This window comes from Amycolatopsis thermalba (assembly GCF_023376025.1).
Taxonomy (GTDB): Bacteria; Actinomycetota; Actinomycetes; order Mycobacteriales; family Pseudonocardiaceae; genus Amycolatopsis_E; species Amycolatopsis_E thermalba.
The window spans coordinates 731,342-1,187,238 of record NZ_CP091196.1; the positions used below are offsets into that span (position 1 = coordinate 731,342).

Annotated in this window: 430 protein-coding genes, 9 tRNA genes, 6 pseudogenes and 1 riboswitch (2 of these 446 running past the window's edge); of the genes and pseudogenes, 288 read left to right on the forward strand and 157 right to left on the reverse strand. The window is 71.1% G+C overall.

The genetic code is table 11. The features are described from left to right. Positions 1-538: the 5' portion of a galactan export ABC transporter permease subunit Wzm/RfbD gene (gene wzm / locus L1857_RS03660; RefSeq protein WP_116109849.1), read on the reverse strand. 416 nt of this gene lie to the left of the window's left edge; 538 of the gene's 954 nt are visible here — the first part of the coding sequence; the start codon lies at positions 536-538; the stop codon falls past the left edge of the window. Between the two features lie 139 nt (positions 539-677). Here wzm and L1857_RS03665 point away from each other — a divergent pair, with 139 nt between their 5' ends. Genes L1857_RS03665 through L1857_RS03685 form a run of 5 tightly spaced genes read left to right on the forward strand, consistent with a single transcriptional unit; the run spans position 678 to position 5,508 of the window. Then, complete coding sequence (locus L1857_RS03665) at positions 678-1,871, forward strand: acylneuraminate cytidylyltransferase (RefSeq protein WP_249464461.1); 1,194 nt, start codon at positions 678-680, stop codon at positions 1,869-1,871. After that, positions 1,868-2,734, forward strand: a complete 867-nt coding sequence (locus tag L1857_RS03670) for an N-acetylneuraminate synthase family protein (protein ID WP_094003574.1) — start codon at positions 1,868-1,870, stop codon at positions 2,732-2,734. Before L1857_RS03665 ends, L1857_RS03670 begins: the two co-directional genes overlap by 4 nt. 36 nt (positions 2,735-2,770) lie before the next feature. Continuing rightward, positions 2,771-3,454, forward strand: coding sequence for a hypothetical protein (locus L1857_RS03675; RefSeq protein WP_233157061.1), 684 nt, complete (start codon positions 2,771-2,773; stop codon positions 3,452-3,454). Further along, the gene (locus tag L1857_RS03680; RefSeq protein WP_116109822.1) at positions 3,451-3,888 is read left to right on the forward strand and encodes a hypothetical protein; all 438 of its coding nucleotides are present in this window, start codon (positions 3,451-3,453) and stop codon (positions 3,886-3,888) included. Before L1857_RS03675 ends, L1857_RS03680 begins: the two co-directional genes overlap by 4 nt. Continuing rightward, positions 3,889-5,508 (forward strand): hypothetical protein, encoded by a 1,620-nt coding sequence (locus L1857_RS03685; RefSeq protein ID WP_162830973.1) that lies wholly within the window; start codon positions 3,889-3,891, stop codon positions 5,506-5,508. A gap of 91 nt (positions 5,509-5,599) precedes the next feature. On the opposite strand, the gene L1857_RS03690 is transcribed toward L1857_RS03685, so the two are convergent. Continuing rightward, a complete protein-coding gene (locus L1857_RS03690; protein WP_094003577.1) occupies positions 5,600-6,154 on the reverse strand; it encodes a bacterial proteasome activator family protein in 555 nt (184 codons plus the stop codon). Between the two features lie 123 nt (positions 6,155-6,277). On the opposite strand from L1857_RS03690, the gene L1857_RS03695 reads away from it, so the two are divergent. Continuing rightward, positions 6,278-7,477, forward strand: coding sequence for a cysteine desulfurase-like protein (locus L1857_RS03695; RefSeq protein ID WP_094003578.1), 1,200 nt, complete (start codon positions 6,278-6,280; stop codon positions 7,475-7,477). Here L1857_RS03695 and L1857_RS03700 read toward each other — a convergent pair. After that, on the reverse strand, positions 7,474-8,451 hold the full coding sequence (locus L1857_RS03700) for an NAD(P)H-quinone oxidoreductase (protein ID WP_116109825.1): 978 nt from the start codon (positions 8,449-8,451) through the stop codon (positions 7,474-7,476). The genes L1857_RS03695 and L1857_RS03700 overlap by 4 nt on opposite strands. A gap of 75 nt (positions 8,452-8,526) precedes the next feature. Between L1857_RS03700 and L1857_RS03705 the strand changes: the two genes are divergently transcribed. Beyond that, complete coding sequence (locus L1857_RS03705) at positions 8,527-10,011, forward strand: M28 family metallopeptidase (RefSeq protein ID WP_116109826.1); 1,485 nt, start codon at positions 8,527-8,529, stop codon at positions 10,009-10,011. Positions 10,012-10,475: 464 nt separating this feature from the next. Here L1857_RS03705 and ypfJ read toward each other — a convergent pair whose 3' ends face one another. Continuing rightward, positions 10,476-11,387, reverse strand: a complete 912-nt coding sequence (gene ypfJ / locus L1857_RS03710) for a KPN_02809 family neutral zinc metallopeptidase (protein WP_094003581.1) — start codon at positions 11,385-11,387, stop codon at positions 10,476-10,478. Between the two features lie 475 nt (positions 11,388-11,862). Here ypfJ and L1857_RS03715 point away from each other — a divergent pair, with 475 nt between their 5' ends. From L1857_RS03715 to L1857_RS03725, 3 genes are all read left to right on the forward strand, one after another. Further along, positions 11,863-12,327 carry a MarR family winged helix-turn-helix transcriptional regulator gene (locus L1857_RS03715; RefSeq protein ID WP_094003583.1) on the forward strand — a complete coding sequence of 155 codons (465 nt, stop codon included), beginning with the start codon at positions 11,863-11,865 and terminating at the stop codon, positions 12,325-12,327. A 20-nt stretch (positions 12,328-12,347) separates the two neighbouring features. Next, a tRNA-Ser gene (locus L1857_RS03720) sits at positions 12,348-12,432 on the forward strand. A 183-nt stretch (positions 12,433-12,615) separates the two neighbouring features. Beyond that, complete coding sequence (locus L1857_RS03725) at positions 12,616-13,377, forward strand: methyltransferase domain-containing protein (protein WP_094003584.1); 762 nt, start codon at positions 12,616-12,618, stop codon at positions 13,375-13,377. Positions 13,378-13,399: 22 nt separating this feature from the next. Here the strand turns inward: L1857_RS03725 and L1857_RS03730 are convergent, their stop codons facing one another. The 3 genes from L1857_RS03730 to L1857_RS03740 form a co-directional block, all read right to left on the reverse strand. Then, positions 13,400-14,470: a hypothetical protein gene (locus L1857_RS03730; RefSeq protein WP_162830974.1), complete on the reverse strand. Its 1,071-nt coding sequence runs from the start codon at positions 14,468-14,470 to the stop codon at positions 13,400-13,402. Further along, positions 14,467-15,660, reverse strand: coding sequence for a hypothetical protein (locus tag L1857_RS03735; RefSeq protein ID WP_240323093.1), 1,194 nt, complete (start codon positions 15,658-15,660; stop codon positions 14,467-14,469). The genes L1857_RS03730 and L1857_RS03735 overlap by 4 nt, the downstream gene beginning before the upstream one ends. 84 nt (positions 15,661-15,744) lie before the next feature. Next, positions 15,745-16,521, reverse strand: a complete 777-nt coding sequence (locus L1857_RS03740) for a FadR/GntR family transcriptional regulator (protein WP_116109828.1) — start codon at positions 16,519-16,521, stop codon at positions 15,745-15,747. 118 nt (positions 16,522-16,639) lie between these two features. Here L1857_RS03740 and L1857_RS03745 point away from each other — a divergent pair, with 118 nt between their 5' ends. The 3 genes from L1857_RS03745 to L1857_RS03755 are packed head-to-tail and all read left to right on the forward strand — an operon-like array spanning position 16,640 to position 18,463. Then, positions 16,640-16,876 (forward strand): hypothetical protein, encoded by a 237-nt coding sequence (locus L1857_RS03745; RefSeq protein WP_162830969.1) that lies wholly within the window; start codon positions 16,640-16,642, stop codon positions 16,874-16,876. A 55-nt stretch (positions 16,877-16,931) separates the two neighbouring features. After that, entirely contained in the window at positions 16,932-18,257 is a 1,326-nt protein-coding gene (locus tag L1857_RS03750; RefSeq protein ID WP_249467388.1) for an aKG-HExxH-type peptide beta-hydroxylase, read from the forward strand. A gap of 5 nt (positions 18,258-18,262) precedes the next feature. Beyond that, complete coding sequence (locus L1857_RS03755) at positions 18,263-18,463, forward strand: hypothetical protein (protein WP_162830975.1); 201 nt, start codon at positions 18,263-18,265, stop codon at positions 18,461-18,463. 52 nt (positions 18,464-18,515) lie between these two features. On the opposite strand, the gene L1857_RS03760 is transcribed toward L1857_RS03755, so the two are convergent. The 3 genes from L1857_RS03760 to L1857_RS03770 all read right to left on the reverse strand — a co-directional run bounded on the left by L1857_RS03760 (position 18,516) and on the right by L1857_RS03770 (position 23,567). Next, positions 18,516-19,763, reverse strand: coding sequence for a GTPase domain-containing protein (locus L1857_RS03760; RefSeq protein ID WP_116109830.1), 1,248 nt, complete (start codon positions 19,761-19,763; stop codon positions 18,516-18,518). After that, complete coding sequence (locus L1857_RS03765; RefSeq protein ID WP_116109831.1) at positions 19,760-21,559, reverse strand: dynamin family protein; 1,800 nt, start codon at positions 21,557-21,559, stop codon at positions 19,760-19,762. Before L1857_RS03765 ends, L1857_RS03760 begins: the two co-directional genes overlap by 4 nt. Positions 21,560-21,668: 109 nt before the next feature. Next, positions 21,669-23,567, reverse strand: a complete 1,899-nt coding sequence (locus tag L1857_RS03770; RefSeq protein WP_116109832.1) for an IniB N-terminal domain-containing protein — start codon at positions 23,565-23,567, stop codon at positions 21,669-21,671. A 228-nt stretch (positions 23,568-23,795) separates the two neighbouring features. On the opposite strand from L1857_RS03770, the gene L1857_RS03775 reads away from it, so the two are divergent. Then, the gene (locus L1857_RS03775) at positions 23,796-24,956 is read left to right on the forward strand and encodes an Hsp70 family protein (protein WP_094003590.1); all 1,161 of its coding nucleotides are present in this window, start codon (positions 23,796-23,798) and stop codon (positions 24,954-24,956) included. After that, positions 24,953-27,247, forward strand: a complete 2,295-nt coding sequence (locus L1857_RS35320; protein WP_116109833.1) for a helix-turn-helix transcriptional regulator — start codon at positions 24,953-24,955, stop codon at positions 27,245-27,247. Before L1857_RS03775 ends, L1857_RS35320 begins: the two co-directional genes overlap by 4 nt. Here the strand turns inward: L1857_RS35320 and L1857_RS03785 are convergent. Next, positions 27,244-27,876, reverse strand: a complete 633-nt coding sequence (locus L1857_RS03785; protein WP_162830483.1) for a L,D-transpeptidase — start codon at positions 27,874-27,876, stop codon at positions 27,244-27,246. The genes L1857_RS35320 and L1857_RS03785 overlap by 4 nt on opposite strands. 706 nt (positions 27,877-28,582) lie before the next feature. On the opposite strand from L1857_RS03785, the gene L1857_RS35545 reads away from it, so the two are divergent. From L1857_RS35545 to L1857_RS03815, 5 genes are all read left to right on the forward strand, one after another. Beyond that, on the forward strand, positions 28,583-30,388 hold the full coding sequence (locus tag L1857_RS35545) for a rhodanese-like domain-containing protein (protein ID WP_116109834.1): 1,806 nt from the start codon (positions 28,583-28,585) through the stop codon (positions 30,386-30,388). Between the two features lie 243 nt (positions 30,389-30,631). Then, positions 30,632-32,929, forward strand: coding sequence for a molybdopterin-dependent oxidoreductase (locus tag L1857_RS03800; protein WP_116109835.1), 2,298 nt, complete (start codon positions 30,632-30,634; stop codon positions 32,927-32,929). 251 nt (positions 32,930-33,180) lie between these two features. After that, positions 33,181-34,365, forward strand: coding sequence for a sensor histidine kinase (locus L1857_RS03805; protein WP_094003594.1), 1,185 nt, complete (start codon positions 33,181-33,183; stop codon positions 34,363-34,365). Further along, on the forward strand, positions 34,362-35,012 hold the full coding sequence (locus L1857_RS03810; RefSeq protein ID WP_116109836.1) for a response regulator: 651 nt from the start codon (positions 34,362-34,364) through the stop codon (positions 35,010-35,012). Before L1857_RS03805 ends, L1857_RS03810 begins: the two co-directional genes overlap by 4 nt. 257 nt (positions 35,013-35,269) lie before the next feature. Continuing rightward, a complete protein-coding gene (locus L1857_RS03815; protein WP_094003596.1) occupies positions 35,270-35,968 on the forward strand; it encodes a hypothetical protein in 699 nt (232 codons plus the stop codon). 787 nt (positions 35,969-36,755) lie between these two features. Here the strand turns inward: L1857_RS03815 and L1857_RS03820 are convergent. The 3 genes from L1857_RS03820 to L1857_RS03830 all read right to left on the reverse strand — a co-directional run bounded on the left by L1857_RS03820 (position 36,756) and on the right by L1857_RS03830 (position 38,937). Further along, on the reverse strand, positions 36,756-37,160 hold the full coding sequence (locus tag L1857_RS03820; protein WP_116109837.1) for an SsgA family sporulation/cell division regulator: 405 nt from the start codon (positions 37,158-37,160) through the stop codon (positions 36,756-36,758). Positions 37,161-37,313: 153 nt separating this feature from the next. Beyond that, entirely contained in the window at positions 37,314-37,790 is a 477-nt protein-coding gene (locus tag L1857_RS03825; RefSeq protein ID WP_094003633.1) for an Lrp/AsnC family transcriptional regulator, read from the reverse strand. A 37-nt stretch (positions 37,791-37,827) separates the two neighbouring features. Continuing rightward, entirely contained in the window at positions 37,828-38,937 is a 1,110-nt protein-coding gene (locus L1857_RS03830) for a winged helix DNA-binding domain-containing protein (protein ID WP_116109838.1), read from the reverse strand. Positions 38,938-39,056: 119 nt separating this feature from the next. Between L1857_RS03830 and L1857_RS03835 the strand changes: the two genes are divergently transcribed. Then, entirely contained in the window at positions 39,057-40,064 is a 1,008-nt protein-coding gene (locus L1857_RS03835; RefSeq protein ID WP_094003599.1) for a beta-ketoacyl-ACP synthase III, read from the forward strand. On the opposite strand, the gene L1857_RS03840 is transcribed toward L1857_RS03835, so the two are convergent. The 6 genes from L1857_RS03840 to L1857_RS03865 form a co-directional block, all read right to left on the reverse strand. Then, the gene (locus L1857_RS03840; RefSeq protein ID WP_094003600.1) at positions 40,061-41,542 is read right to left on the reverse strand and encodes an adenylate/guanylate cyclase domain-containing protein; all 1,482 of its coding nucleotides are present in this window, start codon (positions 41,540-41,542) and stop codon (positions 40,061-40,063) included. The two genes, L1857_RS03835 and L1857_RS03840, sit on opposite strands and share 4 nt — an antisense overlap. A 665-nt stretch (positions 41,543-42,207) precedes the next feature. After that, positions 42,208-43,203: a non-homologous end joining protein Ku gene (gene ku / locus L1857_RS03845; RefSeq protein ID WP_116114647.1), complete on the reverse strand. Its 996-nt coding sequence runs from the start codon at positions 43,201-43,203 to the stop codon at positions 42,208-42,210. Then, positions 43,203-44,144, reverse strand: coding sequence for a non-homologous end-joining DNA ligase (gene ligD, locus L1857_RS03850; protein WP_162831246.1), 942 nt, complete (start codon positions 44,142-44,144; stop codon positions 43,203-43,205). The genes ku and ligD (L1857_RS03850) overlap by 1 nt, the downstream gene beginning before the upstream one ends. A 41-nt stretch (positions 44,145-44,185) precedes the next feature. Next, complete coding sequence (locus tag L1857_RS03855; RefSeq protein WP_094003603.1) at positions 44,186-44,992, reverse strand: SigB/SigF/SigG family RNA polymerase sigma factor; 807 nt, start codon at positions 44,990-44,992, stop codon at positions 44,186-44,188. After that, the gene (locus L1857_RS03860; RefSeq protein ID WP_094003634.1) at positions 44,989-45,423 is read right to left on the reverse strand and encodes an ATP-binding protein; all 435 of its coding nucleotides are present in this window, start codon (positions 45,421-45,423) and stop codon (positions 44,989-44,991) included. The genes L1857_RS03855 and L1857_RS03860 overlap by 4 nt, the downstream gene beginning before the upstream one ends. A 117-nt stretch (positions 45,424-45,540) precedes the next feature. Then, positions 45,541-46,596, reverse strand: coding sequence for an Rv2629 family ribosome hibernation factor (locus L1857_RS03865; RefSeq protein WP_094003604.1), 1,056 nt, complete (start codon positions 46,594-46,596; stop codon positions 45,541-45,543). A gap of 54 nt (positions 46,597-46,650) precedes the next feature. Between L1857_RS03865 and L1857_RS03870 the strand changes: the two genes are divergently transcribed. Continuing rightward, entirely contained in the window at positions 46,651-47,415 is a 765-nt protein-coding gene (locus L1857_RS03870; RefSeq protein WP_094003605.1) for a sulfite exporter TauE/SafE family protein, read from the forward strand. Here the strand turns inward: L1857_RS03870 and hisC are convergent. Continuing rightward, entirely contained in the window at positions 47,405-48,457 is a 1,053-nt protein-coding gene (hisC, locus tag L1857_RS03875) for a histidinol-phosphate transaminase (RefSeq protein WP_094003606.1), read from the reverse strand. The genes L1857_RS03870 and hisC overlap by 11 nt on opposite strands. 104 nt (positions 48,458-48,561) lie before the next feature. On the opposite strand from hisC, the gene L1857_RS03880 reads away from it, so the two are divergent. The 5 genes from L1857_RS03880 to L1857_RS03900 all read left to right on the forward strand — a co-directional run bounded on the left by L1857_RS03880 (position 48,562) and on the right by L1857_RS03900 (position 53,255). Continuing rightward, positions 48,562-49,188 (forward strand): dienelactone hydrolase family protein, encoded by a 627-nt coding sequence (locus L1857_RS03880; protein ID WP_094003607.1) that lies wholly within the window; start codon positions 48,562-48,564, stop codon positions 49,186-49,188. A 104-nt stretch (positions 49,189-49,292) separates the two neighbouring features. Further along, positions 49,293-51,257, forward strand: coding sequence for an acetoacetate--CoA ligase (locus tag L1857_RS03885; protein WP_116114641.1), 1,965 nt, complete (start codon positions 49,293-49,295; stop codon positions 51,255-51,257). Positions 51,258-51,282: 25 nt separating this feature from the next. Continuing rightward, on the forward strand, positions 51,283-52,989 hold the full coding sequence (locus tag L1857_RS03890) for a phosphatidylglycerol lysyltransferase domain-containing protein (protein WP_094003609.1): 1,707 nt from the start codon (positions 51,283-51,285) through the stop codon (positions 52,987-52,989). Between the two features lie 62 nt (positions 52,990-53,051). Beyond that, positions 53,052-53,140: transfer RNA gene (locus tag L1857_RS03895), tRNA-Ser, on the forward strand. 42 nt (positions 53,141-53,182) lie between these two features. Beyond that, a tRNA-Arg gene (locus L1857_RS03900) sits at positions 53,183-53,255 on the forward strand. 325 nt (positions 53,256-53,580) lie between these two features. Here L1857_RS03900 and L1857_RS03905 read toward each other — a convergent pair. Beyond that, complete coding sequence (locus L1857_RS03905) at positions 53,581-55,626, reverse strand: AIPR family protein (RefSeq protein ID WP_205413405.1); 2,046 nt, start codon at positions 55,624-55,626, stop codon at positions 53,581-53,583. 474 nt (positions 55,627-56,100) lie between these two features. On the opposite strand from L1857_RS03905, the gene L1857_RS03910 reads away from it, so the two are divergent. Beyond that, the gene (locus L1857_RS03910; RefSeq protein ID WP_116114637.1) at positions 56,101-56,850 is read left to right on the forward strand and encodes a lysyl oxidase family protein; all 750 of its coding nucleotides are present in this window, start codon (positions 56,101-56,103) and stop codon (positions 56,848-56,850) included. A 4-nt stretch (positions 56,851-56,854) separates the two neighbouring features. Here L1857_RS03910 and L1857_RS03915 read toward each other — a convergent pair whose 3' ends face one another. Continuing rightward, the gene (locus L1857_RS03915) at positions 56,855-57,445 is read right to left on the reverse strand and encodes an LURP-one-related family protein (protein WP_240323428.1); all 591 of its coding nucleotides are present in this window, start codon (positions 57,443-57,445) and stop codon (positions 56,855-56,857) included. Between the two features lie 144 nt (positions 57,446-57,589). On the opposite strand from L1857_RS03915, the gene L1857_RS03920 reads away from it, so the two are divergent. Next, on the forward strand, positions 57,590-58,204 hold the full coding sequence (locus L1857_RS03920) for an acetyltransferase (protein WP_116114635.1): 615 nt from the start codon (positions 57,590-57,592) through the stop codon (positions 58,202-58,204). Here L1857_RS03920 and L1857_RS03925 read toward each other — a convergent pair. Continuing rightward, complete coding sequence (locus L1857_RS03925; RefSeq protein ID WP_116114633.1) at positions 58,201-59,235, reverse strand: LLM class flavin-dependent oxidoreductase; 1,035 nt, start codon at positions 59,233-59,235, stop codon at positions 58,201-58,203. The two genes, L1857_RS03920 and L1857_RS03925, sit on opposite strands and share 4 nt — an antisense overlap. Before the next feature lie 32 nt (positions 59,236-59,267). Further along, positions 59,268-60,407: a cytochrome P450 gene (locus tag L1857_RS03930; protein ID WP_116114631.1), complete on the reverse strand. Its 1,140-nt coding sequence runs from the start codon at positions 60,405-60,407 to the stop codon at positions 59,268-59,270. A 90-nt stretch (positions 60,408-60,497) separates the two neighbouring features. Between L1857_RS03930 and L1857_RS03935 the strand changes: the two genes are divergently transcribed. From L1857_RS03935 to L1857_RS03955, 5 genes are all read left to right on the forward strand, one after another. After that, the gene (locus L1857_RS03935) at positions 60,498-61,577 is read left to right on the forward strand and encodes a TetR/AcrR family transcriptional regulator (protein ID WP_249464466.1); all 1,080 of its coding nucleotides are present in this window, start codon (positions 60,498-60,500) and stop codon (positions 61,575-61,577) included. A gap of 2 nt (positions 61,578-61,579) precedes the next feature. Further along, on the forward strand, positions 61,580-63,064 hold the full coding sequence (locus L1857_RS03940) for an MFS transporter (RefSeq protein ID WP_233157070.1): 1,485 nt from the start codon (positions 61,580-61,582) through the stop codon (positions 63,062-63,064). A 40-nt stretch (positions 63,065-63,104) separates the two neighbouring features. Next, positions 63,105-63,434, forward strand: coding sequence for a putative quinol monooxygenase (locus L1857_RS03945; RefSeq protein ID WP_116114625.1), 330 nt, complete (start codon positions 63,105-63,107; stop codon positions 63,432-63,434). Beyond that, positions 63,431-64,612, forward strand: a complete 1,182-nt coding sequence (locus L1857_RS03950; protein ID WP_116114623.1) for a CaiB/BaiF CoA transferase family protein — start codon at positions 63,431-63,433, stop codon at positions 64,610-64,612. Before L1857_RS03945 ends, L1857_RS03950 begins: the two co-directional genes overlap by 4 nt. 316 nt (positions 64,613-64,928) lie before the next feature. After that, positions 64,929-65,429, forward strand: a complete 501-nt coding sequence (locus L1857_RS03955) for a hypothetical protein (protein WP_116114621.1) — start codon at positions 64,929-64,931, stop codon at positions 65,427-65,429. A 154-nt stretch (positions 65,430-65,583) separates the two neighbouring features. On the opposite strand, the gene L1857_RS03960 is transcribed toward L1857_RS03955, so the two are convergent. Together L1857_RS03960 and L1857_RS03965 are read right to left on the reverse strand one after the other, a co-directional pair. Beyond that, positions 65,584-66,174 carry an ImmA/IrrE family metallo-endopeptidase gene (locus L1857_RS03960; RefSeq protein ID WP_094003619.1) on the reverse strand — a complete coding sequence of 197 codons (591 nt, stop codon included), beginning with the start codon at positions 66,172-66,174 and terminating at the stop codon, positions 65,584-65,586. Beyond that, entirely contained in the window at positions 66,171-66,545 is a 375-nt protein-coding gene (locus L1857_RS03965) for a helix-turn-helix domain-containing protein (RefSeq protein ID WP_094003620.1), read from the reverse strand. Before L1857_RS03965 ends, L1857_RS03960 begins: the two co-directional genes overlap by 4 nt. A gap of 119 nt (positions 66,546-66,664) precedes the next feature. Between L1857_RS03965 and L1857_RS03970 the strand changes: the two genes are divergently transcribed. After that, positions 66,665-66,886 carry a DUF2188 domain-containing protein gene (locus tag L1857_RS03970; protein ID WP_116114619.1) on the forward strand — a complete coding sequence of 74 codons (222 nt, stop codon included), beginning with the start codon at positions 66,665-66,667 and terminating at the stop codon, positions 66,884-66,886. Between the two features lie 96 nt (positions 66,887-66,982). Here L1857_RS03970 and L1857_RS03975 read toward each other — a convergent pair whose 3' ends face one another. Together L1857_RS03975 and L1857_RS03980 are read right to left on the reverse strand one after the other, a co-directional pair. Continuing rightward, positions 66,983-67,594 (reverse strand): D-sedoheptulose-7-phosphate isomerase, encoded by a 612-nt coding sequence (locus tag L1857_RS03975; protein ID WP_116113690.1) that lies wholly within the window; start codon positions 67,592-67,594, stop codon positions 66,983-66,985. A 22-nt stretch (positions 67,595-67,616) separates the two neighbouring features. Next, the gene (locus L1857_RS03980; RefSeq protein ID WP_116113688.1) at positions 67,617-68,783 is read right to left on the reverse strand and encodes an MFS transporter; all 1,167 of its coding nucleotides are present in this window, start codon (positions 68,781-68,783) and stop codon (positions 67,617-67,619) included. Positions 68,784-68,867: 84 nt separating this feature from the next. Between L1857_RS03980 and L1857_RS03985 the strand changes: the two genes are divergently transcribed. Continuing rightward, positions 68,868-69,407: a TetR/AcrR family transcriptional regulator gene (locus L1857_RS03985; protein WP_240323379.1), complete on the forward strand. Its 540-nt coding sequence runs from the start codon at positions 68,868-68,870 to the stop codon at positions 69,405-69,407. A gap of 248 nt (positions 69,408-69,655) precedes the next feature. Here L1857_RS03985 and L1857_RS03990 read toward each other — a convergent pair whose 3' ends face one another. After that, entirely contained in the window at positions 69,656-69,937 is a 282-nt protein-coding gene (locus L1857_RS03990; protein ID WP_017986268.1) for a metal-sensitive transcriptional regulator, read from the reverse strand. A gap of 153 nt (positions 69,938-70,090) precedes the next feature. On the opposite strand from L1857_RS03990, the gene nicT reads away from it, so the two are divergent. From nicT to L1857_RS04015, 5 genes are read left to right on the forward strand one after another with little or no spacing between them, the layout of a single operon-like run. Continuing rightward, a complete protein-coding gene (gene nicT / locus L1857_RS03995; RefSeq protein WP_094003624.1) occupies positions 70,091-71,155 on the forward strand; it encodes a Nickel transporter NicT in 1,065 nt (354 codons plus the stop codon). After that, on the forward strand, positions 71,148-71,357 hold the full coding sequence (locus L1857_RS04000; protein WP_094003625.1) for a heavy-metal-associated domain-containing protein: 210 nt from the start codon (positions 71,148-71,150) through the stop codon (positions 71,355-71,357). The genes nicT and L1857_RS04000 overlap by 8 nt, the downstream gene beginning before the upstream one ends. A 4-nt stretch (positions 71,358-71,361) precedes the next feature. Beyond that, positions 71,362-73,557, forward strand: a complete 2,196-nt coding sequence (locus L1857_RS04005) for a heavy metal translocating P-type ATPase (RefSeq protein WP_249464470.1) — start codon at positions 71,362-71,364, stop codon at positions 73,555-73,557. 57 nt (positions 73,558-73,614) lie between these two features. Then, positions 73,615-74,637, forward strand: coding sequence for a flavin-containing monooxygenase (locus tag L1857_RS04010; RefSeq protein ID WP_116113682.1), 1,023 nt, complete (start codon positions 73,615-73,617; stop codon positions 74,635-74,637). Positions 74,638-74,652: 15 nt separating this feature from the next. Continuing rightward, entirely contained in the window at positions 74,653-75,795 is a 1,143-nt protein-coding gene (locus L1857_RS04015; RefSeq protein ID WP_116113679.1) for a CaiB/BaiF CoA transferase family protein, read from the forward strand. Here L1857_RS04015 and L1857_RS04020 read toward each other — a convergent pair. Together L1857_RS04020 and L1857_RS04025 are read right to left on the reverse strand one after the other, a co-directional pair. Further along, entirely contained in the window at positions 75,792-77,579 is a 1,788-nt protein-coding gene (locus L1857_RS04020; RefSeq protein WP_249464473.1) for a thiamine pyrophosphate-requiring protein, read from the reverse strand. The genes L1857_RS04015 and L1857_RS04020 overlap by 4 nt on opposite strands. Before the next feature lie 10 nt (positions 77,580-77,589). Beyond that, complete coding sequence (locus L1857_RS04025) at positions 77,590-78,525, reverse strand: Ppx/GppA family phosphatase (RefSeq protein WP_233157520.1); 936 nt, start codon at positions 78,523-78,525, stop codon at positions 77,590-77,592. A gap of 145 nt (positions 78,526-78,670) precedes the next feature. On the opposite strand from L1857_RS04025, the gene L1857_RS04030 reads away from it, so the two are divergent. Genes L1857_RS04030 through L1857_RS04045 form a run of 4 tightly spaced genes read left to right on the forward strand, consistent with a single transcriptional unit; the run spans position 78,671 to position 81,821 of the window. Next, entirely contained in the window at positions 78,671-79,033 is a 363-nt protein-coding gene (locus L1857_RS04030) for a hypothetical protein (protein WP_094008707.1), read from the forward strand. A 27-nt stretch (positions 79,034-79,060) separates the two neighbouring features. Further along, on the forward strand, positions 79,061-79,390 hold the full coding sequence (gene cutA / locus L1857_RS04035) for a divalent-cation tolerance protein CutA (RefSeq protein ID WP_094008708.1): 330 nt from the start codon (positions 79,061-79,063) through the stop codon (positions 79,388-79,390). Between the two features lie 33 nt (positions 79,391-79,423). Beyond that, the gene (locus L1857_RS04040; protein WP_116113672.1) at positions 79,424-80,731 is read left to right on the forward strand and encodes a glycoside hydrolase family 1 protein; all 1,308 of its coding nucleotides are present in this window, start codon (positions 79,424-79,426) and stop codon (positions 80,729-80,731) included. 10 nt (positions 80,732-80,741) lie between these two features. Next, positions 80,742-81,821, forward strand: coding sequence for an MBL fold metallo-hydrolase (locus L1857_RS04045; RefSeq protein WP_094008710.1), 1,080 nt, complete (start codon positions 80,742-80,744; stop codon positions 81,819-81,821). A 302-nt stretch (positions 81,822-82,123) separates the two neighbouring features. On the opposite strand, the gene L1857_RS04050 is transcribed toward L1857_RS04045, so the two are convergent. Then, positions 82,124-82,663, reverse strand: coding sequence for a hypothetical protein (locus L1857_RS04050; protein WP_240323377.1), 540 nt, complete (start codon positions 82,661-82,663; stop codon positions 82,124-82,126). Between the two features lie 62 nt (positions 82,664-82,725). Next, positions 82,726-83,154: a pyridoxamine 5'-phosphate oxidase family protein gene (locus tag L1857_RS04055; protein WP_116113667.1), complete on the reverse strand. Its 429-nt coding sequence runs from the start codon at positions 83,152-83,154 to the stop codon at positions 82,726-82,728. An 18-nt stretch (positions 83,155-83,172) separates the two neighbouring features. Here L1857_RS04055 and L1857_RS04060 point away from each other — a divergent pair, with 18 nt between their 5' ends. Both L1857_RS04060 and L1857_RS04065 read left to right on the forward strand, forming a co-directional pair. After that, positions 83,173-83,940, forward strand: coding sequence for a metal-dependent hydrolase (locus L1857_RS04060; RefSeq protein ID WP_205413373.1), 768 nt, complete (start codon positions 83,173-83,175; stop codon positions 83,938-83,940). An 11-nt stretch (positions 83,941-83,951) separates the two neighbouring features. Beyond that, positions 83,952-84,512, forward strand: coding sequence for a TetR/AcrR family transcriptional regulator (locus tag L1857_RS04065; protein WP_249464476.1), 561 nt, complete (start codon positions 83,952-83,954; stop codon positions 84,510-84,512). Here L1857_RS04065 and L1857_RS04070 read toward each other — a convergent pair. Then, positions 84,509-84,835 carry a putative quinol monooxygenase gene (locus L1857_RS04070; RefSeq protein WP_094008714.1) on the reverse strand — a complete coding sequence of 109 codons (327 nt, stop codon included), beginning with the start codon at positions 84,833-84,835 and terminating at the stop codon, positions 84,509-84,511. The two genes, L1857_RS04065 and L1857_RS04070, sit on opposite strands and share 4 nt — an antisense overlap. 56 nt (positions 84,836-84,891) lie before the next feature. Beyond that, a complete protein-coding gene (locus tag L1857_RS04075; RefSeq protein WP_233157523.1) occupies positions 84,892-85,869 on the reverse strand; it encodes an ABC transporter substrate-binding protein in 978 nt (325 codons plus the stop codon). Positions 85,870-85,958: 89 nt separating this feature from the next. Here L1857_RS04075 and L1857_RS04080 point away from each other — a divergent pair, with 89 nt between their 5' ends. From L1857_RS04080 to L1857_RS04095, 4 genes are all read left to right on the forward strand, one after another. Continuing rightward, the gene (locus L1857_RS04080; RefSeq protein ID WP_094008716.1) at positions 85,959-86,984 is read left to right on the forward strand and encodes a FecCD family ABC transporter permease; all 1,026 of its coding nucleotides are present in this window, start codon (positions 85,959-85,961) and stop codon (positions 86,982-86,984) included. Beyond that, positions 86,981-88,030 carry a FecCD family ABC transporter permease gene (locus L1857_RS04085; protein ID WP_094008717.1) on the forward strand — a complete coding sequence of 350 codons (1,050 nt, stop codon included), beginning with the start codon at positions 86,981-86,983 and terminating at the stop codon, positions 88,028-88,030. The genes L1857_RS04080 and L1857_RS04085 overlap by 4 nt, the downstream gene beginning before the upstream one ends. After that, a complete protein-coding gene (locus L1857_RS04090; RefSeq protein ID WP_094008718.1) occupies positions 88,027-88,833 on the forward strand; it encodes an ABC transporter ATP-binding protein in 807 nt (268 codons plus the stop codon). Before L1857_RS04085 ends, L1857_RS04090 begins: the two co-directional genes overlap by 4 nt. A 322-nt stretch (positions 88,834-89,155) precedes the next feature. Beyond that, complete coding sequence (locus tag L1857_RS04095) at positions 89,156-89,776, forward strand: LysE family translocator (protein WP_094008719.1); 621 nt, start codon at positions 89,156-89,158, stop codon at positions 89,774-89,776. Here the strand turns inward: L1857_RS04095 and L1857_RS04100 are convergent. After that, positions 89,760-91,214 (reverse strand): NAD-dependent succinate-semialdehyde dehydrogenase, encoded by a 1,455-nt coding sequence (locus L1857_RS04100; protein WP_116113660.1) that lies wholly within the window; start codon positions 91,212-91,214, stop codon positions 89,760-89,762. The two genes, L1857_RS04095 and L1857_RS04100, sit on opposite strands and share 17 nt — an antisense overlap. Next, the gene (locus L1857_RS04105; RefSeq protein WP_162831209.1) at positions 91,211-91,774 is read right to left on the reverse strand and encodes an MFS transporter; all 564 of its coding nucleotides are present in this window, start codon (positions 91,772-91,774) and stop codon (positions 91,211-91,213) included. Before L1857_RS04105 ends, L1857_RS04100 begins: the two co-directional genes overlap by 4 nt. A gap of 33 nt (positions 91,775-91,807) precedes the next feature. On the opposite strand from L1857_RS04105, the gene L1857_RS35325 reads away from it, so the two are divergent. Further along, on the forward strand, positions 91,808-91,939 hold the full coding sequence (locus L1857_RS35325; RefSeq protein ID WP_275895923.1) for a hypothetical protein: 132 nt from the start codon (positions 91,808-91,810) through the stop codon (positions 91,937-91,939). A gap of 464 nt (positions 91,940-92,403) precedes the next feature. Here L1857_RS35325 and L1857_RS04110 read toward each other — a convergent pair whose 3' ends face one another. Together L1857_RS04110 and L1857_RS04115 are read right to left on the reverse strand one after the other, a co-directional pair. Further along, positions 92,404-93,999, reverse strand: a complete 1,596-nt coding sequence (locus L1857_RS04110; RefSeq protein ID WP_249464479.1) for an ABC transporter permease — start codon at positions 93,997-93,999, stop codon at positions 92,404-92,406. Further along, positions 93,996-94,892 carry an ABC transporter ATP-binding protein gene (locus L1857_RS04115; RefSeq protein ID WP_116113653.1) on the reverse strand — a complete coding sequence of 299 codons (897 nt, stop codon included), beginning with the start codon at positions 94,890-94,892 and terminating at the stop codon, positions 93,996-93,998. Before L1857_RS04115 ends, L1857_RS04110 begins: the two co-directional genes overlap by 4 nt. A gap of 94 nt (positions 94,893-94,986) precedes the next feature. On the opposite strand from L1857_RS04115, the gene L1857_RS04120 reads away from it, so the two are divergent. The 3 genes from L1857_RS04120 to L1857_RS35650 are packed head-to-tail and all read left to right on the forward strand — an operon-like array spanning position 94,987 to position 95,997. Next, entirely contained in the window at positions 94,987-95,475 is a 489-nt protein-coding gene (locus L1857_RS04120) for a GbsR/MarR family transcriptional regulator (protein ID WP_094008724.1), read from the forward strand. Then, positions 95,472-95,819 (forward strand): class I SAM-dependent methyltransferase, encoded by a 348-nt coding sequence (locus L1857_RS04125; protein WP_429727731.1) that lies wholly within the window; start codon positions 95,472-95,474, stop codon positions 95,817-95,819. Before L1857_RS04120 ends, L1857_RS04125 begins: the two co-directional genes overlap by 4 nt. Before the next feature lie 40 nt (positions 95,820-95,859). Further along, complete coding sequence (locus L1857_RS35650; RefSeq protein WP_429727732.1) at positions 95,860-95,997, forward strand: hypothetical protein; 138 nt, start codon at positions 95,860-95,862, stop codon at positions 95,995-95,997. On the opposite strand, the gene L1857_RS04130 is transcribed toward L1857_RS35650, so the two are convergent. Beyond that, positions 95,972-96,541 carry a TetR/AcrR family transcriptional regulator gene (locus L1857_RS04130; protein WP_116113650.1) on the reverse strand — a complete coding sequence of 190 codons (570 nt, stop codon included), beginning with the start codon at positions 96,539-96,541 and terminating at the stop codon, positions 95,972-95,974. The two genes, L1857_RS35650 and L1857_RS04130, sit on opposite strands and share 26 nt — an antisense overlap. Positions 96,542-96,642: 101 nt before the next feature. Between L1857_RS04130 and L1857_RS04135 the strand changes: the two genes are divergently transcribed. From L1857_RS04135 to L1857_RS04170, 8 genes are all read left to right on the forward strand, one after another. Next, positions 96,643-97,278 (forward strand): NAD(P)-dependent oxidoreductase, encoded by a 636-nt coding sequence (locus tag L1857_RS04135; RefSeq protein ID WP_116113648.1) that lies wholly within the window; start codon positions 96,643-96,645, stop codon positions 97,276-97,278. Between the two features lie 9 nt (positions 97,279-97,287). Next, positions 97,288-98,013, forward strand: a complete 726-nt coding sequence (locus L1857_RS04140) for an SGNH/GDSL hydrolase family protein (protein WP_249464481.1) — start codon at positions 97,288-97,290, stop codon at positions 98,011-98,013. Positions 98,014-98,135: 122 nt separating this feature from the next. Then, complete coding sequence (locus tag L1857_RS04145) at positions 98,136-99,281, forward strand: C1 family peptidase (RefSeq protein WP_167481579.1); 1,146 nt, start codon at positions 98,136-98,138, stop codon at positions 99,279-99,281. A gap of 13 nt (positions 99,282-99,294) precedes the next feature. Continuing rightward, complete coding sequence (locus L1857_RS04150; protein WP_116113645.1) at positions 99,295-99,870, forward strand: hypothetical protein; 576 nt, start codon at positions 99,295-99,297, stop codon at positions 99,868-99,870. A gap of 72 nt (positions 99,871-99,942) precedes the next feature. Beyond that, positions 99,943-100,269, forward strand: a complete 327-nt coding sequence (locus L1857_RS04155; RefSeq protein ID WP_249464484.1) for a protease inhibitor I42 family protein — start codon at positions 99,943-99,945, stop codon at positions 100,267-100,269. Between the two features lie 104 nt (positions 100,270-100,373). Continuing rightward, positions 100,374-100,979 carry an RNA polymerase sigma factor gene (locus L1857_RS04160; protein ID WP_162830724.1) on the forward strand — a complete coding sequence of 202 codons (606 nt, stop codon included), beginning with the start codon at positions 100,374-100,376 and terminating at the stop codon, positions 100,977-100,979. Then, a complete protein-coding gene (locus L1857_RS04165; protein WP_094008733.1) occupies positions 100,976-101,461 on the forward strand; it encodes a hypothetical protein in 486 nt (161 codons plus the stop codon). The genes L1857_RS04160 and L1857_RS04165 overlap by 4 nt, the downstream gene beginning before the upstream one ends. 244 nt (positions 101,462-101,705) lie before the next feature. Further along, positions 101,706-104,093: a CHAT domain-containing protein gene (locus L1857_RS04170; protein WP_429728347.1), complete on the forward strand. Its 2,388-nt coding sequence runs from the start codon at positions 101,706-101,708 to the stop codon at positions 104,091-104,093. Here the strand turns inward: L1857_RS04170 and L1857_RS04175 are convergent. Continuing rightward, complete coding sequence (locus L1857_RS04175) at positions 104,090-104,530, reverse strand: SRPBCC family protein (RefSeq protein ID WP_094008734.1); 441 nt, start codon at positions 104,528-104,530, stop codon at positions 104,090-104,092. The genes L1857_RS04170 and L1857_RS04175 overlap by 4 nt on opposite strands. Before the next feature lie 91 nt (positions 104,531-104,621). On the opposite strand from L1857_RS04175, the gene L1857_RS04180 reads away from it, so the two are divergent. Continuing rightward, positions 104,622-104,918, forward strand: coding sequence for an antitoxin (locus L1857_RS04180; RefSeq protein WP_116114112.1), 297 nt, complete (start codon positions 104,622-104,624; stop codon positions 104,916-104,918). 3 nt (positions 104,919-104,921) lie between these two features. Here L1857_RS04180 and L1857_RS04185 read toward each other — a convergent pair whose 3' ends face one another. Both L1857_RS04185 and L1857_RS04190 read right to left on the reverse strand, forming a co-directional pair. Next, positions 104,922-105,875 carry a prephenate dehydrogenase gene (locus tag L1857_RS04185; RefSeq protein WP_116114110.1) on the reverse strand — a complete coding sequence of 318 codons (954 nt, stop codon included), beginning with the start codon at positions 105,873-105,875 and terminating at the stop codon, positions 104,922-104,924. Between the two features lie 21 nt (positions 105,876-105,896). Then, positions 105,897-107,123, reverse strand: coding sequence for a M20 metallopeptidase family protein (locus tag L1857_RS04190; RefSeq protein WP_162831226.1), 1,227 nt, complete (start codon positions 107,121-107,123; stop codon positions 105,897-105,899). Positions 107,124-107,181: 58 nt separating this feature from the next. On the opposite strand from L1857_RS04190, the gene L1857_RS04195 reads away from it, so the two are divergent. The 4 genes from L1857_RS04195 to L1857_RS04210 all read left to right on the forward strand — a co-directional run bounded on the left by L1857_RS04195 (position 107,182) and on the right by L1857_RS04210 (position 108,513). Then, complete coding sequence (locus L1857_RS04195; RefSeq protein WP_094008738.1) at positions 107,182-107,664, forward strand: tRNA adenosine deaminase-associated protein; 483 nt, start codon at positions 107,182-107,184, stop codon at positions 107,662-107,664. A gap of 1 nt (position 107,665) precedes the next feature. After that, on the forward strand, positions 107,666-108,118 hold the full coding sequence (locus L1857_RS04200) for a nucleoside deaminase (RefSeq protein ID WP_094008739.1): 453 nt from the start codon (positions 107,666-107,668) through the stop codon (positions 108,116-108,118). A gap of 50 nt (positions 108,119-108,168) precedes the next feature. Beyond that, on the forward strand, positions 108,169-108,381 hold the full coding sequence (locus L1857_RS04205) for a CsbD family protein (RefSeq protein WP_094008740.1): 213 nt from the start codon (positions 108,169-108,171) through the stop codon (positions 108,379-108,381). Between the two features lie 45 nt (positions 108,382-108,426). Further along, positions 108,427-108,513 (forward strand) — tRNA-Ser (locus tag L1857_RS04210). Between the two features lie 53 nt (positions 108,514-108,566). Here L1857_RS04210 and L1857_RS04215 read toward each other — a convergent pair. Beyond that, entirely contained in the window at positions 108,567-109,046 is a 480-nt protein-coding gene (locus tag L1857_RS04215; protein ID WP_249464490.1) for a hypothetical protein, read from the reverse strand. 219 nt (positions 109,047-109,265) lie between these two features. On the opposite strand from L1857_RS04215, the gene L1857_RS04220 reads away from it, so the two are divergent. Then, positions 109,266-109,667: a hypothetical protein gene (locus tag L1857_RS04220; protein ID WP_094008742.1), complete on the forward strand. Its 402-nt coding sequence runs from the start codon at positions 109,266-109,268 to the stop codon at positions 109,665-109,667. Between the two features lie 181 nt (positions 109,668-109,848). Further along, the gene (locus L1857_RS04225) at positions 109,849-112,173 is read left to right on the forward strand and encodes an endonuclease/exonuclease/phosphatase family protein (RefSeq protein WP_346731864.1); all 2,325 of its coding nucleotides are present in this window, start codon (positions 109,849-109,851) and stop codon (positions 112,171-112,173) included. 332 nt (positions 112,174-112,505) lie between these two features. Here the strand turns inward: L1857_RS04225 and L1857_RS04230 are convergent, their stop codons facing one another. The 8 genes from L1857_RS04230 to L1857_RS04265 all read right to left on the reverse strand — a co-directional run bounded on the left by L1857_RS04230 (position 112,506) and on the right by L1857_RS04265 (position 119,768). Then, complete coding sequence (locus L1857_RS04230; RefSeq protein WP_094008744.1) at positions 112,506-112,763, reverse strand: YbaB/EbfC family nucleoid-associated protein; 258 nt, start codon at positions 112,761-112,763, stop codon at positions 112,506-112,508. A 779-nt stretch (positions 112,764-113,542) separates the two neighbouring features. Further along, positions 113,543-113,899 (reverse strand): hypothetical protein, encoded by a 357-nt coding sequence (locus L1857_RS04235; protein WP_094008745.1) that lies wholly within the window; start codon positions 113,897-113,899, stop codon positions 113,543-113,545. Then, positions 113,896-116,619, reverse strand: a complete 2,724-nt coding sequence (locus L1857_RS04240) for an FtsK/SpoIIIE domain-containing protein (protein ID WP_249464493.1) — start codon at positions 116,617-116,619, stop codon at positions 113,896-113,898. The genes L1857_RS04235 and L1857_RS04240 overlap by 4 nt, the downstream gene beginning before the upstream one ends. Before the next feature lie 7 nt (positions 116,620-116,626). Beyond that, positions 116,627-116,875 carry a hypothetical protein gene (locus L1857_RS04245; RefSeq protein WP_094008747.1) on the reverse strand — a complete coding sequence of 83 codons (249 nt, stop codon included), beginning with the start codon at positions 116,873-116,875 and terminating at the stop codon, positions 116,627-116,629. Next, complete coding sequence (locus tag L1857_RS04250; protein ID WP_017986316.1) at positions 116,876-117,136, reverse strand: hypothetical protein; 261 nt, start codon at positions 117,134-117,136, stop codon at positions 116,876-116,878. Between the two features lie 201 nt (positions 117,137-117,337). Further along, a tRNA-Ser gene (locus L1857_RS04255) sits at positions 117,338-117,424 on the reverse strand. 110 nt (positions 117,425-117,534) lie between these two features. Next, a complete protein-coding gene (locus L1857_RS04260) occupies positions 117,535-118,284 on the reverse strand; it encodes a lipase family alpha/beta hydrolase (RefSeq protein WP_249464496.1) in 750 nt (249 codons plus the stop codon). 104 nt (positions 118,285-118,388) lie between these two features. Further along, on the reverse strand, positions 118,389-119,768 hold the full coding sequence (locus L1857_RS04265) for a transcriptional regulator (RefSeq protein WP_094008759.1): 1,380 nt from the start codon (positions 119,766-119,768) through the stop codon (positions 118,389-118,391). Positions 119,769-119,990: 222 nt separating this feature from the next. Here L1857_RS04265 and L1857_RS04270 point away from each other — a divergent pair, with 222 nt between their 5' ends. From L1857_RS04270 to L1857_RS04290, 5 genes are all read left to right on the forward strand, one after another. Continuing rightward, entirely contained in the window at positions 119,991-121,028 is a 1,038-nt protein-coding gene (locus tag L1857_RS04270; RefSeq protein WP_158224478.1) for a nucleotidyltransferase family protein, read from the forward strand. Continuing rightward, positions 121,028-121,231 carry a DUF5988 family protein gene (locus tag L1857_RS04275; RefSeq protein WP_116114094.1) on the forward strand — a complete coding sequence of 68 codons (204 nt, stop codon included), beginning with the start codon at positions 121,028-121,030 and terminating at the stop codon, positions 121,229-121,231. Before L1857_RS04270 ends, L1857_RS04275 begins: the two co-directional genes overlap by 1 nt. A gap of 2 nt (positions 121,232-121,233) precedes the next feature. Beyond that, a complete protein-coding gene (locus tag L1857_RS04280) occupies positions 121,234-121,557 on the forward strand; it encodes an aldolase/citrate lyase family protein (RefSeq protein WP_198958385.1) in 324 nt (107 codons plus the stop codon). Between the two features lie 94 nt (positions 121,558-121,651). Further along, complete coding sequence (locus tag L1857_RS04285; RefSeq protein WP_198958386.1) at positions 121,652-122,053, forward strand: aldolase/citrate lyase family protein; 402 nt, start codon at positions 121,652-121,654, stop codon at positions 122,051-122,053. A gap of 65 nt (positions 122,054-122,118) precedes the next feature. Continuing rightward, on the forward strand, positions 122,119-123,498 hold the full coding sequence (locus L1857_RS04290) for an MFS transporter (RefSeq protein ID WP_162831225.1): 1,380 nt from the start codon (positions 122,119-122,121) through the stop codon (positions 123,496-123,498). Here L1857_RS04290 and L1857_RS04295 read toward each other — a convergent pair. From L1857_RS04295 to L1857_RS04305, 3 genes are read right to left on the reverse strand one after another with little or no spacing between them, the layout of a single operon-like run. Further along, on the reverse strand, positions 123,451-124,674 hold the full coding sequence (locus L1857_RS04295; protein WP_094008763.1) for a CaiB/BaiF CoA transferase family protein: 1,224 nt from the start codon (positions 124,672-124,674) through the stop codon (positions 123,451-123,453). The two genes, L1857_RS04290 and L1857_RS04295, sit on opposite strands and share 48 nt — an antisense overlap. Positions 124,675-124,699: 25 nt before the next feature. Continuing rightward, entirely contained in the window at positions 124,700-125,977 is a 1,278-nt protein-coding gene (locus tag L1857_RS04300; RefSeq protein ID WP_116114090.1) for an acetyl-CoA hydrolase/transferase C-terminal domain-containing protein, read from the reverse strand. Then, positions 125,967-127,208 carry a phthiocerol/phthiodiolone dimycocerosyl transferase family protein gene (locus L1857_RS04305; protein WP_116114088.1) on the reverse strand — a complete coding sequence of 414 codons (1,242 nt, stop codon included), beginning with the start codon at positions 127,206-127,208 and terminating at the stop codon, positions 125,967-125,969. Before L1857_RS04305 ends, L1857_RS04300 begins: the two co-directional genes overlap by 11 nt. A 297-nt stretch (positions 127,209-127,505) precedes the next feature. Here L1857_RS04305 and L1857_RS04310 point away from each other — a divergent pair, with 297 nt between their 5' ends. Genes L1857_RS04310 through L1857_RS04325 form a run of 4 tightly spaced genes read left to right on the forward strand, consistent with a single transcriptional unit; the run spans position 127,506 to position 131,907 of the window. Further along, on the forward strand, positions 127,506-128,501 hold the full coding sequence (locus tag L1857_RS04310) for an SDR family NAD(P)-dependent oxidoreductase (protein ID WP_240323398.1): 996 nt from the start codon (positions 127,506-127,508) through the stop codon (positions 128,499-128,501). Further along, complete coding sequence (locus tag L1857_RS04315; RefSeq protein WP_094008767.1) at positions 128,498-129,682, forward strand: DegT/DnrJ/EryC1/StrS family aminotransferase; 1,185 nt, start codon at positions 128,498-128,500, stop codon at positions 129,680-129,682. Before L1857_RS04310 ends, L1857_RS04315 begins: the two co-directional genes overlap by 4 nt. Further along, positions 129,676-130,836, forward strand: coding sequence for a UDP-N-acetylglucosamine 2-epimerase (gene neuC / locus L1857_RS04320; protein WP_094008768.1), 1,161 nt, complete (start codon positions 129,676-129,678; stop codon positions 130,834-130,836). The genes L1857_RS04315 and neuC overlap by 7 nt, the downstream gene beginning before the upstream one ends. Before the next feature lie 6 nt (positions 130,837-130,842). After that, positions 130,843-131,907, forward strand: a complete 1,065-nt coding sequence (locus L1857_RS04325) for an NAD-dependent epimerase/dehydratase family protein (RefSeq protein ID WP_249464499.1) — start codon at positions 130,843-130,845, stop codon at positions 131,905-131,907. 47 nt (positions 131,908-131,954) lie between these two features. Here L1857_RS04325 and L1857_RS04330 read toward each other — a convergent pair whose 3' ends face one another. From L1857_RS04330 to L1857_RS04355, 6 genes are all read right to left on the reverse strand, one after another. Further along, a complete protein-coding gene (locus L1857_RS04330) occupies positions 131,955-132,659 on the reverse strand; it encodes an ABC transporter ATP-binding protein (RefSeq protein ID WP_158224488.1) in 705 nt (234 codons plus the stop codon). A gap of 95 nt (positions 132,660-132,754) precedes the next feature. Then, positions 132,755-133,735: an ABC transporter ATP-binding protein gene (locus tag L1857_RS04335; protein WP_116111575.1), complete on the reverse strand. Its 981-nt coding sequence runs from the start codon at positions 133,733-133,735 to the stop codon at positions 132,755-132,757. Further along, on the reverse strand, positions 133,732-134,589 hold the full coding sequence (locus L1857_RS04340; RefSeq protein WP_094009223.1) for an ABC transporter permease: 858 nt from the start codon (positions 134,587-134,589) through the stop codon (positions 133,732-133,734). The genes L1857_RS04335 and L1857_RS04340 overlap by 4 nt, the downstream gene beginning before the upstream one ends. Next, positions 134,586-135,512: an ABC transporter permease gene (locus L1857_RS04345; protein ID WP_162831125.1), complete on the reverse strand. Its 927-nt coding sequence runs from the start codon at positions 135,510-135,512 to the stop codon at positions 134,586-134,588. The genes L1857_RS04340 and L1857_RS04345 overlap by 4 nt, the downstream gene beginning before the upstream one ends. A 28-nt stretch (positions 135,513-135,540) precedes the next feature. Continuing rightward, the gene (locus L1857_RS04350; protein ID WP_094009225.1) at positions 135,541-137,133 is read right to left on the reverse strand and encodes an ABC transporter substrate-binding protein; all 1,593 of its coding nucleotides are present in this window, start codon (positions 137,131-137,133) and stop codon (positions 135,541-135,543) included. Between the two features lie 24 nt (positions 137,134-137,157). After that, positions 137,158-138,222, reverse strand: coding sequence for an NAD-dependent epimerase/dehydratase family protein (locus tag L1857_RS04355; RefSeq protein WP_249464503.1), 1,065 nt, complete (start codon positions 138,220-138,222; stop codon positions 137,158-137,160). Positions 138,223-138,529: 307 nt separating this feature from the next. On the opposite strand from L1857_RS04355, the gene L1857_RS04360 reads away from it, so the two are divergent. The 4 genes from L1857_RS04360 (at position 138,530) to L1857_RS04375 (ending at position 143,137) form a co-directional block, all read left to right on the forward strand. Further along, positions 138,530-139,315 carry an SDR family NAD(P)-dependent oxidoreductase gene (locus tag L1857_RS04360; RefSeq protein WP_244214960.1) on the forward strand — a complete coding sequence of 262 codons (786 nt, stop codon included), beginning with the start codon at positions 138,530-138,532 and terminating at the stop codon, positions 139,313-139,315. Between the two features lie 189 nt (positions 139,316-139,504). Further along, a complete protein-coding gene (locus L1857_RS04365; protein ID WP_233157077.1) occupies positions 139,505-141,538 on the forward strand; it encodes a glycoside hydrolase family 20 zincin-like fold domain-containing protein in 2,034 nt (677 codons plus the stop codon). 10 nt (positions 141,539-141,548) lie between these two features. After that, positions 141,549-142,184: an amidohydrolase family protein gene (locus L1857_RS04370; RefSeq protein ID WP_249464505.1), complete on the forward strand. Its 636-nt coding sequence runs from the start codon at positions 141,549-141,551 to the stop codon at positions 142,182-142,184. Continuing rightward, complete coding sequence (locus L1857_RS04375; protein ID WP_249464508.1) at positions 142,181-143,137, forward strand: amidohydrolase family protein; 957 nt, start codon at positions 142,181-142,183, stop codon at positions 143,135-143,137. The genes L1857_RS04370 and L1857_RS04375 overlap by 4 nt, the downstream gene beginning before the upstream one ends. Before the next feature lie 18 nt (positions 143,138-143,155). Here the strand turns inward: L1857_RS04375 and L1857_RS04380 are convergent, their stop codons facing one another. Beyond that, positions 143,156-143,983 carry an IclR family transcriptional regulator gene (locus tag L1857_RS04380; RefSeq protein ID WP_233157071.1) on the reverse strand — a complete coding sequence of 276 codons (828 nt, stop codon included), beginning with the start codon at positions 143,981-143,983 and terminating at the stop codon, positions 143,156-143,158. A 233-nt stretch (positions 143,984-144,216) separates the two neighbouring features. On the opposite strand from L1857_RS04380, the gene L1857_RS04385 reads away from it, so the two are divergent. The 9 genes from L1857_RS04385 to L1857_RS04425 all read left to right on the forward strand — a co-directional run bounded on the left by L1857_RS04385 (position 144,217) and on the right by L1857_RS04425 (position 154,004). After that, on the forward strand, positions 144,217-145,497 hold the full coding sequence (locus L1857_RS04385; protein WP_094003640.1) for an aspartate aminotransferase family protein: 1,281 nt from the start codon (positions 144,217-144,219) through the stop codon (positions 145,495-145,497). Continuing rightward, entirely contained in the window at positions 145,494-145,865 is a 372-nt protein-coding gene (locus L1857_RS04390) for a RidA family protein (RefSeq protein ID WP_094003641.1), read from the forward strand. The genes L1857_RS04385 and L1857_RS04390 overlap by 4 nt, the downstream gene beginning before the upstream one ends. Next, positions 145,862-147,346, forward strand: coding sequence for a M81 family metallopeptidase (locus tag L1857_RS04395; protein WP_116111578.1), 1,485 nt, complete (start codon positions 145,862-145,864; stop codon positions 147,344-147,346). Before L1857_RS04390 ends, L1857_RS04395 begins: the two co-directional genes overlap by 4 nt. Positions 147,347-147,350: 4 nt before the next feature. After that, positions 147,351-148,199 carry a fumarylacetoacetate hydrolase family protein gene (locus tag L1857_RS04400; RefSeq protein WP_249464511.1) on the forward strand — a complete coding sequence of 283 codons (849 nt, stop codon included), beginning with the start codon at positions 147,351-147,353 and terminating at the stop codon, positions 148,197-148,199. Then, a complete protein-coding gene (locus L1857_RS04405; protein WP_116111580.1) occupies positions 148,199-149,581 on the forward strand; it encodes an FAD-binding oxidoreductase in 1,383 nt (460 codons plus the stop codon). Before L1857_RS04400 ends, L1857_RS04405 begins: the two co-directional genes overlap by 1 nt. Continuing rightward, positions 149,578-150,627, forward strand: coding sequence for a (Fe-S)-binding protein (locus tag L1857_RS04410; protein ID WP_094003645.1), 1,050 nt, complete (start codon positions 149,578-149,580; stop codon positions 150,625-150,627). The genes L1857_RS04405 and L1857_RS04410 overlap by 4 nt, the downstream gene beginning before the upstream one ends. Positions 150,628-150,775: 148 nt before the next feature. Continuing rightward, positions 150,776-151,750, forward strand: coding sequence for an AraC family transcriptional regulator (locus tag L1857_RS04415; protein WP_094003646.1), 975 nt, complete (start codon positions 150,776-150,778; stop codon positions 151,748-151,750). A 37-nt stretch (positions 151,751-151,787) separates the two neighbouring features. Beyond that, a complete protein-coding gene (locus L1857_RS04420) occupies positions 151,788-152,738 on the forward strand; it encodes an AraC family transcriptional regulator (RefSeq protein ID WP_158224393.1) in 951 nt (316 codons plus the stop codon). 81 nt (positions 152,739-152,819) lie between these two features. Further along, positions 152,820-154,004 carry a type III PLP-dependent enzyme domain-containing protein gene (locus L1857_RS04425; RefSeq protein ID WP_116111581.1) on the forward strand — a complete coding sequence of 395 codons (1,185 nt, stop codon included), beginning with the start codon at positions 152,820-152,822 and terminating at the stop codon, positions 154,002-154,004. A gap of 5 nt (positions 154,005-154,009) precedes the next feature. Here L1857_RS04425 and L1857_RS04430 read toward each other — a convergent pair whose 3' ends face one another. The 3 genes from L1857_RS04430 to L1857_RS04440 form a co-directional block, all read right to left on the reverse strand. Then, positions 154,010-154,660: a hypothetical protein gene (locus tag L1857_RS04430; RefSeq protein ID WP_094003649.1), complete on the reverse strand. Its 651-nt coding sequence runs from the start codon at positions 154,658-154,660 to the stop codon at positions 154,010-154,012. Positions 154,661-154,810: 150 nt separating this feature from the next. Next, positions 154,811-155,083 carry a winged helix-turn-helix domain-containing protein gene (locus L1857_RS04435; RefSeq protein WP_233157072.1) on the reverse strand — a complete coding sequence of 91 codons (273 nt, stop codon included), beginning with the start codon at positions 155,081-155,083 and terminating at the stop codon, positions 154,811-154,813. 199 nt (positions 155,084-155,282) lie between these two features. Then, positions 155,283-156,977 (reverse strand): GGDEF domain-containing protein, encoded by a 1,695-nt coding sequence (locus tag L1857_RS04440; RefSeq protein WP_116111582.1) that lies wholly within the window; start codon positions 156,975-156,977, stop codon positions 155,283-155,285. A gap of 167 nt (positions 156,978-157,144) precedes the next feature. On the opposite strand from L1857_RS04440, the pseudogene L1857_RS35330 reads away from it, so the two are divergent. The 5 genes and pseudogenes from L1857_RS35330 to tsrT all read left to right on the forward strand — a co-directional run. Beyond that, positions 157,145-157,861, forward strand: a pseudogene (locus L1857_RS35330) (tryptophanase); the annotation flags it as partial. 65 nt (positions 157,862-157,926) lie between these two features. Continuing rightward, positions 157,927-158,502, forward strand: coding sequence for a PLP-dependent aminotransferase family protein (locus tag L1857_RS35335; protein ID WP_283258005.1), 576 nt, complete (start codon positions 157,927-157,929; stop codon positions 158,500-158,502). Positions 158,503-158,666: 164 nt separating this feature from the next. Continuing rightward, complete coding sequence (locus tag L1857_RS04450; RefSeq protein WP_233157074.1) at positions 158,667-159,665, forward strand: AraC family transcriptional regulator; 999 nt, start codon at positions 158,667-158,669, stop codon at positions 159,663-159,665. 79 nt (positions 159,666-159,744) lie between these two features. Continuing rightward, positions 159,745-160,029 carry a helix-turn-helix domain-containing protein gene (locus L1857_RS04455; RefSeq protein WP_094003652.1) on the forward strand — a complete coding sequence of 95 codons (285 nt, stop codon included), beginning with the start codon at positions 159,745-159,747 and terminating at the stop codon, positions 160,027-160,029. Positions 160,030-160,113: 84 nt separating this feature from the next. Next, positions 160,114-161,772 (forward strand): tryptophan 2-C-methyltransferase, encoded by a 1,659-nt coding sequence (tsrT, locus tag L1857_RS04460; RefSeq protein ID WP_158224394.1) that lies wholly within the window; start codon positions 160,114-160,116, stop codon positions 161,770-161,772. A gap of 142 nt (positions 161,773-161,914) precedes the next feature. On the opposite strand, the gene L1857_RS04465 is transcribed toward tsrT, so the two are convergent. Next, positions 161,915-163,078: a glycoside hydrolase family 3 N-terminal domain-containing protein gene (locus tag L1857_RS04465; RefSeq protein WP_116111583.1), complete on the reverse strand. Its 1,164-nt coding sequence runs from the start codon at positions 163,076-163,078 to the stop codon at positions 161,915-161,917. A gap of 138 nt (positions 163,079-163,216) precedes the next feature. Here L1857_RS04465 and L1857_RS04470 point away from each other — a divergent pair, with 138 nt between their 5' ends. From L1857_RS04470 to L1857_RS04480, 3 genes are read left to right on the forward strand one after another with little or no spacing between them, the layout of a single operon-like run. Continuing rightward, positions 163,217-163,504 carry a DUF6343 family protein gene (locus L1857_RS04470; RefSeq protein ID WP_094003654.1) on the forward strand — a complete coding sequence of 96 codons (288 nt, stop codon included), beginning with the start codon at positions 163,217-163,219 and terminating at the stop codon, positions 163,502-163,504. Between the two features lie 28 nt (positions 163,505-163,532). Next, the gene (locus tag L1857_RS04475; protein ID WP_094003655.1) at positions 163,533-164,174 is read left to right on the forward strand and encodes a phosphoribosyltransferase; all 642 of its coding nucleotides are present in this window, start codon (positions 163,533-163,535) and stop codon (positions 164,172-164,174) included. Then, complete coding sequence (locus tag L1857_RS04480; protein ID WP_249464514.1) at positions 164,171-164,791, forward strand: dienelactone hydrolase family protein; 621 nt, start codon at positions 164,171-164,173, stop codon at positions 164,789-164,791. The genes L1857_RS04475 and L1857_RS04480 overlap by 4 nt, the downstream gene beginning before the upstream one ends. Before the next feature lie 94 nt (positions 164,792-164,885). On the opposite strand, the gene L1857_RS04485 is transcribed toward L1857_RS04480, so the two are convergent. Together L1857_RS04485 and L1857_RS04490 are read right to left on the reverse strand one after the other, a co-directional pair. After that, positions 164,886-165,728 (reverse strand): SAM-dependent methyltransferase, encoded by an 843-nt coding sequence (locus L1857_RS04485; RefSeq protein ID WP_094003657.1) that lies wholly within the window; start codon positions 165,726-165,728, stop codon positions 164,886-164,888. Between the two features lie 30 nt (positions 165,729-165,758). Next, a complete protein-coding gene (locus L1857_RS04490; protein ID WP_116111586.1) occupies positions 165,759-166,439 on the reverse strand; it encodes a TetR/AcrR family transcriptional regulator in 681 nt (226 codons plus the stop codon). A 126-nt stretch (positions 166,440-166,565) separates the two neighbouring features. On the opposite strand from L1857_RS04490, the gene L1857_RS04495 reads away from it, so the two are divergent. Next, positions 166,566-167,009 (forward strand): nitroreductase family deazaflavin-dependent oxidoreductase, encoded by a 444-nt coding sequence (locus tag L1857_RS04495; protein ID WP_116111587.1) that lies wholly within the window; start codon positions 166,566-166,568, stop codon positions 167,007-167,009. Here the strand turns inward: L1857_RS04495 and L1857_RS04500 are convergent. Next, positions 166,993-167,829, reverse strand: coding sequence for an alpha/beta fold hydrolase (locus tag L1857_RS04500; protein WP_094003660.1), 837 nt, complete (start codon positions 167,827-167,829; stop codon positions 166,993-166,995). The two genes, L1857_RS04495 and L1857_RS04500, sit on opposite strands and share 17 nt — an antisense overlap. Positions 167,830-167,873: 44 nt before the next feature. Here L1857_RS04500 and L1857_RS04505 point away from each other — a divergent pair, with 44 nt between their 5' ends. Beyond that, on the forward strand, positions 167,874-168,419 hold the full coding sequence (locus tag L1857_RS04505) for a CGNR zinc finger domain-containing protein (RefSeq protein WP_116111588.1): 546 nt from the start codon (positions 167,874-167,876) through the stop codon (positions 168,417-168,419). 58 nt (positions 168,420-168,477) lie between these two features. Further along, complete coding sequence (locus L1857_RS04510; RefSeq protein WP_094003662.1) at positions 168,478-169,230, forward strand: SDR family NAD(P)-dependent oxidoreductase; 753 nt, start codon at positions 168,478-168,480, stop codon at positions 169,228-169,230. A 51-nt stretch (positions 169,231-169,281) separates the two neighbouring features. Here the strand turns inward: L1857_RS04510 and L1857_RS04515 are convergent, their stop codons facing one another. The 3 genes from L1857_RS04515 to L1857_RS04525 form a co-directional block, all read right to left on the reverse strand. After that, positions 169,282-171,141, reverse strand: a complete 1,860-nt coding sequence (locus L1857_RS04515) for a multicopper oxidase family protein (protein ID WP_116111589.1) — start codon at positions 171,139-171,141, stop codon at positions 169,282-169,284. A 76-nt stretch (positions 171,142-171,217) separates the two neighbouring features. Continuing rightward, entirely contained in the window at positions 171,218-171,799 is a 582-nt protein-coding gene (locus L1857_RS04520) for a DUF998 domain-containing protein (protein ID WP_240323274.1), read from the reverse strand. Positions 171,800-171,918: 119 nt separating this feature from the next. Continuing rightward, a complete protein-coding gene (locus L1857_RS04525) occupies positions 171,919-172,671 on the reverse strand; it encodes a PP2C family serine/threonine-protein phosphatase (RefSeq protein ID WP_116111591.1) in 753 nt (250 codons plus the stop codon). Between the two features lie 62 nt (positions 172,672-172,733). On the opposite strand from L1857_RS04525, the gene L1857_RS04530 reads away from it, so the two are divergent. Together L1857_RS04530 and L1857_RS04535 are read left to right on the forward strand one after the other, a co-directional pair. After that, positions 172,734-172,943 (forward strand): helix-turn-helix domain-containing protein, encoded by a 210-nt coding sequence (locus tag L1857_RS04530; protein ID WP_094003666.1) that lies wholly within the window; start codon positions 172,734-172,736, stop codon positions 172,941-172,943. After that, entirely contained in the window at positions 172,943-173,470 is a 528-nt protein-coding gene (locus tag L1857_RS04535) for a Clp protease N-terminal domain-containing protein (RefSeq protein WP_116111592.1), read from the forward strand. Before L1857_RS04530 ends, L1857_RS04535 begins: the two co-directional genes overlap by 1 nt. On the opposite strand, the gene yczE is transcribed toward L1857_RS04535, so the two are convergent. Beyond that, positions 173,462-174,085 (reverse strand): membrane protein YczE, encoded by a 624-nt coding sequence (gene yczE, locus L1857_RS04540; protein ID WP_162830578.1) that lies wholly within the window; start codon positions 174,083-174,085, stop codon positions 173,462-173,464. The genes L1857_RS04535 and yczE overlap by 9 nt on opposite strands. Before the next feature lie 62 nt (positions 174,086-174,147). On the opposite strand from yczE, the gene yczR reads away from it, so the two are divergent. After that, entirely contained in the window at positions 174,148-175,575 is a 1,428-nt protein-coding gene (gene yczR / locus L1857_RS04545; protein WP_094003669.1) for a MocR-like transcription factor YczR, read from the forward strand. A gap of 388 nt (positions 175,576-175,963) precedes the next feature. Here yczR and L1857_RS04550 read toward each other — a convergent pair whose 3' ends face one another. Beyond that, the gene (locus tag L1857_RS04550) at positions 175,964-176,761 is read right to left on the reverse strand and encodes a hypothetical protein (protein WP_240323275.1); all 798 of its coding nucleotides are present in this window, start codon (positions 176,759-176,761) and stop codon (positions 175,964-175,966) included. 288 nt (positions 176,762-177,049) lie between these two features. Between L1857_RS04550 and L1857_RS04555 the strand changes: the two genes are divergently transcribed. Then, on the forward strand, positions 177,050-177,595 hold the full coding sequence (locus L1857_RS04555; protein ID WP_094003671.1) for an RNA polymerase sigma factor: 546 nt from the start codon (positions 177,050-177,052) through the stop codon (positions 177,593-177,595). 484 nt (positions 177,596-178,079) lie between these two features. Here L1857_RS04555 and L1857_RS04560 read toward each other — a convergent pair whose 3' ends face one another. Next, positions 178,080-179,246, reverse strand: a complete 1,167-nt coding sequence (locus tag L1857_RS04560; protein WP_116111594.1) for a pyridoxal phosphate-dependent aminotransferase — start codon at positions 179,244-179,246, stop codon at positions 178,080-178,082. A 29-nt stretch (positions 179,247-179,275) separates the two neighbouring features. On the opposite strand from L1857_RS04560, the gene L1857_RS04565 reads away from it, so the two are divergent. Continuing rightward, a complete protein-coding gene (locus L1857_RS04565; protein WP_116111595.1) occupies positions 179,276-180,562 on the forward strand; it encodes a DUF445 domain-containing protein in 1,287 nt (428 codons plus the stop codon). A 987-nt stretch (positions 180,563-181,549) separates the two neighbouring features. Here the strand turns inward: L1857_RS04565 and L1857_RS04570 are convergent. Continuing rightward, positions 181,550-182,005 (reverse strand): CGNR zinc finger domain-containing protein, encoded by a 456-nt coding sequence (locus L1857_RS04570; RefSeq protein WP_116111596.1) that lies wholly within the window; start codon positions 182,003-182,005, stop codon positions 181,550-181,552. Between the two features lie 93 nt (positions 182,006-182,098). Between L1857_RS04570 and L1857_RS04575 the strand changes: the two genes are divergently transcribed. The 6 genes from L1857_RS04575 (at position 182,099) to L1857_RS04600 (ending at position 187,128) form a co-directional block, all read left to right on the forward strand. Next, complete coding sequence (locus L1857_RS04575; protein WP_116111597.1) at positions 182,099-182,461, forward strand: VOC family protein; 363 nt, start codon at positions 182,099-182,101, stop codon at positions 182,459-182,461. 149 nt (positions 182,462-182,610) lie between these two features. Next, the gene (locus L1857_RS04580; RefSeq protein WP_094003676.1) at positions 182,611-183,135 is read left to right on the forward strand and encodes a PadR family transcriptional regulator; all 525 of its coding nucleotides are present in this window, start codon (positions 182,611-182,613) and stop codon (positions 183,133-183,135) included. Next, complete coding sequence (locus L1857_RS04585; protein WP_094003677.1) at positions 183,132-183,806, forward strand: ABC transporter ATP-binding protein; 675 nt, start codon at positions 183,132-183,134, stop codon at positions 183,804-183,806. The genes L1857_RS04580 and L1857_RS04585 overlap by 4 nt, the downstream gene beginning before the upstream one ends. Beyond that, on the forward strand, positions 183,803-186,037 hold the full coding sequence (locus L1857_RS04590; RefSeq protein WP_249464516.1) for an FtsX-like permease family protein: 2,235 nt from the start codon (positions 183,803-183,805) through the stop codon (positions 186,035-186,037). Before L1857_RS04585 ends, L1857_RS04590 begins: the two co-directional genes overlap by 4 nt. A gap of 49 nt (positions 186,038-186,086) precedes the next feature. Then, the gene (locus L1857_RS04595) at positions 186,087-186,488 is read left to right on the forward strand and encodes a TFIIB-type zinc ribbon-containing protein (RefSeq protein ID WP_094003679.1); all 402 of its coding nucleotides are present in this window, start codon (positions 186,087-186,089) and stop codon (positions 186,486-186,488) included. Between the two features lie 16 nt (positions 186,489-186,504). Next, complete coding sequence (locus L1857_RS04600; protein WP_205413310.1) at positions 186,505-187,128, forward strand: AAA family ATPase; 624 nt, start codon at positions 186,505-186,507, stop codon at positions 187,126-187,128. A gap of 290 nt (positions 187,129-187,418) precedes the next feature. Here L1857_RS04600 and tgmC read toward each other — a convergent pair whose 3' ends face one another. Next, positions 187,419-188,552: an ATP-grasp peptide maturase system methyltransferase gene (tgmC, locus tag L1857_RS04605; RefSeq protein WP_116111600.1), complete on the reverse strand. Its 1,134-nt coding sequence runs from the start codon at positions 188,550-188,552 to the stop codon at positions 187,419-187,421. Between the two features lie 111 nt (positions 188,553-188,663). Between tgmC and L1857_RS04610 the strand changes: the two genes are divergently transcribed. The 4 genes from L1857_RS04610 (at position 188,664) to L1857_RS04625 (ending at position 191,308) form a co-directional block, all read left to right on the forward strand. After that, positions 188,664-189,095 (forward strand): helix-turn-helix domain-containing protein, encoded by a 432-nt coding sequence (locus L1857_RS04610; RefSeq protein ID WP_162830577.1) that lies wholly within the window; start codon positions 188,664-188,666, stop codon positions 189,093-189,095. A 5-nt stretch (positions 189,096-189,100) separates the two neighbouring features. Further along, positions 189,101-189,721 carry a hypothetical protein gene (locus L1857_RS04615; protein ID WP_094003682.1) on the forward strand — a complete coding sequence of 207 codons (621 nt, stop codon included), beginning with the start codon at positions 189,101-189,103 and terminating at the stop codon, positions 189,719-189,721. A gap of 711 nt (positions 189,722-190,432) precedes the next feature. Further along, positions 190,433-190,729, forward strand: a complete 297-nt coding sequence (locus L1857_RS04620) for a DUF2516 family protein (protein WP_116111601.1) — start codon at positions 190,433-190,435, stop codon at positions 190,727-190,729. A gap of 27 nt (positions 190,730-190,756) precedes the next feature. After that, positions 190,757-191,308, forward strand: coding sequence for a YbaK/EbsC family protein (locus L1857_RS04625; RefSeq protein ID WP_094003684.1), 552 nt, complete (start codon positions 190,757-190,759; stop codon positions 191,306-191,308). Here L1857_RS04625 and L1857_RS04630 read toward each other — a convergent pair. Beyond that, positions 191,292-192,041, reverse strand: coding sequence for an ABC transporter permease (locus L1857_RS04630; protein ID WP_116111602.1), 750 nt, complete (start codon positions 192,039-192,041; stop codon positions 191,292-191,294). The genes L1857_RS04625 and L1857_RS04630 overlap by 17 nt on opposite strands. After that, positions 192,014-192,700 (reverse strand): ABC transporter permease, encoded by a 687-nt coding sequence (locus tag L1857_RS04635; RefSeq protein ID WP_094003686.1) that lies wholly within the window; start codon positions 192,698-192,700, stop codon positions 192,014-192,016. Before L1857_RS04635 ends, L1857_RS04630 begins: the two co-directional genes overlap by 28 nt. 116 nt (positions 192,701-192,816) lie before the next feature. On the opposite strand from L1857_RS04635, the gene L1857_RS04640 reads away from it, so the two are divergent. The 3 genes from L1857_RS04640 to L1857_RS04650 all read left to right on the forward strand — a co-directional run bounded on the left by L1857_RS04640 (position 192,817) and on the right by L1857_RS04650 (position 195,757). Further along, positions 192,817-193,734, forward strand: coding sequence for an ABC transporter substrate-binding protein (locus L1857_RS04640; RefSeq protein WP_094003687.1), 918 nt, complete (start codon positions 192,817-192,819; stop codon positions 193,732-193,734). A gap of 45 nt (positions 193,735-193,779) precedes the next feature. Continuing rightward, positions 193,780-194,214, forward strand: coding sequence for an SRPBCC family protein (locus tag L1857_RS04645; protein ID WP_094003688.1), 435 nt, complete (start codon positions 193,780-193,782; stop codon positions 194,212-194,214). 538 nt (positions 194,215-194,752) lie between these two features. Then, positions 194,753-195,757 carry an NADP-dependent oxidoreductase gene (locus tag L1857_RS04650; protein ID WP_162830527.1) on the forward strand — a complete coding sequence of 335 codons (1,005 nt, stop codon included), beginning with the start codon at positions 194,753-194,755 and terminating at the stop codon, positions 195,755-195,757. Positions 195,758-195,788: 31 nt separating this feature from the next. Here L1857_RS04650 and purU read toward each other — a convergent pair whose 3' ends face one another. The 7 genes and pseudogenes from purU to L1857_RS04685 all read right to left on the reverse strand — a co-directional run bounded on the left by purU (position 195,789) and on the right by L1857_RS04685 (position 200,879). Beyond that, positions 195,789-196,649: a formyltetrahydrofolate deformylase gene (purU, locus tag L1857_RS04655; RefSeq protein ID WP_094003689.1), complete on the reverse strand. Its 861-nt coding sequence runs from the start codon at positions 196,647-196,649 to the stop codon at positions 195,789-195,791. 26 nt (positions 196,650-196,675) lie between these two features. Further along, positions 196,676-197,416, reverse strand: a complete 741-nt coding sequence (locus L1857_RS04660) for a maleylpyruvate isomerase N-terminal domain-containing protein (RefSeq protein ID WP_346731866.1) — start codon at positions 197,414-197,416, stop codon at positions 196,676-196,678. A gap of 124 nt (positions 197,417-197,540) precedes the next feature. Continuing rightward, a pseudogene (locus tag L1857_RS04665) lies at positions 197,541-198,011 on the reverse strand (DedA family protein); the annotation flags it as partial. Next, complete coding sequence (locus L1857_RS04670) at positions 198,004-198,705, reverse strand: lysophospholipid acyltransferase family protein (RefSeq protein WP_249464523.1); 702 nt, start codon at positions 198,703-198,705, stop codon at positions 198,004-198,006. The pseudogene L1857_RS04665 and the gene L1857_RS04670, both read right to left, overlap by 8 nt. A gap of 59 nt (positions 198,706-198,764) precedes the next feature. Continuing rightward, complete coding sequence (locus L1857_RS04675; RefSeq protein WP_116111605.1) at positions 198,765-199,487, reverse strand: GNAT family N-acetyltransferase; 723 nt, start codon at positions 199,485-199,487, stop codon at positions 198,765-198,767. Between the two features lie 112 nt (positions 199,488-199,599). Further along, complete coding sequence (locus L1857_RS04680; RefSeq protein ID WP_094003693.1) at positions 199,600-200,400, reverse strand: class I SAM-dependent methyltransferase; 801 nt, start codon at positions 200,398-200,400, stop codon at positions 199,600-199,602. Then, a complete protein-coding gene (locus L1857_RS04685; RefSeq protein WP_116111607.1) occupies positions 200,376-200,879 on the reverse strand; it encodes a DUF2505 domain-containing protein in 504 nt (167 codons plus the stop codon). The genes L1857_RS04680 and L1857_RS04685 overlap by 25 nt, the downstream gene beginning before the upstream one ends. Before the next feature lie 26 nt (positions 200,880-200,905). Here L1857_RS04685 and L1857_RS04690 point away from each other — a divergent pair, with 26 nt between their 5' ends. Then, the gene (locus L1857_RS04690; RefSeq protein ID WP_249464526.1) at positions 200,906-201,928 is read left to right on the forward strand and encodes a UDP-N-acetylmuramate dehydrogenase; all 1,023 of its coding nucleotides are present in this window, start codon (positions 200,906-200,908) and stop codon (positions 201,926-201,928) included. Here the strand turns inward: L1857_RS04690 and L1857_RS04695 are convergent, their stop codons facing one another. After that, on the reverse strand, positions 201,929-202,663 hold the full coding sequence (locus L1857_RS04695) for an SDR family oxidoreductase (RefSeq protein WP_094003696.1): 735 nt from the start codon (positions 202,661-202,663) through the stop codon (positions 201,929-201,931). A 95-nt stretch (positions 202,664-202,758) separates the two neighbouring features. Here L1857_RS04695 and L1857_RS04700 point away from each other — a divergent pair, with 95 nt between their 5' ends. The 4 genes from L1857_RS04700 (at position 202,759) to L1857_RS04715 (ending at position 207,151) form a co-directional block, all read left to right on the forward strand. Beyond that, positions 202,759-203,928, forward strand: coding sequence for a L,D-transpeptidase (locus tag L1857_RS04700; RefSeq protein WP_116111609.1), 1,170 nt, complete (start codon positions 202,759-202,761; stop codon positions 203,926-203,928). Positions 203,929-204,027: 99 nt separating this feature from the next. Further along, complete coding sequence (gene mshA / locus L1857_RS04705) at positions 204,028-205,335, forward strand: D-inositol-3-phosphate glycosyltransferase (protein WP_369806753.1); 1,308 nt, start codon at positions 204,028-204,030, stop codon at positions 205,333-205,335. Beyond that, positions 205,332-205,847, forward strand: coding sequence for a type III secretion system chaperone family protein (locus L1857_RS04710; protein ID WP_116111611.1), 516 nt, complete (start codon positions 205,332-205,334; stop codon positions 205,845-205,847). The genes mshA and L1857_RS04710 overlap by 4 nt, the downstream gene beginning before the upstream one ends. A 563-nt stretch (positions 205,848-206,410) precedes the next feature. After that, complete coding sequence (locus L1857_RS04715; protein ID WP_094003700.1) at positions 206,411-207,151, forward strand: phosphoglyceromutase; 741 nt, start codon at positions 206,411-206,413, stop codon at positions 207,149-207,151. 105 nt (positions 207,152-207,256) lie between these two features. On the opposite strand, the gene L1857_RS04720 is transcribed toward L1857_RS04715, so the two are convergent. Then, on the reverse strand, positions 207,257-207,883 hold the full coding sequence (locus L1857_RS04720) for a helix-turn-helix transcriptional regulator (protein ID WP_094003701.1): 627 nt from the start codon (positions 207,881-207,883) through the stop codon (positions 207,257-207,259). Between the two features lie 67 nt (positions 207,884-207,950). On the opposite strand from L1857_RS04720, the gene L1857_RS04725 reads away from it, so the two are divergent. From L1857_RS04725 to L1857_RS04795, 15 genes are all read left to right on the forward strand, one after another. Next, a complete protein-coding gene (locus tag L1857_RS04725) occupies positions 207,951-208,841 on the forward strand; it encodes an oxidoreductase (protein ID WP_094003702.1) in 891 nt (296 codons plus the stop codon). 107 nt (positions 208,842-208,948) lie between these two features. Next, positions 208,949-210,169 (forward strand): sensor histidine kinase, encoded by a 1,221-nt coding sequence (locus tag L1857_RS04730; protein ID WP_162830528.1) that lies wholly within the window; start codon positions 208,949-208,951, stop codon positions 210,167-210,169. Beyond that, entirely contained in the window at positions 210,169-210,858 is a 690-nt protein-coding gene (locus tag L1857_RS04735) for a response regulator transcription factor (RefSeq protein ID WP_094003703.1), read from the forward strand. Before L1857_RS04730 ends, L1857_RS04735 begins: the two co-directional genes overlap by 1 nt. A gap of 66 nt (positions 210,859-210,924) precedes the next feature. Then, on the forward strand, positions 210,925-211,932 hold the full coding sequence (locus L1857_RS04740; protein WP_116111613.1) for a Ppx/GppA family phosphatase: 1,008 nt from the start codon (positions 210,925-210,927) through the stop codon (positions 211,930-211,932). Positions 211,933-212,020: 88 nt separating this feature from the next. Beyond that, entirely contained in the window at positions 212,021-213,697 is a 1,677-nt protein-coding gene (locus tag L1857_RS04745) for a hypothetical protein (protein WP_205413311.1), read from the forward strand. 25 nt (positions 213,698-213,722) lie between these two features. After that, complete coding sequence (locus L1857_RS04750; RefSeq protein ID WP_094003706.1) at positions 213,723-214,496, forward strand: sugar phosphate isomerase/epimerase family protein; 774 nt, start codon at positions 213,723-213,725, stop codon at positions 214,494-214,496. 83 nt (positions 214,497-214,579) lie between these two features. After that, positions 214,580-215,506 carry a proline dehydrogenase family protein gene (locus L1857_RS04755; RefSeq protein ID WP_094003707.1) on the forward strand — a complete coding sequence of 309 codons (927 nt, stop codon included), beginning with the start codon at positions 214,580-214,582 and terminating at the stop codon, positions 215,504-215,506. Next, positions 215,503-216,330: a thioesterase family protein gene (locus tag L1857_RS04760; RefSeq protein WP_094003708.1), complete on the forward strand. Its 828-nt coding sequence runs from the start codon at positions 215,503-215,505 to the stop codon at positions 216,328-216,330. The genes L1857_RS04755 and L1857_RS04760 overlap by 4 nt, the downstream gene beginning before the upstream one ends. A gap of 25 nt (positions 216,331-216,355) precedes the next feature. Next, positions 216,356-216,550 carry a hypothetical protein gene (locus tag L1857_RS04765; RefSeq protein ID WP_162831129.1) on the forward strand — a complete coding sequence of 65 codons (195 nt, stop codon included), beginning with the start codon at positions 216,356-216,358 and terminating at the stop codon, positions 216,548-216,550. A gap of 412 nt (positions 216,551-216,962) precedes the next feature. Continuing rightward, the gene (gene proC, locus L1857_RS04770; protein ID WP_116111614.1) at positions 216,963-217,769 is read left to right on the forward strand and encodes a pyrroline-5-carboxylate reductase; all 807 of its coding nucleotides are present in this window, start codon (positions 216,963-216,965) and stop codon (positions 217,767-217,769) included. A 188-nt stretch (positions 217,770-217,957) separates the two neighbouring features. After that, positions 217,958-218,170: a helix-turn-helix domain-containing protein gene (locus L1857_RS04775; protein WP_094003711.1), complete on the forward strand. Its 213-nt coding sequence runs from the start codon at positions 217,958-217,960 to the stop codon at positions 218,168-218,170. 128 nt (positions 218,171-218,298) lie between these two features. Beyond that, complete coding sequence (locus L1857_RS04780; protein ID WP_017986394.1) at positions 218,299-218,400, forward strand: 30S ribosomal protein bS22; 102 nt, start codon at positions 218,299-218,301, stop codon at positions 218,398-218,400. A gap of 192 nt (positions 218,401-218,592) precedes the next feature. Beyond that, positions 218,593-219,618 carry an NAD-dependent epimerase/dehydratase family protein gene (locus L1857_RS04785; protein ID WP_094003712.1) on the forward strand — a complete coding sequence of 342 codons (1,026 nt, stop codon included), beginning with the start codon at positions 218,593-218,595 and terminating at the stop codon, positions 219,616-219,618. A 28-nt stretch (positions 219,619-219,646) separates the two neighbouring features. Continuing rightward, positions 219,647-220,639, forward strand: a complete 993-nt coding sequence (locus L1857_RS04790) for a lysophospholipid acyltransferase family protein (protein WP_249464529.1) — start codon at positions 219,647-219,649, stop codon at positions 220,637-220,639. A gap of 25 nt (positions 220,640-220,664) precedes the next feature. Further along, positions 220,665-220,802, forward strand: coding sequence for a hypothetical protein (locus L1857_RS04795; protein WP_167481474.1), 138 nt, complete (start codon positions 220,665-220,667; stop codon positions 220,800-220,802). Between the two features lie 1,003 nt (positions 220,803-221,805). Here L1857_RS04795 and L1857_RS04800 read toward each other — a convergent pair. Next, positions 221,806-222,642 carry an HAD family hydrolase gene (locus L1857_RS04800; RefSeq protein WP_229874567.1) on the reverse strand — a complete coding sequence of 279 codons (837 nt, stop codon included), beginning with the start codon at positions 222,640-222,642 and terminating at the stop codon, positions 221,806-221,808. 180 nt (positions 222,643-222,822) lie between these two features. Here L1857_RS04800 and L1857_RS04805 point away from each other — a divergent pair, with 180 nt between their 5' ends. Together L1857_RS04805 and L1857_RS04810 are read left to right on the forward strand one after the other, a co-directional pair. Continuing rightward, positions 222,823-224,778, forward strand: a complete 1,956-nt coding sequence (locus tag L1857_RS04805) for an ABC1 kinase family protein (RefSeq protein WP_094003722.1) — start codon at positions 222,823-222,825, stop codon at positions 224,776-224,778. Positions 224,779-224,783: 5 nt separating this feature from the next. Further along, a riboswitch (guanidine-III (ykkC-III) riboswitch) is annotated at positions 224,784-224,844 on the forward strand. Positions 224,845-224,877: 33 nt separating this feature from the next. Further along, positions 224,878-225,192, forward strand: a complete 315-nt coding sequence (locus L1857_RS04810) for a DMT family transporter (RefSeq protein ID WP_094003723.1) — start codon at positions 224,878-224,880, stop codon at positions 225,190-225,192. A gap of 212 nt (positions 225,193-225,404) precedes the next feature. On the opposite strand, the gene L1857_RS04815 is transcribed toward L1857_RS04810, so the two are convergent. Continuing rightward, the gene (locus L1857_RS04815) at positions 225,405-226,403 is read right to left on the reverse strand and encodes a DUF5667 domain-containing protein (protein ID WP_249464532.1); all 999 of its coding nucleotides are present in this window, start codon (positions 226,401-226,403) and stop codon (positions 225,405-225,407) included. Positions 226,404-226,442: 39 nt separating this feature from the next. After that, a complete protein-coding gene (locus L1857_RS04820; protein ID WP_240323277.1) occupies positions 226,443-227,033 on the reverse strand; it encodes a sigma-70 family RNA polymerase sigma factor in 591 nt (196 codons plus the stop codon). Between the two features lie 224 nt (positions 227,034-227,257). On the opposite strand from L1857_RS04820, the gene L1857_RS04825 reads away from it, so the two are divergent. From L1857_RS04825 to L1857_RS04890, 14 genes are all read left to right on the forward strand, one after another. After that, entirely contained in the window at positions 227,258-228,751 is a 1,494-nt protein-coding gene (locus L1857_RS04825) for an AMP-binding protein (protein WP_094003726.1), read from the forward strand. A gap of 7 nt (positions 228,752-228,758) precedes the next feature. Then, positions 228,759-228,995, forward strand: a complete 237-nt coding sequence (locus L1857_RS04830; protein WP_116111619.1) for a glutaredoxin family protein — start codon at positions 228,759-228,761, stop codon at positions 228,993-228,995. Between the two features lie 23 nt (positions 228,996-229,018). Continuing rightward, positions 229,019-230,533, forward strand: a complete 1,515-nt coding sequence (locus L1857_RS04835) for a molybdopterin-dependent oxidoreductase (protein WP_249464535.1) — start codon at positions 229,019-229,021, stop codon at positions 230,531-230,533. 165 nt (positions 230,534-230,698) lie between these two features. After that, entirely contained in the window at positions 230,699-231,478 is a 780-nt protein-coding gene (locus L1857_RS04840) for a redox-sensing transcriptional repressor Rex (protein ID WP_094003729.1), read from the forward strand. Beyond that, entirely contained in the window at positions 231,479-232,804 is a 1,326-nt protein-coding gene (locus L1857_RS04845; RefSeq protein WP_249464538.1) for a glutamyl-tRNA reductase, read from the forward strand. Next, positions 232,801-233,766 (forward strand): hydroxymethylbilane synthase, encoded by a 966-nt coding sequence (gene hemC / locus L1857_RS04850; RefSeq protein WP_249464541.1) that lies wholly within the window; start codon positions 232,801-232,803, stop codon positions 233,764-233,766. Before L1857_RS04845 ends, hemC begins: the two co-directional genes overlap by 4 nt. Before the next feature lie 55 nt (positions 233,767-233,821). After that, a complete protein-coding gene (locus tag L1857_RS04855; RefSeq protein WP_017986409.1) occupies positions 233,822-235,357 on the forward strand; it encodes a bifunctional uroporphyrinogen-III C-methyltransferase/uroporphyrinogen-III synthase in 1,536 nt (511 codons plus the stop codon). Positions 235,358-235,435: 78 nt separating this feature from the next. After that, on the forward strand, positions 235,436-236,407 hold the full coding sequence (hemB, locus tag L1857_RS04860) for a porphobilinogen synthase (protein ID WP_116111623.1): 972 nt from the start codon (positions 235,436-235,438) through the stop codon (positions 236,405-236,407). Positions 236,408-236,514: 107 nt separating this feature from the next. Then, complete coding sequence (locus L1857_RS04865; RefSeq protein WP_116111624.1) at positions 236,515-237,033, forward strand: hypothetical protein; 519 nt, start codon at positions 236,515-236,517, stop codon at positions 237,031-237,033. Between the two features lies 1 nt (position 237,034). Beyond that, positions 237,035-237,457 carry a DUF3093 family protein gene (locus tag L1857_RS04870; RefSeq protein ID WP_116111625.1) on the forward strand — a complete coding sequence of 141 codons (423 nt, stop codon included), beginning with the start codon at positions 237,035-237,037 and terminating at the stop codon, positions 237,455-237,457. A gap of 12 nt (positions 237,458-237,469) precedes the next feature. After that, the gene (locus tag L1857_RS04875; RefSeq protein ID WP_094003734.1) at positions 237,470-237,814 is read left to right on the forward strand and encodes a hypothetical protein; all 345 of its coding nucleotides are present in this window, start codon (positions 237,470-237,472) and stop codon (positions 237,812-237,814) included. A 25-nt stretch (positions 237,815-237,839) separates the two neighbouring features. Beyond that, complete coding sequence (hemL, locus tag L1857_RS04880; RefSeq protein ID WP_116111626.1) at positions 237,840-239,141, forward strand: glutamate-1-semialdehyde 2,1-aminomutase; 1,302 nt, start codon at positions 237,840-237,842, stop codon at positions 239,139-239,141. After that, a complete protein-coding gene (locus tag L1857_RS04885) occupies positions 239,138-239,764 on the forward strand; it encodes a histidine phosphatase family protein (RefSeq protein WP_116111627.1) in 627 nt (208 codons plus the stop codon). Before hemL ends, L1857_RS04885 begins: the two co-directional genes overlap by 4 nt. Continuing rightward, the gene (locus L1857_RS04890; RefSeq protein ID WP_116111628.1) at positions 239,761-240,336 is read left to right on the forward strand and encodes a TlpA family protein disulfide reductase; all 576 of its coding nucleotides are present in this window, start codon (positions 239,761-239,763) and stop codon (positions 240,334-240,336) included. The genes L1857_RS04885 and L1857_RS04890 overlap by 4 nt, the downstream gene beginning before the upstream one ends. Here the strand turns inward: L1857_RS04890 and L1857_RS04895 are convergent. Continuing rightward, positions 240,315-240,842 carry a hypothetical protein gene (locus L1857_RS04895; protein WP_116111629.1) on the reverse strand — a complete coding sequence of 176 codons (528 nt, stop codon included), beginning with the start codon at positions 240,840-240,842 and terminating at the stop codon, positions 240,315-240,317. The genes L1857_RS04890 and L1857_RS04895 overlap by 22 nt on opposite strands. Before the next feature lie 121 nt (positions 240,843-240,963). Here L1857_RS04895 and L1857_RS04900 point away from each other — a divergent pair, with 121 nt between their 5' ends. Genes L1857_RS04900 through L1857_RS04915 form a run of 4 tightly spaced genes read left to right on the forward strand, consistent with a single transcriptional unit; the run spans position 240,964 to position 245,434 of the window. Beyond that, positions 240,964-241,737 carry a cytochrome c biogenesis CcdA family protein gene (locus L1857_RS04900; protein WP_094003739.1) on the forward strand — a complete coding sequence of 258 codons (774 nt, stop codon included), beginning with the start codon at positions 240,964-240,966 and terminating at the stop codon, positions 241,735-241,737. Then, positions 241,734-243,332: a cytochrome c biogenesis protein ResB gene (gene resB, locus L1857_RS04905; protein ID WP_116111631.1), complete on the forward strand. Its 1,599-nt coding sequence runs from the start codon at positions 241,734-241,736 to the stop codon at positions 243,330-243,332. The genes L1857_RS04900 and resB overlap by 4 nt, the downstream gene beginning before the upstream one ends. A gap of 6 nt (positions 243,333-243,338) precedes the next feature. After that, on the forward strand, positions 243,339-244,337 hold the full coding sequence (ccsB, locus tag L1857_RS04910) for a c-type cytochrome biogenesis protein CcsB (RefSeq protein ID WP_116111632.1): 999 nt from the start codon (positions 243,339-243,341) through the stop codon (positions 244,335-244,337). Next, positions 244,337-245,434 carry a MinD/ParA family ATP-binding protein gene (locus L1857_RS04915; protein ID WP_094003742.1) on the forward strand — a complete coding sequence of 366 codons (1,098 nt, stop codon included), beginning with the start codon at positions 244,337-244,339 and terminating at the stop codon, positions 245,432-245,434. Before ccsB ends, L1857_RS04915 begins: the two co-directional genes overlap by 1 nt. 1 nt (position 245,435) lies before the next feature. Here the strand turns inward: L1857_RS04915 and L1857_RS04920 are convergent, their stop codons facing one another. Both L1857_RS04920 and L1857_RS04925 read right to left on the reverse strand, forming a co-directional pair. Then, entirely contained in the window at positions 245,436-245,609 is a 174-nt protein-coding gene (locus L1857_RS04920) for a hypothetical protein (protein ID WP_094003743.1), read from the reverse strand. 129 nt (positions 245,610-245,738) lie between these two features. Further along, a complete protein-coding gene (locus tag L1857_RS04925; protein ID WP_020417396.1) occupies positions 245,739-245,948 on the reverse strand; it encodes a BldC family transcriptional regulator in 210 nt (69 codons plus the stop codon). 212 nt (positions 245,949-246,160) lie between these two features. On the opposite strand from L1857_RS04925, the gene L1857_RS04930 reads away from it, so the two are divergent. From L1857_RS04930 to cds1, 3 genes are read left to right on the forward strand one after another with little or no spacing between them, the layout of a single operon-like run. Beyond that, positions 246,161-246,634, forward strand: a complete 474-nt coding sequence (locus L1857_RS04930; protein ID WP_094003744.1) for an Lrp/AsnC family transcriptional regulator — start codon at positions 246,161-246,163, stop codon at positions 246,632-246,634. A gap of 11 nt (positions 246,635-246,645) precedes the next feature. Then, a complete protein-coding gene (locus L1857_RS04935) occupies positions 246,646-246,927 on the forward strand; it encodes a DUF4229 domain-containing protein (protein WP_027932766.1) in 282 nt (93 codons plus the stop codon). After that, positions 246,911-247,984: an L-cysteine desulfhydrase Cds1 gene (gene cds1 / locus L1857_RS04940; protein ID WP_116111633.1), complete on the forward strand. Its 1,074-nt coding sequence runs from the start codon at positions 246,911-246,913 to the stop codon at positions 247,982-247,984. The genes L1857_RS04935 and cds1 overlap by 17 nt, the downstream gene beginning before the upstream one ends. Positions 247,985-248,143: 159 nt before the next feature. Here the strand turns inward: cds1 and L1857_RS04945 are convergent, their stop codons facing one another. Genes L1857_RS04945 through L1857_RS04960 form a run of 4 tightly spaced genes read right to left on the reverse strand, consistent with a single transcriptional unit; the run spans position 248,144 to position 251,291 of the window. After that, complete coding sequence (locus L1857_RS04945; protein ID WP_094003746.1) at positions 248,144-249,016, reverse strand: 1,4-dihydroxy-2-naphthoate polyprenyltransferase; 873 nt, start codon at positions 249,014-249,016, stop codon at positions 248,144-248,146. Positions 249,017-249,039: 23 nt separating this feature from the next. Next, on the reverse strand, positions 249,040-249,180 hold the full coding sequence (locus tag L1857_RS04950; RefSeq protein WP_167481475.1) for a hypothetical protein: 141 nt from the start codon (positions 249,178-249,180) through the stop codon (positions 249,040-249,042). A 31-nt stretch (positions 249,181-249,211) separates the two neighbouring features. Beyond that, a complete protein-coding gene (menE, locus tag L1857_RS04955) occupies positions 249,212-250,360 on the reverse strand; it encodes an o-succinylbenzoate--CoA ligase (protein WP_249464544.1) in 1,149 nt (382 codons plus the stop codon). A gap of 7 nt (positions 250,361-250,367) precedes the next feature. After that, a complete protein-coding gene (locus tag L1857_RS04960) occupies positions 250,368-251,291 on the reverse strand; it encodes a 1,4-dihydroxy-2-naphthoyl-CoA synthase (RefSeq protein WP_116111635.1) in 924 nt (307 codons plus the stop codon). 57 nt (positions 251,292-251,348) lie between these two features. On the opposite strand from L1857_RS04960, the gene menD reads away from it, so the two are divergent. The 3 genes from menD (at position 251,349) to L1857_RS04975 (ending at position 255,211) form a co-directional block, all read left to right on the forward strand. Continuing rightward, complete coding sequence (gene menD, locus L1857_RS04965) at positions 251,349-253,013, forward strand: 2-succinyl-5-enolpyruvyl-6-hydroxy-3-cyclohexene-1-carboxylic-acid synthase (protein WP_249464548.1); 1,665 nt, start codon at positions 251,349-251,351, stop codon at positions 253,011-253,013. Positions 253,014-253,204: 191 nt separating this feature from the next. Then, on the forward strand, positions 253,205-254,704 hold the full coding sequence (locus L1857_RS04970; protein ID WP_205413312.1) for a M1 family metallopeptidase: 1,500 nt from the start codon (positions 253,205-253,207) through the stop codon (positions 254,702-254,704). A 12-nt stretch (positions 254,705-254,716) separates the two neighbouring features. After that, positions 254,717-255,211: a DUF3592 domain-containing protein gene (locus L1857_RS04975; RefSeq protein WP_198958125.1), complete on the forward strand. Its 495-nt coding sequence runs from the start codon at positions 254,717-254,719 to the stop codon at positions 255,209-255,211. 1 nt (position 255,212) lies between these two features. Here L1857_RS04975 and L1857_RS04980 read toward each other — a convergent pair whose 3' ends face one another. Next, positions 255,213-255,542, reverse strand: coding sequence for a zinc-ribbon domain-containing protein (locus L1857_RS04980; RefSeq protein WP_116111639.1), 330 nt, complete (start codon positions 255,540-255,542; stop codon positions 255,213-255,215). 34 nt (positions 255,543-255,576) lie between these two features. Beyond that, positions 255,577-256,422, reverse strand: a complete 846-nt coding sequence (locus L1857_RS04985; RefSeq protein ID WP_094003756.1) for an inositol monophosphatase family protein — start codon at positions 256,420-256,422, stop codon at positions 255,577-255,579. Positions 256,423-256,564: 142 nt separating this feature from the next. Here L1857_RS04985 and L1857_RS04990 point away from each other — a divergent pair, with 142 nt between their 5' ends. The 18 genes and pseudogenes from L1857_RS04990 to nuoN all read left to right on the forward strand — a co-directional run bounded on the left by L1857_RS04990 (position 256,565) and on the right by nuoN (position 277,058). After that, positions 256,565-257,686, forward strand: coding sequence for a glycosyltransferase family 4 protein (locus L1857_RS04990; RefSeq protein ID WP_198958126.1), 1,122 nt, complete (start codon positions 256,565-256,567; stop codon positions 257,684-257,686). Positions 257,687-257,690: 4 nt separating this feature from the next. Continuing rightward, positions 257,691-258,797: a glycosyltransferase gene (locus L1857_RS04995; protein WP_116114562.1), complete on the forward strand. Its 1,107-nt coding sequence runs from the start codon at positions 257,691-257,693 to the stop codon at positions 258,795-258,797. Position 258,798: 1 nt separating this feature from the next. Continuing rightward, positions 258,799-259,503, forward strand: coding sequence for a demethylmenaquinone methyltransferase (locus L1857_RS05000; protein WP_249464551.1), 705 nt, complete (start codon positions 258,799-258,801; stop codon positions 259,501-259,503). Next, positions 259,500-260,771, forward strand: coding sequence for a geranylgeranyl reductase family protein (locus tag L1857_RS05005; RefSeq protein ID WP_116114566.1), 1,272 nt, complete (start codon positions 259,500-259,502; stop codon positions 260,769-260,771). The genes L1857_RS05000 and L1857_RS05005 overlap by 4 nt, the downstream gene beginning before the upstream one ends. A 562-nt stretch (positions 260,772-261,333) precedes the next feature. Further along, a complete protein-coding gene (locus L1857_RS05010) occupies positions 261,334-261,738 on the forward strand; it encodes an NADH-quinone oxidoreductase subunit A (protein WP_094003816.1) in 405 nt (134 codons plus the stop codon). A gap of 12 nt (positions 261,739-261,750) precedes the next feature. Beyond that, positions 261,751-262,293: a NuoB/complex I 20 kDa subunit family protein gene (locus L1857_RS05015; protein WP_020417415.1), complete on the forward strand. Its 543-nt coding sequence runs from the start codon at positions 261,751-261,753 to the stop codon at positions 262,291-262,293. A 6-nt stretch (positions 262,294-262,299) separates the two neighbouring features. Next, positions 262,300-263,052 (forward strand): NADH-quinone oxidoreductase subunit C, encoded by a 753-nt coding sequence (locus L1857_RS05020; protein ID WP_116114568.1) that lies wholly within the window; start codon positions 262,300-262,302, stop codon positions 263,050-263,052. Further along, a complete protein-coding gene (locus tag L1857_RS05025) occupies positions 263,049-264,431 on the forward strand; it encodes an NADH-quinone oxidoreductase subunit D (protein ID WP_094003761.1) in 1,383 nt (460 codons plus the stop codon). The genes L1857_RS05020 and L1857_RS05025 overlap by 4 nt, the downstream gene beginning before the upstream one ends. Continuing rightward, positions 264,428-265,165, forward strand: a complete 738-nt coding sequence (nuoE, locus tag L1857_RS05030) for an NADH-quinone oxidoreductase subunit NuoE (protein WP_094003762.1) — start codon at positions 264,428-264,430, stop codon at positions 265,163-265,165. Before L1857_RS05025 ends, nuoE begins: the two co-directional genes overlap by 4 nt. Next, on the forward strand, positions 265,162-266,442 hold the full coding sequence (nuoF, locus tag L1857_RS05035; RefSeq protein WP_094003763.1) for an NADH-quinone oxidoreductase subunit NuoF: 1,281 nt from the start codon (positions 265,162-265,164) through the stop codon (positions 266,440-266,442). Before nuoE ends, nuoF begins: the two co-directional genes overlap by 4 nt. Further along, positions 266,439-268,907, forward strand: coding sequence for an NADH-quinone oxidoreductase subunit G (locus L1857_RS05040; protein WP_116114570.1), 2,469 nt, complete (start codon positions 266,439-266,441; stop codon positions 268,905-268,907). Before nuoF ends, L1857_RS05040 begins: the two co-directional genes overlap by 4 nt. Then, positions 268,904-270,241 (forward strand): NADH-quinone oxidoreductase subunit NuoH, encoded by a 1,338-nt coding sequence (nuoH, locus tag L1857_RS05045; protein ID WP_116114572.1) that lies wholly within the window; start codon positions 268,904-268,906, stop codon positions 270,239-270,241. The genes L1857_RS05040 and nuoH overlap by 4 nt, the downstream gene beginning before the upstream one ends. Next, on the forward strand, positions 270,228-270,794 hold the full coding sequence (nuoI, locus tag L1857_RS05050; protein ID WP_094003766.1) for an NADH-quinone oxidoreductase subunit NuoI: 567 nt from the start codon (positions 270,228-270,230) through the stop codon (positions 270,792-270,794). The genes nuoH and nuoI overlap by 14 nt, the downstream gene beginning before the upstream one ends. A gap of 154 nt (positions 270,795-270,948) precedes the next feature. After that, positions 270,949-271,746, forward strand: coding sequence for an NADH-quinone oxidoreductase subunit J (locus L1857_RS05055; RefSeq protein WP_094003767.1), 798 nt, complete (start codon positions 270,949-270,951; stop codon positions 271,744-271,746). Further along, positions 271,743-272,042 (forward strand): NADH-quinone oxidoreductase subunit NuoK, encoded by a 300-nt coding sequence (gene nuoK, locus L1857_RS05060; protein WP_116114574.1) that lies wholly within the window; start codon positions 271,743-271,745, stop codon positions 272,040-272,042. Before L1857_RS05055 ends, nuoK begins: the two co-directional genes overlap by 4 nt. Positions 272,043-272,052: 10 nt before the next feature. Beyond that, entirely contained in the window at positions 272,053-273,948 is a 1,896-nt protein-coding gene (gene nuoL, locus L1857_RS05065; RefSeq protein WP_249464555.1) for an NADH-quinone oxidoreductase subunit L, read from the forward strand. Beyond that, complete coding sequence (locus L1857_RS05070; RefSeq protein ID WP_249464558.1) at positions 273,945-275,495, forward strand: NADH-quinone oxidoreductase subunit M; 1,551 nt, start codon at positions 273,945-273,947, stop codon at positions 275,493-275,495. Before nuoL ends, L1857_RS05070 begins: the two co-directional genes overlap by 4 nt. A 1-nt stretch (position 275,496) precedes the next feature. Beyond that, positions 275,497-277,058: pseudogene (gene nuoN, locus L1857_RS05075) on the forward strand (NADH-quinone oxidoreductase subunit NuoN). A 247-nt stretch (positions 277,059-277,305) separates the two neighbouring features. Here the strand turns inward: nuoN and L1857_RS05080 are convergent. Together L1857_RS05080 and L1857_RS05085 are read right to left on the reverse strand one after the other, a co-directional pair. Beyond that, positions 277,306-277,530, reverse strand: coding sequence for a hypothetical protein (locus tag L1857_RS05080; RefSeq protein ID WP_116114580.1), 225 nt, complete (start codon positions 277,528-277,530; stop codon positions 277,306-277,308). Positions 277,531-277,682: 152 nt separating this feature from the next. After that, a complete protein-coding gene (locus L1857_RS05085; RefSeq protein WP_233157087.1) occupies positions 277,683-279,551 on the reverse strand; it encodes an MDR family MFS transporter in 1,869 nt (622 codons plus the stop codon). 219 nt (positions 279,552-279,770) lie between these two features. On the opposite strand from L1857_RS05085, the gene L1857_RS05090 reads away from it, so the two are divergent. Both L1857_RS05090 and L1857_RS05095 read left to right on the forward strand, forming a co-directional pair. Continuing rightward, the gene (locus tag L1857_RS05090) at positions 279,771-280,790 is read left to right on the forward strand and encodes a polyprenyl synthetase family protein (RefSeq protein ID WP_094003774.1); all 1,020 of its coding nucleotides are present in this window, start codon (positions 279,771-279,773) and stop codon (positions 280,788-280,790) included. Between the two features lie 84 nt (positions 280,791-280,874). After that, positions 280,875-282,263 (forward strand): sunset domain-containing protein, encoded by a 1,389-nt coding sequence (locus L1857_RS05095; RefSeq protein WP_240323427.1) that lies wholly within the window; start codon positions 280,875-280,877, stop codon positions 282,261-282,263. Between the two features lie 267 nt (positions 282,264-282,530). Here the strand turns inward: L1857_RS05095 and L1857_RS05100 are convergent, their stop codons facing one another. The 4 genes from L1857_RS05100 to L1857_RS05115 all read right to left on the reverse strand — a co-directional run bounded on the left by L1857_RS05100 (position 282,531) and on the right by L1857_RS05115 (position 286,854). Beyond that, complete coding sequence (locus L1857_RS05100) at positions 282,531-283,595, reverse strand: 2-oxoacid:ferredoxin oxidoreductase subunit beta (protein ID WP_116111682.1); 1,065 nt, start codon at positions 283,593-283,595, stop codon at positions 282,531-282,533. Continuing rightward, the gene (locus tag L1857_RS05105; RefSeq protein WP_094003777.1) at positions 283,592-285,493 is read right to left on the reverse strand and encodes a 2-oxoacid:acceptor oxidoreductase subunit alpha; all 1,902 of its coding nucleotides are present in this window, start codon (positions 285,491-285,493) and stop codon (positions 283,592-283,594) included. Before L1857_RS05105 ends, L1857_RS05100 begins: the two co-directional genes overlap by 4 nt. Positions 285,494-285,634: 141 nt before the next feature. Beyond that, on the reverse strand, positions 285,635-286,399 hold the full coding sequence (locus L1857_RS05110; protein ID WP_116111686.1) for an enoyl-CoA hydratase: 765 nt from the start codon (positions 286,397-286,399) through the stop codon (positions 285,635-285,637). 8 nt (positions 286,400-286,407) lie between these two features. Then, positions 286,408-286,854: an Lrp/AsnC family transcriptional regulator gene (locus L1857_RS05115; protein WP_094003778.1), complete on the reverse strand. Its 447-nt coding sequence runs from the start codon at positions 286,852-286,854 to the stop codon at positions 286,408-286,410. Positions 286,855-286,927: 73 nt separating this feature from the next. On the opposite strand from L1857_RS05115, the gene ddaH reads away from it, so the two are divergent. From ddaH to L1857_RS05185, 14 genes are all read left to right on the forward strand, one after another. After that, complete coding sequence (gene ddaH, locus L1857_RS05120; protein ID WP_233157083.1) at positions 286,928-287,758, forward strand: dimethylargininase; 831 nt, start codon at positions 286,928-286,930, stop codon at positions 287,756-287,758. An 82-nt stretch (positions 287,759-287,840) separates the two neighbouring features. Next, the gene (locus tag L1857_RS05125) at positions 287,841-289,079 is read left to right on the forward strand and encodes a class I SAM-dependent methyltransferase (protein ID WP_116111679.1); all 1,239 of its coding nucleotides are present in this window, start codon (positions 287,841-287,843) and stop codon (positions 289,077-289,079) included. Further along, on the forward strand, positions 289,076-289,864 hold the full coding sequence (locus L1857_RS05130) for a sugar phosphate nucleotidyltransferase (protein WP_094003781.1): 789 nt from the start codon (positions 289,076-289,078) through the stop codon (positions 289,862-289,864). Before L1857_RS05125 ends, L1857_RS05130 begins: the two co-directional genes overlap by 4 nt. Further along, positions 289,861-290,310 (forward strand): PIG-L deacetylase family protein, encoded by a 450-nt coding sequence (locus L1857_RS05135; RefSeq protein ID WP_249464561.1) that lies wholly within the window; start codon positions 289,861-289,863, stop codon positions 290,308-290,310. The genes L1857_RS05130 and L1857_RS05135 overlap by 4 nt, the downstream gene beginning before the upstream one ends. 3 nt (positions 290,311-290,313) lie before the next feature. Next, on the forward strand, positions 290,314-291,336 hold the full coding sequence (locus tag L1857_RS05140) for an NAD-dependent epimerase/dehydratase family protein (RefSeq protein WP_116111677.1): 1,023 nt from the start codon (positions 290,314-290,316) through the stop codon (positions 291,334-291,336). Between the two features lie 19 nt (positions 291,337-291,355). Beyond that, positions 291,356-292,657: an MATE family efflux transporter gene (locus L1857_RS05145; protein ID WP_116111676.1), complete on the forward strand. Its 1,302-nt coding sequence runs from the start codon at positions 291,356-291,358 to the stop codon at positions 292,655-292,657. Then, the gene (locus L1857_RS05150; RefSeq protein ID WP_116111675.1) at positions 292,654-293,589 is read left to right on the forward strand and encodes a glycosyltransferase family 2 protein; all 936 of its coding nucleotides are present in this window, start codon (positions 292,654-292,656) and stop codon (positions 293,587-293,589) included. Before L1857_RS05145 ends, L1857_RS05150 begins: the two co-directional genes overlap by 4 nt. Continuing rightward, a complete protein-coding gene (locus L1857_RS05155) occupies positions 293,586-294,740 on the forward strand; it encodes a polysaccharide pyruvyl transferase family protein (RefSeq protein WP_094003786.1) in 1,155 nt (384 codons plus the stop codon). The genes L1857_RS05150 and L1857_RS05155 overlap by 4 nt, the downstream gene beginning before the upstream one ends. Beyond that, a complete protein-coding gene (locus tag L1857_RS05160; RefSeq protein ID WP_094003787.1) occupies positions 294,737-295,285 on the forward strand; it encodes a dTDP-4-dehydrorhamnose 3,5-epimerase family protein in 549 nt (182 codons plus the stop codon). The genes L1857_RS05155 and L1857_RS05160 overlap by 4 nt, the downstream gene beginning before the upstream one ends. A 5-nt stretch (positions 295,286-295,290) precedes the next feature. Continuing rightward, positions 295,291-296,604, forward strand: a complete 1,314-nt coding sequence (locus L1857_RS05165) for a glutamate-1-semialdehyde 2,1-aminomutase (protein ID WP_249464564.1) — start codon at positions 295,291-295,293, stop codon at positions 296,602-296,604. Between the two features lie 75 nt (positions 296,605-296,679). Beyond that, entirely contained in the window at positions 296,680-296,931 is a 252-nt protein-coding gene (locus L1857_RS05170; protein WP_094003789.1) for a PqqD family protein, read from the forward strand. Next, the gene (locus L1857_RS05175; protein ID WP_249464567.1) at positions 296,879-298,030 is read left to right on the forward strand and encodes an asparagine synthase-related protein; all 1,152 of its coding nucleotides are present in this window, start codon (positions 296,879-296,881) and stop codon (positions 298,028-298,030) included. Before L1857_RS05170 ends, L1857_RS05175 begins: the two co-directional genes overlap by 53 nt. Next, the gene (locus L1857_RS05180) at positions 298,027-298,443 is read left to right on the forward strand and encodes a lasso peptide biosynthesis B2 protein (RefSeq protein ID WP_240323279.1); all 417 of its coding nucleotides are present in this window, start codon (positions 298,027-298,029) and stop codon (positions 298,441-298,443) included. Before L1857_RS05175 ends, L1857_RS05180 begins: the two co-directional genes overlap by 4 nt. 5 nt (positions 298,444-298,448) lie before the next feature. Next, positions 298,449-299,360, forward strand: a complete 912-nt coding sequence (locus L1857_RS05185; RefSeq protein ID WP_116111671.1) for a hypothetical protein — start codon at positions 298,449-298,451, stop codon at positions 299,358-299,360. A gap of 248 nt (positions 299,361-299,608) precedes the next feature. On the opposite strand, the gene L1857_RS05190 is transcribed toward L1857_RS05185, so the two are convergent. Further along, positions 299,609-301,375, reverse strand: a complete 1,767-nt coding sequence (locus L1857_RS05190; protein WP_249464570.1) for an ABC transporter ATP-binding protein — start codon at positions 301,373-301,375, stop codon at positions 299,609-299,611. A gap of 168 nt (positions 301,376-301,543) precedes the next feature. Here L1857_RS05190 and L1857_RS05195 point away from each other — a divergent pair, with 168 nt between their 5' ends. The 3 genes from L1857_RS05195 to L1857_RS05205 all read left to right on the forward strand — a co-directional run bounded on the left by L1857_RS05195 (position 301,544) and on the right by L1857_RS05205 (position 303,075). Next, on the forward strand, positions 301,544-301,681 hold the full coding sequence (locus L1857_RS05195) for a putative RiPP precursor (RefSeq protein ID WP_115944531.1): 138 nt from the start codon (positions 301,544-301,546) through the stop codon (positions 301,679-301,681). A gap of 44 nt (positions 301,682-301,725) precedes the next feature. After that, positions 301,726-301,866, forward strand: coding sequence for a hypothetical protein (locus L1857_RS05200; RefSeq protein WP_167481515.1), 141 nt, complete (start codon positions 301,726-301,728; stop codon positions 301,864-301,866). A gap of 78 nt (positions 301,867-301,944) precedes the next feature. Further along, complete coding sequence (locus tag L1857_RS05205; RefSeq protein WP_240323278.1) at positions 301,945-303,075, forward strand: asparagine synthase-related protein; 1,131 nt, start codon at positions 301,945-301,947, stop codon at positions 303,073-303,075. Positions 303,076-303,118: 43 nt separating this feature from the next. Here L1857_RS05205 and L1857_RS05210 read toward each other — a convergent pair whose 3' ends face one another. The 17 genes from L1857_RS05210 to L1857_RS05290 all read right to left on the reverse strand — a co-directional run bounded on the left by L1857_RS05210 (position 303,119) and on the right by L1857_RS05290 (position 326,104). After that, the gene (locus L1857_RS05210; protein WP_116111669.1) at positions 303,119-304,252 is read right to left on the reverse strand and encodes a nucleotidyltransferase family protein; all 1,134 of its coding nucleotides are present in this window, start codon (positions 304,250-304,252) and stop codon (positions 303,119-303,121) included. Then, complete coding sequence (locus L1857_RS05215) at positions 304,233-304,889, reverse strand: phosphatase PAP2 family protein (protein ID WP_116111668.1); 657 nt, start codon at positions 304,887-304,889, stop codon at positions 304,233-304,235. Before L1857_RS05215 ends, L1857_RS05210 begins: the two co-directional genes overlap by 20 nt. A 20-nt stretch (positions 304,890-304,909) precedes the next feature. Then, positions 304,910-306,556, reverse strand: coding sequence for a hypothetical protein (locus tag L1857_RS05220; protein ID WP_116111667.1), 1,647 nt, complete (start codon positions 306,554-306,556; stop codon positions 304,910-304,912). A 4-nt stretch (positions 306,557-306,560) separates the two neighbouring features. Next, positions 306,561-307,550 (reverse strand): GHMP family kinase ATP-binding protein, encoded by a 990-nt coding sequence (locus L1857_RS05225; RefSeq protein WP_116111666.1) that lies wholly within the window; start codon positions 307,548-307,550, stop codon positions 306,561-306,563. After that, the gene (locus L1857_RS05230; RefSeq protein ID WP_116111665.1) at positions 307,547-308,245 is read right to left on the reverse strand and encodes a nucleotidyltransferase family protein; all 699 of its coding nucleotides are present in this window, start codon (positions 308,243-308,245) and stop codon (positions 307,547-307,549) included. Before L1857_RS05230 ends, L1857_RS05225 begins: the two co-directional genes overlap by 4 nt. After that, on the reverse strand, positions 308,242-309,354 hold the full coding sequence (locus L1857_RS05235; protein WP_116111664.1) for an SDR family NAD(P)-dependent oxidoreductase: 1,113 nt from the start codon (positions 309,352-309,354) through the stop codon (positions 308,242-308,244). Before L1857_RS05235 ends, L1857_RS05230 begins: the two co-directional genes overlap by 4 nt. Next, positions 309,351-310,481, reverse strand: coding sequence for a glycosyltransferase family 4 protein (locus tag L1857_RS05240; RefSeq protein WP_094003799.1), 1,131 nt, complete (start codon positions 310,479-310,481; stop codon positions 309,351-309,353). The genes L1857_RS05235 and L1857_RS05240 overlap by 4 nt, the downstream gene beginning before the upstream one ends. A 4-nt stretch (positions 310,482-310,485) precedes the next feature. Further along, a complete protein-coding gene (locus tag L1857_RS05245; RefSeq protein WP_094003800.1) occupies positions 310,486-311,673 on the reverse strand; it encodes an HAD-IIIA family hydrolase in 1,188 nt (395 codons plus the stop codon). Between the two features lie 76 nt (positions 311,674-311,749). Next, positions 311,750-312,976, reverse strand: a complete 1,227-nt coding sequence (locus L1857_RS05250) for a hypothetical protein (RefSeq protein ID WP_094003801.1) — start codon at positions 312,974-312,976, stop codon at positions 311,750-311,752. Next, the gene (locus L1857_RS05255) at positions 312,976-314,493 is read right to left on the reverse strand and encodes a right-handed parallel beta-helix repeat-containing protein (RefSeq protein ID WP_205413315.1); all 1,518 of its coding nucleotides are present in this window, start codon (positions 314,491-314,493) and stop codon (positions 312,976-312,978) included. The genes L1857_RS05250 and L1857_RS05255 overlap by 1 nt, the downstream gene beginning before the upstream one ends. 17 nt (positions 314,494-314,510) lie before the next feature. Beyond that, complete coding sequence (locus L1857_RS05260) at positions 314,511-316,448, reverse strand: alginate lyase family protein (protein WP_249467396.1); 1,938 nt, start codon at positions 316,446-316,448, stop codon at positions 314,511-314,513. Further along, positions 316,448-318,613, reverse strand: a complete 2,166-nt coding sequence (locus L1857_RS05265; protein ID WP_249464573.1) for a bi-domain-containing oxidoreductase — start codon at positions 318,611-318,613, stop codon at positions 316,448-316,450. The genes L1857_RS05260 and L1857_RS05265 overlap by 1 nt, the downstream gene beginning before the upstream one ends. A 9-nt stretch (positions 318,614-318,622) precedes the next feature. Next, complete coding sequence (gene asnB / locus L1857_RS05270) at positions 318,623-320,524, reverse strand: asparagine synthase (glutamine-hydrolyzing) (RefSeq protein ID WP_116111661.1); 1,902 nt, start codon at positions 320,522-320,524, stop codon at positions 318,623-318,625. 2 nt (positions 320,525-320,526) lie between these two features. After that, complete coding sequence (locus L1857_RS05275; RefSeq protein WP_116111660.1) at positions 320,527-322,146, reverse strand: Wzz/FepE/Etk N-terminal domain-containing protein; 1,620 nt, start codon at positions 322,144-322,146, stop codon at positions 320,527-320,529. Further along, complete coding sequence (locus L1857_RS05280; protein WP_094003806.1) at positions 322,143-323,465, reverse strand: YveK family protein; 1,323 nt, start codon at positions 323,463-323,465, stop codon at positions 322,143-322,145. Before L1857_RS05280 ends, L1857_RS05275 begins: the two co-directional genes overlap by 4 nt. Before the next feature lie 154 nt (positions 323,466-323,619). Continuing rightward, complete coding sequence (locus L1857_RS05285) at positions 323,620-324,798, reverse strand: glycosyltransferase family 4 protein (protein ID WP_116111659.1); 1,179 nt, start codon at positions 324,796-324,798, stop codon at positions 323,620-323,622. Next, the gene (locus tag L1857_RS05290; RefSeq protein WP_116111658.1) at positions 324,788-326,104 is read right to left on the reverse strand and encodes a nucleotide sugar dehydrogenase; all 1,317 of its coding nucleotides are present in this window, start codon (positions 326,102-326,104) and stop codon (positions 324,788-324,790) included. Before L1857_RS05290 ends, L1857_RS05285 begins: the two co-directional genes overlap by 11 nt. Before the next feature lie 699 nt (positions 326,105-326,803). Here L1857_RS05290 and htpX point away from each other — a divergent pair. Continuing rightward, on the forward strand, positions 326,804-327,670 hold the full coding sequence (gene htpX, locus L1857_RS05295) for a zinc metalloprotease HtpX (RefSeq protein WP_116111657.1): 867 nt from the start codon (positions 326,804-326,806) through the stop codon (positions 327,668-327,670). Between the two features lie 349 nt (positions 327,671-328,019). On the opposite strand, the gene L1857_RS05300 is transcribed toward htpX, so the two are convergent. After that, on the reverse strand, positions 328,020-328,517 hold the full coding sequence (locus L1857_RS05300) for a hypothetical protein (protein ID WP_116111656.1): 498 nt from the start codon (positions 328,515-328,517) through the stop codon (positions 328,020-328,022). Continuing rightward, positions 328,518-329,399: a glucose-1-phosphate thymidylyltransferase RfbA gene (gene rfbA, locus L1857_RS05305; protein WP_116111655.1), complete on the reverse strand. Its 882-nt coding sequence runs from the start codon at positions 329,397-329,399 to the stop codon at positions 328,518-328,520. A gap of 87 nt (positions 329,400-329,486) precedes the next feature. Between rfbA and L1857_RS05310 the strand changes: the two genes are divergently transcribed. The 3 genes from L1857_RS05310 to L1857_RS05320 all read left to right on the forward strand — a co-directional run bounded on the left by L1857_RS05310 (position 329,487) and on the right by L1857_RS05320 (position 332,555). Then, the gene (locus L1857_RS05310; protein ID WP_116111654.1) at positions 329,487-330,353 is read left to right on the forward strand and encodes an alpha/beta fold hydrolase; all 867 of its coding nucleotides are present in this window, start codon (positions 329,487-329,489) and stop codon (positions 330,351-330,353) included. Between the two features lie 4 nt (positions 330,354-330,357). After that, a complete protein-coding gene (locus tag L1857_RS05315) occupies positions 330,358-330,948 on the forward strand; it encodes a TetR/AcrR family transcriptional regulator (RefSeq protein ID WP_162831134.1) in 591 nt (196 codons plus the stop codon). A 965-nt stretch (positions 330,949-331,913) separates the two neighbouring features. Continuing rightward, positions 331,914-332,555, forward strand: a complete 642-nt coding sequence (locus tag L1857_RS05320; RefSeq protein ID WP_346009492.1) for a DsbA family oxidoreductase — start codon at positions 331,914-331,916, stop codon at positions 332,553-332,555. On the opposite strand, the gene L1857_RS05325 is transcribed toward L1857_RS05320, so the two are convergent. Continuing rightward, positions 332,528-333,664: a sialidase family protein gene (locus tag L1857_RS05325; RefSeq protein WP_116111651.1), complete on the reverse strand. Its 1,137-nt coding sequence runs from the start codon at positions 333,662-333,664 to the stop codon at positions 332,528-332,530. The genes L1857_RS05320 and L1857_RS05325 overlap by 28 nt on opposite strands. Positions 333,665-333,844: 180 nt before the next feature. On the opposite strand from L1857_RS05325, the gene L1857_RS35340 reads away from it, so the two are divergent. From L1857_RS35340 to L1857_RS05335, 3 genes are all read left to right on the forward strand, one after another. Continuing rightward, complete coding sequence (locus tag L1857_RS35340) at positions 333,845-333,973, forward strand: hypothetical protein (RefSeq protein ID WP_255407832.1); 129 nt, start codon at positions 333,845-333,847, stop codon at positions 333,971-333,973. Positions 333,974-334,034: 61 nt separating this feature from the next. Continuing rightward, a complete protein-coding gene (locus L1857_RS05330) occupies positions 334,035-336,884 on the forward strand; it encodes a lantibiotic dehydratase (RefSeq protein ID WP_116111650.1) in 2,850 nt (949 codons plus the stop codon). Between the two features lie 202 nt (positions 336,885-337,086). Continuing rightward, complete coding sequence (locus L1857_RS05335) at positions 337,087-338,238, forward strand: lanthionine synthetase C family protein (RefSeq protein WP_162831133.1); 1,152 nt, start codon at positions 337,087-337,089, stop codon at positions 338,236-338,238. Between the two features lie 3 nt (positions 338,239-338,241). Here L1857_RS05335 and L1857_RS05340 read toward each other — a convergent pair whose 3' ends face one another. Next, a complete protein-coding gene (locus L1857_RS05340) occupies positions 338,242-338,733 on the reverse strand; it encodes a YajQ family cyclic di-GMP-binding protein (protein ID WP_094003825.1) in 492 nt (163 codons plus the stop codon). 116 nt (positions 338,734-338,849) lie between these two features. On the opposite strand from L1857_RS05340, the gene L1857_RS05345 reads away from it, so the two are divergent. The 3 genes from L1857_RS05345 (at position 338,850) to L1857_RS05355 (ending at position 340,122) form a co-directional block, all read left to right on the forward strand. Further along, positions 338,850-338,931 (forward strand) — tRNA-Tyr (locus L1857_RS05345). Between the two features lie 110 nt (positions 338,932-339,041). After that, complete coding sequence (locus tag L1857_RS05350; protein WP_116111648.1) at positions 339,042-339,557, forward strand: hypothetical protein; 516 nt, start codon at positions 339,042-339,044, stop codon at positions 339,555-339,557. 52 nt (positions 339,558-339,609) lie between these two features. After that, complete coding sequence (locus L1857_RS05355; protein WP_116111647.1) at positions 339,610-340,122, forward strand: F0F1 ATP synthase subunit B; 513 nt, start codon at positions 339,610-339,612, stop codon at positions 340,120-340,122. Between the two features lie 354 nt (positions 340,123-340,476). Here the strand turns inward: L1857_RS05355 and L1857_RS05360 are convergent, their stop codons facing one another. From L1857_RS05360 to L1857_RS05370, 3 genes are read right to left on the reverse strand one after another with little or no spacing between them, the layout of a single operon-like run. After that, positions 340,477-341,130, reverse strand: coding sequence for a DUF3618 domain-containing protein (locus L1857_RS05360; protein ID WP_116111646.1), 654 nt, complete (start codon positions 341,128-341,130; stop codon positions 340,477-340,479). Further along, positions 341,127-341,540 carry a phage holin family protein gene (locus L1857_RS05365; protein WP_094003828.1) on the reverse strand — a complete coding sequence of 138 codons (414 nt, stop codon included), beginning with the start codon at positions 341,538-341,540 and terminating at the stop codon, positions 341,127-341,129. Before L1857_RS05365 ends, L1857_RS05360 begins: the two co-directional genes overlap by 4 nt. After that, positions 341,537-342,187, reverse strand: a complete 651-nt coding sequence (locus L1857_RS05370) for a hypothetical protein (RefSeq protein WP_094003829.1) — start codon at positions 342,185-342,187, stop codon at positions 341,537-341,539. The genes L1857_RS05365 and L1857_RS05370 overlap by 4 nt, the downstream gene beginning before the upstream one ends. Before the next feature lie 354 nt (positions 342,188-342,541). Between L1857_RS05370 and L1857_RS05375 the strand changes: the two genes are divergently transcribed. Beyond that, the gene (locus L1857_RS05375) at positions 342,542-343,105 is read left to right on the forward strand and encodes a hypothetical protein (RefSeq protein ID WP_162831132.1); all 564 of its coding nucleotides are present in this window, start codon (positions 342,542-342,544) and stop codon (positions 343,103-343,105) included. A gap of 54 nt (positions 343,106-343,159) precedes the next feature. Next, complete coding sequence (locus tag L1857_RS05380; protein ID WP_094003831.1) at positions 343,160-344,317, forward strand: MFS transporter; 1,158 nt, start codon at positions 343,160-343,162, stop codon at positions 344,315-344,317. A 13-nt stretch (positions 344,318-344,330) separates the two neighbouring features. On the opposite strand, the gene L1857_RS05385 is transcribed toward L1857_RS05380, so the two are convergent. The 3 genes from L1857_RS05385 to L1857_RS05395 form a co-directional block, all read right to left on the reverse strand. After that, positions 344,331-345,287, reverse strand: a complete 957-nt coding sequence (locus tag L1857_RS05385) for an IS481 family transposase (protein ID WP_094009241.1) — start codon at positions 345,285-345,287, stop codon at positions 344,331-344,333. Between the two features lie 349 nt (positions 345,288-345,636). Next, a complete protein-coding gene (locus L1857_RS05390; protein WP_094003832.1) occupies positions 345,637-346,818 on the reverse strand; it encodes a sensor histidine kinase in 1,182 nt (393 codons plus the stop codon). Further along, entirely contained in the window at positions 346,815-347,471 is a 657-nt protein-coding gene (locus tag L1857_RS05395; RefSeq protein WP_094003833.1) for a response regulator transcription factor, read from the reverse strand. The genes L1857_RS05390 and L1857_RS05395 overlap by 4 nt, the downstream gene beginning before the upstream one ends. A 119-nt stretch (positions 347,472-347,590) precedes the next feature. Here L1857_RS05395 and L1857_RS05400 point away from each other — a divergent pair, with 119 nt between their 5' ends. Genes L1857_RS05400 through L1857_RS05415 form a run of 4 tightly spaced genes read left to right on the forward strand, consistent with a single transcriptional unit; the run spans position 347,591 to position 351,028 of the window. Next, a complete protein-coding gene (locus L1857_RS05400; protein ID WP_116115178.1) occupies positions 347,591-348,094 on the forward strand; it encodes a hypothetical protein in 504 nt (167 codons plus the stop codon). Continuing rightward, entirely contained in the window at positions 348,091-349,170 is a 1,080-nt protein-coding gene (locus L1857_RS05405) for an efflux RND transporter periplasmic adaptor subunit (RefSeq protein WP_249464575.1), read from the forward strand. The genes L1857_RS05400 and L1857_RS05405 overlap by 4 nt, the downstream gene beginning before the upstream one ends. After that, positions 349,167-349,829, forward strand: coding sequence for an ABC transporter ATP-binding protein (locus L1857_RS05410; RefSeq protein ID WP_094003835.1), 663 nt, complete (start codon positions 349,167-349,169; stop codon positions 349,827-349,829). The genes L1857_RS05405 and L1857_RS05410 overlap by 4 nt, the downstream gene beginning before the upstream one ends. Continuing rightward, complete coding sequence (locus L1857_RS05415; RefSeq protein WP_249464577.1) at positions 349,826-351,028, forward strand: ABC transporter permease; 1,203 nt, start codon at positions 349,826-349,828, stop codon at positions 351,026-351,028. Before L1857_RS05410 ends, L1857_RS05415 begins: the two co-directional genes overlap by 4 nt. Positions 351,029-351,073: 45 nt before the next feature. On the opposite strand, the gene L1857_RS05420 is transcribed toward L1857_RS05415, so the two are convergent. Together L1857_RS05420 and L1857_RS05425 are read right to left on the reverse strand one after the other, a co-directional pair. After that, a complete protein-coding gene (locus L1857_RS05420; RefSeq protein WP_116115184.1) occupies positions 351,074-352,015 on the reverse strand; it encodes a pyridoxal-phosphate dependent enzyme in 942 nt (313 codons plus the stop codon). A gap of 297 nt (positions 352,016-352,312) precedes the next feature. Continuing rightward, entirely contained in the window at positions 352,313-353,566 is a 1,254-nt protein-coding gene (locus L1857_RS05425; RefSeq protein ID WP_116115173.1) for an RNA polymerase sigma factor, read from the reverse strand. Positions 353,567-353,751: 185 nt separating this feature from the next. Between L1857_RS05425 and L1857_RS05430 the strand changes: the two genes are divergently transcribed. Together L1857_RS05430 and ligD (L1857_RS05435) are read left to right on the forward strand one after the other, a co-directional pair. Further along, on the forward strand, positions 353,752-354,825 hold the full coding sequence (locus tag L1857_RS05430; RefSeq protein WP_205413431.1) for an ATP-dependent DNA ligase: 1,074 nt from the start codon (positions 353,752-353,754) through the stop codon (positions 354,823-354,825). Further along, the gene (gene ligD / locus L1857_RS05435; protein ID WP_116115171.1) at positions 354,822-355,817 is read left to right on the forward strand and encodes a non-homologous end-joining DNA ligase; all 996 of its coding nucleotides are present in this window, start codon (positions 354,822-354,824) and stop codon (positions 355,815-355,817) included. Before L1857_RS05430 ends, ligD (L1857_RS05435) begins: the two co-directional genes overlap by 4 nt. Before the next feature lie 748 nt (positions 355,818-356,565). On the opposite strand, the gene L1857_RS05440 is transcribed toward ligD (L1857_RS05435), so the two are convergent. Beyond that, positions 356,566-357,504, reverse strand: a complete 939-nt coding sequence (locus tag L1857_RS05440; protein WP_116115169.1) for a methionyl-tRNA formyltransferase — start codon at positions 357,502-357,504, stop codon at positions 356,566-356,568. A 106-nt stretch (positions 357,505-357,610) separates the two neighbouring features. Here L1857_RS05440 and L1857_RS05445 point away from each other — a divergent pair, with 106 nt between their 5' ends. Together L1857_RS05445 and L1857_RS05450 are read left to right on the forward strand one after the other, a co-directional pair. After that, entirely contained in the window at positions 357,611-358,930 is a 1,320-nt protein-coding gene (locus L1857_RS05445) for a lysine N(6)-hydroxylase/L-ornithine N(5)-oxygenase family protein (protein WP_116115167.1), read from the forward strand. Further along, positions 358,927-360,237: a salicylate synthase gene (locus tag L1857_RS05450; RefSeq protein WP_205413430.1), complete on the forward strand. Its 1,311-nt coding sequence runs from the start codon at positions 358,927-358,929 to the stop codon at positions 360,235-360,237. Before L1857_RS05445 ends, L1857_RS05450 begins: the two co-directional genes overlap by 4 nt. A 37-nt stretch (positions 360,238-360,274) precedes the next feature. Here the strand turns inward: L1857_RS05450 and L1857_RS05455 are convergent, their stop codons facing one another. The 3 genes from L1857_RS05455 to L1857_RS05465 all read right to left on the reverse strand — a co-directional run bounded on the left by L1857_RS05455 (position 360,275) and on the right by L1857_RS05465 (position 364,682). Continuing rightward, entirely contained in the window at positions 360,275-361,291 is a 1,017-nt protein-coding gene (locus tag L1857_RS05455; protein ID WP_249464580.1) for a FecCD family ABC transporter permease, read from the reverse strand. Between the two features lie 544 nt (positions 361,292-361,835). Then, positions 361,836-362,873 carry a FecCD family ABC transporter permease gene (locus L1857_RS05460; protein WP_240323157.1) on the reverse strand — a complete coding sequence of 346 codons (1,038 nt, stop codon included), beginning with the start codon at positions 362,871-362,873 and terminating at the stop codon, positions 361,836-361,838. Between the two features lie 213 nt (positions 362,874-363,086). Further along, entirely contained in the window at positions 363,087-364,682 is a 1,596-nt protein-coding gene (locus tag L1857_RS05465; RefSeq protein ID WP_116110478.1) for a (2,3-dihydroxybenzoyl)adenylate synthase, read from the reverse strand. A gap of 64 nt (positions 364,683-364,746) precedes the next feature. On the opposite strand from L1857_RS05465, the gene entS reads away from it, so the two are divergent. From entS to L1857_RS05495, 6 genes are read left to right on the forward strand one after another with little or no spacing between them, the layout of a single operon-like run. After that, complete coding sequence (entS, locus tag L1857_RS05470; protein ID WP_249464583.1) at positions 364,747-366,012, forward strand: enterobactin transporter EntS; 1,266 nt, start codon at positions 364,747-364,749, stop codon at positions 366,010-366,012. Beyond that, a complete protein-coding gene (locus L1857_RS05475) occupies positions 365,985-366,788 on the forward strand; it encodes an alpha/beta fold hydrolase (protein WP_094003849.1) in 804 nt (267 codons plus the stop codon). Before entS ends, L1857_RS05475 begins: the two co-directional genes overlap by 28 nt. Before the next feature lie 53 nt (positions 366,789-366,841). Beyond that, positions 366,842-367,048 (forward strand): MbtH family protein, encoded by a 207-nt coding sequence (locus L1857_RS05480; RefSeq protein WP_094003850.1) that lies wholly within the window; start codon positions 366,842-366,844, stop codon positions 367,046-367,048. 2 nt (positions 367,049-367,050) lie between these two features. Continuing rightward, positions 367,051-378,504, forward strand: a complete 11,454-nt coding sequence (locus L1857_RS05485; RefSeq protein WP_249464587.1) for a non-ribosomal peptide synthetase — start codon at positions 367,051-367,053, stop codon at positions 378,502-378,504. Continuing rightward, positions 378,501-385,682 carry a non-ribosomal peptide synthetase gene (locus L1857_RS05490; protein WP_249464592.1) on the forward strand — a complete coding sequence of 2,394 codons (7,182 nt, stop codon included), beginning with the start codon at positions 378,501-378,503 and terminating at the stop codon, positions 385,680-385,682. Before L1857_RS05485 ends, L1857_RS05490 begins: the two co-directional genes overlap by 4 nt. Then, positions 385,676-389,059 (forward strand): non-ribosomal peptide synthetase, encoded by a 3,384-nt coding sequence (locus tag L1857_RS05495; protein ID WP_116110474.1) that lies wholly within the window; start codon positions 385,676-385,678, stop codon positions 389,057-389,059. Before L1857_RS05490 ends, L1857_RS05495 begins: the two co-directional genes overlap by 7 nt. Positions 389,060-389,281: 222 nt before the next feature. On the opposite strand, the gene L1857_RS05500 is transcribed toward L1857_RS05495, so the two are convergent. The 4 genes and pseudogenes from L1857_RS05500 to L1857_RS05520 all read right to left on the reverse strand — a co-directional run bounded on the left by L1857_RS05500 (position 389,282) and on the right by L1857_RS05520 (position 395,166). Next, entirely contained in the window at positions 389,282-390,298 is a 1,017-nt protein-coding gene (locus L1857_RS05500) for an ABC transporter substrate-binding protein (RefSeq protein WP_240323154.1), read from the reverse strand. A 106-nt stretch (positions 390,299-390,404) separates the two neighbouring features. Then, entirely contained in the window at positions 390,405-392,522 is a 2,118-nt protein-coding gene (locus tag L1857_RS05505) for an amylo-alpha-1,6-glucosidase (RefSeq protein WP_249464595.1), read from the reverse strand. Next, positions 392,519-393,681: pseudogene (locus L1857_RS05510) on the reverse strand (glycosyltransferase family 4 protein). The gene L1857_RS05505 and the pseudogene L1857_RS05510 overlap by 4 nt, the downstream one beginning before the upstream one ends. Positions 393,682-393,834: 153 nt before the next feature. Beyond that, on the reverse strand, positions 393,835-395,166 hold the full coding sequence (locus L1857_RS05520) for an MFS transporter (protein ID WP_249464598.1): 1,332 nt from the start codon (positions 395,164-395,166) through the stop codon (positions 393,835-393,837). Between the two features lie 53 nt (positions 395,167-395,219). On the opposite strand from L1857_RS05520, the gene L1857_RS05525 reads away from it, so the two are divergent. Next, positions 395,220-395,822, forward strand: coding sequence for a TetR/AcrR family transcriptional regulator (locus L1857_RS05525; protein WP_094003858.1), 603 nt, complete (start codon positions 395,220-395,222; stop codon positions 395,820-395,822). Here L1857_RS05525 and L1857_RS05530 read toward each other — a convergent pair. Next, the gene (locus L1857_RS05530) at positions 395,816-396,478 is read right to left on the reverse strand and encodes a response regulator (RefSeq protein WP_249464601.1); all 663 of its coding nucleotides are present in this window, start codon (positions 396,476-396,478) and stop codon (positions 395,816-395,818) included. The genes L1857_RS05525 and L1857_RS05530 overlap by 7 nt on opposite strands. Continuing rightward, positions 396,475-397,587 (reverse strand): sensor histidine kinase, encoded by a 1,113-nt coding sequence (locus L1857_RS05535; RefSeq protein WP_249464603.1) that lies wholly within the window; start codon positions 397,585-397,587, stop codon positions 396,475-396,477. Before L1857_RS05535 ends, L1857_RS05530 begins: the two co-directional genes overlap by 4 nt. 107 nt (positions 397,588-397,694) lie before the next feature. On the opposite strand from L1857_RS05535, the gene L1857_RS05540 reads away from it, so the two are divergent. Then, complete coding sequence (locus tag L1857_RS05540; protein ID WP_094003861.1) at positions 397,695-397,904, forward strand: DUF5957 family protein; 210 nt, start codon at positions 397,695-397,697, stop codon at positions 397,902-397,904. Beyond that, a complete protein-coding gene (locus L1857_RS05545) occupies positions 397,901-399,361 on the forward strand; it encodes a multicopper oxidase family protein (RefSeq protein ID WP_094003862.1) in 1,461 nt (486 codons plus the stop codon). Before L1857_RS05540 ends, L1857_RS05545 begins: the two co-directional genes overlap by 4 nt. Here L1857_RS05545 and L1857_RS05550 read toward each other — a convergent pair whose 3' ends face one another. The 3 genes from L1857_RS05550 to L1857_RS05560 form a co-directional block, all read right to left on the reverse strand. Then, a complete protein-coding gene (locus tag L1857_RS05550) occupies positions 399,362-400,300 on the reverse strand; it encodes a sporulation protein (RefSeq protein ID WP_094003863.1) in 939 nt (312 codons plus the stop codon). It lies immediately after the preceding gene. Positions 400,301-400,642: 342 nt separating this feature from the next. Then, positions 400,643-401,287, reverse strand: a complete 645-nt coding sequence (locus L1857_RS05555) for a response regulator transcription factor (RefSeq protein WP_094003864.1) — start codon at positions 401,285-401,287, stop codon at positions 400,643-400,645. After that, positions 401,278-402,426, reverse strand: a complete 1,149-nt coding sequence (locus L1857_RS05560) for a sensor histidine kinase (protein WP_094003865.1) — start codon at positions 402,424-402,426, stop codon at positions 401,278-401,280. The genes L1857_RS05555 and L1857_RS05560 overlap by 10 nt, the downstream gene beginning before the upstream one ends. A gap of 108 nt (positions 402,427-402,534) precedes the next feature. Here L1857_RS05560 and L1857_RS05565 point away from each other — a divergent pair, with 108 nt between their 5' ends. Beyond that, the gene (locus tag L1857_RS05565) at positions 402,535-403,173 is read left to right on the forward strand and encodes a DedA family protein (RefSeq protein ID WP_094003866.1); all 639 of its coding nucleotides are present in this window, start codon (positions 402,535-402,537) and stop codon (positions 403,171-403,173) included. Positions 403,174-403,225: 52 nt separating this feature from the next. On the opposite strand, the gene lon is transcribed toward L1857_RS05565, so the two are convergent. Then, complete coding sequence (gene lon, locus L1857_RS05570; protein ID WP_249464606.1) at positions 403,226-405,619, reverse strand: endopeptidase La; 2,394 nt, start codon at positions 405,617-405,619, stop codon at positions 403,226-403,228. Positions 405,620-406,129: 510 nt separating this feature from the next. Here lon and L1857_RS05575 point away from each other — a divergent pair. From L1857_RS05575 to L1857_RS05610, 8 genes are all read left to right on the forward strand, one after another. Next, a complete protein-coding gene (locus L1857_RS05575; protein ID WP_116110465.1) occupies positions 406,130-408,745 on the forward strand; it encodes a putative bifunctional diguanylate cyclase/phosphodiesterase in 2,616 nt (871 codons plus the stop codon). Positions 408,746-408,821: 76 nt separating this feature from the next. Then, positions 408,822-408,894, forward strand: a tRNA-Thr gene (locus tag L1857_RS05580). Positions 408,895-408,947: 53 nt separating this feature from the next. Next, positions 408,948-409,020 (forward strand) — tRNA-Met (locus tag L1857_RS05585). Positions 409,021-409,196: 176 nt separating this feature from the next. Further along, entirely contained in the window at positions 409,197-409,361 is a 165-nt protein-coding gene (rpmG, locus tag L1857_RS05590) for a 50S ribosomal protein L33 (RefSeq protein WP_005453176.1), read from the forward strand. Positions 409,362-409,703: 342 nt separating this feature from the next. Next, complete coding sequence (locus L1857_RS05595; protein WP_094003869.1) at positions 409,704-410,153, forward strand: MaoC family dehydratase N-terminal domain-containing protein; 450 nt, start codon at positions 409,704-409,706, stop codon at positions 410,151-410,153. After that, on the forward strand, positions 410,153-410,548 hold the full coding sequence (locus L1857_RS05600) for a MaoC family dehydratase (protein ID WP_094003870.1): 396 nt from the start codon (positions 410,153-410,155) through the stop codon (positions 410,546-410,548). Before L1857_RS05595 ends, L1857_RS05600 begins: the two co-directional genes overlap by 1 nt. A gap of 35 nt (positions 410,549-410,583) precedes the next feature. Then, positions 410,584-410,811, forward strand: coding sequence for a ribbon-helix-helix domain-containing protein (locus L1857_RS05605; RefSeq protein ID WP_094003871.1), 228 nt, complete (start codon positions 410,584-410,586; stop codon positions 410,809-410,811). Beyond that, positions 410,811-411,110 (forward strand): type II toxin-antitoxin system PemK/MazF family toxin, encoded by a 300-nt coding sequence (locus L1857_RS05610; RefSeq protein ID WP_094003872.1) that lies wholly within the window; start codon positions 410,811-410,813, stop codon positions 411,108-411,110. Before L1857_RS05605 ends, L1857_RS05610 begins: the two co-directional genes overlap by 1 nt. A 297-nt stretch (positions 411,111-411,407) precedes the next feature. On the opposite strand, the gene L1857_RS05615 is transcribed toward L1857_RS05610, so the two are convergent. Together L1857_RS05615 and L1857_RS05620 are read right to left on the reverse strand one after the other, a co-directional pair. After that, positions 411,408-412,313 carry an SGNH/GDSL hydrolase family protein gene (locus L1857_RS05615; protein ID WP_249464609.1) on the reverse strand — a complete coding sequence of 302 codons (906 nt, stop codon included), beginning with the start codon at positions 412,311-412,313 and terminating at the stop codon, positions 411,408-411,410. Between the two features lie 76 nt (positions 412,314-412,389). Further along, a complete protein-coding gene (locus L1857_RS05620; protein WP_094003874.1) occupies positions 412,390-413,616 on the reverse strand; it encodes a pyridoxal phosphate-dependent aminotransferase in 1,227 nt (408 codons plus the stop codon). 179 nt (positions 413,617-413,795) lie between these two features. Here L1857_RS05620 and L1857_RS05625 point away from each other — a divergent pair. The 5 genes and pseudogenes from L1857_RS05625 (at position 413,796) to rplA (ending at position 416,637) form a co-directional block, all read left to right on the forward strand. After that, positions 413,796-413,868 (forward strand) — tRNA-Trp (locus L1857_RS05625). Positions 413,869-413,895: 27 nt separating this feature from the next. Next, the gene (gene secE / locus L1857_RS05630) at positions 413,896-414,342 is read left to right on the forward strand and encodes a preprotein translocase subunit SecE (protein WP_094003875.1); all 447 of its coding nucleotides are present in this window, start codon (positions 413,896-413,898) and stop codon (positions 414,340-414,342) included. Positions 414,343-414,397: 55 nt separating this feature from the next. Beyond that, a complete protein-coding gene (gene nusG, locus L1857_RS05635) occupies positions 414,398-415,228 on the forward strand; it encodes a transcription termination/antitermination protein NusG (protein WP_116110463.1) in 831 nt (276 codons plus the stop codon). Between the two features lie 77 nt (positions 415,229-415,305). Further along, positions 415,306-415,839 (forward strand): annotated as a pseudogene (rplK, locus tag L1857_RS05640) (50S ribosomal protein L11). Positions 415,840-415,917: 78 nt separating this feature from the next. After that, on the forward strand, positions 415,918-416,637 hold the full coding sequence (gene rplA, locus L1857_RS05645) for a 50S ribosomal protein L1 (RefSeq protein WP_094003878.1): 720 nt from the start codon (positions 415,918-415,920) through the stop codon (positions 416,635-416,637). Positions 416,638-416,690: 53 nt separating this feature from the next. On the opposite strand, the gene L1857_RS05650 is transcribed toward rplA, so the two are convergent. Further along, on the reverse strand, positions 416,691-417,590 hold the full coding sequence (locus L1857_RS05650; RefSeq protein ID WP_429727733.1) for a hypothetical protein: 900 nt from the start codon (positions 417,588-417,590) through the stop codon (positions 416,691-416,693). A gap of 293 nt (positions 417,591-417,883) precedes the next feature. Here L1857_RS05650 and rplJ point away from each other — a divergent pair, with 293 nt between their 5' ends. From rplJ to L1857_RS05730, 16 genes and pseudogenes are all read left to right on the forward strand, one after another. After that, positions 417,884-418,420 carry a 50S ribosomal protein L10 gene (gene rplJ, locus L1857_RS05655; protein WP_094003879.1) on the forward strand — a complete coding sequence of 179 codons (537 nt, stop codon included), beginning with the start codon at positions 417,884-417,886 and terminating at the stop codon, positions 418,418-418,420. Positions 418,421-418,464: 44 nt separating this feature from the next. Then, positions 418,465-418,857 (forward strand): 50S ribosomal protein L7/L12, encoded by a 393-nt coding sequence (rplL, locus tag L1857_RS05660; RefSeq protein ID WP_094003880.1) that lies wholly within the window; start codon positions 418,465-418,467, stop codon positions 418,855-418,857. A 187-nt stretch (positions 418,858-419,044) separates the two neighbouring features. Continuing rightward, positions 419,045-420,216: pseudogene (locus L1857_RS05665) on the forward strand (ABC transporter ATP-binding protein). After that, the gene (locus tag L1857_RS05670; protein ID WP_249464616.1) at positions 420,213-421,007 is read left to right on the forward strand and encodes an MlaE family ABC transporter permease; all 795 of its coding nucleotides are present in this window, start codon (positions 420,213-420,215) and stop codon (positions 421,005-421,007) included. Before L1857_RS05665 ends, L1857_RS05670 begins: the two are co-directional and overlap by 4 nt. A 2-nt stretch (positions 421,008-421,009) precedes the next feature. Beyond that, the gene (locus L1857_RS05675) at positions 421,010-421,849 is read left to right on the forward strand and encodes an MlaE family ABC transporter permease (RefSeq protein WP_094003882.1); all 840 of its coding nucleotides are present in this window, start codon (positions 421,010-421,012) and stop codon (positions 421,847-421,849) included. A gap of 7 nt (positions 421,850-421,856) precedes the next feature. Beyond that, entirely contained in the window at positions 421,857-423,194 is a 1,338-nt protein-coding gene (locus L1857_RS05680) for an MCE family protein (protein WP_249464618.1), read from the forward strand. After that, complete coding sequence (locus L1857_RS05685; RefSeq protein ID WP_116110459.1) at positions 423,191-424,216, forward strand: MCE family protein; 1,026 nt, start codon at positions 423,191-423,193, stop codon at positions 424,214-424,216. The genes L1857_RS05680 and L1857_RS05685 overlap by 4 nt, the downstream gene beginning before the upstream one ends. Next, positions 424,213-425,199 (forward strand): MCE family protein, encoded by a 987-nt coding sequence (locus L1857_RS05690; protein WP_116110458.1) that lies wholly within the window; start codon positions 424,213-424,215, stop codon positions 425,197-425,199. The genes L1857_RS05685 and L1857_RS05690 overlap by 4 nt, the downstream gene beginning before the upstream one ends. Beyond that, positions 425,196-426,380, forward strand: a complete 1,185-nt coding sequence (locus L1857_RS05695; protein WP_094003886.1) for an MCE family protein — start codon at positions 425,196-425,198, stop codon at positions 426,378-426,380. Before L1857_RS05690 ends, L1857_RS05695 begins: the two co-directional genes overlap by 4 nt. Then, entirely contained in the window at positions 426,377-427,597 is a 1,221-nt protein-coding gene (locus L1857_RS05700; protein ID WP_094003887.1) for an MCE family protein, read from the forward strand. The genes L1857_RS05695 and L1857_RS05700 overlap by 4 nt, the downstream gene beginning before the upstream one ends. Next, the gene (locus tag L1857_RS05705; RefSeq protein ID WP_094003888.1) at positions 427,597-428,856 is read left to right on the forward strand and encodes an MCE family protein; all 1,260 of its coding nucleotides are present in this window, start codon (positions 427,597-427,599) and stop codon (positions 428,854-428,856) included. Before L1857_RS05700 ends, L1857_RS05705 begins: the two co-directional genes overlap by 1 nt. A gap of 36 nt (positions 428,857-428,892) precedes the next feature. Next, the gene (locus L1857_RS05710; protein WP_094003889.1) at positions 428,893-429,480 is read left to right on the forward strand and encodes a hypothetical protein; all 588 of its coding nucleotides are present in this window, start codon (positions 428,893-428,895) and stop codon (positions 429,478-429,480) included. Positions 429,481-429,514: 34 nt separating this feature from the next. Then, positions 429,515-430,408 (forward strand): hypothetical protein, encoded by an 894-nt coding sequence (locus L1857_RS05715; RefSeq protein ID WP_094003890.1) that lies wholly within the window; start codon positions 429,515-429,517, stop codon positions 430,406-430,408. Positions 430,409-431,308: 900 nt separating this feature from the next. Further along, positions 431,309-434,824, forward strand: coding sequence for a DNA-directed RNA polymerase subunit beta (rpoB, locus tag L1857_RS05720; RefSeq protein WP_094003891.1), 3,516 nt, complete (start codon positions 431,309-431,311; stop codon positions 434,822-434,824). A gap of 91 nt (positions 434,825-434,915) precedes the next feature. Beyond that, positions 434,916-438,827, forward strand: a complete 3,912-nt coding sequence (locus L1857_RS05725) for a DNA-directed RNA polymerase subunit beta' (RefSeq protein WP_094003892.1) — start codon at positions 434,916-434,918, stop codon at positions 438,825-438,827. A 119-nt stretch (positions 438,828-438,946) separates the two neighbouring features. Continuing rightward, on the forward strand, positions 438,947-439,093 hold the full coding sequence (locus L1857_RS05730; RefSeq protein WP_094003893.1) for a hypothetical protein: 147 nt from the start codon (positions 438,947-438,949) through the stop codon (positions 439,091-439,093). Between the two features lie 57 nt (positions 439,094-439,150). Here the strand turns inward: L1857_RS05730 and L1857_RS05735 are convergent, their stop codons facing one another. The 3 genes from L1857_RS05735 to L1857_RS05745 are packed head-to-tail and all read right to left on the reverse strand — an operon-like array spanning position 439,151 to position 441,394. Continuing rightward, a complete protein-coding gene (locus L1857_RS05735) occupies positions 439,151-440,464 on the reverse strand; it encodes a WXG100 family type VII secretion target (protein ID WP_116110456.1) in 1,314 nt (437 codons plus the stop codon). Position 440,465: 1 nt separating this feature from the next. After that, positions 440,466-440,813: a WXG100 family type VII secretion target gene (locus L1857_RS05740; protein WP_094003895.1), complete on the reverse strand. Its 348-nt coding sequence runs from the start codon at positions 440,811-440,813 to the stop codon at positions 440,466-440,468. Continuing rightward, entirely contained in the window at positions 440,813-441,394 is a 582-nt protein-coding gene (locus L1857_RS05745; RefSeq protein WP_094003896.1) for a YbaB/EbfC family nucleoid-associated protein, read from the reverse strand. Before L1857_RS05745 ends, L1857_RS05740 begins: the two co-directional genes overlap by 1 nt. Positions 441,395-441,944: 550 nt before the next feature. Here L1857_RS05745 and rpsL point away from each other — a divergent pair. The 25 genes from rpsL to rplO all read left to right on the forward strand — a co-directional run. Next, positions 441,945-442,319 (forward strand): 30S ribosomal protein S12, encoded by a 375-nt coding sequence (rpsL, locus tag L1857_RS05750; protein ID WP_003102113.1) that lies wholly within the window; start codon positions 441,945-441,947, stop codon positions 442,317-442,319. Then, positions 442,319-442,789, forward strand: a complete 471-nt coding sequence (gene rpsG, locus L1857_RS05755) for a 30S ribosomal protein S7 (protein ID WP_017986602.1) — start codon at positions 442,319-442,321, stop codon at positions 442,787-442,789. Before rpsL ends, rpsG begins: the two co-directional genes overlap by 1 nt. Before the next feature lie 64 nt (positions 442,790-442,853). Beyond that, the gene (gene fusA, locus L1857_RS05760; RefSeq protein ID WP_094003897.1) at positions 442,854-444,953 is read left to right on the forward strand and encodes an elongation factor G; all 2,100 of its coding nucleotides are present in this window, start codon (positions 442,854-442,856) and stop codon (positions 444,951-444,953) included. A 127-nt stretch (positions 444,954-445,080) separates the two neighbouring features. Further along, positions 445,081-446,274 (forward strand): elongation factor Tu, encoded by a 1,194-nt coding sequence (gene tuf / locus L1857_RS05765; protein WP_094003898.1) that lies wholly within the window; start codon positions 445,081-445,083, stop codon positions 446,272-446,274. 363 nt (positions 446,275-446,637) lie between these two features. Beyond that, the gene (gene rpsJ / locus L1857_RS05770) at positions 446,638-446,943 is read left to right on the forward strand and encodes a 30S ribosomal protein S10 (RefSeq protein ID WP_003883485.1); all 306 of its coding nucleotides are present in this window, start codon (positions 446,638-446,640) and stop codon (positions 446,941-446,943) included. Between the two features lie 31 nt (positions 446,944-446,974). After that, positions 446,975-447,631 carry a 50S ribosomal protein L3 gene (gene rplC / locus L1857_RS05775; protein WP_094003899.1) on the forward strand — a complete coding sequence of 219 codons (657 nt, stop codon included), beginning with the start codon at positions 446,975-446,977 and terminating at the stop codon, positions 447,629-447,631. Next, positions 447,628-448,314 (forward strand): 50S ribosomal protein L4, encoded by a 687-nt coding sequence (gene rplD, locus L1857_RS05780; protein WP_094003900.1) that lies wholly within the window; start codon positions 447,628-447,630, stop codon positions 448,312-448,314. Before rplC ends, rplD begins: the two co-directional genes overlap by 4 nt. Further along, complete coding sequence (rplW, locus tag L1857_RS05785; protein ID WP_017986607.1) at positions 448,311-448,622, forward strand: 50S ribosomal protein L23; 312 nt, start codon at positions 448,311-448,313, stop codon at positions 448,620-448,622. The genes rplD and rplW overlap by 4 nt, the downstream gene beginning before the upstream one ends. 15 nt (positions 448,623-448,637) lie before the next feature. Further along, entirely contained in the window at positions 448,638-449,471 is an 834-nt protein-coding gene (rplB, locus tag L1857_RS05790) for a 50S ribosomal protein L2 (RefSeq protein WP_094003901.1), read from the forward strand. Positions 449,472-449,489: 18 nt separating this feature from the next. Continuing rightward, positions 449,490-449,771: a 30S ribosomal protein S19 gene (rpsS, locus tag L1857_RS05795; protein WP_017986609.1), complete on the forward strand. Its 282-nt coding sequence runs from the start codon at positions 449,490-449,492 to the stop codon at positions 449,769-449,771. A 31-nt stretch (positions 449,772-449,802) separates the two neighbouring features. Further along, positions 449,803-450,204: a 50S ribosomal protein L22 gene (gene rplV / locus L1857_RS05800; protein WP_026153758.1), complete on the forward strand. Its 402-nt coding sequence runs from the start codon at positions 449,803-449,805 to the stop codon at positions 450,202-450,204. Then, positions 450,204-451,049, forward strand: coding sequence for a 30S ribosomal protein S3 (gene rpsC / locus L1857_RS05805; protein ID WP_017986611.1), 846 nt, complete (start codon positions 450,204-450,206; stop codon positions 451,047-451,049). Before rplV ends, rpsC begins: the two co-directional genes overlap by 1 nt. Positions 451,050-451,052: 3 nt before the next feature. After that, complete coding sequence (gene rplP, locus L1857_RS05810) at positions 451,053-451,472, forward strand: 50S ribosomal protein L16 (protein ID WP_094003902.1); 420 nt, start codon at positions 451,053-451,055, stop codon at positions 451,470-451,472. After that, entirely contained in the window at positions 451,472-451,720 is a 249-nt protein-coding gene (gene rpmC, locus L1857_RS05815; RefSeq protein ID WP_017986613.1) for a 50S ribosomal protein L29, read from the forward strand. The genes rplP and rpmC overlap by 1 nt, the downstream gene beginning before the upstream one ends. After that, positions 451,720-452,025, forward strand: a complete 306-nt coding sequence (gene rpsQ / locus L1857_RS05820; RefSeq protein WP_020417563.1) for a 30S ribosomal protein S17 — start codon at positions 451,720-451,722, stop codon at positions 452,023-452,025. Before rpmC ends, rpsQ begins: the two co-directional genes overlap by 1 nt. A 78-nt stretch (positions 452,026-452,103) precedes the next feature. Further along, positions 452,104-452,472, forward strand: coding sequence for a 50S ribosomal protein L14 (gene rplN / locus L1857_RS05825; protein ID WP_017986615.1), 369 nt, complete (start codon positions 452,104-452,106; stop codon positions 452,470-452,472). Further along, on the forward strand, positions 452,472-452,786 hold the full coding sequence (gene rplX / locus L1857_RS05830; protein WP_017986616.1) for a 50S ribosomal protein L24: 315 nt from the start codon (positions 452,472-452,474) through the stop codon (positions 452,784-452,786). The genes rplN and rplX overlap by 1 nt, the downstream gene beginning before the upstream one ends. Further along, entirely contained in the window at positions 452,786-453,349 is a 564-nt protein-coding gene (rplE, locus tag L1857_RS05835; RefSeq protein ID WP_017986617.1) for a 50S ribosomal protein L5, read from the forward strand. The genes rplX and rplE overlap by 1 nt, the downstream gene beginning before the upstream one ends. Further along, a complete protein-coding gene (locus tag L1857_RS05840) occupies positions 453,349-453,534 on the forward strand; it encodes a type Z 30S ribosomal protein S14 (protein WP_017986618.1) in 186 nt (61 codons plus the stop codon). The genes rplE and L1857_RS05840 overlap by 1 nt, the downstream gene beginning before the upstream one ends. A 74-nt stretch (positions 453,535-453,608) precedes the next feature. Next, a complete protein-coding gene (rpsH, locus tag L1857_RS05845; protein ID WP_020417564.1) occupies positions 453,609-454,007 on the forward strand; it encodes a 30S ribosomal protein S8 in 399 nt (132 codons plus the stop codon). A gap of 17 nt (positions 454,008-454,024) precedes the next feature. Further along, a complete protein-coding gene (rplF, locus tag L1857_RS05850) occupies positions 454,025-454,564 on the forward strand; it encodes a 50S ribosomal protein L6 (RefSeq protein WP_017986620.1) in 540 nt (179 codons plus the stop codon). Between the two features lie 2 nt (positions 454,565-454,566). Beyond that, positions 454,567-454,968, forward strand: a complete 402-nt coding sequence (rplR, locus tag L1857_RS05855) for a 50S ribosomal protein L18 (protein WP_094003916.1) — start codon at positions 454,567-454,569, stop codon at positions 454,966-454,968. Positions 454,969-455,005: 37 nt separating this feature from the next. Beyond that, the gene (rpsE, locus tag L1857_RS05860) at positions 455,006-455,635 is read left to right on the forward strand and encodes a 30S ribosomal protein S5 (RefSeq protein WP_094003903.1); all 630 of its coding nucleotides are present in this window, start codon (positions 455,006-455,008) and stop codon (positions 455,633-455,635) included. 1 nt (position 455,636) lies between these two features. Next, positions 455,637-455,822: a 50S ribosomal protein L30 gene (rpmD, locus tag L1857_RS05865; RefSeq protein WP_094003904.1), complete on the forward strand. Its 186-nt coding sequence runs from the start codon at positions 455,637-455,639 to the stop codon at positions 455,820-455,822. Beyond that, positions 455,819-455,897 carry the start of a 50S ribosomal protein L15 gene (gene rplO / locus L1857_RS05870; RefSeq protein WP_094003905.1) on the forward strand. It continues 368 nt past the right edge of the window, so only the first 79 of its 447 coding nucleotides appear in the window; the start codon lies at positions 455,819-455,821; its stop codon lies beyond the right edge, outside the window. The genes rpmD and rplO overlap by 4 nt, the downstream gene beginning before the upstream one ends.

Here is a 455,897-nt window from a genome sequence, read left to right on the forward strand (position 1 = left end):
CACCGTCGCAGACTCCCTTGGAGAGTCCGTACTCGTGGTTCAGGCTGCCGAAGAAGATCCCCACCACGAGCACGACGACGATCAGGTTGTGCGCGAACATCAGCGTCTGCCGCCACACCGTGCGCAGCGCGTACACCGTCAACGGGGCGCGGATCTGCTTGATCAGACCCTCGTTGGAGATGAACGTCTCCATGCCCTCGAGCAGGCAGCCGTTGATGAAGTTCCAGACGACGAAACCCACCGTGATGTAGGGCAGGAACGTCTGGATGTGCATGCCGAAGAGCTGCGAGTAGAGCAGCCCGAGGCCGAGCGCGATGACGCCCTGGCTGATGGTGATCCAGAACGGGCCGATCACCGACCGGCGGTAGCGCTGCTTGATGTCCTGCCAGCCGAGGTGGCTCCACAGTTCGCGCTGGCGGAGGGCTTCCTTGATGTCGCCGAACGCGCGCCCGAACGTCCGGCTGTCCGACAAGGGCGGAAGCTCAGCCGGGCGGTCGAGATCGTCGCTGGTCTGCTGGACCGTGCTGGTGGCTTGCACGGGACCTAGCGTAGCGAGCGGGACACACGCACTCCGGGCAGGGCGGAGACGTCCGGTTTGGCTGATCATCGCCGGAAATCACGCTGTGCAACGGCGCGTGACGGCAGCGTGCACAGGATCGTCACGTACCCTCGCCCCCGTGCCTGAGACCCCGAAGACCCGCGTGCTGGCGGTCGTCCCGGCCAGGGGCGGCTCCAAGGGCGTACCGGGCAAGAACCTCGCGCAGGTCGGCGACGCCCCGCTGATCGCCAGGGCGATCCGCTCGCTGGCCGCCGCGGCCCGCGTCGACCAGGTCGTGGTGAGCACGGACAGTGGCGACATCGGCGCCGTCGCCAGGGCCGGTGGCGCCACGGTCCTGCCCCGCCCGCCGGAGCTGTCCGGTGACTCGGTCAGCTCCGAGGCCGTCCTCCGCCACGTGCTGGACGAGATGCGCGACACGGCCGACGGCGAACCGGACGTGGTGCTGCTGGTGCAGTGCACCTCGCCGTTCATCGCGCCGGAGACCGTGGACAACGTGATCTCGCTGATCGTCGACGGCGGCTGGGACTGCGCGTTCACCGCGGTGCGGGTGCACGAGTTCCTGTGGCGCCGGGACACCACGGGCGGCGCGCTGGCGGTCAACCACGACGCCTCGTTCCGGCCGCGACGGCAGGACCGCGAGCCGGAGTACCGCGAGACCGGCGCCGTCTACGGCATGCGCGCGCCCGGCTTCCGCGCCGCCGGCCACCGTTTCTTCGGCCGGATCGGCCTGGTGGAGACCCCCGCCGAGCACGCCGTGGAGATCGACACCCCCGAGGACCTGGCGATCGCCCGCGCGCTGGCCGCCGTCATCGACCCGCCGCCGCACACCGGCATCGACGTGGACGCCGTGGTCACCGACTTCGACGGGGTGCACACCGACGACACCGCGATCGTCCTGCAGGACGGCACCGAGGGGGTCGTGGTCAGCCGTTCCGACGGGGCGGGCGCGGCCCGGCTCAAGGCCGCCGGGATCCCGCTGATGATCCTGTCGGTCGAGCAGAACCCGGTGGTCGCCGCCCGGGCCCGCAAGCTCGGCGCGGCGGTGCTGCACGGGGTGGGGGACAAGGCCGCCGTGCTCAAGACCTGGCTCGCCGAGCAGCGGCTCGACCCGGTGCGCGTCGCCTACGTCGGCAACGACCTGCGCGACCTGGAGTGCATGGCCCTGGTGGGCTGGCCGGTCGCGGTCGCCGACGCGCTGCCGGAGGTCCGCCGCGCCGCCCGGCTCGTGCTGACCCGGCCGGGAGGCGCGGGTGCGGTGCGCGAGCTGACCGATCTGGTCCTGGACGCCGTCGAACGGAGGAACAACCGGTGAGTGCCGTGCGGATCGGGGACCGCGAGGTCGGTCCCGGCCGGCCCGTCTACACGGTCGCGGAGATCGGGATCAACCACAACGGCGACGTGGACATCGCCAAGCGGCTGATCGAGATCGCGGCGCGGGTGGGCGCGGACGCGGTGAAGTTCCAGAAGCGGACCCCGGAGATCGCGACCCCGCCGGACATGCGCGACACGCGCCGCGAGACGCCGTGGGGCGAGATGACCTACCTCGACTACCGGCACCGGGTCGAGTTCGGGCTCGACGAGTACCAGGAGATCGACCGGTACTGCGCCGAGCAGGGCATCGCCTGGTTCGCCTCGCCGTGGGACGTGCCGAGCGTGGACTTCCTGGAGAAGTTCGACGTGGTGTGCCACAAGGTCGCGTCCGCCTCGGTGACCGACCGCGAGCTGCTCACCGCGCTGCGCGACACCGGCCGCCCGGTGATCCTGTCCACCGGCATGTCCACGATGGCCGAGATCGACGCGGCGGTCGAGCTGCTGGGCACCGACCGGCTGGTGCTGCTGCACGCCACCTCGACCTACCCGTGCCCGCCGGAGGAGGCGAACCTGCGCACGATCCACACGCTCGCCGAGCGCTTCGGCGTGCCGGTGGGCTACTCCGGGCACGAGCGCGGCCTGCAGGTCTCGATCGCCGCCGTCGCGCTGGGGGCGTGCGTCGTGGAGCGGCACGTGACGCTGGACCGCACGATGTGGGGATCGGACCAGGCCGCCTCGCTGGAACCGGACGGGCTGCGCCGGCTGGTGCGGGACATCCGGGCCGTGGAAACCGCCCTCGGCGACGGGGTCAAGCGGGTCTTCCCAGGTGAAGAGGCTCCGCGTCGCCGACTCCGGCGAACGTAGCTAGAGTCGTCGCCTCGACGACGAAGGGTGATTGCCGTGTACCTCGCCGAGACCGTCTCCGAGACGGCCGCGGTCGGGACGGAGCGGGACACGCTCCGCGACCTGCTGACCGCCTACGGCCGCGGCGGGCGGGTGGAAACCCTGACCGTGGTCGGGAACGCGCCGATGCCGCCGTCGCGGGAACGGGCCGCGTCGATCGACGACAGCGACCTGGTCGTGCGGATGACCACGTTCGCGCTCGACGAGCCCGGGGGCGAGCCGGGCTACGGGCGCCGGACCGACGTCGTGGTGCTGCACCGGGGCGTGGTGGCCAGCCCGCACACCTTCGCCGACTACACCTCGCGCCTGTACCTGCTGGCCGAGCCGGGGCGGATGCACTGGGAGCCGGCGAACATCCCGGACTGGTGGCCGGCCGACCTGGGCTTCGTGCCGATCCCGAACCGCCCCTACGTGGTGCCGCTGAGCCGGGCTCTCGGGCTGGACACCGCGTCGGCGACCTGGGCGACCACCGGCACGCTGACCGCGTACCTGGCCGTGACCCTGTTCCCCGCGGCGAAGATCCGGCTGGCCGGGTTCTCGATCGTCGACGAGCCGGAGCAGACTTCGTTCGCCCACGCCTGGGGCGAGGACGTGAAGGTGACCGGGGACCACCGGTTGCACGCCGAATCCGCGTTGCTGCGCTCGTGGCGCGACGCGGGCCGAATCGAGGTGGTGCCGTGAACGCCGCGAAGAAACTGGTCAAGGCCGCCGGCTTCCCGGTGTGGAAGCGGCTGCGGTGGCGGATCGAGCAGGTCACCGACGAGCGGTTCGGGCCGCGGCTCGACCACCTGCACGCGGAGCTGGACGGGCTGCGCGGCGAGCTGCGTGAGCTGCGGGACGGGGTGACCGGCCGCTGCGACGAGCTGGCCGGGCACCACCGCTGGCACGACGACGAGCTGCGCCGCCTGGCCGCGCACGTGGCCGGGCTGGACAGCAGGCTGGCCGGGCTGGAGCGCCCGGCCACCGACGGCAGCGCGCCGGTGTCGGCGGTCGAGGAGGTCCGCGCCGAGCACGCGCGCGTCCGGGCGCGGCTGTCCGCGGTGGCCAGGTACGAGGAGCGGCTGGCGCGGCTCGAGGAGGCGCTGTCGGTGCGCGTCGAGAGAGCGGGCGAGTAGATGACGGCCACCCATCCCGTCCGCGAACGGGCACGTCGTAAACCGATCCGGGGATGGGTGTGGGCGGCGGTCGCGGCGCTGCCGGTGGCGCTGACCGCCTCCTGGATCGGGCTCGGCCACGACGTCCGCTACGTGCTGGGCGGGTTGGACGTCAGCCCGTTCGGCGCGACCGGGACGTTCGTGCACCGGCCGCTGGCCTACCGCTGGCTGGCCGAGGGACTGAGCGTGTTCGACGTCGGTTCGGTCGGCGTCGGTGAGGGGCTGATCCGGCTGGTCGCGCTGGCCTTCGTCGCCGGTGCGGCCTGGTGGCTGCGGGCCGGGCTGCGGCAGCGGCTGCCGTCGGGGGAGGCGTCCGCGGTGGCCGCGGCGGTCGGGCTGGCCCTGGCGCTGGCGCCGAACTGGGACTTCCTGCAGCCGGAGTGGGTGGCGGCCCTGTTCGGCGTGGCCGCGATCGGGGCCGCGCTGCGGACGTCCAGCGTGCTCGGCGGGCTGCTGCTGGCGCTGGCGGTGCTGGTCAAGTACACGACCCTGCCGACCGCGTTGATCGCGCTCGGCGTGATCGCCGTGCTGGACCGGCGGCGCGCCCTGGTCGCCGGGGTCACCGCCGTGGTGTCCGGGTTCGCGTTGTTCGGGCTGAGCCTGCTCGCGCCGCGGGAATGGCGGTGGCTGCGCGAGGCGTGGCTGCTCGACGAGGGCGTGGCCCGGGACTTCGGCGCGGTGGTGAAGTTCGCGGCCAACGAAGCCATGCTCGTGCCGCTGGTCGCGCTGCTGCCGGCGAGCCTGGTGGTGCTGGTGCGCGTGTCGCGGCGGCGGTGGGCCTGGCCGGTCCTCACGGTGCTCGCGCTGGCGCTCGTGCTGGGCGCGGCGGTGATCCAGGGGCAGTGGTTCCAGTACCACCTGGCCGCGTGGGTCCCGTTGGCCGCCGGGTTGTGGGCGCTGGCCGTGGCGCGCTGGACGCTGGTGCACGGGCGGCCGCCGTGGACGCTGGTCGGGGCGACGGTCGTGGTCCTGTTCGCCGCGCGGGTGTGCCTGGGCGCGTCGTTCGACTGGCGCTCCGGCCACGGCGCGCTCGCGTACGGGCTGCTCGCCGGCCTGGTGGTCGTGGCGATGCTGGCCTGCGCGGTCGAGCCCGGCCGCGGCGGGCGGCAGCTGCTGTCGGTGCCGGTGCTGGTCGGGGTGCTCGCGCTGACGGTGCCCATCCTGCCGACGACGCCGTACTCGTTCGACGGCGTCCACGCCGACTACACCAACGCCGGCCGGGTGGCGATCGAGCACAAGTTCACCGAGGAGATGCTGGCCGTCCGGGACCGCATCGGCGCCGACACCCCGGTGGTCTACCTGGCCTTCGGCGACATCGCCTACTTCATGGGCAACCCGACGCCGTGCCGCTACCCGTCGCCGGCCTACCTGCGGCGCGGCACCTACCTGCCGTCGCTGCGGGACACGGCGAGCTACTCGGAGAACGCCGCCTGCCTGTCCGATCCGTCCGTGGCGTACGTCGTGATCCAGCCGCTGTGGATCGACGCCGCTGAGCTGCCACCGGGCCTGATCGACACCCGGTTCGACTGCTCACGGCCCCTCACGAACGACGACGTGGTGGTCTGCCCCCGCACCCGCTGACGCGAGTCCCACGCTCCCGCGCGCGAGTCCCACGCTCAGCGCGCCGAGTTCTGCGTTCCGGCGCGCGAGTCCCACACTCGCGCGCCGGCACTCACAGGTACTGACCCGTCCCGCTGATCCCCGGCGCCTGGCCCTCCTGGCCGCCGCGCCCGGCGGGCAGCCCGCGGCGCATCTGCTCCAGCTGCACCCGCGCGGCCATCTGCTGCGCGAACAGCGCCGTCTGGATGCCGTGGAACAGGCCCTCCAGCCAGCCGACGAGCTGAGCCTGGGCGATGCGCAGCTCGGCGTCCGACGGGGTGGTGCCGTCGGTGAACGGCTTGACCAGCCGCTCCAGCTCGCTCTGCAGCTCCGGCGCCAGCGCCTGTTCCAGCTCCTTCACGGACGTCTGGTGGATCTCGCGCAGCCGGTCGCGGCTCGCGTCGTCCAGCGGCGCGGCCCGCACCTCCTCCAGCAGTTGCTTGATCATCGTGCCGATCCGCATGACCTTCGCCGGCTCTTCGACGAGGTCACCGACCGACTCCTGCTGCTCGTCGTCCTTGTTCGGGATTCGCGCCGTCCCCACCGGCGAGCCGTCCGGCCCCACCACGACCACGCGGTGCGGCTGCTCGTCGGGCGAGGGTGACTCGGAAAACCTCGGTTCCGTCATTGCTCCATCCTGGCTGGTCCGGCAACGCCGCTGTGTTCGAGCCTAGCGGTCGCGCACGCCCGCGGTCGGCGACAGCCCAACCCCGGACGCATTGCGAAACTACCCCTCCGTACGGTGTTGTCCATGGCGTTCGACGTCGCTCGAATTCGTGGGTTGTTCCCCGCGCTGGGTGACGGCTGGATCCACTTCGACGGCCCTGCCGGAATGCTGGTACCCGAACAGGTGGCCTCGGCCGTGTCGACGGCGATGCGTGCCCCGGTCTCCGGCCCGGGTGGCGCGTTCCCGGCGTCCCAGCGCGCGGAGAGCATCGTGACCGCGGCCAGGCGGGCGGTGGCCGATCTCGTCGGTGCCGATCCGGCCGGTGTCGTGCTGGGTTCGAGCGCGGCGGTGCTGCTGCGTCGACTTGTCGACGTGCTTTCGGAGCGCTGGACCCTGGGCGACGAGGTGGTGGTCTCGCGCCTGGACGAGCAGACCAACATCGCGCCCTGGACGCACGGCGCGAAACGCGTGGGCGCGGTCGTGCGCTGGGCCGAGATCGACATCGAGAACTGCGAGCTGCCGGCCTGGCAGTACGAGAACCTGGTCAACGCCCGCACGAAAGCCGTCGCCGTCACCGCCGCCTCCGGCTCGGTCGGCACCCGGCCCGACGTGCCGACGATCGCCGAGTTCGCCAAGCGCGTCGGCGCGCTGGTGGTCGTCGACGCCACCGCCGCGGCGCCGTTCCTGCCGCTCGACATGAACGCCCTCGGCGCGGACGTGCTCGTGGTGTCCGCGCAGGCCTGGGGCGGCCCGGCCGTCGGCGCGCTCGTCTTCCGCGACCCCGACCTGCTGGAACGACTGCCGTCCACGTCGCTCGACCCGGGCGCCCGCGGCCCGGCCCGGCTGGAGCTGGGCCCGCACGCGTACCCGCTGCTGGCCGGGCTGATCGCGTCCATCGACTACCTCGCCGGCCTGGACGACGCGGCCACCGGCTCCCGCCGCGAACGGCTGGTGACCTCGCTCGGCTCGGCGAAGTCGTACCACGCCGGGCTGCTCGCCCAGCTCAGCACGGAACTGCGCGCGCTGCGGCACGTCATGGTCATCGGCGACGCGATGCGCCGCATCCCCGCGCTGGCGTTCACGGTCATGGGCAAGAAGGCGCCGGAGGTCGCGGAGTACCTTGCCGCGCAGGGCCTGTGCGCGTTCGCCGACCTCGGCACCAGCGGCGTGTTCGCCGCGCTCGGCGTCGGAGAGGTGGGCGGCGCGGTCCGGATAGCGCTCGCCCACTACTCCAACGTCTTCGAGGTCAACCAGCTGGTGCGGGTACTGGACGAGCTGCGCTAGCCGCGGACCGAGAGCAGTACCTTGCCGAACACGCCGCCCTCCTCGAGGGCCTGGTGCGCCTTGGCGGCCTCGGACATCGGCACGACCTGACCGATCACCGGCCGGACCGTGCCCTCGGCGACCAGCGGCCACAGCCTTTCCCGCACGTCGGCGACGATCCGGGCCTTGTCGTCCACCGGCCGCGCCCGCAGCGTGGTCCCGGCGACGCTGGCGCGCTTGGCCATCAGCTTGCCGATGTTCAGCTCGCCCTTGACACCGCCCTGCATCCCGATGATCACCAGGCGGCCGCCGGTCTTCAGGGCGCTGACGTTGCGGTCCAGGTACTTCGCGCCCATGTTGTCGAGGATGACGTCGGCGCCGCCGGTCTCGTCGCGCAACACCTCGACGAAGTCCTGCTCCTTGTAGTTGATCGCGAGGTCCGCGCCGAGCTGGCGGCAGCGGTCCAGCCGGTCGGCCGAGCCCGCGGTGACCGCGACCGTCGCGCCCAGGGCCTTGCCGACCTGGATCGCGTGGGTGCCGATGCCACCGGCGCCGCCGTGCACGAGCAGCACCTCGCCCTCGGCCAGGTGCGCGTGCATGACCACGTTCGACCACACGGTGCAGGCGACCTCGGGCAGGCCGGCGCTGGTGATGAGGTCGACCTCGCCGGGGACGGGCAGCAGCTGCCCGGCGGGCACGACGACGCGTTCGGCGTAACCGCCGCCGGCGAGCAGCGCGCACACCTCGTCGCCGACCTGCCAGCCGTCGACGCCCTCGCCCAGCTGGGCGACCGTGCCCGAGCACTCGAGCCCGAGGATGTCGCTCGCCCCGGGCGGCGGCGGGTAGTTGCCCTGGCGCTGCAGCAGATCGGCCCGGTTCACCGCGCTCGCGGCGACGTCGAGGAGCACCTCACCGGGGCCGGGCCGCGGATCGGGGACCTCGACCCACTCGAGGTTGTCCGGGCCGCCGGGTTCACGGAGCTTGATCGCATGCATGTGCCCGACCCTATTGCCGGGGTACACCGAATGCACGATTGACCTCGGCGCGAATCGGGACAACAGTGACTCCTCATGTCACTTCGGCCAAAGAGACCCTTTGCCGCCCTGGTGCTGACCGCCGCATTCGCGACGGCCGCCACCCCGGCCGCGATCGCAGCCCCGTCCCCGCTACCCGACCAGCTCGTCGCGAAGACCGACGTGGGTGCCATCAACCGGCACCTGATCGCGTTGCAACGCATCGCCGACCGCAACGACGGCAACCGCGCCGCCGGAACCGGCGGGCACGCCGAGTCCGCCGAGTACATCGCCGGCAAGCTGGAAGCCGCCGGGTATTCGGTGACGCGGCAGGAGTTCCCGTTCACCTACACGGAAACGATCGCGGAAAAGCTGACGGTGAACGGCGCCGACGTGCCGATCACCGTGATGACGTATTCGGCGTCGACGCCGGCGGGCGGGATCACCGCGCCGCTGGCCGTGGTCCCGGTGGACGCCACGCCCGGTTGTGAGGCGTCGGATTATGCCGGTGTCGCGGGCAAGATCGTCCTGGTGCCGCGCGGTTCCTGCCCGTTCGCGCAGAAGCAGGCGGCCGCGGCGGACGCGGGCGCGATCGGCGCGGTCATCTACAACAACGTGGCCGGTCCGCTGAACGGCACCCTCGGTGACCCGGCGGCCGCGCGCATCCCGACGGGTGGCATCTCCCAGGCGGACGGGCAGGCGCTGTCCGGGCTGAACGGTGCCACGGTGACGCTGGACCTGCGCGAGTTCCGGGAGGAGCGCACGTCCTACAACGTGATCGCCGAGACGAAGACCGGTCGCAAGGACAACGTCGTGATGGCCGGCGCGCACCTGGACAGCGTGCCGGAGGGGCCGGGCATCAACGACAACGGCACGGGTTCGGCGGCGTTGCTGGAGATCGCGTTGCAGCTCGGCGGAAAGCCGAAGGTGGAGAACGCGGTGCGGTTCGGGTGGTGGAGCGCGGAGGAGTTCGGGCTGGTCGGCTCGACGTACTACGTGGATTCGCTGAGTTTCGAGCAGCAGCTGGACATCGCGTTGTACCTGAATTTCGACATGATCGGTTCGCCGAACGCGGGGTACTTCGCTTATGACGGCGACAATTCCGACGGTGTGGGCGCCGGCCCGGGCCCGTACGGTTCGGCGCAGATCGAGGCCGAGTTGGCTGGGTATCTGAATGGTCGCGGCGTGCCGACGGAGGGCAAGGACTTCGACGGCCGGTCGGATTACGGCGAGTTCATCGCGGTCGGGATCCCGGCGGGTGGCCTGTTCACGGGCGCGGAGGGCGTGAAGACGCCGGAGCAGGCCGCGAAGTGGGGCGGCCAGGCGGGCGTCGCGTACGACCCGTGCTACCACCAGGCGTGCGACAACCTGGGGAACGTCGACCGGGTGGCGCTGGACCGCAACGCGGACGCGGTCGCGTGGACGCTGGGCAGGTTCGCGCTGAGCACGGAGTCCGTGAACGGAGTCAAGCCCGGCACGGCGGCGGTGAAGCCACACCGCACCCCGGCGGCGACCAAGGCGGCGGAGCTGGCGGTGGCTTGAGGTTCTCGGGTGGGCGCCACTCCACGGGCGGCGCCCACCCGGAGTGCCTCTCACCTGCCGGGCTGCTTGCACCCTGCCCCGCCTGCGCTGCTTGCTCGCGTTGCCCGCCTGCACTGGCCTGCCTCGATGGCGATTCCCTCATGCACCCGCCGAGCGCTAGCGTTCTCCTCTGCGGCGGCTTGTCTCCCACGAAAGTCCCACTCGCTGACGCGCGAGTGGCCCACTCGGTCGCGCGCGAGTGGCCCACCGGCACGGCGATGGTTCACTCCGCGAGATTCGTGTTCGCGGAACTACGAGATGCCCATTCGCCGGTCCACGAAAATCCCACCCGCTGACGCGCGAGTGGCCCACCCGCCGCAAAAGGTCTGCCCACCGCGTGAAAGTCCCACTCACTCCCGCGCGAAAGTCCCGCTCGCTCCCGCACGAACGGTCCACTCCCCCCCCGCACGAACGGTCCACCCGCGTCACCCGAGGTTGTTCGTTCCGAAGGTGTCGCACCGCGCCGGGTCGCCGGTCTGGAGCCCCGTCGTGAACCACCGCTCCCGCTGGGCTGACGTGCCGTGCGAGAACTGCGATTCGTCCACCTGCCCGCCGCCGAGGTGGGACTGGATGTAGTCGTCGCCGATGCGGGACGCGGTGTCCAGCGCGCGGTCGATGTCGTCCTGCGTGATCTCACTGATCAGCGGCCGCCCGGTCGACGACGGCGTGGTCGTCGCGTGGTTGGCCCACACCCCGGCGTAGCAGTCGGCCTGCAGTTCGAGCCGCACCGAACCCGAGGTCGGCCCCGTCTCGTTGCCGACCCGGCGGGACGTGCCGAGCTGGTTCTGCACGTGGTGGCCGTACTCGTGCGCCAGCACGTACGCCTCGGCGAACGTGCCGCCCTCCGCGCCGAACCGGGTGCGCAGTTCGTCGTAGAAGGACAGGTCGATGTAGACCTCGGAGTCGGCCGGGCAGTAGAACGGGCCGACGTCGGAGGTCGCGCTGCCGCACCCGGTGCGCACGCCGCCGCTGAAGAAGTTCGTCTGCGCGGCGCGGTACGTGCGGCCGGAGCGGGCGAACTGGTCGCTCCAGTAGTCCTGGATGGAGTTCACGATGGCGACGATCGCGCAGTCGTGATTGGAATTGGCGTCCGCGCCGGTGCGGCATTCCTGCGCCAGCGAGCCGTTGCTGACCTGCTCGCCGGAGCCGAGTTCGCCCAGGCCGCCCACGCCGCTCGGGCTGACCCCGCCGATCTGGGAGAGCACGAAGTAGATGATCACGCCGACGACGCCGAGCCCACCGCCGCCGAGCGCGACCCGGCTCCCGATGCCCCCACCGCCGCCGCGGAGGTCGTCGACCTCGGACGTGTCCAGCCCGGCGCCTTCGTCAAACCTCACCGCGTCTCCCTCACACAAGCCTGGGTGCGGACTCCGCGAGTCCGCACCCAGGATTACCGAGGTTGTCAATTGTAATCAGCGGCTGACCACGTCGCGGGCCGGCGAGGAGCTCTGCTGTGCGGACACGGAGACCGCACTGAGGCAGGCTCGAAATCGCCGTGGTGCGCAAGCGATGGTCGAGGCGCATCGAGATGGAAACCCGTTGCTGCTCACAGTCACAGCCGGACTGGGTTCACCGCATCCCGGCTGTGGGTCCACAGCTGTATCCGGTAGTCAACCGCGAGGAACTTCTCGTCATTGAACCACCTGACCCTCTCCCGGCGGACGGCTCGATGGACCGCACCCGGGTAGTGCGTCCCTGGACCGGTGACCGATCCGCCGTTGCCCTCAAGCATGCGCCTGCGCGGGCGAATCCTCAACCGGAGCGTCGTCCCTCGTTGGTTGGTAATCGCGGTTCCGGGCTACTGTTCGGTACATGGCTGAGGTGCGCTGGCTGAGCGAGCCGGAGATGTCGGCGTGGCGCGCGTACGTCGTCGCCACGCTGCGGCTCCGCCAGCGGCTGCACCGCGAACTGGCGGCCGCGCACGACGTGTCGCTGACCGACTACGAGGTCCTCGTGTGCCTGGAGATGGCGCCGGAGCGGCGGATGCGGATGTCGGAGCTGGCGGCCATGATCGGTTCCACGAAGAGCCGCCTGTCGCACCAGATAGCGCGCATGGAAGCCGCCGGCCTGGCCCGGCGGGCACCCGACCCGGACGACAAGCGCGGCGTGGTGGCCGAACTGACCCCCGGCGGAGAGGCCCTGCTGAAAGAAGCCGCGCCGACGCACGTCGAGGGCGTCCGGGCCCACCTGATCGATCTGATGACCCCCGAGGAGCAGGCGGTGCTCGCCAGGGTCTTCTCCCGGGTCGACGAACACCTCGAGGGCCTGGGCGGCTGAGCCGCTACCCTGAGGCCCAGGGAAGCGTGGCAGAGCGGCCGAATGCACTCGCCTTGAAAGCGAGCGTCGGGAAACCGACCGGGGGTTCAAATCCCTCCGCTTCCGCGCCGTTGACCAGGGCGGATGCCGGGCGGGGCAGACGCACTCGCCCGGCAACCGCCCCGTGAGGCGACCTTCCGGAGTCGTTCCTCGGCTGAGCGAAACTCGCGCGCGCCGTCTGCCGGCCGTCTGCCAGGAAAGGGACGATCGGCAGCTGGGCCGACCACAGTCGACCGGAAAGGCGGTGCCGTGCGCTCCTTCGCCGAACTGGTGCGCGAGGCGGAATCGGCGCCCGTCGAGGGCTGGGACTTCTCCTGGCTCGACGGGCGGGCGACCGAGCAACGACCGTCCTGGGGCTACCAGCGGCTGCTGGGGCAGCGGCTGGCCGGTGTCGACGCGGCACTGGACCTGGAGACCGGCGGTGGCGAGGTGCTGGCCGGGGCGCGGGCCACCTTCCCGCCGCTGATGGTGGCGACCGAGTCGTGGCCGCCGAACCTCGCCAAGGCCGCCGGGCTCCTCCGCCCCCGTGGCGTGCACGTCGTCGCCCAGGGCGAGTCGCCGCCGCTGCCGTTCGCCGAAGCCGTCTTCGACCTCGTCACCAGCAGGCATCCGGTGGCGCCGTGGTGGGACGAGATCAGCCGGGTCCTGCGGCCCGGTGGCACGTACTTCGCCCAGCACGTCGGACCGGCCAGCGCCTTCGAACTCGTCGAGTACTTCCTCGGCCCCCTGGACCGGCGAACGCACCGGCTGCGGCACCCGGACGACGAACGCGCCGCGGCGGAGGCCGCCGGCCTGCGGGTCGTGGACCAGCGGCACGAGCGGCTCCGGATGGAGTTCTTCGACGTCGGCGCGGTGATCTACTTCCTCCGCAAGGTGGTGTGGATGGTGCCCGGCTTCACGGTCGAGACCTACCGCGACCGGCTACGCGAGCTGCACGACCAGATCACCGAGCGGGGCCCGTTCGTCGCACACGCCTCGCGGGTGCTGGTGGAGGCACGCAAACCGGCCTGAGCACAGGACGTTCCCCCGCGGCTCATTTCGCCGGCCGCCACAGCACGGCGACCCCGTGCCCGGGCAGCAGCCACGATTCGATGTCGAGCGTCGTCGGGGTGGTGGCCGGTAACCACTCCGCCACCGATGATCCCGACCGGAACGTGAACGGCACCGTCCGGAACTGCCACTCCGCCCGCCCGGCGACGTTCAGCGCTCCGGCGTTCACCCGCACCTGCTCCACGTAGCACGGAAACGGTGGCTGCCAGTAGCAGTAACCGTCGTTGACGTGCTGCGGCCCAGCGACCCGCACCTCGAGCCGTTCGATCGAGCGCACCGCCCGCCCCGCCAGCCGGCCGAGATCGCACTCGAACACGTGCAGCTTCGCGGACGGCAGGTCCAGCCGCCGCCGCAGTTCCGGCTTCAGGTACTGGCCGATGAGACGACCAGGCACTTCCCGCAGGTCGGGTTGCACCGGCGCTGAACTACGCGCGTTTCCTTCAGCGTCCAGGTAGTCGCACGCGATTCGCACCGAGGCCAGGGTGCGCGCGGCGGCTTCGTCGAACCCGGATCGGTCGGGGAAGAACCACAGATCGAACAGCGGCAGTTCGATCCCGGCGACGAGGGAGTCCCGGACCTCCGCGTCGGACGTCATGACCAGCACGAACTTGTTCGTCACCAGCGGCCGACGGAAGCGGTAGGTGCAGGTGTACCGCAGCTCGTACAGCTCGCCGCTCAGCGCGGTCAGTTCCAGGTCGACCTCGGTGTGCGTGCTCACCGCGAGGTGCCTGCCGAGCAGACCCGTCACGACGTCGTGGGTGGCGTCGTCGCGGCCGTAGATGGAGGAGAGCAGCACGTCGAGCAACTGCTTCGGCGCCATCGAGTCCACGATGCCCGGTCCGGACAGGCGGCGGAGGTCGTCCGACAACCGCCTGCGCAGTCCGCGCCGATAGCCGACGAGGACGACCGCGCACAGGCCCAGCAGCGTCCACGCCAGCGTCAGGACGGTGTGCGCGACGACCTGCCAGGTGGAGCTCGGTTCCCACAGCAGGACCGCGACCAGGGCGGCGACCGCGGCGACGGCCATCCCGAACGCCAGTTGTCCCCGCGTCACGGCAGCTCCCACTGGCCGCCGGGTCGCCACAGCAATGCCACGCCGTGCCCGAGAAGCAGCCAGGAGTGGACTTCGATCGTCGTCAGCTCGTCGGCCTTGAGCCACTTCTCCGAGATGTTTTCCGACCGGAACATGAACGGCGCCACCCGGAAGGCCCAGGTGCCCGTCCGGTCGACGTCCAGATCGGCCGCGTCGATCCGGATGCGGTCCACGTAGCACGGGTACGGGGCGTGCCAGTAGCAGTAGCCGTCGCCGATCTGCTGCAGGGTGGTGGACCGCAGTGTCAGGCGTTCGATCGACTGGACCTCGTGTTCGTCCTCGGCCAGATCGCTCAGATCGCACTCGAAGATCCGCAGGGCGCCCAGGTAGTCCCGGGTGCTCTGACGCCGCAGCGAGCCCATGTCCTCCCGGAAGAACGACAGGTAGTCGGCCCACCGGTCGTACTTGACCTCCCGGAGGCGCAGCTTGTCCGACGACGCCAGGTGGTGGTCGCCCCGGTCGTCCAGGTACTCGATCCCGAGCCGGACCGAGGGCAGCATGTCCTCCACCGAGTTCTGGAAGATGTCCTCGTCCGGGATGAACCACAGCTCGAACAGCGGCAGCTGGCAACCCGAGCTGATCGAGTCCCGCAGCAGCGTGCTGCAGGTGGCGAAGATGACGAACCGGTCCACCGCCACGTTCTTCTTGAAGCTGTAGGTCGTGGTGACCGTGAGGTGGTACTGCTCGTGGTCCACCGCGCGCAGTTCGAGATCCACCTCGGTGTGCGTGCTGACCGCGAGATCGGCGCCCATCGGACGCCGCCCTTCGCCACCGAGCACACCGACCAGCACGTCGCGGTTGGCTTCCTTCTCGCCGTAGACCGAGGTGAGGAAAGCGCCCATCACCTGCTGCGGAAGCAGTGCTTCGACGATGCGCGGCCCCGCGAGCCGCACGATCTCGGACAGCAGGCGGTGGTGGACGAACGCCTCGTAGCCGATGATCGTGAGGCCGGTGACGAGGAACCCGGGCGAGGCCGCGAGAAGGAACCGGTGCGCCGCGGCCACCCAGCCGCCGGACGACGGCCAGGTGAGGCCGACGATCAGGAGGACCAGGCCGACCGCGGTCAGCAGGAAGCCGAACCGGCTGGGGCGGCGGCCGGTTCCGGGAGGTGGAGAGCCGTCCCCGCCCCGGCCCGCGTCCCCAGTCGTCACTGCCTCTCCGCACGATCGAAGAACCATGATCGGCGGATGGCGGACCGGGACGATAGGCCCGATCGGATTAAATTCGGACCTGGCTCACCGGTTCTGCTGCCAGCTCGGTTCGTCCTCCAGCGCGTAGTTCGTCAAGCCGGCGCGCTCCTCGACGGGCATGCCGGTCTGGGCGGCCAGGTCGTTGTACAGACCGAGAAGGTGCGTGGTCATCGCCGCTCGTGCGCCGGCCTCGTCGCGCCGCCTGAGGAACCACGACACCTGGTTGTGGTCGTTCGCGGAGCGGACGTGCACCTCGGCGCTGCTGTAGCTGTTGCGGCGGTAGGACCGCAGCTGCGGCACGAGCGAGCGGTACAGCTGGTCGAGCAGCTCGTTGTGGCTGGCCCGCACCACGGCTGCGTGGAAGTCCTCGTCGGTCCGCAGCAGCTCGTCCTTGTCGTTGACCGAGGCGGCCTGGTGCAGCTTGGCGAGCTTGGCGATGTCGTCGAGTTCGCCCTGGCTCGCCCGCAGCGCGGCGAGACTGGCGGCCGTCGTCTCCAGCGCGATCCGGACCTCGAGCAGGTCGGAATCGCTCACGCGCCGGTCGAACCGCAACGGCTCGTCCCGTTCGGCCACGTCGGTGGAGCGCACGTACCAACCGCGTCCGCGCATGACCTCGACGACGCCCTGGAGTTGCAGGCGCTGCAGGGCGGTGCGCAGGGAACTGCGAGCCACAGCCATCTTCTGCGCCAGCTCGGGTTCGGTCGGGAGCCGGTCGCCGGCCCGGAACGTGCCGTTGGTGATGAGTGCCCTGATCTTGTCCTCGATCAGTTCGGGCAGGGGCTTGCGGGCGTTCGGTGAGAGAGCCCAGCTCTCGTCATCCATCGTCAACCTCTCGCCTTGCTCCACTGGGTGTCCCCGAGCATTCGTCGACCGTAACAAGAACTGATGCCAGACGCAAGTTGTCTGTCAACAAGTTGTCACTTGACAGACAACCTACAACATGGAGATCCTGGAGTTGCCGAAGCGGGGGCCGGATCCGTCGGGGCGACTCGGGCGGACACGAGTGGAGGTGTTGGCAGTGGGCTCGCAAAACCTTCTGATTGTCATCTTCTTGGTGGCCATGGCAGTCGTGTTGATCGGCTGGCGAACAGTGCTCGTGATGACCGTGACGGCCTGCTTCGTCCTGGCGGTCGTCGGTTTCGTGCAGGTCGTTTCCTTCCTGGGCAGCGGGGTCTGAGGGGAGGCCAGACCCGTACCTGGCGTCTGTTGTCTGACAAGATGGCCCGTTGCGGGTGCGCTCGGGCGTGGCTGTAATCTCGCGCGGTCCACAGGCTGGTCCTTCTAGCGGAAGCCGCGCACGGATGAATTCCAGATCTGCTTGGCCGGACGCCACGGCCGTTCACGCGGCACTGGCGCCCGCCCATGCGGTGCTCGAGGAGCGCCGGGCGCTCTACCGGCTGGCGGTCGAACTGCTGCTCCCGGGACGGGCTCCGGTACCGCCGGAGCAGCTCGACAGCCCCCTTTTCCGGTTCCAGGTCGGCGAAGCGCTGGCGGGACGACGTCCGATCACTTCCGATCTCGGCGACGACCTCGATTGCGTCGTGACCGAGCTGGTGGCGGGCCCGTCCACGTTGAAGGTGGCGACCGGAGACCGGGCCGGTGCCGTGCTCGCGGAGGCTCTTCGGGTCATCCACGCGCAGAGCCTGTCCGGTGGTCGTCCGCCGCGCGTGCTGACCGGGGACGACGAGGCCTTGGCCGTCGTCTCGGCCGGCCTGGACAAGGTCCGGGCGGTGAGCCCGGCGCTGGCCGACGACCTCGTGGCGCACGTCGACCTGCTCGTGGTCCTCGATCCGGCCACGTCCGGCGGATTGGTGTCGGCGTCGTCCCGGCTCTTCCCGGGGATGATCCTCATCGATCGGCCGGATGCTGCTTACGAAGTCGCCGAGGCGATCATCCACGAGGGCGCCCATCAGAAGTTCTTCGATCTCGCCATCACCCGCGACTTCCTCGGCCCGGATCCGGCGGACGGGCGCACCTTCCGGCCGTCGTGGTCGGCGGCGGTGTGGCCGGTGGAACAGGTCATCGCCGCGTTCCACGCCTACGCGTGCCTGGCGCAATTCGCCGAAGACGTGTGGGCGCGGAACGAGAACAGCGAACTCGGCACGAATTCGTTGCTTCCCCGCGCTCGCGAGCGCGCGACGGAGATCGGGCGCTGGCTCCGCGGCGCGGAGGACACGCTGGAAATCGACGCCAAGTGGTTGCTGCGCACCCTGTTGTGTGATGAGGACGCGCCCACTCTTTCCCAACCTGTCACCCGTCCGGTGCCGCCCGGCTACTACACGCTGGACCCGCTGCTGCGCATCGCCCGGATGGAGACCACCCGCAGAGTGCTCGTCGGCCGTCCCGGCGACCCACCGGAACTGCACTGGCTCGACGGGGACGCGGCCGAACTGGTGGTGCGGCTTAGCCGGGCGCCCTCCGGGCTATCCCTGGCGGAAATCGAGTCCGGTATGCGGCCGGTGCTCGCCGCTCTGTTCGAGGCGACCTTGGTTCGTGCGACCGGCGCGGCAGGAGTACCGTCCTCTTCGGACGGATCAACACGTCGGAAAGGAAACTGATGTCAGTGCAATGGGATCCCCGCCGGGAACGCGATAACCGGCCCGGGGAATTGGTGGTGCCCAGCGCGGATGCGATTGATTCTCCGGTGAATCCGATGATCGGCCGTCAGCCTTACGGTCAGCCGATCGCTCGCGTGAACTTCTTCCGCCGGATGCCCCAGGGCGGCACCGCCTACCTCAAGCCCGCCGACTCCACCGAGGACTGAACCGGCCGGGCTCGTCGACCCGGGCGAGCCCACGGCCATGTGACGAACGGCGTCAGATCGTCCCGTTCGCCATCGCTTCGCAGCTGCGCAACACGACTGCCGCGGCGCGACGCTCCCCGGCGCTCAGCTCCGGGTTCTCCGCCTGGTCCCGCCACCGCCGCACGGCGAGCAGCACCGGCTCCGCCCCCAGCCGCTCGGTCCGCGACGTTCCCGCGGCACCGATCAACCGCAGGGCTTCCGCCTTCAGGTCCGCCGAAAAAGACGTCCGTCCGGTTTGCAGCGCGGCCACCAGCCGCAGCTCCCGGAAATCGTGGGCACCGGCCAGCAACCGTTCCAGTTCGGTCGCCAACCCGGCCGCGGCCGGGCGCGGTTCCATGCGCAGCACCACTTCCAGCCCGATCAACGCCGACCGCGCCTTGAGCGCGTCCCGCCGCGCCACGAAGTACCCGTCGATCGCCTCGCGCAGGTCGGCCAGGCCGCTGCGCGGCACGAGCTGACCGGCCAGCGCCGGCAACGTGTCCGCGCCGCGGCGGATCAACGTCAACGCCAGCCGCACGCCGAAGATCCCGAAGCGGGCGAGCAACGCGGCGCGGTCGGACGCGGCCACCGGCGCCGGGAACTCCGCCGCCGCGAACCGGTCCGCCGACAGCAACCGCGGCTCCAGCTCCTCCCGCGGCACGGCCGCGAGCGCTCGCAGCACCGCGAACTCCGGCTCGGTCAGCGTGCGCGCCGCCGCGGCCAGCAGCCCGGCCACCGGCACGACGTCCTGGCACAGCCCGGCCACCTCGGGCGCCACCCGGTAGCGGCGCGCGACCTGCCGGGCCGAGATCACGGCGTCCACCCGGCCGCCACCCAGCTCGTCCGCCCGCGACAGCACGACCAGCGCGTTCACGGCCGCCGCTCGCGCGACCGGGTGGTCCTGCAGCGTGTGCAGGAACGACAAATCGGCCTCGGACGGGCGCCGCACGAGGTAGAGGACCGCGTCGGCGTCCATGCAGATCCCCTCGATCGTGCTCGGCGCCGCACCGCCGTCGATCGCCGGCGTGTCCATCAGCATCAGCTCGTCCGGTGAGCGGCCCGGCGAGGTCCGGAACCACGTCATCTCACCCTGCGGCGGCTCCCCGGCCAGCGCGGCGACCAGCGTCGACCGGCCCGAGCCGCGCGGCCCCACCACCGCCAGCCGGAGCGGGTCGTCGAACCGGGTCAGCTGGCGCTGCAACCAGCTCGTCGCCCGCGGGCTGTCCTGGTAGACCTCCAGCGCCTCCTGCAGGACCGCGCGCGTCCTCGCGGCCAGGCTCACGCGGTGATCCCCCGCTGGGTCGGCAGCTGCGCGGGCGTGGCCAGCGCCTGGGCCCGGCGGCGCAGCACGTTCAGCTCGTCCATCATCCGCCGGATCTCGTTCGCCCGGACCGTGCGACGGGTGGTGTCGTCGTCGATGGCCTGCTTGAACGTCTTCGCGGTTTCGGTGATCTCGCCACGCAGCTCGTCGGCGACCCCGTTGAGCCGGTCGCGCAGCGCGCGGTGGATCTGCCGCGCGGTGTCCTTGCTGTGCTTGCCGTAGCGCAGGAAGAAGTCGTCCACGTACCGGTGCGCGGCGGTCTTCGCGGCGTGCTGGCGCCGCTTGAGCCGGTTGCCGCGCTCCTCGAACACGCTCTTCGCGCCGAAGGCCGCGCCCGCGCCGAGCGAGATCGGGTTGATCAGCGGCAGGCCGGCGATGGTGGTCGCGAGACCGAACATCAGCAGGCCGCTGTAGGACCCGCGCATGCCGACGAAGAGCTTCTGCCCGACGCTGAACCGCTCGACCCGCGGCATCCGCAGGTCCCCGACCGCGTCACCGGGCACCTCGCGCGGCAGCGAGTCGGGCAGCGCGTCTTCGCGGTGCGGAGCGACCTGCCGCGCGATCTTGCGCGCGATCCACTCGAACCGGTCGAGCAGCCATTCGGAGTTCGTCTCGGCGACCGTGGTGAGGTTATCCCGCAGCCACTCCTCGAACTCGGGCCACGTCTTCGCCGGGTCCGCGGTCTCGAAGTACTCGTCGACCTCGACCAGGATCTTGCGGGTCCGGTCGCGCAGGTCGAACTCGACGTCCGAGATCAGGTCGGACACCTCGTCGGACAGCAGCGTCTGCCACCGGTTCGCGTCCCGCTGCAGCCTCTCCAGACGTCGTCCCGCGGCGTGCCAGCGGGCGACCGCGTCGCCGTTGTCCGGCTGCTGCGTCGCGGCGTACTCCTCGGTCAGGGAGTTCTGCAGGGCCTCGACGGTGGTGGTGCTCAGCGCGGCGACCGAGCGGCGCGCCAGCAGGTCCGCCTGGCCGGGGAGGTCCTGGTGCAGGCACTTGACCAGCTCGCCGAACCCGGACTCGGCGTTGAGCGCCTGGTCGCCGGTTTTCGCCGCGGCCAGCCGCAGCGCCGCCGAAACCGGGACCAGCGACGCCATCAGCCCGCGCTGGTCGAGGCGGTTGCGGTTGCGCTGCGCCACCGCCCGCCAGCCCGGGACCAGATCGATCTTGGTGAGCACCACGAGCACGGTCGGGCACAGCCGGACGACCTGTTCGAGCAGCTGGATCTCCGACGCCGACAGCTCGCTCGTGGCGTCGGTGGCCATCAGCACGGCGTCCGCCGAGTCGACGGTCTCCATGGCCGCCCGCGCCGGTGTGTCGACCAGCGCCAGGCCGCCGGACAGCAGCGCGCGGGGCAGGCCGACCTCGGCCCGCACGACCGGTGGACCGCTCACGGCGACCGCTTCCCGATTGGCCTGCCCGGTGACCGACTCGACCGGGACCGGCTGCCGGGCGGGACCTTCGATGGCCCGCGGACCGGCCGTGACGACGGCCGCGGTGGGGGTCTCGGCGTGCGTGACGACGGCCGGGACGGTGGTCGTCGCGTCCTCGCCGACCGCGCACACCGGCGCGTTGACCAGGGCGTTCACCAGCTGGCTCTTGCCCTGGCCGGACTCGCCGATCACGACCACCCGCAGCTGCTCGTCGAGCAGCTGAGCTCTGCGTCTGCGGATGCGATCGACCAGATCAGGACGCCGTTGGGTGGCGCAGACGTGGGCGGTGTCGTCCAGTACGTCGAGCCAGGGCGGTGCAAGCACGCGGAGGAGTGTGCCGTGTCGTGACCAAAACGTGAAGCGGCGGGGTCCGTTCTGAGACGAACCCCGCCGCTCCGTCGGTGAGTGGTAGCCGCGCCGTTGCGGCTACCGGTCAGTGACCCAGGGGCAGATCGCCGTGCAGGTTGTCGAGGTCAGCGGCCTCGGGCAGCGGCGCGTGGTTCAGCGGGCCGATCGCGTCGGCCAGCGGGCTGTCGGTCACGGACACGATCTCCTTGACCGGGTCGGTGGTCAGCGCGTGCTCGACGTGGTTGGTCACCTCGGGCAGCGGGTTCGCGACCGGCAGGTGCGGCAGGCCCTGCGGCAGCTCGGCGCCGAAGTGGACCGGCAGATCACCGGGCGCCTCGGCCGGGATCATGGTCGGGACGGCGGCGGGCAGCACGGACGGCACGCCGGGGGCGGCAGGCAGGTCGCTGGCGAGGTCCGCGGCCTGGTGGCCGGCGTCGGAGATCGCCGTGCCGGCCTGGGCGCCACCGTTGGTGACCAGCTCACCGGCCTGCGCGCCGCCGAGGGTCAGGTACTCGCCGAGGGTGGCCGAGTGCTGGGCGACGCCGCCGCCGACCAGGTCACCACCGATCGAGATGTAGTCGGCGATCGTGCCGGCGGCCGGCTCGGCGCGGCCGAGGACGTCCGAGTCGAGCGAACCGGCCAGGTCACCGGCCTCGTCGAAGCTCGGCAGGCCGTCAAGGCTCGGGGCGTCGGCGGGGGTGCCGTCCACGCCGAGGGTGTAGGTGCCGAGGGCCGAGTCGGTGCGGGCGCCCGCGAGGACGGCGTCCTCGGTGGCGGTCAGACCGCCCTGCAGCTCACCCTCGTTGTTCTCGACGGCGAAGCCGCCGGTGAAGCCCTCGGTGCTGCCCGCGGCGCTGCCGATGAAGGCACCGGCCGGGGTACCGGCGGTGCCGGCGACGCCCGCGCCCTCCGCGGCGGCGGCGGCCGCGGCGGCGCCTTCGGCCAGGTCACCCTCGTAGGAGACGGTGGTGGCGTAGCCGTCGGCGGAGCCGGCGCTCGTGGTGTCGAAGCGGCCCACGCCCGGGACGTCCAGGTCGGGCGCGGTGAACGGCTCGTCGCCCAGCGACGGCGCGTCCACCGGCAGCGAGCCCAGCGTGTCGAAGTCGACGGGCAGGCCGCCGGTCTCCGGCAGCTCGGTCAGGCCGACGGCCGCGGCGAGGCCGGTGACGTCCTCGGTGCCGACCGGCAGGGCGCCCGCGTCCAGCGGCAGAGCGCTCGCGTCGACCGGCAGGCCGGTCAGCTCGCTCGGCACGTCGGCGCGCTCGGTGCTCACCGTCGGCAGGGACGGCAGCTCGCCCAGGGCGGGCAGCTCGACCGGGAGGCCGGGCACCGCGTTCTGCAGGCCCTCGACCTCGGGCAGCGACACCGCGGAGCTGCTCAGATCGGGCGCCTCGACGGGCAGCGTGTTGACCGGCAGGTCGCTGACGGGGAGGTCGCCGACGGGCAGGTCGTTGCGCGCGTCCAGCGGGAGGCCGTCGAGGGCGGGGACGTTCAGCGGCAGGTCGCCCAGCGGCAGGTCGCCCAGCGGCAGGTCGCCCAGCTCGGGCAGCTCGACCGGCAGGTCGCCCAGGTCGGCGGTCGGGCCGCCGAGCAGCTCCTCGCCGAGCGGCAGGGCCGAGGTGTCGACCGGCAGGGCCGGGGTCTCGACGGGCAGGTCGGCGCGGGCCGGGACGTCCAGGGGCAGCTCGGGGGTCGCGACGGGCAGCGCGTCAGCGGCGTCCGCGACGGCCTGCAGCTGGGCGATGGCGCCCTGCAGGTCGGTCACGTCGGCGTCCAGCGGCAGCGCGGACAGCGCGTCGGCCAGCGGCGCGGGAGCGTAGTCGGCGACCAGCGGGGCGACTTCCTGGATGTCCTGCGGCGTGACGTCGCTCAAGCCGGCGGCGGCGAGCGCGCTGGTCGGGTCGGCGGCGAACGCCGACCGGGCAGCCTCGTCGTTCAGGAGGTTGAGCACGAACTCGTGCAGGTTCTGGGCGGGGAGAGACAAGGAATATCTCCGCGGATCTCGGGGGGTTTGAAACCGGACAAGGCGTCCAGGGTGCACCGCAGGACGCCTCGGCCGAACCTAGTGACCGTTCCGTTACCGAGGCATCGGGGATAGGTCCGCAACCTTGGGTGAGGTCATCGGGGCCAGCGGTTAGGGGATTAGGGGATGTGACCCCAACGGGCGACTTTGGTACGAAGGGGCGACCCCGTGAGTGAGGATTCAACCCCTATGCGTCACGTTCTCGGCATCGACATCGGCAGCACCGGCATCGCCGCTGCCGTGTGCCGTGACGTGGGCGAACGCTGGTCGGAGCCGGTGTCCGGGCCCCCGGTGGAGTCCGTCGTGCACGTCGCTCCGGACGCGACCGTGTCGGTCGGCGCGGAGGCGTTGCGGCGCTCGGTCGTGGAACCGGACCGGGTGGCGCGGGGATTCCTGCGCCGCATCGGCGATGACGTTCCGTTCCTGCTTGGTGACGAATTGTACACGTCAGAGGCGCTGACCGCGGCCGTCGCGGGCTGGGTCGTCGACCAGGTCGCCGCCGACGAAGGCGAGCCGGCCGAGCGCATCGCGGTCACGCACCCGCCGTCCTGGGGCACCTACCGGCGCAAGCTGCTGCTCGACGCGCTGGGCGCGGCCGGGCTACCGCCCGCGATCCTGCTGCCGACGCCGGTCGCCGCCGCGGAGGGGCACCTCGCGCGGGAGCGGATCGACCCGCAGACCCTCGTCGCGGTGTGCCGGATCGGCGGCGAGCACGCCGACCTCGCCGTGCTGCGGCGCGGACCCGCGACGTTCGACCTGGTCACGCACGCCGAGCCGGCCGAGCCGGCGGCTGGGAAGGCGCTCGACGACCTGCTGTTCGCCCACGTCCACGAGCGGTGCGGCGACGTGGCGCCCTCGGCGTTGCGGCTGGTGTGCGCCGAGGCCAAGGAGCGGCTCTCGACGCTGCCCGAGACCGAGATCGGGCCGGTGCGGGTGACGCGCGCCGAGTTCGACCGGCTGGCGCGGCCCGGCCTGCTCGCGACGCTGGACCCGCTGCGCCGGTACGAGCGGCTGAGCGCGGTGCTGCTGGTCGGTGGCACGGCGGCGGTGCCGCTCCTGGCCGAGCTGGCCGGCGAGCTGACCGGCTGCCGGGTGGTCGCCGAGCCGGAACCGGCCTTCGCGGTCGCGCGCGGAGCGGCGCTGGTCGCGCGGCTGCGGGAAGGCGCAGCGGTCGAGTCGACCGCGCTCGTGCCGAAGGTGACCGGCTTTCCCGACCTGGAACCCGAAGACGTGTACGACGACGAACCCGTTCCGCCGCGGCCGCCCGTCGTACTGACCCCGCTCGAACCGCCCCGCCGCCGGTTCGCGCCCTCCCGCCGCGGCGGCTCCCGAAGCGAGGACGACGAGTGATCCTGCTGGACGAACCCACCGAGCGGGTCTGCGCGGCGATCAAAACCGGTCAGCTCGCGCCGGTCCGCCTCGCGATCGTGGCCCCCGGCGGCTACGGCAAGACCGCCGTGCTCGACCACCTCGCCGGCGCGCCCGGCGTGCGGCTGGTCGACGACGCCCACCTGCTGACCGACGCCGAACTGTCCGAAGTGGCCCGTCAGCTCGACGACGAGTCGGCCGGGCTGGTCATCGCGGCCCGCCCGCACCCGCGGCCGGCCGCGCTGAACCAGGTGCTCGGCCGGCTGACCGGGCAGCTGGTGCTGCGGCCGTTCGACCGGCCGCGCACGGAGACGTTCCTGTCCAGGGCCGGGCGGCCGCTGGCCGTCGACTCCGTGCTGGCGCAGACCGGCGGCGTGCCTGGGTTCGTGCGCCTGCTGGCCGGCGGCGACGGTGAGCTGGTCGCGGCGTTCCGGCACGAGCTGGACCAGGCCGGCGAGGATTCGCTGTGCTACCTGCTCGCGGTCGAGGCCGGGGCCGATCCGGACCTGCTCGCCGCGCTGAAGCTGCCCGCGTCGACGGTCGAAGCGGTGCGGGCGACCGGCTACCTGGGGCCGGACGGGCGGCTGCTGCCGGTCGCCGCGCGGGCCCTGCGGGAGCTGGTGCCCGCCGACCGGCGGATCGCCCTGCGGCTGCGGCTCATCCGGCGGCAGCTCGACCGCAGCGGGCCGGTGCTGAGCCTGGTCCGGCCGCTGATCGGGGCCGGTGTGACCGGGGCGGACGTGGCGACGGCGTTCGAGGTGGCCGCCGGTGAGGCGACCGGGGAGCCGGCGCTGGCCGCGCGGTTGTACGAGGCGGCGGTGCGGGCCGGGCGGCCGGCCGCGGCGGTGGGAACCCGGTGGGCCGAGGCGGTCGCGCGAGCCGGGGACTTCGACACGGCGCTGCAGCTGGCCGACCAGGTGATCGGCTCGGACGACGCGGCGGACCGGGCGGAGGGGGCGCAGGTCGCGGGCGCGGCGCTGGCGCACCGGGGCCAGCTGGCCCGCAGCGCGGAGCTGTTCCAGTGGTCGGACACCGCGGCCGCGCGCTGTTTCGCGGTGATCGGCCTGACCGGGTCCGGGCGGCTCGCGGAGGCGGAGAAGCTGCTGGACAAGTCCTCAGTGGACGGTCCGCCGACGTTGCTCGCCGGTGCCGTGTCGTCGGCGGCTCGTGGTGTGCTGGAGTCGGTGACGGATCAGCCGACGGTGGCACTGTCCACTTTGATCCGTTCGGCGGAGATGCTGGAGCCGGTGTCGGACCGGGTGCTGCTGCCGGACAGCCCGGCGGCGCTGGGCGCGCTGGTGGCGCTGCACTCGGGTGAGGCGGCGATCGCCGAGCCGTTGCTGGAGCGGGCGGTGTCGTCGGGCGTGCTGGTGCCGCGGCACCGGTTGCTGCTGGCGTGGATCGCGATGCTGCGCGGCGACGAGGAGGGCGCGAACGCGCAGCTGCGGTCGGCGGGGGAGCAGTTGTCGCCGCGGGACTGGTTGTTCGCGGTCGGGTTGCGGGTCGGGCTGGCGCGCCGGGCGAGCGACCTGGCCGGGTTGCGGCGGATCTGGATCCAGGCGCGCGAGGCGGTGGTCCGGCACCCGGTCGACCTGTTCACGTTCCTGCCGTTCGGCGAGTTCGAGGTGGCGGCGGCGCGACTCGGGGAGCGGGACCGGCTGGCGCCGCACCTGCGGCAGGCGCGGGAGCTGCTGGCCGGGCTGGGCGACCCGCCGTTGTGGGCGAGCGCGTTGCACTGGAGCGGTCTGCACGCGGCGGTGATCGCGGAGCAGCCGGAGGAGGCGGCCGCGCACGCCGAGGCTTTGGCGGAGGCGGCGTCGGAGGGCCCGTACTTCGCGACGATCGCGCGGGCGGCGGGGTGCTGGCTGAAGGTGCTGGGCGGCGAGGTCGACGCGCCGGAGGTCGAGTCGGCGGCGCGTGACCTGCACGGGGTCGGCCTGTGCTGGGACGGCGCGCGGCTGGCCGGCCAGGCGGCGATCCGGACGTCCGACCGCAAGGCGATGGTGACCCTGCTGGACTGCGCCCGTGTGCTCCAGGGCCGGCCGGGCCGGGAAGCGGTGGAGCACACGGGCGGGGTGCGGCTGAGCGAGCGGGAGCGGCAGGTCGCGGAGCTCGTGGTCGCCGGGTTGACGTACAAGCAGATCGGTGATCGCTTGTTCATCTCGGCGAAGACGGTCGAGCACCACATGGCGCGGATGCGGCAGCGCCTGGGGGCGGGCAGCCGCGGTGAGCTGCTGGCTGAGCTGCGGGAGATCGTGCAGGTGGCGTCCTAGCGGACGACCTGCACGGTGTCCCCGGCCGCCAGGGTGCTGAAGAACTTCTGCGAGGCGCTGGTCGACAGGTGGATGCAGCCGTGCGAGTACTTGGACAGGCTGCCCTGGTGGAAGGCGATGCCGGGCTGGAAGAAGACCGAGTTCGGCATGGGGGCGTCGAACTCGCGGCTGTGGTAGTCCTTGACCTTGTGTGAGACGCGGAAGGTCCCGACCGGCGTCGGGTCGCTGGCCGAGCCGGGCATGATCTGGACGGGGCCGTAGACGACCTCGCCGTCCTTGAGGAGCCAGGCCTTCTTCGCGGAGAGGTCGACACAGGCGTCGACGGTGGCCGCGCACGGCACACCCGCCGGGGCCTGAGCCTTGGTGGTGGTGGTCTTCTTGGTGGTGGTCTTCGAACTGGTCGAGGGCTTCGTGGTGGTGCTGGTCGTCGAGGGCGCGGCCGAGCTGGTCGACGGCGTGGTGGTGCTGGGAGCGGCGGTGCTGGTGGTGGTGGGCGCTGTGGTGGGCGCGCCGGTGGTCACGGCGACCTGCTGCACGTCCGCGGCCTGCTGGGCACCACCCCCACAGGCGGTGAGCACGAGAGCAGCGCCCACGGCGGCGACGGCCAGCACCAGCTTCTTGACGGTCACTTGTACGTTCCCCCAGCGTTCGGATGATCCCTACAAGCGCAAAGACGCCCCACGGGGAGCCGTGGTTGAGCGCAAGAGGTCACGATCTTGTTGCACCGCGTTTGAGGGCGAGGATTTCGCCCGGCGGGTGAGCGTGGTGCTGCTGGTACCGCATTGTCACGGTCAGCTACGCCGCATCCGCACTCGATCGGCACCCGGACCTGCGGCCCGCGCCCCCGGCATGCGGGCCCGCAGCCTGCGGCCGCGCCTGTGGTTGGATCCCGCCCGCGGCCTGCGGCCGCGCCTGTGGTTGGACCCTGCCCGCGGCCTGCGGCCGCGCATGCGGTTGGACCCCGCCCGCGCCGGACACCTGCGCCTGCGACTGGCACTCGCACTGGGCATCCCAACCCCGGGCCGCACCCACCCGAGGCCGGCACCCTACCCGCAGCCGGGCGCCGCACCTGTGGCTGGCACCCGCGCCCGCACGGGGCATCCCACCTGCGACACCGTCCCCTGCGGACAGCACTGCCTTCCGGCCAGCACCGGCCCCTCTAACCAGGACCGTTCCCTCCCACGAGCGCCATCCCTCCCACGAGCGCCATCCCTCCGGCGAGTGCCGTCCCGATCCTCCCCCGGACCGTCATCCCCGCACCGTCCCTGCCACAGCACCGTCACCCCACCCAGCACCGTCGCCCCCCACCCACCATCGGTCCGGCACCATGGGCCCATGCGCTACGTCATCATCGGAGCGGGCGCGGTCGGCTCGACCGTCGCCGCTCAGCTCCACCTCGCCGGCATTCCGGCCGTGCTCATCGCGCGCGGCGAGCACGGCGCCAAGATCCGCGAGCGCGGGTTGCGGTACTTCCGGCCCACGGGCGAGCAGCTCGTCCCGGTGCCGGTCGCCGGCAACGCTGAGGAGGTCGAACTCGCTCCGGATGACGTCCTGGTCGTGGCCACCAAGACCCAGAACACCGAGGAGGTCCTCCAGGAGTGGTCGTGGCTCCCGGCCGGCGCCGGTCTGGCCGCCGACCTGCCGGTGCTGATGCTGCAGAACGGCCTGGAGAACGAACGCGCGGCATTGCGCCGCTTCGCCACGGTGTTCGGGGCGTCCCTGTGGATGCCGACGACCTACCTGGAACCCGGCGAGGTCAGCGCCCAGGGCGCCCAACTGCCGGGCATCCTGTGGCTCGGCCAGTTCCCGTCCGGTGACGACCCGCGCCTCGACACCATCGCCGCCGACCTGCGCACCGCCGGCTTCGGCGTCCAGCTCGTGCCGGACCTGCTGCGTTGGAAGGCGGGGAAACTCCTCGCCAACCTCGGCAACGCCGTCGACGCTCTCTTCGGTCCCGACGACCGCACGGCATCGCTCGGCCGCGAGCTGCGCGCCGAGGGCCGTCGGGTGCTGGCCGCGGCAGGCATCGATCCGGTCAATTTGCGCGAAGCATCCGAAATAGACACTTCGGCCTCGGACCCCGCCGAGATCCCGGGGCGTCCGCGCGCCGGCAGCTCGACCCGGCAAAGCCTCGCCCGCGGTGCCGGATCGGTGGAGGGCGATTTCCTCAACGGCGAAATCGTCCTGCTCGGACGGTTGCACGGAGTTCCGGCCCCGCTCAACGCCGCGATGCAGCGCCGCCTCGCGCTCGCCGCCGCGCGTGGTGAGTCGCCGGGTTCGGCCGACCCATCCGAGATCGACCTGCCCCGGCCGCCGGTCCTCATCAGCGCCGATGAACTGCAACGGCAGCTCGACTCGTCTGCCCCACCTGTTCTGCTGGACGTGCGGTGGGCGCTGGGCGATCCGAACGGACATCGTCACTACCTCGACGGGCACCTGCCGGGCGCGGTGTACGTGGACCTCGACACCGAGCTGGCCACACCGCCGTCCCCCGCCGAGGGACGCCACCCGCTACCGGACATCGAAGCTTTCCAGGCGGCCGCACGTCGCTGGGGCGTCCGCGAAGGCTCGTCCGTCGTGGCCTACGACAACAGCGGCAACCTCGCCGCCGCCCGCGCCTGGTGGCTGCTCCGCTGGGCGGGTGTCGCGGACGTCCGGCTCCTCGACGGCGGACTCGCCGCGTGGGGCGACAGGCCCCTGGAGACCGGTTTCGGCCGCACGCCCGAGCCGGGCGACGTCGTGCTCAAGCCCGGTCACCTGCCCGTTCTCTCGATCGACGAGACTGCGGCCCTGCCGGCCGAGGGCACGCTGCTCGACGCCAGGGCCGGCGAGCGCTACCGCGGCGAGCAGGAGCCCGTCGACCCGCGCGCCGGGCACATTCCCGGTGCTGTCAGCGCGCCGACCGGTGACAACCTCGCCACCGACGGCCGGTTCCGACCGGCCGCCGAACTCGCGGCCCGCTTCCGCGACCTGGGCGTCACCGCAGGCCCAGTGGGGGTGTACTGCGGTTCCGGTGTGACCGCGGCGCACGAGATCGCAGCGCTGGCCATCGCCGGGATCGACGCGGCCCTCTACCCCGGCTCGTGGTCGCAGTGGTCGAACCAGCCCGACCGTCCCGCGGCAACGGGCCCGAACCCGTAGCCGGAGCACCGACGCGCTGCTCGGGTCGGCTGTCTCACGCAACTGAGCCGGCCCGGGCAGCACGTATCGCCACCCTTTGATCGCCGTTCACGAACGTCACGGCGAGGCGGCCATGCACGACGTGAGCAACCCCGCAGCTTGCCTGCCATCGCCACCGATCCCCGGTGGTCAGCCCGTCTTGCCCACGGACTTCACCGTCTCACAGCACGATCGGTCACCATCCTTCCTGGTAGTTGTAGACGTATGCGCTTGCGGCCGAGCACCTCGCACTGGGGCGCCTTCTCAGCCGGACTCGATGAGAACGGTCACCTCCAGGTCTCCGCACACCCCGAGGATCCGGCGCCGTCGCCTCTGCTCGGCAATCTGCCCAGCGCCTTGACCGACCCCACCCGGATCGCGGCGCCGGCGATCCGACGAGGGTGGCTGGAGCGCGGGCCTGGCCCGGATCCGAAGCGCGGCCACGAGGACTTCGTCGAAGTCGGCTGGGACGAGGCTCTCGATTTGCTCTCGGCGGAACTCCTCCGGGTGCGGTCCGAACACGGCAACGAGGCGATCTACGGCGGCTCCTACGGCTGGGCGAGCGCCGGCCGGTTCCATCACGCCCAGAGCCAGTTGCACCGGTTCCTCAACGCTTTCGGTGGTTTCACCTCCTCTCGCAACACCTACAGCTACGGCACCAGCGCGGTGGTGCTCCCGCACGTCGTCGGCACCGCCACCGACGTCCTGCGCAACGGTTCGAGCTGGCCGACGATCGTGGCGAACACCGAACTCCTCGTGGCTTTCGGCGGAGTGCCCGAGAAGAACGTCTTCGTCACGCCCGGCGGAGTCACCCGGCACCACACCCCCGGTTTCCTGGCTCAGCTCGCCGACCGGGACGTCGAGGTCGCCCTGATCAGTCCGCTGCGCGCCGACCTGCCGGCGCGGCTCGACGTGCGGTGGTATCCCATCCGCCCCGCGACCGACACCGCGCTCATGCTCGCCCTCGCGCACACCCTTGCGGTCGAGGGCCTGCATGATCGACGGTTCCTGGACCGCTACTGCACCGGCTACGACGAGTTCGAGCGCTACCTCCTCGGTCTTGACGACGGAATCGTCAAGGATGCCGCCTGGGCCAGTGCCCTGACCGACATCCCGGCCGCGGAGATCGTCGACCTCGCCCGACGCATGGCCGCACGTCGCACCTTCATCACCGTCACCTGGAGCCTCCAGCGCATCGAGCACGGCGAGCAGCCCGTCTGGGCGGCCATCGCGCTGGCCGCCATGCTCGGTCAAATCGGACTGCCCGGTGGCGGTTTCGGCCACGGGTACGGCTCCATGGGCGACACCGGTGACACCGGCCCGGACTTCCGGGTGCCCTACTTGTCGCAGGGGATCAACCCTGTCAAGCAGTACATTCCGGTGGCCCGGATCGCGGACATGCTCCTCAGACCCGGCACCCGCTACCAGTACGACGGTGCGGAACGCACCTACCCGGACATCCGCCTCGTGTACTGGGCCGGTGGCAACCCCTTTCACCATCACCAGGACCTCAACCGGCTACGGAGCGCCTTCGCGCAGCCCGACACCGTCGTCGTGCACGAGCCCTTCTGGACCGCCACCGCACGGCACGCGGACATCGTCCTGCCCACCACGACGGCGTTGGAGCGCGAGGACTTCGGCTGCGGCCGCCGCGACAGCCATCTCATCGCGATGCACCGGGTCGCCGAGCCTCGTGCGCAGGCCCGGGACGACCACACGATCTTCGCCGGACTGGCTGCCCGGCTGGGTATCGAGGAAACGTTCACCGAGGGGCGCACCGCACGCGAGTGGCTCGAGCATCTTTATGGCTCGTGGCGACAGCACCTGGCCGGGAAGGGCTTCTCCGTACCGTCCTTTCCGGAATTCTGGGAGATGGGCGAGTACCGCTTGCCGAACACGGAAACCGACCGGACGCTCTGGGCCGACTTCCGCGCCGACCCCGTCGCCCATCGCCTCCCGACCCCGAGCGGCAGGATCGAGATCGTCTCCGAGCGCGTGGCCTCGTTCGGCTACGACGACTGTCCCGGCCACCCCGCCTGGCTGGAGCCCGTCGAGTGGCTCGGCGGCGAGCGAGCGAGCCGATTCCCGTTGGTGCTCATCGCCAATCAGCCCCACACCCGTCTGCACGGCCAGCTCGACGGTGGCGCTGTCAGCCAGGCGGCGAAGGTCGCGGGCCGGGAGGCCGTCCACCTGCACCCCGAGGACGCCGGCCCTCGCGGCATCAAGGAGGGCGATGTGGTCCGGATCTTCAACGACCGCGGCGCTTGCCTGGCCGGAGCGGTTCTCACCACCGATCTTCGTCCTGGCGTGGTACAGCTGCCGACGGGTGCCTGGTTCGATCCCGCCGGAACCATCTGCGTCCACGGCAATCCCAACGTGCTGACCGCGGACCTGCCGTCGTCGCAACTGTCCCAGGGGTGCACGGGACAGCACGTGCTCGTCGAGATGGAGCGTTTCGCGGGTGAACCACCTGGCATTGTCGTGAATCGACCACCGGCCATCTCGCGCAAGCGCGACATGTAGATCCGCAGGGTGGTCGGGATGTGCTCCATGAGTGCTCCTCGTCGTCGATTTCGCTTGTACCGCAGCAGATCCGGCTGGTCGCGCCGTCTGCGGTGTCCTCGACGATACAGGAATATCGAATTTGTGTTCTAACCCGATCGATGGATTCTTCCTCCGGTGGCTGCAAATATCTGTCTTTCGGTAGATGGTGCGCACGGATCGATTCGTGCATTCTCGAATCACGACCACACCACCGAGCGAGGAGATCGGACATGGACACCACGACCGGGAGCAGCCGGCGGATGAAGCTCGAACTGGGTTGGCCTGTCCCGGTTCTCGGCGCCGTATGCGCGATGCTCGCGGCAATGCCCGCGGGAACGGTGCTCGCCACCACCTCGACCCTCGTGGTTCTCCTTGTTGCGCTGGGGATCGCGATGCATCGTGCTCGACGACCCAAGGTCACCGTCGCGGCCTCGGTTGCCGCTGCCAGCAGCTCGCTCGTGGCGACGTTCGGGAGCGGCGATGTGGTCGATCAGAGCCTCAGCTCGTGGTTGCTCATGGAGAGCGCGCTCCTGCTGTGTGTCCTCGTCCAGGCGGTCCGGCAGACGAGGGGGCCAGGGACACTGCTGTCAGCCGGGGCAGTGACGAGCGCGGTCGTTCTGGCGCCGTTGAGGCTCGCGAGCAGTCCTCGAGCGTCGCCTGGGATGGCGTCGGCAAGCGAATGGTGCTTCGGCTGGGGATTGCTGGCGGCTTGCGCCTTGGCGGTCGGTATGTACTTGCGGTTCCTCGACGAAGTGCGGGAGGAGTCGATTCGCGCGGCACGACGCGAGCAACGCGTGCGGCTCGCGAGTGACCTGCACGACTGGCTCGGTCACGAGGTGACCGGGCTGGTTCTGGAGGCTCAGGCGGCGCGGATCAACGACCGTGAACCGGTCGAGGTACGCCGTGCGTTGGAGCGCATCGAAGGAGCGGGCGTCCGTGTCCTCGACTCGATCGACAGGGCTTTGTGCTGGTTGCGTGCCGACGATGGCGCTGCCGGGATGGTCGACTGGGAGCGGCAGGCGACGATGGCCGACATCCCAGCCCTGGTGAACCGGTTCGGGGCGCTCGGGTCGGTGCGGGTGGAGCTGGACCTGGATGACCAGGTGAGGGATGTGCGCCCGGAGATCGCGCGGACCGTGCACCGGATCGTCCTGGAAGCGCTTACGAATGTCCGAAGGCATGCCCCGGCGGCCCGTCAGGTGTCCGTGGCGGTGCGCCGCAACGGTGCGCACGTGATCGTCCGGGTGGTCAACGACGGCGTGCGACGCCAGGGGTTGCTCAAGCGGGCTCGTGGCGGAGGCTCCGGACTGCGGGGACTGGCCGAACGGGCCATCGCACTGGGTGGAACCTCCTGGGCGGGACCAATGGGGCAGGCCGGCTGGGCGGTACACGCCGTGCTGCCGGTGGTCTCGTGACTGCGATCAGAGTGTTCGTTGCGGATGATCAGGAGGTGGTTCGCCGCAACCTGCGACACATCTTGGAGGCCGAAGACGATCTTGAGGTGATCGGCGAGGCAGCTGATGGTGAGTCGGCGGTGAAGCGGGCACGAGAGTTGAGGCCGGACGTCCTGTTGGTCGACGTTCGGATGCCGGGACGCGACGGGTTGTCCGTGACGCGGGTACTTGCCGGCCCGGACGTGGTGGATCCGTTGCGCGTCATAGTGATCACGACGTTCGAACTCGACGACTACGCGCGCGCCGCGATCCAGAACGGAGCCTGCGGGTTCCTTCTCAAGAGATCAGGGCCCGGACTGCTGGTCGAAGGTGTCCGCGCGGCGGTTTCGGGCGACATGCTGATCAGCCCGCAGATGACCCTCCGGCTCTTCCGGCATATGGGCAGGCCGGCTGTCGGTAGTCGGCGGCCAGGGGTGCTGTCCGGCCGGGAATGGGAGATCGTGCGTCTCGTCTCGCAGGCGAGGACGAACGCGGAGATCGCGCAGTCCTTGGGAATCACGGTGGGAACAGTGAAAACACACCTGAGGAGCATCCAGCGGAAGCTGGACCTGCGTAACCGGGTCGCGATCGCGGCATGGGGGTGGGAAACCAGCGTGAAGGGGGCATGAGAAGTCAGGAGGTAACAACACGTAGAGCGACGGGAGAGGAGCGGTGACTACGGTCCGCATGATTTGTGCAGCTGATCATCACCCGATGGAGTTATCTTTTTCCATGATCGGGGAAAGTGAGAGTCTCTCGGCATGGACGCACTCATCGCGCTGGTAGCTTTTGCCGAGCCGTAGCTGGCTCTGTGGGGTGGTCGAGTGACGCCCGCCGAGCGGCAAGGCATTGGGGAAGGTCCACGCCGTGCCGATGGAGGGTGTTGATGGCGCGCACGATCCTGCGTGACAGGTCGGATGACCTCGTGCGGAGCGTGCAACTGGCGGACCGTACGGGAATTGTGGCGGCCAGTGCGCCCAAGCCCATCGAGGCGCACGCGGACGACGAGTCGATCCTCGCGGGCTTTGCGTCGGTGTCCGGACAGCTCGGCCTCGCGCTCGAGCCGGTGACTGATCGGCCCGGGCCGGGTGAGGAGCGGCGCCTGCTCCGTCGGGTCCGGCGCAACTTGCTGGTCGCTGTTGCGGCCCTCGTGCTCGTCGGTGTCGGGTGGATCGCGGGTGGCACGTTCGGTTTCGGTCACGGCTCGGACACCACGCCGGCAGTGGCGGCTGGGGTCGTGCCGAGCGCCGTTCCTGCGGCGCCGGTGCAACCGCCTCCGAGCACGAGTCCCGTTCCTCAGGTGCCGGTGACGACGCAGCCAAGTGCGCCTCCTCAGCCGTCGAAGACTTCTCCGTCGACGAAGAAGAAGGTGACTCCGACCCAGACGGCGCCTTCGGGACATGGCGAGGCGCGCAACGGCCCGGTCGAGGAGACCAGCAAGCAGAACAAGCCACTCGCTCGGGCGATCGATGAGCAGATCCAGCAGCTGTTCCAGGTCTGGACGTGGAGCCAGCCCGACCTGCGCGGTGACTTCGACGAGGACCAGGACCGGTCACCGAGGTACTTCGGGCCGCTGGGGCGTTGACCACTCGGCGGGCGGTGCTGCACGGCCCGGAGGAATCGGCCAGTGGGGCCGCGCGCGTGATGTTTGCCGGGTCTCGACGACACGCTGGGGACGGCACCGGGGACGGCCTGCGTCGACGCCAGTCGGCGTGCGGGACTGAAGCGGGTATGAGGTCAACCGGGCTGGGGCCGCGCCGCGGGTTGGGCTTGGAGTGGGCTGTCTTTGGGGCACGGTGGAGCCGACCAGGCACGACGCGGGGTCGACCGAGCTGTTTGGCGCGCCGTGGGGCGGGCTTCGAGTGGGGTCGCTCCCCGCGGCGAGTCGGCCCGGCGTGAGCGCAAGGTCAGTCCATTTGGTGAGGTGGGTGGGCTCCGAGTGGGCTGGTTCCTCGGGTGAGCTGGCCCGGCGTGAGCGTGAGGTCAGTCGAGGTGCCTTTGGTGAGGTGGGTGGGCTTTGAGTGGGCTGGCTCGCTGGGGTGTGCCAGCCGGGTGTGAGCGCGAGGTCAGTCGAGGTGGGGTGGCGCCGTTGCTGGGCTTGCAACGGGTGGTATCCGGGGTTGGCGCCGTGAGGTGGGGCTTCTGACGCGTGGCGTCGGGGAGCGGCCGCACGTTGGGGCGCGTTGGTGCGGGCGACCGCCGGGGTGTGTGGCGGAGCCGGCATGGCAACGTCGGTGCAGGTGAACGGCTGGGATCAGCTGAATCGGCGTGACATTGTGTGGGAGCGCCGTGGGGGGCTGGGCGAGGCTGCCCGAGTCCGGATCGGCGGGGCTGAAACTGGCACCGCAGCGTGGGGTGCGCGGTGCCAGGCGTCAGACGTTCGTGATCTCGTCGATGAAGGCGTCCACGTCGAAGCGGTCGCTCTCCGTGCCCAGCGGAACGAGGTCCGTAGCGGCGTCGAGGAAGCGCTCCACGTCCTCGCGCTCGATTTCCACCAGCGCGTAGCCGTCGGGGGACTCGATCTCCAGGATCAGGATTCCCTCGTCGGTCGACAGATCCGGGCGCACGCGCACGTCGCCGATGCCGGCGGGCTCCCGCAGGCCCGTGACGAGCAGTTCGCGGGCGAAGGTCCACTCCACCCAACGGCCACGCTCCGTGCGGAACGCGATGTTCACGGCGAACGGCTCGCTCGCGACGTACGACAGTCGAGACAGGACTGGAGCACTGGAGCCGTTGAGCGACACGAACTGGCTCTGGGTGACGGTATCGGTGTTCACGTGCCACCTCTCGCGGTCTTGGTTCGCGCTCCCGGCGCGAACTGGTCGGACAGCGATGAGATGTAAGCGGACGCCGAAAATGATGCGTCGCGGACGACTTTCACGCGATCGGCTGCAAAATCTTCCAACCTGTAACACGCGCGCCCACCCCGATCAGCCCCCGTTCAGGGGAACGGTCAGCCCCACCTTGACGCGGTCCATCGCGACGCTCGTCGTGAAGTGCCGCACCTCGCCGTTGTCGAAGAACATGCGGCGGGTGAACGCCTCGAACTCCCCCATGTCCCGGCACTGCACGACCAGGATGAAGTCCGCCGACCCCGTAACGTAGTAGCACTGTTGCACAGCGGAGTCAGCCAGCACCTGCTTCCGGAACGCCTCCAGCACCTCCAGCCGCTCGCGCTCCATCTCCACCATCACGATGAACGTCATGTGGACCCCGACCGACGCCGGATCGATCACCGCGACCTCACGCGAGATCACGCCGGCATGCCGCAACCGCTTGATGCGGCGCTGCACCGCGGCGGCGGACAGACCCACCTCGGCGCCGATCGCCTCGGCGATCGTGCGTGAGTCGTCCTGCAGGCGTTTCAGAATCTCGTAGTCGAGTTTGTCCAGGTCAGCGGCGGGCACCACCGCATCGTAACCACAACCCCGCCTGCGACGCGGCTCACGCAAGGGGTGCGAAGCGGATGTCGCCGGCATCTTCGCCGACAGCGAACCGCAGCAACCGCGCCCCCTCGTCCTCCAGCGCTGCCCTGTCCTTTGTGGAGAAACGCTCGTACGGCTCGATCTCCAGTGTCGCGGCGTTCCGCGACCGCGCGATCCGCCAGCTGCCCCGCACCAGCCCGTCGACCAGGAGCGTCCCCGGGAACACCCCGTTCGGCACCCCGAACACCCGCTTGCGCGCGTCGTCGGGCAGCACCCGGGTCCGGTCGGTGTGGGACAGCAGCAGGTTGTAGAACTCGGCGATGAACCGCGGCGGGGCGGGCGTCGCCGGATCCGGGCGCGGCGCTTCGGGCAGGTCGAACACCTCCCGGCCCTGCTCGGTCCGGAACACGCGCAGCCGCGGACGCAACCGGTCGACCACTTCACCGAGCCGGGTCAGTCCGCTCCACGCCTGCACGTCCGCCACGCTCGCCGGCCCGAACGCCGCCAGGTACCGCGACACGAGATCGTCCAGCGAGCCGTCCCGATCCAGCGGTCGGCCGAGCCAGTCCGCCGCCGTCGCCAGAGTTGTCCGCCCGCTGCGGCCCCACACCGCCCGCGGCGGGACCTGCACCAGCGGGAGCAGGCCGCGCGCCGCGTGGGCGAGCGCCGCAGGCGGCGTGTCCGGCCACTGCTCCGCAAGCCGTTTGCCCAGGGCGGCCGGGGTGTGCGGCTCCTCCGCCAGCACCGCACGCGCCCGGTCCGCGACCTCGCCCAGATCAAGCGGGGCAAGCGGTTTCTTGTACGCCGTGTTCGTGCGCAGATCCCGGTCGAACAGCGGCTGCACGAGCGGACGCAACCACAGGCAGTCCTCCGCCGTCACCAGGTGCACCGTGCCGCGCATCAACGCGATCCGGACCACCTGCCGGTCGAGCAGGAGCTGCCCGAGCTGCTCGGGCCGGAAGCCGTGCAGGCGTGACCACAGCCCGTAGTAGGGCGGGAACGGCGCCTGCGCCTGGAGTCCACAGAGGTGCCGGACGGCTTCGAGCGGTGTGACTTCCGCCGCCCGCAGCAGCAGTTGGCGGGCGAGCAGCGCGCGGTTGAGCGCCCGGGGCCCCAGCGTGTCCGGCATGACCGAACCCTAGAACCTACCGGTGACAGTTCTGGTCCGCGTAGTCCTTTAGTGGGCCGCTTTTGTGACCTGGAACACAACTCACCGGTCTACCCAGGGGTAGCCCCTACAAGTGTTGCATGCATGAAGGACACCACGCGGTCCTTGCCGGCCTGGGAGCCTGGCTGCCGCCGCGGGTGGTGGACAACGACGACCTCGCCCGGCATCTGGACACCTCTGACGAATGGATCCGCGCCCGCACCGGCATCGGTGAGCGCCGCATCGCCGACCCCGACACGTCCACAGTGGACATGGCCGTCGCCGCGGGACGGAACGCCTTGCGCAGCGCCGGCACCGACACGGTCGACGCGGTGGTGCTCGCGACCGCGACGCCCGACCAGCTCTGCCCGGCCAGCGCCCCGCAGGTCGCCTCGGCGCTGGGGCTCAGCGGTGTCGCCGCCTTCGACGTCAACGCCGTCTGCAGTGGCTTCATCTACGCCCTGGCCACGGCGGCGGGCATGATCGCCGGCGGGATGGCCGGCCGGGTGCTCGTCGTGGGCGCGGACGCCTTCAGCCGTTACTGCGACCCCGGCGACCGCACCACCGTGCCGATCTTCGGCGACGGTGCCGGCGCGGTCGTGCTGCGGGCCGGGACCGCCGACGAGCCCGGCGCGCTGGGCCCGTTCGACCTGCACAGCGAGGGTGAGAACGCCGACCTGCTGATCGTCCCGGCCGGCGGCGCGAAACAGCGCCAGTCGGACAACCCGCACGACTACTTCCTCACGATGCAGGGCACCGCGGTGTTCCGGCACGCCTGCGCGCGCATGGCCGAGTCGGCGCGCGCCGTGCTGGGCCGGTCCGGGCTGGGCGTCGGCGACGTGGACCGGTTCGTCGGTCACCAGGCCAACATCCGCATCCTGCAGGCCACCGCCAAGCAGCTGGGCATGGCGAACGACCGGGTGGTGGCGAACATCGAGCGCGTCGGCAACACGAGCGCCGCCTCGATCCCGCTCGCGCTGGCCGACGCCTGCGACGACGGCGATCTCCAGCCTGGTCACCGGGTGCTGCTGACCGCGTTCGGCGCCGGCCTGACGTGGGGTTCGACGCTGCTGACCTGGCCCGACGTCAAGCCGGGCGGCGAGGCCTAGTTCGTCCAGGTCTTCGTGGGCGTGTCCCGCCCGCGGAGCTGGATCGTCTCGTGGCGGGACCACCGCGCCTGCTCACTGGCCGTGGCCTGCGACCACAGGCTGTCGCTGGCGAGGGTGCGGCCGGGCACGTGTTTCGCGTGCTCGGTCAGCCGCGCCGCTTCGTTCACCGCGTCGCCGATGACCGTGTACTCGAGCCGGCTGCTGCTGCCCAGCTGCCCCGCGAACACCCGGCCCCACGCGACGCCGATGCCCAGGTCCAGCTCGCCCTCCTCGCGGACCGCGTCCCGGATGGCGCGTGCCGCGGACAGGGCGGCGGTCGCCGGATCGGACAACCGGGTCGGCGCGCCGAAGACGCACAACGCCGCGTCGCCCTGGAACTTGTTGACCAGCCCACCGCGTGCGTCGACGGCCGACACCACGTGGTCGAACAACCGGTTCAGCTTGCGCACGATCTCCTCGGGCGGCAGCCGGTAGGCCAGGGCGGTCGAGTCCACGACGTCGACGAACAGCGCCGCCACCTCCCGCACGTCGCCGCTGAGGGACGCCCCGTGCTCCAGGGCGTGCCGGGCGACGTCGATGCCGACGTGCCTGCCGAACAGGTCGCGTAGCCGGTCCTGTTCGCGCAGCCCGGCGACCATGCTGTTGACCGACACCTGGAGCGAGCCGATCTCGCTGGCGTCGTCGACCCGGACCGAAACGTCCTTGCGGCCGCGGGTGATCAGGCCGACCGCCATCCGCAGCCGGTGCAGTGGCGCGGCGACCGCCCGCGCGAGCAGCGCGGTGCCGAGCGCACCGGAGATGAGCCCGACGATCGACAGCATGATCAGGCTGGCGGTCTCGTCGGCGTTGCCGATGTTCGGCGGCGCGGCGACGATCAGCACCCCGAGCAGCGGAACGCCACTCGCCACGGCCCAGGTGATCGCGAGGCGCGACAGGACGCTGACCGAGACCGCGTTGCGCGGTGGGCTCACCTCGAGGGCGAGGATCAGGATCGGGCGCGCGACCCACTCCGCCGCCAGGTACATGAGGCCCACGGTGAGCAGCCCGCCGAGGCCGACGGCGAGGGTGACGCCCAGGGCGTCGAGCGCGGAGCCGAGGATGCTGGTGAGGGTGCCGAGGATGATCGTGCCGCCGAGCCAGAGGGTGCCGCTGACCAGTGCGAGGTCGCGCGGCAGGCGGAGCGCGCGGCGGGCTTCCGGCGGCGTCGGGCGGCGGCCCTGGGCGAACCAGACGGCGGTGCGGCGGTGCAGGATGGCCGACCACGCGGAGCCCACGAGCACCGACAGCAGGACGTAGGCGCCGGCGCAGGTGAGCAGGACCCAGGTGCGGGTGCCCATTTCGGCGGGGATGCCCTGGAGGAACAGCAGCAACCCGACGGCCGCGGCGCCACACACACTCGACCCGACGCCGAGCACCACGAACCCCAGCCCCGTGCGCAGCACCACGCGGAACTTCGCGAGCTGGGCGAGCTTCGGCACGCAGGTGATCGTATTGCCCCGGCGGGGGCGGGGCGCGTTGTTTCGGCGAGCGGTTCGGTGGGGGTGCCTCGGTGGCGCACGGATGGGGCGCGGCGGAAGGCAGCCGGTGGCGGCGCTGGGGGGTTGGGGGTGGGAGTGGAGCGGCGGCTGCTGGATGGGCAGTGGCGGTTGGTGGATGGGCGTGGGGGCCGGTTGCGGCGGGGCCCGAGGGCCGCGGGATCGGTGGATGTGACGGGAGCTGGTGGTGGCGCGGCGCTGGCACCTGGGATGGAGGTGAAGTGGCGGTGGCGCCGGGAATCGGAGCGGTTGGGTGGGGCAGCAGGGGCGGACGGATGGGCGTAGGGCGCCGGTGGCTGGGCCGGGCGGTGAGTGCTGGGGGTCGGGTGCCGGTGGCCGGGGGAGGAGGGGGAGAGAGCGCGGCGGGCTGCTGGTGACGCGGCGGGAGCCCCGGGCGGCGGTCCCGCCGGATGATGGGGGTGGGCAATGGACGGGAGGGGGCTGCTGGGTGGCGCGGAGTGCGGTGCGAGTTCCGGTGATCCTTGGCGCGGAATGCCGGTGATCCTTGGCGTGAGCGCCGGTGGTCCTCGGACGGGAAGCCCGTGCTCGGGCGCGGGCCCGGGTCCACTGATCGTGGGTGGGCCGCAGGAGACCAGCCCGGCCACCGGTCAGGAGGCGCGCTTGCGAGACTTCCCCGGCCGGGCCTCGCGCACTGCTGTTTCCAGTTCGGCTCGCTTGAGTTTCGACCGGCCCTTGATGTCCAGCTCTCGGGCCATCTGGTCCAGCTCCGCCTTGCTCAGCTCCGACAGGTCCGGCTCCGCCTTGCGGGAGGGCTTCTTCGCCGACGCCCCGGACCCCGAACCGCCCTTCGTGGACGGTGCGCCGCTCTTGCGGCGCTCGACGCTGCGGGACAGGGCTTCGAACAGGTCGACCACCTTGGTCGGCTCCGAAGGCTCCTCCTCGACGCTCACCGTGCGCCCGGCCTTCTTGTCGTCGATCAGCTTCAGCACCCGCTCGGTGTACTGGTCGTGGTACGCCTCCGGCCGCCACTCGTCCGCCATCGAGTCCACCAGCGCGATCGCCATCTCCAGTTCGCGCCCCCGCGGCGCCGCCTTCTCCGGCAGCTTCTTCAGCTCCTTCGCCGGGTCCCGCACGTCCTCGGCGAACAGCAACGTGTCCAGCACCAGCACACCGTCCCCGGCGCGCACCGCCGCCATGTACTCCTTGCCCCGCATCACGAACCGCGCGATGCCGGCCTTGTTCGTCTCCGCCATGGCCTGCAGCAGCAGCCCGTAGGCGCGCCCGAACTCCTCCTTCGTCGGCGCCAGCCAGTAGCTCTTCTGGAAGTACAACGGGTCGATGTCACCGAGGTCCACGAACGACTCGATGTCGATCGACCGCGACCGGCCGGGCGCGATCTGGTCCAGCTCGTCCTGCTCGACCAGCACGTAGTCGCCGTCGCCGAGGTCGTAGCCCTTCACGATGTTCTCGTAGGCCACCTCCTCGCCGGTCCGCTCGTTCACGCGCTTGTACCGGATCCGGTCCGACGTGCCCCGCTCGAACTGCCGGAAGTGCACGGTGTGGTCCTCGGTCGCGGAGTACAGCTCGACCGGCACCGTGACCAGGCCGAAGTTGATCGCACCGCTCCAGATCGCTCGCGCCATCACGCCTCCCGGACGACTTCGGCGGCCGGCTTGTCGTCACGCACCCCGGTGAACCGAGGATGCCGCAGCTTCCCGTCCCCGGTCCACTCCGAAAACCGCACCTGCACCACCACCGACGGCTCGACCCAGCGCGGCCCGCGCTCCGGCACCGGCTCGTCGAACGGCGACCGGCGGCGCTCCAGCCCGGTGAGCGTCCCGGTCAGCTCACGCAGCGTGGCCTCCGGGTAACCGGCGCCGACCTTGCCCGCGTACCGCAACCGGCCGTGGTCGTAGTAGCCGACGAGCAGCGCGCCGAACCCGGTCCGCGCCCCGCCCGGCGCGCTGAACCCGCCGACGACGAACTCCTGCTCCTGCACGCACTTGAACTTCAACCAGTCGGTCGTCCGCCCGGACCGGTACGGCGCGTCCGCCCGCTTGGCGATCACGCCCTCCCAGCCGTGCGCGCACGCGTAGGCGAAGTACTCCTCGCCCGTGCCGTTGCGATGAGTGGCGTACCGCAGCGGCCCACCCCAGTCGAACGCCTTGCGCAGCAACTGCTTGCGCTGCCGCAGCGGCAACCCGGTCACGTCGTGACCGTCGAAGGCCAGCAGGTCGAACAGGTACAGGTACACCGCGACGCCGGTGGCCTCGATGCGCCGCCGCTCGGTCAGGTGGATGCGCTGCTGCAGCCGCGCGAAGCTGGTCCGGTTGCCGTCGAACGCGACGATCTCACCGTCGGCGACGAACGAGGAGGCGCCCGCGTCCGCGAGCGCCTCCCCGAGCTCCGGGTATCCGGCGCTGATGTCGTTGTGGTTGCGCGACCACAGCACCGGCGCGCCGCCGTCGCGCGAGCAAATCGCCCGGACCCCGTCCAGCTTGCGCTCGAACAGCCAGTTCTCCCGGGAGAACGGCTGCTGGGTCAGCGTCGCCAGCATCGGCGCGCGCCACCCGGGATCTGCCATGATCGCCGGTTACCCTGCGAAGCGCTCCGCAAAACCGCTGGTCAAGCCTCTCCCTCCGGCTCGGTGAGGCCGTCGCGCAGCCGCTGCAGGGTGCGGGCGAGCAGCCGGGACACGTGCATCTGCGACACGCCGATCCGCTCCGCGATCTGGGTCTGCGTCATGTTGTGCACGAACCGCAGGCCGAGGATCTTGCGTTCCCGTTCGGGCAGCTCCTGGATCAGCGGCAGCAGCGCCTCGTGGTTCTCCACACCCTCCAGCCCGGCGTCCTCCTCACCCAGCGTGTCGCCGAGCGCGAGGTTCTCGGTGTCCCCGGACAGCACCTCGTCCAGCGACATCGAGTGGTAGGCGTTGCCCGCTTCCAGGCCCTCGTAGACCTCGTCCTGGCTGACGCCGAGGTGGCTCGCGATCTCGCTCGGCGTGGGCGCGCGACCCAGCCGCTGCGCGAGCTCGGTGCTCGCCGCCGAGATCGACAGATGCAGCTCCTTGAGCCGGCGCGGCACCCGCACCAGCCAGCCCGTGTCCCGGAAGTGGCGGCGCACCTCACCCATCACCGTGGGCACGGCGAAGGACAGGAAGTCCGAGCCGCGGCTGGCGTCGAACCGGTCCACCGCGTTGATCAACCCGACCGTGGCGACTTGGACCAGGTCCTCCTTCGCCACCCCGCGCCCGGAGAACCGCTGCGCGATGTGCTCGGCCAGCGGCAGGTGCCCGGTGACGAGCTCGTCGCGCAGCTCGGCGCGGCGGGGGTCATCGGCCGACAGTTCCGCCAGCTCGTCGAACAGCGGGGCCAGGTGGCCGTATTCGTTCGACGCGGTGGGTTTTGTCGGCTCCGTCCGGGAACCGGTCACGCGCCTGCCCCTGGGACGTCGACGGCGATGCGTCGCTTGGCGAGTTCGATGTCCACCTGGTGGCCCTGGCCGTTCGACTTGACGTGCGTGTCGACGGAGTCCGTGAGCGTGCTCAGGACCCGCCAGCCGAACGACTTGGTGCTCGGCGCGCTGTCGCTGTCCGACAACACCGTGCCCTGGAACCGCAGTTCGTCGTTCTCCACGACGAAGCGGCAGCGCATGGTGGAGCCCGGCAGTGCCCGGGTGATCAGCGTCGAGCACGCTTCGTCCACGGCCAGCCGCAGGTCCGCGATCGAGTCCAGGTCGAAGTCGGCGCGGGTGGCGAGCGTCGCCACCACCGACCGGACGATCGGCAGGTGCGCCAGGTCGGCACCGAGCCAGAGTTCGATCTCGTTCTGCGCGCGCAAGGACGGTGGCTCCCAGTCCGTCACGTTCACCTCACCGTCGTTCGAGTGTTGCTTCGGAACCATCATGCCTCGAACGAGGGAAGTTCGCTCGGTACGGTTACCGTCCGGAAGCATTCTGTAGCTGCAGTTATGACCTTCTCCTCACCGATGGCGCAAGATCGCGCCGAACCCGTCGACGAGCTCCTCGTCGACGTGCACCAGGTCCGCGTCCACGGCGATCGCCGCGGCGGGAACCGCCTCGTCGGCCCGGCACCGGTGGATCTCCGTCGCGCCGTAGGCCTTGAGTTCTTCCTCACCCAGCGCGATCTGCGCCGGGGTCGGACCCGTGCACACCACGTCCTCGCCCGGATCACCGACGAGCAGAGTCTCCACATTGGCCTCGCGCAGCGCGGCGGTCACGGCTTCGAGCCCTTGCGCGGCAAGGCCGTCCGGCTGGTTCAACGCGCCGCGGAACCGCTCGACGACATCGGTCAACCGGCTCTGCCGGACCGCCTCGGCCAGCTCGTCGGCGACGTCGGAGTGCGTGGCCTCCCGCGCGATGGACTTGGCGGCCTCGGGCAGTTCTTCGATCACGGCCGTGCGGCCCTGCACCTCGCCGGCCACCACGATCAGCTCGGCGTGGGTGCGTTCGGCGAGACGGGCGATCGCGGCGGCGATGTCGGTGACGTTGTGGTGCCGGACCTCCTCGGCGCGGTGCTGCATGCGGTGATGAGCCTCACCGCCGCCCCGCGTCTTGTGCACCGGGTGGTCCCGGCCGCTGACCTCCTCCACGGCCATCTCGTCGCCGTGCTCGTCGTAGGCCTTGATGGTGGCGCTCACCTGGTCCACCTCGGCGACCACGTGCGGCAGCGCCAGCTCGCCGTACCGCGCCAGCGGCAGCAGGTAGGGCAGGTCGGACACGCGGGCGATGGTGCTCGCGGGCGGGCTCGGCAGGTGTTCGTCGACCAGGACCCGCTCGCCGGCGGCCAGCAGGGCGCGGCCGCTGCGGCCGGTCGGGCGCGGACCGTCCAGGATCGCGCTCTCCAGCGCGCTCACCGCGCCGTCCGGGGCGTGCTGGGCGGTCAGCACGTCCTTCAGCTCACGCCACTTCAGCTCGAGCTGCTTCTCGGCGTCCGCGGTGTCGTGCGAGTCCTCGAAGTACACGGACGTGAACGGACCCGTCGCGGTCACCAGCGGGCGCAAGGTCGTCGTGTCCATGCCCGCTTCTTACCCGTCGGTCCGCGGCGCGAAACGCCACGGTTTGATGGGGACATGGAGTGGTGGGAGGCGCTGGTCGTGTTCCTCGCGGGGGTGTGGGCCGGCACGATCAACACGGTCGTCGGGTCCGGCACGCTCGTCACGTTCCCGGTGCTGGTGGCGCTGGGCTACTCGCCGGTGACCGCGACGACGTCGAACGCGATCGGGCTCGCGCCGGGCACGATCAGCGGCGCGATCGGGTACCGGCACGAGCTGACCGGACAGGGCAGGCGGCTCGTGCGGTACGCGGTGCCGTCGGCGCTCGGCGCGGTGTGCGGCACGGTGCTGCTGCTTTCCTTGCCACCCAACGCGTTCGAGACGGTCGTGCCGGTGCTGGTCGGGCTCGCCGTGGTGCTGGTGATCATCCAGCCGCGGGTCTCGGCGTGGGTGGCGCGCCGCCGCGAGGCCGGCAACGGCGGCGGCGGGCACGGCGGGCTCGTGCTGTTCCTGATCTTCCTCGTCGGCATCTACGGCGGCTACTTCACCGCTGCGCAGGGCGTCATGCTGATGGCGTTCATGGGCATGCTGCTCACCGATCCGCTGCAGCGGCTCAACGGCATCAAGAACGTCCTCGCCGCCGTGGTCAACGTGGTCGCCGGGATCGTCTACGCGTTCATCGCCCCGGTCAGCTGGCCGGTCGTCGCGCTGCTCGCCGTCGGGTCCACCCTCGGCGGGCAGCTCGGCGCCAAGATCGGGCGCCGGCTGCCCGCGCCGGTGCTGCGCGGCGTGATCGTCGTGGTCGGGATCGCCGCGATCGTCCAGCTGGTGGTCAACGGCTGAAGCCGCGCGCCGCCTGCAGGAACGCGTCGTTCTCCTCGCGGGTGCTCACGGTGATCCGCACGCCGTCGCCGGCGAAGGCCCGCACGACCACCTTGTTCGCCAGCGCGTGCTCGGCGAACTCCAGCGCCTTGTCGCCCAGCGGCAGCCACACGAAGTTGGCGTGCGTCTCGGGCACCTCGTAGCCCAGGGCGAGCAGCTCGTCGGCGACCCGCTGCCGCTCGGTGACGATCGCCGCGCAGCGCTCCCGCATCTCGTCCTCGGCGTCCAGCGAGGCCATGGCGGCGATCTGCGCCAGCGAGTTCACGCTGAACGGGATGTAGACCTTGCGCACCACCTCGGCCAGCTCGGCCGGGCCGACCAGGTAGCCGACGCGCAGCCCGGCCAGTCCGTAGGCCTTGGAGAAGGTCCGCAGCACCACCACGTTGTCGCGGGTGCGCGCGAACTCCATGCCGTCCGGTACGTCCGGGTCGGAGACGAACTCACGGTAGGCCTCGTCCAGCGCCACGACCACGTGCGGCGGCACCTGGTCGAGGAAGCGCACCAGCTCCTCGCGGCGGTTCGCGGTGCCGGTCGGGTTGTTCGGGTTGCAGACGAAGACCAGCTTCGTCTTCGGTGTGATCGCGGCGAGCATCGCGTCCAGGTCGTGCGTGTGCGTGGCGTCCAGCGGCACCTTCACCGATGTCGCGCCTGCGATCTGCGTGACGATCGGGTACGCCTCGAACGAGCGCCACGCGAACAGGACCTCGTCCCCGGGCTCGCACAGCGCCTGCGTGAGCTGCTGGCACAGCGCGACCGAACCGCAACCGACCGCGATCCGCTCCACCGGGAAGTCGTACTTGCGCGCCAGCCGGGTCGCCAGCGCGGTCACGCCCATGTCCGGGTAGCGGTTGACGTCCGCGGCGGCCTCGGCGATCGCGTCCCGCACGCTCGGCAGCGGACCGCCGGGAACCTCGTTGCTCGCGAGCTTGATCGCACCCGGCACGGTCCGCCCGGCGACGTAGGCGGGCAGCGAGCCGAGATCGGGACGGGTACGCACGGACATGGCGGGCACTCCTTCGGGTCGAACGCGCTGCTGTCACGTTATCCCGAACACTTGATCGCGATTGGTGTTGACTCCCGTTCACCCCGGGATGGTTGAGTAGTGCGATGACGCAGACGCACACCTCCCACTACGAGCGGAACGACGGCCGGGCCATCGACCTGACCCACGCCGAACCCGAGAACGTCGTCCGTGGCGGGCTCGTGGTGCTGCACGAGGTCGGCGGCATCACCGACGGGGTGCGGCTGCTGATCTCGAGCCTGGCTGCGGAGGGCTGGCTGGCCGCCGCCCCGCACATCGAGGACACGCCGACGCCGGACAGCGTCCTGGCCGCCACCGACATCGCGCTGGCGTGGCTGGTCGAGCGCGGTGTGCAGGCCGATCTGCTCGGCGTCGTCGGCTTCGACCTGGGCGGCACGGCCGCGCTGCTGGTCGCGGCGAACCGCAAGCTGGGGGCCGCGGTCAGCGTGGGCGGGCACAGCGTGGCCGAGAAGCCGGGGCTGGTCGAAATCGCCCGTGAGCTGGTCAGCCCGTGGCTCGGCCTGTACGGCGACGCCGGTGACGAGCTGAGCGCCGCCGAGGTCGAGAAGCTGCGCGAGGCGGCGGCCGAGTCGCGGGTGGCCACCAACGTGGTCCGCTACCCCGGCGCCAACCACCGGTTCGACGCGGACCCGCAGGCCGCGATCGAGGCCTGGCAGCGCACGCTGAGCTGGTTCGACGCCCACCTGCGCTAGATGCGTTCCGAAACGGCGGAGCCGCCTCACCACCCGAGCAGCTTGCACCGCTACCGGCACCGCTACGCAGGCCGATTTGCGGCAATTTCCAATACGCTTCCGGGGTGACCGACGTTGCTGACACCCCGGAAGTGTTGTGGCGCCCGGACCCGGACCGGGTCGCCGCCAGCAGGATCCAGGCGTTCCGCGACTGGCTGCGCGCGGAGCGCGACGTGTCCCTCGACGACTACGACCAGTTGTGGCGGTTCTCCGTCGACCGGCCCGAGGAGTTCTGGGGCGCGGCGGCGGAGTTCCTCGGCATCCGCTGGCACTCCGAGCCCAGCGCGGTCCTCGGCGACGCGCGCATGCCCGGCGCGCAGTGGTTCCCCGGCGGCACCCTCAACTACACCGAGCACGCGCTGACCGGCGCGGACGACGACCTCGCGGTGATCTTCCGCCGCGAGGACGGCCGGTCCGCCCGGCTCACCTACCGCGAGCTGCGCGAGCAGGTGGCGGCGGCGCGGTCGGCGCTGGTCGCGCTCGGCGTCGGCCGGGGGGACCGCGTGGTCGCGCTCGCCCCGAACTGCCCGCAGACCCTCGTCGCGTTCCTGGCCACCGCGAGCCTCGGCGCGATCTGGTCGTCCTGCTCGCCGGACTTCGGGGTGCGCGCGATCAGCGACCGGTTCACCCAGATCGAGCCGAAGGTCCTGATCGCGATCAACGGCTACGTCTACAACGGACGGTCCTTCGACGTCCGGCCGACGATCGGGGACCTGCGCGCGCGGATCCCGTCGCTGACCGCGACCGTGCTGGTCGACTACGCCGGCGGCGGCGCGGTCGACGACGCCCTGGACTGGGACGCGCTGCTCGCCGAGCACGCCGGCGCGGAGATGGCCTACGAGCCGGTGCCGTTCGACCACCCGCTGTGGGTGCTGTACTCGTCCGGCACCACCGGCCTGCCGAAGGGCATCGTGCAGGGGCACGGCGGGATCGTGCTGGAGCACCTCAAGGCGACGGTGCTGCAGATGGACCTCGGCCCCGGCGACCGGTTCTTCTGGTTCACCACCACCGGCTGGATGATGTGGAACTTCCTGCTCGCCGGGCTGCTCGCGCGCTCGACGATCGTGCTGTTCGACGGCAGCCCCGGGCACCCGGACCTGAACACGCTGTGGCGGCTGGCGGCCGAGGAACGGATCACCTACTTCGGCACGTCCGCGCCGTTCATCCAGAGCTGCCTCAAGGCCCGGATCCGGCCGGCCGCTTCGGTCGACCTGTCCGCGCTGCGCGCGCTGGGGTCGACCGGCGCGCCGCTGAGCGACGACGGGTTCCGCTGGATCGCCGACGAGGTCGGCCGGTCGGTGCAGATCTGCTCGGTGTCCGGCGGCACCGATCTGTGCACCGCGTTCGTCGTGGCCGCGCCGGACGTGCCGGTGTGGCTGGGCGAGCTGTCCTGCCGGGCGCTCGGGGCGGCGGTCGCGGCGTTCGACGAGGCGGGCCGCGAGGTCGTCGACGAGGTCGGCGAGCTGGTGGTCACCAAGCCGATGCCGTCGATGCCGGTGTTCTTCTGGAACGACGAGGACGGGTCGCGGCTGCGCGAGGCCTACTTCGAAATGTACCCGGGCGTCTGGCGGCACGGCGACTGGATCCGGATCACGCCCCGCGGCTCGGCGGTGATCTACGGCCGCAGCGACTCGACCCTCAACCGCGGCGGCGTGCGGATGGGCACCGCCGAGTTCTACCGGATCGTCGAGGGCTTCGACGAGATCGCCGACTCGCTCGTCATCGACACCACGCGAGCCGGGAATACCGACGGTGAGCTGCTGTGTTTCGTCGTGATGGCACCCGGCGCGAAGCTGATCGACATCGAGCCCGAGCTGCGGGCGCACCTGCGGCGCGGCCTCTCGCCGCGGCACGTACCCGATCGGTTCGTCGAGGTGGCGGAGGTGCCGCGGACGCTGAACGGTAAGAAGTGCGAGGTGCCGGTCAAGAAGATCCTGACCGGGACGGCGCCGGAGCGGGCGGTCAGCCGGGACGCGCTCGCCAACCCGGCGGCACTGGAGCCGTTCGTCGACATGGCGAGGGGGAGTTAGGGGGCAAGGGGTGTCCGGGAGGACGATGGCCGGGCAGCGGCCCGCGGTGTGGCGGGTGACGGGCGCCGCGTCGGTGTTCGCGATCACCTGGGTGACCAGGCTGGTCGGGCTGCTGGCGGTGATCTCGGTCGTCCTGCCCGCCGGGCGGCGCGGCATGCGTGGTCACGTCGCCGTGTGGCTCGGGCTGCCCCAGGAGGCGACGACGGCCGCGGCGGCCGTCGTGCTGGCCGTCGGCGTCCTGCTGATCATGCTCGCGTCCGGGCTGAAGCGGCGCAAGCGCCGGGCCTGGCAGCTCGCGCTCGCCGCCAGCGTCGTGCTGGCCGTGTCGCACCTCGGGATGCAGCACGTCTTCGGCGCCGGGGTGGTGGCGGTCGCGCTGGCCGTGACCCTGGTGCTGAACCGGCGGCACTTCGTCGCGCTGCCGGACCCGGTGACCGGGAAGTGGGTCGCGCTGCGGGTGTTCCTGCAGCTGCTGGTGGCCGGGTTCGTGATCAACGTCGCGTTGCTGTCGGTGGCCCCCGCGCGGTTCATGGCGCCGCTGTCGTTCCCGGACCGGATGGCCGAGGCCGCGCTGGCGCTGTTCGGGGTCAGCGGGCCGGCCGAGTTCCACGTGGAGTGGATGGACGACCTGACCGCGACGGTCGGGCTGCTGTTCGGGCTGGGCGCGGTGCTGCTCGCGGCGTACTTCCTGCTGCGTTCGGCCGAGCCGGCGCCGAGCTTGAGCGAGGACGAGAAGGCCCGGCTGAAGGCGCTGCTGGACAAGCACGGCGCGCGCGACTCGCTGGGGTACTTCGCGCTGCGGGACGACAAGTTCGTGGTCTTCTCCAAGACCGGCAAGGCGGCGGTGACGTACCGGGTGATCGCCGGGGCGGCGATCGCGTCGGCCGACCCGCTCGGCGACAACGAGGCCTGGCCGGGCGCGATCGAGGAGTTCCTGGCGGTGTGCCGGCGGCACGGCTGGGTCCCGGCGGCCATGGGGTGCTCCGAGCTCGGCGCGACCGCGTGGGCGCGGTTCGATCTGGACGTGCTGGAGATCGGCGACGAGGCGGTCGTCGACGCCGACACGTTCACCCTCGACGGCCGCGTGATGCGCGGGGTGCGCCAGGCGGTGGCCAAGACCAAGCGGGCGGGGTACCGCGTCCGGGTGCGGCGGTCGGAGGACCTGGCCGAGGGCGAGCTGGCCGAGCTGGAGGCGCTGGCCGCGAAGTGGCGGGGGAGCGACACGGAGCGTGGTTTCTCGATGGCGCTGGGCCGGATGGGCGACCCCGGTTCGGTGCTGGTCACGGCCGAGCAGGACGGCGTCGTGCGGGGGTTGCTGCAGTTCGTGCCGTGGGGGGAGGACGGGCTGTCACTGGACGTGATGCGCCGCGACCGGGCCGCCGACAACGGCATCAACGAGCTGATGATCTCCGAACTGCTGCTGGCCGCCGGCGAGTACGGGGTGAGGTACGTCTCGCTGAACTTCGCCGCGTTCCGGAAGCTGCTGGAGCAGGGCAGGCGCATCGGGGCCGGCCCGGTCGCGCGCGCCTCGGCGAAGTTCCTGGGATGGATGTCACACTGGGTGCAGATCGAGACGCTGTACCGGTTCAACGCGAAGTTCCAGCCGCGGTGGGTGCCCAGGTACCTGGTGTACCCGGGCGTGCGCGAGCTGCCGCGCGTCGGGGTGGCCGTCTTCGAGGCCGAGGGACTCGCCGGACGTTCCCCCAGGTTGCGCCGCCTGTTGCGGCGATGAGGGGGTCCTTTGCGGGCGCGTTTCGGGGCTGTGTACGCTATCTCAGCAGTGGTCGTGATCCGGGAGGCTTCGCCTAGTCTGGTCTATGGCGCCGCACTGCTAATGCGGTTGGGGGTAACCCCCCTCCCGGGTTCAAATCCCGGAGCCTCCGCAAGGCACTCGGACCCCGAGTGCTAGAGTGAAAACTGAACAAGCGCCCGTAGCTCAACGGATAGAGCATCTGACTACGGATCAGAAGGTTAGGGGTTCGAATCCCTTCGGGCGCGCGTCTGGTTGAGACAGCAAGACCACGAGCCCCCTGGCAACAGGGGGTTTCGTGCTTTCTGGGGCGGGTCAAGACCGAAGGCGGGTCGGGCCGGGCTGCCAAGTTATCGCCAATCTTGCCCCGTGACGCGTCCCCAGGACGTGGACCTCCGAACTGTGGGTATACGACCTCAGCGCCGGCCGGCGCTGCGCGCTGTGGCAGAACGAGCTCCAGGACGAGCTCCGCACGAGTTCGCCATCGTCGCCGAAGCGCTGCAGCTCGCCAACGCGAAACGGGAGGGCATCGTCATCGAGGAAGGAACTCGGCCGGAAGCACCGCAGTCTCGATCAGTCGTCGTCTGTGGTGCTCTCGTCTGTCTCCTCCAGGTCACGAAGCGCCCGCCATGCCAGGTCGGCCAGAGTCTCGCCAGAGCTGGTCGCCCAACGAGCGGTGCCCTGGACGGCCACTGGGTGTTCGTCCCAACCGGCGAGTTCCCACATCCGGGAAACCAGCCCGGAAGGCGAATAGTGTCTACCGTCAGCGGTCCACAGGATCGGCTTCGACCGCTGCGGGACCCAGGTAGCCCGGGTGCGCCGCGGGTCCTCATCGAGCCAGTCACGCAGTGCAACGGTCTCGGTGGCCGAGGTGCCGGTCAAGGTGAGCGGGTCACCCTCGGTGAGTAGACCCTTGTCGATGATGACGGATACGGCGTTCGGTCGACGGCGCTTGCGTTGGGCACGTTGCCGCCGGTACTTGTCCGGCACGCCACCAGTTTTTCCGCTGGCAAGCACGTACTGGGCCAGCTCACGACACCGGGCAGTGTCCGAGCAGACTGCCCGGATTTGCGAACGGTCGGTATACAGCTCGTCGATGGCGGCGACCAAGGCGGGAACCAGCTCTTCGACCAACCTGGGTATCTGTTGAGTGGCCTGGACTGCCCAGCCATTCTGCGTATCCGGCTCATCGATGGCCTCGGTGTCGAGTCGCCGGAAGACGAGATGCGTCAGCAGGTAGGGACCATGTTCGATCAATGCCGTACCACGTCCCGTGTAGCGCGGCCGGAGGCGGTGCAGGCTTTCTCGAACCGAGCGAAACACCTGCACTGCGTTCCACAGGAGGTATGCCCCAGGTTGCGGGCGGAACAGTACGTCGTAGATGCCTCGTGAGCCGCGCTCCCACAGTACATCCAACGTGGCGGCGATTCGCGCGGCGTACTGAGCGTCGGAATGCGCGCACGCCAAAGCGCACGCGGCTTCGACGACCGAGCATCCCGTATCGGGATGGGGATCCAGCTCACTGCGGCGGACGCTGTACTCAAGCCCCAGTTCAGCCCGCATCTCTTCGATGATCGCGGCTTGGACCGGATCCAGGGTGACGAAATCGCGTGCTTCGACCCGGTTCTGCCGGTTCGTCGCCTTGGTTGTTCTCTTGGCGAAATCTTCCCGGGTACCGGTGACGATGACCCGTACTCCCACCTGCGCCGAGGCGGCAATATCATTGGCCGCGACCGCCTCGGCGACGGAACGGACAGTCTGCGCGCCATTGACGACACTCGCGTTGCGCAAGGTCAGCATGATCGGCCGCCGATGTGGTGAGGCCAGCGCCTGGTGTACCTTTTCCGCCGACTCGCACAGAACCGTGATGCCGTTGTTGAAGTACCAGAAGTGACCGGGTTCCTGGAGCAGAGTGTCGATCAGCTCGTTGTTGATCGCCGTCCGGCCAAGCGGGTTACGAATATTGAGGTTGAACAGGTTGGACCCGTGGTCTACCCACTGAGCGAGTTGACCCGCCTCGACTATGCCCTGGTATGACTCGTACGGCTCGCTGACTGAGAACCAGGGGAACAGTTCGGCGGTGAGATTTACCGGTTGTGGTGCCAAGTCTTGCCGAACCGAGTTCCAAATCTCGGACGACAGGATGATGCGATGGTCGAGAACGTCACCATGGCGGTTGAACTCCCGCTCACCCTGGGTCAGCGCCATTCGGAAACCCTCGCCGACCTCGTCCGCGCGCATGAGCGCTATCACCTGGGTGACTGGTACGGGGCCACTTGACATCACCTCCTTGGCGAGTGCTGCGAGGTGCTGGCCCCGAGGATTGAACGCCGCGAAATCTTCTTCGTCGATGAGACGAAGCCCAGCGAGTAGTTCCATGACCGCGGACCGGTCGCTGCTTGCCCGGCCGTTCTGGCTCCATTTCGCCTGGACGAGGTAGACGTGCGGATCGTGGCCGCCGACGATCGCGATCGCGTCAATGCCTTGGTCGTTCACGCCATCGATGACGGTGTCGGCCGCCTCCTGGGGGCTGAAACCAGTGACTATGCGGACGGCTTGGGCGGCCAGCGCTCGGGATAGCAGACGAGGTTCTTGTTCGTCGGGCGACTTGCTCTCCAAGTCGTCGACAGTGAGCAACTTCGCATCGACGTAGATCCGTCGTAACGCTCGTTCGACCTGACGGACCTGGAGGCGCGCGTCGTTGCCGGCCCCGGCCTTACTCGTACTCAGCCTGCATCCCCCCAGTTAACACACTCGTCGCTGCGGTCAATCCATAGATCATGCCACGGGAAGCCGCGGATTCGTACGGAATCCGGACGCGTCGACGCAGTCCGATTCCTTCGGGCTGCGGCACTTGTCTCCGTCCCTGGCGGCTGCCGGGCCGGATCAACGTCGGATGTTGGGGTATCGACGGAGCCGTCACCGTATCGGTTGACCCCAAGCCGCGACCTGCTTCATGCGCAATGGGAGCCCGTCTGCGCCGGCGGCTTTCCGGGGTGTGTCCGTCGATCGAGGGATTCGCCGTTGGGGGGTCTCTCGCTATCGTCGGCAGGCCGTCCGTGGGGGCGGGTCGTCGTCGAGGTCGGAGGCAGGGTGTTTCGTCGGGTCGCGTTGGTTGTCGTCGCGGCGGTGCTGGCTCCGCTCGTACCCGGGAACGCCGCCGCCGCCGAGGAGTTGCGTCCCGACCTCGGCATGGCCCGGCTCAGCGATCTCAAGGTCGCCACCACCGCCTCCGGGCAGCGGCAGCTCCGCTTCTCGACCACGATCGTCAACGTCGGGCGCGGGCCGTTCGAAATCGTGGCGCGTCGGGCGGCGCTGGGCGCTCCCTTCCGCGTCGAGCAGCAGATTCCGCGCGCGGACGGCACCCGCGCCCCGGTCGCGGTGCCCGCCGGGCTGGTGTACGGCGGGGACGGTCACGACCACTGGCACGTCCGCGATCTCGAGACCTACCACCTCGTCCGGCTCGACGACGGCGGCACGGTCGGCGTCGCGGCGAAGGCCGGGTTCTGCTTCTACGACACGAATGCCTACCGGCGCTCGATTCCGGGCTCGCCGAGGTCCAAAGTGTACCCGGAGGCCGGCTGCGGCAAGCGCGATTCGCTCGTCGTGACGATGGGCCTGTCCGTCGGCTGGGGCGACCGCTACGCGTGGACCCTGCCCGACCAGTACATCGACATCACCGGCCTCGACGACGGCCGCTACCGGCTCTTCGCCACGGCCGACGCGCAGGGCGTGTTCGTGGAGAGCAACCGCGGCAACAACACGACCTGGGTCGACCTCGCGGTCACCAACCACCGGACCGGGACCTCGATGAAGGTCCTCGGATACGGCCCGGCGGCGTGACGGCTCAGCGGGACTGAAGCGCGTCCAGAGCCACGGCCTGCGCGAGCACCAGGCGCCGGTCCAGCGACGGGTCGGCGATGCGCACCAGGTAGTGGTCCCGGAAGCGGGTCTTCTTCTCGAAGCTGCCCACCGCCTGGCCGTCCCGGACGAAGTCGAAGTGGTACTTCCACGGGAACGGGATGTCGCCGACCCACGGGAGGAAGTCCCAGATCCGCCGGAACAGCGCCAGGCCCATGCTGCGTTCGCTGATCTCGACCGGCGGCAGGCCGGGCTGCTCCAGCCGCCAGGTGGACCGCAGCAGCGACTTGCCGAACTGCTTGCCGAACACGCCGATCGACTGCCCCTCGCCGGTGGTCACGTTGTAGGCGCTGGCCAGGTCGATCACCTTGCGCGCGCGGAACGCCGCGAGCACGTACTGCTTGCTCTCGTCCGCGTAGAGGGTGACCTGCTCGCGAAAGGTCATCCGCTTCTGCTCGACGAACGCGACCAGCGGGCCGGGCCCGCCGTTCCCGTCGTCGGCGAAGACCTCGTAGCGGTTCACCATCATGGTGACCCGCTGGTGGACGTGGAACTGGTCGTGCTGTTGCAGGTTCACGAAACCCCCAGATCGGCTGCTTTGGCGACACTTTAGGCGCCGGAACGGCACGGTGAAAATCAGCGGGCTTACCAGCCGGCGCGCGGACCGGTTGGCTCGGTAAACACCAGCCGAAACCACGGAATCGCCGGAGAGTCGCGCCGTATGTCGAAGAACCTGGTCGTCCTGGGAGCGGGGGGTCTGGCACGTCAGATCGTGGGAGTCGTCGACGACATCGACGACATCACGCTGCTAGGCCTCACGGGTGAACCGGACGAACACAGCCTGCGGAACGACACCCCACTTCTCGGCGGGGACGAGGTGCTCAAAACCCTCGACACCGCCTACGTGATCGGCGTCGCGAACCTCCTCGTGCGGCGCAAGCTCGAGGAGTACGCGACCGCTGCGGGAAGGGAACCGGCGACGGTCGTCCATCCCACGGCGCGGGTGGAGAAGCGCGTGTCGATCGGTCCGGGCGGTGTCGTGATGCCCGCCGCGCAGGTCCAGGAAGCCGTGGAACTCGACCGGCACGTGCTGGTCGATGCGAACGTGCTGGTCTGCCACGAAGCCGTCGTCGGCTCCCACGTCACCATCAGCCCGCGCGCGGTCGTCGGCGCGCGGAGCACCATCGGCGACGGAACCACCATCGGCATGGGGGCCGTCGTCCTGCCGGACGTGACCGTCGGCGAGGAAGCGGTGATCGGTGCCGGCGCTGTGGTCACCAAGCACGTTCCGGCGCAGACCACCGTGGTGGGCGTCCCCGCGCGCGTCCTGCGTTAGTCCCCGAACTCCGCCTGGAGCTGGGGTAGTACCTCGGTGCCCAGCAGTTCGATCGCCGTCATCACGTGGTTCTGCGGCACTCCCGACCAGTCCATCTGCATCGCGTAGCGGTCGGCTCCCACGAGTTTTCCGACGGTGATCAGGCGGTCCGCGACCTCGTTCGGGCTGCCGGTGAACAACGACGTCGCCCCGGCGGTGTAGGCGTCGTACTCCGCGCGGGTCGGGATCGGCCAGCCGCGGGCCCGCGCGCCGTACTTCATGGTTTCCAGCCAGTACGGGTAGAACGTCTCCTTGGCGTCCTGCGACCGGCGCGCCACCAGTCCGATCGCGCTCATCGTGACGTGCTGCGTCGCCGGGGCGTGGCCGGACACCTCGCTCGCCCGGCGGTACAGCTCCACCAGCGGCGCGAACCGCTCCGGGCGGCCGCCGATGACCGCGTACACGACCGGCAGCCCGAGCGCGCCGGCGCGGATCGAGGAGTCCTGGTTGCCTCCCGTGCCGACCGAGATGCGCAGGTGCTCGCCGTACGGCCGCGGCAGCACTCGCGCACCCCGCAACGGCGCGCGGAACTTGCCCGACCACGTCACCGGATCCTCCCGGTCCAGCGTCAGCAACAGGTCGAGCTTCTCCTCGAACAGCGCGTCGTAGTCCTCCAGGTCCGCGCCGTACAACGGGAACGACTCGATGAACGACCCGCGCCCCACCAGCAGCTCCGCCCGGCCGCCGCTGAGCTGGTCGAGCGTCGTGAACTGCTGGTACAGCCGCACCGGGTCCTCGGTGCTCAGCACGGACACCGCGGTCGACAGCGTGATCTTCGAGGTCACGCTCGCCGCGGCCGCGAGGACCGTGGCCGGGTTGGAGATCGCGTACGAGTCCAGGTGGTGCTCGCCGAGCCCGTAGAACCCCAGCCCCAGCTCGTCGGCCAGCTTCATCCGCTCCAGCGTGTTGGCCAGCGCCCGCGAGACGGACAGCTGCTCGCCGGTGACCGGATCGGCCGGGCGGTCACCGAAGCTGTAGATGCCGAGTTCCATACCTCCCAAGGTAACCAGCGGAAGATGACGCGTCAACCAAATCGCACGACCAGGCTGGACAGCCGCCAGGTGCCCGGGTCCGGCATCCGCTCGACCTCGACCGGTTCGAACTCCCGGCGCAGCAGCGCGGTGAGCGCGACCTCGGTCTGCACCCGCGCCAGCGCCGCGCCGAGGCAGAAGTGCGGTCCGTGTCCGAAGCCGAGGTGGCCACCGCCGGGGCGGGTCACGTCGAAGCGGTCGGGATCGGTGAAGGCGCGTGGATCCCGGTTGGCCGCCGCGACCGCCGCGACGATCGCGTCGCCCTCCCGGATGAGGACGCCCTCCAGCTCGACGCCCTCGCGGGCGTAGCGCGGGATCGTCATCAGGGTCGGCCCGCACCAGCGGATCAGCTCGTCGACCGCGCGCGGCATGAGCCCGGGGTCGGCGCGCAGCACCGCGAGCTGGTCCGGGTGCTCCAGCAGGGCGGCCACGGCGTTCGCGATCAGGTTCGCCGGCGTCTGGCCGGCCAGGACCAGGTGCCACACCAGCGTGACCATCTCGGTGTCGCTGAGCCGGTCCTCGGCCCGGATCAGGTCGGCGAGCACGTCGTCACCCGGCTCCGCCCGGCGGCGGGCGATGGCGGCCTGCGCGCCGGCCATGATGCCCGGGATCGCTGCGGCGAACGCCGGGCCGTAGCCGTTCGCGACCGCGATGCCGTGCTCGCGCCAGCGCGGGCGGTCCTCGTCCGGGATGCCGACCAGCTCGCAGATCACGTCCATCGGCAGCGGCCGGGCGAAGTCCCGCAGCAGGTCGGCCTCGGCGGGCAGGTCGTCGAACAGGCGTCCGACGAGCGGTTCGATGCGCGGCCGGAAGTCCAGCGCCCGGCGGGCGGAGAACGCGGGGGAGACCAGGCGTCGCAGCCGGGCGTGCTCGGGACCCTCCACTTCGGACATCGTGCGCAGGTACGCGCGGCAGTGCTCGGGCACGTCCGGCTGCTGGTAGCTGTTCGAGCTCAGCTCGAAGCGCGGGTCGGACAGGACGGCTCGCGCGGTTTCGTGACGGGTCGCGGCCCACACCGGGCCGAAGCCGGGCGCGCCCACGCGGGCGACCGGCGACTGTTCCCGGGCTCGTCCGTAGGCGGCGAACGGGTCGGCCAGCACCTCGGGGTCGGTCAGGGAGATCTCGGGGATCACGCAGCGCTCCAAATGTTAATATCAGATGTTCATGTCATCTGAATGGGCACGACATCTTGGTCTCCGTCCGGATGGCAACGAGGAGGCGTCGTGGCGCGGCTGACCAGGGCGGAAACTCAGGAACGCAACCGCGCGAAAGTGCTGGTCGCGGCCCGTCAGGAGTTCGCCGAGCGGGGGTTCCGCGACGCCAAGGTGGACGTGATCGCGGAGCGGGCGGATCTGACCCGCGGCGCGGTCTACTCGAACTTCCCGGGCAAGCGGGCGCTCTACTTCGCGGTCCTGGCCGACCTCGCCGCCCGCGCCGAGCCCGCCCCGCACAGCAGGCCCGGCACCGACGCCCGGTCCGCGATCGGTGCGTTCGCCCGGGACTGGATGGTGCGCGACGCCGGTCTGGGCCGTGACCTGCCGTCCGAGGTGATGGCCGAGGAGCGGGTGCGGCTGCCGTACGCGCAGCTCCTGGAGCTGGGCGCGCTGCTGCTCGCGCTGGCGATGGAACGGCTCGACCCGCCGGAGTCCCTCCCGGACGCGCCGCCCGCGCGGTACGTGCGCCGGGCGCGGTCGGTGCTGACGACCCTGCACGGCGCGCGGCAGCTCACCGTCGCCGCGCCGGGGTTCGTCGAGCCGTTCGACGTGGTCAGCACCTGCGAACAGCTCGCCGCCCTGCCGCTCAACGACTGGTGGGCGCCGCCGCAGGTGTCCCCGCAGCCGCGCCCCGCCGGCGAACCGTGGTCGCCCGGGGAGGCCGTCGACCTGGTGCGCGGGGAGACGGTCCGGCTCCCGGCCGACGGCGTCGTCGCGGTCCTCGGCCTGCACCGGCTCGCCGCGGCCGAGGAGGCCGTCCGGGCGGGGGCGGACGTGACGGTCGTGGCGGTCACCGGCGAGCCGGCCGAGCTGGGACCGCTCGCGCGCCTGGTGATCACCGAGGTGGCGGCGGGCCTGCGGCAGGCGTTTCCCGCGTCGGCGTGGCCGGCTCTGCGCGTTGTGTTCGACGAGCGGGCCGAGCTGGCGGCGGCGGGCGGCGTGCCGGCGGTCAGCGACGCGACCGAGGTGGCGGTGCGCGTGGCGGGCGGCCGGATCGTGGCGCGCGCGGACGGGTTCGGCGCCTGTCACGCGGTGGCGGCCGATTGGCTTGCGCCGGCCGCGCCCGCCCGCCACGATCGGTCCTCGTGACGATGGCGGAACCCGCGCTCCGGTACGGACAGGCCTCCGGGCGCTGGGTCCTGTTCGCGACCGTGCTCGGGTCCGGCGTGACCTTCCTCGACGCGACGGTCGTGAACATCGCGCTGCCGACGATCGGCAGCGACCTGGAGGCGAGCACGGCCGGTCTCCAGTGGACGGTCAACGGCTACACGCTCAGCCTCGCCGCCCTGATCCTGCTCGGCGGCTCCCTCGGCGACCGCTTCGGGCGGCGCCGGATCTTCGTGCTCGGCGTGGCGTGGTTCGCGATCGCGTCCCTGCTGTGCGGGCTCGCGCCGGACGTCTGGACCCTGGTCGCCGCGCGGGTGCTGCAGGGCGTCGGCGGCGCGCTGCTCACGCCCGGGTCGCTGGCGATCCTGGAGGCGTCGTTCCACCCCGACGACCGGGCGAAGGCGATCGGCGCGTGGTCCGGGCTGGGCGGGATCGCCGGGGCGCTCGGTCCGTTCCTCGGCGGCTGGCTGGTCGAGGTGGCGAGCTGGCGGCTGGTGTTCCTGATCAACGTGCCGCTCGCCGCGGTCGTCGCCCTGGTCGCGATCAGGCACGTGCCGGAGACCCGCAACCCGGCGGCCGCGCGGCAGCTGGATGTCACCGGCGCGGCGATGGGCGCGCTCGGGCTGGCCGGGCTGAGCTACGGCTTCACGGCCTGGCCGGCGCTCGGCGCGGGCTCGCCGACGGTGCTGGTGGCGCTGGCGGTCGGGGTCGCCGGGATCGTCGCGTTCGTGGTGACCGAGCGGCGGTCGCCGCACCCGATGCTGCCGCTGGGCGTGTTCGCGTCGCGACCGTTCACCGCGGCGAACCTGGTGACCTTCGCGGTGTACGCGGCGCTGGGCGGCGTGTTCTTCCTGGTGGTGCTGAACCTGCAGGTCGTCGGCGGGTTCTCACCCGTCGCGGCGGGGTCGGCGATGCTGCCGGTGACCGCGTTGATGCTCGTGCTGTCCGCGCGGGCGGGAGCACTGGGCCAGCGGATCGGACCGCGGCTGCCGATGACCGCCGGGCCGATCGTGTGCGCGGTCGCGCTCGTGTTGCTGTCCCGGATCTCGGTGAGCCCGTCGTACCTGACCGAGGTGCTGCCCGCGGTCGTGGTGCTCGGGCTCGGGTTGTCCCTGACGGTCGCGCCGCTGACGGCGACCGCGCTGGGCGCGCTGGACGACCGGTACGCGGGGGTGGCCAGCGGCACGAACAACGCGATCGCGCGCACCGCCGGGCTGCTCGCGGTGGCGGTGTTGCCGCTGGTCGCGGGCATCGGCACGGGCAGCCTGACCGACCCCGTGGCGCTGGCGCCCGCCTACCGCACGGCGATGCTGGTGTGCGCCGGTCTGCTGGTCGCGGGGGCGTTGATCGCGTTCGCGTTCGTGCCCGGCCGCCCGAAGCCTGCGCCGGTCAGCCCGGTGAAGGTCCACTGCGCGGTGGCCGGGACGCCGCTGCACCCGTCCGAATGCCGGGAGCCTTCGGGGCGTTGACGACCTTGCGGTCGCGGCGGGTATCCGGTGGTATGGCGGCATGAACCAGACGGACGCAGTTGTCGTGATCGCGACCATGGAGGCCGCGGAGGGCAAGGAAACCCAGGTCGAGGAGGCGCTGCGGACCGCGGTCCGGGCGGTGCACGCCGAGCCGGGGTGCGAACGCTACGCGCTGCACCGCGACGCCAAGTCGCCGACGACGTTCGTCATGGTGGAGAAGTGGGCGTCCGGACCCGCGCTCGGCGCGCACGGCAAGGGCGCGGCGCTCGCCGAGCTGGGCGAAGCGCTGGACGGGCTGCTCGCCAAGCCGATGGACGTGCAGTTGCTGACCCCGCTGCCGGACGGTGACGGCCACCTGGGCGCGTTGTGAACCTGCCGCTGGCCGGGATCACCGTCGTCAGCCTGGAGCAGGCCGTCGCGGCGCCGTTCGCGACGCGTCAGCTCGCCGATCTCGGTGCCCGGGTGATCAAGGTGGAGCGGCCCGGCGGCGGCGACTTCGCGCGGCGTTACGACACGACCGTGCACGGCCAGTCGAGCTACTTCGTCTGGCTCAACCGGTCGAAGGAGTCGCTGACGCTCAACCTGAAGGATCCACGCGGCCGGGACGTGCTGGCGAGGTTGCTCGACGGGGCGGACGTGTTCGTGCAGAACCTCGCGCCGGGTGCCGCGGCGCGGATGGGCCTGGATCCGGCGACGCTCGCCGCGCGGTACCCGTCGCTGATCCCGTGCACGATCAGCGGGTACGGCACCGACGGGCCGTGGGCCGAGCGCAAGGCCTACGACCTGCTCGTCCAGTGCCAGACCGGGCTGGTGTCGCTGACCGGCACGCCGGAGGGCGCGGCGCGGGCGGGGGTGTCGGTGGCGGACATCGCGGGCGGCATGTACGCCTACTCGGGCATTCTGACGGCGCTGTTCACGCGGGCGACGACGGGCCGGGCGCAGCCGGTGGAGGTGTCGCTGTTCGACGCGCTGTCCGAGTGGATGGGACAGCCGGCCTACTACACGCGCTACGGCGGCACCCAGCCGCCGCGGGTGGGCACGCAGCACGCGACGATCGCGCCCTACGGGGCCTACACCGCGGCCGACGGCAAGGACGTGCTGTTCTCGATCCAGAACGAGCCGGAGTGGGTCGCGCTGTGCACGCACTTCCTGCAGCGGCCGGAACTGGTGGACGACCCGCGGTTCGCGACGGGTTCCGCGCGGGTGGCCCACCGGGACGAGCTGAACGAGATCGTGGCGGCGCGGTTCCGCGAGCTGGACAGCGACAAGATCATGGCCCTGCTGGACGGCATCGGCGTGGCGAACGCGGGGGTGAACTCGGTGCACGAGTTCCTGGCGCACCCGGTACTCGCGGAGCGCGACCGGTGGCGTGAGGTGCCGATCCCCGGCGGGACGGTGGAGGCGCTGCTGCCGCCGGTGATCATGGGTGGCGTCGAGCCGCGGATGGGGCCGGTGCCCGAGGTGGGCGCCCAGACGGAGTCGATCCTGCGGGAGCTGGGCCACGACGCCGCGGCGGTGGAGCGGCTGCGGGAGGAGGGCGTCGTCTGAGGCGGCGCGGGTGGGGCGGTTGCGCGTGGTGGGCGTGGGCTGACGTGGCTGGGGGCGCGGTTGCGCGCGGCGTGGTCTGACTGGGACGGTTGCGCGCGGAGGGCGTGGGCTGCCTCGCAGGCGCCTGCCTGCTGTTTGCTCTGCGTAGGTCGCTGCCGGGCCGGGGGCCGCCGGCCGCATCGGTGATCCGCCTGGGCCTGGGGTTCGGCATCGGCCCGAAAGTGGTGGTTCAGCTCTCTGGGGATGCAGGCCCGCAGCGCGCCGGGGCGGGGGGTTGACCTGGATTGAGGCACCCGTTCGTGGGGTACTCGCCGGTATGGGTCGTACGTTGCTGGGTATTTACCTCAACGACCACGTGGCCGTGGTGACGGCCGGGGTCGAGCTGGCCAGGCGCTTCGCGCGCGCGGAGGCCGAGTGGGCGGGCAACGGGAAGCTCGACCGGCTCGCCGAGGAGATGGCCGAAGACCGCGACGCCCTCGTCGAGATGATGCGCGCCCTCGGCGAACCCAGCCGCCCCACCGGACACTGGGCCGGCTGGCTCCTGGAGAAGGCGGGCAGGCTCAAGTTCAACGGCCGGCTGCTCAACCGGTCGCCGCTCAGCCGCGTCGTGGAACTCGAAGGGCTCCGGCTCGGCGTCGAGGGCAAGGTCGCGGCCTGGCGCACCCTGCGTGCCCGCGCCGCCGTGGACTCGCGCCTGGACGCCGATCGCCTCGACGAGCTGATCGCGAACGGCCGCAGCCAAGCCACCCGCCTGGAACGACTCCGGGCACGCGCGGTGGCGGAGCTGTTCGGCGAGGAAGCCGCCCAGGACGCCTGACGAAGCTCCGGCGGCGCACCGGCGTCCACGAGTTCTTTCCCACGGTTGACACATTTCTGCCGTGTGGCGCGCCAGCCGCTGCCGTTGTGTCCCTAGTGGACGGTTGAGTTGTCCACAGGTTTGCCCACCTGTGGATTGCTTTGTGGACAACCGCTCAGGCGGGTGTGGCGTAGCGTGTCTCGGCCTTGGTGCGGGTTCGCGCGGCGATCCGGCGTGCTCCGCTCATGTTCATGCGCCACGTGGCCATCGCGACGCTGACCCGGAAGTGGTTGGCCACCGACTGGTCCGACCACCCCTTGAACGCCGCTATCCGCGCGGCGTCCGTGGGGATGAGGAGTTCGCCGGAGAGTTCGGTGGCTTCCTCCTCGATGCCGGCGACCGCCGAGCGGCAGCCGTTCTCGTCGGTCAGCGTTGGGCCGAACGGGTGCTCCAGGAGCACGTGCGCCATCTCGTGGGCCATCGTCGATCGCCTGCGGCGCAGGGGATGCACGTGGTTCTCGATGATCACGGCGCCGCTGGGGTCGAGCGGGACCAGCGCCGCGGAGAACACGTGCGGCCGCTCCTCTGTCAGGTACCGCACCGACGCCTCCGGCAGGAACGAGCTGCGGAGGTCGAACACCTCGATGCCGTAGAGCTCCGCGAGCGCCCACGGGTCCAGCGGCGCGAAGACCTCGGTGCCCAGCTCGGCCCGCACCTCGAGCGCGAGTTCCCTGGCCTCCTTCTTGAAACCCCGGCGGAGGGTCATTTCAGCTCCTTGTTCTTGGCGCGGATGTGTCGCATCGTCAGGCCGACCACGTCCAGCACGTGCTGCTGGTCGGCCTCGCTCAGTTCTTCCTCGGCCCGGAGCAGCGGCGCGAGCCGCGCTTCGAGCGAGGGCCGTCGGCGCCCGTCGGGCCGGCCCTCCGGCCACACCATGAACGTCTCGGCGGGCATCCCCAGCCACTGGACGAGCGCGATGAACCCGTCCAGGTCCGGCCGGTGACCGTTGCCCATCCGGCTGACCAGGGACGCGCTCACCCCGGCCTCGGCCGCGAGCTGCCGCCAGGACAGGCCGCGTGATTCGCGCTCCGCGTCCAGCGCCGCATAGAGCCTCCCCGTGTCCAACCGTCCACCCATGTGGCACACCTCCGCCTCTCGTCCCGCCGCAGTTTTGCCGAACCGTTGCGGAGGTGCAACGGTGGTGTACTATAGGAACAGTGTTGCTGTTCTGCAACACCGGGGGAAGGAGACGGATCATGTCGCGGACGGTGTACTGGGTCTCGCCCATGCTGGGCAGCTGGGACGTCAAGCGAGGCGCGGCCGTGCTGTCGCACCACGAGCGCAAGCGGGAGGCGGTGCGCGCGGCCGCGAAGCTGGCGCGCGCCGATCGCCCGAGCGTGCTCAGGATCCAGCGACGGGACGGGTCGATCGAGAGCCGACGGCTCTACGGCAACGATCCGCTTCCCGCTCCGGGTTGACTTCTCCCTCGGCCTTCCGCCGGGGTTGGGGTGGGTGGGCATGGGGTGGACTTTAGGGGTGGGGTCTGACAATTCGGGGCGCTTCGTCCTCCGGGCTCAGGAGGCCCTTCGCCCGCCGTCCTCTGTGGACAGTGCGCGTTCCACTGCCGCGCACAGGATGTGGACCGCCACGAGGTGGGCCTCCTGCACGGTGGCCGCGGTGCCGGGCAGGCACAGCGCGTCCTCGACGACGTTGGCCAGCGGGTTCGGGCTCGGCCCGGTCAGCGCCCACACGTTCGCCCCCGCCCGGATGCCCTCTTCGGCCGCTCGCGCCAGGTTGCGGCTGCGCCCGCTCGCCGACAGCAGTACGAGGATGTCGCGCGGGCGGGCGTGCGCCCGCACCTGCCGCGCGAAGACCTCGGCGTGGTCGTACTCGTACTCGTCACCCACCGCCGTGAGGCTGGAGGTGTCGGTGTGCAGGGCGATCGCCGAGAACGGTGGGCGGTCGTCGTGGTAGCGGCCAAGCAGGTCCGCGGTCAGTTGCCGCGCTTCCGCCGCGGACCCGCCGTTGCCCGCCGCGAGCAGGCGGTTGCCCTCGCGCAACCGCTCGGCGAGCACGCGGCCCCAACGCGTGAGGCGCGCCGTCTGCTGACGGAGCGCGCTCAGCGTCTCATCCAGGATGTCCAGGTGTCCGCGCGCCACGTCCGGAAGTGTGGTGGTCGCGCTCATGTGCAGGGGGTTTGCCTGCCGTTCAACGTTTAAACTTCTCCGCCGCCCACGCGGCGGCCAGGCCGACGAGGAGGAACAAGGCCGCGAGCCACGGCAGGAACGGGCCGGGTACCAGCTGGAGCGCGGCCGCGCCCAGCACCCCGGCCAGGGACACCGCGAGGTAGATCGCCGACGCGTTCAGCGACACGACCAGGGACGGCGTCGCCGGTGCGGCGGCGATCAGCTGGTGCTGTTGCGGCACCATCACCGACCACGACGCCAGGCCGTAGGCGATGACGGCGATCAACGCGCCCGCGAACGTGGCCGTCGTCCACGGCATGAGCGCGAAGTCGAGCGCGCCGAGGGCCATCGCGATGGTGATGACCCGCATCGGGCCGAAGCGGTCGGTCCAGCCGCCGGTGACGACGTTGCTGATCGTGCCGGCGACTCCGGCGGCGAACAGGAGGACGGTGAGGCGGACGCCGTCGCCCGCGGTCGCGTGCTCGACGATCACGCTCAGGTAGATCGTGACCAGGTAGATCCCGATGAACATGGCCACGGTCGCGGTGAGGATCAGCGCGATGGTCCGGTCCCGCAGCGGGGCCAGGCGCGCCCGCAGGGTGGTGGCCGGCGGGTTCGGCACCGGCGGCAGCCAGAGCGCGACGCCGGCCCCGGCTACCACGCCGAGCGCGGCGACCAGCCACATCGTCTCGCGCCAGCTCGCGACGGAACCGAGCAGCGTCCCGATCGGCACGCCCAGCGCGGTCGACGACACCAGTCCCAGTGTGACCAGCGACATCGCGCGGCCGCGCCGCTCGGGTGAGGCCAGGGCAGCCGCGGCGGTGGAGGCGGTCGGGGTGATGGCGGCGGCGCCGGCCGCGGCGATCACGCGCGAGGCCAGCGCGAGGCCGTAGTCCGGGGCGAGCGCGGTGATGGCGTTGCCCACTACGAAGACGCCGAGCGCGGCCAGCAGGACGGTGCGCCGCGGCCAGTTCCCGGTCGCGGCGGCGAGCACCGGGGACAGGACGGCGTAGGCGATCGCGAAGACGGACACGAGCTGGCCGGCCTCGCCGACGCTGACGTCCAGCGAGCGGGAGAGTTCGGGCAGGACGCCGTTGACGACGAAGGCGTCCGTGCCGACGGCGAACGTCGCGATAGTCAGGACGCCTATCCGGGGGGACAGGCGTTCGGTGGTGGTGGTGGTGACCATGGGCTCCCCAAACGGTACTGATCGGTTCCGTTTGAACGGTACTGATCGGTTCCGTTTCTCGTCAAGTTCGGATATCGTGGGGGTATGCCGACCCGTGCCCGTGAGCGTCTGGTGGAGACCGCGGAGGACCTGTTCTACGCGGAGGGCATCCGTGCGGTGGGGGTCGAGCGGTTGCTGGAGGAGTCCGGGGTCGGGCGCGCGTCGTTCTACCGGCACTTCGCGAGCAAGGACGACCTGGTCGAGACGGTCCTGAGCGAGCGCGACCGGCAGTGGCGGCAGGCGCTGGCGGAGGGGGTCGCGGCGCGCGGCGACCACCCGCTGGCGGTGTTCGACTTCCTCGCCGAGCGGTTCGCGCGGGCGGACTACCGGGGCTGCGCGTTCATCAACGCGATGGCCGAGCTCGGTGACACGGACACGGCGGTGTACCGGCTGGCGCGGGCGCACAAGGCCGCGGTGACGGACTACCTGGCGGGGCTGCTCGAGAAGGCCGGGTACGCCTCGAGTGCGGCGCTCGCGGCGCAGCTGATGCTGCTGATCGACGGGGCGCTGGTGACGGCGCTACGCGAGCGCAGCGCGGAGCCGGCCCACCGCGCGAAGGCGGTCGCGACGGCGCTGCTGGGGTGATTTTCTGGTGCCGGGTGGCGGCGTCGGAGGCTGTGCGGTGCCGGCTCGCGGGTGAAGGCGGTCGCGACGGCGCTGCTGGGGTAATCTCTGGGGCCGCGTGTGGCGGCGGAGGGCGCTGGGCGGCGCGCCGGTTCGCCGGGTGAGGGCGGTCGCGACTGGGCCGCGCGCTGGCTCCTGGGGTTGGCGAAACGGCCGGCAAGAGCGTCGGGGCGCGGAAGCACCGGCGGGCTCCGAGCCGGTCGGGCGGGTCAGGACTTCACGAGGCGTGCGATGGCGTCGCTGGCCTCGCGGACCTTCACCTCCGCCTCGCGGCCTCCGGCGCGCGCCGCGTCGACCACGCAGCTCGACAGGTGCTCGTCCAGCAGCTCGAGCGAGAACGACTGCAGCGCCTTCGTCGCGGCCGACACCTGCGTCAGGATGTCGATGCAGTACTTGTCCTCTTCGACCATGCGCTGCAGGCCGCGGATCTGGCCCTCGATCCGGCGCAGTCGCTTGAGGTAGGCGTCCTTGTCGCCGCTGTAGCTCGCCATGTCCGCCTCCGCTGTAGGAAAACTCCCGCCATCATACCCGCTCCCCGTATGCGCGCCCTTGCGTCGAACGGAGCCGTCTGCTCATCTGATTACCTGAACAGGTGATGGAGGTTATCCGTGGGTGATCGGACCCCGCTCGGCAGGCGGGAACGGATGTCGGTGGCGGGGATGGCCGGCTTCATCCTCGCGCTCAACGTCGCCGGCTGGGGGGTCCTGCTCCTGCTCGTCGTGCCGCAGCACTTCGCGATCGGCGCATCCGGCGTCTTCGGCGTCGGCCTCGGGGTCACGGCGTTCACCCTCGGCATGCGGCACGCGTTCGACGCCGACCACATCGCGGCGATCGACAACACCACCCGCAAGCTCATCGCCGACGGGCAGCGTCCGCTCACGGTCGGTTTCTGGTTCTCCCTCGGGCATTCCACGATCGTGTTCGGGCTGTGCCTGCTGTTGTCACTCGGCGTGCGCGCGCTGGCCGGCGAGGTCGAGAACGACTCTTCCACCCTGCACGACGTCACCGGGGTGATCGGCCTGTCCGTGTCCGGCGCCTTCCTGTGCCTGCTCGGCGTGATCAACCTGGTCGTCCTGATCGGCATCGTCAAGGTCGCCCGCGACATGCGCCGCGGCCGGTTCGACGAGGCCGAACTCGAGGCCAGGCTCGCCAGCCGCGGCCTGCTCAACCGCATCCTCGGCAAGGCCACCGCCGCCGTGCGCAAGCCGTGGCACATCTACCCGGTAGGGGTACTGTTCGGCCTCGGCTTCGACACCGCGACCGAGGTCGGCCTGCTGGTCCTGGCCGGTGGCGCCGCCGCGTTCGCGCTGCCCTGGTACGCCATCCTCGTGCTGCCGGTCCTGTTCGCGGCCGGCATGACCCTCTTCGACGCCGCCGACGGCTTCTTCATGAACTACGCCTACGGCTGGGCCTTCGCGCGCCCGGTGCGCAAGATCTTCTACAACATCACCGTGACCGCCCTGTCTGTCGTGGTCGCCCTGGTCATCGGCGTGATCGAGCTGATCTCCGTGCTCGTCGACCAGGCCGGGATCACGAGCGGCCTGCTGGCCTGGATCGCCGGGATGAACCTCGACCACGCCGGGTTCGTGATCGTGGGTTTGTTCGTCCTGACCTGGGTAATCGCCTGGGTGGTGTGGCGCTTCGGCCGCATCGAGGAACGCTGGGCGACCCCAGGTACGGGTAGGGGGTATAGTTCCGGGCATGACTGAGACCGTCTACACCGTCACCGGGATGACCTGCCAGCACTGCGTCGCCTCCGTCACCGAGGAGGTCACCAAGATCGAGGGCGTCTCCGACGTCAAGGTCGATCTGCCGACCGGCGCGGTCACCGTGGTGAGCGCCGCGGAGCTGAGCGACGACGCGATCCGCGCCGCCATCGACGAGGCCGGGTACGAGCTCGCCTCCCGGTGACCCGATGACCGCCGCCCCCGAGCGCACCGAGGTCGAACTGGCCATCGGCGGCATGACCTGCGCCGCGTGCGCGAACCGCATCGAGCGCAAGCTGAACAAGCTCGACGGGGTCACCGCCACGGTCAACTACGCCACCGAAAAGGCCACGGTCAGCTTCCCGGCCGGCGTCGAGCCGCAGCAGCTCGTCGACACGGTCGTCGCCGCCGGGTACTCGGCCACGCTGCCGCGGGCCGGCGAGGAGGGCGACGACCACGTCACCGGCCTGCGGGACCGGGTGCTCGCGGCGGCGGTCCTGTCGCTGCCGGTGGTCGTCCTGGCGATGGTCCCGGCCTGGCAGGTCGACTACTGGCAGTGGATCTCCCTGGCGCTGGCGACACCGGTCGTGTTCGGCGCCGGCCTGCCGTTCCACGTGGCGGCGTGGACGAACCTCAAGCACCGCGCCGCGACGATGGACACCCTCATCTCCGTCGGCACCCTCGCGGCCTACCTGTGGTCGGTGTACGCGCTGGTGTTCACCGAGGCCGGGGAGATCGGGCTGCGGCACCCGTTCGAGCTGACCATCGAGCGCGGCAGCGAAAGCCGCATCTACCTCGAGGTCGCCACGGCGGTGACCACGTTCATCCTGGCCGGGCGCTACTTCGAGGCGCGCGCCAAACGCCGGGCCGGCGCCGCCCTGCGTGCGCTGCTGGAGCTGGGGGCCAAGGACGTCGCCGTGCTGCGGGACGGCGCCGAGGTCCGGATCCCGGCGTCGCAGCTGGCGGTGGGGGACCGGTTCGTGGTGCGGCCGGGCGAGAAGATCGCGACCGACGGCGAGGTCGAGGACGGCTCGTCGGCGGTGGACGTGAGCATGCTGACCGGCGAGTCCGTGCCGGTCGAGGTCGGGCGGGGCGACGCGGTCGTCGGCGCCACCGTCAACGCGGGCGGGCGTCTCGTCGTGCGTGCCACCCGCGTCGGGTCGGACACCCAGCTCGCGCAGATGGCGAAGCTCGTGGAGGCGGCGCAGACCGGGAAGGCGCAGGTCCAGCGCCTGGCCGACCGGGTGTCCGGGGTGTTCGTGCCCATCGTGCTGGTGCTCGCGCTGGGCACGCTGATCACCTGGCTCGCCCTCGGCGAATCCACCACCTCGGCCTTCACCGCGGCGGTCGCGGTGCTGATCATCGCCTGCCCGTGCGCGCTGGGGCTCGCCACGCCGACCGCGTTGCTCGTCGGCACCGGCCGGGGCGCGCAGCTCGGGATCCTCATCAAGGGCCCGGAGGCGCTGGAATCCACCCGCCGGATCGACACCGTCGTGCTGGACAAGACCGGCACGGTCACCACCGGCCGCATGTCGCTGGTCGACGTCCGGCTCGCCGACGGCGCGGACCGCGACGAGGTGTTGCGGCTGGCCGGGTCGCTGGAGCACGCCTCCGAGCACCCGATCGCCAAGACCATCGCCGCCGCCGTGGACGAGCACGCGCCCGTGTCGGAGTTCCGCAACGTCGAGGGCCTGGGCGTGCAGGGCGTGGTCGAGGGCCGCACGGTCGTGGCGGGGCGCGCCGCGCTGCTCGCCGAGTGGGGCCTGCGCCTCCCGGAGGCGCTCGCGCGGGCCAAGACCGAGGCGGAGGAGCTGGGCCGCACGGTCGTCGCGGTCGGCTGGGACGGCCAGGTGCGCGCGGTCCTGATGGTGGCCGACACGGTCAAGCCCACCTCCGCCGAGGCGGTCCGCCGGCTCGCGGCGCTCGGGCTGCGGCCGGTGCTGCTGACCGGCGACAACGAGACGGTCGCGAAGGCGGTGGCCCGCGAGGTCGGCATCACCGAGGTGATCGCCGAGGTGCTGCCCGCCGACAAGGTCGACGCCGTGAAACGCCTGCAGGACAAGGGAAACCGGGTCGCGATGGTCGGCGACGGCGTCAACGACGCGGCCGCGCTCGCGCAGGCCGACCTGGGACTGGCGATGGGCACCGGCACCGACGTCGCGATCGAGGCGAGCGACCTGACGCTGGTGCGCGGCGACCTGCGGGCCGCGGCCGACGCGATCCGGCTGGCGCGCCGCACGCTCGGCACCATCAAGGGCAACCTGTTCTGGGCCTTCGCCTACAACGTGGCGGCCCTCCCGCTGGCCGCGCTCGGCCTGCTCAACCCGATGATCGCCGGTGCGGCGATGGCGCTGAGCTCGGTGTTCGTGGTGACCAACTCGCTGCGGCTGCGCGCCTTCTCGTAGCGGAACACAACGTCGCCCGGGCCGACTAGGGTGGTGACCGACCTGGGGGAGGCGTGAATGCCGGACGCGATCGTGATCGGAGGCGGCCAGTCCGGGCTCGCCGCGGCGTACGCGCTGCGGGAGGCCGGGCTGAAGCCGGTGGTGCTGGAGGCGCAGGCGGAGCCAGTCGGATCCTGGCCCCGCTACTACGACAGCCTCACGTTGTTCTCGCCCGCCGGCTACAGTTCCCTGCCTGGCAAACGCTTTCCCGGCGACCCCCGGCACTACCCGGTGCGCGACGAGGTGGTCGCCTACCTGCGCGACTACGCCGCCGGGCTGGACGTGGACATCCGGACCGGGCACCGGGTGGAATCCGTGCGGCGCAACGGGAGTTTCGTCGTGCGCGCGGGGGAGGAGTTCGAGGTGCCGATCGTCATCGCGGCCAGCGGGTGGTTCGGCAAGCCGTACACGCCCGCGTTGCCCGGGCTGGATTCCTTCGCGGGCAAGGTGATCCACGCGGCGGACTACCGGGAGCCGAGCGCGTTCGCCGGGCAGCGGATCGTCGTGGTCGGCGCGGGCAACTCCGGGGTGCAGATCGCCGCCGAGCTGGCCGGGGTCTCGTCGGTGACGCTCGCGACGCGCAAGCCCATCCGGTACGCGCCGCAGCGGCCGCTGGGCAAGGACCTGCAGTTCTGGTTCACCGTCACCGGTGTGGCCGTGCTGCCGCGCCGGATCAAGGGTGAGCCGCCGACCGTTCCGGTGATCGACACCGGTCGCTACCGCCGGCTGATCCGCGCCGGCCGCCCGGACCGCCGTCCGATGTTCACCCGCCTCGACGGCAACCACGTCGTCTGGCCGGACGGCCGCCGCGAACCCGTCGACACGCTCCTGCTCGCCACCGGGTACCGGCCGGACATGCCCTACCTCGCCGGTCTCGGCGCACTGGACGAACGCGGCCTGCCGGAGCACCGGCGCGGCGTGTCCACGTCCGTGCCCGGCCTCGGGTACGTCGGGCTGGAGTGGCAGAGCACGCTGGTGTCCGCCAGCCTGCGCGGCGTCGGCCGTGACGCGCGCTACGTGGTCCGCCGCCTCCGCCGATGAGGTAGAAGGGACGGTGTGACCGATCGAACCGGGGCGCTGTCGGGCGTCGTCATCGCTGATTTCAGCCGCGTGCTCGCCGCGCCGTACGCGACCATGCTGCTCGCCGACCTCGGAGCCGAGGTGATCAAGGTCGAGCGGCCCGGCGCCGGGGACGACACCCGCGCCTGGGGCCCGCCGCACGCCGGCGGGGAGGCCGTGTACTTCCGGTCGGTCAACCGCAACAAGCGCTCGATCACCCTCGACCTCGCCGATCCCGACGACCTGGCCGCCGCGAAGGCGCTGGCGAACCGCGCCGACGTGGTGGTCGAGAACTTCCGCCCGGGCACGATGGCCCGCTACGGCCTGGGCTACGACGACCTCGCCCCGGGCAACCCGGGCCTGGTCTACTGCTCGATCTCCGGGTTCGGCAGCGGCGCCGGCGCGGCCCTGCCCGGCTACGACCTGCTGCTGCAGGCCGTCGGTGGGCTGATGAGCGTCACCGGGCCCGCGCCGGGCGAGCCGACGAAGGTCGGCGTCGCGCTGGTCGACGTCCTGACCGGCCTGCACGCGGCTGTCGGCATCCTGTCCGCGCTGCGCCACCGCGACGCGACCGGCGAGGGGCAGCTGATCGAGGTCAACCTGCTCGGCGCGCTGCTGTCCAGCATGGTCAACCAGAGCGCGAACCACGTGATGGCCGACGTCGTGCCGGGCATCCTCGGCAACCGGCACCCGTCCGTCGCGCCGTACGAGGTGTTCCAGGCCGCCGACCGGCCGATCGTCATCGCGGTCGGCAACGACCGGCAGTTCACGGCGCTCACCGAGGCGCTGGGCGTGCCGGAGCTGGCGACCGACGAGCGGTTCACCACCAACGCCCAGCGGGTCGCGCACGTCGCCGAGCTGGCCGAACTCCTCGGCGCCCGGCTGCGCACCCGGCCCGCGGACGAGTGGTTCGAGCTGCTCACGCCCCTGGGCGTACCGTGCGGCCCGGTCAACGACCTCGCCGAGGCGTTCCAGCTCGCCGACCGGCTCGGGCTCGCGCCGCGCGTCCCGCTGGGCGGGCTGGACGTGGTGCGCAACCCGATCGGGCTGACGAAGACGCCGCCCGCCTACCGCCAGCCGCCACCGAAGCTCGGCGAACACAGCGACGAGATCCGCACCTGGCTGAAGGACGGCGACTAGCGGTTCGGCAGCAGCTCCTGCGCCTTGGTCTTCAGGCCCTGCACCAGGACGTGCCACGCGTCGCGGTCGCCCTTGAGCATCGCCTCGGTCGTGGACTTGATCTGCTCGAACGTCGCGTGCGGCGGGATCGGCGGCACCTCCGGGTCGCAGCGCACGTCGAGCAGCGCCGGGCGGTCCGCGGACAGCACCCGGTCCCACGCCGCGCCCAGCTGGTCCGGCGAGTCCACCGCGACCGCCTCGAAGCCCAGCGAGCGGGCGAACTCGGCGTAGGAGAACTCCGGCAGCGACTGCGACTCCTCGAACTTCGGCGCGCCGCCCATCGCCCGCAGCTCCCACGTGACCTGGTTCAGGTCGTTGTTGTGGAACACGCACACCACCAGCCGCGGGTCCGACCACAGGTGCTGGTAGCGCTGGATGGTGAGCAGCTCGGCCATGCCGTTCATCTGCATCGCGCCGTCGCCCTCGAGCGCGATCACCGGCCGGTCCGGGCAGGCGAACTTCGCGCCGATCGCGTACGGCACGCCTGGCCCCATCGTGGCGAGGGTGCCGGACAGCGTGCCGCGCATCCGCCCGCGCATGCGCAGGTTCCGCGCGTACCAGTTGGTCGACGAACCCGAGTCCGCGGTGACGATCGCGTCCTCCGGGATCCGCTGCGACAGCTCGTGCACCACCCGCATCGGGTTGACCGGGTCCGCGTCGACCATCGCCTGCTGCTCGACCGTCTCCCACCAGGACGTGACGTTCTGCTCGATCTTCTCCCGCCAGGCGCGCTCTTCCTTGCGTCGCACCATCGGCAGCAGCGCGCGCAGCGTGCCCTTCGCCTCGCCGACCAGGTTCACCTCGGTCGGGTACCGCATGCCGATCATGCTGCCGTCGATGTCGATCTGGATCGCGCGCGCCTTGCCGAACTCGGGCAGGAACTGGCTGTACGGGAAGTTCGAGCCGACGATCAGGAGCGTGTCGCAGTCCCGCATCATCTCGTAGCTCGGCCGCGTGCCCAGCAGCCCGATCGAGCCGGTCACGTACGGCAGGTCGTCGGGCAGGACGTCCTTGCCCAGCAACGCCTTCGCGACCCCGGCGCCGGTCAGCTCGGCGATCTCGCGGACCTCGGCCGCAGCGTTGCGCGCGCCCTGCCCGATCAGGATCGCGACCTTCTCGCCCGCGTTGAGGACGTCCGCGGCACGCGCCAGCTCGTCCTCCGGCGGGATGACCACCGGGTGCGGGAAGCCGGGCGGGCTGGACGGCACGTGCTTGAACGCGTGCTTCGGCGCCGAATAGGGCTCTTCCTGCAGGTCGTTCGGGATGATCACGGCCGTCGGCGCGCGCTTGGCCAGCGCGGTGCGGATGGCCCGGTCGAGCGCGTTGGGCAGCTGCTCGGCCACGTTGACCTCGACCAGGTACTCACTGGCCACGTCCTTGAACAGCGGCTGCAGGTCCACCTCCTGCTGGTAGGACCCGCCCATCGCGCTGCGCGCGGTCTGGCCGACGATCGCCACCACCGGGACGTGGTCGAGCTTGGCGTCGTACAGCCCGTTGAGGAGGTGGATGGCTCCCGGCCCCGAGGTCGCCATGCAGACCCCGACGTGCCCGCTGAACTTGGCGTACCCCACCGCCTCGAACGCGGCCATCTCCTCGTGACGGGCCTGGACGAAGCGCGGCTTGTTGTCCGCCTTGCCGAACGCGGCGACGATGCCGTTGATCCCGTCGCCCGGGTAGGCGAACACCTGCTCGACGTCCCACTCCCGCAGGCGCTGCAGCAGGTAGTCGCCGACCGTCTCCGACATGGAAAACTCCTCACGCTCCTCGGCTCAGTCCCACGAGGGACTTACCCGGGGCGCCCCGGCCCGACACCTCCGGCACCGCGGTGCTGATCGCCTGCAGCGGCAGGCCGTCGTAGACCTGCAGGGTTTGCAGGTGGTGCAGCATGATTCCCTCGCGCAGCGCCCACGGGCACACGTCGACCTTGCGGATGTCGAGCGTGTCCATGGTCGCCTTGGCGACGATCGCGCCGGCCAGGATCTGCCGGGCGCGCGGCGCGGACACCCCGCGCAGGCGGGCCCGTTCGGCTGCCGTCATCTCGGCCAGGCGGGGGATCCACGCGTTGAGCGCGTCGACGGTGAGGGTGCGCCGCACGAACGGGCCGCGCCGCTGCGGCGGCGCCCCGGCCAGGCGGGCGAGCTGCTTGAACGTCTTCGACGTGGCGACGGCGCGGGCGGGGACGCCCTCCCATCTCAGCCGGTCGGCGACCTCGCGCAGCATGTCCCGCACGTGCCGCCGCATCGCCTTGACCTGCCGGACCGACGGCGGGTCGTCGGGCAGGAACGTCCGGGTCAGCCGGCCCGCGCCCAGCGGGAGGGACAGGGTGAGCTGCGGTTCGGCGTCGCGGCCGAGAGCGATCTCCAGCGAGCCGCCGCCGATGTCGAGCAGCAGCAGGCGGCCGGCGGACCAGCCGTACCAGCGGTGCGCCGCCGCGTAGGTCAGCCGGGCCTCGTCCTCGCCGGTGAGGAACTGGGGGCGCACGCCGGTGCGCTCCTCGATGCGGTTGATGACCTCGTCCCGGTTGGCCGCGTCCCGGATCGCCGAGGTCGCGAACAGGAACAGCTGCTCGACGCGGTGCAGCCGCGCGGCGGCGAGCGCGGCCTCCACGGCGTCCACCGCCCGGCACACGCCCTCCTCCGCGATCGCCCCGCACTCGTCGATCTGCTCGGCCAGGCGTGTGGGCTCTTTCACAGCCAGCGCCGGTAATGGCGGGGCGCCCGGGTGGGCATCCACGATCTGGAGCTGCGCCGAGTTCGAACCGATGTCGAGCACGCCGAGTCGCATAAGGCCCTGCGTACCCCGTTTAGCCCCGCGTCACACGGCTATCTCCGATCTCATGGAGACGTTCCACTACACCGCGACCGCCGATCTGCCCGCCGATGAGGCGTTCGCGTTCATCTCCGACACACCCAACCTGCCCCGGTTCCTGCCGCAGAACCTGGACGAGGGTTGGTTGCGCACGGACCCGGCGAGCAGGCACCTGGCGTGGGGCACCGAAAGCGAGGGTGACGATTGCGGTGAGTTGCGTGTCCACGAACGCGGTCCCGGGCAGTGCGAGATCGCCATCACGCTGCACACCGACCGCACCGACGGGGACCAGGTGCGCACGGAACTGGCGCAGGCGGTGGCCGCGCTGACCCACCAGGCCAGCGCGGACGCCGACGAGCAGCGCGAGGGCCAGCAGGCGGGCTGGGTCTGAGCCGCGCGTGGTGCTCTAATCGGGCACATGCGCGAACACGTGATCGTGTCGTCCACCACCGACAGCGAGACCACGGCCCGGGAGCTGGCGGCGCAGGCCGTCGAGGCGCGGCTGGGCGCGTGCGCCCAGATCGTGGGCCCGATCCTGAGCGTCTACCGGTGGGACGGCCGGGTGCAGGCCGATCCGGAGTGGCGCGTGGAGATCAAGACCGCGGCCGACCGGGTCGCGGCCCTGGTCGAGCTGATCAAGCAGCAGCACAACTACGAGGTGCCGGAGATCATCGCGACCCCCATCGAGGGCGGCAGCGCGGAGTACCTCGCGTGGCTGGTCGAGGAGACCAGGCCGGTTGATCGTTGACGGGCCGACCGGGGAAACGTAAATTTCTTTCACATGTCGCGTCTGGTCCGGATAGCGCTCGTCGTCCTGTTCTGCCTCGCGTCGGTCCCGGTGACCCCGGCCTCCGCCGAGAGCCGCTTCTACTGGGGAGTGGCCACCGCGGGCTTCCAATCCGAGGGCAGCGCCCCGGACAGCAACTGGTCGCGGTACGTCGCGAAGGGCGGCGTGGACCCGTACGCCAACGCCACCGACTTCCGGCACCGCTACGCCGAGGACATCGGGTTGGCGAAGGACCTCGGCGTCAACACCTTCCGGTTCAGCGTGGAGTGGGCGCGGGTGCAGCCCGCGCCCGGCGTGTGGGACGAAACCGAGCTGGCCTACTACGACGACGTCGTCCGGCACATCCGCGCCGCGGGCATGACCCCGATGATCACGTTGAGCCACTGGGTCTACCCCGGCTGGGTGGCCGACCAGGGTGGGTTCACCGCCGCGAAGACCGTGGACGACTTCCTCGCCTTCACCACGCGTATCGCCGAGCGCTACGACGACGTGCTGTGGGTGACGTTCAACGAGCCGGTCGCGTTCCTCACGCAGGAGCTGAAGATCGGCGCGGTCACCCCGTTCCAGGTCCCCGCCTGGCAGGCCAACGTGGTCCAGGCGCACCGCCGCGCCTACGACGAGATCCACCGGCTCGACCCGTCCGCGCAGGTCACCAGCAACCAGGCCTTCTACGCCGGCTTCAACCCGGTCACCGACCTGGTCGTGATGGACCGGATCACGGACAAGGTCGACTTCGTCGGGCTGGACTACTACTACGGCGTCAGCCTGACCAACCTCACCGCGATCCACGCGGCGTTCGAGCAGTTCTGGAAGGTCAAGCCGCAGCCGGAGGGCATCTACTACGCGCTGCGCTACTACCGCGACCGCTACCCGGACCTGCCGCTGTACATCGTGGAGAACGGACTGCCCACCGACAACGGCCAGCCGCGCGCGGACGGCTACACCCGCGCGGCGTCGATCCAGGACACGCTGTTCTGGGTGCAGCGCGCGAAGGCCGACGGCATGAACGTCATCGGCTACAACCACTGGAGCATCACCGACAACTACGAGTGGGGCAGCTACCGGCCGCGCTTCGGACTGTACGAAGTGGACGCTCTGACCGATCCCGCGCTGACCCGGCGGGCGACCGACGGGGTCGCGGCGTACCGCGACGTGATCGCGCGCGGTGGCGTCGGGCCGTCGTACCGGCTGGTCCAGGGGCCGGCGCTGTGCTCGCTGGTCGATCCGCTGGGCAGCTGCCTGTCGCCGGCCGATCCGTCCGGGCCGCTGGCGCCGCTGGGAACATCCGGCGCCGGTTCGTAGTTGTCCGGACATGGCGAAGACGTTGCGGTGGGCCCTGCCCGCGCTGCTCGGCGGGGCGGTGGCGGCCCTGTGGGAGATCCCGGTGGCGTTCGGCGGGCGGCCCGATCCCGAGCGCATGCGGCGCTCCCCGCAGTTCCACGACGGCCGGTTCCGCAACCTCGCCCCGCCGCTCGTGCAGCCGGCCCGGGCCCGCGACCTGGTCGGCGAGATGGTGTTCGGCAAGCAGCGGCGCAAGCCGACCGGGCCGGTACCGCTGGTGCGGCCGGGGGCGCCGGCCGATGAGGGGCTGCACATCACCTGGTACGGCCACGCGTCGTCGCTGATCGAGATCGACGGCCGGAAGGTGCTGGTGGACCCGGTGTGGGGCGAGCGGGTGTCGCCGTCCCGGTTCGTCGGCCCGAAGCGCATGCACCGGCCGCCGCACCAGCTGGACGAGCTGCCCGAGCTGGACGTGATCATCGTGTCGCACGACCACTACGACCACCTCGACCGGCCGACGGTGGTGCGGCTGGCGAAGACGCAGCGCGCGCCGTTCGTGGTCCCGCTCGGGGTGGGCGCGCACCTGCGCCGGTGGCGGATCCCGGCGGAGCGGATCATCGAACTGGACTGGGACGAGTCGGTGTCGGTGGGCGGGGTCGACGTGACCGCGTCGGCCGCCCAGCACTTCTCCGGCCGGGCGTTCACGCGGAACAACACGCTGTGGGCGTCGTGGATCGTGGCGCGGTCCGGGCGGAAGGTGTTCTACACGGCGGACTCGGGCTACTTCGAGGGCTACCGCGCGATCGGGGAGAAGTACGGCCCGTTCGACGCGGCGCTGGTGCAGATCGGCGCGTACCACCCGGCGTGGCCGGACATCCACATGACGCCGGAGGAGGGAGTCGCCGCCCACCTCGACGTGCGGGGCGGGCTGCTGATCCCGGTGCACTGGGGCACGTTCCGCCTGGCGATGCACGGCTGGAGCGAGCCGGCCGAGCGAGCCTGGCGCGAATCGAAGGCACACGACGTGGCGCTGGCGATCCCCCGCCCCGGTGAGCGGATCGACGTGGACAACCCAAAGCCCATCGACCCGTGGTGGCAGCCGATCGGATAGCGCGCCGGCGCCGATCTGCACACCCGAGCTGGGTGGTCATCCCGTCGCCTGACACGTGACGATCACCTTGAGCCAGGGCCGCAACCCAGGCCGCCCACCGGCGGCCGACCATGCCAACCTTGCGGCCCTGGCTCAAGGTGATACACACAAAACCGGAAGGCGACGGGATGACCACCCAGCGACCACCTGCCCGAGGTGAGCCGACAACGGTCCCCCGTCATCCCGGAGCCTGCCCGTCCGGCGAGGACATCTTTTGATCTTTAAACCGCCGCCCAACACGGCGACGCGCCCAGCGGCCCCGATCAGCTCGGCCGCACGCGGGTCAGCCCCACCCGGTCCGCCGCGCGGCGGATCTTGAAGAACGTGTTCCGGAACCACGCCATCAGCGTGGCCCGCGCGTCCGGATCGAGCTGCTGCTCCCCGGCGGCCTTCACGGCCTTGTAGTGGTCGATCAGCGTGTGCAGCCACGCGTCCACGTCCCGGACGCTCTCCAGCTGCACCACGCCCCCGGTGTCCGGCAGCCGCCGCAGGAACTCCTCGTGCGTGTTGCGGACCCAGTGCGACAGCTTGAGGTCGATCTCCGGGATCACCACCGGCGGGTCCAGCTCGAACGCCAGCCGCGACCGCCACCCGAGCAGCTCCCGCTCCACCGGGTGGTCCCAGCGGCCCGGGCGGCCCAGCTGGTGACCGGCGATGCGCCGCTCGGCGAACCACAGGAAGTCCTCGGAACCCCGCCGCAGGGTGCTGATCATCGACGGCGCGAGCGCGCCGATCACGGTCCGATCGACGACGTCCCACGTCGTGCCGCCCGCGAACGGGCTGTCGATCTTGAGGGTCTTCACGGTCCGCACCCTGAATTACTGCCCTATCTTCCCGTTCGTCCGCAACCCGCCATCGGTGTGCTTTACCTCATGCCGAGCCTGCGGTCCAGGCTGATTTCGATCACGACCCGCTCCGGGTTCGGCTTCGGCTGGCGGTGATACCGCACGGCGTAACGGTTTTCCGCGTCCGCCACCGACTCCGGATCCTCCCGGACCACCGCCGATCCCTCCAAACTCGACCAACGGCGACCGTCCACCTGGCTCACCACGACACGCGCGGGTTGCCCGGCACGCACGTTGCGTGCCTTGACGCTGCCGCGGCCGCAGATCACCCGCGCCGTGGTGAAGTCCTCGTCCACGGTGACCCCGACCGGCACGACGTGCGGTTTCCCGTCCGGACGCAGGGTCGTGAGCATGCACAGGTGCCGCTCGGCCCAGAACGCCCGCAGCTCGTCGCTGGGCGCCTCGGTGGTCGTGATCATGCGCGTCCCTTCGCGTCGGTCGGCGTCCATCTTGCCAAGATCTTCCGCATGATGGGCTCCACCCACGCGCTCACCGGCTGGTGCGCCGGCCTCGCGCTCGCCCCGGCCATCGGCGCCGGCTCCGTGCACCAGGCGCTGGCGTTCGCCGCGACGACCGCCGGTTTCGCGTTGCTGCCGGACCTCGACCACCCGCACGCCCGCGCCTCCAAGCTGCTCGGGCCGATCACCGGCCTGGTGTGCTGGCTGCTCCGGCACACCTCGGCCGCGCTGTACAAGGTCACCAAGGGCCCGCGCGACGAGCGGGGCCGGGGCAGCCACCGGCACCTGTCGCACACGCTGCTGTTCGCGATCGGCCTGGGCGCGGCGACGACGTACGGCACCCGGGCCGGCGGCTGGTACGTCGTGGCCGGGGTGGTGCTGTTCGCGTTGCTGCTCGCCGCGGACGCGCTGGGGGACTGGTTGCTGCTGGTCGCCGGTGGCGGGGTGCTGTGGTGGGCGCTGACGGCCAGCGCCGCGGCCGAGTTGTCGCAGCTCACCGGCTGGCTGGGGATCGCGGTCGCGGTGGGCTGTTTCGTGCACTGCCTCGGCGACGCGCTCACCGAATCCGGCTGCCCGTTCCTGTTCCCGGTGCCGATCGCCGGCGAGACCTGGTACGAGCTGCGGCCGCCGGCGTTCCTGCGCTTCCGCACCGGCAAGGGCGTGGAGAAGTTCCTGATCGTGCCGGTCTTCACCGTGCTGGCGGTGCTGCTGGTGCCCGGCGCGTGGGCCGGTCTGGTCGGGTTGTTCGCCGAACCCACGGTGGCCGCGGGCGGCTAGAATCGGACACGATGACGACCCCCGCGAGCCGCACCGGACTGCGCGCCGACGCGCGCCGCAACCGCGCCCGTGTCCTGGCCGCGGCGCAGGAGGCGTTCGCGGACGAGGGCCCGTCGGTGCCGCTGGACGAGATCGCGCGCCGGGCCGGGGTCGGCGCGGGCACGGTCTACCGGCATTTCCCCAGCAAGGAGCTGCTGTTCGAGGCGGTCGTGCTGGACCGCATCGAGTGGCTGGCCGCTCAGGCGAAGGAGCGGCTCGAGGCGGCCGACCCGGGCGCGGTGTTCTTCGAGTTCTTCGACGTGGTGGCCGAGCAGGCGCTGCTGAACAAGGCCCTGTGCGACGCGCTGGAGGCGAGCACCGGACTGCCGTTCAAAGCCGCCGCCGAGGAACGCGCCGAGTTCGGCGCCGCGTTCGCCGACCTGCTGCGCCGGGCGCAGGCCGCGGGCGCCGTCCGGGCCGACGTCGAACCCGGCGACCTGACCGCCCTGCTCGCGGGCTACCTCGCGATCCAGCGGCAGGCCCCGCCGGGACGGCAGCTGGCGAAGATCATCGCCGACGGCCTGCGCGCCTAACGCCGCACCGCGAGTTCACCCAGTTCCGACCAGTCGTCCTGGGGCACCTCGAAGTTGACGACCCGCGGGGTCTCCGCCAGGTGCGGCGGCAGGGTCTGCTGCGCGGTCTTGAAGTGGTCGGACTGGACGTGCGCCGCGCCCGCCTCACCGTCGCGGAAGGCTTCCACCAGCACGTACTCGGTTGGGTCCTCGACGCTGCGGGACCAGTCGAACCACAGGCAGCCCGGCTCGGCGCGGGTGGCGAGCGTGAAGTCCCGCGCGATCGCGGGCCAGTCGTCGGCGTACTGGGGCAGGATGCGGAACTTCGCGGTGATGAAAATCATGGCTCCACCGTAGGGCCGCGGGGCCGCGCCCACACCGGATGCGGCCCCGCGCCGGGTCACGGCGTGACGCCGAACTGGTTCGCCAGGTCCGTCAGCATCGCCGACGCGCCCTGCAGGCTCACCGCGGTGAACCAGGTCGTGTCGCTGACCTCGACGATCTTGCCCTTGAGCGTCGCCCACAGCGGGTTGGCCTGGAACTTCGCCTTCGGGTCCTCCGCCGTCTTCGTCTCGTCGGAGTACGACGACACGAAGATGATGTCCGCGTCCAGCTTCGCGATGTCCTCCTGGCTGAGGTTCACCGAGATCTTGTCGGTGGCGTCCGGCTGGCCGGCGGGCCGGGACAGCTTCGCGTCGGCCATCACGATCCCGGGGTAGGACGCGCTGCTGTAGAGCCGCACGGTCGGCTCGCCCTCGACGAACCGCACGATCGACACCGTCGGCGCCCGGCCGAGCTTCGCCGCGATCTCCTGGCCGATCCGCTGCGCCCGCTGCTCGTAGGCGCCGATCTTCTGCTCGGCCAGCGACTCCTTGCCGAGGACCTGCCCGAGCAGGCGGATGTTGTCCTTCCAGACCGCGCCGGTCGTCGTGGAGAAGACCGTCGGGGCGACCCCGGTGAACTGCTCGTAGTACTTCTCGTGCCGCACCTTCGCCGACACGATCACGTCCGGCTTGATGTCGTAGAGCTGCTCGACGTCCGGGCTCTCCAGCGGGCCGACCACCTTGGCGCCCGCGCCGAACCGGCGGTCGTCGCCGAGGTAGTCGGGCAGCTGGTCGAAGTTGCGGTACTTCGTGTACGCCACGACCTGGGCTTCGAGCGCGAGCGCGGCGTCCACGTAGCTGGTGTCGAGCGCGGCCACGGTCTTCGGCTGCGTCTCCAGCACGGTCGAACCCATCGCGTGCTGGATGGTGCGCGGATAGCCGGCCTGGTCCGTCCCGCCCTGCTGCGCGGCTTCGTCGGTGCCGCCACCGCACGCCGTGAGGGTCAGGCACGCGGTCACGGCCAGCGTCAGTGCTGCTCGCCACGGTCTCGTCATCGGGATCTCTCTTTCGGTTAGCCTTGCCTAAGCGGAGCATAGGATGCGGTTTGTCCCGTTTGGAAGCGCGAGTTGGATAGGCGACATCAGTGACGGTGGTGGCGACAGCCCGGCCACGGACGCGCAGGCAGCGTCGTCTCGCCGGTATCGGCGGGCTCGCCGTTCTGCTGGCCCTGATCTGCGCGGCGAGTGTCGCGCTGGGTACGAAGTCGATCCCGCTCGGTGAGGTGTGGACGGCGCTCACCCAGCCGTCCGGGTCCGAATCGGACATCATCGTCCGGTCGCTGCGGGTGCCGCGCACGGTGCTGGGCCTGCTCGTCGGGCTCGCGATCGGTGTCGCCGGCGCGCTCATGCAGGGCCACACGCGCAACCCGCTCGCCGATCCCGGCTTGCTCGGCGTCACGCACGGCGCGGCGCTGGCGGTGGTGTTCGCGGTCGTCGTGCTCGGGGTCGACGGGCTCTACGGGTTCATCTGGTTCGGCTTCGCCGGCGCGCTGCTGGCCAGCGTCGCGGTGTTCCTGCTCGGCGCGGTCGGCGGCAAGGGCGCGACGCCGGTGACGCTCGCGCTGGCCGGGGCGGCGGTGAGCGCCCTGCTGCACGGGCTGGTGTCGGCGATCATCCTCGGCGACGAGCGCGGCATGGACACCTACCGGTTCTGGCGCGTCGGGTCGATCGCCGGGCGCGACTTCGCGATCACCGGTCAGATCGCGCCGTTCCTGGTGCTCGGCCTGCTGCTCGCGCTGGTCAACACGCCCGGCCTGAACACGCTGGCGCTGGGCGAGGACGTCGCGACCGCTCTCGGGCAGCGGGTGCTGCGCACGCGGGTCCTCGGCGTCGCCGCGATCACGCTGCTCACCGGGTCGGCGGTGGCCGCGTGCGGGCCGATCGCGTTCCTCGGGCTCGTCGTGCCGCACCTCGCCCGCGCCATCACCGGCCCGGACTACCGCTGGCTGGTGCCGGTGGCCGGGCTGCTCGGCGCGGTGCTGCTGCTGACGGCGGACGTGCTCGGGCGCGTGCTGACGGGCGACAACTTCGAGGTCGGCATCCTGCTCGCGATTCTCGGGGCGCCGGTGTTCATCGTGCTGGTGCGGCGGCGGGGGCTGAGCAAGATATGACTCGCAAGGTGCTGGCCGCCGGGCCGGTGGCGTGGACGGTCAAGCCGCGGGTGATCGCGGTCGTGGTCGTCGCGGCGGTGCTGCTGGTGCTGGTCGCCGCGATCAACATCGGGATGGGCAGCTCCCGCATCGGGATCTGGAACGTGCTGGAGACCCTGCTCGGCGGCGGCACCCGGCGGGAACGCGGGATCATCTTCGACCTGCGCCTGCCGCGCACGCTCGCCGGTGTGCTGGTTGGCGCCGCGCTCGGGCTGTCCGGCGCGCTGTTCCAGTCGGTCGCGCGGAATCCCCTGGCCAGCCCGGACATCCTGGGCATCACGTGGGGCGCGGGGGTCGGCGCGGTCACCGCGATCGTCGCCGGCGGGTACCGCGGCCAGGTCAGCGGCATGGTGAGCGCGCTCGGCGTGCCGGTCGCCGGGTTGATCGGCGGGCTGCTGGCGGGCGTGCTGCTGTACGCGTTGTCGTGGCGGCGCGGTATCGACGGCTACCGGATGGTGCTGATCGGCATCGGGTTGTGGGCGATCAGCTACAACATCGTGAACTGGCTGCTGGCCGCCGGGGACGTGAACGACGCGGCGCGCGCGACGACGTGGCTGGTCGGCAACCTGGCCGACGTCGGGTGGGACTCGGTGGGGCCGGTCGCGATCGCGCTGGCCGTGCTGGTGCCGATCACGCTGGTCTGCGGGCGGACGGTCGGCGGGCTGCAGTTCGGCGACGACACCGCGCGGGGACTCGGCATCCGGGTCGACGGTGCTCGCGGGGCGTTGTTGTTGCTGGCGGCCGCGCTGGCCGCGATCGCCACCGCCGCGGCGGGGCCGATCACGTTCGTCGCGCTGGCGACGCCGCAGATCGCGGTGCGGCTGGCGAAGACCGCGCAGCCGCCGCTGGTCGGGTCGATGGTGCTGGGGGCGTTGCTGACCGTGGGTGCGGACCTGCTGACCCGGCTGTTGCTGCCGGATCTGCCGGTCGGGGTGCTGACCGCGATCCTCGGGGCGCCCTACCTGATCTTCCTGTTCGTCCGGAGCCGCCGGGAGGCACGAGCATGACGTCACGACTGCGAGCCGAGGGCCTGAAGCTGGGGTACGGCGAGCGGGTGGTGGTCGACGGTCTGGACCTGGATGTGCTGGACGGCACGATCACCGCGATCATCGGCCCGAACGGTTGCGGCAAGTCGACGTTGCTGCGGGCGCTGGCGCGGCTGCTGGCGCCGCGGGAGGGCGCGGTGCTGCTGGACGGCGAGCGGATCGACAAGCTGCCCACCCGCGAGGTGGCGAAGGTGGTCGGGCTGCTGCCGCAGTCACCGGTCGCGCCCGAGGGGCTGACGGTCGGTGATCTGGTGGCGCGCGGGCGGCACCCGCACCAGCGCTGGTACCGGCAGTGGTCGTCGTCGGACGAGGACGCGATCGCCAATGCTCTGCGGCTCACGGGGATGGACGTGCTGGCGGACCGGGTGGTCGACGAACTGTCCGGCGGGCAGCGGCAGCGCGCGTGGATCTCGATGACGCTCGCGCAGGAGACCGGGCTGTTGCTGCTGGACGAGCCGATCACCTACCTCGATCTGGCCCACCAGATCGACGTGCTGGACCTGGTGCACCGCCTGCACCGCGACCGCGGCACGACGGTCGTGATGGTCCTGCATGATTTGAACTTGGCCGCCCGCTACGCCGACACACTGGTGGCAATGCGCGACGGGCGGATCATCGCGCAGGGCCCGCCGTCGACGGTGCTGACGGAGCCGCTGCTGGACGAGATCTTCGGCCTGACGGCAAAGGTCCTGCCCGACCCGGTCTCCGGAACACCGCTGGTGGTGCCGATCAGCGCCCACCTCCAAGACGGCGGCGGGGACTGAGGCACCCCCGGGGCGGGACAGGCACAGGACTGAAGCACCGCCCCCCGGGCGGTGCTGGTTGCGTGGCCACCGCATTGGCCGCGCCGACTGCCACGATGGCGCCGTGGGCGCCGTGTCGGCGGGTGCGGACGGCGGGTTTGGCCCGCACCGGGGGCGGTGTTGGCTGGCGCCCGCGCCGGGTTGCCGCTGCGGGCACTGTGTTTGCCGCCGCAGGCGTCGGGTTCCGCGTTGGCCGATTTTCGGGCGTTCGTCGGTGTGGGTGCTCGGGCGGTCTTCCGAAAAGTCGGCCCCTTCGCGGGCCCGGCTGTGTTGTAGTGGCGGTATGTCGACTTCCGCTCTGTTCGCCTACGTCCTCGTCGCGCTCGTGGGCGTTATGACGCCCGGTCTCGACACGATGTTGATGCTCCGCCACACCCTGCTCGGCGGTCGGCGGGCCGGCTTCCGGGCGCTGACCGGCATCAACCTCGGCTGCCTGGTGTGGGGGACGGCGAGCATCGCGGGCCTGACCGCGCTGCTGACCGCCTCCCGCATCGCCTACGACGTCGTGCGGATCGTCGGTGCGGCCTACCTGATCTGGCTCGGCGCGTCCGCGCTGTGGAAGAGCTTCCGCCGCCACCAGGCGCCCCCGGAGATCGGCGTCGAGCCGGGACGTGGTGCCCTCCGCGCCGGGCTCGTGACGAACCTGCTCAACCCGAAGGTCGGCGTGTTCTACCTGAGCCTGCTGCCGCAGTTCCTGCCCGCCGGGTCCGGGCAGGCGGCCTGGGGCGCCCTGCTCGTCCTCATCCACGTGTCGATCGGCTGGCTGTGGATGGGCACGGTCCTCCTGCTGGCGGCCCAGGCCCGCCGGTTCCTGTTGCGCGACGCGGTGCGGCGGTGGCTCGACCGTCTCACCGCGACAGTCCTCATCGGACTCGGACTGCGGATCGCTACGGAGTCCCGCTGAGCGACAGCGCCATGTACTTCACGTCGAGGTACTCCTCGATACCCTCGGCGCCGCCCTCGCGGCCGAACCCGGACGCCTTCACGCCACCGAAGGGCGCCGACGCGTTCGACACCAGCCCGGTGTTGAGCCCGACCATCCCGGTCGCCATCCGCTCGCCGACGCGGATGGCGCGGTCCAGGTCGCGCGTGAACACGTAGGCCACCAGGCCGAACTCGGTGTCGTTGGCGAGCCGGACCGCCTCGTCCTCGTCCTCGAACGTGGTCACCGGCGCCACCGGGCCGAACACCTCCTCACGCAGGATGCGGGCGTCCGGCGGGACGTCGGTGAGCACGGTCGGCGCGTAGAAGAAGCCGTCACCGTCCAGCGGCTTGCCGCCGGTGGTCGCGTGCGCGCCGCGGGACAGCGCGTCGTCGACCAGCTCGATCACCTTGTCCCGCTGCTCGGCGCTGATCAGCGGCCCGACCTTCACCCCGTCCTCGGTGCCGTGCCCGACCTTCAGCGACGACATCGCCTCGGTCAGCTGCCGCACGAACTCCCCGGCGACCGACGAGTGCACGTGGAACCGGTTCGCCGCCACGCACGACTCACCGTTGTTGCGCATCTTCGCGGTGACCGCGCCCTTGACCGCCGCGTCCAGGTCAGCGTCCTCGAACATCAGGAACGGCGCGTTGCCGCCCAGCTCCATGGACATCCGCTGCAGGTTGGGCGCGCACTGCTCGACCAGCTTGCGCCCGACCTCGGTGGACCCGGTGAAGGACAGCTTCCGGATCCGCGGGTCGGCCAGGGCCGGGTTCACGACCCGGCTCGCCGACGTGCTCGGCAGCACGCTCAGCACCCCGTCCGGCAGCCCGGCTTCCTTGAGCAGGCCGGCGAGGTTCAGCATCGACAACGGCGTCAGCTGCGCCGGCTTGACGATCATGGTGCAGCCCGCGGCGATGGCCGGCCCGATCTTGCGGGTGCCCATCGCGAGCGGGAAGTTCCACGGCGTCACCAGGATGCACGGCCCCACCGGGTGCTTCGACACGAGCACGCGCCCACCACCGGCCGGGCTGCGCGCGTACCGCCCGTCGATGCGCACGGCCTCCTCGGCGAACCACCGGAAGAACTCGGCGGCGTAAGTGACTTCGGCCTTCGACTCCTCCAGACTCTTGCCCATCTCCAGCGTCATCAACCGGGCCAGCTCGTCGGCGCGGTCGGTCATCAGCTGCCACGCGCGGCGCAGGATCTCGCCCCGCTCGCGCGGCGGTGTCGCGGCCCACTCCTCCTGCTTCGCGACGGCTGCCTCGATGGCCTCGCCGACATCGGCGTCCTGCGCGTCGGAGACCTCGCAGAGCTGCTGCTCGGTCCCCGGATCGTGCACACCGAAGCGGCTGCCGTCCGCGGCGTCACGCCACCGACCGGCGAGGAAGAGCTGACGCGGTACTCCATCGAGGGTCATGCGCCGTGACTACCCGTGCGCACCTCCTCGTATGCCTCGGGCAACTGCCGCATCCGGCGCAACGGCGAGCAGACCAGCCACAACGCCGACACCGCCACGCCCGCTCCGGCCAGCCACAACGTCCCCCGCAGTCCGGCCACGCTCGCCAGCACCCCGGCGAGCGCGCTCCCGACCGGCCCCGGCGCGAAGTACAGGAACGCGGAGGTGGCCGCCACCCTGCTCTGCAGCCGCTCGGGCGTCACCGCCTGCCGGTAGCTGACCTGGTGCACGTTGAGCACCACGATGCTCACCCCGGTCAGGAAGTTGCCGACGGGATACCACGCCATGCCCCAGCCCGGCGTGGTCAACGGGATCATCAGGTATCCCGCGCCCCACACCAGCGCGCTGATCCACATCAGCCGCGCCTCGCCGAGCCACCTGCCGAGCCGGCGCGTCACGGCCGAACCGAGCAGCGCCCCGGTCAGCCCGCCCGCCTGCAGCAACCCGATCATGCCGGGCGACAGGTGCACCTCGCGCAGCAGGAACAGCGCCGCCACCGTGATCTGGAACTGCTGGCACACGCTGACGCCCGTCGTGTACCCCGATCGCGCACAGTGCCGGGAAGACGGACCGGAGCCCGTCGCCGATCTCCGGCGGGCAACGCGCGGCTGCAGGCGAACGTCTCGGTCGCGGCGGTGGCCGTGACCGGCCGGTCGGAGCAGCTGGTGCGGCTGTTCGGCGAGTGAGCGGCGGTGAGCTTCCTGGAATCGGCGGTTTGGCCGAAGCGGGTGTCGGCGAATCGAACGCCGCGGCGAGTGGTACCGAACCGAACGCCATCGCGCGGCCCAGGTCGGCCGCCACCAGCACGCGCCGCTTGCGCATTCGGTTCGTCCACGCGCCCACCTGCAACGCCAGCAGCAGGTACGCCAGCGTCTCCAGCGTCCGCAGCACGGACACCTGCACCGCCGTCGCCTGCAGCGTGATCGCCGCCAGCAACGGCACCGCGAGCAGGTTGATCCGGTCGCCGAACTGGCTCAGCGCATCGGCCAGCCACAGACGCCGGAAATCCCCGTGCCCCAACAACCCCCATCGCATGGTCCCCCTCGGTCCCGCCAGATGAACAACGTTAGCGAGGGGTACCGACAAAAAATGAGCGGCAGAGCCCGGACCCCCCGACGAGTCCGGGCGCTGCCACTCGGATGACCCGGGATTACCCGATGTCCCGCCGCTGAAACCGCGCCAGACCCGTGGCAAGCGCGACCGCCGCGATGCCGAGCAGCCACGCGAACGGCGTGACCACGAACTCCGCGCTCGGCAGCTTCGGGACGTGCGTGAACGGCGAGATGTCCAGCACCACCTGCGGCGCCTGCACGACCGGCCCGAACAGCGACAGCAGGAGGAACACCGCGGCCACGCCCCACGCCGCCGTCGCGAGCTTCGGCGCGAACCCGAACACCACCACGGCGATCCCGACGACCACCCACACCGCGGGCGCCTGCGCGACCGTCGCGCCGAGCACCGCGGGCACCTGGCCGCTCACGTCACCGACCCGCAACCCGTGCAGCAGCCCGGCGAACAGGCCCGACACGACCAGCAGCAGAGCCGTCCCCAGCAGTGAGAACACCAGGTGGCTCCCGGCCCACTGCAGCCGTCGCACCCGAGTCGCCAGCAGCGGTTCCAGCCGCAGCGCGGTCTCCTCCGACCGCATCCGCAGCGTCGCCTGCACCGCGTACATCGAGGCGACCATCCCGAAGATCCCGGCGATCATCGCGAGGAACGTGTCGACCAGGTTCTGCGCGCCGCCCAACCGCTCGAACGCCTGCTGGGCCTGCGCGCTCTCCCCGACGAGGTCGCCGATGCCGGCGGCCAGCGAGCCGAACATCGCCCCCAGCACCGCGAACCCGGCGGTCCACCCGATCAGCACGCCCCGGTGCAGCCGCCACGCCAGCGCGAACGGCGACCGCAGCCCGGGCGCCGCCACCGGAGGTCCCGGGCGCGCCGGGAAGATGCCCATCCCGACGTCCCGCCGCGGCAGCAGCCGGTAGGCCACCGTCCCCAGCACGACTGCCACGGCGACGAGCAGCAGCGCGACGGCCCACCGGTCCCCGGCGAACGGCCGCGTCTGCGTCGCCCACCCGAGCGGTGACAGCCACGACAGCCACGACACGTCCGTCGCCGAGTCGCCGACCGCGCGGAGCAGGAAGGCGAACCCGAGCACCGCGGAGGCGATGCCGTTGGCGGTGCGCGAGTACTCGGCCAGCTGGGCGGCGATCGCGGCGACCGCGGCGAACACGAGCCCGGTCAGCGTGGTCGTGAGCCCGAACGCCACGGAACCGCCCGCCGGCAGGCCGGCCCCGATCAGGCCCAGCGCCGCCAGCAGCCCGGTCCCCGCCGCGCCGATGCCCGCGGTGATCAACCCGGCGGTCAGTGCGGCGTAGCGCCCGGTGACGGTCGAGGACAGCAGCTCCTGCCGCCCGGTGTCCTCCTCCTGACGGGTGTGCCGCGTGACGGTGAAGATGCAGGCCAGCGCCGTGAACAGGGGCAGGAACACGCCGAAGCGCCAGGCCGTGAACCCGCCCGCGGTGGACAGGTCGAACGGCGGCCCGTAGAGCAGGGTGATCGACGGGTTCGCGCTCATCCCCGTCGTCAGCGACGCCCGGCTGGCCGCGTCCGGATACAGCTGTTCGTAGGCGCCGGCGCTGCTCGCCGGCAGGATCCCGATCACCAGCGCCCACAGCGGCAGCACGATCCGGTCCCGCCGCACCGCGAGGCGGACCAGGTGCCGGGTGCCCACCAGCGCGGTCACCGGGCGCTCGCTTCGGTCGTGTAGTGGCGCAGGAACAGCTCCTCCAGCGTCGGCGGCTGGCTGGTCAGGCTGCGCACGCCGACCTCGGTGAGCTTGCGCAGCACCTGGTCCAGCGACTGGGTCTCGACGTCGAAGCGGACGCGGTTGCCGTCGACCTTGAGGTCGTGCACCTCGGACAGCGAGCTGAGCCCGTTCGGGTGACCGGCCAGCTCCGCCACGATCGAGGTCCGGGTGAGGTGCCGCAGTTCGTTCAGGGTGCCGGTCTCGACCGCGTGCCCGTTGCGGATGATGCTGACCCGGTCGCACAGGGCCTCGACCTCGGCGAGGATGTGGCTGGACAGCAGCACCGTGCGCCCCTTGTCGCGCTCCTCCTGGATCGCGTACTGGAAGGTGGCCTCCATCAGCGGGTCGAGGCCGGAGGTCGGTTCGTCGAGGATCAGCAGCTCGACGTCGGAGGACAGGGCCGCGACGATCGCGACCTTCTGCCGGTTGCCCTTGGAGTAGGTGCGGCCCTTCTTCTTCGGATCGAGGTCGAACCGTTCGATCAGCTCGTCGCGGCGGCGCTTGTCGAGACCGCCGCGCAGCCGGCCGAGCAGGTCGATGACTTCGCCGCCGGAGAGGTTGGGCCAGAGGTTGACGTCTCCGGGGACGTAGGCGAGCCGTCGGTGCAGGCTCGCCGCGTCGCGCCACGGGTCGCCGCCGAGCAGGCGGGCGGTGCCCCGGTCCGCGCGCAGCAGACCGAGCAGGACGCGGATGGTGGTGGACTTCCCGGCCCCGTTCGGGCCCAGGAAGCCGTGCACTTCTCCGGTCTTGACCTGCAGGTTCAGGTCGTCGAGGGCCTTGGTCGCACCGAACGACTTGTGCAGGCCCTCGATGGAGATGGCGTTGTCCATGGACGTGAAGCTACAGAGCTTTCACAAAGTTGTGAAGTTAGGAAAACGTATAGATTGTCTGAAGCGCTGGACGGATGCGGAAGGATGATCGGTGATGCGTGACGAAGAGGCGGTGCGCCGGTACGTGGAGCGGCTGGCCCTCGTGCTCACCCAGCTCGGCATCCAGCGCATGGCCGCGCGCGTGGTGGCCGCGCTCATGGTGACCGACGACGGCCGCCTCACCGCGGGCGAGCTGGCGGAGAAGCTTCAGGTCAGCCCGGCGGCGGTGTCCGGGGCCGTGCGGTACCTGGAGCAGGTGGGGCTGGTCGAGCGGCAGCGGGAGCCCGGTGAGCGCCGCGACCACTTCCGGGTGCTCGACGACCTGTGGTACGCGAGCATGCGCAAGCGGGACCGGTTCATGGAGATGTGGCGGGACGCGGCCGAGGAGGGTGTCGACGCGGTGGGGGCGGACACCCCGGCGGGCCGGCGGCTGGCCGACACGCGGGACTTCCTGTCGTTCATCATCAAGGAGCTACCGCTGCTGTTCGAACGCTGGGAGAAGGAGCGCGCGTCGAGCCAGGGCGTGCGCGGGGGGACGGGATGAACGACTACGACAGCTTCGCCGAGGTGTACGCGGCGGAGAACGAGCACAGCCTGATGAACGCGTACTACGAGCGGCCCGCGATGCTGGCGCTGGCCGGGGACGTGGCCGGCCGCCGGATCCTGGACGCCGGCTGCGGCGCGGGTCCACTGACCGCCGAACTGCGCGACCGCGGCGCGGTGGTCACCGGCGTCGACGCCAGTGCCGCGATGCTGGCGCTGGCGAGGCGGCGGCTCGGTGACGAGGTGCCGCTGCACGAGGCCGACCTGCGCGATCCCCTGCCGTTCGCCGACGAGGCGTTCGACGACGTGGTCGCCTCGCTGGTGCTGCACTACCTGGAGGACTGAAGCCCGACGCTGGCCGAGTTGCGGCGGGCAGCGCTTCCCGATGAAGTTCTGGCGCAGGCCGCTGCACGCGATGACCAGTGCCTTCACCGCCGCCCTGACCGCCCTCGGCGGGCCGCAGCGCGAGCTGTTCCCCGACGGCTTCCGCAGCACGGTCACGAGGTGGGCAGCACCGCCTTGACGAGTTTGCGTGCCAGCACCGCCGGGTCGCCGGCCTCGGCGTCCCAGTGCCGGAAGAAGCCCTGCTGGAACGCCGCGCCCAGCAACAGCGTCGCGATCGCATCCGGGTCCGATGTGGACGGCAGGCGGCCGAGCCGCTGCTCCGCGCGCAGGTAGTTCGCCAGGCGGGTGACGGGGGTGCGCGGCCCGGCGCCGTGCTCGCGGATCGCGGCTCGGTGGGCCGTCAGCAGCTCCTGCGAGGAGAACAGGGACGCGCCGATCGGGAAGCTCTCGGTGTAGAAGTCGATCGCCGTGGCGGTGACGCGCACCAGGTTGGCGCGCACGCCGTGCCGCCCCGGTGTGAGGTCGCCCAGCGCCGCCTCCAGGCCGGGCAGCTGGGAGGAGATCACGCCGAGGAAGATCTCCGTCTTGTCCGCGAAGTGCTTGTACAGCGCCGCTTCCGAGAAGCCGGCGGCGCGGGCGATCTCCTTGGTCGTGGCGCGCGCGTAGCCCTGCTCGCGCATGATCTGCGTGGCCGCGGCCAGGATCTTCTCCCGAGTTCCCATGCGTTCTCAGCGTTCTCAGCGTTCTCTCAGTGCTCGCTTGACGGTTAGTGAGTACTCACTCACTATAGCAGGTGAGTGAACACTAACCAGGGAGGAAAGCCATGAAGCTGACGGTGTTCGGGGCGACCGGTGGGACGGGCGTCGAGGTGGTGCGGCAGGCGCTGGCGGCGGGTCACCAGGTCACCGCCGTGGTGCGTGATCCGGCGCGGCTGGACGTGCCCGCGCAGCCGCGGCTGGAGGTGGTGACGGCGGACGTGTTCGACCCGGACTCGCTGGTGCCGGCCATCTCCGGCCGCGAGGCCGTGCTGTCCGCGCTGGGCCCGCGCGACCGCGGGCCCAGCGTGATCTGCCGCGACGGGACGAGCGGCATCATGACCGCGATGACGGCGGCCGGCGTGCGGCGGCTGGTCGTGGTCAGCAACAGCGGCATGCACCGCGAGGGGGACGGCTGGTTCACGCGCCTGGTGGTCAAGCCGATGCTGATCCGCATGCTGCGCGAGGAGTACGCGGACATGGGCGAGATGGAACGCCGGGTGATCGCGTCCGGGCTCGACTGGACCATCGTGCGCCCGCCGAAGCTCAACGACGGCCGCCACACCGGCCGGATAGCCAGCGAGACCAGGGGAAACGTGCGTGGCAGCTTCACCATCTCGCGGGCCGACCTGGCCGACTACGTCCTGCGTGCGGCCGCGGATCCGGGGCTGTCGAAGGTGGCTGTGTCGATCGCCAAGGGCTAATGTGAACGGGTGTCAACTTCGCGCGCTTTCCTGGCCGTCGCGGCCACTGTCGGCCTCGCGCCGGTGCTGGTCGCGCAGGGCCTTCGCGTCCGCCGGACGACGCCGCGGTTGCCGGGCGCGTCCGGGCCGCTGACGGGTTCGGTTGCCGGCCCGGATCCGGTGCGGCTGCTGGTGATCGGCGAGTCCACAGTGGATGGCGTCGGCGCGGAGACGCACGAGGAGGCGCTGACCGGGCAGCTCGCGTCGGTGCTGGCCGGGCGGCTCGGGCGCGGGATCTCCTGGCGCGTCGCGGGCCGGACGGGTGCCAACGCGCGAACCGTGCGGGCGGAACTGCTCGACGAGGCGTGCCGGGAGCCGGCGGACCTGGTCGTGGTCGCGCTCGGCGTGAACGACACCATCGAGATGCGCTCGCCGGGCCGGTACCGACGCGACCTGCTGGCCCTGGTGGTGGCGGCGCGCCGGGCGCTCGGCCCGGTGCCGGTCCTGCTGGCCGGTGTCCCGCCGCTCGGCGCGTTCCCGTCGCTGCCGCAGCCGTTGCGCCTGGTCCTGGGTCTGCGGGGCGAGGCGCTGGACGCGGCCGCCGCGACGCTCGCGGCCCTGCCGGGCGTCACCCACTGCCCGGTGCCGCGCGAGGTGGTCGACCCGGAGCTGTTCGCGACGGACGGCTTCCACCCCGGGCCCGCCGGCTACCGGTTGTGGGCCGGGAAGCTGGCGGAAGCGGTCGCATTGGTCTGAACGGGTGAAACCGGCCGCTGCCGACCAGGTGCTTTGGAAAAACTTCTGTCGCTGTGTATCTGGCGAGGGCTCCTCCGCGTCATAGGGGGCGTTGGCTGGTTGCACACCGACTGGAGGAACGCATGAGTTCTCCCCGGCCCTTCGCCGAGGAAATCCGCGCCGTGCGGGATTCCCTTGCCACGATGGGGGATCCGTGGCAGGCGGGGGAGACGGTGCTCAGCCGGCTGGCGGGCGAGTCGCGCAGGGTGCGGCTGGGGGTGCCGGCCCCGAGCGCGGCCGAGGTGGAAGCCCGGGCCGATCTGCCCGGGCGGATGCTCGAGGTCGCGCTCGGGGCCGCCGGCCAGCCCTGCACCGCCCTCCACGCGCCGGGCAGCACGCTGCCCGTGAAGTTCGACCTGCGCGACGTGTGCGGTCGCAGCTACGTGACACCGGTGAAGGACCAGGGGGAATCGGGGTCGTGCAGCGCGTTCGGCACCGTGGCGGCGCTGGAGGGGACCGCCGCCTACACGCGCCGCAACACCGGCATGCGCCTGGACCTGTCCGAGGCGCACCTGTTCTTCGGGTTCGCGCCCGGGCACCGCAAACCGGGAGACACCGGATCCTGGCCGGACGACCTGATGGGTGATTGCGCGTCCCACGGCGTCACCTTCGAGGACTACTGGCCCTACTCGGACGAGGGAACCGGCGCGTTGCACCCGAACTGGGTGAACCGCGTCGCCCGCGCGGAAGGCGTCGTCGATCTCACCCAGGACCCGGCCGCGATCAAGCACCACATCTACGGCTATGGCCCGGTCACCGCGTGCATGGTGATCTACGACGACTTCTTCCACTACACCGGCGGCATCTACCGCGCCACCACGACGGAGAGCAACGGCGGGCACTGCGTCGCGCTCATCGGGTGGGACGACGAGCAGAACTGCTGGATCGCCAAGAACTCCTGGGGCACCGACTGGGGCGAGGGCGGGTTCTTCCGCATCGCCTACGGCGAAGCCTTCATCGAGGACTACCCGGAACCGCGGCCGACGACCCTCGGCTGCACCGGGGTCACCCTGCGCGCCTGGCTACCGCCGCAGCGCGCGCTGCGTCTGTTCTCCGCCGGTGACGGCGAATGGGCGTATCTGGAGCAGCTGGGCTGGGTCCGGCTCTCGGGGGACGCCGCGAGCGTGAGCCGTCAGCTCGCGCTGCTCGCCGAGGCGCGGGCGGGTGGTCATCCCGTCAGCCCGTTCCTCGACCGCGGCGTGCTGACCAAGGTTGCCACCACCTACTGATGGGGAGCGAAGCATGACCACGAGCAAGAGCGAGACGCCGGACACCGGCCCGCAGGACGACCCGAACGCCGAACTGGCCGCCCTGACCGCGGAGACCGGGCCGGGCGCGCCGACTGGCGTGTACGACCCGAACACGCCACCGCCGACCGGTGTGTACGACCCGAACACACCGCCTACTGGTGTATACGACCCGAATACTCCGCCGCCCACGGGTGTGTACGACCCGAATACTCCGCCGCCCACGGGTGTGTACGACCCGAATACTCCGCCGCCGACCGGTGTGTACGACCCGAACACCCCGCCCAACGGCAACGGTTCGGTGCACCCGGCCCAGCCGGTCCACCCGGCGCAACCCGCCCAGTCGGCACAGGGCGTCTGGATCCGCAACCGCTCCATCACGAGCCTGTGGTCGACGAGCGCCAACCCGGGGGTCTGGGTGTTCGTCGCCGGCCTGGGCTGGAAGCGGCTCGCCTCCGCCGGGGACGGGCGCAGCTCCCTGACGACCCTGGCGCTGCTGGCCCGCAACCACGGGCTGCCGGTGTCCTTCCACGAGAACGCCGCCGGGCAGATCGACCAGATCCTGGTCTGACGCCGGCACACAGACCGGCGGTGGCCGGCAGCCGAGGGGGCCGCCGGCCACCGCCACCCCGGGGGGCTTCCAGTGACACAGATCCGGCTCGCGCAGGCGGATGCGGGGGAGACGGCTCGGCTGCGGGTGGGGGACACGGTCGAGCTGCGTCTGCCGGAGGTCCGCGCGTCGGGGTACCGGTGGCGCTGGCGGCTGCCGGACTCGGTCCGCGTGGTGGCGGACGAGCACATCCGGTCCCTGGGGGAGGGGCCACCGGGGGAGGGGGGCGTGCGCCGGCTGGCACTCGACGTCGTCGGGGCCGGCCGGCACCTGCTCCGGGCGGAGCTGGCGCGGCCGTGGGAGGTGGAGCCGCGCCGCTCCGTCACGTTCGTGCTCGTCGTGACTACTCCGAACGAGTGATGTTGTGTATCTGGCTTCGGCCTTCGTCCTCTGCACGGTGACAGGGCCGGAGATACTGCCAAGCGCTGACCCGAGGAGTACCACGCGAAGTGGGGGCGAACGCGGTGACCGAAGCGAGGACCGCCGAGGCGGACCCGTCCTGGGAGGGACTCCGCGGACCGGAGCTGTTCGAGGCGTGCCTGGAGGCTGCCCGCGCGGGCAACAGAAAAGCCCTGAACCGCCTGGTCGCCGAGCTGACCCCGCTGGTGTGGAACGTGGCGCGCGGACAGGGGCTGGACACCCATTCGGCCGAGGACGTGGTCCAGACCGTGTGGCTGGCGCTGGTCAGCCACCTCGACCGGCTGCGCGAACCGAAAGCGCTGGCCGGCTGGCTGGTCGTCACCGCACGGCACGAGTCGCAGCGCGTGCGTGGCCGGAAACCGCCGCCGGTGCCGTTGACCGACGAGCTGGCCGAGACCGTGGCGAGCACCGAACCCGCGCCCGAGGCGGAGGTGCTGCGCAGCGAGCGCGACCAGCGGCTGTGGCACGCCTTCCGCAAACTCCCGCAGCGGTGCCAGGAGCTGCTGCGGCTCACCGTGCTGGCCGGCCGAGCCGAGTACCGGCTCGTCGCGGAAGCGCTGCAGATGCCGCGCGGCAGCATCGGGCCCAACCGCGGCCGCTGCCTGAAAACGATGCGCGAACTGCTGGACATCGAAGGGGGCAGCGCATGAACGACATCGGCGTGCCGGGGGGTGGGGCCCACCCCGACGACGAAGCGCTCCTGGCCGATCTGGGGCGGGTGCTGGCCGCCGTCGACCCGCCGCCCGAGGGACTGGTCGAGCGCGTGCAGTTCGCCCTCGAGCTGGAGAACCTCGACTTCGAGATCGCCCAGTGGGAGCGGGCCGATCCGGCGCTGGCCGGCGTCCGCAGCATCACCGACGAGGGCACGATCACGTTCACGGTCAGCGACCTCACGGTGATGATCAACCTGACCAGGGTGGGGCACTGCCACCGCATCGACGGCTGGCTGGTGCCCGCCGCCGCGCACGGGGTCGAGGTGCGGGTGGCCGAGCACGGTTCGTCGTCGACGGTGGCCGACGAGGGCGGGCGGTTCGTGCTCGACGAGGTGCCGCGCGGGACGACCCAGATCGTGATCTCGGTGGGTGGGGCCAGCAGCCGCCGCACCGTCGTCACGCCCGCGGTCGTGCTCTGAGTTCGACCGGCCGCCCCAACTGGTCCCGGGATGTGCTCAGATAGACCGCGTGGCGGCTCTGCGTGATCTCCGGCGTGCGCTGGACCGGGCATCGGAGCTGCGCGGCCGGGCCGCCGACGCCGCGGGCAACTTCCGCAACGTCGAAGCGGTCCGCCTGTTCAACCGGGCGCTGCGGGTGCTGGCGACGGGCCCCGACGACGTCGAGTGGATCACGCTGCGGGCCCGGGTCCTGCTGGGCCTCGCGATGCCCGAGGCGGAAACCGGATCGGCCGCCGACGGCCTGCGCCACCTGGACGAGGCGCTGCTGCTGACCGAGCGCCTGCCGTGCGGACCACCCCAGCGGGTCCTGCGGGCGCTGGTCGGCGCCCAGCGCGCGCTGGTGCTGGGCCGCGTCGGCCGCCTGTCCGAGGCGCTGGCCCTGTTCGACGAGATCCTGCCGATGCTGGAGGCCGAGGCCGACGACAACGGGCTGTCCCTCACCCGCAACCTGATGAACCGGGCCAACATCCACGTCGAGATGCAGCGGCCGGACGCGGCACTGGCGGACCTGCGGCGCTGCCTCGAGCTGGCCACCGAGCACGGGCTGACCCGCCTGGAGGGCAAGGTCCGGCACCTGCTGGGGGAACAGGGGCAGCTCCTCGGCGACATCCCCGGCGCGCTCCGGCACTACGAGCAGGCGGCGCGGATCTACCAGGACGCCGCTCCCGGATGGCTGGCCCGGTTGCGGGTCGACCAGGCCAGGGCCCTGCTCGTCGCCGGGCTGGCCGAGGACGCGGCCCGGCACCTCGACGAGGTCCTGCCCGAGCTGCGCGCCAGCCGCAACGTGCAGGACATCGCCGAAGCCGAGGTCGCTCGCGCGGCGGCCGCGATCCTCGACAACGACCACCGCCGGGCACGCAAGCTGGCCGAGCTCGCCCGGCGCCGGTTCCTCCGGCGCGGCAACGAACGCTGGGCCGCGGTCGCCGCGCTGACCCGGCTGCGCGCCGACGCGACGGAGGTCCTCGGCGGCTCTGGCCGTCCCCCGGCGCGGCTCGCCGCGGGCCTCGCCGCGCACGCCGACCGCCTGGGCGAACTGGGGCTGCGGGACGAGGCGGCGCTCGCGCGGCTGCTCGCGGTGCGGCTGCTGCTGCGCCGGGGCGAGGTCACGGCGGCGGGCGAGCTGCTGGCGCGGGTTCCGCGGCCGCGCCGCACCACCCCCATCGACCACGTCATGCTGCTGCGGTTGTGCCGGGCCGAGCTCGCGGTGGCGACCGGCCGTCCCCGGGCCGCGCTGGCGCAGGCGCGGGCCGGGCTGGACGAGCTGAGCCGGGTTCGCGACCGGATGGGCGGGCTGGACCTGGTGTGCGGGACCGCGGTGCACGGCCAGGAACTGGGCCGGCTCGCGGTCGGTCTCGTGCTCGGCACGACCCGCGGCCACGCCGGGGCGCGCCGGCTGTTCGCCTGGCAGGAGCGGACCCGCGCGCAGGTCTACCGCTACGAACCACTGCCCGCGATCGACGATCCGGTGCTCGCCCGGCTGATCACCGAGATGCGGCAGGTGCAGCGCCTGGCGCAGCAGAACCGCCTGGAGGGCAGGCCGGTGACGGCGCTGGAGCAGCGCTACGCCCGGCTGCAGCGGGAGGCGGGCCGTCTCGGCTGGTACACCAGCCCGTGGGGCCGTCCCCGCCCGGTCTGCTCACCCGAAGAAGTCGCCGCCGAGCTGGGCGAACGCGTGCTGGTGAGCCTGATCGGCCAGGACGGCGAGCTGTCCGCGGTGATCGTGCGGGACGGCCGGTTCCGGCTGGTCCGGCTCGGCGGCCTGGACGAGGTCGTCGAGATCACCAAGCAGTTGCACGCCGACCTGAACGCGCTGGCCCCGGACCACCTCCCGCTGCCACTGGTCGCGGCCGTCACCGCGTCCGCGGAGAAGCGGGCCCGCCTGCTCGACGAGCGGGTCGTCCGGCCGCTCGCGGACGCGATCGGCGACCGCGAACTGGTGATCGTGCCGACCGGCCAGTTGTACGCGCTGCCGTGGTCGGCCCTGCCGTCGTTGCGCGGGCGTCCGCTGTCGATCGCGCCGTCGGCCACGGCGTGGGTGAGCGCGATGCGCCGGGAGCCGATCGACCCGGTCGTGCTGGTCGGCGGGCCGGACGTGCCCGGCGCGATCGGCGAGGTGAAGCAGCTGCGGGCGGTCTACCCGTCGGCGACGCTGGTCGACGGTCCGGCGGCGACCAGTTCCGCGGTGCTGGCGGCGCTCGACGGGTCCGGCCTCGCGCACCTGGTCGCGCACGGCGCGCACGAGCCGGCGAACGCGTTGTTCTCGCGGCTGGAACTGGTCGACGGGCCGCTGTTCGCGCACGAGACCGCGCAGCTGCGGCGCCCGCCGGACCGGGTGGTGCTGGCCGCGTGCGAGCTGGCCATGAGCCACATCCGGCCGGGCGAGGAGGCGCTGGGATTCGCCGGCGCGCTGCTGGCGAGCGGGTCCCGCACGATCGTCGGCGCGATCGCGCGGGTCGGCGACCGGGCGGCGGCGGAGGCGATGACCGACCTGCACCAGCGGCTCGCGTCCGGCATCTCCCCGGCGCTGGCCCTGGCGCACGCGACCGCCGCGGATCCGCTCCGCCGCCCCTTCCTCTGCCTGGGCGCGGGCTAGCGCTCGGCGGCCTTCACCAGCTTCGCGGACAGGAACCTGATCGCCCCCGCCAGCGCGGCGCGCACGACCGGCCCGCTGCCCGGCACCTTCTCCCGGAACGAGCCGCGCCAGGTCAGCCGCGTGCCGGTGCCGTGCGGCTCGAACAGCACCTCGGCGCGGTAGTCCCGCACCGGCGCGGGCTCGACGAGCGTGTAGACGTGGCGCCGGTCCGGCTCGTACTCGACCGTCTCCTCGCGCGTCAGCAGCGGCCACGCGCCCACCTTCCGGATCGCGCCCACCCCGCCGACCGGATCGGCCCACCGGTCCCAGCGGGACACGACGATGAGCGGTTTCGCCCACTCGGACCAGCGCGCGCCGTCGGTTTCCAGCCGGAACAGGGTTGCGGGCGGGGCGCTGCTGGTGCGGGTGACCTCGAAGGTGAACGTCCTGGCGGGCATCGGTGACCTTTCCGCTCGGGTAGGGGTTACCGAGCAGTAAACCAGGGGCTTACCGGATGCGGGGGCGCTGACCTTGGGGTTTCATTGGTTCATGGGCATCAACTTCAACGAGATCAAGAAGAAGGCGCAGCAGGCGCTCGGCCAGAACGCCGACAAGATCGAGCACGGACTCGACAAGGCGAGCGGGTTCGCCAAGTCGAAGTTCGGCCAGCACTCCGGCAAGATCGACAACGTCACGTCGAAGGCGAAGGACTTGCTGCACAAGCAGTCCGGCGGCGGTGACGGCGAAGCCGGCCCCGGCCCGGCCGGTCCGCAGGGCGGACCCGGTCCGGCCGGTCCCCAGAGCGGACCCACCGGACCGACGCAGCCCGGACCGACCCAGCCGTAACCCTTACGGCACCTCGCCGATGGCGGTGTCGTCGGTGAGAGCGGTGATGCGGCCGCCGCGTTCGCCGAGCGCTCGCAGGCCGTCCCGGGCGTCCGGTGCACCCAGCGCGACGCGGACGCCCGACAGTGTGGCCTGCCTGGCGGCCGCAAGCGCTTGCGCGCCTTCGTGACCCGAGTTGATGCTGACCGCGAGGCCGCCGGTCGAGGCCAGTGACCCGCGCATGGCGCCGAGCCGGCCGAGTGCCTCGTCGAGCACCGGCAGCAGCGCCTCGCGGTTGCCCTCGGTCATCGCCCGGACCAGCTCCGGGCGGGTGGCGGCCACGCGGGTGCCGTCGGTGTAGGAGCCGGCGGCCAGTGCCATCGCGACCGGCCCGCCGTCCGCTCCGACGGCCGCGAGCACGGCGGCGAGCAGGTGCGGCAGGTGGGAGATCCGGGCCACGGCCTCGTCGTGCGTCGCCGCGGTCAGCGGCACCACGTGCGAACCGAGGTCGATCGCCAGCCGGGCGACCTCGGCCCACGCGGACAGATCGGTGTCGTCCTCGACGCACACCACCCAGGCCGCGCCACCGAACAGCGCCGCGTTGCCCGCGCGCCAGCCGGACTCCGCGGTGCCCGCCATCGGGTGGCCGCCGACGAACCGGGCTTCCGGCGCGAACGCGCGGGCGGCCGTCAGCACGCCCGTCTTCACGCTGGTCACGTCGGTGAGCAGGCACGTCGGCGCGTACACGTTGACGGTCCGCAGCACCTCCTCGACGGCGGTGAGCGGAACCGCCAGCACCACCAGCGCGTCCCGGTCGGCGGCTCGCCGCAGTGCGGCCTCCACGTCGGTCGAGGCGTCGAAGCCGTCAGCGGCCGCGGCCTCGGCGTCGGCGGCCGAAGTCGTCGCGCCCCACACCTCGCGCCCCACCGCCGCGGCCGCGCGCAGCACCGAGCCGCCGATCAACCCGAGCCCGATCACGCATACGTCTCGCACGGGGCGTCATCCTGCCAGGGCGTCGAGCGCGAAGGCCGCGTACATCGCGACACCCTTCGGGAAAGCGCCTTCATCGTGACGCACGCGGTTGGAGTGGTTGGTCGGCGCCTCTGCCGGGTCGAGGTCGGGCGGGCACGCGCCGAGGAACGCGAACGCGCCCGGAACCCGTTGCAGCACATAGGAGAAGTCCTCGGCACCCATGATCGGATCGGGCATCAGCTCCGACCGGCCGAGCACGCGCTGGGCGAGGTCCAGCACGCGCAGCGCCTGGTCCGGGTCGTTCACGGTCACCGGGTAGCCGGGCTCGATGTCGACCAGCACGCGGCAGCCGTGCGCCTCGCCGACCGCCTCGCACACCTTCGGCAGCTCCGCCTTGACCAGCGCGCGGGTGGACTCGGACAGCGTCCGGATCGTGCCGGCGACCTCCGCGGTCTCCGGGATGATGTTGGTCGTGGTGCCCGCCTGGATGCGGGTCACCGACACCACGGCCGGGTCGAACACGCTGATCCGCCGCGTCACCATCGTCTGCAGCGCGCCGACCATCGCCGCGGCCGCGGGCACCGGGTCGATCGCGTTGTGCGGGCTCGAACCGTGCCCGCCCTTGCCGGTGACCAGGATCGTGAACGTGTCGTTCGACGCCATCAGCGGCCCGGGACGCGTGCTGATCAGGCCGGATTCGACGTGGGAGAGCAGGTGGATGCCGAAGGCCCGCTCGACCCGCGATCCGGCCGCGTCGAGCACGCCTTCGTGGATCATGTGCCGCGCGCCGTGGTAGCCCTCCTCACCCGGCTGGAACATGAACACGACCGATCCGGCCAGCTCGTGGCGGTGGGCGGCGAGCAGCCGTGCCGCGGAGGCGAGCATCGCGGTGTGGCCGTCGTGGCCGCAGGCGTGCATCGTCCCGTCCACTTCGGAGGCGAATTCCAGCCCGGTGTCCTCCTGCAGCGGCAGCGCGTCCATGTCGCCGCGCAGCAGCACCGCAGGTCCGTCCTCCTCACCACGCAGCACGGCGGTCAGGGCGGAGGTCGACTTCCCGTCGACGATCTCCAGCGGCAGGCCGTCCAGCGCGCGCCGGACGGCGGCCCGGGTGTGCGGCAGGTGGAGGCCCTGCTCGGGGTGGGCGTGGATCTCGCGGCGCAGCGCGACGGTGGCCGGTTGCAGAGCCTCGGCTTCGGAGAGCAACGCGGCGAGCCGGGTGTCCGGCAATGGGGGCAACTCGGTGGGTCCCGTCATCATCCGATCCTCGCAGAGCGACTGCACCGATGATCCGTCCAGGTATACGGTGTGCGCTATGTCGGTGAAGGAGCCGGTTGCGGGATTCGCGGTCGCCGTGGTCCGTGAGGACGGCAAGTGGCGCTGCAGCGCGCTCGACGCCGGTGCGCTCACGGGGTTGGACGCCGCCATCACCGAGCTGGCCAAGTTGCGGTCCACCGGGGCCGTGTTCGGCCTGCTCGCGGTGGACGACGAGTTCTTCGTGATCGTGCGGCCGAGCCCGCGCGGACCGTCCCTGCTGCTCTCGGACGCGGCGGCGGCGCTGGACTACGACATCGCCGCCGACGTGCTCGACGTGCTGCGGGTCGAGCCGCCGGACGAGGAGGACGACTCGATCTGGCCCGAGGGCGACCTCGACATCCTCGCCGACGTCGGCCTGCCCGGGCCCGAGCTCGAGGTGATCGCCGGCGAGGTCGACCTCTACCCGGACGAGCAGCTGCAGATGATCGCGCAGCGCTGCGGGTTCGGCGGCGAGTTCACCGCGCTGCTCGACGAGATCTGACGTGTCCGACGCCGACCTGGTGTCCGCGGCGCTGGCCGCGGCGCGGGAGGCCGGCCCGGACGTGCCGATCGGCGCCGCGGTGTTCGCGCCCGACGGCCGCCTGCTCGCCCGCGCCCACAACGCCCGCGAGGAGCTGGGCGACCCGACCGCGCACGCCGAGGTCCTGGCGCTGCGGGCGGCCGCCCGGGAGTTCGGCGACGGCTGGCGGCTGGACGGCTGCACGCTCGCGGTGACGGTCGAGCCCTGCACGATGTGCGCGGGCGCGCTGGTGCTCGCGCGCGTGGCCCGGGTGGTGTTCGGGGCCTGGGAGCCGCGTACCGGCGCGGTCGGATCGCTGTGGGACGTGGTGCGCGACCGGCGGCTCAACCACCGGCCGGAGGTGCGCGGCGGGGTCCTGGAGGCCGAGTGCGCCGCGTTGCTGGCCGATTTCTTCGCCGGTCACCGGGACGTGTGACGCCGCGCGAGGTGGGGTAGCCCGTTGTCGACCGCGTCGAAGGAGGGTCGATGAACGTCGTGAAGAACCGGATGACGAGCCGGTCCCGCCAGGCCAAGGGCGGGGCGCGTGAGCTGTTCGGCCGCCTCACCGGCAACCGCCGTCACCAGACGGCCGGTCGTGCCGAGCGGATCCGCGGTGTCGTGCGCGAGACGACCACCGAGGTCGCGGACTGGGCGGCCACCGCCGCGCGGGACGCGCAGCGCCGCTTCCGCACCAGGTGAGGAGTGCCTGCAAGCCGCTCGTGGGCGTCTAGTAACCTAGTCGGCGGTAGCGTGTCCGAGCGGCCGAAGGAGCACGACTCGAAATCGTGTGACGGTTGACCCCGTCCGTGGGTTCAAATCCCACCGCTACCGCCGGATCGAACGCCGGGTTTCCCGCCAGGGAGGCCCGGCGTTCGTCGTTTCCGCTACCCGACGTCGACCGTGATCTCCTCCGCGGTGGCGCCCTCCACGGCGAGGGTCAGCGTCGCGGTGGTGAAGGTCACATTGAGCAGCTTGGCCGTCCAGAGCGGGTTCGGGCACGCCGGCACGGCCGGGACCCCGGTCGGTTTGCTCGTGAGCGCGAAGGTGTACTGCCCGTTGTGCGGGGTCTGCTGCCGCCCGCTCGTCGCGGTGATCTCGACCTCGGTGTCCTGACCGGTCACGAGAACGCCGGCCGGGTTCACGCACTCGACCTTCGCGGTGCCGGTGGCGGTGGCGGTGATCTCGAAGGTCGTGCCGCCCAGGCCGGCCACCTTGCCGGCGCATTCGAACCGGGTCCCGGTGTCGGTGCACACCGCCGCGTTGCCACCGCCGGTGACGAAGTGGCCGTTGTCCGCGTACGCCGGAGCCGCGGCGAGGGCCGCGACGGCGAGCGCGCCCGCGAGGGTGCCGATCATCCGCCTCATGTGCCTGCCTTTCGTTGGGAAACCCAGTTTCGGCTCGGCGGGTGGCCGGTGGTGGCCCGCTCACGCGGACGGGCGGTCCGGTTCCCTCGTCCGGGGCCCGCAGGCTGCCCGTACCGGCCGCCCGTCGCCTGCGGGAACGCCCGCGGGAGGTGCCTGGGATCGGCCAGCACCCGGTCGTAACTTCAGCTTCTTGCCGATCAAGTCTTCTGGGGGTACTCGATGAGACTGCTCAACATCCGCACTCTGTCCGCCGCGGCGGCTGTGGCGGCCGTCGCGGCGCTGGTTCCCGCCGGCACCGCCGCCGCCATGCCCGACCCACCCGGCGACGGCTGGGACCACACCTTCACGGCTCCCGGTGTCACCGTGTACGTCGAGGAGTACGGCGACCGCATCTCCGTCTGCGACAGCGCGGCCAACGGTTCCAGCGCGCAGGTCAACGTCTGGGCCAACGGTGGGTGGCGCTACGAGGCCGTCGCCAACGGCGGCTTCGCTACCTGCGTGATGCACTCGGCGAAGGACGGTGGTGCCTACAACCTGCCGGAGGGCGCGTACATCGAGCTGTACTACAAGGGCGAAAGCACCGGTTGGGCCACCAAGAGCTCGTACACCAACGACCACTGAGGCACCCGCCGTCGGTCGTAGGCCGGGTGGACGAACCGTTACCGGTTGTTGCCGCTGAGTCTTCCTTCGTCTCACCTCATCGAGGGAAGATGCCTCGACTGATGATCAGACGAGGGGACTCAGGGTGACGACCAGTCGAAGAATCGGTGTGCTCGCCGCTGCCGCTCTCGCCGGTGTGACCGTGGCCGTCGCACCGGCGTCGGCGGCCAGCGCGGATCTCGTGATCGCCGAGGTCTACGGCGGCGGTGGCAACAGCGGGGCCACGCTGACCAGCGACTTCATCGAGATCGCCACCGCGGGCGGCAGCGCGGCGCTGGACGGCTGGAGCGTGCAGTACCTGCCCGGCTCGCCGAGCGCGTCGAGCCGGTGGCAGGTCACCGCGCTGACCGGTTCGGTCGCGCCGGGCGGCCGGTACCTGGTCGCCGAGGCCACCGGATCGGGTGGCGCGGTCTCGCTGCCCGCCGCCGACGCGGCCGGGTCGATCGCGATGTCCGCGACCTCCGGCACCGTCGCCCTCGTCCAGGGCACCACCGCGCTGACCTGCCTCACCACCGCCGACTGCGCCGCCGATCCGCGCGTCCGCGACCTCGTCGGCTACGGCTCGGCGACCGTCCGCGAAGGCAGCCCGACGGCGGCGCCGAGCAACACCACCTCGGCCGCCCGCGCCACGCTGACCGACACCGACGACAACGCCACCGACTTCACCACCGGCACGCCGACCCCGGTCAACACGAAGGGCGAGACCTCCGGCGGCGACGCGGGCGGCACCCCGGCCAAGATCCACGACATCCAGGGCACCACCCGGCTCTCGCCGCTGGCCGGCAAGAAGGTCACCGGCGTGACCGGCATCGTCACCGCGCTGCGCACCTTCGGCTCCGCGCGCGGTTTCTGGATGACCGACCCGCGGCCCGACGCCGACCCGCGCACCAGCGAGGGCGTGCTGGTGTTCACCGGCTCGACCACGCCCGCGGTGGCAGTCGGCGACGCCGTCACGGTCTCCGGCACCGTCACCGAGTACTACCCGGACGGCCGCGCGAACTCGACCTACCAGTCCACCACCGAGATCACCGGTCCGAAGTGGACCGTTCAGTCGAGCGGCAACCCGCTGCCCGCGGCCACCCCGATCACGCCGGCCACCGTGCCCGGCGCGCTCGCGCCCCAGCCCGGTGGCAACATCGAGGGCCTGCCGCTGGAGCCGGCGAAGTACTCGCTGGACTTCTGGGAGTCGCACGAGGGCGAGGTCGTCAGCGTGCTGGACGCCGGCGTCGTCGGTCCGTCCACCGAGTACAACGAGATCTACGTGACCACCAAGCCGCGGGAGAACCGGACCGACCGCGGCGGCACCGTCTACACCGGATACGACACGCCGAACACCGGGATCCTCAAGATCGAGTCGCTGATCCCGTTCGCGCAGCGGCCGTTCCCACAGGCCGACACGGGTGACACGCTCGCCGGTCCGACCTCGGGCCCGGTGGAGTACGACAGCTTCGGCGGGTACACGCTGCAGGCCACCGTGCTGGGCGAGGTCAAGGACGGTGGCATCCAGCGCGAGGTGACGCGCAGGCAGTCGCCGAGCGAGCTGGCCGTGGCGACCTACAACGTCGAGAACCTGTCCGCTGTGGACGATCAGGAGAAGTTCGACCAGCTGGCGCACGGGATCGTGGACAGCCTCGCGTCACCGGACATCGTGACGCTGGAGGAGATCCAGGACAACAACGGTGCCGAGGGCGAGGGCGACGGCGTGGTGGCCGCGGACCAGACGTTGCGGCGGTTCACCGACGCGATCGTCGCCGCGGGCGGCCCGCGCTACGAGTGGCGGCAGATCGACCCGCGGGAGGGGATGGACGGCGGCGAGCCGGGCGGCAACATCCGGGTCGGGCTCCTGTTCAACCCGCGCCGGGTGTCGTTCGTGGACCGCCCTGGTGGCGACGCGACCACCGCGGTGTCCGTGGTGCGGGAGCGCGGCAAGCCGCACCTGTCCGTGTCACCGGGCCGGGTGGATCCGGGCAACGCGGCGTGGGCGAACAGCCGCAAGCCGCTGGCCGGGGAGTTCGTGTTCCACGGCCACACGGTCTTCGTGATCGCCAACCACTTCAACTCCAAGGGCGGCGACCAGCCGACGCACGGCCGCTACCAGCCGCCGGCGCGGAGTTCGGAGGTGCAGCGCGGGCAGCAGGCGCAGGTGCTGCGCGGGTTCGTCGACCAGCTGCTGGCGGCGGACCCGTGGGCGGACGTCATCGTGGCCGGCGACCTGAACGACTACCAGTTCTCGCCCGCGCTGCGGACGCTCACCGCGGGCGGCGCGCTGACCGACCAGATCGACCGGCTGCCCGCCGACGAGCGGTACAGCTACGTCTACGAGGGCAACTCGCAGGTGCTGGACCACATCCTGACGTCGCGGGCGCTGCGGTGGGTCGACTACGACGTGGTGCACATCAACGCGGAGTTCGCCGAGCAGGCGAGCGACCACGACCCGCAGATCATCCGCTACCGCCCGACCCGCTGACACGGCGCCGACCGCCGCCTCTTCGGCGGCGGTCGGTGGTGTGGTCGCTTTGGCTCGCCGCGGGGGTGGGTGGCGGCGGTGGGCGGTGGGTTGTTCGGCCGGCCGTTGGCTGCTGGGTGGCGGTGGTCAGCGGTGCGGTTGCTTGGTCCACCGCCGGATGGTGTGGGGGCGCCGGTGCAGCTGCTGGCCCGCCGCTGAGTGGCGGCCGTCGGCGGTGCGGTTGCCTGGCCGGCCGCCGGGTGGCTGGCGGCGGTCGGTGCTGCCGTTGCCTGGCCCGCAGGGTGGGTGGTGTGTTTGCCTGGCCCGCCGCCGGGTGGTCTGGGTGGTGGTGGTCAGCGGTGCAGCTGCCTGGCCCGCCGCTGGGCGGCCCTGGCGGCCTGCAGCATCGCCTCGGCCAGGTCCATCGGCTTGACGTGCTCGAAGAGGGCGGAGTTGATGGCGACCTCGAGGATCTCCCCGTCCGCGGCGACTCCCACCTCGACCAGGCCCCAGTCGTCCTGGGCGGTGGTGACCTGCTGAGCGGCTTGGCGCCGCCGCGCGACCGGCCGCTCGTCGACGGTCTCGGACTTCGTGGTCAGCTCGCGGTTCACCGGGTTCCTCTTCCTCTCGGCTGCTACGACGTCACCGACTCCCCAGCGGTTCCGTGGGGAACCAACCACAGGCGCGCAACGTCTGGAAGGTCATGAACTGGGTTCGCGCGACCGTCGACCACCTGTCCCGCCGCGAGGTCTCACCCGCGGTGCCGGCAACCCTGCGGAGCGACCTGAGCTGGGCCAGGGCATACGTCCCCCGCCCGACGCCCACGCCGGACACACTGGAGCCCCAGAGCTGGCTCCGCCCAGCGAACTAGCGCCGCGCGCCCGAGCTCCCACACGCCCCGTGGCCGGCGTCGCGCGCGGTACCGAGCCGCACGACTGGCACCGACCCGCGCCCGCGGGTGGCGCACCGGCCACCGCTGTGGCACCGGGCATCCGCTGAGCGCCAGGCATCTGCTGGGTGCGTCGGCATCCGCTCGACTTGTGCCGCGCCAGCCCATCCAGCACTGCGCTGGTCGGCTAGTGCCCGCCGCCCGGCTGGTGCGGGGCTGCCCACCCAGCACCGCTCGCAGGGCTGATGCCCTCGCCGCTTGGCTGGCGCCGCACCCACTCGGTGCCCCCTCGCGCGGCTGCATCGTGCCCGCCTGGCTGGTGCCCCATGCGCGGCCGAAGCCGTGCCCCCCGGCTAGCGCCGCGCCCGCTCGGGTGGTGCTCCCTCGCGCGGCTGGCGCCGCGCCCGCCCGCTGAGGCTGGTGCCCCTCGCTGGGCCCAGTGCCACACGTGCCGCCCCGTCCAGCCGGCGCGCCCGGCCACCACCGCGCGCACCCAGCGAACTAGCGCCGCGCGCGCCAGCCCAGTGACAGCACCGCGTCCACCAGCTCCTGGTAGCTCTCCTTGACCTCGCGCAGGTACAGGTCCAGCCGCGCGGCGTAGGCGTGCGGTGCGGGCGCCGGGTCGGCGCCGACCTCCAGCCAGGGCAGCCGGCTGACGTTGTCCTGCGCCATCCGCCACCAGTGCTGCGCCCCCTGCGCCGTGCGGGCCTCGCGTTCCCTCGCCTCCGCCAGGGCGGCTTCCGCGGCCGCGATCTCGGCGTCCAGCTCCTCGGCCCGCCGCCGCTCCCACGCCCGCAGCTCCTCGGCCGCCTTCCCGGCGAGGCCGACGATCTGCTTGTACTCCATCGCCGCGTTCATGCCTGGTGCTCCGGCCGGTCGAAGGGGATCATCACCTCGGGTGAAACGTGCGTGCTGCGGTCGAAGAACAGCGCCCGCCCCGGCCGCGGCGACCAGTGCACGACCTGCCCGGCCGCGAACTGGCTCAGCTCCGCCCCCTGCACGTCCAGCGCGGCCCACGCCCCGATGTCGTCGGTGCCGGCGAACCCGAGCGTGTCCTTCAGCCGCGCCGTGCTGCGCCACCACCCGATCGTGTGCGTGCCCTTCCCGGGCCCCTGCTTGAGCACCACCCGGAAGTGGTCCAGCCCGCTCTTCAGCTGACCGGGCTGCTTCTGCTCCAGGATCGGCAGCGCCGCGTCGACGCCGTACAACAGCAGGATCCGCGCGTGCTCCGGCGGCTCCTCGGCGAGCTTGGCCATGTGCTCGCCCAGCTCGACGTCGCTCAGCCGCACCACGCGGTGCCCGTCCGCCTCCAGACCGTCGGCCAGCTCGCCGACCGCCGGCGCGCACCGGTCGACCAGGCACGCCACCAGGAACTCGACCTCGTGCGGCGGGTACTGCTTCGCGAGCGACCGGGCCGCGGCGTCCATGATGGACAGTGCCTCGGCGATCGCGGTACCCATGACCGCCAGGTTCCGGCCCGGCGCCCCGGTCAGCTCGACCGCGCACGCCGTGTCCGCCACATCGATCGACTGCCCCAGCAGCGCCCGCGGCGGCCCGCCCGGGCTGAGCGCGGCGAACGCGGCCGAGTGCTCCAGCACCGGCGAGTGCGCGCCGTCGAACAGCCGCGGCCGCTGGTGCTCCTGGGCGTAGCGCTCCCACAGCTCCCGCTGCAGCGACGAGAAGATGTCCTTGCTGCTCGCGTCCGGCACGTGCGCGAGCTGGTTGCCGTGCGCGACACCGGAGTCGTGGTTGATCACCGCGTGCCACTTCGGCGCGGCGACGGCCGCGTTGTTGGTCTCGGCCAGCACGCGCCGCGCCTTGGGCATCGCGATCCGCAGCGTGCACTGCTCGAACACCGCCGGTTTGCCCCAGAACGCGTCGATGCCGGCGATGTCCTGGCTGGCCAGGATCAGGTGGATGCCCTGGGCGCGGCCGCGCCGCGCGATGTCCTCCAGCAGCGCCGTGGCCTGGTTCGTCACCCCGTCGCGGCCGGCGAACAGGTACTGGAACTCGTCGATCACCGCGACGATCCGCGGCCAGTGCCCGTCCGGGTCCTGGGCGCGCAGCCCGGCCAGGTCGGTGACCTCGTGCTCCTTGGCCGCGGCCGACCGGCGGCGCAGCTCGTCGGCGAGGAACCGCAGCAGCGCCAGCCCGAACTCGCGGTCGGTGTTGACGTTGACCCCGATCAGGCGCGCGTGCGGCAGCCAGCTCGCGTCGCGGCGGCCCGGCGCGAGCCCGGCGAAGGACACGCCCTCCTTGAAGTCCAGCAGGTACAGCGCGAGCTCGTCCGGCGGGTAACGCGCGGCGAGGCTGCCGAGCAGGGCGTAGAGGAAGTTGGTCTTGCCCGAGCCGCTCGGCCCGCCGATCAGCGCGTGCGGGCTCGCGTCGCCGATGACGACCTCGACCGGATCGCCCTCGAAGAACCCGACCGGCGCCCGCAGCTCGCGCGCGGAGTTCTCCTGGCCCAGCTCGGCCGGCAGCAGGTCGCGGAACGACCGCGGCCCGCCCTGCTTCTCCACGATCGCGTCGGCCAGCCTGCTCGCCGCGGCGCTGACCTCGGTCGACGGGATCGGCGGGTCCAGGTCGACGACCAGGTTGGGCCCGGTCATGCTGGTGGCCGCGTGGTGCTCGTCGAGCATGCGGATGTTCTCGAACGCGCCGCCCAGGATCGTCGGGATGTCGACGGTGATCAGCGAGATCCCGGCGGCCAGCGCGGCGCCGGCGATGCGCTTGAGTTCCCGCAGCGGCTCCGGCGCCCAGGTCTCGCCGTTGCCGAACAGCACGACGACCCGCCACGGCTCGACCCGCTGCCCGAGCTGGTCGCGCAGCCCGCGCAGCGACGTGTGGCCGGCCTGCATGGTGTGCGCGTGGATGCGGCGGATGTGCCCGGTCAGCTCGTCGAGCAGGACGCCGAGCTGGTCCGGGTCGTAGAGCGTGACCGCGGAGGTGCGGGACAGCGGGTAGAGGTTGGGCAGTACGGCGGTCAGCTGCGCGACGTCCCACAGGTGGATCCGCACCGAACCCAGCTCCATCGTGCTGAGCACGCGCAGCAGCAGGCTCTCGATGAGGGATTCGACGGCCGAGCGGCCGCGGACGGCCGTGGTGATCGCCAGGTGCGAGTCGTCCAGCAGCGGCACCATCACCGGGAACGGACCGGAATCGTCCATTGTGGACGCTCCGATGCGCCACAGCGGCGGCGGCTTCAGCGGCTCTCGCCCGGGGCGGCCGAGCCACGCGCTGGACGGCAGGCTCGCCGGCCCCGGCGCGACGCGGGCGACCAGGTCGCGCAGGCGCGCGGGCACGGTCGCCGCGTCCGTGTAGAACGCGGCGTGCTGGGCGTTGAGCTTGTCCCGGACCCCGGCCATCACCGGGCTGCGGAGCGCGGCGGTGAGGTTCTCGTCCCCGGCCGCGGCGTCGATGCCGACGCGCACGATCTGCTGTTCCAGCTGGAGCCGGGCCAGCTCGGTCTCGGCGATCTGGCGGCCGGCCTGCGCCGCGCCGAGCACCATGCCGAGCTTCTCGCGCATGGTGCCCAGGGCCGCCACGACCCGGCGTTTCTGCTCGTTGGCCTTCGGCATGGCGCGCCTACAGCCGGGCCAGGTAGGTGTTCACCAGATCGTCGGCGGCGCGCAGCCGGTCGGCGTCCTTGCCGAGCCGGTCGACCGCCGCCGCCAGCTCGGGCGGCACCCACGCGTCGGCCTGCTCATGGGCGTTCACGATCACTTCGCGTGCTTCGTCCAACAGTTCCACCGCACGGTTGGTGTGTTCGCTTGCCTCGGCCAGTTTCGCACGGAACGCGGCCAGCTGCGCCTGCAGCTCGGGGAGCGAGAACATCTAGAGGCGAGCGGCGTACGACTCGGCCGAGGACACCGCGGCCTGAATCGTGTTCTGCTGACCGCTGATGCCCTGCAGCGCCTCGGCGAGCATGCTGTTCGCCTGGGTCACCTCCGGCTGCGTGCTTCCCGAGGTGACCTGGCCCAGGATCTGCTGGGCCTCCTCGAGTGCCTGAGCGGCCTGCTGGAGGGCTGCGACGCTGGCGTTGCACTTCTCGTTCGCCATCGCGATCCCAGCGCGGATCTCTTCCACTCCGGCCATAGTGACGCGGGTTCTCCTCGAGCTAGCGGTTTGTACGGCCGCGTGTGCGGCCTGTCAACAAACTATCGGTAGAGCGGACCGGAGCATGAGCCTGGTCACTGGTGCATCCGGGTGAAGTGCGGGGCCGGTTCACACGGCCGGGTCAGCCCCGGGAACGCGAAACGCCGGGCCCCAGTGGGTGCCCGGCGTCCGGCTGAAGAGCGGAGGATACGGGATTCGAACCCGTGAGGGCTGTTACACCCAACACGATTTCCAATCGTGCGCCTTAGGCCGCTCGGCCAATCCTCCGCTGAGAAGGGTACAGCAGGCCCGCACGCGCTCCGCCGAGGCCCGGTTCTGGCAGGTGCGGGCCCGTGGACCCGCGCCCGGCCGGCGCCTCGTCTCCCCAGGTCGGACCGTCAGGCCGACCGGGTGAGCGTCTCCCCGTCGCCGGGAGCGGCGACGGGCCCGAACAGCGCGCAGATCTCCTCCACGACCTGGCGGTGCGCGGCGAGCGCCAGGTGACCGACCCCGGGCAGCACCACGTTGCGCACGTCGAGGTCCGGATGCTCGATCCGGCCGTGCCTGCTGGGCAGCACCAGCTCGTCGCCGTCGCTGGAGAACGTGACGAACTTCGTCGGGCAGCCCGGCGCGGGCCGGTTCAGCTCGGTCAGCAGGTCGCTGCCCGGGCGCAGCTGGCGGGCCAGCGGGATCGGCGAGAACAGCCAGGCCGCGACCGTGCCGCCGTGCGGCGTGCCGACGGTGACCACCGTGTCGACCCGCTCGTGCCCGCCGAGCCGCTGCACGTAGTACCGGGCGATGAGGCCGCCCAGGCTGTGGCCCACCAGGTCGAGCTTCGCCGCGCCGGTGACCTCGCACAGCTGCTCGATCTGCTCGGCCAGCCGCGCCGCCGCGGACCGCACGTCCCGCAGCAGCAGGCTGTAGCTGAACGAGACCACCGGCCCGGCGCCGCAGCGGTCCAGCGCGACCTTCAGGTCGGTGAAGATCGCGGTGTTGTCGGCCAGGCCGGGCAGCACCACCAGCGGGCGGCCCGGCACGCTCTCGCGGACGGGCTGGATCGCCCAGCGCCGCCCGATGCCCGCCGGGTACCGCAGCGCGTGCGTCACCACGCTCGCGATCTCACCCGCGACCGTCCGCAGAACCGCCATCACGCACCTCCACCGCGAGGTGGTCGTCCACTGGATGCGAGGTTAGCCGTGGGGACCGACATTTTCGTTTCGCCGCCCCGGTCTCGGTTTCGTTTCCGACCCGATCAGTGGAACAGCGCGAGCTTGCCGACGACGTCCCGCGCGGCCGCGAGGAGCGTGCGCACGGTGCCGAGGTAGGTCTTGGCCTCCGAGGGCAGGATGTGGCTGTCCCGGCTGGTCGGCGTGTCCAGTTCCTTCGCGCGCTGGCGGAGCAGCTCGATCTGCGAGAACTGGTGCCCGAACTGGGCCGCCACGACCGTCCCGACCACCTGCTCCGGCGCGGACAACGCGGGCCGCAGACCCTGCCGGGCGAGCAGGCCGGCGCCGATCAGCTGCGCGGACTTGGCCAGCAGCAGGAACGCCGAGTCCGGCGAGACCTCCGCGAGCCGCTCGGCCGAGGAGATGTGCTTGGCCGCGAGGTCCAGGAACGGCTGCCCGTTGCCGGCCGGCCCGCCGACCAGGTCGAGGTGACCCGCGCGCACCAGCTGCATCACGACGTCGTGCCCGGTGAGCCCGACACCCGAGGTCAGCGGGGCCTGCCGGGGCGGGATCGGGGCGATCTCGACGACCGGGTGCCCGGGCCGCTGCCGCGGGATCTGCAGGCCGTCCAGACCACGTTCCGGCGCGGCGAGCGAGAAGCTCACCGGACGCTTGAGCCGCTGCTCGGCGCGCCGCGCGGCGATGTGCAGGGCCTGCTCGTCGGCCGGGACGCCGGGCTGGAGGGAGACCAGCAGTTCGATGCTCTCCGGCGCGGGTCCGGGAATGCCGGCGAACCGGTCGGCCCACACGCCGCCGACCAGGATGCGCACCACGCCCCGCACGCAGCCGAACTCCTCGCCGATGATCTGCGGGACGCCGTAGGTGAGGCGCAGCAGTTCGGCCAGCGGGCGCGCGAGCGGCCCGTCCCCGGACGCGCGCATCAGCCGGATCGTGCCCTCGCGGCGGCTGGTCAGGATGCCGGCCTTCTCCAGGAGCTTGTTCTCCTTGTCCACGGAGGCCAGCGAGCTGCCGGAGTGCTCGGCCAGCTCGGTGAGGCTGAACGAGCGGTCGGGGTTGAGCAGCGTCGCGGCGAGGATGCCGGCCTGGACACGCGACCGGAAGACCGGGAGGAGGGCCGGGGTGCCCTGCGCGCGGCGGGCCGGACCGGGCGTGGCGGGCGCGTTGTCGGTGACGACGGCGTGCCCGAGCCGATTGCGTCTGCGAGCCGCCGCGGCCGCCTGGTCGAGCCGCTCCTGGGGCACCTCCAGGACGACGGACAGCCATCTTCTCGTGCCCAGCCTCGGGATCTGGTGCCCACGTTCCCACCGGGCGACCAGATCACGCGTGACGGTCGGCCGCCCCGACACGGTCGCCAGTTCGCGCGCCAGGGTGTACTGACTCAGCTTCCGCTCCCGCCGAGCGGCCCGGATGAGGTGCGAGATGGGCTGGTTCAGGTCCACTTCCATGATCCTCAGAACTCCCTGCTTCCGCCGAATGGAGCCACGACCGTAGTCCCGCTCCTGGCCCCCGCACCGTACGTTTCGCGCACGCTTTCATCTGTTTTGCGCCCCCGGCCCCCGCGGAGGCCCCCTGGGTGAACTCGTCCCCTGGCTGTGACCTTTTGACCTGGGAAACCCTGGATCGCGTCCCCCTCGGTCGAGTCAACGATGAACGGACGAACGATGTGCTTGTCGAACCTGTTGCTTTGTTCGAACGCCTCAATTCGCGACGCGTTCACCGTAGTCGACATGAACGATCTGAGCGATGTTTTCGTGGTGGATGACGACAACCGGTTGGTCGGTGCGGTTTCCGAGCAGGACCTGCGCCGCGGGCTCCTGAACGGGGTGTCGCTGGACGACCCGATCGCACCCCTGGTCCGCCCCTGGCGTGCGACGGCGAGCCAGGCCGCCGACCGGGCGGCGGTCCTGGATCTCATGCGTGCGCTGGGAGTTCGCAACATCCCGGTGGTCGACTCCGGCAACCGGGTGGTCGGCCTGCACGTCGAGCGGCGGATCATCGGGGTGCCGAAACTGCCGAACTGGGCCGTGATCATGGCGGGCGGCAGGGGAACGCGATTGGCGCCCCTGACCGATACGATTCCCAAACCGATGCTGACCGTCGCCGGCCGTCCCATTCTGGAACGGCTGGTCCTGCATCTCGTCGGTTCCGGGGTGGAAAAGATATTCCTCTCGGTGAACTACCTGGCGAACGTCATAGAGAAGCATTTCGGCGACGGCGGGCACCTCGGGTGCAGCATCGAGTACCTGCGCGAGGACCCCGACCTGCCGCTGGGGACCGGTGGCGCGCTGCGGCTGCTCGGCGACCTCGGTTACCGGGCCGAGCACCCGCTGCTGGTCATGAACGGCGACCTGGTCACCAACTTCTCGGTCGGCAAGCTCCTCGAGACGCACCGGCGGGAGCAGGCCCTCGCGACGATCGCCACGAGCAGGTACCGCCACGAGGTGCCGTTCGGTGTGCTGAAGTCCGATCGGAACCGGCTCACGCAGATCGTCGAGAAGCCGACGCAGGAATGGCCGGTGAACGCCGGCATCTACACGCTGGACCCGGTCCTGCTCGACCGCATCCCGGCGGATCAGGAGTTCCCCATCACGAACCTGTTCGAAGACTGCCTGCGCCGCGGCGAAAAGGTGGCGCTGTGGCCCCTCAGCGACGACTGGCAGGACATCGGCAGGCCCAACGAACTGGCACAGGCAAGGGGGCAGTGATGTCCGACGCGCTCAAGATCCAGGTCCGGCTCACCGGCGGACCCGCCGGGATACCGCCCGTGCTGGAGATCGACCCGTCGCTGCTGCCGGACGGGTGCCTCAAGATCCGGTTCGCCGCCGGGTACGAGCACTTCCGACTGGTCGAGCAGGCCGACGGCGCGCCCGTGTTCGCCTGGTCGGACCGGACCCGTATCGCGGAGTGACCATGCCGTTCCACGAGAGTGTGATCGACGCCCGAACGATGCTGTTCGTGCCGGGTGATCGGCCGGACCGGTTCTCGAGAGCTGTGGACTGCGACCCTGACCTCGTTGTCCTCGATCTCGAGGATGCGGTTGTTCCGGCCGACAAGCGCAGAGCGCGGGAGAACGTCCGCGCCTGGCGGAACAGTGGCGGCAGCGGCATCGTCCGCATCAACGACGACACGACGGACTGGTGGCAGCGCGACCTGTCCATGCTCGCCGGGCGGGTCTGCGGAGCATCGTGCCGAAGGTCACCCGCCCCGAACAGGTGCGGCAGGTGGTCGACGTGATGCCTGCCGGGGCGTGCGTGCTGCCCCTGATCGAGATGGCGTCCGGAGTCATCGACGCGCCCGCGATCTGCGGGGTCGCGGGCGTGACACGGCGGTGTTCGGCAACGCCGACCTCGGCCGGGAGCTCGGAGTGAACCACGCCGACCGCGACGCCATGTTCTTCGCCCGTGCCCAGGTGGTCATGGCGTCGCGAGCGGCCGGCATCGCCCCGCCGGTCGACGGGGCGACCACCGCGATCGAAGACATGGACCTGGTCCGCGCAGACGCCGAACACGCTGCACGGCTCGGGTTCACCGGCAAGCTCTGCCTGCACCCGCGCCAAGTCAAGCTGGTCGCCGATGCGTTCGGGCCTTCCGAAGAGGAGGTTCTGTGGGTGCGGAGCGTCGTCGCCGCGTCGGTCAGCGGCTCGATGACCGCGGTCAGTGGCGAGGCGATCGTCGCGGGAGCACGGCGGATTCTCGGCTGGATCGAGCGGGGGCGGGTCTCGGAGGCATGAGCGCGGCGCCTGCGACCGACGGGTCTGTCCTCGCCCGGACGGCGAGGACGAAGGTGGTCACTGCGGTGTGCCTCGCGCAGTTCGCCGTTGTCCTGGACTCGTTCGTCGGGTTCGTCGCACTGCCCTCGATACAGCAGGACCTGGGGTTCTCCGCGGCCGGGGTGACCTGGGTGATCAACTCCTACATCCTGGTCTTCGGCGGATTCCTGGTCTTCGGAGGTCGCTGCGCGGATGTCGTCGGGCAACGGATCACGTTCCTTTCCGGCGCGTGGATCTTCGCCGTCACCTCGGTGGTGTGCGGGCTGTCGGCCACACAGCTGATGCTGGTCTTGGCCCGGTTCGCGCAAGGGCTGGGCGCGGCGATCATGGCGCCCGCCGCGCTGGCGATCCTGGTCCGGGTCTTCCCGGACGGGCCGGAACGCCGTCGTGCTCTCACACTGTGGGGAATCGTGAGCGGTTGCGGCGCGACGACGGGCCTTGTCGCGGGAGGGGTGTTGGTCGACCTGTTCTCCTGGGCGGCCATCTTCTTCGTCAACGTCCCGGTGTGCGTTGCCATCGTCGTACTCGCCCAGCGGGCCGTACCACCGTTCCGGCTGGACCGCACGGGACGGTTCGACATCTGGGGATCCGTCACCGTGACCGGCGCTCTGATGTCGATCGTGTACGCGGTGATCAACGTCGAAAGCGACGGCTGGTCCGCCGTACCGACACTCGGCGCCTTCGCGCTCGCCATTCTGCTCGCGGGTTCGTTCGTCGTCATCGAGCACCGCCACCCGAACCCGATGATCGAGTTGAGGTTGTTCCGGATCCGGTCCCTGACCGTCGCCAACCTGACGCTCTTCTTGTTGTGCGGTGCTCCTGCTTGCGGCATCTACGTCGCGACGCTCTACCTGCAGAACGTCCTGCTCTACTCGGCAGCGGGCACCGGGCTGGTCTTCATGCCCGCATCGTTCGCCGTGTTCTTCGGATCCCTCGCCGCGCAGCGATTCATACCGTTGGTCGGGATGCGGTGGATCGTCGCCGGTTCTGCGGTGATCGCGGCTGCGGGGTCGGCGATGCTGGGAGCCGCGGGTGGTAGTTCGACCGGCTCGGGTGCGCTGGTTGTCTCCTGTGCGGTGTTCGTGCTGTACCTCGGCGCCTCGTGCGTCAGCATCGCGCTGAGGGTTCTCGCGACCACCGGGCTGGCGGCAGGCGATGTCGGTGCCGCCTCCGGTATGATCAACACCGCGCAGCAAGTGGGGGCGGCGTTCTGGCTTGCTGTCTTCTCCTCGGTCGCGACGCATCGCATCGGAGAGGCTGCGGGAGAACCGATCGTGCTGTCCGCCGGTACTTATCAGCTGGTCGCCTGGGCGGGCGCGGGCTTGGCCGTGCTGTCGGCCGCGGTCGCCGCGGCCGCGCTACCCGCACGTCTCGGCACCGTGGGTGCCCCGCGCGATCACGCCTGAGGCCGCAAGCCGGTCGACGTCCGGTCTCGAGTAGCCCAGCTCCCGGAGCACGGCCTCGGTGTCGGCGCCGATGGCACCGCGGGCGGCATTGCGCACCGAGCCAGGGTTCTGTGGAACCTTCGGGAACGGACCCTGCATGCGGATCCGACCGAGGTCATCGTCGTCGATCTCGACAATGCTTCCGCGGGCCAGGAAATGTTCGTCCTGCAGTATGTCCGACGCATCGTAAACCGGCGCGACGGCGACGTCCGCCTCTCGCATCCGCTCGAGCACCTCAGCGCGGCTGTGACTGCCAACCCATCCGCTGATCAGGCCATCGAGCGCAACCCGGTTCTCGATCCGGTCGGCGTTGGTCGCGAAACGCGGGTCGCGCATCGCTTTCTCACCACCGACCAGACGCAACAGCCGTCCGGCCACGGACTGGGCGGCCCCGGACAGGGCGATCCACTGCCCATCCGCGGTCCGGTACGTGTTGCGTGGCGCGATCTGCGGGACGGCGTTGCCCATCCGCGGCTGGAGCGTTCCGAGCTGGTCGAACTCCAGGATGTGGCTACCCACCACCGACATCAGCGGTTCGTAGAGCGCGGTGTCGATCTGCACGCCGACGCCCGTGCGTTCGCGGTCCCACAGCGCCGCAGTCACGGCAAATGCCGCCGCGATACCAGCGACGCCGTCGGCGAGCCCGAACGGGGGAAGTACGGGATCGGTGTCAGGTGGCCCGGTCATCGCTGCGAACCCGCTGACGGACTCGGCGAGTGTGCCGAAGCCGGGCAGCCGGCTGTAGGGGCCCGTCTGCCCGAATCCGGTCACTTCCGCCAGCACGAGCCGGGGGTTGAGACGGTGCAGTGTGGGCCAGCCGAGGCCCCATGCGGCGAGTCGTCCTGGCCGGAAGTTCGAGATCAGCACGTCCGCGTCGGCGACGAGGCGCCGGACCACCTCCTGGCCGTCGGCCTGGTGCAAGTCCACCGCGACGAGCCGCTTGTTGCGATTGACCATCTTGAAGAACAACGGCTGGTCGTCCTTCATGCGGCCCCAGTGGTGCAGATCGTCCCCACGCGGGTGTTCGACCTTGACGACGTCCGCACCGTGATCCCCGAGCATCATGGCAGCGAACGGACCGGCGAAAAGTGTCGACAGGTCGGCCACGTGGCAGCCGCCCAGCAATCCCTCTGGCATCGCTCCTCCAGACCACGACCGGCCTCTAGTTCCGGTCGTGCCAGGCCTTCGACAGCGCCTCCCGGTCATCGGGGTGCGCTATCGATATCAGGCGCCTCGCACGCTCGGACAGCGACGCGTGTGCCAGATCCACCGCGCCCCATTCGGTGACGACCCAGTTCGCGTCGCTGCGCGGGACCGTGACCACACCACCGGCCAACGCGGAGACGATCCGGGAACGCCCACGAGAGGTTCGGGAGTGGATCGCGAAGATCGAGCGTCCGCCGTCCGATGCCCGCGCCCCCCTGACGAAGTCGAGCAGGCCACCGACCGCGCCGACGTACCCCTCGGGCACGTACTCCGCGTTCACCTGACCGCTCAGGTCGATCTCGACCGCCGTGTTGATGGCGACCATGCTCGGTTGTCCGGCCAATGCGGTGAAGTGCAGCGTCTCACGTGACGGCCGAAGTCGTAGAGGGTACGGATCGAGGCGCTGCGGTTGGTCGAACGCCAGGATGCTGCCGGCGCTGTAGCCGGTGTCGACCGGCTTGAAGGCGTTCGTCACCGCGCCGGATCCGATGAGGCCGAGCATGGGTCTCGTGATCATTCCGGTGTGGATGCCGAGATCGCGGTGGCCGGCCAGGGCTTCCAGAACACACGACGGCAGGGCACCGATCCCGACTTCGAGAGTCGCCCGGTCGGGAACGAGTTCCGCGACGTGCGCCGCGATCTTCCGATCGACCTCGTCCGAGACCGCGACCGGGGCCGGGCAGACGGGGCGGTCGGTGTGCACCACCGCGTCCAGTTCGTCCGGGCGAATCGTGCTGGCGCCCGGCAGCACGGGGGCGTTCGTGTTGACTTCGGCGATGACCACCCGGGCTCTCGACACGAGGTCGCGCGTGTAGGTGTGGTCGAAACCGGCGCTGTAGTTGCCATCGCGGTCGGGGCCAGCCAGCTGGACGAAGGCGACGTCGACCGGGAAGCGACCGTCGTGGAGGTCGTTGCAGAACTGGCCCAGCTGCATGGGGTGGACTTCCAGCACGCCCTGGCGCGACAGTCGCGAGTTCGCGCCGAGACCGCCGAGACCCTCGTAGTGGAAGACGTCGCAGTATTCTTGCCGCATTGTGTTGCTGAAGGACAGTGCCAAGAAGACGTCGATCTGCCCGAAGGCGCGGCGCTGGTCGATCAGTTGTTCCAGGAGGGTGAGTGGTTCGGCGTTGCCCTGGGACCACATCACGCGATCACCTTCGCGGATCCACCTCCTCAGGTCGAGACGTTCGACTGTCCGATCCGGGTAAGAGGCACTCATCGGCTCAGCGCTCATCAGGACGCTCGCGCGTGATGGCGTCGAGCTCAGCGCTGATCGCACCGATGTAGCGATCCGCGGCGGCGCGCGAGTGCAGATCCGGTCGGTAGACGCACTGGATCGTGAGCCGCCCCGCGTAGGTGTACGTGACGTAGCACGGATAGGGAGCCATGACGCGGTGGGTGAAGACCTGGAAATCGGTGACGCGCAGCCCGGGCGGGCAGGAGAACTCCGGCAGGCGTCCGAGGTTGCTCAGGCTGACGCTGTCCAGGTAGTTGCTCGATCCGAGGTTCTCGACCTCGTCCTGCCGGAAGGAGTCGGTGAGGAAACTGCGGTGTATGTCCTGGTCGGCGATCGAACCGTCCAGCTGCTGCTTGACCTTGTGAGCGATCCCGGCGATGGCGTCGTCGACGCCGACCTTCACGGGTGCCGTGTGAATTCCCACGAAGTTGGTCGTCTCCGGTGGCGTCACGACGGGTGAAACCCGCGGCCGCAGGTGTACCGGCGCCCAGCAGACCATCTCCGAGGTGGGCAACGCCTCGCCCCGATCTCGGCGATGGCAGCGCAGGATCACGCCGCAGAGGAACGCGTGCACGGACGTGCCGGCCTTCTTTGCTGCGGTCCGGAGTGCGGCGCTCTGCTGCTCGGTCAGGGTGATGTAGTGGCGCAGTGCTTCGTGCTTGGTGAAGGAGGGAGCTTCCGCCGGGGTCGGGACGTTGCCCGGCGCATCGACGCCCAGGCGCCCAGCGAGAACCACCGAAGGTGGCGATGGCAGATCACGGGAAACAGCCGACTCGACGTGCCCGCCGGCGGACAGGTTCTGGTAGATGTCGAGGAACTCGCGCAGGAGCGCGAGTTTGACCTGCCCGTCCGCGATCGCGTGATCGGTGTGCATCAGGACGATTCCGCTGGAACTGCCCGCGAACACCGTGAGCTTCGCGACTGCCTCCGCGACGTTCCAGGGCATCGCCGTTTTGCAGAGGTCCTCCAGTGTGAACCGCTCGAGCTCGTCGTCCGAGAGGCCGGAGTGCCAGATGGATTCCGGCGCGCGGTCGTCGTCGGGCAGGTACAGCTCGAAACCCTGCTCGGTCTCTCTGATCCGCGCGCGAAGGGCCGCGCGGCGGTGGCACAGGATCCGGAACGACTCGGTGAGCGTCTTCTTCCCGAGCTCTCCCGAGTAGCGCAGGACGAGTGCGGAGGGCATGTCCATTGCCTGGTACTCGATGGTGTCGAGATAGCGCGAGTGCATGTGCGGCCGGCTCCTTGTCGCGTACTCGGTTCGCGTGGCAGGGCGTTGGCAGTCCAGACGCGGATCTCCGAAGCCTCCTTCTCCCCGGGCAAGCGGGGCAAGGGCTGACTTACACCTGTACCACGTTGGTTTCGCTGAATGAAACAGTAAGTTGATTATCGCGCGAGCGTGTGTGGCTGTCAACGCGTAGCCGCCCGCAACCAGCTGAACTCGCCGTCTGGGCCGCTATGGGCGCGTGGCATAGACAAGTGCCGTGGAACATTTCCGAACTGACGCTGGTCAGGTCAGGTGTTGCCGGTGAGTGCGCTGACGGGGGCGCGTGTGCTCGTGACAGGCGCTGACGGTTTCATCGGTAGCCATCTCGTCGAGAAGCTCGTCGAAGAGGGGGCAGAGGTTTGCGGGCTGTGCGTCTACAACTCCAACGGCTCCTACGGCTGGCTGGACGAACTGGATGCCCGACGTCCGCCGAACCTGGACCTCAGACTGGGCGACATCCGCGACACCCGGTGCGTTCGTGAGCTGGTCGAGGCCGCCGACGTGGTCTTCCACCTCGCGGCGCTGATCGCCATTCCGTACAGCTACCAAGCGCCGGCCTCGTTCGTGAGCACGAACGTGGGTGGCACGCTCAACGTACTCGAGGCGGCTCGCGACTCGCCCGGAACGCGCGTCGTCAACACGTCGACGAGCGAGGTTTATGGCACCCCGGAGGACGTGCCGATCCGGGAGAGCCACCGGCTGCAGGCCTTTTCACCCTACGCCGCTACCAAGATCGCCGCCGACCAGCTGTGCGAGTCCTACGCGCGCTCCTTCGGAGTGGATGTCGTCACTTTGCGGCCATTCAACACGTTCGGACCCAGACAGTCGCTGAGAGCGGTCATCCCGACGATTCTCGGCCAGCTGCTCGCCGGCCGCGAGACCGTGAAGCTCGGGAGTGTGTGGCCGAAGCGGGACTTCACCTTCGTGTCCGACACGGTCGACGGGTTCCTGCGGATGGCGACTTCGGGTGTGCCGCCGGGCTCGGTGGTGCAGCTTGGCACCGGGTCGTGCGTGTCCGTGGGCGAGCTCTTCGATCTCTGCTGCGATGTCGTGGGCGCGTCGGCGAAGATCGAGTCGGAATCCCTCCGGGTTCGACCTGATGCCGGTGAGGTCGAGGTGCTGTTGTCGGACCCGGCTCGGGCCTGGGACGTGATCGGGTGGAAACCCGAGAGGGAGCTGGCCGAGGGGCTTGCGATCACGGCGGACTGGCTCAGGCCACGGGTGGACGGCCAACGGGCTGCGAGGTACCACCGGTGAGCGCGAGCCGGATCGTGTTGTCGGAGCCTATGCTCGCGGGGAACGAGCTGGCCTACCTGCGGGAATGCGTCGAAAGCAACTTCGTGTCATCGGCCGGTCCCTTCGTCGGCCGGTTCGAGGACGAGTTCGCGAAGAAGACCGGGGTGAGATCCGCGGTGGCGTGCTCCAGTGGAACAGCGGCGTTGCACGTGGCGATGCGACTGGTAGGTGCGGCAAGCGGTGAACTGGTCGCGGTCTCCGACTTCACGTTCATCGCATCGGCCAACGCCGCAAGTTACACGGGCGCCGACCTCCTGCTCGTCGACAGCGAACCGCAGACCTGGAACATGGACACGGAGCGGCTGTACGACGACGTCCTGCGTCGAGCACGGCTCGGCCGACGGATTCCGAGTGTCGTCGAAGTGGTGCACGTCCTCGGCCATCCCGCGGACATTGAACCGGTTCTCGAGCTGCGGCAGCGTTTCGGTGTTCGTATCGTCGAGGACGCCGCGGAGGCTCACGGTTCCCGTTGGCGCTCCGGAGCGGTCAACGGCAGGCAGGTGGGCACCGTGGGGGATTTCGGTTGTTTCTCCTTCAACGGGAACAAGCTCATCACCTCCGGCAGCGGCGGAATGATCGTGAGCAACGATCCGGCTGCCGTGGCCAGGGCCCGGCACCTGGTGAACCAGGCCAAGTCGGGCGACGACGGCTACGAGCACGACGAGGTCGGCTACAACTACCGGATGAGCAACCTCGCCGCGGCGGTCGGTCTCGCTCAATTGGAGCAGCTCGAAACCTTCCTGCTGCACAAGCGAAAGATGGCCGACCGTTACGACCGCCTCCTGGCTTCAGCCCCGGTCGTGCGTCCACCGCGCGCGGAGTGGGCGGTTCCGTCGCACTGGCTCTACTCGATCCTGCTTCGTGGTGAGGACGTTTCCGTTTCCGGCATCGTGCGAGGTATGCAGGCGCGGGGTATCCAGGCCCGCAGGTTGTGGCCACCCCTGCACCGGCAGCGGCCGTACCTGTCGTGCCAACGGCTGGGCGGATCCGTGGCGGACGGAATCTATCGCGCCGGTCTCTCCCTGCCCAGTTCGGTGGGCATCACCGGCGGGCAACAAGGTGCGGTGGTGTCGGGGCTCTGCAGTCTCCTCGCCCGCCACGCCGGCGGGCGAGGCTCACGTGAGGCGGAGGTCCAGTGCTGACGGCCGGCGAGGTCAAGATGTGTGTCTTCACCGGTTCGCGTGCCGACTACGGTCCACTGGTCCCGGTCATCCGCCGGCTGGCCCGCGATCCCGAGGTCGATCTCCGGATCCTCGTCAGCGGCGGTCACTTGCTTCGCGAGCAGGGAAACACCGTTGACGCCATCGAAGGGGACGGGTTAACCGTCGCCGAACGCATCGAGGTGGTGCTCGCGGGTGACAGCCCGGTCGCCGTCGCGAAATCGATCGGCCTCGGAGTCCTCGGATACGCCGATGCCTTTGCTCGGATTGCCCCCGACGTCCTGTGCGTCCTGGGTGATCGCTACGAGGCGTTGGCCGCGGCTCTCGCTGCTCTACCGAGGAACGTCCTGATCGTGCACTTCGGCGGGGGGCAGCTGACCCTGGGGTCCGCCGACGACCGCATCCGGCATGCGCTGTCGCAACTGGCTCATCTCCATTTCGTGTTCGCCGAGGAGGACCGTGTGCGACTCCTCGGAATGGGTATCGACGAGGGGACGGTGCACAACGCGGGTCGCATCAACATCGACGCCGAGCTGACCGCACATCTGCCGGATCGGCGAGCGGTGGAGCGCAGGTTGGGTGTGCGGTTGCGGGCGCCGAGCTTCGCAGTGACTTTCCACCCTGTGACGGAGAAGCCTGAAGAGACCTCCCGCGCGTTGGCTGCGCTTCTGTCCGTACTGAGGACATACGACCACGGCACGGTCGTGTTCACCGCTCCGAACGTGGACCACGGAAGTCACGCCATCACCGAGGCGGTGGCGCGGTTCGTCGCGAACCACCCGGACTTAGCGACCTTCGTTCCGTCACTCGGTCAGCACGGCTACCTCGGCTTGATCCGGCATTGCGATGTGGTGATCGGGAACTCATCGAGCGGCCTCCTCGAGGCGCCTGTCGTGGGAACGCCGACGGTCAACATCGGTTCGCGGCAGGACGGTCGCCCCAGAGCGGCTTCGGTGTTCGACTGCGCCGGCACACCGGGTGGTATCCGGGCGGCGATCGAATCGGCGCTGGCGCATGGAACCCGCCACGACCACCAGGGCGTCGCTGTCCCGACCGGGGAGGACATCGACAGATCGGTTATCGAAGTCATCAAGCGGGCATGGCGGGAGCGCTGTTCCGCGACCAAGGAGGAATGACAACAGATGGCGCTGATTTGTGTGACGGGAGCCACCGGCCGGGTCGGTTCGACACTTGTCCCGGCGCTTCAGCGAGCCGGGCACGACGTGCGCTGCGTCGTGAGGTCTCGCGAGTGTTTTTCGGTGTCGGGTGTGGAGGTGGTGGAGGCGTCGTTGACCGATGCGGCGGCGTTGGCGCGGGCGGTGTCGGGTGTGGATGTGGTGGTGCATCTGGCGGCGCAGATGGTGCTGGGTGAGACGTCGGTGGAGCGGTACTACGACATCAACGTGTTGGGCACGTTGCGGTTGCTGGAGGCCGCGGTGGCGCAGCCGGTTCCGGTGCGCCAGTTCGTCTACGCCAGCACCGACAACACCTACGACCCGGCGCACGCACCACGGGAACCGATCACCGAGGACCACCCGCAGTACCCGGGTGACTACTACGGAACCTCCAAGGTGCTGTGCGAGCAGCTCGTGCGCAACTACCACAAGCTGCACGGGCTCGACTACACCATCCTGCGCTACGGATCCGTGCTGGCACCCAACGAAGCCGTCGCGCTGTTCCGCCTGGACTGGGTCCGCGGGTTCCTGGCCACCCACACCGCGGCCGGCCGCCGCAGCAACCTGTGGCAACTACTGGCCGGCGGGCACGACTTCCTCGGCGCCCTGGACGACCAGATCGGCCACCGCGACGACAACCCCGCACTCGCCCTCACCGGCCCCGACGGCCGCCCCTGGGCCATCCACACCTCCGACGTGCGCGACACCGTCGCCGGAACCCTGACCGCCATCAACCACCCCAACGCCCTCAACCAGGACTTCAACATCGTCGGACCCCACACCACCACCTTCACCGAAGGCGCCACCGTCATCGCCAAGCACTACAACCTCGACCTGCTCACCGCCCACATGCCCGCCACCCTCGCCTTCGAACTCTCCACCCACAAAGCCACCCAACTCCTCGACTACCACCCCCAACACGACTTCGACTCCACCATCACCACCGCACTCAACCCCACCCCCAACCCCGACTACACCCCCGTCACCCAAGGCTGGATCCCCACAAGCGAGCGAAAGCCGGAACGCCAGTGAACTGCCCACGGGCGTTCCGGCTGCGAGCCGCTTCCACCGGGTGCAGATCATGTGACCTGTTCGTGTTCCACCTTCTTGATCTCCATCTCGTGCGACGAACGAACCAGCTGTCGAACGTAGGGATCGAGATCCGCAGCGTCACCGATCATCTCGCTGAGGGACCCGGAGAACAGCATGGACCCGTGCCTCAGCACGACCACATCGTCCGCGAGTGCCCTCGCCACGGCGAGGTCGTGGGTGACGACGATGCACGCGAACTGGTACTTCTCCTGCAGGTCGAGTAGGAGGTTGATGATCTGCGCCTGTACCGAGACGTCCAGCGCGGAAGTGGGTTCGTCGCACAGCAGCACGTCGGGCGACGACGCCAAGGCGCGAGCGATGACGATCCGCTGGAGCTGACCGCCCGAGAACGCCTTGGGCCTTTCCTTGTACCGCGCCGGATCGATTCCCACCGAGGTCATCAGTTCGGCCACGCGGGCACGGCGGTCGCGCTTGCCGAGGTTCCGGAGCGGTTCCGCGACGCTCCACCCGACGCTGCGCACCGGATTCAACGCGTCGGTCGGGTTCTGGAAGACCATCTGCACCGGACTGGTGGTGCCGTGCTTGGGTGCCGTGACCTCGACGCCGCCGACCAGGACCGCTCCCTTGGTCGGTTTCTCCAGACCGGCGACGCACCGGATGAGGGTCGATTTGCCGGCACCGCTTTCCCCGATCACCGCGGTGGTCCTGCCAGGGTCGACGGTGAACTCCACCGAGTCGAGGGCGTGGCGGACCACGCCCTTGCGGTTCCGGAAGTCCTTGGACAACGTGCTCACGTGTATCGCGGCGGCCTTGGTGTTCCTGGCGGTCAGATGTTGCACGTCCGGCCCTCCCGTCGCGGATAGTGGCACGCGTAGCCACCGTCGGGTTCGTTGGTGAACAGGGGACGTTCGATCGCGCAGCGCTCCTGGGCGTCCGGGCACCGGGGGTGGAAGGAACACCCGCGGGGCCAGTTTCCCGGCGACGGCGGCTCGCCCAGGATCACGGGCAGGCGGCTCCTGGAAGGCCGGTCGAGCGTGAGTTCGCAGCTCAGCAATGTCGCCGTGTACGGGTGCGCGGGACGGTCGATGACCGTGGTCATCGGGCCGTACTCGACGAACCTGCCAGCGTAGATGATCGCCACGCTGTCGCAGAAGCTGCTCACCAGACCGAGGTCGTGGGAGACGAGGAGCGCCGCCATCCCGGCCTCCTCGGAGATCGACCGAAGCAGTTTCAGTGCCTCGATCCGCAGGTTCGCGTCCAGCGCCGAGGTAGGCTCGTCCACCACCAGGAGGCGCGGTCTCGGCATGAGCGTCAGCGCCAGCGCGAGCCGCTGCGCCATACCTCCCGACAGTTCGTGCGGGTAGAGCTGGAACAGCTCGTCGGTGTCCGACAGGCCCAGGTACTCGCAGAGTTCACGCGCACGGTGCGTGCCCTCCTGGCGAGTCATCAGCCGCTTGTGCACCACCGATTCGACGAGTTGCCGTCCGATGCGTTGCATCGGGTCGAAGGCCGCGGCGGGGTTCTGCAACATGAGGCCGGTCGAGGTGCCGAGATGTTGCGCGATCTGGTCGGGCTCTCCCAGCGAGTACCAGGTGTGCCCGTCGAAACTGACCTTGCCGCTGGCCCGGAGCGTCTTCGGCAGCAGCCCCAGAACCGCTCGTGCTGTGAGGGTCTTGCCTGCTCCGGTCTCCCCGAGAAGACCGAGCAGGTGCCCGGGGAACACCTGGAAACTCACGCCCGAGACCAGTTTCGTTCCGCTCGGAGCGAGTATCTCGAGGTCTTGGACCTGAAGTGCGGGTGCGGTCATTCGAGGCCTCCGGAGTCGAGGTGGAACCGGTCCCGTAGTCCGTCACCGATCAGGTTGGCCGAGACGACGAGCAGAATGATCACGAGACCGGGCACGGTGGCGATCCACCAGGAACCGACCAGTTGGTCCCTGCCCTGCGAGATCATGTAACCGAGGCTGGCGGTGGGGGGTTGGAAGCCGAGTCCGAGGAAGGACAGTGCGCTTTCCGACAGTACGACGAACCCGATGTGCAGGGACGCGTAGACGATGATGGGGGTCGCTGCGGCGGGGATCAGGTGTCCGAAGAGAATGCCGATCCGCCGGGTCCCGGCCAAGCGAGCGGCGGCGACGTACCCCCGCTCCCGGTCGACGAGCACATTCGCCCTGACCAGTCGTGCGTAGGGCACCCACCCGACCGACGAAAGCAGGACGACCATCGTGGCGTAGCTCGGCTGGATGAACATCGATGCGGCCAGGAATATCAGTAGCGGAGGGACGGCGAGTTGCAGGTCGACCAGTCGCATCAGGACGGCGTCCACCCACCCGCCCATGTACGCGGCGTAGGCACCGATCAAGACGCCGACGAACGCACTGATCAGGACCACCATGAGCGCGACGGTCAGCGAGGTCGCCACGCCGTACGCGCACCAAGCCAGCAAATCGCGTCCGAGGACGTCCGTGCCCAGAACGTGACCTCCCGACATCGGCGGAAGGTAGGACTCCGCGAGGTTCTGCGCATTGGGGTCGATCGGCAGGACACGTGCGACGACAGCGCCGAAGGCGAGCGCGCCGAGGAGCGTCGCACCGGCCCGCAACGAAGCACCACCGGGACGTGCACGGCGCCGGGTGGCCGGTTTGCCCGTGAGCAGGTTCATGCTTTCACCATCCGGACGCGAGGATCACTGATGAGGATGAAGATGTCCGAGATCAGGTTGAGCAGCACGTAGAAGGCCGCGACCATGATGATGGTCGCCTGGACCACCGCGAAGTCGCGAGTGAGGACGGCCGAAATCATCAGGTTGCCGATTCCCGGCCAGGAGAAGATCGTCTCGACGATGACGCACGCCGAGATCAGGTAACCCAGCTGGAGCGCGGTGAAGTTCACGCTGGGGCCGAGCATGTTCCGGAGCGCGTGGCGGTAGACGATCACGCGTTCACCCAAACCGCGCGCCCGCATGGCCTCCACGAAGTCGTTTCCGAGGACGTCGAGCATCTGCCCGCGGAACACGCGGTACAGCGTCGGAACTGTGGGCAATGCGAGGGTCACCACCGGCAGGACGATCGATGAGACATTGTAGAAACCAAAACTCGGCAGCAGCTGAAGATTCGCCGAGAACACGAGGATGAGCATCAGCCCGAGCCAGAATTCGGGCATGCCCTGCAGAGCCCCGATCGTGCGCCGGATGAAGCGGTCTGCCCACGACTCGCGATGACGCGCGCTGAAAATGGTCAACATGAGCGCCAGGATGGCGGCGAGCAGGATGGCCAGGACCACCAGTATCAAGGTGTTCGGGAAGGCCGTGACCACCTCGCCCATCGCGTCGGAACTGGTTCGGTACGATGTTCCGAAGTCGCCTTGAAAAATTCCGCCCAGGTAATGCAGGAATCGCGTGAGTAGAGGTTTGTCGTAGCCGAGCTCGGCGTTGAGCGCGGCACGTGCCTCAGCGGTCATCTGCGGCCCACCGATGACATCCGCCGGCCGGCCGATGGTGTTGGTCAGTAGGAAGCTGATGACAACCGCACCAAATACGACGACGATGCTCTGCAGCAACCGGTTGATGATGAATCGGGTGATCACAGGGCCCGCTTCCCTTCGCTGTCGACGGTTACTGGCTGAGGAAGACCTGGCCGAACCTGGGCTGGAAGCCGTCCTTCGGCGCGCTGTAGCCCTGAACCGCGCTGGAGTACGCATCGACCTGGATCGAGTTGTAGAGCGGGATGGCGGGCAGCTGTTGCGCGAACAGTTCCTGCATGTCGGCGAGGAGCTGAAGACGTTCGGGCCCGTCCGGCGTGGTCAGCATCCTCGTGTTGAGGTCGTTCATCGCGTCGAACTCGGAGGTTCGCTGGAAGTACTTCGTCGCGAAGAAGAGGGGGCCGCCCGTCAACCACCCGAGTTCGCCGGCCACAGCGTGGTAGGGCTTCTGCTTCGGGTCAACGATGACCTTGGTGACCTCGGCGAAAGGAATCTGCGTTGCCTTCATGTTCACGCCGATCTGGGACAGCATGCCACTGATCGCCTGCTCGACCCGGCCGATGTTCTCGCCCAGTTCGGGGGACCACACCGCCTCGAGCTCGACCGGAGCCGGCAGACCGCTCTGAGCGAGGAGCTGCCGGGCCTTGTCCAGGTCGTAGGGGTACTGGGTGGTCGGCTGCCGGTAACCGTAAACGCCTTCCGGCAGGATGTTGTCCTGCCGTTTTCCGACTCCGCGGAGGATCGACTTCACGATCGCTTCCTTGTCGATGGCGTGCGCTATCGCGCGGCGCAGCGCCACGTTGTCCACGGGTTGGTGCTTGGTGAAGATGATCAGCTGCCCCACCCGCCACAACGGCTTTTCGGTGACGGTGAGGTTGGAGGCCGTACGCAGGGCGCCGGCGTCGCTCGGTGGAACGTTGTACACCAGATCCACGCTCCCGGATCGGAGTGCCGCGACACGGGCGGATGCGTCGGGGATGATCTGGAATTGCAGACCTTCCAGATACGGTCCGGGACCGCGGTACTGGCGGTTGGCGGTCAGCACGATGCTCTTCGCCGTCGTGTAACTCTCGAACCGGAACGGTCCGGTCCCGGTCGGGGTCTTGTTCACCGCTTCGGGCCCGCGGTCGACGAGGTTCGGCGAGATCATGCGGATCAGCGTCGCGTTTCGGCCCATGTCCGGGAAGCTCGCCGGGCTGCTGATGCGGATCACGCGTGGATCAGTGTCGTCGTACGTGGCGTTGGGCGGGAGCAGGACCGCCCATTGTGCGCCGGACCTCGAGTAGTACTGGAACGTCTTCTTCACCGCCGACGACGTGAGGGGCGCCCCGTCGTGGAACGTGATGCCGTCCTTGAGGTAGAACGTCCACTGCCGACCGTCGGGAGAGGACTCCCAGCGGTCGGCCAGCACGCCGACCAGTTCCGATGTGTCGCCGTTGAAGCCGAGCAAGCTCTCGTAGATGTTGTGCGAGATGATCGGGAGTGAGACCGCGTTTCCCGCGAGGGACGGGTCGAGACTCGTCGGATCCCCGAGGTGGGCGACACGGAGGGTTCCGGTCGGCTGCGTCGGAGGCTGGCCACCGTTCGCGGCGGGCCCTTGCGATCCGACGGAACACCCGCCCAGTAGTGGGACGCCGGCGGACAGTCCGAGAGCGGTCGCGGCGGCGTACCGGAGTGTTTCGCGCCGGGTCAAGTAACGGGTCGTGGTCGTGCGTTCCTTGGACATGGTGAGACCTGTTCGTCGAGGGGATCAGGCGTCCGCGGGGGTTGCGTCGCTTGTGGGGATCCAGCCTTGGGTGACGGGGGTGTAGTCGGGGTTGGGGGTGGGGTTGAGTGCGGTGGTGATGGTGGAGTCGAAGTCGTGTTGGGGGTGGTAGTCGAGGAGTTGGGTGGCTTTGTGGGTGGAGAGTTCGAAGGCGAGGGTGGCGGGCATGTGGGCGGTGAGCAGGTCGAGGTTGTAGTGCTTGGCGATGACGGTGGCGCCTTCGGTGAAGGTGGTGGTGTGGGGTCCGACGATGTTGAAGTCCTGGTTGAGGGCGTTGGGGTGGTTGATGGCGGTCAGGGTTCCGGCGACGGTGTCGCGCACGTCGGAGGTGTGGATGGCCCAGGGGCGGCCGTCGGGGCCGGTGAGGGCGAGTGCGGGGTTGTCGTCGCGGTGGCCGATCTGGTCGTCCAGGGCGCCGAGGAAGTCGTGCCCGCCGGCCAGTAGTTGCCACAGGTTGCTGCGGCGGCCGGCCGCGGTGTGGGTGGCCAGGAACCCGCGGACCCAGTCCAGGCGGAACAGCGCGACGGCTTCGTTGGGTGCCAGCACGGATCCGTAGCGCAGGATGGTGTAGTCGAGCCCGTGCAGCTTGTGGTAGTTGCGCACGAGCTGCTCGCACAGCACCTTGGAGGTTCCGTAGTAGTCACCCGGGTACTGCGGGTGGTCCTCGGTGATCGGTTCCCGTGGTGCGTGCGCCGGGTCGTAGGTGTTGTCGGTGCTGGCGTAGACGAACTGGCGCACCGGAACCGGCTGCGCCACCGCGGCCTCCAGCAACCGCAACGTGCCCAACACGTTGATGTCGTAGTACCGCTCCACCGACGTCTCACCCAGCACCATCTGCGCCGCCAGATGCACCACCACATCCACACCCGACACCGCCCGCGCCAACGCCGCCGCATCGGTCAACGACGCCTCCACCACCTCCACACCCGACACCGAAAAACACTCGTCGGGCATGACCATCCCCCGGACGCTGAACCCCCGCGTGAGGGCCGCCTTCGCGAGCGTCGAACCGACCCGGCCGGATGCGCCGGTGATGAGAATCTTTGTCACGAGCCACCTCGTCAAAAAGTTGTCTGATGGTTACCTGGCCGAGACAGTGGCCACGAACCCGCGGAATCCGCGGCTCCCGGACCCGGTAGGAGCGGATATGAAATGCCAGTGCCGTCTGATGGAACACAGGGTGAATCGTGTGGAAGGTGCTGTCAAGTGCCGCGGGCGGCGCGGGGAACCCCGCCGCTGGGCAACCCTGCGAGGGTGGTCTGTGCATCGATGGTTCCACGGTTCGCCTTGTGAAGAAGCTAGTTTGTCTGTTGAAATGACCGTGAGTGGCGAGACCGGAGTGGCGGAGGTGTTCCGGATGGACGGTCCGAGGCCGGGGTGGGCGACACCCGCGCGGGAGCCGGTCGCTCTCGTGACGGGAGCCTCGCGGGGGATCGGGGCAGCCACCGCGCGCAGGCTGGCCGCCGATGGGATGGCGGTGGTCGTGAACAGTTTCCCCAGTGAGCCGATGATCAGGCTGGCGAAACAGGTCGCCGAAGAAATCCATGAAGCCGGTGGACGGGCCCTGGTCCTGCCGGCCGACGTCGCCGACCCCGCACAGGTCGAAGCCATGTTCGACGAATGCGAGGGCGAGTTCGGCGCTGTCACGACGCTGGTCCTGAACGCTGCGACCACCGTCCGGCACGCGTGGACGGAGATCAGTGTCGGGGAGTGGAACGAGATCCTCGCGGTCAACCTGACCGCGGGCTTCCTGTGCTGCCGGCGGGCCTTCCGCGAGCGCGGTGCGCCCGGTAGCAGTGTGGTCGTCGTGAGTAGTGTCCTCGCGCAGACTGGCGCGCCCAACGCGCTGCACTACGGCACCACGAAGGCAGGCCTGCTCGGATTCACCCGATCGCTCGCGCGGGAACTGGGCCCCTCGGGTGTTCGGGTCAACTGCGTACTGCCCGGCGCCATCAAGACCGAGGAGGAGCAGGAGTCGTTCGACGAGCAGGATCTCGATCGCACAGTGCTCGCGCACCAGATTTTGCAGCGGCGCGGATCGCCGGAAGATGTCGCGAACGTCGTGGGTTTCCTGGCCGGTGCGGACAGTGCTTTCCTCACGGGGCAAGCGATCCGCGTTGACGGCGGCTGGACGATGGTGTGAATTCCGCTTTGCGTGCCCGGGGTGAAAACCGCTGCCTTCGACACGTCGTCGCGATCACTTGTAATGTCACGCTCCGACACCCATAATTCAGCACGCCTGGCGGGAACGAGTGGCAGTGGGAAGTGCTCGGGTGTCCTGGTTGCTGTGCACCGACCCGTCGACGTGTTTTCGCGACGAGGATTCCAATTTATGCCAGGTCAAATTGATGTCGCTGCCGGACCCGTTCCCGAACTCATTCCGCGACCGCGGAAACTGACCGCCGCGAATGGGCGGCCCACCTTCCCCTGTTCTGCCTTCGGCGGATTGGAGATCCCGGTCGCGCTTGCTCCGTGGGCGGAGCACGTGCAGGGCGTCCTCGGAACAACGGAAGTGGCGGATGGCTTCCCGCCGCGCATTTCCTTCGAGCCGGCGGCGTTGCCCGCCGAGAATTACCGTCTTGCGATCCGAGCAGATTCGGTTCGGGTGGAGTTCGCGGATCCGCGAGGTGCGCTGCACGCCGTGCGAACCCTGCTCGACCTGTGGGACGGATATCAGCGTACCGCCTTGCCGGTCCTCGACATCGAGGACGGGCCGGACCTTCCTACGCGGGGCGTCTTCATCGAGTCGTTCACGGGTACCGACCGCATGGATCTGCCCGACTGGCGGGACCTCATCGACCGTTTGGCCCAGCTCAAGCTGAACACGATCGGGCTGTCGATCTACGGCTGCTGGGACATCCGGCACGGGCAACGGCCCGCCGAGTACATGTTCACCCCCTTGACCGGCTTTCCGGAGTTGGCGTCGAGTACTCGGATCACCACCTGGGACGCCGAGAAGGGCGCTGAGGTTGAACTGGAATACGTCCCGGTGATCTTCGAGAAGGACCTGTTCTCGGAAATCTGCGCCTATGCTGCGGAACGCGGCGTCGAGTTGATCCCGCACCTCGGCGGCCCCGGCCATTCCACGTTGATCCCTCGGGTCGTGCGCGTGCTGTCGGCCGTGGACTCGGATGGTACGCCGACCGGCTACGGGTACTGCGTCTCCCGGCCGGAGGCACGCAACGCGCTGGCGCGCCTGGTCCGCAATTTGGTCGACCAACACCTGCGCCCCAACGGACTTCGCCGACTCCATGTCGCCGGGGACGAGTACTATCCGATCCGCAACGTCGACCCGCGCGATCGGCAGCGGTTGGTCAGTCCGTACTGCGCATGCGAGGGTTGCCGCGACCTTTCTCCCGGACACCTCTTGATCGAGTACCTGATGCTCGTCGGAACTGTCCTCGCGGACGACGGTATCGAAATGGTCCACTGGCAGGACACGCTCGTCAGGGAAGGGGTGCTGGACGAGTACCTCGATCGAGTCGCCGAACGCGGTCTGCCCGAACCGGTGATCGTTTGGTGGAAGTACAACGATCCGGTGCCGGAGCCGCGCGCGGAGCGCACCGAGACGTGGGTGGCACCGACCACCGGGCTCTTTCCGCACCTGTTCGGACAGGATTTCACGGAGAACATCTCCACCGCGATTCGGAAAGGCGCACTCGCCGGTGCGACAGGCGTTCTCGCGTACTGGATCCCAGACCCGGCTGACCACCAGAACGTGGCTTGCCTGGCCGATCTGGCGTGGAACTCGTCGGGCTCGGCCGGCGCAGCCGGGTTCCGCCCTAGGTGGGCCAGGTATGTGTCGCCGTGCTCGTCCGCCGAAGCGGAGCAGGCTTTCTCCTTGGCGGGCACCATTACGGCTTCGTATCCATCCATGATGTACGTGGTCGACCAAGTACTTCCCTATTTCGCGGATTCCGGAGTACCGGGATCCCGGTACCCGGATGACCAGCTTCGCGCGTTTTCAGTGACGCAGCCGCCGCTCGCCGAGGCGTTGCGCCAGATCGCGGCCACGCTGCGCGAGGCGATCACCCTCATGCCGTCGGGAAGAGAGGTCAGGTTCTGGCCGAACCCGGTCCAACAGTGGCGTGACGAGACACACCGGACTGCGGCATCCCTCGAACTCTTCCTCGATGTGCTGGCTCTCACGTATCACCACGGGGACGACCGGGAAGAAACGGCGGAGGTGACCCGGAAAGCGCATGCGCTGTTGAGACACGTGAGCCGTTCGAAGCCCGCCTACCTGGCTCCGGCGGCGTTGCGCGAGCACTGGCTCTTCGTGAAGGAGATAGGGCCGTCCGTGCGGCGGCTCCGAGAGGCCCCTGGTGTCGGACCGCGTGGATCCTGGCACCCCTGGATCGTGTGAGGGTGAGGCTGTGCCGAGTGAAGGCGTCGTCTGGCTACGGGGTGGCCTGGTAGTCGACGGTACTGGTGGACCGCCGGTCGAAGGGGATGTTGGCATTCGAGCCGACCGCATCCTCGAGGTGGTTCCCGGTGGTGTTCCTCCCGGCACCGCAGGGGACGAAGTCGACTGCCGGGGCATGGTGATCACTCCTGGCTTCATCGACATCCACACCCACTCGGACGCCAGCTTCCTCCTGCACCACCAGGCGCCCAGCAAGGTCATGCAGGGTGTGACCACGGAGGTGGTCGGCAACTGCGGGTTCTCGGCATTCCCGGTTCATCCCGGCCGACGGAGCTTGCTGGAGGAGTTCCTCAAGGGCCTGGGCATACCTCGGCTGGAGACGGCGTGGGTCGATTTCGCGGGGTACGCCCGCGCTCTGGAGGACGCAGGTCCCGTCATGAACATCGCCGCGTTGGTCGGGCACGGGGCTCTGCGAATAGCCGCGATGGGGATGGGAAACACCCCTTCGACCGCGGAGGCGCGCGACACCATGTCCGTCTTGTTACGCACCGCGCTGGACCAGGGGCATTCGGTCTGTCGACCGGGCTCACCTACGTTCCCTCCGCGTTCGCCGCGCCCGACGAACTCCACACACTCGGACGGGTGATCGCCGAGGCAGGTGCCCTCTACGCCACACATGCCCGGGTGACTGACGGGTTCGGTGCATTCGAGGAGGCGTTCGAGTTCGGCCGGCGGACAGGGGCGCGCGTGCAGTTCTCCCACATTTCCCTCAACGACCCCCGGAGCTGGGGCCGCGCTGACGACGTTCTCACGCGGTTCGAGGAGGTTGCGGGCGAAGGTGTCGACATCATGTTCGACATCTACCCCTACGACGCTTCGGCATCATCGTTGACCCAGTACTTGCCCGCCTGGCTACAAGCGGACGGGGAAGAGGCGATAGCTGTCCACTTGCGCGATGCGGCACGCCGCGAGCGTGCGCGCGCAGAACTTTCGACAGGATTGTTCGGAAGCATTCCCTGGGAATGGAGCCGGGTCCTGCTGTCGCTCACGGGGCCGGGGGATGAGGACCTGGAGGGGCTGACGGTCGAGGAGGCGGCGGACAGGGAGTCCGTGACCCCGGAGGATCTGTGCCTGCGGTTGTGCGGGCGGCACGGCAACCGCGTACAGGTGGTCCTGTTCTACCGGAGCGAAGACGACGTTCGGGCGTTCCTGCGCCACCGGATGGCTCTCATCGGGAGTGACGGTAGTGCCCTTCCGGAGTCCGCGCCTGGGCGGCCGCATCCCCGCAACTTCGGCGCTCATGCGAGATTGCTGCAGAAGTACGTGGTCGACAACCGGATGTTGAGCCTGCCGGAGGCGGTTCACAAGAGCACGCTGGCCGTTGCCGAGCGGCTCGGCCTGTCCGGCAGGGGGCGCCTGGCGTCTGGGGCGATGGCCGACATCACGGTGCTCGATCTGCCGAAGACGCGGGAAATCGCAACCTGGACGGATCCGTGTCGGGTGGCGCGCGGTGTGCGGGACGTTTGGATCAACGGAAGCAAGGTCGTCTCGGACGGTGTGCTCACCGGCGCCTGCCCGGGCCGAGTGCTGAGGCGATGAGGCGGCGGCCCCGCGGAATCAGTCCGCCGCCTCCTGGGGTTGCGGGTTGGTCGCGATGCCGGCGGCCACCTCGATCAGCGTCTTGGCCACCCGCTTCACGTCCTGCATCGTGAAGCGGGATGCCGGGCCGCTTACGCTGATCGCCGCGGGGAGGTGCGTCGCCAGCAGCGGGGCGGCCACGCAGCGGCCGTCCTCCTCGTTCTCGCCGTTGTCCACCGCGTAGCCGAGCCTGCGGACCTTCGCGAGCTCGTCCAGGTAGTCGTCGAGCGAGGTGATCGTGTTCGCCGTGCGCGGGGGCAGCCCGGTGGACTCGAGGAGGTTCCGGACGCGGTCCGCGGGGAGGTGAGCCGCGATCGCCTTGCCCAGCGCCGTCGAGTGCAGCGGGTCGCGGTCGCCGCGGGACGCCGCGAGCCGGACGCCGCGCCGGCTCTCCACGATCTCGATGTAGATGATGTGGTCGCCGTCCAGCAGACCGAGGTTCGCGGTCTCGCCGAACTCGTCGCGCAGCGACTCGAGCGACGGCCTGGCGCGTTCGCGCAGGATCTCCAGGTGCCGGGACTGCATGCCGACGAACCCGAGCCCCAGCCGGAACAGGCCGCGCTCGTCGTCGCGCTCGACGTACCGGTGGTTCTCCAGTGTCCAGAGGTAGCGGAACGCCGACGACTTGGGCAGTCCGGTGGTCTGGGCGACCTCGTTCAGGGTGATGCCATCGACCGATTCCTGCAGCAGGTTGAGGATCAGGCAGACCCGTTCGACCGCGCGCACCGAATAGTCGCGCTCCTCCTCCGCCGAGCCGTTGTCCGACGGGTTGATGTCTTCCGGGTCCTGCTTACGGCGCCGTGCCACGGCTCCTCCTCGTTTCGGTCGGCAAGTTCGGTGTTTCAGATCCTAGTCCCGCGCGGAGAAGGGTGTCAGGGGGCCAAGACGCAGGTCGTGGGCCGAACGCGACCCCTTGACGGTGCGGTCACCACGGTCGTACCGTGAGTCGCATCTTAGACTCGTAGTTTCACTAGATGAAACTAATCGAAAGGCTCGGCAACGTCGGCCCTGGCCGCTGCCGGGCTGTGGGAGGGATCTGCATGCCCAACGATTCGACCCGGCTCGGCCCGCGGTCGGCGGAGCTCAGGCGGCGGGCTGCCGCCCGGACCCCGGGCGGGGTCCACTCGAACGTCCGCCTCACCGGCGCACAGGAGTTCATCGAGCGCGCCAAGGGAGCCTGGCTGTACAGCGTCGACGGGCGGGACTACGTCGACTACCTGCTGGGGCAGGGGCCGAACTTCCTCGGGCACGCACCCGACCACGTCGTCGACGCGGTCTCCGATGCCTGCCGGCGTGGCGTCATCTTCGGCGGCCAGCACGAGCTCGAGGTCCAGGCGTCGGAACTGGTGTGCCGCGCGGTCGGCTGGGCGGACATGATCCGGTTCGGCGTGTCCGGCACCGAGGTCGTGCAGGGCGCGCTACGGCTGGCGCGGGCCGCGACCGGCCGCACCAAGGTGATCCGGTTCGAAGGGCATTACCACGGCTGGCTCGACAACGTGCTGACCGCGGCGCGGGACGGCCACTGGGGCGTGGCCACGAAGGGGCAGGTCGCCCGCCATCTCGACGATTTCATCGTGCTGCCCTGGAACGACGCCGAGCAGGTCGCCGACGCGCTCGACCGGCACGGTGAGCAGGTCGCCGCGGTGATCATGGAACCGGTGATGATCAACGCCGGGGTCATCGAACCACTGCCCGGGTACCTCGAGGCCGTCCGGCGGTTGTGCGATCGGCACGGGGTCGTGCTGATCTTCGACGAAGTGATCTCGGGCTTCCGGCTCGGCCTCGGCGGTGGCGCGGAACGCTACGGGGTCCCCCCGGACCTCGCGACGTACGGGAAGGCCATCGCCGGCGGGTTCCCGGTGGCCGCGCTCGTCGGCCGCGCCGAGCTGATGTCCCGGTTCGGCACCGGGGAGGTCAACCACTCCGGGACCTTCAACGGCTCGGTGATGGCGACCGCCGCGGTGGCCGCGACGGTGACGAGCCTGCTGGAGGATCCGCCCTACGAGCGGGTCGCCAAGCACGGCAGGACGCTGATGGTGGGACTGCGGGATCTCGGTATCGAGCACGGCCTGCCCCTGCGGGTCGAAGGTCTCCCGGCGGCGTTCCACGTCTCGTTCGGCGACGCCGAGGTCCGGGACTACCGGACGTTGCAACGACTCGACCTGGCGCGGTACGAACGTCTGTCACGGGTGCTCGTCGAGCACGGCCTGTGGGTGACCGGCCGTGGTGTCTGGTACGTCTCCGCCTGCCACGGCGAGGAGGAGCTCGACGCCGCGCTCACGCGGTTCGAGAAGGCGCTGCGCGACGGGGCGGGACGATGACCGGCACGGTGAGCCGGGACGGCAACACGTCGAAGTTCTCGTCGTTCGTGCGGGCGGGCGATCTGGTCTTCGTCTCCGGCCAGGCGTCGGTGGACGAGAACGGGTCCATCGTCCCGGGAACCTTCGCCGAGGAGATGCGCCGGTCGTTCGCCAACATCATCCGGGTGCTGGCGGACGCCGGACTCGAACTGTCCGATGTGGTCAAGGTCGGCGCCTACCTCCGGGACGCGGGGGATCTCCCCGAGTTCAACCGGCTGTACACCGAGTACTTCACGGATCCGTTGCCCGCGCGGACCACGATCACCGGCTGCCTGCCGGAGAGCATCCGGTTCGAGGTCGACGTCGTCGCCCACGCGGGAGACAGATGATGCGCTTCGCGACGCTCGGGCTCTACCACGAGGCGAACACGTTCTCACCGCTGAAGGCCGACCGGCGACTGTTCGGCAACGGCGGCGTGGTGCGTGACGGGGAGATCGTCCGCGACTACGCGGAATCGGCGACGACCCTCGGCGGATACTTCTCCGCGGCGCGGCGGATGGGCATCGAGATCGAACCGATCCTCTTCGCGTTCGTGACACCGATCGGTGCGATCACCGAGGACGCGTTCGAGTGGCTGGTGGGCGAGATGCTCGCCGAACTACAGGCTCGCGGGCCCTGGGACGGCGTGCTCCTGAACCTGCACGGGGCGGCCGTGGCCGAGCACCTGCACGACGCCGATGGTGAGATCGCCACGCGCGTGCGGCGGGTGGTCGGTCCGGACGTACCCGTCGGAGCGGTGCTGGACCTGCACGCGAACGTGTCCAAGCGGCTGGTCGACGCGCTCACGGTGACGCTCGTATACCAGACCAACCCGCACGTGGACGCGAAGGAACGCGGCATCGACTGCACGAGGCTGGTCGCGGCCGCGGCACGCGGTGAGATCCGGCCCGTGCAGGCGCTCGTCCCGCTGCCGCTCGTGGTGAACATCGCGCGGCAGGACACCGCCGAGGAACCGATGGCGGGCCTGGTGGCCAAGGCGCGGGAGGTGGCAGGCTGGCCGGGTATGCTCTCCGCGAGCGTCGTCGAAGGATTCCCGTACGCCGACGTCCCGCAGATGGGGATGTCGTGCATCGCCATCCACGACGGCGACGAGTTCGAGGCGACCGTGGCGGCGCAGGAACTGGCCAACCAGGTCTGGAAACGGCGCTCCGGTCTGCAGGCGCAGGGGCTCGCGGTGAGCGAAGCGCTCGACATCGCGGTGCGTGAACCGGACGGACCCGTGGTCCTGCTGGATGCCGGGGACAACATCGGCGGTGGGGCGCCCGGTGATTCGACCGTGATCCTGCAGGCGGCTCTCGACCGCGGGGTGCCGCCGCTGGTGCAGACGCTCTGGGATCCGCACTCGGCGCGGCAGTGCATCGAGGCTGGGGAGGGTAGCGAGGTGCACCTTCGCGTGGGGGCGAAGCACGTGCACTCCGCCGGGCGGCCGGTTCCGGTGCACGGGACGGTTCGCGCGGTGTCCGACGGCCGGTTCGAGGAGCCGGCCGCCACGCACGGCGGGTTCCGCTTCTTCGACCAGGGTCCGACGGCCGTCCTGGACACCGCCGAGGGACACACGCTGGTCATCGGCTCCAAGGCCGTCATGAACTCGAGCCTGCAACAGCTGCTCAGCGTCGGCGTCGACCCGGCGCGCTACCACATCGTGGTGGCCAAGGGCGTCAACTCGCCCCGCGCGGCGTACGGCGCCATCGCGCGGCGGATGGTCGTCGTCGACACCGAGGGCATCACCGCGATGAACCTCGGCCGCTTCACCTACCGGCACCGGCGCAAGCCGTTGTACCCCTTCGAAGCAGCGGAATTCCCGGAGTAGACGGATGAAACTGATGCAGGTGGGCGCGCCCGGCCGGGAGCGCCCCGTGGTGCTGGAGGACGGCCGCCACTACGACCTGTCCCCGTTGACGCCCGCCGTCGACGGCGCCTTCCTGGAGCGGGGCGGCCTGCGCCGGGCGCGGGAGGCGCTCGACGACGGCGTGCTGGCCGAGATCGACATCGTCGGGCTGCGGATCGGGGCTCCCATCGCGCGGCCGGGTGCGGTGCTGTGCATCGGGCAGAACTACGCGGCCCATGCGGCCGAGACCGGCGATCCGCCACCCGCCGAGCCGATCCTGTTCCACAAGTCGCCGAACACCGTGGTCGGGCCGTACGACGAGGTGCTGATCCCGCGCGGTTCGGAGCGCACCGACTGGGAGGTGGAACTCGGCGTGGTCATCGGGAAGCGCGCGCGGTACCTCGAATCGCTCGGCGACGCGCGGGACTGCATCGCCGGGTACGTCACCTCCAACGACGTGTCGGAACGCGCCTTCCAGCTCGGCAGGCCGGGCGGGCAGTGGTCCAAGGGCAAGTCGTGCGAGACGTTCAACCCGCTCGGGCCGTGGCTCGTCCCCGCCGACGAGGTGCCGGATCCCCAGGTGCTCGAACTCCGCTCCTGGGTCAACGGCGAACCGCGCCAGGACTCGAAGACCTCGGACATGATCTTCACCGTCGACGAGATCATCTGGCACCTCTCGCAGTTCCTGGTGCTCGAACCCGGCGACCTGGTGAACACCGGCACGCCCGAGGGGGTCGCCCTGTCCGGGCGGTTCGGCTACCTGCGGGCGGGCGACGTCGTCGAAACCGAGGTGGCCGGACTCGGCCGTCAACGCAACGTGTGCGGGCAGGCCTGATGACCCTCGACCGCGATTTCGCCGCCGCCCTGGCCGACGTGGTCGGGGCCGATCACGTCCGTCAGGCGCCCGGCGATCTCGCGGTCTACGCGCACGACGCCACGCCGCTGTTCCACCACCCGCCGGACGCGGTGGTCTTCCCGGCCACCACCGAGCAGGTCGCCCGCGTCCTGAGGCTGGCCACCGAACACCGCGTGCCGGTGGTGCCGCGCGGCTCCGGCTCGAACCTCTGCGCGGCGACCGTCCCGCTGCGCGGCGGGATCATCCTCGCGCTGACGCGGATGACGCAGATCCTGGAGATCAGCTCCGAGGAGCTGCTGGCGCGGGTGCAGCCGGGGGTGACCACGGCCCGGCTCGCGGACGCCGCCGCGGCGCGGAACCTGTTGTACGCGCCCGATCCGGGCAGCCGGACGACCGCCACGATCGGCGGCAACATCGCCACCTGCGCCGGCGGCCTGCGTGGCCTGAAGTACGGCGTGACGCGCAACTACGTGCTCGGGCTGGAGGCGGTGCTGCCGACGGGCGAAATCGTCCGGACCGGTGGCCGGTTGTGGAAGGACGTCGCGGGCTACGACCTGACGCGGCTGCTCACCGGGTCCGAGGGCACGCTCGCGGTGATCACCGAGGCCACGGTGGCGCTGTTGCCCGCACCGGCCGAGAGCAACACGGGCGTGGCCTACTTCGAATCGCTCGCGGACGCCTCGCGGGCGGTCGGCGCGATCCTCACGTCCGGAATCGTACCGGCCACTTTGGAGTTCCTGGACCGCAAATGCGTCGCCGTCGTGGAGGAGTACGCCGGGCTCGGATTGCGGCTGGACGCCGGTGCGCTGCTGCTGTTCGGTGAGGACGGTCCGATCGAGGTCGTCGCCGGGAACATGGTGCGGATGCGCAAGATCTGCGCCGAGGCCGGGGCGCTCGAGGTCACGGTGGCGGAGGACGTCGCGCGTGCCGAGGCGCTGCTGACCGCGCGCCGGTGCTCGCTGCCGGCGCTGTCGCGGCTCGGCTCGCTGACGATCCTGGAGGACGTCACGGTCCCGCGGCCGCGGATGCCGGAGATGGTCGAGCGGATCGACGAGATCGCCGAGCGGTTCGACCTGCAGATCGCGACGTTCGGGCACGCCGGGGACGGCAACCTGCACCCGACGTGCGTGCTGGACCCGGACGACGAGGATGCGGTGGGACGGGCGCACAAGGCGTTCGCCGAGATCTTCCGCACGGCGATCCGGCTGGACGGCACGATCACCGGCGAACACGGTGTGGGCGCGGCGAAACTGCCGTTCCTCGCCGACCGGCTCGGGACCGTCCAGCTCGGGTTGCTGCGCCGGATCAAGACCGCGTTCGACCCGGCCGGCGTGCTCAACCCCGGGAAGCTGGGTTCATGATCTTCGCGAAACCGCTGCTGGACCGGTGCATCTCCTGCGGCTACTGCCTGCCGGCCTGCCCGACGTACGCGATGACGGGGGAGGAGGCGTCGTCGCCACGGGGGCGGATCTCGCTGATGCGCGCGCTGGAAACGGGGCAGCTGCCGGAGGACGACGGCACGCTGGCCGAGCAGGCGTCGTTCTGCCTCGGGTGCCGGGCGTGCGAACCGGTGTGCCCGGCGGGGGTGGAATACGGGAACCTGCTGGAGCAGTGGCGGGACCACCAGTGGCGTGGCAGGCGGGGGCCGCTGCGCGCCCGGCTGCTGATGGCCGCCGTCGCGCGCCCGTGGCTGCTCCGGGTGCCGGGCCTGGTGCGCCGGCACGCGCGGACGGCCGCGCGCGCGAGTGGGCCGTCGCTGATGCTCGGGTGCGCCGAACGTGCCTTGTTCCCACGGGTTTCGCGCGCGGCGCGGAAGCTGGCGCCCGAGTTGGCGGCGCCGCCGCGGCAGGGGTGCTGCGGGGCGTTGCACGCGCACAACGGGGATTCCGCGGCGGGTGCGCGAATGGCGAAGGAACTCGGCGAGGTCCTCCCCGGCACGATCGTGACGACCTCCGGGGGCTGCGCGACGCACCTGGCCGCCCACCTCGGCCGGCCACGAGTCCGCGAACTGAGCGAATTCGTCGTGGAGACCGACGTTCTGCCCGCCGTGCCGTTGCTCGTCGACGGCCGTCCGGCGCGGGTCGCGCTGCAGGACTCCTGCCACCTGCGCAACGGGCTCGGGGTGTGGCGCCAGCCGCGGGAGCTGATCCGGGCGGTGGCGGAGTACGTCGAGCTGCCGTCGGCGGCCACCTGCTGCGGCGCGGCGGGCACCTATTCGATCTTGCGGCCGCGGGACAGCGCGAAAATACTGGCGGTGAAAATCGCCGAGATCGAGGCAGCCGGGGTCGACTTCGTGGTCGCGGTGAACCCGGGGTGCCTCCGGCAACTGCGTTCTGGCCTGCGGAAACGGGGTTCGTCGGTGCGGGCGGTCCACCTGGCGGAACTGCTCGAGATCGCCTCGAAATAGGCGGGACCAGATCTCCAGACAGACTTGTCTGGAAGCTGCTTCTGAGTACTATAGGCGTCCTGAAACGTGAGTTTCAGTTTACGACACTCGGATGACCCGACTGGTCCGGGGTGTCGAACATCTTGCCAACGGCGACGAAACGTAGACCATGTTGACGCGACCCCTGGAGCAGTACGAACTATTTCATTCCTACGACATCGACCAAACCCGCGACCTGATGTCCCGGGTGCTGTGCGAGCACTACCTCGATGTGCTCGACCCGGCCGCACAACTCGACGCGCGAATGAATTCTACATGTCTGAGCGAGGTTCTCCTCAATTATGTGGAATACGGCGCGCCGGTGTTCGTGGATCCGGGCCGCACGCGTCAGTTCTTCGTGGTACAGGCGCACCTGCGGGGAAGCGGCGTCGTGCGCTCCGGCCGCGAGCAGGTCGCCGCGAGCCGGAAGCGCATCGTGGTGACTTCCCCGGAGGAGGCGCTGCGGATGTCGCTGACCGGCGACACCGAACTCGTCCTCGTCAAGATCGGGACGAACCTGGTCGAACGGGTCCTGTGCGACCTGCTGGGTGCCGAACCCGGCCTCCCGATCAAGTTCGAGCTGGGGATGGACGTGGCAGGGGGACGACCGCAACGGTGGTACCAGACGCTGGTCCGGGAGATCGTTTCCCTGGGCCGCCCGGGCCAGTGGACCGCGAGCCGGTGGTCCGCGAGGTTCGAGGAGTGGCTGGTCACCCACCTGCTGGTGCTGCAGCACAACAACTACTCGGAGCGGCTCGCCCGGATCGCCGCGTACCCCGCACCCGCTCGCCTGGTGACCCGGGCGACCGAGCTGGTGCGCGCCGATCCGCAGGCGGAGTGGACGCTGTGCTCCCTGGGGGGTGCACTGGGCGTGGAGCCGGGCCGGCTGGATTCCGGCTTCCGCCGGCACCGGGGCCTGGCGGTGCCGGAGTTCCTCGGCCGCGAGCGCCTGCGTGCCGTCTACCACCTGCTGCGGAACGGCAATCCCGACGAGATCCGGCTGAGCGAAGTGGCCCGGTGCTGGGGCTTCCATGACCACTACCGCTTCGCCAGCAGGTACACCGCGACGTTCGGAGAGACCCCCGACCGGACTCTCCGCCGATGAACACCCGCCGCTTGACCCCGAACGGAGATCCCGAGCAATGAGCGGCTTCCACTTCGCCTACATCCGCACCGCCGACCCCGTTCTCGCCGTGCAGGCCGCCGAGCCGGTCCTCGGACCGCACGAACTCCTGCCGGAGGGCTTTCCGAAGGAGATGGATCTACGAATGCATCGTCACGAGGGCGACCATCTGAGCTCGGCCATCGTCACCTACGGCCGGGACGTCGTGGTCCGACTCGGTGTTCCGCGCACCGCGTACACGACCGGCATCGTGGTGAATGGCCGGTGCGTATTCCGGGTCGGATCGACCTACCTCGAGGCCGTTACCGGAGACGTCGTCACCGCCTCGCCCGGGGACGCCTTCGGCTTCCAGGCCGGGGCGAACTGCTACCTCAAACTCGTGCGCGTCGAGCAGCGGGCGATGCACGTCCGGCTCGCTCGGATCACCGGCAGCTGGCCGGCCCGGCCGATCCGCTTCCACCCCACCATCACCCGGCTCACTGGCCGCGGTCAGCCGCTTATCACCAGTGCCGAACGGTTCTTCGGCCGGTCGAAATCCCGGTTCGCGCGCCACTCCGACGAGATCTTCGTCAACTGGCTGCTGCGTCACCAGCCGCACGAGTACAGCGAGCTGATCGGTCCACGGGCGGCCGAGGTCGGCCCGCTCGTCAGCGACTTCGGCAAGGTGCTCCTGCAGGCCGCGGACCCGGACAAGGAGGTGAGCGTGACCGAACTCGCCCGCGACGCGGGAGTCTCCGAAGCGGAGTTCGTGCGGATCTTCCGCCACTACGAGGGGTGCCTGCCGGAGGACTTCCGCCAGGGGATGCGCTTGGAACAAGCCCGGCGGATCCTGGTGGTGGGCCGTGAGCCGCTGGTCACGGTCGAGTACGCGGCTCGGCGGTCCGGATTCGGGGACCGGGAGGAGTTCTGGATCCGCTACACGCAGCGCTTCGGCGAGACCCCACTGGAAACCCTCGACCGATTGGAGTGACTGTTGCGGCCGCTTCGGGTGCCCGATGTCGTCATCGCCCACCACCACAAGGGATTTCCGCCGGCCTCGCCAGGGGTGGGGGTGAGGGGCCTGCGTGGGCTCGACGTGCTCGCCGGCGACTTCCTCACCCCGCTGCTCGTGCTCCGGAAACCTGAGCTCGACCACAACCTCGCGGCGATGCAGCGGTTCTGTGAGCAGCACGGGCTTTCCCTCGCCCCGCACGTGAAGACCACGATGTCCCCGGAGATCGCGCAGGCGCAGATCGAGCACGGCGCCTGGGCGCTCACCCTCGCCACGCCCACCCAGCTGGCCGCGTTCCGCCGGCTGGGCGCGGACCGGCTGCTGCTGGCCAACGAGTTGTGCGATCCGGTGGCGATCGAGTGGCTCGGCGGCGAGCTGGACGACGACCCCACGTTCACCTGCTACTGCTACGTCGATTCGATCGACAGCGTGGAGGTGCTCGAGAAGGAGCTCGCCCGTGGGGTACGCGCACGCAGGTTGCCGGTGATCGTCGAACTGGGGGTGCCGGGTGGGCGGACCGGCGCACGCGGTGTGCCCGCGGCCTGGCGAGTCGCCGAGCGGGTCCTGGCCTCGTCTTGGCTCGAGCTTGCGGGTGTCGGGGGGTTCGAAGGTGTGGTCCCCGGTGCCTTGGGCGCGCACCTGCTCGATGACGTGCGTGCCTGGCTCCGCGGGCTGACAGAACTGGCGGATCGCGTTCTCGCGGAGCATCCCGCGTCCGGCGAGTTCGTCGTGACGGCCGGCGGGACCCAGTACATCGAACTCGTCGCGGCTGAGCTGGGGCCGGGCTGGCGGAACGGCCGTCCGATCCGGGTCGTTCTGCGCAGCGGGTGCTACGTCACGCACGACTCGCTGGGCTACGAGCAGTACCGGAAGCTGCTGGCGACCGAGTACCCGCTGATGCCGTTGCGTTCGAGCCTCGAACTGTGGTCGCGCGTGTTGTCCCGGCCGGAAGCGGACCTGGCCATTGTGGACTTCGGCAAACGGGACACCGGCATGGACTCCGGCTTCCCGGTGCCGTTGCACCGGATCCGCCGCGGCACAACCGGTCTGGCGAAGGCGCCACCTGGTGAGGTGGTGGCGATGAACGACCAGCACGCTTACTTCCGCGGTGCGAACGACCTGGAAGTCGGCGACCGCATCGGGTTCGGCATCTCGCATCCGTGCACGACCTGGGACAAATGGCGGGTGGTGCCGATCGTCGATGACCAGTACGTGCTGACCGGCCTCGCACAGACCTTGTTCTAGGCCGGTCAATCCACTTCCTGGCCGGGCCACCACTGGTCCAGCAGCTCCATGCGCGCGTCGACCAGGGCGGGGTTTCTCAGGTCGACCAGGTGGACTCCCCGCCAGCGTTGGAAGCCGATGCGCTCCAGCATCGCGCCGGCGCGCAGGCTGCACAGTTCCGCGGTGATGCGGTCCGCGCCGGGGAGGGTGAAGTCGAGCGGCGAGACCCGGCACGCCGCCAGGCGCGCGTTCGGCGACAGGATCCGGAGCGCGCTCGCGATCAGTGCGGCACCCAGACCGTGCCCGCGCCACGGCTCGGTCAGTTCGACGCGCCGCAGGACCACCATGCGCGGCGGTCCCTGGCTGATGCGCGCGTCCAGTTCGGGGTGCAGCTTGCCCTGGTCCGGATCGATCACCGTCTCGGCGATGAACTCCAGCGCCCACTCCCCGAGCACGACCGAATCCAGCAGGTTCCGTTCCTTGGTCAGATCGGCGATGACGAGGGCGATGTCGCCGACGTGCCGGAGCTCCTCGGGGCAGACGTCCAGCTCCGAGACGTCCGCCGAGACGTCCCATTGTTCCGGTTGCTCGTCCTCGTCGTCGATCTGCCACCAGAATCGGCGGTGGGTCAGCTCGAGTTCGATCGACAGAGGGTTCGCAGGCAGATCAGGAACCACGAGCCCTCCTCAGCGTCGCGCGAATGCAGATGCACGTGCATCCGCACTCTAGATGACGGCGGCGGGAAATGCCGCTTGGGCGGGAGGAGCTGTCGCGGTCCTTTTCCGGCGCGGTTCGCAATTCCGCCCGGAAGAACGAGTGAAAAGAGTTCACGAATCCCCCGAAGCCGCTCTTCTGCGGCCCTCGTCGGCGATGAAGGTGCCCTTTGAGCGGATGGTGAACACCAGGCCGCGCTCGCGGAGGATGTGGGTTGCGTGGCGGGCCGTGCCGAGTGACACGCCGTACTCCGCCGCCAGCCGTCGTTCCGCGGGGAGTGGCGTGTTGGGGCGCAGCTCACCGGCCTCGATGCGGGCCGCGAGGTGGTCAGCCATCATCTCGTAGATGTAGCCCGGAGCGTCTGGATCGAAGTCTGGGACGGTCACGGGAGGAAGGTAGAACGGCGTTAAAAGGCGGGGATTTCACGGTTGCTCCAAGATGCGCCTGTGCGCGCTATGACGGGGTTGATCACGGGAGGACGCGCACTGTCACCCTACCGGGCGGGGAAATGCGAAACGGGTGCCGAATTCGTCAGTTGTTCACTGACGTCACCCAGCTGGGTTAGCCAAAATGGGCGCACATTTCTCACCGGACTTGATTCGGCGCCCGCAACGGGTCATGGCCCTGTCCGCGCAGGATCTCGAAACGGTCGGTGCCCGGCCAGCTGTTCACCCAGCTCGACCCGGGCACGTCCTTCGCGCGCTTCTTCAGCGGCGCCAGCAGCCGCGAGACCTCGCGGTAGGACTTCGCCGCCGTGCCCGCGCACACGACCGTCGCCAGTGACACCGTGACCGACAGGTGCTCGGCGGTCCACGGGGTGCCCAGCAGGGTGTCCGCGACGGCCGGGATCTCGTCGATGTCGCACGCGATCAGGAAGTCGTCGCCGCCGACGTGGCTCACCGTGACGCTGCGCAGCTTCGCCGCGAGGTCCGTCAACGCCCGCCCCAGCGCGCGGATCAGGTCGTCGCCCGCCGCGAAGCCCACCGTGTCGTTGATGCGCTTGAACGAGTCGACGTCCAGCCACGCCACGACCAGCGGGCGGCCCGCGGCGATCCGCCGGTCGACCTCGCGGGCGACCGTGTCGCTGCCGGGCAGCCGGGTCAGCGGGTTCAGCGCGGCCGCCTCCTCGATCTTCGCCTCGGCCATCGCGCGCACGATCTCGGTCACGAACACCACGCCGAGGCACTCGCCGTCCGGGCCGACCACGATGATGTCGTCCCCGCTGCGGGTCAGGCCGGCGTCGGCGACCAGGTCGAGCAGCTCCAGCGCGCCCGCGCCGGTGCGGATCGTGCGCGGCGGGTCGGCCAGCCGCGCGGCCGCCTTGTTCGCGTGCAGCGCGTGCCCGAACGGGCCGGTCAGGTCCAGCAGGAACCGGGCCCGGTCGATCGACCAGCGCGGCCGCCCGGCACGGTCCAGCCCGACGATCCCGCTCGGCGCGTCCTGGTCGAGCAGCACCCGCCGGACGTCGTCGCACGTCGCGTCCTCGGGCAGGGTGGTCGCGGGGTGCCGGAAGTCGTCCACGCGCGGCGCCGTCGTCGGGGTCAGCGGCACCGGCAGCGCCGGCTCCGGGGGAGCCGTGACCAGTCCGGCGGGCATCGCGCCGGCACGGGCCGGGGCGAACAGGTTGCCCTGCACGATCCGCACGCCCAGCCGGCGCACGGTGGCGAGCTGCTCCTCGGCCTCGATGCCGGTCGCCGCCAGCCGGATGCCGGTCCGCGAGGTGAAGTGCACGAGCGATTCGACCAGCGCGACCGTCGCGTCCTCGCCGGGCAGCCGGCGCAACGCCGTGCGGTCGAGCTTGACCAGGTCGACGCGTGCCTCGGCGAGCAGGTTCAGCGGCAGGTCGCCCGCGCCGAGCCCGTCGAAGGCCAGCCGGAACCCCAGCTCGCCGAACCGCTGCATCCCGGCCAGCAGCGCCTTCGGCGACACCCCGTGGAACGGCGCGCCGATCTCCAGGACGATCTCGCGCGGGCGGCGCCCGGTGTGCCCGAGCGACTCCAGCAGCGGGTCCAGCACCAGCTGCGGCGCCGCGGCCGACAACGCGGTCAGGTTCAGGTGCAGGGGCAGCAGCGTCTCGTGAGCCGCCTCGGCGCGCACCGCCTGCGCGGCCAGACCGGCGTCGACGGGGACCAGCCGCCCGCGGCGCTGGGCGGCCCGCAGCAGGTCGTGGACGCGCCCGGCGGCCGGCCGGGCGAGGGCTTCCACACCGACGACGCCGCCGGTGTTCAGGCTGTAGAGCGGTTGGAAGGCGAAGCCCACGTCGTCGGCCGCTGCTGGCACACCGTGAATCCTCCGCCGCCGCGGGGCCGGGACGGCCGGATCGCGCGCCGATTGTGGCCCAGCTCACCACGGGAGGCGAACTGGCCCCTACCGTCGCGGCCCGCGATCGCACCAGGCTGGTCTGGTTGTCCGAATTGACCAGCGAGGAGCTGCCCGTGCCGCCCTTCATGGAGCCGTTCCGCATCAAGGCCGTCGAACCGATCCCGTTCCCCACCGCGGCGGAACGCCGGGACGCGCTCGTGTCGGCCGGCTGGAACCTCTTCCGCGTCCCGGCCCGTGCGATCACGATCGACCTGCTGACCGATTCCGGCACGGCGGCGATGTCAGCCGCGCAGTGGTCCGCGCTCATGCTGGGCGACGAGTCCTACGCGGGCGCCCGCTCGTTCGAGCGGTTCGAGGCCGTCGTGCGCGACCTGACCGGCTACGCCGAGATCCTGCCGGTCCACCAGGGGCGGGCGGCCGAGCGGATCCTGCTCGGCCTGCTGCTGCGTCCCGGTGACATCTCGGTGAGCAACACGCACTTCGACAGCACGCGCGCGGCCGTGGAAGCCGCCGGCGCGCAGGCCGTCGACCTGCCGGTGCCGGTCGGGCCGGGCGAGCTGAACCCGTTCGGCGGGGACCTGGACACCGGCCGGTTGCGGGACCTGCTGCGCCGCTCGGCCGACCGGGTGAAGTGCGTCGTCCTCACCATCACGAACAACGCCGGCGGCGGGCAGCCGGTCTCGGTGCGCAACGTGAAGGCCGTCCGCCAGCTCTGCGACGCCCACGGCATCCCGCTGTACCTGGACGCGTCGCGGTTCGCGGAGAACGCGTACCTGATCACCGAGCGCGAGGACGGCTACGCGCACCTGACGCCGCGCGAGGTCGCCCGCGTGGTCTTCGAACTCGCGGACGGCTGCTGGGCCAGCCTCAAGAAGGACGGGATGGCCAACATCGGGGGCTCGTCGCGTTGCGCGACGCCGGTCTGGCCGCCCGGGCCCGCGAGCAGCTCATCGCGTTCGAGGGTTTCCCGACCTACGGCGGGCTCGCCGGGCGTGATCTGGAAGCGCTTGCGCAGGGGCTGCTGGAGGTCACCGAGCCGGACTACCTGCGCTACCGCGCCGAGTGCGCGCGCTGGTTCGGCGAGCAGCTGGGCCTGGCCGGCCTGCCGGTGCTGCAGCCGACCGGCTGCCACGCGGTCTACGTGGACGCGGGCGCGATGCTGCCGCACATCGCGCCGCAGCAGCTGCCGGCCACCGCCGTCGCCAACGAGCTCTACCTGGCCGGCGGGGTGCGGGTCACCGAGCTGGGCACGCTGGTCTTCGGCCACCGGGACCCCGACGGCGGGCCGGACGTGCCCGCGCCGCGCGAGCTGGTGCGGTTCACGTTGCCGCGCCGGGTCTACACGCTCAGCCACCTGGAATACGTCGTCGACGTCGCCGAGACCGTCTGGTCGAAGGCGGACCAGTTGACCGGTTACCACATCGTGGAGCAGGGAGGTGCGCTACGACAGTTCACGGCGGTCCTGCGACCGGCCGCCGAGTAGTAAAACCCCTGATCAACGGGGTGCGACGCGACGGATGCAAATTGCAGTCAGCAAATTCGCCCGTTCGTCGGTAGCAATTGAACGGCCAACAACGGAGAGTGGTGCAGTGGAGGTGTATGGGAGTCGGCGCCACCGTACGTTGATCTTTTTCGACTGCCCGGGACATGACAGTACTGCCGTTGGACAAGTACCGGCTCTTCCACTCGCGCGATGTCGACGACACCCGCGAGCGGGTGGGCCGCATATTCTGCCCGCACTCGATGAACACCGTCGGCCGCAACCCGCGGCTGAACACCAGGGTCAACTGCCGCCGTCTGGAGAACGTGGCGATCGCGGTGGTCGCCTACGGCACCGACGTGCGCGTCGAGCCGGGCGAGCTCGGCTCCTTCTTCGTCGTCCTGGCTCCGGTGATCGGCCGGGGCATGGTCCAGTGCGGGCGGGAGCAGACCAGCACCGCACCGGACACGGCCGGCGTGGTGGGCGCGGACGATCCGCTGCGGATGCGGTTGTCCGGTGACTGCGCCCAGTTCGTCATCCGGATCGAGCGGCCGGCGCTGGAGGCGCGCCTGGCCGAGCTGATCGGCGGCTCGGTGCCGGAACCGGTGCGGTTCCGGCTGGGCATGGACATCACCCGCGGCTACGGCCGCAGCTGGTACCGGGAGCTGGCCTACGGCGTGTCGGAGCTGGACCAGCCGGACACGATGCTCACCCACCCGGCCGCCGTGGCGCAGTTCGAGCGCAACCTGATCACCGGGCTGCTGCTCGCGCAGCCGCACAACTACACCGCGATGATCGAGGGCCGGGACCGTCCGCTGCCCTCGCGCTCGTTGCGGGAGGCGCTCGATCTGATCCACAGCCGCCCGGAGGCCCCGCACACCCCGGCGAGCCTGGCGCACGAGGCCGGGGTGAGCGTGCGGGCGCTGCAGAAGGCCTTCCGGGAGCAGCTGGGCAGTTCGCCCAGCGAGTACCTGCGCGGGGTGCGGCTGCAGCGGGTGCACGACGAGTTGTCGGCCGCTCAGGTGGAGGTCACGACAGTCGGGGAAGTCGCGAGCAAGTACGGGCTGATGCACCACGGCCGCTTCGCGGCGGCCTACCGGGACCGGTTCGGTGAGTCACCCAACGCGACGCTGCACAGACGGCCTGGCCGTCCGACTCGAGTGTGAAGGGGCGAATCGTGTGTGATTTCGAGACTGCGCGCCGGACGGGCCGGGCCGGCCGGATGGCGCGCCGAGTTTCCGTGTCATGAGCGGCGAGATTGCCGTGGCTGCCCGCGACTCGATGCCGATCGGCCGGCTGATCCGGTCCGCCCGGCACGAGCGCGGGCTCACCCAGTACCAGCTCGCGGACGAGCTCGTCACGGTCTCGGGCAACGAAAGCCTGGGCCGTGGCGAGGTCTCGCGCTGGGAACGGGGCAAGCGGGTACCCGGCCCGTACTGGCAGCGCCACCTGAGCCGGGTGCTCGACGTGCCTCCGGACGAGTTGCGGGCGGCGGCGCGAACGGCGAAACAGTGGCGACGGCTCCAGTGAAACACAACCCCTGATTTCCCGATCCCGCTTTTGCCATTTTTGCAGCGACCGTTTCGCTGTTCTGGTGCAGGAGTGGGAGTCGCCATGGGAAAGTCGTTGGTCACGCTGGTCAACCCGAATCTCGTCCATCCCCCGATCACGCCGTACGCATTGGACATCCTGACCACCTCCCTGGAGGCCGACGGGTTCGATGTGGACGTCGTGGACCTGACGTTCCGGCGGGACGACTGGGGGACCGTCCTGCGCGAGTACTTCGGGCGCCACCAGCCGATGCTGGTCGGCGTGACGGTGCGCAACACCGACACGATCTACGCGCAGCAGCAACGCGGTTTCCTGGCCGACCACCGGGCGATCATCGACGAGATCAAAACGCTCAGCGCGGCCCCGATCATCGCGGGCGGTGTCGGATTTTCCTCGATGCCGTTCGCGTTGGTCGACTATTTCGACATTCCGTTCGGGGTGAAGGGGCCGGGGGAAGGAATCATCGTCGGTCTGGCGAACGCGTTGCTGTCCGGGAATTCGCCGGACACCGTGCCCGGGCTGCTGGTCAACCGCGGCGGCGGGCGCGTGGAGAAGATCGTGCCGAAGCTCGGCCGCCGCGGCCGTCCGCTGGCCTCACCGCTCAACGCGACCACGAGCTACACCCGCCGCTCCGGCGTGCCGTGGAAGGTCGACAACCTGCGGTACTACCGCGGCGGCGGGCTGGGCAACATCCTCACCAAGAACGGCTGCGCCTACTCGTGCGCGCACTGCGTCGAGCCGGACGCGAAGGGCACGTACTTCACGCGCCGCGCGGTGGAATCCGTGGTCGACGAGATGGAAGCGCTGACCGCACAAGGTGTATACGACCTGCACACCACGGACAGCGAGTTCAACCTCGTGATCGCGCACAGCAAGAACGTGCTGCGGGAGATCATCCGGCGCAAGGACACCGATCACTCCACGCCGCTGCACAACCTGAAGCTGTGGATCTACGCGCAGCCCACGCCGTTCGACGACGAGCTGCTCGACCTGTTGGTGCGGGCCGGGTGCGCGGGTATCAACCTCGCCCCCGACCACGTGCGTGACGACGTCCTCGACGGCTGGAAGGTCTCCGGCGGCGGCCGCCGGTTCTACACCTTCGACGACGTGCGCGCGCTGTGCGCCCGGATCGCGAAGGCCGAGCTGCCGGTGATGGTCGAGGTCCTGCTCGGCATGCCGGGGGAGACGGCCGCGACGATGACCGACGCCGTCCGCCGCACCCTCGACCTGGACGTCGCGGTCGCCGGCTACAGCCTGGGCATCCGCGCGTTCCCGTACTCGCCGCTGGGGATCCGGATGGCCGAGCGGTGTGCCGGCCGGCGCACTCTGCCCGGTCTGCAGTCGGACTCGGCGGTCGAGCCGATCGTGCTCAAACCGCGGGCGATGTGCGCGTCGATCGTCGAGTACGAGCGGCAGTTCGCGTTCGACGACGCCGGGCGCTTCCGGCCGGTCTACTTCCTGTCCCCGGACCTGCCCGAGGACCCGGCGACGATCGCCGCGCCGAACGGCCGGTGGGTCAACAGCGTGCGGTTGCTGTGGGACCTCGTGCCGTCGTCGGAGTACCACCGCGTCATGCTGCCGACGCTGCCCGGCCTCACCGAGGACGACAACAACTACGCGGACAACCCGTTCCTGCTCAAGCTCATCGAGCTCGGCTACACCGGCGCGTTCTGGTCGCACTGGCCGCACCGGCACGCGATCATGTCGGGCGCGGTGGCCTGACCAGGGACTATTTCGATCCGAACACGAGACCTTGAGCTGCCGCGAAGGTTACGTAGACTTTGCCGCGGCGATACGCCCCAGATCCCGCTGCGTCGGCCGGTTCCTCAGCGTCGAGGAGCCGGCCGGCGCAGCCGCCCCGCTCTCAGCACACGTGCTTGGCGCGCAGGACCGTGGTGAGCGCGTCGGTCACCCGGTCCGCGGACAGCGTCCGGTCGGCCGCCGCCTTCTCCATCGCGTCCAGCACCGTCGACACCCGGCCGCCCGAGGACCACAGCGCCTGGTCCGCGCCGGACTGCACGGCCTTCACCACCGCCTGCGGCAGCGGGTAGCGCTGGGTCACGGCCTTCATCGCGCCCAGGTCGTCGGTCAGGACCGGGCCGTCGAAGCCGAACTCGCCACGCAGCAGCCGGTAGGCCGCCGGGGACAGCGACGCGGGTTCGCCACCGGTCAGGCCCGGCACGTCGAGGTGGCCGACCATCACGGCGGCGTCGCCGAACTCCGCCAGGTGCCGGTACGGCCGCAGGTCGTTGTCCCGCAGTTCGTCCAGCGGCGGAGTGGTCACCGCGCCCTGGTGCGAGTCGCCGGTGGCGCGTCCGTGGCCGGGGAAGTGCTTGAGCACCGGCTGGATCCCGGCGTCGGCCAGGCCGGCCGCGAAGGCCTGGGCGTAGCGCCGGGCGGTGTCCGGGTCGGCGCTGAACGAGCGGTCGCCGATGACCTCGCCGGCCGCGGCGTCGGTGAGGTCGAGGACCGGCGCGTAGTCGACGGTCACCCCGCGCGCGGCCATCGCCCGGCCGCGCTCACGGGCGAGTTGGCGGACCTCGTCGGTCGTCATGGTCGCGGCCATCTTGCGGGCGCTGGGGATCGAGCCGTCCAGGTCGTCGAGCCGCTGGACCCGGCCGCCCTCGTCGTCGATCGCGACGGAGACGGGCAGCCGCGCGGCCTGCTGGACCTGGTCGAGGGCCTTGTTCTGGAGCAGCGCGGTGGCGTTGCCGCCGAGGAAGATGCCGCCGATCTGCTCGGCGCGCACCAGGTCGGCCGCACCGCGCGGATCCGACGCGTCGACCCCGACGACCACCAGCTGCGCGAGCCGCTGGCGGGGCGTGAGCTGGCCGATCACGGTCGCGCACGCGTCCGGCCCCTCGGCCGCGGCGATGCGCGGCTGCGGTGTGGGCGGGGCGGTCGGCGCGGCGGCCGGGGGCTGCTGCTCGGCTTCGTCGCCGCTGGCGTAGACGACCACGGCGGCGAGCAGGGCCCCGGCGGCCAGGACGAGCAGCAGTCGCCGGGTCAGGGGCTGGGCCGGCCTCATCGGCTGTCGGTGTTCCTTCCTGGCGGAATGGGGTTCGCCGCCACGGTAACCCAGCGGGTGGCGGGTCAAACGGGCCGTCGCCGGACCGGGTGAGGCCGGGCACGTGTGTGCTCACCCACGCACGGGTAGCCGGGAAGCATGCGAATCCCGCGTGACCGGCCTCGCACCCGCGAGGAATACCAGCGGGGCCTGCCCGGCTACCACGATCCGACCGCCGGGTTCGGTGGCGCCGCGCCCGCCTACAGCGCGCTGACGCTGCGGATCTGGCTCGCCGCGATCGGCATCCTCCTCGCCGCCGGGGCCGCCGTCCTGTTCGCCACGATCGAGATGTGGTGGGTGACGGTGCTGATGTCCCTGGTGGCGGTGGGGCTGGTGATCGACCTGGTCTGGGTCGTGCACCGCAAGCGCCGCGGCGAGCCCGGTTGACGCGCCCGCGCCCGGGTAGACCTGTGACATGAGGCGGCGATACGAGTTCCGCGACCGCCGGGAGGCGGGCGTGCAGCTGGGCGAGCTGCTGGGCGAGCGCGAATGGCGCGATCCGCTGGTGCTGGGGCTGGCGCGGGGCGGGGTGGTCGTCGGGCACGCGGTGGCCGAGGTGCTGGGTGCGCCGCTGGACGTCGCGGTCGCCCGCAAGATCGGCGCTCCCGGCCAGCCGGAGTTCGGCGTCGGTGCGGTCACCCCGGACGGTCCGGCGTACTACGAGGAGCGGTCCCTGTCGATGCTCGGCCTGCGGCCGGCGCAACTGGTGGACATCTGCGCGGCGGAACGCGCCGAAGCTCGCCGGCGCGCGGTCGTCTACCAGCGCGGACGCCCGCCGCAGCCGCGGGCCGGACGGGACGTGCTGGTGGTCGACGACGGGCTGGCGACCGGCGTGACCGCGCGGGCGGCGCTGCGGGCGTTGCGGGCGGACCGGCCGCACAGCCTGGTCTTCGCCGCGCCGGTGTGCGCGCCGGACGCGGCGGCGGCGCTGAAGAGCGACGCCGACGAGGTGCTGTGCCTGCTGGCGCCGCACGGTTTCCGGTCCGTCGGCCAGTGGTACGCCGACTTCCGCCAGACCGAGGACGACGAGGTCATCGAGTTGCTGGAGACGCCATGACCGTTCCGCTCACCGTCGATCCCGGGCTCGAAGGCGACCTGACGGTGCCGTCCGACGCGATCGGCGTCGTCGTGTTCGCCCACGGATCGGGCAGTTCGCGGCGCAGCGCCCGCAACATCGCGGTGGCGCGCGAACTGCAGGACAACCGGTTCGCCACGCTGCTGTTCGACCTGCTCAGCCCGGACGAGGACCACGGCGACCGGCGGTTCGACATCGAGTTGCTGACCGAACGCCTGCGCGCGGCGATGGCCGAGCTGTCCCGGCGGCCGGACACGGCGCGGTTGCCGCTGGGCCTGTTCGGCGCGAGCACCGGTGCGGCGGCCGCGCTGCGGGCCGCGGCGGCGGAACCGGAGCGCGTGCGGGCGGTCGTCTCGCGCGGCGGCCGCCCCGACCTGGCCGGCGACGCCCTGGCGCGGGTGCGGAGCCCGACGCTGCTGATCGTCGGCGCCCGCGACGGGGAGGTGCTGCGGCTGAACCAGCAGGCGGCCACCGAGCTGGGCGGCCGGTACGACATCGAGATCGTCCCGAAGGCGACGCACCTGTTCGAGGAGGAGGGCGCGCTGGAGCGGGTGGCCCAGCTGGCGGCCGCCTGGTTCAGCGACCACCTGGTCGCCTAGGGTGGCAGTGCTTCAGCCGGGGCCTTCACGCACCTGCCATCGCGTGCGCGATGTGTGCGCGGCCCATCCGGCCGGGGACTCCGCGGAAGCGCGCCTAGGGCTTGCGCGCCACCGCGGCGAGGATGCGTGACTTCGACGGCGCCTCGGCGAACAGGGCGTGCTCGTCGGGGTGCCATTCGGGTGCGTAGACCAGCCCCGGCTCCACCAGTTCGAAGTCGCCGTAGAACTTCAGGAACTCCTCCCGCGAGCGGTACTGCCCGGGGTTCGTGGTGGTCTCGTAGTAGGCCTTGAGGTCGTCCAGCGCCCGGCGCTCCTCGTCGTCGGCCGGGTTCTCGTCGGTCAGCTGGCACATGATCAGGTACGAGCCGGGCGCGAGCTGGTCGCGGTAGAAGTCCAGCGCCGGGTGCGGCCGCTGCTCGTCCTTGATGAAGTGCAGCACCGCGTTGATCACCAGCGCCACCGGCTCGTCGAAGTCGATCACGCCCGTCTCGCCGACGCGCTCCCACAGGTCGATCGGCTCCAGCAGGTCCCCGGCGATCGCCCGGTGGCGGTCCGGGTCCGCGGTGTCGGCGAGCAGCAGCTGCGAGTGCGCCAGCGCGATCGGCTCGTTGTCGATGTAGACCACGGTGGTGTCCCGCTCGGGCCGGGCCTCGTCGGCGACCTCGTGCACGTTGCCCGCCGTCGGCAGGCCCGAGCCGATGTCGACGTACTGCCTGATCCCCGCCTTCGACGCGTACCGCACGGCACGGCCCAGGAACTGGCGGCACGCCACCGCGGAGTCCGGGATCAACGGGAGCCGGGCGCGCACCTTGTCGCCGAACGCGCGGTCGATCGCGTAGTTGTGGTTCCCGCCGATGAAGTAGTCGTACACCCGCGCCGCGGACGGCCGGTCGAGGCTTCCCTCGACGGCCCGCAGCACCTCGTCATCTGCCGCCATGTGACGAGTCTGCCACAACGCGTAAAGCGTTCACGGAAGGCCGACCAGATCACCCAGTTGCCGTGCGGTGTAGGCGAAATAGGCGTCCGCGGGATCGGCCGTGCCGGCGTACTGGCCGAACAGCTCGAAGCTGATCGCGCCGAAGAGGTGGGTCCACGCGGTCGTCAACCGGACGAGATCCGCCTCCGCGAGCGACGTGCCGAGCGCGGCCCGGACCCGGCGGGCCTGCTCGGCCAGTTCGCCGGACAGCGGCGGACCGGGAATCGCCGGCGCGAGGTCGGCGGCCTCCATGACGCGGACGAGCGCCTGCGCGACCCGGCTCGCGGGCGTGATCGTGTCCTGCGGCGCCTGGTAGCCGGGCACGGGGGAGCCGTAGATGAGCGAGTACTCGTGCGGGTTCCGCTTCGCCCAGTCCCGGGTGCCGTGCCAGATGCGCAGCCAGCGGTCGCGCGGCTCGGCGGACGGGTCGTCGGCGCGCTCGGCCGCTTCGCCGATCTCGTTGTAGGCGTCGATGATCAGCTCGGTCAGCAGGTGGTCGCGGCTGGGGAAGTAGCGGTACAGCGCGGACGACACCATCCCCAGCTCGCGGGCGACGGCGCGCAGGGACAGCCCGTGCGGGCCGACCTCGGCGAGCTGGCGTCGCGCCTCGTCCTTGATCTCGCGGGTCAGTTCGGCGCGAGCCCGTTCCCGTGCGGTCTTGCTGGCTGGCATGCCGCCGAGTCTGCCACGTGGGGAGATCGCCGCACAAATTAGAGAGCGCTGCTCTTGACAGTGAGATGCGAAGGCGTGTTCACTGATCTCAACAGAGAGCGCTGCTCTCGCCGAAGGGAGATCCGAATGAACCGCTACCTGAAGCCGGGCAAGGGTGATGGCATCGCCAACGTGGTCGTCCAGTTCCTGACCAAGCTGGGCGTGAGCCTGGCCGGCAGCCGGGTGCTGCTGGTGCGCGGCCGCAAGTCCGGGGAGATCCGGTCGACGCCGGTGAACCTGCTGAAGGTCGACGGGCAGCGGTACCTCGTCGCGCCGCGCGGGCACACGCAGTGGGTGCGCAACCTGCGCGCGGCGGGCGAGGGGCAGCTGCGGGTCGGGCGCCGGGCCGAGACGTTCCGGTTCGCCGAACTGGCCGACGAGGACAAGCCGGTGATCCTGCGCGCCTACCTGAAGCGGTGGGCGTGGGAGGTCGGCCGGTTCTTCGAGGGGGTCGACCACACCTCGTCCGACGAGGTGCTGCGGAACGTCGCGCCCGGCTTCCCGGTCTTCCGGATCACAGAAAGCGCTTGAGGTGCGCGAGGACGGCCTCCGGTTGCTCCTCGGCGAGGAAGTGTCCGCACTCGGGCAGTCCCTCGCCGGTGACGTTCTCGGCGTAGTCCCGCCAGATGTCCAATGTGGGCAGTGTGCCGAGGAGCCCGGTCTGTCCCCACAGCGCGAGGACCGGCATGGTGAGCTTGCGTCCGGCGTCGGCGTCGTCGTGCTCGGCGTCGTCCGGGAAGGACGCGCGGTAGTCGTCGAACCCGGCGCGCAGGGCGCCCGGCGCGGAGAACGCCCGGACGTACTCGGCGACCGCGTCCGGGGCCAGGCCCTGCCGCTGGTAGGTCCAGCGCTCGAAGAAGTACCCCAGGTAGGCCGGGATGTCCTTGCCCGCCAGCAGTTCCGGCAGGTCCGGCTGCAGGTGGAACAGCCAGTGCCAGTAGCCGCGGGCGACGCCCGCGTCGAGCCGCCGCCACATCTCGCGGGTCGGGATGATGTCGAGCACGGCCAGCCGCTCGACCTCGTCCGGGCGGTCCAGTGCCCACCGGTGCGCGACCCGGCCGCCCCGGTCGTGCCCGACGACGCTGGCCGACGTGAAGCCGAGTTCGTGCAGCAACGCCGAGACGTCGGCGGCCATCGTGCGCTTGTCGAAGCCCGTGCGCGGCTTGTCGGTGAGCCCGTAGCCGCGCAGGTCGGGCGCGATGACGGTGTGGTCCTGCGCGAGCGCGCCGAAGATCCGGTGCCAGCAGTAGGAGGTCTGGGGCCAGCCGTGCAGCAGGACGACCGGCGGTCCCTCGCCCGCTCGCCGGTAGTGCATGCGGATGCCGTTGACCGTCGCCATGTGCGAATCCATCTCTCACCTTTCTAACCGGTTATAGGGGTTAGAGTACCCTGGTCGTGGTGAGGACGCAGTGGGTTTTCGACGGTGGCCGTCCATGCGTGGACCTGGTGAACACGCTCCGGGACCGGCACCGCGGCGGCCGTGAGCTGCTGACCTCGCCGTCCGCGCTGGTGGAGTGGCTGGTGCTGGCGGGTCTGCTGCCGCGGCCGGAGCCCGCCTCGCCCGAGGCGCTGGAGGCGGCGATCGCGCTGCGGGAAGCCGTCGACCGGGTGACCCGGCGTGCGGGGCGGCCGGCCGATGTCCTGCTGTTGAACCGGCACGCGCGCCAGGCTCCGGTGCCCCAGTTGCGCATCGACGGGGACGGTGTCCCGCGCCGGCGGCTGGACGCCCGCGATCCCGTGGAAGGCGCTCTCGGTTCCCTCGCCGTCGACGCGATCGACCTGGCGACCAGTGACGCCGACGTCCGGATCTGCGCGTACGACGACTGTGGGCTGCGGTTCGCGGACACCTCGCCGAAGCGCAACCGCCAGTGGTGCTCCATGTCGAGGTGCGGCAATCGGGCGAAGGCCCGCGCGCACTACGCCCGCACCCGCGGCCGTTGACGCTCGTCCACCCCGCCTTGTAGTTTGAAACGCACGTTTCAGAGAGGCGGTGGCGGGGATGGGTGCGCAACGGACCGCCCTGGTGACCGGCGGCGCCACGGGCATCGGCGCCGAGATCACCTCCCGGCTGGCCACCGAGAAGATGACCGTCTACGTGGTCCAGCGGACCGAAGAGGACGCCAGCGTCGGCCGGAAACTGTTCGCCGAGCACCCGTTCCACGAGCTGATCCAGGTCGGCGCGCACGACCTCGCCACCGGAACCGGTTGCCGCGACGCGGTGGCCGAGTGCGTGCGGCACTTCGGGCGGCTCGACGTCCTCGTGAACAACGCCGGCATCAGCGGCTCCGCGGCCTTCGGCCCGGTGGAAAGCGCCGCCGACGAGCTGATCGACCGGGTCATCGACACCAACCTCAAGGCGCCGCTGCGCCTGGCCCGCGAAGCGTTCACCCAGCTCGTCCTGAACCAGGGCGTGATCGTCAACATCAGCTCGATCGCCGAATTCCAGGCCCAGCGCGACGTGCCGGCGTACGTGGCGAGCAAGGCCGGGCTCGGCGGACTGACCCGCGCGCTCGCCTGCGACCTCGCCCCGCACGGGGTCCGGGTCGTCGGCATCGCGCCCGGGGACATCGCCACCGGGACCAGCCGCAGCCCGGACTACACCGCCGCTGTCGGGCCGGTGAAGGAGACGCCCCTGGGCTTCGCCGGGGAACCGGCGGACGTCGCCGATCTCGTCGCCTGGGTGATCTCGGCGCAGGCCCGCTACGTCACCGGCACGACGATCGTCGTCGACGGCGGCCGCACCGCGTACTGACGCGGCAACCGGCGGCGCCCCGCACCCAGGGACGCCGCCGGCCCGGTCACCTCAGTGACCGCCCCCATGAGAAGCCCCGGGGTGGACGTGGAACCGCGCCACCTCGGGCGGGTGCACGACGAACGGCCGCATCATGCCTTCGTCCTCGTGGTCGAGGATGTGGCAGTGGTACATGAACTCACCGGTCGCCCCGGTGTGGTGCCCGGCCACGCTGACCCACTCGCCGGCCTGCACCTGGAAGGTGTCCTTCCAGCCCTCTTCGTACTTCTCCAGCGGCCTGCCCTCGCCCGGCACCGGCAGCGGCGCGGGCGTCCCGCCGGCGACGGTGTCGAACCCGATCACGTTCCCCGCCGCGTCCAGCGGGTAGGCGCGGCGCGTCAGGACCTGGAACTCGGCCAGGTGGATGTGCATCGGGTGGGTTGGCCCGCCCAGGTTGACGAAGTTCCAGATCGCCCACCGGTCGTGGTCGATGAAGAACGTGGTGGTGTCGTCGAACAGGCTCGCGACCATCCGGAACGTCCGCACCGCGCCGTCGGCCGGGTCGGTCAGCTGGATGAACCCCTCGGCCGGGAACCGCGCGGGCATCTCCGCCGGATCGGTGACCTCCTGCAGCTCCCACATCTGCGGGTGCGCCTCGCCCGCCGTGCCGGGCGGGACGAGCGCGACGAAGACGTGGTCGTGGTCCTCCGGCACCGTCGTCCCGTGGTGCAGCCGCACGTACGACGGTGAGATCACCTCCGGCAGCGTGAACGAGTCGTGCCGCTCCCGGTTCTCGACCCGGAACTGCATGACGTCCGGCTCGGTGCGGTCCGCCAGCGTGTCCCGCAACGTCAGGTTCTGCCCCTGGTACCGGCTGAAGTCGATCAGCACGTCCGCGCGCTCGGCGGGCGCCAGCACCAGGCCGTCCGCCGGGAACGCGGCCGGCGCGGGCAGCAGACCGCCGTCGGTGCCGATGATCCGCACCCCGTCGTTGTTGACGGTGCCGGTCTCGTCGATGAGGTTGAGCCGGTAGAACCGCGAGTTCGACGCGTTCAGCACGCGGAAGCGGTACCAGCGCGCGTCGACTTCGAGGTGCGGCCAGATGACGCCGTTGACCAGCGTGAACGGCCCGGTGAACGGGATCGGCACCTTAGGCCCGTCCGGTCCGGCCGGCGTGATGAACGGGATCTTGAACAGCAGCTGCCCGGTCAGCGCGCCGGTGGCGGGGTCGGTGTCGAGGTTGCGGTCGGTGATGATCAGCGGGATCTCCCGGTCCCCGGCGGGCAGGCCGAGCGCGTCCTCCTCGGCGTCGCGGATCAGGTACATCCCGGTGAGCCCGGCGAAGACGTTGAACCGGGTCACCGCCATCGCGTGGTCGTGGTACCAGAGCGTCGCCGAGGGCTGCCCGTTCGGGTACTCGGCGAGCTGGGCGGCCTGGCGCAGCACGCCGTTGTGCGCCCAGCCGTCGTTGCCACCGCCGGTGCGCGCGCCGTGCAGGTGCACCGCGGTCCACGCGGGCAGCGCGGACACCCCGTCGATGATCTCGGCGCCGGGCAGCGGTGAGCCGTCCGGGTTGCGCCAGCCGGGCGTGCGCACCGGCGCGGTAATGTCGGTGAGTTCGGCGTGCTGCTGGACGGCGACCACCGGGATGGTGCCGTCGATGCCGTTGCTCCAGTTGACGCGCAGTTGCTTGCCGCTGCGCACTTCGATGGTCGGGCCGGGGAACTGGCCCTCGTAGGCCCACACCTCGGTTTCCGGCAGCTGGCTGTGCAGCCGGACGCGCGCGCGGACCATGTCGATGGTGATTTCGTCCTGGTGCCACCACGAGTGCGGCCGGATCAGCGGCGGCACCCGCAGCGGGTCGGCGAACTTGGTGAGGCCGAAGTCCGGCCCGGTGACGGTCGTTGCTGGTTGCGTGATGACGTCGGTCATGAAGTCTTTCCCCCCAGAAAGCCCCCGGTGTCGGCCGGGTCATCCCGGCCCTTGCTGACACAGAGGGCGCCGGGGGTCAGCTGGATACACGCTCCCGCGGTTTCGCGGGAAACGGCGCCGGAATCGCGACCGCGCGGGCGATCGTGATCAGCAGGCCGATGTCCGCGGCGAGCGCGAGCCGCTGGGCCAGGCCGACGGGCAGCACGCCGGGCACCAGGTAGCTCACGCCGAACAGGAGCACGCCGCCGAGCGTCAGCAGCGTGAGCCGGGTGATCGCCGGGTGGGTCCGCAGCCGGGCGGGCAGGGTCCAGCCGAGTGCGGCCAGGCTCAGGAACGCGATGGCGCAGGCGTATTCGTGGATCTGCCCGCTGACCGGGTCGAACCGCTCCGGGTAGCTGGCGGGGAACAACGCGGCCGCGACGAGCCCGGTCGACCAGGCCCAGAACAGCACCTGGGTGGTCCGGCTGAGCCGGTGGCCGGCGGCCTTGACGGCGGTCAGCAACGCGACCGACCCGACGGCGATCGCGATCATGCTCGCGCCGAGCAGGCCGACCCCACCCTCCGCGAGCGCGTAGCTGGACAGCGTGTCCCACACCGGGTTGCGACCGCTGACCACGTGCAGGATGACGGCGGTGAACAGTCCCCAGCCGATCGCCACGTTCGCAACGAGCAGCCAGGGCCGGGCTCTTTCGCCCGGTGAAGCTCCGGAAATCCCCATGTGAACAGCTTTCCGCCGCGCGGGCCGCGGAAGATCCGGAGAAGTCCCCGATCTTTCCCCTAGGGCCGCCCGAACTCGACGAGCACCAGCGCCTGGTCGTCGTGGCGCTTGGCCCGCGGCCACCGCGCCCCGTCCGGATCGTCGTCCTCGGCCGCGCGGACGCCGTCGAGCACCGCGTCCACGCCGTGGGTGCGCGCCAGGTGCAAGGCTTCGGGCCAGGTGAACAGGCCGTAGTCGTCGACGCCGCAGGACACGCCGTCGCTGGCGAGCAGGACGGCGTCCAGTTCGGCGCGCGGCCAGCTGCGGGTCAGTGCGTGGGCGGCGGCCGTGGGATCGGCTTCGGCGACCCAGAACCCGCCGGGCTGGTTGCGCAGCGCTCGCACGGCTTCCTGCGTCCGCAACCGTCCGGTCCTCCGGAGCGTGTCCAGCCGCTCGTCGGCGAGCACGTCGACGGACCGTCCAAAGGCGACGATCGGACTGTCGGCCAGCACCAGGGCGTCCACGCGCTCGGTGTCCCAGCGCAGCATCGCGACCGTGCTCGACGGAGCCGATCCGGGGCGCAGGTCGTGTTTCCGCGTGACACCGGTGATCGCTCTGCGCAGAGCCGCGCGCAGGTCGCCGTCGCCGGTCAGTTCGTGGGCGAGTTCGGCCGCCAGGTGCTCGGAGTACCAGCCACCGGAGGGCTGGTCCGGATCGGCCGAGGTGGCGCCGTCGAGCACCGCGACGGCGTGGCCGAGCACGACCACGCGGTCCTCCGTGGGGCGGGGCCGGCCGTCGAGGCCGACGCCGGGCCGCTCGGCGACGTGGATCACCCGCCCGACCCTAGCTGTCAACTTGGGTTGACGACATCCGGATGTCAACGTAGGTTGACATCATGACGAAGGCAACCGACCTGGCCGCCCGCGCCGGCGACCGCGATCCGCGGGTCGGCCTGCGTGCCGTGGCCGCGCTGCGGCGGCTGCTCGAACAGCTCGAGGCCGTCCAGGTGCGCAGCGCGCGGGCGCAGGGCTGGTCGTGGCAGGACATCGCGGCGGAGCTGGGCGTGAGCAGGCAGGCCGTGCACAAGAAGTACGGGAGGCAGTGATGTTCGAGAAGTTCACCGCGGACGCCCGCGAGGTGGTCGTCGAGGCGCAGCAGGACGCGATCCGCCTGGATTCGCCGCGGATCGATCCGCTGCACCTGCTGGTCGCGCTGCTGCGCTTCCCGGACAGCGGGGCCGGCCGGCTGCTGACCCGGTTCGGCGTGGCGCTCGACGACGTCGCCGCCGAAACCGCGCGGGTGCGGCGCCGGGGCGGTATCACCGAGGCCGACGCCGAGGCGCTCGGCGAGTTCGGCATCGACGTGGACGCGATCCTCGACCGCGTCGAGCAGGCGCACGGCCCGCACGCGCTCGCCGGCCGCACCGGCGGGCGGAAACGGCGGCACATCCCGTTCGCCGACGAGTCGAAGAAGGTGCTGCAGGTGTGCCTGAAGGAGGTGATTTCCTTGGGCGGCAAGGAACTCGGGTCCGAGCACATCCTGCTCGCCCTCACCGCGCTGCGCGGACCCGCCGCCGACGTGCTCGCCCGGTTCGACGTGGACGCGCGGCGGGTCCGGCAGGCGTTAGCGTGACTCGCGCCAGGTGACGTGGCGGAGCAGGGCCTGGGTGAGCGGCCCGATGGCGAGCGCGTAGAGCACGGTTCCGGCGCCGACCGTGCCGCCGAAGAACCAGCCGGCCGCCAGCACGGTGAGTTCGATGCAGGTGCGCACCGCCCGGACGGACCACAGGTTGCGGGCGGCCACCCCGGTCATCAAGCCGTCGCGCGGGCCGGGGCCGAGCCGGGCACCCACGTACACCGCGGTCGCCACGGCGTTGAGCACGACGCCGCTGACCAGCAGCGCGATGCGCCAGCCGAGCGCGTGCTGGTCGGGCAGGACGGCGCGCACCAGGTCCACGGCCACCGCGACGACCAGCACGTTCGCCACCGTGCCCAGCCCGGGGCGCTGGCGGAGCGGGATCCACAGGGCGAGCACGCCGACCGACGTGAGCGCGACGACGGTGCCGAAGGTGAGGCCGGTGCGCTGCGCGAGGCCCTCGTGCAGGACGTCCCACGGGGACAGGCCGAGCCCGGCGCGCGTCATCATCGCCATGCTCGTGCCGTAGAGGGCGAGGCCGGCCATCAGCTGGGTGAGCCGGCGCGCGGGGCTGACCGAGACGCGCACCGGCCGTAGATCGATTGCAGTCACGGCGTCCACTTTGCGGGCCAGTGGACTGGATAACCAGAGCCAATCTGCAATAATTGGATTTCATGGACCCTATCGGCCGCATCTCGGCTCGTAGATTGGCTCTCGTCCTCGGGGCTTGGCGGCGCAACGGCTCACGCCAGGGCGCGGCGGACCTGGCGGCGGCGATCGAGCTGGGAGTCCTCGACGGCCAGCTGCCCGTCGGCACCCGGTTGCCGGCGGAACGGGAACTCGCCGAGGCACTGGACGTCAGCCGCACGCTCGTCGCGGCCGCTCTGGACCGCCTGCGCGAGGCGGGGCTGGTCGCCAGCAGGCGGGGCGCGGGGTCGTGGATCACCGCGCCCCGCGGGCGGGTGCTCGACCCCGCGCCGCCCGACAGCCCGCAGGCGATCGACCTGGTCCGCGCGGCGACGCCGGCCGTCCCGGGCGTGATGGCGGCGGTCGACCGGGCGCGGCTGCTGCTGGTCGACGAACTCGGCGGGCACGGCTACACCGGCCGCGGCCTCCCGCTGCTGCGCGAGCGCATCGCCGACCGGTACACCGCGCGCGGCCTGCCCACGTCACCGGCGCAGATCATGATCACCAACGGGGCGCACCACGCGTTCGTCCTCGTGCTGCGGATGCTGACCCACCCCGGCGACCGGGTCCTGGTGGAACAGCCGACGTACCCGAACGCCCTGGAGGCGATCCGCGCCGCGCACACCACGCCGGTGCCGGTCGCGCTGGGCGAGCACGGGTGGGACCTGGCCGGGCTGGAGGCCGCGGTGCGCCAGACCGCGCCCCGGATGGCGCACCTCATCGTCGACTTCCACAACCCGACGGGCGCCCGGCTCGACGCGGCCGGCCGGGAGGGGCTGGGGGCGCTGCTGGCGCGCACGCAAACGCATGCGGTGGTCGACGAGACGTTCGCCGAGCTGGACCTGGACGGCGATCCGCTCGACGGTCCGCCGCCGCTGGCCACGTTCGCCGGCGACTGGGCGATCACCGTGGGGACGGCGTCCAAATCGCACTGGGGCGGGCTGCGGATCGGCTGGATCCGGGCGTCGGAGGACCTGGTGACGCGGCTGTCCTCGTCCCGGTTCGCGTCGGACCTCGGGTCGCCGGTGTTCGAGCAGCTGGTGGTGGCGGAACTGCTGGACGCGGGCGACTCCGTGCTGACGTTGCGCCGTGCCGACCTGCGTGCCCAGCGGGAGGCGCTGGCCGAGGCCGTGCGGCGGGACCTGCCGGACTGGCGGTTCCGCGTGCCGGCCGGCGGGTTGTCGCTGTGGTGCCGCCTCCCGGAGCCGATGAGCACGCGCCTGGCGGTCGCCGCGGCCAACCACGGGGTCCAGGTGGCGCCCGCGTCCCGGTTCAGCGCCCAGGGCGGGCTCGAACACTGGCTGCGGCTGCCGTACGCCCAGCCGGCGGAGCGCCTGACCGAGGCCGTCACGCGGCTGGCGCTGGCCGCCGCTTCGGTGCGCGGCGCCCCGGCCGACGATCTGCCGGTGGCCTGAAACAGCCGGTGCGCTGGTCGTCTGCCTGCCGTCCCAGGGAAAGTACGGCTGACGACGTCCAGCGCACCGGCTGCGGGGCACCCGGCCCGGATCGCTCCGGGCCGGGCTCCACGGTGACCCGCCGGCACCGCCCCTCGACGTGCCGGCGGGTCATCGCGGCTAGGCACGCATCCGGCTTCCGCTCGGCGCGGTGAGCGGAAGCTCCGGACACGTGCCCGGTTGGGGCCCCGGCGTCGCGGGGGCATCGCGACGCCGGGACCAGCACCCGACCGGCCAGGCGCGGTTGGCCGGTCGGGAAGTCTGAAGTGGCCGTCGAACGGCGCTTCGGAACGGGCGCGCTAGTTGATCTTGTTGTGGACGCGGGTCGCCTGTGTGAACGTGTCTCGCGTCAGTCGGGCGAGGTGGGCGGCAGGCCCGCTTCCGTGCCCATACCCACAAAACCGCTGGTCAGCGCTCCCACGATCGGCTGAACCGGCTCGGCGGCGGTGCGCGGGCCGAGAACGGCCATCAGGTCGCGGCCGCCGTTGCCCGAGTCGTGGGAGACGGTGATGACGACGCCGGGGTCGCCCGGGTCGGTGGGTGCCGGGGACGGCGGGCCGTTGTCCGCCCGCACCGGGACCGGGAGGTCCAGGTGCCGAGGTGGCGCCGGCGCGTCGGCGTGCTTGACGGCCGGGGCGTGGTGGGCGACGGCGTGCATCGGTTCCGCGGGAGTTGGTTCCGCGGGAGCCGGCGGCGCGGATTTCGGGGCGGCCGCCGCCGGCTGGGTGATCACCGGTTCGGCCTCGGTTTTCGCCACCGGTTCCGGCTCGACCGGTTCGGACGGTGCGTCCGGAGCGACGGTCTGAACGGTCTGGCCGACGATTTCGACGATCGGGTGCGTGGCCTGATCCGCCGTTTCGGTGACGGTCGTCAGTGTTGTTTCAGCCGTTTCGGTGACGGCCGAAAGTGTCGTGCCGACCGTGCCGGTGACCTCGCCGACGAGTCCGGTCACCGCGCCGAGCAGGTTCGGCTGCTGCTGGGCCGCGACGGTGTCCGGTTCGGACGGCGCCTCGTCGGCCGCGGCCGGCGGTGCACCGAGGACCGTGGTGAGCAGCCAGCCGGCGAGCACGAATCCGCCCGCGAGCAGCAGTTTGAGTTCGACCGGAAGTGGCCGCGCGGAGTGGCGCACGCGGATCGCGTCGCGCATCGCCACCACCACCGTCCACGAACGACTACGGGAAGTTTGTTCCGGCCTGGTCATCGGGTGTGCTGATCCCGGCCTGATTTCTCCTGCCGGTGGCGAGTGTTTCACCTCGAAAGCGATCGATCCAGCCCCGTACGGCGGAACCCTGGTTCCGCCTTCCGTGTGGCTGTTCGTTAGTTGATCACGGTGCGTGTGCGTAGTTTTACTCAACTTCTCGCCTACCAGCGGTTTTCGGGAGCTGTCCGCGTGGCGGTGCCATCTGAGTCGGGACCGGTGATCACGAGGGGTTCCATGACCGAAATCGAACTGATCGACTTGCTGGCGCGCGCGTGGCGTGGTGACCAGGGCGCGTGGTCCGCGTTGGTGCGGGGCCTGTCGGTGGTGGTCCTGCGGGTGGCGCGGGCGCACCGCCTGGGGGAGGCCGATGTGTCCGACGTCTGCCAGAACACGTGGGTGTCCCTGGCGCAGCTGCGGGAGCTGCGCGACCCGGCCCGCCTCCCCGGCTGGCTGGCGACGACCGCCCGGCGGCAGGCGTTGCGGGTGCTGGAGTCGCGGCGTCAGGAGGTGCCCGCGGAGTGCGACCGGGCGGACGAGGGCCTCGCCCCGGAGCGCCAGGTACTGACCGCCGAACGGGACGCGGTGTTGCGCCAGGGGGTGGCCGCGCTGCCCGGCCCGCAGAGGCGCCTGGTGGAGCTCCTGCTGCAAGACCCACCCGCGACGCACGCCGAAATCGCGGCCGAGCTGGGCGTCGCGGTGGGCAGCGTGGGTCCGCTGAGGCGCCGAGCGCTGGACCGCCTACGCCGATACCTGGAGGCACGCGGCTACGACCACCCGTGATGGGGTTTGGGTCACGTGGACGTGGTCGGGTGGTGCTCGTCGCGGCCACCGCGCGGGCACCACCCACCGCGGCTCTTGCGTCGCTGTGTGCGCGCTTGGCGCGGTGGCCGGGGTTGGTGGTGGGGCTGTGTGGGCGTTGCCGGTGGAGTTCGCCGGAGCGGTTTCGCGCACCACCCACCCCGGCTCTTGCGTCGCTGTCGAAGCGCGCGCTTTGGCGCAGTGGCCGGGCGCGCGGCGGGGGCGTCCTGAGCGTGTTCCGGTGGGCTTCACCGAGCCGTCGCCCACCACCCGCCGAGGCCGCCGTGGCGCTGTCGAAGCCGCGCTCTTCGCCCCGCGGGCCGTCGCGCCTCATGGCCCACCTGGGCGCGGCTCGATGGTGCTCGTCGAGCCGGGAGAGAAGCGCACCCTCGGCCGTGTCCACACGACCACCCCCGAGGGTGCGCCTCCCCCGCCGCCCGTCGCCGCTCGCTGGTCAGGTCCGGGGTCAAGCCAGCTTGTGCAGCCGCTCGATCGCCTCGTCCAGCACCTTGTCCCGCTTGCAGAACGCGAACCGCAGCACGTGGCGCCACTCCGCCGGGTGGTCGGTGAACACGCTGACAGGCACGGCCGCCACCCCGACCCGCTCCGGCAGCTGCCAGGCCAGCTCGGCGGCGTCCGTGAAGCCCAGCGGCCGCACGTCGGCGCACACGAAGTACGTCCCGAGGCTCGGCCGCACCGCGAAGCCCGCCGCCGCCAGTCCCGCCGACAGCCGGTCGCGCTTGGCCGCCAGTGACGTCCGCAACGACTCCACCCACGGCAGCTCGTGGTCGAGCGCGTGCGCGACCGCCGGTTGCAACGGCCCGCCCGACACGAACGTCATGAACTGCTTCGCCGCCCGCACCGCCGCCACGAGCTCGGGGCTGCTGCACACCCAGCCGATCTTCCAGCCCGTGCAGTTGAACGTCTTGCCCGCGCTGGAGATCGACACCGTCCGATCGCGCATCCCGGGGAACGCGGCCAGCGGCACGTGCTCGGCGTCGTCGAAGACCAGGTGCTCGTACACCTCGTCGGTCACCGCGATGAGGTCCCGCTCGCAGCACAACTCCGCGATCGCCGAGAGTTCCTCGCGCGTGAAAACGGTTCCGGTGGGGTTGTGCGGCGAGTTCACCAGGATCGCCCGGGTCGCCGGGGTGACCGCGGCCCGCAGCGCGGCGAGGTCGAGCGCGAACCGCCCGTCGGCGCCCTCGACCAGCGACACCACCCGCCGGGTCGCGCCCGCCATCGCGACCGCGGCCGCGTACGAGTCGTAGTACGGCTCGATCACCACGACCTCGTCGCCGGGCTCGGTCAGCGCGAGCAGCGCGGCGGAAATGGCCTCCGTGGCTCCCGCGGTGACGAGGATCTCGCTGTCCGGGTCGTAGGCCAACCCGTAGCGCGTCCGGTGCCGCGCGATCGCCGCGCGCAGCTCCGGCCGGCCGGGGCCCGGCGGGTACTGGTTCGCGCCGCCGAACAGCGCGTTCTTCGCGGCGTCGAGCATTCCGGACGGTCCGTCGGTGTCCGGGAAGCCCTGGCCGAGGTTGACCGCTCCGGTTCGCACCGCGAGTGCGGTCATCTCCGCGAAGATGGTCGACGTGAACGGCCGCAGCCGGGGGACGAGAGCTGGTTCGCGCATAATGGCCGATCCTCACGGACAATGGGGTCGTGGAGCAACTGACCCCCGCTGACGTCAGCCTTCCCCCGGTCCCGGACCAGGAGGGCAAGCGGCGGGCGCTGCGCCGGATGAAGCTGGTGGCGCTCGCCTTCCTGCTCGGCGCGACCGTGATCTTCCTGCTGGCCACGTGGGCCCAGTCGGCCGGCTGGCCGGGCTGGGTCGGGTACGTGCGCGCCGCCGCCGAGGCCGGGATGGTCGGCGCGCTGGCGGACTGGTTCGCCGTGACCGCGCTGTTCCGGCGGCCGCTGGGTCTGCCGATCCCGCACACGGCGATCATCCCCAGCAAGAAGAACATGATCGGCAGCAGCCTCGGCGAGTTCGTCGGCACGAACTTCCTGTCCGAGCACGTGGTCCGCGACAAGCTGCAGCGCGTCCAGGTCTCCCGGCGGTTCGGGGAGTGGCTGGCCAAGCCGGAGAACGCCGAGCGGGTCACCTCCGAGCTCGCCACCGTCGTGCGCGGCGTGGTGACCGTGCTCAAGGACGAGGACGTGCAGGCCGTCATGGAGCAGGCGGTCGTGCGGCGGGTCGTCGAGCAGCCGTGGGGCCCGCCGCTGGGCAAGCTGCTGCAGCAGGTCTTCGCCGACGGCGCGCACTACAAGCTCGTGGACCTGATGTGCGACCGCGCGTACGAGTGGGTGCGCGACAACCACGCGACCGTGCTCCGCGTGGTCTCCGACCGCGCGCCGAGCTGGTCGCCCAAGTTCGTCGACGCCATGCTGGCCGACAAGGTCTACGGCGAGGTCCTCTCGTTCGCGTGGGCGGTGAAGACCGACGTGAACCACCCGATGCGCCTGGCCCTGGACAAGTTCCTCGGCGAGTTCGCGCAGGACCTGCAGAACGACCCGGAGACCATGGCCCGCGCCGAGCAGGTCAAGCAGCAGATCCTCGACCACCCCGACGTGCAGAAGCTGATCGGTTCGGCGTGGAGCACCGCGAAGGGCATGCTGCTCACCGCGGCGGAGGACCCGTCCAGCGAGCTGCGCCGGCGCGTCCGCGAGGGCCTGCGGACCCTGGGCGAGCGCCTGGTGTCCGACGAGGGCCTCGGCGGCAAGGTGGACGGATGGGTCCAGGGCGCCGCTGCCTACGTCGTGCGCAACTACTCGACCGAGATCACCACGATCATCACCGACACCGTCGAGCGCTGGGACGCCGAGGAAACCTCGCGCAAGGTCGAGCTACAGGTCGGCCGGGACCTCCAGTTCATCCGGATCAACGGCACCGTCGTCGGCGCGCTCGCCGGCCTGGTGATCTACACCGTGGCGCAGCTGCTGTTCTGACCAGCAGCCTGGTGGTCCCCCGCCTGCTGTCCCGCCCGGCCTGGTGTTCCGCCCGGCCTGGTGTTCCGCCCGGCCTGGTGTTCCGCCCGGCCTGGTGTTCCGCCCGGCCTGCTGTCCCGCTCGGCCTGGTGTCCCGCTCGGCCTGGTGTTCCGCCCGGCCTGCTGTTCCCACCCAGCCTGGTGTTCCGCCCATCCACGGTCGCGCCCAGCCGGGTTGCTGCGCCGGCCAGGGTTGTGCCCAGGCGGGTAGCGGCGTGCGGGGCGGCGTGCCGGGCTTGTGGCCGGCCGGCGTTGTAGTCGCCGGGGTAGGGGCCAGCCGGGGCTAGGTAGCGACGCGATGGGCTCGCGGCCGGCCGGGGCTGCGCCGAGCCGGGGTTGCGGCTCGCCGCGGTTACGCCGAGTCGGAGTTGCGCAGAGCGGCGTTACCTCCGGTCGGCGTTGCGCCCAGCTGGGTTGCGTCGAGCCGGGGTTGCCTTCGGGCGGTGTGGCACCCAGCCGCGGTTGCGCGGGTTGACGTGGCGCTGGTCCGCATGGCGCTGGTCGGCGTTGCGCTGAGCCGACGTTGAGCCCGGTCGGTGTGGCGCCCGGCCAGGATTGCGCTGCCCCACCGGCGTTGCGCCCCGCTGGCGTTGTGCCCGCCGGGGTTGCGTCGAGCCGACGTTTGCGTCACAGTCGGTGTGGCGCCCGGCCAGTGCGGCGCCCAGCCGGCCGTTTCGCCGGCCTGCTGCCACGCGGCCCCGCCGGTGTTGCAACCAGCCCGCCGTTGTGTCAAGCAGCCTGTTCTGTCAGCCCGCTGTTGTGCCCATGGGTGCGCCCCGTCAGTTGTCGCGAGCAGCCCGCCCCCGTTGCGATCAGTCGGTCCCTGTTCTGAACCGCCCGGTGCCAGACCATCCGCGACTGGCGCGGAGTTCTGCCCAGCCCTGCCCCGGTTGTCCACAGGTGGATGAGTTGTCCACAGGTGCGCTGTGGGCAACTCGACCGAGCAATTCAGGCCTGACGTTGCCGCCAGCTGCGCGCCTTCTCCCGGTTGCCGCACACCCGCATCGAGCACCAGGTGCGCGACCGGTTGCGGGACTCGTCGTAGAACGCCCAGCGACAGTCGTCCGCCGGGCAGATCTTCACGCGTGACCACTGACCGAGCACGGCCAGGCGGGCGGCAGCGGCCATCACCGCCCCGACGGCGTCGCGCGCGACCAGAGCCGGGCCGTCGGGAGCCAGTTGGACCGTGACCGGAACCGTCAGCGGCGACGGCCTCAGGGGGTCACCTACCGCGGCGCGCAGGGCCGCGCGGGCGGACCGCGCCGCGGACACCGGACCTGCTTCCAGTCCGCGTTCGTGGCTCCATCCGCGCCAGCCGGCCGCGTTCGTGAGCACATCAGTGTCGTCCTCCACGTCGAGGGTATTGAGGAAATCCACCACGAGGGACACGTCCGCCGAGCTCACGTGACCAGTGTAAGCCGAACGGTGGTTGCGGACGTATCGCGTAACTCTCATACTCCTTTCACTGGTTATCCGACATCTCTGGGAGGATCCGTCATGAGTGCGGTGACGAAGCTGGGTGCGATCGTTCTCGACTGTCCGGATCCCGTGGCGCTGGCCGGGTTCTACGCGCGCCTGCTCGACCTGCCCGAGCCGAAGGTGGACGACGACGGCAGCTGGGTGGTTCTGGAGGACCCGAGCGGGGTTCGGATCTCCTTCCAGCGGGTGGAGTCGTACCGGGCGCCGAAGTGGCCGGGGCAGGACGTCCCGCAGCAACTGCATCTCGATCTGGACGTCACAGATCTCGAAGCGGCGCACGAGCACGCGGTGTCGCTCGGCGCGGAACTGCTCGACGACGCGAAACGCTTCCGCGTCTACGCCGATCCGGCCGGTCATCCGTTCTGTCTTTGTGCCTGTTGACCTCCTGGAGCGAGTAACTGGGGCGTGATGGCGGCCGGGTGGCCGATCTGCCGGCTCGGCCACCCGAACCACCTCTGTTCACCCCGGCGGCTGTTGCTATACACGGGGTGTATAGACAACGACTATACATCGTGTGTATAGTCGTGTCCATGGCGATCGGACAAACACTTCTCGGTCTGCTCGAGGCGGGTCCTCGACACGGCTACGAGCTCAAACGCGCCTACGACGAGCGCTTCGGGCACGACCGGCCGCTCCACTACGGGCAGGTGTACGCCACCCTGGCGCGCCTGCTCCGCAACGGGCTGGTCACCGAGAGCGGAGTCGAACCGGGTGGCGGGCCGGAACGCAAGAGCTACGCGATCACCGATGCCGGGATCACCGACGTCGAGCGGTGGCTCGCGACCCCGGAAAAGCCGGAGGTGTACCTGCAGAACACGCTGTACACCAAGGTCGTTCTCGCACTGCTGTCCGGCCGGGACGCCGCGACGGTGCTCGACACCCAGCGCGCGGCGCACCTGAAGGTGATGCGCGAGCTGACCCGGCGCAAGGCCGAGGGCGATCTGGCGGACACGCTCATCTGCGACCACGCCCTGTTCCACCTGGAAGCGGACCTGCGCTGGCTCGAACTGACCGCCGCCCGCCTCGACGAACTCGCCAAGCAGGTGGGGGCATGACTCTGCTCAGGGCCACCGGCCTGCGCAAATCCTTCGGGCCCACGGAAGCGTTGCGGGGCGCCGACTTCGAGATCGAAGCGGGCGAAGTCGTCGCCGTCATGGGGCCGTCCGGGTCCGGCAAGTCCACGTTGCTCCACTGCCTCGCCGGGATCGTCCCGCCGGACGAAGGCTCGGTCGTCTACCGGGAGCGTGACCTCGCGAGCATGTCCGACGCGGACCGGTCTTCGTTGCGCCGCAGCGAGTTCGGATTCGTCTTCCAGTTCGGTCAGCTGGTTCCGGAACTGTCGTGCCTGGAGAACGTCGCGCTACCGCTGCGCCTGGGCGGGATGAGGCGCAAACCCGCCGAGGCGTCGGCCCGGCAGGCGCTCGACCGGTTCGAACTCGGCGACCTCGCCGCCAAGCGGCCCGGCGAGGTGTCGGGCGGTCAGGGGCAGCGGGTGGCGATCGCGCGAGCCCTCATCACCACGCCGAAGGTCGTCTTCGCCGACGAGCCGACCGGTGCGCTCGACTCGCTCAACGGCGAGCACGTCATGCGTCTGCTCGTGGCCACGGCGAAGGAGTCGGGCGCCGCGGTCGTGCTGGTCACGCACGACCTCCGGGTGGCGGCTCACTCGGACCGAGAGGTCATCGTCCGCGACGGCCGGACGCCGCAGCGGGTGGCGGTCCCGTGAGCCTGCTCAACGACTTCGCGCTGGGCTTCCGGCTGGCCGTCGGGGGTGGCCGGACCTTCCGGGCCAATCTGCCCCGGATGGTGCTGACGACGGTCGGCATCGGATTGTCGGTGGCGATGCTCCTGCTGCTCGCGAGCGCGACCCACGCGCTCAGCGAGCGGAGCGACCGCATCGACGGACGGGAACCGGTGACCGTGGGCGGGCCCGCGTCGTTGTACGTGTCCTCGCAGACCACACCGGACGGTGATCGGACGTTGACGGCCACCTGGCTGGAGGCCGCCGGTCCGGATGCGCCGGTCCCACCCGGGCTGGCCGTGATCCCACAGCCAGGGGAAATGGTGGTGTCACCGGCGCTGGCCGAGCGGATCGCGGACCCGCTGCTGCGGGAGAGGTTTCCCGAGCGGGTGGTCGGCACCATCGCACCGGACGGGCTCGACGGTCCGGACGAACTGTTCGCCTATGTGGGAGCCACCGGTATCCGTGCCGCGAGCTGGGGGTTCGCGGTCAGCGGTTTCGGCGCGGGCGCGGCGACGGACAGCGCTTCACCACAGTTGATCTTCCTGCTGGTCGTCGGCGTCGTCGTGCTGCTCATCCCGATGCTCGTGTTGCTGAGCGCAGCGAGCCGGATCGGTGGTGCGGAGCGGGAGCGGCGGCTGTCCACCCTCCGCCTCGCGGGGGCGCGTCGTGGGCAGGTGCACCGCATCGCGGCCGGCGAGTCACTGGCCGGTGCCCTGGCTGGGGGAGGGCTGGGCCTCGCTCTCTACCTCGCCGTGCGCCCAGTGGCGATGGAGCTGGAGTTCGACGGGATCACCGTCTTCCACTCCGACTTCGTCCCGGGCTGGCCACTGGGGGTGGCGGCGGCCCTGCTCGTTCCGGTGCTCGCGATCGGGCCGGCGTGGTTGGGGCTACGGCGGCTCGTCGTCGAACCGCTCGCGGTGCTGCGCAACGCGAAGTCGGAGCGGAGGCGGCTGTGGTGGCGGCTGGTCCTGCTCGCGCTCGGTGTCGTGCTGTTGCTGCCGGACAAGCTCCTGGGGGTGTCGGCCAGCCCGGGCAGCACCCTGCCGTTCCTGCTCGCCGGGTCGACCTTCCTGCTGATCGGCGTCCCCGCGGTCATGCCGTGGTTCACGGAGTTCGTGGTCCGGCGGATCCGGGGCGGAAGCCCGGCGTGGCAGCTGGCCGTTCGTCGACTGCAGCTGGACAGCGGCACGCCGAACCGGGTCGTGGCGGGCGTGGTGGTCGTGCTCGCCGGGGTGATCACACTGCAGACGATGATCGGCTCTACCGCCGCGCACGCGAACCGTGCACAGATCGCCACGGGCATCGCGTACCTCAACGTCACCGAGTCCGCCGAGGCGGAGGCGGTGCGCCTGGTCGACGGGACGCCAGGGGTGACCGGTGCGTATCGCGTCCAGAGGCTGTCGGCGAGCCTCGAGAGCGGGAGGCCGGTCGAGTTGCTGGTCGCCCCGTGCCCCGTGCTGACGCACCTCTTCGGCGTGTCCGGGTGCGCGGACGGCGACGCCTACGTGGTGGCCGGCTCGGATGTTCAGGCGGGCGCGCCAGCGACGGTGGACGGGGTGCGGTTCGTGGTCCCGGCGAACGCGGCTTCGGTGGCCCCTGGGAACGCCGTTCTCGCCAACGGCGCTGGGGTGGCGGTCACGCCGGAAGTCGCCAGGGCACAGCAACTGCCGGACGGCGGACGGATGATCGAACTCCTGGTGACCCCCGGCGATCACGGCGCGTTGGATCGAGCCCGGGCCGCGCTGGGGCCGTTCGGGTGGCAGGTGGCCGTCCACAGCGAGGACGAGTACCTCGGCGGTGGGAGCGACGACTTCCTGTCGGCGGTCAACAGCCTGCTCTACACCGGCGGCCTGCTGGGACTCGTCATCGCGGCGATCAGCCTGCTGGTGCTGCTGGCGGGGCAGCTCAGCGAACGCCGGAGGGCCTTCGCGGCGATGCACGCCTCCGGTGTGCCGCTGCCGGTCCTGGGACGTTCGCTGCTCTGGCAGAACGCGATCCCGCTGGTGTTCGGCGTCGCGGTCGCCGTGGGGGTGGCGATCGGCACGGGCGCCCTCATCGTGCGGCTGCTGAGCCCACACATGGTGCTGCACGTGGACGCGGGCTTCATCGGCATCGCCGCGGTGGTGGCCGTGGCCCTGGTGTTCGCGGTGACCGGCGCGGCGTTGCCCGCGCTCCGGGGGGTCACCAGAGTGGAGGCGCTACGGGCCGAGTGACACGTTCTGGGCAGGAAACCGGCGGACACCACTCCCGGCAGGCCGGATCATGCGTAGGGTGGCATACGTGATTTGTCCGAAGTGTCAAAACGTGATGCGCACCGTCAACAAGAACGGCATCCACATCGAGCAGTGTGAAGGCTGCCGGGGCATCTTCCTGGACCGCGGCGAGCTGGAGCAGATCGTGGGCGCGGAGAGCGCTTACTACGGCGGGCCCGCCGCAGCTCCGCCGTACCCAGGAGCCGGGCACACCGCGGCTTACCGGGATTCGCCGCGGCCGTACGGCGGTCACGGCCACGGCGACTCGCCGCGTCCCTACCGAGGTGGGCACGGGTACTCCGACTCGCCCCGGCCGTACCAGGGGGGCGGCCACTACTCCGATTCGCCGCGGCCGTACGGCGGCCACCGAGGGCACCGCAAGCGGGGCTTCCTCGAGCAGCTCTTCGACTGACGCGGTGCCGGAAGCGATGCTGGATCCCCGCATCTGCCCTCGATGCGGGGACCTGGCTGAGGTCCCGGCCGTGGAGGGCAACACGCGGTTGTGCCACCAGTGCGGTCACCGCTGGCCCTTCCGCCGGTTGCCGCTGTTCGCGTTGACCGGGCCGAGCGGGGCGGGTAAGTCGACCGTCGGTCCGGCCCTGGTCGAGCGGCTCGGCGGGCGGGTCACCGTGCTGGAGCAGGACGTGCTGTGGGTGGCGGGCCTGCGCGACGACGTGAACGGGCACCCGACGTTCCGCGGCACCTGGCTGCGGATGGCCGCGATGGTTCACCAAAACGGCCGCCCGGTCGTGCTGTGCGGCACCGTCGTGCCCCCGGAGTTCGAGGCCCTGCCCGAGCGTGCCCTGTTCAGCGAGAGCCACTACCTCGCGCTCGTCGCCGACGGTGAAGTGCTCGCCAGGCGCCTCCGGGCCCGCCCGGCCTGGCGCGGCTGGGACGAGCCGCGCATCGCCGAGATGCTCGAGTTCAACGAGTGGCTGCAGAAGAACGCCGACACCCTCGACCCACCGGTCACCCTCTTCGACACGACGAGCGCAACTTTCGAAGAGAGCGTCGAGCACGCGGCGGAGTGGGTCGAAAGCCACCTGCCTTGACCCAGCTGCGCGGGCTGCTCCACCGTCGACGCGTGGGCCTGCCGTGGGATGGTCGGGGGCCGCGCGCCAGGCTTTCCGGGAGGATCGCGAATCGCGTGCGGTGGTCTGGCTGCCAATCGCAGGAGCGGAAGGGGCTGCGTGGCCGTCCGGCCTCCCCTCCCGCGGCGCGGGGATCGTGCGGCGGTTGGCCGTCCTGCTGCTGGTATCCGAGGCAGGTAGGGGGCGCCGCCACCACGTTGCGTCGTTGCCGTCGGTTCACCGGCGGCGTCGCGGCGAGCCGCACCCCCGCGTCAGGTCAGCGGCCACCGGTGGTCGCCATCCGGATCGTCGAGCCAGATTTCCTGCTGCTGGGGCGTCACCGTCAGCCCGAACCGCTCACGGCCGGGCTTGCCGAGCGACTTCCACAGCCGGTGGGCCCCCTCCGCCAGGTCCCACAGCCGTCGCGGGCCGCCCTGTGCCACCATCGTCCGGCCGGCGTGCGTCGCCACGCGGGCCCATGATCCGTCGTCGTGCAGGAGGAACGTGTCATCGCCGCGGACGACCGGCACCACCTTCGGCAGCGCCAGCCCCGCGAAGAACTCGAACCGGCTCGACGGGTGCAGGACCAGGTCGGTGCTGAGCTCCGTGGGACGCACCGGGCCGGAGATCTCCGGCAGCGACACCGGATCGGCGAGGCGGTGCGCCCGCAACGGCATGAACCGCCCGTCGCGGCCCAGGATCCGGCCGCGCGCGACCGGGCCCGGCATCACGATCAGCCGCACCAGGCCGGCGCCGATCGGGCGGTTCAGAGTCGTCACCACGATCCCGCCGGGTGCCGTCTGATCCAGCCATGCGACCGGCACCTCCGACACCGCACACGTGCACAGCACGCGGTCGAAGGGCGCCTGCGCCGGAAACCCCTCCACCCCGTCCTGGACCGCGACCGCCGGGTGGTACCCGCACAGCGACAACCGCTCCGCGGCGAGCCGCACCAACTCCTCGTCGACATCCACTGTGGACACCAGCGACGAGCCGAGTCGTTCGGACAGCAGGGCGGCGTTGTAACCGGTGCCGGTGCCGATCTCCAGGACCCGGTGCCCGGCGCGCACCGACAGCTCCTCGAGCATCACGGCCATGATCCCCGGCATGCTCGACGAACAGGTCGGGCTGCCGCGCACCACGCCCTCCCGCCGGGCGCGTTCCCACGCCTGCGGATCGCCGTCGAGCTGGGTGACCAGCACCTGGTCGGCGTAGACGTGGTCGAGCCAGTCCTCGTCGGTGCGGTCGACGGCCCGCCAGCCACCCGGCCGGGACAGGAAGTACCGGGGCACGAACGCATGCCGCGGCACCCGCCGGAACGCGTCGAGCCAGGCCGGATCGGTGATCATCCCGTCCCGGCGCAACGACTCGGCCAACTGGTGCCGGCGGCGTGCCGTGCTGTGCACACCCCCACCGTAATGGGTGACTCAAGTAACACCCGATGGTTGCAAGCAGGGTGCTTGCAATAGCTAGCACCCCGGCGTACTGTTGGAATCGTCGCGAGGAGATGGACTGACATGTCGGAGGACAACGGCCACGAGAACTCGGCGGGCGGACCGGTGGAGAAGGTCGCCGACATCGCCTCCGGGATCGGCGAGTACATCCGCCAGCAACGCAACAACGCGAAGATCTCCTTGCGGCAGCTGGCAAAGCTCGCCGGAGTGTCCAATCCGTACCTGAGCCAGATCGAGCGCGGGGTGCGCAAGCCCAGCGCGGAGATCCTGCAGCAGATCGCCAAGGGACTGCGGATCTCCGCGGAAGCGCTCTACGTGCAGGCCGGAATCCTCGACCTGCCCACCGGTGGCCCGGTGACCGACGCGATCCGCGCGGACACCGAGCTGACCGAGCGGCAGAAGCAGGTCCTGCTCGACGTGTACGAGTCGTTCCGCCGGGAGAACGCGGCGGCGGGCGGCGATCGAGGACAAACCACCGTCATCGCCAAGGAGTGAGCACAATGCCCAGCACCAAGACCGCCATCGAACAGCTCCGCACGCCGCTGCTGGCCGCCCTGGGCGCCGGCAACCTGGCCGGCCAGGCCGTCGTCGAGGCCGTGGGGAAGGCCCGCGAGCGGGTCGTCGAGGGCAGCGAGGTCGCGCGCAAGAACATCGAAGAGCTGCCGACCGAGGTGACCACCCTGCGCGAGAAGCTCGACCCGAACGAGCTGCGCAAGGTCATCGACGAGTACACCGAGGCCGCGCTGAAGCTGTACAACAAGCTGGCCGAGACCGGTGAGCAGGCGTGGGACAAGTTCCTCGCCGAGCCGCGCGTGAAGGGCGTGCTCGAGCAGGTCGAGGAGGCGCTGTCGACCGCGCAGGAGCGTGTCGGCGAGGTGAGCACCGAGGCGCGCGAGAAGGTCGAGGACGTGCTCGGCCTGGTCGCGAAGCGGACCCGCGCCGGTGGCGAGAAGGTCGCCGAGGCCGCGGACGAGGTCGCGGACAAGATCGAGGACGAGGTCCAGGAGGAGCAGGCCAAGCCGGCCCCCAAGACCGCCACGACGAAGGCCCCGGCCACCCGCCGGAGCACGACGCCGGCCAAGCGCCCGGCGAACGCGACCACGCCGAAGACGACCAAGTAGGACAGGCACCCGGCGGCTGCGCTGGGAACTGCTGAGGGGCGCGGCTGGGGCGCGGGGTTGAGTGAGCAAGGTGCCCTGCGAGCCCGGCCGTGCCGGTTATTGCTGAGTGGGCTTCGAGGGGCTGAGTGAGCAAGGCCCCGCGAGCCCGGCTGTGACGACTGCTCCGTGGTGTGGCTGGGTCGCGGGGCGAGTGAGCAAGATGCTCTGCGAGCCTGGCCGTGCCGGTGATTGTTGAGTGGCGTGGCTGGGCGCGGGGTAGAGCGAGCAGGGCGCCTCGCGGACGCGGCCGTGCCGGTGGCTGCTGAGTGGCGTGGTTGGGTCGCGGGGTTGAGCGAGCAACGCGCCCGGGAGTCTGGGCGTGCCGGTGGCCGTTCAGTGGGCGTGGCTGGGGCAAACAGCTGAGTGAACAAGGTGCTCCGCGGACGCGGCCAGCCCTGCCGGTGATTGCCGGGTCGGGAGTGCGGAGTGAGCCGCGTGTCCGGTGAACCCGGCTGTGGATTGTCGAATGGACAGTCAGCCGGCCGGTGCGTGCCCGTCCGGCAGGAGCGGCCTGGTCCCCAGGGACCGGGCCGCTCCATGCGTTCGGGGGTGAGTGGGGTGCGGCGCGGTGTCTCGCGAGGTGAGCGGGCGCCGGTGACGGGTCGGGGTGGTCGTGGCATTCTGGACACGAGGGATTCCGACGGCGGGGGCGAAGGGACGTAGGCTAGGGACGTGCCGTTCATCGCGTACTGGATCATGCAGGTCATCAGCTGGGTGGGTGCGCTGGTGGGCCTCGGCGCGTTCGTGCACGCCCTTCTCCAGCGCTCGGACGCCTACCAGGCCGCGGACCGCAAGACGAAGCCCATCTGGCTCGCCATCACCGGCGCCGGCACGGTCGCCATGGGGCTCTTCAGCTTCGGCGGGGCCGGCACTCTATTCTGGCTGGCCGGCATCGTGGCCGTTCTGGTCTACCTGGTCGACGTCCGGCCGCGACTGATCGAGGTCCAGCGCGGCGGCAAGAACTGGTGACCCCGGCCCACTGCTTATCCTGACGGCGTGAGGACCTGGACCATCGCCGGGACGTTGACCGTCCACCCGGCCACCGAACGCACCGACCTGCTGGCCGAGCCCGTCGCGAAGGCGCTGGCCGCCCTCGACCCCGACAGCGTCGGCGCCGTCGAGATCGACCCCGAACTCGCCGACACCGCCGCGTTCTGCGAGGCCTACGGCTCGCCCCTCGACGCGTCCGCCAACTGCGTCGTCGTCGCCGGGAAGCGGGCCGGCGAGGTTCGCTTCGCCGCCGCGCTGGTGCTCGCCACCACCCGCGCCGACGTCAACGGCGTCATCAAGCGCCGCCTGGACGTGCGCAAAGCCTCCTTCGCCCCGATGGACGAGGCCGTCGCGCTCACCGGCATGGCCTACGGCGGCATCACGCCGGTCGGGCTGCCCGCGGACTGGCCCATCCTCATCGACAAGGCCGTCGCCGACTCGCCGGAACTCGTCATCGGCAGCGGCATCCGCGGCGGGAAACTCCTGGTCACCGGCGACCTCCTCGCGTCACTGCCCGGCGCCGAGGTGATCGACGGCCTGGCTAAGCCGGTCGCGTAGACAGCGTCTCCCGGCGCGACGACGTCAGCCCCCGCGGCACGGCGAACCGCTCCAGCAGGGCGAACACGCCCTCGCACACCAGGGCCAGCACGATGACCGCCAGCCCGCCGGCCAGGATCTCGCCGTAGCCGCCCGCGCCCTGCGCGAACCCGTCCACGATGAACCGGCCCAGCCCGCCGCCGTCGTTGACGATCGCGCCGATCGCGACCGTCGCCACCAGCTGCAGGAACGCCACCCGCGCCCCGGCCAGCACCACCGGCAACGCCAGCGGCAGCTCGATCCGCAGCATGATCTGGCCCTCGGTGTGCCCGATGCCGCGGGCGGCGTCCACCGCCTCCGGTTCGAGCGACACCACGCCGGCGTAGGTGTTGGTGAACAGCGGCGGCAGGGCCAGCGCCACCAGGGCGAGCAGCAGCGGCCAGAACGACGTGTCCACCTCCCACCGGCTCGCCAGGTACCAGAACAGGATGATCAACCCGAAGCTCGGGATGGCCCGGCCGATGTTCACCGCGCTGCTCGCCAGGAACGCGCCCCGGCGGTAGTGCGCCAGCACCAGCGCCGGCGGCACCGCCAGCGCGGCCGCGATGACCAGCGACAACGCCGAAAAACCGAGGTGCTCCAGCGTCCGGTACGGGAGGCCGGCCGGGTCGGTCCAGCTCCACCGGTTCGGCTGACCGAGCCAGTCCAGCGCCTGCTCGAACGCGTTCACGCCCGCCCCGCCTTCCGCGCCCACGGGGCCAGCGCCCGCTCGCTCAGCCACAGCAGCGCGTCCACGAGCACCGCCAGCACGATCGACAACCCGACGCCGACGATGATCGCCGTCGGGTTCGGCGTGGTCGTCTGGATGCCCTGCCGGATGAAGTAGCCCAGCCCGCCCATGCCGAGCATCGCGGTGACCGTGACCAGCCCGATCGTCGTCACCGCCGCGACCCGCAGCCCGGCGATGACCACCGGCAGCGCCAGCGGGAACTCCACGCGCAGCAGCAGCCGCAGCCGCGTGAAGCCCATGCCGATCGCGGCCTCCCGCACCTCCGCGGGCACCTGCTGGATGCCGGTGACGATGTTGCGCAGCAGGATCAGCAGCGTGTACGTGGCCAGCGGGATCACGGCCGTGGTGAACGACAGGCCGAAGAACGGCACCAGCAGCGCGAACGCGCCCAGGCTCGGGATCACGTACAGCGCACCGGCGGCGCCCAGCGCGATCGCGTAGAACCAGCGCCACCGCAGCGACAGCACGGCCAGCGCGACCGACACGACCAGCCCGATCGCGAGCGCGGCCGCGGTCAGCGCCAGGTGTTCGCCCAGGCGCTGTGCGATCTCGTCCGCGTTGCGCTCGACCCAGCGCCACTCGAACAGCGGCCGGTCGGAGGCGGCCAGCAGGTACTCGCTCACCGGGCGAGCATAGAGGCGGTGACCGACACTTTCCGGCCGGCGATCTCACGATGTGAATTTTGTCGGTGGGTGCGGATAGGGTCGCGGGCGACGAACATTCGGGAGGGTGAACAGGTATGCGGTGGACACGGAGCCTGCGGGTGGCAGGGGTGCTCGCGGTGGCGGTCCTCGGGCTGACGGCCTGCGGTGGCGGGGACGACGGCGGTTCGGCGGCGCCGGCCAAGGGTGGCGCGCCGATCGTGGTGGCGTCGTTCAACTTCACGGACAGCCAGATCCTGGCGGAGGTGTACTCGCAGGCGCTGGAGGCGAAGGGCTACCCGGTCCAGCGGAAGTTCAACATCGGCTCGCGGGAGCTGGTGTACCCGTCGCTGAAGTCCGGTGAGCTGCAGTTCATCCCGGAGTACCAGGGCGCGGCCATCAGCTCCGGGTTCAACGAGCAGGCGCCGAACGACGCCGCGTCGGAGCACGCGAAGCTCGCCGAGCTGTTCGCGCCGTCCGGGGTCGGCCTGCTGGACTACGCGCCGGCGGAGAACAAGAACACCTACGTGGTGAAGTCCGACCTCGCGCAGCAGCACGGCCTGAAGACGATCAGCGACCTGAAGAAGCTCGACAAGGTGATCCTGGCCGGGCCGCCGGAGTGCGGCACCCGGGCCAACTGCTTCGTCGGGTTCCGTGACGTCTACAAGCTGAACGTCACGTTCTCGAGCATCCAGGAGTCCGGTCCGCGGGTCGAGCAGCTGCGTTCCGGCGCGGTCACGGTGATCCCGCTCGACTCGGTGAACCCGCTGGTGGGCAACCCGGACTTCACCGCGCTCGAGGACGACCAGAAGATCGTGGCCACCGAGAACATCGTGCCCGCGGTGAACAAGAAGGTGCTGGACGAGCGCGGCGCCGACTTCGCGGCGGCGGTCAACGCGGTGAGCGCCAAGCTGACCACCGAGCAGCTGCGCGAGCTGAACAAGCAGGTCGACGAGGACGGCGACCAGGTGGCGGACGTGGCGAAGGACTGGCTGTCTCAGCAGGGCCTGATCTGATCGCTAGAGTCGCGGGGACAGGGTCCGAGCAGATCAGGAGGGGTTATGGCGAAGGTCACCGCCAGCGCGGAACGAACGATCGACGCACCGGCCGAGAAGGTGCGGGCGCTGGTCGCGGACTACGCCGAGACCCGGCCGAAGATCCTGACCGAGCACTACCGCGACTACGAGGTGGTCGAGGGCGGGACCGGCGCCGGCACGAAGGCGAAGTGGAAGCTGCAGGCCACCTCCAAGCGGGTGCGGGACGTCGCGGCGAGTGTGTCCGAGCCGGAGGCGGGCACCCTCGTCGAGACGGACGCCAACTCCAGCATGGTCACCACCTGGACGGTGCGGCCTGCGGGGGAGCGCAGCGTCGTGCGGATCGAGACCAGCTGGGAGGGCGCCGGCGGCATCGGCGGCTTCTTCGAGAAGACCTTCGCGCCGGGTGGGCTGCGCCGGATCTACGACGGGGTGCTGGGCAAGCTCGCCGAGCTGGTCTAGCCGCGCTGCAGGGTACCGGCTGCCGGTGGGTGGCCGGGCCGGGTGGGCGGTTGTCGGGCCGGGCGGATGGTTGCCGGGTGGGTCGGCGGTCGCGGGACCGGCCCTGGCTTGCGGGCGGGGCTGGTTCCCGCGGCGGGCTGGGAAGCTGACCGCAGTTGGTGGGCGGGGCTGGTTCGCGCGGCGGGCTGGGAAGCTGACCGCGGTCGGCGGGCGGGCCTGGTTCGCGCGGCGGGCCGCAGATGGTGGGCGCACAGTGGCTGGCGGGTGGGTCGTGGTGCGCACCGTGGCTGGCGGGTGGAGCTGGCGCTCGCGCCGAGCCGTGAGGTCGACCGCGGTCCCGGGTAGCCGCAGTTGGTGGGCTCTCGGGCCGAGCGCGGCTCGGGGCCCGGCACGCCCGCGGCTGGGGTGCGGGGTGTCAGAGGTGATGCGCCGGTGAGGGCACGTGCCGGACCGGCTGTAGCCTCAGCCACAAAGCGGAATCCTCGCCCCGTTTGAGTCGTTGGTGCCGGTGACACACCTTCGACCCGTGGAGTGCATCATGACCACCACCGCGACCGAGATCCGGCTGGCCTCGCGGCCGCATGGCTCGCCGACCTTGGAGAACTTCGACATCGTCGACGTCGAGGTGCCGCGGCCTGGCCCCGGCCAAGCGCTGGTCCGCAACCTGGAAATCAGCGTCGACCCCTACATGCGGGGGCGGATGAGCTCCGCCAAGTCCTACGCGCCTCCGTACGAGGTCGGCAAGGTGATGCTGGGCGGTGCGGTCGGCGAGGTCGTCGAATCGAACACCGACTCGCTGCGGCCCGGTGACCTGGTGCTGCACGGCTTCGGCTGGCGGTCGCACGCCCTGGTCACCGCCGAGCAGGCCGCCAAGATCGACGCCGGCCTGGCGCCGCGCGAGGCGTACCTCGGGGTGCTCGGCATGACCGGCCTCACCGCCTACGCCGGGCTCACCGAGATCGCCCGGTTCACGCCGGGCGACACCGTGTTCGTCTCGGGAGCCGCCGGTGCGGTCGGCTCCGTCGTCGGGCAACTGGCGAAGCTGAAGGGCGCCAAGCGGGTCATCGGCAGCGCCGGCTCCGCCGCGAAGGTCCGCCACCTGATCGACGACCTCGGATTCGACGCCGCGTTCAACTACAAGGACGCGCCCGTCGCCGAGCAGCTGGCACAGGCCGCGCCCGAGGGCATCGACGTCTACTTCGACAACGTCGGCGGCGAGCACCTCGAAGCAGCCATCGCCTCGGCGAACGTGCACGCCCGCATCGCCGTCTGCGGCATGATCTCGATCTACAACCTCACCGAGCCACCCGCCGCGCCGCGCAACCTGGGCCAGATCATCGGCAAGCGGCTCGACATCCGCGGGTTCCTCGTCGGCGACCACTACGACCTGCAGCCGAAGTTCCTCGAGGAGGTCGCGCCGCTGGTGCGCGACGGCCGGCTCAAGTACGAGGAGACGATCGTCGAGGGGCTGCGCAACGCACCGCAGGCCTTCCTCGACCTCCTGGCGGGCGCGAACACCGGCAAGATGCTCGTCCGCGTCTGACCGCCCGGCGCACACACGGCGGCACCAGGAGCTAGAACACCACCGTGCGGTTGCCGTGCACCAGCACCCGGCTCTCCAGGTGCCACCGCAGCCCGCGGGCCAGCGTGATCTTCTCGATGTCGCGACCCTTGCGGACCAGGTCGGGCACGGTGTCGCCGTGGTCGACGCGGATCACGTCCTGCTCGATGATCGGCCCGGCGTCCAGGTCGGCGGTCACGTAGTGGCACGTCGCGCCGATCAGCTTCACGCCCCGGCGGTGCGCCTGGTGGTAGGGCCGCGCGCCGACGAACGACGGCAGGAAGCTGTGGTGGATGTTGATCGCCCGCCCGGACCACGCCTCGCACAGCTCCGGCGGCAGGATCTGCATGAACCGCGCCAGCACGACGGCGTGCGGATCGTGCTCGTCGACCAGCTTGCGGACCTCGGCGAACGCTTCGGCTTTGTCGCCGGCCGCAAAGGGCACGTGGTGGAACGGGATCCCGTGCGCGCGGGTGATGTCGGCGAGGTTGTCGTGGTTGCCGATCACCGCGCGCACGTCGACGTCCAGCTCACCGGCCGCGACCCGGCCCAGCAGGTCGTACAGGCAGTGGCCCTCCTTCGACACCAGGATCACCACCCGGCGCCGCTCCTCGGTGTCCTCGACGCGCCAGTTCGACTCGGCCGACAGCGCCGACGCCACCTCGGCGAAGCGCGAGCGCAGCTCGTCCACACCGAACGGCAGCGAGTCCGCCCGCACCTCCTGGCGGGTGAAGAACCAGCCGGTGTCCGGGTCGGTGTGGTAGGCCGCCTCGACGATCCACCCGCCGTTGTCGGCGAGGAAGGACGACACGCGCGCGACGATGCCGGTGCGGTCGGGGCAGCCGAAGGTGATCACATAACGTCGTTCGGGCACCGCTCCATCTTCCCCGGCGCTCCCGCTCACGGTGCGGCCAGGGGCTCCAGGAGACGCACGTCACCGGTCACCGAGGCGTGGCTGGGCCGCCCCCACACCCGCCGGTACACCGCGTCGGCGGTGCCCGCGACCGTCACGTCGGCCTCGAACGCGGCCGTCACCGGATCGATCGTGCCGGGCTGACCGGGGTGCAGCACGACCCGCCACATGCGGCCGGCGTCGGCGGCGTGCACCAGCACCGAACCGGACACGGCGAACTGGTCCCACTTCGCGCGCGTCGGCAGGATCCAGGCGATCAGCTCGTCGATCCCGTCCGCGGCGAAGGCCGGGCCGAACACCAGCGACGGGACGGCCGACGGGTCGGCGCTGCCGGCCAGCGCGTGCTCGGCGTCCAGCCGGTGGATCGCCGCCTCGTGCGCCTGCCTGCGGGCCCACGAGCCGGTGGTCCCCGGGTAGCGGCCCCACGGCAGCCACGCCGGCGCCGCCGGATCGGCGAGTTCGGCCAGCAGTCCGTGCAGCTGCTCGTCCCACCAGGCCAGCAGTTCAGTCCACTCGGCGGGCGGCTGCCCGGGTGTCACGTTCTCGCCACTGGGATGCGCGATCGCGGACCGGACCCACGACTGGACCTTCGCCAGGTGGCCGACGAGGCGCTGGACAGTCCACTTCGGACAGGTCCGCACCGGCGCCTCCGGCCCGGCTTTCACCGCGGCCGCCCGCAGGGCCTGGGACTGCACCTCGATCATCGTCAGGTACTCGGCGTGCTGCATGTCGTGAGCCTAGCCGCCGCACCACCTCGATGACCCCGACCATCAGCAGGCCGATGCCGAACGACAGCAGCAGCCCCTTGGCCGGCTGACCGTTGAAGCTCGCCCCGCCGATCGCACCGATGATCACGGAGTAGACGGCCCAGATCGAGGTCCCCACGGCGTCGAGCGCGATGAACCGCGCCCACGGCACACCCATGCTGCCCGTCGCCAGGCCGCTCGCGACCCGGCCGCCGGGGATGTACCGGCCCGCGACGATCAGCAGCCCGGCGTGCCGGTCGACCTGTCCGCGGGCCCATTCGTAGCGGTCGTGCTTGCCGCCGCGGAGCCACCGGGTCAGCGCGGGCGCGGCGCCCCGGCCGACCGCGTGCGACAGGCAGTCCCCGGCGAGCGCGCCGGCGGCCGCGAGCAGCGCGAGCAACGCCAGCCTCGGCACGTCCGGACCGAGCAGCACGCCGACCGTGATCACCGTCGTCTCGCTCGGCATGAACGGCAACAGCGCGTCCAGCGCGGCCACCGCGAAGACGATCAGCCACAGCCAGGGCGAGGAGAGGGTGCCCTGGAGCAGCTCGCCGAAGTGGTCGAGGAAATCAAGCATGGGCCGGGATCCGGGTGAGCCGGACGGCGTCCTGGGCCCGCGCGGCCAGCTCGCGCCGGTCGCCGGCGGGGTCGAGCGGCGGGTGCGCGGTCAGTTCGATCCGCAGGTCGCGAGCCCGTGCCACCCGGTTCAGCGAGGGCAGGAGCGCGTCGTCACCGACGAAGGCCGCGACCGTGCTCGGCTGCCCGCCCTGCGAGTACGCGAAGGTGACCGGCCGCACCGGCGCACCGGCGTCGATCGCGGCCTGGAACGCGGCGCGCCGGAACGTCCCGCCCGGCCCGCCGCACCACGTGGTGCCCTCGGGGAACACGACGACCGACTCACCGTGGCGGAGCGCGTCGGCCAGCCCGTCGACCACCGCGGGCAGTTCCCGCAGCTCGCGCCGGGCGATGAACCGGGTGCCGCAGGCCTGCGCGAGCGACCCGATGACCGGCCACGAGCGCACCTCGCGCTTGGCCAGGAACCCCACCGGGTCGACGGCCAGGATTGCGACGATGTCCAGCCAGGACACGTGGTTCGCCACGATCAGGGTGCCGGTGCCGGCCGGCACCCGCAGCAGGTCGGTGTTCGCGTCCAGGGTGATGCCGAGGGCGTCGAGCACCCCGCGGGCGTGCGGCCGCAGGTTCCCCCGGCGCACCCCGGCGAGGACCGAGCCCAGCGCCAGCCACCGTCGCACGGTCAGCAGTGTGCTCACCTCAGGCAGCCGGTGGGTGACGCAGCGAGGGGTACAAGGTGAAGTCACGTCCCACGGGTTCATGAACTCTCCCCGAGGAAGAACCTGCGGTAGCGCTCGCCGATCTGGTCGACCGCCAGCACGGTGAAGAAGTCGGCGACCGCGAAGTCCGGGTCGTGCGCGGGCGGTCCGCACACCCACGCGCCCAGGCGCAGGTAGCCGCGCAGCAGCGGGGGCACCTGGGCGTAGCTGGGCGGGCGCTCGGTGCGGGGGAGCGGGATCCACGGCCGGTGCGGCTCGATCCGCAGCTCACCCGGCGGGCGGTGCTTGGTCTGCGCGAGCGCCCAGGTCGCGGCCGCCGAGGTGCCGCCGTCGGCCAGCGACACCGACGCGCACCCGGCGAGGTAGCGGTAGCCGTGGCCGACGACGTAACGCGCCATCGCCGACCACATCAGGTTGATCACCCCGCCCGCGCGGTGGTCCGGGTGCACGCACGAGCGGCCGGTCTCGACCAGGTACGGCCGCAGCGGGGCCAGGCCGTCCAGGTCGAACTCCGACTGCGAGTACAGCCGCTCGGACCGGCCCGGGGGCAGCAGCCGGTAGGTGCCGACGACCTCGCCGTCGTGGATGACGGCGAGGTGCTCGCACACGTCGTCGAACTCGTCGGTGTCGAGCCCGCTGGGGTGCGGTGCGGCGCCGAACTCGGTGGTGAACACGCGGTGCCGCAGTCGCTGGCACGCCTGGACGATGTCGGAGTCCGTCGTGATGACGGCCTCGTACTGTCTGCTGAGGGTCGCGGTCATGAGGTGATCGTGTCGCCGTGCGCACCGCCTGAGCCAGGGACTTCCGGCAAGATCAGGGACAACCCGGGGAACGCCCGTACGTGCTGCCCCCGCTACCGAAGTGGGGTTGTCCCTACCACCTTTCGGGTGCCACCGTGGCCCACGGCACGGTCAGCTCGCCGAGCCGGATCCGCCGCGGCCGGGTGAGCACCGGCCAGCCGCGCGCGGCGAGCAGCCGCACGGTCGCCAGCCAGCGGGCGCGGGCGCCGAACGCCTGGTGCGGCGCAGCGGTCGCCCAGCAGGTGTCCAGTGTGGACAGCAGGTCGTGGATCCGCTCGCCCGGCACGTTGCGGTGGATCAGCGCCTTCGGCAGTCGTTCGGCCAAAGTGGACGGTTGATCGAGCGAATCCAGGTGGCAGGACAGGGTGAGTGTACGCGGACCGTCGGTGTCCAGGGTGACCCAGGTGGACAGCCGGCCGATCTCGTCGCAGGTGCCCTCGACGAGCAGCCCGCCCGGGGCGAGCCCGTCCAGGATCAGCTTCCACGCGCCCGCGACCTCGTCCTCGGGGTACTGCCGCAGCACGTTGAACGCCCGCACCAGGTTCGGCCGGGTGCCGGCCAGCTCGAACCCGCCCTGGCGGAAGTCCAGCTCCGGCGGCCGCGCGGCCGGCTTCGCCACCGCGACCCGCTCCGGATCGATCTCCAGCCCGAGCACGCGCACCCGCGGGTGCACCCGCCGCAGCCGGGCCGCCAGCTCGACCGTGGTCACCGGGGACGCGCCGTACCCGAGGTCCACGACGAGCGGGTCCGGCGCGCGGCGCAGCGCGGCCGACACCTCGGGGGTGCCGGCCAGCCAGCGGTCGACGCGGCGCAGGCGGTTGGGGTTCGTGGTTCCTCGGGTCGGCGCGCCTACCGGGCCGCGCGCCCCAGCCATTCTCGGCTGAACCGGGCCTCGCGGGCCAGCAGCTTGGTCAGCTCACCGGCGACGAAGCTCTCCAGCTTGCCGCCAACCAGCGGGATCTTGACCTTGACCTCACCGCGGGTCTCCACCACGGCGCCGTCGCCCCGGGGACGCAGCTCGGTGCGCGCGGTGATCTCGCCGGGCATCCCGCTCACCGTCGCCCGCGCCGTGCCCGTGTAGCCGTTCCCGCTGCGGGTGAAGGTGTGCTCGCGGTCGACGTAGAGGTCGCCGGGCTGCAGTTTGCGGACGATCTGCGGGAGCTTCTCCGCCTCGATGCCCTGGCGCAGCGTGAAGCGCGCGCCGTCGTCGTCCGCGGAATGGCTGAGCAGGGCGCTGTTCTTGCCGCCGATCTCGGCGAGGCGGGCGGTCAGCGCCTCCTCGCTCGTCTCGGCCCGGAACACCTCGGAGACACCGTGGGAGTACTCCGCGCGGTGCTCGATACGGGATGCCATGAGGCCAGACAGTACCGTTTGTCCTCGTGAGCCGTCTTGACACGCCGACCCAGACGACCCTGGCCGAACACACCACGCTGCGCCTGGGCGGGCCGGCCCGCGCGTTCGTGGTGACCGAGACCACCGAGGACCTGCTGGCCGCGGTGCGCTCGGTCGAGGGCCCGGTGCTGCTGCTCGGCGGCGGGTCGAACCTCGTCGTCGGTGACGACGGCTTCCCCGGCACCGTGGTCAAGATCGCGACCAGCGGCTGGCGCGTCGACGGCGACGAGGTCGAGGTCGCGGCCGGGCAGAACTGGGACGAGTTCGTCGCGGCGACCGTCGAGGCCGGGTTCGGCGGGCTGGAGTGCCTGTCCGGCATCCCCGGTTCGGTCGGGGCGACGCCGATCCAGAACGTCGGCGCCTACGGCTGCGAGGTCGCCGACCTGCTCACCTCGATCCAGTGCTACGACCGCCGCACCGGCGAGGTGCGCACGATGACCGCGGACGAGCTGGGCTTCGGCTACCGCACGAGCGTGCTCAAGGGCGAAAGCTGGGGGATCGTCCTCAGTGTCCGGTTCGCCCTGCGTGCCGACGGGCTGTCCGCGCCGATCCGCTACGCCGAACTGGCCCGCACGCTGGGCGTCGAGCAGGGCGCGCGGGTCCCGGCGGCCCAGGCGCGCGAGGCCGTGCTGAAACTCCGCCAGGGCAAGGGCATGGTGCTCGACGCGTCCGACCACGACACGTGGAGCGCCGGCTCGTTCTTCACCAACCCGATCGTCGCCGAGATCCCGCCGGCGCTGCGGGGCGTGGAGATGCCGCGCTACCCGGCCGACGGCGGCGTGAAGCTGTCCGCCGCGTGGCTGATCGACCGGGCGGGCTTCAGCAAGGGGTACGCGGGCCCGGGCGGGCGGGTGTCGTTGTCCACCAAGCACACGCTCGCGCTGACCAACCGGGGCGGCGCGAGCACGGCGGACCTCCTGGCGCTGGCGCGCGAGGTCCGGGACGGCGTGCACGACCGCTTCGGCGTCACACTGCGTCCCGAACCCCTGCTCATCAACTGCGCCCTGTAGTCACTCGCGGTGGGCGCGGCTGCCGTTCAGCTGCGCGCGCGGCTTCATGACGATCGTGTCGAGGTTCACGTGCGACGGCCGGGTCACCGCGAAGGCGATCACGTCGGCCACGTCCTCGGCGGTCAGCGGCGTGAGGCCCTGGTAGACCTTCGCGGCGCGCTCGGTGTCGCCGTCGAAGCGGTTGGCGGAGAAGTCGGTCTCGACCATGCCCGGCACGATCTCGGTGATCCGCACCGGGTCGCCCAGGTGCTCCGACCGCAGCGTGCGGTGCAGCGCCGACTGGGCGTGCTTCGCCGACGTGTAGCCGGAACCGCCGTCGTAGACCTCCTGCCCGGCGATCGACGTGACGGTCACCACGTGGCCGTCACCGGAGGCGATCAGCTTCGGCAGCAGCGCCTTCGTCATGCGCAGCGTGCCCAGGACGTTGACCTCCCACATCCAGCGCCAGTGGTCCTCGTCGGCCTCTGCCACGCGCTCCAGGCCGCGTGCGCCGCCCGCGTTGTTGACGAGAACGTGGCACTCTGGAACCCGCTGGACGAACGCGGCAACCGAACCGGGGTCGGTGACGTCCAGTACGTGTGCGGTTCCGGACAACTCGGCGGCCAGCTTCTCCAGGCGGTCGAGGCGGCGAGCCCCGAGCACGACGTGGAATCCGGCCTCGGCGAGGGCGCGGGCGGTCGCCTCGCCGATACCCGCGCTGGCGCCGGTGATCACTGCGGTTCGCTTGGTCGTCATACCGCACATACTCCCAGCGGGGGACACGCCGGTAACGCGGCAGGCCCGGGCGTCGCTTGACGTCCGGGAGAGGTAGTTGAGTGCGGAGGTAACAGGTGATCGAGAGGCGCACGGTGTTCAAGGCCGCGCTCGCCGCCGGTGCGGCGACCATGGCCGCGGCGTGCACCAGCGGCGGCGAGGACGGTGGCGCGCAGACCGGGGGCGGTGCGACGACGGAGGCGCCGCCGGTCGCGGTCATCACCGCCGAGCCCGCCGCGGACGCGAAGAACGTGCCCGTGCTGCAACCCGTCACCGTGAAGGTCGCGCAGGGCACGCTCACCGAGGTCAAGCTGACCAACGCCGACGGCAAGGCCGTCGAGGGCAAGCTCAGCGACGACAAGACGACCTGGACCAGCAGCGAGTCGCTCGGCTACGACAAGACCTACACCTACACCGCCTCGGCCACCGGCACCGACGGCAAGCCGGTCACGCTGACCGGCAGCTTCGCGACGCTCAAGCCCGCCTCGACGGTGCGCGTCACCCTGAACCCCACCGACGACGTCACGGTGGGCGTCGCGATGCCGGTGAGCGTGAAGTTCACCAGCGCCGTGAAGAACAAGGCCGCGGTGGAGCGGGCGCTGAAGATCGAGACCTCCACCGACGTCGAGGGCTCCTGGGGCTGGCTGTCCGACCAGCAGGTGGACTGGCGGCCGAAGGAGTACTGGCCGGCCGGCACCACCGTCAAGGTCGAGGCGAAGCTCTACGGGGTGGACCTCGGCGGCGGGGCCTACCCGCGGGCCGACGTCACCACCGAGTTCAAGATCGGCCGCAACCAGGTGGTCAAGATCCACACCCCGGACCACAGGATGAACGTGTACCGGAACGGGTCCCTGTTCAAGAGCTACCCCTGTAGCAACGGCAAGGACTCGGACGTGAACCTCAACACACCGAACGGCACCTACATCATCATGACCAAGGAGCCGAGCGCGATCTTCGACAACGCGCGGTACGGCTACACCAACGTCAACAAGAAGTGGGCGTGCCGGTTCTCCAACCACGGTGAGTTCATCCACGAAAACCAGGACAACGCGGCCAACATCGGGCGGGCCAACACCTCGCACGGCTGCGTCAACCTGCTGGAAGCCGACGCGAAGAACTACTTCGACTCGGCCCTGATCGGCGACCCCGTGGAGATCACCGGGTCGCGGCTCGGGCCGGTCGTCACCTCGGACGTCATGGACTGGCTGGTGAGCTGGAGCGCCTGGCAGGCCAAGTCGGCCCTGTGACGTATTCGCACCGCTGGGAAGATGTCGGGGGCCCGTGGGTGTTGTCGTTCACGGGCTCCGCTTCGATGCGGAAAGCGACTGACACGGGAGTTGAACCAGGTGACGATCTCGCTGCGCGGATCCCGACGGACGCGAACGAGCTGGCCGCGCAGGGTCGCGGTGCTGTCGGTGCACACGTCACCCCTGGAGCAACCCGGCACCGGTGACGCCGGTGGGATGAACGTCTACATCACGCACACCGCGGTCGAGATGGCGCGGCGCGGGATCGCCGTCGAGGTGTTCACGCGCGCGACCTCGTCCGAGCAGCCGCCGGTGGCCGAGCTGGCGCCCGGGGTGCTGGTGCGGCACGTCCCGGCCGGCCCCTTCGAACCTCTGACCAGGGACGAGCTGCCCGCGCAGCTGTGCGCGTTCACCTCCGGTGTGCTGCGCGCCGAGGCGTTCCACGAGCCCGGCTACTACGACCTGATCCACTCGCACTACTGGCTGTCCGGCCAGGTCGGGTGGCTCGCGCGGGACCGCTGGGGCGTGCCGCTGGTGCACACCGCGCACACGCTGGCGAAGGTCAAGAACGCCGCGCTCGCCGAGGGCGACAAGCCCGAGCCGCGCACCCGCGTGATCGGCGAGGAGCAGGTGGTCGCCGAGTCCGACCGGCTGGTGGCGAACACCCCGGTCGAGGCGCGGCAGCTGGTGGACCTCTACGGCGCGGCCCCGGAGCGGGTGCACACGGTGGCGCCCGGGGTGGACCTGAACCGGTTCGTGCCCGGTTCGCAGTCCGGCGCCCGCCGGCGGCTCGGGTTGCCGCGCGATGCCGTGGTACTGGCCTTCGCCGGGCGGATCCAGCCGTTGAAGGCGCCGGACGTGCTGCTGCACGCGGCGGCGCACCTGCTGGGGCGGCAGCCGGAGCTGCGGGAGCGGTTGGTCGTGCTCGTCGTGGGCGGGCCCTCGGGGACCGGGCTGGAGCAGCCGCAGGCTCTGCGTGAGCTGGCGGTGTCGCTGGGTATCCAGGACGTGGTGCGGTTCCTGCCGCCGCAGGCGGGTGAACGGCTGGCGGAGGTGTACCGCGCCGCGGACGTGGTGGCGGTGCCGAGCTACAACGAGTCGTTCGGCCTGGTCGCGCTGGAGGCGCAGGCGTGCGGGACGCCCGTGGTGGCGGCCGAGGTCGGCGGGCTGCCGGTGGCGGTCGCGCACGGCGTGTCCGGGCTGCTGGTGCCCTCGCACGGGGCGCGGGACTGGGCCGGGGCGCTGGCCAGCGTGGCGTTGCGGCCGGACCGGCGGGCGGAGCTGGCGGAGAACGCGCTGGTGCACGCGCGGCGGTTCTCGTGGGCGCGCACCACGGACGCCCTGTTGGACGCGTACGCGGCGGCTTCGCGCACGCTGGCCGCGCTGCACGAGGAGGTCGCGGTATGACGCTCGACAAGGTCGTCCGGACAACACTGGACCAGGCGGACCTGAAGTACGACCGCAAAGCCGAGGGCAAGTACTTCGTCACCCTCCCCGGCACGAAGAAGCTGCAGACCAACGCCTGGCTGATCGAACGCGACCACGCCTTCGCCGTGGAGGCCTTCGTCTGCCGCCGCCCCGACGAGAACCACGAGCAGGTCTACCGCTTCCTGCTGCGCCGCAACGCGAAGCTCTACGGCGTGCACTACACGGTCGATGCGCTGGGTGACATCTACCTGGTGGGCCGGTTCGGCAAGGACGCGGTGACCGAGCCGGAGCTGGACAAGATCCTGGGCCAGGTGCTGGAGGCCGCGGACGGCGACTTCAACACGATCCTCGAACTGGGCTTCGCGACGAGCATCAAGCGCGAATGGGACTGGCGAGTCAGCCGAGGCGAAAGCCTGGCGAACCTACAAGCATTCAAACACCTGGTAGAGCCAGAAACGCCCCACGACCCCGGCACCCTGACCAGTGACTGACAAGCCACCCTGGTCCAAACCCACGGTGCCCAGCGCCCGCCAACGCAAGAAGCTCGCACCGTGGGGGTTTGGGGGGTCGCCCCCCAAATGCAATGGCGAACGCCCGCTCCGGGAAGCGAGCGCAGCGAGCGAACAGGAGGAGCGGGCGGAGCGGCTTGAGGGAGGGGGAGTCGCGAACTCAAGCCGCCCCGCGAACGCTCCCGCCGCTTCTGGACCCGGTGGCGAGGGGGAGTGCCAACGGGGCCGGCGGGGCCGCAGCCCGGCAGGGGGGAGACAGGCTGCGGTCGTACCCCGCGTCCGGCTGGGGAGTGCGTGGAATTCCAGCCGAGCGGGACGTAAGCCAACTTGTCAGATGTCCACCAGTAATCACAAGACTACTGGTTACTCCGTTCGAGTGATTCTCACTGTCTGTGTTAACGGTGTGCAGCAAGTGTCACTTTCGTGACCGGTGTTCAACAGGTCAAGGAGTGGTTTGGCGAACCTCTACCGGGTGGTAACACACTGTCGGTAGAAAGCTCCGGGCGTCATCCGGTCGCTCGGCGTGTTCTGGCAGGCTAGCGGGTATGGCCGAACTTGGGACGCTGGTGCTGCTCCGCCACGGGCAGAGCACCTGGAACGCCGAGAACCTGTTCACCGGCTGGGTCGACGTGCCCCTGTCCGAGCTCGGGCAGCAGGAGGCCCGCAAGGGCGGTGAGCTGCTCGCGGAGAGCGGGCTGCTGCCCGACGTCGTCCACACGTCGCTGCTGCGCCGGGCGATCTCGACCGCGAACATCGCGCTCGACGTGGCCGACCGGCACTGGATCCCGGTGCGCCGCGACTGGCGCCTCAACGAGCGGCACTACGGCGCGCTCCAGGGCAAGAACAAGAAGCAGGTCCGGGACGAGTTCGGCGAGGAGCAGTTCATGCTCTGGCGCCGCTCCTACGACGTGCCGCCGCCGCCGATCGAGCGCGGCAGCGAGTTCAGCCAGGACACCGACGTCCGCTACGGGCCGGACGCGCCGCTGACCGAGTGCCTGAAGGACGTCGTGGCGCGGCTGCTGCCGTACTGGGACTCGGCGATCGTGCCGGACCTGCGCGCCGGCAAGACCGTGCTGGTCGCCGCGCACGGGAACTCGCTGCGCGCCCTGGTCAAGCACCTGGACGGCATCTCCGACGACGCCATCGCCGGCCTGAACATCCCGACCGGCATCCCGTTGCGGTACGACCTGGACGCGGACCTGAAGCCGGCCAACCCGGGCGGCACGTACCTCGACCCGGAGGCCGCGGCCGAAGCCGCCGCCGCGGTCGCCAACCAGGGCCGCTGAACCCAGCCGCGAAGGCCGGTCCTCCACGGGGGACCGGCCTTTCGCGCGTTCGGGGGCGCATCCGTCCGGGACCTGCGCCAGGTGTGCCGGCGCGCGAGGGCGGCGCTAGATCAGTCCCAGCTCGCGTGCTCGCGCGCCGGCCTGGAAGCGGGACGTCGCGCCCAGCGCGGCCATCAGCTCGGCCACCCGGCGCCGGTAGGTGCGCACGCTCAGCCCGAGCGCCCGCGCCGCCGTCTCGTCCTTGCTCCCGGATGCCAGCTCGTCGAGTATCCGCGGCGCCAGGGCCCTCACCTCGCGGAACTCGGTGTCGTAGATCGCCAGCTCGGTGCCGGCCCGCCAGGCCGCGTTGAACAGGCCCGTCACGCTGCCGATCACCTCGGGGCTGGTCACCACGCTGTACCCACGCTCGCCGCCGGACGCGTCGCCCGCCAGGATCGCCACCTTCCGGTCCAGCACGATCGTCTCGTTGATCTCGTCCAGCGTGATCCGGATCCGCGCGCCCATCCGCTCCCGCTCACGCAGGTGCGCCACCCCGCCCGGCTGCAGCAGCGACGCCGGCCGGTACAGCTTCCGCACGCTCCGGCCGGTCAGGTCCCGCCGGGTGTGCGGCACCCGGTGCGCGGCCGCCCACGTGTGCAGGTCGTTCGCGGCGCAGAAGATCTCCCGCGCCGAGGAGAACAAGTGCGCCGTCCGCGCGAACAACTCGGCCTCGCCCCGCACCAGGACATCCATGACAACCAGTGTGGCAGCAAGTTGCCAACCCGAGGCGTCACCACGATCGCCGCACCAGGCTGGAGCCATGACCGAAACGATCAACGCCGCCGCGGCCGGCACCTGGCAGCTGGGCGATCTCACCGTGAACCGCATGGGCTACGGCGCCATGCGCCTGGCCATCTCCGGCGACGGCAGGCTCGACCGCGACCAGGCCATCGCGGTCCTGCGCCGGGCCGTCGAGCTGGGCGTCAACCACATCGACACCGCCGCCTTCTACTTCTCCCCGCTGCGCTCGGCCAACGAGCTGATCAGCACCGCGCTGAACCCCTACCCGGACGATCTGGTGATCACCACCAAGGTCGGCCCCGGCCGCGGCCCGGACGGCGAGTTCCTCCCCGAAGCACGCCCCGAGCAGCTGCGCCTGCAGGTCGAGGAGAACATCCGCCAGCTCGGCCGCGACCACCTCGACGTCGTCAACCTGCGCATCGGCAGCACCCTGGACCGCGGCGCCGGCTCACTGGCCGACCGGTTCGGCGCGCTCGCCGAGCTGCGGCAGCAGGGCCTGATCCGGCACCTGGGCATCTCCAACGTCGGCCCGGAGCACCTGGCCGAGGCGCAGGCCATCGCGCCGGTGGTGTGCGTGCAGAACCAGTACGGGCTCACCGCCCGGCGCGAGGACGACGACTTCGTCCGCCTCTGCGCCGAGCAGAAGGTCGCGTTCGTCCCGTTCTTCGCGATCGCCGGCGGCACCGAGGACCAGACCGTCCAGGCCGTCGCGGACGACCACGGCGTCACCCCGGCCCAGGTGCGGCTCGCCTGGACCCTCCACCAGGGACCGAACGTGCTCGCCATCCCGGGCACCGGCAGCGTCGGGCACCTCGAGGAGAACATCGCGGCGGCGTCGCTGCGGCTGTCCGAAGAGGATCTCGCACGGCTCGACGGGGTGAATGGTCACGAGCCGGGACGAGGTGAGTAAACGCAGGTTGAACCGGGTGCGAACACGCGTTGTGAAGGTGTCACAGCCATCACGAGAAGGCAGCCGGGACTAGGCCAAACGGCCACTTCCATGCTTACGATTCACCCGTGAGTGCACCCGGTGCGGTCCTGCTGGCCGTCGGCTGTCTGCTGGTCGGCCTGGTCGCCGGTTTTCTCGTTCCGCAGGTGCGGAAGCGGCGGGCCCAGCGGCGGCCGAGCGGTCCCACGGTCGCCGAGCTGCTGCTCCGGCTGGTGCGCTCGTCGAACAACGGGATCCTGGTGCTGAACCGCTTCGGCGACCTGGTGCTGTTCAACCGCCGCGCCGAGGCGCTCGGACTGGTCCAGGCCAATCGCGCCGATCCGCGGGCGCGGGTCGCGGCCGAGCAGGTCGAGGAGACCGGCGATCCGATGGAGATCGACCTGTCCCCGCTGGAGGCCCGTGGCCGCCAGCCGGAGGCCGTGGTCGCCGAGATCCGCCCGCTCGGCGAGGGGTTCACCGTCGTCGAGGCGGTCGACCACTCCGAGGCCGCCCGGCTGGAGGCCGTCCGGCGCGACTTCGTGGCCAACGTCAGCCACGAGCTGAAGACCCCGGTCGGTGCGATCGCGCTGCTCGCCGAGGCGGTGCTGGACGCGGCGGACGACGTCGAGGAGGTGCGCCGCTTCGGCGGCAAGATCCTGCACGAGTCGACCCGGCTGGGCACGCTCGTCAGCGAGCTGATCGCGTTGTCCCGGCTGCAGGGCGCCGAGCGGCTGCCCGACCTGAACGTGGTCGAGGTGGACGCCGTCGTGCGGGAGGCCCTGGGCCGCACCCGCCTGTCCGCGGAGTCCCGCGAGATCGAGATCACCACCGACGAGCCGAGCGGCCTGCTCGTCGAGGGCGACCGGACGCTGCTGGTCACGGCGTTGTCGAACCTGCTCGACAACGCCGTGAACTACTCCCCGCAGGGCAGCCCGGTGTCGATCAGCCGCCGCCTGTCCGGTGGCATGGTCGAGATCGCGGTGACCGACCGCGGCATCGGCATCGCCGAGGAGGACCAGCAGCGGGTCTTCGAACGCTTCTACCGCGCGGACAAGGCGCGCTCGCGCGCCACCGGCGGCACCGGGCTCGGCCTGGCCATCGTCAAGCACGTCGCCGCCAACCACGGCGGCGAGGTCAAGCTGTGGAGCATGCCGGGCACGGGATCCACGTTCACCCTGCGGATCCCGATGCACCAGTCCGGGCGCAACGGGGACGGAACCCCCGCGGCCCCGGACGACCAGACCCCCGCGCAGCTGTCGCGGCTCGTCGTCACCGCCGCGAAAGACGGCCGGAACCAGGGAGGAAAGTAGTGACGAGAGTGCTCATCGTCGAGGACGAGGAGTCCTTCGCCGACCCGTTGGCCTTCCTGTTGCGCAAGGAGGGGTTCACGGCCGCGGTCGCCACCACCGGCCAGCAGGCCCTGGACGAGTTCGACCGCAACGGCGCCGACATCGTCCTGCTCGACCTGATGCTGCCCGGCATGAGCGGCACCGACGTCTGCAAGCAGCTGCGGCAGCGCTCGGCCGTGCCGGTGATCATGGTGACCGCGCGGGACAGCGAGATCGACAAGGTCGTGGGCCTGGAGCTGGGCGCCGACGACTACGTGACCAAGCCGTACTCGGCGCGCGAGCTGATCGCCCGCATCCGCGCGGTGCTGCGCCGCGGCGGCGAGACCGGTGGCGAGGGCGAGCTGGCGCCGCTGGTGCTCGCGGCCGGCCCGGTGCGGATGGACGTCGAGCGGCACGTGGTCACCGTCGACGGCGGCGAGGTGTCGCTGCCGCTCAAGGAGTTCGACCTGCTCGAGTACCTGCTGCGCAACGTCGGCCGGGTGCTCACCCGCGGTCAGCTGATCGACCGGGTGTGGGGCGCGGACTACGTCGGCGACACCAAGACGCTGGACGTCCACGTCAAGCGGCTGCGCTCGAAGATCGAGCCGGACCCGGGCTCACCGCGCCACCTGGTCACCGTCCGCGGCCTGGGGTACAAGTTCGAGTCCTGACAAGCGGAGGTGGCCTATCCGGCACTTTGCGGCCGCACACGGTGCGGACCGGTACCGTAGGGCTTTGTGCGCCTAGGGGTACTCGACGTCGGGTCCAACACCGTCCACCTGCTCGTGGTGGACGCGCACCGTGGCGCGCACCCGACGCCGATGCACTCCGAGAAGACCGTGCTGCGGCTGGCCGAGCAGATCACCAGGAACAACCACCTCTCCAAGCAGGGCGCGCAGGCGCTGGTGGCCGCCATCGAGGAGGCGAAGGTCTCCGCGGCGAAGCTGGGCTGCGAGGAGCTGATGGCGTTCGCCACCTCGGCGGTCCGTGAGGCCGACAACAGCTCCGAGGTGCTGCGCAAGGTCGCCGACGAGACCGGTGTCGAGCTGACCGTGCTGTCCGGTGTTGACGAGGCGCGGTTGACTTTTCTCGCGGTACGCCGGTGGTTCGGCTGGTCGGCCGGTCAGTTGCTGGTGCTCGACATCGGGGGCGGTTCGCTGGAAGTCGCGATGGGGATCGACGAGGAGCCGGCACTGGCGGAGTCGCTGCCACTCGGCGCGGGCCGGATCACCCGCACCCGGTTCGCCCACGACCCGCCCACGCGCTCCGAGCTGGTCTCCACCTCGGCCTGGCTGGAGGACCAGCTCGCGCCGCTGGCGAAGCGGGTGGCGAAGTTCGGTGTCCCGGACCGCGTGGTGGCCACCTCCAAGACCTTCCGATCCCTGGCCAGGCTGACCGGGGCGGCTCCCTCCGCAGCCGGTCCGCGGGTACGCCGTACCCTGTCCCAGACCGCACTGCGGCAGCTCATCGCGTTCATCTCCCGGATGGAGGCGGCCGACCTCGCCGAACTGGAAGGGGTCAGCGCGAGCCGCGCGCACCAGCTGGCCGGTGGCGCGCTGGTGGCGCAGGCCGCGATGCGGGCGCTGTCGCTGGAAGAACTGGAGATCTGTCCCTGGGCGCTGCGAGAGGGCGTCATCCTGCGGCGACTTGATCACTCCAACGGTGACGAGGCGACTGTTCGGCGCGGCAGAACCACCGGTGACAGCAACCGGCTGGACCTCGGTGAGCTCGATCAGGCACGGTGAAAGGCGGAAGGATGCGTAAGGCGGTGGTGGGCGTGTGCGGTACACGAGCCCGCGTCTTGTGGCCCTACGCGCTGTTTGGGATGACACGATGAGCCGAGAGAGCCGAGAAGACCGCTCGCAGAAGACCGTCGCCGAGCTGCTCGCCCTGCACGGCGGGAACATCGAGGGCAGGCGGCGCCGCCGGCGCGCGGCCGACGACGACGCGCCGGAGGAGAACGACGGCCCGCGTCGCGCCCAGGACCCGACGGAGACCGGTCCGCAGGCGATCATCGACCGGGTTCGCGCCAACGGCGCGCCTCCCGGGCCCAACGGGGCGCCGCCGGGACGCAACGGCGGGCGGCGCGCCATGCCCGACTCGCCGGGCAGGCAGGACTCGGGTGGCTTCCGCCGTCCCGAGCCGGGCCCGCCCGCGCCGCCGGTTCCCCCTGGCCAGCCCGTTCCCCCTGGTCAGCAGAGCTCGGCCGCCATGCCGCGACCGGTCGTGCCGCCGGAGAACCCCGGCCAGCAGAGTTCGGCCGCCCTGCCGCGGCCGGTGACCCCCGAGCCGCCTGGGCCGCCGGTTCCGCCCGTTTCCCCAGGCCAGCCCGTTCCGCCTGGTCAGCCCATTTCTCCTGGTCAGCCGATTTCTCCTGGTCAGCAGAGTTCGGCGGCCCTGCCGCGGCCGGTCGCGCCCGACTCCGGTGTCCCGCCGCGCCGCGGCCAGCAGGACTCGGGTGGCTTCGCGCGCCCGAACACCGGCGCGCTGCCGCCTCCGCCGCAGGACTCCATGCCGCTGCGCCGCCCGCATCCGCAGGACTCCGGTTTCGTGCGTCGCCCGCCCCAGGAGTCGGGTGCGCTGCCGCTGCCGCCGCAGGAGTCCGGCGCGTTGCCGGTGCCGCCCGCGGAGGCCGTGCCGCCGCCACTGCGGCGCCGTCCGCCCGGCGAGGAGACCGGCACCGGGCTGGCCGCGCGCCTGGACGGCCTCGACGTGCCGGTCGACCCGGACGCCCCGCCCACCGGGGGCCGTGCCACCGGCACGTTCCCGCCGCCGCGGCGTCCGCGTCGCGCCCCAGCGCGCGTCTCGCCGCCGCCGGACCCGAGCACCGAGCAGTTCGAGCCGGTCGGCGAGGTCAAGCCGGTCGACGACCCGGCCCCCGACGCGCCGCCCGCCGGGCTGTCCGCGCCGCCGGCCGGTCTGCAGCGGTGGCGCCGTGGCCGGGAGGAGGCGCCGGCCGAGGAGGACACCGAGGTCGGCCTCATGCCGCCGGTGCGGGACACGCCGGACGCCGACGAGCCGACCGGGTTCCACGCGCCGCCGCATCTGCCCGGCCGCCCGCCGCAGGACGACCCCGGCGAGGCACTGGAGGCCACCGGCTTCCACGACCCGTTCGCCGACGATGACGACGACGTGGACGAGTTCGACCCGGCCGGGGAGGCAGCCGAGCAGCCCTACGACTACGACGACGAGCCCGAGGAGGCCGCCGACGAGCCGGCCCGCGCCAAGAAGCGGGAGCCGGAGCCCTCGCCCGCCAAGCAGTGGCTGTCGATGGCCGGTCAGCTGGCCGGCGGCGTCGTCGGCGGTGCGGCCGTGTGGCTGGGCTTCAACTGGCTGTGGGGCCAGATCCCGGCCGCCGCGCTGATCGCCGCGCTGGTCGTGATCGTCGGGCTGGTGTGGATCGTGCGGCGCATCCGCCGCGCGGACGACATCCAGACCACGGTGCTCGCGGTGCTGGTCGGTCTCGTGGTGACCGTCTCGCCCGCGGCGTTGTTGCTCTTGTCGAGGTAGTGCGAGCGTGCCGGTACCGATCGGGATGTCCACCGCGTCGGTCTGGCCGCTGCGGGCCGGCGCCGGTTTCGAGCTGGCCCAGCGGCTGGGTTACGACGGGGTCGAGGTGATGGTCTGGGTCGACCCGCTCAGCCAGGACGTGGCGGCGCTGCGGCGGCTGTCCCGGCAGACCGGGGTGCCGGTGCTGTCGGTGCACTCGCCGTCGCTGCTCATCACGCAGCGGGTGTGGTCGCCGGACCCGGTCGTGCGGCTGCGTCGCAGCGTCGAGGCGGCCATCGAGCTGGACGCGCGCACCGTCGTGGTGCACCCGCCGTTCCGGTGGCAACGCCGCTACGGCGACATGTTCGCCGACCTGGTGGCCGAGCTGGAGGACGAGACCGGGGTCGAGATCGCGGTCGAGAACATGTTCAAGGTCCGCCCGCCGGGCGGCCGCCGCGACGCGCGGGTGTCGGCGTTCCGGCCGTCGATCGACCCTACGGAAGTCGGGTATCGCCACTACACGCTCGACCTGTCGCACAGCGCCGCGGCCGGCATGGACGCGATGGCGCTGGCCGAGCGGATGGGCAGCGGCCTGACGCACGTGCACCTCGCGGACGGGACGGGTGTCCCGAAGGACGAGCACCTGGTCCCGGGCCGGGGCAACCAGCCGTGCGCGGAGCTGCTGGAGAAGCTGGTCGCGAGCTCGTTCACCGGTCAGGTGGTTCTGGAGGTCAACACGCGGCGCGCGGCGAGCGCCGTGGACCGGGCCCGCGATCTGGCCGAGGCGCTGCTGTTCGCCCGCTTCCACCTCGGTCAGTGAGTCGTATTACAAGATCAACTTCTCCGGGTGGGTGGCGGCCCGGATCGTGGGCTTCCGATAGATGAACACGTAAAGTTCCCGCTGTGAACCCGCTGCGCTCGCTGATCCTCGCCGCCGCCGGAAGCGAGGTGGTCCGCCACCTCGTGGCGACAACCCCGGGAACCTCCGGAGTGGTCGAGCGGTTCGTCGCCGGGAACACGGTCGCCGAAGCGGTGACGCGTGTGGGCCGTCTGGTCGACGACCGGTTGTGGGTGACGCTGGACTACCTCGGCGAGGACGTCACCGAGCCCGCGCAGGCCGAGCAGACGGTCCAGACCTACCTGGCGCTGCTGGACCGGCTCTACGCCGAGGGCCTGGCCGCGCGGGTCGAGGTCAGCGTCAAGCTGTCCGCGCTGGGCTTGCGGCTGGACGAGCGGCTCGCGCTGGACAACGCCTACCGGGTGTGCGCGGGGGCCGAGCAGTGCGGCACCACGGTGACGCTCGACATGGAGGACCACACCACCACCGACGCGACGCTGCGCGTGCTCGGCGAGCTGCGCCGCACCTGGCCGTGGGTGGGCGGGGTGCTGCAGGCGTACCTGCGCCGCACCGAGGACGACGTGCGGGCGCTGGCGGTGCCGGACTCGCGGGTCCGGCTGTGCAAGGGGGCCTACGCCGAGCCGGACGAGGTGGCGTTCTCGCGGGCGCACGAGGTCGACCTCAGTTATGTCCGTTGTGCGAACTTGCTGCTGTCCGGTGACGGTTACCCCATGTTCGCCACGCATGACCCGCGGTTGATCGCGATCCTGGCCGAGCGCGCCCGCTGGTACGGCCGCAAGCAGGGCAGCTACGAGTACCAGATGCTCTACGGGGTCCGTCCGGACGAGCAGCGGCGCCTGGCCGGTGAGGGGGAGACGGTGCGCGTGTACGTGCCGTTCGGGGAGCACTGGTACCCCTACCTGATGCGGCGGCTCGCCGAGCGGCCCGCCAACCTGCTGTTCTTCCTGCGCGCGTTGGTCAGCCGTTCGTGAGCGCGGCAGAGGTTCCGGACCCGGCGTCCTTCGAGGCCGCGTGCGCGGTCCGGTCGCTGGGCGACGGCACGCTGACGGCCGATCTGCGGCACGAGTGGTCCATCGGCGGCCACCCGCACGGGGGATTCCTGATCGCGTTGATGGCTCGCGCGGCGCTGGCGGTGCTGTCCGAGCGGGGCGAGCCGTCGACGGATCCGCTGGCGGTGAGCGCGGAGTTCCTGCGGCCGCCCGCGATCGGCCCGGCGCTGCTGCGGACGGACATCCGGAAGGTCGGCCGCCGCGCGACGGTCGTCGCGGTGCGGCTGGAGCAGCGCGGGCGCAGCTGCGTCGAGGCGACGGTCACCACCGGACGGCTGCCGGTGCGGCGGGCGGACTGGGCGGACCTGCCGCAGATGCCGGTCGAACCGCCGCCGCGGGCGATCCACCTGGCCGGGGAGACGTCGGAGGGCGTGTTCAACCTGGCGAAGGGCTGCGACGTGCGCATCGACCCCGCGACGGCCGGGTACCTGGCCGGCCGCAACGGTGATCCGCCGCGGCTGCGGCTGTGGGTCAAGCCGCGCTACTCGGTGCCGGACGCGTACTTCGCGCTGCTCGCGGGCGACATCAACCCGCCGGTGGTGTTCAACCTGGGCCGGCTGGGCTGGGCGCCGACGGCCCAGCTGACGGCGCTGGTGCGCGCCCGCCCGGCCCCCGGATGGCTCCGCGTGCAGGTCGACTGCCGCACGGTGCAGGAGGCGTGGTTCGACTCGGACGCGACGGTGATCGACTCCGCCGGACGGCTGGTCTGCCAGGCGCGGCAACTGGCCCTGGCCCCGGCGCCCTGACGGGTACGCGTGCGGTAGCTGCGGTGTGGCGGTGCGCTCGCCGGGCGGCGTTGCCTGGTGGGTGCTTCTGGCGCCGGGTGGTCGCTGGGGTGGGCTCGCGCTGGCGGTGGTGCGCGCGGCGGGCGGCGTTGCCTGGTGGGTGCTTCTGGCGCCGGGTGGTCGCTGGGGTGGGCTCGCGCTGGCGGTGGTGCGCGGGCGGCTCTTCGAGCTGGTGTCCTGAGGGGCGCGTGCGGTAGCTGCGGTGTGGTGGTGTGCGCGGCGGGCGGCGCTCCGTGGTGGTGCTTCTGGCGCCGGGTGGTCGCTGGGGTGGGCTCGCGCTGGCGGTGGTGGGCGGGCGGCTCTTCGAGCTGGTGTCCTGAGGGGCGCGTGCGGTGGGCGCCGGGTGGTGGTGTGCGCGGCGGGCGGCGCTCCGTGGTGGTGCTTCTGGCGCCGGGTGGTCGCTGGGGTGGGCTCGCGCTGGCGGTGGTGGGCGGGCGGCTCTTCGAGCTGGTGTCCTGAGGGGCGCGTGCGGTGGGCGCCGCGTGGCGGTGCGCTCGCCAGCGGCGCTGTGTGGCGCCTCCCGCGCCGTGCTGCGCCGCCGCTGAGCGGCCCCTGGCACCGGCGCCCTGAGCGGCCTTTGGCACGCTGGTGCCATGACGGTTATCGCGGTTCTCGGGGCGGGGAAGATCGGTGAGGCGCTGCTGGCGGGCCTGCTGCAGGGCGGTCGCAGCGCGGAGGAGTTGCTGTTCACCGAACGCCACCCGGAGCGCGCCGCCGAGCTGACCGCCCGCTACGGCATCGCCGGGGTCGAGGTCACCGAGGCCGCCAAGCGCGCCGACGTGCTCGTCGTCGCCGTGAAGCCGCAGGACATCGAGCCCGTCCTGACCGAGCTGGCGCCGCTCGTCGGGCCGAACTCGCTGGTCGTGTCGCTGTGCGCGGGCCTGCCCACCAGCCTCTACGAGCGCCGGCTGCCGGACGGCGTGCCGGTCGTGCGGGTCATGCCGAACACCCCGATGGTCGTCGGCGAGGCGATGAGCGCCGTGTCGCCCGGCAAGCACGCCACCCCCGAGCACGTCGCGCTGGTGACGGAGATGCTCGCCACCGTCGGCCAGGTCGTCGAGGTCCCCGAAGCGCAGCAGGACGCCGTCACCGCGCTGTCCGGATCCGGCCCCGCCTACTTCTTCTACCTGGTCGAGGCCATGATCGACGCCGGCATCCTGCTCGGCCTGCCCCGCGCGGTGGCGGAGAAGCTGATCATCCAGTCCGCCGTGGGCGCCGCGAAGATGCTCGCCGAGACCGACGAGCACCCGGTGATCCTGCGGGAGGCCGTCACGTCCCCGGCCGGCACCACCATCAACGCGATCCGCGAACTGGAGAAGCACGGCGTCCGCGCCGCGCTGCTGGCCGCCATCGAAGCGGCGCGGGACCGGTCCGTGGAACTCGGCAAAGCCCACGAATGAGCCCCGCGCACCGGCCCTGACTAGGCCGAACGGGCGCCGCCGACCGGGCTCTTTCGCGGGAAAGTACCCGCCGGGCGTCGCATTGGCCCCAGGTGTCCCGCTACCCTCAAGGGTGAAGCACGTGCGTGTCGGTACCGCCCGGTGGGGAAGCCGAGCGGCACGACACGTGTCGAAGGGCACGGTGACGTATGCCGTCGAACAACAAGGACGTGCCCGCTGTCGGGCAGGTCCAGTTCCTGACGGTCGCCGAGGTGGCCGCGCTGATGCGCGTCTCCAAGATGACCGTCTACCGGCTCGTGCACTCGGGCGAGCTACCGGCCGTTCGCGTCGGCAAGTCGTTCCGGGTGCCCGAGAAGGCCGTCCACCAGTATTTGGAGAACGCCTACTTCGATGTGGGTTAGGCCGGGGGCCCGCGCCGCGGCGCGGGCCCGCCCGGTAACCTTAAGGGCCGCTCGTGCCTGTAGCGCTTCAACTCTTTGGACGTTGCGCTGGGCAGCGTGTGAAGCAGACGAAACGTGAAGGAGCACCCGTGGGCTCGGTGATCAAAAAGCGCCGCAAGCGCATGTCCAAGAAGAAGCACCGCAAGCTGCTGCGCCGGACGCGGATGCAGCGTCGCAAGCAGGGCAAGTAAGCCCTGCGCGAACGCCTCTTCACGCGGCCCGTCCAGATCCTGGACGGGCCGCGCGCTTTTTCCGCGGCGATCAGTGACCAAAGTCCCTGACCTGGGTTAACAGCGTGTTAGGCCTCCTGACTCCGGCCGAGGTCCGGGGTAGCATCGGCCACTGCCGCGAACACCACATCCACACCCTTGTCAGGGGGTTTCATGGCGTCCAACGTCGTGCTGGTCACCGGGGTCGGCGGCGAACTCGGAGGCAGGCTGCTGGTACGGCTGGGCAACAACCCGGACCTCGAGCGGGTCATCGGCGTCGACACCGCGCCACCGCCCAGGACGGTCCTCCGACGCCTGGGCCACGCCGAGTTCGTGCGGGCCGACATCCGCAACCCGCTGATCGCCAAGGTCATCGACTCCGCCGGCGTCGACACGGTCGTGCACTGCTCGACCACCGTGCACCCGGCCGGCCCCGCCCGCCGCACGGCGATCAAGGAAGTCAACGTCATCGGCACCATGCGCCTGCTCGCCGCCTGCCAGCGCTCGCCCCGGGTGCGCAAGCTCGTCGTGAAGTCCACCGCCGCGGTCTACGGCGCGGGGGCGCGCTCGCCCGCCGTCTTCACCGAGGACTCCGAGCTGATCCCGGCCTCGTCCAGCGGCTACGCCAAGGACGCCGTCGAGATGGAGGGCTACGTGCGCGGCCTGGCCCGCCGCAGGCCCGACCTCACCATCACCACCACCCGGTTCACCAACGTCATCGGGCCGGACGTGGACACCGTGCTGGCCCGCTACTTCGCGCTCCCGGTCGTGCCGACGGTGCTCGGCTTCGACGCGCGGCTGCAGCTGCTCCACTCGTCGGACGCGCTGGCGATCCTGGAGAAGGCGACCCTGGAGGACAAGCCGGGCGTGTTCAACGCCGGCGGGGACGGGGTACTCACCTTGTCGCAAGCGATCCGGCGAGCGGGCCGGGTCGAGCTGCCGGTGCCGCGGACCATGATCGGCACGGTGGGCAGCATGTTGCGTGGCGCGAGGGTCGACTTCTCGCCGGACCAGGTGCGCCTGCTGAACTACGGGCGGGTCGTCGACACCACCCGGCTGGTCGCGGTCTTCGGGTACCGGCCGCGGTGGTCCAGCGAGGCGGCCTTCGACGACTACGTCACCGGGCGCGGGTTGCGGCCCGTGCTGGATGGTGAGCAGCTGGCCGGAGCGGTCGGCAAGGTGCTGGCGGCAGTCCGATGACCAGAGAGAGGAAAGCGGGGCAAGGCAAGTGACGACCAGCGCGGAAGCTCAGGTCATCCCCCTGCACGCACCCGGGCGCGAGAAGCCGGCGGACGTCCCGCCGCGCGCCGGGGAACCCCCCGCCGACGCGCCCGTCGTGGCGTTCCCGGCGAAGAGCGCGGCGGCCGCGGAAGCGCCGGCCCCGGAACCGGACGCGCTGAGCCGGCTCCTGGAGTTCGTGCGGCACCGGCTGACCGGCGACTACGACGTCGACGAGTTCGGGTTCGACCCGGAGCTGACCGACACGCTGGTGCTGCCGCCGTTCCGGCTGCTGTACGAGAAGTACTTCCGGGTGACCACGCACGGCGCGGAGAACCTGCCCGCCGAGGGCGGCGGGCTCATCGTGTGCAACCACTCCGGGACGCTGCCGCTGGACGCGGTGATGACGGCGGTCGCCGTGCACGACGAAACGCCCGGCCACCGGCACCTGCGCATGCTCGGCGCGGACCTGGTGTTCAAGACGCCGCTGCTCGGGGCGCTGGCGCGCAAGACCGGCCAGACGCTGGCGTGCGCGGCCGACGCCGAGCGGCTGCTGTGCTCGGGCGAGCTGGCGGGGGTGTGGCCGGAGGGCTACAAGGGCATCGGCAAGCCGTTCTCGGCGCGGTACCGGCTGCAGCGGTTCGGGCGGGGCGGGTTCGTGTCGGCGGCGCTGCGGACGCGGGTGCCGATCATCCCGTGCTCGATCGTGGGCGCGGAGGAGATCTACCCGAAGATCGGCGACCTGAAGCCGCTGGCGCGGTTGCTGGGGTTGCCGTACTTCCCGGTGACGCCGTTCTTCCCGCTGCTGGGGCCGCTGGGCGCGATCCCGCTGCCGACGAAGTGGCACATCGAGTTCGGGGAGCCGATCCCGACGGATTCCTACGCCGAGGAGGACCTCGACGACCCGATGCTGGTGTTCTCGCTGACCGACCAGGTGCGCGAGTCCATCCAGACGACCCTGTACCGGCGGCTCGCGCACCGGCGCAGCCCGTTCCAGGACTGAGCGGTCCCGTGCCATCCTGGGTGGCATGGGGTTGATCACGCGGATCGCGTACTCGGTGGGCCGTGTCGTGGGCGGGGTGCTGAAACTGGCGAACGCGATCACCGGCATCCCGGCCGGCGAATCGACGCAGAACCGGCGCAACGAGCGGGGCCGGCGCCGGTAGGGCCTCCCGGCCGCCACGGCGCGGGCAGGCCTTGCGAGCGGGGGCGCGGTCGCCGACGCCGCTACGGCGCCAGCTTGGCGTCGACGGCGCGGGCCGGCCTTGGCAGCGGTAACCGGGGTGCGGTTAGCGGCGTTGGTAGGTCATCCCGGTCGCCACGGTGGCTGCACGGTGCGGGTAGGCCTTGCGAGCGGGAGCCGGGGGCGCGGTCAGCGGCGCCGGTAGGGCGGTAGCGGCGGGCGAGTCCCGCGTTCGGGTGGGCGAGAACGCCCCGCTCGGTTGGGCAATGCGCGGAGGGGGCAGCACGCCGCCGGAAGCGGCCAACCCGCGCCGGGGAACAACACCTGCCCTGGGAGGGCACGCGGTCCGGAGCGCGGTCAGCGGCGTCGGTAGGGCATTCCGGCGGCCACGGTGCCCGCACGGGGGTGCGAGTAGACCTCGCGAGCGGTAGCCGGGGGTGCGGTTACCGGCGCTGGTAGGTCATCCCGGTCGCCACCGTGCCGCACGGCGCGGGTAGGTCTTACGCGCGGTAGCCGGGAGCGCGGTCAGCGGTGGGCGAATCCCGCGGTCGCGCGGGCGAGTTCCACGGTTGGGCGGGCGGGAATGCGCCGCTCGGATGGGCGGAGGGGCAGCACGCCGCCGGGTGGCGATCGCGTCTTGGCGGCGTTGCCGCCGTGGCCATCGCGTCGCCGGAAGCGGCCAACCCGCGCCGGGGAACAACACCTGCCCTGGGAGGGCACGCGGTCCGGAGCGCGGTCAGCGGCGTCGGTAGGGCATTCCGGCGGCTACGGCGCCCGCACGGGGGTGCGGGTAGGCCTTGGCAGCGGTAGCCGGGGGTGCGGTTACCGGCGCTGGTAGGTCATCCCGGTCGCCACCGTGCCGCACGGCGCGGGTAGGCCTCGCGCGCGCCAGCCGGGAGCGCGGTCAGCGGCGCCGGTACGCCATCCCGGTCGCCACCGTGCCGCACGGCGCGGGTAGGCCTCGCGCGCGCCAGCCGGGAGCGCGGTCAGCGGCGCCGGTACGCCATCCCGGCCGCTACCGCTCCCGCCAGTGCGCCCGCGCCCAGCACCGACGGCACCCCGATCTTCGCTGCCTTCCGGCCCGTCCGGAAGTCGCGGATTTCCCAGCCGCGGGCGCGCGCCACCTCGCGCAGGCCGGCGTCCGGGTTCACCGCCACCGCCGTGCCGCACACCGACAGCATCGGGATGTCGTTCGACGAGTCCGAGTACGCCGTGCACCGCCGGAGGTTCAGGCCCTCCCGGGCGGCCAGCGCGCGCACCGCGTGGGCCTTCGCCCTGCCGTGCAGCAGGTCGCCGACCAGACGACCCGTGTACACCCCGTCCACGTGCTCGGCCACCGTGCCCAGCGCGCCGGTGAGCCCCAGCCGCCGGGAGATGATCGCCGCCAGCTCGACCGGCGTCGCCGTCACCAGCCACACCCGCTGGCCCGCGTTGAGGTGCATCTCGGCCAGCGCGCGGGTGCCCGACCAGATCTTGTCGGCCATCAGCTCGTCGTAGATCTCCTCGCCGACCTGGTTCATCTCGGCGACCGTCTTGCCCGCGACGAACGACAGCGCCTGCTCGCGGCTGGACTGCACCCCGCTGTGCGACTCGCGCCCGCCGACCCGGAACTTGATCTGCTGCCACGCGAACCCGGCCAGGTCCGACGTCGTGAAGTACTTGCGCGCGGCCAGCCCGCGGGCGAAGTGGAAGATCGACGCGCCCATCATCATCGTGTTGTCCACGTCGAAGAACGCGGCGGCGGTCAGGTCCGGCGGCGCCGGGGGCACGTCGGCCTGGGCCTCCATGGCCACGGCGGCGTCGGCCGACGCCTCGCCGGCCATCTCGGCGAGCCGCTCGCGCTCCGGGCCGTCACCCCTGCTACGCCACACGCACACCGCCTCCTGCGCTTGTCCCTGGGGTCAGCGTAGCGAGCACGTCACGCATCCGGATCAGGCGATCCCTCCACACCGGGCACCGGTGTGCTTCGATCGGGACACTCATCGCACGCCGGGGGAAACACCATGTCGACAGCGTTGCTGGGGCTGCTCAGCCTGCCCGTCTACCTGCTCATGCTGTGGCCGCTCGTGGTCGCCTCGCGGCGGGTGCTCGGCGTGCGCATCGGCACGTTCCGGGCGCTGCTCGGCGCCGCCGCCGGGTGGACCGTCGCGGGTGGACTGGCGGGCCGGATCGGGGTGCTGACGCGCGATTCCGCCGGCGCGTACCTCGGCTTCATCCTGCCGCTCGCCGGATGCGCGTTCCTGGCGACGCTGATCTTCCTGTTCCTCGCCGAGATGGCCGTCCCCAGCGGCGGCGGGCTCGGGCTGCTCGGCCGGGTCCGGTCGCTGCGCGCGCGGTTCGCCCGGGCCCGCCGGTACTCGCAGATCACGCGGATCGCCGTGCGGCACGGCATCGGGCCCTACCTCACCGGCCGCCGCGTCACCGACTCCGGCCGGCACGCCACCCTGGCCCGCTCGCTGCGGCGCGCACTGGAGGACGGTGGCGCGACCTTCGTGAAGCTCGGCCAGGTCCTCTCCACCCGGCCGGACGTGCTGCCGCCGGTGTTCGTCGACGAGCTGAGCCTGCTGCAGGACCGCGTCGCGCCGGTGCCGTTCGCCGACGTCGAGCGCGAACTGGAGGCCGAGCTGGGCCGCCCGCGCGCCGAGGTGTTCGCCGAGTTCGACCCCGAACCGCTCGGCGCCGCGTCGATCGCCCAGGTCTACCGGGCCCGGCTGCACAGCGGTGAGGACGTCGTCGTCAAGGTGCGGCGGCCGGGCATCGACCGGATCGTCGAGCGCGACCTCGACATCGTCTTCCGCGTCGCGCGCTCGCTGGAACTGCGGGCGGCCTGGGCGCGCTCGCTCGGCGTGCTCGACCTCGCCGAAGGCTTCCGCGCCGCGCTCACCGAGGAGCTGGACTTCCGCGTCGAGGCCCGCAACCTCACCGCGGTCGCCGCCGCCGAGAACGGCTCGGCCGTCGCCTTGCCGTCCGTGCACGCCGACCTGTCCGGTGAGCGCGTGCTGGTCATGCGGCGCCTGCACGGCGTGCCGGTGCGCGAGGGCATCGCCGAGGTGCCGGCGGAACGGCGCGCGGTCCTGGCCCGCGGGCTGCTGGACTCGCTGCTCCGGCAGGTCCTGCTGCACGGGGTCTTCCACGCCGATCCGCACCCGGGCAACGTCCTCCTGCTCACCGACGGCACCCTCGGGCTGCTCGACTTCGGCTCGGTCGGCCGCCTCGACTCGTCCCTGCGCGGTGGGCTGGCGAACCTGTTCGCCGCCGTCGACCGCGGCGATCCGGAGGGGCTGCGGGACGGTCTGCTGGAGATCGTGGACCGGCCGGACGAGATCGACGAGCAGCGCCTGGCGCGGGCCCTGGGCGCGTTGATGGCGAAGCACCTGTCGCACGGCCGGTCGCCGGACGTGGACATGTTCACCGACCTGTTCCGGATCATCGCCGAGTTCCGGTTGTCGATCCCGCCGGCGATCGCGGCGGTGTTCCGGGCGCTGGCGACGATGGAGGGCACGCTCGGGCTGCTGTCGCCGGGCTTCGACATCCTCGGCGCGTCCCGGTCGTTCGCCGGCTCGCTGGTCGGGGAGCGGCTGCAGCCGGGCTCGCTGCGCGGCGCGGTGACCGACGAGCTGGTCGCGCTGCTGCCGGTGCTGCGCCGCCTGCCCCGCCGCGTGGACCGGTTGACGTCGGCGCTGGAGCAGGGCCGGCTGACGGTGAACGTGCGCACCTTCGCCGACGAGCGCGACCGGGCGGTGGTGTTCGGCATGCTGCACGAGCTGCTGCTGGCCCTGACCGGCGCGGCGACCGGTCTGATGGCGGTCCTGCTGCTCGCTAGCACCGGCGGGCCGCGGGTGCTGCCCGAGCTGACGCTGAACCACGTGTTCGGCTACAACCTGCTGGTGGTCAGCGCGCTGCTGGGGCTGCGGCTGCTGTTCGTGGTGTTCCGGGCGCAGCGGCGCGGAACCGGGTAACGTGGGCGGCGGTGGCGCGCCACCCCGGACGAGAACGTCGTACCCGGCAGGACAAGACGACGTGGCAGGTTGTCGGTTCTGTTCGGAGGTTTTTCCGTCATGGCGTGGATCGTTCTCGTCGTCTCCGGTCTGCTCGAGACCGTGTGGGCCGCCGCCCTCAACGCCGCTCGCGGCTTCACCCGTCTCGTGCCCAGCGTGGTGTTCGTCGTCGCGCTCGTCGCCAGCATGGCCGGGCTCTCCTACGCGATGCGGTCGATCCCCATCGGCACCGGTTACGCGATCTGGGTGGGCATCGGTGCGATCGGCACCGCCGTCTACGGCATGGTCGCGCTCGGCGACGCCGTGACCGCGGCGCGGCTGGTGTGCCTGGCGCTCATCGTCGCCGGGGTGCTGGGCCTGAAGCTCCTGCACTGATGCCCGCCGCGCGCGGCCCGGCGGTGCGTCCGCACCCAGGAACATCCCGGTCAGCCCGGTGAAGTGCACCAGCGCACCCAGCACGAGGCCGGCCGCCGCGGTGCACGCGGCCGCCGCCCACGCGCCGCCGCTCGCTTGGACGACGGCGAGCCCGCACGGCGGCCCGAGGACCAGGCAGGCGAAGGCGAACAGCGTGGCGGTGCTGCGGCCGCTCAGCCGATCCCGAGTCCCGGCAGGCCGGGGATCAGCGGCGGGATCGAGATCAACGGCGGTGGCGTCGTGGTCGACGGCACCGGCAGCCGGGTGCTGGTCGGCGCGCTGATCGGCGGCGGCAGGACCGGGGGCGCCTGACCGCTGCTCGGCCGCGGCAGGGGACCCGTCGCCGTGGGCACGACCGGTGCGCTCGTCCCGGGCGCGGTCGGCGTCGTCGCGATCTCGACCGGCGGCGGGGACACCGTGCTCACCGGCGGCAGCGGCACCGCGGTCGGGATGCCGAGCAGCGCGTCCGGCGGGACCGCGCACTCGCCGGACGCCGGGACCGCGCCCAGGTCGTCGGCCTCGCCGGTGGTGATGCGGTAGCAGGACAGCCGCCCGGCCAGCGCCACCGCCCGCGCGTCGATGCGGTTGAGCAGCGCCCCGGCCTGCGTGAACCCGTTGCGCGCGTCGTCGGGCACCGCGAGGCCGCCGAGCTTGCCGGCCTGCTCGCGCGCCCACGTCCGCAGCTGCTCCAGCCGGGCCGTGTCGCCCTGCACGCCGAGCACCGTGAGCCGCGCGGTCCCGGCCGTCGCCTCCGCGGCGAATGCCGACAACGTTGTCAGAAAAGCGTCGGCGCCGGGGGAGGGCATCGCGGCGAGCTCGTCGAGCCGGTTCGCCGCGAACTGCAGGTGCTTCGACCCGCGCGCGGCCTCGTCGAAGGTGAGCTGCAGCTGGGCGTCCTCGCTCGCCAGCTTCATGCCGTAGAGCGGGTCACCGGGCAGCGAGCCGCGGGAGAGCAGCAGGCCGACCCCGGCGACGAAGACGATCAGCGCGGCCGCGGCGGCCAGGACGGTCGCCAGCACGCGCCGCCGCCGGCTGGGCTCCGCCTCCAGCTTCCGCGAGATGTCGGCGCGGATGCGGGCCCTGGTGTGCTCGTCCGGTTCGACGGCGCGCCCCAGTGCGCGAAGGCCGGAGATGACCTCCAGCTCACGCGCCGTCCACCGGTGTTCGTCCACACCACCTGCAACGACGCAAACCGTCCGGTTGTTACGCGGTCAGCGCCACCCGTCCGGCAGGAGCTGCGCGAGCTTGCGCACCGCGCGGTGCTGCAACGCCTTGATGGCGCCCTCGTTGCGCTTCATGATCCGCGCGGTCTCGGCCAGCGACAGGCCCTGGATGAACCGCAGCACGATGCATTCCCGCTGGTCGTCGCCCAGGCCGGCGATCGCGGACAGCAGGGCGTCGCGGGTCGCGCTGGTGACCGCCTGCTGCTCCGGGCCCGCGTCGGGACCCGAGGTCGCGGCGAACGGCGCCGAGCCCGAGTCGGCGACCTCGTCGGTGACCACCTCGAGCTTGTACCGGCTGGACTTGAGGTGGTCGAGCACGATGTTGCGCGCGATGGTGACGAACCACGCGCCGACGTCGCGACCCTGGTAGCTGACCGACGAGATCCGGCGCAGCGCCCGCAGGAACGTCTCGCTCGTGATGTCCTCGGCCAGCTCGCGGTCGCTGAGGCGGAAGTACACGTAGCGGTAGACGACGTCGACGTACTGGTCGTAGAGCGCGCCGAAGGCGGCGGTGTCACCCTGCTGGGCGGCGCGGACCAGGGCCCACGGCCCCGCCTGCTCGTCCGGCACCTCGTCCACGCGGGTGACCGTGCCGACGTGCAGACCCGCTGGACGGGCGGCAAGCCAGTTCGTCACGGCGACTCCTTCGTCCGACCCGAGTGATCATCACCACTACGACGCGAGAAGCAGCATACGGGTAGTTACCCGGAAGTAGGTAGTGGCGGGGGTCTCGGAAGAGCGACGATCGCCGGGCTTCCCCGTGACGGGTGAGACGACGCCTGGTTGGTGCCACACTGACTCACATGAAAACGGGCAACATCGCCGACCTGCTCACCGGCGCCGCCGAGCAGTGGCCGGACGCCGTCGCGGTGATCGACACCGCGGCCGGTGTCAGCCTGACCTGGTCCGAGCTGGACGCGGCCGCGGGCGGGCTCGCGCAGCGGCTCACCGGCCAGGGCGTGCGGGCCGGTGACCGCGTCGCGATGCGGCTGCCCACCTCGGCGGACTTCGCCGTCGCCCTGTTCGGCGTCACCCGCTCCGGTGCGATCGCCGTGCCGGTCTCGCCGCTGGCTCCGCGCCCGGAGCTGGACACCGTGCTCGCGCACAGCGGCGCGCGCCTGGTGATCAGCCGGGACCCCGACGACGGCACGGACGAGGTGCCCGTGCTGCGGCCGGAAATCGGTCCCGGTGCGAATTTCCCCGCCCGCGGCGGTGGTGAGGACATCGCCGTGCTGTCCTACACCTCGGGCACCACCGGACCGCCGCGCGGCGTGATGCTGTCCCACCGCGCGCTGCTGGCCAACCTCGAACAACTGGGCCGCCTCGACCCGGCGCCGGTCGGGCACCCGGACCGGGTGCTGATCGCGATCCCGCTGTTCCACGTCTACGGCCTCGGCCCGGGCCTGCTGCTGAGCACCGCGGTGGGCGCGACGGCCGTGCTGGCCGAACGGTTCGACGCGCGGCAGGCGCTGCAGGCGTGCGTGGACCACCACGTGACCGTGATCGGCGGGGTGCCGGCGATGTACGCCGAGCTGGCCGCGTTGGAGCCGGAGGAGCTGGCCGCCGGCCTGGGCACGGTCCGCCTGCTCACCTCGGGCGCCGCGCCGCTGCACCCGAAGGTGCTGGCCGCGATCCGGGAGAAGACCGGGCTGGGCGTCTTCGAGGGCTACGGGCTGACCGAGACCGCGCCGGTGGTGACGTCGACGCTGGTCACCGGCTACCCGAAGCCGGGGTCGACCGGCCGTCCGCTGCCCGGCGTGGAGGTCCGGCTGGTCGGGCCGGACGGCTCGGGCGAGGCGGTGCCGCTCGACCCGGACGACCCGGACGACGTGTTCGCCGAGGACGGCGACGGCACCGGGCTGGTCGCGATCCGCGGCGCGAACCTGTTCTCCGGCTACTGGCCGGACGGGGCGCACGGGCCGGACGCGGACGGCTGGTTCCGCACCGGCGACGTCGGGTTCCTGGACAGCGACGGCGACCTGCACCTGGTGGACCGCGCCAACGACCTGATCATCGTCAACGGCTTCAACGTCTACCCGCACGAGGTCGAGGAGGTCATCGCGCGGCTGCCGGAGGTCGCCGAGTCGGCCGTGGTCGGGGTGCTCGACGAGCGCAGCGGCGAGGCGGTCAAGGCGGTCGTGGTGCCCGCGCCCGGCGCGTCGCTGTCCGAGCAGCAGGTCGTCGAGCACTGCGCCGCCCACCTGGCCGGGTACAAGGTGCCGCGCACGGTCGAGTTCGCCGAGCGGCTGCCGCATTCGGCGACCGGGAAGCTGCGCCGCGTCCAGCTGCGGGGATGATGGGCCCATGGCCCACGAAGTGACCGTGATGACCCGCCGGGGCTGCTCGTCGTGCGTCCAGGCGGAACGCGACGTCGAGCGGATCTGCGCCGAGCTGGGTGTGCCGTGGCGCGCCGAGGACGTCGACAGCGATCCGGAGTGGCAGGCCGAGTACGGCGACCGGGTGCCGGTGATCCTCGTCGACGGCGCCGAGCACGGCTACTGGAAGGTCGAGGAGGACCGCTTCCGCGCCGCGCTGGCGTGACCCGCACGGGTCAGACTGGTGGGGTGAGCACGCACCTCGAGCCGCCGCGGCTGTCCGCGCCCGTCGCCGGGCTGATCGGCGTGATCGCCCTGGTCGCCGCGCTCGGGACCGGGCACCTGGTGGCCGGGTTCGTCGGGGCGGGCGCTTCGCCGTTCTTCGCGGTCGGCAACGCGGCGATCGACGTGTCCCCGGGCTGGCTCAAGGACTTCGCGGTGCGAGCGTTCGGCACCGCGGACAAGGCCGTGCTGCTGACCGGCATGGCCGTGGTGGCGCTGGTGCTCGCGGTGGCCGCCGGGCTGGCCTCCCGCCGCCGGCCCGCGCCGGGGCTCGTGTTCGTGTCCGTGGTCGGCGTGCTCGGCGGTGCCGCCGTGTTCACCCGCCCCGACCTGGGGCAGATCGCGTTGCTCGCGCCGGTGGTCAGCCTGGTCGCCGGGCTCGCGGTGTTCGCGTGGCTGCACCGGACCGCGCTGGACGGGCAGTACTCGTCGGCGGCGCGGCGGAACTTCCTGCTCGCCGTGGCGGGCGCCGGTGCCGCCGGGGTCGCCGGACAGCTGGTCGGCGCGAGCAAGGACGCCGAGGGCTCCCGGGCGGCCGTCGGTCCGCTGATCCCGGCCCGGACCGCGCCACCGGTGCCCGCCGGCGCGGACTTCGCGAAGTTCGGCACGCCGCCGTTCCTCACGCCCAACGCGGACTTCTACCGGATCGACACCGCGCTCGTCGTCCCGCAGGTGCGCACCGAGGACTGGTCGCTGCGGATCCACGGCATGGTGGACCGCGAGACCACCTACTCCTGGTCCGGCATCCGGAACCGGCCGCTGGTCGAGCGGATCGTGACCCTGTGCTGCGTGTCCAACCCGGTCGGCGGGCCCTACATCTCCACCGCGCGGTTCGTCGGCGTCGACCTCGCCGAGCTGCTGGCCGAGGCCGGGGTCGCACCCGGCGCCGAGCAGGTGTTCTCCACCAGCGCCGACGGCTGGACCGCGGGCACGCCGGTGGCCGCGATGGCCGATCCGTCGGTGGGCGCGATGCTGGCGATCGGTATGAACGGCGAGCCGCTGCCCGTCGAGCACGGCTTCCCGGCGCGGCTGGTCGTGCCCGGGCTCTACGGCTACGTCTCGGCGACGAAATGGGTCACCGACCTGGAGGTCACCACCTGGGACGCGCGCACGCCGTACTGGCTGCGGCGCGGCTGGGCGAAGCACGCGCCGATCAAGACCCAGTCGCGGATCGACGCGCCGCGCGGGCCGGTCACCGCCGGGCCGGTGCGGGTCGCCGGGATCGCGTGGGCCCAGCACACCGGCATCGACCGGGTCGAGGTGAGCGTGGACGACGGGCCGTGGGAGCCCGCGCAGCTGTCCACGGAGGTGACGGTGGACGCGTGGCGGATGTGGTGGGCGGACGTCGCCGCCGCGCGCGGCAACCACGTCGTGCGGGTGCGAGCAACGGACCGGAGCGGCTACACCCAGACCGATCAGCTCGCCGACGTCCTCCCCGACGGCGCCACCGGCTGGCACGCGATCACCTTCACCGCGCGCTAGGTGTGCTTTCGGTCATGCCGTTGACCAGCCACTTTGTGCCTGCGTTCACAAGTGGCTACCGTATTGCCGGTACCCCTCACGGCGGCCGTGCATCAAACCCGACTTCGCGGCCCGGGTCAAGAGGGAATTCGAAGCTCATCGAGGGCGTGGAACGAGGAGGCCGGCGTGGTGTCACAGCGTGGCCGGCGAAACGGTGCGGCCGTCGCCCGGAACCTGTCCACCCCGGACGCCGACAACGCCCCCACCGCGGAGATGCCCGCGGTCACCGAGAACGGCGCCGAGGAGGCCCGGGTCCGCGCGATCCCGGAGGCCGCCGTCGCCCGTCTCGCCGTCTACCTGCGCGTCCTGTCCGCGATGGCCGAGCAAGGCGCGACCACCGTGGCCAGCGAGGAGCTCGCCACCGCGGCCGGCGTGAACTCCGCCAAGCTGCGCAAGGACCTGTCCTACCTCGGCTCCTACGGCACCCGCGGCGTCGGCTACGAGGTGGCCGTCCTGGTCGCCCAGCTCGAACGCATATTGGGACTCACGCGACAGCACAAGGTCGCCGTCGTCGGAATCGGTAACCTCGGTCATGCGTTGGCCAATTACGGAGGCTTCCCCGGCCGGGGGTTCCCGGTCGAGGCGCTGTTCGACATCGACCCCGACCTGATCGGCGTGCCGGTCGGCGGGATCCCGGTGTCGCACCTCAACGACATCCCCGAGGTGTGCTCGGAGCGGGGGATCTCGATCGGCGTCATCGCGACGCCGCCGCCCGCCGCCCAGACGGTCGCCGACCGGCTGGTGCAGGGCGGGGTGCAGTGCATCCTGAACTTCGCGCCGGTGGTCCTCCAGGTACCCGACCACGTCGAGGTGCGCAAGGTCGACCTGGCCGTGGAGCTGCAGATCCTGTCGTTCCACGTCGCCCGGCGAGCGGAGAACGTGGGTAACGGAATGGTGGTGCGCTAAGTGAGTGTCCTGGCCGTCGGGCTGTCGTACCGCACTGCCGATCTCCGCACGCTGGAGAAGGTCGCGATCCCGGCGACGGAGCTGGACAAGGTCCTGCACGAGCTCCAGCAGTCGCCGCACGTGAACGAGGTCATGGTCGTCTCGACCTGCAACCGCATCGAGGTCTACTCGGTGGTCGAGGCGTTCCACGGCGGTCTCGCCGACATCTCCGAGGTGCTCGCCCGGCAGGCCGGCTGCGACGCCGCCGACCTCTACGACAACTTCTACGTGCACTACGCGGGCGCCGCGGTCGAGCACATCTTCTCCGTGGCCTCCGGCCTGGACTCGATGGTCGTCGGCGAGACCCAGATCCTCGGCCAGGTGCGCAACTACTACGCCGCCGCGCGCGAGGCCGGCACCGTCGGCCGCACCCTGCACGAGCTGATCCAGACCACGCTGCGCGTCGGCAAGCGCGTGCACTCCGAGACCGGGCTGGACCACCTCGGCGCGTCCGTGGTGTCCGAGGCCCTCGGCGAGGCGCCCGACCTGGCGGGCAAGCACGCGGTGATCGTCGGCGCCGGCTCGATGGGCGCGCTGTCCGCGAGCCAGCTGCGCAAGGGCGGCATCGGCCGGATCACGGTCGTCAACCGCACCCTGGCCAACGCCGAGCGGCTCGCGGCCAACGTCACCGAGCAGGGCGTGCCCGCCGTGGCCGCGGGCATGGACGAGCTGACCGCGCGCCTGGCCGACGCCGACGTCGTGGTCGCCTGCACCGGCGCCCAGGACGTCGTCATCACCCCCGCGCACCTGGCCGCGCGCGGCGACCGCCCGGTGGTCGTGTGCGACCTCGGCCTGCCGCGCGACGTCCACCCCGACGTGGACGCCCTGCCCGGCGTGCGCCTGGTCGACCTGGAGACCGTCCGCAGGCGGATGGACTCGCACGGTTCGGCAGGCAGCGCCAAGCAGATCGCCAAGGCCAACGGCATCGTGCTGGACGAGGTGCGCGAGTACCTCGCCGCGCAGCGCAGCGCCGCGGTCACCCCGACCGTCACCGCGCTGCGCAAGCGGGCCGCCGAGGTCGTCGACGCCGAGATGCTGCGGCTGGACAACCGGCTGCCCGGTCTCGACGCCGAGGTCCGCGACGAGTTCAACCGGACCGTGCGCCGGGTCGTGGACAAGCTGCTGCACGCGCCGACGGTGCGTGTGAAGCAGCTCGCCGCGGAAACCCAGGGCACGGACTACGCCAACGCGCTCCGGGAGCTGTTCGAGCTCGACCCGGCCTCGCCGGCCGTCGTGTCGAGCCCGACCACCGAGCGCCTGCCCAGGACAGACGGTGAAGGCAAGTGACGAGGACCATTCGGATCGGGACCCGGGGCAGTGCGCTCGCCCTGACGCAGACCGGCACGGTCGCCGACGCGCTGCGCAAGGCGGGGCAGGAGGTCGAGATCGTCAAGGTCTCCACACCCGGTGACCGCTCCAGCGCGCCGATCGCGGAGATCGGTGTCGGCGTGTTCACCTCCGCGCTGCGCGAGGCCCTGCTGAACAAGCAGGTCGACGTCGCGGTGCACTCGTACAAGGACCTGCCGACGGCGCCCGAGCGCGGCATCGTGCTGGCCGCCGTGCCGCCGCGGGAGGACCCGCGTGACGCGTTGATCGCGCGCGACGGGCTGACCCTGGGCGAGCTGCCCTCCGGCGCCCGGATCGGCACCGGCTCACCGCGCCGCACGGCGCAGCTGCGCGCGCTCGGCCTCGGCTTCGAGGTCGTGCCCATCCGGGGCAACATCGACACCCGGCTGAACAAGGTCTTCGACGGCGAGCTGGACGCCGTCGTGCTCGCCCGCGCCGGCCTGGTCCGCCTCGGCCGGGCCGACGTGATCACCGAGACCCTGGACCCGATCCAGATGCTGCCCGCGCCCGCCCAGGGCGCGCTGGCGGTGGAGTGCCGCGTCGACGACGTGGACATCGAACACCTTCTTCGGTCCATTGTGGACGACGAAGCGACACGGGCCGCGGTGACGGCGGAGCGGGCCATGCTGGCCGCGCTCGAAGCCGGCTGCAGCGCGCCCGTCGGCGCACTCGCCGAGGTTGTGGAGGATTACGAAGACACAGGCGCGGGCGACCGAGTGGTCGAACGCGTCTCGCTGCGCGGGGTCGCCGCCGCAGGCCTCGACGACGAGTCCGTGCAGCTGCTGCGGGCCTCGGCGGTCGCCGGCAAGAGCGAAGCGGAGCAACTCGGCCGTGACCTGGCCGCGGAGCTGCTCGACCTCGGAGCCGGCGCGCTGTCCGGCCCGGGCCGCGAATCACGGTAAACCAGTTCCTCGAACGGTACGGCGTGCTCGCGCCGATCAATAGGAGAAAGACACGATGACCCCCGCGCGGACAACCGCTGGGCGCGTCGCCTTCGTGGGCTCCGGCCCCGGCGACGCCGGACTGCTGACCGTACGTGCCCAGGAGCTCCTGGCGAAGGCCGAGGTCGTGGTGACCGACCCGGACGTGCCCGCCGGCGTGCTCGCGGGCGCCAGCGCGGACGCCGAGGTCCGGCCCGCCGTCGGCGAGCCGGCCGAGGTCGCGAAGGACCTCGCCAACGAGGCCAAGGGCGGACGGCTGGTGCTGCGCCTGTCCAGCGGTGACCCGCTGACCAGCGCCGCCGCCGTCGCCGAGGTGCAGGCCGTGGCGAAGACCAGCGCGGTCTTCGAGGTCGTCCCCGGCATCACGCCGGGCTCGGCCGTGCCCGCCTACGCCGGCATCGCGCTCGGCGGCAGCTACACCGACGTGGACGTCCGCGGTGACGTGGACTGGGCGAAGGTGGCCGCGGCGCCGGGCCCGATCGTGCTGCACGCGACGTCCGGCCAGCTGGCCGAGGCCGCGGGCGCGCTGACCGAGCACGGCCTGGCCGGCACCACCCCGGTCGCCGTGACCGCCAACGGCACGATCAACACCCAGCGCACGGTCGACACCACGCTGGCGAGCCTGTCGCAGGACGCCGGTGAGCTGGTCGGACCGCTCGTGGTGACCGTCGGTGAGCAGGCCGGGCAGCGGTCGAAGCTGTCCTGGTGGGAGTCGCGTGCCCTGTACGGCTGGAAGGTCCTGGTGCCGCGCACCAAGGAGCAGGCCGGCGAGATGGCCGAGCGGCTGCGCATCCACGGCGCCACCTCGCACGAGGTGCCGACCATCTCGGTCGAGCCGCCGCGCAGCCCCGCGCAGATGGAGCGCGCGGTCAAGGGCCTGGTCGACGGCCGCTACCAGTGGATCGTGTTCACCTCGGCCAACGCGGTGAAGGCGGTGTGGGAGAAGTTCGAGGAGTTCGGCCTCGACGCCCGCGCCTTCTCCGGCGTGAAGATCGCCTGCGTCGGCGAGGCCACCGCGGCGCGCGTGCGGGCGTTCGGCATCAACCCGGAGATGATCCCGCAGGGCGAGCAGTCCAGCGAGGGTCTGCTGGCCGAGTTCCCGCCGTACGACGACGTGCTGGACCCGGTGAACCGCGTGCTGCTGCCGCGGGCCGACATCGCCACCGAGACCCTGTCCGCGGGCCTGGTGGACCGCGGCTGGGAGGTCGACGACGTGACGGCCTACCGGACCGTCCGGGCCGCGCCGCCGCCGGCCGAGACGCGCGAGATGATCAAGACCGGCGGGTTCGACGCGGTGTGCTTCACCTCGTCCTCGACGGTGCGGAACCTGGTCGGCATCGCCGGGAAGCCGCACACGCGCACGCTGGTGGCGTGCATCGGGCCGAAGACCGCGGAGACCGCGGTGGAGTTCGGCCTGCGGGTGGACGTGCAGCCGGAGGTGGCCGACGTGCCGCACCTGGTCGACGCGCTGGCCGCGCACGCCGCGAAGCTGCGCGCGGAGGGCGCCCTGCCGCCGCCCCGGAAGGCGAAGCGCACGCGGCGTTCTTCCTGATTCCACCGGCTCGGGGCCGTCTGTGAGATCTCACGGGCGGCCCCGAGCCGTGTCCGGGGCCGGAGTACCGTCGGTGGCGTGTTTCCCGAGCATCGTCCCCGCCGGTTGCGTAGCACGGCGGCGCTGCGGCGCCTCGTCAGCGAGACCACCCTCCGGCCGCGCCAGCTGATCCTGCCCATGTTCGTCGCGGAAGGGGCCGACCAGCCCCGGCCCATCGCGAGCATGCCGGGCGTCGTCCAGCACACGCGGGACTCGCTGCGCAAGGCGGCCGTCGAGGCGGTGGGGGCCGGCGTCGGCGGGCTCATGCTGTTCGGCATCCCGGCGCACCGGGACGCCACCGGCTCCGGCGGGATCGACGAGAACGGCATCCTCAACGTCGCCCTGCGTGATCTGCGTTCCGAACTCGGCGACTCGACCGTCCTGATGGCCGACACCTGCCTCGACGAGTTCACCGACCACGGCCACTGCGGCGTCCTCGACGACAGCGGCGCCGTGGACAACGACGCCACCCTGGAGCTGTACGCGGAGATGGCCGTCGCCCAGGCCGAAGCCGGGGCGCACCTAGTCGGGCCGAGCGGCATGATGGACGGCCAGGTCGGCGTCATCCGCCGGGCCCTCGACGAAGCCGGCCACACCGGCACCGGCATCCTCGCCTACTCCGCCAAGTACGCCAGCGCGTTCTACGGCCCGTTCCGCGAGGCGGTGGACTCCCAGCTCAAGGGCGACCGCAAGACCTACCAGCAGGACCCGGGCAACGCCCGCGAGGCGCTGCGCGAGATCGAGCTGGACGTCGAAGAGGGCGCCGACGCCATCATGATCAAGCCGGCACTGTCCTACCTGGACGTCCTCCGCCAGGCGGCCGACGCCTCCCCGGTCCCGGTCGCCGCGTACAACATCTCCGGCGAGTACGCGATGGTCGAGGCGGCCGCGGCGAACGGCTGGCTGGAGCGCGAGCGCACCATCCTCGAGGTGCTGACCTCGATCCGCCGGGCGGGCGCGGACATGATCCTGACCTACTGGGCCACGGAGGCGGCGGCCTGGCTCGACTGAGCCCAGCACCGCCCGCACCGGAGCCGCTGGCGCGGCGCAGTAGCCCACCCGCCAGCCCACCACCGCCCTCAACGGAGCCGCTGGCGCGGCACAGTAGTCTCTGTGGCGTGACCGCAGGGAACGAATCGGACGACGAGCGCCGCGCCCAGGGCCTGCCCCCGGCGCCGAGCCTGCCGGGCGACGAGGTCGAACGGCCCGATCCGCCGAAGCCGGTGCAGGTGTCGTTCTGGTTCTGGGTCGCCTCGGCGGTGGTCCTGGTGATCGCCTACCTGGTCGTGTTCCTGTCGCGGCAACAGGTGATCGACGTCCTGGTGAAGGCCAACACCGACCCGCAGATCACCCCGGACAAGATCTCCTCCGGCACCACCGTGTTGTTCGCGATGCTGCTGGTCGGCTCGGTGTCGTTCGCGGCCTTCTTCGTGTTGTTCGCCTGGAAGGCGCGGCAGGGCACCCGCTCCGCCCGCACCGTCCTGACCGTCCTGGTGGCCATCACCCTGGTCTTCCAGTTCGTGATGCAGGCCTACACCGGCATTTCGCTGATCGCGACGCTGCTCTGCCTGGTCGCGCTCGTGTTGATGTACATCCCGTCGGTGCAGCCGTACTTCCCGAAGGTCGGCCGCCGGTAGCGTGACCCGGTACCTGGAGCGCGGAGCGAGCTGGACGGCCCTCGCCTACGGGCCCGGCTTCGCCCTGCTCGGGTTCCTGGCCGAGCTGCTCACCGGCGCCACGCACACCGTCGCGTGGGTGATCGTCGGCCTCGGCCTGGCCGCGATCACCGCGCCCTGGGTGTACGCGCGGCGCCGGTTCCTCACCGTCCAGGTCACCGACGACGCGCTGTGGCAGGGCCGCGAGCGGGTGCCGCTGACGGACATCGCCGAGGTCACCGACGTCGGCGCGCCGGCCGGGGCGCGCGTCCTCGGCGGCGGCTGGACCACCCCGAACAAGTACGAGGCGCTGCCCATCCGGCTCGCCGACGACACGGTCGTCCTCGCCTGGGCCAAGGACGTCGAGGCGCTGCGGACCGCGCTGCGCGACGCGCGGGCGGCATGAGAGGCTGCTCACGTGACTGAACAGCCCCGCCTGAACCAGCCCGTGCGCGCGGTCGTCGCGCTGGCCGAGGTGCTGCTGGCGGCCGTGGCCGTGTGGGGCGCGTTCCAGTTGTGGCCGCACGGCGTGCACACCGTGGCGGTGACGCTCACCGACGGCACCGTCCTGACCAGCACGCGCTGGATCGGCAGCTGGATGGCCGGCGCGATCGGCCTCGGCGTGGTCGCCGGGATCCTGCTGGCCGACGCCGTGCGCGAGATCCTGCTCGCGACGCGGGTCAAGCGCCGCCGCAAGAGCCGCGAAGGCGGCGGCGACGGGGATGACTTCGGCTACTTCGCCGGACACCTGAACCAGGCCTGACGAGGCTTTTGCAAGACTGGGGTCTGTGACGCAAGAAGTCGACAAGTCCAGGGCATGGTTCGACCGCGCCGCCGCGGTGACCCCCGGCGGCGTGAACTCCCCGGTGCGGGCGTTCAACTCGGTGGGCGGCACGCCGCGGTTCATGGTGCGCGGCGAGGGCCCGTACCTGTGGGACGCCGACGGCAACCGCTACGTGGACCTGGTGTCCTCCTGGGGTCCGATGATCCTCGGGCACGCGCACCCGGCGGTCGTCGAAGCCGCGCGGGAGGCCGCGAGCTCGGGCCTGTCGTTCGGCACGCCGACCATCGGTGAGGTCGAGCTGGCCGAGGAGATCATCGACCGGGTCGACCCGGTGCACCAGGTGCGGTTGGTCAACTCCGGCACCGAGGCGACGATGAGCGCGATCCGGCTGGCCCGCGGGTTCACCGGCCGCAGCAAGATCGTCAAGTTCGCCGGCTGCTACCACGGGCACGTCGACGCGCTGCTCGCCCAGGCCGGGTCCGGCGTCGCCACGCTCGGCCTGCCGACCTCGCCCGGCGTGACCGGCGCGCAGGCCGCGGACACGATCGTGCTGCCCTACAACGACATCGAGGCCGTGCGGCAGTCCTTCGCGGACAACCCGGACTCGATCGCCGCGATCATCACCGAGGCCGCCGCCGGCAACATGGGTGCCGTCGCGCCCGGCCCGGACTTCAACGCCCAGCTGCGCGACCTCGCGCACGAGCACGGCGCGCTGCTGATCATGGACGAGGTCATGACCGGTTTCCGGGTGTCCCGGTCCGGCTGGTTCGGCATCGAGGGCGTGCCCGGCGACCTCTACACGTTCGGCAAGGTCATGTCCGGCGGGCTGCCCGCCGCGGCGTTCGGCGGCCGCTCGGACGTGATGGCGCGGCTCGCGCCGACCGGCCCGGTCTACCAGGCCGGCACGCTGTCGGGGAACCCGGTCGCGGTGGCCGCCGGCCTGGCGGCCCTGCGCGCGGCCGACGACGAGGTGTACCGCCGCCTCGACGCCAACTCGCAGCGCCTGGGCGCGTTGTTCACCGAGGCCCTGAACAAGGCGGGCGTGCCGCACCACGTGGCTTACGCCGGGAACCTGCTCAGCGTGTTCTTCCGCGAGGAGCCGGTGCGCAACTACCACGACGCCACCAGCTCGGACACCTGGCGTTTCCCGCCGTTCTTCCACGCCCTGCTGGAGCGCGGCGTGTACGGCCCGCCGAGCGCGTACGAGGCGTGGTTCGTCAACTCCGTGATGGACGACGCGGCGTTCGAGGTCATCGAGGCCGCGCTGCCGGCGGCCGCCAAGGCCGCGGCGGAGGCGCGACAGTGACGACCATCGTGCACCTGCTGCGGCACGGGGAAGTGCACAACCCGGACGGGATCCTCTACGGTCGCCTCCCCGGCTTCCACCTGTCCGAACGCGGCCGCCGCCAGGCCCTCACCGTCGCCGAGGCGGTCGCCACCCACGACATCGCCTACGTCGTCTCCTCGCCGCTGCAGCGCGCGCAGGAGACGGCGGCGCCGATCGCCGCGGCCCACCGGCTCGACGTGCAGACCGACGAGCGGCTGATCGAGGCGGGCAACGCGTTCGAGGGGCAGAAGGTCGCTGTCGGCGACGGCGCGCTGCGCCAGCCGCGGCACTGGCCGAAGCTGCGCAACCCGTTCGTGCCGTCGTGGGGCGAGCCGTACGTGGAGATCGCGCACCGGATGCTCGGCGCGGTCCTGCGGGCCCGCTCGAAGGCCGAGGGGCACGAGGCGTTGTGCGTGTCGCACCAGCTGCCGATCTGGACGCTGCGCCGGTTCCTCGAGGCCAAGCCGCTGTGGCACGACCCGCGCCGCCGCCAGTGCTCGCTCGCGTCGCTGACCAGCCTGGTCTTCCAGGGCGAGGAGCTGGTGAAGATCGTCTACAGCGAACCGGCCGGCGCCACCGACCCGAAGGTGACCGGAGCATGAAGCGGATCCTCGCGGCCGTCCTGGCGAGCGTGTTCGTGCTCGCCGGGTGCAGCACGGGCAACGACGCGGTGTCGCAGGGCAGCAACTTCGAGTTCGTCGCGCCCGGCGGCAAGACCGACATCCTCTACGAGGGCGCCGACCGGCAGCCGATCCCGAACCTGTCCGGCGAGGACCTGATGACCGAGGGCAAGACCATCTCGGTCGCGGACTACGCCGGCCAGGTCGTGGTGATCAACATCTGGGGCCAGTGGTGCGCGCCGTGCCGCACCGAGGCGCCCGAGCTGGAGAAGCTCTACCTGGCGCACCAGGACAAGGGCGTGCAGGTCCTCGGCCTCGACGTCCGCGACGACGACCGCTCGGCGCCGCAGGACTTCGTGCGCAACCGGCAGCTGACCTACCCGTCCATCTACGACCCGCCGGGCCGCAGCCTGCTCCAGCTGTCCGGCTACCCGCGCAACGTCGTGCCGTCCACGATCATCCTGGACAAGCAGCAGCGGGTGGCCGCGGTCTACCTGCGGTCGATCCTGGCAAGCGACATCGAGCCGGTGGTTCAGCGGCTCGCCGCCGAGTAGCCGGAACGCAGGAAGACGCCGCAGGCCAGCGCGCCGCCGAATACCAGCAGCGCCGTGCCCACGACCGACGGCGGGTACGGCGTCGCGAGGTGGTGCGACACCCGCGCCCACTGGTGGATCGCCACGGCGGCGGCCGCGGCGGACAGCGTGAGGGCGGTCGCGCCGAGCACCGCGCCCCACGGCCCGGCGTCGCGCAGGACGATCACCAGCACCGCGATCAGGCCGGCCACCTGGACCAGCGGCAGGTTCACCACCTCGGGCCGGGCCGGCAACCAGTCCAGCAGCAGCACCAGTCCGGCCGAGCCGAGCACACCGCCCGCGGCCGGCAGCACCCCCGTCGACCAGTGGAAGCGCAGCGCCAGCCACGGTGCCGCGGCGACGAGCGCGCAGCAGAGCAGGAACGCGTAGGAGGCGGGACGGCTCAGGTCGACGCGGGTGATTTCCCACACCAGCGGCGCCCCGGTCAGCACGGACAGCAACGCGTGGACACGCAGCGGAATCGTCATGGCTGAAAAGGTATGGTGCGGACCACGGGGCCGGCTTCGGTCGAAGGGCTCGCCGTCCTCGGCCGATCGGCCGACCCCATCCCGGTGAACTCACACCGAACTCACTGCTTACCCTCGAACCGTGAACTCCGTGACCGAGCTGGCGACCTCCGGGCCGCTGCTGCTCGCCGCCGGGGTCGCCCTGCTCGCGGGTGCCATCTCGTTCGCCTCGCCCTGCGTCGTCCCGCTCGTGCCGGGTTACCTCGCCTACCTCGCCGCGCTGGTCGGCGCCGACGCCCCGGCCGTGACCGCGGACGAGGACCGCAAGAAGGGCCGCTACGCGGTCGTCGGCGCGGCCGCCCTGTTCGTGCTCGGGTTCACCGTCGTGTTCGCCGCGGGGGTGGGCAGCCTGGTGTGGCTCGCCGACGCGCTGCTGGTCAACCAGGACCTGCTGCAGCGCGTCGGCGGCGTGGTCACCATCGCGATGGCCCTGGTCTTCCTCGGTCTCATCCCGGCGCTGCAGCGCGACGTCCGGTCGCACCGCGTGCCGCGCGGCGGTCTGCTCGGCGCGCCGCTGCTGGGCGCGGTGTTCGGGCTCGGCTGGACGCCGTGCATCGGCCCGACGCTGTCCGGCGTGCTCGCGCTGGCCGCGGGCACCGGCTCCAGCGGCGCCCGCGGGTTCCTGCTGGTCCTGGTCTACTGCCTCGGCCTGGGCCTGCCGTTCCTGCTCATCGCGTTCGGCGCGCGCTGGGCCGTGCGCGCCACCGACTGGCTGCGCCGCAACGGCCGCCGCGTCCAGATCTTCGGCGGTGTGCTGCTGCTCGTCGTCGGTGTCCTGCTGGTCACCGGCCTGTGGGGCGAGCTGGTCAGCTGGCTGCGGGACGCCTTCGTCACGGACACGGTGCTGCCGCTGTGACCGCCACCGAAGCGCCCCCGGACCCCAAGCCCTACCGCAACTCGCCCGCCCAGCGCGTGCTGGCGTTCCTGCGCAACACCTGGCGCGGGCTCACCGCGATGCGCACCGCGCTGATCCTGCTGTTCCTGCTCGCGCTCGCCGCGCTGCCCGGCGCCCTGCTGCCGCAGCGCACGCTCAACGCCCCGAAGACCGAGCAGTACATCGCCGACCACGGCTGGTGGGGCACGCTGCTGGACCGCCTGCAGTTCTTCGACGTCTACTCCAGCGTCTGGTTCTCGGCGATCTACCTGCTGCTGATGATCTCGCTGGTCGGCTGCCTGCTGCCGCGCAGCGTCGAGTACTTCCGGTCGATGCGCGCCAAGCCGGTGCTCACCCCGCGCAACCTGGCCCGGCTGCCGCACTTCGCCAAGGCCACCACCCCGCGCGACCCCGACGAGGTACTGGCCGCCGCTCGCGCCCGGCTCAAGGGCTGGCGCGCCGTCGAGCGCGCGGAGGACGACGGCGCCCGCACGATCAGCGCCGAGCGCGGCTACCTCCGCGAGACCGGCAACCTGGTCTTCCACTTCGGGATGCTCGGGCTGATCATCGCGTTCGCGCTGGGCAAGATGTACACCTACGAGGGCCAGGTGATCGTCCAGGCCAACGGGTCCCAGTTCTGCAACTCCGGGATCTACGCCTACGACTCGTTCACCCCCGGGCTGCGGGTCGACGGCACCGACCTCAACCCGTTCTGCGTCAAGGTCAACGACTTCAGCGCCGAGTTCACCGAGGCCGGCCAGCCCATCCAGTACAGGTCGAACGTCCAGTACCAGGCGGGCGCGGACCTGGAGACCGGCACCTGGCGCAACTACCTGCTCGAGGTCAACTCGCCGCTGCGGCTGGCCGGCGACCGCGTCTACCTGCTCGGCAACGGCTACTCGCCGATCTTCACGATCACCTGGCCGGACGGCACGACCCGCACGCAGGCGACGCAGTGGCGCCCGACCGACGGCACCGCGACGCTGAACGAGGGTGCGACCAAGTTCGACCCGCCCAACATCACCGACCCGTTCGAGCGGCGCACCAAGCAGCTCGCGATCACCGGCCTGTTCGCGCCGGACGGGCTGCTGCACGGCGGCGTGCTGACCGGCGGCGGGCCGGAGCTGACCAACCCGATGGTCGCGGTCGACGTGATGCGCGGCGACCTCGGCCTGGACTCCGGGCAGAGCCAGTCGATCTTCTCCATCGACCAGTCCATGGTGGACGACGGCCGCCTCACCCGGGTCGCCCGCTCGAACCTGAACGTCGGCCAGTCGGTCACCCTGGACGACGGCACCGTGGTGCGGTTCGACGGGGTGCAGCGCTTCGTGTCGCTGCAGATCTCGCACGACCCGACCCAGACGTACGTGCTCGGGTTCGCCGTCGTCATGTTCGTCGGCCTCGGGTTGTCGTTGCTGATCAAACGCCGCAGGCTGTGGGTGCGGGTCGTCCCGGGCGGCGAGGCCGGGACGGGTACCGTGGTCGAGGTGGGCGGGCTCGCCCGCACCGACCAGGCGGGCTACGGCGAGGAGTTCACCCGGATCGCGGACGAGCTGCTCACAGGCAAACGGAGGTAAGTGGCAATGCCGGGCGCTGCTGTTAATGAGACGTTGTCCCAGTACAGCGACTGGTCCTACACGACAGCGACGGCCATCTACGTACTGGCGCTGGTCTTCTTCCTCATCGAACAGTCCTTCGGCGCCAAGGGGCGCCGCGCGGCCGAGCGCACCCGGGAGCGGGCGCGCGAACTGGTCGGGGCCGGCGGCCCAGGCACCAGCGAGACCGTCACCCCTCCGGCTGAAACTCCGGCGGACCGGGCCGCCCGTGGCCGCGCCGAGCGCATCGGCCGGATGGGTGCCGCGCTGACCGTCCTGGGCGTGCTGCTGCACCTGGCCGCGCTGGTGCTGCGTGGTCTGGCGACGCACCGCGTGCCGTGGGGCAACATGTACGAATACATCATGGCGGTGACGTTCATCGCCGTGGTGACCTGGCTCGTGGTGATCCGCAAGTTCCCGGCCCGCCACCTGTCCGGCTTCCTGCTGCTGCCGGTGGTCATCCTGATGTTCGTCGGCGGCACGATGCTCTACACCGTGGCCGCGCCGGTCCAGCCCGCGCTGCAGTCGTACTGGCTGATCATCCACGTGTCCGCGGCGGCCGCGTCGTCCGGCATCTTCCTGGTGCCCGGCGTCGCCAGCATCCTCTACCTGATCCGCACCGCGCACGAGCGCAACCCGAAGCGCTTCGCCCGGTTCGGGTCGCGACTGCCCGCCGCCGACGTGCTCGACCGCATCGCCTACCGCACCACCGTGTTCGCGTTCCCGCTGTTCACCTTCGGTGTGCTGTGCGGCGCCGTGTGGGCCGAGGCCGCGTGGGGCCGGTTCTGGGGCTGGGACCCGAAGGAGACCACCGCGTTCATCGCGTGGGTCGTCTACGCCGCCTACCTGCACTCGCGGGCCACGGCGGGCTGGCGCGGCACCCGCGCCGCGGTCATCAACACCCTCGGGTTCGCAGTGACGGTGTTCAACCTGTTCTTCGTCAACCTCGTCACCACGGGCCTGCATTCCTACGCCGGGGTCGGCTGATGACCGAGCCGCGCGAACCCGAGTCCTACTTCTCCGACGAACGAACCGACTCCACCTCGCACCCGGCTCCTCCACCGCCGCGGCACCAGCAGCCCGGCTACGACCCGAACCTGCCCCCGCTGCACCAGCAGTACGGGCAGCCGCAGTACCCGTACCCGCCGTTGCCGCAGCCGTCCCGGCCGCGTCACGCCGCGCCCGAGCGCCCCGTGCGGCCGCCGAAGCGCGTGCCCCAGTCGGGCTGGCGCAAGGCGGTCTACCTGGCCTCCGGCAAGCTGATCAACCCGGGGGAGAGCCCGCTGGAGCAGCGGCAGCGTGAGCTGGTCGCGCGGGTGAACCAGCCGCTGCGCGGGTGCTTCCGGATCGCGATGCTGAGCCTCAAGGGCGGCGTCGGCAAGACCACGATCACCACCACGCTCGGCTCGACGTTCGCCGCGCTGCGCGGCGACCGGGTGATCGCGGTGGACGCGAACCCGGACCGCGGCACGCTGTCGCAGAAGATCCCGATCGAGACCACGGCGACGGTGCGCCACCTGCTGCGGGACGCGGACAAGATCACCCGCTACAGCGATGTCCGCGCCTACACCTCACAGGGGTCGAGCCGGCTGGAGATCCTCGCCAGCGAGCAGGACCCGGCGGTGTCGGAGGCGTTCTCCGAAAGCGACTACCTGCGCACGGTCAACCTGCTGGAGCACTTCTACAACATCGTGCTCACCGACTGCGGCACCGGCCTGATGCACTCGGCGATGAAGGGCGTGCTGGACGCGGCCGACGCGCTGGTGGTGGTGTCGTCCGGGTCGGTGGACGGATCGCGCAGCGCGTCGGCGACCCTGGACTGGCTGGATGCCCACGGCTACGGTGACCTGGTGAAACGGTCGGTGACCGTGATCAACTCGGTGCGCCCGAAGGCCGGTTCGGTGGACTTGGACAAGCTGGCCGCGCACTTCGCGGCCCGGACCAGGGCGGTGTGCCGGATCCCGTTCGACCCGCACCTGGAAGAGGGTGCGGAGATCGAGCTGGAGCGCCTGACGCCGGAGACGCGCATGGCGCTGCTGGAGCTGGCGGCCACCATGGCGGACGCCTTCCCCGGTAAACGCTAGGTCAGTCGTCCTCGGACTTCGGCGGCTTCCGCTCGCCGAGCTTGCGCAGGAACTCGGGGTCGTCGTCCGGCGCGACGGTCGCCCGCGAGGACACCCCGACGTGCTCGGGGCCGAAGGCCCGCCACAACAGGACAGCGATGGTGAGCGCGCCGATCGCTGCGAGCAGGTAGATCATCCCCGCTCCCTTCCGAGTGCGTTGGCGGAACTGCTGTACCGAGGGTAACCCCTCCGGCGTGAGTTCCGGATGACGCGCCCGGGCCCCGCGGGTCCGGCTGGGCCGGTCCGCGGGGTTTTCGCCACGTGGTCAGACGCGAGCCGGCTCGTTCGCGTCCGTGGTGAGCTCGGCCAGCAGGGCGTTGACCTCGGACTCCCGGAACCGCCGGTGCCCACCGGGGGTGCGGATCGAGCCGATGCGGCCCGCGGTCGCCCACCGGGTCACGGTCTTCGGGTCCACCCGGAACAACGCGGCGACTTCGCCGGGCGTCAGCAGGCGCCCTCCCGTGCTAGCGGTCATTTTCCGCCTCCTTCACGACCAAACTGCTAAACCGGAGGTCGAAGCCCCGGTTCGATCAACACGGCAATCGTGGCATCTCACCCGTCAGGTACTCGAACGGTTGTCAATAAGTAAAGGGGTAGTAATGGACAAAACGCCCAGCTCGTGTGCGTGGAGCAACAGCGCAGGCAGCGGTCGCGGGCGTTCGGTAAAGGCCGCCTAGGCTGGCTTCCGTGGATGCCCTGGACCGCAAGATCATCGCCGCGTTGCGCATGAACGGCCGTGCCACCTACGCGGAGCTGGGCAGAACCGTCGGGCTGTCCGCGTCCTCGGTGCACGAGCGCGTCGGCAAGCTCGAAGCCGCCGGCGTGATCACCGGCTACCACGCGACGGTCAACCCGAGCACCGTCGGACTGGGCGTGACCGCGCTGGTCGGCATCCAGCCCACCGACACCGCCGACGACAACGACGTGGCCGAGGAGCTGGGCAAACTGCCCGAGGTGGAGAGCTGCTACGCGGTCGCCGGGGACGAGGCGTTCGTGGTGAAGGTCCGGGTGCCGACGGTCGACGAGCTGGAGCACACGCTGGGCAGGCTGCGGCGGATCGGCGGGGTGGCGCGCACGCGGACCACGGTGGTGCTGTCCACGCGGTTCGAGGGGCGGCCGAACAACACGGTGCTCGAAGATCCGCCCGTGACCGGCGCGTAGGCTCCTCAGACGTGAGCGAGACCCGTACTCATCTGGGCCGTGACCTGACGCTTTACCTGCTCGCGCGGTTCGGGCTGATCGTCGTCGTGGCGGCTGTGCTCGTCCTGGTGAAGGTGCCGCTGCTGGTCGCCGTCGCCGTCGGCGTGGTGGTCGGCCTGCCGGTCGGGCTGCTGGTGTTCCGCAAGCTGAACGCGCGGGTGACCGCGGGCCTGGCGGCGCGCAACGAGCACCGGGCGCGGGAGCGGGCGAAGCTGCGGGCCCAGCTGAGGGGCGAGGATGCCGCCGACGAATAGGGCGTGGGTGCGCGAAGCGATCCGCCTCATCGAGGCCGACGCCAACCGCAGCGCCGACACGCACCTGCACTGCTTCCCGCTGCCGCCCGAATGGGGCGTGGACCTGTACCTGAAGGACGAGTCGGTGCACCCGACCGGCTCGCTCAAGCACCGGCTGGCCCGGTCGCTGCTGCTGTACGCGCTGGTCAACGGCCAGATCGGGCCGGACACCACGTTGATCGAGGCGTCCAGCGGCTCGACCGCGGTGTCCGAGGCGTACTTCGCGCGGATGCTCGGGCTGGACTTCGTGACGGTGGTGCCGCGCAAGACCAGCCGGGAGAAGATCGAGCTGATCGAGTTCTACGGCGGCCGGTGCCACTTCGTGGACGTCCCGTCCGCGATGTACAGCGAGGCCGAGCGGCTGGCCGCGGAGTGCGGCGGGCACTACCTCGATCAGTTCACCTACGCCGAGCGGGCCACGGACTGGCGCGGCAACAACAACATCGCGGAGTCGGTGTTCGCCCAGATGCGCGCCGAACGGCACCCGGTCCCGTCGTGGATCGTGGTCGGGGCGGGCACGGGCGGCACGAGCGCGACGTTCGGCCGGTACGTGCGCTACCGGCGGCACACCACGAAGATCGCGGTGGCCGACCCGGAGAACTCGTCGTTCTACGGCGCGTGGGAAACGGGCGCCCTGGACTACGCCACGGGGATGCCGTCACGCATCGAAGGCATCGGACGGCCGCGGGTGGAGCCGAGTTTCGTGCCGACGGTCATCGACCACATGATCCAGGTCCCGGACGCGGCGTCGATGGCGGCGATCAGGTTGTTGCGGGAGCGCACGGGCCACTGGGCGGGCGGCTCGACGGGCACGGCGCTGTACGCGGCGTTCGAGATCATCGCGGGCATGCTCGAGGCGGGCCAGGTGGGCAGCGTGGTAACCCTCATCTGCGATGGCGGGGAGCGCTACGCACACACCTACTACAACGACGAGTGGATCGCCGAGCAAGGCTTCGACCTGGCCCCGCACACAGCCCGGATGGAACGGTTCCTGGCCAGCGGCAAGTGGACCAACTGACCGCAGAACTCGCCCACAGGAGCGCAGAACTCGCCCACAGGAGCGTGGGACTCGCGTGCGGCCGCGAGTCCCACGTTCATGGCCGCGAGTCCCACGTTCATGGCCGCGAATCCCACGTTCAGGGGCGTGAGTTCCACGCTTGGGCGTGGCGCTGGGCGGCTAGGAGAGTCCCAGCCCCAGGGCGGTCAGCACCGACCACGCCAGCATCGCCAGGCCGGTGTCCTTCAGCACCGGGATCAGCCCCGGCCCCGTGCCCCCACTGATGATCGCCCGCACCGGGGTCCGCAGCAGCGGCGCCGTCACCAGCGCGATCAGCGGCCACGGGTGCCCGATCGCCAGCAACACCGTCACCACGTACGGCACCGCGATCAGCGTCAGGTAGAACCGCCGCGTCCCGGCGTCGCCCAGGCGGACGGCGAGCGTCACCTTCCCGGCCACCTTGTCGGTCGGGATGTCGCGCAGGTTGTTCGCCACCAGCACGGCCATCGAGAAGCACCCGACCGCCACCGCGGCCCCCAGCGCCTCCCAGCTGATCCGCCCGGCCTGCACGTACACCGTCCCCAGCACGGCGGCCAGGCCGAAGAAGATGAACACCGCGACCTCGCCGAGCCCCGCGTACCCGTAGGGCTTGCGGCCGCCGGTGTAGAACCAGGCGCCGAGGATGCACGCGGCGCCCATCGCGAGCAACCACCACCGCCCGGTGACCGCCACCAGCACCAGCCCGAGCACCCCGGCCACGCCGAAGCTGGTCAGCGCGGCGGTCAGCACGAGTTTCGGCGCCGCGGCACCGGAGCCGACCAGGCGGAGCGGCCCGACCCGGTCGGTGTCCGTGCCGCGGATGCCGTCGGAGTAGTCGTTGGCGAAGTTGACGCCGATGATCAGCGCGAGCGCCACGAGGAGCGCGAGCAGCGATTGCCACCAGGTGAACGCCCCCAGCTGGATCGTCGCCCCCACGCCCGCCACCACCGGGGCCACCGCGTTCGGCAGCGTCCGCGGCCGGGCCCCCTCGATCCACTCCGTCACAGTCGCCATGACTGCATTCTGGTCGAGCGCGTCTACTCCCCGGCGACCGGTACGGACCAGGTGAGGGTGCCGGAGTCGGGCAGCGGCGGAGCGGCCGCGGCGGTGCCGGACACCGCGAGGACGGTGAATGCGGCTCCGACGGCCGCGACCAGGAGACGTTTCAGCGAGATCATTGGCTAACTGAAAGACGGTCCGCGCTCGATGTCAACCAACCGGGGGAAAAATCTGCTGCGCGACCGCTGTCCGGTCGATTTTGCCCGGCCCGCGCAGTGGGAGTGTGGTAACGAATTCGACCCGTTTCGGCACGGCCGCGGCACCCGCGGACGCCCGCACCGCCGCCCGCAGCTCGTCCACGCTCGGCGCCGCCCCCTCGGCCACGACCGCGGCCGCCACGACCTGGCCCCACTCGGCGTCCGGCAGCCCGACGACACAGGTTTCCCGCACCCCGGGCAGGGCCGTGATCAGGCGTTCCACCGCAGCCGCGGACACCTTGACCCCGCCGGTGTTGATCACGTCGTCGAGGCGGCCGAGGACCTCCAGGCGCCCGTCGCGCAGCTGCCCGCGGTCCCCGGTGCGGAACCAGCGCCCGTCGAACGCGTCGGCGGTGAGGTCGGGCCGCAGCCGGTAGCCGTGGGTCAGGACCGGCCCGGCGATGAGGATCCGCCCGTCGCCGGCGATCCGCACGTCGACCCCGTCAAGCGGGACGCCGTCGTAGACGCAGCCGCTCGCGGTCTCGCTCATCCCGTACGACGGGACGATCCGCACCCCGGCCTCGGCGGCGCGGGCGCGCAGGGCCGGGGTGGTCGCGGCGGCGCCGAGGATGATCGCATCGAACGCCTTGGCCGCGTCCAGGCCGGGGCCGCCGGCGTCGAGCAGGCGGGTCAGCTGGGTCGGCACCATGGCGGTGTAGCGCGGCCCGTCCCCCGCGAGCACCGGCCGCGCGGCCTCGGCGAAACGCTCCGCGCGGAACGGCCCGGGCGGCAGCACGGCGAACGGCTGCCCGGCGAGCATGGACCGGACCAGCACCTGCAGGCCGCCGATGTAGTTCGCCGGGGTCGCGAGCAGCCAGCGCCCCGGACCGCCCAGCCGCCGGTGCGTCGCCTCCGCGGAGGCCCGCAGCGCCCCGGCGGACAGCAGCACGCCCTTCGGTTCGCCGGTGGACCCGGAGGTCGCGATGATCACCGCGGTGCCCGGCTCCACCGGCTCGTCCGGCCGCATAGCCGCCAGCAACCCGGCGGCCTTGGGGTCGCTGCCGTCCAGCGGCAGCACCGCTTCGCCCCCGTCGAGCGCCGCGGCCACGGCCCCGGCCAGCTCGTCGACCGACTCCGGACCCCGCAGCCAGACCTCACGCACGGCGACCTCAGTAGTAGTAGGGGAACGCCGACCAGTCGGGGTCCCGCTTCTCCAGGAACGCGTCCCGGCCCTCGACCGCCTCGTCCTGCATGTAGGCCAGACGGGTGGTTTCGCCGGCGAAGACCTGCTGTCCGACCAGCCCGTCGTCGATCAGGTTGAACGCGTACTTCAGCATCCGCTGCGCCGTCGGCGACTTGCCGAGGACCTCCCAGCCCCACCGCAGCGCCTCGGCCTCCAGCTCGGCGTGCGGCACGACCGCGTTGACCGCGCCCATCCGGTGCATCTGCTCGGCGTCGTACTCCCGGCCGAGGAAGAAGATCTCCCGCGCGAACTTCTGCCCCACCTCGCGCGCCAGGTAGGCCGACCCGAACCCGCCGTCGAACGACCCCACGTCCGCGTCGGTCTGCTTGAACCGCGCGTGCTCGGCCGAGGCGAGGGTGAGATCGCACACCACGTGCAGCGAGTGCCCACCACCGGCGGCCCAGCCCGGCACGACCGCGATCACCACCTTCGGCATGAACCTGATCAGCCGCTGGACCTCGAGGATGTGCAGGCGGCCGGCCCGCGCGGGGTCGACCGTGTCGGAGGTCTCGCCACTCGCGTACTGATAGCCGGACCGACCGCGAATACGCTGGTCACCACCGGAACAGAACGCCCACCCACCGTCCTTCGGCGAGGGACCGTTCCCCGTCAGGAGGACGCAGCCGACATCTGAGCTCATCCGCGCGTGGTCGAGAGCGCGGTACAGCTCGTCGACGGTGTGCGGGCGGAAGGCGTTGCGAACCTCGGGGCGGTCGAACGCGACGCGCACGACGCGTTTGCCGGAGCGGGCCTCGACGGAACGGTGATAGGTGATGTCGGTGAAACCGAAACCCTCGATTTCGGTCCAGGCGGACGGGTCGAACAGCTCGGAAACCTGGGCGTCATGCACGTTTGGGAGAATAGGCCGTGTGACTGTGGTGACGGGTGACACGCCGGGCGGTGCCCGGTGAATCCGTCGACCGCGCAGGCCAAGGTCATCGTGGACGAACTCGTCCGCAACACCGTCTCCCACGTGGTGCTCTGCCCGGGCTCGCGCAACGCGCCGCTGTCGCTGGCGCTGCACGCCGCGGCCGCCGCGGGACGCCTCCAGCTGCACGTCCGCATCGACGAGCGGGGCGCCGGTTTCCTCGCGCTCGGCATCGCGGCGCGCACCGGGCGCCCGGTCGCCGTGGTGTGCACCAGCGGCACCGCGGCGGCGAACTTCCACCCCGCGGTCCTGGAGGCCGACCGGGCCGGGGTGCCGCTGATCGTGCTGACCGCCGACCGCCCGCCGGAGCTGCGGGCCGCGGGCGCGAACCAGGTCATCGAGCAGCAGCGGCTCTACGGCGGCGCGGTCCGCTACTTCGACGAGCTGGCCGTCGCCGAGCGGCGCGGTGGCCAGAACGCGTACTGGCGCAGCCAGATCTGCCGGGCCTGGAACGCGGCCTACGGCGAGTGGCGCTGCGGCCCGGTGCACCTGAACGTCCCGTTCCGCGAGCCGCTGGTGCCCGACGGCGACGACGAGTGGTACGAGTCGCTGGAGGGCCGCCCCGGCGGGGAGCGCTGGACCGAGCTGCCGGACTTCGGCGCGTTGCCGTCGTTCGTGGTGCCCTCGGCCCGGTGCGGCCTGGTCATCGCGTGCGACAGCGGGGTGCGGGCCGCCGGGGAGTGGGGTGAGCAGCACGGCTGGCCGGTGATCTCGGAGACCGGCGGCCTCGGGCTGCTCGGGTCGTCGGCGATCTCGTCCGGCGTGTGGCTGCTCGGCGCGGAGGAGTTCATCCGACGGCACAAGCCGGAGCAGGTGCTGTGCCTCGGCAGGCCGACGGTGTTCCGGCAGATCCAGCAGCTGCTGTCGGACTCCGACGTCGAGGTGCTGCTGGTGCGCCCGGACTCGGACTGGCCCGCGCCCGCGCACAACGTGCGGCAGGTCGGGCAGTGGTTCGACTCGCCGACCAAGCCGGCCGATCCGGACTGGCTGGCCGCGTGGCAGCGGGCCGATGCGCTGGCGAACGAGGCCGTCGGCCGGGCGTTGCGGCGCGAGCAGTGGCCGAGCGGGCTGCGGCTGGCGTCCGAGCTGGTGGACGCCCTGCCGCCGGACGCGCTGCTGGTGGTCGGCTCGTCGAACCCGGCGCGGGACGTGGCGCTGGCCGGCCGGATGCGGCCGGACATCCTGGTGCACCGCAACCGCGGGGTGGCGGGCATCGACGGCACGGTGTCGACGGCGATCGGCGCGGCGTCGGTGCACCGCGGGCACTCCTACGCGCTGCTCGGCGACCTGACGTTCCTGCACGACGTCAACGGCCTGCTGGCCGGTCCGGCGGACACCCGGCCGGACCTGACGATCGTGGTCCTCAACGACGACGGCGGCGGGATCTTCTCGCTGCTGGAACAGGGCGCGCCCGAGCACCGGGACGCGTTCGAGCACGTGTTCGGCACCCCGCACGGCGCGGACCTGTCGGCGCTGTGCGCGGGGTTCGGCATCCCGCACGTGCGCGCCGGCACGATCGAGGAGTTCCGCGAGGCCCTGCGCCCGGCGCCCGGCCTGCGGGTGGTCGAGGTGCAGGTGGACCGCACCCGCCACCGCGACTTGCACGCGCGCATCCGCGGCGCGGTGTCGACAGCGCTGGCCTGAGCCCGCGTGCCGGAGCTGGCCGAAGCGCCCACCTCGGCGCCCCGGAGCGCGGAACTCGCCGTCCGGAGCGTGGGACTCGCCGTCCGGAGCGTGGGACTCGCCGTCGGGAGCGTGGGACTCGCCGCTCTCAGTTAGCGGGAACCTTCTTTCGGCCGTGTCCGGTGGGAAGTTTTCCCGCTAGCGTCCGGCTCATGCGTCTGCGAACTCGCGCCGGCCTGGGGGCCGTGACCACCGGAATCGCGATCGTGCTCCTCGCGTCGACCGCCACCGCCGCGCCCGCTCCCGGAGCTCCCGGCGCCGGGGACCCCTACTACCCCTACGCCGGCAACGGCGGCTACGACGTCGCGCACTACGACATCCGCCTCACCTACCAGCCGGCCACCGACCAGCTCTCCGGCACCACGACGATCCTGGCGACCACCACGCAGGAGCTGTCCAGCTTCGACCTGGACTTCGGGCTCCGGGTCCGCGAGATCCGGGTCGGCAACCGGCCGGCCGCCTTCCGGACCGTCCGGGACGGTGAACTGGAGGTCACCCCGGCCAAGCCGCTGGCGAAGAACCAGCCGGTCACGATCGTCGTCACCTACGCCGACACGCCGTCGAAGGTCGTCATCGACGGCTACACCGCCTGGAAGAAGACCCCGGACGGCGCGCTCGCGGTCGACGAGCCGCAGAACTCCCAGTGGTGGTACCCGGCCAGCGACCACCCCACCGACAAGGCGACCTACGACGTCTCGGTCGAGGTGCCCGACGACGTCGCCGCCCTGTCCAACGGCACCCTCGTCCGCACCACCAAGCAGCGGGCCGGCTGGACGCGCTGGAACTGGCGCAGCACCCAGCCGCAGAACACCTACGCGACCACCCTGGAAGTCGGGAGGTTCGAGCTCAACCAGGGCACCACGCCGAGCGGGCAGCCGTTCGTCACCGCCTACGACCCGGCCACCGGCGACTCGCTTGGCGCCGCGAAGGCCAGCGTCGAGCGCACCCCGGAGATCGTCGAGTTCCTGGCGAGCCAGTTCGGCGAGTACCCGTTCGAGGCCCAGGGCGGCGTCGTCAGCACCGGCCTGACCTTCGCGCTGGAGGCCCAGACCCGCCCCGTCTACAGCACCAAGTTCTTCGTTGCCGGCGCCAACACGTCGGTCGTCGCGCACGAGAACGCCCACCAGTGGTTCGGTGACTCGGTCTCGCTGGGCCGCTGGAGCGACATCTGGCTCAACGAGGGCTTCGCCAGCTACGCCGAGTACCTGTGGTCGGAGCACCAGGGCGAGGGCACCGCGGCCGAGCTCGCCCAGTACGTCTACGACTCCTACCCGGCCGACGACCCGTTCTGGCAGGTCCTGCCCGGCGGCCCGGGCGCGGCCAACCAGTTCGACGACGCCGTCTACGACCGCGGCGCGCTGGCTGTCCAGGCTCTGCGCACGGCCGTCGGCGACGACGCGTTCTTCACGATCCTGCGCACCTGGACCGCCCGGCACCGGGGCGACGACGCCCGCATCAGCGATTTCGTCGCGCTGGCCGAGCAGGTCTCCGGCAAGCCGCTGCGGCAGCTGTTCCAGACCTGGCTGTTCACCGCGGGCAAGCCGGCCACCGGCCCGAACGGCACGACCACCCTGCGCGCTGCCGCCGAGCCGAAGTCGTACCCGGCCATCCAGCGGACCCACCGGCTGCTGGCGGCCGGGGACAGCCGTTAACCCGCACCTTCTATGCTCGGACGAGTGACGGCGAGAACTCTGTGGTGGCTGAAGGTCGGCCGTCGCTGCGTGCTCGCCGTCGCCGCCGTGATCACCGTGCTGTGCGTGGGGCTGCTGCTCGCCGCGATCCGCAACGACCAGGCGATCACCGGCAACCTGGGCACGGCGACGGCCGAGGTCGACGCGGTGACCTGGGACCGCACGATCATCCGGTTCGAGACGCCGGACGGCATCGTGCACATTCCGTCCAACGGCGTGCTCTACCCGAGCGGGCTGGTGGCGGGCGACCTGGTGCGCATCGAGTACGACGCGACCGACCCGGACCTGGCCCGGGTCGCCGGCCGCACCGCGACCCTGACGCTGCTGCCGCTGGGCACCACGATCCTGGTCACCTGGGCGGCCGCCGTGGCGGTGGCGTGGCTGATCCGCCAGCGCCTGCGCCGCGCGGTGCCGGCCCAACCGGAGGTCGCCGCCGTGGACGACGACACCCCGGTCAAGTCCGGCTGACTCAGAAGTTCTGGCGCGGCGGCTGGATCTGCTGCTGCGGGTAGCCCGCGGGCGGCATGGCCTGCTGCTGCGGGAACGCGGCCTGCGCCGGCGCCTGCGGCTGCATGGCCTGGACCTGCTGCGCCTCCTCCTTGGTCAGCTTGTTGGTCATGCCGCAGAAGGTGCACACCGTGAAGTACTTCGAGCTGATCGGGAACAGCGGGATGAAGAACAGCGTGAACTTCGTGACGGCGCGGCGCAGCGCGTGGGCGCTGGGGTTCTGGCAGTTCCCGCACAGGTAGGTCGCGGTGGCCAGCTCCTGGACGCTCTTGCGCCAGCCGTAGATCAGCATGTCGTGTTCTCCCGGGTCCGTGATCTCGTCCGGACTAGGACGCGCGGATCTCCCGTTCGGTTTCCTGCCACCACGACAGGACTTCCTCGGCGACGCTGGGCGCGGCGACGAGCAGGCCGTCGGTGGGCAGCGGGCTGTCCGAGCCGCGCCGGTCGAGCACCACGGCGCCGGCCTCGATGGCCAGCGCGACCGAGCCGGCGACGTCCCATTCGTGGTAGCTGTGCAGCACCGCGGCGATGGCGTGCCCGAGCGCGACCTGCGCGATCGACAACGCGGCCGAGCCGAGCACCCGCACCCCGGCGCGTGCCTCGGCGGCGCGTTCGATGAACGACCCCATGCCCGGCCAGGGCCCCTTGCGGGCCAGTTCGGTGCACACGATCGACCCGGCGATGCGGTCCCGGTCGACCAGCCGGACCGGCTTGCCGTTGGCGCGCGTGCCGCGGCCGCGGGCGGCGGCGTAGATCTGGGCGCGGTAGGGGTCGGCGACCACGCCGACGACCGGCCCGGACGCGTCGACCAGCGCGAGGCTGTAGGCGCACCAGGGCACCCCGGCGACGTAGTTGGCGGTGCCGTCGACCGGGTCGACCACCCAGCGGTAGGCCGCCGAGTCCGCGCCGGTGTCGGCGCCGAACTCGCCACCGACGACCGGGATGCCGGGGAACTCCGCGGTCAGCACGCGGCGGGTGTGCCGCTCCAGGATGCGATCGGTGTCGGTGACCCAGTCGAACGGCGAGTCCGCGATGTCGGGGTGGGCGCCCCGGCCCGCGGTCGCGGTGATCACGTCGGTGGCGTCGTTGGCCAGCCGCCCGGCGACCTCGAGCGCTCGCGACAGCAAGCCCGGTTCGACCGGGTGGGGTGGGCGGGCGGAGAGGAGGGTCACGCCAGCCGAGTGTGGCGGCACCAAGTGTCCGGGACGCGACACCCAGGTGAAGCGGAGAAAGCTTCGTGAAGTTCGGGCACCGTTGGTTCCCTCGTCACGCGGGCTTTTCCGCCCGAACCGGACCGGCTGCCACGGTGGCATCGTGCGCGTCGCCATCGTCACCGAAAGCTTCCTTCCGCAGGTGAACGGCGTGACCAACTCCGTGCTGCGGGTCATCGAGCACCTCACCGGCACCGGCCACGACGTGATGGTGGTCGCGCCCGGCCTCACCGGGCCCACGCACTACCGGGGCGCGCCGGTGGTGCGGATCCCCGCGCTGGACCTGCCGGTGGTCAACTCGCTGCCGATCGGCCTGCCCACCCGTACGGTGCTGACCGCGCTCACCGCGTTCGGGCCGGACGTGGTGCACCTGGCCTCGCCGTTCGTGGTCGGCGCGCGTGGGCTGGCCGCGGCCCGGCGCCTGCGGGTGCCCGCGATCGCGGTGTTCCAGACCGACATCGCCGGGTTCGCCACCGCGTACGGGCTCGGCCTGGGCGCGCGGGCGGCGTGGCGGTGGGTGCGGCGGCTGCACTCGAAGGCCGACCGGACGCTGGCGCCGTCCACCCAGTCCGTGGACGACCTGCGCGCGCACGGCGTGCCCCGCGTGCACCGCTGGGGCCGGGGCGTGGACGTCGAGCGCTTCTCGCCCGCGCACGCCGACGCGGAGCTGCGCGCCCGGCTCGCGCCCGACGGCGAGCTGCTGGTGGGGTTCGTCGGGCGGCTGGCGCCGGAGAAGGAGGTCGGCAGGCTCGCCGCGCTGGCCGGCGTGGACGGCGTGCGGCTGGTGGTCGTCGGCGACGGGCCGGACCGCGAGGAGCTGGCCGAACGCCTGCCCGGCGCCGCTTTCCTCGGCGCCCGCTACGGCGAGGAGCTGTCCGCGGCCTACGCGAGCCTCGACGTGTTCGTCCACACCGGACCGCACGAGACGTTCTGCCAGGCGGTGCAGGAGGCGATGGCCTCCGGGCTGCCGGTGCTGGCGCCGGACGCGGGCGGTCCGCGCGACCTGGTCCTGCCCGGCCGCACCGGCTACCTGCTGCCGCCGGACCCGGCCGGGTTCGCCGAGGAACTGGTGCGGCGCGTGCGTGACCTGCGTGACCCGGCGCTGCGCGAGCGGCTGGGAACCAAGGCCCGCAAGGTTGTGCTGGGCCGGACCTGGCCGGCGGTGTGCGCGGAGCTGGTGCGGCACTACGAGGTGGTCACCGGCCGCGTCGCGCGAGCCGCCTGATGCCATGCACATCGTCCAGCTGGCGAACTTCTACGGGCCGCGCTCCGGTGGTCTGCGCACCGCGCTGCACCACCTGGGCGCCGGGTACGTGGCGAGTGGTCACCGCGTGACGCTGGTCGTGCCGGGACCCCGGCACGCCGAGGAGCAGCTGTCCACGGGCGTGCGCCGGATCAGCCTGCCCGCGCCGAAGATCCCCGGCACCGGCGGATACCGAGCGGTCGACCCGTACCGGGTGCGCGCGTTGCTGTCGGCGCTGCGCCCGGACCGGTTGGAGGTGTCGGACCGGCTGACCCTGCGCGGGATGGGGGTGTGGGCGCACCGGCACGACGTGCCCAGCGTGGTGATCTCGCACGAGCGGCTGGACCGGCTGCTGGAGCAGTTCCTCGTGCCCGGACCGCTGGCCCGCCGGGTCGCCGACGCCGCCAACCGGCGGATGGCGGGCAACTACGACACGGTCGTCTGCACCACGTCGTTCGCGCGCGAGGAGTTCGACCGGATCGGCGTCGCCAACGTCCGGCAGGTCCCGCTGGGCGTCGATCTGGCCGCCTTCCAGCCGCGGTACCACGACGCCGGGCTGCGTGCCGAGCTGGCCTCCGGCGCCGACGCGTTGCTTGTCCACTGTGGACGGCTGTCGCCGGAGAAGCACGTCGAGCGCAGTGTGGACACCGTCGCCGAGCTGACCGAGTCCGGCGACCGGGTGCGGCTGGTGATCGCCGGGGACGGGCCGCGGCGGCGGGCGCTGGAGCGGCGGGCGCGCGGGCTGCCGGTCACGTTCCTCGGGTTCGTGTCCGACCGGACCGCGGTGGCGCGGCTGCTGGCCAGCGCGGACGTCTCGCTCGCCCCCGGCCCGCACGAGACGTTCGGGCTCGCGGCACTGGAGGCGCTGGCGTCGGGGACGCCGGTGGTGGTGTCGCGGTCCTCGGCGCTGCGGGAGATCGTCCGGCCCGGCTGCGGGGCCGCGGTGCCGGACGTGCCGCGGGCCTTCGCGAGCGCCGTGACCGGCCTGCTGGAGCACCCGGAGGACCTGCGACGTGCGGCTTCCCGCGCCCGGGCGGAGGAGTTCGCCTGGCCCGCGAGCGTGCGCGGCATGTTATCTGCTTTACGCTCCTGACATGTCACGTGCGAGCCTCGACAAAGATCCGCACGAGGTCGCCGCCATGTTCGACGGCGTCTCGGAGGGCTACGACCGGGCGAACTCGGTCATGACGTTCGGGTTCGACCGCCGATGGCGCACGACGACGTCCCGCGTCCTGGACGCCAGCCGCGGGGAGAAGGTGCTCGACCTCGCCGCCGGCACCGGGGTGTCCACCGCCGAGTACGCGCGCGGCGGCGCGTGGTGCCTGGCCGCGGACTTCTCGCTCGGCATGCTCCGCAGCGGCAAGCACCGCCGCGTCCCGATGGTCGCCGCCGACGCGCTGCACCTGCCCTTCGCCGACGGCAGCTTCGACGCCGCGACGATCAGCTTCGGCATCCGCAACTTCGTCGACACGAAGGCCGCGCTCGAAGAGATCGCGCGCGTGGTCAAGCCGGGCGGGCGGCTGGTCATCTGCGAGGTGTCGACGCCCACGTTCCCGCCGATCCGGTTCGTCTACAAGCGGTTCATCCTGCGGGCCATGACCCTGCTCGGCCGGTTCTCCTCGACCAACCCCGAGGCCTACTCCTACCTGGCCGAATCCATGGCCGCCTGGCACGACCAGCGCACCCTGGCGCAGATCATCGCGAGCGCGGGCTGGACGAAGGTGGAGTGGCTGAACCTGACGTTCGGCGTCGTCGCGATCCATCGTGCCGTGAAGCCTTCCGTAAACTCCGAGGCATGACCCAGGACGCTCAGGTAATCGTCGTCGGCGCGGGCCCGGCCGGATCCACCGTCGCGACGTACCTGGCGCGCGCCGGGATCGACGTCCTGGTGCTGGAGAAGACCGAGTTCCCGCGCGAGAAGGTGTGCGGCGACGGCCTCACCCCGCGCGGCGTCAAGCAGCTCATCGACCTGGGCATCGACACCAGCCGGGAGGCCGGCTGGGTGCACAGCCGCGGCCTGCGGATCCTCACCGCGGAGCTGACGCTGGAGCTGGACTGGCCGGAGCTGACCAGCTACCCGCCCTACGGCGTCTCGCGCACCCGCCAGGACTTCGACGACCTGCTGGCCAAGACCGCGGTCAAGGCCGGCGCCCGGCTGCTGGAGCGGACCACCGTGACCGGCGCGATCACCGACGAGCGCACCGGGCGCGTCATCGGCGTGGAGGGCAAGCAGGGGCCCGAGAAGACCCCGGTCCGCTACCACGCGCCGCTGGTGCTGGCGTGTGACGGCGTGTCCGCGCGGCTGGCCCGGTCGATCGGCATCGAGACCGACGAGAAGCGCCCGATGGGTGTCGCCGTGCGCCGGTACTACCGGAGCCCGCGGCACGACGATGAGTTCATCGAGGGCCACCTGGAGCTGTGGGACCGCAAGGACCCGCGCAACCCGCAGCTGCTGCCCGGCTACGGCTGGGCGTTCCCGCTCGGCGACGGCACGGTGAACGTCGGGCTGGGGATGCTGTCCACGTCGAAGTCGTTCCGGAACACGGACTACCGCGCGCTGATGCGGCAGTGGCTCGACTCGACGCCGGAGGAGTGGGGCTACCGCGAGGAGAACGCGATCGGCCGGATCGGCGGCGCCGGCCTGCCGATGGGCTTCAACCGCACCCCGCACTACCGCGACGGTTTGTTGCTGCTCGGCGACGCGGGCGGCATGGTGAGCCCGTTCAACGGCGAGGGCATCTCGGCGGCGATGGAGTCGGCGCAGCTCGCGGCGGAGTTCGTGGTGCAGGCGCTGGCCCGGCCCGAGGGTTCGTCGCGGGAGCGCGCGCTGCGGGGGTACCCGCTCGCGCTGAAGGAGCTGATGGGCGGCTACTACCGGCTGGGCAACGTCTTCGCGAAGGCGATCGGCAACCCGAAGGTCATGCGCGCGGCGACCAAGTACGGCCTGCGGATCAACCCGCTGATCCCGCTGATCTACAAGGGCCTGTCCGGCTGCTACGACGCCAAGGGCGGCGACGCGGTGGACCGGATGATCTCCCTGGCCGCGCGGTTGACGCCCAGCGCCTGAGACCCCACCGCGGGCCAGCGGTGTGCGCCTCCGTGAGGCCGGCGCCCCGCCCCGGCGATAGTCCCGAGTGCAGAACTCGCGCCCCGGAACGTGGGACTCGCGCCCCGGAACGTGGGACTCGCGGCGCGCGCGAGTTCCACGCTCCTGCGGGCGAGTCCCACGTTCGCGCGGGCGAGTCCTGCGCTCCTGCGCGCGAGTCCCGCGTTCGCGCGCGAGTGCGTGCCGCGGCGCGTCGGATGACCTCCGTCACATGTCCGGACGCGTGATCTGACTCGCAACCGGGCCTGGTTGCGCCCGCTCACCGTGGGTTACGTCACACGTCTTTCGCGTTGCGTGATCGGGAAGATCCTTTTCGTGCAGGTCTCGGGCTTATGGCCGCCCACCAGGGCATCCTTTGGTTAGGTTCGCCTTACCCGAAACACCCCGCGACAACAATGTGAGCCACGTCCTACACTGCCCCTATGCTTTGTGAACCGCTTCACAACCCCGCACGGGAGATTGTGAACAGTTTCACAAGCGGCACGTTCGCAACGGCGCGGAAAGGACGGCAATCACCGTGCTGATGTCGCAGTTCCCCCTCGCGCAGGCGGCCTCGTCCCCGGGGCTGGAGATGTACCTGCCGCTGGTCCTGTTGTTCGTCCTCGCCGCGGGGTTCGCGGTGTTCTCCGTGCTGCTCGGCCCGCTGGTGGGCCCGCGCCGGTACAACCGGGCGAAGCAGATGGCCTACGAGTGCGGGATCGAACCGTCCCCGCAGCCGCTGGTGGGCGGCGGCCGCATGCCGGTCGCCTACTACATCACCGCGATGCTGTTCATCCTGTTCGACATCGAAATGGTCTTCCTCTACCCGTTCGCCGTCTCGGCGGACGCGCTCGGCCTGTTCGGCCTGGTGGAGATCGTCTTGTTCATCGCGACCGTCGGCTTCGCCTACGCCTACGTCTGGCGTCGCGGCGGGCTCGACTGGAACTAGGGGAGGGACGTCATGGGACTCGAAGAGCAGCTCCCCAACGGCATCCTGCTGGCCAGCCTGGAGAAGCTGGTCAACTGGGCGCGCAAGAACTCGCTGTGGCCGGCCACCTTCGGGCTCGCCTGCTGCGCGATCGAGATGATGACCGTCGGCGGCTCCCGCTACGACATCGCCCGCTTCGGCATGGAGCGCTTCTCCGCGACCCCGCGCCAGGCCGACCTGATGATCGTCGCCGGGCGGGTCACCCAGAAGATGGCCCCGGTCCTGCGTCAGATCTACGACCAGATGGCCGAGCCGAAGTGGGTGCTCGCGATGGGCGTCTGCGCCTCCTCCGGCGGCATGTTCAACAACTACGCCGTCGTGCAGGGCGTGGACCACATCGTGCCGGTCGACATGTACCTGCCGGGCTGCCCGCCCCGCCCGGAGATGCTGCTCGACGCGATCCTCAAGCTGCACGCCAAGATCCAGGACGAGCCGCTCGGGCCGCGTCGCGCCGCGGCACTGGCCGGGCACCAGACCGAGCTGATCCCGTCGTCGATCAAGTACGCGAAGAAGTGATGCGGCATGGCTGAAGAGAACCCCGAGACCGGCGGCGAACAGTCCAGCGCCCAGCGTCAGGACACCGGCCTGGAGCCGAGTGGCCCGCGCCCGGCGCAACCGATCGTCGCCGGCCGCGAGCGCCGCGGCATGTTCGGCGTCTCCGACAGCGGCGACACCTCCGGCTACGGCGGGCTGCGGCTGCCGGCTTACCTGCCGGCACCGGCGGAACGGCCCTACGGCGGCTGGTTCGACGAGTTCGCCGACCAGTTCTTCGCCGCGCTGGCCGAGAACGACGTGCCGGCCGAGGCGGTGCACCAGGTGACCGTCGACCGCGGCGAGATCACCCTCTACGTCGACCGCGCGCACCTCGTCGCGATGTGCCGCATCCTGCGCGACGACGCCGGGCTGCGGTTCGAGCTGTGCAGCTCGGTGTCCGGTGTGGACTACGGGCCGGACGTGCCGCAGCGGCTGCACTCGGTGTACCACCTGACGTCGATGACCTACCGCCGGCGCATCCGGCTGGAGGTCGCCGTCGACATCGAGGACGCGCACATCCCGTCCATCGTGGCGGTCTACCCGACCGCCGACTGGCAGGAACGCGAGGCGTGGGACCTGTTCGGCATCGTCTACGACGGCCACCCGGCCCTGACCCGGATCCTGATGCCGGACGACTGGGACGGTCACCCGCAGCGCAAGGACTACCCGCTCGGCGGGATCCCGGTGGAGTACAAGGGCGCGGAGATCCCGCCCCCCGATCAGCGGAGGTCGTACTCGTGACGACGGAACGACTCTCGGACGTCAGCACCGGCACGGACACCTCGGACCCGGGCCGCGACAGCGCGGACAGCACCGCCGAGTACGCCGAATCCCGGGACACCACCGAAGGCCGCATCTACCACGTCAGCGGCGGTGACTGGGACGACGTGCTGGAGGACGCCCAGCACGACGAGCGGATCGTCATCAACATGGGCCCGCAGCACCCGTCCACGCACGGCGTGCTCCGGCTCGTGCTGGAGCTGGAGGGCGAGACGGTCACCCAGCTGCGGTCGGTCATCGGCTACCTGCACACCGGCATCGAGAAGAACTGCGAGTACCGGACCTGGACCCAGGGCGTCACGTTCGTGACGCGCATGGACTACCTGTCCCCGCTGTTCAACGAGCTGGGCTACTGCCTGGGCGTGGAGAAGCTGCTCGGCATCCAGGCCCCGCGCCGGGCCGAGCTGATCCGCGTCATGCTCTGCGAGATCAACCGCATCGGCTCGCACCTGGTCTACATCGCCACCGGCGGCATGGAGCTGGGCGCCACCACCGCGATGACCTTCGGGTTCCGCGAGCGCGAAGAGGTGCTGCACCTGCTGGAGTACCTGACCGGGCTGCGCATGAACCACGCGTTCATCCGCCCCGGCGGGATCGCGCAGGACCTGCCGGCCGACTGGAAGGAGAAGGTCGGCGAGTTCGTCAAGGTGATGGACGAGCGCCTTCCCCTGTACGACAAGCTGTTCACCGGCCAGCCGATCTGGCGCAACCGGCTCAAGGGCGTCGGGTACCTGCCGGTGGACGCGTGCCTCGCGCTCGGCGTCACCGGCCCGGTGCTGCGGTCCGCGGGCCTGCCGTGGGACCTGCGCAAGATCCAGCCGTACTCGCGCTACGACGAGTTCGAGTTCGACGTGCCGACCTCGACCGAGGCCGACTGCTGGGGCCGGTACCTGTGCCGGGTCGAGGAGATGCACCAGTCGCTGCGGATCATCCGGCAGTGCCTGAAGATGATCGAGCCGGGCCCGGTCATGGTGGAGGACAAGAAGGTCGCCTGGCCCGCGCAGCTGTCGATCTCCAGCGACGGCATGGGCAACTCGCTGGAGCACGTCCGCAAGATCATGGGCCAGTCGATGGAGTCGCTGATCCACCACTTCAAGCTGGTCACCGAGGGCTTCAAGGTGCCGCCCGGCCAGGTGTACTCCACGGTCGAGTCGCCGCGCGGCGAGCTGGGCTTCCACCTCGTCTCCGACGGCGGCACCCGGCCGATGCGCGTGCACGTCCGGGAACCGAGTTTCGTCAACCTGCAGTCCCTGCCGGCGATGTCAGAGGGCGGCCTGGTGGCCGACGTGATCGCGGCGGTCGCGTCGGTGGACCCGGTCATGGGCGGAGTGGATCGATGACCACAGCTAAGGAAACGTTCGACGCGGACACCGTGGCCAAGGCGCAGGAGCTGATGGCCCGCTACCCGCAGTCCCGGTCGGCGCTGCTGCCGATGCTGCACCTGGTGCAGTCGGTGCAGGGGTTCGTCAGCCAGGAGGGCGTGACGTTCTGCGCGGAGCAGCTCGGGCTGTCCGAGGCCGAGGTCAGCGCGGTCGTCACGTTCTACACGATGTACAAGCGCAAGCCGTGCGGCGAGCACCTGGTGAGCGTGTGCACGAACACGCTGTGCGCCGCGCTCGGTGGCGACGCGATCTACCGCACGCTGCAGGAACACCTGGGCGAGGACGGGAAACCGCTGGGGCACGAGGAAACCGCGGGCACGCCCGGTGAGCCGGGCTCGATCACGCTGGAGCACGCCGAGTGCCTGGCGGCCTGCGACCTCGCGCCGGTGTTGCAGGTCAACTACGAGTACTACGACAAGCAGACGCCGGACAGCGCGGTGGAACTGGTCGACGCGTTGCGGCGCGGCGAGAAGCCGCAACCGTCGCGGGGCGCGCCGCTGGGCGACTTCAAGAGCGCCGAGTTGCAGCTGGCCGGGTTCTTCCCGGAGGACGAAGAGACCTACCGGGCGCAGGTGGACGGACCGTCCCAGGCGCCGGAGACCCTGATGGGTGCGCGGATCGCCCAGGAGCGGGGCTGGACCGCCCCGGTCATGGCGGACGACGTGCCGTTGCCGGAGGTGGAAAAGAAATGAGCGACCCGCTGACGCCGGTACTCACCAAGCGCTGGCTGTCTCCCAACTCCTGGCGACTGTCCACCTACGAACAGCTGGAGGGCTACACCGCGCTGCGCAAGGCGTTACGTGGCACGCCCGAGCAGCTGGTGCAGCTGGTCAAGGACTCCGGTCTGCGCGGCCGCGGCGGTGCGGGCTTCCCCGCCGGCGTGAAGTGGTCGTTCATGCCGCCCAACGAGGACAAGCCGCACTATCTCGTGATCAACGCCGACGAGGGCGAGCCGGGGACCTGCAAGGACATCCCGCTGATGATGGCCGACCCGCACTCGCTGATCGAAGGCTGCATCATCGCCGCCTACGCGATGCGGTCGCACCACTGCTTCATCTACGTGCGCGGCGAGGCGCTGCACCCGTACCGGCGGCTCAACGCGGCCGTGCGCGAGGCCTACCGCGCCGGGTACCTGGGCCGCGACATCCTCGGGTCCGGGTTCGACCTGGACATCACCGTGCACGCCGGGGCGGGCGCGTACATCTGCGGTGAGGAGACCGCGCTGCTCGACTCGCTGGAGGGCCGCCGCGGCCAGCCGCGGCTCAAGCCGCCGTTCCCCGCGGCCGCCGGTCTCTACGCGGCGCCGACCACGGTGAACAACGTCGAGACCATCGCGAGCGTTCCGTTCATCGTCAACGGCGGCGCCGACTGGTTCCGCAAGATGGGCCGGGAGAAGTCGCCGGGCCCGAAGATCTACTCGATCTCCGGGCACGTCGAGAAGCCGGGCCAGTACGAGGCGCCGCTCGGCACGACCCTGCGCGAGCTGCTGGAACTGTGCGGCGGCATGAAGGACGGCATCCCGCTCAAGTTCTGGACGCCGGGCGGGTCGTCCACGCCGATGTTCACCGCCGAGCACCTGGACATCCCGCTCGACTTCGAGGGCGCCGCGGAGGCCGGGTCGATGCTCGGCACCACCGCGGTGCAGGTGTTCAACGAGACCGTGTCGGTCCCGTGGGCCGTGATGAAGTGGACGAAGTTCTACGAGCACGAGTCGTGCGGCAAGTGCACGCCGTGCCGCGAGGGCACGTACTGGCTGGCGCAGATCCTGGAGCGGATGGTCGAGGGGCGGGGCACCGCCGAGGACATCGACACGCTGCTGGACGTCTGCGACAACATCCTGGGCCGGTCGTTCTGCGCCCTCGGTGACGGCGCGGTCAGCCCGATCACCAGCGGGATCAAGTACTTCCGCGACGAATTCCTCGCCCTGTGCGAGAGCAACAAGCGCGAGTTGGTGGGAGCACAGGCATGACGATCGCGCCAGAGAACCCCAAGACCGAGACGCCGGTGCCCGAGGGGCACGTGAAGCTGACCATCGACGGCGAGGAGGTCATCGCGCCCAAGGGTGAGCTGCTGATCCGCACCGCGGAGCGGCTCGGCACGGTGATCCCGCGGTTCTGCGACCACCCGCTGCTCGACCCGGCCGGGGCCTGCCGCCAGTGCCTGGTCGAGGTCGAGATGGGCGGGCGGCCGATGCCGAAACCGCAGGCGTCGTGCACGATGACCGTCGCCGACGGGATGGTCGTCAAGACGCAGCTGACCTCGCCGGTCGCGGACAAGGCCCAGCAGGGCGTGATGGAGCTGCTGCTCATCAACCACCCGCTGGACTGCCCGGTGTGCGACAAGGGCGGCGAGTGCCCGCTGCAGAACCAGGCGATGGCCCACGGCCGCGCCGACTCGCGGTTCCGCGACACCAAGCGCACCTTCCCGAAGCCGCTGCCGATCTCGACGCAGGTGCTGCTCGACCGCGAGCGGTGCGTGCTGTGCCAGCGGTGCACGCGGTTCTCCGCGCAGATCGCCGGCGACCCGTTCATCGACCTGCTGGAGCGTGGCGCGCACCAGCAGATCGGCACGGCGGAGACCGCGGACGTGTTCGACCTCGCCTCGCGCACGTCGTCGGGCGCGCCGTTCCAGTCGTACTTCTCCGGCAACACCATCCAGATCTGCCCGGTCGGGGCGCTGACCAGCGCGCAGTACCGGTTCCGGTCGCGGCCGTTCGACCTGGTGTCCGCGCCGAGCGTGTGCGAGCACTGCTCGTCCGGCTGCGCCGAACGCACCGACTACCGGCGCGGCAAGGTGATGCGCAAGCTCGCCGCCAACGACCCCGAGGTCAACGAGGAGTGGATCTGCGACAAGGGCCGCTTCGCGTTCCGGTACGCCACGGCGGCCGACCGGATCCGGCGGCCGCTGGTGCGCGACGCCTCCGGTGAGCTGCGGGAAGCGCCGTGGACGGAGGCGCTGCGCGTCGCCGCCGAGGGACTGGCGAAGGCGCGGGACAGCCGCGGCGCCGCGGTGCTCGCGGGTGGCCGGCTGACCCTGGAGGACGCCTACTCCTACGCGAAGTTCGCGCGGGTCGCGTTGCGCACCAACGACATCGACTTCCGGGCGCGGGCGCACTCGCCGGAGGAGCTGGACTTCCTCGCCGCCGAGGTGGCGGGCACGACGCCGGAGCACGGCGTGACGTTCGGGGCGATCGAGAACGCGCCGACGGTGCTGTGCGTGGCGTTCGAGCCCGAGGAGGAGGCGCCGATCGTCTTCCTCCGGCTGCGCAAGGCCGCCCGCAAGAAGCGCACCCGCGTGGTCCACTTGGGACAGTGGACGACGCCGTCGGTGCGCAAGACGTCCGGCGAGCTGCTGGCCTGCGTGCCCGGGTCGGAGGCCGCCGCGCTGGACGGCATCCCGGAGCACGCGCCGGACGTCGAGTCGGCGCTGGGCGCCGACGGCGCGGTCGTACTGGTCGGGGAGCGGGCGGCCGAGGTGCCGGGCCTGTTCGCCGCGGTGCGGCGGCTGGCCGCGCGGACCGGCGCGAAGGTCGCCTGGATCCCGCGCCGGGCCGGTGAGCGCGGCGCGCTGGAGGCCGGCGCCGCACCGTCGCTGCTGCCCGGCGGCCGCCCGGTCACCGACGACGCGGCACGGGCCGAGGTCGAGGCGGTGTGGGGCGCCCCGGTGCCGGCCGAGCCGGGGCGCGACACGAACGACATCATCGGCGCGCTGGCCGGCGGGTACCTGTCCGGCGTGGTCGTCGGCGGGGTCGACCTGGACGACCTGCCGGACCCGGAGCTGGCGCGGCGGGCGCTGTCGCGGGCGGAGTTCGTGGTGAGCCTGGAGATGCGGGCGAGCACGGTGACCGAGCACGCGGACGTGGTCCTGCCGATCGCGCCGGTGGTCGAGAAGTCCGGCAGCTTCGTGAACTGGGAGGGCCGGCGCCGCGTGTTCGACGCGACGCTCGAAGGCACCGGCGCCCTGCCGGACTGCCGGGTGCTGGACACGCTCGCCGTCGAGATGGACGCCGACCTGTTCACGCAGACCCCGGCGGCCGCGTACGCCGACTTCGCCCGGCTGGGCTCGTCGGGCGCCGCGCACGGCAAGTTCTGGGAGTCCGGAGCCGCGCGTGCCGCCGCCGAGGTCGGGCCGGGACAGGCGCGGCTGGCGAGCTGGCGGCAGCTGCTGGACGAGGGCTCGCTGCAGGTGGACGAGCCGCACCTGGCGGGCACCGCGCGGCGCGTGGTGGCGCGGGTGTCGGCGAAGACCGCGGCCGAGCTCGGTGACGAGGTCACGGTCTCCACCGAGCGGGGTGCGATCACGCTGCCGGTCGAGGTCGCCGACCTGCCCGACGACGTCGTGTGGCTGCCGGGCAACTCCGACGGCTCGCGGCTGCGGAAGACACTCGGCGCCGGGCACGGGGCGGTCGTCAACATCGAGGGAGTGCGGCGATGACACCGTTGCTGCTGCAGGCGCCGGATCAGATGACCCGTGCCGAGCTGCTCGCGGACGACCCGTGGTGGCTGATCCTGCTCAAGACGGTCGTGGTCCTGCTGATCGGGCCGCTCCTGACGATCTTCCTCATCGTGTGGGAGCGCAAGGCGATCGGCCGGATGCAGAACCGGCCCGGTCCGAACCGCGTCGGCCCCGGCGGCTACTTCCAGTCGCTGGCGGACGCGATCAAGCTGCCGTTCAAGGAGCAGATCATCCCGGACGGCGCCGACCGGAAGGTGTACTTCCTGGCGCCGGTGCTGTCCGCGGTGCCCGCGTTGATCGCGCTGGCCGCGATCCCGTTCGGGCCGCGGGTGTCGATCTTCGGTGAGCAGACCGTGCTGCAGCTGGTCGACCTGCCGGTCGGGGTGCTGCTGATCCTGGCCTGCTCGTCGGTGGGCGTGTACGGGATCGTGCTGGCCGGGTGGTCGTCCGGGTCGCCGTACCCGCTGCTCGGCGGGCTGCGGTCGGCGGCGCAGGTGATCTCGTACGAGATCGCGATGGGCCTGTCGATCGTCGGCGTGGTGCTGTACTCGCAGTCGATGGCGACCGGTGCGATCGTCGACGCGCAGGCCCGCGGCTGGTACTTCTACCTGCTGCTGCCGAGTTTCGTGATCTACCTGATCTCGATGGTGGGTGAGACGAACCGGGCGCCGTTCGACCTGCCGGAGGCGGAGTCGGAGCTGGTCGGCGGGTTCCACACCGAGTACTCGTCGATGAAGTTCGCGATGTTCTTCCTCGCCGAGTACGTGAACATGGTGATCGTCTCGGCGTTCGCGACGACGCTGTTCCTGGGCGGCTGGATGTTCCCGTTCGTCGGGCTGGATTCGCCGCTGAACCAGGGGTGGCTGCCGCTGATCTGGTTCACGGTGAAGCTGTTCGCGTTGCTGTTCGGGTTCATCTGGCTGCGGGGGACGCTGCCGCGGTTCCGCTACGACCAGTTCATGCAGCTGGGCTGGAAGGTCCTGGTGCCGGCGAACCTGGTGTGGATCGTGATCATCGCGTCGATCCGGGCGATCCGGAACAACGGCGGGCTGTCGACGGGCCAGATCCTGATCGGCGGGGCGATCGTGGTGGTGGTCGCGGTGGCGATCGCGCTGCTGGTGCCCGAGAAGAAGCAGACCGGCGACGGTTCGGTGCCGGTGACCGGTGGCGGCTTCCCGTTGCCACCGCTGGATTTGCGTGTGCCCGAGGTGCCCGAGCGGGGCGCCGGGAAGCGCCGGCGCCGGGTGGCGGGTCGTACTTCGGAGCCTGCCCAGGTGGGCGCCGGGAAGGAGGGTTCCGATGGGACTGTTTGACCCCATCAAGGGTTTCGGCGTCACGTTCGGCACGATGTTCAAGAAGGTGGCGACGGAGGAGTACCCGGAGATCGGCGCCCCGGCCGCGCCGCGCTACCACGGGCGGCACCAGCTCAACCGGCACCCGGACGGGCTGGAGAAGTGCGTCGGCTGCGAGTTGTGCGCGTGGGCGTGCCCGGCGGACGCGATCTTCGTCGAGGGCGGCGACAACACCGAGGACGCCCGGTACTCGCCCGGCGAGCGGTACGGCAAGGACTACCAGATCAACTACCTGAGGTGCATCGGCTGCGGCCTGTGCGTCGAGGCGTGCCCCACCCGCTCCCTGACGATGATCAACTTCTACGAGATGGCGGACGACGACCGCCAGAAGCTGATCTGGACCAAGGAGGACCTGCTGGCGCCGCTCCTGCCGGGCATGGAGCAACCCCCACACCCCATGCGCCTGGGCGACGACGAGCAGGACTACTACGTGCACGGCCCCGAGTTGGCCCGCGGCAGAGGCGTCCCACCGGGCGAAACGGTAGAAACCTCCCGCGAGGAGGCAATCCAATGACCCCCCCGGCGTTGCCGGTCTCCGGTGACCAGTTGCCGCACCCGACCCCACCGGGTCGCGCCGACGGTCTCCACCGGGTGGTGGCGGTCAGGACGACATCCTCATCCGCAAGCCTCGGCCAGTGGCCGGGGGCCGTTCGAGGGGAGGTGCGGTGATGGTGCTGGCACAGGCCGCCGAGGTGGTCTCCACCGGGGAGGCCATCGCGTTCTGGATTCTCGGTCCGGTGGCCCTTCTGGGCGCCCTCGGGCTCATCTTCGCGCGCAATGCGGTTCACTCGGCGCTCTTCCTGGCCCTCACGATGTTCTCGCTGGGCATCCTCTACATGGTCCAGCGGGCGCCGTTCCTCGGGTTCACCCAGATCATCGTCTACACCGGCGCGATCATGATGCTGTTCCTGTTCGTGCTGATGCTCGTGGGCCGCGAGAGTTCCGACTCCGTCGTCGAGGTGCTGCGGGGGCAGCGCCTGTGGGGCGGCATCCTCGGCGTCGGCATCGCCGGGTTGATGGCCACCGCGCTCACCCGGGCACTCGCCAACGTCACCCCGGCGCCCGCGCCGGACGGCAACGCCGGTGGCCTCGGCCGCCTCATCTTCACCGACTACCTGTTCCCCTTCGAGCTCACCTCGGCGCTGCTGATCACCGCGGCGCTGGGAGCCATGGTGCTCGCCTTCACCGAGAAGCGCGGCCGCCGCTCGCAGAAGGAACTCGTCGAGGCCCGGTTCCGCGGCGAGTACGAACGCATTTCGCCCAAGCCGGGGCCCGGTGTGTTCGCCACCTCCCACTCGGTCACGACCCCCGCGATCCTGCCCGACGGCTCGGTCGCGCCCGAGTCGCTGTCCACGATCATCGAGTCCACGCCCACGGCCCGCCTCGAAGCCGAGCGCAAGCAGGTCGAGGGCACCGAACCGCAGCCCGACGCCCACGCGCTGGTCGGGAAGGGTGACGAGGAATGACCCCCACCTACTACCTGCTGCTCTCGGCCCTGCTGTTCGCCATCGGCGCGGTCGGCGTGCTGGTGCGGCGCAACGCCATCGTCGTGTTCATGTGCATCGAGCTGATGCTCAACGCCGTGAACCTCTCCCTGGTCACGTTCTCCCGCATCAACGGCGGGCTCGACGGCCAGGTGATGGCGTTCTTCGTGATGGTCGTCGCCGCCGCCGAGGTCGTCGTCGGGCTGGCGGTCATCATGGCCATCTTCCGGACCCGCCGGTCGGCCTCGGTCGACGACACCAACCTGCTCAAGTACTAGGAGCTCGAGAGTGATCGCATCATCGTGGCTGCTGGTCGCGTTCCCGGCCCTCGGCGCGCTCGTCCTGCTGGCCGGGGGCAGGCGCACCGACCGCTGGGGACACCTGCTCGGCTGCGCGACCGTCATCGCGTCGTTCGTGTACGGCCTGGTGCTGTTCTTCGGCAGCGACGGGCACGTGACCGACACCAGGATGTTCACCTGGATCGGCGTCGGTGACCTCCAGATCGACTTCGGCCTGCGGATCGACGCGCTCTCGCTCGTCTTCATCCTGCTGATCACCGGTGTGGGCGCGCTGATCCACATCTACTCGATCGGCTACATGAAAGAGGACGTCGCTCGGCGTCGATTTTTTGGCTACCTGAACCTCTTCGTGGCCTCCATGCTGGTTCTGGTGCTGGGCAACAACTTCGTGACGCTCTACCTCGGCTGGGAGGGCGTCGGCCTGGCGTCGTACCTGCTCATCGGCTGGTACTCGGACCGCCCGTCCGCGGCGACCGCCGCGAAGAAGGCGTTCCTGATGAACCGCGTCGGTGACGTCGGGCTCGCGCTCGCGATCTTCCTGATGTTCAAGTACCTCGGCACGGTCACCTACGCGGGCGTGTTCGACCGCATCGGCGACGCACCGCCGGCCGTGATCACCGCCATCGCGATCCTGCTGCTCCTCGGCGCGTGCGGTAAGTCCGGCCAGTTCCCGCTCCAGGCGTGGCTCCCGGACGCCATGGAAGGCCCGACCCCGGTGTCGGCCCTGATCCACGCCGCCACCATGGTCACCGCCGGCGTGTACCTGGTGGCGCGCGCCAACCCGATCTACAACGAGACCGAGACGGGCCGGCTGATCGTCACCCTCGTCGGCGCGATAACCCTGCTGATCGGGTGCATCATCGGCTGCGCCTACGACGACATCAAGAAGGTGCTCGCGTACTCGACGGTCAGCCAGATCGGCTACATGATGCTGGCCGTCGGGCTCGGGCCGTTCGGCTACGCGCTCGGCATCATGCACCTGCTCACGCACGGCTTCTTCAAGGCCGGCCTGTTCCTCGGCGCCGGGTCGGTCATGCACGGCATGAACGACGAGGTCGACATGCGCAAGTTCGGCGGCCTGTACCGGCACATGCCGATCACGTTCGTCACCTTCGGGCTCGGTTACCTGGCGCTCATCGGGTTCCCCTTCCTGTCGGGTTACTTCTCCAAGGACGCGATCATCGAGGCCGCCTTCGGTCAGGAGGGCTGGCGCGGCTGGGTGTTCGGCCTCGCCGCGATGCTCGGCGCCGCGCTGACCGCGTTCTACATGACCCGGCTGATGCTGCTCACCTTCTTCGGCAAGGAACGCTGGCGGGACCTGCGCACCGCCGAGGGCAAGGAGTTCCACCCGCACGAGTCGCCGCCGGTGATGACCGTGCCGATGATCGTGCTGGCCGTCGGCTCGCTCGGCGCCGGCGCGTTCTTCGCCCTCGGCGACCGCCTCTCCGAATGGCTCGCCCCGGCACTGGGTGAACTCGGCGAGGCCGAGCACACCGCGATCCCGCACGCGCTCATCCCGTGGATCACGGTCGCCCTGTCCGCGCTCGGCGTGCTGCTCGCCTGGCTCGTCGTCGGGCGCCGGGACACCCCGGTCGAGCGGCCGGAGAACGTCTCCGCCGTCGTCAAGGCGGCCCGCAAGGACCTGTACGGCAACGCGGTCAACGAGGCACTGGTCGCGACCCCGGGCATGTGGCTCACCCGGTTCTCGGTCTACCTCGACAGCCGTGGCGTCGACGGCGCCGTCAACGGCCTGGCCGCCGCCCTCGGTGGCGGGTCCGGGAGGCTGCGCAGACTGCAGACCGGCTTCGTCCGCTCGTACGCCCTGTCGATGCTGGCCGGCTCGTTCGTCCTCGTCGCCGCACTGCTGATGGTGAGGTTCTCATGACCTGGGTACTGGCCCTCATCCTCTGGCCGCTGGTCGGCGCGTGCGTCGTCACCGGGCTGCGCCGCAACGATCGGCTCGCCACCGTCGCCGCGGTGGTGTTCGCCCTCGTCGAGCTGGCGATGATCATCCCGACGTGGGCGACCTACCAGCCGGACGGCGCCCGCCTGCAGCACACCAGCTCGATGGACTGGATCCCGAGCTTCGGCGTGCACATCTCCTTCGGCATCGACGGCATCGCCCTGGTGATGATCGCCGTTATCGCGTTCCTGGTGCCGATCGTCATCGGCGCCCTGGGCACGGCGGACAAGCTGCCGCAGGACCGCAGCGCGGGTGGTTTCCTCGCGCTGATCCTGGTGCAGGAGGCCATCACCATCGCGGTGTTCGCCGCCACCGACGTGTTCCTCTTCTACGTGCTGTTCGAGATCATGCTGATCCCGATGTACTTCCTCATCGGCGGCTACGGCGGCGCGAACCGGCAGTACGCGGCGGTCAAGTTCTTCCTGTACTCCTTCCTCGGCGGTCTGATCATGCTGGCCTCGGCGATCGGGGCCTACTCGCTCGCCGCCGACGAGCTGGGCAACGGCACCTTCGACTGGGCGACGCTGGTCACGGTGGTGCGGGACGCGCCCACGAGCACCCAGATCTGGCTGTTCCTCGGGTTCTTCCTGGCGTTCGCGATCAAGGCGCCGCTCGTGCCGTTCCACACCTGGCTGCCCGACGCGGCCGGGGAGGCGCCCATCGGCGTCGCCGTGCTGCTGGTCGGCGTGCTGGACAAGGTCGGCACGTTCGGTTTCCTGCGCTACTGCCTGCCGATGTTCCCCGAGGCGAGCAAGGACCTGGCGCCGCTGGTGCTGGTGCTCGCCGTGATCGGCGTGCTCTACGGCTCGATCCTCGCCGCCGGGCAGCAGGACATGAAACGCTTCGTCGCCTACGTCTCGATCGCCCACTTCGGGTTCATCGCGCTGGGCATCTTCGCCTTCACCCAGCAGGCGGCCGTCGGCGCGGTGACCTACATGCTCAACCACAGCCTCGCGACCGGCATGCTGATCGTGGTGCTGGGCCTGGTGATCGCGCGCGGCGGGTCCACCCGGATCTCCGACTACGGCGGTATGTTCAAGCTGACGCCACTGCTCGGCGGCATGCTGCTCATCGCGGGTCTGTCCACTTTGTCCCTCCCGGGTACCAACTCGTTCGTCAGTGAGTTCCTGGTGCTGCTGGGCGCCTTCGAGACCCAGCCGGTGTTCGCGACCCTCGCCACCGTCGGCATGGTGCTCGCCGCGGCCTACGTGCTCTGGCTGTACCAGCGCCTGATGACCGGCCCGGTGCGGGGGACCGCGCTGGTCGGCGCCGGGGGCGGCCCGGGCACCGCGATCGCCCCCGAGCTGGGCGCCCGGAAGACGATCCGGGACCTCGGCGGCCGGGAGCTGGCGGTCCTGGTGCCGATGGTCGTGCTGATCATCGGGCTCGGCTTCTTCCCCCAACCCGTGCTGGACACGGTGACCCCGTCGGTCGACGCGACGCTTTCCGCACTCAACGGAGGCCAGTGAAATGCTCGGGATTCTGGCCCAGCAAGGGCAAATCACCGCACCGCAGATCGCGTACGACGCGATCCTGCCGGTGCTGATCGTGCTCGGCGCGGCGTGCGTCAGCGTGCTGTTCGAGGCGTTCCTGCCCCGGCACATGCGGTGGCCGTCGCAGGTGTTGCTCAGCCTGACCGGGCTGGCCGCCGCCGGCGTCGCGCTGGCCGTGTACGTCAGCGGTTCGCCGGTCAAGGGTCTGACCACCCTCAGCGGCGCGGTGTCGGTCGACAAGCCCGCCCTGTTCCTGTGGGGCACCCTGCTCGCCCTCGCGCTGCCCGCGATCCTGCTGATCGCGGACCGCTCGGTGGAGCCGGGCGGCGCCTTCGTGGCGCAGGCCGCCATCCGGCCGGGCACGGTGCAGGACCGGGCCCAGGTCGGCTCGACCGGGATGCAGACCGAGGTCTTCCCGCTGGCGCTGTTCGCGCTGGGCGGGATGATGACGTTCTGCGCGGCCAACGACCTGCTCACCATGTTCATCGCGCTCGAGGTGCTGAGCCTGCCGCTGTACCTGATGTGCGGACTGGCCCGGCGCCGGCGCCTGTTGTCGCAAGAGGCGGCGGTCAAGTACTTCCTCCTCGGGGCGTTCTCGTCGGCGTTCTTCCTCTACGGGCTCGCGTTGCTGTACGGCTACGCGGGTTCGGTCAAGCTGGCCGACATCGCCAATGCCGCGGCCGGCTCGGACCGTTCGGACATGCTGCTGTTCGCGGGCATGGGCCTCCTCGTGGTCGGGTTGCTGTTCAAGGGTTCGGTCGGCCCGTTCCACACCTGGACGCCGGACGTCTACCAGGGCGCGCCGACCCCGGTCACCGGGTTCATGGCGGCCTGCACCAAGGTCGCCGCGTTCGGCGGCATCCTGCGCGTGCTGACCGTCGGGTTCGAGTCGACCAGCTGGGAGTGGCGCGGCGTGCTGTGGGCGGTCGCGATCATCTCCATGGCGATCGGCGCCGTGCTCGGCCTCACCCAGACCGACGTCAAGCGCATGATCGCCTACTCGTCCATCGCGCACGCCGGCTTCCTGCTCGTCGGCACGCTCGCGATGACCGACCAGGGCCTGTCCGGCACGCTGTTCTACCTGCTGGCCTACGGCTTCACCACGCTCGCCGCGTTCGGGGTGGTCTCGCTCGTGCGTGACGCCAAGGGCGAGGCCACGCACCTGTCGGCGTGGGCCGGCCTGGCCAAGCGGTCGCCCGTGCTGGCCGGGGTGTTCACCTTCCTCCTGCTCGCTCTGGCCGGGATCCCGCTCACCAGCGGGTTCGTCGGCAAGTTCGTCGTGTTCTCGGCGGCGCTGCGGGACGGCATGGCGCCGCTGGTGGTGATCGCGCTGGTGTTCAGCGCCGTCGCGGCGTTCTTCTACCTGCGGGTGGTCGTGCTGATGTACTTCAGCAAGCCGGCCCCGACGGCCCGACGGTGACGGTGCCGGGCGCGTTCACCACGGCGGCGATCACGCTCGGCGTGATCATCACCCTGCTGCTCGGTGTCGCCCCCGCCTTCGCGCTCGACTGGGCGGGAGCGGGCGCCTTCGCCTTCTGACGACCACGCTGTTCGGAAGTGCCCTTCGCCCATCCCGGGCGGAGGGCACTTCCGCGTTTCGGGTCAGGTCGTATCCAGCGCTCGCACCACGTCCGGATAGGAACACGTGTGCCGGTGTACTTCGGCGCAGTGGCAGGGTTGGTTGTGCGCTAGGCGCATCGGGCTTGTGTCGGTGTCGGCGGGCCAGTCCGCGCTCGTGCGCCTCCGCTCGAGCTTGATGCTGCCGGGGCACCTCCGGCGTAGGTGATCAACCTGAGTCGGCCGTTGTGCGTGTGGGATTCAGCGCGTGCACTACGTCGGGGTAAGAACACGTGTGTCGGTGTACTTCGGTGCAGTGGCAGGGTTTGTTGTGTGCCAGGCGCATCAGCTTGCGCAGGTGCCGCCGGGCCAGTCCGTGCTCGCGTGCCTCTGCCAGGGCCAGGTGGGTGGTCTGGTTGCGGGTGCGGCGGCCGGGCAGGGTCTGTTCGGTCATTTCTCGAGGCTCCTTTCGGGAGGGATGTCTCGAGCATGCCCGGTGTGGCGACGGAGTGGGAAACAGAACGAGATTCTGTGGATGGTTGAGGGCGATGTGGACAAGTCGCGTGGGTTTTCCCGCCGGGGTGGCGTTTTTGTCGGATGCGTGTGCTAGGCGACCGGCGCCGCGTGTCGTCCCGGCCGCGTCAGTGACCGGCCGTTGCTGATCAGCTGGGTCGCGATCTCGTCCACGCAGGCCGTGAGGTCACGCCCGGCGGCGGCTTCCGGGCCCGCCACGTTGTCCAGCACCCACAGCCGCCACGCGCCGACCAGCCGCGCGAACGTGTCGCTGCCGTGCCCGGTGAACGTGAAGTGCCCGTCGGCCTCGGCGAGCTGCCCGGCGGCCACGAGCTGGCGCGCGGTCGGTTCGAAGATCCCCGCGGGAACACCGGTCTGCGCGGCGATGTCCTGCAACGTCGCGTCGCCGTCGTCCACGCTGTTGCGGTAGATCTGCGCGATCAGCCACGCCTGCGCGTAGCTCAGCGGCACCCCGGACCGGGCCAGGATCTCCGGCCCCGGATCGGTCTTCTGCTTCGACCACACCGTCGCCACGGCCTTCTCCAGCTCCTGCCGCGAGTCCCCGGAGCCGGGCATCGCGAAGCCCTCGCCGACACCGTTGTTGCCCGACGTCAGCGCCTTCGAGCTGTCCCGCAGCGGGACCTCCTCGAGGAACAACGCAACGAGCAGTGCGAGCAGGCCGATCGGCGAGGCGATCAGGAACATCGTGTGGATCGCGTCCACATAGGACTCCGTGGACGGCTGGGCCGGCAGGTTGTTCGCGTAGATCGTGCCGAACACCGCCACGCCGAAGGAACTGCCCAGCGTCCGCAGGAAACTCACGCCCGACGTCGCCACCCCGAGGTCGGCGTAGTCGGCGGTGTTCTGCACGACGATCGTGGGCACCTGCATGGTGCACCCGAGCCCCAGCCCGAGCACGATCATGTACGCCGAGGTGACCCAGAAGCTCGTGGTGGTGTTCAGGTGCGACAGCAGGTACAGGCCCAGCGCCAGCACCAGCGAGCCGGCGATCGGGAAGACGCGGTACCGCCCGGTCCGGCTGATCACGATGCCGCTGACCAGCGCGGTGATCATCATCCCGACCACCAGCGGCAGCATCCGCAGCCCCGACTCGGTCGCGCTCGCGCCCTGCACCCGCTGCAGGTACGTCGGCAGGTAGGTGATGCCGCCGAGCATGGCGAACCCGACGACGAAACTCAGGATGCCGGCCACCGAGAACACCCGGCCGCGGAACAGCCGCATCGGCAGCATCGGCTCCTCGGCCCGCAGCTCGACCAGCACGAACGCGACCAGCAGCAGGACCGAGCCGATGGCCATCCCGATGATCATCGGCGACGCCCACGGGTACACGGTGCCGCCCCAGCTCGTCACCAGCGTCAGACCGGTCGAGGCGAGCGCGATGAGAACGATCCCCAGGTAGTCGATGCGTGGTTTGACCGCCGCCTTGACCGTGGGCAGCGCGACCACGGCCACGAGGATCACCAGCACCCCGAGCGGCACGTTCACGTAGAACGCCCACCGCCAGCTCAGGTGGTCCACGAACAGCCCGCCGAGCAGCGGCCCGGCCACCGTCGAAACGCCGAACACCGCCCCGATCGCACCCTGGTACTTGCCGCGTTCCCGCAGCGGGACGACGTCGGCGATGACCGCGGCCGAGGTCACCATCAGCCCGCCCGCGCCCAGGCCCTGCAGCGCGCGGAACGCGACGAGCATCCCCATCGAGTCGGCCCACCCGCACAGGAACGACCCGGCGAGGAACAGCACCACGCTGGCCAGGAACGCCCGCTTGCGCCCGAAGAGGTCGCCGAACTTGCCGATCAGCACCGTCATGATCGTCTCGGCGAGCAGGTACGACGTGACCACCCACGACAGGTGGTTCGCGCCGCCGAGATCGGCCACGATGGTCGGCAGGGCGGTGGAGACGATCGTCTGGTCGAGCGCGGCCAGCAGCATCCCGAGCATGATCGCCGCGACGATGGTGTTCTGGGCCCGCCCGCTGGTCACGACGGGAACGTTAGTGCTGGTCAGGAGCGCCTGCGGGCTGCCTCACCCGATGGTGTGGGGCGGGTTGTCACGCGCATCACCGGAGTGGTTCGCAGAGGGCGCACGAACGCCCCGGGTGCAGCCATTACGCTGGTGAGGACCGGTCAGTGAAGTGCGGAGAGGGCGGACAACGTGTCAGTGCGGCACCGGGGTAGCACGATCGAGGAGCTGCGCGGGAGCGTGGGCCTGCGGATCGCCGACGAGCAGCTGCTGCGCACGCTGGCCGCTGGCCTGGACGACGTCGAGAAGCTGCTGCGCGACACCGCGCGCAGCGAGGTGCAGGCCGTCCACGACGCCGCGTCGCACCTGGTCGAGGCGGGTGGCAAACGTTTTCGTCCGCTGCTGACCCTGCTCGCGGGCGAGTTCGGCGAGGGCAACCACTCCGACGTCGTGATCGCCGCGGCGGCCGTCGAGCTGGTGCACCTGGCCACGCTGTACCACGACGACGTGATGGACGAGGCGACGATGCGGCGCGGCGCGCCCAGCGTCAACGCCCGCTGGACCAACAGCATCGCCATCCTGACCGGCGACTTCCTGTTCGCGCACGCCTCGCGGCTGGTGTCCGACCTGGGCACCGATGCCGCCCGCATCCTCGCCGAGACGTTCAGCGAGCTGGTCACCGGGCAGATGCGGGAGACCGTCGGGCCGGGCGAGGGCGAGGACCCGGTGGACCACTACCTCACCGTGATCGCGCAGAAGACCGGATCGCTGATCGCCACCTCCGGCCGGTTCGGTGCGATGGTGTCCGGCGCCAAGCCCGACGCGATCCTCGCGATGCAGCGGTTCGGCGAGATCATCGGCACCGCGTTCCAGATCTCCGACGACATCATCGACATCGCCTCGCCGTCGCACGAGTCCGGCAAGACGCCGGGCACCGACCTGCGGGAAGGCGTGCGCACGCTGCCGATGCTGTACGCGCTGGCCGACCCGGACACCGAGCCGCGGCTGGTCGAGCTGCTGGCCGGCCCGATCACCGACGACGAGCTGGTCGAGGAGGCCCTGACCCTGCTCCGGGCGTCCACCGGCCTGGACCGCGCCATGGTCACCCTGTCGGACTACGCTCAGCGGGCGAGGACCGAGCTGGCTCCGCTGCCGGCCGGGCCCGCGAGGGACGCGTGCGAGTCCGTCGCGGACTACCTCGTCGCGCGGACGCGGTAAAGATCGCGTCGGCGCGTCATGCGCGGGCCGTCGCGGCGTCACTGAGAGTGGTAACCGCGCGGTAGGAAAGGAAGGGCAGCACGGATGTCCATTTTCGGACAGGTCTGGCTGTGGAGCGCGGCGGCATTCGTGGTCGGGGTGCTGCTGACCTGGTTGTTCCTGGCCCGGCCCGCTCAGGCGAGAAGCCGGCACCTGGAGCGCAGGCTCCTCGCCGCGCAGAGCGCGCCCGCCGCGCAGCCGACGCGCACGATGGAGCGCGAGCCGGTGTCGGCGCCGGTCGCGCGGAAGGAACTGGCGGAGACCCCCGGCTCGGAGGAGCACCACGCGCGGCCGTCCTGGCTGGAGCGCGACAGCCTCGCCGGACGGTCGCCCGGGTACCAGCCGGGGTCCGAGATCGACGACGACTCGCTGTTCGAGCCGGAGGAGCCGCAGGCCGGCGCGACGACGGTCTTCAACGCGTTCGGCCGCGAGCCGGACGACGCCGCCGAGCGCGGGGCGCTGTACGTGGGCGAGCACGCGCGGGGTGACGCTGGCTCGGAGCCCGCGCGGGGTGCGCGGCACTCGCGGCCGGAGGCCGACGCCGGGTTCGGCGGGGTGGCCGAGCCGGACCAGGCGGCTGGGCACGGTCCGGTGGGCGGAGCCGAGCAGGGCCGGGGTTCGGTGTTCTCGCAGTCGAGTGCGGCGGGTTTTGAGCCGGGGCAGGTCGGCGGCGCGGTCGATCGGGACGAGGCGGCTGCCGGACGTGGCTCGTTGTTCGAGCAGGAGCAGGTTGGCGGCGCGGTCGATCGGGATGAGGCGGCTGCCGGGCGTGGCTCGTTGTTCGAGCAGGCGGGGGTCGAGCAGGAGCAGTCGGCTGGGCGTGCGTCGCTGTTCGACGGTGGGGAGGCTGCCGGGCGCGGCTCGTTGTTCCAGCAGGACCCGCCCGGGCTGGAGGAGGCTCCCGAGCCGGAGCGGGGGTCGTTGTTCGATCCCGATCATGCTCCCGAGCCGCAGCGGATGCAGGAGTCCGGATCGGCCTTCACGCCGTTCGCCCCGGCGGAACCGGAGCCGCCGGCTTACGCGTTCGGGGCCGGGGAGCCGGAGCAGCCCGCCGACGAGGAGACCGCCACCGAGACCACCCAGGTCCTGCCCAAACGGCAGCCGCGGCGGTCCGCGCACGCCTTCGACCCGCCGCAGCCCTCGATGCGGACCGTCGAACGGCGTGAGCCGATCCGGCCCGAGGAAGGTGGCCGCAGCGGGTCGCTGTTCGAGCCGACGCCGCGGGACAGCTCCGTGCCGCCGGGGCCGTTCGGCCCGGGATCGGCGATGCCGCGGCCCGGTGGCGGGAAGCCGTCGGAGGAGTTCACGGTCAAGGCGAGCGTGACCGCGCTGCGGTACTGCACCGAGGACTCGCCGCAGTACAACCGCATGGTGGCGGAGGTGTGGTTCCGCACGGCGGACGACGCGGAGCGGGTCGGGTTCCGGCCGCTCTAGCGACAAGCGAAAAGGCCCCGCACGGAACGCCGTGCGGGGCTTTTTCGTGCGGTGGCTTCGCGGTGCGCTGATGTCGGGGCTCCGCGATGGGCGCGCGGTGGGGAGTGGGAGCCGAGCGGGGAGCGGTGTGGCGCTGGCGTGCGCGGAGGGGTGGCGGGGGCATCCGGTGCGGTGGACGCGCCCCGGGGGCGCGTGCCGGGGGTGGAGTGAGGTCTGGGGCGGAAAGACGAAGGCCCCGCACCGGTGGGTGGTGCGGGGCCTCGAGCGTCAGTCGACCGTCCAGGTGTCCTTGCCCGTCAGCAGGGCCTGCAGGTCCGCCGGCTTCGCCGTCCTGGCCTGTTCCACCTGCGCGCGGGCCTGGTCGTCGTACGTGGGGCGGGCCACCTGGCGGAAGATGCCCGTCGGGGTGTGGTTGAGGTGCTGGTCGCCGATTCGGGACAACCCGAAGGCGTACGCAGTGTCCGCGATGGACGGGTCGTGGACGATCAGCTCCTCCTCCCCGACCTCGGCCACCTTCGCGATCTCGAAACCGCCCCAGCGGTTGGGTACCACGCCGTACTCGGCCTCCGGGCCGAAGCGGATCGGCTCGCCCGCGCGCAGCGGGATGATCCGGTGCGCGGCCTCGTCCTTGTCCTTCAGCACATCGAAGGCGCCGTCGTTGAAGATCGGGCAGTTCTGGTAGATCTCCACCAGCGCCGAACCGCGGTGCTGCGCCGCCGCGGTGAGCACCTCCGTCAGGCCCTTCTTGTCACTGTCCAGCGCACGGCCGACGAACGTGGCCTCCGCGCCCAGCGCCAGCGAGATCGGGTTGAACGGCGTGTCCACCGAACCCATCGGCGTGGACTTGGTGACCGTGCCGGGGTCGGACGTCGGCGAGTACTGGCCCTTCGTCAGGCCGTAGATCCGGTTGTTGAACAGCAGGATCTTGATGTTCACGTTCCGCCGCAGCGCGTGGATCAGGTGGTTGCCGCCGATCGACAGCGCGTCGCCGTCACCGGTCACCACCCACACCGACAGGTCCGGCCGCGTCGTCGCCAGGCCGGTCGCGATCGCCGGGGCGCGACCGTGGATCGAGTGCATCCCGTAGGTGTTGAGGTAGTACGGGAACCGCGACGAACACCCGATGCCGGAGACGAACACGATGTTCTCGCGCTGCAACCCCAGCGTGGGCAGGAACGACTGCACCGTGTTGAGCACGACGTAGTCACCGCAGCCCGGGCACCAGCGCACTTCCTGGTCGGACTTGAAGTCCTTCGCCTTCTGGGTCTCGTCCGTGGTCGGCACCAGGTCCAGGCCACCGAGCTGGGGAAGACCGAGATCCGTGGCGGTCATCGGGTCAGCGCTCCTTCGATGATGTCGGTGAAGACGTGCTGCAGTTCCTCGGCCTTGAACGGCAGGCCGGCGACCTTGGTGTAGGAGTGCACGTCCACGAGGTACTTCGCCCGCAGCAGCAGCGCGAGCTGGCCCAGGTTCATCTCCGGCACCACGACCCGGTCGTAGCGGGCCAGGACCTCGCCCAGGTTGCGCGGGAACGGGTTCAGGTGCCGCAGGTGCGCCTGCGCGATCGGGATGCCCAGCTTGCGCACCCGCCGGGCCGCGGCGCCGATCGGGCCGAACGTCGAACCCCAGCCGAGCGCGAGCACCCGCGCCTCGCCGGACGGGTCGTCGACCTCCAGGTCCGGCACGTCGATGCCGTCGATCTTGGCCTGCCGCAGCCGGACCATGTGGTCGTGGTTGTCCGGGTCGTAGGAGATGTTGCCCTTGCCGTCCTGCTTCTCCAGACCACCGATGCGGTGCTCCAGCCCCGGGGTGCCGGGCACCGCCCACGCGCGGGCCAGCGTCTCCGGGTCACGCACGTACGGCCAGAACTCACCGGAGCCGTCCGCCGCGTTCGGCTCGGTGGCGAACTCCACCGAAAGATCAGGCAGGTCCTCGACGTCCGGGATCAGCCACGGCTCCGAGCCGTTGGCGTTCGCGCCGTCGGACAGGATCATCACCGGCGTCCGGTACTTCAACGCGATCCGCACCGCCTCGATCGCCGCCGCGAAGCAGTCCCCGGGGGACTGCGGCGCGATCACCGGCAGCGGCGACTCGCTGTTGCGGCCGAACATCGCCTGCAGCAGGTCGGCCTGCTCGGTCTTGGTCGGCAGACCGGTGGACGGCCCGCCGCGCTGCACGTCGATCACCACCAGCGGCAGCTCCAGCATCACGCCGAGGCCGATGGTCTCCGACTTGAGCGCCACCCCCGGCCCGGAGGTCGAGGTGACGCCCAGTGCCCCGCCGTAGGAGGCGCCCAGGGCGGCGCCGATGCCGGCGATCTCGTCCTCGGCCTGGAAGGTCAGCACGCCGAAGTTCTTGTGCCGGGACAGCTCGTGCAGGATGTCCGAGGCCGGCGTGATCGGGTACGTGCCCAGCAGCACCGGCAGCCCGGCCCGCTGCCCGGCCGCCACGATCCCGTACGCCAACGCCGTGTTGCCGGTGATCTGCCGGTAGGTGCCCTTGTTCAGCTTCGCCGGCGCCACCTCGTAGGTGGTGGCGAACGACTCGGTGGTCTCGCCGTAGTTCCAGCCCGCGCGGAAGGCCAGGATGTTGGCCTCGGCGATGTCCGGCTTCTTCGCGAACTTCTCGCGCAGGAACGCCTCGGTGCCCTCGGTGGGCCGGTGGTACATCCAGGACAGCAACCCGAGTGCGAACATGTTCTTGCACCGCTCGGCGTCCTTCTTGCCCAGCCCGGTGCCCTCCAGCGCCCCCTGCGTCAGGGTCGACATGGCGACCTTGTGCACCTGGAACGCCGACAGCGTGTCGTCCGCCAGCGGATCCGCGTCGTAGCCCACCTTGGTCAGGTTGCGCTTGGTGAACTCGTCGGTGTTGACGATGATCGTGCCGCCGTTGGGCACGTCCCGCAGGTTCGCCTTGAGCGCCGCGGGGTTCATCACCACCAGCACGTCCGGCCGGTCGCCGGGGGTCAGGATGTCGTAGTCGGCGAAGTGCACCTGGAACGACGAGACGCCCGGGATGGTGCCCTGTGGCGCGCGGATCTCGGCGGGGAAGTTCGGCAGCGTGGCCAGGTCGTTGCCGAAGGCCGCCGCCTCCGAGGTGAACCGGTCACCGGTCAGCTGCATACCGTCGCCGGAGTCGCCCGCGAACCGGATGACCACGCGGTCCAGCTTGGCGACTTCAGTGGGCCGGCTCGCCGACAGCACACCGTTGCCGTTCGTGCTCGTGCTCATGGGTCAGAGAATCCCTCTCTCCCGACAGGCCGCGTCTTCGTGGCCGGCTGGGCACACTTCCGCCGATACCTCCACCTTACTTGCTGTTCTGTGACGCGAATCGGCGGTGTGATCCCGGTTACCCGTAACTTACGGTAACATCTAGTTCCGCGTGGTGATCTTCGCCTGCATCGAGGCGAGCCGTTCCGCGAAGTCGGGGGAATTCAGCGACTTCACCTGCGGTTCGATCTCCGTGTCCACTGCGCGGGAATGCTCGGCCATGGTCGAGGTTTGCCGCATCGAGAACTTGGTCGCGAGGACCACCTCCCGCGGTGCGTCCGCCGCCGGTTTCGCCAGTTCCAGTGCCGCCTCCAGCAGGTCGTCGTGGTCGCCGTCCACGGTGCGCAACGTCAGCCCGGCCGCCTCGGCCGCCGCGGCGTCCAGCGACTGGCCGAACAACGTCATCGCCCGCGCCTGCTGGATACCCACCGCACGCTGCAGCATCCACGTGAATCCGCCGCCGGGGTGCAGGCCGAGTTCGAGGAACCGCGGGATGAACTTGGCGCGCGGGCCGGCGAGGCGGACGTCCGCGGCGAGCGCGAGGTTCAGCCCGGCGCCGACGGCCGCGCCGCCGACCGCCGCGATCGTCGGCAGCGGCGACCGGGCCACGGCGAGAAAACCCTCGTAGACCGCCCGCAGTCCCTCCTCCTGCGCGCTGCCCAGCGTCGTCAGGTCGGCTCCGGCGCAGAACGCCGGCGGGGTGCCGGTGACGACCAGCGCGTGCACGTTCCGGTCCTGCTCGGCGTCGGCGACGGCCTGGGCCAGTTCGGTGGAAAGCGCCAGGGTCAGCGAGTTTCGCCGCTGCGGGGCGTCGACGGTGATCACCGCGACTCGTCCGCGCCGTTCGGCCACGATGCGTTCGGTCATGACGGCCATCATGTCGTGGGGTTGGGCGGGCGCTCAAGGAGACGGGACAGCACCACGGTGGACACCGTCCGGTCGACGATCTCCAGCCCGCGCACCCGCTCCAGCGCCATCTCCAGCTGGTGGATGTCGGCGGCCCGCAGGTGCACGATGGCGTCCGCCGCGCCGGTCACCGTGTACGCGGCGACCACCTCCGGCAGCGGCTCCAGCCGCGCCCGGATGCGCGCCGGGGAGATGTTGCCGCGGCAGTGCACCTCGACGAACGCCTCGGTGCCCCAGCCCAGCGCCTCCGGGTCGACCACCGCCGTGAAGCCGCGCAACACCCCGGTCTCCAGCAGCCGGTCGACCCGGCGTTTGACCGCCGGGGCGGACAGCCCGACGACCTTCCCGATCTCGGCGTAGCTGGCGCGCGCATTCGTGACGAGGCACGAAACGATCTGCTGATCGAGGGTGTTCACACGCAATGTTTAGCAGGTGAATGAGCAAGAAACAGCGATTGCTTGTCCCTGAATCGAGCCATACCGTGAACTCATGACGACTCGGGTTCCGACTACCCGCCGGTACCTCATGTGCCCGCCCCGGTTCTTCGCCGTCGAGTACGCGATCAACCCCTGGATGGACCCGACGCAGCCGGTCAGCGCCGAGCGCGCGATGGAGCAGTGGCGCGAGCTGCGCGACACCTACCGCCGCCTCGGGCACACGGTCGAGGAGATCGAGCCGCAGCCCGGGCTGCCGGACATGGTCTTCGCCGCCAACTCCGGCACCGTCGTCGACGGCCGGGTGCTCGGCGCCCGCTTCCGCGCCCCGCAGCGCACCGCCGAGGCCGAGCACTTCCGCCGCTGGTTCGTCGAGCACGGCTACCGCGACGTCGTCATGCCGTCGTACGTGAACGAGGCCGAGGGCGACTTCGCCTGGACCGGCCGGATGCTGCTGGCCGGCACCGGGTTCCGCACCGACCCCGCCGCGCACGCCGAGGCCCAGGAGGTGCTCGGGGTGCCGGTGCTGTCGCTGCGGCTGACCGACCCGCGTTACTACCACCTGGACACCGCGCTGTTCGTGCTCAGCGAGGCGACCGACACCACGCCGGCGCAGATCGCGTACTACCCGGAGGCGTTCTCGGCCGGCTCGCGCCGCGTCCTGGCGCGCCTGTTCCCCGACGCGGTGCTCGCGACGGCGGCCGACGCGGAGTGCTTCGGCCTCAACGGCGTGTCCGACGGGCGCAACGTGGTGCTGCCGGTGGAGGCCACGGAGCTGGCCGACCGGCTCGCGGCTCACGGCTACGAACCGGTGCTCGTCGACATCTCCGAGCTGCGCAAGGCAGGCGGCGGTCCGAAGTGCTGCACGCTGGAGATCCGCAAGTAGGTCGCGGGTCTCATTTCGGGCTCGGTGGGCGAAACGCGGACGGTGTCTGTAACAGGGCCTTCGCGTCTCCCGAATCAGGAGCATGACCACCTGCCGACTCTGTGGCTCGACACAGCTGGCCAGCGTCGTCGATCTCGGGGCGACTCCGCCGTGCGAGGCGTTCCTGACCGAAGCGCGACTGGACGAGTCGGAAAATACCTTTCCGTTGCACCTGCGGGTGTGCACGGACTGCTGGCTCGCGCAGATCCCGCCGTTGATCACGCCGGAGGAAACGTTCACCGAATACGCGTACTTCTCGTCGTATTCGGAATCCTGGGTGGACCACGCGGGCCGGTTCGTCGCGGGTGCGGTGGACCGGCTGGGGCTGGACGGCGACTCGTTCGTCGTCGAGGTCGCCAGCAACGACGGGTACCTGCTCAAACACGTTGTGGCACAGGGCATCCGCTGCCTCGGCGTGGAGCCGTCGGTGAACGTCGGCCAGGCCGCCCGGGACGCGGGCGTGCCGACGCTGACCGCGTTCCTCGGGCCGGAGACCGGCGCGGCGGTGCGGGCCGAGCACGGGCCCGCGGATCTGGTGGTGGCCAACAACGTCTACGCGCACATCCCGGACGTCATCGGCTTCACCAAGGGCCTGCGCGCGCTGGTCGCCGACGACGGCTGGGTGTCGATCGAGGTGCAGCACCTGCTCACGCTCATCGAGAAAACCCAGTACGACACGATCTACCACGAGCACTTCCAGTACTACTCGGTGGCTTCGGCGCAGCGGGCGCTCGCTTCCGGCGGACTGTCCCTTGTGGACGTCGAGCTGCTGCCGACCCACGGCGGCTCCATCCGGCTGTGGGCCCGGCCCGTGGAAGCGGCCGGTGACCCGAGCCACCGCGTGATCGACGTGCTGGCCCGGGAGAAGGCCGCCGGGCTGCACGAGCTCTCCGGCTACACCGAGTTCGCCGCGCGGGTCGCCCGGGTGCGCCGCGACCTGCTGCGGTTCCTCGTCGACGCGGCCGACACGGGCCGCACGGTGGCCGGCTACGGCGCGCCGGGCAAGGGCAACACCCTGCTCAACCACTGCGGCATCCGGCCGGACCTGCTCGCGTACACGGTCGACCGCAACCCGTACAAGCACGGCCGGTTCACGCCGGGCACGCGCATCCCGATCCTGCCGCCGGACCGCATCGCCGCGGACCGGCCCGACTACGTCCTGGTCCTGCCCTGGAACCTGCGGGACGAACTGACCCAGCAGCTGTCCTACGTCGGGGAGTGGGGCGGCAAGCTGGTCTTCCCCATACCCCGCCTGGAGATCGTCGAGGTGAACCCAACGTGAAGGTCGTCCTGTTCTGCGGCGGGTACGGAATGCGGATGCGCGGCGGCACCGCCTCCGACGTGCCCAAGCCCATGGCGATGGTCGGTCCCCGGCCGCTGATCTGGCACGTGATGCGGTACTACGCGCACTTCGGGCACACCGAGTTCATCCTGTGCCTCGGCTACGGCGCCCACCACATCAAGGACTTCTTCCTCAACTACGAGGAAACCACCTCCAACGACTTCGTGCTGCGCGGCGGCAAGGCGGAGCTGCTGTCCACCGACATCGCGGACTGGACGATCTCGTTCGTGCAGACCGGCATCGAATCGCCGATCGGGGAACGGCTGCGCCGGGTCCGGGAGCACCTCGGCGGTGACGAGATGTTCCTGGCCAACTACGCCGACGTGCTCACCGACGCGCCGCTGCCGTCGATGATCGAGCGGTTCGCGAAGTCCGACGCGGGCGCGTCCATGATGGTCGTGCCGCCGCAGTCGTCGTTCCACTGCGTGGAGATGGACGAGGGCGGCCTGGTCGGGTCGATCACCGCGGTGAGCGAGATGCCGCTGTGGGAGAACGGCGGGTACTTCGTGCTGCGCCAGGAGGTGTTCGACCACATCCCGGAGAACGGCGACCTGGTCGCCGACGGGTGCGCCGAACTGGCCAAGCGCGGCCGCCTGCTGGCTTACCCCTACCGCGGCTTCTGGAAGCCGACGGACACCGTCAAGGAGCGGTACGCGCTGGACGAGGGCTACACGCGCGGGGTGCGCCCGTGGGCGCTGTGGGACAAGGACCGAGTGCCGGCGTGACCGGGCTGGTTCCGGAGCGGCTCGAGCGGATCGTGGTGCTCGGCGCCCACTGCGACGACATCGCGATCGGCGCGGGCGGCACCCTGCTCACACTGAGCCGGCCCGGTCTGCGGGTGGACGCACTGGTGCTCTCCGGCGGCGGCACCGAGCGCGAGGACGAGGAACGCGCGGCGCTCGCGGCGTTCTGCCCGGGCGCGCACTGGGACGAGGTCAAGAACGCGCTCGAGGAGCTGCGGGTGCGCACCGAACCGGACCTGATCTTCGGGGACGGCGACCTCGGCGCACCGTCGGTGTACGTGTCGCTGCGCGACGAACTCGCCGAGAAAAAAGCCGGATTGCTGCAACGGCACTACCCCTCGCAGCGACATCGTCCTTGGTACGACCGGGAGGCGCGGTACGCGGAGGCCTTCCACGTCAGGAAGTTGTGTCTCCAGCTGGAGGGCTGAGCCATGCGTGTGCTGCTGACCGGCCACAAGGGGTACCTGGGCACGGTGATGGCCCCGGTGCTCACCGCCGCCGGGCACGAGGTGATCGGGCTCGACTCCGGCCTGTTCGACGAGTGCGTGCTCGGCCCGAAGCCGCACGACCCGCCCGGGCACCGGGTGGACCTGCGGGACGTCACGCCGGCGCAGGTGTCCGGTGTGGACGCCGTGATCCACCTGGCGGCGCTGTCCAACGACCCGCTGGGCGCGCTGGCGCCCGAGCTGACCTACGAGATCAACCACAAGGCCGCCGTCCGGCTGGCCCGGCTGACGAAGGACGCCGGGGTGTCCCGCTTCCTCTACGCCTCCACCTGCTCGGTCTACGGCGCTTCCGGTGGCGCGGACCTGGTCGGCGAGGACGCGCCGCTGCGGCCGGTGACGCCGTACGCGGAGTCGAAGGTGCTCGTCGAGGACGACCTGCACGCGCTGGCCGACGACGGCTTCTCCCCGGTCTACCTGCGCAACGCGACCGCGTTCGGCTTCTCGCCGCGGCTGCGGGCGGACATCGTGCTGAACAACCTGGTCGGGCACGCGTGCCTGTCCGGTGAGGTGCTGGTGCTCTCCGACGGCACGCCGTGGCGGCCGCTGGTGCATGCCCGGGACATCGCACGGGCCTTCACCGCCGCGCTGGAAGCGCCCCGCGAAGCGGTGCACGACAAGGCGTTCAACATCGGCACCGAGCGCAACAACGTGACCGTCGCCGAGATCGCCGAGCAGGTCGTCGAGGCCGTGCCGGGCTCGCGGCTGCGGATCACCGGCGAGGCCGGCGCCGACCCGCGGTCCTACCGGGTCGACTTCTCCCGCTTCCGCGCCGCGATTCCCGGCTTCACCTGCGAGTGGTCGGTCAAGGACGGTGCGGTCGAGCTGGTCGAGGCCTACCAGCGGCACGGGCTGACCCGCTCCTCGTTCGAGCGCAGCTTCACCCGGCTCGCTCGGCTGAAGCAGCACCGCGAGGCCGGCGCGGTCGACGACACCCTGCGGTTCGTGTGATCGGTGGCGGAGTAGTGCGATGGCGGTGACGGGAAAGCCCGGTCGGCACCGGCTGGTGCGCGGGTCACCGCTGCGCGCGATGGCCGGCCGGCTCAGCTGGGGCCTCGGCGACCAGGCGGTGTCCAGCCTCAGCAACTTCTTCGTCGGCGTCGTCGTGGCCCGCTCGCTCGGCGCGGCGGCGTTCGGCGTCTTCACGCTCGCCTGGGTGACCTACGGCGTGGTGCTCGGCCTGTCCCGGGGGCTGGCGACGGATCCGCTGGCCGTCCGGTTCAGCGGGGTCGCGACCGACCTCTGGCGGGGCGCGGTGGCGCGCTCCACCGCGACCGCGCTGCTCGTCGGGACCGGCACCGGTGTGGTGAGCGCGCTGGCGGGGATCGCGATCGGCGGCTCCGTCGGCGGCGCGTTCGTCGCGCTCGGCGTCATCCTGCCGGGCCTGATGCTGCAGGACAGCTGGCGGTTCGCGTTCTTCGCCTCCGGGCAGGGGCACAAGGCCTTCGTCAACGACCTGGTGTGGACGGCCGCCCTGGTGCCGGCGCTGGTCCTGGCGGTGCTGCACGGCAGCGTGGTCGGTTTCCTGCTCGCGTGGGGGCTGTCGGCGGCGGTCGCCGGGCTGTACGGCTGCTGGCAGACGCGGATGACGCCGACCTGGACCGGGGCGCGCGCGTGGGTGCGCGAGCACCGCGACCTGGGCAGCCGGTTCCTCGCCGAGAACGTCCTGGTGGCCGGGTCCGGGCAGCTCCGCATGTACGGGCTGGGCGCGATCGCCGGGCTGGCCGACGTCGGTGCGGTCCGCGGCTCCCAGTTGCTGCTCGGGCCGTTCATGGCGGTCCTGATCGGGTTGTCGCTGGTCACCGTCTCCGAGGCGGCGCGGGTGGTCCGGGAGCGGCCGCACCGGCTCCGCCTGTTCGCCCTGCTGCTCGGCGGCGGTCAGGCCGCCGCCGCGATGGCGTGGGGCGTGGCGCTGATGGTGCTGCTGCCCGAGTCCGTCGGCCGCTACCTGCTCGGCGACGTGTGGGAGTCGGCCGCCGCGCTGATCCTGCCGGCCACGCTCGCCATCGCCGCCGCGAGCTTCACCACCGGCTCCTCGTCCGCGTTGCGGGCGCTCGGCGCGGCGGGCCGCGGCCTGCGCGCCGAGGTGGTCACGTTCGCGGGCTACGTCGGGGGCGGGTTGATCGGCGCCGCGCTGGGCGGCGCCCTCGGCTCCAGCTGGGGCGCCGTCGTCGGCAGCGTGCTCGGCGCCGCGGCGCGGTGGCTCGAACTGGAGGCCTGCCTCCGTGAACGCGATCCGGCCGTCACATCCGAGGAAATGAGGACCACATGACCGGCACACCCCGGCTGAGCATCGGACTGCCCGTCCACAACGGCGAGGAGTACCTGGCCGAGTCCCTGGAAGCGCTGCTCGGCCAGACGTACGAGGACTTCGAGCTCATCATCTCGGACAACGCCTCGACCGACGGCACCGCGGACATCTGCCGCCGGTTCGCGAAACAGGACTCGCGGATCCGGTTCATCCCGCTGGCGGAGAACATCGGCGCCGCGCCCAACCACAACTTCGTGTTCCGCGAGGCGCGCGGCGAGCTGTTCAAGTGGGCCTCGCACGACGACCTGTACGGGCGGGACCTGCTGCGGCGGTGCGTGGACGCGCTGGACGAGCACCCGGAGGTGGTCCTCGCGCACGCCGGGACGGCCATCATCGACGGCGCGGGCGGGGTGACCGCGCCGTTCGAGTACCGGCTCGCCACGGACTCCCCGCACCCGCCGGCCCGGTTCCGCGCGCTGCTGTTCGCCGACGGCGGTGACGACTTCTACGGGGTGATCCGCTCGGCCGCGCTGCGCCGGGTGCGGCCGCACGACAGCTACCACCACGCCGACCGGACGTTCGTCGCCGACATCGCGCTGCAGGGCCCGTTCCACCAGGTCCCCGAGCTGCTGTACTTCCGGCGCGACCACCCGGACCGCGCGGAGCGGGCCAACAAGACCATCCGGTCCCGCTGCGCGAACCTGGACCCGAAGCGCGCCGACCCGCTCCGGCACCCGACCGCCCGGCTGCTCGGCGGCTACGTGTGGGGCTGGATCCGGATCGTCCAGCGCGCGCCGATCACACCCGCGCAGCGCCGCGAGTGCTACCGCCACCTGGGCGAGTGGCTGGCCCGGCGCGCGCTGCGGCGGGAACCGTCGGAGGAGTTCGCCCGCGTCGAGAACGACCTGGACGTCGTGGTCGACTCGGTGGTGGCCGGGCGCGGGGGCGAGTGATGCGCGTCGGCGTCTTCGGCCTGCTGGGACAAGGCAACCTCGGCAACGACGGTTCCCTGGCCGCCCTGCTGGACCACCTGCGGCGGGCGCACCCGGACGCGGTCGTGGACGCCCTGTGCGGCGGCCCGGAGGAGGTCAGCGGGCGGTACGGCATCCCGGCGCGGCGGCTGCACTGGTTCCGCTCGGAGACGCTGCCGGCCAAGGTGCTCGGCAAGGTCGCGGACCCGCTGTGGATCGGCCGCTGGGTGCGCCGCCACGACGTGGTGATCGTGCCCGGCATGGGAGTGCTGGAGGCGACGCTTCCGCTGCGGCCCTGGGGGTTTCCCTACTCGCTGCTGCTGCTCGGGCTGACCGCCCGCCTCACCGGCACCAAGGTCGCGCTCGTCAACGTCGGCGCCGACGTGGTCCGCCAGCGCGCCACCCGGTGGGTGATCACGCGCGCCGCGCGGCTCGCGCACTACCGGTCCTACCGGGACGAGCACTCGCGGCAGGCGATGGCCCGCATGGGCGTCGACGTGCGCGCCGACGCGGTGTTCCCGGACCTGGCGTTCGGGCTGGCCGATCCCGAGCCCCGGCCCTCGTCCGGCGCGGTCGGCGTCGGGGTCATGTCCTTCCACGGCGGCAACGACGACCGGGCCCGGGCCGGCGAGATCAACCGCGCCTACCTGACTACCGTGAAGCGGTTCGTGCGCCTGCTGGCCGACGAGGGACGGCCCGTGCGGCTGTTCACCGGCGACGCCGCCGACGACGAGGTGGTCGCCGAGATCCTCGCCGACCTGCCGGACGCCGACGTCACCGCCGAACCGCCGGCCTCGCTGACCGACCTCATGCGCCAGATGGCCGAGGTGGACGTCGTCGTCGCCACGCGCTACCACAACGTGCTGTGCGCGCTGAAGACCGGGAAGCCGGCGATCTCGCTGGGCTACGCGCGCAAGAACGACGTGCTGATGGAGGCGATGGGGCTCGGCGAGTTCGCCCTGTCCGCCCGGGAGCCGGACTTCGACCGGCTGGTGCGGCGGTTCCGCGAGCTGCTGGACCGGCGGGAGGAGCTGGTCGCCGTACTGGGGGAACGCAATCGTGTGACGACCGAGCGGCTCGCGCACCAGTTCGCCATGATGTCCGAATCCGTCGTCGAAGGGAGCCGGCCGTGAAGGCCGTACCGGTACCCGGCATCGCCGGGGCGTGGTTGTTCGAACCGACACCGCACGCCGACGCGCGCGGGTTCTTCTCGCGTACGTTCGACCGCGAGGTCGTCGCCTCCGTGGGCATCGACCCGGACGGCTTCGCGCAGGACAGCCTGTCCCGGTCGGTCAAGGGCGTGATCCGCGGAATGCACCTGCGCTCCGGCGCCGGAGAGGCCAAACTGGTCCGGTGCTCCTACGGCGAGGTGTTCGACGTCGTGGTCGACCTGCGTCCGGACTCGCCGACCTTCCGCAACACCGAGTACTTCCAGCTCTCCGGCGACACCCAGGTCAGCGTGTACGTGCCGGCGGGCTGCGCGCACGGCTTCCAGGCGCTGACCGACCCCGCCGACGTCTCCTACCGCATCGACCGGCCGCACGACCCGTCCGAGGACGTCACCATCGCCTTCGACGACCCGGACCTGGCCATCCCGTGGCCGCTGCCGGTCACCCTGACCTCCGACCGCGACCGGCGCGCGCCCGCGCTCGCCGAAGTTCTGAAGACCCTGAGGTGACAGTCATGGACGCCCAGTTCCTGCCCCGGTCCACCGAGCTCAACGAGCGCCTGCACCAGCTCGTGCCCGGTGGCGCGCACACCTACGCCAAGGGGGAGGACCAGTACCCCGAGGGGCTGGCGCCGGTCATCTCCCACGGCCGCGGCGCGCACGTGTGGGACGTGGATGGCAACTCCTACATCGAGTACGGCTCCGGGCTGCGGTCGGTGAGTCTCGGGCACGCGCACCCGCGGGTGGTCGAGGCCGTGCGGCGCGAGCTGGACCGGGGCAGCAACTTCGTGCGGCCCTCCACCGTCGAGCTGGCCGCGGCCGAGAAGTTCCTGGCGACCGTGCCGACCGCGGAGATGGTCAAGTTCGCCAAGAACGGCTCGGACGTCACCACCGCCGCGGTCCGGCTCGCGCGGGCGGCGACCGGGCGGCGGGTGGTCGCGATCTGCGCCGACCAGCCGTTCTTCTCCACCGACGACTGGTTCATCGGCACCACCGGCATGCCGGCCGGGATCCCGGACGAGATCGCCGCGCTGACCGTGCGGTTCCCGTACGGCGACCTGGCCGCGACCGAGGAGATCCTGCGGCAGCACGACGTGGCGTGCCTGGTGCTGGAGGCCGCGAACGCGGTCGAGCCGCCGCCCGGGTACCTGGAGGGGCTGCGTGCGCTGGCCGACGCCTACGGCGTGGTGCTGATCTTCGACGAGATGATCACCGGTTTCCGCTGGTCGGAGGCGGGCGCGCAGGGCTACTACGGGGTGACGCCGGACCTGTCGACGTTCGGCAAGGCCCTGGGCAACGGGTTCGCGGTGTCCGCGCTGGCCGGCAAGCGGGAGCTGATGGAGCTGGGCGGGCTGCGGCACACGCGCGAGCGGGTGTTCCTGCTGTCCACCACGCACGGCGCGGAAACCCACTCGCTGGCCGCGGCGATGGCCGTCATGGACACCTACGTCCAGGAGGGCATCGCGGCGCGGCTGCACGCGCTCGGCGAGCGCCTGGCGTCCGGGGTGCGGGACGTGGCGGCGGCGATGGGCGTCGGCGAGCACGTCGTGGTGCGCGGCCGGGCGAGCAACCTGGTGTTCGGCACGCTCGACGAGCAGCTGCGGCCGTCCCAGCCGTACCGGACGCTGTTCCTGCGGCAGCTGGTCGCCGGGGGTGTGCTCGGGCCGTCGTTCGTGGTGAGCAGCGCCCTGACGGAGGCCGACATCGACCGGACGGTGGACGTGGTGGCCCAGGCGTGCACCGTGTACCGGAAGGCGCTGGACGCCCAGGACCCGACGCCGTGGATCGGCGGCCGCTCGGTCAAGCCGGTGTTCCGGCCGTACGCCTGACGGGGGGCGTCCGGCGTAACAGGGCGGTGGTCGTCCGCGACCCCCTGGTAAGCCGCCAGTTCCGGGAGGGCCGCCATGCGTGTACGGGCATCCGACATCTCGGCTCGCACCATCGGTGACGAGACGATCGTGCTCAGCCTGTCGACCTCGAAGTACTTCACCATCACCGGGGTCGGCACGCGGCTGTTCGAGCTGCTCGCCGAGGAGCGGTCGGTCGAGGACCTGGTCGGCGTGATCACCAGCGAGTACGAGATCGACGCGGACACCGCGCGCCGTGACATCGAGACCTTCCTCGGCCGGCTCCGCGATGCCCAGCTCCTCCACTGAGGCGCCGCCGCGGCTGTCCACACTGGACATCGCGGCCGGTCAGCCCCTCGGTGCCGCCCCGTTTCCGCTCGGCGTGCCCACGGACCCGGTGCGCGCGCTGCGGACCGCCCTGCGACCGGCGTTGCGGCGCGAGCCGTGTGTGATCGCCTTTTCCGGTGGGCGGGACTCGTCGGTGCTGCTGGCGGTCGCGGCCGATCTCGCCGCGCGCGAGGGGCTCGCGCCGCCGATCGCGCTGACCTTCCGCTACCCCGGTGACGCGGCCGCGGACGAGTCGGCCTGGCAGGAGGTGGTGATCCGGCACGTCGGCGTCGACTCCTGGGTGCGCCGGGACATCGCCGGCGAGCTGGACCTGATCGGACCGCTCGTGCGGCCGGTGCTGCGTGCGCGCGGCCCGGTCTATCCGGCGGCGCTGGGCAACACGATGCTGCTCGCGTCGCACGCGCCGGGCGGCAGCCTGGTCACCGGCAACGCGGGGGACGAGGTGCTCGGCGGGCACCGGCTCGGAACGCTGCGTGCGGTGGCGCGCCGTCGTGGCCGCGGGGTGACCGGGGCCGATTGGGCGCGGTTCGCCGTGAGCGCGGCGCCCGCGTTCGCTCGTCGCCGGATCGCGCGCCGGTCGCTGCCGATGCCGTGGCTGCGGCCGGATCCGCGCCGCGTGGTGTGGCGCGCGGCCGCGGACCGCCCGTTGCGGTGGGAGACCAGCGTGCGCACCGCGTTGGCGACACGCGCGTTCGCGGTGGGATTCCGGACGCGGGCCGACGCGGCCGCGGAGTACGGCTGCGAGCTGGTGGAGCCGTTCGCCGATCCGTCGTTCGTCGCGTCCTACGCGGCTACCCGGCCGATGACCCGCGCGGCGGGCACCCGGCTGGTGGCCGACGGGGTGCTGCCGGAGGCCGTCCTCGCCCGGCGGGACAAGGCGCGGTTCAACGCCTCCCGCTTCGGGGCGTGCTCGCGTGAGTTCGCGCGTGACTGGGGTGGCACCGGTGTGGACGAATCGCTGGTCGACCCGGACGCGCTGCGGGCCGCGTGGCTGGCCGACGAGCCGCCGGCCGCCACCGCGATGCTGTTGCAGCAGGCCTGGCTGGCGGAGGCGACATGAGGTGGCGGCGGCGGGCCCGGCTGGCCTGGGAGGTGCTGCGGGCGCTTGCCCCGATGGTGCGGATCGAGCTCGGCCTGCGGCGCTCGGACCTGCGGGAAACCTGCCGCCGGTTGGGGGTGCGCTGCGATCTGACCAGCACGGAACCACCCTCGGACGAGCTGCCGGTGCTGCCGCGGTGGTCGCGGGCGCCCATCCGGGCCTCGTACTTAGTGGTGTCGCGGTGGCCGGCCGGGGACACCTGCCTGCGCCAGTGCCTGCTCATCGGGCACCGGTTGCGGGACCTGGAGCCGGTGCTGCGGATCGGCGTGCGGCGTGCGGACGGCCGGTTCGCCGCGCACTCGTGGCTGGAGATCGACGGCAAGGCGCTGGACCCCACGGCGGCCCGGTACGCGGTTCTCGGATCGGCGGGGTGACCACAATGGACTTCACCTACCGGGCCCACGGGCTGACCGTCTGGAGCGACGTCGAGCTGGCGCTGCCACCCGGCGACGGCGGCGAGCCGGATCTGGTGCTGCGCCGGGGGCCCGATCACGCGGTGCCCCGGGCGGAGCTGCCCGGTCGCTGCCTGGCCGAGCTGGCGAAACCGGACGGGCGGGTGTTCTACACGCTCGCCACGGACGGGAACCGGACCGTGCTGCGGTACCCGTCGCTGTGCGAGTTCGCCGGCGACCCGCTGCTGCGTGAGGTGACCTACCACCTGGACCCGTCGGCCGATCACGGGTTGCTGACCGTGCTCGCGACGGGCGCGCTGCTGGCCGTGCACCTGACGCTGAACTCGCACCTGGTGCTGCACGCGAGCGCCGTGCGGGTCGACGAGCGGGCACTGGCGTTCGTGGGTGCGTCCGGGATGGGGAAGTCCACGCTCGCGGCGGCGTTGTGCGGGCTCGGGTGCGATCTGGTGGCCGACGACGTGCTGCGCGTCGATGCCGGCGGGATCGTGTACCCGGGGAGCACGGAGAACCGGCTGCGGATGGCCGCGCGCGGACTGGCGGACGAGGCCGCCGAGGAGGACGTGCGGCCGACCGTCGACGGTCGGCTGGCGTTGCGGTCCACCGTGTCCACGAACGCGTTGCCGCTGGCCGCGTGCGTGATCCCGCGGCCAAGTCGGTCCGTTGTGGACGTTTCGGTGGAGCGGCTGGCCGGGGCGCGGGCGTTCGTGCGGATGAGCCAGTTCCCGCGGGTGCTGGGCTGGCGCGATCCGGCGGTGATGGACTTCGCGTTCCAGCGGCTGGCCGATCTGGTGGCGGAGGTGCCGGTGTTCGAGGCGACGGTGCCGTGGGGGCCGCCGTTCCGCGACGAGGTGCTCAACACCCTGGCGGCCCTCACCTAACCCCACACGCGAGTCCCACGTTCCCGCACGCGAGTCCCACGTTCCCGCACGCAAGTTCCACGTTCGGGCACGCGAGTTCCACGTTCCTGCGCGCGTGTTCCACGTTCGGGTGCGCGAGTTCGCCGATCGCCCCGCGCGCCGGCAGCGGCGAAGTCGCCTGCCTGAGCGCAGAACTCGCGTGCCTGAGTGTGGGACTCGCGTGCTTGAGTGTGGGACTCGCGTGCTTGAGTGTGGGACTCGCGGGTGGGTCAGCGGTAGGCCGCTGACTGGAGGCGGTACAGCTCGGCGTACTGGCCGGCGCGGGCCATCAGCTCGTCGTGCGTGCCGCACTCCACCACGCGGCCCGCGTCGAGCACGTAGATCCGGTCGGCCATGCGGGTGCTCGAGAAGCGGTGCGAGATCAGCAGCGCGGCCCGCCCGCCGAGCATGGCCCGGACGTCGGTGAACAGCTCGTGCTCGGCGCGCGGGTCGAGCGCCGCGGCGGGTTCGTCCAGCACCACCAGCGAGGTGTCCCGGTACAGCGCCCGCGCCAGCGCCACCCGCTGCCACTGCCCGCCGGAGAGGTCGAAACCCTCGTCCAGGTCCCGGCCGAGCATCGTGTCCAGGCCGTGCGGCAGCTCGCGCGTCACGCCGAGCACGCCCGCGCGCCGGGCCGCGTCGTGCACCGACTCCTCGTCGGCGGGGCGGTCGCCGTCGCTGATCGTGATGTTGTCGCGCAACGTCATCTGGTACCGCACGAAGTCCTGGAAGATCACCGTCACCGACGCGCGGATGTCGGCGGGCGGGGCCTCCGCGCCGTCCCAGCGGCGCGTGCCCCGGTCCGGGTCGTACAGCCCGGCGACGATCTTGGCGAGCGTCGTCTTGCCGGAACCGTTCTCGCCGACCAGCGCGACCACCTCGCCCGCGCCGATCTCGATGTCCACCGAGTCGACCGCGGGCCGCTCCTGCTCGGGGTAGCGGAAGCCGACGTCCCGCAGCACGACGCCCCGCCGCAGCGGCCGCTTTTCCCCGGCGGCGGTCGAGCGCGGGGCCGACGCGACGAACCGTTCGAGGTCGGCCAGGAACGGCGCCGATTCGAGCAGCCCGCCGACCGAGGTGAACAGCGTGCCGAGCTGGCTGCTCAGCAACCGCACCGCGATCGCGGCCGCGCCCGCCGCGGGCAGGTCGATCCGGCCGCTGCGCACCAGCCCGACGATCGCCAGCAGCGCGGCGGTCAGCGACAGCGCGACGCCGATCGTGGTGAGCCCGGCGATCAGCTGGCGCCGCCGGACCTGCTGCCGCAGCGCGCCGTTGATCTCGGTGTTGAGCTCGGCGTGCCGCGCCCGCAGCGGTTTCGTCGAGTGGAACGCGCGCAGCTCGGCCGCGTACGGGCGCTGGGTGAGCAGCTGGCGCAGGTAGTTGCGGCGGCGGAACAGCGGCGTCAGCCGGTGGGCGAACGCGAACTCGGTGCGGCTGGCCCACCGCGCGAGCAGCACCGCGGGCAGCCCGGCGGCGAGCAGGACCGGCACCAGCAGCGGTTCGACCCCGATCAGCACCGCCGACATCGTGACCACCCCGAGCAGGCTCCCGGTCAGCCCGAGCAGCGCGGTGGTCACGGCGAACGGCCGGGTCAGCGCGTTCTGCTGGACGCGTTCCAGCGACGTGGCGAAGCCGGCGGACTCGTAGGTCACCAGGTCCGCGCGGGCGGTGGTGTCCAGCACCCGGTCCCAGACCCGCTGCGAGACGCGTTCGCCGAGCAGCCGGTGCTGCTGGGTCTGCAGGGCGCCGACCGAACCGGACAGCGCGGTCATGAACGCCAGTGCCAGCAACGAAACGGTGAGGCCGAAGCGCGCGTGTTCCGGCTGCAGCAACGCGTCGAAGGTGAGCTTGCTCGCCGCGACCACGCCGAGCGCGCCGAGCGCGCCGATGACCTGGTAGACCGCCGCGGTGGCCGTGCCGGCGCGGTCGGCCGCCGCGACCTCCCGCGCCGCGGCCGTGATCAACCGCGGCGTGGCCGCGATGCGTCTGATCCCCACCGCCGAATCGTACCGCCGGGGAAACGAATTCCCGGAATTGTTCCGGTACCGGTTGGACAACTTCACCAGCACATTCTCCGGGCGGTTGTAACGGAATGGGTCATTCGGGCGAATCCCGGTCGAGGTCCTTCGGCTCTCCTTCGTCGACGAGCAACGGAAAGGAGTGACATGAAGAAAGAATACGCCGCACCGGGCATCGACGACATCGGCACGTTGTCCGAGCTCACGCTGGGTCAGTCGGCGGGAACGCGGCTCGACGCCGATTTCGCCGCCGGCACCCTCTTCGGTGATCTGACCTTCTCGTGACACGGGTTTTCCCGTTCCGGCCAGTAGTGGGGGGAGGTGAACACATGCGCGAGCCCTACACCACCCCGGAAATCACCCTGTTGGGTTCGGTGATGGACTTGACACAGCAAAATCTGTTCGGTTCGTCCCCGGACAACCTGACGTGGGCGATACCGATCCTCGGCGATCGCGACGCGTATTCGTGATGGTTTTCCCGGTCGCGGGGACAGGTGGTCGGGTGATCGCCTGTCCCCGTCGGCCGGCTGTGCGGAAGTGAGCACCCGGTGGCGCTGTACACAATGGACGGACTGAAGATCGCGGGCGGCTGGATCAACGGGTACGACCTCATCCCGTTGCCGCTGGGCGATCCGGGCGAGCCGCGGCGGGTGCTCGACCGGATCCTGCTCGGGCACCTGACGCGCACACCGTGCCTGGTCGCCTTCTCCGGCGGGCGCGACTCCTCGGCGCTGCTGGCCGCGGCGGTGGCGCTGGCCCGGCGCGAAGGGCTGCCGCCGCCGGTGCCGATCACGCTGCGGTACCCGGCCGCGCCCGCGTCGGACGAAACGTCGTGGCAGGACGCCGTGCTCGCGCACCTCGGGGTCACCGAACGCATCGTGCTGACCGTGGGCGACGAGCACGATCCGGTCGGTCCGATCGCGACGGCGGTGCTGCGGCGGCACGGGCTGGTGTGGCCGCCGAACTTCGCGCCGACCTGGCGGATGATGGACGCGGCCCGCGGTGGCGTGCTGCTGACCGGCGAGGGTGGCGACGAGGTGTTCGGGCTGAAGCGGATCACGCCGGTGACCAAGGTGCTCAAGGCACGCGGGCGGGTCCGGGCCCGGGTGTTTCCGGACGCGGTGCGTGCGCTGGCGCCCGCGTCCGTTCGGCGGCGGGCGGCGCTGCGCGAGAGGTACCGGCGCCCGTGGCTGCGGCCCGCGGCGGAGGAGGTGCTCGCCGAACGGGACGCGGCGGACGCGGCGGCGTACGAGTTGCACGCCGGCCGGCACGCGTGGCAGTTCACGACGCGCCGCTGCGCGCGGCTGGGCTACCGCACGGTGCGCGCGCTGGGGTCCGAACTGGACTGCCGGTACGTGCAGACCTTCGCCGAGCCGGACTTCGTGGCGGCGATCGCGCGGGCCGCCGGGTTCTGGGGGTGGAGCGGCCGGACGGCCACGATGCGTGACCTCTTCGGCGACCTGCTGCCCCGCGAAATCCTGGAACGCACCAGCAAAGCGGACTTCACGGGCGCGGTGTTCACCGACCGGACACGCACGTTCGCGCGCGAGTGGACCGGTCGCGGGGTGGACGAGGAGCTGGTGGACCCGGCGGCGCTGCGGGACAACTGGCTCGCGCCGAGCCCGCACGCGCCGTCGATGACGCTGCTGCAGCAGGCCTGGCTGGCGACCAGCGGTTGACTCGCGGAATCCCGCGCGGCGACAGCCGGCGGAGTTCACCGACTCACCGGGACCCGGTGGGGGAGCCCTTCCGCACCTCGCGCAGGGCGTAGGTGAACCGGCTCAACGGGCTCCGGTGCCGGGCGGCCGTGTAGCGAGCGTCCGGGAAGACCAGCGCCCGCAGGTACGCGGGCTTGTCGCGCCACGGCAGGACCCGCAGCGTCGCCACCGCCTGTGCCGCGAACGTCTTGTCCGGTGTCGTGTGCAGGCCGAGCCACGATTCGTCCCGGGCGGACGGTATGTAACCGACCGCCCAGTGGGCCAGCTCGCCCGGGACCTTGATCCCGAGCAGCCGCACCGTGTCGGCCACCGCGGCGGCCACCACCGCCTCTGCACCCCACGACGCGGCCGTCCGCCGCACCGGCTCCGGGTTCCCGTCCACCACCCGCAGCATCTCCGCCACGTCCCGCAGCGAACCGAGCCGCAGCGGCCAGTCCCCGAGTGCGGCGTGGTAGCAGGCGTGCAGGAACCGGTTCGGCAGCGACAACGCCCGCACCGCCCGCCCGCCGATCGCGAACTCCTGCCCCGCGTCCCACACCGCGTCCAGGTCGACCCGCCGCCCCCACGGGCCCAGCACGAACGTGCGGTGCAGGTCCAGCTCGTACCCGGCGGGCGGGCGCAACGTCATGCCCTTGTCGAACCGCCGGTCGAACCCCGGCCGCGGCTCGGCGAGCGTCCGCCGGAAACCCGCCGTCGCGAGCACCGCCACCGTCCGGTCGATGTCCCCGGCCCGCACCAGCACGTCGAGGTCGTTGAACGACCGCAGCGCCGGATCGGGGTAGTCCAGGTGCGCCACGGCCGTCCCCTTCAGCACCCGCGCCTCGATGCCCGCCCCGGTCAGCAGGTCCAGGATCCGCAGCAGCTCGTGCTCCAGCACCAGCACCCGCATCTGGTTGGTGGCGTGCGCGGAGGCCGCCTCCCGCGCCTGCGCACCGGTCGCCGGGAACGCGCCCGCGGCGATCGCCGCGGTCAGCAACCCGGTCATCCGGTGCTTCCGCGCCGCCGCCAGCAGCCCCGGCCAGTCCTCGGCGCGCACCGGTCGCGCCGGCATGGCCCGGTCGGTCCCCGGCAGGCGATACGCCGCGGCGGCGAGCAGCGCCGCCGGGTACTCGCGTTCGTCACACAGCCTGCGGCCCATCCGGCTCTCCGCTCATCCGTCTCCAGATCCGGTCGATCAGCCCCGCCGTCGCCGGGACGACCGCCACCGCGGCGCAGAACCCGCCGATCGTGTCGGTCGCGTAGTGGGCGTTCAGCCCGACCTGCGCCCACGCCGCGTAGGAGCCGGTCACCAGCGCGCACGCCAGCACGACCACCGGACCCGCGCGCCACCGCCGGGCCAGCGGCAGCGCCACCACCAGCGTCACCGCCGTGACGAACGCCGTGTGCCCGCTCGGATAGGACAGGTGGATCGCGTGGATCGTCCGGTCCGTCAACGGTTTCCCGAGCGTGGTCACCGCGACCGTCAGCCCGGGACCGGCGATCGCGAGCGCCAGCACGCGCCAGCGCCGGAGCACCGTGAGCGTCACCGCCAGCAGCACCGTCAGGACCATCGATCCCCTGGGCTCGCCGAAGAAGTCGATCGCGATCGCCGCCGACCAGGCGGCGTCGACCGACTCGGTCGCGGCCGGCTGCACCCACGCGTCGAACCACCCCGGCTCGCTGTGGCCGGTGTAGAGCACGCCCAGCAGCACGACGACCAGCGCGGCGGCGACCGCGACCGGGTTCAGCACCCGTGCCGCGGGGGCGGGCAGCAGCGGTGGGTTCCGCCGCGGCACGAGTGATCTCCGCAGCCCAGTCATCGCGTCCTGGCCAGCAGGATCCAGTCCGCGGTGATCTCGGCCTCCGTGAAGTGCTCGGCGAGGTAGGCGCCGTAGACCTCGCGCAGCGCGGTGACGGTCTCCGCGCAGCAGCCCTGGCCCTCGGTCAGGCGCGGGATCATCACCCAGTCCACGTTGCCGAAGGCCCGGTCCGCGTCCGGGTGCACGGAGCGGTCGAAGCTGATGCCGACGTCCCACCACAGCGGGCCGCCGGTCGCGGGCGGCAGGGACAACGCGAACGAGAACGGGTTCGCCAACGCGATCGTCGCCACCGTGTCCGCGGGCCCGGCGTGCCGCCGCAGCAACGCCACGCCGTCGTTGATCATCGCCGGGACGGCGTTCGCTGTGCGGTACGCGGTCTGCCACTGCGCGTCGGCGGGAACCACGAAGTCCCGCAGGCCCGGAGCGGCCATGCGCTGGCTCGCCGGCGGAGCCGCCACGTAACCGTGCTCGCTCGCGGCGCGGCCCAGCGCCAGGGTGTCCTTCCCGGCGATCGGCCCGGCGGTCGCGGCCACCAGCACCGCCACCCCCGCGAGCACCAGCGCCGGGGTCCGCACCTTCGGCGCGAGGACCACCAGGAGCAGCAGCGGGAGAACCACCAGCGCAGGCAGATCGCCGTGCTCGGCGGTGTTGGCCGAGGCCACCAGCACGCTGGACACCCACACGTATCCGGCGGCCACGGCCGTCTTGAGGATCGGGCGCGAAGGCAGCTCCAGCCGGCGTGCCCGGAGGATCAACGCGACGACGACGGCCGCGGTGAGCAGCAGCACCGGGGCGGTGTAGGCGGCGCTGCGCATCAGCATCCCGAGCCGTTGCCCGCCCTGGGAACCGCCGGCGTGCACGAGGTCGGCGAGGTAGCCGGCGATCCCGATGCCGAACGTCAGCCGCATGACGACCGCGACGCCGAGGAAGGCCGCGACCGCGGCGGCGCCGAACCGGAGGTTGCGGGGCAGCGTGCCCAGCACGAGACCGACCACGACCGCGGCCGCGCCGGCCGCGAAGAAGTTGGCCTTGCAGTAGAACATCAGCCCCAGCAGGAAACCGAGCACGAGCCCCTCGGCGACCACGCGCCGCGTGGTGAGCGGCGCACGCGGCCGGATCAGCACGAGCAGCAGCAGCGTCGCGTACAGCACCCAGCCGTAGCGGTTGTAGAGCATCGCGTACGTGGTGGTCCACGGCGAATACCCGAGCGGGCGGGGCGTGACCACCAGCAGCGCCAGGAAGACCGTGAACCCGGCCGCGTGCACCGCGGGCAGCCGCCGGCGCGCGACGAACCAGGCCAGCGGCGCGGTGATCGCGAGGAAGAGCGCACCGGCGTAGACCACCGCGGTCAGCGACGGGACCGCCTGCACCTTCATCCCCAGGCTGACCAGCCCGTACACCAGCGGCCCGATCGGGTTCTCGAAGTCGGTGCTGGGCACCTGACCCCCGGTCATCCGGTAGGCGCCGTCGAGCAGGATGAACACGTCCCAGGGCGCGGACATCGGCGCCGGTCCGGACCACAGCCACACCCCGCCCAGCCCGGCGACGAGCACGAGCGTCACGACCGGCCAGAGCCAGGGTCGCCGGTCGCGGCGGTCCGCGGGCTCCGCCGCGACGCGCGCGTCGATGGCCGGTTTCGTCATCGGGTCAGCTCCAGATGTCGCGGTGCACGTTGAAGATGACCCGGGACCCGAGCCGCTCCAGTTTGATCGGCAGTTCCTTCATCGTGGCCAGCCGCGAGCGCACCGCCCGCTGGTGTTCCAGGGGGCAGCTGACCAGCAGGAACCCGCCGCCGCCCGCGCCGGTCACCTTCGCGCCGGACGCGCCCGCCGCCAGTGCCGCGTCCACGGCCTCGTCGATCTGCCGGTTCGACACCCCGGACGCGAGCGAGCGCTTGGCCTCCCAGCTCTTGCGCAACGCGGTGCCCAGCGCGGACAGGTCGCCGCCACGCAGGCCGTCCGCCGCCTCGCCCGCGAGGTCGCGCAGCTGGCCCAGCTGCGGCAGCCGGTCGCCGACGTTCGCGTTCTGCTCGCCCAGGATCGTGTTCGCGCTGCGGGTGATGCCGGTGAAGAACAACATCAGCTCGTCCTGCAGCTTCCGCCAGTCCGCGCGCGGCAGGTCGATCCGCTCGACCCCGACCGCGTCGCCGGGCCCGAACTGCAGGTCGCACAGCCCGCCGTAGGCAGCCGCGTACTGGTCCTGCCTGCCGATCGGTTTGCGGCAGCGGTCGATCTCGATCGCGCACGCCCGCTCGGCCAGCTCCGCGGCGGTCACCTGCCTGCCCTGGTAGGCGAACAACGCGTGCAGCAGCCCGACGGTCACCGAGGACGACGACCCGAGCCCGGACCCGGCCGACGGGATGTCGGCCAGCGTGGTGATCTCCACGCCGCTGCGCACCCCGGTCATGTGCATGGCCTCGCGCACCAGCTCGTGCTCCAGGTCCTCGACGCGGGAGACGATCTCCTTGCGCGAGTAGTTGACGTAGATCTCGTCGTCGAAGCGCTGCTTGACCACGACGTAGACGTACTTGTCGATGGCCGCGTTGAGCACCCGGCCGCCGTGCTCGCGGTAGTAGCCGGGCAGATCGGTCCCGCCACCGACGAGCCCGATGCGCAGCGGGGTCTGGGTGATGATCACGACGCTCGCCTGCCTTGCCATTCGTCGCGGGCCCGGTCCAGCGCCGCGGGGGTGCCGATGTCGAGGAACCACGCGTCGCCGAGGGAGACCACGCGCGCGTGCCCGACGAGCTCGGGCAGCAGGTCGTACCCGATGTCGGCGGGCGGCGGCCCGATCAGGTCGAGCACGGCGGGGGAGAACGCGTACATCCCGGCGTTCGCCAGATCACCGGACGGCGTGGCCGGCTTCTCGGTGAAACCCGTGACCAGGCCACCGGAAACGGTGAGGATCCCGCACCGCGTGGGATCGGGGGCGTGGAACACCGACAGCGTGGCGATGGTCCCGCCGGTGCGGTGCGCGTCGATCAGGACCCGCGGGTCGAAGTCGGTGAGGTTGTCCGCGTTGAGGGCCAGGAACATGTCCTCGCCCGCGACGAACGAGCGGTTGGCCCACAGCGTGCCCGCGCTGCCGAGCAGTTCCGGTTCCTCGACGGTGTGCACGACCGGGCCACCGCGCCGGTCCGCCAGGTGCGCCCGCACCAGCGGGGCCAGGTGGTGCAGGTTGACCAGCACCTCGTCCACCCCGGCGGCGGCGAGCGCGTCGAGCCAGATGTCCAGCATCGGCCGCCCGCCGATCTCGACCAGGCACTTGGGCGTGTGGTCGGTGAGGGGCCGCAGCCGCGTCCCCAGCCCGGCCGCGAGCAGGAACGCCTTCACGTCCCCGCCTTGCGCACCACGCCGAGCGACCGCATCTTGGCGTCCGCCTCGGCGAGGATTTCGTCCAGGCCCGGCATGTCCCGCAACCAGTCGGCGTACTCGGCCACGGAGTCCGCGGGAGTCCGCTTCGGGGACCAGCCCAGCTGTGTGAGCGCGTCGATGTCGGAGGTGATGTGCCGGGTGTCGCCGAAGCGGTACTCGCCGCTGATCCGGCCCGGCCGGTCCGATCGGTACTGGCGCCGCACGATGTCGGCGAACTCCTGCGTGGTGTAGCCGGTTCCGCCGCCGACGTTGAAGACTCGCCCGGCGGCGCGGTCGTCGGCGAGCACCAGCACGTTCGCGTCGACCACGTCGTGGATGTTCACGTAGTCGCGGATCGCCTGCCCGTCCTCGTACAGCGTCGGCGCGCCGCCCAGCAGGTAGTGCAGGTTGAAGATGCGGCACGCGCCGGAGTAGGCGTTGTAGACCGACTGCCGCGGGCCCTGCACGATGCTGTAGCGCAACGCGACGGTCGGGATTCCGTAGCGGCGCCCGAGGTTGACCGCCACGACCTCCTCGCCGTGCTTGGACATGCCGTAGGCGTTCTGCGGGTTGGCGATCCGCTCCGGTGTGGGCAGCATCGCCAGCGGCTCGCCGCACACCGCGCAGCCGAGGTCCCAGTGCCCCGCCCGCAACGCCGCCTCGGGCCGCATGTCCGGCGTCTGCTCGCCGTGCGCCGCGCACCGGTAGAGCCCCTCGCCCATCGCGGCCTGCGAGGACGCCACCACGATCCGGGCCAGGTCCAGCTTCTCGGCGACCACGATCTGGTAGATCATCGCCGTGGACGTGACGTTGACGTCGGTGAACTTCGCGAAGTCCGGCAGGTAGTCCTGGTAGGCGGCGAAGTGGTAGACCGCGTCGGCGCGGCGCAGCAGGTTGCGCATCAGATCGCGGTTGCGCACGTCGCCTTCGTAGAACTCCACGCCGGGCGTCAGGTGGTTCGGTTTCCCGTCGCGGTGCACCGGCGCGGCCAGCACGTCCAGCACGGTCACCTCGTGCCCCAGCTCGACGAGCCGGTCGCAGGTGTGCGATCCGATGAACCCGGCGCCGCCGGTGACCAGGATCCTCATCGCGCGTGCACCTCCCGGTACACGTCGAGCGTGCGCGCGGCGGTGGCCGCCCAGGTGAACTCGCCCGCGCGTTCCGGTCCGCGGGCGCGCAGCCGCTCGCCCTCCGGGCCGCAGGCCTTGACGATCGCGTCGGCGATCGAGCCGGAGTCCGCCGGGTCGGCCAGCAGCGCCGCCCCGCCCGCGGTTTCCGGCATCGCCGTCACGTTGGAGGTGACCACCGGGCACGCCGAGGCCATGGCCTCCAGGATCGGCAGGCCGAACGTCTCGTTGTGCGACGGGTACACGAACACGTCGGCCGCGCGGTAGAAGTGCACGGTCTCCTCCAGCGGCACCCCGCCGACCCACACGATGTCGCCGGCCACGCCGAGCCGCGCGGCCAGCGCCTTGAGTTGCCCGACGTACTCCACGTCCCGGCCGGGGCCCACGACGACCAGCTGCCGGTCCCCGAGGTCGGATTTCGCTGCGGCGAACGCGCGGATCAGGCCCTCGCAGTTCTTGTACGGCCACAGCGACGACACGAACAGCACGAACTGCCTGGTCACGCCGTAGCGCCGGGACACGTGGGCGAACGCCTCGTCCCGGTCGCCGGGGCGGAACAGGTCGTGGTCCACCGCCTCCGGGATGAGCCGGATCTTCGCCGGATCGACGTCCAGGTACTGCCGCACCTCGTCGACCAGGCTGCGGGAGTTGAGGATGATCGCGTCGGCCAGCCGCGCCGTGCGCGGGTAGCTCAGCTGCCGGTACAGCCGCGCCGGCGGTGAGATCGCGTGCGGTGTGGTGTACGCGTGCAGCGTCTTGATGTGCACGACGAGCTTCGGCGCCGACTTCACGATCGGCGCCATCAGCGTGTTCAGCACGTCGATCCCGCTCAGCGGCAGCCGCACCGGCGAGTACAGGTGCTCCGACAGCGTGCGCAGGTTGCGCTTCTCGTTGGACCACGGATAGGTGATGTACTCGACGCTCGACCCGTAGTCGTGCGTCGGCCGCGACTTCGGGCTCACCATGAGGTGGAACGACTCGCCGTCGCGGAGCAGCTCGGTCATCTCGGGGATGACGCGCGTCCAGAACCAGTGCGCGCCCGAGGGGTTGACCGGATCGTCGGTGAGCAGGTTGATCGCGACGCGCATGCGGTCAGAATGTCTGCGAGACAACGGCATCTGGGGTCATCCTCGACTGTCGGACGTACTGGGCCAGCAGGTGCATGCACGCCTGGTGGGCGTCTTCGACGACGCCGTAGTTGGCGGAGTCGACGTGGATGGAGACCTCGGCGCGGCGTCGCGCGGGCCCGCCCTCGAACCCGGTGAGCGCGATGGTCGGCATGTCGTGCGCCGCCGCCCAGTCCAGTGCCCGCACGATGTTCGGCGACCGGCCCGAGGACGAGATGACGATCAGCACGTCGCCCGGCCGCGCCTGGGACTGCAACTGGTACTCGAAGACGTGCTCGTAGCCCAGGTCGTTGGCGATCGCGCTGAACAACTCCACGTTCGTGCTCAGGCTCTGCACCCGCGTGGTGACGCCGGTGCCGTTGCGGATGCCCTTCACGTGGTCGCATTGCAGGTGGTTGGCGATCGACGCGGACCCGCCGTTGCCGCACGCGAACACCGCCGAATCGCGGTCGTAGGCGGCGTTCAGGACGGTCGCCGCGCGGCTGACCTGTTCCAGGTCCACGGTGGCGAAGGCGCGCGCCAGCTCGGCGACGTAGGCGCCGCCGTAGGAGTCGGCGCGGTGGAACTTCGCGGCCGGGAACTTCGGCGCCTTCTCCTGATGCGGCGCCGGGACGGTGCTGCCACCGAGGATGAACCGCACGGCGGCAGCGAGATCGGGGAACGTGTCGACACCCGTCACCGCCGAGCCGGGCGGCCCGACGTGCAGCGGCTTGGCGCCCACCGCCCGCGCCAGCCCGACGTCGGCCGGGCTGTCCCCGACCACCCAGGACGCCGCCAGGTCCAGGTCCAGCGCCTCCGCGGCGGCCAGCGCCATGCCCGGCCCGGGTTTGCGGTCGGCGCTGCGCCGCGCGAACGCCTCCACGATGCCGTCCGGGTGGTAGGGGCAGAACAGCCACAGGTCGACGTGCGCGCCGTGCCGCGCCAGCTCGGCGATCATGTGCTTGTGGACCTGCTCCACGTCGGCGATGCCGTAGTACCCGCGGGCCACCCCGGCCTGGTTGGTGACCACCGCGACCGGGATGCCGGCGCGGTTGAGCGCGGCGATGGCCGCGATGGACCCGTCGATGAACTCGACCCGGTCGACCGAGCCGACATATCCGCTGTCGACGATGATCGTGCCGTCGCGATCGAGCAGAACCCCTGGCTGGCTCACGGTCGACCACCTCTCTGAGATGACTTGAGGTCGCGCGCGGGCCCGGGCGCGTTACGGTTTCCGGCCGGTGGAGTGCTCATTCCACAACCGTCCTTTGTGGAGCGGCGCGCGGGGCGGACAGCAGCGCCGCCGCGACGAAGAGGTGCAGCAGGTACGGCGAGGCGTCGCCCACCCCGACCTCGGTGTAGGAGGCGACCAGGCAGTAGGTGATCAGGAAGATCGCGTACGCCCGGGCCGGTGAGGGCGGGCGGGACAGCGCGACGATCACCAGCGTCAGCAGGAACAGCCCCACCAGCACGATGCCCAGGTAGCCCTGCTCGTGGTAGACCGCCAGCCAGCCGCTGTCGATCGGCAACCCGTTGAAGGACTTGTTGGACAACCCGGTGCCGAAGACCTGCTCGAACCAGCTGCGTGGTTCCTGCAGCAGCGCGTCCCACACTTTCGTCCGCCCGGTGAGGTTGCTCAGCGCCTCGTCGTCCTGCCCGCGCAGCAACCACGTCTGCACCAGCGGGCCGAGCGGGATCGCGGCCAGCGCGACCGCGCCCGCGCAGAGCGTGAAGATCTTGCGGGCCCGGACGCTGGTCAGGAACAGCGACAGGCCGGCCACGAGCAGCCCGGCGACCAGGCCGAGCAGCGCCGTCCGGGTGTGGCTCAGCAGCAGCATCGCGAACGCGGGCCCGGCGATGAACGCCACGCTGCGGCCGTCGGTGTGGCGGTTCACCCACAGCAGGACGACCAGCCCGGCGACGACCGCGCTGTAGGCGCCGACCTGCGGCGCGGTCATCGGCCACAGGGTTCCGCTGAGGCGGCCGTCGTTGCTCGCGGGCAACGCGTTGCCCGGCGAGATGAACAGGCCGACCGCGACCGGGACCAGCACCACGATGAGGGCCCGCAGGTGCAGCCGCACGAACCGGATCGCGTGGTCCATCCACGGGCTGATCAGCCACAGCGTGGCGACGAACAGGGTCAGCCGGAAGCAGCGGAACAGCGAGCCGTAACCGGCCTCCAGGCGGGCGCTGCCCGCGATGCTCGCCGCCAGGAGCAGGGTGAGCAGGAACAGGAACGCGCTCGGCCGGATCCGCACGCGCGGGTTGGTGATCAGCGCGAGGCCGAACGCGGCCACGATCGCCCCCATCGTGACCACCTGCACGACGGTCCGCGGCAGGGTGATCAGCAGTTGCCCGCCCTGCGAGCCGAGCGTGTTGAACACCAGCAGCGCCCAGATCGCCGGCAGCAGGCGGGGGAACGCCTCCTGGCCGGGCTTCTCCGGCGCCGCGCGGGGCCGGACGGTGTCGATGCTCATCAGCCACCCGCCCTGAGCGTGAACGTGCTGCCGGTGTCCTGCTGGTAGGGCGGCGCCTGCCAGGCCACGGTGTCCAGGACGCCCTCGGTGTCGACCGCCATGAAGCTCCACGGCCCGGCGTAGGTGTTGTCGTGCCACCGGTTGTCCTGCCCGAACGTGATCGCCTGCCGGATGACCTCGGCCTTGTACGGCGACCAGTCCGGGTAGGTGCCGTAGTTGGACAGCACCGCCATGCGCCCGCACATCGCCCGGCACCCGATCACCACCGGGTCGAAGGCGAACCGGTTGCCGTGGATGTCGACGCGCTGGGTCTTCCAGCGGCAGTCGGAGTACAGCGGTTCGCCGGCGATGGCGGGCTGGGCGCACGTCGCGGCGTCCGGGACCAGCCGGGTGCAGTAGCCGGTCGAGGTGTTCGCCGCGCTGTTGCAGAAGCGGTCGGCGTTCTCCCACAGGGTGATCCCGGACCAGTTGTCGGTCAGGTCGTTGCCGGTGATCTCGATCTTGTCGGTGCGCGCCGGGACCCGCGGTTCCCCGCCGGATTCGGAGATGTAGATCGTCGCGGCGGGGAAGGTGTCGCCCTTGTCGACGAAGGAGCGGCCCTCGACCCAGTTGTTGCGGCGGATCGCGTTGTTCCGGATGACCGCGTTGTAGCTGGTCTCGTAGATGATCGCGGCGCCGCCGTTGCCCTCGATGACGTTGCCCTCGATCAGGAAGTCGTTGTTGTTGGTGTCCGCCCACAGCCCGACGCCCTGGTTGCCGTGCACCCAGTTGCCGCGCACGTCGGCGCCGTTGACCGCCCAGAACTTGATGCCGCCGGTGCAGCCGCAGCCCTCGTAACGGGCCTCCAGGTTGTCGGTGTTGTTGCCGGTGATCTCGTTGCCCTCGACGACGAGCCCGGTGATGGTGTCGCCGGCCTGGTAGGCGTTCATCGCGTACTGGCCGTTGGCGCGCAGGCAGTTGGCGCGCACCTGCTGCCGCGCCCCGGCCATCAGCCCGGCGCCGCGGTTGTCCTCGATGGTGTTGTGCTCGATGATCCAGCCGTCGCCGGAGTCGTGGTTGACCACGCCCTCGTTGAGCGGCGCGTCGAAGCCGGTGACCACCAGGTGGCGGATCGTCACGTCGGAGGCGGTGCCCGCGAACGCGTACCGGTTGACGCCGCGGCCGTCGAACACCGCGCCGGGGGCGCCGAGGTAGGTGTTGCCGGTCCGCGGCTGGACCTGGTCGTACTGGTCCTCGCCGAGCACGTGCTTGCCCGGGGCCAGCCAGAACGTGGTGCCCGGCGGGTTGTCGGCGGTCTTGATCGCCAGGTCGTTGACCAGGCCCGGGTCCACGACGACCGCCCCGGCGGGGGGCGTGGCCGGACCGGGTGCCGCGTTGCCGCACACCGCCGCCACCTGGTTCGGCACGCCCTCCTGCGCGGTGGGGGCCGCGGTCGGACCGGACGTGCACGCGGGCACCGCCAGGAGCGCCAGGGCCGGCAGCACCCGGCGGAGTCGGGTCGTCGTTCGTGCGGGCACGGCGTTGCCACCTCCGGCTAGTGGGCGAAGCGCAGCAGGGTGGTGAGCGCGCCACCGCGCCCGGCCAGTCCACTGCCGATCAGGGTCGTGGCCGGTTCGCGGCGGCCGTAGCCGGGCGAGTACCAGCCGAGCGGCGGGGCGGTCTGCCCGTGGTGCGCGGTCCAGGTGAGCCCGGCGGGCAGGTCGAGGACGGCGGCCTGCTCGCGGCCGCCGGAGGTCCAGGTCAGCACGGCCGCGTGCCCGGTCAGTTCGGCCGAGACGCGGGGGCCCAGGTGGAACGCGAGCCGCGCCGGGTGGTGCCGGCCGGCGGTGATCTCGTCGGTGATCCGCAGCTCACGCGCGCCCGGGTCGAGTTCGACGGTGCGCCGGTGCACGGCCGGGCGGTAGCCGTCGTGCTCGGCCGACCACCGCAGCACGCCGCCGCCGGGCGCGGCCAGCACGCGGGTCGTCGCGTGCCGGGTCCACAGGAACGGGCCGCCCGAAGTGGACTGGTCGGTGTCGTCCAGCTGCACCGTGTTGTGGCCCAGCGTGGACCGGAAGTAGGCGCGCCACTCCGGTTCGCCGTGGTAGCAGTAGGTGCCCGGGTCGGCGAGGATGTCCACGCCGTCGTGCCGCACCTCGACCGACAGCGCGTCGGCGTGCGCGTGCGCGGCGATCGACAGGAACCCGTGCGGGCCGCCGTCGCAGCGGCACCAGATCTCGCCGCGGCCGTCGCCGGGCGGGGTGCGCAGCAGCGTCAGCCCGGCGTCGGCGAAGTGGTCCGGCCGGGTGCGTGGCCGGTCCGCCGCCTCGAACCGGCCGGCGAGCGCGGCGAGCAGCGGCGTGCGAACGTCGCCGCCGCGCGGGCTCGGCCACCAGTCCAGGCGCCCGAACAGGGCGTCCCCGGTCGCCAGCAGCGACGACCAGCGGTCGGTGCCGCGGCCGTCGAGGACCAGCCCGTGCCCGTCGTCGCCGTCGCCCTGCCGCGGCGGGTGCAGCCGGACGTCGACGACGGCCGCGAGCGCGTCGGTCATGCGCAGCAGCGTGCGCCACAGCGAGTCCGGCACGGCCGCCCCGGCCTCGGCCGCCGCGGCCAGGCCCAGCTCCAGGACCAGGCCGTGGTACTCGGTGGCCAGCTCGCGGTTCAGGCCGGAGCCGAAGGTGTTGGCGGCCAGGTGCTCGTCGAGCGACCGCAGCGCGGCCGATCGCCAGCCGGCCGACTCGGGGAACCACGGGAACGCGCAGGACGCGGCCAGCTGCCCGGCCGCCTCGGCGATGACGTGGTTGTTCGCCGACGAACCGCGGCTCGGGAAGGTCGCCAGCCACCGCTGGTGGTGCCAGATCTGGTGCAGCGCCTCGGGGTTGTCCTCGAACAGGCCGGCCGCGCCGGGCCAGCCGTGCAGCAGCCGCCGCACCCACACCCAGGACAGCAGCCGGATGCCCAGCTCGATCCCGCTGACCCAGTGCACGCTCGTCATCGGCGCGTTGGCCGCCCACCAGGACTTCAGGTGGTCGGCGACCCGCTCGGCGTAGCGGTCGTCACCGGTGAGCGCGTAGGCCGTGGCGAGCACGGTGAGGTGCTGGTGCCGCGACGGCTCCCAGATCTGCTTGATGTCGCCCACGACGTCCTCGTGCCGGTACGGGATGTCGAAGGCGAACGTGTCGGCAGGCGCCCGCCGCCCGGTCTTCGGATCGGCCGACCAGTCCGGGTTCACCAGGTCGTCGCGCGGCACCCCGAAGTACTCGGCTCGGCCGTCCAACAGCCGGTCCGCGGTCTCCAGCACGCGTGCCCGCGCGTCCGGCGGCACCCGCACGTCCTCGGGCAGCACGGCGGTGAAGCGGCGGCCGGGCAGGGGAGTGGACGCCTCCGGCAACGCGCGCCGCAGCTTGCGCCGGTTCCGCACGTCCGCGGCCCGCCCGGCGACTTCGCGCGGGCCCATCCGCGACAGCCGCCGCAGGTACCAGCCGGGGTCCATCATGCCGACGTCCCGATCCGGACCGGCGCGCCCGTGGCCAGGCTGGTCCGCACCGCGAGCGTGGCCAGCGTGGTCGCGACCAGCGACTCCAGCGGCACCGGCATCGGGCCGCCCGAGGTGACCGCGGTGACGAACGCGTCCAGCTCGGCGTGCTGGCCCTTGTCGCGGCCCTTCGGGATGCGCGAACTGGTCCAGCGCTTGCGCGCGTACACCGAGGCGCGGGCGAAGTCGTCGAACTTCAGCACCTTGCCGTCGGCGACGACGTCCAGCGTCTCCTTGGGGAAGCTCGCCGGACCGCTGGTGGCGTAGCTGATCGCCGCGGTCGAGCCGTCCGGGTAGCGCAACAGGATCTGCAGGTCCTGCTGGTCCGGCGTGGCGCAGGCGTAGACCGACACCGGGTCGGCGCCGAGCAGCCAGCTCACCGTGTCGATGAAGTGCCCGCCCTCGCCGTCGAACCGGGTGCCCTCGGAGCCGGCCTGGCTGTACCAGCTGCCGTGGTCCAGGCGGCCCGCGTTCACCAGGTACCGCACCGACGCCGGGCCGATGCGCCTGCCGAAGTGGCTCGTCGCCTCGTGCAGCAGCGGCGCGAACCGGCGGTTGAACCCGACCTGCAGCCGGTCGTTGCCGGACTCCTCGACCGCGCCCAGCACCTTGCCCAGCTCGGCTTCGGTGAGCGCCAGCGGCTTCTCGACGAACACCGCCTTGCCGGCCAGCAGCGCGCGCCGGGTCAGCTCGGCGTGCGAGCTGTGCCGGGTCACCACGAACACCGCGTCGATGCCCGGGTCGGCCAGTGTGGCGTCCACATCGGTGGACGCCTCGGCGAACCCGAACTTGCGCTTGGCGTTCGCGCCCGACAGCGACGACGTGGTGACCACGCGGCGCAGCTCGACGTCCTCGCGCTCGGCCAGGTGCGGCAGCAGCATCGAGGACGCGTAGTTGCCCGCGCCGATGAACGCGGTCCGCACCCTGCCCATCCGCCGGGACGTGCGAATCGAGGCCGGGACCCGCGCGGTCAGCTCCGGTTCGGCGACGCCGGTGTCCACGCCCGGGTACCGGAACAACACGGCGACGGCCTTGAGCTCGCCCTCGTTGAGCCTGCGGTAGGTCTCCACCGCTGTGGCGAAGTCCGCGACGTGCGAGACCAGCGGTTCGACGTCCACCCGGCCACGCGCGATCAGGTCGAGGAAGCATTCCAGGTTGCGGCGCTCGGTCCAGCGCACGTAACCGATCGGGTAGTCGCGGCCGTCCAGTTCGTACTCCGGGTCGTAGCGGCCCGGGCCGTAGGAGCGGGAGAACCGGACGTCGAGTTCCTTTTCGTAGTAGGCGTTCCACGGCAGGTCGAGGCGGCACTTGCCGATGTCGATCACCCGGCCGCGGTCGCGGGCGAGCTTCGCGGCCAGCTCGACCGGCTCGTTCGTGCTGCCGCCCGCCGCGAGGTACACCTGGTCGACGCCGTACCCACCGGTCAGCTCACCGACGGCGATCGCCACGTCGCCGGAACCGGGATGCCCGCACACGGACGCGCCCAGCCGCTCGGCCAGCGCGCACCGCTCCTGGTCCGGATCCACCCCGACCACCCGCACCCCGGACGCGGCCAGCAGTTGCACGACCAGCTGCCCGATCAGGCCCAGCCCGATGACCAGCGCCGTGTCGCCGAGCTGCGGTTCGCCGCGCCGGACGCCCTGCATGGCGATCGCGCCGACGGTCGCGAACGACGCGTGCCGCGGCTCGACCCCGGCCGGCACGCGCACGTAGAGGTTCTTCGGCACCCAGTTCAGCTCGGAGTGCAGCGCGTGCTCGTTCCCGGCGCAGGCGACCAAGTCGCCGACGGTGACGTCATCGATCCCGGCGCCGACCTCTTCGACCACGCCGCACAGCGAGTAGCCGAGCGGGGTGTAGGAGTCGAGCCGGTTCATCACCTTGCGATAGGTGGCGCCGACGCCGTTGGTCGCGACGCTCTGCACGACCTTCGCGACCTGGTCCGGCCGCGACCGCGCCTTGCCCAGCATCGACATGCTCGCCTCGGACACCTTCATCATCTCGGTGCCGGTGGAGATCAGCGAGAACGCGGACCGCACGAGCACGCCGCCCGGCTTGCCCGCCGGCGTCTCGACGTCCAGCAGCGCCAGCTCGCCGCTCTTGTAGTTCTGTACGACCTGCTTCACCAGGGCTCCTCACGCTGCTCGCTCGGCCGCACCGGCTTCGGTCGCGCCGCGGTACCAGTACTCCAGGGTCAACACGTGCCAGAGGTGCTTGGACCGGTCCTCCCGCCCCGCGGCGTCCTCGTCGACGAGCCGCTGCAACGCATCACGCCGCAGGAAACCCGAGTTCACGAGAACGCCGTCGTGCACGACCTCACGCACCAGCGGCGCCAGATCGCGGCTCATCCACGCCCGCAGCGGGGCGCTGAACAGGCCCTTCGGCCGGTGGACGATCTCCTTCGGCAGGATCGACAGCGCGGCTTCCTTCAGCGCGGCCTTGCCCTGCCGCCCGGCGATCTTGCGGTTGCCGGGCAGGCTGAACGCGGCCTTGACCACCTCGACGTCCACGAACGGCACGCGCACCTCGGTGGAGGCGGCCATCGTGGCGCGGTCGGTGTAGGTCAGGTTCAGGCCGGGCAGGAACATCCGCGCGTCGGCCAGGCACATGCGGTTGACGAAGTCGTCGAGCAGGTTGTCGTGGTAGGTGTCGGCGTGCTCGGTGAGCACGTCGTCCACGGCTCCGGCCAGGTCGGGGGCGACCAGGCCGGCCAGCTCGTCGCGGTCGTACATCGTGTAGCTGCGCCGGAACGCGGTCTCCTCGGGCAGCTCGGCGAAGGACAGGAACCGCTTCGCGAAGCGCACGGACCGGAACCCGCGCCGGGACGTGGCCACCGGCAGACGGTCCACAAGGGACTCGATCGGCCGCCGCACCCCGCCCGGGATCTTCTGGTACCGCAACGCGATCAGGTTCGCCAGGTGCTTGCGGTAACCGGCGAACAGCTCGTCCGCGCCCATCCCGGACAGCATCACCTTGACGCCCGCCTCGCGCGCGGCCAGGCAGATCAGGTAGCTGTTGATCGCGGCCGGATCGCCGATCGGCTCGTCCAGGTGGTAGGTCAGGTGCGGCAGCAGGTCCTGCACGTTCGGCGCGATCTCGATCTCGTGCAGGTCCACGCCGAACCGTTCGGCCACGATCCGCGCGTACCGCAGATCGTCCGGCATGGCCTCGAACTTCGCGTCCTCGGCGCGGAACCCGATGGTGTAGGCGGAGATGCCGGGCGAGTCTTGGGCCGCCAGCGCGGTCAGGTAGCTGGAGTCCAGGCCGCCGGACAGGAACGTCGCCACCGGCACGTCGGAGAGCAGGTGCTTGCCCGTGGAGTCCTCGACGACCGCGGCGAGGTCGGCGGGCGGGCCGTGCTGCGCCTCGGTGGCGACGTCCCGCAGGTTCCAGTACCGGCCGGTGTCGACGCGTCCGTCCGCGCGACATCGCATCCAGGTGCCCGGCGGCAGCTTGTGCGCCTCGCGGAACGCGCACCGGCTGTCCGGAACCCAGTAGTACAGCAGCGACGCGACCAGCGCGGTCTCGTCGACGTGCAGCCCGCCGATCTCCCCGGCCAGCGCCTTCAGCTCGGAGGAGAACGCGATTCCCCCACCGCGGCGCACGTAGAACAGCGGCTTGATGCCCAGCTGGTCGCGGGCCAGGAACAGCTCCCCGGTGCGCTCGTCGAAGATCCCGAACGCGAACATGCCGCGCAGCCGGGGCAGGCACTGCACACCCCAGCGCCGCCACGCCTCCAGCAGGACCTCGGTGTCGGAGGTGCCGCGGAACCGCACGCCCTTGCTCACCAGCTCGGCCCGCAGCTCGGGGGCGTTGTAGAGCTCGCCGTTGTAGGTCAGCGCGAGGCCGCCGGAGACCATCGGCTGCGCGCCCGTCTCGGACAGGTCGATGATGGACAGCCGGCGGTGGCCGAGGTGCACGTCACCGTGGTCGTAGCGGCCCTCGCCGTCCGGACCGCGGTGGGACAGGCGCTTGGTCAGCCGGTCGGTCAGCGGGCCGCCGTCGGGCCAGCGAAAGGTTCCTGCGACACCGCACATGGTCAGCCTTCGCGATCGAGGGGCCGCTTGCCGTTCACATGTGCCTCCGTGTTCTCGGCCGGCGTGACCGGGGTGAATTCCTTGGTCGGCAGCTCGGCGTGCACCGGCTGCAGCGTCGCGGTCCGCTCGCCGGCGGCGGCCGCGGGCAGCGGGGCGAACCAGGTCGTGGGGTGGTCGTCGACGTTCGCGCTGCCGTTGACCCGTCGTGCCTCGGCGAAGGTGGCCCGGCCCCGCAACGCGGTGTGCAGGCCGTCCCACAACGTGCCGTCGGTGCGGTCCCGCGGATCCGGCGCGACGAGCACGATGCCGATGACCGGGATGCCCAGATCGGCCAGCTGCCGCGCGACGGTGTGCAGCCAGAGCGTGCTGGCCTTGCCGGCGCGGACCACCAGCACGGTCTCCGCGCCCAGCCGGCGCAGATCGGTCCACGCCGTCCCCGGCGACACGGACCCCACGCCGATGCGCAGCCCGTCGTCCAGTCGTTCGCTGCCGTCCACGACCGGCACCGCCGGTGCCTTGCCCGCCACCGCGGTCAGGTCGCGGTGGGGGAGGTCGTCGACGAGCACGACCTTCGTGTCCTTCGCCAGGTACTTCGCCACTTCGAGGGCGAGCGTGGCGGCCACCCGGGGACAACCCAGCTCGAGCACCGACACCGGACCGCCCTCGGCGGTCACCGCACGGGCGACCGTCGCCGCGACCCGGGCCCGCTGCGCGTCCGACCGGGCGTACCGCAACCGGCGCGGCTGCGGCAGTTCACCGATGACCGACGCGCCCAGCTCGGTGGAGATGTCGCGGCGCAGCACCGGCCGGTCCCGCACCACGCCGAGCACCGCGGCCAGCGCGAGCCCGGCGAACAGGCCGAACCCGCCGCCGATCCCGCCGGTGGTCACGGCCGAGGCGAGCACGGACGACCCGACCGCGCGCGGGCCGTCGACGATCTGGGTGCCCGCACCCAGCTGCGGCTCGCCGATCCGCGCCTCGTTGGCCCGTCCGGTGAAGTCGGAGACGCGCGAGGCCAGGTCCGCGCGCTGGGCGTACAGGGACTGCAGCTCGGCGGGGCCGACGCGGCTGTTGCGGCCGGACGCCTCGACGATCTGCACGTCCACCTGGTTCAGCTCGCGCTGCAGATCGTCGCGCTGGTCGAGCAACGCCTGCGCCTCGGCGTCGGCGGCCGCCTGCAACCGCTGCCGGTGATCGGCGATGAACGCGTCGGCCAGCGCCTGCGCCCGTGCGAGCGCGTCGCGGTAGGTCGGCGCGGTGACCGTCACCTGCATGATGTTGTTCGTGACGCCCTCACCGCTGTAGGTCGTGAGGAACTGCTCGGGCGAGGCCGTCGAGTTCAGCGCCGTCAGCGCGGCACCGGCGATCCGGCTCGTCTCCAGCACGGCGACGTCGGTCTGGATCAGGCTCTTGCTGTCGTTGGGCTGGTCGGCCGCGTGCAGCACGATCAGCTGGGTCACCGCGGTCGGCTTCTGCGGCGTCAGGAACGCGAACGCCGCACCCGCGAGCAGGCCCAGGACCGCGGTCGACACCCACAGGCGGCGACGGCGGCGGATCGCGGTGAGCAGGCGGTGGAGGTCGATGAGCGGCTGGGCCGCCGGTGGACGGTCGGTCGTCGTCATGCCGAACCTGCCAATGCGTCGTTCTCGATCAGCTCATCGACCGGCCGCCGGGACGCCCGCACCGGGTGCGCGACGACCGTGCCGAGCACCCGCAGACCGGCGTCCGTGCACGCGGTGGCCAGCGCCACCAGCTCCCACCCGGTCCGGGTGCCGGTGCCCTGGACCACCACGGCGCCGGACGCGTCGTCGACGGTGGGCACGGTGGGCCGCCGGGCGCTGGTCACGACGATGCGGAGTTCCGGTCCGCTCGCGGCCGCCGCCAGCTGCGTGGCCGCGGCCCGCCCCGCCGGGTCGTCGTCCGCGACGACCAGGACCACCAGCGGCTCGTCGTGCAGGCGGGACAGCGCCCGCCGGTAGCGGATCTCCCGGCTGGCCTGGTCGACGGACGGCAGCAGGTCGGGTTCGTTCCACGGCCGGTCGGTGCCCAGCCAGCGCGACCAGCGGTGCCGCGGGGCGCCGGACGGCAGGTGCCCGCCGCGCTCGACCGGCACGTCGACACTGCCCAGCACCGGGCCGCCCACCGCGGCGCCGATCTCGCTCTCGTCCCGTAACCGGCGGTCCGCCCGCGCGCCGATCAGGTGACCGAGCACGCCGAGCAGGAAGAACGCGAGCGCGCCGCCGCCGACGAACTGCGCCATCGTCGGCGCCGCCGGGCTGACCGGGCGCTGCGCGGGGCCCATCACGATGGTCTTGGTCTGGCTGATCGTCTCGTCGGTCTGGTCCAGCTTGAGCATCGCGTCGGCCAGGTCGTTGCGCAGCTGCTCCAGCTGCGTGCGGACGTCGACGCTTTCCACCGACAGGGTGCGCACCGACCCCGCGAGGTCGGTGATGCGGTCGTTGGTCTCCTGCACCTGCCGGCGCAGCGCGTTCGCCTGCTCCTGGGCCACCTGGCTCGCCGCGTCCGCGGTGCCGCCGAAGAGCTGCGCGGTGTAGGCGACGTAGGCGGCGGCGACTTCGTCGGCGAGAGCCTGCGCCTTCTCCGGGGTGTTCGCGGTGGCCGCGATCTGGACGATGTTGGCCTGGTTCGCCCCGGCCTTCACGGTGCCGCGCAGCTCCTCGCCGCTCACGCCCCAGCCCAGCGCCTGGGCGGCGCGGTCGAGGACGACCGAGCTGCTGGCGACCTGCGCCTCGGTGAGGAGTTCGCTCTCGTCCCGCGAGCCCTGCAACAGAACGCTGGTGGTGGTCCGGTAACCAGGGGAGAACAGCATGGAGGCGCCGGCCCCCACCAGGGCGCCGAGCACCGCCAGCGCCACGAGCACGCGCCACCGGTTGCGCAGGATCCGCCCGATCGTGGACAGGCGGACGGTGTCGTCACCCAATGCGGGCCCCCTCGAACGAACCACGGACGCCGACGGCGCCGGGATGGATGGCCTTTCACAAACAGGTCGCGGCGATTCCCGGATTGGTTACCGGCTTTCCCAAAATGCGACCAGGCGTTTTTCCGACCAGGATTTCCGGGTGCCGGTCGGCAATTCACCGACCGGTCGCTGAGTAGGCGGCGAGCAGCGCCCGCGCGGAATTGGTCCAGGACAACGGGCCGGCGACGCGGGCGGCGCCGAGTTCGCCCATGCGGACCCGCTCGGCGGGGTCGTCCAGCAGGCGGGCGGTGAGCTTGGCGAATTCGAGTTCGTCGTTGGCCGGTGCGTACACGGCCGCATCGCCCGCGGAAACCCGCGCCTCCCGCAGGTCGAACGACACGATCGGCCGGCTCATCGCCATGTACTCCATGATCTTGTTCATGGTGGACATGTCGTTGAGCGGGTTCGACGGGTCCGGCGCGAGGCAGACGTCCGCTGTGGACAGATAACGCACCAGGTCCGCATCCGGGATGCGGCCGGTGAACTCGACCCGGTCGTCCAGGTGGAGGTCTTTCGACAGCGCGACCATCGCCTCGAACGCGTCCCCGGAGCCGACGAACACCGCGTGCCAGTCGGTGCGGCCGAGGTCGTCGCGTAGTTTCGCGAGCGCGCGCAGGGCGTAGTCGACCCCGTCCTGCGGGCCCATCACGCCCAGGTAGCAGAGCAGGTGCGGCTTGCCGCGCTTGAGGTCCGGCTCCGGCGGAACCCGGTGGAAGCGGTCCACGACCGGGGCGCTGCGGACGACGAACACGTCCTCGGGCCGCTTGCCGCCGCGGGTGAGGGCCACGTCGCGGTAGCTCTCGTTGGTCGAGATCACCACGTCGGCGGCCCGGAAAGTGGCGCGTTCCAGGGCGCACACGCCGCGGTAGAGCAGGTCCCTGCCGCGGTCGAAGCGGGACAGGTACAGCTCGGGCACCAGGTCGTGCTGGTCGAAGACGAACTTCGCGCCCCGCCGCTTGAGCATCCGGGCGACGAGGAAGAGCAGGTCGGGCGGGTTGCACGCGTGCACGACGTCGACCGGGCCGATCTTGCGGGCCAGCCGGAACGTGTGCCGCAGCGCGGAGCCGTACTCGCGCAGGTAACCGGCCGGCCCGCCGGTCGCCGCGGTCAGCGGGTAGCGGTGGATGTGCACGCCGTCGAGGACGACCTCCGGTTCGGTGTCCCGTTTCGTCCCTTGTGGACAGATGACGTGCACCTCCCACCCGGCGTCGCGCAGGGTGGTGCTTTCCTGCCAGACCCGCCGGTCGAAGGGCACGGACAGGTTCTCGACGAGGATCAGTGCTTTACCAGGCAAGGCCGACGTATCCTTCTTCGGTGCGGCGCACGGCCGCGTCGGGCAGGCGGACGAGGTCGATCAGCGTGCGGTCGCCGGCCTTCGACAGCGCGGCGAGCACGGCCGGGTCGGTGCTGCCGATCAGGCACACCTCGGCGTGGCCGAGCACCTCGTCCACGGAGCCGGCGAGCAGCTGGCCCAGGTGCGGCAGGCGGCTTTCGATGTACTCGCGGTTGGCGCCCATCAGCCGGGACAGGCTCACGTTCGCGTCGTAGATCTTGAGGTCGTAACCCTTGCCCAGCAGGCGTTCGGCGAGTTCGACGAGCGGGCTCTCGCGCAGGTCGTCGGTGCCCGGCTTGAACGACAGTCCGAACAGGCCGATCCGCCGCTTGCCGGTGCGGGCGACCAGGTCGAACGCGCGTCGCAGGTGTTCCTCGTTGGACGGCAGTACGTGCGCGAGCAGCGGCACCGACACGTCGGCGCGGTGCGCGGCGTAGACCAGGCCGCGCAGGTCCTTGGGCAGGCACGAGCCGCCGAAGGCGAAGCCGGGGCGCAGGTAGGCGGGGCTGACGTTGAGCTTGCGGTCGGCGAGGAACACGTCCATCACGCGGTGCGAGTCGAGGCCGAGGGCGCGGCAGATGGCGCCCAGCTCGTTGGCGAAGCCGATCTTGAGGCCGTGGAAGGCGTTGTCGGCGTACTTGGTCATCTCGGCGACCGGGATCGGCACGCGGAAGACGTCCCCGGGCAGGCCCTCGTACAGCTCGGCGACGGCGTCGCCGCTGGCGGTGTCCAGCTCGCCGATCACGGTTTTGGGCGGGTCGAAGAAGTCCTTGACGCTGCTGCCTTCCCGGAGGAACTCGGGGTTGACGGCGACGCCGAAGTGCACGCCCGCGGTGCGGCCCGAGGCCTTCTCCAGGATCGGTACCAGCAGGTCGAGGCAGGTGCCGGGCAGCATGGTGCTGCGGAATACGACCGTATGCCGACCGGTCTTGCCGGCGAGCGCGCCGCCGATCTCCTCGGTCACGCGTTCCAGGAAGGCGGTGGACAGGCTGCCGTTGGGGGCCGACGGGGTGCCGACGCAGATCAGCGAGATCTCGCTGTGCGCGATCGCCTCGGCGACGTCGGTGGTGGCTCGGAGCGCACCGCGGGCCACGACTTCGGCGGTGAGTTCGCCGATGCGTTCCTCGACCACTGGTGCTTTTCCCTGGCGGATGAGGTCGATTTTCACGGGGTTGATGTCGACCCCGATCACGTCGTGCCCCTCACCGGCGAGGCACGCGGCCGACACGCATCCGACGTAGCCGAGCCCGAAGACGCTGATCTTCATGGAATTCCTCCCGCCGCCACCGGCTTGACCCAGAGGTCGGCGGACGGTCGGAGATCGTTACGGCGGTGGACGGCCGGAAAACCGCTTACGTAGTGGGGTTTCCGCGGGGAACAAACCGCCCCGCCCCGGGCGCCCGTTCTACATACATCCGGTATGTATCCGAATCGAAAGCCAGCGTCCCCACCGCGGGCGCGATCACATTGGTGTCCCGCCCCGTGTCGAGAACGCAAGCGGCCCCCGGAATGGACCGGCGACTGATCGCGGCGTCACAGGCCGCCCAGATGCCGCCGCGTGCCGATGAGGCCCCCTGACGAGCGTCACCTGCCCGAACATCCCCTTTCTCTGGCCACGTCAGCCTCCCCTCTGGCGGGCGGGTCGCCCACGTGCCGTGCCCGGGCGCCGATGAGGCCCCGACGGCCCTCACCAGCCGGAACATCCCCTCGCTTTGGCTATGCCGGCGCCCATCCCGGCCTTCCCCCTGGCGGGCGGGTCGCCCACGTGCCGTGCCCGGGTCCCCTCGCCAGCCCGAACACCACCCGCCGCCTGTCCACCCACCCATCCCCGCCGGTTTCCCACCGCGTCCGCGGGTACCCGGTCGCACGGTAACCCACCGTGCTCGGCCGTGCGGAGATCGTGACGGAACTTCACTTCCTTTTCGTGCGTTGGGAAAGCGAGTGTTGGTAAGGAGGCGCAGGGCACGTGCACAAGCACCAGAACGGGCTGAAGACCGCGCTGTTGCTCGGATTGCTGAGTGCCATCATCATCGCGATCAGTTCACTGTTCGGGCGTGGCGCGTTGTTCATCGGGCTGGCGCTCGCGCTCGGGATGAACGCCTACGCCTACTTCAAGTCGGACACGCTGGCGCTCCGGGCGATGCGGGCACGCCCGGTGTCGGAGCCTGAGCAGCCGGTGATGTACCGCATCGTCCGGGAGCTGGCGACCTCGGCCCGTCAGCCGATGCCGCGTCTCTACGTGAGTCCGACCCCCGCGCCGAACGCCTTCGCCACCGGCCGGAACCCGCGCCACGCCGCCGTCTGCTGCACCACCGGCATCCTGGAGCTGCTGGACGAGCGCGAGCTGCGGGCGGTGCTCGGCCACGAGCTGTCGCACGTCTACAACCGGGACATCCTGATCTCGTGCGTCGCCGGTGCGCTCGCGAGCATGGTCAGCGTGCTGGCGAACCTCGCGATGTTCGCCGGCGTGTTCGGCGGCAACGACCGCGAGGGCAACAACCCGCTGGTCTCGCTGCTGATCATCCTGATCGGTCCCATCGCGGCGGCCATCATCCGGTTGGGTGTCAGCCGTTCGCGTGAGTACCAGGCGGACGCGTCGGGCGCCGCGCTGACCGGGGACCCGCTCGGCCTGGCCTCGGCGCTGCGAAAGCTGGACTACGGCACGCGCCGAGCCCCGCTCGTGGCGGAGCCGCAGCTGGTCTCGCAGTCGCACCTGATGATCGCGAACCCGTTCCGCCCCGGCGAGACGTTCTCCCGCATGTTCTCCACCCACCCCCCGATCGCGGACCGCATCCGCCGCCTGGAGGAGATGGCCCGCCGGGGCCCGTTCTGAGCGCAGCCGCCCCCCGAAGCCCACCGCACCAGCGACTCGGCTCCAGGCGCCGCCGTGTTCCGGCGGCCCGCTGCGCCCCCGTTCTGCCTAGACCTCGCGGCACGTCGAAGCCCACCGCGTCAGCGGGTCGGCTCCGGGCACCGGTCCGTCTCGACGGCGCGCCGCGGCTCAGTCAGCCCAGCCCTGCCGCATCGCGAAGCCCGCCGCGCCAGCCGCCCGGTCCCCGGCACAGGCCTGCCTCGACGGCCCGCCGCGGCCCTGTTCTGCCCAGCCCCGCCGCACCCCGAAGCCCACTGCACCAGCCGCCCGGCCCCCGGCACCAGCCTGCCTCGACAGCCCGCGGCCCGTTCTACCGGCGCTTCCGCTTGATCCGCTTCCCCAGCGCCATCGTGTGGTGACTGCTCCGCGGCTGGTCCGGATCAACCGCCCACAGGATGTCCGCGACCGTCTCCGCCTCGTGCTCGTACCCCACCTGCAGGACGGTCCACAACCCGTTGCGCGCCTTGAGCCGGCACTGCGCACCGAGATCGGCCGGCTGGCCGGCGTACGAGTCGCCGGACACGAGCACCGCCAGCATGTCCAGCAGCTCCACCCGCGCGAAGTCCGACAGCGGCCCGGCCAGCGCGGCGAGGATCACCTCCACCGCCGGAACCGCCACCTCGAACAGGTTTCCGCTGATCTCCAGGTGGTTGTCGAGCCGGGCGCCGAGGGCTTCGCGCGGTTCCGCCGCCTCCAGGATCGTCTCGAACGTCCCGGGCAGGTGCGCGCCGCTCTCCCCGCAGCCGCACCGCAGCCGGCCCCAGTCGTGTCGCGCCAGCTCCGCGCGCACGAGCCTGCTGACAGTCATCTAACCGACGGCCCCCGCGGCGCGGGCGCACGCGACCACGTAGTCCCCGTACCCGGACTTCGACAGCTTCAGCCCGAGCGCCAGGCACTCCTCCGGATCGATGTACCCCATGCGGAGCGCGACCTCCTCCAGGCACGCGATCCGCACCCCCGTCCGGTGTTCGAGCACCTGGACGAACTGCCCGGCCTCCAGCAGCGAGTCGTGCGTCCCGGTGTCCAGCCACGCGAACCCGCGCCCCAGCTCGACCAGCTTCGCGCGCCCCTGCCGCAGGTACGTCAGGTTCACGTCGGTGATCTCCAGCTCGCCGCGCTTGGACGGGGTGAGCCCGCGCGCGATCTCCACCACCTGGTTGTCGTAGAAGTACAGCCCGGTGATCGCCTGGTTGGACTTCGGCCGCTCGGGCTTCTCCTCGATGGACACGAGCCGGCCGTCGGCGTCGAGTTCGCCGACGCCGTACCGCTGCGGGTCCTTCACCGGGTACCCGAACAGCACGCAACCGTCGAGCGCGGCGACCTCCTGCTGCATCCGCCTGGAGAAGCCCTGCCCGTAGAAGATGTTGTCCCCCAGGATCAACGCCACGTCGTCATCGCCGATGAAGTCCGCGCCGATCACGAAAGCCTCGGCCAGGCCGTTCGGGCTCGGCTGCTCGGCGTAGCTCAGGCGCAGCCCGAACTGGTCGCCGGAGCCGAGCAGACGCTGGAAGTTCGGCAGGTCGGCCGGCGTCGAGATGATCAGGATCTCCCGGATCCCGGCCAGCATCAGCACGGAGATCGGGTAGTAGATCATCGGCTTGTCGTAGACCGGCAACAGCTGCTTCGACACCGCCTGGGTGATCGGGTGCAGACGCGTCCCGCTGCCGCCCGCCAGCACGATGCCCTTCATGTCCCCAGCTCCCTCCGGATCGATCCGGAACCACCCTAGCGTGTTCCGGCATTTACATACATACAGTCTGTATGTATGTTGCATGGCATGACTCGCTCACCAGCACTCGGCCAGGAAAAGCGCGTGACCCTCCCGCAGGGTGACGTTCGCTACTTCGAACGCGGGGAGGGGCGTCCCGTGGTGTTCGTCCACGGCGTCTTCGTCAATGCGAACCTGTGGCGGCACGTCGTCCCGGACGTCGCCGACGCCGGCTTCCGCTGCCTCACCATCGACATGCCGCTCGGCGCGCACGAGGTCCCGCTGCGCCCGGACGCCGACCTGACCCCGTCCGGCGTCGCCGACCTGATCGCGGACTTCCTCGACGCCCTCGACCTGCGCGACGTCGTCCTCGTCGCGAACGACACCGGCGGCGCCCTCACCCAGATCATGTTGTCCCACCGCCCGGACCGGGTCGAGCGCGTCGTCCTGACCCCGTCGGACAGCTTCGACTACTTCTTCCCGCCGCTGTTCAAACCGCTCGTCCCGTACGCCCGCATCCCCGGCTCGATGCGCCCGCTCGCCGCGCTGCTGCAGGTCAAGGCGCTGCACCGGACCCCGTTCGTCTTCGGGCGGGTCGCCAAGTACGCCATCCCCGACGCCGTCGTCGAGTCCTACCTCGCGCCCGCCCACCGCCACGCGGCCATCCGCCGTGACCTGCGCAAGTTCCTCCGCGCCGTCCGCTCCCGGTACACGCTGGAGGCCGCGGAGAAGCTGCGTGCGTTCGACAAGCCGGTCCTGCTCGTGTGGGCCGACGAGGACCGGACGTTCCCGCTGCGCCTGGCCAAGCGCCTCGCCGCCATGCTGCCCGACGCCCGTCTGGAAGTGGTCGCCGATTCCTACGCCTTCGTCCCGGAGGACCAGCCGGCCGCGCTGGTGCGGCACATCCTGGCGTTCGCGGGCGTCATGGCAGTTTAGGGGCGTGCGCCGTACCCAGGAAGAGCGATCGCAGAGCACCCGGGCCGCGTTGATGGCGGCCGCCCGCGAGCTGTTCGCCGAGCGCGGTTACCAGGCCGTGCCGGCGGACGAGATCGTGCGGGCCGCCGGGGTGACGCGGGGCGCGCTCTACCACCACTACGGCGACAAGCAGGGCCTGTTCCGCGCCGTGTTCGAGCAGGTCGAGCTCGAGGTCACCGCCGAGGTCGAGGCGGCCACCAAGGACGCGCCGGACCTCACCACGGGACTGCTCTTCGCGCTCAAGGCCTTCCTCGACGCGTGCGAGCGCGCGGAGATCCGGCAGATCTCGCTGGTCGACGCCCCGGCCGTGCTGGGATGGACCACGTGGCGCGAAATCGAGGCCGAACACGGGCTCGGCCTGGTCATCACCGTGCTGCGGCAGGCGGTCGAGGAGGGGCTGATCAAGCCGCTGCCGGTTGAGGTGCTGGCCCAGCTCGTACTGAGCGCCGTGAACGAGGCGGCGCTGATGATCACCCACGCCGAAAACCCGGCGCAGGCCCGCTCGGACGCGGAGCAGGTGCTGGCCACCTGGCTGATCGGCCTGCTCGCGGAGTAACCGCGCGGACCGGCGGCGCGGCTGGTGATCTGCGGCGCCGAGCAGCCGGTGCAGGCTCGCTCGAATGCGAGCAGGTGGTCATCACGTGGCTGTTCGGCTTGTTCGTGGAGTAGCCGCGGGGTCCGGTGGCGCGGTTGGATCGCCTACGCCGAGCAGTCGGCGCGGGCCCGTTCGAATGCGAGCAGGTGGTCATCACGTGGCTGTTCGGCTTGTTCGTGGAGTAGCCGCGGGGTCCGGTGGCGCGGTTGGATCGCCTACGCCGAGCAGTCGGCGCGGGCCCGTTCGAATGCGAGCAGGTGGTCATCACGTGGCTGTTCGGCTTGTTCGTGGAGTAGCCGCGGGGTCCGGTGGCGCGGTTGGATCGCCTACGCCGAGCAGTCGGCGCGGGCTCGCTCGAATGCGAGCAGGTGGTCATCACGTGGCTGTTCGGCTTGTTCGTGGAGTAGCCGCGGGGTCCGGTGGCGCGGCTGGATCGCCTACGCCGAGCAGCCGGCGCAGGCCCACTCGAATGCGAGCAGGTGGTCACCACCTGGCTGTTCAGCTTCCTCGCGGAGTAACCGCGGGGCCGGTGATCTACCACGTCGAGCACTCGGCCCACGCCAGCTCGGTCGCCGCGCAGGTGCTCACCGCGTGGCTGATCGGCTTGTTCGTGGAAGAGCCCCCGGTCGGAGTGGCTGGCGCTCGCCACGCCGAGAACCGGGCAGAGGGCCGGTCCGATGCCGGGTGTTCGCTCCCTGTCTGGTGATCACCCACAGGAAGAACCCCGCGCGGGCCGCGCAGGTGCTCGCCACGTGGCTGATCGGCTACTTCACCGGAGTTACGCGGGCCCGGCGGCGTGGCTGATGATCGCTTACGCCGAGCACTCGGCCCGCCAGCTTGGTCGCTGCGCAGGTCCTCACCAAGCGGCCGATCGGCCGGTTCGGGGAATAACTCCGCGTCCGGCGGCGTTCGCCCGGGGCGTGCAGGTGGAGATCTGGTCCGATGTGGTGTGCCCGTGGTGCTACCTCGGCAAGCGGCGCTTCGAGCGCGCGCTGGCCGGCTTCGAGCACCGTGACCAGGTCGTGGTGACCTTCCGCTCCTTCGAGCTGGACCCGGCCGCCCCGCGCGAGCCGCAGCCGAAGGCGCCGCTCCTCGCCGCGAAGTACGGGATCAGCGAGGCGGAGTTCGCCGCTAGCGAGCAGCGCCTGACCCGCCTCGCCGCGGCCGAGGGCCTGGAGTACCACCTCGACGGCGGAGTCATCGGCAACACCTTCGACGCCCACCGCGTGCTGCAGTTCGCCCGCGAGCGAGGCCGGCAGGACGTCGTCGCGGAGCGGCTGTTCCGCGCCTACTTCACCGAGCGGCGTTCGGTGTTCGACGAGGATTCGCTCGTCGAACTGGCGACCGAGTCCGGACTGGACGGTGACGAGGTCCGCCGGGTGCTGAAGGAAGGCGCCTACGCCGACGAGGTCCGCGCCGACATCGACCAGGCCCGAGCGCTCGGCGCCAACGGCGTCCCGTTCTTCGTCTTCGACCGCCGTTACGCGGTCTCCGGCGCGCAGCCCGCCGAAACCTTCGCCGCCGCGCTGGACAAGGCGTATCAGGACGCCGGTCCCTTGCCGAAGTAGATCTTGCACACCCCGCCGTCGTAGTCGGCCGCCAGTTCGAGGACGTTTCGCCCGCTGTCCACAGGCAACAGTGACGAGCTGTAGTTCGGGCAGAAGTTGTTGTAGGCGCCCGGAACGTGCACCGGAGCGGGCAGCTCGTACCAGTTGCCCTCCCCGAAGTTGTCGTTGGCGAGCAGCACCTGGCCGTTCGACGGTAGCGAGCGGCCGACGCTGTCGGTGTAGATCTGACCGACCATCAACAACCGAACGCCATTCGGTCCGCCGGGAAACACCGTGACGGTCTGGGCGTGCTGGAAGTAGTTGCCGCTCGCCGTCACCACCCGCGTGCCGGGATCGGCGGGGTCGCCGTAGTCCGCGCCGTCCGAGGAGATCTTGAAGTACGGATCGCAGTAGCGCGTGCCGTAGTTGCAGATCTCGTAGCCGAAGTAGTAGCGACCATCGGGCAGCTGACGCACGATCGGCATCCCGGGCCGAACGCGATCGGGTGAGATCGCGACCGTGCTCTGCTTGTCGCTCCAGGTGACGCCGTCGGTCGACGCGATCCGGTTGAGCACCTGACTGTGGCGCGGTGCCTCGGTTTCGTCGGCGTAGTGCATCCACAGTGTCCCGCCGGAGTCCACTGTGAACTCCGGCTCGAACACGCCGCCGTGGTTGTGCGAACGGACGGCCTCGGACAGGAAACTCCAGCTCCGGCCACCGTCCGAACTGGACCAGACCCGGATGGACATGCGGCGGTCGGCGCCGCCGTTCTGCCCGTAGGACGCGGCCCACAGCAGGGTTCCGGCGCGCAGCCTGCCGACGCGTCGCGGCAGCTCGTAGATGCTGCCGCAGCACTCGCCCCGCACTCCCTCCGGGTCGCGGACCTCGCCGATCTGGCGGAACGACGCGCCTTCGTCGGTGCTCTCGTAGATCCGCGCGAACGCGCCGCTGCCGTCCCAGCTGTTCACGGACGCGACGATCCGCCCGCGCCGGAACGGCGCGTGTTCCAGGCGGATGACCCGCGGGTACGCGCCCACGCCCAGCTCGGTGCGTTGCGCCGCCTGCGCCGGAACCGTCATCGCGGCCGTCGTGACCAGCAACGTCAGCATCAGCGCGGCTATCCGGCGCATCCGTCCCCCTCACTCTCAGGAGCGGAATTAGACCACAGGGTGACGGTCGAGCGGACAAAAGCCCACTTTGTAGCGCAATACCCCGTGAGAATCAACCTCTTGATGGATCGTTGAACGATCCCCTACGTTCAGAAACCAGTGGCACAAGCCACAGTTCACGACGAAGGAGAGGTAACTTCCGTGGAAAACCTGGCTCCCGAGGACTTCGACCTGGACCTCCGCATCGCGACTCCGACCCAGGACGGGGACCTGCTGACGAACAAGTCCGGCTTCAGCGACATCTGCGCCACCCTGTGGCCGTCCTGCTGACGTGAGTTCCGGGTGGCGGGTCCGCGGGGGCCCGCCACCCGTCCAGCCGGGAGGCGAACCGATGTTCACGTGTGCCGGACCGGCCCTGCTGCGGGCCGCGGTGCGACCCCGCACCTGGGGGCCGATCCCGCCGCTGGAGGTCCTCGCGGCGGACGAAACGCTGATGGAAGCGGTCGAAACGGCCAGTCCGAGCCTGGCCCGCGACGTCCTCCGCCTGGTCCGGGGCGAGCCGGTCAGGGACAAGGTTCGCCGCCGCGCCGCGCTCGCCCTCGCGAAGTACCACCTGCGCATGACCAGCCGCCCGACGCCGTTCGGGCTCTTCGCCGGGGTCGCGCCGGTGCGATTGGACGCCGAGCCCGAGTTGCGGGCCGGTGACCAGCACCGTCCGACCAGTCGAACAGACGCCGAATGGCTGGACGGCGTCCTGCGACGGTTGCGAACCGATCCAGTGATCCTGACCAGGACAGTCCTGGTCGCCAACAACGTCAGCTTCGTCCGCGGGGACCGGCTCGTGCTGCCTGAGCGGTACGAGGGGGCAAGTCGTCGCGAAGCCTCGATCCGGTTCACGCCGCTCGTGCGTGCCGTCCGGGAGATGGCGGCCGCGCCGGTGGCCTGGCCGGACCTGGTCGAGCAGCTGTGCCGGCGGTTCCGGCGCACCGGTTTCGACGGGGTGCTGCGGCAGCTCGTCGAGGTGGGGGTCCTGCTCACCGACCTGGACCCGCCGCCGGACTGCGTCGACCCGCTCGCCCATGTGCTCGGCCGAGTGCCGGCGGAACATCCGATGCACGCGGAGTTGAGCGCGATTCTGAGCGAGTTGCAGGACGCCGACACGGCTGCCGAGGACCGGCGGTCCCGCCGGCGGGCAGTGGTGGCCCGGATGCGTGCACTGCACGACGTGGATGACGTGATCCAGACCGATCTGCGGCTGGATGTCGCGGCCACGCTGCCGGCCGCCCTCGGGACGGAAGCCGCCCGCGCGGCGGAGGTGTTGTGGCGCCTGGGGAGCACGACCGGACCGTCCTGGTTGGACGAGTACCGGAAGCGCTTTCTGGAGCGGTACGGCAGCGACCGGCTGGTGCCGGTGCTGGAACTGCTCGACGATACCCGCGGCCTGGGGGCGCCCGATTTCTCGCGGCGGCCGGATCGTCCCGGGCATCGGGCGTTGATAGAGCTCCTGCTGGCCGCCGTGCGCGCGGGCCGGGACGAGATCGAACTCGACGAGTCGCTGGTCGGCCTGCTCGCCGAGGAGCCGCCGTCGCGCCGCCCGGTGTCGATGGAGTTGTGCGCGGAGGTTCTCGCGCCCGGCTGGGAAGCGTTGCGCGCGGGCGAGTTCCGGCTGGTCATCGGCGAGAACTTCGGGTCGCCGCAGGCGGGGTCGACGGTCGCGCGGTTCGCGCACCTCATGCCCGAATTCGACGCCGAACTGACGGCGCTGGTCCGCGACGGTGCCCCGGCGGGAGCGGCACAGGTCGCGTGCCGGCCGCGGACGTTGCGCTCGGCGAACGTCGCGGCAGTGCCGCAGCGGCTCCCGATGCGCATCCCGGTGAGCTGTGGCCCGGCGACCGCAGAGGTGAGCGACCTGCGGCTGGACGATCTCGCCGTCGGCGCGACGCAGGACGAGCTGTACCTCGTCGACCTGACGTCCGGGCGGCGCGTTGTGCCGGTTTCCGGCTCGATGCTCAACCCGCGCAGCGGGCACGTCCCGCCGGTCGCGCGGTTCCTGCTCGAGCTGGGGGAGCAGGAGAACCCGTCGTGCCTGCCGTGGCGGTGGGGCGATTTGTCGACCGCTCCGGTGCTGCCCCGGGTCCGGTACGGCCGGACCGTGCTCGCGCCCGCGCGATGGCTGCCCAGCCGCGAGATGCTGGACCCGTCGTCCGACTGGTCGGACGCCGTCCGAAACTGGCGACAGCGTTGGGCCGTGCCCAGGTGGGTGCAGCTGACCAGCTCGGACAACCGGATCGCGATCGACCTCGACGACCCCGGGCACCTGGCGGTGTTCCGCGCGGAGCTGCGGAAGACGCCGCGGCTGGTGGTCCAGGAGGTCCTGTCGCGGGACGACGGCTGGCTTGGCGGGCGCGCGTGCGAGGTGGTGTTCCAGCTGCTGGGGGAGCGGCCGGCCGCGCGTCCCGTTCCGGCCACCCGGACCCGGTCCGACCGGCTGCAGCTCCCCGGCGGCGACTGGCTGTACGCCAAGCTCTACGCCCGGGACGCCGCGCAGCGCCAGATCCTCCAGTCGCGGCTCGGCGAGCTGGTCGCCGGCGTGGAGGACTGGCACTTCGTCCGATATGCCGATCCCGATCCGCACCTCCGGATCCGGTTCGCCGGGAAACCGGACACGTTGTGGACGACGTTGTTGCCACGCCTGCACGCGTGGGCGGCGGCGCTCCGGGCGGAGGGGCTGCTGTCCCGGCTGGTGCTGGACAGCTACGACGCGGAGGTCGAGCGGTACGGCGGCCCGGACGCGATCGGCGGGGCCGAGCGGGTGTTCCACGCGGATTCGCTGGTCGCGCTCGCGATGCTCGACCGGGATTCGGATGAGCTCGCGGCGTTGAGCGTGCTGGACCTCGTCCGGCATTTCGGACAGCCTCCGGAGATCCTGGACTGGCTCGCGGCGGCAGTGCCCCTCGACCTGCGGCGGGGCGTGCCCCGTGACCGCCGGGAGTCCTTCGCGGCCGCTGTCGACGCCACTGGTCGTCCGTCGCTGGACCAACCGTGGAGGCAGCGGAGCCAGGCGGTCCTGGAGTACCTGACGAAGCTGGCGCCGGAGCAGCACGGCCGGGTCGCGCTGAGCCTGGCGCACATGCACTGCAACCGCCTGTTCGGGATCGACCGGGCGCGGGAGCAGGAGGTGTACGCGCTGGTGCACGGCGGATTGGCGCTGCGCATGGACCGGAGGAGGCACGGCCGGTGAGTGCTGCTGGGGCGGTGGGTGGCCTGGTGGAGGTGCGGTCGGTGAGTGCTGCTGGGGCGGTGTGTGGCCTGGTGGGGGTGCGGCCGGTGAGTGCTGCCGGATCGATCCGCGGACTGGAGGAGGTGCGGCGGTGAGTATGGCCAGTCGAGGCGCGGCGGTGAGTACAGCTGGAGCGGTCCGCGGACCGGAGGAGGCGCGGCCGATGAGGGCCACGCACGTCGCTCGTCGCGCGAGGGCCCGGGAGGTCGCGCTCGAGGTGGGGGATCGCCTCCGCTCGGTGCGGGGTCGCGGGCCGGGTCTGCTGGACGGTCATCCGGGCATCGCCCTCCTGCACACGGCACTGTCCGTTTGGGATCCCGCGTGGGCCGCGGTGAGCCGTGCCCATCTGGCCGCCGCGGGCGAGGTCGCGCCGGAGGCGGTGGTGCCCGCGGCCCTGGTGCACCGGGCCGCGCACGGCGGCGGTTACGACGGGCTGCTGCGCAAGGCCGGCGCGGCGTTGGCCGAGGTGTGCGAGGCGTGGCCCCGGGCCGATCGGCTCGCCGCGTCGGACTACGACGTGATCAGCGGGCTCGCCGGCAAGGGCCGGCTGCTGCTCGCCCTGGGCGGCGACCGGTGCCTGTCCGCGCTGGAGGTCGTGCTGGAGCGTCTGGTGGCGTTGACCCGGCCGGTCCTGGTGGAGGGGCACGAGGTGCCCGGGTGGTGGTGCGCGCCGGAGCGGTACGTGGTCGAGGCGGACCGCGAGCGCTACCCCCGGGGCGATTTCAACGCCGGCCTGGCACACGGCATCAGTGGTCCACTCGCGCTGTTGTCACTGGCCCACCGGCACGGCCACCGGGTCGACGGCATGACCGACGCGATGCGCGTGATCGCCGACTGGTTGTTGCGGTGGTCGTGGACGGACGAGTCCGGGGTGAGCTGGCCGTCGCGCGTCGGGTTCGATGCGCAGGTGCGGGGCTCGGCGGTGCCGGCTTCGCGGACGGCGTGGTGCTACGGGACGGCCGGGGTGGCGTACGCGCTGCACCTGGCCGCGGCGGAGCTGGGTGACGCGGGGCTCGCCGGTCTGGCGGCCGCCGCCATGAGCAGGCCGGGCCCGGCGGAGGGCCCGACCGTGTGTCACGGCGATGCCGGGTTGCTGCAGATCAGCGTGCGGATGGGTGTGCCTGCCGACCGGATCGCCGACCGGGTCCTGGCCGCGTTCGACCCGTCGTCCCCGTTCGGCTTCCGGCACCGCCTGCACACCGGCGAGTGGATGGACGACCCCGGCCTGTTGCAGGGCGCCGCCGGAGTCGCGCTGGCGCTGGCGACCTACGCCGGCAACTCCGCCCCCTGGGACGCCGCGTTGCTGCTGAGCTGACGGTCAGCGGTAGTTGGTGAACTGCAGCGCGATGCCGAAGTCCTTGTCCTTGAGCAGGGCGATGACGTCCTGCAGGTGGTCCTTCTTCTTGCCGGAGACGCGGAGCTGGTCGCCCTGGATCTGGGCCTGGACGCCCTTGGGGCCCTCGTCGCGGATCACCTTGGCGATCTGCTTGGCCTTGTCGGCGGCGATGCCCTGGAGGATCTTGCCGTTGACCTTGTAGATCTTGCCGGACACGGCGGGCTCGTCGGCCTCGAACGCCTTCAGCGAGATGCCCCGCTTGATCAGCTTCTCCTTGAACACCTCGACCGCGGCCTTGGCGCGCTCCTCGGTGTCGGCCTCGATCGTCACGGCCTCTTCGCCGGCCCAGGAGACCTTGGCGTTGACGCCGCGGAAGTCGAAGCGGGTGGAAAGCTCCTTGGCCGCCTGGTTGAGGGCGTTGTCGACCTCCTGCCGGTCGACCTTGCTCACCACGTCGAATGACGGATCCGCCACGTGTCCTACCTCGTCGTTTCGCTTGTCGGCTGACCACACCATAGCGCCGCCCCCACCCCCGTCGGAGGCCCGCCGGAGGGTTGGTAAGCTAGTCCCCGGCCGGGACGCCCGGCCATGGCGGGTTGCCCGAGCGGCCAAAGGGATCTGACTGTAAATCAGACGGCACTGCCTTCGCAGGTTCGAATCCTGCACCCGCCACACCAGCGAAAACGCCCCGCTGACCTGGAGAAAATAGGTCCGCGGGGCGTTCTTTTGTCTCCGGCCCGGCCGGTGACGACACCGATTCGGCGGGTCGTCACAATCCGGGTATGGAAGGCTTCGAGCCGCGGTGGTTGTCCGGCTTGGCCGCCGTTCGCTGGGAACACGGCCGCCGGCTCGCTGCTTTGGTCGGGCGACGGTTGACGGCGGCGTGGCTCGCTTGGGAGCTCGATGGTGACTGCTGGTGGAACGACGCCCCGGTCGTGTTCGACTTCGGCGGGGAGCAGCTCGAGATCAGCCATCGGAAGTTCGATGAGCTGTCGATCACGTGGAACTCGATCCAGGTCACGCGCCCGCCGGCCGACCCGATGTTTCAGATCGCCTGGCGGGATGACATGTGCCACCGGTTGACGGCGTTGCATGGGCAGGTCCTCTCGTCGGTGGCACTGCTGGAATGGCAGGGCGAGCAGCGCGACCTGGGTACAGGTGCGGTTGCCGTGCACCTCGCCTTCACGTCAGGTGGTTCCGTGACCGTTGCGAACGCCTTGGACGAGAACGAGTTGGACTTCGGAGCCCCGGGCCCGCACTGGAGACGGCACGCGCTCTCGCCAGAGGGGCGGTCGTGAATGGCCACTGGGCGAAATATCGCCGCGGCCGGCTTTTCGGTAGGTTCGGGCGATGATCGTCCTCGCTGTGGAGAATCCGGTTCAGCCTGATATTCGTGAGCTCGCGCTCGGGCTTGTCGCGTTTCTCGCGCTGCTGTTCCTGATCACGAAGTTCGCCGTGCCGCGCTTCGAGGCCTTGTTCGAGAAGCGGGCGGAGAAGATCGAGGGCGGGATCGAGAAGGCGGAGCAGGCGCAGGCGGCGGCCGCGGAGGCGCTGACCCGCTACCGGGCCCAGCTCGCGGACGCGCGTGCCGAGGCGGCACGGATCCGGGAGGAGGCCCGCGCGGAGGGCGAGCGGGTGCGCGCCGAACTGCGGGCGGAGGCGCAGGAGGAGGCCCGGCGCCTGATCGCGCAGGGCGAAGCCGACCTGACCGAGCAGCGGGGCCGCATCATCGCCGAAATGCGCCCCGAACTGCGGCGGCTTGCGGTGGAGCTGGCGGAGCGGATCGTGGGCGAACCACTGACCGACGGGGCGCGGCGGCGCGGCACGGTGGACCGGTTCCTGACCGAGCTGGAGCGGCGGTAGGGGTTGGCGAGCTCGGAGGGGCTGGCTGCGGCTTGGGTGGCGCTGCCGTGGCCGGCATGTGGTGTGGGGGTGTGGTTCCTGACCGAGTTGGGGCGGCGGTAGGGGCCGGCTGGCGGCTAGGGTTGGCTGCGGCTTGGGTGGTACTGCCGTGGCCGGCATGTGGTGTGGGGGCGTGGTTCCCGACCGAAGATGGAGCGGGGTAGGCGCCGGCTGGCGGCAGGAGGGGATTGACGGGCTCGGCGGTGGTGGCTGCCGCTTGGCGCGGCGTGTGGTGTGGGGGGCGTGGTTGCTTGGGTGGCGGTAGAGGCTGGCGGTGCCTGGTGGCCGGAGAGCCACCAGGCACCGCTTCCGGAATCACCGGCTCTGCGCCGAGTCCTTGACCTCCTGCGCCGCGGACTTCGTTTCGTCCGCGACCGTTGATGCGGCCTCGCTCGCGGTGGATTTGACTGACTGGACCGCTTCCTGTGCTGGTTCGCGCAGGTTCTCCGTCATTTCCTGCGCCACCGAGCCCATCTGGCCCGCCATGTCCTGCGCCGACTCCTTGACCTGCCCCGCCAGCTCCCGCTCCTGACGGCTCGCCGGGATCAGCGACGACACCAGCCATCCGGCGCCGAACGCGATCAGGCCCGCCGCCAGCGGGTTGCCCTCCGTCTGCCGGCGCACCATCCGCGGCGCGTCCTGGACCTGTTCGGCCACCGACGACGCCGCGTCGGACGCCGTCGAAGCCACCGACGACGCCGCGTCGGACGCCGTCGAAGCCATCGACGAAGCCGTCGACGACGCGCTGTCCGTCGCCTGGTGCATGCGGTCGGTCGCGGTCCGCACGCCGCCGGAAGCGCTTCCCATGACCCGCTCCTTCATGTTCCGCGCCAGGCCCCGCGCGCGGTGCACCCGCCGGTGGACGACGCGGCTGGGCGTGACCTTCTCGGCGAGCGCGTCCACATCGCTGCCCAGATTCCGTTGCGTGCCTTCGATCTCCCGGCGAAGGCGGTCCGGGTCCGTGCTCACGTCGTCCTCCTCAACTGGTCGGGCATCTGCTTGAGGCTGTCCACGGTCCGCTCGGGCACCGGCTCGACGCGGCGCATCCGGTTGCGCCCCAGGGCGAACAGCACGGCCGCGATCACGGCCCACACCCCGGCGACGATCAGCGCCGCCCAGCCCTGGTCCATCACGTTGGACAGCGCCCACCACAACGCGATCGACAGGAACAGCATCACCATGTAGCCGCCGAAACCGGCGCCGCCGAGCATGCCGGCGCCCTTGCCCGCCTGCTTGGCCTCGGCCTTCATCTCCGTCTTCGCCAGCTCCAGTTCCTGCCGCATCAGCGTGGACAGATCCTGGGAGATGTTGCTCATCAGCTGTCCCACCGACACGTCGCCGACATCCGGCCGCTGTCCCGGCGGTTGCGAATACGTCATGACGGCTCCACCCGGTGCTGCCCGCGGTAGTCGCCGGGGTACGCGCCTTCCGGCGGCATGGCCGTCGTCGGCGGGTGGACGGCCGTCTCGGTCGGTGTCCCGGTGGGGTACGTCATCTCCGCCGGTGTGCCCGTGGGATACGTCGTCTCTGTGGGAGTGCGCGGTTGCGGCGCGCCGCCGCTGCTCTGCTCGCTCACCGCCGCGGCGACGCCCCTGGTCAGCCGGCCCGCGAGGAGCCCCGCGGCGGCCGCGCCGGCGAGGAACAGGCCGGGCTTGCGCCGCGCGAAGCCGCGCAGCTCGTCGACCAGTTCCCCGGGCTCGCGGGAATCGAGCCAGGACGCCACCTTCTTCGCCCGCTGCGACACCTCGCGGACGATGTCCTGCGCGATTCCGGATTCCGACTGCTCCGACATCCGGTCCAGCTGATCCGCGATCGAATTCAGATTTCCGGCCGCTTTCTGCTGGCTGGTGCGTGCCTGTGCACGCAATTGATCGACGCCCTGGTCCTTCAGGTTCCGCACCTGCCGCTGCGCCTCGGATGCCACTTCCCGTGCCTGTTCGGCAGCGGTCCCGGTCACCTGGCTGCCCGATTCCGCGGCCTGTTCGCGCACCGCCTGCGGCGGCGAACTGCTGGTCTGCTGGGTCATTCCTCCTCCTCCGCTCGGTTCCGCGCGACTACCCGGCCCAATTCCCGGTAAACGACGAAAACAATTCCGCTTCGCGGCGCGGATCGGAAAAATAGATCTCCGTTCGGGGTGCCTGATCGAGCCGTGCGGAGCTGCTCCTGGCTCGCCCCGGTCCTGCTCATCACGGCCGGCGACTGGTCAGGGCGGTCCGCAGCCGCACAGGAATTCTCCGGCCGGAGGCTGACGGAGAGGCGATGACGGCGGACCACCGGGAATCTGCGAACATGACGGCTTTGCGGCGCCCGGGCGGTGAGCGAGGAGCTAGGCATGAGGTTGCACCGGTCTCGTCGGCTGGTCCTGAGGGAGTACGACTGCGTGGAGCGGTTCGCCGCGAGTGCCGCCGAGGTCGGTTGGCTCTCCGCTGGAGAACTGCCCGCCGAGCCCTCGACGGGCACGCCGCGACGGTCGTCGTGGCAGCTCACCACCGGGGTGTTCGTCACCCTGTTCCAAGCCCCCGAGCGTCAGCTCGCATACGTGGCCGTGTTGAGCATGCTCGGCCGGGAAGCCGCAGCTCACTTCTTGCATCTGCCAGAGGCGAGCCTGGAGTTGGCTGGACTTGACGTGTGGACTGATCAGGAGCTGATCGGCGCCGTGTCCGCCGCGTCGGACCCAGGCGAGCACGCGACCGCTCTGATCCGGGCCGGACTCGGCGCCCCGGCGGAGATCGCCGAGCCGTGGGCACGTGCCTTCTTCGCTGCCGCCGAGCATCCCTCGGAGGAGGTACGAGCTGCCGGGATCGAGGCGATCATGCACGCGGGCTGGCCACGCTTCGCCGAACTGCTCAGGGCCATGGCCGAGCGGGATCCCAGCAGGGACATCAGAGAGCTGGCGCAGCGGAGTGCCTCAGTCCTGGAGGCCAGAACTCCAGCTGGACCATAGAGTTCCCCGGGTTGCCCGCACGACAAGTCCGGTTGGAGTACGAGCGTACTGATCATGGATGCGGAACTCGTGCGCGCCCGCCGGGCGGTGTCCGTGGTGTTCGCGGCGTGCGGGGCGGCGTTCGGTACGTGGCTGGCGCGGGTGCCTGCGGTGCAGGACCGGCTGGGGCTCACGACGGGACAACTCGCGGCCGGGTTGTTCGGGCTCGCGGCCGGGTCGGTGGTCGCGTTGCTGCTGGCCGGCGCGGTGATCACGCGGATCGGCAGCCGGGTGGCGGCCATCGTGGGGGCGGTCGTGCTGTGCGGCGGGTTGCCGTTGGTCGCGATCGCGCCGAGCGTGCCGGTGTTCGTCGCGGCGCTGGTGGTGCTGGGGGTCGGCAACAGCACGCTCGACGTGGCGATGAACGCCCACGCGGCACGCGTCGAGCACGGCTACGGGCGGCCGATCTTCGCCGGTTTCCACGCGTTCTGGAACATCGGCGGGCTGGCCGGATCCGGCGCCGACGCGCTGGTGGAGACCTGGCACGTGCCGGTGACGGTGCACTTCCCGGTGGCGGGCGGGGTCCTGCTGGCGGTCGCGTTGCGGGCGGTCCGGACCGGGTTCCTGCGCGGGCCCGACCGCGGCCAGGGCGGGCCGGCGTTCGCGTGGCCGGGGCGGGCGCTGGTGCCGCTCGGGGCGATCGCGTTCTGCGGGTTCGTCGCCGAGGGGGCGGTCAACAGCTGGGGTGCGGTGTACCTGAGCGAGGTGACGGCGGCCGGGCCGGCGGTCGCCGCGCTGGGGTATTTCGCGTTCTCGGTGACGATGATCGTCGTGCGGCTGGGCGCGGACCGGATCGTGGCGCGGGCCGGGGCGGTTTCGTTCCTGCGGCTGGCTTCGGTGGTGGCGGTGGGCGGGTTCGCGGTCGTGCTCGCGGCGCCGGTGCCGGTGGTGGGGGTGGTCGGGTTCGCGCTGGTCGGGGCCGGGGTGGCGGGGATCGTGCCGGTCGCGTGGAGCGCGGCGGGGCGGACGCAGCCGGACGCGCCGGGGCGGGCGGTCGCGGCGGTGGCGGCGTGCGGGTACGCGGGGTTCCTGATCGAGCCGGTGGTGATCGGGGTGGTCGCGGGGTGGGCCGGGTTGCGGTGGGGGCTGGTGTCGGCCGTGGTGGTGACCGCGGTGGTGGCGGTACTGGCGCCGGCGCTGCGGGAGGGGCGTGGGTCGTCCGCGCACGACTAGCTGTATCCGGCCGTTAGGTTGGTAGCCGGCTGATGGGCGGTCGTCCTCCGAGTGCGCTGTGGCGGCGTTCAGTGTTGTAGTGCTCGATCCAGGCTGCAAGTGCTGCTGCTCGTGCCTCGTTGCTGGTGAAGGCGTGCCGGTAGGCCCACTCGGCCTGGAGGGTGCGGTTGAGGCGCTCGACTTTCCCGTTCTGCCAGGGGCAGTGGGGCCGGATGAACTTGTGTGTTGCGCCGAGTGCTGCGACCGCGGCGGCCATGTCGCGTGATCGTCGGTAGCTGAGGTGGTTGTCGGTGATCACGCGCTCGATACGGGAGATCCCGTGATCGGCGAAGTAGGCGGCGGCACGCAGTAGGAACGCCGCGCAGGTCGAGCCCTTCTCGTCGGGCAGGATCTCGGAGTAGGCCAGGCGGGAGTGGTCGTCGACGAGTGAGTGGACGTAGTCGTAGCCGATGCCGCGAGCACGGACCTGTTCACTGCGGCCGTGGACACGCCAGCCACCGCCGTCGGGGATCTTGCCGAGCTTCTTGACGTCCATGTGGACCAGCTCGCCCGGTCGTTCGCGTTCGTAACGGACGCCGGTTGCGCGGGAGGCGCGAATGACGTCGCCGGTGATCGGGTCGCACTCGGCCAGGTAGGGCACCTCGTGGCGGCGCAGGATCCGCGACACGGTGCGGGGCGGGAGTCCGAGCTCGAGGCCGATCCAGTCCTGTCCGCGGCGTTCGCGGTGACGTAGGTCTAACACCCGCTGCTCGACCTCGTCGGGCGTGCGGTTGGGGCTCGTGTGTGGGCGTGAGGAGCGGGTGACCAGGCCAGACTCGCCTTCGGCGGCGTAGCGGTCGATCCAGGTCTTCACACACTTGCGGGACACGCCCATCGCTTCGGCGATGTGGGCCTGTTTCCAGCCGGCCTGGTGGCGTTGAACGATCAGTCGCCGACCGTGAACCGTCAGCCGGGCACTACCGTGGAACACGAGAACCTCCGGATCGGAGTGGGCCTTAGACAAGCCACATCCCAACCGGAGGTTCTCCTTTACTCAGCCAGACACGCCGCTACCAACGTCCTGACCGGATACAACTAGCTCCGGGCGTGCAACGCCTGCGCTGATGCTGACGATCGCCCGGAGCTGCTCCTGGCTCGCCCGGGCGACGGCACTTGACCGTGCCGGTCCTGGGAATCTCCAGCTCCCACGGCTCGATCCCCGACACGGCCGCGTCCATCAGCCCCTGGGCGGACAACGCGACCGGCGTCGTCATCTCCGATGCCGGACACTTCGTCCCGGACGAGCCAGCCCGGCGCCGGTGCGCGCGCGGTGACCGCGTTCATCGAGCCGGCAAGCGCACCGTGACCACGAGTCCGCCGCCCTCGCGGGGGCGCGCCGTCACCGCTCCGTCGTGGGCGCCGGCCACCGAGCGCACGATCGACAGCCCGAGACCGGCGCCCTTCGCCGAGTCCAGGCGCGGTGCGGCGCGGCGGCGGAACGGCTCGAACAGCGCCGGGATCTCCTCCGCGGCCACCACGGGCCCCGTGTTGCTCACCTCGATCTCGGCCTCGTCGCCGCGGGTGCGGGTGCTGATCCGGACCCAGCCGCCCGGCTCGTTGTGCCGGATGCCGTTCTCCACGAGGTTGTGCACCAGCCGTTCGAGCAGCAGCGCGTCGCCCAGGGTGGGGGCTTCCCCCGGCGCGTCGAGGACCGTCACGTTCGCCGCCGTCGCCTGGCCGGCGGTCTGCTCGACGACGTGCGTGACCACGTTGGCGAGGTCGAGCGGGAACCGTTCGGCGACGTGTTCCGACTTCGCCAGCACCAGCAGCCCGCTGATCAGCCGCTCGTGCCGCGAGTTGATCTGCAGCAGCTTCTCGCCCAGCTCCTTGACGTCCGGCGAGGCGCTCCGGCGGTGCATCGCGACCTCGACCAGCGACCGGTTCAGCGTCAGCGGCGTGCGCAGCTCGTGCGAGGCGTTCGCGACGAACCGCCGCTGGCCGTCGAACGACCGGTCCAGTCGCTCGACCATCGTGTTGAACGCCTCCGCCAGGTCCTTCACCTCGTCGTCCGGCCCGCGCAGCGTGATCCGCCGGTGCTGGCGCGGGTCGGCGGAGGCGGCGATGCGGCGGGCCGAGCCGGTGACGCCGTGCAGCGGCGCCAGCACCCGGCCGGCGACCAGCCAGCCGAAGCCGATCGCCAGCGCACCCACCACGACCAACGCGATCGTGCCCTGCACGAGCAGCGAGTGCGCCGCCGCTTCCTTCAGCAACGCGGCCTGCTCACGCGCGACGCGCTCGGCTTCGGAGTCGATGAGCAGGTCGCCCAGGTCGTGCGCGGTGATCACCGGGTCCGTCCCGGGCGCCGGGCTGGTGCGGGTGAGCAGCTTGATCGTGCCGCGCCCGACCTGGGAGTTGAACAACGCGTAGGTGACGCCGAGCAGCACCACACCGCCGGCCAGGAACAGCCCGCCGTAGATGAGCGTGAGCCGCGCCCGCAGGGTGATCCGCCGGGGCCGCCTCACGGGATCCGGTACCCCACGCCGGTCACCGTCTCGACCACCGGCGGGTCGCCGAGCTTGCGGCGCAGCTTGAGGATCGTGAGCCGGACCGCGCCGGTGAACGGGTCGGCGTTCTCGTCCCACGCCTTCTCCAGCAGGAACTCGGCCGACACGGTCGCGCCGTCGGCCCGCAGCAGCTCGGCCAGCACGGCGAACTCCTTTTTGGACAGCGGGACGTACCGGCCGTCGCGGAAGACCTCGTGGCGCGCCGGGTCGAGCGTGATCCCGGCGCGGCTGAGGACCGGCGGCGCGGCCGGGCGCGCGCGGCGGCCGAGCGACAGGATGCGCGCGGCCAGTTCCGGGAACGCGAACGGCTTGGTGAGGTAGTCGTCGGCGCCGATGGTCAGCCCGGCGACGCGGTCGGTGACCTCCGCGGCGGCGGTCAGCATCAGCACGCGCGTCGGTGAGGACGAGGACACCAGCTCGCGGCACACGTCGTCGCCGTGCACGCCGGGCAGGTCCCGGTCCAGGACCACGACGTCGTAGTCGTTGACCGCCAGCCGGTCCAGCGCGCCCCCGCCGTCGTGGGCCACGTCCACCGCGTGCGCGTCCTCCCGCAGCCACTCCGCGATCGCCTCGGCGAGCATCGGCTCGTCCTCCACCACCAGAACCCGCACGTCACCAGCCTGACGGGCGCGGTGTTTCCTCGCCGTTAGCGATCTCGGAAACGCCCGGGAAATGCGCCGCCCCGTTTGATCTCCACCCGTTCGGTCCCGACATTTCGAAGGAGATCCCGATGCGCAAGATCCTGGCCGCGTTTCCCGTGGCCCTCGCACTGGCACTCGCCGGGTGCGGTTCCGGCGACGGCGGCGGGGACGGCGTGGCCTCGGCCGGCGGTGCCACGACCACGACCGCCGGCGCGCCGAGCGCGGGCGGAGCGGACATGGGGCTCAAGTTCGCCCAGTGCATGCGCGAGAACGGCGTGCCCATGGACGACCCGGTGGACGGCCGGATCACCATGAAGGTCGACGGTTCGATCCCGAAGGAGACGGTCGACAAGGCCCAGGAGGCGTGCCGCCAGTACAACCCGCAGGAGAACGGGGCCGCCAAGTCCGACCCGAAGATGGAACAGGCGGCCCGCGACTTCGCCGTCTGCATGCGGGAGAACGGCGTCGAGGCCTTCCCCGACCCGGAGCCCGGGCAGAAGGGCATCCGCATCGAGGGCAGCTCGGCCTCCGATCCGGACTTCGAGCAGGCGTCGCAGAAGTGCCAGGAAGTGCTCGCGGGGGCCCGCGGATGACCGTGGTGGAACCGCGCCGGCGCGGCCGGGCCCGGGTCTACGCCGTGGTGTTCGTGCTGGTCGTGGCCGTCGCGGGCGGGGCGTGGGCGGTCGTCGCGCGTGGCGACGACGGCGCCGCCCCGGCCGCGGTGGACCTGCCGCCGAGCACGGCGAAGGTCCAGCGGCAGACGCTCGACGACACCCAGACCGAGGACGGTGAACTCGGCTACGGCGCCTCCGCGACGGTGGCGAACCGGTTGCCGGGCACGGTCACCGCGGTTCCGGACAGCGGGTCCGTGATCGGCCGCGGCCAGCCGGTCTTCCGCGTCGACGACAAGCCGGTGACGTTGATGTACGGCGTGATGCCCGCCTACCGCGCGCTGGCCGAGGGCACCGAGGGCGCCGACGTGCGGCAGCTGGAGGAGAACCTCAGCGCGCTGGGCTACACCGGTTTCACGATCGACGACGAGTACAGCTCGGCCACCGCGGACGCCGTCCGGGAGTGGCAGGAGGACCTCGGCCTCGACGAGACCGGTGTGGTCGAGCTGGGCCGGGTCGTCTTCACCCCCGGCGAGATCCGGGTCGACACCGTGGACGCGAGCGTGGGCCAGCCGGCCGCGCCGGGGCAGAAGGTGCTGTCCTACACGGGCACCGCGAAGGCGGTGACCGTCGAGCTGGACCCGTCGGACCAGCGGCTGGCCCAGGAGGGCGCCGCCGTGCAGGTCACGCTGCCCGACGACCGGAAGGTGGCCGGGAAGATCACCGACGTCGCCACCGTGATCGAACCGGCCGGCGGGCAGGGCCAGGAGGCGCAGACCAAGGTCGAGGTCGAAATCGCGTTCGACGACCAGCAGGCCGTGGCGGGCTACGCGCTCGCGTCCGTCGACGTCACCTTCACCGCCGAGAAGCGCGAGAACGTGCTCGCCGTGCCGGTCGCCGCGCTCGTCGCGTTGTCCGAGGGCGGGTTCGGCGTCGAGGTGGTCGAGGGCACCACTACGCGGTACGTGCCGGTGAAGACCGGGTTGTTCGCCGAGGGCAAGGTCGAGGTCAGCGGCGACGGGCTCGCCGAGGGCATGGTCGTGGGGATGCCGAAATGATCTCGCTGACCGACGTGACCAAGCGCTACTCCGGCGTGCTCGCGCTGGCCGGGGTGTCGCTGCGGGTCGAGCCGGGAGAACTGGTCGCGATCGTGGGGCCGTCCGGGTCGGGCAAGTCGACGATGCTCAACGTGCTCGGCACGCTCGACCGGCCCACCTCGGGGAGCGTGCACATCGACGGCCACGACGTGGCGACCCTGTCCGACGCCAAGCTCTCCGCGTTGCGGGCGCGCCGGATCGGGTTCGTGTTCCAGCAGTTCCACCTCGCGGCCGGCACCCCGGCGCTGGACAACGTCGCCGACGGCCTGCTCTACACCGGACTGCGCGCGGGGGAGCGGCGGCGCCGGGCGGCGGCCGCGCTGGAACGGGTCGGGCTCGGGCACCGGATGGACCACGAGCCGCACGAGCTGTCCGGCGGGGAACGCCAGCGGGTCGCGATCGCGCGGGCCGTCGCGGGCGACCCGCCGCTGCTGCTGGCCGACGAGCCCACCGGCGCGCTCGACTCGGCGTCCGGCGCCGGGGTGATGACGCTGATGCGGGAGCTGAACGAATCCGGCACCACGGTCGTGATCATCACGCACGACCGGGACATCGCGGCGTCGCTGCCGCGGCAGGTGCGGATGCGGGACGGCCGGGTCGTCGAGGAGGTGACGCGATGACCGCCGCGTTGTCCCCGGCCCGGATGTGGCCGCGGGACGTGGTCAAGGTCGGCGCGGTCGGTCTGCGGACCCGTCCGACGCGCGCGTTCCTGTCCGCGCTGGGGATCGCGATCGGCATCGCCGCGATGGTCGCGGTGGTGGGGATCTCGTCGTCGTCGCGGGCCGAGCTGGACCGGACGCTGGCGGCGCTGGGCACCAACCTGCTCACCGTGTCGCCGGGCACCACCCTGACCGGTGAGGCGGCGCAGCTGCCGGAGACGGCGGAGGCGATGGTCGCGCGGATCGGGCCGGTGGAGTCGGTGTCGGCGATCGCCCGGCTGGCCGACGCGAAGGTCTACCGCACGGACAAGATCCCCGAGGCGCAGACCAACGGGCTCGCCGCCTACGCGGCCCGGCTGGACCTCCCGGCGACGACCGGTGCGCGGACGCGCAGCGGAACCTGGCTCAACGAAGCCACGAGCGGCTATCCGGCGGTCGTGCTCGGTTCGTCCGCGGCCGAGCGGCTGGGCATCTCGCGTGCCGGGCCGGACGTCCAGGTGCTGGTCGGCGGGCGCTGGTTCACCGTGGTCGGGATCCTCGAACCGGCGGCGCTGGCGCCCGAGCTGGACTCGGCCGCGCTGGTCGGCTGGGAGGTGGCGGCGAGCGAGCTGCGGTTCGACGGGCTGCCCACCACGATCTACACGCGCTCGCAGGACGCGCAGGTCCCGGCGGTGCAGTCGGTGCTGGGGGCGACCGCGAACCCGGCGGCGCCGAACGAGGTCGAGGTGTCCCGGCCCTCGGACGCCCTGGCCGCGCAGCAGGCGGCGGGTGAGGCGTTCACCGGGCTGCTGCTCGGGCTGGGCGCGGTGGCGCTGCTCGTCGGCGGGGTCGGGGTGGCGAACACGATGGTGATCTCGGTGCTGGAACGGCGCGCGGAGATCGGCCTGCGGCGCTCGCTCGGCGCGACGCGCGGGCAGATCCGGACCCAGTTCCTGGCCGAGTCGCTGCTGCTGTCCGCGCTCGGTGGGCTCGGCGGGGCGGTGCTGGGGAGCGTGGTGACGGTCGGCTACGCGCTCTACCAGTCGTGGCCGGTGGTGGTGCCGCTGTGGGCGGTGGCCGGCGGGGCCGCGGCGACGCTCGTGATCGGCGGGATCGCCGGACTGTACCCGGCGATCCGGGCGTCCCGCTTGTCGCCGACGGAGGCGCTGGCGACGCCGTGACGCCGAGGCGGGTGCCGTTCGCCGGGGGCGGCACCCGCCTCGCCGTCAGCCGAGCAGCTCGCGGAAGCGGTCGACGCCGATGTTGCCGCCGGAGAGGATGACACCGACCCGGCCGGTGAAGCCGCCCTTGAGCAGCCCGGCGAGGGAGGTCGCGCCGCTCGGTTCGAGGACGATCTTGAGCCGCTCGAACGCGAACCGCATCGCCTCGCGGATCTCGTCGTCGCTGACCAGGACGATGTCGTCGACCAGGCGCTGGTTGACGGAGAAGGTCAGCTCGCCGGGCACGTCGGCGAGCAGCCCGTCGGCGATGGTGCGGGCGACCGGGATCCGCACACGCTCGCCCTGGCGGAGGGAGAGCTGCGTGTCGTTGGCCTGCTCGGGCTCGACGCCGATCACCCGGATGCCCGGGTGCAGGCCCTTGGCCGCGGTGGCGCTCCCGGCCATCAGCCCGCCGCCGCCGATCGGGGCGATGAGGGTGTCCAGCTCGCCGGTCTCTTCGAGGAGTTCCAGCGCGGCGGTGCCCTGACCGGCCATGACGTGCGGGTGCTCGTAGGGCGGGATGAGGGTCAGGCCGCGGTCCGAGGCGAGCTGGTTGCCGATCGCGACGCGGTCGCCGGTGTAGCGGTCGTAGGTGACGACCTCGGCGCCGTAGCCGCGGGTGGCCTCCACCTTGGTGGACGGGGTGTCCTCGGGCATCAGGATGACGGCCTTCGCGCCGGCCAGCTTGGCCGCGAGGGCGACCGCCTGGGCGTGGTTGCCGGACGAGTACGCGGCGACGCCCTTGCTGAGCTGCTCGGGTGTCAGGTGGGAGATCGCGTGGTAGGCCCCGCGGAACTTGAAGGCGCCGATGCGCTGGAAGTTCTCGGCCTTGAGGAACGCGGTGGTGCCGGTGCGCTGGTCGAGGGTGGCGGAGGTCAGCACAGGCGTCCGATGAGCGACACCGTCGATCCGCTTGGCGGCGCTCCGGATGGCTTCGAGATCGAGCATGAGGACCATCTTATACGAGGTGTCTAGGGGTTAGACGGATCGTCGAAATTGGAGGTGCTCGTCGCCTGCCGAAGGCGGCGCGGCTTCAAAGACCAAGGGATGTCCTCGCCGGACGGGCAGGCTCCGGGATGACGGGGGATCGTTGTCGGCTCGCCTTTTCGAGGTGGTCGCTGGGTGGCTCATCCCGTCGCCTTCCGGTTTGGGTGTATCACTTTGAGCCAGGCCCGCAAGGTTGCGTTGTCCGGCGGCGATTGGCGGCCTGGGTTGCGGGCCTGGCTCAAAGTGATCGTTGCGGTGTCAGGCGACGGGATGACCACCCAGCTCTTCGGGGGTAGGGCAGGCCGCTGCGCGGCGTTGCAGGTAGCGCTGCTCGGGCAGGCTCGTGGTGCGTTTTGCGGCTCGCTGGTATTCCTCGCGGGCCTGTTCGTGTTCTCCGGCGCGTTCCAGCAGGTGGGCGCGGACCGCGTGCAGGCGGTGGTGTTCGGTCAGGCGGGCGTCCTCGGTCAGCGGGTCCAGCAGTGCCAGCCCGGCTCGCGGGCCCGACGTCATCGCCACGGCCACCGCCTTGTTCAGGGTGACCATCGGGTTCGGGGCCACCCGCTCCAGCAGCTGGTACAGCGCCACGATCTGCGGCCAGTCCGTCTCCTCGTCGCTCGGCGCCTCGTCGTGGACGGCGGCGATCGCGGCCTGCAGCTGGTACGCGCCGAGCCGCCGGGTCTTCGCCAAGGCCTCGCTGACCAGGGCGACTCCCTCGTCGATCAGGGCGCGGTCCCAGCGGCTCCGGTCCTGTTCGGACAGTGGAACCAGCTCACCGCCGACGCTGCGGGCGGCGCGGCGGGCGTGGGTCAGCAGCATCAGCGCCAGCAGGCCCGCGACCTCCCAGTCCGACGGCAACAGCCGCCGCACCAGGCGGGTCAGGCGGATCGCCTCGGTGGCCAGGTCGTCGCGCTGCAGGTCGGGTCCGGTGGTCGCCGTGTAGCCCTCGTTGAACATCAGGTACAGCACGTGCAGCACCGCGTCGAGCCGCTCGTCCCGGTCCTCCGCCGGCGGCAGCGCGAACCGGGCGCCCTTCACCTTCTGCTTGGCCCGGCTGATCCGCTGGGCCATCGTCGCCTCGGGGACGAAGAACGCCTTCGCGATCTCGGCCGTCGTCAGGCCACCCACGGCCCGCAGCGTCAACGCGATCCGCGACGGCGCCGACAACGACGGGTGGCAGCACAGGAACAGCAGGGTGAGCGTGTCGTCCGCGTCGCCCGGGCCGCGTTCGTCCGCGCCCGGCGCGACCAGCAGCGCCGCCGGGGTGGCGAGCAGGTCCTCGTCCTCCCGGCGACGCCGCGCGCTGTCGCTGCGCATCCAGTCGGTCAGGCGCCGCGTCGCGACCGTCAGCAGCCACCCGCGCGGGTTGTCCGGCACGCCGGCCTCGGCCCACTGCGTCGACGCCGCGAGCAGCGCCTCCTGCACCGCGTCCTCACACGTGTCGAGCCCGCCGTAGCGGCGCATGAGGATCGCCAGCACCTGCGGCGCCAGCTCGCGGAGCAGGTCCTCGGTCATCCCTGGCCGCCGGGCAGCACCGGCCACACCTCGACCTGCCGGAACGCGCCGAGCAGCTCGCCGGTCGCGGAGTTCTTCATGCGCGTCATCCTTCCTGATCGCCCGTCCGCCGGAAGGAGGTACGGAGCGGGCCGTCTTCCCTCGACACGGCGCGCGAGGAATTTTTCCGGCCTAGAGTTCTCGATGTGGACCTGCCCGTGATGCCGCCGGTCAAGCCGATGCTGGCGAAGGCCGTGCACGAGATGCCCCGCGAACCCGGGCTGCACTACGAGCCGAAGTGGGACGGGTTCCGCTGCGTCGTGTTCCGCGACGGTGCCGAGGTCGAGCTGGGCTCCCGCAACGACCGGCCCCTGACCAGGTACTTCCCCGAGCTGGTCGACCTGCTCAAGGCCGCGTTGCCGCAGCGGTGCGTGGTCGACGGCGAGATCGTCATCGTCACCCGCGACGGCCTCGACTTCGACAACCTCCAGCTCCGCCTGCACCCCGCCGCGTCCCGCGTGCGGAAGCTGGCCGAGGAGACGCCGGCGAGTTTCGTGGCTTTCGACGTGCTCGCGCTCGACCACGCCGACCTCACCGGCGAGGCGTTCCGCCGTCGCCGGCACGTCCTCGAAGGGGTGCTCGACGACTCACTCGCCCGGGTGCACCTGACCCCGATGACGCAGGACCCGGACGTCGCGCAGGACTGGTTCACCCGGTTCGAGGGCGCCGGGTTCGACGGGGTGATGGCCAAGCCCGGGGACCTGCCGTACGAGCAGGACAAGCGCGTGATGTGGAAGGTCAAGCACGAGCGCACCGCGGACTGCGTGGTGGCCGGGTTCCGCTGGCACAAGGACGGCAACGGGATCGGGTCGCTGCTGCTCGGGCTGTACGACGCCGACGGGCGCCTGCAGCACATGGGTGTGGCCAGCAGCTTCACCGCTGCGCGGCGCCGTGAGCTGGTCGACGAGCTGGCGCCGCTGCGGGAGGGGGCGATGGAGAACCACCCGTGGCGGGAGTGGGCGTCGTTCGAGATGGACGGCAGGCGGGTGCCGGGCGCGCAGAGCCGGTGGAACGCGGGCAAGGACCTGTCGTGGGAGCCGGTGCGGATCGAGCTGGTCGCCGAGGTGCGTTACGACCACCTGCAGGCGGGCCGCTTCCGCCACGCGACGCGCCTGGTGCGGTTCCGGCCCGATCGGACGCCCGGGTCGTGCCGGTACGACCAGCTGGAAGAGGTGCCGCCGGCGGAGCTGACCGCCCTGTTCAGCGAGGTGAGAGCGTGAGCGCCGTCCCCATCGAGGGCACCGAGGTCACCATTTCGTCGCCGGACAAGATCTACTTCACCGAGCGGGGCGAGACGAAGCTCGATCTGGTGCGCTACTACCAGGCGGTCGAGGGGCCGCTGATGAACACGCTGCGGGACCGGCCGTTGCTGCTGGAGCGCTACCCGGACGGGGCGAGCGGCAAGTCGTGGTTCCAGAAGCGCGTCCCGAAGTCGACGCCGCCCTGGGTGCGGACGACGGTCGTGTCGACCCCCAACGGCACGACTTCCGATGCGCTGGTGGCGGCTGATCTGGCGCACATCCTGTGGGCGGTGAACCTGGGTTGCATCGGGTTCCACGTGTGGCCGTACCGCGCTTCGGCGCCGGATTTCGCCGATGAGCTGCGGATCGACCTGGACCCGTCGCCGGGGGTGGGCTTCGAGCAGGTCCGCGAGGCGGCGGTGCTGACGAAGGAGCTGCTGGACTCGCTGGGGATCACGGCGTACGTCAAGACCACCGGGTCTCGGGGTCTGCACGTCTACGTCGCGCTGGAACCACGGTGGGATTCGTACGCCGTCCGTGCCGCGGCGGTGGCGCTGGCGCGTGAACTGGAGCGGCGGCACCCGGATCTGATCACGGCGCAGTGGTGGAAGGAGGAGCGGGGCGCGCGGGTCTTCGTGGACTTCAACCAGAACGCGCCGCACAAGACGGTGTTCGGCGCGTGGTGCGTGCGACCGCGCGCCGGGGGCCAGGTCTCGACGCCGATTTCCTGGGGCGAGCTGTCCACTGTGGAGCCGGCTGAGCTGACGCTGTCGACGGTGCCGGAGCTGGTCGCACGCCGGGGCGACCCGTGGGCGGAGATGGGCGCGCGGCCGCAGTCCATCGAGGCGCTGCTGGAGATGTCGGAGCGCGACATGGCAGCGGGGCTGATGGACGCGCCGTGGCCGCCGGTGTACCCAAAGCAGCCGAACGAGCCACCAAGGGTAGCCCCAAGCAGGGCGAAGAAGGGTTAGGGAGGGAGCTGGCGGCCGGCAAGGCAACCGACTACGCGCCAGTCCTCCCCAGCATCGGAAACCGGCGGCCGGCACCACAAGCGGCCCGGCACTCAGCTGACCGCGCGGCAGCCCTGCGAACCGCCGGCCGGCAACGCAAGTGGACCGACTACACGCCAGGGCCGCGCGGCAGCCCTGCGCTACCGGCGGCCGGCAACGCGAGTGGCCTGGCACTTAGCTGACCGCGCGGCAGCCCTGCGAACCGCAGCCCGGCAACGCAGCAGGACCGACTACCCCAACCAGACCTCCCCCGCCCCCGATCCACAGCCGGTCTTTGGTCGCCGATCAGGCGTGTCAAGGTACTCTTTCCCGCCTTGACACGCCTGCTCGGCGACTGAAACACAATCAGGCATCGGGGGCGGGGGTGGTCGGAAGGTGACCGTTCGGCGCCGTGAGGCGCTTTCCGCCCGCAGGGCGGGCTCTCCGCCTGCCCAAGCCGCCGGTTCAAAGATCAAAAGATGTCCTCGCCGGACGGGCAGGCTCCGGGATGACCAAGGGGTGCCTCGTCTCGCCTTGGCGAGGTGGTCGCTGGGTGGTCATCCCGTCGCCTTCCGGTTTGTGCATATCACCTTGAGCCAGGGCCGCAAGGTTGGCATGTCAACTCGCGCCCCAGCGGAGGTTGCGGCCCTGGCTCAAGGTGATCGTCACGTGTCAGGCGACGGGATGACCACCCAGCTACCTTGGGTTCAAAGACGGCGCTGGCGCGCCGTCAGCGGCCCAGGTATCCGCCCATCGCTTTGAAGTGCTGCGTGGCCGGTAGTTCCGTGCCGTCTTCCAGGCGTACCCGCTCGATCACCAGGCCGTGGTTCTTCCCGAAGCGGGCGTCGGCGCCGGCGACGATCACCACGCCTTCTCCCTCCGGGATGAAGATGCGTCCGGGCGTGCCGCCGTACCGTCCCTTCGAGACGGATGCCTTGATCACCCGGATCGTCTGTCCCTTGTGGGTGGTGAAGGCGTTCGGGTACGGGTCGGACTGGGCGCGGACCAGGCGGTCGATGTCTTCGGCCGGCCAGGTCCAGTCGATGCGGCTGTCCTCAATGGATCGCTTGTGGAAGAAGCTCGCCTTGGAGCGGTCCTGCGGCACCGGCTCGTAGTCGCCCGATTCGAGCTTCGCCAGTGCCTCCGACACCACCGGGGCGATCAGGTCCACGGTGCGGTGGAACAGATCGGTGACCGTGTCCCGCGGACCGACCTCGACGGCCCGCTGCAGGATGATGTCGCCCGCGTCCAGTTCGTCGTTCATCATGTGCGCGGTTACGCCGACCTCATTCTCCCCGTTGATCAGCGCCCAGATCAGCGGGGAGAAACCGGCGTAGGCGGGCAACAGCGAATCGTGCACGTTGAGGGTGCCCCGGGGCGGCAGGTTGAAGATCTCCGGCGGCAGCCAGGTGCGCCAGTTGTTCGCCACAATGATCTCCGGCTCGGCCTCCTTGAGCCGCGCCGCCACCTCGTCGTCCGGGCGGTTGCGCTCGATCACCGGAACACCGTTCTCCCGCGCGAGTTCCGCGACCGAGTCGGACCAGATCTTCTCGTACGCGTGGTCGCTCTTCGGGTGCGTCACGACGAGCACCACCTCGTGACCGGCGTCCAGCAGTGCACGCAGCGTGCGGTGCCCCCACGTCTGGTAGCCGAACATCGCGACCCGCATCGGTCCTCCTCGTTCCGGGATCAACATCACGCCCGAATGTAGTAGTTAAGCCTCCCCTAACTTAGGTTAGGGTTGCCTCGGTTGTACATCTACGGATAGGACGGGCATGCCAGAACCGCAGGAAGTTCCGGTCTACGACCTGGTCGGGGTCGGCTTCGGCCCTTCGAATCTCGCGCTGGCGATCGCCGTCACCGAGCACAACGCCGGCGGCGGGGCGGCGGTCACCGCGCACTTCCTGGAGCGGCAGCCGCGCTTCGGCTGGCACCGGGGGATGCTGCTGGACAACGCCACCATGCAGGTGTCGTTCCTCAAGGACCTCGTCACCATGCGCAACCCGGCCAGCGAGTTCAGCTTCCTGTCCTACCTGCACAGCCAGGGGCGCCTCGTCGACTTCATCAACCACAAGAACCTCTTCCCGCTGCGGATCGAGTTCCACGACTACCTGGAGTGGTCGGCCGCCAAGGTGGACGACCTCGTCTCCTACGGCCGCGAGGTTGCCGGGATCACGCCGGTTCCGGGCGAGGAAACGTTGTTCGACGTGCGGACCACCGACGGGCAGGTGTTCCGCGCCCGCAACGTCGTGTTCGGCACCGGGCTGCGGCCGAACCTCCCCGAGGGCGTCACGACCAGTGACCGGATCTGGCACAACCACCAGCTGCTGCACCGGATCGGCAAGGTGACCGACCCCGAGCGGTGCGTCGTCGTCGGCGCCGGGCAGAGCGCTGCCGAGGTCACCGCCTTCCTGCACGACAGGTTTCCGCGGGCCGAGGTGTGCTCGGTGTTCGCCCGCTACGGTTACAGCCCGTCGGACGACAGCTCGTTCGCGAACCGGATCTTCGACCCGGAAGCGGTCGACGCGTTCTACACCGCGCCGGAGGACGTCAAGCGTCGGCTGATGGACTACCACGGCAACACGAACTACTCGGCCGTGGACCTCGACCTCATCGACGACCTGTACCGCCGCGTGTACCGCGAGAAGGTGCAGGGCGTGCAGCGGCTGCGGATCTTCAACGCGTGCCGCCCGATCGACGTCGACGAGACCGAGTCCGGTGTCCGCATGGCGATCGAGTCCCTGACCACGGGCGAGAAAACGGTGCTGGACGCGGACCTCGTCGTCTACGCGACCGGATACCGTCCGGCCGATCCGACGTCACTGCTCGGTGAGCTGGCCGCGAAGTGCCGCCGCGACGAGCAGGGCCGTCTGCGCGTCGAGCGCGACTACCGGCTGGTGGCCCCGGACGTCAAGGCCGGGCTGTACCTGCAGGGCGGCACCGAGCACTCGCACGGCATCACCGCCTCCCTGCTCTCCAACACCGCGGTGCGGGTCGGCGAAATCCTGCGCTCGATCCTCGACCGGCGGGAACCGTCGTTCGACTGGCCGGCCCAATACGCGGTCAGTGGTGTGAAAGCCGAGGAGTGGGCGTGACCGAGTACGACCTCGAGACCTTTGGATCGGTGGCTGAGCCACTGAGCCTCGTGACCAGGCTGGCGCGTGCCGGGTTCGACGACTACGTCGTCTACGAGCGGGACGGCGTGTGGACGTTCGCGGGTGGGGCGCTCGCGACGGTGTCACTCGACGCCGAGCGAGTGCGCATCTCGTACGGCGGCGAGGTGACCGATCGTGCGTGGACCGGGTCGCCGGGCGAGGCGATGCGGTCGGCGCTGGCGGAACTGCCCGTCACGGGATGGAACGCCTACGGCCGCGTGCACTTCTCGTTCGCCGGGCTGGTGCCGGGGCTGGGACTGCGGGGCGCCGCGACCCCACCGGGCGAGGTGGTGCGGGTGATCGTGCCGCGCACCGAGGTGCGGCTCGACGGGCACACGGTCGGCATCCGCGGCGTGGACGCCGCCGAGCGGGCGCGGGTCCGCGAAATCCTCGAAGCGTCGTTCGCGGCGGACCAGCCACAACCGGCCGAAGTGGACGTCCGGGCCGGTGGCGAGAGCTACCGCGAGCGGGTCGCGCAGGCGGTCAAGGAGATCCGGCAGGGCCAGTACCAGAAGGTGATCCTGTCCCGGGTCGTGCGGATCCCGTTCCCGGCCGACCTGGTCGCGACCTACGAACTCGGGCGGCGCGGCAACACCCCGGCCCGGTCGTTCCTGCTGCGGCTGGGCGGTGCCGAGGCGGCCGGGTTCAGCCCGGAGATCGTGGTGTCGGTCGACGCGAGTGGTCAGGTCACGACGCAGCCACTGGCCGGCACGCGCGCGTTCGGCCGGGGCAGCGCGGCGGACGCGGCCGCGCGGGCCGAGCTCGAGTCGGACCCCAAGGAGGTGTTCGAGCACGCCGTGTCGGTGCGGACCGCGCAGGAGGAGATGCGGCGGGTGTGCGTGCCGGAGTCGGTGCGGGTCGGCGACTTCATGGGCATCAAGGAGCGGGGCAGCGTGCAGCACCTGGCTTCGCTGGTGAACGGGGACCTCGCGGACGGCCGGTCGGCGTGGGACGCGCTGGAGGCGGTCTTCCCGGCGGTGACCGCGTCCGGCATCCCCAAGCGCGAGTCCCTGGACGCGATCTCCCGGATGGACGATCCGCGCGGGTTGTACAGCGGCGCGGTGATAGCGCTTTCCCACGACGGCGCCCTGGACGCGGCGCTGGTGCTGCGGGCGGTGTACCAGGAGGGTGCGCAGGCGTGGCTGCGCGCGGGCGCCGGGATCGTCGCGGACTCGACGCCCGAGCGTGAGTTCGAGGAAACCTGCGAGAAGCTGGGTTCGGTGGCGCCGTTCGTGGTGCGCGCCTGACTCGTGAAAAAGGCCCCGGGGTTGCCCGGGGCCTTTTTCAGCGGCGGCGCCAGAGTAGCCAGCCGAGGTAGGCGCCACCGAGCGCGGCGGTCGCCACCCCGACCGGCAGCGTCGACGAGCCGGCGATGCGCTGGGCGACGAAGTCCGCGGCCAGCACCAGCAACGCGCCCATCCACGCGGCCGGGAGGATGCCCGCGCCGGCGGCCCTGGTCAGGCGCTTGGCCAGCTGGGGCGCGGTGAGGGAGACGAAGGCGATCGGCCCGGCGGCGGCGGTCGCGATCGCGCAGGCCGCCGTGCCGACGACCAGCAGGTAGACGCGGCTGCGTTCGACCGGGACGCCGAGCGCGGCCGCGGCGTCGTCGCCCATTTCGAGCATGTCCAGCCGTCGCGTGCCGGCGAGCAGCAGCGGGATCAGCGCGACCAGGGCGATCGCCAGTGGCCAGAACTGGGTCCAGCCGAGGTTGTTGAGGCTGCCGGTGAGCCAGACCGTCGCGCGGGCGACGTCGGCGAGCTGGGCGTTGACGATCAGGTAGAAGTTGACGGCCTGGAGGATCGCGCTGACGCCGATGCCGACCAGGACCAGGCGGGAGCCGCGGACGCCGCGCTGCCAGGCGAGCAGGTAGACGGCGAGCGCGGTGACCAGCCCGCCGGCGAGGGCGCCGCCGGAGACGGCCAGGGTGCCGCCGCCGAAGAGCAGGATGATCAGCAGGCCGCCGGTGGTGGCGCCGTAGTTGAACCCGATGATGTCCGGGCTGCCGAGCGGGTTGCGCGACAGGCTCTGGAAGACGGCGCCGCTCATGCCGAGCGCGGCCCCGACGGCCAGCGCGATGAGCACGCGGGGCAGCCGGAGGTCGAGCACGGCGAAGTTCGTGATGCGGCTGCCATTGCCGAGCAAGGTGCGAACGACATCGAGCGGCGCGACGGCGATCGACCCGGTGCCCAGGGCGAGCACCCCGAAGACGACGACCGCGACCGCAAGGGCGACACAAACGAGGAGCGAGCGTCGGTTGGCGGGATGGGGCGCCGTGCGGGCCTTGGTGAGGAGCTGGGTCATGAGGGGGCCGCCTCGTGGTGGTGCGAGTGGGCGGGTGGTGTGGGTGTGGTTGGGCCGCTCGTGCGGGGGGTGGTGTGTGGGTGGGTCAGTCGCGCGGGTGTGGTTGGGCCACTCGCGCACCGGGGGGTGCATGACTGGGTCAGTCGTGCGTGCGTGGTTGGGCCGTTCGTCTGGTCTGTGGTGCGCGGGTGGGTCAGTCGTGGGGGCACGGTTGGACCAGTCGCGCGGGGCGGGGTGTGTGGGTGGGCTTGTCGTGCGGGTGTGAGTGGGCCAGTCGCGCGGCCAGTGGTACGTGAGTGGGTCAGTCGTGGGGGCACGGTTGGACCAGTCGCGCGGGGCGGGGTGTGTGGGTGGGCTTGTCGTGCGGGTGTGAGTGGGCCAGTCGCGCGGCCAGTGGTACGTGAGTGGGCCAGTCGTGGGGGCACGGTTGGACCAGTCGCGCGGGGCGGGGTGTGTGGGTGGGCCAGTGGTGCGGGTGTGAGTGGGCCAGTCGCGCGGCCAGTGGTGCGTGAGTGGGCCAGTGGTGCGGGCACGGTTGGGCCGGTCATGCGCGCCCCGCCTTTGTGTGGCGGACCAGTGCGATGAACAGCGGTGCCCCGAGCAGGGCGGTCACCACCCCGACGTCGATCTCCTCGCGGGCGATCACCCTGCCCAGCACGTCGGCCAGCAGTAGCAGCGCGGGGGCCAGCAGGGCGCAGTACGGCACCACCCACCGCTGGTCGGGGCCGGTGATCGCGCGCACCATGTGCGGCACCGCCAGTCCGACGAACACCAAGGGGCCCACGGCGGCCGTCGCGGCGCCGGCCAGCAGTGTGACCGCCACCAGGGTCAGGGCGCGTGTCCAGCCGAGGTGCGCGCCGAGCGACTTGCCGGCGTCGTCGCCCAGGGCGAGGGCGTTCAAGGGGCGCGCGAGGAACAGCGCGAGCACCAGGCCGGCCACCAGGAACGGCAGCACGCGCACCAGGGTGCCGCCGTCCGCGCGCTCCAGTGACCCCACCGTCCAGAACCGCATCTGGTCCAGCGTCTGCGTGTCCAGCAGGGTCATCGCTTGGGTCAGGCCCGTCAACGCGGCCGACACCGCGGTCCCGGCCAGCGCCAGCCGCACCGGCGACGCGCCACCCCGGCCGGCGATCACGTACAACACGAAACCCGCGACGGCCGCCCCCAGGAAGGCGAACCACACGAACGCCCGCAGATCCGTCACCCCGAGCACCCCGACCGACAGCGCGGCAGCCGTCGCCGCGCCCGCGTTGATGCCCAGCAGACCCGGGTCAGCGAGGGGGTTGCGCGTCAGCGCCTGCATCAGCGCCCCGGCCACCCCCAGCGACGCGCCCACCGCGATGCCGATCAACGTCCGCGGCACCCGGATCGACCAGACCACATAGGACGAATCCGAACCGTCCCGGTGGAACAATGCGTCGAGGACAGTCCCGAGTGGAATGGACCGCGAGCCGACCGCGATGCTCAGCAGGGCCACCGCGACGAGCACCACGAGCGCGACGAGCAGCCCGGCCACCCGCGACGACGCCGCCACGCGTGGCCCCCGGTCCGGGGTGGCCTGGGTGGATGCACCGGTGGTCACGGGCGTTCTCCTGGTGCGGGGTGGGTGGTGGCCCGGTGTTCCGCCCAGCGCGGGTGGCCGTGGTCCCTGGCGTGATCAGTGGCGGCTCGGGTGGGTGCACCGGTGGTCACGGGTGTTCTCCAGATGCGGGACGGGCGGTGTGGTGGCGGTTGCCGGTGCTCGCCTGGCGTTGCGTCCGGCGCGGGTGGCAGTGGGCGGCCGAAGCGCCAGCGCTCACCCGGCGATCCGCCTCGCGAGCGCGGCCTTCGACACCTTCCCGACCTTCGTCAGCGGGAAGCTGTCCAGCACCTCCACCCGGTCGGGCAGCTTGTACGCCGCCACCCCGCGCGACCGCAGGAACGCCGTCACCTCGCGCAGCGTCGGCGCCTCCCCGCGCACCACCAGGAACGCGCACGTCCGCTCACCCATCACCTCGTCCGGCATCCCGACCACCGCCGCGTCGTGGACGGCCGGGTGGGCCAGCAGGTGGTTCTCCAGCTCCTCCGCGGGAATCTTCTCGCCACCGCGGTTGATCTGGTCCTTGACCCGCCCCTCCACGACCAGGTGCCCAGACGGCAGCACCCGCACCACGTCGCCGCTGCGGTAGAACCCGTCCGGCGTGAACGACCGCGCGTTGTGCTGCTCCGCCCGGTAGTAACCACGCAGCGTGTACGGCCCGCGCGTCAGCAGCTCGCCGCTCTCGCCGGGCGCCACCGGGTCGCCCTCCTCGTCGACCACCAGCACCTCGTCCGCCGGGCACAGCGGGCGGCCCTGCGTGGTGATCTTCAGCTCGTCCGGATCGTCCAGCCGGGTGAAGTTCAGCAGCCCCTCGGCCATCCCGAACACCTGCTGCAGATCGCAACCCAGCGTCGCGCGCACCCGGGAGGCCGGCTCCGCGTTGAATTTCGCGCCACCCACCTGGAGCAACTGCAGGCTCGACAGGTCCTCGTCCATGAACTCGGCCGCGTCCATCCACAGCAGCGCGACCGGCGGCACCACCGCGGACACCGTCACCCGTTCGCGTTCGATCAGCTCGAACGCCGTGTCCGCGCTGGGATCCGGCGCCAGCACCACCGTCCCACCGGCGGCCAAAGCGCCGAGCAGCCCCGGCGAAGCCAGCGCGAAGTTGTGCGCCGCGGGCAACGCCACCAGGTACCGCGTGTCGGCCGAAAATCCGGACACCGAAGCGCTCGCCCGCGCGTTGTACAGGTAATCCTGGTGCGTCCGCGGGATCAGCTTCGGCGTGCCCGTCGTCCCACCGGACAGCAGGAACAACGCCACGTCGGAAGGATCCGGCGCCGCCAACGAGACCGGCGCCGCGGACGGCAGCGACTGGAACTCCGCCGGCTCGCCGACCACGAACACCTGCCGCACCGACGGCACCGCCTTCTGCACGGTCCGCGCCAGCTCGCGGTAGTCGTACCCGGCGTCGTCGCTGTCCGCGACCACGTACGCGACGGCCTCGCTCAGCTCGCACAGCGGCACGATCTCGCTCTCGCGGTGCGCGGGCAGCGCCAGCACCGGCAGCACGCCGGCCCGCAGGAACGCGAAGAACAGAGCCACGAACTCGGGCACGTTCGGCAGCTGCACCACGACCCGCTCACCCGGCCGCAACCCCGCCGACACCAGGCCGGCCGCCAGACGCGACGCCCACGCGTCGAGTTCGGCGTAGGTCCACCGCGCACCGTCGGCCGCCACCAGCGCGACCCGGTCCCCGTGCGCGGCCGCGCCCTCGGTCAGCAGGACGTCGAGTGGCTGTCCGGTCCAGTAGCCTCCGGCGCGGTACTCCGCCGCCAGGTCCTCGGGCCAGGGCACACAGCCGTGCAACATCGTCAGCTCCCTCGATCGCGCGAACTTAGGTTAGGCTAGCCGACGTTACGAAGGGAAGGTGCTCGTGCGGCTCGGGGAAATGGTCATCGACGTCACGCCGCTACGGAGCGCATCCGCGTACCGGCTGGTCTTCGCCGCGCAGACACTCACCGTGCTGACAACGGCGCTCACGAACGTCGCGATCAACCTGCACGTCTACCAGGTGACCGGGTCGTCGGTCCAGGTCGGACTGGTCAGTCTCGTGTTCGGCATCGCGTTGCTGGGCGGGCTGCTCGCCGGCGGGGTGATGGCCGACCGGGTCGACCGCCGCCGCCTCATCCTCACCACGCGGGCGACCGTCGCGGTCGTGCTCGGCGGGCTGGCCGTGAACGCCGCGATCCCGCACCCGATGCTGTGGTTCGTCTACGTGGCCGCGATCCTCGCCGGCGCGATCAACGGCCTCGGCGGCTCGGCGCTGATGGCGGCGATCCCCGCGCTGGTCAAGCCGGAGCACCTGACCGCGGCCGGCGCGCTGATCACGGTGACCAGCCAGTTCGGCGCGATGGTCGGCCCGTCGATCGCCGGGGTGATCGCGGCCGGGCCCGGCGTCGCCGCGTGCTTCGCGATCGACGCGCTCGGCTACGTCGCCGCGGTCCTGCTCATGTGGCGGCTGCCCGAGCTGCGGGCAGGCAAGCCGGACGAGGACCACCAGCACCCGTTCCACGCGATCGCCGAGGGTTTCCGCTTCCTCCGGCACAACGCGGTCGTGCGCGGACTGCTGCTGATCGACCTGTGGGCCATGCTCTTCGCGATGCCCTACGCGCTCTTCCCGCAGATGGGCACGGAGGTCTTCGGCGGCGGCCCGTCCGCGGTCGGCCTGCTCTACACCGCCCCGGCGGTGGGCGCGTTCCTCGGCGCGCTGGTCAGCGGCTGGACCGGACGGTTCCGGCACAGCGGCCGCGCGCTGATCGCATCGGTGCTGTTGTGGGGACTGGCGATCACCGCGTTCGGCCTGTCCGGCGAACTGTGGCTGGCGCTGCTGTTCCTGGCGCTCGCCGGGATCGGCGACACCACGTCGGAAATCCTGCGCCGCGCGCTGCTCCAGCACCACACGCCTGGCCACCTGCAGGGCCGGGTCAGCAGCCTGTGGCTCGCGCAGGCCACGACCGGCCCGGCCGTGGGCAACGCCGAAGCCGGGCTCGCCGCGCGGCTGCTCGGCCCGGCCGGCGGGATCGTGGCCGGCGGAATCGTGTGCGTGCTCGGCGTCTGCCTGGTCGCGGTGACCATGCCCGGACTGCGCCGGGCCAGCCTGCAAGGAGAACCATGCCACTCGCCGACGTCAACGGCATAAAGATCAACTACGACGACCTCGGCTCCGGCGATCCGGTGGTGCTCGTGATGGGCACCGCCGCCAACGGCCGGGTGTGGCACCTGCACCAGGTGCCCGCGCTCCTCGACGCCGGCTACCGGGCGATCACGTTCGACAACCGCGGGATTTCGCCCGCCGAACCGGGTTTCACCATCGACGACCTGGTCGCCGACACCGCCGGCCTGATCGAGCACCTCGACCTCGGCCCGTGCCGCCTGGTCGGCACGTCGATGGGCGCGCAGGTGGTGACCGAGCTGATGCTCGCGCGTCCGGAACTGGTCAGCCAGGCCGTGCTGATGGCGACGCGCGGCCGCCCGGACGCGATGCGGGCGGCGATGGGCGCGGCGGAGAAGGAGTTGCGGGACAGCGAGATCGCGCTGCCCGCGAAGTACGAGGCCGTGATGCGGGCAGTGCAGAATCTCTCACCCCGCACGCTGAACGACGACGCGGCGATCGCGGACTGGCTGGACATCTTCGAGATGTCGCCGACCCTGTGGACGCCCGGCCTGCGCGCGCAGCTCGACCTCGACATCACCGAGAGCCGCCTGGACGCCTACCGCGCGATCGACGTTCCCTGCCTGGTCATCGGGTTCGCCGACGATCTTCGCCTGCCCGCGTACCTCGCGCGTGAGGTCGCCGACGCGATCCCGTCCGCACGGTACGTGAAGATCGCCGACGCCGGGCACTACGGATATCTGGAGCGCCCGGACGCGGTCAACGACGCTCTCGTCACCTTTTTCGCCGCTGGACACTCTTAGTATCGCCTTACTAAGGTAAGCCTCAGTTGACCTGACGGCACTGGAGGCTTGGCGTGACTAACCCCTTCGACGACGACAACGGGCGCTTCTACGCGCTGGTCAACGACGAGGGCCAGTACTCGCTGTGGCCCACCTTCGCGGAGGTGCCCTCGGGCTGGCGGATCGTGTTCGGGGAGGACAGCCGCCAGGCGTGCCTGGACCACATCGAGGCCAACTGGACCGACATGCGGCCGCGCAGCCTGGTCGAGAGCGAGTCCTGAGGGTGGCGTCGAGCGTCGAGGACGTCCTCCCGCTCACCCCGTTGCAGCAGGGCATGATCTTCCACGCCCTGCTCGACGAGCGCGCGGACGTCTACACGGTGCAGACCGTGCTGCGGCTGACCGGTGCGGTGGACGCCGAGCGGCTCCGGGAGGCGGCCGAGCAGCTGGTGCGGCGGCACGCCAACCTGCGGGCCGGGTTCCGCACCCAGTCCTCGGGTCAGTTCGTGCAGGTCGTGCGGCGCGCGGTGCGGGTGCCGTGGCGCGTGGTGGACTGCCCGGACGACGGCGAGTTCCAGCGCCTGCTGGACGACGACCGCGCCGAGCCGTTCGATCTCGCCCGGCCGCCGTTGCTGCGGTTCACGTTGGTGCGCCGGGATTCCGGGCACGTGCTCGTGCTGTCGTCGCACCACCTCCTGTGGGACGGCTGGTCCGCGCCGATCCTGGTGCGTGAGCTGCTGTCGCTGTACGGCGGGGAAACACTGCCCCCGGTGCGGCCGTTCCGCGACTACCTGACCTGGCTGTCCGAACAGGACACTGCAGCCGCCGAGCGCGCGTGGGCCGAGGCGCTGGCCGATCTGGACGGCCCGACGCTCGTCGCCGACGGCCCGTCGAGCGGACTGCCGCGGCGGGCCGAGTTTTCGCTGCCCGGGCAGCCGCTGGCGCAGGCGGCGCGCGAGCACGGCGTGACGGTGAACGCGCTCGTGCAGTCCGCATGGGCGCTGGTGCTGGCCGGGCTGACCGGCCGGGACGACGTGGTGTTCGGCGCGACGGTGTCCGGGCGCAACCCGGAGGTGCCGGGCGTCGAGTCGATGGTCGGCATGCTGATCAACACCGTGCCGGTGCGCGTGCGCCTCGCGCCGGACGAGACGCCGGCCGGGCTGGCCGCGCGGGTGCAGGCCGAGCAGGCGCGGTTGCTGGAGCACCAGCACCTCGGGCTCGCCGACATCCAGCGCGCCGCCGGGCAGCCCGCGTTGTTCGACACGCTCGTGGTCTTCGAAAGCTATCCCGGCACCGACCTGGCCGGCTCGCCGCTGGCCGGCGTCGAGGTGCGGGACGCGACGCACTACCCGCTCGCGCTGCTGGTCGTGCCGGGCGAGGAGGTCGTGCTGCGCATCGACCACGACCCGGCGCGCTTCGACGACGCCGCGGTCACGCGCATCGCGGAGCGGGTGCAGGACGTGCTCGGCTGGTTCGTCGCCGCGCCTGGCACGCCGGTCGCGCAGGTCGAACCGCTGCCGGCCGACGAGTGGCGGCAGGTCGTGGTGGCCCCCAACGAAACCGCCGCCGACGTGCCGGAAACGACGCTGCCGGAGCTGTTCGCGGCGCAGGTGGCGCGCACGCCGGACGCCACCGCGGTGGTGTTCGAGGGAACCGCGCTGACCTACGCCGAGCTGGACGCGCGCGCGACGGACCTGGCCCGCCGGTTGGCGGGGGCCGGGGTGGGGCCGGAGCACATCGTCGGCGTGCGGATGGACCGTTCGCTGGACTTGATCGTTTCGCTGCTGGGTGTGCTCAAGGCCGGTGGGGCTTATCTACCGCTGGATCCGTCGTATCCGGCGGAGCGGCTGGGCATGATGGTCGAGGATGCCCGGCCCACGGTGGTTCTTCCTGCCGCGCTGGAAGGCGAGGGGGAGTTGCGGGCGGCGGGGCCGGACAACCCGGCTTACGTCATCTACACCTCGGGGTCGACCGGCCGTCCCAAGGGTGTGGTGGTCAGCCATCGGGCGATCGTGAACCGTCTGTTGTGGATGCAGCACGAGTACCGGCTCACGCCCGAGGATCGGGTGCTGCAGAAGACTCCGTCGTCGTTCGACGTGTCGGTGTGGGAGTTCTTCTGGCCGTTGATCACCGGCGCGACCCTGGTGTTCGCCCGGCCGGAGGGGCACAAGGACCCGCGATACCTGGCCGAACTGGTCGAGCGCGAGCGGATCACCACCGCGCACTTCGTGCCGTCGATGCTGGCCCAGTACGTCGAGACCGGGCGCGGGCCGGCGCGGATCATCTGCAGCGGTGAGGCGCTGCCGCCCGAACTGGCGCGGCAGGCGAGTGAATTCGCCCAGGTGCACAACCTGTACGGGCCGACCGAGGCGGCGGTCGACGTCACCTACTGGCCGGTCCCCGCGGACACCACGACCGTCCCCATCGGACGTCCGGTGTGGAACACGCAGACCTACGTGCTGGACCGGTTCCTGCGTCCGGTGGCGCCGGGCGCGCCGGGCGAGCTGTACCTCGGGGGAGTACAGCTCGCCCGGGGCTACCTGAACCGCGCCGGGCTGACCGCGTCCCGGTTCGTCGCCAACCCGTTCGGCGAGCCCGGTTCGCGGCTCTACCGCACCGGGGACGTCGTGCGCTGGACGGCCGAGGGCGTCCTGGAGTACCTGGGCCGCGCCGACGGCCAGGTCAAGATCCGCGGCTTCCGGGTCGAGCTGGGCGAGGTGGAGGCGGCTCTGCTCGCGCTGGACGGGGTCACCGCCGCGGCGGCCACCGTGCACGCCGGCCGTCAGCAGCTCGTCGGGTACGTCGTCGGCGACGGGCTGGACCCGGCCGCGCTGCGGCGGAACCTCGCCGAGTCCCTGCCCGAACAGCTGGTGCCGTCCGCGATCGTCGTGCTCGACGAGCTGCCGCTCAGTCCGAGCGGCAAGCTGGACCGCCGCGCGCTGCCGGAACCGCAGATCACGCAGACCAGCGCCGAGGCGCGTGACCCGCGCGAGGAAATCCTGGCCGGGCTGTTCGCCGAGGTCCTCGGCGTGCCCGAGGTCGGCCGCGACGACGACTTCTTCGCCCTCGGCGGCCATTCGCTGCTCGCGACCCGCCTGGTCAGCCGCATCCGCCGCACGTTCGGCGCCGACCTGCGGATCCGCGCGATCTTCGACGCCCCGACGGTGGCGCGCCTGGCGCGGCACCTGGACGGCGGTGCCGCGCGCCCGCCGCTGGCCCGCCGCGAGCACGACAGCCCCGTGCCGCTGTCCCCGGCGCAGCGCAGCCTGTGGTTCCTGCACGAGCTGGAGGGCCCGTCGCCGGTCTACAACATCCCGTTCGCCGCGCGCCTGACCGGCCCGCTCGATCTGGACGCGCTCGACCAGGCGCTCACCGACGTGGTGAACCGCCACGACGCGCTGCGCACCCTGCTCACCGCCGGGGGCCAGCGCGTGCTGCCGCCGTTCGAGCGGTTCCCGGTGCAGCGCCACGACGGCCCGGCCGAGGGGTTCGTGCAACGCGCGAGCCGGTACGCGTTCCGGCTCGGCGAGGAGCCGCCGATCCGCGCCGAAGTCGTCCGCACCGGCCCGGATGAGCACCTGTTCGTGCTGGTCGTCCACCACGTCGCGGGCGACGAGTGGTCGGCGCGGCCGTTGCTGCGCGACCTGGGCGAGGCCTACGCCGCCCGCCGCGGCGGACGCGCGCCGGAGTGGGCGCCGCTGCCGGTCCAGTACGCCGACTACACGCAGTGGCTGCAGGACATCCCGGTCGACGATCAGCGCGAATTCTGGCTGAAGCGCCTGGAGGGCCTGCCCGAGGAACTGCCGCTGCCCACCGACCGGCCGCGCCCGCAGCACCCGACGCGCGAGGGCGGCAACGTCACCGTCGAGTTCCCCGCCGCGCTGACCGCGTCGCTGGCGAAGCTGGCCCGCAAACTCGGCGTGACGGACCTGATGATCGCGCAGGCCGCGACCGCGGTGCTGCTGTCCCGCCTCGGCGCGGGCGAGGACATCCCGCTCGGCACGCCGGTCGCCGGCCGCACCGACGAAGCGCTGGACGACCTGGTCGGGTACATCGTCAACACGGTCGTGCTGCGCACCGACCTGTCCGGCAACCCGACGTTCCGCGACCTCCTCGCACGCGTGCGCGAGGCGAACCTGGACGCCTACTCCAACCAGGACCTGCCGTTCGAGCGGGTCGTGGAGGCGGTCAACCCGCCGCGCTCGCCGGGGCGGCACCCGCTGTTCCAGATCATGGTGTCGCACCGCGATCCGGCGACCGCGGGCCTGGAGCTGCCGGACGTCGTGGCCGAGCCGATGGTCCCCGCGTTCACCGGCGCCAAGTTCGACCTCGCGTTCCACTTCGGGCCGGAGGACTGCTTGATCAGCTACTCCGCCGACCTGTTCGACGAATCCACTGTGGACTCGCTCGCCCGTCGGCTGGTGCGGCTGCTCACCGCACTCGTCGCCAAGCCGGACCAGCCGGTCGGCCTGGCCGAGATCCTCGGCGACGACGAGCGGGCCCAGCTCGCGGCGTTCAACGACACCGCCGAGGAGCGGCCGCACACCACGCTGACGGAGATGGTCGAGGAGCAGGCCGCCCGCACCCCGGATGCGATCGCGGTCGAGTTCCACGACCGCGGCCTGACCTACGCCGAGCTGAACGCGAAGGCCAACCACCTCGCCCGGCGGCTCGTCGCGGCCGGTGTCGGGCCGGAGCGGACCGTCGGGATGCACTGGGAGCGGTCGCTGGAACTGGTCGTCGGCCTGGTCGCGGTCGAGAAGGCCGGTGGCGCGTTCGTGCCGCTGGAGCCGTCGTGGCCGCAGCGGCGCATCGCCGAGGTGGCGGAGAGTTCCCGGTTCGCCGCGATCCTCAGTGGACCCGAGCACGACGCGCCGGTGCGGGAGCTGGGCGTGCCGGTCGTGCACGTCGATCTGGCGGACGAGGACCCGGAGAACCTGGGCGTGCGGGTGCCGCCGGAGGGCCTGGCCTACGTCATCTACACGTCCGGCTCCACCGGTAAACCGAAGGGCGCGATGATCCGCCACCGCGCGATCACGCACCGCCTGTTGTGGCAGCGCGAGATGCTCGGCTTCGGGCCCGGTGACGCGGCGCTGTTCAAGGCGCCGATGGGCTTCGACATCTCGATCAACGAGGTGTTCCTGCCGCTGGTCACCGGCGGCAAGCTGGTGATCGCCGAACCCGGCGGCGAACGCGACATCGACTACCTGCTGGGCCTGATCGAACGGCACGCGGTCACCTTCACCTACCTGCCGTCGTCCATTCTGGACCTGCTGGTGGGCCTGGACGGCTTCGCCGAACGCGGCCGGTCGCTCAAGCACGTCTGGTGCGGCGGTGAGGTGCTGACACCGGAGCTGTTCGCCCGGTTCCGCGCGGTCAGCGACGCGATCATGTACCACGGGTACGGCCCGGCGGAGGCCACGATCGGCGTCAGCCACGTCGTCTACCGGGACGCGAGCGCGGTCCGCAAGGCCGTGTCCATCGGGCACCCCAACGGCAACACCCGGCTGTACGTGCTGGACCAGCACCTGCGGCAGGTGCCGGTCGGCGTACCCGGCGAGCTGTACGCCGGGGGTGTCTACCTCGGCCGCGGCTACATCAACGATCCGAAGCGGACGGCCGACCACTTCGTCGCCGACCCGTTCGGCCCGCCCGGCTCCCGCTTGTACCGCACCGGCGACCTGGCCCGGTGGCAGCCCGACGGGACGCTGGAGTTCCTCGGCCGCGCCGACAACCAGGTCAAGATCCGCGGCATGCGGGTGGAGCTGGAGGAGATCGAGGCGGTCCTGGAGCAGCACGAAGGCGTCCGGCGGGCGGTCGTGCTGGTGCGCGACGAGCCGAAGCGGCTGGTCGGCTACTGCCTCGGCGCCGAAGTGGACGGTCTGGGCGACTGGCTGCGCACGCGACTGCCCGAGCACATGGTGCCGCGGCGGTTCGTGTTCCTCGACGAGTTCCCGCTGATGCCCTCGGGCAAGGTGAACCGCAAGGCGCTGCCCGACCCCGGGCCGGAGCCGACGGCCGGTGGCCGGGCCGCGGAGACCGAGGCCGAACGGATCCTCTGCCGCGTGATGGCCGAGGTGCTGCGGGTGCCGGAGGTCGGCGCCGAGGACAACTTCTTCGGCCTGGGCGGCGACAGCATCCTGTCCATCCAGTTCGTGAGCAAGGCGCGCGCGGCCGGGCTGCGCATCTCGCCGCGGCAGGTGTTCGAGCACCAGACCGCGGCGGCGCTGGCCCGGGCAGTCGACACCGACGTGGTCGTCGTCGACGGCGATCGCGCGCAGGGCGTCGGCGAGGTGCCGCTGACCCCGGTCATGCGGTGGTGGCGGGAGAGCGGCGAGACGAAGATGGCCCAGGCCGCGTTGCTGCGGGTGCCGCCCGCGGACGGGCCGGAGATCTTCGCCGGGGTGCTTCAGGACGTGCTCGACCACCACGACCTGCTGCGTGCCCGGCTACGGGGCGACGTGCTCGACGTCCGCCCGCCGGGCGCGGTGACCGACGTGCTGGAGCACGTTCCGGGGAACACGCCGGTCGCGGAGAAGTACGCCGAGGCGGTCGAAGCGCTCGACCCGGAGGCGGGCGTGCTGGTGCGGGCGGTGTGGTTCGACCACGGCCCGGAAGAGCCCGGCCGGCTGCTGCTCGTGCTGCACCACCTGGTCGTCGACGGCGTGTCGTGGCGCATCCTGGCCGGGGACCTGGCGCAGGCGTGGGAGGCCCGCGCGTCCGGTCATCCGGCCAAGCTCGACCCGGTGCCCACGTCGTTCCGCTGGTGGGCGCGGCACCTGCCGACCCCGAGCACTGAGCCGTGGAAGTCGTTGCCCCGCGCCGAACAGAACGACGTGCGACCGGCTCCCACGGCTGGCCGCCGGGAGCTGACGCTCGGCTCCGAACTGGTCACCGAGGTGCCGGGCAAGTTCCGGACCGGGGTGCAGGACGTGCTGCTCAGCGCGCTCGCGCAGGCGTTCGGCGAGCCGCGGCTGGTCGCGCTGGAGGGCCACGGCCGCGAGGAGCACCTGGTGCCCGGCGCGGACCTGTCCCGCACGGTCGGCTGGTTCACCAGCGTCTACCCGGTGGAACTGCCCGCCGCCGCGAGCCCACCGCAGATCCAGGAGCGGCTGCGCGCGGTGCCCGACAACGGCATCGGGTTCGGCATCCTCCGCTGGCTGCACGGCGAGCTGACCGGTGTTCCCGACCCGGAGATCGGCTTCAACTACCTCGGCCGGTTCGACGTCTCCGAGGGTTACTGGGTCCCGGCCGCGGAGCAGCTGCCGCAGCCGGAGATCCAGCACCGTCCACTGGAGATCAACGTCGTCACCGAGGACGGACCGGACGGTCCGGTGCTGACGGCGACCTGGTCGTGGACCAGCCGGTTCGCCGATTCCGAAGTGGACCTTCTGATCGGGAAGTGGCAGGACGCCCTACGTGACCTCGCGGCCGCGGAGGAGGTGGCGGAAGTCCTGCCGCTGTCCCCGCTGCAGCAGGGCATGCTCTTCCACGCGCTGTACGACGAGAGCGCCGACGACGTCTACACCGTCCAGTTCGTGCTCGGCCTCACCGGTGAGATCGACGCGGCGCGGCTGCGCCGGGCCGCGCAGGACCTGCTGGTCCGGCACCCCAACCTGCGTGCCGCGTTCGTGCACGACGACGAGCCGAAACAAATCATCCGGCGTGCGGCCGAGCTGCCCTGGGCGGAGCTGACACTCAGCCACGGGGAGTTCGACGCGTTCCTGGCCAGGGACCGGGCGGAGCGGTTCGCGCTCGACGAGCCCCCGCTGCTGCGGATGACCCTGGTGAAGCTGGGCGAGCGGGACCACCGGCTGGTGCTGTCCAACCACCACATCCTGCTCGACGGCTGGTCGCTGCCGCTGCTGGTGCGCGACCTGCTCGCGCTCTACGCCGGCACCGAGCCGCCGTCGCCCCGGCCGTACCGCGACTACCTGGCCTGGCTCGCCGGGCGGGACCGGGACGCCTCCGCGGAGGCGTGGCTGGCCGCGCTGGACGACGTCGAGGAACCGACGCTGCTGGTCCCGGCCGCCTCCCGGGTGCCGATGCACCCGGGCAAGCTGCGCCTCGAACTGCCACCGGAGACCACCGAACGGCTCTACGCGGTCGCCCGGAAGCACGGCCTGACCGTCAACACCGTCGTCCAGGGGCTGTGGGGGCTGGTGCTGAGCAGGCTGACCAACCGGGACGACGTCCTGTTCGGCACCACCGTCTCCGGACGTCCCGCCGATCTGTCCGGTGTGGACGGTATGGTCGGTCTGTTCATCAACACCGTCCCGGTGCGGGTCCGCCTGCGTGGCGCGCTGCTGGACGTCCTGCGCGCGGTGCAGGACGAGCAGGCGCGGCTGATGGACCACCAGTACCTCGGCCTCACCGACATCCAGCGCGCCGCCGGGCACGGCGACCTGTTCGACACGCTGGTCGTGTTCGAGAGCTACCCGATCGACTCCGACGCGGTGAGCGAGAGCGAGCGGGCCGCCGGGATCACGATCGACCGGGTCGAGGTCGAGGACTCCACGCACTACCCGCTGACGCTGGCGGTCGCCGCCGAGGAGCGGTTGTCGGTCGTCTTCGAGTACCGGCCGGACACGTTCGACGAGGCGTGGGCGGAGTCGCTGAGCGGCTGGTTCCGCCGGGCCGTGGAAGCCTTCGCGGCCGACCCCGCCCAGACGGCGACGAGCATCGACCTGCTCGGCGACGAGACCCTGGCCGAACTGCGTCGCATCGGCACCGGCAAGGTCCTGGACGCCCCGGCGACGACGTTGCCCGAGGTCCTGCGCGACCAGGCCCGGGCCACGCCGGACGCCGTGGCGATCGTGGCGGGGGAGACCCGGCTGACCTTCGCCGAGTTCAACGCGCGGGCCAACCAGGTGGCCCGCGTGCTGATCGAGCAGGGGGTGGGGCCGGAGGATGTGGTGGCGCTGCGCATGCCGGCCGGGCCGGACATGCTGATCGCCCTGCTCGCGGTGTTCAAGGCGGGCGGCGCGTACCTGCCGCTCGACCCGGACTGGCCCGCCGAGCGCATCGAGTTCATGCTCGCCGACGCCGCCCCGAAGCTGGTCCTGACCGAGCTGCCACCCGCGACCGGTTCCACCGACGACCTGCCGCCGCGCGCGAAGCCGCAGCACCCGGCGTACGTGATCTACACGTCCGGCTCCACCGGCACGCCCAAGGCCGTCGTGGTGCCGCACAGCTCGATCGCGAACCTGCTGGTCAGCCACCGCACCGACCTGTTCGACCCGGCACGCGAGCGGGCCGGCCGCCCGCTGCGCGTCGCGCACGCCTGGCCGATGGCGTTCGACGCGTCCTGGCAGCCCATGCTGTGGATGTTCGCCGGGCACGAGCTGCACCTGGTGCCGCCGGACACCCGCCGCGACGCCGACCTGCTGCGGGCGTTCCTGCGGGACCACGAGATCGAGTTCGTCGAGCTGTCCCCGTCGCTGCTCGCGCAGGTCGCGACCGAACCAGGCTGGCGCGGCGCGCTCAAGGTGCTCGGCGTCGGCGGTGAGGCGGTGCCCGCGCAGCTGTGGCGGTCGCTGCGGGACGAGCCGGACCTGGCCGTGTGGAACCTCTACGGCCCGACCGAGTGCACAGTGGACTCCGCGGCGTGCGACTTCGACCGCACCGAGAACCCGTGCATCGGCTCGCCGGTCGGCAACGCGCGCGCCTACGTCCTCGACCGGCACCTGCGGCCCTGCCCGCCGGGCGTGGAGGGTGAGCTGTACCTGTCCGGCGCCGGTCTCGCCCGCGGCTACCTGCGGCGGCCGGGCACGACGGCGGAGCGGTTCGTCGCCGACCCGTTCGGCGAGCCCGGCACCCGGATGTACCGCACCGGCGACGTGGCGCGCTGGAACGCGGAGGGCCTGATCGAGCTGCTCGGCCGCGTCGACGACCAGGTCAAGATCCGTGGCTTCCGCATCGAGCCCGGCGAGATCGAGGCCGTGCTGCTGCGCGACGAGCGGGTGGAACGCGCGGTCGTGGTGCCGCGCGAGGACACGCCCGGAGTGAAGCGGCTGGTCGCCTACGTGGTCGCGAGCAGCACGGACGGTCTGCGGGAACAGGTCGCGGCGGCCCTGCCGGAGTACATGGTCCCGGCCGCGATCGTCGCGGTCGAGAACTTCCCGTTGACGCGCAACGACAAGCTCGACGTCAAGGCGCTGCCCGCGCCGGACTACACGAGCACCACGTCCCGGCCGCCCGCGACGGACCTGGAGAAGCGCATCGCCGGGCTGTTCGCCGAGGTCCTGGGCCTGCCCGAGGTCGGCGCGGACGACAGCTTCTTCGCCCTCGGCGGGGACAGCATCGTGTCGATGCGGCTGGTCAGCAAGGCCCGTGGCGCCGGACTGGCGTTCACCCCGCGGGACGTGTTCGAGCAACGGACGGTGGCAGCCCTGGCGCGGGTCGCCGGGGACGCCGTGCACCGCGCGGACTCCGACGCCGGCATCGGTGAGGTGCCGCTGACCCCGATGCTGCACTGGCTCACCCGCAACCAGCCGTACGGCCAGCTCAGCCAGGCCCGGATGCTCTGCACCCCGGCCGGGCTCGGCCTGGACCGGTTGCGTGAGCTGGTGCAGGCCCTGCTGGACCGGCACGACGTACTGCGCGCGACCTTCGACGGTACGTTCGTCGTCCGCCCACGGGGCGCGGTGGACGCCAGCGCTTGCGTCACCCGGATCGACGCCCGCGACCTGCCGTACGAGGAGATCGCCGACCGTCTGCCGGACCTGATGCGGGAGATCCGGCTCGATCCGCCGTCCGGCGACCTGGTGCGGTTCGTCTGGTTCGACACCGGCCCGGACCGCCCCGGCAGGCTGCTCGTCGTGCTGCACCACCTCGTCGTGGACGGCGCGTCGTGGGGCGTGCTGGTGCCCGAGCTGGCGGAGCTGTGGGTGGGCCACGAGCTGCCGCCGGTCGGCACGTCGTACCGCGAATGGGCGCGGGCCCTGCCCGAGGTCGCGCGAGCGAAGGCGAGCGAGATGCCGCTGTGGCGGGACATCCTGTCCGGACCGGACCCGGTGCTCGGCACCCGCCGCCTCGACCCGGCCGTGGACACCCGCGCGTCCATGCGAGCCACGCGGACGTTCCTCGACCCCGAGGTGACCGGCAAGCTGCTCACCGAGGTGCCCGAGCGGCACGGCGTCACGATCAACGACGTCCTGTTGGCCGGGCTCGCGCACGCGGTGTCCCGCTGGCGCGGCACTGGCGACACGTCGCTGCTGCTCGCGCTGGAAGGCCACGGCCGGGAGGAGCAGATCGTGCCCGGCGCGGACCTGTCCGGCACGGTCGGCTGGTTCACCAGCGTCTTCCCGGTGCGGGTGGACCCCGGCGACCTCACCGGCGGTGTCCACAACGGACTGGTGCGGGTGCACGAGCAGCTCGCCCTGCCGGACAAGGGCATCGGCCACGGCCTGCTCCGCTACCTCAACCCGGACACCGCCGCCGAGCTGGAGGCGCTGCCCGAGCCGCAGCTGGAGTTCAACTACCTCGGCCGGCTCACCGTGGGCGAGCGCGACGGCGAGCCGTGGTCCGGCGCGCCCGAGGCGGGCGCGATGGGCGGTGGCGTGGACGACGACATGCCCGCGCCGTACTGCCTGGTGCTCAACGTGCTGGTCCGCGGCTCGACGCTGGAGGCCGACTGGCAGTGGCCGTCCGCGTTGTTCACCGAAGACCGCATCCAGCAGCTGTCCCGCGAGTGGTTCGCCGCGCTGACCCTGATCGCGCAAGGAGGCCCCCGGTGAGTGACCTCGCCGCCCGCAAACGTGAGCTGCTGCGCCGACGGCTGGCCCAGGCCGGCCTGGCCGGCACGACGTCGATCCCGAAGCGGGACTCCGACGACGACATGCCGCTGTCCTACGCGCAGTCGCGGATGTGGTTCCTGCAGCAGCTCGACCCGGCCAGCCCGGCGTACAACGTGTGCCTGGCGATCACCCTGCGCGGCGCGCTGGACAAGGCCGCGCTGCACCGGTCGTTCCAGCGGCTGGTCGAGCGGCACGAAATCCTGCGCACCCGGTACGTCGCCGGGCCGGACGGCGAGCCGCGGCAGATCGTCGACCCGTACGCCGTGGTGACGATGCCGGAGTCGGACCTGCGCGGGCTGTCCGAAGCGGACCGGGACCGGACCGTCGAGCGGGTCGCGCGGGAGGAGTCGGCGCACGCGTTCGACCTCGCAACGGAGCACTCGCTGCGGCTGCGCCTGCTGCGCCGCGGCGACGACGACCACGTGCTGGTGCTGACCGTGCACCACATCGCGTGGGACGGCTACACGTTCAACACGCTCTCCCGCGACCTGTCTGCGCTGTACCGCGAGGACACCACGGGGCAACCGTCCGGTTTGGACCCGCTGCCGGTGCAGTACGCGGACTTCGCGGTGTGGCAGCGGAAGACGCTGACCGACGAGAAGCTGGCCGGAGATCTGGACTACTGGCGCCGCGAGCTGGCCCCGGCGCCGGAGAACCTGCCGCTGCCCACCGACCTGCCCCGCCCGCCCGCGCGGTCCGACCGCGGGGACCGGCGGTTCCACACCTTCGACCGGGCGGTGACCGACCGGATCGGCGAGTTCGCGCAGGCCCGCGGGGTCACCCCGTTCATGGTGGTGTTCGCCGGGTACGCGGCGCTGCTGTCCCGCTGGACCGGCGCGACGGACGTGCCGATCGGGTCGGCGTCGATGAACCGCGACGCCGGTGAGGTCGAGCGGCTGATCGGCAACTTCGGCAACACGCTCGTGCTGCGGGCCGACCTGTCCGGCGACCCGTCGTTCGCGGAGCTGGTGGACCGGGTGCGGCGGGTGTGCACCGACGGGTACGCGCACCAGGACCTGCCGTTCGACCTGCTCGTCGAGCGCCTGCGGCCGCCGCGCGTGCCGGGCCGGTCGGTGCTGTTCGACGTGATGCTGTTGTTCCTGACCCAGGGGTTGCAGGGCTTCGACCTGCCCGGCGTCGAGGCGAGCTGGGAGACGGTGCACAACGACACCACGCAGTTCGACCTGGCGCTGGAGGCGTTCCTGGTCGACGGCGAAATGCGGGTCGAGGCCACGTATTCGACGGAGCTGTTCGCTGCCGCCACGGTGGACCGCTTCCTGGCGCACCTGGAATCGCTGCTCGACGCGGCGGTGGGGGAGCCGGAGCGGCCCGTGTCGCGCCTGGAGTTCTTCCCGGACACCGTCCTGATCGGCGACGCGCGTGAGGTACCGGCGACGACGCTGCCGGAGCTGTTCGCGGCGCAGGTGGCGCGAACCCCGGACGCGACGGCGGTGGTGTTCGAGGGCGCGTCGTTGACCTACGCCGAGCTGGACGCCCGCACCACCGCGCTGGCTCAGCGGTTGGCGGGTGCTGGTGTGGGGCCGGAGCACATCGTGGCGGTCCGGCAGGACCGCTCACTCGATCTGATCGTTTCGCTGCTGGGAGTCCTCAAGGCGGGTGGGGCTTATCTGCCGCTGGATCCGTCGTATCCGGCGGAGCGGTTGAGCATGATGATCGAGGACGCTCAGCCCACCGTGGTTCTTCCCGCCTCACTGGAAGTTGACGGGGAGTTGCGGGCGGCGGGCCCGGATACTCCGGCGTACGTCATCTACACCTCGGGCTCCACGGGCCGTCCGAAGGGCGTCGTGGTCAGCCATCGGGCGATCGTGAACCGTCTACTGTGGATGCAGGCCGAGTACGGGCTGACGCCCGAAGATCGGGTGCTGCAGAAGACGCCGTCGTCGTTCGACGTGTCGGTGTGGGAGTTCTTCTGGCCGCTCATCACCGGGGCGACCCTGGTGTTCGCCAAGCCCGGCGGGCACAAGGACCCCCGTTACCTCAGCGAGCTGATCGCCCGGGAGCGGGTCACCACCGTCCACTTCGTCCCGTCGATGCTGCGGGCGTTCGTCGAGTCCGGCGCCCGGCCGAGCAGCCTGCGCCGCGTGATCTGCAGCGGCGAGGCCCTGCCGTCCGACCTCGCGCGCGAACTGCCGCACGTCCACAACCTGTACGGGCCCACCGAAGCCGCCGTCGACGTCAGCCACTGGCCGGTGGCCGAGGGCGCCGGCACCGGAACCGTGCCGATCGGGCGGCCGGTGTGGAACACGCAGCTCCACGTGCTGGACCGGCACCTGCAGCCGGTCGCGCCCGGCGCCGTCGGCGAGCTGTACCTGGGCGGCGTCCAACTGGCGCGTGGCTACCTGAACCGGCCCGGGCTCACCGCGTCGCGGTTCGTCGCCGGACCGGACGGGCAGCGGCTGTACCGGACCGGGGACCTGGTCCGCCGCACCGGGGACGCCCTGGAGTTCCTCGGCCGCGCCGACGACCAGGTCAAGATCCGCGGGTTCCGCGTCGAGCTGGGCGAGATCGAGGCCGCGCTGACCGCGCTGCCCGAGGTGGTCAACGCCGGGGTGGTCGCGCGTCCGGACCGGCAGCAGCTCATCGGATACGTCGTCGCCAAGCCCGGTGCCGACGCGGCGGCCATCCGGCGGAAGCTCGGCGCCACCCTGCCCGAGCACCTGGTGCCGTCGGTGATCACGTTCCTCGACGAGCTGCCGCTGAGCCCCGCCGGCAAGCTCGACCGCAAGGCGCTGCCCGAGCCCGGGGCCGCCACCGTCGCCGAGGAGCCGGAGACCGAGCGCGAGCGCGCCTTGGCCGCGTTGTTCGCCGACCTGCTCGGCGTCGAGCGGGTCGGGCGGCACGACGACTTCTTCGCCCTCGGCGGGCACTCGCTGCTGGCGACCAAGCTCGTCGGCCGCGTCCGCGCGGACCTCGGCATCGACGTCGCGATCGGGACCGTCTTCGACGCGCCCACCGTCGCCCGCCTCGCCACGGCGCTCGACGGCGGCACGCAGAAGCGGCCCGCGCTCACGCCGATGCCGCGCCCGCGCCGGACGCCGTTGTCGTCGGCGCAACAGCGGTTGTGGTTCCTGTACCGGCTGGAAGGCCCGAGCGCCACCTACAACGTGCCGTTCGCGGTGCGCCTGGACGGCCCGCTCGACGTGGACGCGCTGCGGGCCGCACTCGCCGACGTCGTGAGCCGCCACGAGGTGCTACGCACGATCTACCCGGAGTTCGAGGGCAAGCCCTACCAGCAGGTGCTCGACACGATCCCGCCGCTGATCCTCGATGAGGGCTCACCGCGCGAGGCCGCGCAGCGGGCGTTCGAGCTGGACCGCGAGCCGCCGTTCGAGGCGCGGTTGTTCCGCGACGGCGACTCGCACGTGCTGTCCCTGCTGACGCACCACATCGCGAGCGACGGCTGGTCCACCGAACGGCTGCTGGCCGACCTGACCACCGCCTACACCGCCCGCCTGCAGGGCCGCAGCCCCGGCTGGGCGCCGCTGCCCGTGCAGTACGCCGACTACGCGCTCTGGCAGCGCGACCTGCTGGGCAACGACGCCGACCCGAACAGCCTGGCGTCCACCCAGCTCGCCTACTGGACGCGGCAGCTCGCCGACCTGCCGGACGAGATCAGCCTGCCGGCCGACCGGCCGCGCCCGGCGGACCCGTCGTTCGCCGGGGACGCGGTGCGGTTCCAGCTGCCGCCGGAGACCCACCGGGCGCTGGCGGAGCTGGCGCGGCAGACCGGGGCCACGACGTTCATGGTCGTGCAGGCCGCCGTCGCCGCGCTGCTCGGCCGGATGGGCGCGGGGGAGGACGTGCCGATCGGCGCGCCCGTCGCCGGCCGCACCGACGACGCCCTGGACGGCCTGGTCGGGTTCTTCGTCAACAACCTCGTGCTGCGCACGGACTTGAGCGGCGACCCGACGTTCCGGCAGCTCGTCGACCGGGTCCGGCGCGCCGACCTGGACGCGTTCGCCCACCAGGACCTGCCGTTCGAACGGCTCGTCGAGGCGCTCAACCCGGCCCGGTCGATGGGGCGGCACCCGCTGTTCCAGGTCATGCTGGCCTACCAGCGGGCGCCCGGCGGGCCCGTGCCGTTCGGGCACGCCTCGCTGCGTGCGGAGCACGTCGACTTCTACGCGGCGCGGCTGGACCTGTCGTTCCACCTGTTCGAGCAGGACGCGGGCATCGACGGATGGCTGGTCTACAGCACGGACCTGTTCGACCGGTCCACGGTGGACGACCTGGTGGCCCGGTTCACGCGCCTGGTCGGCAATCTGGTGGCGGACCCGGACCGGCGGCTGTCCACGACCTCGGTGCTGACCGCCGCGGACGTGCTTCCCGCCGGGGAAGTGCGGGAAGTGGCGGCGACGACGCTGCCGGAGCTGTTTGCCGAGCAGGTGGCGCGCACGCCGGACGCAACGGCGGTGGTGTTCGAGGGCGCGTCGTTGACCTACGCCGAACTGGACGCCCGCGCCACGCTCCTGGCGGAACAGCTGGCCGGAGCGGGGGTGGGGCCGGAGCACATCGTGGCGGTCCGGCAGGACCGTTCGCTGGACCTGATCGTTTCGCTGTTGGGTGTGTTGAAGGCGGGTGGGGCTTATCTGCCGCTGGATCCCTCGTATCCAGCCGAGCGGTTAGGCATGATGATCGAGGATGCGCAGCCCACCGTGGTTCTTCCCGCCTCGCTGGGCGAACCCGGTGAAACACGGGCGGCGGGCCCGGACAACCCGGCCTACGTCATCTACACCTCGGGCTCCACCGGACGCCCCAAGGGGGTCGTGGTCAGCCACCGCGCGATCGTCAACCGTCTACTGTGGATGCAGAACGAGTACGGTCTCACGCCCGAGGATCGGGTGCTGCAGAAGACCCCGTCGAGCTTCGACGTGTCGGTGTGGGAGTTCTTCTGGCCGCTCATCACCGGTGCCACGCTGGTGTTCGCCCGGCCCGAGGGGCACAAGGACCCGGAGTACCTGGCCGACCTGATCGCCCGCGAGCGGATCACCACCGCGCACTTCGTCCCGTCGATGCTACGGGCGTTCGTCTCCTCGGGCGGTGACCTGTCGGTGCTGACGCGGGTGATCTGCAGCGGCGAGGCCCTGCCGTCCGACCTGGCGCGACCGAACGTGCACAACCTCTACGGCCCCACCGAAGCCGCGGTCGACGTCACCTCCTGGCCGTGCACCGAAGGCGCCGGCCAGGGCACGGTCCCGATCGGACGGCCGGTGTGGAACACGCAGGTCCACGTCCTGGACCGGTACCTGCGACCGGTACCGCCGGGCGTCACCGGCGAGCTGTACCTGGGCGGCGTCCAGCTGGCCCGCGGCTACCTGAACCGGCCCGGGCTCACCGCCGCCCGGTTCGTCGCCGCGCCGGACGGGGAGCGGCTGTACCGCACCGGCGACCTGGTCAAGCACCGCGACGGGGTGCTGGAGTTCCTCGGCCGCGCCGACGACCAGGTCAAGCTGCGTGGCTTCCGGATCGAGCTGGGTGAGGTCGAGGTCGCGCTCACCCGCGCCGGTGCCCGCAGCGCGGTCGCCGTGGTGCGCGACGACCGCCTGATCGCCTACGTCCTCGGCGAAGCGGACGCGAACAGCCTCGCCCGCGAGCTGCCGGACCACATGATCCCGTCCGCGATCGTCCAGCTGGACGAGTTCCCGCTGACCCCCAGCGGCAAGCTCGACCGCAAGGCCCTGCCCGCACCCGACTTCGCCGCGCTGGCGGGCACAGCCGAGCCCGCGACCGAGCGGGAGGCGCTGCTGTGCCGGCTGTTCGCCGAGGTCCTGGGCCTGGCCGAGGTCGGCGCGCAGGACAGCTTCTTCGCCCTCGGCGGGGACAGCATCGTGTCCGTCCAGCTGGTCAGCCGCGCCCGCAAGGCCGGGCTGACGATCACGCCGCGGCAGGTGTTCGAGCACCACACCCCGGCCGGGCTCGCCGCGGTCGCCGAAGCCGCCGTGGTGGAGACCGACGACGGCACCGGCCGGATCGAGCCGACCCCGATCATGCGCTGGAGCGAACGCGGTCTCGCCCAGGCGATGCTCCTGGTCGCGCCGGACGGCCTCACCCGCGACGACCTGGTGCGGGTGGTGCGGGCGATCCTGGACCGGCACGACGTGCTGCGCGCCCGCTGGGACGGCGCCTTGATCGTCCCGGCCGAGTCCTTCGACGCGGGCGAGATCGTCCGGGACGCCACCGGGAACCTCGACGAGGAACTGCGCGCCGCCCGCGAGCGGCTGACCGACGAGCGGTTGCTGCAGGTCGTCCGCTTCCCGGACCGGGTGCTGATCGTCGCCGACCACCTCGTCGTGGACGGGGTCTCGTGGCGCATTCTGATGGACGACCTCGCCGAAGCCTGGCGCGGCACCACGTTGACCCGCACCGGCACGTCGTTCCGGCGCTGGAGCGAACTGCTCGCCGCGCAGGACCGCGGCGCGGAAACCGGGCTGTGGCGGGACATCCTGGACGGCGCCGACCCGGTGTTCGAACCCGGCGGCGAACGGCACGAGACCGAGTTCAGCGTGCCGCTGCCCGACGGAGCCGAGCAAGCCGGCGTGCCGGAGCTGCTGATCAGCGCCTTCGCCGAGGCGCTGGAAACCTGGCGCGGGCGGGGGGACGCGATGATCGCGGTCGAAGGACACGGGCGCGAGGAACAGCTCGGGGCCGACCTGTCGGCCACGGTCGGCTGGTTCACCACGATCTTCCCGCTCCGGCTGCGCCCGGGCACCCGGTTGCGCGACATCCGCGACCAGCTGGACAGCCTGCCCGACCACGGCCTCGGCTACGGGCTGCTCCGCCCGCTCGGCCTGCCGGAGCCGACGATCGTCGTCAACTACCTCGGCCGCCTGCGGTCCGGGACCGGCGAGCCGTGGACGGTCGCGCCCGAGGCCCCGATGCTGCGGGTGCCGCCGCGCGTCCCGCAGTGGGCGATGGAGGTCAACGCGGTCAGCGTCGACGGGCAGCTGCGCGTCGCGATCACCGGGCCCGCGGTGCCCGAGCTGACCGAGCTGTTCCGCAAGGCGCTGAGCAGCGCGCCGACCGCGCTGGACACCGCACTGGTGGACGTTTCCGAAGAAGACATCGACGAGTTCGAAGAGGAGCTGGGCACGTGGTGAGTCAGCAGCCGACGGTGGGAGAGCTCCTGCGCGAGGTCACCGACCTGCTGGGGCCCGAGGCGGCGGAACTGTCCGAGAACGACAGCCTCATCGAATGGGGCCTCGACTCGATCCAGCTCATGCAGGTCGCGAACAAGTGGCGCAAGCAGGGCATCAAGGTCGGCTTCGCCAAGCTGGCCAAGAACCCGACCCTGGCCGGGTGGCGCGACATCCTCGCCACCGCGGCCGGGGTCGCGCCCGAGCCGGAGGTGACCGTCGAGGTCGACGAGACCGAGCCGTTCCCGCTCGCGCTGATGCAGCACGCGTACTGGATCGGCCGGGACGAGGAGACCACGCTCGGCTCGGTCGCCGCGCACCTCTACGTCGAGTTCGACGGCCCGGACCTGGACCCGCAGCGCCTGGACGTCGCCGTGCGCAAGCTCGTCGCCCGGCACGGCATGCTGCGCGCGGCCTTCGGTGACGACGGCCGTCAGCGGATCCTGCCGGAGCGCGCCCAGCCGTCGCTGCTCGTGCACGACCTGCGCGACCTCGACGAACACGCCGAGTCGCGGCGCCTGGCGGAGCTGCGGGACGCCTCCTCGCACGCTCGACTGGACGTCGCGAACGGCGAGGTGTTCAAGATCCAGCTCAGCCGCCGGTCCGGCGACCGCGCACGGCTGCACGTGGACGTGGACATGCTCGCCGCCGACGCGCTGAGCTACCGCGTCCTGCTCTCGGACCTGGCGCGGTTCTACGACGAGCCGGACACGGAGCTGGCGCCGATCGGCTACAGCTACCCGCGTTACCTGGCCGAACGCGAGGTGACCCGTCAGGCCGAGCAGGAGAAGGCTCGCGAGTGGTGGCAGCGGCGGGTTCCCGAGCTGCCGGGCGCGCCCGACCTGCCGCTGGTGCCGGAAACCGAGCGCGCCGACGCCACCCGCGTCACCCGGCGGCACCACTGGCTCGCGCCCGAGGACCGCAAGCGCCTCGGCGCCCGCGCGCACGAGCACGGCCTGACCCCGGCGATGGTGGTCGCGGCCGCGTTCGCCGAAACCCTGTCGTCGTGGAGCGCGCAGCCGCGGTTCCTGATGAACCTGCCGATGTTCGACCGGCAGAGCACCCACCCGGACGTCGACAAGCTGGTCGGCGACTTCACCAGCTCGGTGTTGCTGGAAGTCGACTTCTCGACCGAGGCGTCGTTCGTGGAGCACGCGAAGGCGTTGCAGGACCGGATGCACGCCGATGCCGAGCACGCCGCCTACTCGGGTGTGGAGGTGCTGCGGGACCTGTCCCGGCACCACGGTGAGCAGGTGCTCGCGCCGGTGGTGTTCACCAGCGCGCTCAACCTGGGCGAGCTGTTCGACGCGCGGGTGCGGCGGTGCTTCGGCGAGGCCGTGTGGATCATCTCGCAGGGCCCCCAGGTGCTGCTGGATGCCCAGGTCACCGAGGTCAACGAGGGCCTGCTGATCAACTGGGACGTGCGGGAGCACGCGTTCCCGGCCGGGATGATCGACGCGATGTTCGCCGCGTTCCAGGACCTCATCACCCGGCTCGGGCAGCGGGACGACGCGTGGGAGCAGCCGGTCGGCGGCGCGCTGCCGCGGGAGCAGGCCGAGGTGCGGGCGCGGGTCAACGCGACGGACGGGCCGCGCAGCGGGCGGCTGCTGCAGGACGGGTTCTTCGAGCTCGCCCTGACGCAGCCGGACGCGCCCGCGCTGCTGTGGGGTGCCGATGGGGTGCTCAGCTACGGCGCGCTGCGTGACCGGGCACTGCGGATCGCGAAGTCGTTGCAGGACAAGGGTGTCGTCGCGGGTGACCTGGTCGGGGTGAGCCTGCCGAAGGGCCCGGACCAGATCGCGGCGGTGCTGGGTGTGCTGGCCGCGGGCGCCGGGTACGTGCCGATCGGTGTCGACCAGCCGGCGGCGCGGGCGGAGCGGATCCGGCGGATCGCCGGGTTCTCGCACGTGCTGACGTCCGCCGAGGAGGCGGCCGAGCCGCTCGCCGAGCCGGTGCGGGTGGACGCGGAGCAGATCGCGTACGTGCTGTTCACCTCCGGTTCGACGGGGGAGCCGAAGGGCGTCGAGGTGCCGCACCGGGCGGCGATGAACACCATCGACGACCTCAACGAGCGGTTCTCGGTGGGCTCGGACGACCGGTGCCTGGCGGTGTCCGCATTGGACTTCGACCTGTCCGTGTACGACGTGTTCGGCCTGCTGTCCGCGGGCGGCGCGGTGGTGCTGGTCGAGGAGGGTGACCGCAAGGAGGCGCGGCAGTGGGTCGAGCTGGCCGCCTCCCGCCGGGTCACGCTGGTCAACTGCGTGCCGGCGCTGCTGGACATGCTGCTGTCCGCCGCGCGGCCGGGCGAGCTGAGCGGGCTGCGGACGGTGTTGCTGGGCGGTGACTGGGTGGGCACGGACCTCCCCGGCCGGGTGGCGGAGCAGGCGCCGCGGTGCCGGTTCGCCGGACTCGGTGGCACCACGGAGACGGCGATTCACTCGACGGTGTGCGAGGTGCACGGGGTGCCGTCGACGTGGCGTTCGGTGCCGTACGGGACGCCGTTGCGGAATGTGGTGTGCCGCGTGGTGGACGCGCGCGGGCGGGACTGCCCGGACTGGGTCGCGGGGGAGCTGTGGATCGGCGGCGACGGGGTCGCGCACGGATACCGGGCCGATCCGGAGCGGACCGCGGACCGGTTCGTGTCGTACGAGGGCCGCCGCTGGTACCGGACGGGTGACCTGGCACGGTACTGGCCGGACGGGACGCTGGAGTTCCTGGGGCGCCGGGACTTCCAGGTCAAGGTGCGGGGCGTGCGGATCGAGCTGGGCGAGGTCGAGGCCGCGCTGGCCGAGTTCCCCGGGGTGCACCGGGGCGTGGCGGGGGTGGCCGGGAACCAGCTGGTGGCGGCTGTCGGGGGCGCGGTGGACGGGGACGAGGTGCGTGAGTTCGTCCGGACGCTGTTGCCGCCGCACATGGTCCCGGCGCGCGTGGTGGTGCTGGACGCCCTGCCGCTGACCGCGAACGGCAAGGTGGACCGCCGCGCGGTGGCGGCGCACTGGGAGGCGTCGGCGGACAGTTACGTCGCCCCGGAGACGCCGGTGGAGCAGGTGCTGGCCAAGGTGTGGGCCGAGGTGCTCGAAGTGGACCGCGTCGGCCGCGACGACCCGTTCTTCGCGCTCGGGGGTGATTCGGTCCTGGCGACGATGATCGTCGGCCGGCTGCGGGAGGCGCTGGACACGTCCGAGGTGAGCGTGCGGACGCTGTTCTCGTCGCTGACGGTGGGCGCGATGGCTGCCCGGCTGGTGGCCGAGCAGTCGGTGCCGGGGCGGCTGGAGCAGGTGGCGGAGATCTACCTGGAGGTGGACGCGCTGTCCGAAGAGGATTTGAACGCGCAGTTGTGAGGTCCGCTACGCGGGTTTCTCAATCACCGGCTTCGCTTCGCTACGCCCCGATTTGCCCCTCCCGAACCCGATCTCTCAGTGTTCGGCAACCGATGTGGCTGGGGATCGGGTTGCGGGAGGGGGGTGCTCGTGGGGTGGTTGGCTCTCGTTGCCGGGTGGCGGTTGTGTGGCAACGAAAAGGGCCCTCCCCGCCGCAGCGGGGAGGGCCCTTGGGTCAGAAGATCAACCCAGCTTCGCGAACCCCGGCTTCAGCTTCTCCAGCACCCACGGGATGTCCAGCACCGTCGGGTAGCGCAGCGCCGAGATGGTCTGCATGTCGGTCACCAGGTAGTTGCCCGCCTTGATGCCGGACACCAGCTGGTTGCTCTCGAACGCCTGCTGCAGGTCCGGCGAGGTGAAGGCGACGATCACCAGATCGGCGGCGAGCTTGTCGTACTGCTCCGGCGTCAGCGTGCCCGTCGGGCTGCCGGACTCGTTCTTCGACGCGTCGGCCACCGCCGGGCTCAGCTTGAGGCCCGTCGACTGCAGCAGCTGCACCGCGAAGTCCTTTTCGGACGCCAGGGTGAACATCTTGCCCGCCGTGTTGCCCACCGACGCGGTGAACGTCTTGCCCGCGGCAGCCGGGTGCTGGGCCTTCACCTGGTCGATCGCGGCCTGGGCCGAGGCCTTCACCGCAGCCGCCTCGCCGGTCTTGCCCAGCGCCTGGGCGACCACGTCCACGTGCTCCTGCCACGTCTGCGCGCCCCACTCGGTCGCGTACCCGATCGTCGGCGCGATCTTGGCCAGGTTTTCGTACTCCTGCTCCAGGCCGTAGTCCGCGGTGGCCAGGATCAGGTCCGGCGTCAGCGCGCCGACCTGCTCGGCGTTGACCCCGCTCGCCGCGTCGATGATCTGCGTCTTGGCCGGGTCGATCTTGCCCTGCAGCCACGGCGGCACGCTCGCCGAGCCGTCCTTGCTGAAGTACGCGACCGGGGTGACGCCGAGAGCCACCGCCGCGTCGAGATCATCACTCGACGTGCCGATCACGACCACCCGCTGCGGGGCCTTCTCGATCTTCGTGGTGCCGAACTTGTGCGTGATGCTCACCGGGAAGGCCGACGCGTCGGCACTCGCTGAGGACGCCGTCTGCGTCGACGAATCCTGCACATTGCCACACGCCACGAGCCCGAGGCCGAGCACGCCCGCGACCGAAACGGCCACGAGCGAGCGGAGTCCGGGCAGGCGAACCCTGCGAGACATGGCAACACCCTTTCGAAGGAACTGCGACAAAGTGCGCCAAGTCAAGCAAGGCTAACCTAAGGAATCAACCCCGCAGCTTGCGACGCGGATCACCCCGGAACCGCGTTCACCCAGCTACGCGCAGGTCCCAGCCCTCCGGCAGCCCCCGAACCTTGGCCACTTCGTGATCTGCCTCGACGTGCACGGTCAGCTCCCCGAGCCGCAGATCCGACAACCGCACCCGGCCCCACTGCCCCGGCAGGTGCGGGCGCACCGCCAGCCGCTGCTGCGGAACGTGCGGTTCGAGCCCGAGGAACGACCGCACCAGCAGCAGCGGCGCCGCGCTCGCCCACGCCTGCGGTGAACACGACGTCGGGTAGGGGATCGGCGGGCTGAACTCCGACCGCGAGAACCCGCAGAACAGCTCGGGCAGCCGCCCGCCGAACGACGCCGCCGCGTCGAGCAGCCCGGTCGCCAGCCGCTGCGCCAGGTCCACCGCGCCCGGCAGGTGCGCGTACCGCAGCAGCCCGGCCACCGCGATCGCCGTGTCGTGCGGCCACACCGAACCGTTGTGGTAGCTCATCGGGTTGTAGGCGCCCATCGCCGAGGACAGCGTCCGCAGCCCGTACCCGCTGTCCATCTCCGGCCGGCTGAGCCGCTCGATCAGCACGGCCGCGTGCTCGTCGGTCGCGATGCCCGACCACAGGCAGTGCGCGGTGTTGCTGGTCAACGCGTCCAGCGGCTGCTTGCGCCCGTCCAGCGCGACGGCGTACCAGCCCTGGTCCGGCAGCCAGAACGCCTCCGCGAACCGCTCCCGCAACCGTTCGGCCCGCTCGCGGCAGCGCGCGGAGGTGGCCGGGTCGTTGAACGCGTCGGCCAGCTCGGCGCGCGCCAGCCAGGCCGCGTAGGCGTAGCCCTGGACCTCGCACAACGCGATCGGCGTGGTCGCCAGCCGCCCGGCCGCGTCGTTGATGCCGTCGAAGCTGTCCTTCCAGCCCTGGTTGAGCAGGCCGCGGTCGGTCGCCCGCCGGTACTCGACGAACCCGTCGCCGTCGCGGTCGCCGTAGCGCTCCAGCCACTCCAGAGCCGCGTCGGCCGCCGGCAGCAGCGCCCGCACCGCGGTCTCGCCCGCACCCCAGCGCCAGCACTCGGCCAGCAGCATGACGAACAACGGCGACGCGTCCACCGTGCCGTAGTAGTGGCTGCCGCCGAGCACCTGGTCGCTGTCCGGGCCGAGCCGCAGCTCGTGCAGGATCCGCCCGGGTTCCTCCTCGGTCAGCGGGTCGACGCGCTTGCCCTGCAGCTCCGCCAGCGTCTCCAGCGTGCCCAGCGCGAGGCCGACGTCCAGCGGCAGCGCCATCCACGCGGTGAGCAGGCTGTCCCGGCCGAACAGGGTCATGAACCACGGCGCGCCGGCCGCGACGAACGGGCGGCCGTCCTGGCTGCTGTCGTGGATCTGCAACGCGCCGAGGTCGCTTTCGGTGCGCTGCAACACCTGCGTGAGCACCGGGTCGTCGGCGGCGATCACCGTGCTCACGTCGCGCCAGGCGCGGATCTTGCGTGCCGGGCCGCTCGCCTCGACCTCCTCGCCGCGGTCGAACTGCGGCCGCACCCGCCGGTTCCCGACGGTCGGCTGCACCACGATCTCGGTCGACCACTCACCGCGCGCGGGCACGACGACGCGCCAGTTCAGCACGCCGGGCGCGGTGAGCGGGTCGGCGGTGGCGCTCACCGACAGGCCACGCGAGCCGTCGGACCGGTCGCGCAGCAGTTCCGACCCGGCCACGGTGGCGTCCGCCCCGCCGTGCGCGGGACGGCCCTCCTTGACCGCGAACAGGTCCGAGAAGTCCGCGTCGACGTGCAGGGTCAGCGTCGCGACGGTGTTCTCCCGGCCCAGGTTCCGCAGCGTGATCGTCTCCCGCAGGCCGTCGCCGACCAGGCGTTCCCGCACCAGCAGCAGCGTGCTGTCGGCCTGGCCCGGCTTCGGGTTGCGGCGCAGCACGAACTGCGCCGCGAACGCCTCCGGCGAGAGGACCGACAGCGGGTGCGGGGCCTGCCCGTCCAGCCGCAGCTCCCACCGCGAGATCAGCCGCGCGTCCCGGAAGAACAGGCCGTGCGAGGTGCCCGGCTGGATGTCGCCGTTCGTGCCGGACAGGCAGAACGTGCTGCCCTCGACGAGCGTGACCGTGCCGCCCGCGCTGGTCACGGGCACCGGTTCGCCGGCGTTGAACGCCTCCGGCGTCATGGCCGTCCTCCGGATGGCTGCAGGGCGGGGCCGTCGTTGTCCATCTGGTCGTACGCGCGGTCGAGCGCCGAGTCCAGTGCCGCGTAGTCCCGCCGCAGGCGGCTGACCTCGACCGCCCGCCGGTACGCGGCCTCGTAACCCGCGCCCAGCCCGCCGATGTCGAAGTGCTCGGCGACGTGGGCGCGGCACTTCGCCGGGTCGAGGTGGCGGACGTCGCGCAGGGCCTGCGCCAGGTCGGCGGGGTCGTCGCGCACCAGTCCGGTGACGCCGTCGACCACGACCTCCGGCACCGCGCCCGACCGCAGCGCCACGACCGGCGTGCCGCACGCCATCGCCTCGATCATGACCATCCCGAACGGCTCCTCCCACTGGATCGGGAAGAGCAGGCAGCGGGCCTTGGCGAGCAGCTCGCGCTTCGCGGTCGCGTCGGCGACGCCGAACACGTGGTCGTTCTCGGTGAGCCGCGGCCGGACCTCCCGCTCGAAGTACTCCTTCTCGATCGGCTCGGCGCACTTGCCGGCCAGCACCAGCCGCAGCCCGGCGCGGTGCGCGGCCTCCAGCGCCAGGTGCGGCGCCTTGTCCGGGTGGAACCGGCCGAGGAACAGCGCGTAGTCGTCCTTTTCGGACTCGAACGGCCAGTCGGCCAGCCGCAGTGCGTTGTGGACGGTGCCGATCCAGTTCAGGTCCGGCGCCAGCTCTCGCTGCCGGTTGCTGATCGCCACCAGGTGCACGTCGTCGCCCAGTTCGGCGTAGTAGCGCGCCATGTCCTCGCCCACCGGGCCGTGCACGGTCGCCACCGTCGGCACACCGTAAGCGGGGGCGTTGAGCGGCCCGGCCAGCGAGTGGTCGTGCACCACGTCGACACCCTCGGTCGCGGCGAGGCGCTGCACGGCCCGGCGGGCGGCGATCGCGTGCATGACCTCGGGTAGGGCTCGCCCAGCAGCTCCGGGACGGTGCGGTCCCACACCGGCACGAACCGCGCCTTGGTGCCGGGGCGGCCGGCCCCGATCAGGGTGACCTGGTGCCCGCGGTCGACGAGGGCGTCCGCGAGGTCGGCGACCACCGCCTCGACCCCGCCGTACGCCTTGGGCGGAACGTCGAAGTAGGGCGGGACGACCATCGCCACGCGGAGCGGGCGGTCGGGGTCGTCGCGGCGCACGGCGGCGTGCGAAACAGATCGGGCCTTCCACGCGGGGCGATGCGCGCTGCTCAAGCTGCCTCCTCGGACCGTCTATGCAATTAGCACTCTCCTGTTAAGAGTGCTAATACAGCGGTGATCGCCTCGGCAAGCTCCGGGTGGGCGAGATCTGCGTCACACGGTGATCCGCCGGGCCGCGAGGACGCCAGCGAGGCCGAGCACCGCGGTGCCGGCGAAGACCGCCAGGAACGCGGGGGTCACCGCACCCTGGGCGGCGATGAGCGCGCCGCCCAGTCCACTCGCGACCGCCGTCGCCAGGGTCTGTGCCAGCTGGAGCGCCGCGCTGACCGATCCCTGCTGGCCGTCCGCGGCACGGCCGAGCGTTTCGGTGGTGGCGGCGTTGAACGCGACACCCATGCCGAACCCGCCGATCACCCAGCCGAGCACCGCGAGCAGCCCGGGGCCGACGAGCACGCCGTAGGCCAGCACGGCCACCCCGGCCACCAGGACCGCGAAGCCCAGCCCCACGGCCGCCCGCCGGTTGCGGTCCCACTTCGCCTGCACCGCGGAGCCGGCCACCCAGCTCAGCGCCCCGGCCGACAGCCCCAGCCCGGCCTCGAACGCGCTCACGTGCCGCAGCTCGGTCAGCCCCAGCGGCAGGAACGCCTCCGTGCCGAAGTACACCGCGCACAGCAGGAACCGCACGACCACCCCGGCCGGCACCCCGCGCCGGACGGTGAGGGTCCCGGCCGGGGTGACGTGCCGCAGCGCGACCACGGCGAGAACCAGCCCGGCCGCGGCGAGCGGGACCAGCACCGCGGCGGTGTGGAGTTCCAGCGCGGCCAGGACGACGGCGGTGCCCGCGGCGAGTGCGACGCTGGCGACCAGCGGACGCCAGCGGGAGCCGTCCGGCGCCGGGGTGGCCGGCGTGGTCAGGCCGGGGAGCGTGCACCAGGCCGCGATCGCGGCGAGCGGGATCATGGCCAGGAACACCCACCGCCAGCCGATCGTGCTCGCCACCGCCGCCGCGACGACCGGGCCGACCAGGGACGGAATCGTCCAGGCCGAGGACAGCAGCGCGAACATGCGGGCACGCAGGCGTTCCGGGTAGACCAGCCCGATCAAGGTGTAGGCCATCGCCATCACCGCGCCGACGCCGAGGCCCTGCGTGAACCGGCCGAGCAGGAACAGCGTCCACGACGGGGCGAGACCGGCCAGCGCGCTGCCGAGCGCGAACGCGATCACCCCGGCGGCCAGTGGGCGGGCCGGCCCGCCGCGGTCGGCGGCGTGACCGGCGAGGACGGTGCCGACGATGTTCGCCAGCATCAGCGCGGCCAGCGCCCAGCCGTAGGAGCCGAGGCCGCCGAGCAGGCGGGAGATGTCCGGGAGGATGGTCGCCACGCCGAGGGACTCGAGCGCGACCAGTCCGACGGTGAGCACGATGCCGACGGTGCGAGCCCGGTAGCGGGGCGAGAGCACACCCTCGGAAGTCGAGGAGACAGTCATGGCGGCAATTATGTTCCGTATCGGAACGGAATGGAAGTGCTAGGATGGGCCCTGTGACGAGCACCCGGGCGGGACGGCCACGCGACGAGCGCATCGACGGGGCTGTCCGCGAGGCGACGGTGGACCTGCTGAACGAGGTGGGCTACGCGGGCCTCACGCTGGAAGCCGTGGCGAGCCGGGCGGGCACGAGCAAGCCCGCGTTGCGCCGCCGGTGGCGCGGGCGCCAGCACCTGGTCGTCGACGCACTGGTGGCCACCGTCGGCGCGGTGCCCACGCCGGACACCGGGTGCACGCGCTGCGATCTCATCGCCGGGATCCGGACGCTCAGCGAGGCCTTCACCACCAGGATCGGACGGCGCGTGCTGCCCGCCCTGGTCGCCGACCTCGCCGACGATCCGGAACTTTCGGCGGTGTTCCTGCGCGACTACTTCCACACGCGACGGGCGTCCACCGCGCAGGCCCTGCGCCGGGGCATCGAGCGCGGCGACCTCGACCCGGACCTCGACCTGGGTCTCGTGCTCGACATGCTGGCATCCACCACCTACTACCGCGTCCTCTTCGGACACCTACCGGTCACCGGGAACCTGGCGGAGCAGGTGGTGGACGTGGTGCTGGCCGGGGTGGTCACGCCGCGGTGGCGCGGCTGCGGTCACTGACCGGCGTCGCCGGGACGGACCAGACCGGTCTCGTAGGCGATGTGCACCAGCTGCGCGCGATCCCGGGCGTCCAGTTTGGACAGCAGGCGGCTCACGTAGGTGCGGGTGGTGGCCGGGCTCAGGAACAGCCGCCCGGCGATCTCGTCGTTGGACCGGCCCGCGGCGACCTCGGCGAGCAGCTCCCGTTCCCGCCCGGTCAGGTGCGCCAGCCGCGCCGGGTCGGTCCGGTGCCCCCGCGCAACCGCCGCCATCACGCGCCGGGTCACCGACGGCGACAGCAACGCCTCCCCGCCGGCCACCGTGCGCACGGCCGCCCGCAGGTCGCCGGGCTCGGTGTTCTTGAGCAGGAAACCCGAGGCCCCGGCGCGGATCGCGTCGAGGATGTGCTCGTCGGTGTCGAAGGTGGTCAACACGACGACCCGCACGGCGCGCAACCGCGGGTCGGCGACGATGCGCCGCGTGGCCTCGATGCCGTCCACGCCGGGCATGCGGATGTCCATCAGCACGACGTCCGGCCGCGCGGTCAGCGCGAGCGTCACCGCCTCCGCGCCATCGGCGGCCTCGCCCACGACGGTGATGTCGTCGGCGCGGGCGAGCAGCGCGAACAGGCCGGCCCGCATCAGGTGCTGGTCGTCGGCGAGCGCCACCCGGATCATCGCGGCTCCACCGGCAGGCTCGCGTCGATCCGGAAACCCGCGCCCGGGCGGGAATCCAGCGCCACCGACCCGCCCAGCAGTTCGGCCCGGTCCCGCATCCCGTCCAGCCCGCGGCCGGTGCGGACCGGCAGTTCGGCGCCGGCGCCGTCGTCGCGGACCTGGATCCGCAGCCGGTCCGGTTCGTACCGCACCCGCACCTCCGCCTTGCTCGCCCGGGCGTGGCGGAGACAGTTGGTCAGGGCCTCCTGCACGATCCGGTACGCCGTCGTGTCCACCGCGGCGGGCAACGCGACCGGTTCGCCCTCGGTGGACACGGTCACCGCCAGACCACTTCGGACGGTCGCGGTGACCAGGGCGTCCAGGTGCCGCAGGCTGCCCACCGGGGCGCGGCCGGAGTCGTCGGTCAGCAGGCCGAGCGTGGTGCGCAGGTCGTGGGCGGCTTCGTCGGCGGCCAGCCGCAGGGTCGTCAGCGCGGAGCGGGCCGCGTCCGGATCGTCGTCCAGCGCCTCGGCGGCAACGCTGGCCTGCACCGACACCACGGCCAGCGTGTGCCCGACGGCGTCGTGCAGGTCCCGCGCGATCCGCAGCCGTTCCTCCTCGACCCGGCGCCGGGCCTCCCACTCCCGTTCCGCGGCCGCCTGCCGCGCGGTGCGGCGCTGTTCGGCGCGCAACGCCCCCAGCGCGATCGCGCTCAGCATCAGCCCGACCGTCGACGCCAGCTCGAAGCCCAGCAGGTAGTCCGGGTTCTCGCCCTGCCGCAACCGGAAGACCGTGCTGACCAGCACCAACGCCGCCGCCACCACCGCCGCGACGCGCGCCTTCCCGGCTTCGGCCGCGGAGAACAGGGCCGCCGCGACGGGCAGCGCCAGCCCGACCGGCGGGTACCCGGCCGCGTAGTAGGCGAGCAGCCCGGCCGTCGTCGCGGCCAGCGCCAGCACCGGGAACCGGCGGCGCACGAGCATGAGCGCGCCGAGGCACAGCGCGAACAGGTACGCCACCGGATCGGGTGCCCGCGCGCCGCCGAGGTCCATCGCGATGGCGACGGCCACCACGGTGGAGGTCGCGACCCCGAGAGCGGCGTCGGCGAGCACCCGCTTTCGCTCGCTCACCTGGTGAGAATAGCCAGGCCGGCGCCGTCGCACAGTCGTCGGATGTTGACTGTTCCGTCGCTTGCGGACGGACGACGGGCGGCGCGGATCCGCCTACGTTGGGCGCCATGAGAACCCTGGGTGTCGCCATCCTCGGCCTGTTCGTCGGCCTCGCGGTGGGATTTCTGGTCTTCAGCGAACTCGTCGGGCGGCTCGCCGCGCGGGACGGCCAGGTCGACGCGCCCTGGACGTTCGTGATCGGCTTCGGGCCACAACTGCTCGCCGTCGCGGGCGCTGTCGTCGCCGTGCTGATCGACCAGCGGAGGCGGAACCGATGAACCTGTCCCGGCGCGGCCTGTTCCGGGTCACCGCGGCCGGCCTGCTGGTGGCGGGCTGCGCGAGCGGCGGCTCGAACACCGAGACCGAGTCCAGCGCGGGCACGCTGTTGCGCAGCGCGGCGAAGCTGCCCGAGCCGTTCACCGTGCCGCTGCCGGTGCCGCCGGTGCTGCGACCGGTCCGGCCCGGCCACTACGAGATCACCCAGCGGGCCGCCGACGTGGAGATCCTGCCCGGCCTGCGCACGACGGTCTGGGGTTACGACGGCATCTTCCCCGGCCCCACGATCGAAACCCGCCGCGGGCAGACCACCGTCGTGCGGCACCGCAACGAGCTGGGCGTGCCCGTGGTGGTGCACCTGCACGGCGGCCGGACCCCGCCCGAGCACGACGGCTACCCGCTGGACCTGGTCGCACCCGGCGCGGCGCGCGAGTACGTCTATCCGCTGGACCAGCCGGCGGCCACGCTCTGGTACCACGACCACCGGGCCGACTTCACCGGCCCGCAGGTCTACCGCGGTCTCGCCGGGTTCCACCTGATCCGCGACGACGAGGAGGACGCGCTGCCCCTGCCGCGTGGCGAGCGGGAGGTGCCGCTGATGATCACCGACCGGTCGTTCGCCGCCGACGGTTCCTTCGCCTACCCCTCGGTCGATCCGTCACTGCTCGGCGAGCCCGGGGTGACCGACGATTTCGTCAGCGGTGTGCTCGGCGACTGCATCCTGGTCAACGGCGCGCCCTGGCCGGTGATGGAGGTGGACGCGGCCCGCTACCGGTTCCGGATCCTCAACGCCTCCAACGCCCGCCGCTACCGGCTCGCGCTGGACCCGCCGGGGCCGGGGTTCGTGCAGATCGGCGGCGACCAGGGGCTGCTCGCCGCGCCGGTCCGGCACGACCAGCTGCAGATCGCGCAGGCCGAACGGTACGACGTGGTGATCGACTTCTCGGCGTACCAGCCGGGCCAGGAGGTCACGCTGCTGAACCGGCTGGGCGAGGACGGCACGGCGCGCGTGATGCGGTTCGTGGTCACCCGGCGGGCGGCCGATGACAGCGCCATCCCGGACCGGCTGGCCGATGTCCGGCCGCTGTCCCGCGCGGACGCGGTGGTGGAGCGCGAGTTCACGTTCCGCCGCGGCGGGGCCGAGCACCACGGGATGACACTGTGGACGGTCAACGGGATGCCGTTCAGCGCCGACGGGGTCGTGGCCGAGCCGGCGCTGGGCACGGTCGAGCTGTGGCGGTTGCGGGCGCAGAACGTGCCGCACCCGATCCACATCCACCTCGCGCCGTTCCAGATCCCGGGCACGGCGCACGGCTGGAAGGACACGGTCGACCTGGGCAACGGTGACCAGGCCGAGGTGCTCGTCCGGTTCGAGGGCTACCGCGGGAAGTACGTGATGCACTGCCACAACCTCGAACACGAGGACATGATGATGATGGCGAACTTCGTGGTGCGGTGATCACTCCTCGCCGTCGAACTCGAAGGCCTCTTCCAGCATCTCGCCCATGACCATGCCGCCCACGACACCCGCGGCCGCGCCGGCGACCACGCCGCCCATGCCCATCCCGCGGCCGTGGTGCCCGTGGTGGTGGCCGCCGAAGGCCGGGTTGCCGAACGCGGAGTGCCCGCCGCGCTGGGCGGCCTCGGCCAGCCACTGGCCGATCAGCGCGGCCCAGTCGGCGGTCTCCGCGTCCTGGTGCGGCATCTGGAAGCGGCCGAACGAGTCGCCGCCGGCCTGCATGAAGCGGCCCCGGCGGTCGGCCTCGAGGACGACGGCCAGATCGTGCGGTCCGGCGACGAACGTCAGCTCGACCTCGTTGATCCGCCCGGCGAACTCGGCGGGCGGGAAGAACTCGATCTCCTGGTAGAAACCCAGCTCCTGGCGCACGCCGTAGAGGCGGCCGGCCTCCACGTCGGCGTTGCGGAACCGGAAGCCGAGCTGGCCGAAGGCGTCCAGCACCCGGTCCTGCGACGGCAGGGGGTGCACGTGGACCGGGTCGAGGTCACCCTTGTCCGGCGCGCCCGCGATCACCAGCTCGGTCCGCACGCCGACGGCCATGCCGTGCAGCAGCGTGTCCCCGACCGCGGTGATGGGCGTCTCCCACGGCAGCCGCAGCTCGAACGGCACGGTGACCAGCTGACCGGCCGGCACCCGCACCCCCTGCTGCACCAGCTGGCGGTGGAACTCGCCGGTGGCCGCGGACTCGTGCCCGCCGCGCTCGATCTCGACCCGCGTGACCAGCGACAGGACGACCTGGTCGATGGCCGCGTCGGCGCTCCCGCCCTGGATCCGGACCTGCCCCGTGACCACCTGACCGGGCACCGCATGGGGCGAGTCGAGCACGGTGTCGACCGACGGCCCACCGACGCCGAAGGCGCTGAGCATCCGCTTGAACATGAACGGGTTCCTCCTGGGATCCAGACAAATCAGGCTCAAGATCGAGACTACCGGCAACCGCCCGCGAGTCCCACGCTCCCGCGCGCGAGTCCCACGTTCCCGCGCGCGAGTCCCACGTTCCGGCGCGCGAGTCCCACGTTCCCGCGCGCGAGTCCCACGTTCCGGCGCGCGAGTCCCACGTTCCGGCGCGTGAGTCCCACGTTCCCGGACGGCACTGAACGTGGGACTCGCGGTACCGAATGTGGGACTCGCGGTACTGAATGTGGGACTCGCGGTACTGAATGTGGGACTCGCGGTACTGAATGTGGGACTCGCGGTACTGAATGTGGGACTCGCGGTGGGTCAGGAGCCCAGGTATCGCAGCACGGCCAGCACCCGCCGGCTGTACCCGGTCGTATGGCTCAGCCCCAGCTTGTCGAAGATCGCGTTCACGTGCTTCTCCACCGCGGACTGCGACACGTACAGCTCGGCCGCGATGCCGGCGTTCGTGTGCCCCTCGGCCATCTTCGCCAGCACCTCGCGCTCCCGGGCGGTCAGCGTCGCGAGCGGGTCGGCGTGCGTGGTGCGCGCCAGCAGCCGCCGGACGACCTCCGGGTCGAACGCCGCCCCGCCGGACCCCACCCGCTCCAGCGCGTCGAGGAACTCGCCGACCTGCATCACCCGGTCCTTGAGCAGGTACCCGACCCGCCCGCCGTCGTCGGTGATCAGTTCCGTCGCGTAGCGCTTCTCGACGTACTGGGACAGCACCAGCACCCCGACCTCCGGCCACTGCCGCCGGATCTCCAGCGCCGCCCGCAATCCCTCGTCGGTGTGGTCGGGCGGCATCCGGATGTCGGTCACCACCACGTCCGGCCGCACCCGGGACACCTCGTCGAGCAGCTCCGTCGCGTTGCCGACCGCGGCGAGCACCTCGTGGCCCTCCTCGGCGAGCAGCCGGATCAGGCCCTCGCGCAGCAGGGTCGAGTCCTCGGCCAGGATCACGCGCACGGCAGCTCCGCCCGCACGACCGTCGGCCCGCCGGCCGGACTGTCCACAGTGAACACCCCGTCCGCCGCGCCGACCCGCCGGGCCAGCCCGGACAAGCCGTTGCCGTCCGGCCGCGCGCCGCCCACGCCGTCATCGCTGATGGTCACGGTCAGCATCCTGCCGGTCCGCCCCACGGCGATGTCGATCCGGCTCGCCGCCGCGTGCTTGATCGCGTTCGTGACCGCCTCCGACGCGACGAAGTAGGCGACGGTCTCGGTCGCCGGATCCACCCGCTCGTCCAGCGCGTACGACAGCCCGACCGGCAGGCTCGACCGCTCCGCCAGCGCCTCCAGCGCCGTGCCCAGACCGCCTTCGTCCAGCGCGATCGGGTACACCCGCCACGCGACGTCCCGCAGTTCCTGCAGCGCCAGCTGGGTCTCCTCGTGCGCCTGCCGCAACAGCGCCTCCGCCCGTTCCGGGTCCTTCGCGCGGCGGGCGCGGCCGAGCAGCATGCCCAGCGACACGATCCGCTGCTGCACCCCGTCGTGCAGGTCGCGCTCGATGCGCCGCCGCTCGTCGTTCACCGCCTCGACCACCTCGGCCCGGCTGTGGGTCAGCGCGTCGACGCGGCGCTGCAGCCGTTCCTGTTTCGTGGGCCCGAAGAAGTGGTGCGCGAGCCGGCGTTCCAGCGCGACGACCCCGATGAGCCCCTGCACCGCCAGGAAGACCAGCAACACGCCGATCAACAGCAGTCCGGGCGCGTCGTACCAGTCCTGGTCCTCGCCGATCGGGTCGCCGCCGCCCAGCGGGTGCCCGCTGATCAGCTGCCACACCATGATCCCGGCCGCCGCCACCCCCAGCGCGATCAGCACGAAGATGCCCGCCCCGAGCCCGCCCACCACACTGCGCGTGCCGAGGTAGCGCAGGGCACGCGAGTCCCGGTAGTCGTCCGAGGTGGGGTAGTCCAGGTACCGCCGCAGCCGCGACCGGTCCCGCTCGGCGAACCAGCGCGTGGCCCCGAACACGGCGGGGCGCGCGGCCGGCACGGCGAGGGCGAGCGTCGCCACGATCACGAAGACCGCCTCGGCGAACGCGCTCAGCCCACCGAGCGCCAGCCCCGCCGTCACCCGCATCGCGCGGCGCACGTCCACTGTGGGCATATCCCGAGGTTAGCGGGGTTCCACGCGCCCGGTACTGAGGTTTTCCGCAGGATGATCGGGTGCTGCACCCCATGGTCGCGGCCGTCCCGGATTCCTAGCGTCGAAAGCATGGATCTTCACCTCGCACAGGCCGAACCGCTCGGGGGACTCGCCGGTTGGGCCGTCGGCCTCATGGACTCCCTCGGCGGGCTCGGCGCCGCCGTCATCGTCGGCCTGGACAACCTGTTCCCGCCCATCCCGAGCGAGCTGGTGCTGCCGCTCGCCGGGTTCTCCGCCAGCCAGGGCACGTTCAGCCTGCTCGAAGCGCTGGCCTGGACCACGTTCGGCTCGGTCGCCGGCGCGGTGATCGTCTACTGGCTGGGCGCGCTGCTCGGCCGCGACCGGACCCGTGCGCTGCTGCTGCGGATCCCGCTGGTCAAGGCGTCCGACTTCGACCGCACCGAGGCGTGGTTCGCCAAGCACGGCACCAAGGCGGTGTTCTTCGGCCGGATGGTGCCGATCTTCCGCAGCCTGATCTCACTGCCCGCGGGGATCGAACGGATGCCGTTCGGCCGGTTCCTGGTGCTCACCACGCTGGGCAGCCTGATCTGGAACACGCTGTTCGTCTTCGCCGGCTACCTGCTCGGCGCGAACTGGCACGTGATGAACGACTACGCGGGGATCTTCCAGTACGCGGTGATCGGCGCCGTCGCGATCGCGCTGGTGGTGTTCGTCGTCACGCGACTGCGCGACCGCGTGCGGGCGTGAACACGAAGCCGCCCTCCCCGGGGGCAGGGGAGGGCGGCTTCGCTCGCGGGCGTCAGGCGGCCTGGACCACGGGGGTGGTGGCCGGCGCCAGCGCCAGGTCGAGGACTTCCCGCACGTTCGACACCGGGTGCACGTCGAGCTGGGCCAGCACGTCCGCGGGGACGTCGTCCAGGTCCGGCTCGTTGCGCTGCGGGATGATCACCGTCTTCACCCCGGCCCGGTGCGCGGCCAGCAGCTTCTGCTTGACCCCGCCGATCGGCAGGACCCGGCCGGTCAGCGACACCTCGCCGGTCATCGCCACGTCGGCCCGCACCACGCGACCGGACAGCAGCGACGCCAGTGCCGTGGTCATCGTGATCCCGGCGCTCGGCCCGTCCTTGGGCACCGCGCCCGCGGGGACGTGGACGTGCACGCCCCGGTCCTTCAGGTCGCCGACCGGCAGTTCCAGCTCGGCGCCGTGCGAGCGCAGGTAGGACAGTGCGATCTGCACCGACTCCTTCATCACGTCACCCAGCTGCCCGGTGACGGTGAGCCCGGAGCTGCCCGACTCGGGATCGGCCAGCGACGCCTCGATGTAGAGGACGTCCCCGCCGGCGCCCGTGACGGCCAGCCCGGTCGCCACCCCCGGCGTCGCGGTCCGCTGGGTCGACGCGGGCAGCGCCGACTCCGGCAGGTGCCGCGGACGGCCGAGGTAGCCCTCCAGGTCCGCCGCGTCGACGGTCACCGGCAGGATCGCCTCGTCGAGCGCGACCCGGGTCGCGATCTTGCGCAGCACCTTCGCGATGGTCCGGTTCGCGTTGCGCACGCCCGCCTCGCGGGTGTACTCGGCGGCGATCCGGCTCAGCGCGGCGTCGGTGAACCGCACGTCGTCGCGGCCCAGCCCGGCCCGCTCCAGCTCGCGGGGGAGCAGGTGGTCGCGGCCGATGACGACCTTCTCGTGCTCGGTGTAGCCGTCCAGCGTCACCAGTTCCATCCGGTCCAGCAGCGGCCCCGGGATGGTCTCCAGCGCGTTGGCCGTGGCGAGGAACACCACGTCCGACAGGTCCAGCTCGACCTCGAGGTAGTGGTCGCGGAAGGTGTGGTTCTGCTCGGGGTCGAGCACCTCCAGCAGGGCCGCGGTCGGGTCGCCGCGGTAGTCGGCGCCCACCTTGTCCACCTCGTCGAGCAGGACCACCGGGTTCATCGACCCGGCCTCCTTGATGGCGCGGACGATCCGGCCGGGCAGCGCGCCGACGTAGGTGCGCCGGTGGCCGCGGATCTCCGCCTCGTCCCGGACACCGCCGAGCGCGACGCGGACGAACTTGCGGCCCATCGCCTTCGCGACCGACTCACCGAGCGAGGTCTTGCCCACACCCGGCGGGCCGACCAGCGCCAGCACGGCTCCGGAGTGCCGCCCGCCGACCTGTCCCTGGCCCGCTTCGGCGCGGCGGGCGCGCACGGCCAGGTACTCGATGATGCGTTCCTTCACGTCGTCCAGGCCCGCGTGGTCGGCGTCGAGCACCGCCCGCGCCGCCGCGATGTCGTGGACGTCCGTGGTCCGGTCGTTCCAAGGGATCTCCAGGACCGTGTCCAGCCAGGTGCGGATCCAGCCGCCCTCCGGCGAGGCGTCGGAGGTGCGCTCCAGCTTGTCCACCTCGGCCAGTGCGGCCGTCCGGACGTGCTCGGGCAGGCCGGCCTGCTCCACGCGGGTGCGGTAGTCGTCGGAGTCGGCGGTGCCGTCCAGCTCGCCCAGCTCCTTGCGGATCGCCTCCAGCTGGCGGCGCAGCAGGAACTCCTTCTGCTGCTTCTCCATGCCCTCGGCGACGTCCTTGCGGATGGTGTCGGTCACCTCGAGCTCGGCCAGGTACTCCCGGCTCCACTCCAGTGCCTTCTCCAGCCGCGTCGCGACGTCGAGCGCGGTCAGCAGCTCCAGCTTCTGGTCCGTGCTCAGGAACGGCGAGTTGCCGGCCAGGTCGGCGATCGCGGACGGGTCCTCGACCTGCTGCACCGCGTCGATCATCTGCCAGCCGCCGCGCTGCTGGAGGATCGAGATCACGACGGTCTTGTACTCGGCGGCCAGCGCGCGGGCCCGCTCACCGGAGATCTCGGCGACCGGCTCGGCGTACACCCAGCGCGCCGCGCCGGGGCCGTCGCCGTTCTCGCCGACCCGGGCGCGCCGGGTGGCGCGCAGCAGGACGGCGGCCTTGCCGCCGGGGATGCGGCCGACGCGCTCGATGGTCGCGACGGCGCCCAGCTCGGCGTACTCCCCGTGCACCCGCGGGACGATCAGGACCTCGGCCTGCGTGGCCGGGAGCGACCGGATACCCGGGAACGACGGCGCCTTCGCCTGGGCGGAGTCGACCGCGGCGCGGGTCTCCGCGTCGTCGAGTTCGAGCGGGACGATCATGCCGGGCAGCACGACGTCGTCGTCGAGGGGCAGTACGGGGAGGAGCCTGGTGTCGGTCATCTGTTTGCTCCCTACCTGGTTGAGTCTGCCTAGCTCAACTTTCCGGCGAGCCGGTTTGTTTCCGCAGGTAGTTCGCTCGCAGCGGACGGCGTCCGGGAATAAAACCGGGGCTGGCCCGGCAGCGGTCCCGGCTGGCGAAACTGAGACGCTCGTCGCATCGCGGGCGGGCCACGCACAGTCATCGGCGCTGTTCAATCACGATCGCGATTGAATCGCGATCAATGCGCGGGAGCGCAGCACGGCGGCTCGCGGGGAACGCGTTGTAGCCGGGCGACGCGCTTAACGTCGATTACCGGGAGCGATCGCCGAAAAGATCCATCTCACCCGTAAGTCTCCGCTGGTCACCGTAGTTGGCACGTTGTTAACTATGAGGTGATGTCATGGCGGCCGGAAAGAGGCTGAAGTACGCCCTCCGGGGTACAGTGATCCCCTCATTCGCACCGAGATCACCGTCTCGTGCGCGGTGAGTACCGGCGGGCGCACTGGGGCGTATGGGTGGAAGGAGGTTGCATGCCGGACTCCGATGGCAGGCCGGACGGCCCCATCCCGGCGGCAGCCGCCAATGCTGGTGGTGCCGAGGCGCGGGCGGACGAGCGCCGCTTCCGGGTCTACACGCTGACCGTCTTCTCGGTCGGCGTGCTCACCGCCGTCGCCGTGTCGCTGTGGCTGCCGTTCCACGGTTCGGCGGAGCTGTGGTGGATCGGCCCGGTGCTGGCCCTGTCCTTCTTGCTCGCCGAGCAGCTCGGCATCAACGTCGACGTCCGGTCCGGCATCTCCTGGACCATCTCCTTCACCGAGATCCCGCTGGTCATCGGCTTCTTCGTGGCGCCGTTCGAGGTCGTCCTCGCGGCCCACCTGGTCGCCGGGATCAGCACGCTCCTGGTCCGCCGCGTCTCCGGGCGCGTGCTCTACAACGCCGGCGCGTTCCTGCTGGAGATCACCAGCGCGTTCGCCGTGGCCGGCCTGGTCGAGCGGATCATGGGCACCACCGAGATGACCTGGCCCGCCGCGCTCGCCGGCACCCTGACCGCGCCGCTGACCAGCACGCTGCTGGCGCTGGCCGCCGTCCGGGTGCTGCGCCGCCGCATGCGCATCGGCACCGCGCTCCGGCTCACCGGCCGCATCCTGGTCGTCGGGTTCGTCAACGCGTCGGTCGGCCTGAGCGGCTACCTGGTGATCGCCGGCACGGCCAACGCGTGGCCGCTGGTGCTCGCCGTCTTCGCCGGCCTGTCCGCGCTGTACTGGGCCTACTCCGATCTGCTGCGTGAGCAGCGGGACATGGAGGCGCTCTCCGACGTCAGCCTGATGGTCGCCCGCTCCGGTCAGCAAGCCGCCGCGCGCCCGGCCAGCGGCGCCGACGACCTCGCGGCCGGGGTGAACGTCAGCGAGTGGCAGACGATCGCCGAGCGCATCAAGGACCAGCTCTCCGCCGGCCGCGTGGTGCTGCGGCTGCGCCTGGAACCGACCGCGGACATGCGCGCCGTCGTCGCGGGGGAGCCGATGCCGACGGCGGACCTGCCCGCCGACGACCCGATGCTGCGCCTGCCCGGCTCGCACGTGCGGCACTTCCGCATCACCGAGGCCAACAGCGACATCGCCGCCGGACTGCTCAGCCGCGGTGCGCAGGAGGCGCTGGTGGTGCCGCTGCGCAGCGCGAACCAGCTGCTCGGCGTGGTCGAGGCGCACGACCGCCTGTCCCGGTGGCGGGGCTTCGGCAAGTACGACGTGCAGCTGCTCGGCACCATGGCCAGCCACCTGGCGACCGCGCTGGACAACCGCCGCCTGGTCGCCACCCTGCGCCACGACGCCTACCACGACCCGCTGACCGGCCTGCTCAACCGGCCCGGCTTCCGGCAGGTCGCGCGCGAGCCGCTCGCCGAGCACCCCGACTCCGCCGTGCTGCGCATCGACCTGGACGTGTTCTCCGCGGTCAGCGACGCGCTGGGCTACGCGTGGGCGGACCGGATGGTGGTCGCCGCCGGACGCCGCCTGCGCGACGCCCTCGGCCCCGACGTGCCCCTGGCCCGCCTGGAGGGCGCGTCCTTCGCCGCCCTGCTCACCGGGGTGCGCGGCCAGGACGTGCACGACGTGGCCGATCGGCTGCGCGCGCAGCTGTCCGTGCCCTACCCGGTCGACCGGCTCACGGTCGAGGCCAACGCGATGGTCGGCTACGCCTCGGCGGCCGACGACGACACCCTCGACCCCGGCGACGTGGACGGCCTGCTCCAGCGGGCCGACGTCGCCGTGCGGGCCACCCGCGGCGGCGAAGAGGTCCGCGGGTACGTGCCCAGCATGGGCCAGATCTTCCTGCGCCGGTTCCAGATGGTCACCCAGTTCCGGCAGGCCATCGAGGAGGGCCAGGTCAGCGTCCACTACCAGCCGAAGGTGTCGCTGCCGAGCAAGCAGGTCCTCGGCGTGGAGGCGCTGGTGCGCTGGCAGCACCCCGAGTTCGGCCGGCTCGACCCGGACGAGTTCGTGCCCGCGGTCGAGGCCGCCGGCCTGGTCGGCGTGCTGACCGGGTTCGTGCTGGAGCAGTCGCTGATCCGGGTGCGCAAGTGGATGGACGAGGGGCTGCGGATCTCCGTCGCGGTCAACCTGTCCGTGCGGAACCTGGCCGACGAGGACTTCCCGGCCAAGGTCGTCGAGGTGCTGCGGAAGTTCGGCGTGCCGCCCGAGCTGCTCACCTTCGAGCTGACCGAGTCCGGGGTGATGGCCGATCCGCAGAAGGCGCTGCCGATCCTGCGCGAGCTGCACGGGCTGGGCATCGTGCTGGCGGTCGACGACTTCGGCACCGGCTACTCGTCGCTGGCCTACCTGCGGCAGCTGCCGGTGGACGAGGTCAAGATCGACAAGAGCTTCGTCCTCGGCATGGGCACCGACCTCGGGGATCTGGCGGTGGTCCGGTCGATCGTCGAGCTGGGGCATTCGCTGGGGCTGGCGGTCGTCGCCGAGGGCGTCGAGGAGGACGTGGCGCGGGACCAGCTGGAGGCGATGGGCTGCGACGTCGCCCAGGGGTACCTGATCTCCCGCCCGCTGGCCGAGGACCGCCTGGAGGCCTGGTTGCAGGCCCGCACGGCCCGGTCGACGGGGCGCAAGATGGAGACGGTGCTGACGCTCCTGACGTAAAAGGGACCCCCCTGCACGGGCCCTCCGGCCGGGGATGTAATCTCTTCGAGGCTTCAACGTTCAGACGTTGGAACTCGCCCCAATAGCTCAGTCGGCAGAGCGTCTCCATGGTAAGGAGAAGGTCTACGGTTCGATTCCGTATTGGGGCTCGGTGGTCAGCAGGACGCCCTCGCTTCGGCGGGGGAGCCTGACGGCCGGTCAAGGCGGTGTAGCTCAGTCGGTAGAGCAAGCGGCTCATAATCGCTGTGTCGCCGGTTCAAGTCCGGCCACCGCTACGCGGATGGGCGAGCTATGCTCACAGACTGCGTGAGCCGAGTCCGCTTCGCCATTGCATCGGGGGTCGGACCCCCGGACCCCCGCCAGGGGGCAAGCCCCCTGGACCCCCACGTCGGGTGACCTGGCAGGTTGAGGTCGCCGGTGGGGGGTTCGTTGTGTAGAGAAAGGCTTTGCTGTGGCTGCCACCGACGTGCGACCGAAGATCACGCTGGCGTGCGAGGTCTGCAAGCACCGCAACTACATCACCAAGAAGAACCGGCGCAACGACCCGGATCGCCTGGAGATGAAGAAGTTCTGCCCGAACTGCGGTACGCACCGGGTTCACAAGGAAACCCGCTGACGCCAGCACCCAGGTTTCGACGAAGGCCGCTCCGGTCCCCCCCGGAGCGGCCTTCGTGCTTTCCGGGCCCCTCGCCAGGATCGTGATCCCGGCCACCACGTCGACCCCGACCGCGGCCCGGGCTGCCCACTCCGGGATCACGGGCCGTTCCGCGAGGTAGCCGAGCGCCGCCCCGCTGGCATGTCATCCCGGCTGGTCAACCTGCGCCTACGCCGTCCCGGACGGCGCGGCAGCGGCCGAGCCCGTCACCGGCGGACGTCACGCCGTCCGAGCTGTGCCACCCGCTCGGCGAGGCCGCCAGACAGGCTCTGTGCGCGCTCGCCCGGTAGGTAGGCTGCGCGGGTGCCTTTGGACCCCTCGTTCGTCGGGCGGACGTATCCGCCGGACTCCACGTACGAAGTCGGCCGCGAGAAGATCCGCGAGTTCGCCGCCGCGATCGGCGACGCCAACCCGCTCTACACCGACGCGGAGGCGGCCCGCGCGGCCGGCTACCCGGACGTCATCGCGCCGCCCACCTTCCTCACGGTGATCAACCTCGACGCGATCAACGCGATCGCCGAGGACCCCGAACTCGGGCTGGACTACAGCCGGATGGTGCACGGCGACCAGGCGTTCAGCTACACGCGCCCGGTGCACGCGGGCGACCGGCTCCGCATCACCACGACGGTCGAGGACATCATGGCCCGCGCCGGCAACGACTTCCTGACCGTGCGCGGCGAGGTCGTCGACGCCGACGGTCAGCTGGTGTGCACGACGCGGGCGCAGCTCGTCGTGCGGGGAGAGGGGGCCTGATGGCGTACGAGAAGGGCACCGAGCTGCCGCCGCTGCAGGTGCACGTCACACGCGACCAGCTGGTCCGGTACGCGGGCGCGTCACTGGACTTCAACCCGATCCACTGGAACGAACGGTTCGCCAAGGAGGTCGGGCTCCCGGACGTGATCGCGCACGGGATGCTGACCATGGCCCTGGGCGGCCGGCTCGTGACGGACTGGCTCGGCGACCCGGGGAAGCTGGTCGAGTACAGCGTGCGCTTCACCCGGCCGGTCGTGGTCTCGCCGGAGGGTGCGGACGTCGAGTTCACCGGCAAGGTCGCCGAGGTCCGCGAGGACGGCTCGGCGCGCGTGGACATCACGGCGAAGTTCGACGGCAAGACGGTGCTCGGGAAGGCCCAGGCCGTCGTCCACTGACGACAGGTTGCATCCCAAACTGGTACCGTAGTGGTATGACGAAGCAGATCGCCGTTCGTCTCCCGGACGACCTGGTGTCCTTCATCGACCACGTGGTGGAGGAGGGCGGCGCCGCGAGCCGCGCCGAGCTGGTGTTCCGCGCCCTGGAGCGGGAACGCCGCCGGCTGATCGCGGAACGCGACATCGCCCTGCTGACGGGCGGCGTGCCGGACGATCTCGCCGGGATCGAGGAGCACGCCGCCCCCTTGGACGACCTGGACTGATGCGCCCGATCCACACGGCCCGGCTCGACAAGGTGCGGCCGGTGCTGGTGCTGACGCGGGAGCTGATCCGCCCGCACCTGACGCGCGTCACGATCGCGCCGATCACGAGCACGATCCGCGGCCTGTCCACCGAGGTGCGGGTGGGCAGCCGCAACGGCCTGTCCCACGACAGCGTCGTGAGCTGCGACAACATCCAGACCATCCGGAAGTCCGCGCTGGGCAAGCAGATCGGCTACCTGATGCCGGACCAGGAGCACGAGCTGACGGAAGCGATCCGCCTGGCCTTCGACCTGGAGTAGCGCGCACAGCGCGGCTTTGAACCAACCCGAGCTGGGTGGTCATCCCGTCGCCTGACACGTGACGATCACTTTGAGCCAGGCCCGCAACCCAGGCCGCCAACCGCCGCCCGACAACGCAACCTTGCGGGCCTGGCTCAAAGTGATATGCACAAACCGGAAGGCGACGGGATGACCACCCAGCGACCACCTCGCCAAGGCGAGACGAGGCACCCCTTGGTCATCCCGGAGCCTGCCCGTCCGGCGAGGACATCCCTTGATCCCTGGAGCCGCACGAACCCCGGCGACGTGCCCACCGCGTCAATCCACCAGCTCCAGCACCACGTCGGCCATCCCGCGCTCCCCGACCGCGTTGGGATGCAGCTCCATCGCCGGTGAGGACGGCACCACGTCCTCGACCCACTTCACCCGCGCCTTGGCGCACATGTCCTTCCCCTTGGACGGCGTCGCCGTGTCCGCGTACCCGGCCTGGTTCGCCTTCGCCTCGGTGGCCAGCATCGTGTTCAGCCGCGCCAGCGACGTCCGCAGGTAGGCCACGTCCTCCGGCCCGATGGGCAGGAACGGCCAGCACCCGTTCCCGTCCGGCAGCGCCGTCGGGTACCCGACCACGATCACCCGCGCCCGCGGCGCCCGCTGGTGGATCTCGGTCAGCGCGGCGCGGATCTTCGGCGCCGTCGCGGAGATCCGCTCCGCCAGCTGGTCCCGTCCGCCCGCGGTCAGCCGCGGCTTGCACAGCGACACCGTCCGGTTGGTCGTCAGGCAGTCCCGCGCGAGGCTCACCAGCCCGACGTCGTTGCCGCCCATCCCGAGCGTGACCAGCGTCGTGTCGGGGGTGACCGCGTCCAGCTGCGGCGGGTTGACCCCGTCCGGCGTGGTCTGCGGCTCGGTCAGGTGCTGGGTGGTCGCCCCGCCGCAGCTCACGTCGGCGAACGACACCGGCCGCAGCTCGGCGGCGACGAGGTGCGGGTAGTTGTTGTTCGAGCGCGCGCAGCCCGGCGGCGTGCCCGCGGGCGCCCCGATGCGCGGCGCCGACGTGTAGGAGTCGCCCAGCGCGACGTACCGGCCGGTGCCCGGGCCGATCACCGAGCCCGGCGGTTTCGGCGGCTCGGCCGATTCGCCCCGGTCGCCGCGCCAGTACACGACACCGGCCGTCACCGCGCCCACGAGCGCGGCCACCACCACCCCGATCAGTACCTTCTTCCCCACCCGCTCCGGCTACCCCGAAAACGCCGAAGCGCCACTTCCGGCATGCGGAAGTGGCGCTTCGGGTAACCGGATCGGGTTACTTCGCCTCGGACAGCAGGGCGGCGATCCGCTGCACGCCCTCCACCAGATCGGACTCGGCCAGCGCGTAGGAGAACCGGAAGTAGCCCGGCGTCCCGAACGCCTCACCCGGCACCGCGGCCACGTCGGCCTCGCGCAGCATCAGGTCGGCCAGCTCCAGCGTGTCGGACGGCTTCTCGCCGCGGATCTCCTTGCCCAGGAGCTCCTTGAACGACGGGTACGCGTAGAACGCGCCCTCCGGCGTCGGGCAGGTCACGCCCGGGATCTCCGACAGCAGCGAGACGATCTTCTTCCGGCGCGCGTCGAACGCGGCGCGCATCTCGGCGACCACGTCCAGCGGCCCCGCGATGGCGGCCAGCGCGGCCCGCTGCGCGATGTTCGACACGTTGCCGCACAGGTGCGACTGGTAGCCGGTCGCGGCCTTGATCACGTCCTTGGGGCCGGCGATCCAGCCGACCCGCCAGCCGGTCATCGAGTAGGTCTTCGCGACGCCGTTGAGGATCAGCGTCTGGTCGGCCAGCTCGGGCACCACGACCGGCATCGAGTGGTTCTCGGCGCCGTCGTAGGTCAGGTGCTCGTAGATCTCGTCGGTGATCACCCAGATGCCGTGCTCGTAGGCCCACTTGCCGATGGCCTCGATCTGCTCCCGGGTGTAGACCGCGCCGGTCGGGTTGGACGGCGAGTTGAACAGCAGCACCTTCGTGCGGTCGGTGCGCGCGGCCTCCAGCTGCTCGACGGTGACCCGGTACCCGGTCGACTCGTCGGCGGTGACCTGCACCGGCACGCCGCCGGCCAGCTTGATCGACTCGGGGTAGGTGGTCCAGTACGGCGCCAGCAGCAGGACCTCGTCGCCCGGGTCGCACAGCGTGGCGAACGCGGAGTAGACGGCCTGCTTGCCGCCGTTGGTGACCAGCACCTGGCTGGGCTCGATGGTGAAGCCGGAGTCCCGCAGCGTCTTCGCCGCGATGGCCTCCTTCAGCTCGGGCAGGCCGCCGGCCGCGGTGTACCCGTGGTTGGCCCGGTCGTGGACGGCCTTCGCGGCCGCCTCGACGACGTAGTCGGGGGTGGGGAAGTCCGGCTGCCCCGCACCGAAGCCGATCACCGGGCGGCCCTGCGCCTTCAGCTCCTTCGCCTTCGCGTCGACGGCGAGGGTGGCCGACGGCGTGATGCCGGCGATGCGGGCCGAGATGCGGGAGCCAGTGGTGACGGTTGCGGGTGCGCTCATGACCCACATCGTCGCACGTCCGGTGTGTCCAGAAGCACGCGGGAGGCCCTTCGCGGCCCCTCGGTTGCGGGCCCGCGAAGGGCTTGCCGTAGACTTCCGAACTTGGAACGTCCGGCGCTTGACCCCGCAGGGCATGCGGGGAGGGTCAAGGGCGTCCAGCGAGCGGCTCGATTGCTCGAAGGGGTGTAGCTCAATTGGCAGAGCAGCGGTCTCCAAAACCGCAGGTTGCAGGTTCAAGTCCTGTCACCCCTGCGTCGATGTAGGTGCCTTAGCGGAGGAGTGGTCGTGAGCGACAACGACGCCGGCGGCAAGGGCCAGGAGCAGGAGCCCAAGCGGGCTGCCCGTCCGGTCACGGCCGCGGCGCGGCGCGAACGTCGCGCCTCCGCGCGCCCTGCCGGCAAGGCGGCCAAGGACGGCGACAAGGCCCGTCCGTCGGGCAAGGCTTCGGTCAGCCCCTCCGCCGACGGCGCGGCCAAGGCCGGTGAGGTCAGGAAGGGTCGCGCGACCCCGAAGCGGACCCGCAAGGACAAGAAGCCGTCCCTGTTCGCGAGGCTGGTGCGGTTCATCCGCGAGGTGTGGGCCGAGCTGCGCAAGGTCATCTGGCCGACGCGCAAGCAGATGGTCACCTACACCACGGTCGTGCTGGTCTTCGTGGCCTTCATGGTCGCGCTGGTCTCGTTGCTGGACTTCGCGTTCCGCAAGGGCGTGTTCTGGCTGTTCGGCTGAGCGCGTCTGCGGGGCCGGCACGGACACGACAAGCGATCAAGTGAGAGGACGGAACGTGACCTCCGAGAACGGCGTCGCAGCCGGCGACGAGTACGACGAGCCGGTCGAGGCGGCCACCGTGGCTGAGGACGAGGCCGCCCGGTCCGAGGCTGCGCAGTCCGACCAGGACGCCGACGGCGCGGTCGCCGAACTCGACGCCGAGCCCGCCGAGGACGAGCTCGTCGAGGACGAGCCGGCCGCCGAGGCCGCTCCGGCCGAGGACGACGACGAGGACCCGGTGGAGAAGCTGCGCAAGGAGCTGCGCTCGCTGCCGGGCGACTGGTACGTCGTGCACTCCTACGCGGGCTACGAGAACAAGGTCAAGAACAACCTCGAGACCCGTACCCAGACGCTGGACGTCGAGGACTACATCTTCCAGATCGAGGTGCCCACCAAGGAGGTCACCCAGATCAAGAACGGCCAGCGCAAGGTCGTTCAGGAGAAGGTGCTGCCCGGCTACATCCTGGTCCGGATGGAGCTCAACGACGCGTCCTGGAGCGCGGTGCGCAACACCCCCGGCGTCACCGGGTTCGTGGGCGCCACCTCCAAGCCGTCGCCGCTGACCGTCGACGACGTGGTGAAGTTCCTGGCCCCGCAGGTCGAGAAGGCCGCCCCGGCGAAGGCCAAGGGCGAGGCCGCGACGGCGGAGGCCGCCCTGGGCGCGCCCGCGGTCGAGGTCGACTTCGAGGTGGGCGAGTCGGTCACCGTCATGGACGGCCCGTTCGCGACGCTGCCCGCGACGATCAGCGAGGTCAACGCGGACGCGCAGAAGTTGAAGGTCCTGGTGTCGATCTTCGGCCGCGAGACGCCGGTCGAGTTGTCGTTCACCCAGGTCTCCAAGATCTGACGACCCAGTACACTGGATCGTTGGCCCTCGCGCGCAGGCAGGCGCGCGGGGTACTCGGTACTGAATAGGAACTAGGAATGCCACCCAAGAAGAAGAAGCTTGCAGCGATCATCAAGCTGCAGATTCAGGCGGGTGCCGCGAACCCGGCTCCGCCGGTCGGCCCCGCGCTGGGTCAGCACGGCGTCAACATCATGGAGTTCTGCAAGGCCTACAACGCCGCGACCGAGTCGCAGCGCGGCAACGTGGTGCCGGTCGAGATCTCCGTGTACGAAGACCGGTCGTTCGACTTCAAGCTGAAGACGCCGCCGGCCGCGAAGCTGCTGCTGAAGGCCGCGGGCATCGACAAGGGCTCGGCCGAGCCGCACAAGACCAAGGTCGCCAAGGTGACCTGGGACCAGGTGCGCGAGATCGCCGAGACCAAGAAGTCGGACCTGAACGCCAACGACGTCGAGCAGGCGGCGAAGATCATCGCCGGTACCGCCCGGTCGATGGGCATCACGGTCGAGTAATTCCCGCACCGCGAACGCCAACGACATCGAGCAGGCCGCACAGTGTCGATCAAAAGCATGATCGCCGGTACCGCTCGGTCGATGGGCATCACGGTCGAGTAAGAGCCCTCGGGCTCGTCGTGGGAGAGCCAGGCGCTGGCTCGTCACCACAACTGATCCACTTTCTAGCTAAGGACAGACATGGCAAAGCGCAGCAAGGCTTTCCGCCAGACCGCTGAGCAGGTCGACCGCACGCGGCTGTACGCGCCGCTGGAGGCCGTGAAGCTGGCGAAGGAGCTCTCCAAGTCCAAGATGGACGAGACGGTCGAGGTCGCGATGCGCCTCGGCGTCGACCCCCGCAAGGCCGACCAGATGGTCCGCGGCACCGTGAACCTGCCGCACGGTACCGGTAAGACCGTCCGCGTCATCGCGTTCGCCGTCGGCGACAAGGCCGCGCAGGCCGAGGCCGCCGGTGCGGACGCCGTCGGCAGCGACGACCTGATCGAGCGAATCCAGGGTGGCTGGCTCGACTTCGACGCCGCTGTCGCGACGCCGGACCAGATGGCGAAGGTCGGGCGCATCGCCCGCATCCTGGGCCCGCGTGGCCTGATGCCGAACCCGAAGAGCGGCACCGTGACGCCCGACGTGGCGAAGGCGGTCACCGAGATCAAGGGCGGCAAGATCGACTTCCGCGTCGACAAGCAGGCCAACCTGCACCTGGTGATCGGCAAGTCGTCGTTCGACGCCGAGAAGCTGGTGGAGAACTACGCGGCCGCCCTGGACGAGATCCTCCGGGCGAAGCCGTCCGCCGCGAAGGGCCGCTACATCAAGAAGGTGGTCGTCTCGACCACCATGGGACGCGGCATCCCGGTCGACCCGGCCCGGACGCGCAACCTCCTCGCGGAGGAAGCGACCGCCTGACGGTCAGTGACGTGAACGGGCCCCGGCGCTGCTGCGCCGGGGCCCGTTTCGCGTTATCGGCTGGTGGGAGTGGCCGCGGTGCTCGGCACCGGACAGGTCACGGGCCCCGGCTCGTGGCCGGTGATGAGCCATTGCCCCTTCTCCACGCGCTGCACGGTGAACGTCCCGAGGGCGGGCCCGCCCTGGATGGGGAACCGGCACGAGTCGATCGTCAGGGTATCGCCGGGTGGAGGCTCGGAGACCGAGCTGGGGATCGACTCGGCGTAGTTGTTGACATTGGTGACCTGGGCTTTCAGTGCGAACACCGCCTGCTGGCAGTCGGCGTACCCGAGGTCTTCCGCGAACTTCTGCTGGATCGGGATGTCGAACGAGCCGCACGCGAGATCGGGCCGGTTCTGCGCGATCTGGGCGTAGACCGTGCGGACCGCCTCGTACGGCTGGGTGGAGAAGATCTTGTTCGTGCGCCACTGCCCGCCACCGGTTTCCGAGGCCGGCTTGTCTTCGTCGTCGGTGGGGAAGAAGTGGTTGTACGCCAGCTTGCCGGCCACCAGCAGGACGATCAGGAACAGCAGGGCGGACAGCAGCTTCCCCGCCAGGCGCTTCGCCCACTTCGGCGCCCTGATCTTCGGGCCGGGCTGGGGGGCGGGCTGGAGCTGGCCGTACGGCGGAGGCGGCTGCACCGGCGGGCCGCCGGGGCCGGCCTGCGTCGGTGGGCCGTAGCCGGGCGCGCTTTGCACCGGGGCGTTCTGCGTGGGCACCAGCTGGCCGTTGCCCTGCCGCTGGGCCTCCGTGTAGCGGAGGAAGTCCTGGAACTGCTGGAACTGCTGGAACTGCCGCAGCTGCTCCGGATCCAGCCGCGGCTGCGCGGGTTCGACCGCGGAACCGTTGGGCTCCGGGTCCCGGGACGGCTCGTCGGGCTGCTGGCCTGGTCGCTGCTCCACCACGCGCCCCATGATGCCTGCCGTGTGGTGGCCGAGTCATCACGCACCGCGCAAACCGGCCCCCGCGCCGGGCACGAAAACCACCAGGTACGATGGACGACGGTTCTACCGAAGACCGCTGGTTCTTCACGCCGTCAGGCGTGAAGCGAAGTGCCCCGAGCAGAAGGGGCGGCCCGCGCAGGAAGAACGAGGCCGGTGCACCCGTGTGCGCCGATGACGCCCCGTGCTTGCTGCGCGTGGGCGTTTTCTTCTTCCCGGGACTCCTCGCACAAGGCGGTCACACCAGCCAAGAGAGGAGGCGACCCATGGCGAAGCCGGACAAGGTGGCGGCCGTCGCCGAGATCGCGGACCACTTCCGCAACAGCTCGGCCACCGTCGTCACGCAGTACAACGGCCTCTCCGTGTCCCAGCTGTCCCAGCTGCGCCGCGCTCTCGGCACCAGTGCCAAGTACCGGGTTGCGAAGAACACCCTCGTGCAGCGGGCCGCGGAAGAGGCCGGCATCGAGGGTCTCCAGGACCTCTTCGTCGGCCCGACCGCGATCGCCTTCGTGCAGGGTGAGCCGGTCGACGCCGCGAAGGCCCTGAAGAACTTCGCCAAGGACAACGCCGCCCTGGTCATCAAGGGCGGCTACATGGACGGCCGCCCGCTGTCCGTCGACGAGGTCAACCAGATCGCCGACCTCGACAGCCGCGAGGTTCTCCTCGCCAAGGCGGCAGGCGCGTTCAAGGCCAAGCTGTCCCAGGCCGCGGCACTGTTCCAGGCCCCGGCGTCCCAGGTCGCCCGCCTCGCGCAGGCCCTGGCCGACAAGCAGCAGGGCGACGAGGCACCCGCCGAGAGCTGACGTACCACCCACCCCGTACCACCCGTTAGGAAAGGAACGCCATCATGGCGAAGCTGAGCACCGACGAACTGCTCGACGCGTTCAAGGAGCTGACCCTGCTGGAGCTCTCGGACTTCGTGAAGAAGTTCGAGGAGACCTTCGACGTCACCGCCGCCGCCCCGGTCGCCGCCGTCGCGGCCGCCCCGGGTGCCGCCGCCGCGGGCGCCCCGGCCGAGGAGGAGAAGGACGAGTTCGACGTCATCCTCGAGGGTGCCGGCGACAAGAAGATCCAGGTCATCAAGGTCGTCCGCGAGGTCGTCTCCGGTCTGGGCCTGAAGGAGGCCAAGGAGCTCGTCGAGGGCGCCCCGAAGCCGCTCCTGGAGAAGGTCGACAAGGACGCCGCCAACGCGGCCAAGGAGAAGCTCGAGGCTGCCGGCGCCAAGGTCAGCGTCAAGTAGTCGCGAATTTCGCATCTCGAAAAAGGCGGGTCACCTCCACGGTGGCCCGCCTTTTTCGGATCACCTGGATTGTGGCTTGCAAAACTCATGAGTAACCTGCCCGGGACTTGACTCGTTGCACCCTGTTGACGCCGGGCAGGCGTGTGCCAGGGTGTTGATCCACGGCGTCGGAGCTGCGGGAGGTTCGATGGGTGCCGAGGTGGTCATCGAGGGTCTGACCAAGTCCTTCGGGCGGCAGAGCATTTGGCGGGACGTGACCTTGACACTGCCTCCGGGCGAGGTGTCGGTCATGCTGGGCCCGTCGGGCACCGGTAAGTCGGTGTTCCTGAAGTCCATGATCGGGCTGCTCAAGCCCGACCGGGGCAAGTGCGTCATCAACGGCGTGGACATCGTGCGGTGCAGCGAGCACAAGCTGTACGAAACGCGAAAATTGTTCGGTGTCCTGTTCCAGGACGGCGCGCTGTTCGGGTCGATGAACCTCTACGACAACGTCGCCTTCCCGCTGCGCGAGCACACCAAGAAATCCGAGACCGAGATCCGCCGGATCGTCCTGGAAAAGCTCGAGATGACCGGTCTGGCCGGTGCCGAAAAGAAGCTGCCCGGCGAGATTTCGGGCGGGATGCGCAAGCGCGCCGGCCTGGCCCGGGCGTTGGTGCTGGACCCGGAGATCATCCTGGTCGACGAGCCGGACTCCGGTCTGGACCCGGTCCGCACCACCTACATCTCGCAGCTGTTCATCGACGTGAACGCGCAGATCGACGCCACGTTCCTGATCGTCACGCACAACATCAACCTGGCCCGCACGGTGCCGGACAACCTGGGCATGCTGTTCCGCAAGGAGCTGGTCATGTTCGGCCCCGCGAGGTGCTGCTGACCAGCGAGGAGCCGGTCGTCAAGCAGTTCCTGAACGGCCGCATGGACGGCCCGATCGGTATGTCCGAGGAGAAGGACACCGCCCAGATGGCCGCCGAGCGCGCCATGTTCGAGGCCGGCCACCACGCCGGCGGTGTCGAGGACGTCACCGGCATCCCGGCCCAGATGCAGCCGACCCCGGGCGTGCCGACCCGGCAGGGCGCGATCCGCCGCAAGGACCGGGTCATGAAGATCCTGCACACGCTCCCGCCCGCGGCGCAGGAGGGGATCATCGAGTCCCTGTCGCCGGAGGAGCAGCGCCACTACGGCGTCACGCCGCGCCGCGCGGTGCACACCGGCAGCAGGCACGCCGCCCCGACCCATCCGCTGCCGACGCAGCACCAGGGGCAGCTGCCGCAGGAGGAAATCGCCCACATGCCGCAGTCGGGCTGGTCCAGAACCGAGACCACCGACCGGCTGCGTGGCCCGGGGGCCGGTGAGGCATGAGCTCGACGGCCTCCCCGGCCAAGGTTCCCGGACTCGGAATGCTGCGTGAGACCGGGAAGTTGTTCGCCCTCGGGCTGGACATCATCCGCGGGTTCTTCCAGCGGCCGTTCCAGTTGCGGGAGTTCATCCAGCAGTCGTGGTTCATCGCGAGCGTCACGATCCTGCCCACGGCCCTCGTCGCGATCCCGTTCGGCGCGGTCATCTCGCTGCAGTTCGGGTCGCTCGCGCGTCAGCTCGGCGCGCAGTCCTACACCGGCGCCGGCAGCGTGCTCGCGACCGTGCAGCAGGCCGCCCCGCTGGTGACCGCGCTGCTCGTCGCGGGCGCCGGCGGCAGCGCGATCTGCGCGGACATCGGCGCGCGCACCATCCGCGAGGAGATCGACGCGATGGAGGTGCTCGGCGTCTCCGCGGTGCAGCGGCTGATCGTGCCGCGCGTGCTGGCGATGATGCTCGTCGCGTTGCTGCTCAACGGCATGGTCAGCGTCATCGGCGTGCTCGGCGGCTACTTCTTCAACGTCGTGCTGCAGGGCGGTACGCCGGGCGCGTACCTGGCGAGCTTCTCGGCGCTGGCGCAGCTGCCCGACCTGTGGGTCGGCGAGATCAAGGCGCTCATCTTCGGCTTCATCGCGGCCGTGGTCGCCGCCTACCGCGGGCTGAACCCCGCCGGCGGCCCGAAGGGCGTGGGTGACGCGGTGAACCAGTCCGTCGTCATCACGTTCCTGTTGCTGTTCGTCGTGAACTTCGTGATCACGCTCATCTACCTGCAGATCGTCCCCGGAAAGCTGAGCTGATCATGGCGAGCATCGGTCAGACGGCGAAGCGGATCGCCACCCGTCCACTGGAGATCCTGGACAACTTCGGCGACCAGATGTCGTTCTACGCCCGTGCGCTGGCGTGGACGCCGCGTACGCTGCGCCGCTACACCAAGGAGGTCCTGCGGCTGCTGGCGGAGGTGAGCTTCGGCTCCGGTTCGCTGGCGGTCATCGGCGGCACGGTCGGCGTGATGATCGGCCTGACCCTGTTCACCGGTGTGCTGGTCGGCCTGCAGGGCTACTCGGCCCTGAACTCGATCGGCACGTCGGCGTTCACCGGGTTCCTGACGGCGTTCTTCAACACCCGCGAGATCGCGCCGCTGGTCGCCGGGCTGGCGTTGTCGGCGACCGTCGGCGCCGGGTTCACCGCTCAGCTGGGCGCGATGCGGATCTCCGAGGAGATCGACGCGCTCGAGGTGATGGGCGTGCCGAGCCTGCCGTACCTGGTGACCACCCGGATCATCGCCGGGTTCGTCGCGGTCATCCCGCTGTACGTGATCGGCCTGCTGTCGTCCTACCTGGCGTCGCGGCTGGTCGTCATCTACATCTACGGGCAGTCGGCAGGTACGTACGACCACTACTTCAACCTGTTCCTACCTCCCGAAGACGTCTTCTACTCGTTCATCAAGGTGCTGATATTCAGCGTCGTGATCATCCTGACCCACTGCTACTTCGGGTACCGCGCCTCCGGCGGCCCGGCCGGCGTGGGTGTGGCGGTGGGCCGCGCGGTGCGGCTGAGCATCGTCACGGTCGCCATCATCAACTTCTTCATCGGGTTTGCCATCTGGGGAACCTCGGTGACGGTCCGGATCGCGGGGTGAGGACACAGTGGTGACCTTGCGTCGCAGGCTGCTGGGCCTGCTCCTGATCGTGGTGCTCGCGGCGGGCGTCACGCTGTCGATCGCCATGTACAACAAGGCGTTCACGCCGACGGTCGAGGTGAAGCTGCAGGCCGGCGAGGTCGGCAACCAGCTGCTGCCGCAGTCCGACGTCAAGGTGCGCGGGCTGATCGTCGGCTCGGTGAAGTCGATCGACGCGAGCGCCGAGGGCACCACGCTGACGCTCGCGCTGGACCCGGAGTCGGCGAAGCTGATCCCGGAGAACGTCAGCGCCCGGTTCCTGCCGAAGACGCTGTTCGGCGAGCGGTACGTGTCGCTGGAGATCCCGGAGCGGCCGTCGGCGAAGACGATCGCCGCCGGTGACGTGATCCCGGAGGACCGCACGCAGGACGCCGTCCAGCTGTCGCAGGCGCTGGACAACCTGCTGCCGGTGCTGCAGGCCGTGCAGCCGGAGAAGCTGTCCACCACGCTGACCGCGATCTCGACCGCGCTGCAGGGCCGCGGCGAGACGCTCGGGCAGACCCTGTCCGAGCTGGGCACCTACTTCGGCGACCTGAACCCGCACCTGCCGCAGCTGCGGGAAAACCTGCAGGAGCTGGCGAAGTTCTCCGACAACCTGTCCGACGCGGCGCCGGATCTGGTGCAGACGCTGGACAACCTGTCGACCACGACGAAGACGGTGTTCGACGAGCAGCAGAACCTGCAGGCCCTCTACGCCAACGTGACCGCCGCTTCGCAGACCCTGGAATCGTTCGTGAGCGCGAACGCGAGCAACCTGATCAGCCTGGCCGAGAACTCGCGCCCGACGGCCGAGCTGCTGGCGAAGTACGCGCCGGAGTACCCGTGCCTGTTCGGGTCGATGGCCGAGCTGGTGCCCTTCGTGGACCAGGCGCTGGGCAAGGGCACGAACCAGCCCGGCCTGCACGCGACGATCGAGATCGTCACCACCCGCGGGCCGTACGTGGCCGGCCGCGACGAGCCGCGCTTCGAGGACAAGCGGGGCCCGCGCTGCTACAACGTCAAGGAGTTCCCGCAGCCGTTCCCGCAGTACCCGCCGGAGGGTCCGATCAAGGACGGCGCCCAGCCGACCCCGGCGTCGAAGTCGGCCAGTGACGGCCTGCAGCCCGCCAACACGATCGCCGACGCCGGCGGCTACAACGGCGGCGGTGGCGCGGCGGGCGGCAACCCGGCCAACAGCCGGGCCGAGCTCGATTTCCTGTCCCAGCTCGTCGGCCCGCAGGTCGGCCTCGACCCGGCGGCCATGCCGGGCTGGTCCGGCCTGCTCGTGGGCCCGCTCTACCGCGGTGCGGAGGTGACGGTCAAGTGAGGGGACTGGTCGCGCCGCTGATCAAGCTGACGATCTTCATCGTGATCACCGTGTTGTTCACGGCGATCCTCGGCATCAGCATCGCCAACATCAACACCCAGGACACCACCGGGTACAGCGCCCGCTTCACCGACGCGACGCTCGTGCTGCCCGGTGACGACGTCCGCATCGCGGGCGTGAAGGTCGGCCAGGTCACGAACGTCAAGATCGTGGACCGGCGCCAGGCCCAGATCGACTTCGAGGTCGACCAGGGCCGCACCCTGCCGGCCGGGGTCACGGTGCAGATCAAGTACCGCAACCTGGTCGGCCAGCGGTACCTCTCGCTCGGCCAGGGCACCGGCAAGGGCACGCTCGAGCCGGGCAGCACGATCCCGCTGGAGCGCACCACCCCGGCGCTGGACCTGGACGAGCTGTTCAACGGGTTCAAGCCGCTGTTCCGCGCGCTCAACCCGGAGGACGTCAACAAGCTGTCCTACGAGCTGATCCAGGTCCTGCAGGGCGAGGGCGGCACGATCGACAGCCTGCTCGCCCACACCGCGTCGCTGACCACCACGATCGCGCAGAAGGACCAGGTGATCGGCCAGGTGGTGACCAACCTGAACACAGTGCTGGACGCGGTCAACGCGCACACCCCGCAGCTGACCGACCTGATCGACAAGCTGCAGCGGCTGACCACCGGACTGGCGCAGGACCGCGACTCGATCGGTGACGCGATCGACGCGCTGGGCGGGCTGGCCACCACCACCGCGGGCTTCCTGGACGAGGCACGCGAACCGCTGAAGAACGACATCTCGGCGCTGGGCGGGCTCGCCCAGAACCTCAACGACAGCGAGCCGGTGGTGGAGCACTTCATCCAGTTCCTGCCGCAGAAGGTCACGACGCTCGCGCGCACGGCCGACTACGGTTCCTGGTTCAACTTCTACCTCTGCTCGGCGACCGGGAGCGTGTCCCTGCCGCCGCTGATCAACCAGGAGATCAACCTGCCGATCATGCCGCAGACCCGGGACCGGTGTGGATCATGAGGAGCTTCCAGTCCCGCAACCCGGTGCCCATCGCGGTCGTCGGCCTCGTGCTGATGCTGCTGGGCTTCGTCGCCGCGCTCAACGCCGACGACCTGCCGATCATCGGCGCCGGGACGAGCTACGAGGCGGAGTTCACCGAGGCGGCCGGCCTGAAGGCCGACGACGAGGTGCGCGTCGCCGGGGTGAAGGTCGGCAAGGTCACCGACGTGACGCTGGACGGCGCGTCGGTGAAGGTGACGTTCAAGGTCAAGGACACCTGGCTCGGCGACAAGACCGCGGCGGCGATCAAGATCAAGACGCTGCTCGGCCAGAAGTACCTGGCGCTCGACCCGGTCGGGGAGAAGGCGCTGGACCCGGGCACGCCGATCCCGAAGGAACGGACGCTGGCGCCCTACGACGTGCTGGACGCGTTCCGGGACCTGTCGACCACGGTGAACGACATCGACACGGACCAGCTGGCCCAATCCTTCGACGTGCTGTCCCAGACGCTGTCCGGCACCTCCGACAACGTGCGTGGCGCGCTCAACGGCCTGTCGCAGCTGTCCGACACGATCGCCAAGCGGGACACCGAGCTGGCGCAGCTGCTGCAGAACACCAACCAGATCTCGCAGACGCTGGCCGACCGCGACCAGCAGCTCACCCGGTTGCTGCAGGACGGCAACCTGGTGCTGCAGGAGGTCGCCGCCCGTGAGCAGGCGATCTCGACGCTGCTGACCGGCGCGCAGGAGCTGTCCCGGCAGCTGCAGGGACTGGTGAGCGACAACGACGCGCAGCTGACGCCGGTGCTGACCTCGCTGGACCAGCTCACCGCGATGCTGCAGCGCAACCAGGACAACCTGGCCCAGGGCATCGCCCGCTTCGCGCCCTACATCCGCGTGTTCACCAACACCGTCGGCAACGGGCACTGGTTCGACAACTACATCTGCGGTCTGATCCTGCCCTCGATCGGCCCCCTGAACGAAGAGGGGTGCAACCAGAAATGACGGAGACCCGCTTCGGCCGATCCCTCGCGCGTGGCATCGCGGCGGCGTGCGTGCTCGGTCTCGTCGTGGCCGGCGTGCTCTGGTGGACCCTCAAGGACGCCGACAAGAAGCACGTCACCGCCTACTTCACCAGCGCGACCGGCCTCTACGTGGGCAACAGCGTGCGCGTGCTGGGCGTCGACATGGGCAAGGTGACCTCGGTCGAGCCGATGGGCGACCGGGTCAAGGTCGTCATGGAGTACGACCGCGCGGTGCAGGTGCCCGCCGACGCGCAGGCCGCGATCGTCGCGCCGTCGCTGGTCAGCGACCGGTACGTGCAGCTCGCCCCGGCCTACACCGGCGGCCCGGTGATCAGCGAGGGCGCCACCATCCCGCTGGAGAAGACCGCGGTGCCGATCGAGGTCGACCAGCTCTACGAGAGCCTGGACAAGATCAGCCGGTCGCTCGGCCCGAACGGGGTGAACTCCAACGGCTCGCTGTCGGACCTGCTCACCACGCTGGCGCAGAACATGGACGGCAACGGCCAGGCCCTGCACGACACCATCACGAAGCTGAGCCAGGCGTCGCGGACGCTGTCGGGCAACAAGGACGACCTGTTCGGCACGGTCGCCAACCTGGCCGACTTCACCACCACCCTGGCCAACAGCGACAACCAGGTGCGGCAGTTCGAGCAGCGGCTGGCCGACGTCTCCGGCTACCTGGCGGGGGAGAAGGACAACCTCGCCGCCACGGTGCAGCAGCTGGGCACCACGCTCGCCACGGTGCAGCAGTTCATCAACAACCACTCCGACCGGCTGAAGTCCAACGTGGACAAGCTGGCCAGCGTGACCCAGGTGCTGGTGGACCAGCGCAGCGCGCTCGCCGAGATCCTCGACGTCGCGCCGGTCGGCCTGAACAACGTCATCAACGCCTACAACGGCTCGTCGGGCACGCTCGACGCGCGGGCCAACCTCAACGAGCTGACCCAGCCGCCGATCGTGATGATCTGCAACCTGCTCAAGCAGACGCCGGAGGCGCTGGACGCGATCGGCAACCTGTGCAGCTCGGTGGCGCCGCTGCTGGATGGCGCGGTGCCGCTGCCGTCGGTCGCGCAGACCGTGCACGCGCTGCAGAACGGCCAGCTGCCGCCGCTGCCGCTCCCGCTGGCGCAGACCGTCTACGGAACGGGGGCGTCGCAGTGAGGAAGCCACTCGCCCTCGCCGCCGCCGGCTTGGCGGCGGCGCTGACCCTGACCAGCTGCTCGTTCGGCGGCATCTACGACGTGCCGCTGCCCGGCGGCGCCGACCTGGGCGACCACCCGTACACGGTCAAGGTCCAGTTCGCCGACGTGCTCGACCTCGTGCCGCAGGCCGGGGTCAAGGTCAACGAGGTCCCGGTGGGCCGGGTCGAGTCGATCGGGCTGACCGAGGACGGCTGGCACGCCGAGGTGACGGTCAAGCTCAACGGCGACGTCAAGCTGCCCGCCAACGCGCTGGCCAACATCCGCCAGTCCAGCCTGCTCGGGGAGAAGTACGTCGAGCTGGCCTCGCCGGGCGAGGACCTCGCGCAGGGCACCCTCGCCGACGGCGCGGAGATCCCGCTGGCCCGCACCAACCGCAGCGTCGAGGTGGAGGAGGTGCTCGGCGCGCTGTCCATGCTGCTCAACGGCGGCGGGGTCGAGCAGCTCAACACCATCACCAAGGAGCTCAACGCCGCCACCGAGGGCCGCGAGCCGGACATCCGGCGCCTGCTGGACAACGCCAACCAGCTGGTGTCCACACTGGACGCCCAGTCCGGCGACATCACGCGGGCGCTGGACGGCCTGAACCGGCTCTCCAGCACGCTGGCCGGGCAGAAGGACCAGATCGTCAACGCGATCGACGACCTCGGCCCCGGCATCGGGATCCTGGAGCAGCAGCGCACCCAGCTGGTCACCATGCTCCAGGCGCTGCAGAACCTCTCCGGCGTCACCGTGGACACGCTGAACAAGAGCCAGGAGAACCTGGTCGCCGACCTGCGCGCGTTGCTGCCGACGCTGCAGAAGCTCGGCGAGGCCGGCGCCGACCTGCCCAAGTCACTGGAGATCCTGCTGACCTACCCGTTCACCGACGCGGCGATCGACGGCGTCAAGGGCGACTACTTCAACCTCTACGCCAAGATCGACCTGAACCTGCAGAACGTGCTGCAGAACCTCAGCCGCAGCAGGCAGAACCCGCTGGCCGGGGTGCTGCCGGACAGCCTGGCCGGCCTCACCGGCGGGGTCGAGGGCGAGCAGGCCAACCAGCCGCCGCCGCTGCCGTTGCCGCTCCAGGTCGCACCGCAGAGCACAGCGGCCACCGGCGCCACCGGGGCCACCGGGGCGCAGCCGCAACAGACCGGGGTCGCGGGCATCTTCGGCCTGCTGGCGGGAGGTGCGTGATGCTGGTCCGCAAGACGAAGATCCAACTGGTCGCGTTCCTGGTCATCTCCGTGGTGGCCGTGGTGTACGCGCTGATCCGGTTCGCCGGGCTCGGGCAGGTGTTCGGCCAGACCGGGTACACGGTCAAGCTGGAGCTGACCCAGTCCGGCGGCATCTTCACCGGGGCCGAGGTCACCTACCGCGGCTACAACATCGGCAAGGTCGGCCAGCTGCGGCTCACCGCCGAGGGCCTGGAGGCCGACCTGGAGATCGACCCGGACACCCCGCGGGTGCCGGCGAACCTGCAGGCGGTCGTCGCCAACCGGTCGGCGGTCGGGGAGCAGTTCGTCGACCTGCGGCCGGTCGCCGACGGCGGGCCGTACCTGGCGGGCGGGTCGGTCATCCCCGCCGCGAAGACGCAGGTGCCGATCGGCACCGACCAGATCATCACCGGCCTGGACAGCCTGGCCTCCTCGGTGCCGAAGGACGCGCTGCGGACCGTCGTCGACGAGTCCTACAACGCGTTCAACGGCACCGGCCCGGGCCTGCAGCAGCTGCTGGACACCGCGCGGGACTTCACCGCCACCGCGCAGCAGTACCTGCCGCAGACCGTGCAGCTGCTCGACTCCGGTGAGCGGGTGCTCCAGACGCAGAACCAGCAAGCGGGCAACCTGAAGGAGTTCAGCCGCAACCTCAACGAGCTGTCGGCGACGCTGAAGGGCTCCGACGCCGACATCCGGCGGCTGATCGAGGTCGCCCCGGGCGCGGCGCAGACGCTCAACCAGTTCGTGACCGACCTCGGGCCCGGGCTCGGCGAGCTGACCGCGAACCTGCTGACCACGTCGAACCTGCTGCTGACCCGGCAGGACGGCATCCAGCAGGTGCTGGTCAGCTACCCGGTGCTGGCGGTGGGCGCCCGCAGCGTGGCGCCCGGCGACGGCACCGCGCACCTGGGGCTGGCGCTCAACCTGTTCGACCCGCCGGTGTGCACCAAGGGCTACATGAGCCCGGAGCAGTACCGCACGGGTGCCGAGACCACGCCGCGGGAGCCGAACCTGAACTCCTACTGCGCGGAGCCCGCGGGCAGCCCGATCGGCGTGCGCGGTGCGCAGAACGCGCCGTACAACGGGGTGCCGGTGGATCCCTCGCCGCAGGAGGTCGCGCAGAATTCGAACCGCGACGAGGAGCAGCTGGCGTACATGCGGGGCACCCCCGGCGTCGTCGGCTCGCCGGGCGTCTCGATCACCAGCCTGTCCGCCCTGCTGGGACTGCCCGGCTGACGCCGCCCACACCCGACCTACCTACTCTGGAGAGCTATGAGTTCGGACGAGGCACGGACCGAGGAAGCCGGCTTCCCGGATCCGCCGGCCGAGGACCCGGCCACCGGGGACAAGCTGGGCCGGTACCTGGTGCTGGGCACGGCCGCGCTGGCCGCGGCGGCGCTGATCGTCGCCGGGATCTTCGGGGTCCAGTGGTGGGTCGCCTCCACCGACGACAACCTGGCGCTGGCCCAGGCCCGCGACGACGTGGTCAAGGCGGGCACCACGGCGGTCAAGGCGTACACGGAGCTGGACTACACCAACCCGGACGGCTACTTCGCCCAGCAGAAGGCCGTGTCGACCCAGGAGCTGGCCGACCAGATCACCGCGACCGAGCAGAACTACCGCCAGGCCATGACCGAGGCCAAGACCAAGGTGACCACCACGGTGCAGGACATCGGGGTGGAGGAGCTGGACCTGCACGGCGGGAAGGCGAGCTTCCTGGCCGCGATCAGCACGCTGGTCGCCAAGGAGGGCGCGCAGCCGGTCGCCAAGCCGCTGCGGCTGGAGGTGCAGATGACCCGGGTCGGGGACGAGTGGAAGGTGTCCGGGATCGGGTCGGTGCCGCTCGTGAGCGGGCAGTAACGGTCGCCGCAGGCGTACGAGGAGAGGACCAGTCATGCCACCGTCTCGCCGGCAGACACCGCCGGTGCGCCGCCGTCCCAAGGTCGCCGGCGCCGGGATCCGGCGTCCCTCGCCGAGGCCCCGCGACGAGGAGTACGCCGAGACCGAGGAGGTCACGGGCCGGGCCGCGGCGCCCGAACCGGAGGTCGATGAGGTCGAGGTCGCCGAGCCCGAGGCCGCTGCCGAGGCCCCGGCCGAGCCGCGACGGCCCAGCCCGCGGCCCAAGGCCCGCGACGAGGGCGAGCCGAAGCCGGAGAGCTACGCCGAGGCCGAAGCAGCCACGTCGGACGAGGAGCCGACGGCTGCGGGGGAGCGGCGGAAGACGAGCCCGTACGTGCTGGCCGGCGTGCTGTTCGGTCTGGCGCTGGTGCTGGCCGGGTTAGCGGTGTGGTTCAAGATCGAGGGCAACCGGGTCGACGAGATGATGTCGAACACGGCGCTGCTGGACACCGCCCGCACGGCGGAGGTCAGCAAGGCCGCCACGGGTGCCGCCGAGTCGCTGTTCTCCTACGACTTCAACAACATCGCGAAGACCCAGGACGCGGCGAAGAACCTGCTGCTCAACGACGAGGTGAAGGCCAAGTACAACGCCATCTTCGGCGAGGTCGAGCGGCTGGCCCCGCAGCAGAAGATCGTGGTCACGGTGAAGGCGACGCGCAGCGCGGTGATCATGCTCGACGGCGACCGCGCGAAGGTGATGGTGTTCGTCGACCAGACCTCGACGCGCACGGACCAGAACCAGACGGCGAGCGGCAGCGCGCAGCTGTGGCTGAACATGCAGTACGTCGACGGCGAGTGGAAGGTCTCGGCGCTGGACACGTACACAGCCACCCAGCCGACGCCAGCGCCGTCCAGCGCGCCGCCCGCGTCCCCGGCACCGTCCCGCTGATCCATTCCGGACGCCCCCGCCGAGCCGCCGGCCGGTGGGGGCGTTCTGGTGTTCGTGCGCACCCTGCCGCGGTGGGGCGCGCTGGCTCGGATACCGCCGCGCCCCGGGCGGTGGGACTTCTGCTGTTCGTGGGAACCCTGCCGCAACAGGGCGCGCTCGACCGGACGCCGCCGCGCCCCGGTGGGGCATCTGCTGTTCCTGGGCGGCCGCGTGCTGCGGCCGCGCCTGGCTAGGCTGGCCGCCCATCATTCCGGGGCGTGCCTACCCAGCGGCCGCGCCGCGAGCACCGCCGCGCCGAGTCGTGCGCACCCTGCCGCTGCAACCCGGGCACCAGCCACCGCCGTCCCGGCCCCTCGACAGCCCCCACGGCCGTGAAGCGCGCCACTCCAAACCGCCGCGAGTGCCTCTCCGCGACGGCCGCACCGGGGCCCCGCGCCGCTTTCGCGGGGCCCCGCAACAACACCCGGGGACGATCTTGGACCGGCGTGACCCAGCCCGCAACCCCTGGTGACCGCATCCGTCCCCGGGCGCCGCCACAAACACGAATCCCCAGGTCGAGGCCGTGTACGGACCGCGATCGCGTTGCGCCAACCGGCGGGTTCGCCGCGTGGCATCTTGACTCTTCGGCGCCGGGGGTTCACGCTTATCGCCAACGGCAGCGCCCTGCGGGAGGGCCTGTCGGGAGGCGATGCCTGAGCACGTCGTGATCGAGGTGCGGGCCCCATCGAGCGGCCCCCTCGACAGAACGCGTCGTTCAGGCTAGACTGCTTCTTTGCGCTGCCCTCTTTCAGGCTGCCCGAAGACGGAAGCTAGGATAGTGGGCACACGGCACCCTTGACAGTCGCTTTAGCTGTTGCTAACGCGGCTGCGCACCGCTCATTGTCCCCGGAAGGACGCATCTTGGCAGTCTCTCCCGCGAACCAGGCCACTGCTGCGACCACCTCGGCTGTAACGGAGCCGAACCCGACGGGAATTCCCGGAGCCCCCAAGCGGGTCTCGTTCGCGAAGATTCGCGAACCCCTCCCCACCCCCAACCTGCTGGACGTGCAGATCCAGTCCTTCCAGTGGTTCACCGGTGACGAGAAGTGGTTCGAGCGCCGCGTGAACGAGGGCGAGGAGAACCCGGTCGGCGGCCTCGAAGAGGTCCTCAACGAGATCTCCCCGATCGAGGACTTCTCCGGTTCGATGTCCCTGTCCTTCTCCGACCCGCGCTTCGACGAGGTCAAGGCCTCCGTCGAGGAGTGCAAGGACAAGGACATGACGTACGCGGCCCCGCTGTTCGTGACCGCCGAGTTCGTCAACAACAACACCGGCGAGATCAAGTCCCAGACGGTCTTCATGGGCGACTTCCCCGTGATGACCGAGAAGGGCACCTTCATCATCAACGGCACCGAGCGTGTCGTGGTGTCCCAGCTGGTCCGGTCGCCCGGCGTGTACTTCGACACCAGCGTCGACAAGACCACCGACAAGGACGTCTTCAGCGTCAAGATCATCCCGAGCCGCGGCGCGTGGCTCGAGTTCGACGTGGACAAGCGCGACACCGTCGGCGTCCGCATCGACCGCAAGCGCCGCCAGCCGGTCACCGTGCTGCTGAAGGCGCTGGGCTGGACCACCGAGCAGATCCGCGAGCGGTTCCACTTCTCGGAGACCCTGCTCGCGACGCTCGAGAAGGACCACACCGCGGGCACCGACGAGGCGCTGCTCGACATCTACCGCAAGCTGCGCCCGGGCGAGCCGCCCACCAAGGAGAGCGCCCAGACGCTCCTGGAGAACCTGTTCTTCAAGGAGAAGCGCTACGACCTGGCCAAGGTCGGCCGCTACAAGCTCAACAAGAAGCTGGGCCTGAAGCTGCCGTACGAGACCGGCACCCTCACCGAAGAGGACATCGTCTCGACCATCGAGTACCTGGTCCGCCTGCACGCGGGTGAGACCAAGATGGGCGAGGGCGAGAACGAGGTCCCGGTCGAGGTCGACGACATCGACCACTTCGGCAACCGCCGCATCCGCACCGTGGGCGAGCTGATCCAGAACCAGATCCGGGTCGGCCTGTCCCGCATGGAGCGCGTCGTCCGCGAGCGGATGACCACGCAGGACGTCGAGGCGATCACGCCGCAGACCCTGATCAACATCCGCCCGGTCGTGGCGGCGATCAAGGAGTTCTTCGGCACCTCGCAGCTGTCGCAGTTCATGGACCAGAACAACCCGCTGTCGGGCCTGACCCACAAGCGCCGCCTCAACGCGCTGGGCCCCGGTGGTCTGTCCCGTGAGCGCGCCGGCATGGAGGTCCGCGACGTCCACCCGTCGCACTACGGCCGCATGTGCCCGATCGAGACGCCGGAAGGCCCGAACATCGGCCTGATCGGCTCGCTGTGCTCCTACGCGCGGGTCAACCCGTTCGGCTTCATCGAGACGCCGTACCGGAAGGTCGTCGAGGGCCGGGTCACCGACCAGGTCGACTACCTGACCGCCGACGAGGAGGACCGCTACGTCAAGGCGCAGGCCAACGCGCCGCTGACCGAGGACGGTCACTTCGCCGAGACCCAGGTGCTGGGCCGGCGCAAGGGTGGCGAGGTCGAGCTGCTCGACCCGCTGGAGATCGACTACATGGACGTGTCGCCGCGTCAGATGGTGTCGGTCGCCACCGCGATGATCCCGTTCCTCGAGCACGACGACGCCAACCGCGCGCTGATGGGCGCCAACATGCAGCGCCAGGCCGTGCCGCTGCTGCGCGCCGAGTCGCCGCTGGTCGGCACCGGCATGGAGCTGCGTGCCGCGGTCGACGCCGGTGACGTGCTCCTCGCCGAGCAGGCCGGTGTCGTCGAGGAGCTCTCGGCCGACCTCGTGACGATCATGCACGACGACGGCACCCGCAAGAGCTACGGACTGCACAAGTTCCGCCGCACCAACGCGGGCACCTGCTTCAACCACCGCCCGATCGTCTCGGAGGGCGACCGCGTCGAGGCCGGTCAGGTCATCGCCGACGGCCCGTCCACCGACCAGGGCGAGATGGCGCTCGGCAAGAACCTGCTCGTGGCGATCATGCCGTGGGAGGGTCACAACTACGAGGACGCGATCATCCTCTCCGAGCGCCTGGTGCAGGACGACGTGCTCACCTCGATCCACATCGAGGAGCACGAGATCGACGCCCGCGACACCAAGCTCGGCGCCGAGGAGATCACCCGGGACATCCCGAACGTCTCCGAGGAGGTCCTGGCCGACCTCGACGAGCGCGGCATCGTGCGCATCGGTGCCGAGGTCCGCGACGGCGACATCCTGGTCGGGAAGGTCACGCCCAAGGGCGAGACCGAGCTGACCCCGGAGGAGCGCCTGCTCCGCGCGATCTTCGGCGAGAAGGCCCGCGAGGTCCGCGACACGTCGCTGAAGGTGCCGCACGGCGAGACCGGCAAGGTCATCGGCGTCCGCGTGTTCTCCCGCGAGGAGGATGAGCGGGGCAACGCCGACGAGCTGCCCCCGGGCGTGAACGAGCTGGTCCGCGTCTACGTGGCGCAGAAGCGGAAGATCCAGCCGGGCGACAAGCTCGCCGGCCGCCACGGCAACAAGGGTGTCATCGGCAAGATCCTGCCGGTCGAGGACATGCCGTTCATGGAGGACGGCACCCCGGTCGACATCATCCTGAACACCCACGGTGTGCCGCGACGGATGAACATCGGCCAGATCCTCGAGCTGCACCTGGGCTGGCTCGCCTCGCAGGGCTGGAAGATCGAGGGCAACCCGGAGTGGGCGCAGAACCTCTCCGAGGAGCTCTACGACGTCGAGCCCGGCACGAACACCGCGACCCCGGTGTTCGACGGCGCCAAGGAGGAGGAGCTCACCGGCCTGCTCGCGTCGACCCGGCCCAACCGGGACGGCGAGCGCATGGTCAAGGAGAACGGCAAGGCGACGCTGCTCGACGGCCGGTCCGGCGAGCCGTTCCCGTACCCGGTGGCCGTCGGCTACATGTACATCCTCAAGCTGCACCACCTGGTGGACGACAAGATCCACGCCCGGTCCACCGGCCCGTACTCGATGATCACCCAGCAGCCGCTGGGTGGTAAGGCGCAGTTCGGTGGTCAGCGCTTCGGTGAGATGGAGTGCTGGGCGATGCAGGCCTACGGCGCGGCCTACACGCTGCAGGAGCTGCTGACGATCAAGTCGGACGACGTGGTCGGCCGCGTGAAGGTGTACGAGGCGATCGTCAAGGGCGAGAACATCCCCGACCCGGGCATCCCCGAGTCGTTCAAGGTTCTCCTCAAGGAGCTGCAGTCGCTGTGCCTGAACGTGGAGGTCCTCTCCAGTGACGGCGCCGCGATCGAGATGCGCGACTCCGACGACGAGGACCTGGAGCGCGCCGCCGCCAACCTCGGCATCAACCTGTCCCGCAACGAGTCGCCCTCGGTGGACGACGTCGTGCAATGACGTAGCGACCGGGAGCGGGGCCACCTCCCGCGGCCCCGCTCCCGGTAGCCGACTCCTCTAGCCGAATCAACCCCAAAGGGGATGCAACGACGTGCTGGACGTCAACTTCTTCGATGAGCTCCGGATCGGCCTGGCGACCGCCGACGACATCCGTCAGTGGTCCTTCGGCGAGGTCAAGAAGCCGGAGACCATCAACTACCGCACCCTGAAGCCGGAGAAGGACGGGCTCTTCTGCGAGAAGATCTTCGGCCCCACCCGGGACTGGGAGTGCTACTGCGGCAAGTACAAGCGGGTCCGCTTCAAGGGCATCATCTGCGAGCGCTGTGGTGTCGAGGTGACTCGCGCCAAGGTGCGCCGTGAGCGGATGGGCCACATCGAGCTGGCCGCGCCGGTCACGCACATCTGGTACTTCAAGGGTGTTCCCTCCCGCCTGGGCTACCTGCTCGACCTGGCGCCGAAGGACCTCGAGAAGATCATCTACTTCGCGGCCTACGTGATCACCGGCGTGAACACCGAGCTGCGGCACAACGACCTGCCGACGCTGGAGAACGAGATCAGCGTCGAGCGGAAGAACATCGAGGCCAAGCGCGACGCCGACATCGAGGCGCGCGCGCAGAAGCTCGAGGCCGACCTCGCCCAGCTCGAGGCCGAAGGTGCGAAGTCCGACGTGCGCCGCAAGGTCAAGGAGGGCGGCGAGCGCGAGATGAAGCAGCTCCGCGACCGGGCCCAGCGCGAGCTGGACCGGCTCGAGGAGATCTGGACCACCTTCACCAAGCTCGAGCCGCGTCAGCTGATCGCCGACGAGACCCTGTACCGCGAGCTGTACGACCGCTACGGCGAGTACTTCACCGGCGGCATGGGCGCGGAGGCCATCCAGAAGCTGGCCACCGAGTTCGACGTCAACGCCGAGGCCGAGAAGCTGCGCGACACCATCCGCAACGGCAAGGGGCAGAAGAAGCTCCGCGCGCTGAAGCGGCTCAAGGTCGTCGCGGCCTTCCAGGCCACCGGCAACGACCCGCGCGGCATGGTCCTCGACGCGGTCCCGGTGATCCCGCCGGACCTGCGCCCGATGGTGCAGCTCGACGGTGGCCGCTTCGCCACCTCGGACCTCAACGACCTGTACCGCCGGGTGATCAACCGGAACAACCGCCTCAAGCGGCTGATCGACCTCGGCGCGCCCGAGATCATCGTCAACAACGAGAAGCGGATGCTGCAGGAGGCCGTCGACGCGCTGTTCGACAACGGCCGCCGCGGCCGTCCGGTCACCGGCCCGGGCAACCGGCCGCTGAAGTCGCTGTCCGACCTGCTCAAGGGCAAGCAGGGCCGGTTCCGCCAGAACCTGCTCGGCAAGCGCGTCGACTACTCGGGCCGTTCGGTCATCATCGTCGGTCCGCAGCTGAAGCTGCACCAGTGCGGTCTGCCCAAGGACATGGCGCTGGAGCTGTTCAAGCCGTTCGTCATGAAGCGGCTGGTCGACCTGAACCACGCGCAGAACATCAAGTCCGCGAAGCGGATGGTGGAGCGGGCCCGCCCGCAGGTGTGGGACGTGCTGGAAGAGGTCATCACCGGGCACCCGGTGCTCCTCAACCGCGCGCCGACCCTGCACCGGCTGGGCATCCAGGCCTTCGAGCCGCAGCTGGTCGAGGGCAAGGCCATCCAGCTGCACCCGCTGGTCTGCGAGGCGTTCAACGCGGACTTCGACGGTGACCAGATGGCGGTGCACCTGCCGCTGTCGGCCGAGGCGCAGGCCGAGGCCCGGATCCTGATGCTGTCGGCGAACAACATCCTCTCGCCGGCGTCGGGCCGCCCGCTGGCCATGCCGCGTCTGGACATGGTCACCGGTCTGTTCCACCTGACCCGCCTCGACGAGAACGCGGTCGGCGCCGGCCAGGCGTTCAGCTCCCCGGCCGAGGCCATCATGGCCTTCGACCGCAAGACGCTGGGCCTGCACGCGCCGATCAAGATCCGGATCAAGGACCGTCAGCCGAACCGGACCCAGGTCGCCGAGCTCACCGAGAAGGGCTGGGAGCCCGGTCAGCCGTGGCTGGCCGAGACCACCCTGGGCCGGGTGCTGTTCAACGACCTGCTGCCGGCGGACTACCCGTACATCAACGAGCCGCTGCCGAAGAAGCGCCAGGCGGCGATCGTGAACGACCTCGCCGAGCGCTACTCGATGACGCAGGTCGCGCAGGTCCTGGACCGGCTCAAGGACGCCGGCTTCTACTGGGCCACCCGCTCGGGTGTCACGGTGTCGATGTTCGACGTCATCGTGCCGCCGGAGAAGAAGGAGATCCTCGACCGGTACGAGGCCAAGGCCGCGCAGGTGGAGAAGCGGTACCAGCGTGGTCAGCTCTCGCACGCCGAGCGCAACAACGAGCTCGTCAAGGTGTGGACCCAGGCCACCGACGAGGTCGCGGAGATCATGGAGGACGCCTTCCCCGAGGACAACCCGATCTCGATGATCGTGAAGTCCGGGGCGGCGGGCAACATGACCCAGGTCCGGTCGCTGGCCGGTATGCGTGGTCTGGTGTCGAACCCGAAGGGTGAGTACATCCCGCGCCCGATCAAGTCGAACTTCCGCGAGGGCCTGTCGGTGGCGGAGTACTTCATCGCCACCCACGGTGCGCGGAAGGGTCTGGCCGACACCGCGCTGCGGACCGCCGACTCGGGTTACCTGACCCGTCGTCTGGTGGACGTGTCGCAGGACGTCATCGTCCGGGAGACCGACTGCGGTACCACCCGCGGCGTGACCCGGCCGATCGGCGAGAAGCAGCCGGACGGCACCGTGCTGCGCGGCGCGCACGTGGAGACCAGCGTGTACGCCCGGACGCTCGCCCAGGACGTCACCGACGACCAGGGCAACGTCGTGCTCAACGCCGGCGACGACCTGTCCGACCCGGCGATGGACAAGCTGATCGCCTTCGGTGTCACCAAGGTCAAGGTCCGCTCGGTGCTGACCTGCGAGTCGGCCGTCGGTGTCTGTGCCATGTGCTACGGCCGCTCGATGGCGACCGGCAAGCTCGTCGACGTGGGTGAGGCCGTCGGTATCGTCGCCGCCCAGTCGATCGGTGAGCCGGGTACCCAGCTGACGATGCGTACCTTCCACCAGGGTGGTGTCGCCGGTGACGACATCACCACGGGTCTGCCCCGTGTCACCGAGCTGTTCGAGGCCCGGGTGCCGAAGGGCAAGGCGCCGATCGCCGACGTCGATGGCCGCGTGCGCATCGAGGAGAGCGAGCGGTTCTGGAAGATCACGCTCATCCCGGACGACGGTGGCGAGGAGATCGTCTTCGACAAGCTGTCGAAGCGTCAGCGCCTGGCCAACACGCCGAACGGGCCGCTGCAGGACGGCGACCACGTGCACGTCGGCCAGCTGCTGCTCGAGGGCACGCCGGACCCGCACGAGGTGCTGCGTGTCATGGGCCCGCGCGAGGCGCAGATGCACCTCGTGGAAGAGGTCCAGAAGGTGTACCGGGCCCAGGGTGTGTCGATCCACGACAAGCACATCGAGGTCATCGTCCGGCAGATGCTGCGCCGGGTGACGATCATCGACTCCGGTTCGACGGACTTCCTGCCGGGCGAGCTGCCCGAGCGGACCAAGTTCGAGAGCACGAACCGGTCGGTCGTGGCCGAGGGCGGCGAGCCGGCCTCGGGCCGCCCGGTGCTGATGGGTATCACGAAGGCCTCGCTGACCACGGACTCGTGGCTGTCGGCGGCGTCGTTCCAGGAGACCACGCGTGTCCTGACCGACGCGGCGATCAACGGCCGCAGCGACAAGCTCGTGGGCCTCAAGGAGAACGTGATCATCGGTAAGCTGATCCCGGCGGGCACGGGCATCAACCGGTACCGCAACATCCAGGTGCAGCCGACGGAGGAGGCCCGGGTGGCGGCGTACGCCATCCCGTCCTACGACGACGGCTACTACACCCCGGACGTGTTCGGCACCGGCACCGGCGCCGCGGTTCCGCTGGACGACTACGACTTCGGTCGCGACTTCCGCTGATCGGTAGTTGTGTGAAGCCCCCGGCTCCGGTTTCGGAGCCGGGGGCTTCGTCGTGTCCGGGCAGGGGCGCGGAGGTAGCGTGAGGCCCGAGTTCACACGAGCGACACGAGGAGGGCGTTGTGAACGCAGAGCAGGCCCCGGAGGAGGCGCCGTCGAGGGGACGGCACGCCGCGCCCGAGGGCGCACCCACCCACCCGGCGATCGACCTGTCGAGGGACCCCAACCCGGGCAGGCCGGACCACGCGAAGCCCGACGAGGACGAGTAGCCGTCCCGACGTGGAACGGGGCCCCAGGCGCGCGCCTGGGGCCCCGTTTCGTGGGGGTCAGAAGTCGAGCTTGCCGCTGATCTCGGCGTCGGACATGCCGGTGTCGCCGTGGTCCTCGGCCTGCCCGGCCTTCTCGGTGAAATCGTCGAACGTCTGCTGGGCCTTGTCGATCGTGCCGGGGACGTCCGGGATCTTGCGCTCGCTGCCCGGCACCTCCTCGCTGCCGGGGCGTTCCTGCATCGAGATGACCTGGTCCTTCACGGCCTCGCCGGCGAACTCCTTGAGCTTCCCGCCGGCCTGCTCGCCGATCGTGTCGCTGATCGCCCCGCGCAGGTCCCGCGTCAGGTTGGGTGTCTCGCCGTTCTCGATCGCGTCCCTGCCTGCCTGCTTGGCCCGGTCGAGGATGCCGTCCGCGGCCTCCTTGCCGAGGTTCTCCTTCAGCACGCCATCGGTGAGCTGCTGCGCGACCTTGTCGGTGACCTTCTCCGGGCTGAGGCTGTCCCCGGCATTGCCGACGGCGTCCGCGAGCTTCTTGAACCCCGGGATCTTCTCCAGGAACGCCTTGATCTTGTCGATCAGGCTCTTGATCTTGTCGATGACGGTGGTCAGCTTCTGCATCCAGCGGCTGACCTTGGACGTCTCGGTCGCGGCCCGGACCCCGGTGGCGGCCGCCGCCGCGGCCTCCGAGCCGCCCAGCGTGACCACCGTGGCGGCGAGCGCGGCCAGCCAGGTGACGATCAGCCACTCGACGAAGTCGCTGATGATGCTCAGCACGAGGTCCTTCGCGATGCTCATCACCGCGGAGCTGACCGCGAGCAGCGTCGCCAGCTCGGTCGTCGCGCCGGCGGTGCCGGAGAGCCCGTCGCGGAACTCGCTGAGCCGCTTCGCCGCGGCTTCGGCGCCGTCGCCCTGCCAGTTGGCGAGCCCGCTCGCCAGGAGTTCCTCGGTCTCCTGCTTCAGCGCCTCGATCTGCTCCCCGAGCTGGTTGAACGCCTTCGCGCCGTCCTCCAGGGCGTCCGGGTCGCCGGTGACGAGTTCGAGCGCGTCCTCCAGCGGTTTGATCCAGCTGACCAGGAAACCGACCCCGTTCGAGATCAGCCAGCCGAGCGGGTCCGACACGATGTCGCCGATGGTGCTCGCGGCTTCGTTGACGAACGAGCTGGCCGTCGAGAAGGCCTCCGTGCCGTCCGCGACGAGGGCTTCGAGGTCACCCTTCGCCAGGTCCTCGCCGAGCTGGAAGCCCGCGTCGAGGGTGTCATCGGCGCCGGAGTAGAGCTTGACCGGAGCGGTGTCGTCGAGCTTCTCCTGGACCTCCTCGGCGTCGTAGCCCGAGCCGAAGTTCTCGGCCAGCGCCTCCGCATCCGTGGGCACGTCAGATCGCCTCCGTTCCCGCGTCGGTCTCGTCGAGCAGCTCGGCGACGTCGCCGAACGCGCGGACCACCTCGTCGTCCATCGAGCTGTACGCGTCGGCGGCGCTGGTCAGCTTCACGCCGATCGACTGGTAGCCCGCGGACATCTCGTTCAGGTGGTCCTTCAGCTTGCCGAGCATTTCGCGGTACACCGGGAACGCGGTGCCGGCTCCGAGCAGTCCCCACGAGACCACGGGCACGTCCGCCTCGTAGGTCGCCTGCTGCAGCTCCGAGACCTTCCCCGTCAGGTCGCTCGCCCGCGCCGCGGTGGTGCGCAGGGCTTCGACGTCGACCTGGAACCCGCCGGCCATCAGGCGTTCCCGAACGGGTCGATGTAGTCGTCGTCGGCCGGTTCGCGCCGGGGCGGCGGAGCGGGACGAGCCGGGCGTTCCGCCGGCCGCTCCTCGAGGAAGTCCTCCTCGGCGAAGTCCGCGCCCTGGTCGATCGGCCGCGGCGCGGCGGCCGGCCGTTCGTCGGCCAGCTTCGCCTTGAGGTCCGCCACGCTCATGCCGAACGCCTCGGCCTGGGTCTCCAGCACCGACTCCAGCACGTTGCTCTGCTCGCCGAGGGCGTCCTGGACGATCGCGGCCTGCTGCCGCGCCGCCGCGGCGACCGCCTCGCGGATCGTGCTGGTGATCGTCGAGGACAGCTGGATCGCGCTTCCCCCGAGCGCGTCCTCGCTGACCCGGACCGACTGCACCCCGCCACCGGGCCCCGCCACGACCGTCACGGTCCGGTCGGGGGAGGAGACGGTGACCGACAGCTCACCAATCTGTTCCTTCATCCGGGTGAGCGCGGCCATCCGCTGCTCCCCGTTCCGCTTGTGCTGCTCGACCTGGTCCAGCTTCTGCTGCAGCTGCTCGACCAGATCGCCATGGCCGCCGTACGCCATGCGGTCCCTCCCCGTGGTGAATTACGCACCTTCGGTATCGGATCATGCACCACACGTGTGTGCCGCGGGCACGCTTCCGGGCAACTCACCGATTCGATTGATCACTTTTCGCCACGCGGGAATTCCGCCGCCATTTCCGGCGTTGAAACTCACGCCGAAGATGCCCGCCGACCTGCTCGAACGCGTCGGCCGACGGGGTCCCGGGAGTTGGCCGAACGCCTCCTGCGCGGCCGTCTTTCCGCTAGACTCGCCACACCACCTTCTCGCCGGAGCCGGGGTGTGAGCCCGTTAGGGACCCCCGATGCCACCGCCTGCCGCAAGGGCGGGTATCTTTGACGACTGTGCCCGGCATGCGTCGGGCCGCTCTGCGTGCTTTTCGGCCAAGCGGGGATGCTCCGGCATCGTGGCGACGGCCGCGGCGAAGCGGAGCTCCACGGAAATCCGAGGGAACGTTAGCGGTCGACAGACCCAGACGCGGGCCGACACGCCCGACCTCGGGGGCCGGGGAGACCAAGACGGAACAAGCAAGACGCGACAGAAGGCTGGTCCATTGCCCACGATCCAGCAGCTGGTCCGCAAGGGCCGCCAGGACAAGGCTGCCAAGCAGAAGACCGCGGCCCTCAAGGGGAGTCCGCAGCGGCGTGGCGTGTGCACTCGCGTGTACACCACGACGCCCAAGAAGCCGAACTCGGCGCTGCGCAAGGTCGCGCGTGTCAAGCTGACCAGCGGCATCGAGGTCACCGCCTACATCCCGGGCGAGGGCCACAACCTGCAGGAGCACTCGATGGTGCTCGTGCGCGGTGGTCGTGTGAAGGACCTGCCCGGCGTTCGCTACAAGATCATCCGCGGTTCGCTCGACACCCAGGGTGTGAAGAACCGCAAGCAGGCGCGCAGCCGGTACGGCGCGAAGAAGGAGAAGAGCTAATGCCCCGCAAGGGTCCGGCCCCGAAGCGGCCGCTGATCTCCGACCCGGTTTACGGCTCCCCGCTGGTCACCCAGCTGATCAACAAGGTGCTGACCGACGGCAAGCGCTCGCTGGCCGAGCGCATCGTCTACGGCGCCCTGGAAGGTGCCCGGGAGAAGACCGGCACGGATCCCGTCGTCACGCTCAAGCGTGCGCTGGACAACGTGAAGCCGAGCATCGAGGTGAAGAGCCGCCGGGTCGGTGGTGCCACCTACCAGGTGCCGATCGAGGTCAAGCCGGGCCGCTCGACGACCCTTGCGCTGCGGTGGATCGTCAGCTTCTCCCGCGCCCGCCGCGAGAAGACCATGATCGAGCGTCTGCAGAACGAGCTGCTCGATGCGAGCAACGGCCTCGGGGCCAGCGTGAAGCGCCGCGAGGACACCCACAAGATGGCCGAGTCCAACAAGGCGTTCGCCCACTACCGGTGGTGAACGTAGCCCGGCTGCCGAGACAAGCCAGGCCGGGCCCCACGCTTCGAGACAGGGGAACAGTGCAGTGGCACGCGACGTGCTGACCGACCTGAACAAGGTCCGCAACATCGGCATCATGGCTCACATCGACGCCGGTAAGACCACCACCACCGAGCGGATCCTGTTCTACACCGGGATCAACTACAAGATCGGCGAGGTGCACGACGGCGCCGCGACGATGGACTGGATGGAGGAGGAGCAGAAGCGGGGTATCACCATCACCTCGGCTGCCACCACCACCTTCTGGGCCGACCACCAGATCAACATCATCGACACCCCCGGCCACGTCGACTTCACCGTCGAGGTGGAGCGTTCGCTGCGGGTGCTCGACGGTGCCGTTGCCGTGTTCGACGGCAAGGAGGGTGTCGAGCCCCAGTCCGAGCAGGTCTGGCGCCAGGCCGACAAGTACGAGGTCCCGCGCATCTGCTTCGTCAACAAGATGGACAAGCTGGGCGCGGACTTCTACTTCACCGTGCGCACCATCGAGGAGCGCCTCGGCGCGCGCCCGCTGGTCATCCAGCTGCCGATCGGTGCCGAGAGCGACTTCCAGGGCGTCATCGACCTGGTCCGCATGAAGGCGCTGACCTGGCGGGGCGAGGTCAAGAAGGGCGAGGACTACGAGGTCGAGGACATCCCGGCCGACCTCGCCGACAAGGCCGCCGAGTACCGCGACAAGCTGATCGAGGCCGTCGCGGAGACCGACGACGCCCTGATGGAGAAGTACTTCGGCGGCGAGGAGCTGTCCGAGGCCGACATCAAGGCCGGCATCCGCAAGCTGACGGTCGCCCGCGAGGCGTACCCGGTGCTGTGCGGCTCCGCGTTCAAGAACAAGGGCGTGCAGCCCATGCTCGACGCGGTGATCGACTACCTGCCGTCGCCGCTGGACGTCCCCGCCGTCGAGGGCACCCTCACCGACGGTGAGACGGCGGCGTCCCGGAAGCCGTCGGTTGACGAGCCGTTCGCGGCACTGGCGTTCAAGATCGCCGCGCACCCGTTCTTCGGCAAGCTGACCTACGTCCGGGTGTACTCGGGCAAGGTCGCCGCCGGCGCCCAGGTCATCAACTCGACCAAGGAGCGCAAGGAGCGCATCGGGAAGCTCTTCCAGATGCACTCCAACAAGGAGAACCCGGTCGACGAGGCCCAGGCCGGCCACATCTACGCGGTCATCGGCCTGAAGGACACCACGACCGGTGACACCCTGTGCGACCCGCAGAACCCGATCGTTCTGGAGTCGATGACCTTCCCCGAGCCGGTCATCAAGGTGGCCATCGAGCCCAAGACGAAGGCCGACCAGGAGAAGCTGTCGACCGCGATCCAGAAGCTGGCCGAGGAGGACCCCACCTTCCAGGTCCAGCTGGACGAGGAGACCGGTCAGACGATCATCGCGGGCATGGGCGAGCTGCACCTCGAGGTGCTGGTCAACCGCATGAAGTCCGACTACAAGGTCGAGGCGAACATCGGTAAGCCGCAGGTCGCCTACCGCGAGACGATCCGCCGCACGGTCGAGAAGTACGAGTACACGCACAAGAAGCAGACCGGTGGTTCCGGCCAGTTCGCGCGCGTGATCATCAAGCTGGAGCCGCTGTCCACCGGTGACGGCGCCCTCTACGAGTTCGACAACAAGGTCACCGGTGGCCGCGTGCCGCGCGAGTACATCCCGTCGGTGGACGCCGGTGCCCAGGACGCCATGCAGTACGGTGTCCTCGCCGGTTACCCGCTGGTCGGGCTGAAGGTGACCCTGTTGGACGGCGCTTACCACGAGGTCGACTCGTCGGAAATGGCCTTCAAGATCGCCGGTTCGATGGCGCTCAAGGAGGCCGCGCGCCAGGCCAGCCCGGTTCTGCTGGAGCCGGTCATGGCCGTCGAGGTGACCACCCCCGAGGACTACATGGGTGACGTCATCGGCGACCTCAACTCTCGCCGTGGTCAGATCCAGGCCATGGACGAGCGGGCAGGCACCCGAGTCGTGAAGGCACTGGTTCCGCTGTCCGAGATGTTCGGGTACGTCGGCGACCTGCGGTCTCGTACCCAGGGTCGGGCGAACTACTCGATGACGTTCGACTCCTACGCCGAGGTTCCCTCGAACGTCGCGAAGGAGATCATCGCGAAGGCGACGGGGGAGTAAACCCCTCAGCACCCAACGCGGGCGCGCACAGGGGCCTCCCCTAGGGTCCGCACAACCGACCAGATCGATCGCCGTTCGGCTGCCACGCCGGCGGTGAAGCAAAGCAAGAGTCCAGGAGGACATTCCAGTGGCGAAGGCGAAGTTCGAGCGGAGCAAGCCGCACGTCAACATCGGGACCATCGGTCACGTCGACCACGGCAAGACCACGCTGACCGCGGCGATCACCAAGGTTCTGCACGACAAGTACCCGGAGCTCAACGAGTCCCGGGCGTTCGACCAGATCGACAACGCGCCGGAAGAGAAGCAGCGCGGTATCACGATCAACATCTCGCACGTCGAGTACCAGACCGAGAAGCGTCACTACGCCCACGTGGACGCCCCCGGTCACGCGGACTACATCAAGAACATGATCACCGGTGCCGCCCAGATGGACGGCGCGATCCTGGTGGTCGCCGCGACCGACGGCCCGATGCCGCAGACGCGTGAGCACGTGCTGCTCGCCCGCCAGGTCGGTGTGCCCTACATCGTCGTGGCGCTGAACAAGGCCGACATGGTCGACGACGAGGAGATCCTCGAGCTCGTCGAGCTGGAGGTCCGCGAGCTGCTGTCCTCGCAGGAGTTCCCCGGCGACGACGCCCCCGTGGTCAAGGTCTCCGGCCTCAAGGCCCTCGAGGGTGACCCGAAGTGGTCGGAGTCGGTCCTGGAGCTCATGCAGGCCGTCGACGACAACGTGCCGGACCCGGTGCGTGACCTCGACAAGCCGTTCCTGATGCCGATCGAGGACGTCTTCACCATCACCGGCCGCGGCACCGTCGTGACCGGTCGCGTGGAGCGCGGCCAGATCAACGTCAACGAAGAGGTCGAGATCGTGGGTATCCGCGAGAAGTCGACCAAGACCACCGTCACCGGTGTCGAGATGTTCCGCAAGCTGCTCGACTCGGGCCAGGCCGGTGACAACGTCGGTCTGCTGCTGCGTGGTATCAAGCGCGAGGACGTCGAGCGTGGCCAGGTCGTCGTGAAGCCCGGCACCACGACTCCGCACACGGAGTTCGAGGGCTCGGTCTACATCCTGTCCAAGGACGAGGGTGGCCGTCACACGCCGTTCTTCAACAACTACCGCCCGCAGTTCTACTTCCGTACGACCGACGTGACCGGCGTCGTGACCCTCCCCGAGGGCACCGAGATGGTCATGCCGGGTGACAACACCGAGATCAAGGTGCAGCTCATCCAGCCGGTCGCCATGGACGAGGGTCTGCGGTTCGCCATCCGCGAGGGTGGCCGGACCGTCGGCGCGGGCCAGGTCACCAAGATCATCAAGTGATTCCATCCGGCCCCGGAGTGCCTATAGCACCCCGGGGCCGGGTTGTGGAACCACGTGTGCGACACTAGTTGAGTTGCTCGTTGCGGGGCGGCCGATATCTGTTCAGAAATCGGCCGCCCCGGCACGAGTGGCCTTGGTCCGTGGGTATCCCAGGGGGAGACCGCGGGCGCGACAGATGGCCGGCACGGCCGTCTCGCGGTGAAGACCAACCGGCACGACGACGATCCTCTTGCGGGATCAGTCTGCGCAGCGGGCGCGACACGCCCGACCGCGTGGATCGGACGCGAGGGCGTTGACGTGCGGAAACCGGCGCGAAAGTGCCGGTAGAGATAGCGGCACAAGACGAAGGAACGAGCTGCGACCATGGCGGGACAGAAGATCCGCATCAGGCTCAAGGCCTACGACCACGAGGCGATCGATGCCAGCGCGCGCAAGATCGTCGAGACGGTGACGCGCACCGGCGCCTCGGTCGTCGGACCTGTGCCGCTGCCCACCGAGAAGAACGTTTACTGCGTCATCCGCTCGCCGCACAAGTACAAGGACTCGCGCGAGCACTTCGAGATGCGCACGCACAAGCGGCTGATCGACATCCTCGACCCGACGCCGAAGACGGTCGACGCGCTCATGCGCATCGACCTCCCGGCGAGCGTCGACGTCAACATCCAGTAAGCGTTGGGCGAGCGGCGGAGATAAGAGACTCATGTCTGACAGGCAAGTAAAGGGCATCCTGGGCACCAAGCTCGGCATGACCCAGGTCTTCGGCGAGGACAACCGGATCGTTCCGGTGACCGTCGTGCAGGCCGGGCCGAACGTGGTGACCCAGATCCGTACCCAGGACAACGACGGCTACCAGGCCGTGCAGCTGGCCTTCGGCGCCGTGGACCCGCGCAAGGTCAACAAGCCGGTGACCGGCCACTTCCAGAAGGCCGGCGTGACGCCGCGGCGGTACCTCGCCGAGCTGCGCACGACCGACGCCGAGACCTACGAGGTCGGCCAGGAGATCACCGCCGAGGTGTTCCCCGCGGGCTCCCGCGTCGACGTCACGGGCACCAGCAAGGGCAAGGGCTACGCCGGTGTCATGAAGCGCCACGGCTTCAAGGGCCAGGGCGCCAGCCACGGTAACCAGGCCAAGCACCGCGCCCCGGGCTCGATCGGTGGCTGCGCCACCCCGGGCCGCGTGTTCAAGGGCCTGCGGATGGCCGGCCGCATGGGTGGCGTCCGGGTCACGACCCAGGGCCTGACCGTCCACGACGTGCGCGCCGAAGAGGGCCTGCTGCTGATCAAGGGCGCCGTCCCCGGCCCCAAGGGCAGCCTCGTCTTCGTCAAGACCGCCGCGAAGGGTGGTGCGACCGAATGACCAGCGTCGAGCTGAAGACCCCGGCCGGCAGCGCCGAGGGCACCGTCGAGCTCCCCGCCGAGATCTTCGACGTGCAGGCCAACGTGCCGCTGATGCACCAGGTCGTGGTGGCCCAGCAGGCCGCCGCGCGCCAGGGCACGCACGACACGAAGACCCGCGGCGAGGTCTCCGGTGGCGGCAAGAAGCCGTACCGCCAGAAGGGCACCGGCCGCGCCCGCCAGGGTTCGACCCGCGCCCCGCAGTTCGCCGGCGGTGGCACCGTCCACGGCCCCACGCCGCGCGACTACAGCCAGCGCACCCCGAAGAAGATGAAGGCCGCCGCCCTGCGCGGTGCCCTCTCCGACCGGGCGCGCGCCGGCCAGGTGCACGTCATCACCGAGCTGGTGTCGGGCGAGAAGCCCAACACCAAGGAGGCGAAGAAGGCCCTCGCCGCCGTGACCCAGGCCAAGCGCCTGCTGGTCGTGCTGCACCGCGAGGACGAGCAGGGCTGGCTGTCCGCCCGCAACCTGCCGAACGTGCACCTGATCAACCCGGACCAGCTCAACACCTACGACGTGCTGGTCAACGACGACGTGGTGTTCACCAAGGCCGCGTACGACGCCTTCATCGCCGGTCCCGTCAAGGGCAAGGCGGCCAAGGCTTCCGCGCGGGCCAGCGAGGTTGAAGGGAGTGAAGCGCAGTGAGCAGCGTTGCCATCCCGGACCCTCGTGACATCGTGCTCGCGCCGGTGATCTCCGAGAAGTCCTACGGGCTCCTCGAGGACCACAAGTACACGTTCGAGGTCCGGCCGGACGCCAACAAGACGCAGATCAAGATCGCCGTCGAGCAGATCTTCGGCGTCAAGGTGGTCAGCGTGAACACGCTGAACCGGCAGGGCAAGCGCAAGCGGACCCGCTACGGCTTCGGTAAGCGCAAGAACGTCAAGCGCGCCGTCGTGACGCTGTCCGCCGAGAGCAAGCCGATCGAGATCTTCGGCGGACCCGCCGCGTAAGGGACGGAAGCTGTCATGGGTATTCGTAAGTACAAGCCGACGACTCCGGGCCGCCGTGGCTCGAGCGTGTCGGACTTCGCCGAGATCACCCGGTCGGAGCCGGAGAAGTCGCTGCTGCGCCCGCTGAGCAAGTCGGGCGGCCGCAACTCCTCGGGCAAGATCACCACCCGGCACAAGGGTGGCGGCCACAAGCGGGCCTACCGGGTCATCGACTTCCGGCGCAACGACAAGGACGGCATCCCGGCCAAGGTCGCGCACATCGAGTACGACCCCAACCGGTCCGCCCGCATCGCGCTGCTGCACTACGCCGACGGCGAGAAGCGCTACATCATCGCGCCGGACAAGCTCAAGCAGGGTGACACCGTCGAGGCCGGCCCGCGGGCCGACATCAAGCCGGGCAACAACTTGCCGCTGCGCAACATCCCGGTCGGCACCGTGGTGCACGCGATCGAGCTCCGCCCCGGTGGCGGCGCGAAGATCGCCCGCTCGGCCGGCGCCCGCGTGCAGCTGGTCGCCAAGGACGGCCCGTACGCCCAGCTGCGGATGCCCTCGGGCGAAATCCGCAACGTGGACGTGCGCAACCGCGCCACCGTCGGCGAGGTCGGCAACTCCGAGCACCAGAACATCAACTGGGGCAAGGCGGGCCGCAACCGCTGGCGCGGCAAGCGCCCGACCGTCCGTGGTGTCGTCATGAACCCGGTCGACCACCCGCACGGTGGTGGTGAGGGCAAGACCTCGGGTGGCCGCCACCCGGTCAACCCGAACGGCAAGCCGGAGGGCCGCACCCGCCGCCGCAAGCCGTCCGACGCACTGATCGTCCGCCGCCGGCGTACCGGCAAGAAGCGCTGAGCAGGGAGGTAAGACAACATGCCGCGCAGCCTGAAGAAGGGCCCGTTCGTGGACGACCACCTGCTCAAGAAGGTGGACGCGCTCAACGAGTCGGGCAAGAAGACCGTGATCAAGACCTGGTCCCGCCGGTCCACGATCATCCCGGACATGCTGGGCCACACCATCGCGGTGCACGACGGCCGCAAGCACGTGCCGGTGTTCGTCAGCGAGGCCATGGTCGGCCACAAGCTTGGCGAGTTCGCTCCGACGCGGACCTTCAAGGGTCACGTCAAGGATGACCGGAAGTCGCGCCGCCGCTGAGCGGGCACACGAGAGTTAGGGAAAGCAAGCGATGACAGCCCCAGAAACCGCTCCGGCCCAGGTGGCCGTGGCGCGGGCTCGCTTCGTCCGGGACTCGCCGACGAAGGTGCGCCGGGTGATCGAGCTGATCAAGGGTCTTAGCGCCGCCGAAGCCCTCGCCGTGCTCCGGTTCTCGCCGTACGCGGCGAGCCAGCCGGTGGCGAAGGTGCTCGCGAGCGCCGTGGCCAACGCCGAGAACAACCTCAACCTGGACCCGGACACGCTGTTCGTGAAGAACGCGTACGCCGACGAGGGGCCGACCCTCAAGCGCATCCAGCCGCGTGCCCAGGGCCGTGCGTACCGGATCCGGAAGCGGACCAGCCACATCACGGTCGAGGTGGAGTCGCGTCCGGAAGCGAAGAAGAGCGGTAAGAAGAAGGCAGGTGGCCGCTAGTGGGCCAGAAGATCAACCCGCACGGCTTCCGGCTGGGAATCACCACCGACTGGAAGTCGCGCTGGTACGCCGACAAGCAGTACGCGGAGTACGTGGCGGAGGACGTCAAGATCCGCAAGCTGCTCTCCACCGGCATGGAGCGCGCCGGCATCTCCAAGGTCGAGATCGAGCGCACCCGTGACCGCGTTCGGGTGGACATCCACACCGCGCGTCCGGGCATCGTGATCGGCCGCCGCGGCGCGGAGGCCGACCGGATCCGCGGCTCGCTGGAGAAGCTGACCGGCAAGCAGGTCCAGCTGAACATCCTCGAGGTCAAGAACCCCGAGGCGGACGCGCAGCTGGTCGCCCAGAGCGTCGCCGAGCAGCTGTCCAACCGCGTGGCGTTCCGCCGCGCGATGCGCAAGGCGATCCAGACGACCATGCGCTCGTCGCAGGTCAAGGGCATCCGCGTGCAGTGCAGCGGCCGTCTCGGCGGTGCCGAGATGTCGCGGTCGGAGCACTACCGCGACGGCCGGGTCCCGCTGCACACGCTGCGCGCGGACATCGACTACGGCTTCTTCGAGGCCCGCACCACCTTCGGCCGCATCGGCGTGAAGGTGTGGATCTACAAGGGCGACCTGGTCGGCGGCCTGAAGGCCAAGGCCGAGCGGGACGCCGCGGCCGCCAACGAGCGTCCGCGCCGGGAGCGTCCGTCGCGCCCGCGCCGGTCTGGCGCGCAGGGCACGACGCCGACCTCGACCGAAGCCGGCCGCGCCGCTGCCGCCGCGAAGGCCGACACGGATGTCGCGACCAGCGAGGCGCCCGCGCAGGGCTCGCCGGACGCGGCCGAGAAGACGGAGGGCTGAGGCGTGCTCGTCCCACGCAAGGTCAAGCACCGCAAGCAGCACTCGCCGAAGCGTTCCGGTGCCGCCAAGGGCGGTACGAAGGTCACCTTCGGTGAGTACGGCATCCAGGCGCTTGAGCACCACTACGTGACCAACCGGCAGATCGAGTCCGCTCGTATCGCCATCACCCGGCACATCAAGCGTGGCGGCAAGGTCTGGATCAACATCTTCCCGGACCGCCCGCTCACCAAGAAGCCGGCCGAAACCCGCATGGGTTCCGGTAAGGGTTCGCCCGAGTGGTGGGTCGCGAACGTCAAGCCGGGCCGCGTCATGTTCGAGCTGAGCTTCCCGAACGAGGCCCAGGCTCGTGAGGCGCTGCGCCGCGCGATCCACAAGCTGCCCATGAAGTGCCGCATCGTGACCCGTGAAGGTGGTGAGTTCTGATGGCGCAGGCAGGTGTCGCCGCCGCAGAGCTGCGTGAGCTCACCAACGAGGAGCTCGTGCTGCGCCTGAAGGAGGCCAAGGAGGAGCTGTTCAACCTCCGCTTCCAGATGGCCACCGGGCAGCTGGACAACAACCGCCGCCTCCGCACCGTCCGTGCCGACATCGCTCGGATCTACACGGTCATGCGGGAGCGCGAGCTCGGTCTGTCCGTTTCCCCCGACGCCGAGAATGAAGAAGGTGCTGCCTGATGAGTGAGCAGACCCCAGAGCTCGCCGCGCAGCCGGTCCAGAGTGCCGAAAGCGGTCGCAACTACCGGAAGGTCCGCGAGGGCTACGTCGTCTCGGACAAGATGGACAAGACGATCGTGGTCGAGCTCGAGGACCGCAAGAAGCACCGCCGCTACGGCAAGGTTCTCCGCTCCACCAGCAAGGTGAAGGCGCACGACGAGGAGAACACCGCCGGCATCGGTGACCGCGTGATCCTCATGGAGACCCGCCCGACCTCGGCCACCAAGCGGTGGCGGCTCGTGCGGATCGTGGAGAAGGCCAAGTAATCGGAGGCCCACTCGGGCCTCCTCCGTTCCGCCAGGCTCACCGCCGCGTGAGAACCGGCGCGACATACAGGAGTTGACGTGATCCAGCAGGAGTCGCGGCTGCGAGTCGCCGACAACACGGGTGCCAAGGAGATCCTCTGCATCCGCGTGCTCGGTGGCTCGGGACGGCGCTACGCGGGTATCGGCGACATCATCGTCGCCACCGTCAAGGACGCCATCCCGGCTGCCGGGGTGAAGAAGGGTGACGTGGTCAAGGCCGTCGTCGTCCGCACGACGAAGGAGCGGCGTCGCCCGGACGGCTCCTACATCAAGTTCGACGAGAACGCCGCCGTGCTCATCAAGAACGACAACGAGCCGCGCGGCACCCGCATCTTCGGCCCGGTCGGCCGTGAGCTGCGTGACCGCAAGTTCATGAAGATCATCTCGCTGGCGCCGGAGGTGCTCTGATGAAGGTGAAGAAGGGCGACACGGTCGTCGTCATCGCCGGCAAGGACAAGGGCGCCAAGGGCAAGGTCATCAAGGCCTACCCGGAGCGCCAGCGGGTGCTGGTCGAGGGCGTGAACCGGATCAAGAAGCACACCCGGATCTCGCAGACCCAGCGCGGCGCGCAGTCCGGCGGCATCGTGACCCAGGAGGCCCCGATCCACGTGTCGAACGTGATGGTCGTGGACTCCGACGGCAAGCCGACCCGCGTGGGCTACCGCATCGGCGAGGACGGCAAGAAGGTTCGCATCTCGCGCCGGACCGGTAAGGACATCTGATGACGACCGCAGAGAAGATCGTGCCGCGGTTGAAGACGCGGTACCGCGAAGAGATCAAGGGCGAGCTCCGCAGCGAGTTCGGCTACGAGAACGTCCACCAGATCCCGGGCGTGGTCAAGGTCGTCGTCAACATGGGTGTCGGCGACGCCGCGCGGGACAGCAAGCTGATCGACGGTGCGATCCGCGACCTCGCGGCCATCACCGGTCAGAAGCCCGAGGTGCGCCGGGCGCGCAAGTCCATCGCGCAGTTCAAGCTGCGCGAGGGCCAGCCGATCGGTGCGCGCGTGACCCTGCGCGGCGACCGCATGTGGGAGTTCCTGGACCGGCTGCTGACGATCGCGCTGCCGCGTATCCGTGACTTCCGCGGGCTGTCGGCCAAGCAGTTCGACGGCAACGGCAACTACACCTTCGGTCTCAACGAGCAGTCGATGTTCCACGAGATCGACCCCGACTCCATCGACCGCCCACGCGGCATGGACGTCACCGTTGTCACCACCGCTACCACCGACGACGAGGGCCGCGCGCTGCTCCGCAAGCTCGGCTTCCCGTTCAAGGAGAACTGATGGCCAAGAAGGCTCTGATCGCCAAGGCGGCCCGCAAGCCGAAGTTCAAGGTGCGTGCCTACACGCGCTGCAACAAGTGCGGCCGGCCCCACTCGGTGTTCCGCAAGTTCGGACTGTGCCGGGTTTGCCTGCGCGAGATGGCGCACGCGGGCGAACTCCCCGGTGTGTCCAAGTCCAGCTGGTAGGAACGACAGAAGCTCCCACTTCGCCACAGGCCCTCTGAGCAGGGGGAACCAGGCGAGAAAGGTTGAAGGTCACCATGACGATGACCGACCCCATCGCAGACTTCCTGACACGTCTGCGCAACGCCAACTCGGCGTATCACGACGAGGTCGTGGTGCCGCACTCGAAGCTCAAGGCGAACATCGCCGAGATCCTGAAGCGCGAGGGTTACATCTCGGGCTACCGGGACGAGCCGGGTGAGAAGCACAAGAACCTCATCGTGGAACTGAAGTACGGCCGCAACCGCGAGCGCAGCATCGCCGGTCTGCGCCGCGTGTCCAAGCCGGGTCTGCGGGTGTACGCCAAGTCGACCGAGCTGCCGAGCGTGCTGGGCGGGCTGGGCATCGCGATCATCTCGACGTCGGGCGGCCTTCAGACCGACCGGCAGGCCAAGCGCAACGGTGTGGGCGGGGAAGTCCTCGCCTACGTCTGGTAACGGAAGGGAGAGCAGGCATGTCGCGCATCGGTAAGCAGCCGATCACCGTCCCTTCCGGGGTCGAGGTGACCATCGACGGCCAGAACATCTCGGTGAAGGGTCCCAAGGGCACCCTTTCCCACACTGTCGCCGAGCCGATCACGGTCGAGCGCGGTGAGGACGGTGCGCTGCTGGTCAAGCGCCCGGACGACGAGCGGGAGAGCCGTGCCCTGCACGGTCTGACCCGCACGCTGGTCAACAACCTGGTCGTGGGTGTGACCGAGGGTTACGAGAAGAAGCTCGAGATCCACGGTGTCGGTTACCGCGTCCAGGCCAAGGGCAGCAACCTCGAATTCGCCCTCGGCTACAGCCACCCCGTGCTGATCGAGGCGCCGGAAGGCATCACCTTCAAGGTCGAGACCCCGACCCGGTTCTCCGTGTCCGGCATCGACAAGCAGAAGGTCGGCCAGATCGCCGCGGTGATCCGCCGGCTCCGCCGTCCGGACCCGTACAAGGGCAAGGGGCTGCGCTACGAGGGTGAGCGCATCCGTCGCAAGGTCGGAAAGACGGGTAAGTGATCATGAGCGAAACGGCAACGAAGAAGCGGAAGCCGGTCGGCAAGGACATCTCGACCCGGCGCCGCGTCGCGAAGGCGCGCCGTCACTTCCGGCTTCGCAAGAAGGTCGGCGGGACCGCTCAGCGGCCCCGGCTGGTCATCCACCGGTCCTCGCGGCACATCACGGTCCAGGTGATCGACGACGTGGCCGGGCACACCCTGGCGTCGGCGTCGAGCCTCGAGGCCGACGTGCGTGCGCTCGAGGGCGACAAGAAGGCCAAGGCCGCCAAGGTCGGCGAGCTCGTGGCCGCCCGCGCCAAGGGTGCGGGCATCTCCAGCGTCGTGTTCGACCGCGGTGGCAACCGCTACCACGGCCGCATCGCCGCGCTGGCCGACGCCGCTCGCGAGGCGGGGTTGGAGTTCTGAGAACCATGCACATGCTCGCGAATGGAAGGAAAGCCTGATGCCGGGACGTACACGGCAGGGCGGTGGACAGGGCGGTCCGGGCGGCAACGACCGCGACCGTCGTGACCGCCGCGACCGCCGCGACGGTGGCCGTGGCGGGGCCGGCCAGGAGAAGACCCCGCACCTCGAGCGCGTCGTCGCGATCAACCGCGTCGCCAAGGTCGTGAAGGGTGGTCGTCGCTTCAGCTTCACCGCCCTGGTGGTCGTCGGTGACGGCGACGGTCAGGTCGGCGTCGGCTACGGCAAGGCCAAGGAAGTTCCCGCGGCCATCGCCAAGGGCGTCGAGGAAGCGAAGAAGAACTTCTTCCGCGTGCCCCGGATCGCCGGCACCATCCCGCACCCGATCCAGGGTGAGGAGGCCGCCGGTGTGGTCCTGCTCCGTCCGGCCAGCGCCGGTACCGGTGTCATCGCCGGTGGCCCGGTGCGTGCGGTGCTGGAGTGCGCGGGCGTGCACGACGTGCTGTCGAAGTCGCTGGGCTCCGACAACGCGATCAACATCGTGCACGCGACCGTGGCGGCCCTGAAGGGTCTCCAGCGTCCGGAGGAGGTGGCGGCCCGTCGCGGTCTGCCGCTCGAGGACGTCGCCCCGGCCCGGATGCTGCGTCAGCGCGCGGGACAGGGGGTCTGACATGGCTCAGCTCAAGGTGACCCAGGTCCGGAGCAAGATCGGCACCAAGCAGAACCACCGGGACACGCTGCGGACCCTCGGGCTGCGCAAGATCCGGCAGTCCGTGGTGCGCGAGGACACTCCGGAGGTCCGCGGTCTGATCCACACCGTCCGCCACCTCGTGACTGTTGAGGAGGTCAAGGCATGACGGCCATCAAGATCCACCACCTGCGCCCGGCCCCGGGCGCCAAGCGCGAGAAGATCCGCGTCGGTCGTGGTGAGG

Excerpts from the sequence above, each read along its gene's own strand:
- lon (WP_249464606.1), bottom strand. The coding sequence starts at position 405,619 with ATGACCGACACCAGGCTCCTCCCCGTACTGCCCCTCGACGACGACGTC.
- L1857_RS04295 (WP_094008763.1), bottom strand. The coding sequence starts at position 124,674 with ATGCCAGAGGGATTGCTGGGCGGCTGCCACGTGGCCGACCTGTCGACA.
- cds1 (WP_116111633.1), top strand. The coding sequence starts at position 246,911 with ATGCCGCCGACGAATAGGGCGTGGGTGCGCGAAGCGATCCGCCTCATC.
- L1857_RS05610 (WP_094003872.1), top strand. The coding sequence starts at position 410,811 with ATGCGCCCGATCCACACGGCCCGGCTCGACAAGGTGCGGCCGGTGCTG.
- L1857_RS03960 (WP_094003619.1), bottom strand. The coding sequence starts at position 66,174 with ATGACCCTCCGCCGGGGTTTCAAGAAGGAGGCCAGGGAACTCGCGCTC.
- L1857_RS05605 (WP_094003871.1), top strand. The coding sequence starts at position 410,584 with ATGACGAAGCAGATCGCCGTTCGTCTCCCGGACGACCTGGTGTCCTTC.
- L1857_RS05290 (WP_116111658.1), bottom strand. The coding sequence starts at position 326,104 with ATGAAGATCAGCGTCTTCGGGCTCGGCTACGTCGGATGCGTGTCGGCC.
- L1857_RS04135 (WP_116113648.1), top strand. The coding sequence starts at position 96,643 with ATGAAGCTGACGGTGTTCGGGGCGACCGGTGGGACGGGCGTCGAGGTG.
- L1857_RS05565 (WP_094003866.1), top strand. The coding sequence starts at position 402,535 with ATGGATCTTCACCTCGCACAGGCCGAACCGCTCGGGGGACTCGCCGGT.
- L1857_RS05600 (WP_094003870.1), top strand. The coding sequence starts at position 410,153 with ATGGCGTACGAGAAGGGCACCGAGCTGCCGCCGCTGCAGGTGCACGTC.
- L1857_RS04390 (WP_094003641.1), top strand. The coding sequence starts at position 145,494 with ATGACCGGCACGGTGAGCCGGGACGGCAACACGTCGAAGTTCTCGTCG.
- L1857_RS03880 (WP_094003607.1), top strand. The coding sequence starts at position 48,562 with ATGACGCAGACGCACACCTCCCACTACGAGCGGAACGACGGCCGGGCC.
- L1857_RS05650 (WP_429727733.1), bottom strand. The coding sequence starts at position 417,590 with ATGGGGCGCGTGGTGGAGCAGCGACCAGGCCAGCAGCCCGACGAGCCG.
- ku (WP_116114647.1), bottom strand. The coding sequence starts at position 43,203 with ATGGCGCGAGCGATCTGGAGCGGTGCGATCAACTTCGGCCTGGTCACG.
- L1857_RS04515 (WP_116111589.1), bottom strand. The coding sequence starts at position 171,141 with ATGACCGACGTCATCACGCAACCAGCAACGACCGTCACCGGGCCGGAC.
- L1857_RS03975 (WP_116113690.1), bottom strand. The coding sequence starts at position 67,594 with ATGAGCGCGACCACCACACTTCCGGACGTGGCGCGCGGACACCTGGAC.
- L1857_RS04115 (WP_116113653.1), bottom strand. The coding sequence starts at position 94,892 with ATGGACAACGCCATCTCCATCGAGGGCCTGCACAAGTCGTTCGGTGCG.
- L1857_RS03775 (WP_094003590.1), top strand. The coding sequence starts at position 23,796 with ATGCGTCACGTTCTCGGCATCGACATCGGCAGCACCGGCATCGCCGCT.
- L1857_RS05710 (WP_094003889.1), top strand. The coding sequence starts at position 428,893 with ATGAGTTCGGACGAGGCACGGACCGAGGAAGCCGGCTTCCCGGATCCG.
- L1857_RS04500 (WP_094003660.1), bottom strand. The coding sequence starts at position 167,829 with ATGGATTCGCACATGGCGACGGTCAACGGCATCCGCATGCACTACCGG.
- L1857_RS05675 (WP_094003882.1), top strand. The coding sequence starts at position 421,010 with ATGGCGAGCATCGGTCAGACGGCGAAGCGGATCGCCACCCGTCCACTG.
- L1857_RS04975 (WP_198958125.1), top strand. The coding sequence starts at position 254,717 with ATGCTCGGACGAGTGACGGCGAGAACTCTGTGGTGGCTGAAGGTCGGC.
- ccsB (WP_116111632.1), top strand. The coding sequence starts at position 243,339 with ATGCCGGGCGCTGCTGTTAATGAGACGTTGTCCCAGTACAGCGACTGG.
- L1857_RS04305 (WP_116114088.1), bottom strand. The coding sequence starts at position 127,208 with ATGCACTCGCGCTATCTCGACACCATCGAGTACCAGGCAATGGACATG.
- L1857_RS04175 (WP_094008734.1), bottom strand. The coding sequence starts at position 104,530 with ATGCCCGCCAGGACGTTCACCTTCGAGGTCACCCGCACCAGCAGCGCC.
- L1857_RS04530 (WP_094003666.1), top strand. The coding sequence starts at position 172,734 with ATGACGAAGGCAACCGACCTGGCCGCCCGCGCCGGCGACCGCGATCCG.
- L1857_RS05330 (WP_116111650.1), top strand. The coding sequence starts at position 334,035 with ATGTTCACGTGTGCCGGACCGGCCCTGCTGCGGGCCGCGGTGCGACCC.
- rplE (WP_017986617.1), top strand. The coding sequence starts at position 452,786 with ATGACGACCGCAGAGAAGATCGTGCCGCGGTTGAAGACGCGGTACCGC.
- L1857_RS05745 (WP_094003896.1), bottom strand. The coding sequence starts at position 441,394 with ATGGCGTACGGCGGCCATGGCGATCTGGTCGAGCAGCTGCAGCAGAAG.
- L1857_RS04215 (WP_249464490.1), bottom strand. The coding sequence starts at position 109,046 with ATGAGGCGGATGATCGGCACCCTCGCGGGCGCGCTCGCCGTCGCGGCC.
- L1857_RS04480 (WP_249464514.1), top strand. The coding sequence starts at position 164,171 with ATGACCGTTCCGCTCACCGTCGATCCCGGGCTCGAAGGCGACCTGACG.
- L1857_RS04000 (WP_094003625.1), top strand. The coding sequence starts at position 71,148 with ATGACTGAGACCGTCTACACCGTCACCGGGATGACCTGCCAGCACTGC.
- rplX (WP_017986616.1), top strand. The coding sequence starts at position 452,472 with ATGAAGGTGAAGAAGGGCGACACGGTCGTCGTCATCGCCGGCAAGGAC.
- L1857_RS04475 (WP_094003655.1), top strand. The coding sequence starts at position 163,533 with ATGAGGCGGCGATACGAGTTCCGCGACCGCCGGGAGGCGGGCGTGCAG.
- L1857_RS04650 (WP_162830527.1), top strand. The coding sequence starts at position 194,753 with ATGACCACCACCGCGACCGAGATCCGGCTGGCCTCGCGGCCGCATGGC.
- L1857_RS05000 (WP_249464551.1), top strand. The coding sequence starts at position 258,799 with ATGTCACGTGCGAGCCTCGACAAAGATCCGCACGAGGTCGCCGCCATG.
- L1857_RS04060 (WP_205413373.1), top strand. The coding sequence starts at position 83,173 with ATGATGGGCTCCACCCACGCGCTCACCGGCTGGTGCGCCGGCCTCGCG.
- hisC (WP_094003606.1), bottom strand. The coding sequence starts at position 48,457 with ATGTCCGTGCGTACCCGTCCCGATCTCGGCTCGCTGCCCGCCTACGTC.
- asnB (WP_116111661.1), bottom strand. The coding sequence starts at position 320,524 with ATGTGCGGTGTCGCAGGAACCTTTCGCTGGCCCGACGGCGGCCCGCTG.
- L1857_RS04010 (WP_116113682.1), top strand. The coding sequence starts at position 73,615 with ATGCCGGACGCGATCGTGATCGGAGGCGGCCAGTCCGGGCTCGCCGCG.
- L1857_RS05100 (WP_116111682.1), bottom strand. The coding sequence starts at position 283,595 with ATGACCGCCACGGATCTCGGTCTTCCCCAGCTCGGTGGCCTGGACCTG.
- L1857_RS05200 (WP_167481515.1), top strand. The coding sequence starts at position 301,726 with ATGCGCGAGCCCTACACCACCCCGGAAATCACCCTGTTGGGTTCGGTG.
- L1857_RS05380 (WP_094003831.1), top strand. The coding sequence starts at position 343,160 with ATGGATGCGGAACTCGTGCGCGCCCGCCGGGCGGTGTCCGTGGTGTTC.
- L1857_RS04090 (WP_094008718.1), top strand. The coding sequence starts at position 88,027 with ATGACGTCACGACTGCGAGCCGAGGGCCTGAAGCTGGGGTACGGCGAG.
- L1857_RS04005 (WP_249464470.1), top strand. The coding sequence starts at position 71,362 with ATGACCGCCGCCCCCGAGCGCACCGAGGTCGAACTGGCCATCGGCGGC.
- L1857_RS05840 (WP_017986618.1), top strand. The coding sequence starts at position 453,349 with ATGGCCAAGAAGGCTCTGATCGCCAAGGCGGCCCGCAAGCCGAAGTTC.
- L1857_RS04240 (WP_249464493.1), bottom strand. The coding sequence starts at position 116,619 with ATGCCGAAGGCCAACGAGCAGAAACGCCGGGTCGTGGCGGCCCTGGGC.
- L1857_RS04095 (WP_094008719.1), top strand. The coding sequence starts at position 89,156 with ATGTCGACTTCCGCTCTGTTCGCCTACGTCCTCGTCGCGCTCGTGGGC.
- L1857_RS04830 (WP_116111619.1), top strand. The coding sequence starts at position 228,759 with ATGGCCCACGAAGTGACCGTGATGACCCGCCGGGGCTGCTCGTCGTGC.
- L1857_RS04195 (WP_094008738.1), top strand. The coding sequence starts at position 107,182 with ATGTCGGTGAAGGAGCCGGTTGCGGGATTCGCGGTCGCCGTGGTCCGT.
- yczR (WP_094003669.1), top strand. The coding sequence starts at position 174,148 with ATGGACCCTATCGGCCGCATCTCGGCTCGTAGATTGGCTCTCGTCCTC.
- nuoK (WP_116114574.1), top strand. The coding sequence starts at position 271,743 with ATGACCCCCACCTACTACCTGCTGCTCTCGGCCCTGCTGTTCGCCATC.
- L1857_RS05110 (WP_116111686.1), bottom strand. The coding sequence starts at position 286,399 with ATGACCGAACGCATCGTGGCCGAACGGCGCGGACGAGTCGCGGTGATC.
- L1857_RS03985 (WP_240323379.1), top strand. The coding sequence starts at position 68,868 with ATGCCGACCCGTGCCCGTGAGCGTCTGGTGGAGACCGCGGAGGACCTG.
- L1857_RS03690 (WP_094003577.1), bottom strand. The coding sequence starts at position 6,154 with ATGACGGAACCGAGGTTTTCCGAGTCACCCTCGCCCGACGAGCAGCCG.
- L1857_RS04610 (WP_162830577.1), top strand. The coding sequence starts at position 188,664 with ATGTCGGAGGACAACGGCCACGAGAACTCGGCGGGCGGACCGGTGGAG.
- L1857_RS04495 (WP_116111587.1), top strand. The coding sequence starts at position 166,566 with ATGAACCGCTACCTGAAGCCGGGCAAGGGTGATGGCATCGCCAACGTG.
- L1857_RS04275 (WP_116114094.1), top strand. The coding sequence starts at position 121,028 with ATGTCCGACGCGCTCAAGATCCAGGTCCGGCTCACCGGCGGACCCGCC.
- L1857_RS05020 (WP_116114568.1), top strand. The coding sequence starts at position 262,300 with ATGGCTGAAGAGAACCCCGAGACCGGCGGCGAACAGTCCAGCGCCCAG.
- rplF (WP_017986620.1), top strand. The coding sequence starts at position 454,025 with ATGTCGCGCATCGGTAAGCAGCCGATCACCGTCCCTTCCGGGGTCGAG.
- rplB (WP_094003901.1), top strand. The coding sequence starts at position 448,638 with ATGGGTATTCGTAAGTACAAGCCGACGACTCCGGGCCGCCGTGGCTCG.
- L1857_RS04855 (WP_017986409.1), top strand. The coding sequence starts at position 233,822 with ATGACCCCCGCGCGGACAACCGCTGGGCGCGTCGCCTTCGTGGGCTCC.
- L1857_RS04070 (WP_094008714.1), bottom strand. The coding sequence starts at position 84,835 with ATGATTTTCATCACCGCGAAGTTCCGCATCCTGCCCCAGTACGCCGAC.
- L1857_RS04535 (WP_116111592.1), top strand. The coding sequence starts at position 172,943 with ATGTTCGAGAAGTTCACCGCGGACGCCCGCGAGGTGGTCGTCGAGGCG.
- L1857_RS04040 (WP_116113672.1), top strand. The coding sequence starts at position 79,424 with ATGTCGCGTCTGGTCCGGATAGCGCTCGTCGTCCTGTTCTGCCTCGCG.
- L1857_RS04915 (WP_094003742.1), top strand. The coding sequence starts at position 244,337 with ATGACCGAGCCGCGCGAACCCGAGTCCTACTTCTCCGACGAACGAACC.
- L1857_RS04395 (WP_116111578.1), top strand. The coding sequence starts at position 145,862 with ATGATGCGCTTCGCGACGCTCGGGCTCTACCACGAGGCGAACACGTTC.
- L1857_RS03745 (WP_162830969.1), top strand. The coding sequence starts at position 16,640 with ATGGAGATCCTGGAGTTGCCGAAGCGGGGGCCGGATCCGTCGGGGCGA.
- L1857_RS04925 (WP_020417396.1), bottom strand. The coding sequence starts at position 245,948 with ATGACCGCTAGCACGGGAGGGCGCCTGCTGACGCCCGGCGAAGTCGCC.
- L1857_RS05545 (WP_094003862.1), top strand. The coding sequence starts at position 397,901 with ATGAACCTGTCCCGGCGCGGCCTGTTCCGGGTCACCGCGGCCGGCCTG.
- L1857_RS03865 (WP_094003604.1), bottom strand. The coding sequence starts at position 46,596 with ATGGACACGACGACCTTGCGCCCGCTGGTGACCGCGACGGGTCCGTTC.
- L1857_RS04640 (WP_094003687.1), top strand. The coding sequence starts at position 192,817 with ATGCGGTGGACACGGAGCCTGCGGGTGGCAGGGGTGCTCGCGGTGGCG.
- L1857_RS05465 (WP_116110478.1), bottom strand. The coding sequence starts at position 364,682 with ATGTTGCACGGCTGTGTGCCCTGGCCCGAGGACCTGGCGGCGGAGTAC.
- L1857_RS04235 (WP_094008745.1), bottom strand. The coding sequence starts at position 113,899 with ATGAACGCGGCGATGGAGTACAAGCAGATCGTCGGCCTCGCCGGGAAG.
- L1857_RS05420 (WP_116115184.1), bottom strand. The coding sequence starts at position 352,015 with ATGCTCGATCTCGAAGCCATCCGGAGCGCCGCCAAGCGGATCGACGGT.
- rpsH (WP_020417564.1), top strand. The coding sequence starts at position 453,609 with ATGACGATGACCGACCCCATCGCAGACTTCCTGACACGTCTGCGCAAC.
- L1857_RS04945 (WP_094003746.1), bottom strand. The coding sequence starts at position 249,016 with ATGGCGACTGTGACGGAGTGGATCGAGGGGGCCCGGCCGCGGACGCTG.
- L1857_RS05010 (WP_094003816.1), top strand. The coding sequence starts at position 261,334 with ATGTCGCAGTTCCCCCTCGCGCAGGCGGCCTCGTCCCCGGGGCTGGAG.
- L1857_RS03990 (WP_017986268.1), bottom strand. The coding sequence starts at position 69,937 with ATGGCGAGCTACAGCGGCGACAAGGACGCCTACCTCAAGCGACTGCGC.
- ddaH (WP_233157083.1), top strand. The coding sequence starts at position 286,928 with ATGACGACTCGGGTTCCGACTACCCGCCGGTACCTCATGTGCCCGCCC.
- L1857_RS05055 (WP_094003767.1), top strand. The coding sequence starts at position 270,949 with ATGGTGCTGGCACAGGCCGCCGAGGTGGTCTCCACCGGGGAGGCCATC.
- nuoH (WP_116114572.1), top strand. The coding sequence starts at position 268,904 with ATGACACCGTTGCTGCTGCAGGCGCCGGATCAGATGACCCGTGCCGAG.
- L1857_RS05520 (WP_249464598.1), bottom strand. The coding sequence starts at position 395,166 with ATGACTGTCTCCTCGACTTCCGAGGGTGTGCTCTCGCCCCGCTACCGG.
- rpsG (WP_017986602.1), top strand. The coding sequence starts at position 442,319 with ATGCCCCGCAAGGGTCCGGCCCCGAAGCGGCCGCTGATCTCCGACCCG.
- L1857_RS04645 (WP_094003688.1), top strand. The coding sequence starts at position 193,780 with ATGGCGAAGGTCACCGCCAGCGCGGAACGAACGATCGACGCACCGGCC.
- L1857_RS05240 (WP_094003799.1), bottom strand. The coding sequence starts at position 310,481 with ATGCGCGTCGCGATCAACCTGCTCACCGACGATCCGGTCAACCCCTCG.
- L1857_RS04190 (WP_162831226.1), bottom strand. The coding sequence starts at position 107,123 with ATGACGGGACCCACCGAGTTGCCCCCATTGCCGGACACCCGGCTCGCC.
- L1857_RS04920 (WP_094003743.1), bottom strand. The coding sequence starts at position 245,609 with ATGATCTACCTGCTCGCAGCGATCGGCGCGCTCACCATCGCTGTCCTG.
- L1857_RS03800 (WP_116109835.1), top strand. The coding sequence starts at position 30,632 with ATGCGCTTGCGGCCGAGCACCTCGCACTGGGGCGCCTTCTCAGCCGGA.
- L1857_RS04075 (WP_233157523.1), bottom strand. The coding sequence starts at position 85,869 with ATGACGAGACCGTGGCGAGCAGCACTGACGCTGGCCGTGACCGCGTGC.
- L1857_RS05140 (WP_116111677.1), top strand. The coding sequence starts at position 290,314 with ATGCGTGTGCTGCTGACCGGCCACAAGGGGTACCTGGGCACGGTGATG.
- L1857_RS05015 (WP_020417415.1), top strand. The coding sequence starts at position 261,751 with ATGGGACTCGAAGAGCAGCTCCCCAACGGCATCCTGCTGGCCAGCCTG.
- L1857_RS05125 (WP_116111679.1), top strand. The coding sequence starts at position 287,841 with ATGACCACCTGCCGACTCTGTGGCTCGACACAGCTGGCCAGCGTCGTC.
- L1857_RS04245 (WP_094008747.1), bottom strand. The coding sequence starts at position 116,875 with ATGTTCTCGCTCCCCGAGCTGCAGGCGCAGCTGGCCGCGTTCCGTGCG.
- L1857_RS04220 (WP_094008742.1), top strand. The coding sequence starts at position 109,266 with ATGAGACTGCTCAACATCCGCACTCTGTCCGCCGCGGCGGCTGTGGCG.
- L1857_RS04555 (WP_094003671.1), top strand. The coding sequence starts at position 177,050 with ATGACCGAAATCGAACTGATCGACTTGCTGGCGCGCGCGTGGCGTGGT.
- L1857_RS03980 (WP_116113688.1), bottom strand. The coding sequence starts at position 68,783 with ATGGTCACCACCACCACCACCGAACGCCTGTCCCCCCGGATAGGCGTC.
- L1857_RS05740 (WP_094003895.1), bottom strand. The coding sequence starts at position 440,813 with ATGGCCGGCGGGTTCCAGGTCGACGTCGAAGCCCTGCGCACCACCGCG.
- L1857_RS04825 (WP_094003726.1), top strand. The coding sequence starts at position 227,258 with ATGAAAACGGGCAACATCGCCGACCTGCTCACCGGCGCCGCCGAGCAG.
- nicT (WP_094003624.1), top strand. The coding sequence starts at position 70,091 with ATGTCGGTGGCGGGGATGGCCGGCTTCATCCTCGCGCTCAACGTCGCC.
- L1857_RS03835 (WP_094003599.1), top strand. The coding sequence starts at position 39,057 with ATGCATGAAGGACACCACGCGGTCCTTGCCGGCCTGGGAGCCTGGCTG.
- L1857_RS03815 (WP_094003596.1), top strand. The coding sequence starts at position 35,270 with ATGGCGCGCACGATCCTGCGTGACAGGTCGGATGACCTCGTGCGGAGC.
- L1857_RS05445 (WP_116115167.1), top strand. The coding sequence starts at position 357,611 with ATGCCAGAACCGCAGGAAGTTCCGGTCTACGACCTGGTCGGGGTCGGC.
- rplV (WP_026153758.1), top strand. The coding sequence starts at position 449,803 with ATGACAGCCCCAGAAACCGCTCCGGCCCAGGTGGCCGTGGCGCGGGCT.
- L1857_RS04125 (WP_429727731.1), top strand. The coding sequence starts at position 95,472 with ATGAACGACTACGACAGCTTCGCCGAGGTGTACGCGGCGGAGAACGAG.
- L1857_RS04490 (WP_116111586.1), bottom strand. The coding sequence starts at position 166,439 with ATGCCAGCCAGCAAGACCGCACGGGAACGGGCTCGCGCCGAACTGACC.
- L1857_RS05400 (WP_116115178.1), top strand. The coding sequence starts at position 347,591 with ATGCGCAAGATCCTGGCCGCGTTTCCCGTGGCCCTCGCACTGGCACTC.
- L1857_RS04085 (WP_094008717.1), top strand. The coding sequence starts at position 86,981 with ATGACTCGCAAGGTGCTGGCCGCCGGGCCGGTGGCGTGGACGGTCAAG.
- L1857_RS04250 (WP_017986316.1), bottom strand. The coding sequence starts at position 117,136 with ATGGCCGGAGTGGAAGAGATCCGCGCTGGGATCGCGATGGCGAACGAG.
- L1857_RS04150 (WP_116113645.1), top strand. The coding sequence starts at position 99,295 with ATGACCACGAGCAAGAGCGAGACGCCGGACACCGGCCCGCAGGACGAC.
- L1857_RS04510 (WP_094003662.1), top strand. The coding sequence starts at position 168,478 with ATGGGTGCGCAACGGACCGCCCTGGTGACCGGCGGCGCCACGGGCATC.
- L1857_RS04595 (WP_094003679.1), top strand. The coding sequence starts at position 186,087 with ATGCGTAGGGTGGCATACGTGATTTGTCCGAAGTGTCAAAACGTGATG.
- L1857_RS05550 (WP_094003863.1), bottom strand. The coding sequence starts at position 400,300 with ATGTTCAAGCGGATGCTCAGCGCCTTCGGCGTCGGTGGGCCGTCGGTC.
- L1857_RS05505 (WP_249464595.1), bottom strand. The coding sequence starts at position 392,522 with ATGACGCCGGAGGCGTTCAACGCCGGCGAACCGGTGCCCGTGACCAGC.
- L1857_RS04260 (WP_249464496.1), bottom strand. The coding sequence starts at position 118,284 with ATGGCGGTTCTGCGGACGGTCGCGGGTGAGATCGCGAGCGTGGTGACG.
- L1857_RS03830 (WP_116109838.1), bottom strand. The coding sequence starts at position 38,937 with ATGCCGGACACGCTGGGGCCCCGGGCGCTCAACCGCGCGCTGCTCGCC.
- L1857_RS04675 (WP_116111605.1), bottom strand. The coding sequence starts at position 199,487 with ATGACCGCGACCCTCAGCAGACAGTACGAGGCCGTCATCACGACGGAC.
- L1857_RS05355 (WP_116111647.1), top strand. The coding sequence starts at position 339,610 with ATGATCGTCCTCGCTGTGGAGAATCCGGTTCAGCCTGATATTCGTGAG.
- L1857_RS05425 (WP_116115173.1), bottom strand. The coding sequence starts at position 353,566 with ATGACCGAGGACCTGCTCCGCGAGCTGGCGCCGCAGGTGCTGGCGATC.
- rplC (WP_094003899.1), top strand. The coding sequence starts at position 446,975 with ATGTCTGACAGGCAAGTAAAGGGCATCCTGGGCACCAAGCTCGGCATG.
- L1857_RS04400 (WP_249464511.1), top strand. The coding sequence starts at position 147,351 with ATGAAACTGATGCAGGTGGGCGCGCCCGGCCGGGAGCGCCCCGTGGTG.
- L1857_RS04810 (WP_094003723.1), top strand. The coding sequence starts at position 224,878 with ATGGCGTGGATCGTTCTCGTCGTCTCCGGTCTGCTCGAGACCGTGTGG.
- L1857_RS03805 (WP_094003594.1), top strand. The coding sequence starts at position 33,181 with ATGGACACCACGACCGGGAGCAGCCGGCGGATGAAGCTCGAACTGGGT.
- L1857_RS35545 (WP_116109834.1), top strand. The coding sequence starts at position 28,583 with ATGCGCTACGTCATCATCGGAGCGGGCGCGGTCGGCTCGACCGTCGCC.
- L1857_RS05005 (WP_116114566.1), top strand. The coding sequence starts at position 259,500 with ATGACCCAGGACGCTCAGGTAATCGTCGTCGGCGCGGGCCCGGCCGGA.
- L1857_RS03965 (WP_094003620.1), bottom strand. The coding sequence starts at position 66,545 with ATGGGTGGACGGTTGGACACGGGGAGGCTCTATGCGGCGCTGGACGCG.
- L1857_RS05530 (WP_249464601.1), bottom strand. The coding sequence starts at position 396,478 with ATGATCCGGGTGGCGCTCGCCGACGACCAGCACCTGATGCGGGCCGGC.
- L1857_RS04775 (WP_094003711.1), top strand. The coding sequence starts at position 217,958 with ATGCCGTCGAACAACAAGGACGTGCCCGCTGTCGGGCAGGTCCAGTTC.
- L1857_RS04410 (WP_094003645.1), top strand. The coding sequence starts at position 149,578 with ATGATCTTCGCGAAACCGCTGCTGGACCGGTGCATCTCCTGCGGCTAC.
- rpsJ (WP_003883485.1), top strand. The coding sequence starts at position 446,638 with ATGGCGGGACAGAAGATCCGCATCAGGCTCAAGGCCTACGACCACGAG.
- L1857_RS04725 (WP_094003702.1), top strand. The coding sequence starts at position 207,951 with ATGACCGAAACGATCAACGCCGCCGCGGCCGGCACCTGGCAGCTGGGC.
- rpsE (WP_094003903.1), top strand. The coding sequence starts at position 455,006 with ATGCCGGGACGTACACGGCAGGGCGGTGGACAGGGCGGTCCGGGCGGC.
- L1857_RS03890 (WP_094003609.1), top strand. The coding sequence starts at position 51,283 with ATGGCCGGGCAGCGGCCCGCGGTGTGGCGGGTGACGGGCGCCGCGTCG.
- L1857_RS05405 (WP_249464575.1), top strand. The coding sequence starts at position 348,091 with ATGACCGTGGTGGAACCGCGCCGGCGCGGCCGGGCCCGGGTCTACGCC.
- L1857_RS05180 (WP_240323279.1), top strand. The coding sequence starts at position 298,027 with ATGAGGTGGCGGCGGCGGGCCCGGCTGGCCTGGGAGGTGCTGCGGGCG.
- L1857_RS04130 (WP_116113650.1), bottom strand. The coding sequence starts at position 96,541 with ATGGGAACTCGGGAGAAGATCCTGGCCGCGGCCACGCAGATCATGCGC.
- L1857_RS04560 (WP_116111594.1), bottom strand. The coding sequence starts at position 179,246 with ATGCGCGAACCAGCTCTCGTCCCCCGGCTGCGGCCGTTCACGTCGACC.
- L1857_RS05695 (WP_094003886.1), top strand. The coding sequence starts at position 425,196 with ATGACGGAGACCCGCTTCGGCCGATCCCTCGCGCGTGGCATCGCGGCG.
- L1857_RS04470 (WP_094003654.1), top strand. The coding sequence starts at position 163,217 with ATGCGAATCCCGCGTGACCGGCCTCGCACCCGCGAGGAATACCAGCGG.
- L1857_RS04600 (WP_205413310.1), top strand. The coding sequence starts at position 186,505 with ATGCTGGATCCCCGCATCTGCCCTCGATGCGGGGACCTGGCTGAGGTC.
- L1857_RS04405 (WP_116111580.1), top strand. The coding sequence starts at position 148,199 with ATGACCCTCGACCGCGATTTCGCCGCCGCCCTGGCCGACGTGGTCGGG.
- L1857_RS04800 (WP_229874567.1), bottom strand. The coding sequence starts at position 222,642 with ATGGCCGGCGAGGCGTCGGCCGACGCCGCCGTGGCCATGGAGGCCCAG.
- L1857_RS05145 (WP_116111676.1), top strand. The coding sequence starts at position 291,356 with ATGGCGGTGACGGGAAAGCCCGGTCGGCACCGGCTGGTGCGCGGGTCA.
- L1857_RS04980 (WP_116111639.1), bottom strand. The coding sequence starts at position 255,542 with ATGCTGATCTACGGCTGGCGCAAGAGCGTCCAGGAGCTGGCCACCGCG.
- L1857_RS04895 (WP_116111629.1), bottom strand. The coding sequence starts at position 240,842 with ATGACGATTCCGCTGCGTGTCCACGCGTTGCTGTCCGTGCTGACCGGG.
- L1857_RS05325 (WP_116111651.1), bottom strand. The coding sequence starts at position 333,664 with ATGCGCCGGATAGCCGCGCTGATGCTGACGTTGCTGGTCACGACGGCC.
- L1857_RS04465 (WP_116111583.1), bottom strand. The coding sequence starts at position 163,078 with ATGAGGCCGGCCCAGCCCCTGACCCGGCGACTGCTGCTCGTCCTGGCC.
- L1857_RS04145 (WP_167481579.1), top strand. The coding sequence starts at position 98,136 with ATGAGTTCTCCCCGGCCCTTCGCCGAGGAAATCCGCGCCGTGCGGGAT.
- L1857_RS04715 (WP_094003700.1), top strand. The coding sequence starts at position 206,411 with ATGGCCGAACTTGGGACGCTGGTGCTGCTCCGCCACGGGCAGAGCACC.
- L1857_RS05670 (WP_249464616.1), top strand. The coding sequence starts at position 420,213 with ATGAGCTCGACGGCCTCCCCGGCCAAGGTTCCCGGACTCGGAATGCTG.
- L1857_RS04055 (WP_116113667.1), bottom strand. The coding sequence starts at position 83,154 with ATGGACGCCGACCGACGCGAAGGGACGCGCATGATCACGACCACCGAG.
- L1857_RS05455 (WP_249464580.1), bottom strand. The coding sequence starts at position 361,291 with ATGACCCAGCTCCTCACCAAGGCCCGCACGGCGCCCCATCCCGCCAAC.
- L1857_RS04385 (WP_094003640.1), top strand. The coding sequence starts at position 144,217 with ATGCCCAACGATTCGACCCGGCTCGGCCCGCGGTCGGCGGAGCTCAGG.
- L1857_RS04890 (WP_116111628.1), top strand. The coding sequence starts at position 239,761 with ATGAAGCGGATCCTCGCGGCCGTCCTGGCGAGCGTGTTCGTGCTCGCC.
- L1857_RS05690 (WP_116110458.1), top strand. The coding sequence starts at position 424,213 with ATGAGGAGCTTCCAGTCCCGCAACCCGGTGCCCATCGCGGTCGTCGGC.
- L1857_RS05620 (WP_094003874.1), bottom strand. The coding sequence starts at position 413,616 with ATGAGCGCACCCGCAACCGTCACCACTGGCTCCCGCATCTCGGCCCGC.
- L1857_RS05040 (WP_116114570.1), top strand. The coding sequence starts at position 266,439 with ATGACGATCGCGCCAGAGAACCCCAAGACCGAGACGCCGGTGCCCGAG.
- L1857_RS05310 (WP_116111654.1), top strand. The coding sequence starts at position 329,487 with ATGACTCGCTCACCAGCACTCGGCCAGGAAAAGCGCGTGACCCTCCCG.
- L1857_RS05540 (WP_094003861.1), top strand. The coding sequence starts at position 397,695 with ATGAGAACCCTGGGTGTCGCCATCCTCGGCCTGTTCGTCGGCCTCGCG.
- L1857_RS05715 (WP_094003890.1), top strand. The coding sequence starts at position 429,515 with ATGCCACCGTCTCGCCGGCAGACACCGCCGGTGCGCCGCCGTCCCAAG.
- L1857_RS04020 (WP_249464473.1), bottom strand. The coding sequence starts at position 77,579 with ATGTCGGAGACGGTCGGCGACTACCTGCTGCAGCGCCTGCGGGAGTGG.
- proC (WP_116111614.1), top strand. The coding sequence starts at position 216,963 with ATGACGGTTATCGCGGTTCTCGGGGCGGGGAAGATCGGTGAGGCGCTG.
- L1857_RS04455 (WP_094003652.1), top strand. The coding sequence starts at position 159,745 with ATGAGCGGCGAGATTGCCGTGGCTGCCCGCGACTCGATGCCGATCGGC.
- rplJ (WP_094003879.1), top strand. The coding sequence starts at position 417,884 with ATGGCGAAGCCGGACAAGGTGGCGGCCGTCGCCGAGATCGCGGACCAC.
- L1857_RS04550 (WP_240323275.1), bottom strand. The coding sequence starts at position 176,761 with ATGCGCGACGCGATCCGCGTGCGCCACTCCGCGCGGCCACTTCCGGTC.
- L1857_RS05475 (WP_094003849.1), top strand. The coding sequence starts at position 365,985 with ATGCCACTCGCCGACGTCAACGGCATAAAGATCAACTACGACGACCTC.
- L1857_RS03970 (WP_116114619.1), top strand. The coding sequence starts at position 66,665 with ATGTCGCGGACGGTGTACTGGGTCTCGCCCATGCTGGGCAGCTGGGAC.
- L1857_RS04205 (WP_094008740.1), top strand. The coding sequence starts at position 108,169 with ATGAACGTCGTGAAGAACCGGATGACGAGCCGGTCCCGCCAGGCCAAG.
- L1857_RS05220 (WP_116111667.1), bottom strand. The coding sequence starts at position 306,556 with ATGACGAAACCGGCCATCGACGCGCGCGTCGCGGCGGAGCCCGCGGAC.
- L1857_RS03740 (WP_116109828.1), bottom strand. The coding sequence starts at position 16,521 with ATGGATGACGAGAGCTGGGCTCTCTCACCGAACGCCCGCAAGCCCCTG.
- L1857_RS04950 (WP_167481475.1), bottom strand. The coding sequence starts at position 249,180 with ATGATCTCGCTGAAACGTCTCCTGGTCGCGGCCGTCGGAGCCGCATTC.
- L1857_RS05085 (WP_233157087.1), bottom strand. The coding sequence starts at position 279,551 with ATGCTCGGGATGCTGCTGGCCGCGCTCGACCAGACGATCGTCTCCACC.
- L1857_RS04660 (WP_346731866.1), bottom strand. The coding sequence starts at position 197,416 with ATGCAGCACGCCGAGTACCTGACGATGATCGAGGTGCAGTCCCAGGCC.
- L1857_RS04120 (WP_094008724.1), top strand. The coding sequence starts at position 94,987 with ATGCGTGACGAAGAGGCGGTGCGCCGGTACGTGGAGCGGCTGGCCCTC.
- cutA (WP_094008708.1), top strand. The coding sequence starts at position 79,061 with ATGCGCGAACACGTGATCGTGTCGTCCACCACCGACAGCGAGACCACG.
- L1857_RS04750 (WP_094003706.1), top strand. The coding sequence starts at position 213,723 with ATGTCCACCGCGTCGGTCTGGCCGCTGCGGGCCGGCGCCGGTTTCGAG.
- L1857_RS04805 (WP_094003722.1), top strand. The coding sequence starts at position 222,823 with ATGTCGACAGCGTTGCTGGGGCTGCTCAGCCTGCCCGTCTACCTGCTC.
- L1857_RS03870 (WP_094003605.1), top strand. The coding sequence starts at position 46,651 with ATGGAGTGGTGGGAGGCGCTGGTCGTGTTCCTCGCGGGGGTGTGGGCC.
- rfbA (WP_116111655.1), bottom strand. The coding sequence starts at position 329,399 with ATGAAGGGCATCGTGCTGGCGGGCGGCAGCGGGACGCGTCTGCACCCG.
- rplR (WP_094003916.1), top strand. The coding sequence starts at position 454,567 with ATGAGCGAAACGGCAACGAAGAAGCGGAAGCCGGTCGGCAAGGACATC.
- rplL (WP_094003880.1), top strand. The coding sequence starts at position 418,465 with ATGGCGAAGCTGAGCACCGACGAACTGCTCGACGCGTTCAAGGAGCTG.
- L1857_RS05070 (WP_249464558.1), top strand. The coding sequence starts at position 273,945 with ATGACCTGGGTACTGGCCCTCATCCTCTGGCCGCTGGTCGGCGCGTGC.
- L1857_RS04335 (WP_116111575.1), bottom strand. The coding sequence starts at position 133,735 with ATGACCGCACCCGCACTTCAGGTCCAAGACCTCGAGATACTCGCTCCG.
- L1857_RS04970 (WP_205413312.1), top strand. The coding sequence starts at position 253,205 with ATGCGTCTGCGAACTCGCGCCGGCCTGGGGGCCGTGACCACCGGAATC.
- L1857_RS04340 (WP_094009223.1), bottom strand. The coding sequence starts at position 134,589 with ATGAACCTGCTCACGGGCAAACCGGCCACCCGGCGCCGTGCACGTCCC.
- L1857_RS03700 (WP_116109825.1), bottom strand. The coding sequence starts at position 8,451 with ATGCATGCGATCAAGCTCCGTGAACCCGGCGGCCCGGACAACCTCGAG.
- L1857_RS04180 (WP_116114112.1), top strand. The coding sequence starts at position 104,622 with ATGGGCATCAACTTCAACGAGATCAAGAAGAAGGCGCAGCAGGCGCTC.
- L1857_RS03705 (WP_116109826.1), top strand. The coding sequence starts at position 8,527 with ATGTCACTTCGGCCAAAGAGACCCTTTGCCGCCCTGGTGCTGACCGCC.
- L1857_RS04045 (WP_094008710.1), top strand. The coding sequence starts at position 80,742 with ATGGCGAAGACGTTGCGGTGGGCCCTGCCCGCGCTGCTCGGCGGGGCG.
- L1857_RS04365 (WP_233157077.1), top strand. The coding sequence starts at position 139,505 with ATGCCAGGTCAAATTGATGTCGCTGCCGGACCCGTTCCCGAACTCATT.
- L1857_RS05410 (WP_094003835.1), top strand. The coding sequence starts at position 349,167 with ATGATCTCGCTGACCGACGTGACCAAGCGCTACTCCGGCGTGCTCGCG.
- L1857_RS04450 (WP_233157074.1), top strand. The coding sequence starts at position 158,667 with ATGACAGTACTGCCGTTGGACAAGTACCGGCTCTTCCACTCGCGCGAT.
- L1857_RS05335 (WP_162831133.1), top strand. The coding sequence starts at position 337,087 with ATGAGGGCCACGCACGTCGCTCGTCGCGCGAGGGCCCGGGAGGTCGCG.
- L1857_RS04720 (WP_094003701.1), bottom strand. The coding sequence starts at position 207,883 with ATGGATGTCCTGGTGCGGGGCGAGGCCGAGTTGTTCGCGCGGACGGCG.
- L1857_RS04325 (WP_249464499.1), top strand. The coding sequence starts at position 130,843 with ATGGCGCTGATTTGTGTGACGGGAGCCACCGGCCGGGTCGGTTCGACA.
- L1857_RS04165 (WP_094008733.1), top strand. The coding sequence starts at position 100,976 with ATGAACGACATCGGCGTGCCGGGGGGTGGGGCCCACCCCGACGACGAA.
- L1857_RS03920 (WP_116114635.1), top strand. The coding sequence starts at position 57,590 with ATGTCGAAGAACCTGGTCGTCCTGGGAGCGGGGGGTCTGGCACGTCAG.
- L1857_RS04065 (WP_249464476.1), top strand. The coding sequence starts at position 83,952 with ATGACGACCCCCGCGAGCCGCACCGGACTGCGCGCCGACGCGCGCCGC.
- L1857_RS05080 (WP_116114580.1), bottom strand. The coding sequence starts at position 277,530 with ATGACCGAACAGACCCTGCCCGGCCGCCGCACCCGCAACCAGACCACC.
- L1857_RS05440 (WP_116115169.1), bottom strand. The coding sequence starts at position 357,504 with ATGCGGGTCGCGATGTTCGGCTACCAGACGTGGGGGCACCGCACGCTG.
- L1857_RS04265 (WP_094008759.1), bottom strand. The coding sequence starts at position 119,768 with ATGGAAGTGGACCTGAACCAGCCCATCTCGCACCTCATCCGGGCCGCT.
- L1857_RS05260 (WP_249467396.1), bottom strand. The coding sequence starts at position 316,448 with ATGGACCCCGGCTGGTACCTGCGGCGGCTGTCGCGGATGGGCCCGCGC.
- L1857_RS04170 (WP_429728347.1), top strand. The coding sequence starts at position 101,706 with ATGCCCGAGGCGGAAACCGGATCGGCCGCCGACGGCCTGCGCCACCTG.
- ligD (WP_162831246.1), bottom strand. The coding sequence starts at position 44,144 with ATGGCAGATCCCGGGTGGCGCGCGCCGATGCTGGCGACGCTGACCCAG.
- rpmC (WP_017986613.1), top strand. The coding sequence starts at position 451,472 with ATGGCGCAGGCAGGTGTCGCCGCCGCAGAGCTGCGTGAGCTCACCAAC.
- L1857_RS05365 (WP_094003828.1), bottom strand. The coding sequence starts at position 341,540 with ATGACGTATTCGCAACCGCCGGGACAGCGGCCGGATGTCGGCGACGTG.
- nuoF (WP_094003763.1), top strand. The coding sequence starts at position 265,162 with ATGAGCGACCCGCTGACGCCGGTACTCACCAAGCGCTGGCTGTCTCCC.
- L1857_RS04360 (WP_244214960.1), top strand. The coding sequence starts at position 138,530 with ATGGACGGTCCGAGGCCGGGGTGGGCGACACCCGCGCGGGAGCCGGTC.
- L1857_RS05370 (WP_094003829.1), bottom strand. The coding sequence starts at position 342,187 with ATGACCCAGCAGACCAGCAGTTCGCCGCCGCAGGCGGTGCGCGAACAG.
- L1857_RS03955 (WP_116114621.1), top strand. The coding sequence starts at position 64,929 with ATGGGTCGTACGTTGCTGGGTATTTACCTCAACGACCACGTGGCCGTG.
- L1857_RS03715 (WP_094003583.1), top strand. The coding sequence starts at position 11,863 with ATGGCTGAGGTGCGCTGGCTGAGCGAGCCGGAGATGTCGGCGTGGCGC.
- L1857_RS05275 (WP_116111660.1), bottom strand. The coding sequence starts at position 322,146 with ATGACGACGACCGACCGTCCACCGGCGGCCCAGCCGCTCATCGACCTC.
- L1857_RS03685 (WP_162830973.1), top strand. The coding sequence starts at position 3,889 with ATGACGGCCACCCATCCCGTCCGCGAACGGGCACGTCGTAAACCGATC.
- L1857_RS04575 (WP_116111597.1), top strand. The coding sequence starts at position 182,099 with ATGAGTGCGGTGACGAAGCTGGGTGCGATCGTTCTCGACTGTCCGGAT.
- L1857_RS05095 (WP_240323427.1), top strand. The coding sequence starts at position 280,875 with ATGTCCATTTTCGGACAGGTCTGGCTGTGGAGCGCGGCGGCATTCGTG.
- L1857_RS05350 (WP_116111648.1), top strand. The coding sequence starts at position 339,042 with ATGGAAGGCTTCGAGCCGCGGTGGTTGTCCGGCTTGGCCGCCGTTCGC.
- L1857_RS03945 (WP_116114625.1), top strand. The coding sequence starts at position 63,105 with ATGAACCAGACGGACGCAGTTGTCGTGATCGCGACCATGGAGGCCGCG.
- L1857_RS04030 (WP_094008707.1), top strand. The coding sequence starts at position 78,671 with ATGGAGACGTTCCACTACACCGCGACCGCCGATCTGCCCGCCGATGAG.
- L1857_RS04745 (WP_205413311.1), top strand. The coding sequence starts at position 212,021 with ATGAGCCGAGAGAGCCGAGAAGACCGCTCGCAGAAGACCGTCGCCGAG.
- L1857_RS05705 (WP_094003888.1), top strand. The coding sequence starts at position 427,597 with ATGCTGGTCCGCAAGACGAAGATCCAACTGGTCGCGTTCCTGGTCATC.
- L1857_RS04785 (WP_094003712.1), top strand. The coding sequence starts at position 218,593 with ATGGCGTCCAACGTCGTGCTGGTCACCGGGGTCGGCGGCGAACTCGGA.
- L1857_RS03925 (WP_116114633.1), bottom strand. The coding sequence starts at position 59,235 with ATGGAACTCGGCATCTACAGCTTCGGTGACCGCCCGGCCGATCCGGTC.
- L1857_RS04710 (WP_116111611.1), top strand. The coding sequence starts at position 205,332 with ATGACGCTCGACAAGGTCGTCCGGACAACACTGGACCAGGCGGACCTG.
- tsrT (WP_158224394.1), top strand. The coding sequence starts at position 160,114 with ATGGGAAAGTCGTTGGTCACGCTGGTCAACCCGAATCTCGTCCATCCC.
- L1857_RS04415 (WP_094003646.1), top strand. The coding sequence starts at position 150,776 with ATGTTGACGCGACCCCTGGAGCAGTACGAACTATTTCATTCCTACGAC.
- L1857_RS05150 (WP_116111675.1), top strand. The coding sequence starts at position 292,654 with ATGACCGGCACACCCCGGCTGAGCATCGGACTGCCCGTCCACAACGGC.
- L1857_RS05500 (WP_240323154.1), bottom strand. The coding sequence starts at position 390,298 with ATGTCTCGCAGGGTTCGCCTGCCCGGACTCCGCTCGCTCGTGGCCGTT.
- L1857_RS04350 (WP_094009225.1), bottom strand. The coding sequence starts at position 137,133 with ATGTCCAAGGAACGCACGACCACGACCCGTTACTTGACCCGGCGCGAA.
- nuoE (WP_094003762.1), top strand. The coding sequence starts at position 264,428 with ATGACCACAGCTAAGGAAACGTTCGACGCGGACACCGTGGCCAAGGCG.
- L1857_RS04685 (WP_116111607.1), bottom strand. The coding sequence starts at position 200,879 with ATGGCATCCCGTATCGAGCACCGCGCGGAGTACTCCCACGGTGTCTCC.
- L1857_RS04580 (WP_094003676.1), top strand. The coding sequence starts at position 182,611 with ATGGCGATCGGACAAACACTTCTCGGTCTGCTCGAGGCGGGTCCTCGA.
- L1857_RS04420 (WP_158224393.1), top strand. The coding sequence starts at position 151,788 with ATGAGCGGCTTCCACTTCGCCTACATCCGCACCGCCGACCCCGTTCTC.
- L1857_RS04485 (WP_094003657.1), bottom strand. The coding sequence starts at position 165,728 with ATGGCGGCAGATGACGAGGTGCTGCGGGCCGTCGAGGGAAGCCTCGAC.
- L1857_RS05185 (WP_116111671.1), top strand. The coding sequence starts at position 298,449 with ATGGACTTCACCTACCGGGCCCACGGGCTGACCGTCTGGAGCGACGTC.
- L1857_RS03695 (WP_094003578.1), top strand. The coding sequence starts at position 6,278 with ATGGCGTTCGACGTCGCTCGAATTCGTGGGTTGTTCCCCGCGCTGGGT.
- L1857_RS05300 (WP_116111656.1), bottom strand. The coding sequence starts at position 328,517 with ATGACTGTCAGCAGGCTCGTGCGCGCGGAGCTGGCGCGACACGACTGG.
- L1857_RS04280 (WP_198958385.1), top strand. The coding sequence starts at position 121,234 with ATGCCGTTCCACGAGAGTGTGATCGACGCCCGAACGATGCTGTTCGTG.
- L1857_RS05560 (WP_094003865.1), bottom strand. The coding sequence starts at position 402,426 with ATGCCCACAGTGGACGTGCGCCGCGCGATGCGGGTGACGGCGGGGCTG.
- rplA (WP_094003878.1), top strand. The coding sequence starts at position 415,918 with ATGGCAAAGCGCAGCAAGGCTTTCCGCCAGACCGCTGAGCAGGTCGAC.
- L1857_RS04585 (WP_094003677.1), top strand. The coding sequence starts at position 183,132 with ATGACTCTGCTCAGGGCCACCGGCCTGCGCAAATCCTTCGGGCCCACG.
- nuoI (WP_094003766.1), top strand. The coding sequence starts at position 270,228 with ATGGGACTGTTTGACCCCATCAAGGGTTTCGGCGTCACGTTCGGCACG.
- rpsQ (WP_020417563.1), top strand. The coding sequence starts at position 451,720 with ATGAGTGAGCAGACCCCAGAGCTCGCCGCGCAGCCGGTCCAGAGTGCC.
- L1857_RS03940 (WP_233157070.1), top strand. The coding sequence starts at position 61,580 with ATGGCGGAACCCGCGCTCCGGTACGGACAGGCCTCCGGGCGCTGGGTC.
- L1857_RS04100 (WP_116113660.1), bottom strand. The coding sequence starts at position 91,214 with ATGACCCTCGATGGAGTACCGCGTCAGCTCTTCCTCGCCGGTCGGTGG.
- rpsS (WP_017986609.1), top strand. The coding sequence starts at position 449,490 with ATGCCGCGCAGCCTGAAGAAGGGCCCGTTCGTGGACGACCACCTGCTC.
- L1857_RS05195 (WP_115944531.1), top strand. The coding sequence starts at position 301,544 with ATGAAGAAAGAATACGCCGCACCGGGCATCGACGACATCGGCACGTTG.
- L1857_RS04795 (WP_167481474.1), top strand. The coding sequence starts at position 220,665 with ATGGGGTTGATCACGCGGATCGCGTACTCGGTGGGCCGTGTCGTGGGC.
- L1857_RS04615 (WP_094003682.1), top strand. The coding sequence starts at position 189,101 with ATGCCCAGCACCAAGACCGCCATCGAACAGCTCCGCACGCCGCTGCTG.
- L1857_RS04995 (WP_116114562.1), top strand. The coding sequence starts at position 257,691 with ATGCACATCGTCCAGCTGGCGAACTTCTACGGGCCGCGCTCCGGTGGT.
- rplD (WP_094003900.1), top strand. The coding sequence starts at position 447,628 with ATGACCAGCGTCGAGCTGAAGACCCCGGCCGGCAGCGCCGAGGGCACC.
- rpmD (WP_094003904.1), top strand. The coding sequence starts at position 455,637 with ATGGCTCAGCTCAAGGTGACCCAGGTCCGGAGCAAGATCGGCACCAAG.
- L1857_RS04300 (WP_116114090.1), bottom strand. The coding sequence starts at position 125,977 with ATGAGCGCTGAGCCGATGAGTGCCTCTTACCCGGATCGGACAGTCGAA.
- L1857_RS05170 (WP_094003789.1), top strand. The coding sequence starts at position 296,680 with ATGCGTGTACGGGCATCCGACATCTCGGCTCGCACCATCGGTGACGAG.
- L1857_RS05210 (WP_116111669.1), bottom strand. The coding sequence starts at position 304,252 with ATGGGCCGCAGGCTGTGTGACGAACGCGAGTACCCGGCGGCGCTGCTC.
- L1857_RS05575 (WP_116110465.1), top strand. The coding sequence starts at position 406,130 with ATGCCGGACTCCGATGGCAGGCCGGACGGCCCCATCCCGGCGGCAGCC.
- L1857_RS05235 (WP_116111664.1), bottom strand. The coding sequence starts at position 309,354 with ATGAGGATCCTGGTCACCGGCGGCGCCGGGTTCATCGGATCGCACACC.
- L1857_RS35650 (WP_429727732.1), top strand. The coding sequence starts at position 95,860 with ATGAAGTTCTGGCGCAGGCCGCTGCACGCGATGACCAGTGCCTTCACC.
- L1857_RS05250 (WP_094003801.1), bottom strand. The coding sequence starts at position 312,976 with ATGAGCATCGACACCGTCCGGCCCCGCGCGGCGCCGGAGAAGCCCGGC.
- L1857_RS04680 (WP_094003693.1), bottom strand. The coding sequence starts at position 200,400 with ATGGCTGGGGCGCGCGGCCCGGTAGGCGCGCCGACCCGAGGAACCACG.
- L1857_RS05165 (WP_249464564.1), top strand. The coding sequence starts at position 295,291 with ATGGACGCCCAGTTCCTGCCCCGGTCCACCGAGCTCAACGAGCGCCTG.
- L1857_RS05415 (WP_249464577.1), top strand. The coding sequence starts at position 349,826 with ATGACCGCCGCGTTGTCCCCGGCCCGGATGTGGCCGCGGGACGTGGTC.
- L1857_RS04695 (WP_094003696.1), bottom strand. The coding sequence starts at position 202,663 with ATGACGACCAAGCGAACCGCAGTGATCACCGGCGCCAGCGCGGGTATC.
- L1857_RS05105 (WP_094003777.1), bottom strand. The coding sequence starts at position 285,493 with ATGAGCACGAGCACGAACGGCAACGGTGTGCTGTCGGCGAGCCGGCCC.